Raw genomic sequence first — 461,373 nt, 5'->3', positions numbered from 1 at the left:
CCCCTGAAGTAGCCTTTACGACCGATCCTACGGATATAAACTATATATTGACAGAGACGCTAACAGGTCTTTCTGATACCGCAGCGATCAATGTAGAATACACAGAGATCCCACCAGTAGCGGTGAATGACAATGATCTGGGCAATGTACCGGGCACGGCGGTGACATTGAATGTATTGACCAACGATGATCTTTCAGACGGCAGCAATGCGACACCACTAACGGTAACTGTAGATTTGAACCCTGCGACACCCGGCATCCAGGATACCTTAACGGTAGCCGGACAGGGCGAGTGGGTATACAATCCAGGGACAGGAGAGGTGACCTTCACCCCGGAAGTAGCGTTTACGACCGATCCTACGGACATAAACTATATATTGACAGAGACGCTAACAGGTCTTTCTGATACCGCAGCGATCAATGTAGAATACACAGAGATCCCACCTGTAGCGGTGAATGACAATGATCTGGGTAATGTACCAGGCACAGCGGTGACATTGAATGTATTGACCAACGATGATCTTTCAGACGGCAGCAATGCAACACCACTAACGGTAACCGTAGATTTGAACCCTGCGACACCTGGCATCCAGGATACCTTAACGGTAGCCGGACAGGGCGAGTGGGTATACAATCCTGCGACAGGAGAGGTGACGTTCACCCCTGAAGTAGCCTTTACGACCGATCCTACGGACATAAACTATATATTGACAGAGACGCTTACAGGTCTTTCTGATACCGCAGCGATCAATGTAGAATACACAGAGATTCCACCAGTAGCGGTTAATGACAATGAGTTGGGCAATGTACCGGGCACAGCGGTGACATTGAATGTATTGACCAACGATGATCTTTCAGATGGCAGCAATGCGACACCACTAACGGTAACTGTAGATTTGAACCCGGCGACACCTGGCATCCAGGATACCTTAACGGTAGCCGGACAGGGCGAGTGGGTATATAATCCATCGACAGGAGAGGTGACGTTCACCCCTGAAGTAGCCTTTACGACCGATCCTACGGATATAAACTATATATTGACAGAGACAATCACCGGATTATCGGATACAGCAGCGATCAATGTAGAATACACAGAGATTCCACCTGTAGCGGTGAATGACAATGATCTGGGTAATGTACCTGGCACAGCAGTGACATTGAATGTATTGACCAACGATGATCTTTCAGATGGCAGCAATGCAACACCAGCAACGGTAACTGTAGATTTGAACCCTGCGACACCTGGCATCCAGGATACCTTAACGGTAGCCGGACAGGGCGAGTGGGTATATAATCCGGCGACAGGCGAGGTGACTTTCACCCCTGAAGTAGCCTTTACGACCGATCCTACGGATATAAACTATATATTGACAGAGACGCTTACAGGTCTTTCTGATACAGCAGCGATCAATGTAGAATACACAGAGATTCCACCTGTAGCGGTGAATGACAATGATCAGGGCAATGTACCGGGCACAGCGGTGACATTGAATGTATTGACCAACGATGATCTTTCAGATGGCAGCAATGCAACACCACTAACGGTGACCGTAGATTTGAACCCTGCGACACCTGGCATTCAGGATACCTTAACGGTAGCCGGACAGGGCGAGTGGGTATATAATCCGGCGACAGGCGAGGTGACATTCACCCCTGAAGTAGCCTTTACGACCGATCCTACGGACATAAACTATATATTGACAGAGACGCTAACAGGTCTTTCTGATACCGCAGCGATCAATGTAGAATACACAGAGATTCCACCTGTAGCGGTGAATGACAATGATCTGGGCAATGTACCTGGTACAGCGGTGACATTGAATGTATTGACCAACGATGATCTTTCAGACGGCAGCAATGCGACACCACTAACGGTGACTGTAGATTTGAACCCGGCGACACCTGGCATCCAGGATACCTTAACGGTAGCCGGACAGGGTGAGTGGGTATACAATCTTGCAACAGGAGAGGTGACATTCACTCCGGAAGTAGCCTTTACGACCGATCCTACAGACATAAACTATATATTGACAGAGACGCTAACAGGTCTTTCTGATACCGCAGCGATCAATGTAGAATACACAGAGATTCCACCAGTAGCGGTGAATGACAATGAGTTGGGCAATGTACCTGGCACAGCGGTGACATTGAATGTATTGACCAACGATGATCTTTCAGATGGCAGCAATGCGACACCACTAACGGTGACCGTAGATTTGAACCCTGCGACACCTGGCATCCAGGATACCTTGACGGTAGCCGGACAGGGCGAGTGGGTATACAATCCGGCGACAGGAGAGGTGACTTTCACCCCGGAAGTAGCCTTTACGACCGATCCTACGGATATAAACTATATATTGACAGAGACAATCACCGGATTATCGGATACCGCAGCGATCAATGTAGAATACACAGAGATCCCACCTGTAGCGGTGAATGACAATGAGTTGGGCAATGTACCGGGCACAGCAGTGACATTGAATGTATTGACCAACGATGATCTTTCAGATGGCAGCAATGCGACACCACTAACGGTGACCGTAGATTTGAACCCTGCGACACCTGGCATCCAGGATACCTTAACGGTAGCCGGACAGGGCGAGTGGGTATACAATCCTGCGACAGGAGAGGTGACATTCACCCCGGAAGTAGCCTTTACGACCGATCCTACGGACATAAACTATATATTGACAGAGACAATCACCGGATTATCGGATACCGCAGCGATCAATGTAGAATACACAGAGATTCCACCTGTAGCGGTGAATGACAATGAGTTGGGCAATGTACCTGGCACAGTGGTGACATTGAATGTATTGACCAACGATGATCTTTCAGATGGCAGCAATGCAACACCACTAACGGTAACTGTAGATTTGAACCCTGCGACACCTGGCATCCAGGATACCTTGACGGTAGCCGGACAGGGCGAGTGGGTATACAATCCTGCGACAGGAGAGGTGACGTTCACCCCTGAAGTAGCCTTTACGACCGATCCTACGGATATAAACTATATATTGACAGAGACAATCACCGGATTATCTGATACCGCAGCGATCAATGTAGAATACACAGAGATCCCACCTGTAGCGGTGAATGACAATGAGTTGGGCAATGTACCGGGCACAGCAGTGACATTGAATGTATTGACCAACGATGATCTTTCAGACGGCAGCAATGCGACACCACTAACGGTGACCGTAGATTTGAACCCGGCGACACCTGGCATTCAAGATACCTTGACGGTAGCCGGACAGGGTGAGTGGGTATACAATCCTGCGACAGGAGAGGTGACATTCACCCCTGAAGTAGCCTTTACGACCGATCCTACGGATATAAACTATATATTGACAGAGACGCTTACAGGTCTTTCTGATACCGCAGCGATCAATGTAGAATACACAGAGATCCCACCTGTAGCGGTGAATGACAATGAGTTGGGCAATGTACCGGGCACAGTGGTGACATTGAATGTATTGACCAACGATGATCTTTCAGACGGCAGCAATGCGACACCACTAACGGTAACCGTAGATTTGAACCCTGCGACACCTGGCATTCAGGATACCTTGACGGTAGCCGGACAGGGCGAGTGGGTATACAATCCGGCGACAGGAGAGGTGACATTCACCCCGGAAGTAACCTTTACGACCGATCCTACGGACATAAACTATATATTGACAGAGACGCTTACAGGTCTTTCGGATACCGCAGCGATCAATGTAGAATACACAGAGATCCCACCAGTAGCGGTGAATGACAATGATCTGGGTAATGTACCTGGCACAGCGGTGACATTGAATGTATTGACCAACGATGATCTTTCAGATGGCAGCAATGCGACACCACTAACGGTAACTGTAGATTTGAACCCTGCGACACCTGGCATCCAGGATACCTTAACGGTAGCCGGACAGGGCGAGTGGGTATATAATCCATCGACAGGAGAGGTGACGTTCACCCCTGAAGTAGCCTTTACGACCGATCCTACGGATATAAACTATATATTGACAGAGACAATCACCGGATTATCGGATACAGCAGCGATCAATGTAGAATACACAGAGATTCCACCTGTAGCGGTGAATGACAATGATCTGGGTAATGTACCTGGCACAGCGGTGACATTGAATGTATTGACCAACGATGATCTTTCAGATGGCAGCAATGCGACACCACTAACGGTGACCGTAGATTTGAACCCTGCGACACCTGGCATCCAGGATACCTTAACGGTAGCCGGACAGGGCGAGTGGGTATACAATCCGGCGACAGGAGAGGTGACATTCACCCCGGAAGTAGCCTTTACGACCGATCCTACGGACATAAACTATATATTGACAGAGACAATCACCGGATTATCGGATACCGCAGCGATCAATGTAGAATACACAGAGATTCCACCTGTAGCGGTGAATGACAATGAGTTGGGCAATGTACCTGGCACAGTGGTGACATTGAATGTATTGACCAACGATGATCTTTCAGATGGCAGCAATGCGACACCTGCAAGAGTCAAAATTGATTTGAATCCGGGTTTGGGAGGTGTACAAGATACATTGTCAGTTTCGGGAGAAGGTGTTTGGACTCTAAATCCGGTAAATGGAGATGTAACATTTGTTCCGGAACCAGGATTTACAACTGACCCTTCTGCTATAACCTATAGTTTGACTGAAAATTATACAGGGTTGAGCAGTTTGGCAATGATTACTGTAGGATATACAGAGATATCTCCATTTGCTGTTAACGACAATGATTTAGATAATTCTCCTGCATCAATAGTTGTGTTGAATATATTAAATAATGATGATTTGTCTGATGGTTCACCCGCAACCACTTCGACTACTTTGATTGATTTGACTCCAGCTACTCCAATTATAGATAATTCATTGATTGTGGTAGGAGAGGGTACATATAATTATAATGCAGCTAACGGAAACTTGACATTTACTCCTGAGGTAGGTTTTGATAGTAATCCAACACCTATTCAGTATGTTTTAGTTGAGACTTTGACTACATTAAAAGATACTGCTTTAGTTAACATTACTTACATTCCAATAATACCATTAAACGATAGCAGTATTGCTAATTTACCTGGAATGCCTGTTGTATTAAATATTATTTCTAATGATACAATTTCTGATGGAAATCCGGCTACTCCGGCAGAAGTGATTGTTGACCTGGATCCAATAACTCCGGGAATTGATACAACCTTAACAATTCCAGGAGAAGGAGTATGGGTTTATGACCCTGTAACAGGTGACCTAACTTTTACACCTGAGCCTGGTTTTGTAACTGACCCTAGTCCTATTACTTATGAAATTTCTGAAATTTCAAAAGGAACAATCAGGAGTGCGGTAGTAACTATTGATTATGCACCGGCAGTTTATCCTGTTGCATTACCAGATAGCAGTATAAATAATATGCCTTACATTACTGCAAGTGTTAATGTTTTAGGTAACGACACATTAAGCACAGGTTTAGGAGCAACACCACTTACTTCAATTGTGGATTTAACCCCTGCCACTTTAATTGTAGATGATACTTTAGTTGTGGCAGGTGAGGGTACTTTCTCTTACAATGGTGCAACAGGTGTAGTAAGTTTTGAGCCTCAATCAGGATTTACTGGAAGCCCTACACCAATTCAATATGTTTTAATTGAAAATGTTGGAGGTTTAAAAGATACATCCTTAATTACAATTACATATTTATTACCGGTTGATGCAATTAATGACGCAAGTTCAGGTACACTACCAGGTATAAATGCTATAGTTAATATTGTTTCAAATGATACACTTTCCGACGGAAGTCCAGCAACTCCTTTGGAGGTAATTATAGACTTAGATATGATTAACCCTGGTATTCAGTCTATGATTACTGTATCAGGCGAAGGAGTTTGGTCTTATGATTCAACCTCGGGATTGCTTACATTTAATCCTGAAACAGGATTTACAAAAGATCCTACGCCGATTTATTATCAGTTAACGGACAAAACTGCAGGACTTTCTGATACTGCATATGTAACTATGGTTTATAATGAACTAAAGCCTATTGCTTATGATGATAATAGTCTTGATAATTCTCCGGCAACAGTAGTCACTTTGAATGTTTTATTAACAGATAGTTTATCTGATGGTTCAGTTGCTAATGTTACGAAAGTAAGCGTAGATTTGAATCCTGCCACCCCAATTATTGAAAATACTATCAATATTATTGGAGAAGGTTCTTATACTTACAATAGTTTAACAGGAAATGTCACTTTTACTCCGGAATCAGGATTTACTGACAACCCAACTCCTATTCAATATGTTTTGGTTGAAGATTTAACTGGACTAAAAGATACAGCAACAATTACAATAACTTATATTCCTTTAGTTCCTGAAAATGATCAAAGTGTTGGAAACACACCTGGTGTTCCAGTAGTTGTTAATATTATCGAAAATGATACACTTTCTGATGGTAATCCTGCCACTCCAATTGAAGTTTCAATAGACCTTAATCCGGCAACTCCGGGTATAGATACTACTTTGACTGTTCCGGGGGAGGGAGTATGGGAATATGATCCAATTACTGGTGAATTAACTTTCACTCCTGAGCCTGGATTTATAACAGACCCTACTCCGATTACTTACGAAATCACCGAGATTTCTAAAGGGCAATCAAGAACAGCTACAGTAGTTATTGCTTATGGTCCGGCATCGCCTCCAATAGCAATTAATGACAGCGATTTAAATAACATGCCTTTTGTTATTGGAAGCGTGAATGTTTTGGCCAACGATACATTAAGTTCAGGTCTGAATGCCACTCCGGCAACTGCAAATGTAGATTTGAACCTAGCTACCCCTATTATTGAGAATTCTTTGGTCATTCCAAGTGAAGGTACTTTTATTTATGACACCTTAACTGGAATTGTTTCCTTTACTCCTCAATCTGGGTTTACTGGCAATCCTACTCCAATTCAATATGTTTTGAATGAAATTGCGACAGGATTAAAAGATACAGCCACAATCACATACACGTATTTGTTGCCTGTGGTAGCTGCAAATGATACAAGTTTAGGGAATGTTCCTGGCGTAAATGCTGTGCTGGATATTGTTTCTAATGATTTATTATCAGATGGAAATGCTGCCACTGCTCCAGAGGTGGTTGTAGATATGGATCCGGCTTCACCTGGTGACCAGTCATTTATTACAGTAGGAAGTCAAGGTATTTGGACTTACAATTCTGCGACCGGTCAGGTGACTTTTGACCCAACTCCAGGATTTACAACTGATCCAACTAATATCAGTTACATAATTCGTGAAGTGTCAACAGGTTTGGTAGATACTGCTCTTATTCATGTAACTTATACTGAGCTACCTCCAATAGCAAATTCAGATAGTTCTTTAAATAATCAGCCACAAACTGTAGTTAGCCTAAATATTCTAACTGACGACAGACTTTCTGATGGTTCTCTTGCGACTACGGGTACTACCACAGTGGATCTCGAGCCTTTTGCACCAGGAATTACTTCAAATCTGATTGTAGTTGGTGAAGGTATGTGGAGCTATTCTGATGTGACAGGAGTATTAAGTTTTACTCCAATTCCAGGGTTCTTCAACCATCCTACTCCATTGGTATATGGACTGACTGAAGATATTACCGGACTAAGTGATACTGCCGTTGTAGTTATTACTAACTTAATACAACCGGAAATAGAATTAATAAAAAATGGTACTCTTATAGGGGACGGATATCTTGGAGATTCAATCTTGTATTCATTTACAGTGGTAAACACAGGAAATGTACCTGTATTTAATATCTCAATTAATGATTCCAGAATTAGTGCTTCTCCAATATCGTTAAGCCCGGTTTCATTGTCTCCGGGAGGTATGGGCGTGGCTCAGTTTACCTATCCTATAACAATGACAGATATTTTGGCAGGTGTGATAAGTAACTCGGCAGTTGCAGCAGGAACCAGCATAAATGCAATTGTGGTTAGTGATACCTCTGATAATGGTGACCCAATGTTACCGGGAGATTCGAATCCAACGGTGACTGCCCTTCCAACACCAGTTGTAGATGTCAATTTGACATCGAGTGTTCTTGGAACTTGTACGCAAGCCATTGGCGATACCATCACTTTCAGATTTAAAGTAGCAAGAACCGACACCATAGCAGTATTAAATAATGTTGTGATTGGGGACAGTTTGAGTACAAACTTTGATTTAATTTCAGCAGTAACTTCGGAAGGTACTTATGATACACTCACCGGACAATGGTCGGGAATTAGCTTAGCGGCGGGTGACAGTGCAATACTTACGCTTCAGGTCAGACTATTAACCAATATTGGTGGACTGGCTTGTATGGATGCATGGGTGGTATCATCTACTTTTGGTGATACTGATTCAAATCCGGGTGATAAAGTAATTAACGAAGACGACATTACCAGGGCTTGTGTAACAGTACCATTGGTTATTTGTCCGGAAAAAAGTGAGACAATAGAACTTACAGCCGGAAGTGGGTATTCGACCTATCAATGGTACCGCAATGGAACATTGATAAGTGGTGCTACTTCTCCAACATATATCGCATCGCAAGGTGGTATCTATACTATCATAGTTGATGGAAGTGGCTGTGCAAGCAGTACTTGTTGCCCGATAATAGTTCAGGAAGTATGTGCATGTCCACCACAGATATGTGTTCCAATTACGGTTAGAAAAATTAGGTAATAACATTTTAGGAAAATATACTACTGAGGTCTGTCGGAATTCCGGCAGACCTCTTTTATATTTTGAAGTTTTGGTTTTAATATTTTTAGAAAAAATGGAATTACTTTCCTGGTTCAATTTTAAAAATGATTTCCTGTTGTTATATCATAAATTAAAATCCTTTTATGCCGACAATTCCTATTTCGTTGGAAAACAAAAAAAGCCCGGTTTCCCGAGCTTAATCTATCTTATACGTTATATTTTTTTTTCAGTCTAAAGCTGCAACGCCCGGTAATACTTTACCTTCCATGTACTCAAGAAGGGCTCCTCCACCGGTTGAAACATAAGAAACTCTGTCTCCATATCCCGCATTGTTAATAGCAGATGCCGAGTCACCACCTCCAATAAGAGAGAAAGCATTATTTTCTTCAGTAGCTGCAACTACAGCTTCGGCTATAGCGTTGGTTCCGATTGCAAAATTCGGGAATTCAAATACTCCCATCGGACCGTTCCAAAGAATAGTCTTGGATTTTTTAATGGTTTCTACAAACAATTTAACTGATTCCGGTCCAATATCAAGTCCTTCCCAGTCAGCTGGTATGGCACCTGTAGCCACAATCTGGCGATTGGCGTCATTGCTGAAGGCGTCAGCACAAACATTGTCAACAGGCATAATAATATTTACCCCTTTTGCTTTAGCTTTTTCCAGAATACTTAGGGCCAATTCTTGTTTATCAGCTTCTAAAAGCGATTTTCCGATTTCGCCACCCAAGGCTTTGGTGAATGTATAAGTCATACCACCACCGATTATCAAATTATCAACTTTATCGAGTAGTCTTTCAATAATCAGGATTTTGTCTGAAATTTTTGCTCCGCCCATAATTGCTGTGAAAGGTCTTTCAGCACTTTCTAGGATATGTTGAGCATTATCGATTTCGGCCTGCATTACTTTTCCACAAATTTTATCAGTGAAAAACTGACCGATTACTGCAGTAGAAGCATGTGCCCGGTGAGCTGTACCGAAGGCATCATTTACCCAAACATCACCTAATTTGGAAAGTTTTTCGGCAAATGCCACATCACCTTTCTCTTCTTCTTTATAAAAACGAAGGTTTTCCAAAACCAAAACTTCACCTGGCTGAAGTCCAGCAGCAAGATCAGTGGCTTGTTGTCCGATACAATCATCAGCAAATTTTACAGGTAATCCTAAAATCAGCGACAATGGTGCTACAAGGTGTTTTAAGGAATATTTTTCGGTTGGACCATCTTTGGGTCTTCCCAGATGCGACATCAAAATACATGAACCCCCATCATTCAAAATCTTTTTTATGGTAGGAATTGTGGCTTTAATTCGAGTATCGTCGGTTATTTCATGACGCTCATTTAGAGGTACATTGAAGTCCACTCTTATCAGAGCTTTTTTGTTTGAAAAATCAAAAGAATCTACAGTTTTCATTGATTTACTTGAAATTTTGTAACCAGTTTTAAATATTCACAAAGGTAAAATATCTCTTAAACACTTAAATTTTTATAAGAAAAGAAAATCGAAAATATGGGTAAATAAGTGTTAAATATCCAATATTTTACAAAATAAATCATATTATCATAAAAATCAGTTTAAAGTGAAATAATATTCAAACTATTTTGAATTAATTGTTTGAAATTCAATCTCAAAGCAGTAATTTTGCAGTCCGATTTTCGGAAAAGTATTATTTTTAAACAATTATTTTTTATTCAAATGTTTCAAAACCAGTACGAAACAGTGTTCATTTTAACTCCCGTTTTATCTGAAGCCCAGATAAAGGACACTGTTGACAAATTTAAATCAGTATTGACTGATCACGGTGCTGAGATCCTTAATGAAGAGGCTTGGGGTCTTCGTAAGCTTGCTTACACCATTCAGCACAAAACTACGGGCTTTTACCAATTGTTTGAATTTAAAAGTTCTCCTACTCTGATTTCAGTATTAGAGACCGAGTTCAGACGTGACGAACGCATTTTGCGTTTTCTTACCACTAAATTAGACAAACATGCTGCGGCATATTCGGCTAAACGTAAAAGTGGTGCTTCGAAATCAAAAGAAACAGCTCCAGCGGCTGAGTAAAAACATTTTAAAAGATTAAGATTATGTCATTAGTTAACGAACCGGTAGAAAGAAAAGAACAAAATCGCAAGAAGTATTGCAGATTTAAAAAGCTGGGTATTAAGTATGTAGATTACAAAGACCCTAACTTTTTATTGAAATTTTTAAATGAGCAAGGAAAAATCCTTCCTAGAAGATTGACTGGCAACAGCCTTAAATTTCAGAGAAGGGTATCAACTGCCATTAAACGTGCCCGTCATTTGGCTTTGTTGCCTTATGTGGCCGATGGTTTGAAATAATAACCCTCCTTTTTTTATTTTTTAATCGTAGAATTGAATCAAAATGGAAATAATATTAAAAACTGACATCGCCGGCCTGGGGTACAAAAATGATATCCTTGATGTGAAGCCCGGGTATGGTCGCAATTATTTGATTCCACAGGGTTTTGCTGTATTGGCAACCGGATCAAATAAGAAAATTTTGGCTGAGAACTTAAAACAAGCCGCTCACAAAGCCGAAAAACTTAAGTCTGATGCACTTTCAATTGCTGAGCAAATCGGTGAAGGACAGGTGGTTATCAGCATGAAAGTGGGTGAGAGTGGCCGTATTTTTGGTCGTATCACCAGTATTCAGATTTCTGATGCTCTTGCACTTAAAGGAATTGCAATTGACAGAAAGAAAATCACAGTTGAAGACATCAAGTTTGTGGGTGAATACAAAGCCACAATTGACCTTCATAAAGAAGTTAAGCACCAGCTTAATGTAAGTGTGGTTGCTGAGAGCGAAGAGTAATCTTTTCTCTATCATAAAAAAAGGGGGATGCTTGATGAAAGCAACCCCTTTTTTTATGAATCTTAAACTAAAAAAATTATTTCAAAGAAGCAATCCACTTTGCCATCTCTAGTGCCTCACTTTTTGGAACTGAAGGTAGGGCAGTCATTGCAGGATAACCAGGCCAGTTAGAAGGTTTTGGTTTGTAAATCAAAGCTACTATTTGCTCCGGAGTATATTTTTTCTTCTTCATTACTTCTTTATACGCTGGTCCAACTATTTTGGTGTCAGGGTTATGACAAGCCAGGCAAGTGTTTTTGGTAAGAAGTTTCTGGATATTAGGTGGGATTTTGGTTTGGGCTTGTGCAGCCAAAAATGCAAACAGAACGAATGCAATCGATAAAGCTGATTTTTTCATTATTTTTAAAAATTCTTAAATTAAACATTTTAGTTAACTACCGTAAAGGTAAAATATTTTTCTATATACTGATTAAAAAAAATGTTATTTAAGTGTTAATCGGTTACAGATTATTTATTCAAATCTGACTCTCAATACGCTTGCTTTGACACCAATCTCATTGAAAAACCTCAACCAAAACAGTTGTTGATTGCTTAATGCATCATTGGGTGATTTTATTTCTATTAGTTCCAGGCCGTTTTGATTCCAAACCAACAAATCGGGCAGCCCACGAGAGTTTTCAACAATATTTTCTGCAATTTTTGTTAGAATGACCTTTAAATTTTGCCATTCTATATGTGTAACCATCACCCTTACCAGCTCCCAGATTTCCGGCAACCAGATTACGAAAGCATTTGCAATACCTTCATTTTGCCGGTAATTTTCCCACAAATAATTCAAAAAATCATCTTTAGTTTCAAAAGATTCAAGGTGGTTCCTTATATTTTCTCCTCTTTTTTGATAAAAATCAGGCAGATGCAAGTCCGAAGGTCTCCTTTGAAATGGATGATGAAAAGCCACGAGCGAAGGATCAAAAATTATCTCCCAGAACGCCAGCCCAAAAAGACTTCGCCAGGTATGATTTTCTGAAAAAGCCGCCTCAAAGCCCGCATCACGAAAATGCTCAATGGCCCCGAGTTCGACCTGGTGAATGTACATATTATCCACGGTAATTTCGGAGGCGTTTTTGATAAATTCAGTCGTTTGCTTTTTATTTTTTTTTCCTTCAAGATTTTTTACAAAATACTCCGCAAAAAACTGCTCGTCAGCATTTTGAGGATTAATTGTCATTTGGTGACAAAGGGCTTTGGCTTCCTCAACATAACCGATTTTTGCCAGGCAACGGACAGCCCGCTCTCGTGAAGGAACAGCACTAACATTTTTATATACTTCCAATGCCGCATCAAAGTGTTTTTGTTGCTCAAAGTGCTTCCCGATTTTGAGTTGAAGTCGCTCCCAGGTGGTCATTGCCACTGTGCTAAGTTCCTGAAGACTCTGCTGGGTATTCTGGTACCAGTCCAAAATCTCCACAGGACTTTGGGTGGATTTTAATTCTTCAAATACCAGGAAGAATTCCGAGATCATCCATTTGTCTTCGGCTTCTTTCCGGGTTTCAAATCTGGCCACCAAATGGTCGTCGGAGTGTTGATAGTACTGAATTAGACCCAAATCACGCAACACAAATTCGGTCATATCCATGTATTTATTTCCGAAAAACAGAAACCGCAAAAATGAAACCTCGAGTTCGAAGTTCATTTTCACCAGCTCCGATGTCTTAGCCAAAACTTTAAAAATTTCTTCAGGACTGTAGCTGATTTTTAGCTGCTCGGCAAGTTGTTCTTTTTTTAGATTTTTGAAAGATTTTAAATCAAAAAAGCTTAACAAGTCTGCTTTTGTCAATACATAAATTATATCGCTGAGATAATTTTTATGATCCTCAAAATTAAGTTCTGAAACAAATCCCTTTTCAATTAAAATCTTTAACTGAAAATCCAGATTCTCAATCTCTTCATATTTCAGTGATTTTTTTTTGAAAAACAAACCCTTTCTATTGGTAAATCGTATAAACAGGCATTGGGAGTCGTTGGGTAAGGAATAGTATTTTCTCAGAAATCGCCATTCGGGCTCAATTAACAAGCTTTTGTATTTGTCTTTTACAAAAGATAGTAAATATTCGAAATTGGTATGGTAATATTTTGGTGGTAACGGGTTTTCCATCAGATACTTACAGAAAGACCATCGTATGCCAGTGAGATGTGTGCCGGTAGTTCTTTTTCCACCTCAGAATGGCGGCCAAGTTTATGACTGATATGCGTAAAATAGGTGTGACCCGCACCGATTTTTTCTGATAAATCTATAGCTTGTTGAAAAGTGAAATGCGAAATGTGGTCCTGCCTTTGAAGTGCATTTATGACCAGGATTTTTGAGCCTTTAATTTTTTCAATTTCTTCTTCAGCAATATAATTTGCATCAGTTATATAAGTGAAATCATTGAACCTGAAGCCATAAACCTGCAATTTATGATGTAAAACATTTATAGGTAGGAACTCTAATCCTTTAACTATAAAAGGTTTGTCAGATATTTCATGGCATTCAATTATCGGAACTCCCGGATAAGGGTTTTCCTGAAATGCATAATGATATTCCTGTTTGAGTTGCTCTATCACCCTGGGATGAGCATAAATAGGGCAGTTTTTTATGCCTTGCAGGTAGTTAAATGGCCTCACATCGTCGAGGCCCGCGGTGTGGTCTTTATGTTCATGCGTAAAAATTACAGCATCAAGGTGTGTTAGGTCAGCGGCAAGTGCCTGTTGCCGGAAGTCAGGTCCTGTGTCAATCACAATATTGGAACCTTTAAATTGTATAAGAAGTGACACCCTCAGCCTCTTATCTCTAAAGTCGAGTGATCTGCATACATCACATTTACAGGTGAGTACAGGCACTCCGGTAGAGGTGCCGGTACCCAAAAATGTAATTTTCATTGCAGAAATTTTATTTTTCTGTCAACCCTTTTACGATTAACACCAATTTGTCAAAATTCAGTGGCTTCATAAGTACATCATTGAAACCAGCCTCTTTAAACTCTTCTTCAGAGTAGTTACGGGCATTTCCTGTGATAGCGACAACAGGCACTTTTGATTTTTCGGGTACGCTCATGGCTCTGATCGCCTTTACACATTCCATACCGTCCATGATTGGCATGTTAATGTCAAGAAGCACGATGTCGAAATTTTCTTTTTCAAGTAATTGCACAACCTGCTCGCCATTTTTTACTGCGGTAATCTCAAAATTCTGAAATTCGAGGATTTTTTTAACCAAATTTTGAATTACCGAACTGTCCTCTGCAATAAGTACTCTATTAGGTGATGGCATGATTTATTATCTTTTGATTGTTTTTTTGTAAATATAATTGTTAATCAAATAACTCCTGAAATATAAAGGGTCATTTGAAAAAAAAACATTAATTTTTGACAAAAAAGTCCAAATATTCACCTCTATTTTTAATTTTGAGAAAAAAAATGCTTTTGAAGGAAATCAATCTAATTCCTGGTAAAAAAATATACTTCGCTTCTGATTTCCACTTGGGTGCTCCTGACTATTCACAAAGTCTGATTCGGGAGAAAAAAATCTGTAAATGGCTCGATTTCATCAAAACCGATGTGCAAGTGTTGTTTTTGGTCGGTGATATGTTTGATTTTTGGTTTGAGTATAAAAGGGTAGCTCCTAAAGGCCACATCAGATTTTTGGGTAAGCTGGCTGAATTGTCAGATGCCGGCGTACAAATCGAAGTATTTAGTGGCAATCATGACATGTGGATGCGGGACTATTTTAACAGGGAATTTGGCTGTGAAGTTTCCCGTAATTCTTTAGAGTACAAAATTAACGACAAACGTTTCCTGATAGGCCATGGTGATGGTCTTGGACCCGGAGATACTGCATATAAGTTCTTAAAAAGGATTTTTGAGAATAGAATTTTAAGGTGGGCATTTGCCAATTTATTGCATCCTGATTGGTCATTGTTTCTGGGAAATCTATGGGCACAAAATTCCTGGAAAAAGCACGACAAAGTGAACGATGTGTATGTGTATGAATCGCCTGAGAAAGAGCTGCTTTATTTATATTCCAAAAAAGAAGAAGAACTTCAACACCGCGATTTTTATATTTTTGGACACCGACACTATAAACTAGATCTACAACTCAGTCCCAAGTCAAGGTATATTAATCTGGGCGACTGGATCAGGTTTGACTCTTATGCTGTTTTTGATGGAGAAAATCTGGAATTAAAAGTTTTTTAGATTCAATCTTCGGTTTCTTCAATTGATTTTCTGGCGTTGAAATAACCCTTGATTACTGTAAAAGTGGTTATTGCTAAAAAGAAAATAATAATGTAGTGCACGTATTCGATAAGCCAGGGAAATTTTAACCCCAAAAAATAACCACTTCCAACCAAAGATAGAACCCAAATAAACCCTCCAATTAAATTGTAAAGGGTAAATCTCAGGAAATTCATTTTGACCAAGCCAGCCAATATTGGAGCAAAAGTACGCACTATGGGTAAAAACCTTGCAATGATCAGTGTCCGGCTACCATACTTTTCAAAATATTTACGTGTACGTTCAATATATTTTTGTTTAAAAAAAAGAGAGTCTTTGCGGTTTTGGATTTGGTCTCCAAAAAACCTCCCTGAAATATAGCCGGTAAAGGTACCCGCCACGGCAGCAAGAAAAATTCCGAAAAATAAAGTAAAGAAGGTAACTTCAAGCAAATGCGTAGATGCAAACACGCCTGAAAGAAATAATAGATAGTCGCCCGGAAGGAAAAATCCAAAGAAAAGACCATTTTCGATATAGACAATCAGAATAATAGCAAGTAAGCCTCCAGTCTGGATTATCTCCTCGGAGTTCATGATATAATTGAAAAAGTCTATGATCTGATCCACAAAGAACTGTTTAGGAATTTTTGTAAATATAAAGAGGCAATTTTAATGAAAAGTTAAATTTTAAAAAAAATCATTAAAATAAAAACACCCCTTGGTCTGAGTTGTTTGATAGTGAGACTTTTACGTGGTCAGAAATAGTGGTTGACAATGCATATCCCACATAATCGGCTGATATTGGAAATTGGGGGTGGTTCCGGTCAACCAATACAGCCACCTGGATTTTTTTTGTAGGAATACTCAAAAATGGTCTCAGACAAAACGCCAAAGTGCGGCCTGTGTTGAGCACATCGTCGGTAATTATTATGGTTTTGTTTTCAAAAGTATCTACATCTGACTCAATTTTAATGTCAGGTTGGACAGCCTGAGATTTATCTAAAGCGAGTTTGGCCAAGGTTATTTTCTGATTTGAAATTTCGGATAAATATTGACCTATTATCACAGCGAAATTATATCCCTGACCTGCTATTCCGGCCAAAATGATTTCCTTTTCTTCAAAATTCTGCTCATAAATCTCAAAAGCTATCCTTTTTATTTTCTGAAGGGTTTTTTCTATATCCCACAATCTCGAATCCATATTCAATTTTCTTTTAAACTGTGTCTTTCTGGCATAGTTTCTGTTTTACCATCTATAACCATAAGGATAGCAAATATAAAACAAAACAAGCACATTTTAACCATGAAGTATATTGTAGGATTAATAGCCATTGTGACTTTGATAGGCACAAGTAGTTACAGAGAAAGAAAACTCAATGTTAACGATATCTCGAGTATTGTGGGTCAGTCATTTCGAACCGGCAGCTCAGAACAATTGGTGGGCTGCCTCGACAAAGAGATCGAGCTCATTATTGACGGCGACAGAGTTGAATACCAAAATATTCCGGCCCAAAAGGCTCAGTTGATTCTGAATTCATTTTTTAAGAAAAACCCGCCGGTTTCATTTTCTTATGTTTATCAAGGCAATAACTCAGCAGAATTGAAATATTGTATAGGCAATTATCACAGTAAAAAAAGTGATTATCTGGTGTATATGCTCATTAAAAAAACAAAGGGGGACAAATACTTAGTTAATACACTTCAATTGAAAAAAAGCTGAAATTAAAAAAATAATATATTTTAGAGAGGTTCGGAAAGTATCCGGGCCTTTTTTTTTATTTTTGTGTGAAAATAAAAAACAGATTTAGATGATTGTCAAAACTAAAAAATTCGCTCTAGATAAAAAACTTTATATCAAAAAGGCATTTTTTCTTCATATGAAAAAAGCCTGGATATGGCTTTTGATACCACTGGCTGTTGCTTTGATCGGGATGGGAGTACATTTTACGGGAGTTTATAAAAACTGGTGGATCATGATTACGGCCATTATCGGAGGTGCACTTTATGTAGCATTCTGGTATTTTCAGTTTTATGCAGCAACTACATTAGATCAAAACAAACAGATGTTTGAACGGTTTTCTTACGAAATAGACTCCAGACAGATTTTGGTAAAAATGAATCAAAAAGAAGGAGGGATTGTAAAATGGGATACCATTCAGTCGGCCGAAAAAGATGATTCGGGCTATTATTTACACATTGGCCGTGGACAGTTTTTGCACTTTGGTTTCAATGTTTTCAATGCTGATCACGATCAGAAGCTTTTTGAATCTATACTTAAAAGGAAAAATTTATTGCCGGCTTAAAACCGGCAATATTTTTTAGAGGTCAATGAGATAGTCAATCATGGCCATGTCAATGGCGTGTTCCACGCTTACCCCTTCCATAAGATAGTAAAGACATGACTTCAGAAAATGAAGTTCTTCTTCGTTTGTAAACACGTCTTTACTCATTTCCATTACTTTGGATATGTCTTGGGCCGGAATAAAAACTTTTGGGAGGTGCTGCATTTTTATATAATAGAATCTGTTATTTAACGGATAAACCGCAAAATAAATGCCAACATTAATTTTTACTTTTTTTGAAAAATAATCAGGAAATTTCGAATATTATTTTAAGCAATTTATATTCTGAAAATATTATATTTCTGAGATTTTTATTCATTAAACCTCGAAATAGAGCATTTTTTTTCAAAATATTAAATTTTACTTAAAACAAGTTTCAAAAAATTGGCACGAAAAAAATCAAGGGAAAACTATCTGAAATACTAGCATAAAGTTTAACCTAAATTACTTATCGAATTCAATTTGAGTCAAATGTATAAAAAAATTCAATTGTATGATTTAAGACGCAATATTTTCTGAAAAGTAACGGTTCAATGTTGAAGAAGATTTGGATTTATTTCGAAAAAACAGGTATTGCCACCGGCACCCGCTGCAATACAACTGTTAGAATGGCATTTAACCACATGAAATATTCCATCTGAAATTTTTGTAGATTTTTTGGAATAAATATCTTTTAGAACTATTCCTTTTGTGCCTGATATAACCACCAATTTGTTGTTGACAAATACAACGCTTTCACTTACTCCCTGGTCAACTTCCTGATTTTTGATATCCCATGAGTTGCCGCCGTCGGTTGAAATTGCAAGCTGAAGTGTTTTTTCGCTTTCATTTAGATAGTCACCCCCTACAGCAATTCCATTTTTGGAATCCTTAAAAAATATACCGAATATTCCTTTTGACTCAGTTTTTACAAACGGCGTCGTTAAGATTTTCCATGATTTGCCTTTATTTTTTGAGAAAAATATCCGGTTTTGCGTCGTAAACCATACATTTTTTTTATTGAGAGCTATACAGGAATTGCTCGCTGCGAATGAGGCTTCTCCTTCAAATAATGTAAGGTCAGTTTCTACATTTTGCCATGTTTCACCTCCGTCAGTGGTCTTTCTGAGGTATGGTTTACCACTAATTTGATCACCCAAAAGCCAGCCATCTTTATCATGCAAAAATTTGATTGTATCAAAAAATGCCCCTTTGGTTGAATCTTGAAATACTTTTTTCCAATTTTTGCCCGCATCTGTTGATTTTAGCAAAAATGCTTTTCCATTTTCACCTTCTCCTGCACTCATGGCAATAAGAGTGGTTTTTGATAAAATGCTTATTCCTCTGAAATCATAATCTTTAAATTCAGAGGGACAATAATTGACCCAGGATTTTCCCTCTAACTTATAGATAGCCCCTTTACTTCCTGAAATACAGAAAGTTCCGTCAGGACTTACATCCATAGCACGAATGGAATGTGCATCAGGAAGTTTTATATTTTCCACCTGAGCCACGGCATTTTTTAGAAAAAAGAATAAAGAAAGGAAAAGAATTTTGTACATCTTAAATGTGATTGTTTGACAATAATAATAAGTTTACTAGAAAATGAGTGCTATTTTTGTAAAATGAAACGCCGTTTTCTCCAAATATTATTTTTATTGATATGGAATTGCCTTCCCGGATTTTCACAAAATAATAGTGAGGTCAAAATTGAATTTAAAAATAAAAACCTCGAATTACCGGCTGAGTTTGAGCTCGTAGTCGAAATTTCAAACGATAAACAGTATGATGTGGGTGATTTTCCCGACCTAAAAGGACTGAAAAAAGGTAATCGCTCCATTAAACATTCCCAGGTTAGAAAGAATAATAAAAATGTTAGCTTACATCAAGTGAGCCAGATTTATATCGCTGAAAGCCCCGGGAAAATAATAGTGCCGGCTTTTAATATTGAAATAAATGGTAAATCTCAAAAATTTGAGGGGACAGTCCTGGAGGCAATTTCAATCAAAGACCAGGCAACCGAGAAAGACATTGAGATAGAAGAAGTGGACTTTGTTCTTGAGTGTTCTGAAAGTGATGTATATGTTGGGCAGGGGTTTAAGGTAAGTCTGGGTTTATATTTATCTGATAATACAACTACAGAATGGCAATTTCCGCCAGACATTGGAAGTCAGGTTGAAGCCTTGTACAAAAGAATTAAGCCTGAGGGTTGTCTGGAAAGTAGGGTAGTGATTTCAAATATCATAGGTAAGAAAGTGCAGGTTCGGGAAAAAATGTACACTTATTATGGATTGATGGATGTGGTTTTTTATCCTTTAAATCCTAAGGACATTAGAATAGGCGGGCAAGTTCTGAATATGCAAAAAAAGACGGCTGGAAAATGGTCAAATATGGTTTTGAAGTCGAATGAAAAGAAGATTTCGGTTAAAACATTACCAGAGCATCCATTAAAAGAAAAAGTACCTGTGGGAATTTTGAGGCTTTCAGAACAAGTAAAAGGAGGAAAAGATCAAAATACAGGTAAAAGCTTTGAATATCAGCTTAGAATTGACGGAGAGGCAAATTTTAAAACAGTAAGCCCGGGTGACATCAGCAATGATCAGAATTTTGACTTTTACCTCAATCAATCAAAAATTAATCAATCTGCCGGAAGCTTAACCGGAAACCGGATATTTTCATATAAAATTTTACCCAAAACATCAGGTGATTATGATTTGGGAAATGTGTTCAGATTGATTTATTTTGACGTTTTTAAAGAAAAGTATGATACTTTGGTTTCAAATAAAAGTATCTCTGTTTCAGGAAGTACAATTTCTACCAGTTCAGAAATAAAAAATGATATTTATTGGGGAATAGAAAAATTAAGTACTGATAGTCAATCGTTTAATTTAAAGAAAATAGCCAAATACCTGGCCAATTTTTTAGTGGCGGCTATGGTATTGGTGTTTTTATATATTTTGAAAAAGAAAAATTAGAAAATGAGCAGTACATACGGAAAGATATTTAAGATTTCGACATTTGGAGAATCACACGGAAAGGCCATTGGTGTAGTTGTAGATGGTTGCCCTGCCGGGGTAGAATTTGACGCCGGATTTATTCAAAGTGAATTGGATAGGAGAAAACCAGGTCAGTCGAGAATCACCACCCAACGCCAGGAAGCAGATGGATTTGAAGTCCTTTCCGGTGTTTTTGAAGGTAAAACTACAGGTACACCTATAGCACTCGTGATTTTTAATGAAGATCAAAGGAGCAAAGATTACGGTCATATTGCCGATAAATTCAGGCCTTCTCATGCCGATTTTACCTATAGTACCAAATACGGAGTAAGAGATTACCGTGGTGGCGGACGAAGCTCAGCACGCGAAACCGCCGCCAGAGTGGCTGCTGGTGCTTTGGCAAAGTTGGTGCTTATTCATTTTGGTATTGAGATTTATTCTTATGTGTCGCAAGTTGGAGCATTGAAGCTTGAAAAAGGCTATCAGGAGCTCGATATGAGCCTCATTGAATCAAACCCAGTAAGATGTCCTGATGCTGAAATGGCACAAACGATGTTTGACTATATCGACCAGATAAGAAAAAATGGAGACTCTATTGGAGGAGTGATTACGGGAGTCATTAAAAACGTTCCCGCAGGCTGGGGTGAGCCGGTATTTGATAAACTCCACGCCGAGTTGGGTAAAGCCATGCTGAGTATCAATGCCGTGAAAGGTTTTGAATATGGGAGTGGTTTTGAAGGGGTAAACCTTTTGGGATCTCAGCACAACGATGAGTTTTTTACTGATGAGAATGGAATAGTAAGAACCAAAACCAATCACTCAGGAGGAATTCAGGGCGGAATCTCAAATGGGGAGGATATTTATTTCAAAGTGGCTTTTAAGCCTGTAGCGACCATCATGGTGGACCAAAACAGCGTAAACGAAGCAGGCGAAACAGTCACCGTATCTGGCAAAGGCCGTCATGATCCATGTGTTTTACCTAGAGCAGTACCTATTGTTGATGCTATGTCGGCATTGGTTTTGGTTGATTTTATGTTGAGAGCCAAGGGGAGTAGGATTTGAGCAAGGCGGCTATAATATTCGATTGAGAAGAGTTTTGCTTACACCCATTCACTCAACTCCAGCCAACGCAATTCTTTTTCTTCCAGGGCATTGACAGTATCTTCCAGTTTTTTTGATATTTCTGCTATTTCGTCAAATGTCAAAGTACCCGATGAAAGTTTTTCGGTAAAATCGGCTTTAATCGATTCAAGTTTTGGTATCTCTTTTTCTAGTGTATCAAATTCTGTTTTTTCCTTAAAAGAAAGTTTTCTTTTGGGAGTAATATCGGCTTCGACAGTTGGGGAGGGGGCAATTTGTGCCTGATTTTTATCTTTTTTGGCTTGCTTAGCAGTTTCTTCGAGCCAAATACGGTAATCGGTGTAATTACCCGGAAAATCTTTGATGACGCCATCTCCCTCAAAAGCAAAAGTATGGTCCACTATTCTATCCAGAAAATACCGGTCGTGACTCACCACCAACAAACACCCTCCGTAACCCATCAAAAACTCCTCCAGAACATTGAGCGTCGCGATATCAAGATCATTGGTAGGTTCATCAAGAATCAGGAAATTGGGATTTTCGATCAGCACTTTCAATAACTGCAACCTTCTTTTTTCACCGCCCGAAAGCTTGGCGATACTGGCATATTGCACAGCAGGAGGGAACAAAAAGAGAGTCAGAAATGCGGAGGCACTTATTTCACGGCCATCACCCATTTTGATAAATTCTGCTATTTCACGTACACTTTCTATTACTTTTTGCTCTGGTTCAAATTCAAGACCATCTTGTTTATAGTACCCGATTTTTATGGTTTCGCCCTTTACCACTTTACCCATGTCGGGTTTTATTTCGGAGTTAATCATGCCCAAAAGTGTGGATTTACCCATTCCGTTTTTACCAACAATACCTATTCTATCGCCTTTTTTGAAAGTATAATTAAATTCCTTAACAATGACTTTGTCGTTATACGATTTACTAACATGTTGAATTTCAATAATTTTATTGCCAATTCTTTCCGATTTTACACTTAGCTCCAGTTTGTCGTCGTTGCGTTTTCCTGAAGTTTTTTCTTTCAAGTCATAAAAAGCGTTTTCTCTGTAGGTTGCTTTATGGGTTCTGGCTTTGGGTTGGCGTCTCATCCATTCCAGTTCTTTTTTCAGCAGGCTTTTGTCTTTGTCGAGCGTGGCAGCTTCTATTTCAGCTCTTTCGGCTTTTTTCTCCAGAAAATAAGCATAATTACCCACATATCGGTACATTTTCGAATCGACCAGCTCCATGATGCGGTTACAGACTTTATCAAGAAAATACCTGTCGTGGGTAACCAAAAATAATGTAGTGTTACTCGAGGACAAGTGATTTTCTAGCCATTCGATAGTGTCGAGATCAAGGTGGTTGGTTGGCTCATCCATGATCAGGAAATCAGGCTCTTCAATCAGGACTTTTGCAAGTGAAACACGCTTTTGTTGTCCGCCTGAAAGCTCGCCCATGAGTTTATCAAAATCATGAACTCCCAGTTTGCCCAGAATCTGCTTCACTTTTGATTCATAATCCCAGCCGTCGAGCTCAGTGATACGCTCTGTATATAGAGAAATACCCTCAATGTCGTTGTGAACTATAGCATTTTCATAGTTTTTTATTGCTTCGGTGGTTTCGTTTTTTGATGAAAACAATGTTTCGAGAACAGTACTTGTTGGCAAAAAATGAGGATTTTGGTTCAAATACCCCACTTTTAGTTCTTTTCTGATACTCATTACTCCTTCATCAGGGGCAATCAGACCGGCGATAACATCGAGTAAAGAGGATTTTCCGCAACCGTTTGTGCCTATTAATGCCACTTTTTCGCCTTGAAGGATTCCAAATGTTAGATTTTTAAACAACCATCTTTCCCCAAGATTTCGTCCTAAATTTTCTGCTGATAAATAATTCATGGGGCAAATTTACGTCATAAATTTTTGGCAGGGATTTATATTTATTAAAAACATGGATTACAGAATAATTTGCTTTGTCAGGCGGTGAACCAGCATACTGTTGACAGGCAGGTACATCAGGTTTAATAAAGTAATCTTTTTTGCTTTACTGATTCCATTTTATTTTCAAAAAAAGCAAAATTGTACTTCTTTGAGAATATTTTAGTTTTTACCTTAATTATTGTTTGATTTTAGATAAAGAATTGGATTTAAGCATCTAAATAGTACTTTTTGTACTGTAAAAAAACGTTTTTTAATTAAATTCGCAACTTTTAAAAAAATACTTCTTATGATAAACAAAAATACACTTTTCCCATATAAAATAAATCCCGAATACAATAAGTCGGTGGCCTATTTTTCGATGGAATTTGCCATTGACCAATCACTAAAAACTTATTCCGGCGGACTTGGTTTTCTGGCCGGCTCGCACATGCGGAGTGTTTTTGATCTCAAGCAAAACCTGATAGGAATCGGGATGTTGTGGAAGTTTGGCTACTATGAGCAAAGGCGAAAAGCCGATAACAGCCTGCAGGTTTTTTTCAGAGAGCATATATATAGTTTTTTACAGGATACCAAAATCAGATTTCAGTTAGTAATTAAAAATCAGCCGGTATGGGTGGCGGTTTATCACCTTCCTGCCAATACTTTTGGCTCGGCTCCTATGTTTTTTCTGACTACCGATACCGATGGTAATAGTGAGTGGGCACGTTCTATTTCTTATCATTTATATGACAAGGAAATGGAGCTTAAAGTAGCCCAGGGTATGGTTTTGGGTTTGGGTGGTGCGAAATTCCTGGAGCTTTCCGGATTGCAGCCTGACATTTACCATTTCAATGAAGCCCATGCGGTTTCGGCTATTTTTCATCTTTGGGCCAAGGAAAAAAGCCTGGCGAAAATCAAAGACCGACTGATATTTACAACCCATACTCCCGAAGAAGCCGGAAATGAGAAGCATGATTTTCATTTTTTGCAATACATGGGATTTTTCGGTGAGGCTAATCCACACGAAGTCGCAGAGGCGATGGGTGTCAGAAACAATATTTTTAATCATTCTTTGGCAGCATTGAAAACTTGCCGGAAAGCCAATGGTGTGTCCAAGCTACACAGTGAAGTTTCGCGACAAATGTGGGGTCATGAAGTGGGAATTTGTGAAATAGACCATGTGACTAATGCTCAAAATCGTAAATATTGGGTAGATGAATCATTGGAAAAAGCAAGGCTTAAAGCAGATACAAAGAAAATAGCCGAAAGAAAAACTGAACTTAAAAAACGACTTTTTGCCGAAGTGGCTGACCAGGTAGGGAAAATATTTGACCCTGAGGTTTTGACCATCGTGTGGGCAAGAAGGTTTGCTGGTTATAAACGCCCCGACCTGATTACCAGAGATTTAGAACGCTTTGATCGCCTGATGAAAAACAATAAAATTCAGATTATTTGGGCGGGAAAACCTTATCCATTTGATTTTTCGGCCATTGATATTTTTAATAGACTATTCTATACCAGCCATCTCTATCCCAATATGGCAGTTTTGACTGGCTATGAACTTAAGCTTTCAAAATTGCTCAAAGACGGTTCCGATGTGTGGCTTAATAACCCTGTGGTTACGCGTGAGGCCTCGGGTACATCAGGAATGACTGCCGCCATGAATGCCTCGATTAACCTTACCACTTTTGACGGCTGGGTGTGTGAGTTTTCCAACGATACCAATTCTTTTCTAGCTCCGGTGGCACCTGCACATGACGACCAACTGAGAGATAAAACCGACATGGAAAACATGTTGGATCTGATTGAAAACAAAATACTTCCGATGTATTACAATTCTCCTGCTGACTGGAACCAGATGGTCCTCAAAAGCATGAACGACGTCAATGAGTTTTTTGACTCAGACCGTATGGCAGATGAATATTACAATAAAATGTATAATTAATTTATAATTAGAATCTTATAAATAGCCGGGCTCGTGAGGGTTCGGCTTTTTTTGTGGAATTGCAAATATATCAATTGATTTTGTAAATATTTTGAGGTTATATGAAACATGTTTATATTTGAAAACCAGAAAACAAACACAAAAGTTAAGAAATGACTAAATTTCCGCCTATTTTCCTTAAATTTCATAAGTTATTTATCATAATAACATTTCTTATTTTTTCTTGTAAAGAAGAAATCCCTGCTCCAATTGCTGATTTTTCTTATTCAATTGAAAAAAAGGAGATCATCTTTAAAAACCTTTCAATTAATGCGAGTTACTTATGAAACAAAGAATTTCTTCTTACTTAAAAATTTGGGGTTTATTAAATTTTTTATTATCGGTTTTTTTTACTTTGGTTTTTTTTACAGAAGCAGAAAAAACTGAAAATGATGTTATCTACAATTTTAAATTTTTGATTATTTCAATTGCCCTATTATTTATTAGTTATTTACAATTCTCTTCTTCAGAAATTGAATATGACTCTGTTAATTTATATAAAACTTCCTTCAATAAGCACGATGTAATTCCAATAAAAAATATTAGAGTGGTTAAATTAACTATGACTTCAATAAATAATATGAATCTTTGGAAAGTAAAATACTTAAATAATTTCGGTGAAGAAGTAAATTTTAGGTTTTTGCCAAGGTTATTTTATAAAAATTTTGATGATTTTAAATCGGCCGTTTTAAAAGTTAATCCGAATTGTCAATTCATAAATTGGTCTCACAGTTGGGATTTTGATCAATAAATAGTTTTCTTTTTAAATATAATATTATCGAATTTAATTCCCCTTCATCTATTTTTTCAATCTCCCTAAAAAAACTTATCTTTGCTAATTAACAAAAAATGCCCTTGATGAGGTATCTGTTTATTGTTTTTGTGGCCATTGGGGCTTTTGCATGTGGAGGCAGCACGGTTTTTTATCCCAAACCTAAAGGTTATCCCCGCTTACAGCTACCTTCACACGAATACAAGGTTTTAGAGGGTAAATACCCTTATCATTTTGAAGTCTCTAAACATGCCATTGTGAAGCCGGATGTCACTACCGGTGCTGAGCCATTCTGGATTATTGTGGATTATCCGGAGCTCAATGCAAAGATTCAGTTTACCTACAAGCCTCTCAATGGAGACCTTAATAAGCTTGACAAACATGTAGCTGATGCATACAAACTGGCTTCAAAGCATCAGGTAAGAGCCACCTCCCAAACCGAAAAAATAGTAAAACTTCCCAATGGAAAAAATGCAGTTGTGATTGAGATTGAAGGCGAAGTGCCAAGTCATATGCAATTTTATGCAACCGACACCAGTAAGCATTATTTAAGGGGGGCAGTATATCTCAATATGGCCACTTTTAACGACTCTCTCGCTCCTGTGGTTGAATATTTGAAAAAAGACAGTTATCACATTTTGGAAACCTTAAAATGGAATAAATAATATGAGTACCTGGGTAACCATTTTGAAAGACAAAGAAAGGCTAAGTGCTGAGCTTATAAAAAATGAGCTTCAAAGTCAGGGTATCGAAGCAGTGATATTAGACAAAGTTGATCATAATTATCCCTTTTTAGGATTGGTCGAAATAAAAGTTCCTGAAAATCAAGCCGAATTGGCTCAAGTGATTGTAAATGAATTTAGAATAGATGATTAAAAATTTAAAAAGTAAATCAAATCTTACTCAACGGGTAGTTGCCGCACTCATTGGGGCACCATTGGTAATTGGATCCATCTTGTATAGTCCCAATTCATTTTGGTTTATATTTCTGGCAATCTCGGTTTTGACGCAATATGAGTTTTATAAACTTTTAGGCATGAATGGCAGCCTTCCACTTAAGCTTTATGGCACTTTTTGCGGAGCGAGTATTATTACAATTACCTATCTGGTCGAAACCTACACCATAGGCTTTGAAAGTTACTATTTGATAGTGCCTTTATTAACTTTAACATTTTTTATAAAATTATATCGCAAGAAAGATCCGAGACCATTTGAAAACCTTGGTTACACTTTTCTGGGTACCATATATGTAGCCTTACCTTTTGCTTTATTGATGGAACTGACCTTCTGGGAGGGTATTTTCAGGCCAATGCTTCCTGTTGGTATCCTGATTATTCTTTGGGTCAATGACTCGGGAGCTTATTTTTCAGGAATGTTGTTTGGAAAAAGAAAGTTATTTGAGCGGATTTCGCCCAAGAAAACATGGGAAGGATTTATCGGTGGGGCAATATTCGGTATTTTGGCGGCGTTTATCTTTTCGAGGTATGTTGATGTACTAGACACCAAAGAATGGTTGATGGTGGCGGTGATAATTGTCATAACTGGTACACTTGGCGATTTGGTAGAGTCTCTTTTTAAAAGAAGCATCGACATCAAAGATTCAGGCAGTTTGATACCGGGTCATGGTGGTTTTCTTGACCGTTTCGACGGACTTTTGCTTTCTATGCCATTTATTATAAGTTTTTTAAAACTCTATGAACTACTAAATTGAGAAATATTATCTTAAAAATATCATTATTGACTCTGGTTGCCGGTTTGGTTTTTTATAATCAAGCCCAGGCCCAAGGTGAAAAGAAAAACGTAACTTTTTCGGGTTTTGTGATTGATGGTAGCAATGATGAGCCGCTTGCAGGGGCATATGTAATCAACGACAAAGCAGGCAGGGGAGTGTTCACCAACAGCAAGGGGTATTTTATAATCGATGTTTTTCCGGGAGATTCAATTTTGTTTTCTTATTTAGGATTTAAAAAGCAATTTCATATCATTCCAAAACATGTTGGCCTCAATTATTCTGCGGTGGTTGAGTTAAGAATTGATGCAAAATTGCTGAAAGAGGTGAGAGTATATCCGTTCCGTACAGAGGAAGAATTTAAGACTGCTTTCCTTGAAATGGAGTTGCCGGATGCAAAAGAACGGGAAGCTATCGAGAAAAACTATTCTTCTCAACAAATCAATATGCTTGCTCTTACGCAGTCAATGGGGAGTGTTGGCAATTACAGATATGCCATGGATCAGCAATTGATGCATCTTCAAAATCAGAAACAGTACACGGTGAATCCATTTACAAATCCTACTTCGTGGCTGAACTTTATAAAAACAGTAAAATCGGGCTTATTGACAGATAAAACCTGGAAAAAAGGCGGTTTTGTCACAAATGAAAAAGGTTCAAGGGAGCAAATACTAAATAGTAAAGATTAATCAGGATGGATCTTTAAACCATTCAGAATACATCACATAATTATTGGCTGTACGCATAAATACCTCACCGAGGTCTTTGGATACTTCTTTGATATATTTTGCAGGATTTCCGGCCCAAATTGTTCCTGGGGGTACAATTGTATTTTGTGTTATAATGGCTCCGGCACCTATAATTGAGTTTTTACCTATTACAGCTCCATCCATTACTATTGCCCCCATTCCAATGAGTACTTCGTCTTCAATGGTGCAACCATGTACTATGGCGTTATGTGCGATACTTACATTGTTGCCGATTGTGGTAACAGTTTTTTGGTAAGTACAGTGTATAATGGCTCCATCCTGGATATTTACCCTGTTGCCCATTATTATTGAATTTACATCGCCTCTGACTACGGCGTTGAACCAAACCGTACAATCATTTCCCATTTTTATGTCACCCACCAATGTGGCGTTAGGTGCAAACCAGCAGTTTTCTCCGTATTGCGGGCTTTTTTCTTTAACAGGTAAAATCAGTGCCATTTCTGAAAATAGTTTATTTGTCTTTTTTTGCTAATAATACAGCTCCTACCATAGCAATCAGGAAGAGGATTGAAACCAACTCGAACGGAAGCATGTATTTTTTATAAAGCACATCACCCAAATTTTCTATTAAACCTATTTTCGGATTGAAATTATTGATATCTACTCTTACATGTTCTGCTTTTTTTATAGCTAAAACTAAAATAACACCCAAAATACCAACTGCTGTCAATGCTGAAATGAAAATAGTATTATCGCCAAAGCCATGGTGCTCACCTTTTAAATGCAGAAACATGATTGCGAAAATAAACAATACCATAATGGCTCCAGCGTAAACAATAATATTTACTGCTGCCAGAAACTGGGCATTTAGCATGATATAAATTCCGGAAATGCTAAAGAAGGTCAATACCAAATACAAAACACTATGAATCGTATTTTTTGACATAACAGCACCTAATGCACCAAATAATGTAGTGATTGACAAAAAATAAAATGCCCACTGGACAAGACTCAGATGTTTTAAGATTTCAATATATTGCATTTTTAATCCTTTTGTTTTTTCCAGAGAGTGGACATTTCTTCTTTTGTCCAGGCATCTCTTTCGTATCGGTCATTTAAATCTTCTACCAATATGTCCTTACCGTAAATCACCTCATCGCGGCTCGTAAATACGGGCACAAACTTATCATGTCGCAAATATATAGCTTGTTTTGGACAGGCCTCCTCACAAAGTCCACAAAAAATACAACGTAGCATATTCACCTCATAGCTGGCGGCATATTTTTCCTCTCTGTACAGTTTTTCTTCACCTTTGACCCTTTCAGCAGCAACCATTGAGATGGCTTCAGCAGGGCAAGCCACGGCACATAGACCACAAGCGGTACATCTTTCTCGTCCTAGTTCATCTCTTTTCAAAATATGATGTCCCCTAAAGACCGGCCCCAGGTATCTTTTTTGTTCAGGGTATCTAATGGTAGCTTTTTTTGAAAAAAAATGCTTTATAGTGATGCCCATTCCTTTGACCACGCCTGGCCAATAGGTCCTTTCAAGCAGACTTAAATCTGATTTGTCGGTCTTTTTTGATCTGTTGGTCAGTTGCATTTTATTGCAAATTTTGTTTTAAATTCTTTTTAAAAAATAATGGCCTGAAAATTACATAACCCAAAGCTAATATGGCAAGACCCACCCAACTGGCAAGGAAAGGCATAGGAGTTAGTTCTGCTGCAGCTTCAATGATAAGATTGGCTACTGAAAGTGGAAGCATCCATTTCCAGGCAAGATTCATTAGTTGATCATATTTGAAACGAGGCAGTGTCCATCTGATCCAAATGAAGACGAAAATAAAGAAAAACGTTTTCAGGAAAAATATTATTATTCCTATTGCTGTTGCCAAATTGTGCCCCAGTACACTTCCGGTATTTTTCACCAAAAATTCATGGATGAAATCCATTCCCGGGTAGTTAAAACCTCCAAAATACAAGCTTGCGATTACTGCAGAGGAGATAAACATGTTGATATATTCTGAAAACAAATATAATCCCAGCTTCATGGAGCCATACTCGGTATGGTATCCTGCCACAAGTTCATTTTCAGATTCCGGCAAATCAAAAGGTGTTCGGTTACATTCGGCCAAAGCACATGTTAAAAATAACATAAATCCCAAAGGCTGGTGAAATACATTCCAGTTGATACCATGTTGACGTGTAACAATATCTCTTATCGAAAGAGACTCAGAAACCAGAATTACTGCCAAAAGGCTTATGCCCATGGCCAATTCGTATGAAATGTTTTGTGAAGCTGCCCTGATTGCTCCAAAAAGTGAATATTTGTTATTAGAGGCCCAACCTCCAATTAAAATACCATATACACCTAAAGATACCACCCCAAAAACCCATAAAATGCCAATGTTGACATCCATTCCCTGCACTTCAATTAACTGACCCTTTATGCTGAAAGTATCCCCAAAAGGGATTACAACGCTGGTCATTAAGGCAGTAAACATTGAAATAGACGGACCTAATATAAAGAGCCATTTGTCGGCCATGGTAGGAACGAAATCCTCCTTAAAAAAAAGCTTACCACCGTCAGCCAATGGTTGTAATAGTCCAAATGGTCCGGCTCTGTCTGGCCCAACTCTATCCTGAATAAATGCTGCTATTACTCTTTCAAAATAAGTTTCATAGGCTGCAATTCCCAGACTCAAAGCGAATATGGTTATGATCAGTATGCTTTTTACTAAAAGTACAATATCCATTTAGAAATTGTTTATTTGCTTAATAATGCTTTGTTTTTGTTCATAAGATTTTTGTAATCTCCACTTTTCTTGATTTCTTCCAATGATTTATTGTAATCACGGTTATCATCAATTTCTTTAAAGTTATGAGCTGCAAAATCCATTGCAAATTCAGGTTTTTTAATTGTGTTGGCTGCATATTTATTGGCCGATATTACCGAATGTCTTGGGATTTTTGTAGGCCCTTCAATAACCCAGTCACTGGTTTTCTTCTTTTCATACCTGCAGTCATTACAAATAAAATCTTCTACTTCACCCCATTGATTTTTTCTGGCTGTTACTCTTATTACCTCATCACCTTTATACCATAGGTTTACCTTTCCTGAGCATTTGTCACAATTACAATGGGCATCGGCGGGTTTTGAAAACCAAACTCTACTCTTAAATCTGTAAGTTTTATCAGTAAGAGCCCCTACGGGACACACATCTATAACATTTCCTGAAAAGTCATTTTCGATAGCTTTTGAGATATATGTGCTGATTTCGGCATGATCACCACGATACATTACCCCATGAACACGACTATCAGTAATCTGTTCGGCGGTGTAAACGCATCTATAGCATAGAATACAACGATTTTTATTTAATTGAATTTTATCGCCAATATCTTCAGGTTCAAAAGTCCTTCTTTCGTCATCATAGCGGGTAGTCCCCAAACCATGTTCAAATGCAAAATCCTGCAAGTGACATTCGCCGGCCTGATCACAAACGGGGCAATCCAGTGGGTGATTGATTAAAAGAAATTCCACAATTCCTTTTCTTGCATTGACTACATCAGGGTTGCTGAAGTTTTCAACTACCATTCCATCCTGAGCCTGAGTGATACACGAAGCAACAAGTTTAGGCATGGGCCTTGGATCTTTTTCAGATCCTTGAGCAACCTTAACCAGGCATGCACGACATTTTCCTCCGGAACCTTTCAGTGGTTTATAATAACACATGGCAGGAGGGGCCACTTCAGGACCAATCATTCTGGCTGCTTCCATTATAGTAGTACCTACTGGCACTTCTACCGTTTTTCCGTCAACTGTTACTTTTATTAATTGAGTAGCTTCCATCAATATTCTATAAAAAAATTAAACCAGAATGCTTTTATTCATAAAAACCGCACCTTTTTGAGTAGCTTCGTGAGGATGGGTAATATGCCATTCAAATTCATCTCTGAAATGTCTTATTGCACTTCCTACCGGCCACGCAGCTGCATCACCCAATGGACATATAGTGTTCCCCTCAATTCGTTTGGCCACATCTACCAACAAGTCAATATCTGACATTTTTCCATGGCCATGCTCTATTTTATGCAATACTTTTTCCATCCAACCGGTACCTTCGCGGCATGGAGAACATTGCCCGCAAGACTCATGATGGTAAAAACGTGAAAAATTCCAGGTATTTCTTACGATACAGGTAGTTTCATCCATTGCAATAAAACCTCCTGATCCCAGCATTGTACCTGTCGCAAATCCACCATCGGAGAGGGATTCGTAGGACATTAACCTCGGTTCACCATTTGCAGTTTTCATTATGAGGTTGGCAGGTAAAATAGGTACAGAAGATCCTCCGGCAACTACTGCTTTCAGTTGATGTCCTTCCCTTATTCCGCCTAAATATTGATCAGAATAGATAAATTCTTCGACTGGCAATCCCAACTCAATTTCATACACTCCGGGCTTTTTTACATGACCTGAAGCGGAAATAAGTTTAGTTCCCGTACTTCTACCTATACCCAGTTTTGCATATTCATCTCCTCCGTGATTAATAATCCAGGATGTAGTAGCAATTGATTCTACATTATTTACAACTGTAGGGGATTGATAAAGGCCTTTTATTGCTGGAAATGGAGGCTTGTTTCTTGGATTTCCACGTTTTCCCTCCAGTGATTCGAGCAGAGCGGTTTCCTCTCCACAAATATAAGCACCCCCACCAGGTTGTACTACCAACTCCAGATCATAACCTGAACCCAATATGTTTTTTCCAAGAAAACCTGCATTTTTAGCTTCTTCTATGGCTTTCTCTAAAATCCTTATCACATACATGAGTTCACCCCTGACATATATAAATGATTTGTTGGCTCCCAGAGCAAAACTCGATACAATCATACCCTCAATTAATAAGTGAGGAATGTTTTTCATCAAATAATGATCTTTAAATGTTCCTGGTTCAGATTCATCACCATTACAAACTAGATATCTGGGAATACCTTCAGGTTTAGCAAGAAAACTCCATTTCATTCCCATAGGAAAACCTGCACCCCCACGACCTCTGATTCCCGATTTCTTTACTTCTTCAACAATTTCATCGGGGGACATTTTCTTTATTGCCTTCTCCACAGCGGCATAGCCACCGTTTTTACGGTAAACTTCGAAAGTTTCAATTCCCGGAATGTTGATTTTGTCGGTTAATATTTTAATATCTGAAGCCATTATTTACTTAAATCTTCGATTATTTCGTCAATTTTTTGGTTATCAAGATGCATATAATACTTTTCTCGTATCTGGAAACAGGGTCCCCATCCGCAAGCAGCAAGACACTCAACTTCTTTCAAAGTGAATAGACCATCGCTGGTCGTTTCGTTACTTTTTATTCCTAATTTTTGTTTCAGATGGTCATACACATCTTCACCTCCCATGGTGCTGCAAGGGCCTGTTCTGCAATATTCAATTACATGTTTTCCGACAGGCTCCAGGTGAAACATGGTATAAAAAGTGGCAACCTCATATACTTCTACAGGTTGTAAATCCAATAATCCGGCTACATAATCCATTGTAGCTGAACTAACCCACCCATACTGTTCCTGAGCCAGGTGCAATACTGGCAGTAAAGCAGATTTTTTTCTATCTGCTGGGTATCTGCCAATTATCTCCTCAACTTTTTTTAATCTGTCTTCTGTAAATTCTATTTTTTCGGACATGTTTTTTCTTGAAAAATATTAAGCGTCCAACTCGCCTGCAATTACATTTAAACTACTCATTATTGGTACAATATCTGAAACGGTCAAACCTTCAATCATTTCAGGAAATGCCTGATAATAAATAAATCCCGGTCTTCTGAAGTGTAAACGATAAGGTGTGCGGCCTCCATCGCTAATCAGATAGAATCCCAACTCTCCGTTTCCACCCTCTACTGCATGATAAACCTCTCCTGCCGGAGCATCAATTTCGCCCATTACGATTTTAAAATGATAAATCAGGGCTTCCATTTTGCTGTAAACATCCTTTTTGGGAGGTAGATAATAATGGTTTTCATTGGCATAATAAGCACCTTCCGGTAGATTGTCTATCGCCTGTTTTATTATTTTCAGACTTTCCCAGATTTCAGAGTTTCTCACCATAAATCTGTCAAAAGTATCGCCATTATGACCCACAGGAATTTCAAATTCAAAATCCTGATAAGAAGAATAGGGCTCCATTATTCTAATATCATAGTCAATGCCAGCCGCTCTGAGGTTGGGGCCAGTAAAGCCGTATTCCATTGCTCTTTCAGCTTTTATTGGCCCTACGTCGATGGTACGATCTCTAAATATCCTGTTTCTTACAAAAAGCTCTTCAAACTCCTTCATAACTTTAGGCATGGAGTTGTTGACGAAATCTTTAATCTTTTTGATAGCGGTAGGTGATAGGTCTCTTTCCATACCTCCGATCCGACCCATATTGGTGGTCAGTCTGGCACCACAAACTTCTTCGTATATTTCGTAAACTTTTTCCCTTTCCTGCATTACATACAAAAAACCTGAGTAAGCACCAGTATCTACTCCCAAAATAGAGTTACAAATGAGGTGGTCAGAAATTCTCGCCAATTCCATCATAATCACTCTGATATATTCAGCTCTTTTGGGTACTGTAATTCCCAGCAGCTTTTCTACAGTCATGTGCCATCCAAAGTTGTTAATGGGAGATGAGCAGTAGTTCATTCGGTCAGTCAGGGTAGTTATCTGGTAAAAAGGTCTCCTTTCCGCAATTTTCTCAAATGCCCTGTGTATGTATCCTACGGTTTGTTCTGATGAGACAATTTTTTCACCGTCCATGGTCAGAATATTTTGGAAAATACCATGGGTGGCTGGATGAGTAGGGCCAAAATTCATGGTGTGCAGCTCTCTTTCGTCCTCCATAGGGACATTCAGGGCTAATGCATCACTTACATTTTTGGGAGCCAAAATTTGTTTTTCCATCATCAATTCTAATTATCTACCAAAAAGGGCATCAATTTTATCATTTCGTGTTGCATCTTCCAACGGATATTCCTTCCTCATAGGATGGTAATCCATTTCTTCTATATTAAGAATTCTTTTTAGATTTGGATGACCCAAAAAATTTATTCCATAAAAATCAAAAGCTTCTCTTTCCATCCAATTGGCACCTACAAAAATCCCTGTGAGCGTAGGCACTTCAATGTTGTTTTCAGGCATAAAAACTTTTATTCTGATTCTAACATTGTTTTCCCAACTGTGAAGATGATAAACGGCACAAAATTCCAAATCTTTGTTGTCAGGGAAATGTATGCCTGTGATATCAGTCAGGAAGTTGAATTTAAACGTTTTGTGATCTTTTAAATAGCAAATTAACTCCAAAAGATAATCTGGCGAGGTTGAAAATGAAAGCAGGCCATAGGGTTCTTCAAATGCAAAGACTCTTTCTCCAAAGTGACCCACAAGGTCTTCAACAAGTTCCTGATTCTGTATCATTTTTATCGAATTATAGGATATTATATGATTCGAGAAGTGCTCGGTATTCCGGTGTGTTTCTTCTTCTTAGAGGCTCATTTTTAGCTATTTCCTGTATCTGCATCAAACCATCTATGATTTGTTCTGGTCGGGGAGGACACCCCGGAACATATACATCAACCGGTATAACACGGTCAATGCCTTGCAATACAGAATAGGTATCAAATATACCTCCTGATGAGGCACATGCACCAACAGCCATCACCCACCGTGGTTCCGACATTTGCAGGTAAACTTGTTTTACAACGGGGGCCATTTTTTTGGCAATTGTACCCATAACCATCAAAATGTCGGCCTGACGCGGGGAGAAGCTCGGTCTTTCAGAACCAAATCTCGAAATGTCATAGTGCGACCCCATAGTAGCCATAAATTCAATGCCACAACAGGAAGTTGCAAATGGCAGCGGCCAGAGAGAGTTTCCTCTGGCAAGTCCAATTATTTTGTCTAGTGACGTTGCGAAAAAACCTGAACCTTCAAAGCCCTCAGGAGCATCCACAATATTTATTTTGCTCATACCTTTCAATAATAAAGGATTTCTTAATCTTCGTCCCAGTTTAGGACGCCTTTTTTTATAATATAATAAAAACCAGCCATCAAAAACCCTACAAAAAGGAGCATTTCTGAAAAACCAAACCAACCAAGTTTTTTAAAATTCACCGCCCAGGGGTACATGAAAATTACTTCAACATCAAAAAGTACGAATAAAATAGCTACCAAAAAATAGCGGACGTTCAAAGGGAATCTTGCATCACCCTTACTTTCTATTCCACATTCAAATGGATCTTCTTTTCTTTTGCTTTTTAATCGGGGTCCTAAAACACTTGTGGCAAATATTGTTACTCCAACAAAGGACAGAGCCACAATAAATTGTATTATTAAAGGAATGTAATCTTGAGGTAAGCCTTCCATATTGTTAAATTTTATGCAAAATTACGATGTATATACATAGAATCAAATAAATCGAAATGATTATTCAAACCATTGTTTTTTCATTTTTATAATACAATTAAAAAAGAGTTTTGTTTAAAAAAATGTCAGTTTTCATTCAAAGAATTCCAAATTAAATCTTTAAGCTCCAAAATGCCTTCCCCGGTTTTAGAAGAGAAAAATACATATGGGAGTCCGGAAGGTAATTTTTTCTCTATTTTTTTTCTGATAGTTACATTAATCAGGTCTAATTTTGAGAAAGCCAATATCCTGCCTTTATCCAGGAGTTCGGGATTAAACTTTTCCAATTCATCGACAAGAGTTTTGTATTCTTTCAATGGATTTGGTGCCGAACTGTCGATTAAAAACAGAAGGTTTGAGTTTCTTTCAATATGGCGTAAAAATCTTAAACCAAGTCCTTTACCTTCTGAAGCTCCTTCAATGATGCCCGGAATATCAGCCATAACAAATGATTTAAAATCCCGATATTGAACAACTCCCAAATTAGGGACTAAAGTTGTAAAAGGATAATCTCCAATTTCAGGACGGGCAGCTGATATGGTTGATAAAAGCGTTGATTTCCCGGCATTTGGGAATCCAACCAGACCAATGTCAGCCAGAAGCTTAAGTTCCAAAATTACCCATATTTCCTGACCAGCAATGCCCGGTTGGCTGTATTCGGGTGCCTGATTGGTGGAGGTCTTAAAATGGTAATTGCCCAAGCCACCCATTCCACCCGGAAGAATTATAACTTCCTGACCATCATCGATAATTTCGGCCATTTTTTCACCGGTTTCTGGATTTTTCGCAATAGTACCCAATGGTACATCTATATATACATCTTTGCCTTGTTTTCCACTACTTTTACTTTTTCCACCCGTTTCACCATGATCAGCTTTGATATGTTTTTGGTATTTCAGATGGATTAATGTCCACAGTTGTTTGTTACCTCTCAGGATGATATGCCCGCCTCTACCACCGTCACCACCATCTGGTCCACCTTTATCAACGAATTTCTCTCTCCTAAAATGAGTAAACCCTTTCCCTCCATTACCAGACTTTAGGTTGATTTTTACGTAATCAATAAAATTCGAAGTCATTTAATATGTATTTTTTCTGCAAAATTAGCTTAATTAGTTTATAAGAAGATATTAAAAAAGAAAAACTCCGGTTGAGACCGAAGTTTTGGTGTATTTTTTTAAGAAAATACTCTTTACATGCTACTTTTTATTGCTTTTGATATATTTTCAAAGATTTCATCAATTTTACCTATTCCATTGACTTTTGTTACTTTACCCTGATTCTCATAAAAAGGCAGCACGTGAATAGTTTTTGTAAAATATTCGTCAATTCTTTTTACCAGTTTATCGGCATCATCGTCAGCCCGTCCACTGATTTTTTGTCTTTCTGCAATTCTTTCTTTAATAACTTCCTGATTTACATCAAGTTGAAGGACCAAATTTATGCTTTCACCTTTTCCTGCGAGAAAAATATCCAAAGCTTCCGCCTGATTAACAGTTCTTGGAAAACCGTCAAAAATAAAACCTTTAACATCGGGATTTCTGGTGACTTCTTCTTCAAGCATCTCTATTGTAATAGAATCAGGAACAAGCATGCCATCAGCCAGAATTTGTTTTACTTTTTTTCCAATTTCGGTATCATTTGAAATATGCATTCTAAACATATCACCGGTGGAAATATGAGCCAGATTAAATTCTTTAATTATTTTTTCTGATTGTGTACCTTTGCCGGCACCCGGAGGACCAAATATTACTAAATTGTACATATCTAAGTTTTTTCTTTCGAAGGTTAAAAGAATGAAATTTTCTATAAATATAATTATTCTTATAAAAAGATTATAATATTTTTCAAGAATATAGGTAAAATTCTGTTTGGATTGCCATAAAAAAAATAAGAGAGTCAATGTACTTGACTCTCTTAATATAACTTATTCAAGATTTATTGTCCGCCACCCGGGGAGCTGACTCCAGTAGTTGCCGGTGTTGCTTTGATAATTTCAATTTGTTTTTTAACCTCTTCGTTTTCTGGCTCAAGTTTCAAAAATATTTCAAGATATTCTATTGCTTTTGTTAGGTTTTTAGAAACCTGAAACTCTTTTCCTGCCAAATATTTCAGGGCGTCTTTTACATCTTTGGCATTTTTAGGATCAGTTTTTCCTTCACCTAGTACCTCAAGATATTTTTCATATAAGGGTGCCGAGCCAAAGTTGGCTTTATAGGTGGAATCTCCCTGGTATGATTTTAATCTTGCACTCAATGCATATCCTGCAGGCCAAGTATTGTTATATTTTTCCAGAGCCTTGGTTACATATTCATCGGCTTTAGCCCAGTTTCTTGCTCCGGCAAAATAAGTACCCAATCTGGCTAATTCTGAGGCTAAAGGCTTTTTCTTTCCTACTACTTCTCTCTCTCCATATTTGGCAGCATTCACATAGTCTTTTGCTTTGACATACTTACTTGTGAGATCACCCCAATAATTAAAAGTAGTGTCGCCCAAAGAAATTGCTTTTTCAATGTTAATTATTCCCAAAGAATCATTTAAGTTTCTAACTTCACCCTCACCTGGAAGATTGAAGTAAGAACGCCCGGTAAATCCATAGTCCATTGCAGGGTTTTCATCTTCCGGGAGGTTTTTGATAAACATGCCCAAAAATTCAATCGCTTTTGCCGGCTCGTTTTCCTCAAAGCTCATTATTCCTTTCATACGATATACATATGGATCAGTACTACAATCTTTTATCTCTTCTATGGTATTTTTAACGTTTTTATAATCTTTAGATACAAACGCAAGTTTTGCATATCTAAGTTTTGCTTTACAATCTCCGTCAGAATTATCCAGATATTTTTTAGCAGATGCTGCCGCATCATTCCATTTTCCTCTACTTTGAAAAAGCGAGCTTTCATATTTATATATCGGAGCATGTGTTGGGTCTGCAGCTATACCTTTGGCAATAGCTATTTCAGCTTCATTATAATTTTTCCCCTGAAGCCATACTTTTGCCATTCCGGCATATACTTTACCAAGCTTTTTACCGGTTTTTTCAGCATATTGAAGAGCATTCATTGCATCGCCACCTTCATTTTTAAGCATGAAAGCATCTGATTTTACTATATAATATTCAGGATTGTCTTTGGCTTTTGATTTTTCAATTGCCATGTCTATATTAATGATAGCTTCACCTGGGTCAGATGCATGGCTAAACATTGTATAAGCCTCACCTATTCTGTAAAGTACATCGGTATTTTTGAGTTTTGTGTCTTTTTTTACTTGCTCAAAAATAGCTTTTGCACCATTAATATCTTTCGACGCAAGTTTTATCATACCCAAGCCAACCTGATTTATTGGGCTGCCTTTTTTGTCAGCAGCAAGTCCTGCTTCAAAAGCAGCCTGAGCCATTTTAATAGTCTCGGCATTTAGTCCAGGACTCTTCAAAATGGTATATCCTTTGAAAAATAAATTTTCAGGAGTAGGATTGGCAACAGCAAGATCGGTGATAGCTTTTGTCGCCGCAGTAAATCTTTCAGCGTCAAGCTGCTTCTCAACTTGCTCAATGGTTTGGGCATTTAAATTTAGCGAAGCTAAAATAATTGCAGCCAAAGCGTAAGTTCTTACAATAGTTTTAATCATTTTTTCAACAGTAATAAGATTGTCTGATTCCGATTTTAAAGTTTCGGAGGTGCAATTTAATGCATCTTGGTCAATTGTAAAAGCCATCTTTTAATAAATTTAAATTTTGGTAATTAGACGAAACACCTGTTTTTAATTTTACTAATGATTTGTTAAGGATATTTTTTATTTTTTAAATAGGTTTTTTCTCTAAAAAAAACTCTTTAGGAATTAGATAATAAGGGATCAAACCTATTTTTTCGATGACCAATTGGCCTGTTTTTGCACAACTAAACCTGATAAAACCATTTTCTACTCCCCAGCTTTTTGACATAGTATGCATGTAAACATATCGCTCAAAAGGGTAAATTCTTTTGTTGATATTTTTCCAGGTTGCTTTAGCGAATTTTTTCCCGGTAGAATCCCCAACGGCTAATATTTTTATATTTTCCAACAATTTTTGGCTATCATAATTGTCTTCGTCACTTACCCAATTGTATCCAAGAAAACCGATTGCGTTTTGATGTTTTTTAACTTCATTGAGCACTTGAAGGTTTCCGTCTGCAGAATAAACATTTTTAAGATTTACATTTTTTATTTTTAATTTTTCGACAATTGTGTTGTAATTGGAAGAAGCGGCTTTATCAAAAATAAGCTCAGTTTTTGAATCGGGACTAGTAAGCATATACCTGAGTTTTTCCTGAGAAATTGAAGAGTCTGGAAAAGATTTACTTGTAACAAGCATCACAGCGTCTAGTCCGCAAAGAGCCGGAATATATTTAACTTCTCTTGATTTCATTACCCGAAGCTCTTCCGAATTAAATCCCCGGGTTGTGATAGCCAGTGTAACACTATCATCAAAAAGCATTTTTATCCCTTTGGTTTCGGGTACTATTATTGGAATAAAATTGGTTTTAGGGTAATGAACCTTGTATGATTGAATCAAGGCTTCACTTACCGGCCACAATGATTCGTCTATTGCCAGTTTTACAGTTCCTTCGTTAATGATTGGTTTTTTATTGTCACAACTTAACAATACCGCCAGTAGAAAAAATACAAGTGATAAAGACTTTAGATTTTTCATTGTTTTGGTGCTAAAAGTATTACGTGAGCAAAAATAAAATAAGAAATGCAATAATCAACTAAATATTTAGTGAATAATTTTTTCAAGAATTTGATGTGGATTATTATGTAAAAAAAAAGAGGAGCTTTAATGCTCCTCTTTAGATGATTGATATGCTCTGAACAACCTGAATGCACCATAGGCCGTGAATAAAATTCCTAACATCACAGCCGTGAGATCATCAAGGTAGGTTAGAAACCATTTTTTTATGAATACAAAAACTCCTAAAGCTATGTAACCCAAACTGATTACATAAAGCATCAGTATTTTACCTTTTGCAATCCATGAATCCAGATCGTTCACATTAATCGAGTTTGTAAACTACAGGCATGTTATAGAACACCCTTACGTTTTTACCATTCTGACGTCCCGGATTCCATTTAGGCATTGATTTGATAACCCTGATTGCTTCTTCGTCGCAACCAAAACCTATTCCTTTCAATACTTCTACTGCTCCGATAGAACCGTCTTTTTCTACTACAAATTTCACGAAAACCCTACCCGAAACGTTGGCTCTTTGAGCTGCAGCAGGGTATTTAATGTTTTCACCCAAAAACTTGTACATAGCTGATTGACCACCCGGAAAATCAGGCTGTTGCTCAACCGCTGTAAAGATTTCCTCTTCTACTGGTTTTTCAACCTTTACGATTTCAACAACTTCCTGTTGGTCATCGGCGATATCAATACCACCTACATCTTCTACCCCTTCTTTAGTTACATTTGACACTTTTTTGTTGTCAATTTCACTTTGGGCAGGTGGAGGAGTTTCAATAATCACCTCTTCGTCTTTTTTAGGCTCTGGAGGTAAAAATTTGATAGTTGCCACTTCTTCCTGTTCAACTTTTTTGGGTGGAGGCGGAGGTGGAAGTTCTTCTAATTTCTTCTCTTCCTCTTTTTTCTCCTCTTTAAGCTTACTCATGTCAATTTCCACTTCTCTGAGGTTATCCTTCTGAAGTTTTGGGACGATGACATTGGTATAAGTATAAGCTCCTCCAAAGACCAAAATAAAAAAACCGGTACCAAATAAAAATGCACGGGTCAGATAATTTTTGTAGTTTTTCCTTAGAAAATACGCTCCGTATTCTTTGTTACGGTGCTCAAATACTATGTCATCTAAGGTTTCTTTATTGTTTGCCATAATTGTTTTGCGTTTAAAAACCTTAGTTATTCGCTTTCGGTGTTTTCATTTTCTCCTTATATGCATCAACTTCGTTTTGTTGTAAGTCAACTAATGCAAAAAGTTTATTACCGGTTATTTCCATCTCATCGAGTATGTCCACTGTGTTTTTGAAATTGGCCTCATCGGTGGGTTTGATAATTACCGTAAATTTAGAACTGTCCAAAGCCGCAATTTTTTTCTTTTGAATTTCGGATCTGATACCTTTTGCCGAATAATCAGTTTCATTTAAATCTGCTGCTTTAACATCCGCCACTGCTTGCTGATACCAGAAAAGTCTGTTGTCTTTACCCATAATAATTGTAATGGTATTTGACAATTTAATTTCAGCTTTTTCCTGATCTTCAGCTTTTTTCTCTTCATCTTTCTCGGGAAGATTAAGTTTCATCATATTGGGCTTACTAAAAGTAGTCGTAAATATGAAGAAAGTAATCAATAGAAAACCTAAGTCCACCATGGGTGTCATATCAGGTCTTCCAGGGGCTTTTTTAGATCTTACTTTACCACCTTTTTTCCCGCTACTGTCTTTTTCAATTATTTCTGCCATTTGATAATTAACGTTTTAGCAAGGATATTATTCTCCTTTGGTGATTAATTTGAACTTAAAAATCTTCTCTTTCCCAAGCTCATTAAAAAGTAGTTTCACTGCCGGATACTGAGTCTGAATGTCACCCCTGATGGCAAGTGTGCCTTTAGGGTTTATTTGACCATAAGTTTGTACCCACTGTACGAGTTCATTGTTGGTAGAATCCAACGGAATACCCGGGAGTTTGGCTCTTTTTTTGTCAGCCGGAGGCAAATTGATAAAACTTTTCAATTGATCCCTGCTCATACCAACCTCAGCCAATTTGGTAAATTCGGCCTGTTCTGAGGCAGAGAGTCCCAAATTATAATTGGTATTAAGAGCATTGATAAAACTCCTGCGTTCATTAGGGTCGGCCATACCAAAGTAATAGTGACCTTCAGGGGTTATTGAAATAGTTCCAACGTTTGAGTCTTCAACTTTAAATTTTGAAATTGACGATGGCGTATTGATTGCAACTGTTTCCTGACTTCTAAATTGAGTTGTCATGATAAAGAAAGTCAATAACAGGAATGCCACATCCGACATCGCAGTCATGTCCATAGCCGGTCCATGACGTTTAGGTTTTACTGCTGCCATTTATATAAATATTTTGAATTACTGATAAAATCGATTTTTGGAAATTAGTTATGAGCTGAGAAATTTTGTTGAAGGCTCATGCCAATTTCATCAATTTTGTAAGTCAAAGTATCAATTGACGCAGTAAGATAGTTGTAAACAATGATTGAGATTGCAGAAGTACCAATACCCAACGCAGTGTTGATAAGGGCTTCAGCGATACCTTTTGCAAGAGCAGAAGCATCCGGAGCACCACCACCAGCACCCAAAGCAAAGAATGAACGAATCATACCTAATACCGTTCCTAAAAGGGCAACTAGTGTTGAAACCGCAGCCAAAGTAGAAAGGATGGTAAGGTTTTTCTCCAGCATAGGAAGTTCCAAAGTAGTAGCTTCTTCGATTTCTTTCTGAAGAGCTGCTAGTTTTTGTTCTTTGTTCAGACCTGTATCTCCCTGAAGCTGAGAATATTTCTCAACAGCAACTTTGGTTACATTACCTACAGTTCCTTTTTGTTTTTCACACTCTTTAAGTGCATCAGCAAGATTGTTTTGGTCCAAAAGAGTCCTAACTCTGCTTACGAAAGCATCAAGATTACCTTTTCCGCCAGCTTTGCTAAGAGTGATTAGTCTTTCAAGTGTGAAAACCAATACAACAAGCATAAATGTCATAAGGATAGGAACGATTACACCACCTGAATAAATGATACCCATGGCGTTTTTAGGATCGTGCTTTGTTGCACCGTCTTCGAAGTTGTCTGGTGAACCAAGAATAAAAATGTAAATTAAAAGTGCGATTGCAAAAAGGATAGGAATAACTAACGCTGGGTTAATTCCCGCACTTTTTTTTGCTGGCTTAGCAGCTGGGGCTTTTGTCTTTTTTTCCATTTGATTAGAAAATTTTTAGGGTTTTGAAAAAAGATAAATAAATTGATTAAAACTTTTTTTAAATAGTTTTTATTTTGTTTGAAATGTTAAGCGGCTTATTTTTTGCTTAAAATTCACGGCAATTCTAACTAAAAACATCCAAACTTAAAATAAAATTAATAATAAATTTTTCTAATTCTAAGTTATGATTTTCAACTGATTTTGGATTTTTAAGTGTTGAATTGATACTTATTCACTATTGTTTATTAATTATTAATAACTTACAGAATTGGAAAAAGGTATTAAAATATGATTTTTCTTATTGTATCAAATTGATTATAATTTTCGTTTTTCAGGGTTTATTACTGTCAACTACGATTTTATTCTCTCTGTTTGACAATTCCCACGCGGTGTTAAAAACCAGTTTAACAATATTAGAATACTTGTCAAATAGTATTTTTTCCACATCATCACCTGGTTTGTGATAATCTTCATGAACTCCTGTAAAATAGAAAATAACCGGGATTTTGTTTTTAGCAAAATTATAATGATCTGACCGGTAATAGAACCTGTTTGGGTCACTCGGGTTATTGAATTCATAATCAAGTTCAAAATTTATTGAATTTTTATTGGCATCTTCTGATATCTGATGGAGCTCAGATGATAATTTATCGCTTCCAATAAGATATACGTAGTTTTGATTGGTTTCGTGTTTCTTGTCTATTCGGCCAATCATATCAATGTTAAGGTTAACAATTGTTTTTTCCAAAGGAATGACCGGTGAAATGTCTGTATAATATTTTGAGCCAAGCAATCCTTTTTCTTCTCCGGTAACTGTCATAAACAAAATACTTCTTCTCGGACCATTTCCATTGGCCTTAGCTATAGAAAAAGCCTCAGCAAGCTCCAGAATTGCACAAGTACCCGAGCCGTCATCATCGGCCCCATTGTAAATCTGACCTTTTTCATCAATACCTACATGGTCATAATGGGCAGTAAGAACTACCACTTCGTCTTTTTTATCAGTGCCTTCCATAAAGCCCATGATATTGGCAGTTTCGACCAGGTCTTGCCCTCTTTCTGATTTTACTCTGATACTGGTTTTGGTTTTTGGAAATTTGATTTTTTTTCCAGCTATAAATTTCACAAAGTTTTTCTCCGTTACACCTAACATATCAGCTGCCATACTTTTTGAAATTACAAAAGTTGGACTGGAAGTTACTTTTTCTGTATTGGTTTTATCAAGAGCCATGCGGTTAAATCTGGACAGAATGGCTTTTCTTTCTGCATTAAGGGTTTTAAATTGTTCTGATTCCGCATTTGAAATTTCAAAAATATAGCCAGCTCCGAGTTCTGCAGCTAATTTCTGTTTCTTCTTTGAACCTGCACTTCCTTCCCATTCCTCCGCTTTTTCCATGTTATTTGGTGCACCTTCCAAAAATATAACAGCTTTGCCATCTATTTTTTTATCCAAATAATCATTTTGGTTTTCCGATTTAATGCCATATCCCACAAAAATGGTTTCTATTTCCTTTTCTTCGGGAATATTTACAATTCCTACCGGAAAATAATCCTTAAAAAATACCTTTTTTGTATTGTTGATTTTTACATAAGCATCTTTCCATCCGCTTTTATATAAATTAAAATTTTGATAGTAAGAATAATCCCCATTGTCAGATTTTACAATTGGACTCAAGCCCAGATTTTTAAAGTGCGAACTAATATATTCTCCGGTTTTTTTTTGGCCTTCTGATCCGGTGTCCCTTCCTTGCATGTCATCTGAAGCAATTATGGTCAGGTGTTTTTTTAGGTCAGAAGCCGTAATAGAATTTTCATAAACAGTTTTGGTTTGAGCAAATGAAATGCTCCCGGAAAGGAATAATATTATTCCGAATATTTGCTTTTTAGTCATCTTTGAAAAATAATTTAATAGCAAATAAACGATTTGAAATTGGTAAGACAAGGCAGTTATTTGTAAATTTGTAATTTAATACAAAATTAACTTCATGAATATTAGTCTTACTACTACAGAAAAATTTGAAACCAGACACCAGGGCAAATCAGAAAAAGAGATTGCGAACATGTGCAAGGAAATTGGAGTTGGGTCGGTGGATGAATTGATTGATCAAACAATTCCAGAAAACATCAGATACAAAATGCCAATGAATGTAGTAGGGGCTTTGTCAGAGAGTGAGTTTTTAAACAAAATAAAAGTTTTAGGTAGCAAGAATAAAGTTTTCAAAAGTTTTATAGGCTCTGGGTATTCTGATACTGTGGTACCCAATGTGGTTTTGAGGAATATTCTTGAAAATCCCGCCTGGTACACAGCTTATACACCCTATCAGGCAGAAATCGCCCAGGGGCGTCTTGAGATGTTGCTCAATTTCCAAACTATTGTCACTGATTTGACGGGAATGGAGATTTCTAACGCTTCACTACTTGATGAAGCTACCGCAGCAGCAGAAGCCATGTCGATGTTTTTTGCAATAAGAAAAGGGGCGAAAAAGGCATCAAATGGTTTTTTTGTTTCTGAGAATTGTCATCCGCAGGTTATTGATGTTGTGCAGGGAAGGGCATTACCATTGGGCATAAAAGTGATGGTTGGTAACCTTAGCAATTTTGATTTTCAAACCAATGATATTTTTGGTGCGATTTTACAAAATCCTGATACCACCGGTGAAATTAGAGATTATACTGAAGAAATAAAGAATTTGCATAATGCAGACATAAAGGTTTGTATAGGGGTGGATTTGCTTTCGCTTACGCTATTTAAAACTCCTGCCGAAATGGGGGCAGATGTCGTCATAGGTTCATCGCAACGATTTGGTGTCCCAATGGGTTATGGTGGGCCTCATGCCGCTTTTTTTGCTACAAAAGATGAGTTTAAAAGACAAATTCCCGGACGTATAATCGGGAAATCTGTTGATGCTGAAGGAAATCCGGCACTTAGGATGGCTCTTCAAACACGCGAACAACACATTCGACGTGAAAAAGCCACTTCTAATATATGTACAGCTCAGGTTTTGCTTTCTGTGATGTCAGCAGCTTATGGAATTTATCACGGCCCGGAAGGTTTGAAAAACATTGCTTTGAAAATTCACGGTTTGACAAAATCATTTGCAAACGCTGTTCAGGGTTTAGATTTTAGAGTTTTGACCAAAAATTATTTTGACACCATCACTATTGATATTGACAACAATACTGAAATCAGAAAGATTGCTGAATCTAAAGGTGTAAATCTCAGATACCATGGCACCGAAGAAATTAGTATTTCATTTGACGAAACCAAAAACCTTACGGATATCGCATTGTTGCTTGAAATATTCAGTGAAGCAAGAGGTGAAAAATTGGTGCTGAATCTGAAAAATGATGTTACCGCAAATATTCCGGATGAACTCCTTAGGTCTTCAAAATATATGCTTCATCCGGTTTTTAACAGTTATCATACTGAACATGAAATGCTCAGGTATCTGAAAAGTCTGGAAAGTAAAGATTTGTCTTTGGTTCATTCGATGATTTCTCTGGGAAGCTGTACAATGAAACTCAACGCTACCGCTGAAATGATCCCGGTAACCTGGGCTGAATTTGGAAGCATACACCCATTTGCACCAAAAAATCAGACCAAAGGGTATCAGGAAATGTTTGAGGAGCTGTCAGGATGGCTTTCAGAAATAACAGGATTTGATGCAGTTTCTCTTCAGCCCAATTCCGGTGCTCAGGGCGAACTGGCCGGTTTAATGGTTATCAGGGCATATCACGAAGCTCATAAAAATTCAGGAAGAAATATAGCCTTAATTCCATCATCGGCACATGGTACCAATCCCGCGTCGGCGGTTATGGCAGGAATGAAAGTAGTGGTGGTAAGTTGTGATGAAAAAGGTAATATTGACGTACAAGACCTTAAAAACAAAGCAGCTGAGCATGCCGAAGATTTATCTTGTTTGATGGTCACCTATCCTTCTACACACGGAGTATTTGAAGAAACCATTGTTGAGATTTGTGAAATAATACATCAATATGGTGGTAAGGTTTACATGGATGGTGCCAATATGAATGCCCAGGTTGGTCTTACATCTCCAGGAAAAATTGGAGCTGATGTTTGCCACCTTAATTTGCACAAAACCTTTGCCATACCTCATGGAGGAGGCGGACCCGGAATGGGACCCATTTGTGTTAAATCTGATTTAGCACCTTATCTTCCGGGCAATGCTGTGATAGAAACCGGGGGTGAAAAATCTATTCATGGAATTTCGGCGGCTCCATGGGGAAGTGCAAGTGTGTTACCTATTTCTTATGCTTATATCAATATGATGGGTGGCATAGGACTTACCAACGCAACCAAACTTGCGATTTTCAATGCCAACTATATGAAGTCCAGGCTTGAAAAGCATTTCCCAATATTATATACGGGAGCCAATGGACGCTGTGCACACGAGATGATTGTGGATTGCAGAGAATTTAAGTCAACTGCAGGAGTAGAGGTTGAAGACATCGCAAAGCGTTTGATGGACTATGGGTATCATGCACCTACTGTGTCATTTCCCGTAGCCGGAACGCTAATGATTGAACCGACTGAATCCGAATCTCAAACAGAATTGGATAAATTCTGTGATGCATTGATTGCTATTAGGGCAGAAATAGCTGAAATAGAGGCTGGAAAGTTTGACAAAGAAAACAACGTGTTGGTTAATGCACCTCACACTATGAGAGTGGTGATGTCTGACAACTGGACCCGTCCATATAGTCGCGAAAAAGCAGCTTTCCCTGCAGATCATTTAAGATTTAACAAGTTTTGGCCGGCTGTAAGCAGGATTGATTCTGCTTATGGTGACCGTAATCTGGTTTGTGCTTGTGATCCGGTAGAATCTTATGCCTGAGATTTTGAATAAAAAAAATACGGTTGAAAAAATGAATAAATTAGGGCGTGAAAAATGCCCTTTTTTCTTTTTGATTAGTTTTGATCAGAATGAGAATATTATTTTACCCATTTCAGAGATAGATTCAGATTTTTTGAAATATAAATTAGAAACAGAAAATGGTGTTCTGAGTAATTTTTCACCAAAAAAATCAGAAAATAACTTCGGGATTTTTCCACAATTCTCAGAATTTGAAAAGTACCAATCAGCATTTAACTATGTTCAGGATCAGATACATTTTGGAAATAGTTTTCTGGTTAATCTTACCCTTTCAAATCCGGTAAAAATCTCCGATGAGCTGGATGATTTGGTATATAATATCAACTCAAAATATATTTTATGGTTAAAAAATCAATTTTTGTGTTTTTCGCCTGAATCATTTGTAGAGGTTGACAAAAATGGCAAGATTTCTTCTTTCCCGATGAAAGGTACCATAAATGCGGATATAGAAAATGCCCGAAACATTATTTTGAACGACCAGAAAGAATTTTTTGAACATACAACCATTGTTGATTTAATTAGAAATGACCTCAGTCAGATCGCTTCCAAAGTTTGGGTTGAGCGTTTCAGATTTATTGATGAAATAAAAAAAGAAAACGGACAGAAACTTTTTCAGGTCAGTAGTGAGGTTTGTGGTTTTTTGCCCGAGGATTGGAAGGAAAGTATAGGGGATTGGTTTATGAAATTGCTGCCGGCTGGCTCTATCACCGGGGCACCCAAAGACAAAACTTGTCAAATTATTAAAACCGCTGAAAGTTCTTTGCATCAGAATGGCAGCAGGGGGTATTATACTGGTGTATTTGGTATATTTGATGGAGAAAGGCTCACATCAGCAGTTGCCATAAGATTTATTGAAAAAAAAGATAACACCCTGATTTATAAAAGCGGGGGAGGGATTACCGCCCGAAGTGAGGCTGAGAAAGAATTTGAGGAAGCAAAACAAAAAATTTATGTTCCGGTTTTTTGAAAGTATCATGTTAAAAGATGGCCAGATGCCTCTCATAAACTTTCACTCAGAAAGATTGAATGCTACTATGGAAGTCCATTTTGAGGAATTTGCAAAAATTGATTTGAGTAAAATAATAACAATTCCATGTGATTGCAAATCAGGTATTTACAAGGTGAAGGTAACTTATGGAAGATTCATTGAGTCTATCGAGTTTCAGGAATATGAATTGAAACCTCACAGGAAAGTTAAAATTATAGAAGACAATAATATCGATTACCGGTATAAAAGTGTAGAAAGAACATCATTGAATAGTTTTTTAATTGAAAACCCCGATTTTGATGATGTGATTTTTATAAAAAATGGCCTTTTGACCGATGCTTCTTATTCCAATATTGCCCTTTTTGACGGTAAAAACTGGTTTACGCCTGAAAGCTGCCTTTTGGAAGGTGTAAAAAGAAGAAGTCTTTTGGAATCAGGTAAAATCAAAAAAAAGGAAATTAGGGTTAATGATTTGCACGATTTTTCGAAAATTGCATTTATCAATGCCATGAGAGATTTTGAAATGACCTATAATTTTCAAATAGAAAACGAAAATATGTTTTTAAATCTGACACAGGAAAAATAATATTTCATTCGTAATATTGCCCGATATTTTTTCACTATTCACGCCTAAGATTATGAAAATCAATTTTGTATTCGTAAGTATTATCTTGGTAACAGTTATTTTTAGTTGTAAAAAAAACACTAAACCATTGATCAGCATGCCTGTTGAAAAATATTCTCTGGTTACTGTGAGTCCGGAAGATTCAGTAAAATTTGAGAAATCACTAAAAAAAGCCAAAAACAGTATTGAATTTGATTTTCATACAGGTGATTTTAAAGGAATTGTGGATGAAAATGCTTATTCTGGAAAATTTGAAATAAAAAAAATGAGTTCAGGCTATACAAAAGGCTTCAATTACAGTGTGGAACTGGCCTATTTGTCAAGTGGAGAGGTGACCAGCAAAAAGCAACAGGATTTTTTTGATCAATTGGTAAAAACAGAGCGTATTTTCGTCAGCCCCGATAAACTTATCAACCCCAGGTTAATAAAGCTTGATCTCAAGAGTGAAAAAAATACGCTCAGCTTATATATGTTAAAGTAATCTTTTACAGATTTTTTACCACATCATCTTTGGAAACCAAACCAATATTTGACCAGGTAACATTTTGATTTTTATATACTTGCAAGTAAGGTATAGCCTCAATTTTAAGTTCCTGTGCCAATGCCGGGTTGGCATCCACATCGACTCTTACGACTTGAACCTGTCCTGCTTTTTCTTTGGCTATTTCAGCAAGAAAAGGCTCCATTTTTTTGCAAGGTCCACACCATTCGGCATAAAAATCAACCAAAATGGTTTTGTTATTTGCTGAAAGTCCTTTCAATTGGGCCAAAGTCATTGTAGGATTTGATGACGGAGAAGAACTGCTTTCGAGAGCCAATCCGGCAGACTGCCAGCTCAAAGTACCTCTTTGTAAATTATAAACCTCCTTAAACCCAATTTGCATTAGATAACCCATCGCCGAAGAACTTCTTGAACCACTCAGACAATACAAAAACACAGGTTTTGATTTATCCAGACCCGCAACTCCGCTTCGGAAATCACTACGGTTGATAGGAAGATTCACTGCACCTTTGATATGACCAGAGGCAAATTCACCGGGGGTTCTGACGTCGATCAATTGTGGGGAAGTTGTTGCTGCCAATTTATCAGAAAATTGTTTGGCATCCATGTTTTTTTGGCTGTTTCCTGAGCAACTAAACAGGAAGATTCCCATTCCAATCAATAAAAACTTGATTCTATTCATATTTATTAAATGATTTTTTTTACAAAAGTCTATTCTTTACCTTAAAGTAAATGTCACTTTTGTCACATTTTTGAATTTTTAATTCAAAATTAATTAATGCCGGAAATATACTTTTGGAGATTTCCCTGTGCAGTTTTTCTTACTTTTTGTTTAAAGAAATCGGTCCAACCCAATAATCTTCCTTTCATTCCGAATGCCTGCATAGCCCATTTATAGAAATTAAAACTATCGGTATGATTGATTATTTTTCCATTTTCCAGGAAAAATTCGGAACTGATTTTATTCAGAACTTTATTTCCGGTAAGTCTAAATGTATAACGAGCCTCCCATGTAGCAAATACCCTGTGTTCCTTTTCACCAATAATTTTGAATTCAACTTCCAAATCACCAGAATTTTTTAGTAACATTTCCCACATTTTGCCAACCTCAAAACCGTTAAGATGCTCAAAAGCAGGATCATAAAAATGAGCATAATGGGCATAGCAATGCTGCATTGTTTTGTAATCTTTTCTTTGAAATGCCTCAAAAAAAAGTTCGACTTGTTCCCTATTCTTAATCATAGTTTTCCGGATTAATGCATGAATTTAATTAAAAAATTACATTTTGTATTTGTTAATGAAATATTAAAATTTTAAATCGTTAATTTTTTAGAAATATATTAGTAAAAATTTCAAAACAATACTTAATTATTAAGTTGATTATCAGTGAAATGTATTGGTTTTCTTAATGAATAATCCTGTTTTTTTTAATATATGTACATCTTAAAATAGACTTAAAATAAATCAATTTTTGAGCTTGATATTAGTAACTATTGCTTTAAATCGATAAATATGTTCAGACAATTTACCTTTTTACTTTTCTTTATTCCTTTGATTTCATTTGGTCAGTTAAAAGACAGATCATTGTATTTTCAGGAGATCAACAAAGCAGAACTAAGTTTGGTCGAAGAAAATTATGAAAAGGCATTTTCTCACTATTCAAAAGCATTTAGCTTTCATAAAAACCCTTTTTTAAGGGATTTATACAATGCCACTGTTTGCAAGTTTTTCCTTAAAGACTTTGATGGTGCTAAAGTCCTGCTTTTTAAATTGGCTAGGCGAGGAGTAAAAAAAGAGGCCCTGGAAGAAAGGAATATTTTTGAAATATCGGGTTTTGGCAATGAGTGGAAAGAGTTTTCTCCATTTTATGATCAGTTCTTTGAAGAAAAAGAGGAAAGTGAATATGAGGGATATTTGGGTAGAAATCTTCAAAATTTAATTAATAATTTTTACAAATTAAGCTATGACGATTTTAAGTTTTTAAACTCAATCAATGAAAGTGAGTCAGACAAAGCTATCAGAATCAGAGATTCGTACGCATATGAATTTTCAGGCAAAAAAGATACGATTAGGATTTTTTCACGAAAAGAGGTGGAAGAAGAAAGGATTATTTTGAAGAAATTACTTTTAGATAATTTAGATGAAATAAAAAGCATTTTAAAATTGATTTTTGAACAAAATAATTATTTGGCGGAAGATGAATTAGACTTAGTTAGTAATATAAGTAACATCGCAAGTTTTAAATTGCTGCAAAGGTTCGATTCTGGTAATTCCTATTTGCTGTCAGAAACTAAGCCCGTCGTTGAGGAAATTGAAAAGTTATTTTCTGATGAAATATTAGCTTCTTTTAATCAAGGAAAAATAGGGCAGTTTGTTGCTTTGAGAGATATGGGTGACTTAAAGGCTATCTCTAAGATTTCAGTAAGGTTTTATGAAATAAAAATTGAAAATACGGAAAATTGTGATGATGGCTTTGATGATCTCTCCAATATCAACTTTTATAAAGAAAATACTATCTCGGAAGAGTATAAATCTAATTATAAACGTTTGAGAGAAAAATTATTACTCGAATCTATTGAAGATAGAATTAAAAAAGAAGTATTTATGGTTACCAAAAATCAATACTTTTTAATCCCATATTTTTCTCAAAAGGAACTCTCAACTGTCCCCAATTGTGATATAGCCCGGCAAATGATAGTTGGAGCTACTGTTATCAGGTAATCATTTTTTTTCAAAAGAAAAACAATCGAAAAATTAGACCCGCACATTTTTTTTGGTAAATTTGCAACATCAATTCATTCTTCAAATGCAGAAGGATTGATTTATAAAGACGGGCGAAGAGAATAGGCTCTGCGAAACCCGGGCAACCTGCCGGAAACTTCCGAAAAGGTGCCAATACCTACCTGAAGGGCTAAAATGGCCATCAGGACTTATAAACCAATCAGGAAATTTCAAACAATCTATTGGTTTTTTACTTCACCGAAAATCGGTGATGTGCTGATTTTTAATGATTTGCCCCGTTATTTTTTTTCGGGTTTGATTTTTAATTTTTATGGTAAATAACCATCTGGTAAAATTTGAGGAACCGTTTCATCTCGAAAATGGGGAGTGGTTGCCCGAAGTCGAAATAGCTTATACCACTTATGGACAACTCAATGCTGATAAATCTAATGTGGTCTGGGTTTGTCATGCATTTACAGGTAATGCCAATCCATCAGATTGGTGGAGTGGGCTCATAGGCGAAAAGAGACTTTTTAATCCCAAAGAATACTTTGTGATTTGTGCCAATGTGCTGGGTTCACATTATGGAAGTACCAATGCACTGAGTGTGAACCCATTGACAGGGAAAAACTATTACCATGATTTCCCCTTTCTTACCATCAGAGATGTGGTTTCTGCCCATATTCTTTTGAGGAAACATCTGCAAATCGAAAATGTGGCCTATCTTTTAGGAGGTTCTTTAGGCGGGCAACAAGCTTTGGAATGGGCAATTATGGAGCCCGAAGTTATTAAAAAACAGGTTTTGTTTTCGACCAACGCCATGCACTCGCCTTGGGGAATCGCATTCAATGAAAGTCAACGTATGGCAATAGCGAACGACCCAACCTGGCAAAACAATACGCCTGACTCAGGAATGGAAGGGATGAAAGTGGCCCGGGCTATAGCATTGTTGTCATACCGCAACTACGATACTTACAATAGGACCCAATCCCGTGATGGTGGACAGATTGACTTTTTCAGAGCTAATACCTATCAGAATTATCAGGGCGAAAAACTTTTGAGGAGGTTTAATGCCTATTCTTACTGGATACTTTCCAAAATGTTTGACTCACATGATGTTGGGAGAAACAGAGGAGGTCTGGCTACAGCCATGGCCGAAGTAAAAGCAAAAACGCTGGTTATAGGAATTACTTCTGATATTTTATTTCCACCCGTAGAGCAGAGAAAGATTGCTGAACTGATACCCGGCTCAAGTTATCGCGAAATTGACTCCACCTACGGTCATGATGGCTTTTTGATCGAATTTGAAGCCATGACTCAGGCTATCAAAGATTGGGATAAATAAAAAAGGGGAGTTATTTCCCCCTTTTTGGTTTTTATAAAAATTTGTATTTTTCTCTTTGAATTAACACCTCGGCTTTTTTTCGGGCATTACTTTTTTTCCAGTTAAACCACCTGTCTCCCAAGATTCTATTCATTAATTCGTCGATATGCGTCATGATGGCTACCTGCCAGAATCCAAGTAATCGGTCAGAAATATGAGGACTCAGCGACCTCACGGCAAACCCAAGACCGGCGGTAGAATATTCGATATGATGCCACCACCCGGCAGGCATAAAAATAGTATCTCCAGGCCCAATGGTGCAATCAATCCCCTGAACATATTTCAGACCGGGATATTTTTCAAAGTCTGGATTATTGACATCGATAGAAGTATGGGTTGAAAAAGGATATTGGTAAAGTAAAGCGGAATATTTTGGGTCAAATAGCACCACTCTTTTGTAACCGGCTAGTTCGGTCAGAAATACGCAACTATTGTCCATATCCCGATGAATACGGGTAATGGCACCCTGGCCACCAAAAAACGCTAAAGGAAGAAAGGTGAGCACTTTGTCGGCAATGTCAGGAAACTTAAAATGGTTGTGAAGTTCTTTTTTGTGTTTAAAAACATTGAATAAAAACAACCTTTTCGTGGTAGGCTTTTCCTGAATCAATTTGAGGTAGTCCCCAAATTTCATTGTTTTTGGAGCGTTTTTGTAACTGCGGTCGTCTTTTCGGCTTTCTGACTCGTCGTCGAACACTCCCACATCAATGTGGCCCAACGCTTTTTCGAAATAATCGAAAGTCCAGTTGTAAACTTTTGCGTTTTTTCCGTAGAGATGCCTTATTATGACAGGCCTTTGAGGCTTCATGTATTTTAACTGAAACTCCTCTCGTGTGATGTTCTCTACTACATCAATATGACCACTAAGGTCAATTGGATTTTTAGTGTCAGTAATCATTTTTAATGGGCTTTTTCTGCACTAAAAACGCAACTGAGAGCTTTTTGGTTTATTTTTTTTATAAAAATTAGATTAAAAAATAAAAAAAGACAGACCCTCAAATGATGATCTGCCTTTAAAAAATTAAGCGTAAGCGTTTATTATTTTCTTAAGCCAAAGCCTGAGCAGCATAAAAGTTTACCTCTAACCACGAGCCACCGTTGTAGCATTCTACACCCTGAGCTTTCAAAAATGCTGTTGCCTGGCCACTACGGTTGCCCGAAGCACAACACAATACCAAAGGCATTTTTAAGGCTTTAATTTCTTCCATTCTTGATGGGATTTCGTTTAGCGGAATGTTTTTTGAACCGGCCACATTGCCACCCATAAATTCTCCGATGGTTCTAACGTCAACAATAGTACCTTCGTTGTTTTTGATTACATCTTCCAGTGTCATATTTTTTCTTTATTTTAAATTCTTTGTAATTGATTTCTTTTGCAAAGTTGCAAACGCAGAAAAAATCAGGAAGTGATTAAAGTTACATTTCTGATTTATCTCAGTTTTTTCTTTCGATTTCTTTCAGGTTTTCCATTTTTTTGTTTCTCAAAAATCCGTTAATATCTTCAAAGTGCTCTTTTACCCGCTTGTGACCAAACTCAAATACTTTTTCTGCCAGACCGTCAAGAAAATCTCTGTCGTGAGAAATCAGGATGATTGTACCCTCAAAAGCTTTCAAAGCATCTTTTAATATGTCTTTTGTGCGTAAATCCAGGTGGTTGGTGGGCTCATCCAAAATCAGGAGATTAACAGGTTGTAGCAGAAGTTTGATCATCGCCAATCTCGTTTTTTCTCCTCCAGAGAGCATTTTTACTTTTTTGTTGATATCATCACCTCTGAACAGGAATGCTCCCAAAAGGTCTTTGATTTTAGTTCTGATTTCGCCTTCTGCTATCTGGTCCACGGTATCAAAAATCGAAAGGTCTTCATCCAAAAGCGATGCCTGGTTTTGTGCAAAATATCCAATCTGACAGTTGTGACCCACCTGCAGTTCACCTTCAAAGTCGATTTCACTCATGATGGCCTTCACCATGGTTGATTTCCCTTCACCATTTTTACCTACAAAGGCGATTTTTTGACCTCTTTCTATGCTAAATGAGGCATCTTTAAATACCAGGAGATCACCGTAACTTTTACTCACATGGTCAGCCATGACCGGATAATTGCCCGAACGGGGAGCCGGAGGAAACTTAATATTGATCGCTGAAGTATCGACTTCGTCAACTTCCACTATATCAAGTTTTTCTAGCATTTTAACCCGTGACTGCACCTGCAAGGTTTTGGAATAAGTACCTTTGAAGCGGTCGATAAACTCCTGCGTCTCGGCAATCATTTTTTGCTGATCGTTAAACTGCTTCTGCTGTTGTTCAAGCCTCTCTTTTCTAAGTTGGAGGTAGTGTGTATAGTTTACTTTGTAATCATAAATTCTGCCCATGGTCACTTCAATGGTGCGGTTGGTAATATTATCTACAAAAGCCCGGTCATGTGAAATTACTATGACGGCTTTCGCACTATTAACAAGAAATTCCTCTAGCCACTGCACTGATTCTATATCCAGGTGGTTGGTGGGCTCATCGAGCAATATCAAATCAGGATCTTTCAAAAGGATTTTAGCCAGTTCTATCCTCATCCGCCAGCCACCGCTAAATTCGGAAGTTGGCCTGTCAAAATCTTCTCTTTCAAAGCCCAGTCCCTTCAGGATTTTTTCGACCTCAGCGTCATAATTTATTTCTTCGATAGAGTAAAATTTTTCACTCAAATCAGAAACTTTCTCAATGATGGCCATGTATTCGTCTGATTCATAATCAGTTCTGGTCTCTAGCTGATGATTGAGTTCATCAATTTCTGCCTGCATTTTATGGATGGCATCAAAGGCTTTTGCAGTTTCCTGGAAGACGGTGGTATCATCTTCAGTTAGCAGATGCTGGGGTAAATATGCGATCACGGCCTCTTTTGGGGCGGAAATCTTTCCACGGGTGGGTTTGTTTACTCCGGCGATGATTTTCAGAAGGGTAGATTTTCCGGCACCGTTTTTTCCCATGAGGGCAATGCGGTCTTTGTCATTGATATTAAATGTGATGTCACTGAAAAGCGTACTACCGCTAAAATCTACCCCTACGTTATCTACCGAAATCATTTTTGGATGCTATTTTTTTGCAAATAAAGCCGCAAAGATAGTGTAGGAATGGACAAAGAGATATTTTGTGAAAAATAAAGTGAAGGATGATGTTAATTTTCGTCATTATTTGGTAAATAAAATTCTAATTCTCTGTATTTTTGGTAAAATTTGAAATTCCAATGACAAAAATTTCATTTAATGTGCCTGATGGCAAAGTCAATCAATTTATTGAATTTATGCAGAAGTTTCCTTCCGATGAGATTTCTTTAGTTGACGATTTTGTACTTACTGATGATGTTCTAAGACTTCTGGAAGAAAGCAGTAAGGTTCCTTTTGAAGAATGTATTGATAGAAATCAATTAAATGCAAGGCTAAATGGCATTTAAAATATTAATTACTCCACAGGCTGAAAAAGACATACTCGAGAGTTCTCATACTACTTAATTAATGTTTCTGGTACAGTTGCTGAATCTTTTGGATTAGAAATAAATCAAGCTTTTGATGTTTTGGAGAGGAATCCATATTTTCAAATTAGATCAAATAAATTCAGGGGGCTACCACTTAAAAAATTTCCCTTTATTATTTTTTTTGAAATTGAAGAAATTTTGATGAAAGTTAAAATTTTAAGAGTTTTAAATACTAACAAAAACCCTGTAAATTGGCCTTAGTTCATTCTTCCTCATTTTCCTCATCTTCGATATGAAGAATGTGTAGCAAACGATGGATGATAGGTGCAAAAAATACTGCAGTAATACTCAAAAATGCGACTCCACTATAAAGTGCATAAAATGAAGAAAACCACTTGGCAGCATCGGTGGTCATCTCAGAGACCGGGCCCATGCCTGTCAAAATCATAGAAGCCATATAGAAGCTGTCGAGCCACGAAATGTCGTCAAAATACCAATAACCCACAGTACCCATACCCACAGAAAAAGAAATTAAAGCCAAAGCAAATAAAGTATATTTCCCCATCCTTTTGGCGAAATGAGAATAGGAAGCAAGTTTCTGTTTTTTGGTTTCGAATTTCATGGGTTTGTTAATAATGATATCTGCATTGTAAGATTATTACGGCATCATCTTCGACTTTATATACCAGGCGGTGCTCCAAATTAATCCTTCTAGACCACCAACCACTTAGGTTATGTTTCAAGGGTTCAGGTTTTCCACTCCCTTCATAAGGTGTTCTTTCGATTTCTTTTATGAGAGAATTGACTTTTTTTAGCATGGATTTATCAGCAGATTGCCAGTACAAATAGTCCCCCCAGGCGTCATCTAAAAAGAGTTTTTTCATTCTTCAATCAATTCTCTCTCAGTTATTTTACCTTTTTTGTATTCTTCTATTCCTTTCAAAAGCCTGGCTGCATTGGTGGGATTTTTTAGGAGGTAAAATGTCTCTTCCATACTGTCATAATCGGTCTTTGACATTACCACCACATCCTTACCTTTGGCTCTCGTTACAATCAAAGGAATACTATTCAGATTAACTTTGTCAAGGAAGTTTTTCAGGTCTTGCCTAAAAGAAGAGTAGTTGATTGTCAGCATTTCAAGTATTTTTTTACAAAAATACGAAATATTCTTATTGTACAATTATTTGTACAATATTTTATTTCTTTCCATATTTCCTGAAAGCCTGAATGAGTTGGTAAACACAGATAGTTACAAAAATTCTTGCTGAATAATCAATTATTCGAGACCAATTTCCATATTCAACACATTTACCATCAATTTTTTCAATAAATTCAGCTTTTCTCAATGGGTTTAGAAATTCAGGTGAATATGAAAATAACTCCCAGAATAAATTTAAATTCTTTCCGGGAAGATATCCCAGCGAAAAACTAAAGATGGTAAAGAAAAAACCATTTACAACTAATGTAACCAAAAGTGCTAGAGCCCAATTGGTTCCGTAATTATTTGTAATTTTATTTACAGAAAGATTTAATTTCTCCCAAAACCGGTTTCCCCAATTAATACTTTTTCTGTATTCCTCCAGTTCTTTTGCTTGATATTCTAGGGCTTTGACTGAATCGCCAGTTTGGTCATAGAGTTTTTTTAAGTGGCTGTAGATTGATTTTCTTTTTTGGTGGTCTATTAAGTCGGTAATTTCAAGGCTTAGTTGAAGTTCACTTTCAAAATATTTTGACGAATTAATAATATCCCCTTTTTTCTCAAAGATTTTTTTAAAAATTTGTAAACCTTCAATTTTTAATATTTTTTCAATTTTTATATCTTCATTTATTTTTTCTGGAAGAGGTGGCTTTGAACCAGAGAAGAATAAGTTTTCCACTTTTGAATGAGTAATGACAAAACTTGTATTTTCTAAATTGCAATTTCTAAATTCTAAATTGTTCAATGTGGCGTTTCCAATATTTATAAGTGTAATTTTGTTTATACCCGATAAAATGGTCTTTCCCAGATTTTCAAAAGACCTAAAAACTAGTTGATTTAATGATGGGATATTAATTTCTAGGTTTGCGTTAAAATCTTGTCTACCAGTAACTTCAATATTTCTGAAATAATTTTCAGAATTCTTACTATATATTTTAATATTCTTGGAATTGTTTAAATTGAGAAAATTTATATATTTATCAGTATAAATCCCACTTATAGAAGTGATTGATTCATTCTCACACTGGCCAAGATCTAGTTGTTCAAAATAGCTATTTGAAATAATCAAGCCTTCTTTTATTTTGTAATTCTTTATTTCATTCGAAGTATCCGAAAAATTGCAATCATTTATTTTGAATTTTTTTGATTCAATATTTGATATTGAAGTTTCTGATTTAAAATCTGATAGTTCAAAAATCAAATCAAAAGAAAGTGTAAAGTCCTCAAATATTATACTTTTTGAAAATGAGCAATTACTGAAAATTAAATTCTTAGATTTGATGAAATTAATCTTTACTTCGTCATTGAAAGTGCATTCCACAAAATGAAAAGAATAATTTGAAATGTCGGTATAAGTATTATTGTTTTCTATGTTTTCAAAGAAAGTAACATTATTTACCGTTATTATTCCTGACAAGTTCGGGAAAAATCTATTGTCTTGGAGGTTCAAGATATTAGAAAACCCTTTTGCAGATATTTCAACTCTCTCACCCATTCCCATTCAGCTTTACATTCAAAATCTGCCCGATTTCAAGAGCCTTATTTTTGACAAAGTCGGCGTTTTTGCCGGCGAAAAGTTGGTCGGTACAAGTAATCCAGTAGGCCAGCCAACGCTCAAATAGCTCAGTGGTCATCGGGTGGGTGGCATGCCGCTCCATGTGTACCCACATCATACCTCCTGTGTAGCTGCCGGTCTGGAACAGCCAGTTGTCCCAAAAATTATATACTCTTTCAATATGCTGTGCCCAATGGTCAGCTGAAGGTGCAAAAACCGGCCCCAATTGCTCGTCTTTCATCACATTTTCGTAAAACACATCTACCAGTTTAACTACATCTTCCCGATTTTGGATATCTTTCAATTCTGACATTATTTTTCTTTAATTTTTTCGCCCGAAAAATAGAATATGATTCCCGAAAATAATGGGACTTATCTCATATTTCTCAATAAATAATAATTTTTGGGGTATATTGCATCAACATTTCGGTTGGTCACACCGTTATTATGGTTAATTAACCCGATTTTTTTGATGAGAAACGCTGTAATACTCCTTTTTTCGTTATTGCTGGTGGCATCTTGTAAGACACAACAAAAAACACCGGTAAACAAAGAATCTGTTTCACAGGAAAAGACCATTGCCCGTGAGTCAAAAGTGGTGGTGACATCTATCAACGGCAAATACCTTTTTGAAGATTCGACCAATATCAACGTGTACCTGGAAGTAGATTTTCTTAATTTGGCTTCTGAAACCAGTATTGAAAAACTTTCAGAGATTTTCAGAGTTCAATGGGCAATCGTGCCTGAGTCAGGAATAAAAGAGAAACTTAAAGCTGGTAGGGTAGAGCTTAAAGAAGGCCCGGTAAGAAAATCGGGAAAGAACTACCAGATGACATTTCAAATTCCTAAACTCAAAAACATAGAAAATGGAAGTCTTGTGGTCGATTTTGTAGATATTCAGGCTGCAACTAAATACACCTATGATTTACCGATAAATTTTTATGCCAAAAAAGTGGATACCAGATACCAGTTTTTTGATTCAACCAGCCGTGATTTTCCAAGATTTAATAGTTTCGTTTATCAAAATGAAAAAGTGATTTTGAAGTCTTTGCAGCCTAATTCTGAAGAATTATTTTTGATCAGATTTAAAAATCTTTCGGGAGCGGCACTTTCGCCAATGTCTTCCACCAAAAAAGATATAATGACTGAATATCAGGCAGTTGATACAGTAAAAGTTTTGAATGGCCAAGAGATAACTTTATCAGAAACCGGTACCTATTTGCTTACTCAAAACCCACAGGATGTGGCTGATGGCTATGGGTTTATTGTAGTAGATAAGCGATATCCACGTCAAACTATGGCTGGTGATATGCGGGAACCACTCGTTTACATGAGTACCCAAAAGGAAATTGACATACTTCGAAATACCGAAGACCCAAAGGATGCAATTGATTTGTATTTTCTGAACATATGTAAGGGAAATCAATCGACAGCCAGACAAATGATAAAAAATTATTACCGCCGCGTATCAGACGCCAACAGGCTTTTTAGCAATTATAAAGAAGGCTGGAAAACCGACAAAGGCATGGTTTATATTATCATGGGGCCACCTTCGAGAGTCCAAAGAAACCGCCAGCGGGAGGTTTGGCTTTATTCTCAATCACAAAATAATTCAGAAATAATTTATACTTTTTACCGTAAGACTAACACATTTACTGACCTAAATTATGAATTGGTCAGGTATCCGGAATATAGTTCTTATTGGTACCCTTATGTAGAAGCATGGAGAACAGGAAACGTAGTGGAATGAACAGAGGAGGCGACTCAACCAAGAAATTTTACAAACCCGTAAACCGACCCAACAAAGAGGACTTTGTTTTTGGTATTCAGTCGGTATTGGAGACTCTTCGCAGCGGTAAAGAAATTGACAAAGTAATACTTCAAAAAGATATTAAGGCCTTCGAGGAAATCGAAACCTTGGCCAAAGAAATGGGTGTTCCGGTGCAAAAAGCCCCTCTGGAGCGGCTCAACAGAGTCACAATGAAAAACCATCAGGGAGTGGTTGCATTTGTTTCGGCTGTAAATTTTGCCAGTTTGGGCAATGTTATCACTGATGCATTTGAATCAGGCGAAGTGCCTTTGGTATTGATTCTTGACCGTATTACCGATGTAAGGAATTTTGGGGCGATTTGCCGTACAGCAGAGTGCTGTGGTGCCAACGCAATCGTTGTGCCTGCTCGTGGAGGTGCCCAAATCACAGGGGATGCTATGAAAACCAGCTCTGGTGCTTTGAATTTTGTGCCGATTTGTCGTGAACATGACCTTAGCCAAACTGTTGAATATCTTCGCAATTCTGGTTTTAGAATAGTTAGTTGTACCGAAAAGACCGAGAATAGCCTTTATTCACCTGATTATACTTTACCTACTGCTATCATTATGGGTTCAGAGGAAGATGGGATTTCCGATACCTTGTTACAGCTTTCTGACGATGCCGTAAGAATACCATTAAAAGGCAAAGTGGAATCTCTGAATGTTTCGGTGGCAACCGGAATAATACTTTATGAAGTTTTGCGTCAAAGAGAATTTCAAAAATCGAGCATATGATTTTTCTTGCTGATATCCAGTAGTTTATCTAGTTGATTGTGGTTTCGGTAAGTGAGTAGATCGGCACATTGTGATACCGAATGGACATTACTTCCCACGAAATCTATGAGATCATTGTCTATCAGGAATGTAAGGTTTTCTTTTTTTGACTTAGGAGCATTAGGAAAAGTTGAAATGAGGTCTGTCTGGAATTTAAGACCCATTTTTTTCAATGAAAATAGCTTGGAAGAATCTTCAAAAATGCTGTTGTACTTTTCGGTATGAGCCAGTACAGGTGAATACCCAAATACAATAAGCCGTTCGACAGTATATTTTAAAAAATCATATCCTGAAAGTAATGGAGCCTCAATCAGCAGGTGATTTTGTTGGTCATCCAGCGTAAGCAATTTGCCGTTACGCTTTAAAATTGCGAAGAAATTATCATCAACATAATACTCGGCAGCAGCTTTTAGTTTAAGATCAACTTCCTCTTCGACTAATTTTAAATGTAATTCTTCCGTTTTCTGGAGTATTATTTCATTGGAATTTTCATAAAATCCGTTCATCACATGAGGTGTGATTATGATTTTATTTACTCCTAAATGCTTGATGACTTTGCAAATATCAACCGAATTTTCGATATCAGAAGGGCCATGGTCGAGATTGTGAAGAATATGCGAATGCATATCTATCTCAAAATGGTGGTTATCTTTTAAAGATAATGAATCAAATATTTCGGTAAAATTATTCTGCATTTTCCTGGCTCTACATTTACTACCGTTTTTAGGGTAGATTTCATCAGAATAGAATCATTAATTATGCCAAAAGCCGGGAAATGCAGAAAAAATATTTAAGAGGGAGTGAAATTTTATAATTATCTGTTTATCAAATATTTACATTATAGAATGGCTTCAGAAAATAAAGGTAAAATCAAATCTTTCTCTGAAACATTCGGGTTAATAATTCCCCAGTCAATATTGAGAGTAGGGTCATTGTAAATTATGCCACCTTCTGAAGCTTTATCATAAAGATTGGTGCACTTGTAGGTAAAAATGGCGTCTTCCAGGGTTACAAAACCATGGGCAAAACCTGGAGGTAAGTACAATAATTTTTGGTTTTCAGCAGTAAGTAAAAAGGCCTCATATTGGCCAAAAGTTGGCGATCCCGGCCTGATATCTACCGCAATGTCAAGAACTGAGCCCATAACTACACGCACAAGCTTGCCCTGAGCAAACGGAGCTCTCTGATAATGTAATCCGCGAAGGACTCCTTTGGTAGAAAATGACTGATTGTCCTGAACAAACCGCTCAGTTATTCCGTTTTTTAGAAATAATTCTTCACGGTAAGATTCAAAAAAGTACCCGCGGCTGTCTTCAAACACCCTGGGAGTAACTTCAATCAAGCCTTTTATTTTATCTGATTCCCTAAATTCCATATTATAACGTTACCAAAACCGCACAAAAGTAGTAAATAAATGATTAGAAAATTTAAAATATTTCTTTGTCAGATTATTTATTTTTAAAATATTATCAGACGGATAGTAAATACTTTTTTAATCTTCAATTTGACAAAAATAAATTTAGAAGGTTTATTTTTGCGTAAAAATAAGTCAAATGACCAAACAGGAATTATTCGATCAAATCAAACAGAAAAAATCATATTTATGTGTGGGACTGGATTCAGATTTGAAAAAGATCCCCTCGCATTTGCTTGATTCTGAAGACCCTGTTTTTGAGTTTAACAAAGCCATAATAGACGCAACTTTGCCATTTACTGTAGCATATAAGCCTAATATCGCATTTTATGAGGCTCTGGGATCCAAAGGGTGGGATACATTGAAAAAAACTTTGGAATATATTCCTGATAACTGCTTTACTATAGCCGATGCCAAAAGAGGAGATATAGGAAATACTTCGGGACTTTACGCCAGGGCCTTTTTTGACAAGAAATCATCAGGTCTGTCTTTTGACTCTGTTACCGTGGCTCCTTACATGGGTGCTGACTCAGTCTTGCCTTTTCTCGAATTTCAAAATAAATGGGTGATTTTGTTGGCTTTGACGAGTAATACAGGCAGTGAAGATTTTCAAAAAATGAAAATGGAATCCGGGGGATTTTTATATGAAAAAGTGCTGGAACAGTCCAAAAAATGGGGAGGGCCAGAACAACTTATGTATGTGGTGGGAGCTACCCAAACCCAATCTTTAACTGAAATCAGAAAAATTGTCCCTGAAAATTTCCTGCTTATTCCCGGAGTGGGTGCTCAAGGTGGAAGCCTTGCTGAGGTTTCGGAATATGGAATGAACAGTGAATGCGGATTGTTGGTAAATTCTTCCAGGGCTATTATTTATGCCTCCAATGGACGTGATTTTGCAGAAAAAGCTGCCGAAGAAGCTGAAAAAGTGCAAAAAGAAATGTCGGTTTATTTGGATAAATATCTTTGATATAAAATTTAGAAATTACTTTTTTTTGAAAATATCCTCACAAAAATTTTGCATATTTGTTTAGAAAAAAACGAATCTCACTTTCGGATTAAAACTAAATAAAATCATGCAGGAAGAATTTCTACACTATATCTGGCGGTTTCAACAGTTTCACAAAAACAACTTGAAAACTACTGATGGGCAATCAATTTCAATCCTAAAAAGCGGAGTTTTAAATTCTCATTCCGGGCCTGATTTTGAAAATTGCAGATTGATAATCAATGAAATAGAATGGGCAGGAAGCGTGGAAGTTCACGTGAAATCATCAGAATGGGATCAGCATAACCATCAATTCGACGAATCTTATGACAAGGTAATCCTGCATGTGGTTTGGGAAAATGATAAAGACGTTTTCCGAAAAGATAAGACAATATTGCCGGTTTTGGAATTGAAAAATTTGGTTTTTGTAAATGCCCTGAAAAATTATCAAAATCTCCAAAATAGCGGGCAAGAGTTTCCTTGTGAACCATTTTTTAAAGATATCACTGCGATTGCCAGGTTGGATATGCTCGAAAAAGCTTTGGCATCACGACTGGAAATGAAAGCTGCGATTTTAAAAGATTGGTTAGTAGGACTAAATAATGATTTTGAAGAATTGGCTTACAGGGTTTTTGCTCAGAATATGGGTTTTAAATTAAATTCGGAGGCATTTCTTAGACTTTCGGAAAATATTCCGTTTAAAATTCTCAAGAAACATCAGCAAAACATTTTTCAACTCGAAGCTTTGCTTTTCGGAATGGCTGGTTTTCTGGCAAATCCACAAGATGATTATGCTCAAAAACTCAATATTGAATTTGAATTTCTCGCTAAAAAATATTCAATTTTCGAAAACAGATTGAAAAGATCTGAATGGCGGTTTTTACGTACCAGGCCTGGGAATTTTCCCACTATCAGACTGGCACAATTTGCAGCTATTTTAAACAAAAATCATAATCTGTATTCCTTTTTTGTCGAAACTGAAACCAAAAAAGAATTGGAAAACGGCTTAAAAGCTGAAGTATCAGAATACTGGAAAGAGCATTATGATTTTGGAAAAATTTCGAAAAAATCTCCTAAAATAATTGGCGAAAGTTCTGTCAATAATATTATTATCAATACTATAAGTCAGATTTTGGCTCTTACAGCTTATCAAAAAAGCAATTTTGGCTATTTTGACAGAGCTATAGGCTTTCTGACAGATACCCCGGCAGAGAACAATTTAATAATTAGAAAATTTGAAAGTCTGGGGCTAGAAATCAACAATGCATTTGATACTCAGGGCATAATTCAACAATATAAGTATAAGTGTAACCCTCGAAAATGCCTGAATTGCAGTATTGGGATTGAGATTTTGAAAAGAGAAAATTAGTCCGGAATTTTATCTAAAACCTCGTCCAGGTTTTTTACAGGGGAAAAGTCCATTTTTTGTGCGACTTCCAATAATAATTGATAGGATTGCTTCAGATTATTTTCAATTTTACAATCCAATATGGCCTCTCTTATCTCATTTTTTAATAAGCCCACTTCCTTGCAAGGTGGGAGATCAAAAATTTTCATTATGAGTTCACCAGTCAATACGGGCTGGAAATTCCTGAGTTTATCTTTTTCCTGTATTTCAACCAGCATTTCTTCCACCCGGTCGTAATTTTTCAGGTATTTTCTCACCCGGGTAGGGTCTTTCGACGTAATATCCGCTCTGCAAAGTCTCAATAAGTCATCCAGATCCTCTCCGGCTTCCACTAAAAGTCTCCTTACTGCTGAGTCGGTCACTCCATCTTTGGCCAATGCGATAGGTCTGAGATGTAATCGTACGAGGTTGGTTACTTTTCTCATTTTTTCGTCGAGAGGTAGTTTCATTTTTCTGAAAATACCCTTTACCCACCGGGCCCCCAATTCTTCATGTCCATGAAAACTCCAGCCTACTTTTAGGCTGAATTTCTTGGTCGCGGGCTTTGCAATGTCATGAAGAATCGCCGCCCAACGTACCCATAAATCATTGGTGGTGAGTGAAATATTATCCAAAACCTGCAAAGTGTGATAGAAATTATCCTTATGCCCTTTTCCATCCTGAGTTTCTACACCCAGCAATTTTACAAAATCAGGGAAAATTATCTCCAGCAAGCCGCATTGATGCAATAGTTTAAAACCATAAGAGGGTTTTTGAGAAAGTATGATTTTATTAAGTTCGTCAGTTATTCTTTCCTGAGAAACAATTTCTATTCTCGCTGCCATTGATTTTATGGCTGAAAATGTTTCCCCATCAATGTCAAAGTTGAGTTGTGAAGCAAATCGCACCGCCCGCATCATACGAAGTGGATCATCAGAAAAAGTTTTTTCTGGTTCAAGTGGAGTCTTTATGGTTCTGGATTCCAAATCCGCCACTCCTCCAAATGGATCAATCAGTTCTCCAAATTTCTTAGCTGAAAGGGAGATACCCATGGCGTTGATGGTAAAGTCTCTTCTTTGCTGGTCTTCTTCCAGGGTGCCGTTTTCTGTAGTAGGTTTTCTTGAATCGCTGCGATAAGATTCTTTTCGGGCACCTACAAACTCAATATCGTAATCATTATACACAAATTGAGCAGTTCCAAAATTTTTGAAAATATTTACATGGTTTTGTAAGCCTGCCAATTCTGAAGCTTTTTGGGCCAGTTCAATGCCACTACCAACTGTCACGAAATCAATATCTTTATTGGGTCGCATTAGGAACAAATCTCTCACATAGCCTCCCACCACATAGGTTTCAAGGTTCAGTAGTTTAGAGGCCTCTGCCACAATCCCGAAAATCGGATTTTTATCAAGTACTTCTTTGAAATTTTCCATAAAGACCTGCAAATTTACGGTTTCGTTATTCTTTCTTTTTACATTTCTGAAAATTTCTGTCTAAAATGATTTAAATCGCTCAAATTTTTCCAAAAAATTGAATTATTTGGGCTTTAAGCTTAGATTTACAATTCAAAACCTGACAGATGTCGCTCGAAAATAAAAATATATTAATTGGTGTTACCGGCAGCATTGCCGCTTATAAGTCGGCATGGCTGGTTAGGCTTTTGGTTAAAGAAAAAGCCAACGTAAAGGTGGTTATGACCCCGGCGGCACATCAGTTTATTTCAGCGTTGACATTGGCTACATTGTCTAAAAATGAAGCACTGACTGATTTCGAAAAAGGTAATACAGGCATTTGGAATAGTCACGTTGAACTGGGTTTGTGGGCTGATTTGGTGGTGATTGCACCCGCATCGGCCAATACAATCGCTAAAATGGCTACTGGTATTTGCGATAATTTATTGATGGCTACCTATCTGTCAGCCCGATGCAAGGTAATGGTAGCTCCGGCTATGGATCTTGACATGTGGGAGCACCCTGCTACCCAAAAAAACATTGAAATAATAAAACAAAACGGCAATCAAATCATTGAACCCGGAACCGGAGAGCTGGCAAGTGGACTCGATGGCAAAGGGCGTATGGCCGAGCCTGATGTTATATTTGACCAGATAAATCGTTTCTTTTATAAAAAATCCAGATTTAGTGGTAAAAGAGTTTTAATTTCTGCCGGTCCCACACAGGAAGATCTGGATCCTGTTAGATATATCAGTAATCATTCTTCGGGTAAAATGGGTTATGAAATTGCCCGAAAGTTTGCTCAGCAAGATGCAAAGGTTATTCTTGTAAGTGGACCAACCGCCTTGCCCAAGCCGTCTGGTTTAGAAACCATTTTTGTAAGAACCGCATCAGAAATGTTGTCGGCTATGCAAGAAAACCATTCTGAGGCTGATATCGTTGTGTTTTCTGCCGCTGTTGCCGATTACCGTCCCAAAGAAGTCGCTACTTTTAAAATCAAAAAGAAGGACTCTGAACTGAATATAGAATTAGAAAAAACAGAAGACATTGCAGCTGTCCTGGGTCAAAAAAAATCAACAGGTCAGGTTCATGTTGGTTTTGCTTTAGAGACTAATGATGAAGAGTTTAATGCCAAAAGTAAGCTTGATAGAAAGAATTTTGACCTGATTGTTCTAAATTCTTTGCAAGATAAAGGGGCAGGGTTTCGTTATGATACCAACAAAGTTACGGTTTTTGATAAAAAAGGGAAAAAGTCAGAATTTGGACTTAAATCAAAAACAGAGGTTGCGAATGATTTATTAGATATCATCCAGGATTATATCGTAAAGGATTAGAATATTAAGATTTTCAAAAGCATGGTAAAAAAAATATTTTTGAGTTTGGTTTTGTGTTTTTTTGGAAATCTGGGGTTTTCTCAGGAGCTCAATTGGACTGTTACGCTCAATTCTGCTCAGCTTAGTATTAGTACAGCCGGAGACAAGCAGATTTTCATTGAGATGGAAACGGCCATCAAATCATTCTTAAATACCCAAAGATGGACCACCGATATTTTTTCAGAAAAAGAAAAAATCAAGTGCAATCTCAACATCAATTTACTCAAATCATCGGGACAATATGGGTATTCAGGGAATGCTCAGTTTCAGGTGATAAGGCCTGTTTTTGGTACAACTTATGAAACAGTAATTTTTCAGTTTATTGATCGAAATATCGATTTTTCTTTTGCTCCTGAGGACCGGACTATGCTTTTTAATGAGCAGACCTACAACAATAAACTTACTTCATTACTGGCATATTATTCTTTGATAGCTTTGGCAGTAGATTATGATTCCTTTTCAAAATTAGGAGGCGGACCTTTTCTTGAAAGAGCATATAATCTTGCCATTTTGGCAGGAAATACCGTTGGAGGTGCCTGGATTATGGGTTCCAAAGAAACCCGAAACCGAAACTGGATAGTAGAAAACCTTCGGGATCAACAATTTAATGCTTTTAGAGAAGGTTTTTATGAATATCACAGATTGGCGTTGGATGACTTTTCTGGCAATCCGGTAAAAGCAAGAAAAATTATTACCGACTTTATGCAAACTGTAAAATCTACAGCTACAATGAAACCCAATTCGCTGATAATTAATACATTTTTTGATTCCAAAAACGAAGAATTAATAAAAATATTTTCGGAAAGTCCCAAAGCCGAAAAACAAGAAATGTTTACTCTTATCAGCAATCTTGACCCTAACAGAACCGAATTATACCGAAAAATATTAAAATGAAAAAAATTGCACTTATTACAGGTGCTTCCTCTGGAATTGGATATGCTACAGCACTGAAATTGTCAAAATCAGGGTTTGATTTGATTTTATGTGGTCGCCGGAAAGAAAAATTAATTCAGCTGCAAAAAGATTTAAATGAAAATAGTCAATCAACCATTTTGACCTTTGAGGTGAGTGATTATAAGGCAGTTGAAAATGCTTTTAATTCCTTAACTGCGGAATGGAAAAATATTGATTTATTGGTCAATAATGCCGGTAATGCTCATGGCCTCGGGCCCATTCATGAAGGTAGTCTTGAAGATTGGAACAACATGATGGGCAGTAATGTGACCGGGCTTTTAAATGTCTCAAAAGTGGTATTGCCCGGTATGGTGGAAAGAAAAAAAGGTCACGTCGTAAATATCAGCTCTATTGCCGGAAAAATGACTTATGAAAATGGTGCAGTTTATTGTGCCACTAAAAAAAGCGTGGAGTCATTAAGTGAAGGCATGAGACTTGACCTGACAAAATATGGCATAAAAGTAACCAATATCGCACCTGGTGCTGTTGAAACCGAATTTTCAGTTGTACGTTTTAAAGGTGATGAGGAAAGAGCTGCAAAGGTTTACGAGGGATTTGATCCACTTTTGGCCGAAAATATTGCGGACGCTATCCATTACTGCGTGATGGCACCCTCAAATGTCACAATTGCCGATATGACCATTTTAGCCGCAGCTCAGGCTTCGGCAACTACAATTTACCGAAATGTCAATCAGTGAAGGTTTAAAAAAGATTATCGACCCCTCAAGAGTCAGAGATTCGTATATTGAAAGAGTATCTTTTGCATCTGATGCAGGATTTTATTATCTGGTTCCGGAAGCAATCGTTCATCCTGTTTCTGAAAAAGAGATTCAGGATTTATTTCGGTTCTCTCAAAATAATAAAAAACCCATAGTTTTCAGAGCAGGCGGAACAAGTCTTTCGGGTCAGTCAATAACAGATGGCATTTTAGTCGAAATTGGAAGGTTCTGGAAAAAGATTTCGGTTGAAAACGAATCGAAATCAGTACGGGTTCAGCCGGGTATCACTGGTTTGATGACCAATATCCATCTCAAAAAATTTAGTAAAAAAATTGGCCCCGATCCTTCGAGTATCAATGCAGCCATGATGGGTGGAATTCTGTCAAATAATGCCAGTGGCATGTGTTGTGGAGTAGGGCAGAACAGCTATCATACTGTTGAGCACATTCGGTTTATTTTACCTGATGGAAATATTTATTCAACAGAAATTCCGAATGACTATACCCGGTTTGAACAGGAAAATAAGGAACTATTCGGAACTATCATAGATATCCAGAATCGGATTGCCCAAAATTTAGATTTGAAAAATAAAATCAGGGCAAAGTATAAAACTAAAAATACAGTTGGGTACTCACTTAATAGTTTTATAGATTTTAAACATCCATTAGATGTATTTGCACATTTGTTGATTGGTGGTGAGGGTACGCTGGGATTTATTTCCGAGGCCGTAATGCAGACCGTTCCCGATTATCCGCATAAATCGACCGGATTATTATATTTTCCGGATATTTTCACAGCTTGTCAAGCTATAATTCCCTTACGTGATTGTGGAGCATTAATGGTCGAGCTTATGGACAGGGCTTCTTTGAGAGCAGTTCAGGATCTCGATGGTATGCCAGAGATAGTAAAAACGCTTCCCGAAACTGCGGCAGCTTTGTTGGTTGAATTTCAGGAAAATACTTCTGACCAACTCAACAAAATGGTTTCAGAGTTCCAAAAAATAATTCCTGATTTAGGTTTACTTGAGACCCCGGACTTTACACTCGATCCGGTCAAACAGGCTTTTTATTGGAAAGTCAGAAAAGGACTTTTTCCGGCTGTAGGTGCAGTGAGAGCAAGTGGAACCTCCGTGATTCTTGAGGACATTGCTTTTCCTTTGCCATCACTTGGTAATGCTATCATTGATATTCAGGCATTGTTTAAGAAATATAATTATCACGATGCCATCATTTTTGGTCATGCCAAAGACGGAAACATCCACTTTGTGGTTACCCAAACTTTAAACACCACATCTGAAATCAACCGTTATGACTCATTCCTGAGAGAAGTGGTTGATTTGGTTGTGAAAAAATACAATGGGACACTAAAAGCTGAGCATGGAACGGGTCGGAACATGGCACCTTTTGTAGAGACAGAGTGGGGAATCGAAGCCTATCAGATCATGAAAAGGCTTAAAAATGTCGTAGATCCTCAAAATTTGTTAAATCCCGGAGTGATAATCAACGAAGATTCAGAAGCACATATTAGGGATCTAAAGCAAATGCCAACAATAGAATCTGAAGTTGATCGATGTATTGAATGTGGTTTTTGTGAACCTTCCTGTCCTTCAAAAGACCTGACGGCTTCTCCCCGTCGAAGAATTGTGATTCGAAGGGTTTTGGAAAATCTGAAATCAGAAAAAAAGCATAAAGAGTTTCAATTGCTTTCGAGCCAGTTTGAATACGCAGGCCTGGATACCTGTGCTGTTGATGGACTTTGTGCAGTAAATTGTCCTGTTGAAATTAATACCGGTGATCTTGTCAAAAAGTTAAGGATAGAATCTCATTCAAAAATTGAGAATTTTATTGCTGAAGCTGCTGCAAAAAACTTTGGTTTTGTAATTAAATCTGCTCGTTTTGCAGTAAGTTTAGTACATTTCCTGAATAAGATTTTTGGTGAAAATTTTATAAAAAACATTACTCAGTCAATTCATAAACTATCAAAAAGCACACCGGTCTGGTCTAATAGAGTGGGCAGTCCACCAAAGATTTTCCTTCGAAATGTTGAGGCATCAAACGCTCTCCAAAAAATCGTTTATTTCCCTTCCTGTATTTCCAGAATGATGGGAACCTATAAAAATCAACCCAAGAATATTTTAGAGACTTTTTATAGTATTTGCGAAAAAGCCAATATTTCCATTAAGGTTTTAAATGAAATCGAAAATTCTTGTTGCAGCCAGATTTTTTCTTCCAAGGGATTTAAAAATGCCTATGATTTTACAGCTAACAGCACTTTTGAAAAAATGTGGAAATCATCAGAAGGTGGGAAATATCCAATTGTTATTGACGTAACTTCTTGCCAATATACCCTTAAAAATATTTTGCCGGTTCTCAGTCCTGAAAACAAGAAGAATTTTCACAAACTCAAAATTCTCGATTCTGTTGAGTTTATTCATCAATTTGTTTTGCCGGTTTTATCTCCGGTTAAACGAAAAGGAGAGGTTGTTTTACATCCTGTTTGTTCTTTACAAAAATTAAAGTCAGAATCTAAATTTGTTGATATCGCCAATCATTTTGCAGAAAAAGTAATCGTTCCAGTAAATGCCGGGTGCTGTGGTATGGCTGGTGACCGAGGCTTTTTGGTTCCCGAGCTAACCCGTTCAGCCACCAAAGCTGAATCCGAAGAAGTTAAGACCTTTGCCGCTGAAGCTCATTACAGCTCAACGCTTACTTGTGAAATCAACATGTCAGAAGCCACAGGGAAGGACTATGAATCAATTTTATATCTGATTGACGAGACAACGTGATCCGAAGATTATTTTTAAAATGATTTTTTGTGTTAAAAAGAAATAGACAAACAATCGTTCGTCTATTTACAAGCTATCCCATAATTAACAATAAAATATCTTTTCAGGTTTTAACCTGTATTTTATTCAGTTTTTACTTTTTATATGCCAATCTTATGCCATTCAACTTATTTCCAATTTTTACTTACCCAACGGATACATTAGTAAAGAATTTTGAAAATTAAAAGCACATTTCATTACAAATACTTCGAAAATGTTTGATTTATTAACATGATTTAAATAGATAAGCACAAAATCACCGCAAAAAATTTATCTTAATTGGTTATCTTTGCAACCTGATCAGAAAATGCTTTTTCGGGTCAATCAGTTTAATTTTTTTCAAAAAAACACATCAAATATTTATCATTTTGGAGGCTTTTAGGCTTGGAAATGATTGAATTTGAAGAAAAGTATAATATGAAAGTTTCGTATAACCACCTTAAAACACTTATTGATTTTAACCAAAACCCCGAAGATTTGGGTGTAATTCTTACTTCCACGGGCCTTGAGGTGGAAGGAATAGAAAAGGTGAATGCTGTAAAAGGTGGATTGGATGGTTTGGTAATAGGTACCGTTGTGGAATGTGCAAAACATCCAGATGCAGACAAATTAAGTGTTACTAAGGTTGATGCCGGTACAGGAGAATTACTAGATATAGTTTGCGGGGCACCCAACGTTGCCGCGGGCCAAAAAGTTGTGGTAGCTACTATGGGTGCAACACTTTATCCTGCCGATGGAGAACCATTCTCTATAAAAAAATCAAAAATCAGAGGTGCGGTATCAGAAGGGATGCTTTGTGCCGAAGACGAAATCGGTCTGGGTCATTCTCATGCGGGCATTATGGTTTTAGATACCGATCTGCCAAATGGTACCCCTGCGGCTAAGTATTTCAACTTGGAACCTGACTATGAAATCGAGATTGGTCTGACTCCCAACAGGGCAGATGCCGCATCTCATCTGGGCGTGGCACGTGATATAAAAGCAGCAATAGGCGGAGAACTTAAATTACCTTCTATAATCGATATTAATCCCGGTAATGATGCAAGTAAGATAAATCTTAAAGTTGAAGATATTGCAGCATGTCCAAGATTTTGTGCTCTTGAAATCAATAAAATAAAGGTTACTGATTCTCCCCAATGGCTAAAGTCATTTCTCAACACGATTGGGCTTAATAGCATCAATAATATCGTCGATATCAGCAATTACATTTGCCATTATTTGGGTCAACCGATGCATATTTACGATGCTGACTTAATAAAAGGAGGGGAGATTAATGTAAAACGTGCCGGCGAAAATTCGAAAATTATTACCCTCGATGGTGTTGAGAGAAAACTAAATGCCGCCGACCTGATAATCTCTGACGGAGAAGGTCCGGTTGGAATTGCAGGTGTATTTGGTGGAAATCGCACAGGAGTAAGTGAGAAAACTACCAATCTTTTTCTTGAAGTAGCTTATTTTAACCCCGATGTTGTTAGAAAATCGGCTACTGCTCATGGGCTAAAAACCGATGCTTCGTTCCGGTATGAGCGTGGAACTGACCCCAACATGCCGGCTTATGCCATAAAATTGGCAGCTAAATTGATTTTGGAAATTGCCGGTGGGGAATTAAGTCAAAATCTTATCGATTTTTATCCAGAACCCATTCAGAATTTTGAAATATTATTAAAGAAGAAAAATATCGACAGACTCATTGGGAAAAGCCTTGAAAATGAATTGATTGATGGTATTTTGAAAAGTCTGGACATTGAGATTATAAATCAGGAAGGTGAAAATCTGACAGTTTCGGTTCCTCCTTACAGGGTAGATGTAACCCGTGAAGCCGATGTAGTTGAAGAAATCCTTAGGATATATGGTTTCGATAATATCGAACTTTCTGACCATTTGAGTTCTGATTTTATCTCTGATTTTCCCGAAAAAGATACCGAAAGTCTTAGAGTTAATCTATCAATGGCTTTGGCTGCAACCGGTTTCAACGAGATTCAATCATTGTCCATCGTAAGACCCGCCGAAAATGTCGGTACCCATTCAGAAGAAGAAATCGTGAAATTGCTCAATCCACTTAGTGAAGAGCTATCTCAAATGCGTAGTACTTTGATTTTCTCCGGTCTCAACGCCCTGGTTTACAATATTAACCGTCGTAATCGTGATTTGAAATTTTTCGAATTTGGTCGTACCTATCGGAAAATTGCTCAGGAAGGTGTAAGTAAAATAAAAGAAAATAGTGTTTTGGGAATTTGGCTTACAGGAAACGTACAGTCTGAAACATGGAGTCAAAAAAGCCAGCCAGTAGCTTTTAAAGATATTTATCAGACTATTCATCAGGTTTTTGATGCCATAAAAGTCACCAAGACCGAGGTATCGGAGACTTCTGATCCCCGTTTTGAATATGGTTTAGAGATTTCAACCCGATCCAAATTGCTTTGTACTGTAGGTAAAGTAGCAGGTTCTGTCAAAAAAACTGCCGATATCAAACAAAATGTTTATTATGCTGAGTTTGATTGGGATCTTTTGCAAAAAGTTTATAGCGCCGAATATCAGTTTGTAGAAATTCCAAAATATCCTGAAGTGCGTCGTGACCTTTCATTGGTAATTGGTGAAGGTATTTCTTTTGATCAAATCAAAAAAACCGCATTTAATACGGAAAGGAAAATATTGAAACAAGTAAATGTTTTTGATGTGTACAAAGGCGACAAACTCGAAACCGGTCAAAAGTCTTATTCGGTAAGTTTTATTCTTCAAGACCTTGAAAAGACTTTAAATGACCAGCAGATTGATAAAAGTATGCAAAGATTGATGCAGGCTTTTGAGAAAGAGGTAGGTGCAATAATAAGAAAATAATATGGCTGAAAACTCCGACTTTGAGAAAGAAAATGCCTTTTTGCTTTCAGGGTTTGAAACTATCCTGGGCAAAATTGACAGCCTGAATTCTCAGATTAAGAGTCAAAAAAGCCTGATTGTCGGATTGCAATACGAAAAAGAACAGCTTATTATCGAAGCAAAAAATCTTAAAAAAAGCAATCAGTTTCTAAAAGAAGAAATCAAAGAATTAAAGGAAAAAATCGAAAATCAAAACAGAATAATTCCTCAAAACTTTCTAATTAGAAATAAAATTGTTAAGATTGTATCCGATATTGAAGATAAAGAAATAACCCATCAAAATCTTAAAGAAATTATAGGGTTGTTGATAGAAGAAATAGACGATTGTATTAGTCAATTAGAAGAATAATATTTGCTTTCTTTAAATAAAAATGGAATCTGAAAAAACACGTGTGTTAATTAAACTCAATGGAGAGCAGATTTCGTTTTTGGTGCCGAGGCATGAAGAGCCTTATTTTAGAGATGCAAATGAGATATTGAATAGCCGCTTGGCCGCACTTGCCCGCGAACACTCAGCTTTTGCCAATCCCGCCAAAATACTTTCAGTATTGGCAGTGGAGGCATTGGTTGATGCTTTGAAAATAAACGAAAATTATCAAAGTCTCAAAAATGAGGTGCAAGGTAGGTTGGAAAATATCCAAAACAGATTTGAAAATTGACCCATGCTCTTTTTTCTCCTTTATCTTGATATTATATCTGAATGTTTTCAGGTATTGATTCAAGTATCTAAATATTAGTAAAATGTCAGTTTACCTATTTTTAATTATTGGACTCGCTTTAGGAGCGGGCATAGGTTTTTTTGTGGGCAAAAGCATCATGAAAAAAGCCCTTGCCGATCACGAAGAAGAAGGGAATAAAAAAGCACAGGAGATTTTAAGAATCGCTCAAAGTAACGCCGAAAACATTAAGAAAGATAAAATGTTGGAAGCTAAAGAACACTTTTTGAAACTCAAATCTGAATTTGATGACGAATCAAATCAAAAAAAGAATACCATTATTCAGAACGAGCAAAAAGTAAGGCAAATGCAACAGCAGGTTACTCAGCAATTGGAACAAACCAAACGCCTGGAAACCGAACTTACCGCAAAAAACACCAAGCTATCAGAACAGATTGAGCTAGCCAATAAGAAAAGAGAAGAGGCCGAAAAAATGCACCAGCAGCAGGTTTCTCAATTGGAAAAAATTGCTAATCTTACCGCCGAACAAGCTAAACAGCAATTGGTTGATGCCCTTAAGCAGGAAGCAGAAGCTAAGGCATCAAGCTTTATCAAACAGTCAATAGAAGAAGCAAAACTTTCGGCTACTAAAGAGGCTAAGAAAGTAGTTATTGAGACCATTCAAAGGACGGCTGCCGAGCAAGCAATCGAAAACTGCGTTTCGGTGTTTAATATTGAAAGTGACGAAATCAAAGGTAAAATCATCGGACGGGAAGGTAGAAATATCAGGGCATTGGAGGCCGCCACCGGTGTGGAAGTTATCGTTGACGACACTCCTGAAGCCATCGTAATTTCAAGTTTTGACCCGGTAAGAAGAGAAGTTGCACGCCTTTCAATGCATCGATTGGTACAAGATGGACGTATTCACCCTGCTCGTATTGAAGAAATTGTCAACAAAACCCGTAAAGATATAGACAATGAAATCATTGAAATCGGCGAACGAACAGTGATTGATTTGGGAATTCACGGCTTGCATCCGGAATTAATTCGAATGGTGGGTCGTATGAGGTTCAGGTCATCTTATGGCCAAAACCTTTTGCAGCACTCAAGAGAAGTTGCAAAACTTTGTGCCACTATGGCAGCTGAAATGGGCTTAAATGTGAAACTTGCAAAAAGGGCAGGTTTACTACACGATATAGGTAAAGTTAATCAGGAAGAGTCAGACTTACCCCATGCGATACTGGGTATGGAAATGGCCAAAAAATACAAGGAAAATCCTGAAGTTTGTAACGCCATCGGAGCTCACCATGACGAAATCGAAATGACCAGCCTCATATCTCCAATCATACAGGTATGTGATGCCATTTCGGGCTCAAGGCCTGGGGCTCGTCGTGAAATGATGGAATCTTACGCTCGTCGCCTTCGTGACCTGGAAGACCTTGCACTATCATTTAAGGGTGTTGAGAAATGTTACGCTATTCAGGCCGGTAGAGAATTAAGAGTAATCGTTGATGCCGAAAATATCAGTGACGATGATGCCGGCATGATGTCTTTTAATATTTCGCAACGGATAGAAAAAGAAATGCAGTATCCGGGTCAAATCAAGGTATGTGTTATCAGAGAAATGAGAGCTGTTAACTACGCCAAATAAAATTAAATATTAAGATTTTAAAAGAGACTGTTTCTTTCGGGAAATGGTCTTTTTTGTTTTTAAAAATATGTAATTCCATAAATTTTTTCTGATGAAATTTTGTTTAAAATAATACTATTTTTTGATATAGTTATTTTGAGAAATATCAAAAACCAAATAGAATATATTCGTTATGGATTCATTTTGATTTTTTCAATAATTAAAAAAATATTAAAATAAAAGAAATAGTACTAATTCAAGAAATGAAAAATATTAAGTAAAATACTAATTCTGTTGTAATTAAATCATTACCAAAACATATTTGCTTATTTTGTTGTAATTTAAATTTTTTTAATTAATTTGTAATTTGTACTATTTTAAGTAACTTAGCACGTTATTCAAATTCTAATAAAGCTTAATAGTAAGAAAATATAATTTTATGGAAACGTCGGTAAAGATGATAATTGAAGGGAAAGAATACGAATTCCCTGTTATCGAAGGCACAGAAAAAGAAAAAGCTATTGACATATCTAACCTTAGGGCTAAGACAGGTTATATTACAATAGATGAAGGTTTTAAAAACACTGGCTCCACCACCAGTGATATTACATTTTTAGATGGTGAAGAAGGTATTTTGCATTACAGAGGTTATGATATTGAAGATTTGGCTGAAAAAGCAGAATTTTTAGAAGTAGCCTATCTTTTAATTTATGGAGAATTGCCAACTGTTGACCAGTATGCACATTTTACTCAGGAAATAAAGTATCGTTCGCTTGTAAATGAAGACATGAGAAAGATTTTTGATGGTTTCCCTGTAAATGCTCACCCAATGGGTGTAATGTCATCATTGGTGGTTGCTATGGCAGGTTTTTATCCTGAGCTTTCAAAAGATCTTTCACCTGAGGCTCTTGATTTACATATCAGGAGATTGTTGGGTAAATTCCCGACTCTAGCTACCTGGACTTATAAAAAGTCACAGGGTCATCCACCTAATTACCCAAAAAACAAACTTGACTATTGTGAGAATTTCCTCAATATGATGTTTGCATTGCCAGTTGAGGATTACACAGTTGATCCGGTAGTGGCCAGTGCATTGAATAAATTATTGATTTTACATGCTGATCACGAACAAAACTGTTCTACTTCAACCGTAAGATTAGTAGGTTCCTCAAAAGCCAACTTGTATTCAAGTATTTCTGCCGGTATTTCTGCTTTGTGGGGACCATTGCATGGCGGTGCCAATCAGGAAGTTTTAGAGATGCTGGAAGAGATTATGAATGACGGAGGCGATGTACAGAAATACATTGAGAAAGCAAAAGATAAGAATTCGGGTTTCCGTTTGTTTGGATTTGGACACAGAGTATATAAAAACTTTGACCCAAGAGCAAAAATCATCAAAAAAGCCGCAGACGAGGTTTTGGAGAAATTGGGAATCAATGACCCGATTCTTGAAATAGCCAAAGGACTAGAAGAAGCCACTTTGAAAGACGATTATTTTGTTTCAAGAAAATTGTACCCTAATGTTGACTTCTATTCGGGTATCATTTACAGAGCTTTGGGCATTCCTACCAATATGTTTACAGTGATGTTTGCAATTGGTCGTTTACCGGGTTGGATAGCTCAATGGATGGAATTGAAAGAACAAAAACAAGCCATCGGTCGTCCGCGTCAGATTTATACCGGACCGGTAGGTAAAAAATTCGTTGAAATTTCAAAAAGATAATCCGAAGTAATTTCATATTTAGCCTTCTGCTTTCAGCAGAGGGCTTTTTTTGTGTATTTTTCTTCCAAAAATACCGGCAATTTTCGTCTGCTGATTTCTGCGATGTAATTGTTGGTCATTAGAATTTTTCGTTCATCGTGTTGTGAATACGAAACCACATGAGCCATATTTATCAAAAATGACTTATGAGGCCTGAAAAAACCTGACCCTGAAAATTTCTTCTCAAGTTCTTTTAAAGTCTTTGAAATCGTGATTTTTCTTCCGTCAGTCAGGAAAAGATGTGAATAGTTGACCTCAGCTTTTAATAAAATAATAGAAGAATATCGGATGCTCTTATTTCCAACCAAATGTAAAAGTGTTTCCATAGGACAAGGGATTTGTACTATAAATAGGACTCTGTTCTGAATAAAAAGGTTGTAAGCTTGAGAAAATTATTTTACAAGGTTGACTCTTAAACCTAAGTTTAATGCAGGTGCAAGGAAAAGTGGCTTGGGGGCTAATTCCATGAATCCACCTGCATCAAGAAACACAGTAAGGTCGTTTTCAGGAATATCCATTTCGATTCCGCCATTGATAGCAGGTCCTATTGAAAATTGATTTATATCGTTGTTTCGGATATTATTTTCAATAAACATTTCATTTCTTAGATTAAAAAAGGCACCATAACCATAATAAACGCCAAATTTTCCTTCTTTTCCAAGGCTTTTATAATAGTGATACAAGCCTTGAAAACTTATGCCTGCCTGATCAAATCTTGGATCTTTTTTGTAGTTACGATTGCTACCAATCAAAAAACCATAAGTTCCAACATTAAAATCAAAGGCTCTTTCTCCATAGTGAAGATATTTCCTGATGTTTAAACCAAGAGGTTCACCTACTTTTAATCCTAATGCCCAGTTTTTTTCTATTTGAGCAAAGGTATTAACACTCAGAAAACTCAATAAAATAAGGGTTAAAGCTATGTTCTTTTTCATGTAAATTATATTTAAAATATTGTTTTTCAGTGCATTATTTTGTAATTAATAAAGGAATTACTAATCTAGCTCTGCTTTTTCTAAAATATAGTTAAGTTCGTTAATATCTTCAGTATTTAGGACGAAAATACCACTGATGGTCACTCTGTCGTCGGTATTAAATCTCTTTGAGTTGCTTTTAAACTTTACCGAAACTACTGATTCTGGTCCTGCCTGACCACAAAAAAAGCAACTGGCAAACGGGTTGGCCGAAAGCACATAATAATTGGCATCAACGTCAACAGGTATCATATAACCCGTTAAAGATACGGTTTTACCTTTTAGAGCTGCTACTTTAGGGCCAAATGATGGCTCCAGAATAAACATATTTTCTTTGGCATTCCATTTCTTTTTAAATGTAACGTCTCTGAGGCTTTCCCATGTGATTTTTATGGGATTAGTAGCCAAAGCAAATAAAGGAATAAGAAAGATTATTAATATTTTTTTCATTAAATTCTATTTTTTTAATACATCCAATCAAAATCAGTCTTTTGCCAGGGTTTTGGTAATGTTAATTTTGTATATCCCAATTGCCGGTATTATTGATGCAAAAATACCAACTAATAACGCAGCCACCAATAGATATATTTCTTCTTTTTGTATCAGATTTTGCTCAAAAGAATAATGATAAGCTTTGTTGAGCATTCCGGAAGCAAATAATAGACCACCTTTACTCATAAAAATACCCAAAAACCAGCCGGTTAAACTTAGGAATATACCCTCCAATAGTAACATCAGAAAAAGTGTCGCACGTTTACCACCCATAGAGAGCATCAATGCGAGTTCGTATTTTCGTTCTTTCAGTGCATTATATAAAGTTATGAAAACACTGATTCCGCTAATAATTATTATGGCCAGGGCCAGATATTTAAGAGCATCAATGCCAATTCCCATCAACTTAAACAGACGGTTGATTTCTATAGCAGGTAAAGCGGCCTGCATTACCGTATTTTGATTGATTTGTCTCGGAACAGTAATCAAGCCCAGGGGATTTCGAAATTTCACCAAAGCACAGGTTATTTCTTTTTCATGTGCACTTTCAGATTCATGTTCCTCTTCATGCTCATGAAGAGCCCAAATACTTGAAAGATTACATAAAATAAGGTTGTCGATTACTGAATTGTTATACTTTAAAATTCCTTTAACTGTATATTTTTTCTCATGGTGTTCTTCGGCTTCCTTATCATAGCCATGGGTACTTTCAAACTGGTCTCCGATTTTCAGATTTTGTTCTTTAGCAACATTATAACCTATCACCACTTCCAGGTCATTTTCAAATGTAATGCCTTGTTGAATTTCAGCATTAAAATGTTTCAGATACCGCTGAGTAGTTCCAATTATTCTTGTTCCCTGGTAGTTGTCACCCATTGATAGCGGAATCACTTCCATAACAAAGGAATTTTTTCGTAGATTTTCGACCTCACTCATGGGAATATTTCCCGTTGGGGCATCGATATGGTAAACCCCGGAAAGTATCAATTGCAACGGACTTCCTTTGGCTCCTACGACCATGTCAATGCCTGCTACATTTTTCGAGAACTTTTCCTCCAATTGTTTTCCTAATGTCAGAACCAACGAAATGATTCCAATTCCCAGCATCATTAATAATACCGAAAGTATTGAGGTGAGTTTTTTAGAAACTATATTTTTCCAAACTATTTTTAAAAGCATTTCAAAGGGAAATTTGATTTTTAAACCGGTCTTTTAATCTTTGATCGTGTGTGACAATAATAAGGGCAGCATTGATTTCAGAGGCCTCTTTTTCCAATAAATCAGCAACTTTTTTGCAATTTTCATCATCAAGTGCTGATGTGGGTTCGTCGGCAAGTATCACAGATGGGTTGTTCATAAGAGCCCGGGCTATACAAACCCTTTGTTGTTCTCCACCACTTAATTGTTGTACTTTTTTATGAAGTAAATCGCCAAAACCTAAATCTGAGGCAAGTGCTTTGGCTTTATCTTTATTTAGTTTAGTATGAGCCAAATAATTAGCCAAAATCATATTGTCGATGACATTCAACGAATTAACAAAATAGGGTTTCTGATATATAATTCCTATTTTTTGTGATCGTAAACTGGCTTTTTTTTCAAAATTGATTTGACTGGTAGGTTCATTATCAATATAAATCTCCCCGCTGGCCGGGCTTTGAAGCAATCCAATTAAATTTAGAAAAGTAGTTTTTCCTGAACCTGATTTTCCCAGTACCAGAAGTGTTTCTTTGGCTTTAAGGTTAATGTCAGGAAATTCAAATTTTTGCTGGTTTGAGTAGCTGAACCTTAGGGATTGGGTTTTGAGCATGAAAATGAAATTATTTATTCAAAAATAGTGATTTTGAAAGGAAGGATAATTATTAAACTTAGAAAATTAATGATAAAATCATAACATAAGTAAAGTAAGGCGGGGAGGATTTATTATTCTCAAAAAATACCTATTACTGGGATTGTTTGTTTTTCTGGTAACCCAATAATCTGTAATTTCTGCTTCCGGGAATGCTTTCATATACAAATACCTCATAAGTATTGTGTGCGTCAGAAAACGTTCCTTCCATAATTTTTTCATCAATTATTCCAGTTTTCAGGTTTTTTAACCCAAAACAATAATCATAAACTCCTTGTTTTAGCATTAATTCAATTTCAAAGAGCTGCGAATTGGGGTTTAATGACAAATTTTGAGGAATCCAGTCGGTCAGTTTTCCTATAATTACAGGTTGAGTATTTTCGATGTCATAAGTCTCTTCCAGGCTGAAATGGACTTTTACAAAGTCGGCCTTAAGATTATCTGACCCATTGCCTATCGAATTAATAATAAAGCCACCATTGTTGTCATAAGAATCTAAATAGCCTTTATTGGATCTTTTTTTCTGAATTATTGTAAAGAATTCATCGGGAGTATCTAGTTCTATTGAAGCAATATTCTGTCCCCGACGCATATTGCTACTGATATCGAGGTATCGGAATTCATTTCCGGCTTCAAAAAGGTTTTCGTTGTCAAAAAATCGGAATGACAGGGAATTTTTCCCCGAATTTTTCATGGCCGAATTGGGTAATTCCATGGTTTTTTCAATTCTTTGATTTTGTCTGACAAAAACCTTTAAATCACGTTGTGGGAAAAATATTCCGGCATTTCCTGTTTCGATATTCACATCTATTTGGTGGTGAGTTTTCCAAAACTCAGAATCGCGGGGAATTATCACATTTGTAGAAACAGAAATTTTGGAATCAACAACCCAAAATGGTAATTCAAGAATAGGGTCAGAGTTATTATTTGCAAATAATTGTAAAAGAAAATTTCCGGAAATTTTTGGCGTGGGGATTTTTACACCGTAATGATAAAAAGGAATTTTAGTATTTTCAGAAACGGAATAATCATTTACGAAATATTCATTAAAATCATTTAGGTATTCAATTTCACTCAGGTCAGAGGGAATACCGGTAAGGGTTAAATGTTTGACTTTTGCTTTATATTGAGAATAAGTAGCGTTTAAATCATCGAATTCCAGTATTAATGATTGATTTCCATTTAAATAAATTACTGGCGGGTTATTTATTCTTTGGGAAAAATCATCACCTTGACCGTAGGAATAAAACAAAATGGTTTTCAAACCGAAATTTTGACCAATACATAATACGGGTAGAAAAAATAATATAAATATTAATATTTGTCTTATTTTCAATGTATTATCCAAGATTTTCCAGCTCCAAAACCTTTTGCTCCCACATTTGGTTTTTCTGATTTAATTGTTCTTTTATTGAAACGTAATTTTTGTTTGTTTTGTCTAAAAGATCCTGATTAGAATATACTTTTTCTTCTGTCAGTTCATTCTCGATAGTCTTTAATTGCGTTTCCAGATCTCCGATTTCTTCCTCTATTTTTCCAATTTCTGTTTCAAGTTTTTTGACTTGATTATTGTTATTAGGTTTTGGGCTTGCCGGCTTTGTATTTGATTCAACAATTGTAGTTTTTTTATCTTTTTTTGCAGGTTCATCCAATGTTCTGCCTGTTTCTTCTAGCCAAATCTCAAATTCATCGTATCCTCCGGGAAATTGCTTAATCTCCTGGTCTTCGATATACCAAACTTTATTTGAAACCTGACTGATAAAATGCCGGTCATGAGATACAATCACATATGTACCTTCATATTGATTTAGGGCCTGAATCAGAATATTCACCGATTGCATGTCCAGGTGGTTGGTGGGTTCATCAAGTAGCAAGAAGTTTGCCTCTGAAATCAGGATTTTCGCCAGGGCAACCCTTGATTTTTCACCTCCTGAAAGTACTTTTATTTTTTTGAATACATCTTCACCCGAGAAAAGAAAACAACCTAAAACCGATCGTAATTCTGTTTCTGATTTAGAGCCATCGGCATATTTTAATTCTTCCAAAAGGGTTTCTTCAAGATGCAGACTTTCGAGCTGATGCTGAGCGTAAAATGAAAAATTGACATTGTGTCCCATTTTTCTTTCGCCATCATGTTTTTCGGTACCCGCAATAATTCGCAGAAGTGTAGATTTCCCTTTTCCATTTGCACCGATCAAAACAATTTTGTCACCCCGTTCAATATGAGTCGAAGTGTTTGTTAATATCGGATTGTTGGGATATTCCTTCGAAATATGGTCCAATGTCATGACATGGCGACCCGGCTGGGTGCCAAATTTGAATTTAAAGTGTACTTTGGCCGATTCATCAATCACATCATCTATAAGCTCCAGTCTGTTTAAGGCCTTTACTCTGGATTGAACCTGTCTGGCTTTTGTGGCTTTGGCTTTAAAACGTTCAATAAATCGTTCTGTTTGACGTATTTGTGCTTGCTGATTTTCAAAAGCTCCTTTTTGGATTTCGTTTCTAAGTGATTTTTCTTCCACATAAAACGAATAATTACCCGGGTAATAGTTGAGTTTATTGTTTGCCACTTCTACTGTGGTATTGCTAACATTGTCAAGAAATTGCCTGTCATGTGATACCACCACTACAGCGTTTTCATAATTAGCGATATACTTTTCAACCCATTGAATTGAAGGCAAGTCGAGGTGGTTGGTAGGCTCATCGAGAAGCAAAATAGATGGTTTTGCCAATAAAAGTTTTGCCAACATCACCCGCATCCTCCATCCACCTGAAAACTGTCGAAGGGGTTTGTTGAGTTCCCATGTTTTGAAACCCAGTCCTTCGAGAATTTCTTCAGCTTTTGATTCAATGGTGTAACCATCCAGGATATCAAACTCATGTTGTAATTCTCCAAGTTTTTCTACAAGATTATCAGAATAATTATGTTCCATTTGGTGCAGCACATCCTCGATTTGATGATGCAGTTCTAGTTGGCGTTCGAAACCTTGCATCGCCACATTGAGTATGCTATCGTCAGTTTGATAGGATAAGAGGTCCTGATTTAAAAAACCTATTGTGCAATCCCCTGATTTTGAAACGTTTCCGGCATCGGGTTGATATTCACCAACAATTATTTTAAGAAGGGTAGATTTGCCTTTTCCATTGAGGCCTATCAAGCCAATTTTATCTTTTGGTTTGATTTGCAGATTAGCGTCTTCAAAAATTGCCCGGCCACCGAAATAGAAAGAGAGATTGTTAATTGTTAGCATCTTTATTAAAAATTATGCAAAATTACGCAAAAGTGTATAAAAAAAAGACTGCTTTTTTGAGAAAGCAGTCTTTTTAATAAATTCAGCAAATATTAATATCCGTCGTTCTGAACCAGAGATTTGTTGGTATCCATTTCTCTTTGAGGGATTGGGATAACAAGTTTTGGGCTATTAAATGCCAAAGATCCAATTGATTTTTTTAATCTTTTGGCATCAAATACTTGCTGACCTTCAAAAGCTAATTCCAACTTTCTTTCTTTGATTATATCATCAAGAGTTACAGCTGACAAAGTCGAAGCACCGGCTCTTGATCTGATTTTGTTGATGTCAACAAGCGGAGCAGCACCTATGGCAGTATTTAATCTTTGGTTACATTCTGCTCTGATTAGATACATTTCGGCCAATCTTATTACTAAAACATCACCAAATCTATCTAAGAATTTTCCGGTAAAAGTATTATTTGATGCTTTTACGAAGAATGAGCCACGAGAATCATCAGCTTCATAAACAGCAAGGTGTTTGTTTTGAACCCTAACATCCCCTCTTCCCTGATAGGTTGAAGGAGCATAAAAAGTATTCATCGAGTTTGAGCCATCCTGATCTGTTACAATTATTTTAAATATTGCTTCATCGTCGTTGGTATCGTCAGAAAAAGCTTCTTCAAATGTACTTGTTAATTGATATTCACCTGAATTTATCACTTTGTTAGCTGCATCACGAGCTTCAGCATATTTTCCTTGTTGCAAATAAACTCTGGCCATCAATGCCTGCACAGCACCTTTCGTGGCAAAACCAGGACTAAAACCTGCCTCCAATAGACTTTCAGCCGATTTTAGATCCTCAAGTACCAAATTGTAAACAGCTTCTACGGTTGCCCTTGGCCTATTGTCGATATCGGTTACGCCTCTGGTTGGAGTAGTAACAAGTGGAACCCCTAAGTTTGATGCCGCAGAGCCATCGGTATAATCTTTAGCCCAAAGTCTAACTAAATCAAAATATGAAATAGCCCGAATGAATTTGGATTCACCTTCCACTGCACTTTTACGACTGGCTTCAACTTTGTCCAGATTGGCAAGAATATTATTAACTCTGTTAATTGTACTGTAGGACTGAAGCCATGTGGCTTGAGTTTGAGTATTGGAAGTGGTAAAAGTCTTTCTCCATATTTCATCCATGGTCGAAAAAGTACCAGCAAATCTTACTTCCTGATCATCCCCAATTAAATCACCCGAATATTGGATGGCACCACCATAAGAATTGGAGCTACTTAATCCATCATAAGCACCAATTAAGGTAACCTCTATATCTTGTGAGGTAGAAAGAGCAGTTGATTCGTCAATAGACTGAGTAGGCTTGACCTGGTCAAGTTTATTGTCACAAGCTGAAAGAGCCAGGAGTGCAACTGCAAATTGTAATATTTTTGATTTTAAAATTTTCATTGTTTTACTTCTAATTGGTTAGAAACTAAGATTAATACCACCAGTAATAGATTTTGCTTGAGGTGATGTATAAAAATCGTAGCCTATAGCTATGTTAGATACTACATCATCAGCATTTACTTCCGGATCCCATCCCGAATACTTAGTAAAGGTCAAAAGGTTTTGCCCGGTTACAAAAATTCTGGCTTTGCTTATTTTCAATTTGTTAATTATTGAAACAGGCAAGTTGTATCCGAGTGTTACATTTCTGAGTCTTAAATAAGAACCGTCTTCAATAAATCTACTAGAAGGTTGGGCACCATTGTTATAAAACAACCTTGCTTGAGGTACATTGGTGTTTGTATTTTGAGGAGTCCATGCGGCCAATTGGTTTACTGTCTGATTATCTTCAAACCTTCCATTTGCAGAAGAGTACCTTCCTACACCATAGAAATTAAGTTTGTTTCCAAATATTCCATTTAAAAAAATACTTAGATCAACACCTTTGTAACTGAAAGTATTTGTAATACCACCAATAAATTTCGGAAGTGGACTTCCAATCACAACCCTTTGTGCCTCGCTGTAAACATTGGTGGTGGATCTGTCGAATGTACCATCTGTATTTTTAGAATTCTTATACCATAAAGCATCGCCATTTGCAGGGTCAACTCCGGCATATTCCACAGTAAAAAATGTTCCTAATGCTTCACCTACAACAGCACGGCTCATATTGTTTAGACCTGCTTCGGACACCTGATCCTGAAGATCAGTAATTTTGTTTTTGTTGGTCGAGAAATTCAAACTTGTTTTCCATTTAAATTGACCAACCAAATTGTCAGTATTTAATACAAATTCAAATCCTTTGTTTGTAAGTGCCCCTAAATTTTTAACCATGGTGCTAAACCCTGTAGTACCAGGAACATTGACATTTAACAAAAGACCTGTGGTATTCTTGGAGTAATAATCAATCTCTCCATTGACTCTGTTTTTTAGGATACCAAAATCTAATCCCAAATCAATTTGTTGGGTTGATTCCCATCCTAAATCGGGATTACCCAACTGCGATGGTCTTTGGCCAGGAAGTGTACCATAGCTGGCGTCACCGGTAAATAAACCCATTTGAGGGAAGTTACCAATTTCCGCATTACCAGTTACCCCCAGCTTGCCCTTAGTTTAAGGAAACTAATGGTAGGAATACTCTGAACAAAGCTTTCTTCTGATAAAATCCATCCACCTGAAACTGCCGGGAAGAATCCATATCGGTTATTTTCACCAAATCTTGTAGAAGCATCATATCTTCCACTTAAGCCTAGTAAATATTTCTCATTGAATTTATAATTCACTCTGGCAAAATAAGATAAGAATCTATAATCGGATTGTGAAGAACTGGCATCAGTTTTTCTTGATGCACTAGCAATCATTTTATAAGCATCTGAAGGGAAATCACGTCCTTCGGCATAATTAGCTTTGGTTTGTGAGCTTTGATATGCCATACCTGCTGTGGCATCTAAACTATGAACCCCAAAGGCTTTTGTATAAAGAAAATAATTGTTGGTATTATAGTTTTCCACTCTTACAAATCTGTTGTATCCATAACCGAGTGGTGCTCCAAAATTCCTTTGGGTTTTGCTGTTATAATATTGCTCTTCTTGCTGATTCAATAAGTCAACACCAAATTCTGAGCGGAATTTGAGGTTTTTCAAAATTGCATATTCGCCATATACACTACTTATATTTCGGTTTACAGTAGTATTAAAAAAAGCATTTCCTATGTTAATTAAACCATTGTAATACATCGGAATGGAAATATCCCCGGGAGGCATACCTGTGGGAAGGCCAGTAGAGGGGTCAGTGGCAGGAGTCATAGGAGGAAGAGCAACCAACTGCATCGGGTTGTCAAATTGTCGGTCACCAGATACCCTTTCATTCAATGAACGAGTTAAACCCATGTTAATTCCAAAATTAAATTTGTCACTAACTTTGTGGTTTAAATTAATTCTGCCTGATATTCTGTTAAAAGCATTTCCCAATAAAATACCAGTTTGGTCAAGCATGCTACCTGAAACATAAAACGTGGTTTTATCACTTCCTCCGTTAATACTAAGGTCATATTGCTGTGTTGGAGCATCCTGAAATGCAAGGCTCCCCCAGTCTGTATCTGCCTGATTGGCTGTTCCTAATGTTCCTAAACTTTGGGTTTCATAGAAACTTTCCATATAAGCTGTATAAGAATCCGGATCGCTAGTGGAGTAGCCTTCTATTTCATCAGAATTTCCTGCAGCCATTCTATAAAAATCTATATATTGTTTAGTATTAAGGAATTTCAAAATATTAGTTGGCTTGCTTTTACCAAACTGATATCCAAAACTTACATTTGTTTTTCCACTTTTACCTCTTTTTGTAGTAATCAAAACAACCCCATTGGCAGCCCTTGCACCATAAATTGCACCAGCTGAGGCATCTTTCAAAATTTCAATTGATTCTATATCCTGCGGATTAATATCAACCAGAGGGTTGGTGTCACCACCATCAGAGCTTAAATCATCCTGAGTCATAGGAATTCCATCTATGACATATAAAGGTTGATTTGAAGCAGAAACTGAGGATTGACCACGAACCCTTATTTGCATTGCCTGGCCTAATTTTCCGGAACCCTGATTGATCTGGACTCCCGCTGCTTTTCCTTGCATACTGGTTTCGAATGAAGTGGTAGGTACTTCTGCCAGGTCAGAGGATTTGATTTTGGCAATATTACCCGTTAAATCTCTTTTTATCTGAGAGCCGTATCCTGTAACGACTACTTCAGAAAGACCTCGCACCGAATTTTCCATGACTACATTTATAATCACGCGGTTACCAACGTTTTCTTCAATAGATTCCATTCCGACAAAACTGTACACCAAGATTTGATTTGAAGCCGCTGTGATTGAATAGTCACCCGAGGCGGATGTTTGGGTACCAATGCCTGTACCTTTGATTGTCACTGTAACTCCGGGCATTCCCGAGCCGTCGTCTGCTGAAGTAACTTTACCTGTTATTTTGCTTTGAGCGATGGAAACCATCGTCGTACAAAACACAAGTAAAGCAAGAAGTAAATTCTTTCTCATGTATTACTTAGTTTAGGTTATTAAAATGTTATGCAAACATAAGATTTTTTCGTAAAAAACAAAACCAAACCAGAATTTAGCGTAATAATATTTGGTATTTTATATTTTTTGCAAGAATTATTTAAATAATTGATAATTCCAGTAAGCAATATAAATAAACGGTTAATTCAATCTGAATTCTTTGTTTTACAATTTCTTCTTAATCTGCATTATTCAAATACGTAGTTTCCAGCTGTTTGGTTGAAGATTTATTTGTGAATCTAAAATGTGGTATAAAAAAAAAGAGACCCATTTGAGTCTCTTTTAATTTTGAAAATTATTGTAATATTTTAGAATTTAACCACTTTTTTGGAAATTGTGCCACCATCAGTACTTATTACCACATTATAAAGCCCCGGAAGTAGTTTACTGAAACTAAATTCATGAACAGTTGAAGTGTTCCCTTTGAATGTTTGAGTTTGAACAATTCTGTTCATTTTATCATAAACTTTTACTGAGATGTTTTCACCAATAAGGTTTTTTGAATATTCAATTTTGATATCATTTACTGTTGGGTTAGGAAAAACAGTAATGCCTATGGTATTATTATTAATTAATCCCGAGGTAGGAATTTTTGCTTCAGTGGTTTTTGAATATGGAGATTCACCTACTGAATTTACTGCCTTAATTCTGTAAAGGTAATTTTTGCCGGATAATACGTTTTCATCTGAATATGAAGTGATATTTCGTGCAAGAGTTGCTACTATTGTAAATGAGGTACCATTATCTCCGGATTTTTCCAAAATTTGATTTTCTTCTCTTATTGAGTCATCTATCCAAGTAAGTCCGACTTTTGAGCCGGTAACTTTAGCAACTAAACCAACTGGTGCATTTGGTGTTTTGGTGTATTGAAAAATTCTGGGACCATTGACCTCTGAAGGTAGTCCATCTCCATAAATAAAGTTTCCGGCAGTTACCCTATAGCTGTACATAACACCTTCCTCAATATTCATGTCAACGAAATAATTGTAACTCGACTTGATTTTGGCTATTTCAATAAAAGGCCCGGTACCTGTGCTCCTTTCTATTTTAACATAATCATGGTCAAAATAATTGTACTTCCAGTTCAAACCATTGTTGGGGGTTCCAAGTGCATTTACAGTTGATACAATTGCCAGATTAACAGGAGGGAATGGAGGGCCAAAAGTGGTATCTACGGTTGTGACCATATTGGAGAAAAGGCCTTTGTCACTCAAAATAATTACACCAACATTGTATGCTGTACGCGGATTTAAACCAGAAATCTTTATAGAACTAGTAAGAGGTGGAAATCTACCCGCCTCAGAATATGTTGGATCACCGGCTTTTTTATACATTACAATGACTTCACTTACTTTATCGGTTCGACACTCAATATCTTCCTGCTGGTTTGTCCAACGGAAAGTTAAAAATGTATTGCTTTTAGCTTTAGAATCAGAAATCAGTCCCAAAACAGGCTTAGGATTTACATAAGTTTTTGGGGTAACAGAAATGGATAGTGATGGTGTAGTATTTGTAGAATTATAAGTTACTATTCTATAAAATACAGTTACTCCCGGATTTACATCAGAATCATAATATTCAGAGATATTAGGCGGAAACCTGTTTATTTCTTTGAAATTCAAATTATCATTTGATTTATGGAGAATTATCAATTCAACATCTTCCGGCCTGTTTTTAATAGACCAATTGATATGAACAATATCAGGACAATTTTTATCATATGATAAAGTTGCAGCTGGTGGGTTGTCAACCAAAGTTTTGCTGTAAACTAGTTCCGACCAGGGGCCAAACTGAGAATTATAGACAGCTCTTGCTCTAAATGAGTATAATGTTTTTGGCTTAAGCCCAATTACGGATTTTATTTCATTAGTTCCTGGAGGGTAAGATTCTGTTTTAACATTGCTTGTACCAGTTTCAGTCACTTCAACTTGAAGTCCAGTCTCAAATGGATTGGTGTCTTCAAGTACGAAGAGAATAGAAGTAGGTGAGTTCTGGGCAGATTCAGGTTTTACTTTTGGGGCAATTAATCCAACTACATTGATATTGAGTGTATCAGTTGAAGGAGAATAAAGCGTATCTCCAGGGGTGGAGCCCAATTTGTAACTTTTAAGGAATACTTTATAAGTTTCATTATAAAATAAATTTTCTAATGTATCAGATATGACCTTTCCTATTTTGGCAGTTTTTATAGGATTGGCACCATATTGATAATAAATCTTATATCCATTAAAAGTTCCACCTGGGGCCAGCCAGTTCAATTTTATTTTATTCTGAAGCGATATTTGGCTTCCTGTTAAACTAGCTGGAGGAGCAGGTAATAAAGGGCCTGCTTGCGAGAATACATCAAGAAAGCTGAAAATAGTAACTAAAAATATTATTAGGTTTCTCATAAAAATTAAATTAAGAGTCTATTGATAATGTAAAATTAATTGTTTTGTTAAGTAATTAAAAGTATTTTTTACAATGTTTTGAAATAAAAAAGAGAAGAGCCATATCTTATGACTCTTCTCTTAAGTAAAAAATAAATACAACTAAATATTGCCTAATTAATATTTTACAATTTTCTTAGAAATATTCAAATTGTCAGATTCAATTATTACACTGTACATACCAGCGTTTAATTTTGACAAAGAAATATTTGTAATTTTAGAGTTAGTTGATTTTGAAATCAGAACATGATTATTGAAATCAACCACTTTAATATTTACTTTTTCATTAATTAATTCACCAGGAAGTTCAATAGAAACCAAGTTTGAGGTTGGATTAGGAAAAATATTGATAGTAGGGTCTTTTACCAATCCAGAACCTGAATTAACTAATACGTTTGCAAAATTTGAAAAATCAGAACTTCCTAAAGGATTAACAGCTTTTACCTGATAATAATAGGACTTCCCTGACGAAACTGATACATCAGAATAATTAAGAATATTTCGGCCAACAGTTCCTGTTTTTGAATAAGTAGTACCATCATCAGATCTGTAAATTTCGAAATTTTCTTCTTTATCAGAAGCATCAGTCCATGATAGGTTTACTTTTCCCCCACCAGATTTGGCAATCAAGCCTACCGGACGGGCAGGAATCTCGGAATAATTAAAGATAATTCCATAAGAAATAGGACAATAAATTGACTCACCAAATATATTTCCGGCCTTAGCCCGATAATAGTATTTTTGGCCTTCGTTAATTGGGAAATGAGGAATCGCCAAATAACTGCCTTTTATTTTTCCTAAAAAACTAAAATTCACACTATCTGTACTTGTTTCAATCACATAGTAATCTGAGCCTGAGGATCCAGGTTTCCAACTAATTCCATTAATAGAATTTGATAATGCGTCTTTATATGATACAATTATTAAATCTTTAGGAGGAAGCGGAGGTCCAAGGGTTGTATCAATTCCACCAGGTGAATTTGATTTCAATTCGCGATCACTTATATAAAAAACAATATACTCAACGGGTTCTCTTTCATTTAAACCATCAATTTGAACAGAAGTATAATATGGAGGAACTTCTTTATAAATAAAACCTTCCTGATCTTTTCTTTTAAATCTAATAATTGTTGTTCTCCTGACATCAGATCGACAATAATTATCATCTACAGGATTTTCCCATGTGATGGTTAAATGATGATTTGATTTATTTGTTTGATCAGATCTTACATTTATAGGGTCTTTCGGATTACTAAATGGCGAAACATTTACTGTGACGAAATCTGAATGTGCAGTTTTCCCAATTATGTTTTGACTTATTACTCTGTATCGGATACTTCTTCCACTAATCATTTCTAAATCATAAAAATCTCTGGTATATGGAGGAAGGTTTTTGATAGATTCCCAATTTACTCCATCATATGATCTATGAACAAAAAATTCTGAAACCTCGTCTGCTCTTTCTGTAACTTCCCAGGTCAATCCAACAATTGTTGGACAATTAATCGAATTTGTTAAATTAACTTTTGGTGGGTTTCCAAGCTGTGTTTTTATGTAAACATCTGAAGACCATGGGCTTTCGCATCTGCCAGGTAGAAGTGATGGTATACCAGAACATGGCCCTAAAACTCTCGCTTTGATTAAGTAAGTAGTGTTTGGATTTAAGTTTGGTAAAGTTTGTACCGTATTTGAAAAGGCACCTGCAATTTTTACAGTATATTTGACATATGGAGTATTACCTCCTCCTTCAATTGCCACTTCCAAAGTATCTTCCCCTGTATTAGTGTCCAAAATTTGAACAGAAATAGAATTTGGGGAGTTGTTAGTGCCGAGATTAACCACATTTGGGGCTACAAAGCTTTGAGCAATTGCTCCAAAGCTGAATAACGCGACTAAAGAAACTAGAAAAAAATGTTTCATGATTTAATCAATTAGATTAGTTAAGATTTAATAAATGTAAATATAATATCTCGAATGGCAATTCCTCAAAATTCACAGGATATTATTGGAGAAAATTATTTTACGGTTTTTTGATTGAAGTTTAAAATAGGTTTTTAAATAGTTTTTTTACCTGAAAAGCCTCCTTTACATCGTGTACACGTAAAATCTTTGTTTTTTTTATTAATGCTAACATATGTAAGGCCGAGGTAGAATTTAATGTTTCTTCCGCAGTAATGTTTAGTAACTTGTATATCATTGATTTTCTTGATATTCCGATTAATACCGGATAGTTCTCATTTTGGAAAATCTCTAAATGTTGCAACAATTGGAAATTTTGCTGCTGGTTTTTTGCAAACCCAAAGCCAGGGTCAATAATTATGTCTTTTACCCCTGATTTTCTTAATTGATTCGCCTTGGAAAACAGTTCACTTAAAATTTCACTGTATAATTCGCCATAAGTTGTCATTGAGGCCATGTTTTGTGGATTTCCTCTTGAGTGCATTAAGATATAAGGTAAATTTTTAGAAATAATAAAATCAAACATTTTTTCATCTAAGGCACCTCCCGAAACATCATTTACAATACTTGCTCCGGCATCAATTGCTTCTCTGGCAACCTCAGACCTGAAAGTATCAATAGAAATCGGAATTTCCGGGAAATTAGAATGAATGATATCGATGGCTTTAGTTACTCTTTTTATCTCTTCATTAATATTTACCTCCTCAGCACCTGGTCGGGTAGAATAGCCTCCAATATCTAAAATACCAGCACCATTAGCAATCATTTGACCAGCTTTTTCTAAAAAGTCTTCCTGAAAAGGATTATATCTACTATCTTTGTAAAATGAATCTGGGGTTACATTTATGATCCCCATTATCAGCGGGTCTTCGAGATTGAGAAGTTTTCCGATTATATTTATCGTATTTTTCATAGTTTGCAAAAAAACTAAAAATATCGTATAATATCCGATGTCTAACACAGAAATTGAATATTCTGAAATAATTAACCAGTGCTTTGAGCTTTTCTCTAAAAAAAATAGAGATTATGGTACCTCATGGAAAATCCTGAGATTACCTTCTATCACCGATCAGATTTTTATTAAAGCCCAAAGAATCAGAACCTTACAAGAAAATGGATTTTCGAGAGTAGATGAAGGACAGATTCCGGAGTTTATAGGAATCATCAATTATTGTGTAATGGCCCTGATTTTACTTTCAGAAAAAAATGACTCCGATATATCTGGTAAATTAGAAAAAGATTATATTGCACAAATTGATGAAGTTAAAGAATTACTCTTTGATAAAAATCATGATTATGGCGAAGCTTGGCGAGCTATGAGGGTAAGCTCTATGACGGATATTATTTTGATGAAGCTTTTACGAATTAAGCAAATCGAAGATAATAATGGTGTGACTGTTGTTTCAGAGGGTATTAAGGCTGGTTATCAGGATATTATAAATTATTCGGTTTTCTGTCTGATAAAATTAAAAGAATCACAAATACAACAAGTGCATCAACAATAATATGAAAATCATAGCAAATTTTTCTAGAATTCTTGTGGGTTTAGAGTTCATTTTCTCTGGTTTTGTGAAAGTGGTTGACCCTTATGGCACAGGTTTAAAACTAGAAGAGTACTTTGAAGTTTTTGCGGGTGATATCCCTGCAATGGCTTCTTTTTTTGAATTTTTTGCAAGTCATTCTCTTGTTTTATCGCTTCTTTTCTGTGCTTTGGAATTGATACTTGGGGTAGCATTAGTATTTAGCTTTAGGATGAAAATGACCGCCTGGATGGTTTTAGGTTTGATGGGTTTCTTTACATTTTTGACTTTCTATTCGGCATATTTCAATAAAGTGACAGATTGCGGGTGTTTTGGTGATTTCCTTAAATTTAAACCTTGGCATTCATTTCTTAAAGATGTAATCAGTATGGTATTTATAATGATAATATTTTTATATCGTAATAAATACAAAAAATCTGAACTTGGAACCCCAATGGTACTCATTAGTACAATATTGACTTTTGGGATTGGAATATATGGAATAAGATATCTTCCTTTGGTTGATTTCTTACCTTATGCATCAGGAAAAAGTATTCCAAAACAAATGGAACAACCCAAAATTAAACCAGAATTGAGCTATGTTTTTCTTGATAAATCTACCGGAAAAGAAATTGACTCAAAAGAGTATTTACCTGATACCATAAAATATAAATATGTAAGTTCTGAAGTTTTGAATGAAAGTGAAATCAAACCGAAAATTACAGATTATGCTTTAGCTGATACCGCAGGAAATGATTTTACTCAGCAATCATTTGAAGGAAATAAACTTTTAATTACTATCAAATATACAGAGGGGCTGGAAGGAATTGATTTTGGAAAAATTAAAAGTCTGGTAAATAAAGTTTCTAAAAGGAAAGTCGAACCGATGATTTTACATTCTTTGGCCCGACAGGATATTGAAAATATAATTTCCAAAAATAACCTCAATTATGGCTATTATACTTGCGATGAAAAAGTTTTGAAAACCATGGCAAGAAATAATCCATGTATTATTTTACTCAAAAACGGCACTGTTGTTGACAAATGGAGTTATAATAATCTTCCGGATGCCGATAAAATTACTGAATTGTTAAACCAAAAATGATATAAGTTTTAAGATTAAGGATGACTACAAATATTTTTATGCTTGGGATGCCCTCTTCGGGGAAAAGTACTTTAGGACGTCAATTAGCCAAAGAATTAAATTACGACTTTATAGATTTAGATAAAAAAATTGAAGTTTCGGAAGGAAAAAAGATTACTGAAATTTTTAACCTCAACGGTGAAGAATATTTCAGGAAAATCGAAACAGATCAATTGAAAAAAATCGAGCCTGATTCTAAACTGGTTATTGCTACCGGAGGAGGAACGCCATGTTTTCATGATAATATGGAAATTATAAAATCAAACGGAATAAGTGTTTTTCTTGATGTGAAACCTTTCAAACTTGAGGAAAGGATGCGAAATTCAAAGAAAAACAACAGGCCACTTTTTAGTCTGGAAAGCGATTCTTTGGCCGACACACTTTTGAAAACCTATGAGGATAGAATAGATTTTTACAAAAAAGCCGATATTGTGATAGAAGGAGATACCGATGCCAATACTATTCTATGGATTTTGGATGCTCATTTTTCAAAAGTAGCAAAATAAAATTTAGTATTTTAACCAACAAAAAAGCAGACCTACATAAAAGTCTGCTTTTTTAGTTTATCCAGAAACGACCTTTTCAGAAAAATGTCCCTATACTTATCGCCAGCATTCCTTTGTTTTGATCAATTGCCACAGAGGAATAGTTTTCAGGATTTTCTAATGTGTAGGGTGTAAATGCAGACATTGTTTTAACTTTGCTATAAGCTACATCTGCAAATAATCTGGAGTTTCTAACGCCAAGGCCAACAGTGCCAATTAATAAATTTTTAGAATTATATTGGGCAGCATCACGATGGGGATCAGCCAAATAATTTAAACCTGCTCTTACCCGCCCAATTCCAAATCGTATTTCACCTCCGGCTTTTACATTCAAAACATTTTTAAATTCGTCCTGAATCCCTCTTTTTTGGTCAGAAGACCATTTTGTTTCATTTTTAGCATTTATGTTCATCATGCTGTAGCCTACATATTCGGCTTCAATACTGAGTACACCCATCTTTTTAGGTAAAATTACTGAAGTACCTAAGTTAGCTTTTAATGGTGAGGTTATTCTGTATTTAAAGTCTGCCGGTACAGTCGAAAGTGAATTGTAACTTTCCTGGAAAGCATCGGGATATTGGTTAAATGTTACCCAACTATTATAGGTCTCATTAACTTTCAATGCAGTAGGGCTAACAACACTTGCCCCAATTTTGATTGCATCGTTTAATTTAAAAATACCACCAAGACTAATATTTAATCCATTTCCGGAAACAAATAATTCATCGCCCACAGTATAATCTTTAAAAAAATTACCTTCTGGGAAACTTTCATTAAGATCAGAAATTAGACTATAATTTAAATTTTGAATTCCAAGGCTTGCTCCCAGGTAAGTTCTGTCATCATAATTGATGGCATACGATAAATTTACCTGACCTAAATTTCCAGTTTCAGTGACATTGCCATTTTGTACAACCGGAACTGAAAGCTCATTTGCAATAAAACCATCATCAATAGGATCAATCAGATATGCCCAGTAGGCCATTGAAATATCAGTTTTCCCCATTAAAGTTGTTTCATCAAAATCATTTCTTAAATCTTCAACTGTTGCCCCACTCAAATAGGCTTTTTCAGCAAAATAATCTGATATAGAGCTTTTCTGGTTAGAGCCCTTATAACTATAATCATTATTGAAGTTTGCTAAAGTTTGATAATTAAGACTCCATGCAGAGCGTTTTTTTCGGCTTCCTACACCCTTATTACTGAATACAACCCCGATTTGACCCAACGCCAGATTTGATGAGTTTCTTGTATTCTGGTTTCCTATATAACCTGCCGAAGTTTGATTCGAAATAAATACGGGAGTGATGCTAAATTCATTTTTGTTAAAAAATGCCAAACCAGCCGGGTTAATACTTGCATTGCTTATATCACCTCCAAGTGAAGTAAATGCACCTCCCATGCCCTGAACTCTGGCTGAGCCCATATTACCATAACTATAATATTTTAGGGCGTCTTGTCCGTAAAAATGGGTTTGACTCCAAGTCAAAGTTTGGGTTGCCAAAACGAAAATTGCGATAAAAAAAGCTTTTTTCATTGTCTTAAAATTGATTTTTGGATAAAAAAATCCCCGCCAACAACAATTGGGTTAATCAGCGGGGAGAAACATTAATTTAAATACTATACGAAAATTTTATCTTGGTCCTCTTGAACTTCCACCACCGGAAGACGATCCACCGCTACTTCTGCCACTACTACCAGAGGATGAACTACTACTACCTGATGAACCAGATGAATAACTTCCTCTTGATGAAGAACTACTACTTCCTGAAGAATACCCCGAACTTCTTGATGAACTGCCAGAAGAATAATCAGAACTACGGGTCGAAGAACCTGAAGAATAGCTACCTGATCTTGAACTTCCATAATTTCCAGAAGAAGAACGGTCAAATGTTCCCGATGAACTGCTTCTTTCACTACCCGAATAGCTTCTTCCCGAATTACTCCCTGAGTATGAATAACCATTGGATCTGCTGGATTTTTCAGAACTATATGAATCGTAGGTACTAGTTCTTCTGGCACTTGGATCATATGCTTGAGTAGTTCTGCTTTTTGTGCCTTGTGTAACACTACCTCCGGAATTGGCCGTTGTACCACCTCTGCGGTCAGAAAGAACTCTCGTTCCGTTTGAATTTGTATTTCCGGAATTACGTGCAATTACAGGATTGGAAGTTCTGCCACTTGAAACATTATCTGATGGCCTTCTGGTATTTGTAAATTTATCATTGTATGTCCCTGTATTTCTTCCGCTACTTCTGGTGCCAAAGGTACGGGTACCTTTTTGATACGCATTATTGGCAATAACTGACTGATAATTATAGTAAGGACTGTATCCGTTTCCATAGTAACCCCAGCTGTCATATGGGCTGTAACCCCAACTGTTATATGGGCTATACCATGAATTGTAATACATTGAGCGATATCCCCACGGACTAAATGCTGAATATCCCCATGGATCATAGAATCCTCCATAATAACTACTTGCCCATGGGCTGTAATAGCTTCCCCAACGATTCCAGGAATTATAAGGACTGTACGAGAAGAACATGCTACTACCATATCCATAAAATGAATTGAAGCCATAGGGTGAATAGCTAAATCTATTGAAAGGAGAATTGAATCCTAGAGGTTGATTGTTCCAGGCGTAATCAGTCCATCCCTGACTGTAACCATCTGAATAGCCATCAGAGTAACCAGGTTTGGATGAAGGATTTCTTTTATAATCTCTTGAAGTTATATAATCGTCGCTAAAATAATCCTCAGTGCCTTCTGCGTTGCTTTCAGGCATTGGGTCATACTCATCATCATAAGGGACTGTCTGCGAAGGATTAACAGGCAACTGTTTTTGTTTTTGAAGAACAGCCATAGGCGATACTGCTGCATCGGCCGAAGTGGCATACATATCATCTGTTTCGTTTTGTGTCGGGATTGATTTGTTGGTACAAGATGCCAACAAGATGCCAGCTCCCAATGCTAATACCGAATTTTTCAGAGTCATCATTTCTTTATTAATTTAATGTACCAAACTTTTACTATTTAGACGACAAAACTCCCATAAAGGTTGCTTTGTTTTGGTGAATAATTTGTTAATGTTATCTAAATTATTCATTACAAAAATAATATTAAAACCTATCTTTGCAATCACAATTATATACGTTAACAAAATATTTAACAAAAAGCTATCGAAGAATATTTCAAAAATAGCTTAGATAAGTGAAATAAATTCAAAATAATGTCAAAAGGTCTTCCAAAACGCAGTGAAAATTATTCCGAATGGTATAATGAGTTAGTAAAAAAAGCAGATTTGGCCGAGAATTCAGCCGTAAGAGGGTGTATGGTAATTAAACCCTATGGTTATTCCATTTGGGAAAAAATGCAAAGGGCATTAGACGATATGTTTAAAGAAACCGGACATAGCAACGCTTATTTTCCGCTTTTTATTCCAAAATCATTTTTGTCAAAAGAAGCTAACCATGTCGAAGGTTTTGCTAAAGAATGTGCTGTGGTTACTCACTATCGCTTAAAAAATGACCCAAATGGCAAAGGAGTTATTGTTGACCCCGAAGCCAAGCTTGAAGAAGAACTGATTGTAAGGCCGACTTCCGAAACTGTAATCTGGAGTACTTATAAAAGCTGGATTCAATCTTACCGCGACTTACCACTTTTGATAAACCAGTGGGCCAATGTGGTAAGATGGGAAATGAGAACCAGGATTTTTCTTCGGACTGCAGAATTTTTGTGGCAAGAAGGGCATACAGCTCATGCCACAAGAAAGGAAGCGGAGGAAGAGACCTCTCAAATGCTAAATATTTATGCAAAATTTGCGGAGGAATGGATGGCAGTACCTGTAATTAAAGGTAGCAAGACAGCCAGTGAGCGTTTTGCAGGTGCAGAAGACACCCTTTGTATTGAAGCCATGATGCAGGATGGTAAAGCCTTACAAGCCGGTACTTCTCATTTTTTAGGTCAAAATTTTGCAAAAGCCTTTGATGTTAAATTTCAGGATAAATCAGGAAATCTGGAGTATGTTTGGGGTACTTCATGGGGAGTAAGTACACGGTTAATGGGTGCTTTGATTATGGCACATTCTGATGACCTTGGGCTGGTATTGCCTCCAAAATTAGCTCCAATTCAGGTTGTAATCGTGCCTATTTATAAAGGAGAAGAGCAGCTTGAGCAGATTGCAGAGAAAGTAAAACCTATTTTGAAAAATCTTAAAGCCAAAGGCATAAGTGTAAAATTTGACGATGACGATCAGGCAAGGCCGGGTTGGAAGTTTGCCGAATACGAACTCAAAGGCGTGCCTGTGCGGATGGCGATAGGCATGAGAGATCTTGAAAATAATGTTGTGGAGATTGCCCGTAGAGATACATTGACCAAAGAGTCGGTTTCACTTGATGGCGTGGAAGAATACATTTCGGAGCTTTTAGAGAAAATCCAATGTAACATTTATGACAAAGCATTCGATTTTAGAAAAAACAACACCCATGAAGTGAATTCCTGGGAAGAGTTTCTTGTTAAAATCGAGGAAGGTGGATTCTTGATGGCTCATTGGGATGAGACTTCTGAAACCGAAGAGAAAATTAAAGAACTGACTAAAGCTACTATCAGATGTATTCCATTTGACAGTAAAGATGAAGAGGGTAAATGTGTTTATTCAGGAAAACCTTCCAATAAAAGGGTAATTTTTGCGAGATCATATTAAAAATTAAATACATATAATAAAATGGTAAAAACCGGAGATACAGTGAGCCTTCACTACAAAGGCACTTTAAATGACGGTACCATATTTGATTCTTCAGAAGGACGCGAGCCACTTGAGTTTGAAGTAGGAAGTGGCATGGTGATTTCCGGATTTGATAATGGCGTACTTGGCATGGCAATAGGAGAGAAGAAGTCTATTCACCTTTCGGTGGAAGAATCTTATGGTCCTGTAAATGAGCAGGCCATCTTTAAATTTGACAGAGCCGATATTCCTGCAGAGATTCCTTTGGCTGTTGGTGAAACTCTCAATATGCATGATGGTCAGCGACCAATACCTGTGATTATCAGAGAGGTACAAGACACTCATGTAATGCTTGATGCCAACCATCCTTTAGCCGGTCAGGAGCTTAATTTTGATTTAGAATTAGTTTCTATTTCTCCCGCAGGAGAAATCATCGTAGATTACGAAGATGTAAAATAAATGGGATCTGATATTCTATTGAAGAGGCTTCCGTTTTGGGAGCCTTTTTTTTGAATATTTTCAAAAAAGTAAAAGTTGGTGTTATTTTATCCTTTTTTGATTTAAATTTGAAAAAACATTATTGGATTTATGAATTATAATTTTAAAATCCTTTTACAAAAAGCCGAAGAAGGAGGATTTACGGTTATTGTACCTTCATTGCCGGGATGCATTACTCAGGGTGAAGATCTTGATGATGCAATTATTATGGCTAAAGAGGCAATTGAAGTCTATATTGAAGAATTAAAAGACAGAGGTGAAATGATTCCTGATGATACCAACACATTTGAATATTCTTTGAATCTTGCAGTAGCATGAACCTTTCTCCAAAATACTTGATAGAAATCCTGAAGTTAAATGGATTCGTATTTAAAAGGGCAAAAGGGTCACATCAGGTATATCACAATTCAGTTAACAATAAAACTGCAATAGTTCCAGTTCATGGCAACAAAGACTTAAAAAAGGGAACATTTCTAGCAATTCTTAAACAAGCTGGTATTTCTATTTAGGAAATATTTAGAAGTTTAAACTTAAAACACCGCCTTAGCCACAGCCATGGTAGTAGTTGATTTACTCATGGTATAAAAATGCAAAGCAGGGACCCCAAATTGAATCAATTCTTTGCACTGATTGATTGTCCATTCTATTCCAATCTGCCTAGCTGTTTTATCGTCTTTTGCTTCTGAAACCTCTTTACGGAGTATTTCAGGCATTTCCAGAAAGAATATTTTTGGTAAAATATCCAGTTGTTTTTTTGTAGATAATATTTTCAAACCGGGAATAATTGGGACTTTTATTCCATTCTCCCTGCATTTTTTTACAAAATCAAAATATTTCTGATTATCAAAAAACATCTGAGTAACCAGATATTCCGCTCCGGCATCCACCTTATTTTTTAGATTCTGGAAATCTTTTTCAGCATTTTCGGCTTCAAAATGTTTTTCCGGATATGCAGCAGCTCCAATACAGAAATCGCTTTTTGATAAATATTCTGATTCTTCGTGCAGATATTTTCCAGAGTTCATGTCTTTTATTTGGCCGATCAGTTCATTGGCGTAAGCATGACCATCTTTGAAAGGTTTAAAAGAGTCAAATGGCTTGGCGTGGTCGCCCCTAAGTGCCATTACATTCTGAATACCCAAATAGTTTAGGTCAATCAGAAGATCTTCTGTGTCTTCCTTAGTGGTACCCCCACATAATACATGAGGTACCGCATCAACGTCAAATTTATGCATGATGGCCGAACATAGCCCTACCGTGCCGGGTCTTTTCCGTGTTTTGATTTCCTGAAGGAATCCATCTGCGTTGGGTACAGAAATATATTCCTCCCGATGATAAGTTACATCAATGAAAGGCGGCTTGAGCTCCATCATAGGCTCAATATCTGACAATAATTCATCGATTTTTCCACCTTTGGCAGGTGGTATTATCTCGATTGAAAAAATGGGCTTTTCATTTGCTTTTGCCAGATGTTCCAACACTTTTGCCATAAATTTCCGGGTTTTTTGCCTGCAATTTAATTCATTTAGATGTAACCCTCGAAAAATCAAATTTTAAATTGACTTCGAAAAGTAAAATTTGGATAATTTATCTAAATTTACTGAAAATTTTAACCTTAAATAGATGAAAAAACTACAATACGTAATTTATGCAATGCTTATTTTGAGCAATGTGATGGGACAAAATGTAAATCTTAACGATTATGTGGGGAAGTACAATTTTGAAGGGGCACCTTTTGGCTATGTGATAGTTTCAGTTGAAAATGGCACTTTGATGGCTGAAGCTGAAAATGTAGGTAAAGGAGAAATTTCAGCATCCACTACTGCTGACCAATTTACAGAACCCAATAATAATGCAGTTTTGGTTTTTGAAAGAGATCAAAATAAAAAAGTTATTAAGTTAAAAGTAACGGCGATGGGGCAGGAGTTTGTTGGGAAAATAGAAGGGAATCCTTTGGATGAATACACCGGAGTTTACAAATTTCCATCTGACAGCCCGGTTTATGATCTGAAAATTTCTATTAAAGACGGCCAATTGTACGGAGATACCGAACAAGGGAGTGCTTTTCTGAAAACAACTGACAAAAAAGATGAGTACACAGTAATAGGGTATGATGGCAAAGCAACTTTTTCAAGAGATGCCGCCGGAAAAATCGTTAAAGTATTGTTACAGATTCAGGACATGGAATTAAACGGTGAGAAAAAGTAAGGTTTCTTTTTCTCAAAAAGAGGGTTTCCAGCTATTTGGAGACCCTCTTTTTTATTTAAAACTCCCACCTGTAATTAAGCATCGGAATCATCCCCAATTGGTATTTTGTGACGGTTTCTTTGAGGTAAGAATCGTAATATTTGTAAGCTACATTTTTCTGATTCACAAAATTCTGAATATCCATAGATATCATTCTGGATCTGTTTTTCTTTGATTTTTTGAAATAAACTCTCAAATCAGGACGAAAATAATCGGAGTTTCTAACTTCAAGAGGTTTTGAAAAATCATAAACTGTAAAACCCAGTGATTTGGATTGCTCGACATCAATATTATAATCTCTGAAACCACCCAACCAGGCAATACGAGTATTTAAGCCTATAATTTTCCCATTTTTCTTTTCCCATTCTTTACCAAAAGTAAGATTGAAAATATGTCTGCCCGAAAATCTAGTTTCATAGTATTTTCCATCATAAGCCTTAAATTCAGACTTATAAAAAGTAGTATTTATCAAAGCAAAAAGGCCTTTGGTAAGGTGGCGACGATAATTTAGTTCTATTCCCTGGTTTATTCCCTGAGTTGATTTGCTGTCAGGAGTGGGGTTGAGGGTATATCCCCAAAAATCACTACCATTGAGTACGGAAACGAACAGTCTTGTAAATTGAGGTGTATTAAAGATGTTTTGATAAAATACTTCCCCAAAAAATTCGTCATTGAGTCCGGAACTAATACTGTACCCCACCGCAAAATGATGAGCTCGCTGAGGTTTAAAAGGCAGCGTAAAGGCCAGGCGTGAGTTGGGCTGAAAACTATGCAATCCATAGGAGCCTTTCAGGGTAATTTTTGGAGTGACTTCATAAGCCATTCCCAATCTTGGCTCAACATAGGCATACTGTCCTCCATTATATACAGGAAAAGTAATGCCAAGATTATAAGAAAATTTTCTTTTTTCGGAATTTATGATTTTGAAAAAAGGTGAAACCAAAAATTCATCAAAAGCAACGAATACATTGTCAGAATTTGACTGGTTAAATTCGTTGAAAAAATGGTTCAGATTTATACCTGTTTTCAAGGTGAAGGTCTTGTTTAATTTTCCTGTAAGGGCACTGCTAAATCCGACAACATTTCGGGCGTGGTAGCGATAGCTGAGATTGCTAGAGGGGTCAGTAGTGTATTGACTCCTGAGGTTTTCCAGACCGGAATTGGCCAGGACAGTCTGCAAAAACCAGGTTTTTCCAAATGAAATCTTATGTTTCATGCCAACTACACCCATCCGGCTAAAGAAATCTATATTATTGAAGTCTTTTTCTGATTCCCACTGAGTTTTGTCGGTGGGAGGTGCAAAAATATTAGAAGAATTTCCGCCCATCAGAAAAAAAGAAAATGCTCCCGCTTTTTTGGTTGGGAAACAAAAATTCGCGGCTATATCCTGGAATTTCATTTTTTCTCCTCCAAAATCCATACCCATGGCCACCAATAATCCGGTGAAAGAATAACGGTAGTTAAATAAATAACTGCTTCCTTTTGATTTGTTAATTGGGCCTTCAGAGCTAAGATCAATGCCCACCAGGCCGATCTGGGCAGTATGTTGATACTTTGTGGCATTTCCTTCCTTGAAATACATATCCATCACTCCGCCGAGGCTATTGGAATAATCAGCAGGGAATGACCCACTCAGAAAATTCATGTTTCCCAGCATCTGCGAAGATAAAATATTGGTGCCGCCTCCCGACTGTGTGGGTTGATCAGAATAAGTACCCGCATTACTGAAATGGTTTGGGTTTACGATTTCGACACCTTCAAGTCTCCATTGAAGGGCATCCGGAGTATTACCTCTTACCGACATGCCGTTGGCCTGGTCGTTGTTGTTGGCCACGCCCGCCAATGAAAAAGCAAGTCTTGCCGGGTCAAAAAATGTTGCAGGAAAACGCATCACTTGTTCCATGGAAAGAGGAGTGATACCCGTAAGGGCTTGTGAGACATTTGTTGATGTGGATTTTACAGTAAGCGGACTCAGGCTTGTGGAGGCCGGCATCAGGCTGATATTGAGCACCAATTCTTTGGATGACTCCAATAATAGTTCTTTGACCAAAACTTTTTCATAACCTACAGACGAAATTTCTAATTCCAGCCTTCCCAAAGGCACATTATTGAAAACTACCTTACCTGCATCATCCGCAGTTTGATTCAAATTATGTTTCGAAATCTTCACGGTTGCACCTGCCAAAGGAGCATTACTGATCTGGTCTTTCAGGCTTATCCTAATGTTTTGGCCATTTTGGGAAAAAGAATTAACTTGTATATTCAAAAATAAAAATATCAGAATGATGGTCTTGTACATTAAAAGGCGTTTTTTTGCAAATATAAGATTATTGTACCTTTACTAAGGAAGAAATCATTCGCACCCGATTAATTTTAAAAATAAATATTGTGAGTTTATTCAAAATTTATAGTTCTTCGGCTGGTTCGGGCAAAACTTACACTTTGACCAAAGAATTCCTCAAACTTGTACTTTCACAGGATCAGAAAGATTATTTCAAGAAAATTTTGGCCATCACTTTTACCAATGATGCCGCCGGCGAAATGAAACACCGGATTGTAAGTGCCTTAAAAGAGATTGCAATTGGTGAAAATGAACAATTGTCAACACAACTTGTGCTGGAGATCGATGGTATTGATAAAATTACTTTGCAAAAAAGGGCTGAAAACACATTTCAATCAGTTTTGCAGAATTACGGAGAGCTTTCAGTAAAAACCATTGATAGCTTTGTAAATCAGATTGTTAAAGTTTTTGCTCTGGATTTGAGTGTGCCGTACAATTACGAGATTACGTTTGACGCCAAACTGCTTCTGTCACAGGCGGTTGACAGCTTGCTTGATAAAGTGGGTGTTGAAAATGAATCAGACCTGACCGACGTATTGCTGGATTTTGCTCTCGATAAAGTGGAGGAAGGAAAAAGTTGGAATGGTCTCGCAAGTGAAATTAAGAAATTTGGAGAAATACTCCTGAATGAACAAGGCAAGTTATTGATTTCAAAAAATGAATCATTGAGCCTGAAAGATTGCAAGGAGATTTTGAAAAAAATAAAAAAATACAAATCTGATACACATAAAAAAATAAAAGAATTGGCACAGAAGGCTTTTGATTTGATTGAAAGTAAAGGCCTGACGATGGAAGATTTTACCAGAAAAAAAACAGGCATCTATGGTTTTTTTGATAGGCTAAAAACTGATCAAACTGCACTTTTTGCCGAAAATTGGCCCAATTCCTATCATTGGGATGCCCTGAAAAATGATAATTGGTATGGGAAAAGTAAATCGTCGGCAAGTTTTCTAATCGATGAAATAAAGGATGATTTAAGAGAAATTGGGCTTCAGATTGCAGAATATAGAAACGACAAGTATTTTATTTTAAGTCATATTCAAAGAAATATTCTGAAAATACCACTTCTTACACGAATCAATACGGAATTGGATGAAATAAAGGCTCAAAAAAATGAAGTGTTTCTTTCAGAATTTAATCAAAAAATACTGGATGTTGTAGTTAAGGAACCGATACCGTTTGTTTATGAGCGATTAGGAGAAAAATTTGAGCATATTTTGATCGACGAATTTCAGGATACCTCAAACATGCAGTTTTACAATCTGCTTCCTTTGATCGATAATTCGATTTCAAAAAATCAAAAAAATCTGATAGTTGGCGACCCCAAACAGTCGATTTACCGATGGAGAGGTGGAAATATCAATCTGATGCTGGATTTGATATTTAAAAATCCGGAAAATCTCAAACAAAACATAGAAACATCTGAGGTTCAATTTTTCCAGATCGACAATGTGGTGCGGGAGGCAGAACTTGAAAACCTTGCAACAAATTACAGAAGCCGTAAAGAAATAATTGAATTCAATAATCAGTTTTTTCAATTTTTGGTAGAAAGCTCAAAAACGGATTTCCCGGCCATAAAAAATGTTTTTGATGGTCACGAACAGGGACTTTCTCCAAATACCAAGTCCGGTGGTCATGTAGAAATCCGGCGATACAATGAGGAAGAGGAAAGTTTGGATAAACATGTATTGAAAATTGTAGAGGAGGTCCTTTTAGCTGGCTTTTCATTGGATGATATTTGCGTTTTATGTCGGAAAAAATCTGAGAGTCAGGAGGTTGCCGATGCTCTCAAAAAAGCAGGCTATGAGGTTAATTCGAGTGATTCACTAAAATTAAACTCCAATCTGGCGATAAGTTTTCTACTCTCATTTTTAAAAGTAATCAATCACCCAGAAGACTTGTTCCTTAAGTTTGAAACGCTACAATTTTGGGCACTTTTAAATGATAAATCAGATATTGTCAATCAATTTTCTGACTATTCTGATTTTGATTTTCAGGCATTTATCAGATTTTTCGGAAATCAGGGTGTCGTTTTAGATGAAAATCTACTTATTAATCAGGATTATTATAGAGTTTCGGAATATCTGATTGAATCTTTCGGTTTACTGGAAAATAGTTTGAATCAGGATTATATTTTTAATTTTCTTGATGTACTCCTGAATTTTCTAAGGAAGCAGAGTCGTATTTTAAGTGATTTTCTTAATTATTTCGAAGAAAAAAAAGATGCTCTTTCTTTAAATAAAGCAGGAAATAAAGCTATCACAGTCACTACTATTCATAAATCAAAAGGACTTCAGTATCAGGTGGTGATAGCACCCAAAGTTAGCTGGGATACCAAGCCAATGAGTTCAGACCAAATATGGCTTGATGTAGAATCGCTTGGCTATGAGGAACTTGAGGTTAATGGCTCCAGGCTTTTTTCAGCACCTTTTACTTCAGGAATCAGAAAGGAAACTGAATTGGGCAGAGAAGAATTCAGTATTCATGAAGAAATGACTTTCGTCGAAAATGCCAATTTATTGTATGTAGCACTTACACGGGCTGTACAAAGACTTTATATTTCTTATCCTTTAAAATCGAAAAAAGGTATCGAGGTATTTGTTGATGATTTTTGCAATAATTATTTTGGAGAATTTGATGAAACCAATAAAATCGTAATTTCCGAAGGCGATTTTAACATTGCGAAACCTTTAGATATTTCAAATGAAAATATTTATCATGCCAAATTTAAAGCCATAGATTTCTATTCTGAAAGCCTAAAATTAAAAACGCAATCTGCTTTCAGGAATTTGGATAATGCACATAAAATTGAAACGGGCAATCTGATTCATGCCGCTTTTGAGTTAATAAAAACCCCTGAAGATGTAGATTTGGCAGTAAAAAAACTTAATGCCACGGGCGTTTTATCTTCAGAGAAATTGCCTGAAGTGAAAGAGAAAATTACAAAAATAGTCAACGAGCCATTGCTAAGTTTTTTATTTGATCAAAATTATACCATCATCAACGAAATCGAGATTGTCTACCAGAGTGAGATTTCCCGACCAGATAAAGTGGTAATAACCCCGGATGCGGTGTATGTGGTTGATTATAAAACAGGTGAAAAAAGCCCAAAACATAAAGAACAGATAGTAGGCTATAAATTCCTTCTGAAGAAAATGGGTTACAACAATGTGATTCCTATGTTGGTATATCTGGAGCCATTTGAGGTGGAAATTGTGGAAGAATAATCGAAAAATAGGTTTATTCTACAAAATAATTCATTTCCCAAATCACCTGATTATTTGTACTTTTGCATTTTATTCCAAAAAATCAAACTAAATAAGTGTCGTTTCTTAAAGAGTTACAAAAGCGTCGCACTTTCGCGATAATTTCTCACCCAGATGCCGGAAAAACCACTTTAACTGAAAAGCTTTTGCTTTTTGGGGGTGCAATTCAGACCGCAGGGGCAGTGAAATCAAATAAAATTAAAAAGACTGCTACTTCCGATTTTATGGAAATAGAAAAGCAGCGTGGGATATCTGTGGCTACGTCTGTGATGACTTTTGAGTATGGAGGCAGGAAAATAAATATTCTGGATACCCCCGGTCACAAAGATTTTGCCGAAGATACTTATAGAACCCTCACTGCAGTTGATAGTGTGATTTTAGTAATTGACTGCGTAAAAGGAGTTGAAGAACAAACCGAAAGGCTCATGGAAGTGTGTCGGATGCGTGATACTCCTGTGATTGTTTTTGTAAATAAAATGGACCGGGAAGGAAAAGACCCGTTTGACTTACTCGATGAATTAGAGCAAAAACTTAATATCAAAGTAAGACCTATCACCTGGCCGGTAAATATGGGTTCGGGTTTTAAAGGGGTGTATCATCTGCTTGAAAATCAGATGAATTATTTTAAAATTAACAAAACCAAACTCGAAGATGAAGTAAAAGCTATTGCATTGGATTCTTCAGAGCTTGACAAAAGTGTTGGCGATAAGGATGCCGCACAGTTGCGGGAAGATGTTGAAATGATTGATGCCATCTATGATAAATTTGATACCAAAGATTACCTGGAAGGCAAAATCGCCCCGGTGTTTTTTGGTAGTGCAGTAAACAGTTTTGGTATTAAAGAACTTCTTGATACATTTTGTGAAATTAGCCCCGAGCCTATTTCACGAGAAACCAATATCAGAAGAGTGGAACCAACTGAAAATAAATTTTCGGGATTTGTTTTTAAAATACATGCCAATATTGACCCTCGTCACCGCGACCGTATAGCTTTTTTGAGGATTTGCTCGGGTACTTTTGAGCGTGGGAAATTTTATAAACATGTAAGATTGGGTAAGGATGTGCGTTTTTCGAATCCTTATATGTTTATGGCCGATTCTAAAAATGTGGTAGATGAAGGTTACCCAGGAGATGTCGTGGGATTGTACGATACCGGAAATTTCAAAATTGGTGATACGCTAACAGAAGGTGAAGCACTGCAATTTACCGGTATTCCCAGCTTTTCTCCTGAGCTGTTTAGAGAGGTGGTCAATACAGATCCAATGAAAACCAAACAATTGGAAAAAGGTGTATCACAATTGGCCGAAGAAGGGGTGGCTCAGTTGTTTACCATGCAACCCGGTAACCGTAAAATAATTGGTACAGTTGGGGAATTGCAATTTGAGGTAATACAGCACCGGCTTCTGCATGAATATGGTGCCTCTTGTCGTTTTGAAGGAAAACCATACTCAAAAGCAACCTGGATTACTTCTGAAAATCCTGAAAAATTAAATGAATTTATGCGATTGAAATCAAATTTTATTGCCTTGGATAAAGACAATAATCCGGTATTTCTTGCCGAAACCGACTGGATATTAAGGATGAATAAGGAAAATAATCCTGAAATTGAGTTTCATACTACATCGGAATTTAAGGTAAAATCGAATTAATTTAAAGTCTTAAGTGTTAATTCTTTGTTCGTTGGAATCGTTTTTTTTAGTTTTTTAAATATTTATAAATGGTAATTTTTGTTTTTTTTATTTCTCATTGGTACTTATCGCTTTTTGCCCAGACTTTCTTTTTGCATAGATATGCAGCTCACAAAATGTTTACAATGGGGCCAAAGACCGAAAAAGTGTTTTATTGGCTTACCTGGATCTTTCAGGGATCCTCATTTTTGAGCCCCTACGCTTATGGAGTTATGCATCGCTTACACCATGCATTTGCTGATACCGAAAATGACCCGCATTCGCCTAGTTTTTCTAAAAACTTATTCGATATGATGTGGAAAACCAAAGACTACTATCATAATATTGTGGCCAGAGTTGATAATATTGAAGCCAAGTTTAAGAAAAATGTGCCTCACTGGGAGTTCATGGAAAAGTTTGGTGATACATGGGTATCGAGAATAGGCTGGGGTTTAGTTTATACCTTTTTTTATTTTTATTTTGCAGAGAGCTATTGGGTTTTCCTTTTATTGCCCGTTCATTTTCTAATGGGACCGGTTCATGGGGTGATTATCAACTGGTTTGCTCACAAATATGGCTATCGTAATTTTGACGTTGACGACACTGCCCGTAATTTATTGCCTGTAGATGTTTTGATGTTGGGTGAAAGTTATCACAACAACCACCATAAATTTGGTGGCAGGGCAAATTTTGGCATAAAATGGCATGAATTTGATCCAACCTATCCAATTATTAAGATTTTGGATTGGATAAAAGTGATTAAGCTTAAACCCAATAATGACCTAAATTACATGTGATTTGATTTTAATTTTAAGATAATAAAGCGGCTAAATGGTCGCTTTTTTTTCGGCCATTTTTTTCGGCCCTTATTTGTGTCTGTCCTTGTTTGTGATCGCCCTTGTTTGTGTCCTCACAAACAAGCTATTACTGCCATTTTTGTGACCGTCCTTGTTTGTGTCCTCACAAACAAGCTATGTCGGCCCTTTTTGACCGCCTTTTTTTTGACCGCCCTTGTTTGTGTCCGCCCTTGTTTGTGTCCTCACAAACATGCTAATCCCGCCATGTTTATTTCCGCAACAACAAAAAAAACCTTTTTTTATTTGATTGAAAAACAAAAATTTAGGAACTTGTTTTTTTAAATAGCTACCACATGGATTTAAACAAACTATATTTTTACACCGCCTCCATATTAGATCATAGAAAATTATTATTGGGTGATGATTACAAAGAAATCATAATTGAAAGCCTCAGGCATTTGGTTCAAAAAAAGAAAATCAAGGTTTATGCATTTGTAATTATGCCTAATCACATTCATTTTATTTGGGAACTTCTTGAATCAAATGGTAAGGAAATGCCACATGCCAGTTTTATGAAATATACTGCTCATCAATTCCAGAAAAAGCTTAGGACTGAGAATCCAGATTATTTGGAGGTGTTTCGGGTAAATAAGATTACCCGCGACTATCAATTTTGGCAAAGAAATGCACTACCAATAATCCTTTTTTCGAAAAATGTAATGATGCAAAAGTTAAACTATATCCATAATAACCCATTGCAAAAACATTGGAATTTAGCAGAAAATCCTGAAGATTATTATTATTCCACTGCAGCATATTATAAAAATGGCTTGGAAAACTTTGATTTTATAAGTCATATTGGAAATTGGTTTTAAAACAAAGTTTGTGAGGAAACAAACAATGGATTTATTGTTTGTGAGGACACAAACAAGGGCTGTATTATTTGTGAGGACACAAACAATGGCCTTCTGTATTTTTTTGTGAGGACACAAAAAATGGCCTTCTGTAATGTTTGTGAGGATACAAACAATGGTACACACTACATTTATAAATTTAAATCTATTCGTCAGCTTCATTTTTATCATTATTGAAGAAACATTTTAAGTTTTTTCAGTAATTTTGACAAACCATTTTTCCTGATAAAATAATTTTGAAATCATTTATATCAAAATATTGGAATCACGCCTACCGATTGCTTCTGCTTTCATTGATAGTACTTTACCCCAATCTCGTAAGTGACGGTCACAGTTGGAAGTTTATTTCCAAATACCAGATTGATTTACCCATGCAATACTTAATTCATGGATTTGACATTTCAAGACATAATGGGGATGTGGATTGGGGAAAAATAAATTCCAAAAGAGAAGACGAAACCCGACTACACTTTGTGGTAATTAAAGCCACGGAAGGTGCTGAAATGGTAGATGTCAACTTCAAAACAAACTGGGAAAACGCCCGAAAGCATGGTTTCGTAAGAGGAGCCTATCATTATTTTGTCCCTGGAGTCGATGCCCGATTGCAAGCACTAAACTACATTTTGAACGTAAAACATCAAAAAGGAGACATTTATCCGGTTTTAGATTTTGAAAAAAATGCCAATGGCTCACATGCAAAAAAACAATTGGCTTCTGGTTTGAAAACCTGGCTGGATATTGTTGAAAAACATTTGGGCGTTAAACCCATCATTTATACCAATACCCCTGTTTATAAAGAGTATATAAAATCTGAATTGGCCGAATATCCGCTTTGGATTTCAGATTATGTATCTAAAGATATAGGTTTTGTTGATTCTCCTAACCTAATTTTGTGGCAACATTCGGAAACCGGCAGATTGCCAGGTATAAATGAAAATGTGGATTTCAACGTTTTTCTGGGGACACCACATAAATTTGAAAAATATAGAATTAATATTTAATAATCACCAAAGAAATAACAATGCTCTCTTCTGTAAAATTTGATCAGACGGCTGCTTTTAAAAAGTTAAAAAGCCATAAGAAAACTATTGCAAAAACATCAATTAAAGAACTTTTTGCTCAGGACGCAAACCGGTTCAAAAAATTCTCGGTACGTCATCAGGATATTCTTTTGGATTACTCAAAAAACCTCATTTCAGGTCGGACAATGAGTTATTTAACTGAATTGGCAGTTGAAGCAAAACTTTCGGAAGCAATAGAAAAAATGTTTTCAGGTGAAAAAATCAATGCTACAGAAAATCGTTCTGTTTTGCATGTGGCTTTGCGAAATCGCTCAAATTCTCCGATTTTGATGGATGGAAAAGACGTTATGCCGGATATTTACCGGGTTTTGGGCCAGATGAAAGACTTTTCCGAAAGGGTAAGGTCAGGAGAATGGAAAGGATATACCAACAAAAAGATTACTGATATTGTAAATATTGGGATTGGTGGCTCAGATTTAGGCCCTGTTATGGTTACAGAAGCACTTAAACCGTATGCATTGAAAGGCTTGAATGTTCATTTCGTTTCTAATGTTGACGGAACTCATATTGCCGAAACATTGAAAAAAGTCAATCCGGAAACCACTTTGTTTCTGATCGCTTCAAAAACTTTCACTACACAGGAGACTATGGCCAATGCCCATACCGCACGGAATTGGTTCTTGGATTCGGCCAAAGACGATTCATTTGTAAAAAAACATTTTGCGGCTCTATCAACTAATTCAAAAGGTGTTGCTGAATTTGGAATTGATACTGCCAATATGTTTGAGTTTTGGGATTGGGTTGGAGGCAGGTATTCGCTTTGGAGTGCTATCGGGCTTTCCATCGCCTGTTACATAGGTTTCCAAAATTTCGAAGCTTTACTTTCAGGTGCTCATCAGATGGACGAGCATTTCAAAAATACTCCTTTTAAAAGAAATATACCTGTGATTTTGGGTTTACTGGGTATCTGGTACAATAACTTTTTTGACGCACAGTCACACGCTATTCTTCCTTATGACCAATATCTGCACCGGTTTGCAGCATATTTTCAACAAGGTGATATGGAATCAAACGGAAAATACATCGATCGCTCAGGCGATGAAGTCAATTACCAAACCGGACCAATCATTTGGGGAGAACCAGGCACCAATGGGCAACATGCATTTTATCAGCTCATTCATCAGGGTACTAAAATCATACCTTCTGATTTTATAGCTCCTGCTGTAAGCCAAAATCCTATCGGCGAGCATCATAAAATGTTATTGTCCAACTTCTTTGCTCAAACAGAAGCTTTGATGAACGGTAAAGACAGGTCAGAAGTAGAGGCGGAATTAGTAAAAGCCGGAAAATCGAAAGCTGAAATCGAAGCATTGGCTCCATTTAAAGTGTTCAAAGGTAACCGACCTACGAACTCAATTTTGATTAAAAAACTTACTCCAAAAGTGCTTGGTGGTCTAATTGCTATGTATGAGCACAAAATTTTTGTGCAAGGAATCATTTGGAATGTATTTTCATTTGACCAGTGGGGTGTAGAATTAGGTAAGCAATTGGCCAATAAAATATATCCTGAGTTACAGTCCGACAGTGAAGTATCAAGCCATGATGCCTCAACCAACGGTCTGATAAACACTTATAAGAAATGGAGAAAATAGGGGTAATCCTATTTTTTTTGTATTTAATTTTCAAAAATTATTGAAAAGACAAAATATTTTAAATATTTTGATTATTTATTTGGAAGTATAAATTCAATAAATTAAATTTGAAAAATCATTTGAAATTCATTATAATTGCTAATTAAACGGCAACAATGTGGATCAAAATAAATTAGACTTACGTGCTTTTTTTAAATTTTTAATAGGTGTAAAAGGAGCAGGCTTTTTATTGCTTTTTTTAGGATGTTTTCAAATTGCTGCTCAACAATATTCTATTGATAGGAATTTGAAAATTCCTTATGAGTTGAAGTTTGCAAACATTTCTTTTCAATTTAATGAGTCCACAAGGCTCATTTTAATTGAAGAGGCGAAGTCTTTGTATACTAACAAAGATTTCAAAAATGGTTTGTTAAACAAGTTTTCAACAATTTTACCAATTGTGGAAAGTATTGTTAAATCAGCTAATGTACCAACAGATTTTGAATTCCTGGCAATTTATAACCGTTTTCAAAAAAGCCAATTGTCAACTCAGGTGCTGGAACAGGGAGTGTATTGGTGTCTGGATAAAGAAAAAGCTTTAGACGTTGATTTAATTGTCGATGAGAATATAGATGAAAGGAAACATCTGATTATGGCCACCAAAGGTGCCATGGTTTTTATTAAACGAAATCAGGTGATGTATAATAATTGGGCAACTACTTTATATTCTTGTTTGGCAAGCAAAGAAGTATTGAAAGTGTTGGAGTTAAACAAAAAGTGGAAGGGTGATTTTTTGATGATTGATACCCCCGCATATAGTTCTTTGATACAGTTTTTAGCCTTTAAATATGTAATGGAAATTGAAATTGGGTATTACCGCAATTCAAACCCATTAATTGTTTATGAGTATAAAGATGGGAAAGGAAAAACACTCAATCTCATCGCCGCAGATTTAAAAATGCAACCTACTGAATTATATAATTCAAATCTTTGGCTTAAATCGGCAAGAGTACCCTCCGAAGGAGATGCAAATGTACTTGCGATAGTACCAGCCTCTAGATACAATGAGATCAGGAGACTTGACGAAATGAGTAAAAATGTTGGTAAGCAAAATCTTGATTTAGGATTTCCTTTATTAATACTTAATCCAAAAATTGGATTTCAAAAAGGTGGAATATTTTATACCATTAATAACCTGAAAGGCATTCAGGCTGATATGTGCGATGATTTCGTTAATCTTGCGTATAAAGCAGATTTGTCAGTCGAAAAATTTCTGGAATTCAATGACATGACAGAAAAAGATGCAGTTCAAATTGGTCAGGTTTATTATATTGAATCTAAAAAAACGAAAGCAGATATTCCTCATCATATAGTTAGAGCAGAAGAGGGTCTCTGGGATATTTCTCAAAAATACGGGGTAAAGCTTTCAAGTCTTTTGAAATTTAACCGAATGGACAATGTTGCTCGATTGCAGCGGGGAAGGGTGATTTGGATGCAAGAAAAAAGACCTAAAAATAAACCTGAAGAGTATATAGAATACCCGATTGAAAACAAACCGGAAAAATCCGAAAGATTGAAATTTGATGATAAATATATATCCCAATTATTGGATGGTGAGCATGAAATAACCGATAAAGATGTCCAGGAAAATGAGGAATCAGGTTTTGTTAGTGATGTTTTACGAAAAAATGAGTATAAAGAGCCATCACAAAAAACAGTCGTAAAAAAAGTAGAAACTGAAAGAGTAGCAAAAAGTGAATCTTTCTCAGAGGATTTAAAAGAATCAATACCCGAGAGGCGAACTACGGAAAGACAATTTTTGGTACATGAAGTAAAAAAAGGCGAGACATTGTATAGGATTTCGGTAAATTATAAAGTCAGCGTTGATCAATTGTATATCTCAACAATCTGAAAAATAACAATATCGAAATTGGAGACAGAATAATAGTTAGAAGATATTAATCAATAAAGACAATAAGTAGTATAGATTCACTCGATAGCCGGATTAGCCTCGATCATTGATGGAGGCTAATTTTTTTTACCAAACATATGTAGCTACCGTAAATGCATCTAATTTCTGGAAAATTCTATTGCCTTTACTTGAAATTGAAAGATCAATTTCCTTGTCTGACTCATTTAATACGATTAAAACGGTTTTTCCATCCGAAGTCTTAAATGCAACATTTGGCAAGCTCATGGTCGTATTGGATGCAATCCTGATAGAACCAGGCCTTACAAACTTAGAAGCATGAGCGATTATGTAATATGCAGTGTTTTTTGAAAAATTATTCCCATCAATTGTAATTGCACCTAGGCAAGCTGTACATCCTCCCGGTGTATGAGGTTTTTGATAGGGATCTGCAGCCAAATTCCACTCCAGCACCGTTTTGCACCAATTTTTTGACGCACCAATAACCAGATTTTTAATATGCCATGTTAAATCTCCCTGAAAGTTGGTTGGATGACCAATCCATTGTTCTGTAAAATATAAACCTTTATCCGGAAATGCTTCATGAACTTCGGTGAGGGTTTCAACATTGCCACCATACATGTGAAAGGCCGAACCGTCAATATATTTTCTTGCTGCTGGATCAGATAAAACCCTGATAGGATAGTCGGGCCTGTCGGCATTGTGATCGTAAATGATAATTTTGGTTTTCAGTCCTGATTTTACCAAAGCCGGACCCAAATTATTTTTTACAAATTCGGCCTGTTCACTTCCTAACATCAATAAACTTGGATTATTTCCAGGGTGAAGAGGCTCATTTTGAACAGTGATGGCATCAATAGTGATACCTTTTTTCTTCATTGAGCCGAGATATCTTACCAAATAATCGGCATAATCCTGATAATTTTCTTTTTTCAGACTTCCTCCAATACTGTTGTTATTGGTTTTCATCCATATTGGCGGTGACCAGGGACTACCCAGAATTTTAAGTTTTGGATTTATTTTCAGTATTTCTTTTAAAACAGGAATCAGATTTTTCTCATCTTCGGCCAATGAAAAATGACCTTTTTTTTCAGAATAACTAAAGACAGCAGAATCCAGATCAGATGCACCAATACTAATTCGCAGATAACTGATTCCAATTGCATTATCTTGTGTACCAAATAATTCTTTTAGAACTTCTGATTTGTTGGTCATCCGATTGAGCAAGATGGCACTTCCACCGGTTAAAGAGAAGCCAAAACCGTCCATAGTCTGGAATCGGCGGGAATCATCAACTAAAATGGTTGGAATATCACTGTCTTTCTTTTCGAAAAAATACTCTTCTTTTTGCTTTTCAAATTTCTTACTTTGGTCACCTTTTGTCAGCCAAACCTGGACTTTTTGTGCTTCCAGTTGGTTAGAAAAGAAAAGAATTACACCCGCAAGCAGAGCGATTTTTGAAGTTTTCATTTTTATTTAAGGTAGAAATATTATTCTGAATAACCTGAAATCTGATCAGGATATTAAAAGAATTTATAAATGACCGAATATTTGGATTATAGCTGCAACCAGCATTATAATACACAAAATAGTTTTAGCAAAAATGCCAGCCATAAGCCCCAAAAAGCTACCAAAAGCAGCTTTAATTGCCTGATTGTGATTTTGATTGGTCAGGTATTCTCCGGCAAAGGCTCCAACAAAAGCACCAATGAAAAGCCCAAAAGGTCCCAGAAACATTCCAACAAACAAGCCTATTCCTGCTCCTATACTTCCCCATTTACCACCACCAAATTTTTTGCTTCCCCAAATCGGAACATAATAATCAAGCAAGGTTATAACTAAAGTTGCCAGTCCCATTGCCCAAAGTGCACTTTCTGAAAAATTGCCAAAGCGGGAATAGTGCAATACTACAATTCCTGCAAAACTCAGCGGAGGACCAGGCAATGGCAAAATTGCCCCCGCAAGCCCTATCAGCAAAAAGGCAATTCCAACTATAAGCAAAATTACGTCCATCAGACTTCAATTAATTTTTTACTTTTTATCCTTTTGCCATTTAAGAATTCGGCTATCCGGTCTGAGGCCAGCTCTAAAGTATCTGTTTCAGGCAAAAAAACGGCTCTGAAATGTTGGTGGCCGGGATAGTTAAATCCTGTACCTGCAACAATAAATACTTTTTGCTCTGCCAACAAATCCAGGGCAAACTGCTCATCTCCACCGATGTCAAACTTTTTCATGTCGATTTTAGGGAAAACATATAGTGCCCCTTTCGGTTTAACACAGCTTACTCCCGGAATATCAGTGAGCTTATAATGTATCAAATCTCTTTGTTTTTTCAATCTTCCACCTTCGGCTACCAGGTCGTTTATCGACTGATATCCTCCCAAAGCGGTTTGGATGGCATATTGGGTAGGCACATTGGCACAAAGACGCATGCTGGCTAGCAAAGTTAAGCCTTCGAGGAATGATTTTGCTTTTGATTTTGCTCCACTTGGAATCACCCAGCCTCCCCGGAAACCGGCGGCACGATAGTTTTTGGACAATCCACCAAAAGTCATAAAGAAGACATCATCAGAAAGCGTAGCTGCCGGAATATGTTTGTGCCCGTCGTAGAGTATTTTATCATAAATTTCGTCAGAAAACAGAATCAAATTGTGTTTTTCGGCCAGTTTTACGATTTTTTGCAAAACATCTTTTTCATAAACTGCTCCAGTTGGATTGTTGGGGTTGATGATAACAATGCCTTTGGTTTTGGAGGTAATTTTTTTCTCCATATCCTCCACATCAGGATTCCAGTCGGAAGCTTCGTCACAGATGTAATGGACAGGTTTGCCTCCTGAAAGTGCCACTGCGGTAGTCCACAAAGGGTAATCTGGTGCCGGAATGAGCACTTCATCACCATCATTTAGCAAGGCTTGCATACACATGACTATCAACTCACTGACCCCATTCCCAATAAAAATATCCTCGATTTTTACGTCTTTGATACCTATTTGCTGGGTATAATGCTGGATGGCTTTGCGTGCTGAAAAAATACCCAAATGGTGCGAATAACCCTGAGCATTTCTAAGGTTTAAAATCATATCATGAACAATCTCATCGGGCACATCAAAACCAAATGGAGCAGGATTGCCGATGTTTAGATTGATGATTTTTTGCCCCAAAGCCTCCAATTGCTGAGCTTTTTCAAAAACAGGTCCCCTGATAGCATAGCTCAGGTTATTGAGACGGTCGCTTTTTTTAAATTCTTTCGACATAATTTAAATATTTTTTAGGAAACTTTTGATATTGGTTTCCATACGCTTCAGGATATCTTTTGATTGCTTCTTTTTAAACTTCTCTCCTGTTACTTTTTCAAATAACTCGATATACCTGTTGGATATCTCTTCTACTTTTTCGTCGGTCATTTCGGGTACCACCTGACCTTCTTTGCCCTGAAAATTATTGGCTATAAGCCATTCACGCACAAATTCTTTAGACAATTGTTTCTGCGGTAATCCTTTATCCTGGTTATCCTGATATTGATCGGCATAAAAATATCGGGAAGAATCAGGCGTATGAATTTCATCAATCAGATAGATAATTCCATCTTTTTCGCCGAATTCATATTTGGTATCTACCAAAATCAAACCATTTTTAAGAGCCATTTCTGTTCCTCTATTGAACAATTCAAGTGCAATTCGTTCAAGCTCTTCGTATTGTTTTTCTTCTACCAATTCTTTGGCGAGGATGTCTTCTCTTGAAATATCTTCGTCATGTCCTACGTGAGCTTTGGTAGTAGGAGTAATTATTGGAGTAGGAAGTTTATCGTTTTCTTTGAGACCGTCGGGCAGACTGACACCACAAACCGACCTTTTTCCGGCTTTATATTCCCGCCAGGCATGACCTGCCAAATAACCTCTCACTACCATCTCGACAGGAAAAGTTGTGCACTGATGACCAAAAGAAACATTGGGGTCAGGCGTGGCAATAAGCCAGTTGGGTACAATATCGCGAGTAGCCTCAAGATTTTTTGCTGCTATCTGATTAAGCACCTGGCCTTTAAAAGGTATGGCTCTGGGTAATACAACATCAAACGCGGAAATCCTGTCAGAGGCAACCATAAGCAGGTGATTACCAATCGAATATACGTCACGTACTTTGCCTTTATAAAATCCCGTTTGATTTTTAAAGTTAAAATTTGTCTCTTTAATACTGTTCATTTTTCCCTAAATGTGATTGATAATAATTTCCGGAGCGGATTCATTTATGCAAATTTCGGGTTTATTACCAATCTTTTTCTATATTTTTCTTACTATTTTTAGTATTAGTCGATATTTTAAGTTCTGAATTTTTTAGGTCATCCAACAGCTGAAGAGCTTTTTCTTTTGAAATATTTTTGGATTTGTATTCAGAAAACTCCTGTTCTTTTTCTTCTGAAGCGATAACTTCCTGATTTTGTGTTTCTTGTGTAGGTGAATTCTGGTTATTGGTTTTTGGTTTAAATAATTTGGAAATCAATTCATAATTATATCTCGCCGCGTTGAGTTCCGGATTTATTTTAAGACTTTGTTTGAAATAATCCAATGCTTTAGTTGAATCTTTGGCCATCAGGGAAATAATACCCAATTGATTTAATGCTTGCGATGATGGCAATACATCAGGCAGATTTTTTGCGGTTTCATATTTGATTCGGGCATTTAGAGTATCGCCTGTATAAAAGTATGCATGTGCAGCATCAAAATTTAATTCGGGGTCAATAATCCGGCTGATTTCATTTATTTTTTCAAAAATCTTAATGCTTTTTTGGTATTTTTTTTCGGAAAAAGCCTTATTGAATTCAATTTTTAAATCATTTTTCTGGTCAATATTATAAAAATATTGAGGATTAAGCAGGAAAAATATGATATGATATATAAATTGATACATTCAGATTTTCAGTACATTAACAGTTAAAAGGAAGTCAATAATAATTAATAAAAGTGCCACTAATAAAAAATATGAATACTTGTTGTAAGTCACAGTTTGTTGATTGATGTCCATTTCACTGCTTTTGATAGACAAGATATTTTCGATCATTCCGTTTAGTTCATTTTTTTGATTATTGGCAACAAAATATTTTCCTGCGGTCTTTTTGGAGATTTCAGCGATTTGCTGAATATCAAGTACTGAGACTACTTCATTGCCCGCTTTATCTTTTTTAAAACCATTAATTACCGGGATTTTACTCCCGATTTGGGTACCTATTGCAAAAATAGTAATATTGATTTTGTTGGCTTTTAATTGATTAATGAATTGAGCATCAGTAGGTTCAAAAAACTCACCATCTGTCACAATCAGACAGTTTTTTATATGGTTTTTGGGAGACCGACTAGCCGAAAATTTATTCAAAACCAGTTCAAAAACCGGATTTAAATCAGAACTGCCGGATGACAAAAGTGTAGTTTTTAGATTAGAAATATTTGATTTCAAACTTTCATGATCATATGTTAGCGGTACAACCAACTGAGCTTCAGAATTGAAAATTATCAGGCCAATTTTATCAGATTGAAAGCGATCAATTAGACCCAGAATTTCATTTTTGGCTTTTTCCAATCTTGATGGAGCTACATCGGTGGCGTTCATTGACTGAGAAAGATCAAATGCCAGATAGATATCTTTTGCGGTAGAACGTGCTTCTATTTCTGTAATTCCAAAACTTGGACCCAATAGTGCCAGGCTCAATGCTCCAAAATACAAACCTCTGATTATAAATTTTAGAAAAGAGGAATTGGCTGAAGCTTTGAGTTTTTTTGATATGATGAAAATCCGGACAAAATAAATGAGATATATTGCCAAGAAAGACAATAAATAAAAGATTTCTGTGTTCGAAAATTCTCTACTCCAATTCATTAATTTTTTTCAAGCGATATTAAATTGGCCATCAGTCGATAGGCTCCGGGAACCCCTGCCGGCAATTGTCTGAAAAAAGAAAGTCCCGTAAAGATATAATTTCCTTTTCCATATTTTGCAATCAATAAACTACCTTCTTGCTCGGTTTCGCCCTGGTCTTTTATAGAAAATATGCTTTTATATTGATCTGACCACTTGTCGGCAAAATAAAGGCCTCGCTCCTGAACCCAGCCCTCAAAGTCTTTTGTGGTGATTTTATTTGGTGTATTAAGAATTTTATTTGTTGGGTCCAAGATTTTCATTTCAGCATCTTCGTCGGTTACTCTTCCGCGACCAATATTTATGGGGTATGGACCTAATTCTTTGGTTTTTACAGTTCCGTAAAATGCCTGGGTCTGATATTGAACAATCATATTTCCGCCATTTTTCACATATTCAAAAAGGGTGTTTTGCATTCCGGGAAGCCAGTTTTCCGTGTTATAAGCTCTCACCCCAATGATAATTGCATCAAAATCTGCCAAATTGCCTCCTATGGTATTTTGATCTAGCATACTTACTTCATAACCGATTTGTCGGAGTGCATCAGGTACTTCATCGCCAGCTCCGGCCACATAACCGATCTTGTTTCCGGTTTTTGAAATATTAATTTTTTGTGCGATTGATTTTGCTTCCGGAAAAATATTAAGTTCGGGTATGTGGTCATATTTGATGGTTTTTATGGAATTTGAAATTACACCATTTTCGGTTTTTGCTGATACACTTATGGTTGTTTGAGATGCATTTTTTGGAGGGGTAACAAAAAAATCTAGTTGTTTTTCCTGGTTTTTTTCCGGGAAATTTACCTCAATTTCTTTAGGATTTACTACCCAGCCTTTTCCGGCTTCCAAACTTACTTTTGCTTTGGCATTAATTTTATTTGAAAATGCTTTCACAGAAACCTTTTTTGGTTTCTCATCAGAAAAAATATATACTTTCTGGTCCAGATTAAGGTTGATTTCGGGTCTTATTTCCAGATATTTATAAATCTCACCCAGGGAAGGTTCGGTGTATTTATATTTAAGAGGATGTGAAAATTCCAGATTTTTACCATTTATGCTAAATTCAAAACTGGCAAAAAGTGGGGCAGGTGCCATGGGCAATCCTCTGAATTCCGGATTTTTCAACTGATAAATTCCTTTTTTTGAGGGTGTTTGTAACCAATACGGCTGAGTATTCTCTGCATTTGCTGGAATCTTAACTATCAATTGAGCTTCTGAATTCTTATTAAAACTAAGTTTCTGATTAATTACGGAGTCAGCAGCAGCAATACCTTTGATACTAATTTTCTGTAGAATAACTTCCTGGCTGCTACGGTTTGTGGCTGTGGTCAAAATTTTCAGAGATTCTCCAGGAGCAACGGTATTGGTTGTAGGATTGGCTTCAAAATATAAACCTGCAGTACCCATGATGAGTTTCATACACTCTTCCAGCTTATTTTGTTTATATGGATTTTCAGGGAGTGATTCTATTTTTCTGTAAACATCAATAAGCTTTTCAGTGCTTTTTCCGGGGTTTTGAATATCAAATAAGGCAATAATTTCATTTAACAATTTTCCGATACTTTCGCCATTTTCTACTCTGTTCCAGCTTAAATCTATGTTTTCAAAAAGATCTTCCTTGGCAGGTTCACCTTTCACATTAACCATAAAATCAAATCTTTCACCTCTGGATGGTGCCGAGCCAAACCCCTGACTACGGTGCTTGCTGCGGGCTTTTGCCGCCAATTCAGGATAAGAAACGCCCAACAGTGGGTTGTAGTCGCCCAAAGATACTTTGAAAAATGAGGGTTCATTAGGAGCGGCGTTGGTAAAGCCCCGGTTAAAAGAATTCCAAACCAATCTTTTTACCTGCCAAATTCCAAAAGTTTTAACCTGGTCTGGAAATATTTTTGGATCTGCCGCGGCGTCAAATGCCTCTGCTGCCAAAACTGCCGATGCGGAATGATGTCCATGGCCAGCCCTTTCATCTGGCGGGAATCGGTTAATCAAAACATCGGGTTTAAATTTCCTGATTTGATAAACCATATCTTCCAGAATCTGTTCTTTTCCCCAAATCGAAAGTGCTTCTTCAGTTTTTTTTGAAAAACCAAAATCAATTGCCCTTGAAAAATACTGTTCACCACCATCAATTTTCCGGGCTTCAAGCAGCTCGTGTGTTCTGAGTAGTCCAACGTATTCACCCTGCTCTGCACCAATCAAATTTTGTCCACCGTCACCACGTGTAAGTGCCATATATGCTGTCCTTACTTTTTTTTCATTGGCCAGCCAGGATATTAATAGTGCATTTTCGTCATCGGGATGGGCTGCAATGTACATGGCGTTGCCCACGGTGTTTAATTTTTTTATTCCCTGGAGAATTTCACTTGAGCTTAATGTCTGATTCTGAGCGAAAAGACACACCGGTAAATAAAATAGTGTAAGGGTAAGCAATATTTTTTTCATAGATTTGCGATTGCCAAATGTTAGGAATGAAAGGTATTTTAAGGTTTCTTTTTCTTTTTTTTATTTCTATAAGCACCTTCGGACAGCAGTATTTCGAAGGTGAAATATTTGTTAAACTCAAAACTCAATACGGTACCAAAATAAAGAACGTAACAAAATCTGCTGAATTAAAACAACAACTGCCTTTTTTGGAATCCCGTATTCTATCTAATGGAAAAATTATTGAAAAAATTTCAAAAGCCTTTCCGGAAGTCAAAAATAATGAATTAAAAAACATTCTCAGGCTAAAACTCACACAAAACGACGATTTGGACAAAATCATAGAGCAGATGAAGGCTGATGGATATTATCAGTATGTGGAGAAAGTGCCTTTTCGCAAAATAATTGCTGTACCTAATGATACCGATTACGCCAATCAGTGGTCAATTCAGAAAATAAAAGCTGCAGAAGCATGGGATGTAAACCCTGGTGGTGTAGATGTTATTGTTGCTGTGGTTGATAATGCAGTTCAAACCAATCATGTTGATCTTTCAGCCAATATGTTACCCGGGAAAGATATGTCTTCAGAGACAGACTTTGACCCAAATCCTCCAAATGCCACTTTTAGTCATGGAACACATGTGGCGGGAATTGTGTCGGCAGTAACCAATAATAATTTAGGAATTGCTGGGTCGGCCAATAACCGGGTAAAAATATTGCCAGTTAAGGCAACACCTGACGGAGGTAATCCCAATGGCATCTATTACGGCTTTGAAGGAATCCAATGGTCTGTGGATCATGGGGCAAAGATTATCAGTTTATCCTGGGGCGGGCCGGGGTATTCGAGTACCGAACAAGAGGTAATTGATTATGCTTATCAAAATGGAGTAATGATAGTGGCGGCTGCAGGAAATGAAAATTCTGCCGAATTGCAATATCCCGCTTCTTACAATCATGTGATTTCGGTGGCAAGCCTCGATGCAACTGACGTCAGAAGCTCATTTTCAAGCTATGGACAGACAGTTGATATTTCCGCTCCGGGCAGGTCAATATTGAGCACTTTGCCTTTTGATACATATGGTTCATATAGTGGCACTTCTATGGCTACTCCTCTGGTTTCATCTTGTTTAGGATTTTTATGGTCTTGTTTTCCGGCCTTAACTTTAGAAGAACTAGAAAATCTGATTAAAACCACTTCAGATAAAATCGACCATCTTAATCCTTCTTTTACTGGTCAATTAGGTGCCGGTAGAATCAACTTATTGAGTGCGGTGGCCTGTAAAACTGAGAATCTGGTTGATTTTTCAGTTGGAATTACCCCTTCACGATATTTTTGTGTTGGCGATACGGTAAATCTTTCAGTGCCTAATGTTCCCGGAGGAAGCTATGAATGGTTTAATGCCACAGGAAATTTAATTGGGAGTTCCAATTCCCTAGTTTCCAGTTCAGAAGGTGTTTTTACTGCGAAAGTTTCCAAAGGTTTCTGTATAAAAAGTATAGACTCAAAACCTTTGGTTTACAATAAGATAATTAGTAATTCTCCCGGAAAATTATATCTTGAGTCACAATTTTGTTCAGGAAAAGATACTCTGAATATCGATCCCCCAAATTGTAATTTTCCGGATTTCTTTCAGGGAAATTACGCCGGACCGGTGGTTGGGTATGATGGTTTCGAGAAAAGTGGAAATGACCCGGAAATTGCTCTGGAAGGTGTTGCAGGATTGATTGATTCGGTAGAAGTCAGCATTACCTGGCACAAAAAAGATGGAGGAGGAAACCTATCATGTGGAAATGCAGATGGAGGAGGAATTCCATTTAACGAAGAAATTGGTTTTGAATTAGTTTCACCATCAGGCCAGAAATATACTTTGATTTCAGCCGGAACTTACGCCCGCGGAACGGTTTCGGCAGGCCAGGTTACCACTACCTTTAAAAACAATAAACCAGTGGTAGTCTCAAATAGTAATCCGGTTACCGGAGTTTTTGGGCCAGTGAGTTCTTTTTCAACTTTGGCTGGCGAAATACCCAACGGCACATGGAAATTATTACCGGTTGACAATTCACTTCTTGATCCATTATGTGTTTCAGGTTTTAGTATAAAATTATATACCAATGCGGCCCAGTCGGCTTCACAATTGACCTGGTGGGACAATCAAACTAATGGAAATATTATCGGAAATAACGGACAACTGATTTTAGAGAATTTGAACACAGGTGTTCATGATTTTTACTCGCAAAATCAATGTACAGGTTTGTGCCCTTCTGTAAGGGTAAAAAACGAAATTTGGGTAAAAAGCAAACCGGAAGTTTTAGCGTTTAAGTTTACAGACGTAATTCTTACTGAGCCGCAGGTAATGGAAATAGTTTCAGCAAGCCAAATTCATTTTTCGAATAATTCTCAAAACATTTATTTTGTAAACGGAATAAATGCCTACAATAATCCATTTTCCTATCAAATTTCAAACAAAACACCTCTTCAAAGCCCGGTAACTATTTGTGGGCCATCAAATTTTGTGGTGATTGCAGCCGGATGTGAGGGACAAATCCATTGGAGCGATGGTACCACCAATGCAGGGGTTTTAATTCAAAATTTAAATGCCGATTATCAACTATCAGCCAATTGTGTTGAGAATTTTAGCTGTCCACCACAAGGCCCTCAATTTTTTAGTTTTATAAATCAAAATTCCGAAGCTAATTATTCCGGAAATCTTCTCATAAATACCACTCAGGATTTTCATGGAAACAAAATTTCTTCAGATCATGTAATCCATCCTTCATCCAGAATTAATTACTCTGCAGACCAAAACATTATACTTGAGCCAGGATTTTCGGTAGAAAAAGGAAATGTTTTCAAGGCCAGCATAGAAGGCTGCAGCAATTGAGTTTTAATTTTCTATTACCATAAGATCCAAATATATTTTATAAAAGACATATAAAATACTGGTAATCAGATTTTTTGAAAAATATGAATATTTACAAAAAAATACAAACCTGCCGGCTTAGTTATATATTCTAAGTTATTACTTCAGGCTTTTTATAATAAATTTTGAAAAATATGGATCGCAGGTATTTTTTCAAAAAGAAAATTTTAATCTGATTTTCATAGAATATCAGAATTTTTCTACACTATTTTCCAGACTAATACTATTTTTTTTATATATAATTGAATTTTACCTTTTTATTGTCTCGCTGAAAACGTAAATTTGCGGGATTTTTAATTTTAGTACAAAAACTTAAAACCATTTTTTATGAATTCAATTGTTTATTTAGTACCAATTTTGGTCTGATAGGCTTGATTTACACTTTCATCAAATTCAACTGGGTGTCGCGTCAGGACCCGGGTGATGCCACCATGCAGAAGCTCGCCGGTTATATTGCCGATGGAGCAATAGCATTTTTAAAAGCTGAATGGTTGATACTTTCCTATGTTGCCATTCCCACTGCCATTGTATTGGCTTGGTTAGGTATGCAGAAAGGTACTCCCGAAAATCCGATTCACTCGTCATGGGTTATTGCTGTAGCATTTTTGATAGGTGCGATTTTTTCAGCGGTGGCAGGATACATTGGTATGAGGGTAGCCACCAAAGCAAATGTAAGGACTGCTCAGGCTGCAAAAACATCGCTTGCAAAAGCATTGAATGTTTCATTTACCGGAGGTTCAGTTATGGGAATGGGAGTTGCCGGTCTTGCAATTTTAGGTTTAGGTGGTTTGTTTATCATATTTTATAATGTTTTTGCACAAGGCGAAGGACTGACTTCAGTAGGGATGAAAACTGCCATTGAAGTTTTGGCCGGTTTTTCATTAGGAGCTGAATCTATTGCCCTTTTCGCCCGTGTAGGTGGAGGTATTTATACCAAAGCTGCCGACGTAGGTGCCGACCTTGTGGGTAAAGTTGAAGCCGGTATTCCGGAAGACGATGTTCGTAATCCTGCGACCATTGCCGACAATGTGGGTGATAACGTAGGTGACGTAGCTGGTATGGGTGCCGACCTTTTTGGTTCTTATGTTGCTACCATATTGGCTACTATGGTTTTAGGACAAGAAATCAATGTGGGTGACAACTACGGTGGTTATTCTCCTGTTTTGCTTCCGATGTTGATTGCGGGTGTGGGACTTTTAGCATCAATTATCAGTACCTTCTTTGTAAGAGTAAGGAAAGAAACCGACTCAGTTCAAACTGCCCTGAATATCGGAAACTGGATGTCAATCATTATCACATTGATAGTTTGTTATTTCCTTGTGCCTTATATTTTGCCTGCCTCTTTAAATCTTAGAGGATTTGAGTTTACTGCAATGGATGTGTTTTATGCCATTGTCACCGGTCTGGTTGTAGGTACTTTGATATCTTTCATCACTGAGCATTATACTTCAATGACCAGAAGACCAGTAAAATCTATCGTTCAAAAATCTGGAACAGGTCATGCTACCAACATCATTGGTGGTTTGGCTGTAGGTATGGAATCTACCGTATTACCAATATTAGTTTTGGCAGCCGGTATAATTATTTCTTACGGTTTTGCGGGATTATATGGTGTATCAGTAGCAGCTGCCGGTATGATGGCCACTACAGCTATGCAGTTGGCTATTGATGCTTTTGGACCTATCGCAGATAATGCAGGTGGTATTGCCGAAATGTCTCACTTGCATGCAGATGTTCGTGAAAGAACAGACAACCTTGACGCAGTAGGTAACACTACCGCTGCCACAGGTAAAGGTTTTGCGATTGCCTCTGCTGCCTTGACTTCACTGGCTTTGTTTGCTGCTTTTGTGGGTATTGCTGGTATCAGTCAAATCGATATTTATAAAGCACCAGTTTTGGCAGGTTTATTTGTGGGAGGAATGATTCCTTTCATTTTCTCAGCATTGGCAATTTCAGCCGTTGGTAAAGCTGCCATGGAAATGGTGACGGAAGTTCGTCGCCAGTTCAGAGAGATTCCGGGTATAATGGAATACAAAGCTGAACCAGAATACGAAAAATGTGTTGAGATTTCGACAAAAGCATCTTTGAAGCAAATGATTTTACCAGGTGGTATCGCAATCGCTGTTCCGGTAATAATTGGTTTTGGATTTAAAGGTGTATTTCCTGATTCCAGCTCAGCTGAGATTTTGGGGGGTGTGTTGGCAGGTGTTACGGTATCTGGTGTTTTGATGGGAATCTTCCAATCTAACTCTGGTGGTGCCTGGGATAACGCTAAAAAATCTTTCGAAAAAGGTGTAATGATTGATGGAGAGCATCATAAAAAAGGCTCTGATCCTCACAAATCAGCTGTAACCGGTGATACTGTGGGTGACCCTTTCAAAGATACTTCAGGTCCTGCCATGAACATTTTGATCAAGTTGATGTCGATCGTATCCTTGGTTATTGCTCCATACATAGCAGTGGTAAAAGCTCCGGTAGTAATCGAAACTTCTGATGAGCCTGTAGAAATTGTAGCCCCAATCTCAAAAGCACTTTCGACTGGGGTAAATCTTTCTTTCGAAAAAGGCGGTATTGAAGATAAACTAATCAAATTTATTGAAGATGAAAAGCAAGTTGCCGGTAAAGACAACTGGTTTGATTTCAAAAACTTAAACTTTGTTTCTGAAAGTTCGGATTTGGATTCTACTTCTATCAAGGAGGTAAAAAATATTGCTGAAATCATGAAAGCATTTCCGGCAGTGGCTTTAAAAATTGGCGGATATACCGATAATACAGGTAACTATGCCAATAACCTTGATTTATCATCCAAAAGAGCCGTTTCTGTTATGGAGCAATTGGTAGCTTTAGGAATTTCGGCTGACAGATTGGAGTCTGAAGGTTATGGTGATAAACATCCGGTAGCTTCTAACGAAAAAGAAGAAGGAAGAAGCCAGAATCGCAGGATAGCGGTCTCGGTTAGAAAAAAATAAGACTATCGTTTTTATAAAAAAAAGTCGTCAGGGGTTTTAACTTTGGCGACTTTTTTATTTTTACAAAAATATGAATTTTGAAATATACCAATGGGCAATTTTGGGTCTTGGAGCTGCCATCATCGGAATGTCAAAAGCCGGGATTAAGGGGATAGATATGCTCAATGTAACCATCATGGCGTTGGTTTTTGGTGGAAAAACATCCACAGGGGTCGTTTTGCCATTGCTTTGTGTCGCCGATGTTTTCGCAGTTTGGTATTACAAACGGCACATTAAAATGGAATATTTCTGGAAGCTTTTGCCCAGTGTCATTACAGGTATTTTACTTGGAGTTTGGCTTGGGCAAATCATTGATGACCAACTTTTTAAGAAAATCATGACCGTGATTGTGTTGTTGACTATCATAATATTACTTTGGATGGAGATGAACAAAAAGGCCCAATTTCCTCATAACCGCATTTTTTCCAATTCCATGGGTTTGATTTCGGGTTTTACCACCATGATTGGCAACCTTGCCGGGGCATTCTCCAATATTTATTTTCTGGCAACCGGACTTCCCAAAAATGAGTTCATTGGGACAGCAGCCTGGTTGTTTTTAGTGATAAATTTATTCAAATTACCCTTTCAGATTTTTGTCTGGAAAAATATTAATTTTCAAACCTTCACAGTTGATTTGTATCTGATTCCATTTCTAATTGCCGGTTTTTTTATAGGGAAAAAAATCGTGGGCATCATCAATGAAAGTTTATTTCGGAAACTCGTGATGGGGCTCACTTTAGGAGGTTCAGTATTGCTTTTGGTTTCCTGAATATCCTCCTTTTTCCTTTCTTATTTCGCCAAATAAGCAAAATCCTTATTTTTTGTCTTTCAAAATGCCTAATTTTATAGGTAATTATGTCTGGTTAAGGCTTTCTAAAAAAAAATATCAAGGGTTTGTGTATAAATGCTAAATTTTATAACTGTCAAAAGAATGAAATAAATCAAATGTGACCTTATAACAGCCTGCACTGTCTGAACACAATCAAAATTCTCAAAAGGAGAAAAGTGAAATTTGTAAATAAATGATTTTGAGAATTTTGAGTGTGTGAGTTTGCAGGCGGTCGGCCGCTGCCGGGCAGTTTTTTTTGCTTCGTTTTTTTTTGAAAAAAAATGAAGGCCCAGGCGGCAGCCGACACAAAGAATGGAATACAGCTTTTTTTCTATTTTACTCTAAATGCCATTTAAAAGTAGATTAAACATCTAATTTTTAGTATAAATATCGTTAACCGTTTTAAAGTAAAATTTTGTTAAATTAAAAAGTTAATTTTAAAACATTTATAAATCAAAAATTTACCTGTTTTTCAGTAGGCCTTAATTATGAAAGTAGGAGAATATAATACCTTAAAAATCCTTCGCGGAACGGGCGTAGGTATGTATCTGGGCGACGATGAAGGCAACGACGTACTGTTGCCACACAAATACATCCCTGAGAACGCTGTGATTGGTGAAGATATCGATGTCTTTATCTACCGCGATTCTGAAGACCGCCTGATAGCGACCAATCTTAAGCCGCTGCTACTTCTCAATGAATTTGCTGTGCTCGAAGTGGTGGCCGTGACTGGTATCGGTGCCTTTTTGGATTGGGGACTGGAAAAAGACCTTTTTGTGCCCTTTAAAGAGCAAAATCATAAATTACAAACCGGACAATGGGTGCCTGTTTACCTTTATCTCGATACCCAAACCGACCGTCTGGTGGCTTCGGCAAAAGTCAATAAATTTTTTAAAAATGATCAGATAGAAAACCTGGAAATAGGGCAGGAGGTTGATTTGATGGTATTTGAAAAAACCGATTTGGGACACAATGTGGTGATAAACAATCTCTACAAAGGTCTGGTGTTTGAAAACGAAACTTTCCGGAGAATCGCCTGGGGAGATAATTTGAAAGGATTTATTAAAAATATCAGAGAAGATGGCAAAATTGACGTGTCACTTCAACCCATTGGCTTCAGGAAATACATTGAACCCGCAGCCCAACAAATTCTGGATAAGCTAAAGCAAAACAATGGAATTTTGCACCTATCCGATAAGTCTGATCCAATAGAAGTAATGGAGATATTGGAAATGAGTAAAAAGAGCTTCAAAAAGGCAATTGGTGGCCTCTACAAAGATAAAAAAATCGACATTTTGACCGATTCAATTGTGATTTTGGAGGAGAAATAAAGAATAGAAAGTCTTTTTATTTATGAAAATCAAAGAATTAACTCAATTTCTTGAAACCCTGGCTCCAACGGTTTTTCAGGAAGACTACGACAACTCAGGTTTGATAATCGGGGATCCGGAAACCGAAATTTCTGCTGTTTTGGTTACGTTGGATGTAACGGATGCGGTGCTGGATGAAGCCATTCAGAAAAATGCCAATCTGATTGTTGCCCATCATCCATTGATATTCCGAGGATTGAAGAAATTAAATGGCAAAAACTATGTGGAACGCCTGGTGATAAAGGCTATCAAAAATGATATCGCCATCTATGCCATCCATACCAATCTCGACAATGTGGCCGGAGGCGTCAATACCAAAATTGCGGAGCGACTTGGACTCAAAAATGTGTCGGTACTAAGAAAAAAAGAAAATACCCTTTACAAACTGGAGGTGTTTGTTCCCAGAGAAAACACCGGAGCACTTCAAAACGCTCTTTATGCCGCCGGTGCAGGCAATATAGGGAATTATTCTGATTGCAGCTTTAAAGTGGAAGGTATCGGTAGTTTCAGGCCTCAGAAGGCCGCCAATCCTGTGATCGGGAGCCGGGGGATTTATGAAGAGGTAGAAGAACACAAAGTGGAGGTGATTTTTCCTGAAAATCTAAAATCAAAAGTACTGGACGCCATGCGAAAAGCTCATCCATATGAAGAGATTGCTTATTATTTGATATTGCTTGAAAATCAAAATCAGACCGTTGGCTCTGGGAGTATTGGTGTTTTGGAAGAAGCAATGGAACTGGGCGACTTTTTAAGATATCTGAAACAGAAAATGAATGTTTCGGTAATAAGATATGCCGGTCCTGAAAATAAAATTATCAAAAAAGTGGCTGTTTGTGGCGGAGTAGGAAGTTTTCTTTTTCCTGATGCAAAGGGTGCAGGTGCCGATGTTTTTGTGACTGCCGATTACAAATATCATGAGTTTTTTGATGCCGATAATCAGATTGTAATTGCAGATATCGGACATTTTGAAAGTGAACAATTTACAAAAGATTTATTAGTAGAAATTATTTCAAAAAAATTTAGTAATTTTGCGTCCTATTTATCAGAAATAGATACAAATCCAATTAAATATCATTTTTAAAAAAGACAGCAAACAGGTCTTTATTTATATTAGAATATATGGAAATTACGATTGCAGACAAACTTATAACCCTGTTGGAGTTACAAGATATTGATTCAAAACTAGATCAACTTCGTAAACTTAGAGGTGACTTGCCCGAAGAGGTAAAAGATCTTGAAGATGAAGTAATAGGTTTTGAGACCCGTGTTCAGAAGTTTCAGTCTGAAATAGGCACCTTCAAAGAAGAGATCGACAAACACGTGGCTAACAAAAAAGATGCGGATAAGTTGATTTTGAAATATAAAGATCAGCAAATGAACGTTAGAAATAACCGTGAATTTGATGCCATTTCAAAAGAACTTGAGCTTCAGGAACTTGAAATTCAGCTTTCTGACAAAAGAATCAAAGAAGCTGATTATCGTATCGCGATGAAACAAGCCGACATAGATGATACAGAAGCTGCCAAAGCCAAGCGTATGGATGTGTTGGAACAAAAGCGTCAGGAATTAGATAAGCTTGTCACTGAAAGCCAGGAAGAAGAAGAAAAACTTTTGAAGCAATCAGAAAAACAAGCCAAGAAGGTTGACGAAAGATTACTAAAAGCATATCAACGAATCAGAGGCGGTGCTAAAAACGGACTTGCGGTAGTTGCTGTTGACAGAGGTGCTTGTGGTGGCTGTTTTAATGTGGTTCCTCCTCAGCGTCAGGCTGATATTATGGACAAACAAAAAATCATCATTTGTGAGCATTGTGGTCGTATATTGGCCGATGCCGATATGATTAAAGTACACAGAAAGAAAAAATAAGCTTAAAATAGTTTTTGGAAAAAGAGTGAATTCAGTGATGTTTTCACTCTTTTTTTTATTTTTCCCAATCATAATGTTTTTTTTACTTTTTGTAAGGAAAAAATGGCAAATCATACAATTACTATCCAATATTGACAATAATTCCATAGCTTTATAAAGATATTATTCTCCATTATGATAAATGTAGTAATCCTTGATGACGAATCTAAGGCTATCCAAAGCCTTGAGTGGGAAATAAAAAGTTTTTGTCCTTCAGTTAATGTATTGGCGACATTTGAAAGTCCATACGATGCCAGAGATTTTATTTTATCCAATGAAATTGACTGCATTTTTTTAGATATTGACATGCCTCAGATGGATGGCTTCAGGTTTCTGGAATTTTTTCCCAAACGCGATTTTGAAGTCATCATTACAACTGCCTATGATCAGTACGGAATTCAGGCACTCAAAACACGGGCAATTGATTATTTGCTTAAACCTATTGATTCTGACGACCTTATCAAAGCCGTAGATAAAATTGAAAGCCAAAAATCAAATACTCATATCAAGGATATTCTGGAAGAAATGCTCATCAATATGGCCAATTCACAGATTCCAACTTTAAAAAAAATCAATATCTCATGTGACGGCAAGATATATTTTTTAGAATCTCACGAAATCCTGTATTGTGAAAGTGACGGAAATTATTGCAATGTATTTCTCGAAAACGGCCAAAAACTTTTTTTGACACAAATTTTAAAAAATATAGAAGAGAAGCTTCCCAAAAGTATTTTCTACCGGGTGCATAATTCATTTGTGGTTAATCTCAATAAAGTAAGAGAATACCAGAAAAATGAAGGATATCTGGTGCTGACCAATGGCAAACATGTACCCGTTTCGAGAAACAAGAAAAACCTTTTTATTGAAAAATGATAAGAAAAATTCTTATAATATTAAGTCTGTTTGCCTGGTTTTCAGGTAATTCGCAGAGTGTTTCCTTTGAAAAAGCATTGGGAAATCTGAAAAAGGAAAAGGAATTTGATTACCTTAACATTGACACTTACTTAAAAGAATTTAAAGGGGATAGCTTAATAATAAACAAATTAGCCGGGCAAAGTGATTTTCCAGAAGGGAAAATCTATGCCTTAATTGTTAAAGGGATCAACACCCGCAATAAATCTGAATATAAGGCTTCTTTAGGTTTACTTCAGAATGCTATAAATGAAGCACAAAACGTTGGCAATACTGACCTATATATATATGCTCTCAACATGCTCGGAGTAACCTATCGTCGCATGGATGAAGTGCGTCTTGCTCTTGACAATCATAAGCTGGCATTGAGTCATGCCGAAAAAATCAACCCAAAGACAGAAAGTATCCTCAGAAGTATTGCCATTTCACAAAATAGCATCGGTAATATTTACCTTTCTTTAAAACAATATGACCTGGCCTATAAACAATTTGAAAAGTCGCTGAGCATTGAAAAGAAACTTAATAATAAACTAGGCCTTGCAATAAATTATCAAAATCTGGGTATTATCGCGGAGGCTCAAAATGACCTGCCCGAGGCTTTGAAAAACTACAAAGCATCATTAAATTATAATCTGGAAATAAACTCAGCTTTAGGTAAAATAATCTGCAATAATTCTATTGGTCAGGTGCTCATTAAGCAAAATAAGGCTGTAGAAGGTCTTAAATTTATACAACCCACCATTAAGCTTTCAGAAGAACTTGGTGATAAATATTATATGACTCTTGCCCGAATCAACTCAGGCTGGGCACAGACCAAACTTAAGAATTATTCTGATGCCGAAACCAACCTGAGGATGGGTCTGGATATTGCTATTCAAAATGACTTTAAATCATCAGCTTCGGAGGCTTATGAGCATTTGGCCAATCTCTATGAAGCCAAAGGCGACTATAAAAATGCCTTGCTCAATATGAAACTGAAGCAAAAATATGGCGAAAAAGTACTGAATGAAGAGAATCTGCGATATACTCAGGAACTTATCTTAAAGTATGACAGTGAGAAAAAGGAGAACCAGATCAGGCTTTTGGAAAAAGAAAATGAATTGGTAAAATATAAGCTCAGAGATAATCAAAGAATTATGGTTTTTGCGGCAATTTTGTTTGCGATGCTTGGGGTTTTATTTTTGATTTGGTACCGTCAATATCAACTCAAAAATGAGAAAAAAGTATTGATGCTCGAGCAACAAATGTTACGTTCTCAGATGAACCCCCATTTTCTATTTAATTCTTTAAACTCTATCAAGCTTTTTATAATTAACAACGAAAAAGAGACAGCGGTTTATTACCTCAATAAATTTTCAAAATTAATCAGGACCATTTTGAGCAATTCTCAGGAAAAGGAAATTAGTCTGAAAGAAGAGCTCGAAACGATGGCCTTATACCTCAATATTGAAAATATCAGGTTTACTGAAAAAATTAATTATGAGGTGAAAATTGAAGATGGACTAAATCCTGAAGAGATTAAAATTCCTTCTTTGATACTTCAGCCATTTATTGAGAACGCTATTTGGCACGGCTTGTCAAATAAGAAAGGAGATAAAAACTTAAAAATCAATATTCAGAAAATTGAGGACTTTGGGGTTAGATTTGAAATCATTGATAACGGTATCGGGCGGGAATTGGCCCAGAAAATCAAAGATTCAAAAGTTTCCAAGCAGACTTCCATTGGATTAAAATTGACCAAGGAACGCCTTCAGAATTTCGCCAAAACCTCAGTAAAACTACCGAGATTACTTTTGTGGACCTTTATGATAGTCTAAAAAATCCAACAGGCACCAAGGCTATTATCACTATTCCAATCAAATAGGTTTTTAATAGAACAAAAAAAACACCCGACGTTTGCCGGGTGTCTAAAATATCTGTAAAATATTACTTCAAAGAGTTGATAAGTTTCTCATTTAGAGTAACATAATCGTCTGATTTGGCTTTCTTTGCTACTTCAATTCCTTTTTTCGCTGTTGCGATAGCACCAGCATTGTCACCTAGTTTAGCCTGAATTTTAGCTTTCAAATGGATAATCCAATATGCATCTGGCTGTGCGTCAACCGCTCTGTTGGCCCAAGCCAAAGCTTGATTCATATCTTTGCTATTGTCAAAATAGTATGATGCAGCTTGAAAATAAGGCTTCGAGTCCACATTCATAGCTTTGTCTATATCAGCCATGATTTTTGTGTCGATGTCGGCCACTACCGAAAACTCAACCTCTGTTTTTTCCCAAACCAGGCTTACATTCACTGAATTGGCTGTTTGAGCACCAAAAAGTATCATAAAATTTTCAACTGCAAATGGCATAGCAACAGCTGAGGCTTTAAACCTTGTAACCTCGTTTTCTGCTTTGTAATTGAAAACGCTTGTCTCAGGTTTCGCAAGAATAATTTCCCACTCTTTTTCGCCAGGAATACTTAGAATAGAATATTTTCCGGCTTTTACAGCTTTACCACCCACTGTTACATCCTCGCCAAAGGTGATAGTAGTCTGGGAATTGGCACCGGTTCTCCACATTTTTCCGAAAGGCACCAGGTCACCAAATATTTTTCTTCCTTTAGCAGCTGGTCTTGAGTAATTTATCTCAATACTTGACAGAGCAAAATCCTGTTTGATTGTCTGGGTTGGACTTGGAGCAGGAGTTTTGATTCCCTGAGAAAATGCAAATCCCGAAATAGCCATAGCGGCTAACAATAAAATTTTCTTCATTTTTTTAAAGGTTTGTTTTTATGTTGAACGATTAATTCCATCAAAAAGTTTGTAATGGTGGTTTTAAAATTAAAGACTCATACTCATTCCACCATCCACCGGCAAATTGATTCCGTTGACAGAAGCGGCGGCCGGACTACATAAAAAGGCTACTGCAGCTGCTACTTCTTCAGGTAAGGCAATTTTTCCTGTCGGAATTGATTTTATTATTTCTTTAATTAATTCTTGTTTTGAAATGCCTGTCGATATTACTTTTTGATTAAATACTTCTTCCAGGCGGTCTGTCAGGGTATATCCCGGCAAGACATTATTTACGGTTATTCCCCGGTTTGCGATTTCTTTTGAAAGCGTTTTGGCCCAGGCAGCTACTGCATATCTAATGCAATTTGACACGCCAAGGCCCACAATGGGTTGCTTTACAGATACTGAAATTATATTTACAATTCTTCCAAATCCTTCAGATTGCATAAATGGAACAAACCTTTGAGCAAGGATCTGAGCAGTTTCGAGGTGTTGCCGGAAAACCGCTTCAAATTTTTCGGTAGGCTCTTCAATGATATTCCCACCTGCAGGCCCGCCGCTATTATTGATTATAATATGATATTGTTTTTCAATAATATCAACTTTTTTCTCAAAATCAGGCAAATTTTCATAATCCAAAACCTGAAAATCATGGCTTTGGCTGCCATCATTTGGAAGTAATGCAAGTTTTGACACCAAGCTGTTTTCGGTTCTTGATACCAATGTTACGTTTGCTCCCAAAATGGCCAGCTCCATTGCGGTTGCCCAGCCTATTCCTTTTGAGCTGCCACTTACTAATGCGTTTTTTCCTTTAAGATTCAGATTCATAATCTTCTTTATAATGGCCGATATGTATTTCGCTGCGTTTTATTCTTTTTTTATGAATGAAATAATTGCTAATTCCATAAATAAATATAAAAATTGAAATGCCAAACATCAGTATCTGTACTTTTTCATGATGTTTGATTTTCAAGAGGTTTTCAAGGCTTAATCCAGCCAAAGAAAAATAGAGTGATGTTCTCAGGAAGGCCAGCAGGGTAGATTGATTGGCAAGGGTGGTTCTTTGCAGAGCCAGATTTTCTCTGAGAATCAGGTCTTTGTTCATTTTTATCCAATTTATTGAAGTACAAAGCTAAAAAAAATCCTGCTCCGTATGAAGCAGGATTTTTTAGAATATGATTAAAGAAAAATCTTAGTTGAAAGACATTCTTAGACCAAATTGCAAATAATAAGTAGAACCGATTGTTTCTGTTGTTCTGTAAGTCTTTTCAGAAATAATTGCTCCACTGTTAAAGTTCATTCTGAAGGTAGGCTTAACAGCACCACCAGGAACCAAACTTGATGTATTGGTAGGAATCAAAAGGTTTCCTGTTGAGAAACTTCTGTTACCCCATGAAGAATTCAAAAGGTTACCTACATTAAAGATATCAACATAAAACTGAAGATTATTTTTTGTTTTTGCAATATCTCTGATCAAATCCTGATTAAACCTTAGGTCAAACTGATTTCTCCATGGAAGTTTAGCACCATTTCTTTCAGCATATTTACCTTTATTTTTGCTCAAATACGGATCGTTTTCAATCAAATTAAAGAAAATAGTTGATTGCTCAGCAGCAGTGTAGGCTTTTCCACCGTAGCTGGTATTTCCTGCAGCAATATCAAGGAAGGTAATCTCTGAAGCATCTTTAGGGATGTAAATCAGGTCATTAACCTGACCGTCACGGTTAAAGTCAGATGAGTAGGTATAAGAATATCTTCCCTGATGTGCACCATCATAGAACAATGTGATTCCGGTTTTTAATTTTCCGATAAGGTTTCTATTGTATGAAACTGAACCTACTAATCTATGAGGAAGAACGTTTGATGTATAACCCAAAACTGGATTGTTTGAATTACCCACAATCTCAGGAATCGACCAAAGGTTAAGTATCTGGTCACCGCTACCGTCACCAAAGTTTTGAGCACCGGATGCTACATAAGACAAGGTAGCAAAGAAACCTTTGTCAAATTGTTTTGACAATTGCATCATTGCCGAATAGTAGTTGCCACCCTGAGCATTTTTCATCACAATAGTGTTAAATGCACCTGTATTTGTGGCAGAAGCCTGACCCGCATTGTTTAGTTTGTTAATGAACTTGTCAACGTTAGGGTTTGCATATATCTCTCTGTTATCAGGATAACCAGAAACATTCAAAGCTTTAGGTTGAGTCAGGTTTACGTTTTGAGCAATTACAGCATTGATGTCTTTGTTTAAGATACCTTCAAATGTAGCTGTAATTCCCAAAGGAAGTTTGAAATCAACTGCTAAACTACTTTTCCAGGTAGATGGGAATTTCAAATCTTTATCCATTGCTGAGATTGAGCTTGGGATGAAAGTTCCTGCTGCTGGAAGGGTAGATGGATAGTTGGCTTTGACATCCGGGCTGAAAACAGGAGTATTTGCCTGGCCATTCAAAGCCTGAGTTATTTGCAACATTCCGGCATCACCAGATTGAGCCACTATCCATACAAATGGAATTCTACCGGTAAATACACCAGTACCACCACGTAATTGAATACTTCTGTCACCTTTCACATCATAATTGAAGCCTAATCTAGGAGAAACCATCAATTTGGTAGATGGAAGCTCACCGGTATCAATTTTTCTACCATCAGCAAAAGTCAAACCTGCAACCAATGGGTGAGTTTTGATTTCATCAACACCAGGGAAAGAAGGAAGTTCAATTCTGATACCACCAGTCAATTTGAGACGGTTCGTTACATTAAATACATCCTGCAAATACAATGATGTTTGATTGAACTGGAATCCAGGGAAAGCCTGTGAACCATCTGCTGTCAAAGGAAATGTAAGGGCATAATCTTTAGGTTTTGCACCTGAAACGAAATCATTCCATGAGTTAAAGATATAGTATCCTGTTCCAAATCTTTGGAAACCATTTTTAGTTGTACTTGTTTCAAATTGACCCCCTGCTGTTAAATTATGTTTACCCAAAGAATAATTAGCATCGTAATTAAGTGTATAAGTAGTAACATCTCTAAGGTTTCCATAAGTAAATGGCTCATAACCAAAAGTTGTAATAACCGATGCCCCTTCAAGGATATCAACCAGTGGAAATACTCCACCACCCGAAGTACGTGGCTCATACTGATGAACCCATGCACCTCTCAAAGAGTGGTTAAATTTACCAAAGTTACCATTGTATTCCACAGTTCCTGAGTAAAGGTTTGCCTCCTGGAAATAATTGGAATTCATGAAGTGAAGTGCATTGTTGCTCAGACGGTTATTTGCAGATGAGAAAGAAACGTTTGAACCTGAAGTAGAAGATGAAATGGTTCTTGGTTCAGCATTTTGTACCTGATTATATCTAAAATTGATTTTGTGATTGTTGTTAATGTTCCAGTCAATTCTAGCAAATAATTTGTCATTGTAGCTCTTGTTAGAATAACCCTGGTAAGGGCCTGTTTCATAACCATATTTGTCCAAAAGGTATTTGCTTACACCGTCAAGAAATTCTTCTGTTGGTCTTGCCACATAAGTAGGAGTGTTGGCTCCGCCAAAAGGCATTGAAGCATTAGAAGCTACTTTAGTTGGGCCAGGTTCATTGGTTTTGTTTTGTTCCAAATTAACAAAGAAGAACAATTTATCTTTGATAATTGGTCCACCTACACTTACACCATATTGTTTGATGAACAAATCGTTACGAACAACTTCTTTGTCACCAACTTTTTTGCCCTGAAGTTTTTCATCACGGTAAGTTGCAAATGCAGAACCGAAGAATTCGTTTCTACCTGAACGGGTTACTGCATTAACAGCAGCACCGGTAAAGCCTGATTGACGAACATCAAATGGAGTAATGTTTACAGATATCTGCTCTATGGCATCCAATGAAATTGGTGAGCCGTTGGCAGGGATATTCTGACCAATACCAAACTGATTGTTGAAGTTGGCTCCATCAATAGTAAAGTTATTTGATCTGTAGTTACCACCACCTATTGACTGGCCTGTTGCCTGTGGTGTCAATCTGGTTAAATCATTAACACTTCTTGAGATTGAAGGCAAATTGGCTATTTGATTACGGTCAATGTTGGTCAAAGAACCTGTTCTTTCGCTGCTCAAAACTCTGTTTCTATCCGAAGTTACAACCACTTCGTCCAGTGTAGTATTGGCATCAACCATTTTGAAGTTGACAATCTCGGTTTCAGCAAGTCTTAAATTAGAAACTTCGATTTTCTGATCTTTAAATCCTACAAAAGAAACAGAAACTGCATAAGGACCACCTACTCTTACTATTGGGAAATTATAACGTCCTTTGGTATCAGTAATACCAGCGTATTTTGTCCCAGTTGGAACATGAACAGCCAAAACGGTGGCTCCGGGTAAAGCTTCACCTTTGGTGTCAGAAACAACACCACTTAAGGCAGATGTTGTAACCTGAGCCTGTAGGCCAAAACTCATAACAAGGCCAATGAATAATATACTCAAAAGCCTCAAAAAAGTAGTTTTTTGATTCATAAAATAAAAATTTGGGGTTAATTTGTTAATTACTTTTGTAATTTGACTTTGAAATTAAACAATACAAAATTAAATTAAAAATTATATTAAAAAAAGTCGAAATTTCACATCCTGCTTCTAACTTGAAAAATTACAGTTTTTTATCAATATAGGTATATTAAGAAATTGTTAAGCACCATTTTTTAGCTTTATGAACATTTTATCATATTTTATTCTTTTCTAAAAAAAATTATAATTTAGAATTGTCAAAATGACGGTTTTTCGTTCTGAAATACTGTTATTGCATGCCTGAAAACATTATTAAAGCTTTTTGTTTTTCATTCAAAAACGTTTAGTCATTTTTGCATTAAAATTCTCTTCAATATTTCATGGGTAATATTCTTTTTTGGTTTCGAAACGATCTGAGGGTAAAAGATAATCAGGCACTTTTGCAGGCTTCTCAAGAAGGGAAAGTTGTGCCCGTGTATGTGATTGATCAGAGAATGTTTATGCCTAATGGTTTGGGATTCAATCGGACCGGTGTTTTCAGAGCAAAATTCCTCCTTGAATCATTGACCGAGCTCAAATCTAATCTTCAAAAGTTGGGTTCAGACCTTGTTGTGAAATTTGGAATTCCTGAAAATGAGCTTTATGATCTTTCAGTAAAATATGATGTAGAAAAGGTAATTGCTTCCAAAGAAGTAACTCAGGAAGAAACCAACGTGGAGTCGGCACTTTATCAAAAACTAAAAACCAAGAACATTGAAATAGATTTTTTTTGGTCCAATACCCTTATTCATGTGAGGGATTTGCCATTTCAAATACATTTTGTACCCGATGTTTTTACTGATTTCAGGAAAAAAGTAGAAAATGCCTGGAAAGTAAGAGACGAATTGCCGGTACCTGAAGCTATAATTTCACCCGAAAATCTGGAAAAAACAAAAATTCCCGATTTAAAAGACCTTGGATATGAGGAATTTAAACCAAGTGAAAAAGATCTGAACCACTTTTTGGGCGGTGAAAAACAGGCAATGGTAAATCTGAATGAGTTTATCTGGGAAAAAGACCTATTGAAAACTTATAAAGAAACCCGCAACCAGATGCTCGGCAAGGATTTTTCATCCAAATTGTCCCCTTATCTTAGTTTTGGATGTATTTCACCACGCACTGTTTATTTCCAGGTGAAAAAATATGAGGCAGAACGTATTCAAAACGAATCGACCTACTGGCTGATTTTTGAATTACTTTGGAAGGATTATTTCTATTTCATAGCCTTAAAATTTGGTATCAGGATGTTTAAACGCTGTGGTATAAAGCATGATCTCAACAAGACCTGGCGAAGAAATAAAGAGCATTTTCAGTTGTGGATAGAAGGCCGCACGGGGGTTCCTATCATTGACGCCATCATGGTCGAGCTCAAAACCACAGGATACATTTCTAACCGTGGGAGGCAACTGGTGGCGAGTTTTTTCACCAAGGACCTCAATCTGGAATGGTGGTGGGGAGCCATGTATTTTGAGAGCCAATTGATTGATTATGAAGTGTGCAGCAACTGGGGCAACTGGAATTATATAGCCGGTATTGGAACAGATCCCAGGCACGACCGATATTTTAATCCTATCGGACAGGCAAAAAAATATGATCCCGAAGCAAAATTTATAAAGTACTGGTTACCACAGCTTTCGGATATTTCGTCTTCGGATATTATTGACATCACTCCACTTGAAAAACTTATAGGAGAGGGCACAGATTATCCTAATAAGTCAATTCCTAAAAACAAAAGATGGTAAAATTTACCATTCAACAGATTTGGGATACTTTCATAAATAATATATTTTATTACATTCAATAGTTTTTATAATTTTAGGAAAATTTTTAATAAAACCTCTGAAAAATGAAAAAAGGAACTTTAATAATCGTAGCAGTTTTGGCCATCTTTGGAATGTATGGATGCAACTCATACAATGGCCTGGTAGGTAAAGAAAACACAGTACAGGAAAAATGGGCACTGGTACAAACCCAATATCAACGTCGTTCTGACCTGATTGCCAATTTGGTAAAAACTGTTCAAGGTGCTGCTGATTTTGAAAAAAGTACACTTACTGCAGTAATTGATGCAAGGGCAGCCGCAACTCAGGTAAAATTTGAGGCTAAAGATTTGACACCGGAAAATATGGCCAAGTTTCAGGCTGCACAAGATCAATTGAGCGGTTCGTTGAGCAGACTATTAGTATCAGTGGAACAATATCCTAATCTGAAAGCCAACCAGAACTTTCTGGAACTGCAGGCTCAGATTGAGGGTACTGAAAACCGTATCGCAGTTGCCAGAACTGACTTCAACAAATCAGTTGGAGATTACAACCTTTCTGTGAGAACTTTCCCTAACAATATCATGGCTAATATCTTTGGTTTTGCTACTAAAGCTTTCTTTGAAGCTTCAGAAAAAGCTCAGACAGCTCCTGATGTGAATTTTGATTTCAAAAAATAATCATTCCGAGCCCGTGAAAGCGGGCTTATTTTTATGTTTATACTCAGCGAGACCCAGCAGGCCAACGTAATAGAGGCAATAAAAGAAGCCGAAACCAATACTTCGGGAGAAGTGAAAGTGCATATCGAAACCACTTGTGCTCATGCCAATCCAATGGATAGGGCCAAGGAAGTATTCGAATATCTGCTACTTCATAAAACAGCCAACAGAAATGGGGTACTGTTTTATTTGGCTTACGAAGACCATAAATTTGCAGTTTTGGGCGACAAGGGAATCAATCAAAAAGTTGGAGCCGATTTTTGGAATTCAACGGTTGAGCTTTTAAAAGAAAACTTTAAAAAGGGTGATTTTGAAAACGGACTCATTGCAGGAATCAAAGAAGCCGGCATAAAGCTCAAAGCGTTTTACCCTTACCAGAAAACCGATAAAAATGAAATATCTGATGACCTAAGCATCGGACATTGACCATGAAAAGAAAATTTCTTCTGTTTTTTACTCTAGTATTTATTAATTCAGGTACATGGGCTCAGGATATCCCTGCAAAGCCCAGTCCACCTAAATTAGTCAATGACTTTGTAGGTGGGCTGCTTAGCGATGCCCAAATACAGCAATTGGAGCGTAAACTGGTTGCTTACAATGACTCTTCCTCTACTCAGGTTGTAATTGTAATAGTGAAATCAACACAACCCATGGAGGCTGCTGACTATGCTATTGAATTAGGTCGGAAATGGGGTGTTGGTCAAAAAGACAAGAATAACGGTCTGGTGCTTTTATGGGCTCCCGGCGACCGTAAAATTACGATCCAGACCGGCTATGGAATGGAAGGGGCTATCCCTGATATTTACGCCAAAAGGATTATTTCGACCATAATAGCTCCCAATTTTAAGGAGTTGAAATATTTTGAAGGACTTGACCAGGCCACCGATGCGATCATAAAATATGCATCAGGTGAATATCAGGCCAAACCCGAGGAAGAAGGTGATGGTTTGATTTTCTTTATTATTTTGGTTGTTTTGATCATATTTATACTTTGGATTATAGGTCGTAACAGCAAAGGTGGAGGTGGAAATAAAAACAAAGGAAACAGTGCATGGCCATATACGGTTTTTACCGGCTGGGGTAGCCAGTCAGGAAACTGGGGTGGCGGTGGTTCATCCTGGGGAGGTGGCGGCTCATCCTGGGGTAGCGGAGGAGGCGGTGGCTTCGGAGGCTTCGGTGGCGGAAGCTTCGGCGGCGGCGGTGCCAGTGGAGATTATTGATACTGTTGTTTAAAAAATATTGAAATACCTGCTTGTAAGAGTGGGTATTTTTTTTTGTGAATATGTTTTTTTAATGACTTCTATTTTTTAAAAATTCAGATTTTTTAGGATAAAATGGAGCAGAATTTTTCAAGAATTTATTTTTTTTAAACATTATTTTAAGAGTTTAATTTTGTATCTCAAGGATTTATTAAATTTGAATAATTACATCAAATTTTTTTACAATGCGTACCTTTTTAATCCTGATTTTACTGATAATTAGTTCACAAATAGCGAATTCTCAAATGTTTTTAAGTGAAGGTGGCAAAATTGATGACTTTAAAAATGAAATAATTCCCGACACTTTTAATTTGAAAGTTTCCCTCCCTGTTCAAGCCATTGACTCCGGATATGGTTTATCAAAAGTTTGTATAAATATTAGCCATGAAAGAATTTCGGATTTAAAAATTGAACTTATCGCCCCTGACGCAACCCGAACCTGGCTAACTAACCGAAATGGAGGAGAAGAATCGGATTTATATTTTAATACCTGCTTCAGTACTTATGGTTTTTCGGGATACATCCATCAGGGAAAATACCCCTATACCGGAGAGTATATCCCCGATGGCCGATTGGAACTGGTTAACAATGGTCAAAATCCCAATGGGATATGGAAAATTATTGTTACGGATTTAAGGAGTAATATGACCGGGAGTCTGAATTTTTTCAGCCTATCATTTGAAAATAACCCAAACCCCGGGTATGGAAATCCCCCTTGTTCTGAAAATAATCCTGCTGCATGTGCCTGCCCTGACGGGAAAGCTCCATGTAATTTATTGCCGGATTTAGTAATACTTGAATCTTTTACCAATGCACAAATAGAAGAATTTCCCTGGAATCACCCTGATTTTCCGGGGCAAATAAGATTTGCGGCCACAATCGCAAATATTGGTACGGGCCCTATGGAAATCTTTGGATTAAATAAATGGTTTTGCGGTGATAAAGAAGTTGATTTTGAGTCAAAGTGTGAAAATGGAGAAGACCCAAGACAGAATCTTGTTCAAAGAGTATATCGTTTAGATTCCTCAAGTCAAATTATCAAAGAAGATATCCATGCCGGTACCAATTATTTTGATAGGAAACCGGGGCACAATCATTACCATGTGGACGATTGGGTTGAGTTCAGACTATTGAAAGAAAAACAATCGAAGAGAAAACTAGTATCAGAAGGTAGAAAAATCAGTTATTGTCTTTTTGATACAGGTATTTGTAACAATCCTTTTGATAGTTTATGTTTTACAAATGGAAAAAACTATTCAAAAGGGAATCTGATAAATTATGGTTTTGGGGAATTTACCGATTGTAAATTTGATCACCAGGGAATAAGTGTTGGAGGATATGATACCTATGGGTATATGTATGAGGGTCAATATCTTAAATTACCTAAACGATTAAAACCAGGGTTTTACATCCTTGAAATAGAGATTGACCCCGAGAAAAAATACCTGGAAGCAGATAGAACCAACAATACATTTAGGAAAAAAGTATTTATCTCTAAACAAAAAAAATGATTCAGATGAAATTTTAGAAAGAAAAATTTTCTGGCTCGATTTTTGAAATAATTTGGGAAAGAAAATGTAACAACATGAATACAAGATTATTAAACAAAGCAAAATATCTGAAACCAAAGCTAAAAGTTATTGGTAAAATTAGTTCTTTAACTTTAAAAACCGGTTCTATTTCTGATTTTGGTGGAAATAAATACACTCCTTAATTTTTTATAAACATGAAAAAAACACTTTTGCTATTTTTGACTTTTATAGCTTTTAAAAGCTTTTCGCAATGTACAACCTGTACATATATATATTCAGGAACAGGCTCTACAAATTTCAATGTTAATTCCGGAGAAACCCTTTGTGTGAATTCTAATCTCACCAACCCCAATATCAATGGTGGTAATGGTACCATTTGTGTTGCTACCGGTGTAAGTTTTACCTGGGATAATATGAGTGCCAACCAAGGCTGGACCATAAATAATTATGGCACCACCAATACTTCAATGACCGGTGGACAAGGTACTTTTATTGTTAATAATAAAAATGGAGGTACTTTCAATTTTACTTCTACCAATCAGATTTCTTTTGCTCAAAATGGCGGACAAACAACTCAATTCAATAACGAAGCCGGAGGGACAATAAATGCTGTCAGTACTTCTTTGTTTATGATACAATCGGGTCCAACGATTAACAATAGTGGAAATATTTATTTCACTAAGTTTGAGAATGCCGAGACTACGCTTAATAATAACGCCTATGTTAATGTAACCACCGAGTATTACAATCATGGCGGACTGACCAACAATGGCTTGATTGAGGTAAATTCTTTGAGAGTAACGGATAAAAACCTACCAATGGTTAATGGGTCCTCTGGTGATATTATTGTTCAAAATGGTGCAAGTATAGGTGGCAATATGACTAATAACGGCACCATGGAAATTAAAGGGGGAGATTTGACAATTTCGAAAAATATTTCCGGTACTGATGGTTGGATCAGAGTTGAAAATGGCGTATCAAATATCCAGTGTGGAGGATCATTTTTTGGTACTAATCTTAAGTTTTGTGATGTAAATACTTCCGGAAATAACCCTGATGCACAATGTGCCAATGCAGGTACCTACAATGCAACAGTAAATTGTAGTTATTCAACAGCGGGTACACCATTTCCGGTTAAGATTAGTTCTTTTGAATCCAATACAAGAAAAAATGCTATTTATATAAATTGGAATGCTTCCGAAGCCAATAATTTTGACTTTTTCAGAATTCAAAAGTCGCAGGATGCCAAGTCATTTGAATCTATTGGTAAACTTGAATATAATAATGAATCTACGGTTTATTCTTTTGTGGATGAAAAACCGTTTGAAGGTTTAAATTATTACAGACTTCAACTCAATGACCTTGACGGAACTGTAAAATATTCTAAGATAATTTCTGAAAATTTCTCTTTTGATGGTGAATTTTTTGATATTGAGAATCCGGTGAAAGGAAACAGGATTCATATTTTTTCCAATATCAGGGATTCAAAAATTGATTTATTGGATTTGAATGGAAGATCAATTCCTTACTCAGTTACTAATTTAAGTGATGGTGAGGCCTATATTACTCCCGGAAAGAAAACTCCGGGCATGCTTATCGTTAAAGCAAAAGGGAAATATCAGGTTTTTACTAAAAAAATAATTCAAAATACGGATTAAGTTTTTTTTAGTTTACTATACTTCCAAAGATATTTTTGATTATTGAATACCTGCTGTCAAAAGCAGGTATTTTTTTTGAAAAGAATTGAAATAAATACCTTCCATTTGTTGAAAAATAAGGATCAAAATATTGGATATCATAGTATGGCGATGTACTATTTGGTATAATATTTACGAATTCCATAAATATAACCTATTGAGAATATTATAGTTATCGAGAACCAAATGACATTGGCAAAAGCTCCGGTAGCCTCTTTAAGTGGATCGTAAATTTGAGCAAGTGAAACAATACCCAATAATAAACCTATGATGGCTTCAAACACTTTTCTTCTTCTTTCACTAAGGATATTGATATTATCTTTTAATTCAACTTTCTTTTCTTTTATGCTTTCAATTAATTCGTTTATACCCCTGTGTTGGTGACCAAATTGGTATAAATCCTGCTCTGTGGGATACTGGAAAACATTGGATAAAAGTTTTGTATTCAGATTTTCATCAATCATCTTTTTGTCTTTTATGAGGGCTTTATAAGTTTTGTTTTTATTGTTTAAATTAATTATGTCATCAATATATGCTTCTGTGTTTTCAATTAAAAAACTGTTATGAGCAATTACTGAATTTGGAATAATTAAATAAGGGCTTATACCCATTTTATCCCATGATTCTCTGAATAAATTATCATTATGACAGAAACATGTAAGAGCGTTTCTGTTCATAATCAACATTTGAGTGTTTGTTGCACTTTCCAGTCTAGGATTTATTGTATCAAGGATTTCCTCATACTCCATCCTGTCGAAATCAAAAATTCCTATACAAAAACCGCAAAACACTTCGAATAGCTCCTTTATTTCAGGAATATCCCTCATAACTTCCTCCAATTCATGCTCGTTTGAGTTGTCTTTTTCATGAGAAAGCCGGGTAAGTCTATAAATTTGTTTCCAAATCAATCCTTTATTTCCGGAATTTAAACTATTCAAATCAAAGTATTTAGCGAGAACATCTTCTGGTTGTTTTATCAATAATTCTGTTCCATCAGCATGTATAATATTTTCATTGGAGCCTTCAACTTCATTTTCATCGATTCCTGTATCAATTTGTGCTGTTCCTGAGGCAATTGTATATGTTTTATTGGAAGTGTCAAGCTGGGTTTGCGAAATAAGCTCTCTTAATAAATCGTTTAATTCAAAATTCCTATCATTGTATTTGAAATTTAATCTGGAAATATACTTTTCTTGACCTCCTGTATAATATTTAATAAATTGAATTATTTCCAACTCGTTTAACCGGACTCCATCGGCATTTGTTAAGACAAGTTCCCAAATTACAATCCTGCTATTTTTAAAAGTCATTTTGTTAAGAAATGCCCTTATTTTTTTGCTGTAATTGTCAAAATTATTTTCTGAATTCTTGATAAAAAGCGTTTCCTTTCTACCTTCTGAGGTAAATTGAAACTCAGTATCGAACTCAACCTCTACTTCGATATTTTCCAGATAGCAAACACTATGATAGGGTGGATTCATGTGGAATCTTTGTGACAACAGATCCCGCTCATATGAGCTAAAGATGGGGCAATATTCCAATGAATATTGTGTAGGGAATTCCATTATTTCCTGATGTTCCACAAAGTGAAAAGCAAGACTTACTTTGCTAAACAGGAATTTAGGTTGCTTATAAAAGACCGGAACTTCTCTAAGATAAAACTTTTCATCTATTATTTTGGGTGAAGTATAATTTCCAAAAATTTGTTTTACTTCCTGGTCAATTTTTACCAAAATGTTATGGTCATCTGACTCAATACCTTTTGCATTTAATATATACTGTTGCTTTAATATACTCTTATAGCTCCAAAGATCAACTTTATCTTTCGTGTCAAATTTTAAAAGGGGGTCTATGTCTTCCAGAATATCTGAAATATCCATTGAAAGCCTCATTCTCAGGAGGTCATCATCTAGTCTACTTAATTTTTCGTCAAGCGGACGCTTGTTTGTGCCATATTCAAGTGAATTATAAAGATCGGTTAAAAACTTAAAAACCAGATTTTTATTTATCTCGAGTCGTAGGTTGGTAAGCTTTGGGAAAACCATCAAAAAAAGATTGTAAACCCGGCTTTTTCCTGCAAAACTTGGCTGAACGTAGGGAAGGTCTATCCATTTAGCTTCGACTTTTTCGAAAAATCTGATTCTCTGATACAAAATAGCTTCATTGTCAGGATTTTGTGGGGTTAATGAGGGATTCTCGGTTTCAAAAAATACCGCCTCTATTTTTTTTACCTGGTGAATTCCTTCAATTTCTGAAATACAAATCGGAATCCCTTTTTGAATTATAAATCTACCATACCCTTTCTTTCTTAAATTTTTATCAACAAATAAATAGGTTAGATGCGAACAATTGCTTTTGGTATAATATTCCAAAACCATTGCCCCTACCAATAATTCCTCATTTTCTATGGAATCATAAACCACAAATAAATATGAAAAAGGATCATACTCGTTTCTTTCGCCTTTAACTCTTGCCAGAATATTCTCAATATTCTCACTTTCATCTGAGTCAGGTGGAAAGTTGGCATTATAAAGGCTCAGAAACCTTGAAAAATTCTTTTCTTTAAAAAAGTCTTTGGCATTATGATATGAGATAAATCGATATGAATAGATTTCTGAAATTGACATAATAAACTAATAAAAACGCGAAAAACTAGATGTTTGGTTAAAAAAAGAAGAGGCAAAAGGACTAAAAATCAAACCAAAAATATTTTTTTCGTAAACAAATTGATTACTAAGGATTTTTTTAAAGGCTAAAAATATAAAATAAAATCAAATATTAAAACAGAATTGTGGCTATAAGTTTGTAGCCTGTCATTTTTAAATTCCCAAATATTTAAATAGTTAACTTGTGTCAGAAATTGTAGGATTAAATAATACTTCTATTTCGATATTTTGAAACTTCTTTCATTTGATAAAAGAAATAATTTCTGTGTTTATTTATTTTTTACAAATGGCCAATCCAAAAAACCTATATTTGCATAACGATATTTTCAAAGACAAAATATCGATTAAATTATTCAACCATAAGTTCTTATTCAGGAAATATTAATTTCCTGAGAGCTATTTATTTCTTTAAATGAAACGGGTATATATTAAAAAAGTTCTTAATTCCTGCAATTTTTGGATTGGCGATCATTTCCTGCTCAAAAGATATTCCGGAGATTGAAGAAAAGCCTTTCGTGAAGATTGACCCGGTACCAACAATCATACCCAAAGGCACCGAAAAGTACCTCAATACAGGCTCAGAATACATTTATAATCAGGATTCTGTCAAAACCTATCAGTTAATCTTCAATGACGAAGATTTGTCAAAACTCAACGCCGATCCGGCAAAGGAAGAATATGTGAAAGCGGCCCTGGTGTTTGAAGGCGATACCATCAGCCCGGTAGGAGTGAGGTACAAAGGCTCAATAGGTGCTTATGCCGGCTGCTTGTCAAATCCCGACTGGACCAAGCCTTCGGGTTTTAAAACCTGCGTAAAACTTAGTTTGCAGGTCAAAATCAATTGGGAAGGGAGAAAAGAAAGATTTTATGATTTAAACAAATTGCAGTTTCACAGCCAAAACTACGACAAATCACAACTCAGAGAGCGGTTGGGCTATTGGCTCTTTTCCGAAATGGGCGTTCCGGCTCCCAGGTCGGTGCATGCCAGACTGAAAGTTAATGGAGAGCTTTGGGGTCTTTTTGGACTTACCGAAGAAATAGACAACCGTTTTGCAGAGTATTTTTACAAAAATGGAAAAGGTGATATATACAAAGAAGTATGGCCGGTGAAACCAACAGGGGTGGTTCAGACCGATAAGGCTTTTATTGATGCCCTCAAAACCAATGAAGAAAAACCTGACCTAAGTTTAATTAGAGAATTTGGCAGTGCCTTTGCCAATTCTACTAAAGAAAACGCTAAAGATCTGGTCAAAAAGTACATGGATGTCAATCAGATTATGGCATATTGTGTGGTTGACAGAGCCATAAGGCATGACGACGGCCCTTTTCACTGGTATTGTTCTTCTCTGGCTTCGTGTTACAATCATAATTACTATTGGTTTGAAGATAAAAAGAACCAAAAAATGCATCTTATCCCATGGGATCTGGACGGGGCATTTGAACAGATAAGCAGCAATAATAATATTGTCACCCGAATAGCGGATAAATGGGGGAATATTTCGGGCAATTGTGAGGTGTTTTCAGCCGGAGACAATTTGTACCGGCAGCGGTCGGCAGCATGCGATAAGCTTACCGGGGCATGGGTGGAGTTTAGAACAGAATATGCAGATTTGAAAAAGCATTTACAGCAGAATATACTTTCTGACGAAAAAACCATGAAGCAAATCGACATTTGGGCAAAACAAATAGAGCCCTATATAAAAGAAGCCGATTACTACTACAATTTGGGCATTACCAATGAAGCCAACAAAAAAGCCACCACACCTACCAACTGGAACAATGCCGTTAACACCCTTAAAAATCAGGTAAAAACGGCAAGGACGCTGTGATTTCCTTGAAAAATAAAATAAAATTTAAATATTTTCCTTCACATTTTATTGAACATACGCTTAATATTTAATACTGGAACAATTGCTTGAAGAAATTAAAATGATCTAACAATTAGAGTAGCTAATGTTATTTGGGTACAATAAAAAAAGTTGGGGGGGATACCAATCTGACGTTGCCTACCGGCGGTCTTCATTTTTTTGCTCGCCCAAAAAACGAGCCGGGAGGCGACCCTCCAAAAAAGGGCGGTCTGTGCAAAATGTCACGAAAAATTTTATTCTGCCATGATAAATTAGAAATTTCCTTGTAGAAAATTTTTCTAAACACTGCACAGACGTTCAAAGTATTTTCATTTGATTTAATTAAAACCTATGAGTTTTTGAATTTATAATTACCCCCCCCCACTTATTGGATTGATCCGTTATTTGGGAACAATTTACCTCAAAATAAAAAAACAGAGAGAAAGAAGTCTTTAAAAGAATAAACTTTAATGTCCTTCATTAATTTTGAAAAAAAAATATGAAATTTCGATTCATACTCACACTACCATTAATATTAATAGTGCTGAGTGTAAAAAGCCAAAACGCTAAAGTAGTAAATACACCTTCAGGTTTAGTAATCTCCAATACTGGAGGCACAGATACTCCGCAATCTTCCTCAATAATGGAAATAAGAAGCACCAACAAAGGAGTTTTACTTCCATCGATGACTACGACCAATCGCAATGCCATCGCTACTCCTCAAAAAGGCCTTTTAATTTTCAATAATGTTGCCAATCAATTTAACTTCTTTGATGGCACTTCCTGGCAGCAGGCATTTTTCGGAAATCAATGGAGCATTAATGGCACCAGCTACTACTATAGCGGAGGTAATGTGGGTATTGGTGTAACTACTCCAACTCAAAAGTTACAGGTAAACGGAACAGTGGAGAGCAGTGGTGGTTACAATGTAAACGGTGTGCCTGTCGCAAACTATTATTATTCTTCTCCCTGGATGACCTCAACCTCAGCTTCAGTCGATACGGTAATTGACGGTACATGTTTAAGGAGTAGAAGGCTGAGCATACCGCAGTTAACTCTTGACCATATCAATACCGGAATGGTGACTGTTTATATGCGGGTAGGTGGCATTGGCCCTTATGTTTTGCCTTATGTATCAGATGCTGGGGGTTCTACCAATAGTGTAGGATTTTTTTTAAAAAAGGCTGGTGAGATTATAGTATTTAGACACACTTATAAAACTTGTAGGTTTAACAGTGGTGTGGCGGAGGAATACCCGGGACAACCGGTTTTGATAAATCTCCCGGCATCACTTGAGTATAGGGTGGTTATTATTAATAATTGAAGGGAGTTCTTCCGTGCTCCATTCAAAGAAATTTATAATTTAATCATTTCAATAATCCCTTCAACGCCTCCATACCCAACCATGGGAGGCGGTGATGGAGCATGCATGGCCTTGTCTTCTCTTAAGGGTTTTTAGGGTGATCACAAAAAGGGTAACATAAATTGATTATAAACTATTCTTCAATATTTTAAAAAAACTTATACTTGTTTCCACAATACTAAAATCCTAATGAGAAAGTAAATTGTTGTTAATAATAACCTTTAAACTCAAACAAAATTTGATCGATTTAGGAATCGATAATATTTTTAGATACTAAATTAAAAAAAATACAGGAAAATTTAAAAAAAAGAGGAGCTTTTTTGGCTCCTCTTAATTAGTGAAAATCTTAAAATGAAGAATCATCTCGATGCCAACCCATCAGGATTTCCGTCGGGATCACCAGTTACGGTTCCTCTGGTATTCAGGTTTCCTAATAACAAAATTCCTGCCACATGTGGCGTAGCCATGGAAGTGCCACTGATAGTATTGTAAGAATCACCCATCCAGGTGGATTTGATACTTACACCGGGTGCACAAATATCAACAGGCGGATTGCCATAATTAGAGAAAGAAGCAAATACATTGCTTACGTTATGAGCTGAAACTGTAATGATGTTTGGTCCATTTACCCTTGCCGGAGAATGATTGTTGGCATCGTCTGTTTCGTTACCTGCTGCTAATGCAAACTTTACACCTGATGAATTAGAAGCATTTAATACCGCCTGATCCAAGGCAGTAGAAACGCCACCACCTAAACTCATATTGGCTACATCACCCGGTTGACCATGAGCAGCAACCCAATCTACCCCGGCAATTACCCCTGAATTTGAGCCACTGCCTCTCGCACCCAATACTTTAACCGGTACAACAGTCGCACCTGCTGCTACACCAACTACTCCAATTGTATTGTTGAGGGCAGCTATTGTTCCTGACACATGGGTGCCATGACCATTGCCATCGTCCATACCGGCGTCTTTACCGGTAGTAAATGCTGAAAATCCTCTGCTGGCATCTACTTTGAGATCAGGATGTGACAGGTCTATACCCGAGTCAATTATCCAGGCAGTTTTGCCGGTACCATTACCTGCTCCGCCTACTGCAGTAATACCCCAGGGGATTTCCTGAGCTGGTTGGGTAGTGCCACCACCGGGCTTACCTTTTTGAGAAATATAAACTTCAGTGTCTTGCTCAATGTAATCTACTGCTCCTGAAGCCAAAAGTTTTTGAGCTTCAGCAGGAGATAAGAATGCTGAAAAACCAGTTAGAGCTGTGCTATAAACATGTTCAATGGCAGCGGGATTTGCACCGTTGGCAGTAAGTAGTGCGACTACTTTTTCTCTCACAGCCGCAGGCATGCCTTTGGTTTCGGGGGCAGACTTTAATACCACAATGTATTTGCCCGGAATGATTTTGTTGGCTCCGACTGCATTATCGACAGTCATCAGATTCGCCTGGTTGTTGATTACTTCGTTTTGGTTACATGAAATTGCAACCACGGCAAGAGCCGCAGCAAGGATAGTTTTTTTCATTTGAAGAGGTTTTGAGTTGATAAAAAAATTAAATCTCGATTTTAAAACTACTCATAAAAATCATATTATTCTAAAAACTAAACTGATTTTTAAGAAAAATAGTCAAAGAGAAATTTGTGCAAAAATCAATCCATAAAAGCTATGTGCCAAAGATTTATTTCTGATATAAAGATTTTTTCATTTCACCAATCCCTTCAACGCCTCCATATCCAACCAAGGTCTGCGGCGGTGAAGCATGCGATGGCAATTAGAACATACCAGAGCCATGTCTTCGGGTCTGGTTTGAGTTTCTTCAGTGAGCTCAGAGATAGGGTAGGTGTGGTGGGCTTCAATATAACCCAATCCCACTTCTCCGTATTTTTCGACAAACGAAAATCCGCAAACATCACAGCATAGCTTTAGGTCGGTTTTAAAGCGAGCTTCTTTTACAAATTTGACCAAAGCAGCATTTCGTTCTTTTTTGCGGTGAGTATGTATTTTTCTTTTCCTTCAATAAAACCATCAAAATCAGCTTCGCTTTGAATTTCATGGTCGGTCGGGATTAATTCTGATGTCTTCTGTCTGTATCAATTCTAGAATCCTTTTCTTACCTGAGAAGAACCTTCCTTTTTAACATCCAGTTTACCTAAGGCTCAAATAAATGTAAATCGGTATATAAATCTTATTTGTTTTGATTTATTTCAAATTCCTAAATTAAAACTTATCAGAAGAAGTAGTTTTTTGAAATGGCTATTTCTACACCGTTTACGACTACGCTTTTTGAGTTGTATTTTTCTATCTTGTCTTTGTTGACCACAAAAGCCCGGTGAACTTGAAGGAATTTTGATAGAGGCAAAACTTCTAAAATTTGTGCAATAGTTGACCTGCATTTGTAAACCTTTTTATTGGTATGGAATAGCAAATAATTGCCTTCGGATTCGATATAGTTGATATCCTCGATGGCTAATTCAACCTTATATTCACCATCTTTTACTAAAATAGTGTGTTTGGGTATGTTCTCTTTAGCCGATTTGATTATGGCCAATTCAACAGAAGCCACTAAATCGCTATTTTTAAAGGGTTTTGTGAGGTACGAATACGGCGAAGTAGCCACTGCTTCACTAATAACTTTGGGGTTTTCGTAGGCCGTAAGATAAATAAATGGTACTCTTTGTTTGTTTTGAATGAGGTTTCCAAGTCTGATACCATCCATTTCACCATCACCGAGATTGATATCAAGGATAGCGAGGTCAATCATTTCTTTATTGAGTATTGTCAGTGCCTCGTCAGCGTTTTTTGCCTCCAAAACCTGATAACTATTTTCAATCAGCACCTTTTTAGTTAATCTTCTATTGAGGTAATCATCTTCAACTATTAATATTACTTTTGATTTCATCTTTTTCTAAAAATAGATTTTAAGTTCAAACCCCCTTTTGGATTGAGTTTCTATAATCCCATTAAGCTGGTCAATCAAACCTTTCATTATTTCTACTCCGAGGCCTTTGGTTTTTACATTATTAAAATCAAAACCTTCTCCATTGTCAATATAATTTAAGAGGTTCTTTTCTGAATTTTCATCGGGAATAATTTCTATACTAATAATGCCATTGGGCTGGTTTTTAAAGGCGTGCTTCATGCTGTTGCTGACCAATTCTACAATTATCAAACCCAGGGGCAGAGCCTTTGAAAGATGCAATGTTTCGATTTCACAAGTGATAAACATACTCACATTCTTCGATTTATTATCATACGATTCCTTTACGAGTTCAGAGAGATCATTTACATATTGATTCAGATTTACGTCATTGACACTGTCATTGATGCTCAGTTTTTTGTGCAACATCGCTATCGAATGAATCCTGTTTTGATTGTTCCGAATCAAGTCATCAATATTGCTGTAATCGATTGATTCTTTTTGAATTTCCAAAATACTGATCACGTATTGCAGGTTATTTTTTACGCGGTGCTGTAATTCTGACAGCAAGACTTGTTTTTGCTCAATTGCCTTTTCAATTTCTTCTTTTTGGCGGCTTATTTCTACATTTTTGCTTTGTAAAACTGCATTTGCTTTATTTTTCTGACGGTTATTCTGTATTAAAATGATGGCTAAAATTCCCAAAAATATTAGAAAACCAATAAGTGAATTTTGCCTGATGGAGTTGTCATAATCTTTTCTGGCTTCTAATAAATCACGTTTCCGTTGTTCTTCGGCCTTAACAATATTTTGTGTTTGAATAATTCTTGAAGCTGTGTAAAGACTATCATTGGCAGCATTAAAAATCTTTAGGTAAGTTATTGATTTTGAAGGATTACTTTTCTCATAAATTTGAGCCAAAAGTTTAGCCGATGCTGCCGTCAGGACTAAATTTTTGAATTCCCGGCCACCACTCAGAGCTTTTTCGGCATAATAAACTGCCGAGTCCGGCTGATTAATGGCATGAAAAACGGAAGCCAGATCAACTGACTGCTCCGATTCTAAAAAAGGATTACCAAATTTATTAGAAAAATGAGTGGCGATTTTTAGGTATTTCAATGCCTCAGCATAGTTTTTTCGTTTATTTTCCACTCTTCCCATTATCGCATTGGCATACGATACTTCGATTGGGATATTTAATTTCCGGCACGCTTTATTAATTATTTTACCATAATACATGGCATTTTCAAAGTCATTGAGATTTTCATAAACCTCGCCAAGATTATGGTAGATCAACCATTTACCATGGTTAGGCAGATACTCAATTTCCGGATCATTTTTGGCTTTCAAAAGCCATTCGAGCCGCTGTTTACTATCGTTTTGTTTTTCATAAACTAGGGCTATCAAATTGTAAAATACGATTTCTAATTTAGGGTATTTTTCCTGACTGATTTTCAAGCCTTCATAGGCAGTCCGCATTCCTTCTTGCCAATCACCGGTAATGGTCGTTACAAAACTTAAAGCTTGTAAGGAAACCAACTCACCATAGGTGAAATTGAGTTTTCTGGCCAGTGAAATTGATTCATTAGCATAGATCACCGCCTGGCGAGGTGCTGTCATGGTGTGATACCTCGCCAATCGCCACAAATTGATAACCCGATTGGTGTCTTCGGCATAAACTGTCAATTTTAGTTTAAGTTCATCCACCTCATGTTTGGGTAAACTAAGCGGTTGACCAAATACTGTTAAAGAAACCGATAGGAAGAAAGATGTTTTAAACAGTATTTTGAACATAAATGCAAGGCATTACTTGAATTTTAAAAAACACCTTTTCCTTTCAAATGGAAGAGGAAAAGGTGTTAGGTTATAAGATGTAATTTATTGTATAACTACTAAAAACAACAATCAGTTTCATGGCTATTGTCCTCCGCCTTTCTCAATCTTTCAAGTTGTAATAGGCTTTCACGGCATTATAGTCTGAGAAATCTACTGGTGCTTTGCGTCCATTGCGGAGGTCATTGGCAGGGATAATAATTACACGGACTGGTGCGGTAAAGGCTCCAGATGTACCAAGTGATTCTCGGCGAATTGCTAAAAGATTACCAGTTGCCATTGCAGGATTAACATTCACCCAAGTATTATATTGACCAAAATCTGTTGGACCTGCTTTTACTAAACCAGGAACCAAAAACCAATTAAAATCTGCACCGTTTGGGTTAGCAATTCCTAAATATGTAACGATGGCACTCGAAGCCAATGTCTGACCTGTTACGTTTGTAAAAGCAAAGTTTTGTTGATTACCTACGGTATTAGCCCAAGTCCGGTTGGCAAAGGTAAATTGTGTAACAGTAAAATTTTGACCGGCTGCTCCAGTAGCACCAGTAGGTCCTTGTGGGCCTGCAGGACCAGCGGGTCCAACTGCACCATCCGCACCGGCCGGTCCTTCACAAGAAGTGAATGTTAAACTAATGCCTACAAAAATTGTGAGAAGAATTGCTGAAAAGAAACGTAATTTTTTCATGATTTTAATGCGTAACTCCGCCGAGTTTGTTTGAGTAAAAAAAAAGGGCTTAAAATGATAAAGGCTTTTGATTCCGATCATGGATCAAAACTATTTGGAAGGCCAAAACCCTCAAAATTTCTGGGATAGAATTGCTTTTTTGGGGATAGAATGAAGAATTTGCTTAAAAGACCCGCTTTTTTTTTGGAAATTTAATATATGATTTTACAACCAGACTAAATGTTGAATTTTGAATTAAAACGGCAATTGCTGATGCATTTTTTAATTAGATATCTCAATAGACCCTCTGGTGAATGATAGGAAGGCCGTCTGCTAACACTCAAATTGACTGATCCTCTCTAATTATAATTATAGCTTTTTGACAACTATTTTTTCTAAAGATTCCGAAATTTTAGGATATTTAAACTCCATTAAAAAAACACTATGAAAATCTACTACCACTACATCTTAAAATGCTCTGATGGAACATACTACACTGGGATGACAAATAATCTGGAAAGGAGGTTTTGGGAGCATGAGTCTGGCACCAATGAAGATTCTTACACTTTTTCCAGAAGACCTATTGAACTTCAATTTTTTGAAGAATTTACGGATGTAAACCAATGCATTGAATTCGAAAAAAAAATTAAAAAGTTGTCAAGTAAAAAGAAACAAGCCCTTTTTGAAAAAAACTGGGATAGACTTCATGACCTAGCAAAATGCCGAAATGAAACCAATTCGAAGAATTATAAAAGAGAAAAATGATTTTTGTGTGAGCTTTGAATTTAGAACAAAGTTAAAATTTAGCTTTTGAAAATATGTTCTCGACTGACGCTCGAACTGACAGTGGTTTGTCACATCGAGCGGTAGTCGAGATGAGAGTGCTCTAGTGTTTTTTTGAACGAGTTAAAATTAGCTTTTGAAATCGTGTTCTCGACTAACGCTCGAACTGACATACGGGTGTCACATCGTGCGGTAGTCGAGATGAGAGTGCTCTAGTATTTTTATTGAACGAGTTAAAATTAGCTTTTGAAGACGTGTTCTCGACTAACGCTCGAACAGACAGTGGTTTGTCACATCAAGCGACAGTCGAGATGCAGGAAAGAATAAAAACAATATGCAGAATTATCCTTCTTACTTCTTCCCATGCTTCCTGAAAGCCTGGATCAACTGATAAATAAAATAGGCGATGAATATGCGGCTGAGGCCTTCGATGGTACGGGAGACCGGATTAGGTTCAACCGATAGTTTTTCCGCCACAATATCTGTTTTGTGAGCAGGATTGATGAAATCAAAATATTGTGAAAGCACATTGAAAAACTCACACCAATATTCTAATTTTAATAGATTGGGTGTGTATGACCACAATGAAACAATATAGAGAAAAAAGAAACCGGCAGAAACGTAAAAAGTTGATTTTAAGCCTTGTTTCCAATCTACTCCATGATTTGTGCTAAATTTATTTAGGCATAAATTTATTTTTTCCCATCTGTTACTTTTCCATGGGAGAGACTCATCTAAGGCGTTCATTTCAAGAGAATAATACTCTAAAGCATCTTTTTGTGAGCCGCGGTTTTCGTAGATTTTTTTGATTTGGCTATAGGCACCCTGTTTATCCAAATTTTCCTTATTGATAAATTTTTCAGGAAACTTACCCCCAATTATAAATGCTTCGATAATCTTGGAGCTTTTAAAGTCAATTAATGCATTTTGGAAATCACAACCTATAAATGTAACTTTTCCGATATCAGAGTCAATAAAGTGTAATTGTTCTCGGCAAGTAAAAGACTTAAAGTTAATTTGGCCATAATTGATAAAATTGTAAAAAGTCAGGGAATTTACAGTTATTTTACTAATATCAACAATTGTATCTTTGGAGATAAAACCATAGTTGAATTGAATTTCACCTATATTACAAATTTCACTTAAACCTAAAAATCCATTTTTAATGTTATTTATATCAAGTATTTCTATTATTAAAGGTTCAAGGTCAGGCTCAAAAAGTAAATTGTTATTAATATTTCTGACATTTGAAGTATTAAATGCTATGGTTTTAAAACGACCACCCCTAATCTGACAATTGTTGATTTCGATATCTTTAGAAAATGAAAGAATTTGGGTGTTGCCTGATCCAAACTTAATATTTTCTATTTTTCCGCCATTTAGTGAAAATCGTCCTACTGTATTTGAAGTAAAAATAATATCATTTTTTATTTTGGAATTTCCTGTGAAATAAAAAATATTAAATGAATTTGATAAAAAATTAATTCCACCATTGAATTCGCCTCCAAACATTTTAAACGAATTACATGTACAATTTCGAAATTCTACTCTTCCTTCAAAAAGGAAATTTTGGTCAATAATAATGTCAAATGGGGTTTCAATCGAAACATTGAAGATAGTATTTTCATAAGAATTGCAATTTTTAAATCTGACAAAACCATTTGCTTTAAGTTTTTGAAGTGTAAAATTCCCAAAGGTAACACCTTGAAAAACAACACCATAATTAATTTCTATCTCTTCAAATACATGACAATCATGCAAGGTTGCACCATCAAATCTTATAATAGGACCATTCGCAGTTTCAACAATAGTATGTTCTCTTGGGTTTTTAAGAGCGTTTACAAATTCAGCAGCCGTCATATTCTCAAAAGTTTAGTGTACACTCCCCTCAACCAAAGCAATTTCTTCCTCGGTAAGCCCATAAAGCTCATACACCATGCGGTCGATTTCGGCTTCCAATGCTGTGGTGTCGGCGGTGGGGTCTTGTTTTTTGAGGTCGATAATTTTTAAAGTTTTTGATTTGATTTCTGAATTATTGTCTTGAAAATCAACTGGTATAGGAATCTGACCAAAATATTTCCAAATCAGTTGATAGCCATTTTGAATAGCCGTGCAATATTTTGATATTAAATACCATCCCATTTTTGAATTCAGCAGACCAACTAATGCTACATCATTTTTGGGAATCATCCACATGGAATCATTGCATAGTTTGCCTGTATTTTCATAAATGAAACACGGCTTGACTTGAAATTTCTGATAAAGTATTTTGGGCTTAACAAATTGATCATAGTAATCGCATGCCCTCAGTTCCCACCAAAAATCGCCTTTGTCGGTTCTGACTTCGGCTTTTTCTTTGAAAGGCTTCAAATGTTCTGCTATAGCGGGATAATTCCTTTTAAACCAATCCCATGCTTCATCAAACGGCATATTGCCATATCTCGGGAAATCTTCTTCTACTATATTTTTCTTTGATTGAGGAATGTTCCTTTTGATAGTAAAACCTTTTGGAATAAGGATTAAAAAGTGCGTGTTTTCTTCACTGGCAAAGGGCTTGATATTCCTGCCTAATAGAAATGGTTTTATCAGTTCTCTACTACTTTCATGTTTTTGAATCAAGCTGTCTCTGGTAGTTTGATCAATGATGAAAGCCTCTGATAAGCCAGTTAAAATTCCTCTGAAAGAGCTCCCATTTAAATAATTCTCTAAAGGTTTCGATTTTTCTTTTAACTTTTTCAATAGCATTTGTTCCTTACTATCAGTTAAAATCCAAGTCTCTGAATCCAAATTATTAAAATCATATTTGGTTGAATTTGACCTTACGTAATAAGAGAATCTTTCAGTTTTTAATTCTTTGACCTTTGTGAAGTTAAAATCATTTTTTGACTCTTCTTTTGAAGCGATCAGAATACAGGGATAAGTGGTGGCTTCATCGAATACTTGTAAATCACCAAAGTCAATAATTTCATTGAGATTTTGCTCTAAAAACAACTTTCTAAGATTTTTTCCATAGCCAGCCTGCATCCATTTATTTGGCATAATGAATGTAAAATTGGCTTCCGGTTTCATGAGTTTGAAGCTCAAATCTACGAAATATACATATAAATCACTTGTGCCTGAATAAGTTACATAATGGTTTGATAAATAATCCTTTATATCCTTAAATTCCTCCTGTCTGATATACGGCGGGTTCCCAATCACCACATCGAAGCCCACAAAGGCACCTTCGTCATTGAGCACTTCGGGAAACTCAAACCGCCACTCAAAGGCATTTTCAAAGATGCGGTTGCTTTTGATTTCTTCTACATCATTGCTCAGTTTGTTGATCTCGTCTTCCAGTGTTTTGCGGTCTTTGAGCTGAGCCTTGGTGAGTTTGGTATCAAAAAGCTGGTTAGAGGTATATTTATGATAAAGCTCGGTCGAAAGTCGGTCGAGCCGCTTGAGTTTCGGGTCGTTTTTGTTGATTTCGGTTCTGAAGTCTGACTTGATGGCATTGATCAGGCTTTCCATCTCCCGCTTTTCGGCCTTGTTTTTGGCGTTTCGGTAAGTGTCCACGGCCACTTTGTAAGCGTCTATCGTAAACTTGCTTTTCCGTAAAGCCACCGAGAGGTCAGCATCCAATTCAAACCTCGATATGAGCGAGTTGCCGCATTTGATGTTGATGTCGATATTGGGGAGGGTTTCGAGTTGAACCTCACCCCCCGGCCCCTTCTCCACAGGAGATGGGGAGTTGGTTTTGTAATAGGCGTTTTTGAGGAGCTCGATCCAGAGACGGAGCTGGCATATTTTTACGGAATTGGGGTTGATGTCCACCCCGAAAAGGCAGTTTTCTATCAGTGTTTGTTTTTCATGGAAGAGCGTTTCCTGCACCCGCTGGCTTTCGGGGTTGGCGGGGCGATATTCAAACAAACGCCCTTCTTCGTCCAATACCACCAGTTCGTCGTTGACCACCTGAATGTCATATTCTTTGAGCCTGCGGCCATTGCGATCCTGCAAAATGCGAAGTTCATGCTTAATGGCGATGAGCTCATTGAGAGCCGAAACCAGAAAATGCCCGCTGCCCACCGCAGGGTCCACGATATGCAGGCTGTTGATGAGGGCGTTGGCTTCGTTGCGGTCTTCTATCTTGTCATACAGTTCCCCGAGGTCGGCCACATTCCAGCCTTTGGCTTCGTTAAACTTCTGTACCACCGCACGACGGAGTGTCTCGCGGCACATATACATCGTGATAAAACCCGGCGTGAAAAACGAGCCGTCGCGATAGCCGTTGATTTTCTCAAATATCAGCCCCAACACCGAAGCATTGATGAGGTTTTTGTTGTCTTCCTCTATTTCTTCCTTGCCTTCAGAACTAAAATCGTAGGCATCGAGAAACTCAAAGAGGTAATCTATGGCATTGAGCTTACCGCCACGTTTCTTACCGGTGTTATCTTTCAGTACAGTACCGGAGTGGATGGGCAGCTGCATGTCGTCTTCAAGGTTGCTCACAAAAAGGCAAACTTGCTCCAGCTCGGTATCGGAAAACAGCGAACTGTTGAGATAAGGAATTTTCCCAAACTCGGCATTGATTTCCGGGCTACGTTCAGATGTTTTGCGGGCCAATACCTGAAAAAACAGTTTGTTGAGTTTGTCGTAGTCCTTGATACGGGCGGTATTGAGGAAAGCATAGCTGCGGTCACCACTATGATAGGCCAACAGCTGTGCTTCGAGTAGCTTCAAAAACAAGATGCGGTTGATCCAGGTGATACACAGCTCCAGAGCCACATTGAAATGTACCTCTTCTTCGGTATTGCCATAGGCACTGCGGTTGGGCAGCCGGGAGATTTTATTGAGCGTATCCAGCTGGGCAATAGTATTTTCCAACAGAGAAGCAGCATCCCGCTTTCCTTCTGGCTTGCGTTGAATCAGCTTTTTGCCTTTGTCGCTCACCTGTTCCAGGCCTATGATGTGCAGCAACTCATTGTAAAAATTCTTGTTGAGTGAGTTGCTGTCGTTGGCAAAAGGTAGCTTGAGCAGGTGCTCAGCCGAAAGCAGCTTAAATAATACGATTAGCTGTCGGTCGTCGGCTTTGTCGGTATTTCGCAGTGCCTTTTCATATTCATGGATATTGAAATAGGTGTATTCCAGGCTATCCTGTACTTTTTCAAGTATCGGCCGGGCGATTTCCTTATAAAAATGGTCGGTATTGGAATTGCTCAGGCGACCTTCTTCAAAGTCTTTAAACTGTTTTACTAGGTCTTTGTTTTGAGCAAATTCCCGCTCAAATTCCTGAGCATCAAATATAATCCACTCGTGTATGTCGGTGGCGATGAGGTATTTTACCGAATTGTTTTTGCCGGTGATTCTTTCTCTTAAAAAATACAATACCAGTTCCTGAACGGCTTTGCTGTTGAGCTGTCCTTCACGGGGCATCTCAGTTTTATTGCCGGGCTTTTTGGTTTCGATAATCACGCCCACGGGGGTATCAGGCGAATGTTCGGTATGAATTACGAGGTCATTGCGGTCTTTGGTATTGATAAAGAACCTGCCTTCAAATCCGGTGCGTTTCAGAAATTCGGAAAGGAGATTCTTGTGAAATTCTTCAGATTTATTGTTGTCGGTCAGATCGAGTAATTCTATGAGTTTGGCTTTAAATAATTCTATGGCAGCCCTGCCGGGTTTTATTTTGAGAAAAGCCGGATTGAGTGATTTACGTGGTTTAATAGAGGCCATAAGGTGAAAGGTGATTTCTTTTTTCAAAAATAGTAAATAATGAGTTAATGTGCTAATGAGTTAATGTGCTAATGAGTTAATGTGCTAATGAGTTAATGTGCTAATGAGTTAATGTGATAATGAGTTAATGTGCTTTTAGAGGGAGGAGGCAACAGGGAGTAGGCAGTAGGTTTTTAATTTAGTAAGGTGGAAAGTTGGTAAGTTCCGGGTTGCGAAGGGCGAGTACTGAGTATGAAATGTTCAAGGTGTTAATTCTTCATGCCCTTAATTCCTTAATGGTTAAGAAAAGAATCCTGATTTCTTCGTGGATTTTGTGGCTACTTTGCGGCTTTTGCGTTACTTAGGCAATAGGGGGAAGGCAGTAGGTTTTTTTTGGTAAGTTGGTAAATTCCGGGTAGCGGGTTGCGAGTACTGAATTTGAAATGTGTTAAGATTAAAATCTTTATGCCCTTAATTCCTTAATGGTAAAAAAACGGAACTCAGATTTCTTTGTGGATTTTGTGGCTCCTTTGCGGCTTTTGCGTTACTTTTTTAACCGTTGCTTATATAGAAATCCTTAATGCCCTTAATCCCTTAATGTTTAAAATATGCGACAAGAATTAATTAGCCGGGTTTTGAGTTTTTAAATACAGTTTAAAATATGTTTAAAAGGCAATATATTCTAAATGAGGAGAGAATTATGTACATATCAACCGAAGATAAATTAATTGATTGAAAAACATTTTACTTGATACACAACATCCGTGATAAAGCAACAAAAAGTTTTTACTTGATAATCAACATGTGTTATAAAGCAACAAAAAGTTTTTACTTGATAAACAACAAGTGATATAAAGCAACAAAAAGTTTTTACTTGATACACAACATGCGTTATAAAGCAATAAAAAGTTTTTACTTGATACACAACATGCGTTATAAAGCAACAAAAAGTTTTTACTTGATAAACAACAAGTGATATAAAGAAACAAAAACATTTTACTTGATAAACAACAAGTGAAATAAAGAAACAAAAACATTTTACTTGATAAACATCGAGCATTACAATGCATCAAAAAGTTTTTACTTGATTCAAAATCCTTGAAACATTGAAGAATTAAAAATTTAAAGGAAGTAAATCATCCAGTTAACCATTCGAGAAATAAATAATAGAATTCACAGAATACATTCCGGGAATCAATGGAAAGTTTTAGGAAAAGTATTAGCATTCAAGATTAGAAGATAGATTTCTGATGTAGAAGCTTCTATTCAACGAGATGAAAATTGGGGTTTTTAGAAAAATTGAGCCCGGATAAAATAAATCTAACATTTTTAGATTTTTAAAATGTTTGGCTAATTTTTCTAGCAATCAGGTGTAATTATCTAATTAAGAGCAATTTAAGTCAAAAAAAATACAAACTTTTCAGGGAAAGCATTTTTTGTCTTGTATATTTTATTAGCAATTCAATAAAATTTTTAATCAAATCTAAAGGATATGGTTATATTTAAATTTTTAAATAACTGATAGTCAATTGTTTAATTTTTTGTATGATTTTTAAAAATGACCGTTTAGTAATATTTTTATTAGAAGAATTTTTTACATAGTGCTTATTATTAATGATTTAGAAATTTAGTTACTCAAAATATTCATTTTATTTTAAAGGTAAATAATCAACCTCTTGTTTTGTATTATCTAAAAGATATAACTTTGTAATGTATAGGATAAAACAACATTGTCTTCTATTTAATTTTTTTAATGAATTTGATTTTTTAAATCAGATTCTTCGAAGTTCGAACTCGAAAAATTGAGCAGTGTTCAGATGAAGTAAGAAAACCAAAAGTAAATTTCGGCTCTTTCTGATTTTGAATAAGGTATTTGTTATCAGACTTTTATGCTTGATAGCCTGAGATAGTTGTGCTCGTACATTAACAGATTTGGGGAGCGAACAATCGCTTATTTAAAGGAATTCAGACTTAGATAAAAATCAAAAGGCCCCCGTCGTGAGAAGGCAGCCCCTTGACATAGTTCATAATTAGCGTTTAAAATTATGTCAACATTTGAGATTTATCAAGGAAAGATTCCAATTTTTTTACTAATTAATTTTTTAAAAGAATGAGAAATCAAACTTTGAATTCAGCTTTAGATAGAATCGCGGGAGTGCGATCTATCTCTGCCGAGCTTGATCTCGGCAATGGTCTCAGTGTTGAAACTTATCAGTCAGCAATTTCTGAGGTGGAAGTTTTGCTCAACTCTTACAACACCCAATTGGCGTCGTTGGGAGAGCTAAGGAACAGGATTAAAGAAAAGGAGATGGTTCTGAAGGACTACAACGAGCGTATTCTGATCGGAGTTGGAGCCAAATTTGGCAAAGATTCCAATCAATACCAGATGGCCGGAGGCACCAAGAAGTCGATGAGGAAGAGACCCCGACGAAAGCCCAATCCTGACAAAGTAGCCGAGTAAAAACCAAAGGGGCCATTCTATGATATGGCCCTTTTTTTATATAAACATCAGAATGTCAACACTGTTTTGTTTTTCCTGATAAGGGCATAGAGGTCGGCAAGGGAAGAAAACTTACAAACCTGCGGCTCATTGTTTTTTCTTTGTACCAGACAAGTACCACATCCTAGTATTACTCCACCGCTTTTCAGGAATTTATCAGATTGTTCTTTCAAGTTGGCATTTTCTTTTACCAGATTGTCGAGTTCCACGCCTTTTCCCAATAAAAACACCGATACGGTATCTCCGGCATTTTTTGAAAAATTGGCTAATCTCAGGGCATTCCAGATAGTCTCTACGTCATTGGAATATATCACCATCCCGATACTGGTGGTAGGAAAAGTAGCAGCCTTGGAAGTGCTTTGAGCCGAAAGTTTATTGATAAACAGACTCAAAAAGAAAGTGATAAGAATTAAAGTTTTTTTCATTTTTAGAATAATATTTTAGAAAGGAGTTTTTCAAAATTAGAGTTTTTAATTTATGGGATAGCGTTTGGCATTCTGAATTTAATCACGACTGCCGATAAGATGGTAAGTAATCCAATAAATGCAATCGCAATGGGAAGCCCCCAAATATCGGAAAGAACTCCCGAAACAATAGCTCCGATGGAATAACCCAGGTCTCTCCAGAGTCGGAAAGTGCCAATACTCTCCGCCCGTTGTAAAGGTGGAGTGGTAGCCGCAATAGTTGATAAAAATGTAGGATAAACCAGAGCGGTGCCTATTCCCAGAATTACAGAAAGTGAAATCAGATACATGAATTTTTGAAGAAACAGGAATCCTAAAATGGCAATTCCCTGAAGCATCATACCCCAAAACAGCATGGATTTTTTAGAATAATGATCTGACATTTTGCCTGTAAATAATTGACCAATTCCCCACACTACCGGATAAGTGGCGGTAATGAGCCCAATGTCGGCGATATTTAGCCGATACTGGAAAAGTAGTATAGGCAGTAATCCCCAAATCATACCATCGTTGAGGTTATTGACCAGGCCCGCTTGTGTAACGGTACTCAGGGTTTTGTTTTTTAAAGTAGTCTCCCAAAAAATATTTCCCAGGGCTTTACCGGGCGAGGTTTTGTTTTCCTGATGGGTAAAAACACGGGTGTCGTTGACAAAGAAAACACTCAAAAGCAGGCCAAAAACAGAGAGCAGAATTCCCAGATAAAAAGGGTAGGGGATGATTCCAAACCGGTTGGCAATGTACCCGGTGAGCCAGGCAAAAATTCCGACAGACAGATATCCTGCGAATTCATTTAGGCCCATTGCCAGTCCACGGTCTTTTTCACCTGCCAAGTCAATTTTCATAACTACGGTGCTGCTCCAGGTGAAGCCCTGACTTATTCCGAGTAATCCATTGGACAAGACCACGACATACCAACTTTCGGCATAAATCAGCATAAAGGGGATGGGCAGAGCGATAATCCAGCCTAAAATCAGAAGGTTTTTTCGCCCAAAACTGTTGGCCAGTTTTCCTGCGAAATAATTGGTAATGGCTTTGCTGAGTCCAAATGCGGTTATAAAAGAAAGAATAGCAACGTAAGAAGAAATCCCAAAATTTTCGAAAGCAAATTCCGGGAAAATGGTGCGTTCCAGGCCTACCATTCCCCCAACAAATGCATTGACAATCACTAAGAGCGTAAACTGCTTCCAGTTTTCTTTGAGACCCAAGCGTATGTTTTTTTGCTGCATAGATCAAAAAGTCAATACCTTGTCGCTGTCAACTACCCAGTCGGTAAGCTCAGCCAAAGTGCTTATTTCGGCACCTTCAACTAAAGGAAGGTTGCGTATGCCCCGGGCATCGGTACATGAGCCACAAAGTTTTACTTTTGCTCCTTTATTGAGTGAAAGTTTCAGCATCCTTTCTATGTTGTAAAATCCATTAGGTGTATTCTGATTGGGGAGGGCAGCACTTACGGCATCGGCCATCAGGAATATTCTCACCTCCGTGTCAGGATGTTCTTTGCCCAATTGATTGGCAATTCTGAGGGCATTATAGGCTTTTTCGGAGCCATAAGGGGCATCATTGATGATAAATAGTATTTTCATTTTGTTTGTAAGTTTTTTATTTAAAACCTGCAACAAAATAGGATAATGAAAAAATGGAATCCTTTTACATTTGTTAAATAATCATTTGAAAAATTGCTTTTTAATAAATTGAACTTTGTACTTTGGCTTACATTAAGCTAGTAACTGGTAATTAATAATTGACTAACCCAAATTACCAATATCGCCCAAAAAATTAAATTTGTTCCGGAATGGAAAACATCAAAATAATACCTGTAAAATTATCTGATTTGGCACAATTGCAAAAAATAGGAAGACTCACCTTTTTTGAAACCTTTGCAGCCGGCAATACCGAGGAAAATATGAAAAACTATCTGGAGGAGGGTTTTTCAGAAGACAAACTTAGCAGCGAACTTGCTGACCCGGACTCTCAATTTTACTTTGCCATTCTTGGTGATGATATCATTGGGTATTTGAAGGTGAATTTTGGAAGTTCACAAACGGAACTGAAAGATATTTCTGCTTTAGAAATAGAGAGGATATACGTATTAAAAGATTTCCATGGTAAAAAAGTTGGGCAGCTGCTATATGATAAGGCTATTGCGTTGGCCAAAGAAATGAATAAAAAATATGTTTGGTTAGGTGTTTGGGAAGAAAACCCTCGAGCCATCGGTTTTTATAAGAAAAATGGTTTCATAGAATTTGACAAGCATATTTTCAAACTAGGAGATGATGAGCAAACGGATATTATGATGAGGCTGGAAATTTAAAATCAAACTTGAAAATTTCATTTTTCATTTTAATGAAATAAACATCAACTAAAGGGCTTCAAGAGAATTTGAAAATTATCTGAATAGGTTTGAATATTGTCTTAAATGTATTTGGAGCAACAAAGGTAGTCTTAGATATTAATTGCAGGGGATTAACTTTGGAGCTTTTTCTCAAAATCATTTGACCGTAGCCCTGATTCTGCTCAGGCCTTATCGGATGTTTCCCCGCTGGAAGCAATACAGGCTTTTGGAAGTCAGTTGGGATGATTGGGATTTTATAAAAAAGTGAATTAAATTAAATGTCAAAGGCAACGATTTATTTTATGTTTTCAGAAAATTTTGTTCTAAAAGGTTATTATTATTAGATTATAAATATCATAAGACGGCTCTAAATATTTATTTTAGGTCCCAAATAAATTCTTAGCATTTTATTAAATATAGCCCAGCTTCCATTTTTGATATCGTTGGGTTGTAATTTTACCGATTAATACCCAAATATTTTGCGATGGACGATACTAATCATAAGAACATACAATCCCTTTTCAAAGAGTTTGAAGACCAAATTCCTTTGACTAGTGAGGAATCTAATCTTATTAAAAGTAAAATAACTGCTCATGCGATCAAAAAAAAGACTCTGATTTTAAAAGATGGGAAAATCTGCAAACATTATACTTACATCAATAAAGGTTGTTTTAAGATGTTTGGCATAGATGATAAAGGTTTTAGTCACAACATTCAGTTTGCTGCTGAAGGCAATTGGATTGCAGATGTTGGAAGTTTCTATACCCAATTGCCCAGCAACCTTAACATTGAAGCCATTGAAGATGCCGAAATTTTCCAAATCCCACAAGCGGATTTATACGAACTTTTTGTACAGATACCCAAGCTTAACCGCATGTTCAAAGTCACAATCGAAAACAATTTTGTTGAACTCCAAAACCGGGTTATTCAAAATTTTAGTTCTACTGCTGTGCAACGATATAATAGTTTCCTGAAACATTACCCTTTTCTTTCCAACCGCCTGCCCAATAAAGAAATTGCCTCATATTTGGGAATTACACCTGAGTTTTTGAGTAAAATCAGGAAAGAAATGAGTTCTCCTAATCGCATTTCTTAATCTAGTTTAAGTATTTTAACCTCCCCTCACTTATAGTTTTGTGGAAATTATTTCAATAAAATTAATTCTTACAAAACATGAAAAAGATTCTGATTGCCTTTTCGGTATTATTAGGGGCCACTTTGAGCTCTTTTGCCCAAAGTTCGAAAGAAGATATGCTCAAAGAATGGGAACGTGCCAAAACTTACACCAAAGAGTATTTAGAGGCGATGCCCGCTGAAAAATATGACCTTAAACCCACTCCTGAAATCCGTTCTTTTGCTCAGGTTATGCTCCATTTAACAGATGCAAACTATGGTTTTGCCTCAGCTGCCACCGGCGAAAAAAGCCCGGTAGGAATGGGAGAGTTGGAAAAAACGACCAACACTTCTAAAGAAAATGTAACCAGGCTGGTCTTGGAAGGTTATGAATTTGTAATAAATAGCATCAAAAAAACCGAGCTATCAAAAATGAGCGAGAATGTAAAACTTTTCGGAAACTTCGATATGACAAGGGCTATGGCACTTGCTAAAGCATTTGAGCATCAAACTCATCACCGGGGACAAGCAACCGTATATATCAGATTAGCAGGTGTAAAACCCCCACAAGAAAAATTATTTTAATATCATTTCCAATTTACCTTGTTGGCCACTCCCGCATGAATTAAAAAGTACTTTTAATAGTATTTTACTCAGGCGGTAGTGGCTTATTAAAATTTTAAAAATGAAAAAATATTTAGTATTTGTATTCTTTTGTCTTTTTGTCGGTAAAAGCATAGCTCAGACGATAAAACTCGGCAAACAAACATTTGAACTCCATAATGTAAGTGGTGAAATCATCAAATTTCAGGGTGATAAAGTACTTAAAATTGAACGTGATCTCAAATCACTTCCTTTTGATGAAAAAAAGTTGGAAACTACTGTTGATGACCAGCATTACGCCCGACTTTTAGGCATTGATGATTTTGAAAACGGCACAATAGAAGTGAAAATGTACAGTCAAATTCAAAACCCTTCACCGTATCCACCAGCAGCAGGATTTATTGGCTTGTATTATAGAATCAAAGAAGATGATTCGGCTTGGGAATCCATTTATTTACGTCCAAAAGTAGGAAGAATTAATAACCAAATGGCTAGAAACCATGCGGTTCAGTACTTTTCTTATCCTGATTACAAGTTCCAAACCTTGAGAGATAAATTCCCGGCGGGTTCCTATGAAGGTTCCGCTCCGGTTATGCTAAATGAATGGATTACAATGCGACTGGAAATAAATGGTGAAACCGCCGAAATGTTTATTAACGATTTAAAATACTCTTCATTTATTGTAAACAAAATGCTGGGAAAGAACAAAAAAGGATATGTTGGTTTATATGTTGATATCGCAACCATTGGTTACTTCAAAGATTTGAAGGTTATAAAAAGAGATTTGAGAGCTATTAATATTGGTGAAAAGGTGAATGATATTTAGTTTTTAGGCGTTTTATCCCGGATTCAAAATCCATAAATCTCGGTTTGGTTTTGAGTTTGGTAAAGCTTATGATATAATCTTTGGATAAAGTATTTTTTGCGTTTTTGATAATTCCTTTAACCTTACGGAATAAAATGATTATTCCAATTTTTTCCTTAATTTAATCCCCGAAACTCCAGGGGACTCATACCCACTTTTTGTTTAAATTATCTGGTAAAATGCTGAGGATATTTATAGCCAAGATCATAGGCTATTTCGTTAACTGTTTTTTTATCTTCAAAAACCCGTTATTTGGCATTACTAATGGTTTTGAAATGGATATAATCTTTGGCTGATTGCCCGGTTTCTTTTTTGATTAAATCGCCAAAATATTTTGGTGAAATGTTTAATCGTTCATCACAAAAGCCAACAGTTGTTAATCCCTCCATTTCAATCTTTTTAGAATCAATATAATCTTCTAATAGATATTCAAATTGCTCAAAATTGCAATTAAAGAAAAAATTTGGGATTTAATTATCAGTTACAATGGCGATTTGCTCCATTATCAGATATATATTTGGTTTATAATGATAACAATGTTATTCTGTAGAGTTGCCCAAACTACCGTTCAATAAATCTTAAATTTACCTAATGGTTTAACTTGTGATCAATCACCATAGTTTGATTTTCGTAAGTTTTGATTTGAAATTTGTTTAAAATACTTATTCCAAAGCAGTAGTTTTGTAGTAGAAAATTTATATATCTTTTATTATTATGTACCACCTAAACAGCGGGAATCTATACCTGAAAACAGCCCTTCTAGTTCTTTTTTGTAGTACTGCTATTTTTGCCGAAAAAGCAGATACACTTAAAAAATCAGAACCTCTTCACGCTTCAGCTAATATTCAAATAACCAATAATGGCGTATCGCTTTTTCCCAACTTAATGCTTGGTAAACCTGCTGCAATTATTAATCTGGCTGTTGGGAAAAAACACATTTTCTTTGAGCCCGAACTCCGGTGGAGGCTCAATGGCGACCCGTGGTCGTATATTTTTTGGCTGAGATACCGCTCAAAGCGTACCGAACATTTTAGTTGGCACATAGGTGGGCATCCATCGTATGTTGTACGAGCAAACCAAGTGATTATCAACGCCAAAACCGAAAATCGATGGGTAGCTCAACGCTACCTGGCAGGCGAATTTGTACCGGTTTGGCATGCATCGCCCAAGTTTTCGTTAGGCTTGCATTTGCTCGTTTCAAAGGGTTTGGATTCCTATGCTATTCAGAAAAGTACATATCTGTCGCTTCAACCCCGATTTCCAAATATTGGGCTTTCAAAAAACTATTATTTGGGCTTTTTTCCACAGTTTTTTCACCTAACTTTAGATGATAAAAAAGGTACTTATTATAGCCAAATGCTGAGTTTTAATCGAAAAAAGTTACCCGTCTATTTATCTTCAATATTCACCTATAAATTAAAATCAACTATTGCAGGAGATAAAATAGTTTGGAATTTGGGACTGAATGCAAAATTGTAAGGTTATGAATAATGGATTTGAATCGCTGGAAGAATTTTACAATCGAAAATTCGATTGGATTCCAGAAAACCTAAGCCGTGATATCGGGCATATCAATGTTTTTAGATTGCCACATCCGGTTACCAAACCTGTTCCCTATCGCCGACGCGATTTCTTTAAAGTTACACTTTGCAGGGGCAGTAGCCGTATTCATTATGCTGATAAAGTTTTTTCTTTTGAAAAGCAAGCACTTGTGTTTTCAAATCCTTTTATACCCTACAAATGGGAGCATATTGAATCCGAAGTTTCGGGCTTTTATGTGATATTTAATGCCGATTTTTTTAAACAGTTTGGAAATCTTACGCAATATGAAGTTTTTCAACCTGCAGGTACTCACGTTTTTGAATTAGACGATTCCCAATTTGAATATTTAAGCGGAGTTTTTGAAAAAATCGAAACCGAACTGAGCTCAGAGTATATTCATAAATATGATGCGATCCGAAATCAGATTTATGAATTGATCCATAGTGCTATGAAGACCCGCCCATCTAACCGTATTGAAAGGCTGCCGATTAACGCTTCACAGCGTATTCATTGGCTTTTTTTGGAACTTTTGGAGCGTCAATTCCCTATTGACGATAACCATTCGGAAATCATGCTCCGAACAGCCTCTGATTTTGCGGCTCAACTCAATGTACACGTCAATCATCTGAACAGAGCTGTAAAAGAAACCAGTGGGAATACCACTTCTCAATTCATTGCCGAACGTCTTTTGCAAGAAGCAAAAATTATGCTCAAACATAGCAAATGGAATATCTCCGAAATTGCCTTTTCGCTGGGTTTTAGGGAAGTAACGCATTTTAATAATTTCTTTAAGAAACATACGCACACTACCCCTACAAAATACAGGAATACCCCATAAATTATCAATTCACCCCCCGAAACTCTAATGGACTCATACCTACTTTTTGTTTAAATAACCGTGTAAAATGCTGCGGATATTTGAATCCAAGTTCGTAGGCGATTTCGTTAACCGTTTTTTCATCTTCAAAAATCCGTTCTTTGGCTATGCTGATTGTTTTGAAAAGGATATAATCTTTGGCTGATTGCCCGGTTTCTTTTTTGATTAAATCACCAAAATAATTAGCCGATAAATGAAGTTCGTCAGCAAAATATGCCACCGAGGGCAAACCAATAATTTGGGGTTTTTCTGAATGAAAATAAGCGTTGAGCAGTTCTTCAAATTTCTCAATTATTCCTTTATGGGCAACATCACGAGTAATAAACTGTCGGTCATAAAACCGCTGGCAATAATCCAAAAAAAGCTCTATATTGCTTGCAATAAGCTTTTTACTGTGTTTGTCAATCGGTTGTTTTAATTCAAATTCAATTTTTTTAAATATATCTAAAATCATTTCCCGTTCATCATCAGAAAGATGCAGTGCTTCGTTGGTCTGATAGCTAAAAAACTTATATTGATGTATAGCTTTTCCTAAATGAGTACCTATTAAAAAATCGGGATGAAACAAAAGCCCGAAGCCCATGGGCTGATAAACCACTTTGGGGTTATCCATACTCACAAACTGTCCCGGTGCATAAAACACCAGCGTTCCTGCCTGATAATCGTAATGGTGGCGTCCGTACCTCATGTCACCACAAACTACATCTTTCAAAATCACACTATATAATCCATAATTAAATCTTATAGTATCTACCTCTCCCCAATCTCTTGGATTTGCCTTTGAATAATCTAAAACCGTCACTAGTGGATGCAGTGTTTTGTGATTATTGGCAGCGTTAAACTCGCTTACTGTATCTATATTAATTATTTTTTCCATTTTCAATTCTTTTGAAATCCATTCAAAATTAAGTTATTAAAAATACTATTCTATAATTCCCAATGGTATTCAGTAAAAATGGTAGAAAAAGCAGGAATTTTTATACCATTCCTCAGCGATATAGCCTTGACCTTTGTATCGTTAAAAAATCAAACGATTCAATCATGAAGAAAATACTGGTATTTCTTGGGTTTCTTATTATCGGAACTTTAAATGCTCAACAAACTAACCCTGGGCCAATAATAAAAACTGCCAGCGGCCAAGTGCAAGGGGTAGTAGAAGGTTCATCGGCAGTGTTTAAAGGCATACCATTTGCAGCACCACCAGTGGGTGAATTTCGTTGGAGACCGCCACAGCCGGTAAAAAAATGGACAGGTGTGCGTGACGCAAGCAAATATGCTGTAAACCCTGCTCAAGCGGGTTGGGGAGCAAAGCCAGGCACAATAGCGGAAGGTTCAGGGGAGGACTGTCTATATCTAAATGTATGGAAACCAGCCAATGTAAGTGCCAAAGCCAAGCTTCCTGTAATGGTGTGGATATATGGTGGTGGCTTTACAGGTGGTAGTGCCTCAAGCTCACAAAACTATGGTACCGAAATGAATAAGAACGGTGTGATTTTAGTCAATATTAACTATCGAGTGGGTCGCCTGGGTTATTTTGCTCATCCTGGCCTAAGCAGCGAACTACCGAATGAATTTAAAGGCAACTACGGTTTTATGGACCAAATAGAGGCTCTAAAATGGATACAAAAAAACATAGCGGCATTTGGTGGAGACCCTAAAAACGTAACCATATTTGGTTTTTCGGCTGGTGGTGTTTCTGTACATTCTTTATTGACCATCCCTGCAGCCAAAGGGCTTTTTCATAAAGCCATTGGTCATTCAAGTGGTGGTCGTGATGGCGTACTTACCGGGAGGCCTATCAACAAAGAAAATGCAGATGTTCTTTACGCTGTTTCTGCCGAAACCATCGGTATGAATTTTGCCAAAAAACTAGGAATCACGGGTTCTGATGCTGCTTCATTGGCAGCTTTACGTGCTTTACCGGTAGAAAAAATAATTGACGGTGGTCAAGAGACTGATGGTCCCAATGGTCCACGCACACACGCAGGACCCATCTTTGACGGTAAATTGGTGACTGAAACGGCAGAAACTGCATATATGTTTGGTCGACAGCCTAAAATACCTTTGATGATTGGCAATTGTAGTGCTGAAATCGGCGGTGCATTTGTAAGCAATGCCAAAACCAAAGAAGATCTGTTTGCTAGTTTTGGAGATTTAGAAGCTGATGCCAAAGCTGCTTTTGACCCAGATGGTACCAAGAAGTTTGAAGAGGTTATTGCGAAGTTTAATACGGATTGGGTTTGGGGTGAGCCTGCACGCATGACCGCCCGCACTTTTCTTGCTAAAGGTGCTCCTGCTTATGTGTTTCAGTTTGGTTATGTACCTACAGTAGCTCAACAACGATCGCCTTATGGTGCTGGTCATGGTTCTGACATTTCTTTTGTATTTAATACTTTAGGGGCTCGTTGGGGTGGGCCAAACGGTGCCGCACCTACCATTACACCAGCAGAAAGTGAGCTTGCACGGATCATGTGTGGTTACTGGACCAACTTTGCCAAAACTGGAAATCCCAACGGTGCCAACCTGCCTAATTGGCCAATGTTTAACAATCAAAATCAAGACATTCTGGATGTAGAATTAGATGGTAAAGTGGTAGCAAAGCCTGACCCTCGCAAAGCAAGATTAGATGTGGTCGAAAAAGCAATGAAAAATAGAGGTAAAATTCAATCAAGAGGAATATAATAGAAATATTTTCAAAAATAAATCTGTGTAAATAGGTGTTACTATCGACTTAGGTATCTATGTAACAGTTATACGAGAAATATTAGTAATGCAAAAAATAAAATTAAATAACGGAGTGGAAATGCCCATTTTAGGGTTTGGAGTTTTCCAGGTGCTTGATATGGCAGAATGTGAAAGAAGCGTATTAGATGCAATAAGTGTAGGATATCGATTGATAGACACTGCAGCATCTTATGGTAACGAAGAGGCTGTAGGCAATGCTATTAAAAACAGTGGAATAAACAGGGCAGATTTGTTCATCACCACGAAAGTATGGATTCAAAGGAATGGATATGAGGGAACCAAAAAAGCTTTTGAATCTTCGATGAATAAGCTAAAGTTGGATTACCTGGATTTGTACCTCATGCACCAGCCATTCGGAGATGTGTATGGCTCATGGCGGGCCATGGAAGATTTATATAAAGAAGGAAAAATAAAAGCGATAGGAGTAAGCAACTTCCAACCTGACAGACTCATTGACATAATCGTTCATAATGAAATCGTTCCGGCAGTCAATCAAATAGAAACACATCCTTTTAACCAACAAATAGAAACCCAGGTATTTTTAGAGCAAAATAAAGTGCAGATTGAGTCCTGGGGACCGTTTGCGGAAGGTAAAAATGATTTATTCTCAAATGAATTGTTAGGCAATATTGGCAAAAAATACAATAAGACTATTGCCCAGGTTGTACTGCGTTGGCTCACCCAAAGAGGTATTGTGGCCATTCCAAAGTCAGTAAGAAAAGAGCGAATGGAAGAAAATTTCAACATCTTTGATTTTGAATTGAATACAGAAGACATGGAAAAAATAAAAACTTTAGATACAAAAACCAGTGCCTTTTTTGATCATCGTGATCCCATAATGGTGAAGTGGTTGGGCGAAAGAGTAATTCAGAATTAATATTTAAACAAAATTTAAAAATGAAATCAGTATTATTAACATTAATTATCACATTATCAGTTTTTCAAATTTCATTGGCTCAAATCTCCAAAGCCGAGCAGGAAGTAATGCAAATCTCCAAAGACAAATGGCAATGGATGGCCGATAAGGATGTTGAGAAATTGGACAAACTATTTGACGAAAAATCAAAGTTTTTACACATGAGTGGCACATGGAAAAAAGCCGAAGAATTAGAAATTATTAAAACTGGGAGTATTTGGTACAAAAAAGCAACTATCCATGATTCTGCAATAGAAGTTTCAGGAAAAACGGCTATAGTTTGGAACAGAATTACGCTAGAATCAGTGGTTAGAGGAAGTGATGCCAAAGTAGAATTTACCGTTACAGAAGTATATCAAAAACAAAAGAAAACCTGGAAAATGCTCGCTTTATCTTTCAGTAGTGTAAGAGATACCCATCAAATCAAAAAATAAGTTAAAAACAATGACAAAAATAGTTTTAGGAATAATCACATTTATTTTGATTTCAGTAAATTCAATAGCTCAAAATACTGTAGAAGAGCAGATCAAGCAACTATCCAAAGATAAATGGCAATGGATGGCTGATAAAGATGTAAATAAGTTGGGTAGATTATTTGATGCTCAGGCCATGTTTGTTCACATGGGTGGTTCCTGGGGCAAAGATCGTGAATTGGAAATCATAAAATCTGGTTTCATTCATTACAAAAAAGCCGATATACATGAAGTTATGAAACCAATAATAATCGAGAATACGGTAATACTTTTAAACAGAATCACGCTTTTGGCCGTAGTTGGCAACAATGAGGTTTCCAATCCTTTTATGGTTACAGAAGTGTATGTTAAAGTTGGCGATGACTGGAAAATGGGTTCTCTTTCTTTTTCTAAACTGATGGGTCCAAATTAATTATTAAGGCCTTCCCGATTTAAGTAGTATTTCATCATTTAATTCTAAAAAAATGTTTAGAAAAGAAATAAAAAATAGACTCCAAAATTCCACTTTACTTCTGGTAATTTCCATAAGCCTGCTATCCTCTTGCGTCTCAAATAAAAAAAACTTGTTGTTAATCAAAGACCAGGGTAGTTTTACTGTAGGTGGTTCCGTAATAACAAATCCCGGCACTTTTGACCCTATAAAACATGGAGCTTTTAATCCTTCAAATCAACCATCAGAGGGTCAAACCTTACATGGCGATCATCTTTATGCTTTCTATCAAGTTCCAGCCAAGAGTCGCAAATACCCTATGGTTATGTGGCACGGTTACGGTCAAACTTCAAAAACTTACGAAACCACAGCTGATGGCAGAGAAGGCTTTCAAAATATTTTCTTACGTAGAGGATTCCCAGTTTACTTAATTGACCAACCAAGAAGAGGCAAAGCATCCCGTGGAACGCAACAATCAACTTACACCGCTTCGCCAGATGACCAATTATGGTTTGGAATATTTAGAATGGGAATCGGAACAGAATTTTATCCCGGAGTACAGTTTTCAAAAGACCCCAAAGCATTAAATCAATTTTACAGGCATATTGTACCAAATATTGGGACGATTGATATTAATGTTAATACCGATGTAGTGGCGGCTTTGTTTAATAAAATTGGCCCCGGCATTTTGATCACACACTCTCACAGTGGCGGTCAAGGTTGGCTTGCGGCTTTAAAAAATGAAAATATTAAAGCTATTGCAGCCTATGAACCTGGAAGTGGCTTTATTTTTCCTGAAGGCCAGGTTCCTGAGCCAATCACTTATTTAGGGGGGACTTTGAAGGGAAACCCGGTGTCATTGGATGAATTTAAAAAAATAACTAAAATCCCGATTGTAATCTATTATGGTGATTACATTCCTACAGAGCCTTCAAAATATCCCGGTGAAGAACAATGGAGGGCTGCGGTATTAATGGCAAAAAAATGGACTGAATTAGTCAATAAGAATGGGGGTGATGTAACACTTGTTCAGTTACCTGAAAAAGGACTCAAAGGCAATACTCATTTCCCTATGTCTGATTTAAATAATGTTGAAGTTGCTGATTTATTATCAAAGTGGTTGAAGGACAAAGGTTTAGATAAATAAGATAATTTTTAAATAATCATTTTATGAAAATTCAATTCAGTATTTTTCTACTAATTATAGTTATAATGTATAATTCTGATTCATTGGCACAAGCTAATTCCGGCAATCCTTTTGGATTGGTTTATCACGGGGCCATAATAGCTAATGTACCGGGGAAAGTTCAAATCCAACCTGTTAACTACAAACTTAATGGAATTGATATTTCCGCAAATGTTTACACTCCTGCGGGATATAATCCTTCCAAAACCTATCCAACAGTCGTAGTGGCACATCCCAATGGTGGAGTAAAAGAACAAGTAGCAGGCCTTTATGCCCAGAATCTGGCAGAATTGGGCTATATCGCCATAGCAGCAGATGCCTCTTTTCAGGGTGCGAGTGGCGGTTTACCTCGGAATGTTGACAAACCCGCCAATAGGATTGAAGATATCAGAGGAATGGTCGATTATATTTCATCTTTTCAGGGTGTTGACTCAAAGAAAATTGGCTTACTTGGTGTTTGCGGGGGTGGAGGATATGCTTTAAAAGCTGCTCAAACCGACAAACGTTTTAAAGCTATAGCCACTATAAGTATGTTCAACTCAGGCCTGGTAAGAAAAAACGGATTTATGAATTCCGGTCTGTCAAGCATTCAGGACAGGCTCAAACAAGCTTCCGAGGCAAGAGCTTTGGAGATAGCCGGAGGAGAGGTAAAATACATTGCAAATGTAAAAACAACAGATGAGGTCGCTGCTAAAATGCCATTTGATCTTTACCGTGAAGGTCATGAATATTACAATAAAACTCATGCCCATCCCAATTCTACATTCAGATATACCACAAGTAGCCTGCTTGATTTGATGGCTTTCAATGCTGCCTCAAACATGGATTTGATTAATCAACCCTTATTAATGATGGCCGGTAGCAAAGCTGATTCTTTTTATATGACCGACCAGGCTTTTCATTTAGCCACCGGTACCCAAACCAAAGAATTATTTTTGATACCAAATGCAACACATATTCAGACATATTATGTGCCCGAATATGTTGAAATGGCAACTTCCAAGCTCAAAGATTTTTTTGGAAAACACCTTTGAATCATATATGGCTATCATTAATACAAATGTAAAATTTATGAAAAATGAATCAATATTATTGAAATATGGGTTTAACATTCTTATACTTTTTTGGGTATTATTATTTAACAATAGCCTGTTATTTGCTCAAATTGCCGAGTCTTCTGATTTTTTGAATGAACAACAAAAGAGCATTATTTTGATTTCCTCATATAATGCAAATGGTGATTTAAGAAAATTAAATGGAGCTTTAAATAAAGGTTTAAATGAAGGTCTGTCTATCAACAAAATAAAAGAATGTCTTGTGCATAGTTATGCATATTGCGGTTTTCCAAGAAGTATCAGAGGACTTCAAACGTTTATGCAGGTTCTGGAGGTTAGAAAAAAAAATGGAATCAAAGATTGGGTTGGTGCTGAAGCAAGTCATATCTACGATGATAGAAGCAAATTTGAAAGGGGAAAAACAGTACTTGAAAAACTTACAGGAAATCCACAGGATGGACCCAAAGCAGGATATGCCACATTTTCACCAGAAATCGAAATCTTCCTAAAAGAGCACCTTTTCGCCGATTTATTTGAACGTGATATTCTGTCTTATGCTGAAAGAGAATTGGTTACTATTTCAGTAATAAGTGCAATAGGCAAAGCAGAACCAATGCTCAAAAGCCATTTTTCAATTTGTCAAAATCTGGGATATTCTCAAAACCAATTAAGTCATTTTGTTCTGATAATTAGAAAACCACTTGGTATAAAAAAATCCAAAGCGGCAAAAAAGGTTTTAGAGGACATTATAAATTAAAAATTTATGAAAATTAAAATTATAATTATTTTACTTTCAATAGTTTATTTCTCTACTGGCTGTAATAAAAAACTTGCTTCTAAAAAACAAACAGAATCTATTTTTCCTATTGGCAATAAAGTCTCCAATCAAAATTTCATTGGGGATGTTTATGTAAAAATGTTTGCTCAAAATGACAGCATATATAACGTAACAATGGGAAATGTAACCTTTGAACCCGGAGCCAGAACCAACTGGCATTATCATCCGGGCGGTCAAATTCTTATAATAACCGATGGGGTTGGTTATTATCAGGAAAAAGAGTCACCCATTAAAATAATAAAAAAAGGTGATGTAGTCCAATGTCCTCCGAATATTCAGCATTGGCATGGAGCATCTCCTACTCAAAGTGTCACACACATTGCAATTAGCACAAACACTAATTTTGGGGGAGCAGTTTGGTTAAGACCGGTAAGTGATAAAGAATATACTTTAAAATGATTTGAAAATCTGAAAAATTATGGCGAAAAATTTTTAATTTTCAGCAAATATGCAAATGTTTTCAATTCTTCTAAATATTCGTTTCAAGCATGAAAAATTGGGATAAAATCTGGAATCTATGGCAGGAGCAAAACGTCCCCGACGTGAAAACAAGGAAGTTTGACTTTGCCAAACACAACTATTATTACCCTTGGTTTGAAACAAAAGAAAATTCTCAGCCATTTATTGATTCTAACCCCTGGAGAAATACAGCCTATCACCTCTCAAAATCATTAGTAGATAAAAGTCCGGAACTTATTGCAGCATACAAGATTTATGCTTTCGTTAGAAATTACAGCTTATATGATTTCTTAGTCGAAGAATTAAATTTTGCAATGAGAAAGCATAACAATACCCTCCACAGTTGGTGGAGTGGAAACGCAAAAAATATTTTACCAGACATAAGTAACCCTGTTAGAATAAACTATCAAAACCAGGTGCAATCAAAAGACAAGTGGAAGGAAATCACTATTGAGGCGGCGGGATATTGGAAACAACTGGCAAAGGAATGGGAAATAATAATTATACCTGATTTCATGGACAGAGATTCTGAAGAATATGGAAACTATCAAAGCATTGCGAGAAAGCAATCCGAAGAAAGAGAATACCAGGAATATTTGAGATTAAAAAAGAAGTTTGAGAAATAAAATCTGTCTAAGACTGTTATTTCAAAAAAAAATTAAATTAAAACTTACTCTTCATCATTTATTGAAAAAAAAAGGATTAGAATACAATACTCCAACCCTTTTTAATAAAGCTTTAACTTATTTCCAATTTAGCTCAATACTTGAACTTCCATAGGTTGGATAAACTAATGTAGTTATAGCTTCCTTACCGCTATTGGCAAAAACTTCGATAATAGATTTGTCAACCAAAATATCCAACTTTATTTTTCCATTTTCCGGTAGGAATTCTATTTGATTTAATTTAGGAAATTTTTCACTGAAACCCACATTGCCTGAAGTCCTCCTGTCAATGCTTAAAATATTTTTTTGGCTATCAAAATTGAGAACGGTCTTTTCGTCTCCATTTTTTAAAAGTAATAGTTCAAAACCTTTGGAATTGGTAATATCAAAATCAAGTATCAATCTGTATAAATTTTGATTTGACTTCATAAGCTTAGATTCCAATTGATCTCCTGGCTTTAAACTTGATATTACAGTTGGAATAGATGAATCTACTATAGGTGTCTGAATGATTCTATAAACACCAATATCATCTTTAAAAAGAGACACTTCTCTTGGTAGCGTAAACTGCCCCCGAAATCCTTCCGTCGGCAAAACTCTCGCATATTCCCAATCACTTGCCCAGCTCAAATAAACAGGCTTTTCATGCGATTTTGGTAAATTAAAAAATGGAATTGTTGCATAATTGTCATAACCTGAGTCAAAAAACAATGTCTCTTGTTTTTGAGGAACAAACTTCATTCCATCAAAATCTCCAACAAAATACTGTACTCCCAAAAGGTTATTATTTTTGCTTCCACTTGAAAGCATTAAAACCCATTTAAATTTGGATTCGTCGATCACCGGAACTTTAATCAACGACGGACATTCCCAAATTCTGCTAACATCACCCTGGTTTCCAAATTCGCTAAGTAGTTTCCAACTTTTAAGATCCTTAGATTCATAAAACTGAACAGTATATTCTAATGCTTTTACTACGGTCATTATCCATACATTCCTCTCAGGATACCAAATGACATTGGGATCTCTGAAATCCTTTAAGCCGATGTCCAAAACTGGATTTTTTTCATACAACTTCCATGTTCTACCTTTGTCATTACTGTAAGCAAGACTTTGATGTTGAGCCATTCCCATACCTTTATTGTCAACATGAGAAGTGAAAATTGCCACCATTCCTTTTTTATAACCTTCGTCAAAGAACCCTGAAGTATTCAAGCTATCTATCACAGCACAGCCTGAAAAAATCATAGTTGTGGTTCCATCAGCATTTTTTTTCTCGGGTATAGCAACGGGCAGTTCCTCCCATTTTTTTAAATCTTTACTTATTGCATGTCCCCAACTCATGTGCCCCCATAGATCTCCAAATGGGTTATATTGATAGAATAAATGATATTCTCCATCAAGATATACAAGCCCATTAGGATCGTTCGCCCAATTTTTCTCAGGCGAAAAATGTAAATTAGGACGATAATCTGATGATGCGTTTTTGGTAATATTACCACTTGTTTTGCAGCCAAGTACTATCAAAGCCAAAGCCACTCCTATGATATATTTTTTCATATTTTTAATTTGATTTAAAAAAATGGTAGTAGTAAATCAACTACTACCATTATACTTCCTTAAATCCTATGATGATTTAAATTTTAATAGCCAGGGTTCTGCTTATACAGACCATTGGTAAAGGTGATCTCAGCCTGAGGAATAGGCAGGTATTCATCTCTTCCAGCTGTAAATTTCGCAGTAGCTAAAAATGTCCTTCTGGTTTTTTCCTTTTCAACATACTTGTTAAGAGTTTGTTCCGCGATTCCCCATCTAACCAGGTCGAAAAACCTTGATCCTTCTGTTGCAAATTCTAAGCGTCTCTCCCACTGAAGTGCTTTGAATGCAAAATCCTTGGTCCAATTGTCACCCGAGTAGGGTTTGGTATTATAATTTGAAGCAAACGATCCATCAAGTTTTTTCAATCTACCAGTACTTTTGGCAGCTCTGTTTCTAATCTGGTTTATCAAAGGCAGAGCTTTGTCTTGGTCTCCCAATTGTATAAAAGCTTCGGCTTGCATTAGAAGTACATCATCATATCTGATAACATCATAGTTTTTTGCAGTTCCCATAAAAGGTCCCAACTTGAAATATGAACTACTTGACGCGAGTTGTTGAAATCTCATAGTATGGAAATTTCCATATACACCAGGGTCACGAACCCAACTATTACTAAACAACTTCGTGTTATCATATTTATAAACGTGTCCATCAATACCAACTGTATGATCCAGTCTTGGGTCAACAGTCTGCTTATTTAAGTCAGCATTAGATTCATTGAAAGTATCAAAATTTGGCAATCCGTTGGCGTCTGTAGTATAGGCATTCACAAGATTTTGACTACCTGCATGGAACCCGCAGCATCCATATTGCGGAGCTCCATGAGGATAATTCAGGCCATCTTCATAGCTCATTCTTCCGGCTGTAGTACCATCATTTACAGTAAATTGAATAGCAAATATTGACTCTGGGCCATTTTCTGTTTCAGGAACAAAATTATCAGCAATATCATCACTCAATCTATATTTTCCAGATGAGATTATTGACTGTGTAAGTGTAACCACTTCCTGCAATCTTGTTTTGTTGATATTCACAACTTTATGACTGGCATCTTGTTCATAAGCCTGATAAAGTCTAAGTTTTGCCAAATAGGCCTGAGCAGCATACTTATTTGCTCTTCCTATTTCTGACTGATTTGCCGGAAGGTTTTCAACAGCAAATTGAAAATCAGCAGCTATTTTATTCCATGATTCTTCGTTTGAGAGAGTATTTGAAACTTTAAGTATATCCTCATCTGAAACCGTTTCATCAAAAATAGGAATATTCTTATACAAAGTTTTCATCGTAAAATAGCTGTGAGCTCGTAAAAATCTAAGCTCAGCCAATCTTACTTTTTTATTCGGAAAACTAGCTTCATCAAGGTTGTTTACAGCCCTTAGAGCTACATTTGCTCTTGAAATAGACTTAAAAAGGTTTTGCCATGTACGAGTTACAAACGCCCCCATAGTGGGAGTTACAAGGTTATAATGCTCCAAAGCATCAATTTCTCCGACATCTCCGGTACCGCCACCACCTTTATAAGTATCATCAGACCTTACTGAGCCATAAGCCCACATACTGTAAATTGGTCCAATCATGTCGCCATTGCCAATCGCAGCATAGGCGGAAGTTACCAGTCCTTCTACCGCAGTTGGGGCTGTCAGGTCAGACGATGATAGAACACCTTTCGGCGTATAATCCAACATGCTTTCACATGAGCTAAAAGCTATCAGGCTGGAAGTCAGAAAAGTTATTAATATTTTATTTTTCATTTCTTTATTTAAATTAAAATTCAACATCTTTTTAAGAATTAAAAGAAAGCATTAATGCCCACAGTAAATGTTTTAGGAATTGGAACAGGATCAAGGTCTATTCTCTCAGGATCTGGGCTTAAATAACTTTTACTTTTAAACCAAAACAGGTTTTCAGCCATTCCGTAAACTCTAAGCGTAGAGAAAACTTTATTTGGAGTAATATTGTAACCCATTTGAATATTTCTCATTTTGAAATAGGAAGTATTAACAATAAAGTAATCAGAAGTACGTCCTTCACCATTGTTATCTTTTAGAGTCAAAGCAGGTACATTAGTATTAGTATTTTGTGGTGTCCATGCATCAAATACTCCAGGCCCTACATTCTCTCTGCTTCGCATAAGATTGTTAAATACAGTATAAACATCAAATCCCTCTCTCCCGGCAACTCAGGAACCAAATACAGAGAAGTCCAATTTCTTATAAACTAAATCTAATCTTAGGCCATATTCCAATGCAGGTAGCGTAGTTCCAATCCATGTTCTGTCCAAATCATCTATTCTTCCATCATTATTAATGTCAACATATTTAATTCTTCCAGGACCGGCTCCCACTTGTGCAGGTGCTGCATCAACTTCGGATTGCGATTGGAATAAACCATCTGTTTTATATCCAAAAATGTCAAATTGAGAATGCCCAATAATAGTATTAACAAGGTTACCGGCGTAGGCTGGGCGGACATTTTCAGGTAGTTCTGTAATTTTATCCCTGAAATGCGTGAAGTTTGCAGTAATATTATACCTAAAATTATTATTGGTAATTCCTTTATATCCTAATACAACCTCCCAACCTTTATTTGATTTTGAAGCTCCATTTACAGCTTTGGTTTGCCCTTCGCCCAAAGTAGCTGCAACAGGTGGTGTAATCAAAATTCCTGATGTTTTTCTTGTGAAATAGTCAAATGACCCAAATAGTTTATCTTTTAAAACTGCAAAATCTACTCCCACATTTAATTCATCGGTAGTTTCCCATTTTAAAGCCGAATTTGCCGCTTGAGTTTGAACAAAACCTGAAGGTAAAGTACCGCCATTAGCTCCCGAGAGCGAATAAGCTGTGCCAATGTTCATATATTGTTCCCAAAAACCACCAACCAATTGTGCCTGGGTTGTTCCGTATCTGGTGTCAAAAAGCCCAAATCGTGCAAGGTCTCCAATCTGTTGGTTCCCAACGCGACCAACACCAACTCTGGCTTTAAGTTCACTAAAAACCTTATTTCCATCCATGAAATTTTCTTTGTCAATTCTCCAACCGGCTGAGGCAGCTGGGAAAATACCAAAGCGATTTTCGGCTCCAAAACGTGATGAACCATCTCTTCTAACTGTTAATGCCAAAAGATACCTATCAGCATGATTATAATCAATTCTACCAAATTGAGAAAGAAGACTATGACCAGTGGAACTTCCGGTTAGTGTCGTATTTCCAGTTCCTGCGTTAAGGGTAAAATAATCTTCAGTTTGCAAAGCATATCCTTCTTTTTTGCTGAACTGATAATCCAGATTAGTTTTGATATATTCAGTTCCTACCAGGAATTTGAAATCATTGTTATCATTCAGTTTATAATTATATCGTGCCGTATTTGACCATGTCGTGCTCAAATAGTGATTTTGGTCGTATGCCAGGCTGTTTGTAGTTCTGTTAAATGCCCCTTCAGAGAATGTTGGAGTTATTACTTTATTTAGAAAGGTTGCATTGTCTGCACCTAAATTTGATTTGATAAACAAATTTTTTATTGGCTGAATTTCAAGGAAAATATTTCCAAATGTACTCAGCCTGTTAGCATTGTTCCATTTGGCTATATCCTGCATGTGAAGTGGGTTGTTTCTATCGGAATACCCACCACCTGAGGCACCGGCATAAGTTGATCCATCTTTTTGATAAACCGGTATTGTTGGTGCCAGGGTTACCGCAAGAAATGAAGTGGCTGCACCTCCCAAATCTCTGGCTGTAAGCGTCTCATTTGAGTTTGCAATTCTTAAATTTATTCCAAAGCGGGCTTTATCATTGAAAGCTCTTGTCAGTGCATTAATACTTCCACTTAATCTTTCATAACCAGTAAATTTCAACATACCGGTATTTTTTAAGTGACCTAAATTGATTTCCAGAGATGAAAACTTATTACCGTAGGAAGCTGTCAAATCGTTTTTGGTAACAATACCTGTTTTATACATAACTGACTGCCAATCGGTATCTCCAACCGGAGTATTTTGGTCTCCACCCACAAATGGTTTTACGGTTACTCCATTAAGAACTGGGTTTGAATAGCTATTATTCCAATCAAAATTGTAGATTTCTCCGTAACCCGCTGCAGGATCCTGGCCGTCGTTTATAGAAGCTTGCCAAAGTGCCTTACCTCTATCAACCGCATTTAGCATTGTAAAACGCATTGATTTCTCTGATTGAGTCGAAATGCTACTATTAAATTGAAATTCAACTTTTCCATTTGTATCACCACCGTTCTTAGTAGTTACGATAATTACCCCGTTGGAGGCTCTTGCACCATATATTGATTCTGCGGAGGCATCTTTCAGTACTTGCACTGATTCAATATTTGCAGGATTCATATTTTGGAAAACCTCTGGTCTGGTGGTTGGAATACCATCAATGATATATAATGGATCATTATTTCCTAAAGTATTTGCCCCTCTAATCAATATTCTTCCATTAGAGCCGTTGGGTGAGCCATCTTTCTCAATATATAAGCCGGATACTCTACCCTGGAGTGATTGCATGGGGTTTCCCGAACTATTATTTTTTACAGGTTTTAAATCGACAACTGCCACCGAACCAGTTAAGTCTGTTTTTTTCTGAGTGGTATATCCTACTACCACAACTTCACTCAATTCAGCTCCCGGAGCCAATTCAATCAAAAGATTATTTTGACTTCCATCGACAACTACTTCTTTAGGCTGATAGCCAACAAACGAAACATTCAATATTGTGCCTTCTTTAGGTATCTCCAAACTGAATTTCCCGTTTACATCAGTAGATGTACCCTTAGTTGTACCTTTAATAATTACACTGGCTCCAATTAGATTGTCATTTATATCGCTTCCTTTAACAGTCCCCGTAAGGGTTCTTTGGGCAAATGCCAGCTGCAGGGAAAGCAACATTGCAATAAAAGATAATAAAGTTTTTTTCATCATTCTGTTAAGTTTTAGTTATACATTTTTAAATAATTAATTATAATTCGCTCATTTTGAGTCTTTTATTTATAAAATACTGAACATCCTGTTCATTAACTTTTGGTGTTGCTCCGTCTTGCTGAGCAACCATTGCTCCAGTGGCACAAGCTTTGGTCAAAGCATCCTGAATTGGTTCGTTTCGAAGAAAATTGGAAATGAATGATGCTAAAAAGGAGTCACCGCTACCAATTGTATCTTTTACCTCAACAGGGAATCCTTCACTGAAGAAAAACTGGTTATTATGGTACAAAACTGCACCTCGCTCACCAAGTGTAACACAAATTGTCTTTACACCAAAGAGCTCAGAGATACCTTCAATTTTATCTTGTTGTGTGCCAGTTTTGTCAAACCATCCTGTAACAATTTCTAATTCATCCTCATTAAGTTTGAGCAAATCAGTATTTTCCAGCAAGAACCTGATATTACTCTTTTCAAAAAATGGCTTTCTGAGATTGATATCAAAAACACGATATTTTGAAACGTTTAACAATTCTTTTAATGAATTAAAAGTAATGGCCGATCGGGCTGCCAGACTTCCAAAAATCAAACAATCTGCTTTGCTGGCTATTTCCAGGGCATCTTCAGTCAATTCTATATAATCCCAGGCAACCGGCTCAACAATCTTATAAGTAACACTATTTTTATTATCAAGATTAACCTTTACAATGCCGGTCAAATGTGTTTCACTTTTTTGAATAAAATGAGTGGGCAGGCCGCAACTTTCAACAAATTCCAACAGTTCAATTCCCATATCATCATTTCCTACCTTGCTAATCAAATTCACATTATTGCCAAAATTCTTTAAATGAATCGCAACATTCATTGGAGCACCTCCAGGCATTTTTCCAGCAGGTAACATATCCCACAACATCTCTCCAAAACAGACTATTTCTTTATTTTCCATATCCTTAGTGAGCAATGATTATTTGTTCCATATTTTCAAGCGTTTTTCCTTTAGTTTCGGGCATTATTTTCAAAGCAAAAACTAATTGAAGCACCATCATAAAAGCAAAAAAGCTGAATACTATACCTCCACCGAAGGTTTCGGCTATATATGGAAAAGTAAAAGTGATGATTGATGCCATAAGCCAATGGGTAAAACTTCCTAATGCCTGCCCGTTTGCCCTCACTTCATTAGGAAATATTTCTGAAATAAATACCCAGATAACTGCACCTTGTGAAAAAGCAAAAAATGTTATGTAAGCGAACAGGTAGAAAGGAACATTCATGCCCATATTTTTTGTATAAAAGGCTTGTGCTACCAGAATTAGCGTAAGTATTAGACCGCACGATCCAACAATCATTAATATTTTACGGCCAAATTTATCAATTAGAGAAATCCCTAATAATGTAGAAACTAAGTTGATCAGGCCAATTCCTGCTGAAGATAGTAACGCTGAATCTTTCCCTATTCCAGCCATTTCAAAGATCCTTGGGGCAAAATAAATAATAGCATTTATTCCGGAAACTTGATTAAACACCGCAAATAAAACAGCCAGCATAATTGGTTTACTATATGCTTTTTGAAACAAGTTGACATGTACTTTTGACTTTGTATTTTTTATAGATTCAATTATTTTTTCAGCAGATTCACCATCAATTGTATTTAAAATAGTTCTGGCAGTGGAGATATCTCCTCTTTTCAAAATCAACCATCTGGGACTCTCGGGAATAAAAAATACTGTTATAATAAAAATCAATGAAGGGAAAGCCTGAACACCCAACATCCATCTCCAGGCATTTTCACCAATTCCGGAAAGTAGAAAATTTGATAAATAGGCCATGAGGATACCAAAAACAATATTGAATTGGAACATAGCGACCAATCTGCCTCGTTTTTGTGCTGGTGCAATTTCGGATATATATAAGGGAGCTACAACAGAAGATACTCCTACTCCAAGGCCACCAAAAAATCTGAAAATTAAAAAAATTGGCCAGTCAACAGCATAGGCTGTGCCTATTGAAGAAATTAAATAAAGTAAGGCAATAATTAAAAGTGAGATTTTTCGTCCAAATTTATCAGCTGGAAATCCGCCTATTATAGACCCAATTACGGTTCCGATCAAAGCGATAGAAACAGTAATTCCATGCTCAAAAGCATTTAGGTTCCATAGCTTTTGAAGTGTTTGCTCAACTCCAGATATTACTGCCGTATCGAAACCAAATAGAAAACCTCCCAGGGCTGCTGATAAAGACCAGAAAAAAATCTTTAAATTTTGATTCATTGTAAACTTTGTAAAGTTTTTGATGAGCCAAAATTATTTTAATAATATCGGGGAAAACATCAGTATTGAATCAAATACTATCAATTTTGATTCAATTGTATAAGTTGCTATAGATTAATATTTTAAGTAATAAAACAACCTTAACAATTTGAAATAATTATAATTTTGTAACAAATTATTTCACTATTGTTACCCATTGGAATTTTTCCATTCCGTAGGAGTTTGGTTAGTTTTTTGTTTAAAGAATGTTGTGAAATAGCTGGGTGAATTAAAGCCTAATTCATAAGCAATTTCAGCAATGTTAAGTTCTTGTTCCTTTAATAAAATTTTTGCTTTTTGAAGCTTATATTCCCCAATATAATCTGCAACATTTTTATTTGTTAATGCTGAAATTTTTCTAAATAACTGAACTCTGGACATACCCAGCTCCTGACTTAATTTTTCAACCGAAAGTGTGCTATCTTTAATGTTCTTATCAATTAAAGCTTCAACTCATATAAAAACCTTCGTTCGCCTTTTTGTAAATGATTCGGAGTTAATACTTCATTAGAAAACCGTTTCCTCATTCTATCCCGATTTTCAATTAAACTTTTTATTTTTTCTTCTAATAGCTGCTGGTTAAATGGTTTCATTATATATGCGTCTGCTCCGGCTTTTGTCCCTTCAATTTGGCTTTCAATTTGACTTTTTGCTGTCAATAAAATAACGGGGATATGTGAGGTTCTGAAATCAGCTTTTACTTTTTGAGTTAAAGTGAAACCATCCATACCAGGCAACATTACATCACAAATAATAACATCAGGAATGTAAGATAATATTTCTTCCCATCCTTTTTCTGCATTATCATTTGCAACCACTGTATATGTCGTTTCAAGTTTTTTTGTTAAAAAATTGTTTAAATCATGATTATCTTCAATAAGAATTAGTGTGTTTTCAAAAGATTGATTTGGCTTATTTGGTTGGATTATAGTTTCAGTTTCTTCAAATTCTTTATTTATTTTTTGTTCAATAAATGTATTTTTTCCAAACAAATTCTGATCGCTTTCAATAACGGGAAGTATTATCTTAAATGTAGTTCCTTTCCCTTTTTCAGAAGTAAGATTGATTTCTCCTCCATGCAGCGAAATAAACTCGTGTGATAGTGCTAAGCCTAATCCTGTTCCTAATGAAATATTTTTGTTTCCTCTGTAAAATAAGTCAAAGGCGTGTTCTTTATCTTCTTCATTCATCCCAATGCCATTATCAGCAATGTTTATCTCAATTTTATCAATATTTTTCAAAATTGAAATATGAATAAGACCGCCTTCCAGTGTATATTTAAAAGCATTAGAAACAATATTGAACAATACTTTATCCAATTTTTGAGGGTCAAAGAATGCCGTTAATTCTTTAAAAGGAGTTGAAAATTGCAAATCAATTTGTTTTTGTTTGGCTTTTACTTTAAAATCGTCAACGATTTCTCTAATAAAACCGACCAAATCCTGGTTACTCAATTCAATTTCCATTTTCCCCGCATCCAACTTCCTCATTTCAAGTAATTGGTCCACTAATCCTAACAGGCGATTTGCATTTTTATAAATTAATTTTAATGTTGAAGTAATTTCCCTTTTATCAGAACTATTTCTTTGAATTAAATCTTCTGTTGGTGTTAAAATTAAGCTAAGTGGGGTTTTAAATTCATGGGAAATATAAGAGTAAAACCGCATTTTATCTTCAGTAGCTTTACTAGCAAGTTTTGAAACTTTTTCTATTTCATTTTTTTGTTCAAGTATGGCTTTGTTCCTTTCTTCCAATGTTTTATTAGAGCGTTGTTTCTCTTGCAAAAGGAAAAATAAAAAGACTCCCAATATTATCACAATAGTTAGCAAAGCACTTATAAAATAAAGTCTGTTTCGCTGAGAAGAATATGTCCTATTTAGATCATTAATTTTTACAATTTCTCGCTCTATTTCAACCTGTTGCTCTTTTATTTTTTGAATTTGAGAGAGCATTATATCTACGTTTTCTGAATTAATTACATTTGTTAAAAGCTTATTGTCTTTATTGTAGGGTTGTTTATTTAGTATTTTTACTGCAGTTTGAATAGCTTCAGCCCCGCCGGTTGGATAAAGTAAAGTAGCATTCAATGTTCCGTTTTTAACATCTCGCATCCCTTTATTTACGGGTATTGCATCTATACCTACAAAAAATAAATCCTTAGTTTTTCCAGCTTTTTTGGCAACTTTATAAGCTGAGAATGCAAGAAAATCTGTGTGTGCAAAAACAATATTCGTTTCCGGGTATTTTTTTAGTATTTTGGGTAATTCTGTGTCAAGAATTTCTATCCCATTTCTTACTTCAATTGAATTGACTATTTTTAGATTGTTTGAGGCCGAAATTGCATCTATGAATCCCTTGTTTCTTTCAATGGCAGGAGAAGATGTCATCTCAAGTTGAACCTCTAAAATATTTCCATTTCCTCCAAATTTACTTGCAATATATCTTCCTGCAGTTTCTCCAATTTCATAATTATCAGCACCAATAAATGCTGTATAATTGTTGGAGTCAGTTTTTCTATCTACAAGTATTACAGGAATCCCAGACTTGTAAATTTCTTCAATCGCTGAGGTAAGTGGTTTAGCTTCATTCGGTGTTATTATTAGTAAGTCGAATTTCTTGTCAACTAATTCCTTTAATTGTTCTACCTGTTTATCAGTAAAGCTATAGGCTTCTATTATCTCCATCTCTATTTCAGGATGAAAGGCAAGTTCTCTCTTCATTTCGCTATTCATTACATCCCTCCATTCGTCATGACAACATTGAAGGAACAAAATTCGAAATTTAGGTTCCTGTTCATGATTACACGCCACAAATTGAAATGCAATAAAAAGAATAAGAAATAAGAGGAAATTTTTCTGTCTCATAAAGCAAATCTAATATTATCGTTTTTAATTGACTTTAAAACTTAGAACAATTAATTTCAATAATGTTACATTACCTAGATTCTTATTTATTATACACTTTTCTTAACACGAAATGAACCTAAATAATCATTTGACTGTAGCCCTGATTCTGCTCAGGCTTACCTGTGTGATTCCCAGATAGGAAGCGATATGTTTTAGAGGAATTCTTTGTAGTGTTTCAGGTTTTTTTGAAAGCTCAGCATAACGTTCGGTGGCATTATGAAACTGCAGGCTTTCGAGTCTTTGGAGTGTTTTAATATGCTCATTTTCAAATATTAACCTAAAAAGCCGTTCAATGTCGGGATATTTGTCATAAAGTTTGAACAATTGCGTAGCATTGATGGCCATGACTTCAGAATCCTCCAGCATTTGAATCCCTTTTGAAGATGGATTTCCACGAAAAAGGCTCTCTACCCTCACTACAATTTCATTTTCAAAAGCAAAATGTTCGGTGATGTCATTGCCATCTTTGTAATAATATATGCGGGCAAGGCCTTTTTTAATAAAATAAATAGTACGGCAGGTGTGCCCTATATCCTGCAAAATTTCATTTTTCTTTAAAGACTGAAGAATTGTAATAGATTCCAATTCTTCAGCGGCATTATCCGAAAGCTTTAAAAAGGTATCAAAATGAGCGAAAAGGGCTTTCATATCCAGCATGACAATTGGATATAAAATTAATGCGATTTTTCTTTAAAAACACAAAACTATGGAGAATGTAAATGAACGCAATTATTCTTTGAGTTTATAATTCCTCCTCAATGATGCCTCAAAACCGAAACTTTGGAGATTCCTTTCATTCTAAGCTCAATATGTTTAATGTGAGCTTTTTGTTTGTATTCTTCAATGATTTCCAGTATGTCATAATCAATATACACCGAATCCTCTCCATTGATTTCTACGATGGCATATTCGGGAATTTGATCCAGCAGCTCCATTATCTTTTTCTTGTTTAAAAAACTCACATTGTTGGCCAGGTCAATTACATAGTGGGGATTATGACCCGTCTGATTGACATGATATGTATAACCTGCCCTGTAAGTATGTTTGATGATAAAAAAGATAGAATACACAAAGCCAATCACCACACCAATGAGCAAATCAGTAAACAAAATAGAGCCAACTGTAAACACAAAAGGAAGGAGTTGCTCACGTCCCTGTTTCGCCAAAGCCATAATCATTTTTGGGTTGGCGAGTTTATAACCCGTTCTGATCAGGATTACCCCAAGAATCGCATAAGGGATTTTATTTATTATTGGCAAAGCCAGGGTTATGGCAAGAAGAATCCATACCCCATGCATGATAGCAGAGGTTTTGGTCCGGGCACCGGCTTGTATATTGGCACTGCTTCTTACAATCACGGAGGTAACCGGTAGTCCACCCAAAATGCCACTGAAGAAATTTCCGATACCTTGTGCAAACAGTTCCTTGTTTTGGGGAGAAATCTTGTGATGCGGGTCCATTTTGTCCACCGCCTCAAGACTTAAGAGGGTTTCTAAAGAAGCAACAAAACCTATCACAACGGCACTTCTCCAGATATTGCTGTTTAAAATATTGGCATTAAATAAATTTAGCTTGAAATCTTTGAATGTATCAGTGGGAATATTTACAAAATGTGAAGCGTCGATACTGAGTCGGTCGGGAAAAAGCAAAAACAAGATCCAGGCAAATCCACTCGATAGGGTTACTACCAGAAATGTAGTAGGGAAAATCTTGGTCAGAGCTTCAAAATATTTCTCTAAAACCCAAAACAGGGCATAAGTAAAAATTGAAATTATAATAATTCCGGGCGAAATACTTAATGCAAATGACTGCAAAGTGCCAAAAATGTGGTTGAGCGTCAATAGGTTAAAAAGGGTGTCGTTCCAAAAATCAGGTTTGTTGTAACCGAGAACGGTGGGTATCTGCTTTGAAATCAGCAGGATACCGATTGCCGACAGCATCCCTTTGATTACCGCCGAGGGTACCAGGTGAGTGAAGCCGCCAATCTTAAATAGCCCCAATAATATTTGGAATACCCCTGCAATGCTTACAGCCCAAAAGAAAAACTCCAGACTTCCGAGATCGGCAATGGCCTGGGCACAGATAGCAGTAAGTCCGGCTGCAGCACCACTTACACTCATGTGTGAACCACTGAAAATTGACACCACGATACCCCCGATTACAGCAGCAATTAATCCTGAGATCAAGGGTACATCAGAAGCAAGTGCTACACCTAAACTAAGAGGTAATGCAACAAAAAAAACGGTAATACTTGACTTGAAATCGTGTTTTATAAAGGATAAAAAGTAGTATTTTGATTTACGGCTCATTACAATATATGATTTATTTCAAAAGATCAACAATCTCAATGCGTTAAACAATCTGTTTATATGGATTTTTCTGAAGTATTTTGCTTTATTTAGAAAAGTTAGTTTTCCAATTTTTAAGAAAATAAAACCCCCTAGATGATAATAATTTGGACTGCGAAAATTTAAAGGAAATTTTAGGTTTCGAAAAGCTGGAAGGCAATTGTTTTTTTGGTGAAAAGTAAAATCACCAGAAAAATTATTGTAGAAGGAATACTGAAAAAAACACATCTTAATTACCGGCAATTCACAAAATATGGCTTCCGGATATGAAATTTAATAATATATAAGCATCAATCCGATTAGGTGGTATTCTTTTGATAGAAAGTTTTCAAATTCGATATTTAAGTACAAATTCTTCTGAAAATGTTAACATTTTTTATGTCGGTTTATCGCAGTTTTAGAATTCCGGAGACTTTTTTCAAATCATTGGAACTCCCGGGTAAAAAGTATTACATTTATTATTTTACAATTCCTTTACACATTTTTACATAATTAATAATTCCCTAAAATTTTATCAACATACTTTTACCCTATTATTTCACGAAACCATTTTTTGCAATGAATATTTTGAAAGTATCTTTTTTAGTCATTTTTCAAATTTTAGTTTTTCTGTTTCCGGTTTCCGAGAATCCTTTCTTAAAACCCATGCCTCAGTTTCTCAAAAGTAGCGATTTTGGTGGAAGTAATGTGATTTTTCAGTCACTTGACTATGGCAAAACCTGGCAGGATATCAGCAATGGCTTGCCCGCACACATGGAGGACCCTGAATTTTTAACAAACAGTAATAAGCTTTACATACACTCAAAAGATGAAATGTATACTAGAAATTCAAATTCATTGTCTCCTGCCTGGGAAAAAGACCCTGCACTCAAAATACATGGTGAAATTTCAATGTGTAAGTCGGGAATGTATGCAGTTGCCTACAATGGAAAGATTTCGAAGAAAAATCCAGGAACAAATACATGGTCACCTGTTTTCAAAAACCTTCCTATTGATGAAAATCCCGGAAATTTAACCGAATTAAAAAGTGGCGTCTTTATGATTGCCGGGGATAATGGACTCTTCAGGTCTTCAGATGGTGGAAAGACCTGGAAAAAAGTGCATAAAGGTTCTATGGGGAATATTCAGGAGACCAATGGGGTGCTATTGGCTACCAGTCAGGAAGGAATCATCCGTTCAACAGATAATGGGGTAAGTTGGAAAAAAGCTGTAAGTGAGGGTGGGGTAGGTATTTATCTTGCCCGTATAAAAGATGGATTTGTGGGTATTACATATAACACCACTTCAAAGACCCGAAGGGTGAGAACTTCAAAAGATGACGGAAAAACCTGGCAGGCCATTGATGCCGGACTTCCTCCGCATGCTAACATTGCGAATGTGATACAGGCAGGCAATTATTTTTATTGCGGTCACCCCAAAGGCATCTACAGATCTTCTGATAAAGGAAAACACTGGGAACTACTCCATCCGACAGTGGATGATAAAGTATTCAATCTCACCGTTTCAGGAAAAGTGATTTATGCAATTGCTAAGAATGAGGGGTGTTGAATTGCCCATCATAATTATTTTTTAAATACTGTTTAATATTGTATTGCGAAGGTTAATATTTTAATGGCTGCAAAAAGGATTTTACCAAAAACTCACTGATTTTTTGAACCAAAAAGATCAACGTTGGTATAAACCGAAAACCTGACCGTAGGATTTGATTCTCTGATAGTATTGCTGAAATTCCAGATATGCTGGTGTATATAGGCCAGTTGAAACTGTATATGAGGATTTATGGTGAGACCCATCCCTCCAATTATTCTGTTTTGGTTCAAAAAAGTGGCTCCTGCATATTTTCCAATGTTATAGAAAGCCTCATCACCTGCTATTGCACTTAACTGGTATTTTTTAGATATCTTGATGATGGGGTAAATGGCCAAAATCATATGACGTAGCCTGTTTCGATAGGTATAATCAACAATAGTGAGCTCATTGCTATTGTTTTCATTTCCGGCAATACCCACCCAACGGTTCTCATCCCGGAGCCGGTTGGTAATTTTTAATTTTGATATTTGGCTGATTATAGTGGCTTGTAACCAAGCGTGGTTTTCCGGAATGGGGATTTTATTAATGGCCGGTTTTCCATATACATAGGTTTTGTAATGTGAGTACCCAACACTGCCAGTTAGATTTTTTGAAAATTTATAGTCAACCGATGGCCTTATGAAATATTGTTGTTTTTCAGAGAAACCGTTGGCATAACGGCTGGTAGCTTCAAAACTCACCGAACTGCGACCTTTGAGGTTAAATTTTCCGAAATAATGCAACCAAATGTCATTATTATGAGAGATAGTTTGGGCATTGAGCTGGTTTGAAATGACAGATAAAATCGTTAATATTTTTATGTAATTCTTCATTGAGATTTCAATTAAAATATTGCAAAATGAATCCAGGGAATGATGTAATTAACATTCCGGAAATTATTTTTCAAGAAAACAGATTGATTTTGAGCTAAAATGGTTTATTGTTAAGCCCAAAAAAAGAAGAGATCATGGGATTATTTGCAAAAAATATTTCCGGAAATTTCATAAAAAAATCAGGGAGTTTCCAAAAACCCTAAAGGAAACCCCTGATTAAAAAAGACTAGGATACTTTTTTACGTGCCGATGCAGCATGCCCCGACAAAGGCTTATGCTTGTCAAGACCTTTGATTACCACTTTTCCTCCTTCATTTTCATAAGAATTTTTGAAATTATGAAGGTTGTCCATCACTGAGTGATCAACCAAAAGGGTATCTTCAAGGTCTATTTCTACATAAAACTGGGGTGGCAAAGCTTCCAATTTTCTTTTTATACCCATAAAATTGGTAAATACAGCCGCTTTGCTGATTTTAACCAGGTATTTGTTTTCGGTAAACGAAACCTCAGTTGGCGTTTTGAATATAACCGAAAGCGGTTTTCCGTTCAGGAGATTGATGATAATCTCAGCCAACATACCAGCGGCAATTCCCACTAAAAGGTCAATCCATAAAGTAAAAATGATAGTCACAACAAAAATGAAAAGTTGCTCTTTACCAATATGCAATGCATGCATAAACTCTTTAGGATGTGCCAGTCTGATTCCCACCGTAATCAACATTGCGGCCAGGGCAGTATTGGGAATGAGCTCAATCAAATGTGAAGCAAACAATACAAAAACCAAAATAAAGAATCCATGGAAGAAGTTTGCCCAGCGTGTGCGTGCCTTATTGGCAACATTGGCCGAGCTACGTGCTACCTCTGAAATCATAGGTAAACCACCCAAAACACCGGCTATGATGTTTCCTATTCCCACTGCTATGAGGTCTTTGTTGGTATTTGATTTTCTTTTATAATGGTCAATCATGTCGATGGCCTTTACGGTCAAAAGTGACTCAAGACTTCCTACCAAGGCAAACATGATTACGTATTTTGTGAATACCCCTATTTCATGCACACCATCAAAACTCACATTGATTTTAATACTGTCAACCAAATTGCCTAAATGTACCAATGCATAAATAGGCTCAGTGGTTTGGAAATCTAGCATTAGCTCGGCAGGAATTGCAAATAACAGAACCACTAAAGGTGCCGGAATTTTTTTCAATGGAGACTCTGAAAGCATAGGCCAGATCAGCATCACCGCCAGACTTACGATTCCGATCAAAGTAGCCTTTGGGTCAAGGTGCATAAAATAATATGGAATATTTCCGATTAACTCAAAAGTGCTTTTTCCTTTGGTCAGGGCCGGGTCAATATCCAGTAAAATCGGTATTTGTTTTGAAATAATAATAATTCCAATTGCTGCCAGCATTCCATGAACTGCAGAAAGCGGAAAAATGTCGGTAAGTTTTCCTAATTTAAATAGCCCAAACAGAACCTGAACCACACCGGCCACAACAATTGCACCCAGTGCAAGATGCCAGCCTGTTTCGCCACCACCGAATTCAGCTACACATTCAGCAGCGATTACTATCAAACCCGCCGCGGCACCTTTAATTGTAAGCGGTGATCCTGCAAGAAAACTCACAACCACTCCGCCAATAATGGCTGTTAGAAGACCCATGATTGGAGGGAATTCTGAAGCCTTGGCTATGCCCAAACTAAGTGGAAGAGCCAATAAGAAAACGATGAATCCGGAAATGGAATCTGAAGAGAAACTCTCTTTGAAACCGGCCCAACCGTCTTTTGGTAAATTCTTTAAATAATTACTCATGTTATTGTTTTTTAATGCTTTATTTATTCTGAAAAAAATATTTTAAGAAGATTTTATTGGGTTTGATTGCATAGGGTTTTGCTGTGGTCCCAAAAACAATCTGGCATATATTCTGATTAATGCTATACCACTGATGATAAAACTCAGAGCGGTAAACATGCCCAGAAAAAACTGGTTTTGCTTAATATGGCTGAAAAGCAAATCCTCACCAATAAAAGAAGGTGTAATCGGAAAACCGGTTAATCCCAACATAGCAATCAGAAAGACAAAACCCAGAATCGGATATTTACTGATATGTCCGTAATATTCATTCAGGTCAAAATAATCTGGCTCCAGCTTTTTTAATCTTGCCAAACTCAGATATCCGATTATTCCGGATACTGATACTCCGCTTAGGAATATCAATGTCTCACGGAATTCAAAATGCTCATTAAATGACACCGCCAATACCAAACTGAAATGATTGAACAGAATCAAAATCCAGGCAAGTCGGGGATGGAGTCGCTCCGAAAATGATTTTAAAACCATAATTAATCCCGAAAGTGCATATGTAAAAGGTATATATTCATACATGTCTTTTGGGATGTATTCCTGATTGAAAAACAGAAACAAGCCTAAAAGGTAAAAAGGGAAAAAATAATAAAATACATTCTTCGGGGATAAGAAATTGAGAGACTTTCCAATGTTTTTTAAAGGATTGAATATTTTTTTATTCAAAATAGAATCCAGATTCCATTCTCTGATCGAAAGAATATATAAAGTATTTATTAGCTTGTTAGTTTTCTGATTTTCAACCGGATGAAAATTATAATGCTGGTCACGAATCAAATAACTCACCGTAGAAGGAGAGATTAATAATTGGTAAGTTCTCAAGAAAGCATTTCCTGCAAAATGAATCAAAGCAAGAATATGAAAACCAAGAGCTACCTCAATAAAAATTAACCCAATCTGCGTTATTGAGCTGTAAGCAATCTGGGGTTTTATGGAATATTGCACCCTCGTAATAAAAAAGGAAATAATAGCCGTAACCAATCCGGTGAGAGCAATCAATATTTTTACTGCCATTTGTTGTTCCCAAAACGGATAGGTGCGAAGCAGTAAAAAAACTCCAAAATGCACAGATAATGACCCATAGAAAATTGCACTTGAGGGTGTTGGCCCTTCCATAGCTCTGGGTAGCCATGATGAAAATGGAATTTGGGCCGACTTCGCTGCTGCAGCTACAAGTAACGCAATGCCTATGAATATGCCCGTTTCACTATGGCTCATAAGATGTTCATGAACCAAATGATAATTGCTGAGTTTTACGAAATTGATATTTTCGTGCCATAAATGATGGCTTGCCCACATCGCTGCCAATATTCCAACGTCTCCAATCCGGTAAATGGTGAAAACTTTCACAGCATTTCTCACAGGCAGATACCTTTCTCTGTAAAATGCAATCAGTAAGAATGACGATATTCCCAGCATTTCCCAACCCATAAACAGCGTTTCGAAATTACCTGAAATTACGGTCCAGTTGTAACCCAGGAAAAAGAATAACACTGTATTAAAAAACCTTTTGTATCCATTTTCAAGATGCATATAATACTGGCTGTACCGGGTTATCAGGAAAGTGATAAAACTACCCACCAACAGATAGGTCATGGTGATTTTATCAAAATAAAAATCAATTAAAAATTGGTATTCATTTGAGCTGTAAAGTACTATTTCCTGAATATTGGTTTTTGGGGTACCTTTAAGTATCCAAATTATCATATAGTAAATCACAAGGATTAATTGTGAAGCAGTGGTGATAATTGCCAGCCAGGAGATCGCAGATTCTCGTTTTTTCGAAAAAAACAAACTCGCGATAAAACCGATAAACGGTATTAGCACAAAACCTAAAATTATATTATTTGTCTCCATGTTTAATCTCTGATAATTTCTAAGATGGGTAAATTGCCATGTTCATTCTCGAAAATTTCTTCCAGATTATTGGCCACTTCAATTTTGTCGGTAATAATTTCATAAGGTTTAAAATTACCCTGATCAAAAACAAAAGCCTCCTTAGTTTCGGGATGAATCACTACCAGATTTATCCAGTTATTGATAAACCATTCATAGGTAGCCGGATTGATTTGCATTATCCGTAAAACTTCTTTCGGATAATGTTCAATAGTAATCAACAGCCTTAACGGATCATGAATATTGATCATTTGCACAGGTAATCCGGGTCGCAGGTCTCCATCCATGCCGTTGGAGAGGCCTATTAGCCCTACCACATTGTGAGGGAGTTTTGAACCTGCTCCCAGGCGGTAGTTGTCCACCCTTGAGAAATAGTATTCGAGATTAATACCTCCGCACACCGGAGCGATGGCGTTCAAAATCCCTGATAAAATGGAACCGTCATGATCAATTGCATAATCGTATGAATTGAGAAATGCCCGCCGATCAAAAAACAAATGTTTGTTGTTTTCTCTTTTACCGACTACGCAGAGTGTATTGGTGGCGTGATTCCATTCTGGGCGTGGCTCAAACAAGGATATCGAACGTTTTTTTACCTCAGCGTGTACTTTTTCTGCCGATCTTTTGGTGTTGGTCATCAAAAATCTTCTGGACCTCTCTTTGGCATTGGCACTTAATGCCTGCTGAATTACAGATTTATAATTTTTATGACTTTCTTTCAAATTATTCGGAAGAAGATCTTCATCGAAATAGTCGGCTTCATCACGAGTTGTGTCGTGAAGTGCAGCCACAAACCAGGTTGAATCAGGAATATTTATACCTCTTTCACGTAGTCCGGCTCTGACTTGAGGGTCATTGGCAAGAATACTGGCAACCCGTGCATTGACTGATCCTGCTCTGCCTGAACAGGCCCCGCAATCATAACCGGCATAATACGTGTTGTTTACACTGCTGGCACCATGGCCCATGATATAAACCAGGGGTGCGAAATTTTCAACCAAACCTATACTTTTTAGTAAACCTTCGGTTTTTTCGATCATTTCTTCCAGCGTAAAACCTACCTGCAAGCCCTGACTTTTCTTGCCTTTGTAGGCTATGGTTAGCTTTCCATATTTGTCCATATGCTTAAAAGAAGAAACCATCGCGGGCGATTCTGAAGGGAAAAGTATGCTTTTTCCCATTTTCAGTGCCGACCACAAACCCAAAGTTGGAGCGATAATCAATCCACCAAAAAAGCCATAAGTGTGTCGGTTGAAATGGTTGTCCCTTTTGTGCCTTTTTTCCGCATCTTCTTCTTTAATCAGGATGTCGGGTGTCATTGGTGCCGGACATACCTTGGTCGTAAATTTGCTCTGCTCAGGCTGAAAGAAAAATGCCACGTTGAAAAAGCCAGCCACTCCAAAAGTCTCTGCATCAGGGACTATCTGTTCAATGTGTCGCCTGATAGAGCACTCGCGGTCATCAATGCAAAACAACGCCTGGAAACTTTTTTTCTCAGAGCTTTTGGTTTCTTGTTTTTTCTGTAATCCTTTGATAACCTGATCATAATAAGACCATTCATAAGCCTCCTGCCAAATTTTGTAAACTTCAAAAAGTTCTGATTTTGGAATTTCTTTGAATAAATCGCTTTCAAAGTTTTCTGGCAGACTCTCACTTATTGGTTTCCATACTTCTCCATAAAGCTGATCGAGTTGGTCCAATTCTATCAATAGCTCATAAATAATAAATTCTTTGATAGAAATTCTGCGTTTGTCCAATAGCGACTGAGGCCTTTTTTCAATAGCACACACCATTCCTGACCACCCTGGATGACCAAACTGCTGTTCAAACAAATAACTCTCATAGAAATTTTCGTCGCCAACGACAATTTTTAGCAATACATCCAGTGGATTTTTTTCATTTAATAAAATATTTTGGGCTCTTTGAGTTTTGAAAATACTGGTATGACTGTTTTTTTCAATATTCCTTAAAGCTTCCAAAAATAGTTTGTCATGGAAGGGAAATTTGGCAATACTTATCCCCTGGTCAAGAAATGCACCAACTGATCTGAAGAGTTTGGGGTGCACATATTTGTCGAGATTGATTTTATATTTTGATTTCCAAATTTTTCTAAATCGACCAATTCTTTGACTATGGGTTTCATCGTAGTCAACTTCCAGTAATTTTTCCTTCCAGAGCGAAAGATTTCCTTTTCCCTTATTTTCAATTATTCTATTTTCGAGAATCGCTTCATTTATTTTTCCTTTTTGGAATAATTCTTTGTATTCTGCTAAAGTTAAATATACCTGATAACCAAATATTTGGGCTGCTTTTTGCATCCCATTATGAAAATTCAGATGCTGAAAAGCGTGCAAAGTATTATGATGAACAAAATCCTTTAAAGGAGCTTGTGCCGGTAGGTAATGGTGAAGTTCATGCAAAACATGATCTAAGTCAAATCCGAAATTTGATTTTTCTTTTTTCATTAAGAAAAGAGGTAAAAATTAAAATGAAATTTTAATCAGGGCATAAAGCCCGGTTTGAAATTAGGATAGATATGAATCTTAAATCCTGAGGTTTCGGACTAGAATATATAGTCTGCTTTTATTATAGAATGACCCAACAGTTTGATTTGTAGGGTTTTGTATTATGAAAGATGTGTAATTAAAGGTTATGTCAGTAAATTGTGCAGGAATTATGAAAAGATCCTGTTGATCTTCATGGTTATCTTCTTCCTCTTTTTCTTCTAATTTTTCATTCAGAAATCGGAAAATAAATTTTTCGTCAGGACCAGAATGAGCTTTTAAATAAGCATTTGAATGAAGAGAGCCGGAAATTTCTTTTTTTGATGGCACATGCAAACCCATCCCTATCATGAACAGGATGGTGTACATCAAAAACATTTGCCGTCTAAACATTTCCAATCATTTTAAAAATTCCGATGGCAATTAAATATTTTAATTTCTTTTTAATCCAATTTTAATCTTTATTTTTTTTCAGATAATTTATTAATTGAAAAAAAATATAAAAAAATGAATATTATTTCTGATTGGTTTAGCTTTTAGAAACAATTTTTAAACCCAAATCATTGCCAATTCGAGATTTAATGAAGGAAATCGCTTCATCAACCTGATTTGTAATCAGATACATTTTTTTATCATGTTCTGAAATAGTCCTTTCTTCCAGCATTTTATCTATATGCTCAATGATATGACAATGGTATCCGTCATTAAATATAACTACAGGAAATTTGGAAATCTTGCCGGTCTGTATCAAGGTCAGGGCTTCAAAAAACTCATCTAAGGTCCCAAAACCACCCGGGCAAATCACAAATGCATAAGAGTATTTGATAAGCAGGGTTTTTCTTACAAAAAAGTATTTGAAGTCCACCCATTTATCAAGATAAGGGTTGGGTTTTTGCTCGTGTGGAAGCACAATATTGCAGCCTATCGATTTACCGCCTACGTCTTTGGCACCACGGTTGGCTGCCTCCATGATTCCGGGACCACCACCGGTCAGAATTGTGAAGCCCATTTTTGCCAGTTCTGCACCAATATGCCGGGCTTCGTGATAATACCGGTTATTGTCATCAAATCTTGCTGAACCAAATATTGTTACGCAAGGGCCCACAAAATGTAATATTCTGAAGCCTTTGATAAATTCCCACATTACATCCAATACAAATCTGAATTCTTTCCAGCGGCTCTGTGGCCCTTCCAAAAATCTTACTTCTGAGTGTATCCTATGGGTGCTGTTACGTGTCATTTTTTTAAGAATTTTTCAAAAAAAAAGTTTGTTTGAGTCAAAACTACAAACAAACTTTCTTAAATATTCTGCTTTTTTTTAAATTTTAAAACCTTCTTTCAAACCTACAGTTTTGTTGAAAATTAGTTTTTCCGGAGTTGAATCAATATCTGCGGCGTAATAACCATTTCTGATAAACTGGTATTTTGTACCCGCTTCAAAAGATTTTAAAGATGGCTCTACAAATGCCCTGGTGATTACCAGTGAGTCCTCATTGATAAAGGCCTTAAAATCACCTTCTTCAGAGCTTGGATCTTCCACTTTGAAGAGTCGGTCATAAATTCTTACTTCTGCTTCCAGCGATTCGGTTGCCGGTAGCCAGTGAATCACCCCTTTTACTTTTATACCACTTTCGTCCTGACCGCTTTTTGAAGTCGGGATATAAGAACATTTTATTTCAGTCACCTCACCGTTTTCATCGTGAACAACCTCTTCACATTGAATGATAAACGCCCCTTTTAATCTCACCATTTTTCCCGGCGAAAGTCTGAAGTATTTATTGGGAGGATTTTCCATGAAATCGTCTTTTTCAATCAACAATTCTTTGGTAAAATTCACCGTCCTTGATCCACTCTCAGGAATTTCCGGATTGTTTTCAAGGTTACATTCAATACTATCAATATCCGAAGGGAAATTCGTAATTGTAACTTTCAATGGATTGAAAACCGCCATCACACGGGCTGCGGTTTTGTTGAGATTTTCTCTTACAAAAAACTCAAGCAAACTTACATCTATCAGATTGTCACGTTTTTGAATGCCAATACGATCACAAAAATCCACAATCGCTTTGGCAGGAAATCCTCTTCTACGCATACCCGAAATAGTAGGCATGCGTGGGTCATCCCATCCCGATACATTCTTCTCGTTGACAAGTTGCAAAAGTTTCCTTTTGCTCATCACGGTATAGGAGAGATTGAGCCGGGCAAATTCGTATTGTTTTGAAGGGAAAATTTCGAGTTTTTCCAAAAACCAATCATACAATTCGCGGTGTGAAACAAACTCCAGCGTACATATTGAGTGAGTGATACCCTCAATCGAGTCTGACTGACCATGAGCAAAGTCGTACATAGGATAAATACACCACTTATCACCTGTCCGATGATGATGGGCGTATTTGATACGGTAAATGATAGGGTCACGCATGAGCATATTGCTGGAGGCCATATCTATTTTCGCCCGTAATACTTTACTTCCTTCAGGGAATTCACCATTGGCCATGGCCTCAAATAGTTGAAGGTTCTCTTCAATGCTTCGGTTCCGGTATGGGCTGTTGGATCCGGGCTGTGAGGGCGTACCCTTTAAAGTTGCCATTTCTTCCGAAGTGGAATCATCGACATAGGCCAACCCTTTGGTTATTAGTTTTTTGGCATATTTAAAAAGCTGATCAAAATAGTCAGAAGCGTAGTATTCATTAACCCAGTTAAATCCCAGCCATTTAACATCATTCTTGATGGAGTCAACATATTCTGTGTCTTCGGTTACAGGATTGGTATCATCAAACCGAAGGTTGGTACCGCCACCGTAATCCTGAGTCAATCCAAAATTGAGGCAAATTGATTTTGCATGGCCTATGTGCAGATAGCCGTTGGGTTCAGGAGGAAACCGGGTCAATAATCTCCCACTGTGCTTACCTGATTTGAGGTCAGCTACCACTATCTCTTCAATAAAATTCAAACTCTTCTCCTTAATCTCTTCTGACATAAGTTTTGTTTGTTGTACAAAAAGCTAATTTAATATTAGAAAGTATATGATAATTTTAAACTATATCGATTTTGGGAATTTTACTTTGTTTAATACAAGAAATTATTTTGATTGTTAAATATTTATGTATTTGAAAAGGCAATAATTAACAATTTCTTAAAACAAGATTAAAACTTAGAAGGCTATTTTCCTTTAAATGCGGGCTCACGTTTCTGTAAAAATGCCATTACACCTTCAGCAAAATCTTCTGAATGTCCGCAAGCGGTTTGACCTTCGGCTTCCAGATTTAATATTTCTTCCAGGCTGGAGTTAAAACTTTGATTGAGCACTTTTTTCATTTTTCCTATTGCTCCGGTGGCCGATTTGGCATAAAATTCTGCGATTTTCTCAATTTCTGCATCCAGATTCTCGGTTTCAACAATTTTGTTAACCAATCCTAGTTGAAGAGCTTCGGGCATAAATATTTTGCGACCGGTACTACAGATTTCGAAAGCCTTTTGAAAACCTACTATTCTTGGTAGAAAATACATAGAACCCGCATCTGGCATGAGGCCAATTCCAACAAATAATTCAGTAAGGTAAGTAGAAGAATCAGCAATCAGTAAGTCGCAAGCCAAAGCCAATGAAAGTCCTGCTCCTGCAGCCACACCATTAATTTTACAGATAATTGGCTTTTCCAGTGATCGCATCTTCAAAATCAATGGATTGTATCTTGCTCTCAGAATATTCCCCAGATTGGTGTCGCCCAGACCTTCTTTGAGGTCAGCCCCGGAGCAAAAAGCCTTCAAATTCCCGCCAGAGAGAATTATTACCCTTATTTCCGGGTCGTTTTCACAAACAGAAAATGCCTCTCTGAGCTCAAATATGAGATTTTGACTTAAAGCATTAAATACTTCGGGCCTGTTGAGTGTGATGTAGGCTTTCGAATCTTTTTTTTCGAAGATTAAATCTTTATACATCTGGTAATTAGTTTTGGTGTAGTAAAATTCGCCAAAAAAAATCAATATCCCACTAAATTCCGAATGGGAATTTAAGGAATTCAAAATAAAATTATCAGATGGGTATAAGGTAGGAAGAAATTATTAAAATGTGGAATTGAAAAAGCACAATAAAACACCTTGACCGCAAAATTTCGGCCTATAAAACTTTTACATAATGGTTTAAGAATGTATCAGCAATCATTTGTAAATGTGGCGATTTGGATAAGTAGTTGGTTTTTCTTTTTTGTTTCCTAAAGAATATACCACCACGCCAACTGCCAGAGCTGCCAACCCGAATAAAATCCCTTTTTTCATAACCTTAAAATTTTAAATATTTAAACAATTAATTTTTTCTAAAAAATAGCTTTTTCATTTGCTTTTTAAAGATAACGCACAATTTTCAACAATTGTTACAACAAGAGCTTAAAATTTCCTTAAAAATTATTTTACGGTAATTTGCCCCTTTTGTTGGCGTTCATTTTATTAGAATCAAAAATTAATCCAAAGTTTAATGAGAATAGTAAAATTTTTATTAAAAGGTTGGTATTTTTTTTAAGGAAAATTTAAGGTAGCTTTGTCCATCAAAAATTTGAGCATTTTGGATGTACTAAAAGGAGTAGTTTTCAGGTCAACGGGTAGCTGGTATGAGGTAAAAACCGAAGCCGGTGAAATGTATTCCTGCAGGCTGAAAGGTAAGTTCAAAATCAAAGGCTTGAAAGTCACCAATCCGATTGCGGTGGGCGATGAAGTGGTTTTTGAAGTTGAAAATGAAGATATCGGGATAATTTTTGATATCAAACCCCGCAACAACTATATCATTAGAAAGTCTGTTCACAAAACCGCCCATGGTCATTTGCTGGCCACCAATATAGACCAACTCGTGGTCATCATCACATTGGCACACCCGCGTACTTCAATGGGTTTTGTGGACAGAATGCTCGTAACTGCCGAAACCTTCCGGATACCTGTTTTGCTGGTTTTTAATAAGAAAGACCTTTTGGATAGCGAAGCCGTCGAAATACAGGACGAGTTGATGGAAATGTACGAAAACCTGGGATATACGTGTATCAGTACTTCAACGGTTACTCGTGTAGGTTTAGATATTTTTAAAGAAAAACTAAGTAACAAAACCAGCTTATTGTCAGGTCACTCAGGTGTTGGTAAATCTTCACTGATTAATTTCATAGATCCCGAACTCGATCTGGCTACGTCTGAAATCTCGACTTTTGCCAATAAGGGTGTACATACCACTACTTTCGCCGAAATGTTTGAATTGCCGGGAAATATCAGGATTATCGATTCGCCTGGAATTAAGGAATTGGGGCTGATGGATATTGATGAAAACGAACTGGGGCATTATTTCCCCGAATTCAGGGCTCTGCTGGGAGAATGTAAATTTAATAACTGCCACCATATCAACGAACCCAAATGTGCCATCAAAGATGCAGTAGAGTCCGGAGATATTGCCGAAAGCCGGTACAGAAGCTACTTAAGTATGTATGAAAATTATGATAACAGACGGTAGGGGAGTTTGTTTTTTCAAAAGTTAATTTCAAAGTATTTAAAATTGCATATAATTTGAAAAGTGCCTTAATAATTCAGATATAATAAATTTTGAATTTTCGGTTTTCCACTTATTTGATATACAGGAGTTTATAAAATTGCAGATTGGTAACAATTTATTAACAAAATTTTAGCTTCAAATCAGGTCTTATGTCTGTTTTTAATTCTATATTTGCAGCGTAATAATACAATGAAACAGATATTGCTCCCCATTTCCCCTTTTCGACGACTTAGGTCCGTGAGGACCCAAGCATAAGGATATTTACTTTTATTAGTGGATTTCCTTCCACCTTTTCTTAAAAAAATCTTATAACAAAAACAGCGGATACACCGTCTCCATTTAGGGTCTGAGCCCCTTGCAAATGACGATGAACATTACAGAAAAAAGTATTATTGGAAAATATGTGGTTCAGGTAGCCACAGAGGAGCATTTTGATTATGCCCAGGTGATTGTAGAGGAGATGGCCCTTTCGGCCAAAGCTCGTGGCACCGGTATTGCCAAACGTTCGCCTGAATACATCAAGCTTAAAATGGAAGAAGGAAAGGCGGTAATAGCCACGACTTCCGATGGCGAATGGGTGGGCTTTTGTTATGTCGAAACCTGGGAGCATGGCAAGTTTGTGGCCAACTCAGGATTGATAGTACATCCCAATCATCGTAAAAGCGGCATTGCAACTTCCATAAAATCAATGGCTTTCAATTTATCAAGAGCCAAATATCCCGATGCAAAAATCATTGGATTGACCACCAGTCTGGCCGTGATGAAAATCAATTCAGAATTGGGCTATCTGCCGGTGCCGTTTTCGGAACTACCCAAAGAGGATGATTTCTGGAAAGGTTGCTCCAGCTGTGTCAATTATGATATACTGAACCGCACCAATAGGGCACATTGCTTGTGCACAGGCATGAAGTTTGACCCCGAGGAGGAAAAAAACAAAGTAAAAGAAGGCAAAAAGCCGGAGTTTTGGGATTTTCTGACAGAATCAAGCCTCTATGAAAAATGGATGAGCATGAAGCAGCGGATACTTTTAAGAAGAGAGGAACGTAAAAAAAAAGTTCAGCCCAGCCCAAAGACTCAGAGAGAACTCAGCGAGGTATAGAGAATATTAAAGGTAGAATGGAATGAGTTCGTGTTTGACACGAACTCATTTTTTTATTTAGACATTGACGCTATTGTTATTTCCAAACTAATAAAATATTGAAAGCTTTAATTTAAATGAATTTAGGCTTTTTGATTATTTTTTTATTCAAAAGTTTTTTGTTTTAATTTAATCAAATCTCGAATTATTTAATTTTATAAAATATTGAATTTTAGTGAAATATGAAAAATTATGCACCGTAAAATAACTTTAATTCTTTTTTTACTCTAATATTAGGAAAGTTCGTTTTTTTTTTTTTCAACTTTACATCATCAATTGATAAATAACACTTTAAAGGACACAGTATTTACTAAATTTCTTAACTTTGTAAATATACCGGTACGTAAATCACAGCAACGCCCACGGTAACCGATAGGTACCTCACCTACCAGCCACTCCCTGAGCTGCACTATAATATGCGTCACCATTTTTAAAACGATTTTAATTATTAATTTTAAAATGGAAAAAAACATTATGCTTACGACTATGCTATTGGCCGGCACTATGTTGCTTGGCTGTAATCCGAAAGAGGTTTTGGAACCTGCCTTAGATTACCCCGCTTTTGTAGTTATTGATGGAGATACAATAAAAACAAGGAATGATAATGCACTTAAGGATAAAGTAAGTAAAAATGACCGTAGCGGACTTCTTGAAACCACTGTGGTTGGTGATACTATCTTGGTATTCAAATTGCCCAAAAAGCTTAAACCATCAAAAGTATCAGACCTTACAAAATATAAAAATTCTAAAATTCCTGAACTCAAAGGTAAGCAATTTAAACTAGTGGCTGCAGGAGGCAATCTTACACAAGGCATGCGTGATGGTGGTATTTTTAATGAAGGTATGTTAACTTCTTACCCAACCTTGATTGCTAATCAATTGGGAATCGACTTTCAAAATACCCTCTTTGATCCATCAGAATATAATGGAATAGGTCGCAAAGTATCAAGTAGTTTTAATCCTACAGCAGGACCAGTTCCCAAGCAAAAAGAGGTAATCAATAATTTAGCAATTGAAGATGGAAGAGTGAAAAAATATAAATATATCACTAAGCCCGATAATTATTTGATAAATGCAATAAATGGCTTACAAAAGTATGAAATAAATATGGATAGGTTGAGCTCATATTATCAATTACATACTCAGTTTACAAATAACTTTGGGTATGGATTGTTAACAAATTCCAAAAAATTTGATTTCTTACTTTTTGAAAATGGCTTGCAAGATATTCTAGTAAATGGCTTAAAATCAAATATTCCCAAATATGATTTAACTGAATTACAAAAAGTAAAAGCAGGTGTAAAAGTAGAATATAATTTTGATAGACTTACTGTATCAGGATCTGAAGTTTATACAACAATATTTAAGTTATTAGTCAGTCAACAATTAAATCGTGGTATTATTTTGAATTGTCCAGACTTAGAAGATCTGCCATATTTTCGAAAAACTTATGTTGCTGAAATTAAAAAACTTGCTGATACTTACGGACTTAATCTTTATGATTTATTGAGAGATGAAAATTTAGTTTTAGGATCACCAAGCATTGATTCGTTGTTGTCACCCAGAGTAAATTTATCAATCAAACCTTGGGTTTCTACAAGGGTAAACTATAATAGTGAAGCAGGCGATAACTATATAATTAGTGGCGATACTAGAAAAAGAATAAATGAAAGCATTGCTATAAAAAATTCTAACTCAAGAATATTAAGCGAATATGCTGATATGCCTATATGTGATATTAATAAATTATATAAAAATATTTTGAATGGATCGGTGGTGACCTCAGATGGAATCAAAGTAGATGCTACCTGGCCTGGAGGGAATTTTTTCTCAACCGATGGGGTATACCCCTCTGCATTTGGACAGGCGGTGATAGCCAATGAGGTTATAAAAATCATGAATAGCTTTTATATGATGGATATTGAGCTTATACCTACTGCTGAATACCTTAGAAGATAATATAAAACCTTAAAAATCAATATAATGAAAAGAGTTATAAGTTCTTTGCTGATATTTCTGTGTCTATATAGTCCGATTTTTGCACAATTTGCTATATCAAATAGGTATTCATCAGAAAAAATTACCTTTCCAGTTAATGGTTCTGTTTTCAGATGGATAACTCCAATAACGATAGCCATCAGTTTCGTTTTGCTGGTCAAACCTCCTCAACATATTCCTTAAATTTTTCAGTTTTTAAACGTAGTTCTACTGGGGGGTACGTACTTGTACCGCAGTATAATAATATATCATTAACTTATCAACCTTGTCCTGGGAATGTTTGTGCAGACAATATTAAAATATTTAATTATGTAGGCTCCACAAATCTTGGAAAAGGCTTTTACAGGATAGTAGTTTATAGACAGTATTCCAATCTTTTATTTAATACAATTGCTCGTAAGGTAACAAAGTGTGTTGTAGATTTTGGAGTTGGAGATGTTTATTTCATTGCTGGTCAATCAAATGCATCAGGTTGGTATTGGCGAGATGATAAAGATCAAAATGGGAATTATTTTTTAGATAATACCATTTCAACGACTGGTGAAATTACCAAATCTTCTCCAATGGCAAGGACTTTAAACTTTAAGGGCGACAATGGTGGAATGAATGGTGGTGGTCAATCAATTTCAAAAGGAATTCCGTATGAATCAAATACTGAGAATTCTTTAATTTTTCAAGAGTTAATTATTCCAGCAACCCCTACTTCGGCATCTGATCAGGATAATAATAGAATTAATATTTACCCAAACGGGTATAATAGCTGGGTTTATGGTCCTTTAGGATATAAAATTGCCACAAATAATATTGATGGAGGAGGGAAATATGAGGGTACACCCTCACTGTGGTTCAACACAGCTGTTGGAGGAACTACGATTAATCAAGGAACGGGTTTTAATAGCTGGTTGGATAATCCTACCAATCCTTCATCACTTATTGGAAAATTAGACTATACCTTATTAAATTTTGCTGGTCCCTTTGGTGCAAAAGCCGTTTTATGGCATCAAGGAGAATATGATCATTTATCTTACCTCAGCGGATCGAAATCATCTAACTATAAAAATGAATACAATACAGGGTTATCTCAAATTATTGAATGGACTCGGCAGGCAGTTGATAATAGTATGAAAGAGAGCTCAAAACTTAATTGGTTTATTTCTGATGTGTCCTACTTACCATACTCAAGTACTCCAAGTAATTCATTAGGGTCTGTTTCAAGTATTATTAATCCAATACCTACAGCATATATTGGATTGACAAGTGGTAGTCAATCAAATTGGACATCTCCTAGCAATTTAGTATCTGTAGGTCAAACAATAACTCGAAATAGACCAATCTCGCCACCAAATATTGCAACAAATTCTGTTTATTTTGTGCCTCCAAATACTCCTCACTTAAATATAAGGAGGGGGCCTGCAACTGATGACTTAATTGGAATTAACAACCGAACGTCAAGGTTTTTAATACATTTAAGTGGCATAAATTCTTTAAATACCTTTGCAAATCGTTGGTATGATAAATTATATTCATCTAATGTATCTGTTTCAAATTCTAGCATTGCAGCGTCGCCACTAATTCCTTTGATGAGTGTAACTAAATCGGATAATAATTACACTTTAACCATTGCTAGTCAATCAAATAGTAATCCAAATAATCTGGTTGATTACCCCGCTGTAAAATATATATGGGTAAAAAATTCTCAAGCACCAATGCTAGATGTTGGAATGGCCAGTTGTTTAAGTACAACGGGGATAACAAATAATTGTAACTCAGCTACATTTAATAATGCGATTCCAGGTGATTATTTAGTTGGTTATGTATTTAAAGACGGCAGATTACACCCTGTTCAACCTTATTTAGTACCTGGTAGTTCGGCTCAATCAAAAAATATACGAATTGGTAACAATAATTTAATTATTCCCTCAACTGGCGGAGAGGCAAAAACGGAAGTAGTTGCTGTTTTGTGTGATTGGGAGATAGTGAATGCTCCTATAAATTCTACATTGACTTATGTTGAACCTACGGGCGAATTAGTTTTTTCAGCAAATGCTAATACTACAGGTTCTACAAAGTCTGAAGAAATAACAATCAAAGAATTAGGTGGGACTTATACAGAAAGTATTGTAGTCACTCAACCAGCTGTTTCAGGAACATCCACCCCTCTCACCTCCATCACCCCCAATGCCAATTCATCTGGTTATCAACTCAATAATTCAACAGATGGTAACACCATGATGGTCAGTGGGGTGCAATACACCCAGGGTATTGGCACCCATGCTCCTAGCAGTATGTTTTTTAACCTCAATGGGCAGTACAACACCCTATCGGGCAAAGTGGGTCGTGACGATGAGAGTGATAATACTTACAACAGCGGCAATGTGGAGTTTACAATAAAAGGTGATGGTGTTACGCTCTGGACATCTACTGTACATGGTAATACCACCAATGCTCAAAGTTTTAATATTGATGAGGCTGGTAAAACCACGATTGAATTAAATGTGGGAACAAGCACCGATGGTAATTATTTTGATCATGCCGACTGGATAGACATGTATTTGAATGGAGAAAGTTGTTCTAATCCTATGCCAACAAATGTAGTAGCAAACCCTCCAAACTTAGGCTCATCAGGTGGTTCAGCTCAGCTTTCGGCAACTTGTGCCAGTGGAACTCCAACCTGGAACACAGGCCAAACAGGTAGCCCAATAACAGTGAATTTAACAGTTACTACATCTTATTCTGTAACTTGTACAAGTGGTAGTTGTAATCCTTCTAATTCGGTGGGTGTTACTATAACAGTTCCCACAGGGCCATGTACTTCTGTTCAAAACAATGTACAACTTTCAACCTGGACAGTGACTGGTCATCCTCTGGTAGCAAGATCTTTCCATAATGCATATTGGCTAACACAAAGAATTGGAACTAATCCCGAGAGCTTTTTAGTTCGTGGTTCTGAAATGCTTAACAGGAGTGATGTTAACCCACCATACAGTATCACTAATCCAGAATTGAAAAATTGTTTTGCTTTCGTACACAGTGCTTATGGTGGGTTAGTCGGCCCTAATGCCACCGAGTTTCCAACCCCTGATGGTTTTGCAATGGGATATGAATGCCCTACTCCACCATGTAATGCCTCAAACGGAACACGATATTTTTACTCTATTTCGGCACCTCCCAGTTGTAGTAATTCAAATCTTATAAATTCATGGACCTATGCAAGTTCAGCAGGTTCTACGACCGGTCTCCCAAGAATTGGGAAATCAATAGATAATGGGGATATGACCATGGGTTCAACCAATTATACAGCAAGTTATCCAGGTACTGGTATAGGTACACATGCCTTTTCAGAGATCATTTATGACTTGGGGGCATCCCATACTTTCCAGTATTTTAAATCTACCGTAGGAAAAGACAATGAGTCGGTATGTGGCGAAAACCGTTTGGTTTTCAAGGTGGTAAACAATGCCACAGGAGCTATTTTGGCACAGTCTCCGGTTGTGGGTAATCCAGCTTATGGCCTTCCTCAAACCTACGATATGAGTGTAAACATTGCGGGTGTCAGATATTTGAAACTTGTGGTGGAAGATGGCGGTGACAATATATATTGTGACCATGCCAACTGGGCAAGAGCAAGAGTAACTTGCGATGCAAATGCCAGGAAATCAGCAGAAGGAGATTCGATACAGTTTGAAACTGCTTTGAAAATTAGCCCTAATCCGTCGGAAGGTGAGTTAACAATTGAATTTGGTCTTGAAAACGATGGTCCGGTGAGCATTCAAATGCTAAATTCTGCGGGATTCGCCTTTAAAACTGAGTCGGTTTCTGGTGTTAAAGGCAGAAATGCATTAAAATTTGATACAGGTAAGAACATTGTTCCCGGTCAATATATTATTTCTGTGGTCTCCCCAGGTCAAAAATTGACTGGTCATGTAAGCATAGTCAAGTAGGAGTTTTTTTTCATCAGACAAAGCCGGAGAAATTCTCCGGCTTTTTTAGTGAATTGATGTATATCTCATTTGATGTTACTCAAAATTAAACTGGTTTTTTTAAGTATTAGATATTAAGTAAAAATTTCCGAATTTTGCAGGTCATTTTTTTAGTATGCTTAAAGATTACGTCAAACTACATGTTTTTGTATTGCTATTTGGTTTTACCGGAATTCTGGGAAAGCTCATTTCTGTTGATTCATTGACTTTGGTGCTGTACCGCACACTGTTTGCTGCATTAGGTTTGTATGTTATTTTGTATTTCAGAAAAGTAAAAATTCAGTTATCCTTTCGTGATTTTGCAGTATTGTTTGGCACCGGATTGGTGCTGGGGCTGCATTGGTTGTGTTTTTTTGGCTCAGGAAAACTCTCTACGGTTTCGGTAAGTCTGGTCACGTTTTCTACCACTTCGTTTTTTACGGGTATTTTGGAGCCGGTTTTATTCAGAAAGAAAATAGTATTGTATGAGATTGTTTTGGGAATCATCGTGGTGATAGGGGTGTCTATTATGTTTAGTTTCGAAATCAGATATCTGAGCGGCATATTGGTGGGATTGTTGGGGGCGTTTCTGGCGGCAGTTTTTTCGATTGTCAATTCCCGGCTCACGCATAGGTTTGACAGTCAGGTCATAAGTTTGGTGGAGCTTTCAGCGGCTATGTTTTTTATGGCGGTTATATTTTTGTTTGCCGGAGATTTTAATTCCCTAAAATTAAGCCAGAATGATTTGTTTTGGCTGTTGATATTGAGCTGGGTTTGTACGGTTATCCCACATTCCCAAATGATAAGTTTGATGCGGAGGATTTCGGTTTTTACAGCCAACTTATCTCTAAATCTGGAGCCGGTTTATGGGGTTATTCTGGCTTATTTTATTTTTGGAGAAAGTGAAAAGATGTCTTTTGAATTTTATTTGGGAGGTATTTTGGTCTTGCTGACGGTTATGTTACATCCAATTTTGAAAAGGAGATTTACCTGATCAAAAGGTCTTCAAATTCTTCTTTGGTGCCATTAAATACATTAAAATCTACCTTTCCTTTGATTCCATTTACAGTGGCTTCTTCGCTTATTTGCCAAAAATGCCAATCCCTGTCCAGATTGGGTTTTCCCATTTTGGTATAATGTGCCACCCAGATCGGATAATTGTCAAAATATCCCTGAAGTTTCTTTTTATAAAAATCTGCATTGGTGTAGATAATCGGTTTTACACTATAATGGTTTTCTATCAATCTGAGCCAGGTTTTTAAACCTTCTCTAATTTTTTGGTCAGACTGACCATATTCAGTTTCGATATCAACTACAGGTGGCAGGTCTCCGTTTTTGAGCTTGGCTATTCTGATAAAAAGATCGGCCTGAGCTTTTGCACTTTTGGTGGCAACAAAAAAATGATAGGCACCAACGGCTATTCCGGCATTTTTGGCTCTCAGTTTATTCTGGAAATAATGATAATCAATGGTTTTAACACCCTGGGTTGCTTTGATGAATGCAAACTCAATTTTAACATTTTCGATTTCCATATTTTTCACCGACTTCCAGTTGATAATCTGTTGGTAGCGAGATACATCGATGCCATGAATGCCGTATTCCGATGGGATATATATTCCAAATGCTTTGTATTTGATGTATCCGGCTTTGATTTCCTGATAGTAGAAGTACCCAAAAAAGGCTATAATTGGGATGATAAAAATCAAAAATGGTTTCCAATTAAATTTCCGTTTCCCAAAGAAGCTTTTTTTCTTCCTGGTCTTTGGACGGGAGGATCGCTGTGTTTTCCGGGTTGAGTTCATTTTTGAAAAATAAAAAAGCCTCTCCATGTATGAAAAGGCTTAATTATAAGATACCTGAGAGTATTATTTTTTTCCGTAACGTCTGTTGAATTTATCAACACGACCTGTTGTATCCAACAATACGTTTTTACCTGTATAGAATGGGTGAGATTTTGAACTTACCTCGACTTTACATACCGGATATTCTTTTCCATCTTCCCACACGATGTTTTCTTTAGTCTCAACGCATGAGCGAGAAAGGAATTTTTCGTCTGAAGTCAAATCCCAGAAAACTACTTCTCTATAATTTGGATGAATGTCTTTTTTCATTTCTTTATTTTATTAAAACCTTTATTCCTCGATTGGGCTGCAAAATTAAGAATAATATTCTTATTTACAAAAGAGTACTTCTAAAAACTCAAAATATTTCTTATTTAGAACTATTTACTTTAGTTGGAGAAAAATTTTGAGTCTAAATTAAAATTTTTTTATATCCAGATTTAAAATTTATCAATTTCATTTAAAAGTGCCTCAATTTGCTCGGGGGTATTGGAAATGAAATTGGAAACTCTGATTTGGCTGTCTTTCCCCGGTCCATATCCGGCACCTACTATCATATTTTTGGTTTTCAAATAATTAATGATATCAGATGATGGTCTTTCAGTATTGATTACAGCAACAGTTTTGGAACGGTGATCCGGATTTTTAACAAAAATATCATAGCCTTCTTTTTTCTCAAAAAACTTATAAAGCATTTTGGCTTTTTCGTCTGTCTGTTTTCTGATAGCCTCCAGGCCGGTTTTATTCATGTCTTCTGCTACTTTTCCTAATAAAAATATGCCCATAACATTAGGAGTGGCAGGATTTTGATAGTTTTTGGCATTTTTCCACAGGGTAGGCAGGTCATGGTGAGCTCCCAGGCAATTCCCTTTTGATTTCAGTTGCTTAGCTTTTTTCAGACATTTTTCATTGGCAATCCATACCCCCAAACCTGCGGGCAATCCAAAACTTTTTTGCACCGAAAAAAAAGCTGTATCAATCAATGAAAAATCCAGCTCAGGTATAGGAGCAGAAGATACCATATCCACTGCAATAAGCTTGTTTCTGTGGCTGCGTTTGAGTTTATGAATATCAGCTTCGCGGGTCTGAACACCCGTTGAAGTTTCGTTTTGAGTTACACAAATCAACTCGGCGTATTCGGGAACTACAATTTCAGAATAAGAAAATCCCTCACCCATAGGTTTATTCAAAGCGTCTGCCTGACGACCCAAAGCCTGTGAATACTGGAAATATTTTTCAGAAAATGAGCCATTTACCAGATGGAAAGATTCAAATTCTACCAAACTCTGGATACTTTTTTCCCATATTTCTGATGCTGAACCGGTAAACATGATGGCGTTTTCCTCTGGAATATTGAGTAAAGCCCTCAGTTGTTCATCGGTATGTTGGTATATTTTTTTGAATTGACCGCTTCGGTGCGAAATCGAACCCAGTTGTTCATCGACGAATTCCTGAAGATATTCCTCAAACTTAGGATAAAGTTCAGCCGGTCCGGCAGTAAAATAGATTAGCTTTCTGCTCATGATGTGTTAAAATGTGTTACAAATTTACAAATTATTATTGAATGAAGTTTTTTGAATCGTGTCAAATTGCGATTCTAAGGATTATGTTCGTAATTTTGTAAAAAAAATAGCTGCATTATATGTTGGTAAATGTTTTTAAGTCAAAGATTCACCGGGTAAAAGTTACTCAGGCCGAGCTCAATTATGTCGGAAGCATAACTATTGATGAGGCCCTGCTTGAAGCTGCCGGTATTATGGAAAACGAAAAAGTGCAGATTGTCAACAATAACAATGGCGAAAGACTTGAAACTTATGCCATTAAAGGCAAGCGTAATTCCGGTATTATCTGCCTTAATGGTGCAGCTGCCCGAAAAGCACAACCGGGTGATATTATAATTATCATATCTTATGCATGGATGACCCCCGAAGAAGCCCAGCAACACAAACCAACGGTGGTCTTTCCTGACGAAAACAATAGAGTGGTACAATAAAAAAATCAATTTTGAAGAAAGCACTAAAGTACTTATTCCCGCTTGTGATAGGCCTGGCCTTACTTCGCTGGGTTTTTAAAGATGTGGATCTGGTAGCCACTATTTCGGATTTCAAATCGGCAAATTATTTTCTGGTGTTTTTGGCTTTGATGGTCGCTTTGCTGGCTCATGTAAGCAGAGCCTATCGCTGGAATCTTATGCTTGAACCGATGGGCTACAAACCAAGCTTGCTAAATACTTCTGTGGCCGTTATGATAGGTTACCTAACCAACCTGATTTTTCCCCGTGCAGGTGAATTGGCACGCTCAGCGAGTCTGCAAAAAAGTGAGAATGTACCCTTTGACAAGTCTTTTGGGGCGGTTATTGCCGAGAGAGTGATTGATGTTTTGGTTTTGGGAGTTTTGGTTTTGGTAAATATTCTATTGGAATTTTCCAGATTAAAATCTCTAGTAATCGAGATGTTTGGAGGTAAACTCAATAGTATTCAAAATCTAGTTTATTTGGGTATTGGGTTTCTTGTGTTTGTGGGAATAGCATATTTTGTTTTCCTGAAATATAAAGATAAAATACTGAATATTAATCTGGTAAAGAAAATTTTTGAAGTAGGAAAGGGTCTCTGGAGTGGTTTTGTGAGTGTGCTTAAAATTAAAAAATCTGGATTGTTTTTTCTACATACCCTATTTATCTGGTCAATGTATTATTTTGGCACTTATTTGCTTTGTCAGGCGATTTCGATAGGGCAGGAGCTTTCATTTTTGGCAGTTCTCACCATATTGGTGATGGGCTCCATTGGCATGGCTATCCCTACACAGGGAGGATTGGGTAGTTATCATTTCTTTGTGGGTAAAATCGTGGTGTTATATGGCTTGAGTCAGCAAGATGGAGTGAGCCTTGCCACATTTCTGCATACATTACAAGGGGTTCTTTTTGTGCTTTTATTCGGTTTGGCGGCTTTTATTATTAGTTTTTTTACAGAAAAAAAGACTAATATTTCCTGAATTTTTATTCAATCAGAATTTTCTTGCTGAATACATTTTGTTTCGAATCAATGATTTTCAGATAATACTCTCCTTTATATTTTTCGGGAAAATGAATTTCATTTTTTTCGTTAAATATAGGTTTATCTAAAATTTTTCCTTCCTGATTATACAAAAAGACTTCTACAATCTGATTTTTCAAACCTGAAAGCTTAATTGTTCCGGTTCCGGGATTAGGAAATGCCATAATTTCAAGTTCACGTTCAATACCCAATGGCAGGGCAATTTTCAGATTCATGCATACCATATTATTGGCTTCGTTGGTTTCGAGTGTTTTCTTGTTTTTATCAACAATCGCAAGTATTTGATATTGACCGATTTGCATATCCATGGGTATAGTAAAGCTTTGATTGACAGCAAATTTTGATTCAGTATATTCAACATTTTGCATCGATGCAATCAATAAATCAGAATCATCATATTTACAGTCTTTCGAGAGATAAATATCCAGCGTAGTTTTACCTGTACCAGATTTTCCCTGATGATTGACCTGCGTTTTTATCTCAATCTTTGATTCGGGCGAAATGATATCCCCGGCGACAATCTGACTATTGCTCAAATACAAATCTTCAGGTCCGTTTTGACCAAATATATTTAGAGTTTTACAAAGATTATTATCAGAAAAATTAGTTTCAGAGGAGTCAGGAATGAGCTCAACGCAAAAATTCATTATTCCCGAAGTATCAATTTTTATATTTTTATAGGTGAAAATAAATGATTGTCCGTAAGCGAGTTTGGGTTCTTTTTTAGTATAAATCAATTTGTTGTTGATTCTTAAACCGGATTTTACGGAGTCTGCATCTAGTTTTCCGTTGTTTTTAATTTTCACTATCAAATCAAAAGCCTGGCCTGCAGAAAGGTTTTCCGGGTCAGTAGCAATGTTTTCTATCACCAAGTCCGCTTGTTTTGCCACCTGACAGCTTTGAATTTTGTTCGAAATGGAGAGCCTGATTTCTGGCAGCAATTTATACATTTGTTCGCCTGGGCAGAGTGTCGGAATACCCGAATCCCGGTGACCAGAGAGGTGATTGAGGGTTTGTCCCGAGGAGCTGTGAAATGATTTCCCCAGGATATCGATGTTTTTTTGACAGGCTTTCCAGGCCACTAGTTTTTCCAGACTTTCGATTACGGTTATAGGAGGTTTAATATTTTCAAAATTCCCCAATAATGACATGCCGGAAGTTTCGCGGTTAAAGCCCGAAAAATGTGCTCCCTGCGTATCATCAGCCCGGCCATCATAGATTTTGCCGGTTTGGTCTATCAGAAAATTGTATCCAATGTCAGCCCAGCCATTGGAATTAACATGATAACTCCAGATTTGTCGTACTCTGGCTGCCCAGTCGGTGTCGTCATTGGGAGTGTCGGTATGGTGCACAATCAAAAACTTTACTTCTGTGGCTGATGGGCTCGGATTGGGTGGACAGTTGCCGGCAGGGCACCATTCCTCTCTTGAAATTATTGAAGGTTTTTTACAGTTACAGTCTTCATTTTCAATGTTTTCTGTAGTTGCCTGAGCTTTTTTTTTAACTTTTTTTAATAAGTATTTTGTATCAAGTGGAGCAAATACTACCCATTCTTTCCTTAAAATGTTCAGGGTTTTATTTTGGGTAAATACCCGGATACTAACTTTCTTATTTTGGTTTTTAAGGTCAATTTGTGATATGAAAATATTGTTATTTTCAACCCTGTGGTCTGGCTCAAGTTTGGTCCAGGAATCGTCATTTTTCCGGATTAGAACACTGTCAATTTCATGTCTGATGTTAGGGGCTTCGAGTACTATTGAAAGTGATATGAAAGGATTATGTCGTATTTTTTTTATAGAAATATTTTCAGAAACTAATTGATTTTCACTGCTTTTGATTAAAATAATTTCAGCACGTCGCGTGATTTGAGCCGATGCAAAATTATATGTCAACAAAAGTATGGTAAAAATTATTTTTTTCATTTGATGAAGTTCAGGTCTTTTAAACTTTCAAAAACCTTTTTGCTTTATTCAAAAGTAGAAAAAACAATTTGCAGGAAATAATATTTTAGTAAAAATCCTTGACCATTAAGCAAAAAAAGAGGGCCGAAGCCCTCTGTATTAATCTTTGGAAATTTTACTCCCGCCCGATAGTTCTTCAGTGATTTTTGGGTTGCCTTTATACAAGACCTTGCTTGCACCGCTTGCCTCTACATCTAAAGTTTCGGTGGCATAAATCTCAGCTTTGCTGGCACCAGAAAGCTCTAAATACACATTTTTGCTGAAAGCAGAGAATCCGTCGAGTGTCGAAGCTCCCGATAGCTGAGCGTCAATGGTTTCAACGTCTTTTTTTAGTTTCAATTCCGAAGCTCCTGAGATACCCGCATTTAGGGTTTTGATTTTGGAATCAATTTTTAATTTGGAAGCTCCACTTATTTCGACATCCAGTTGAGTCAGATTATCGAAACCAAATATTTCGGTATTGCTGGCTGAGGCACAATTGATGGCTTTCAGGTTCGGTGTTTCAATTTCGACCTCCATTTTATAGCGTCTGATTCTTTTCAGATTGAAGCGTTTGTCATATTCAACCGAAAGTTTATTGTTTTTTACTGTGATTTCCAGGTCATCAATGTCGTCCTGAGCACCTTTAACGGATACTTTATAGACAGGAGCATATTTGACGGTCACAAAAAAAGCATTATTGATTTCTATTTTGTCAAAATCTTTTTCATCAAAAGTTTTGGTTTCAAAACCCCCTTTTGGTTCTCCATCCAGAAAAAGGATTTCTTCACAGCTAGTAAGCGTAAAAATTGCGAAAAACAAAGCCAGATATTTCATTTTTTTGTTCATTTGAATATAAAAATTTAGTTTGGATAGAGGTTTTTCGATATAATTCTCTGAGTTTTTTACTAAAGATGAACTTTGAATGTAAAAAGTTGCTTTTAAAATTAATATGTTAAAAACAGATCCCTATTCCTCGCTCCGATATCCTGAATTCAGGTATTTTATTGTTGCCCAGTTTTTGTTTACTGTGGCCATTTTGATTCAGGAAGTGGTACTTTCGTATTATTTATATGAGCTTACCGGCGATCCATTTGCTCTGGGTTTGATTGGTCTTGCCGAAGCCGTTCCGTTTATTTCTTTGGCCTTATTTGGCGGGTATATTGCCGACCGTTACGACCGCAGAAAGGTATATATGCTTAGCTTTCTGATAGTTGCATTGATTACATTAGGTTTGATTTTATTTTTATCCCAGAATAGTCTTATTTCCATTGCCGATAGCTCCAAACCCTGGGTAATTTATATAAGTGTGTTTATTTTTGGTATTGCAAGAGGATTTTACGGACCTTCCTGGTCTTCACTAAAGCCATTTTTGGTAAAACCCGAGCATTATTCTAATTCTGCCTCGTGGTCGGCACAATTTTGGCAAATCGGCCGGATACTTGGCCCCGTGGCAGGTGGTTTTCTTTTTGCATATATTGGGTTTATCTATAGCTTATGGGTAGTTGTAGTGATATTGAGCCTTACAATTTTTTGTGCATTTCAGATTTCCTCGAAAAACATTGAGAATCAAACCAAAGCTGACTTTTTTGAAAGCCTGAAAGAGGGTTATTATTTTGTAAAAGGCCAGAAAATCCTCTGGTATAGCATCGTACTGGATATGTTTTCAGTGCTTTTTGGTGGTGTGATAGCCATGCTTCCGGTTTTTGCGAAAGACATTTTGCATGTGGGGGCCGAAGGCCTGGGTGTCATGCGGGCCTCACCGGCGATTGGGGCTGTTTTGGTGATGTTGGGTACCGCTTTCTTTCCTCCAACTAACCGTGCCTGGCGTAATATGCTCATTGCCGTTGCAGGTTTTGGAGTCGCCACGCTAATTTTTGCAATTTCGCAGAATTTTGTTTTATCCTGCTTTGCATTGTTTCTGACCGGAGCATTTGACAGTGTAAGTGTGGTGATCAGGTCCACTATACTTCAGATGCTGCCTCCCGACCATCTGAGAGGCAGGGTGAGTGCTGTAAACGGAGTATTTGTAAGTGCATCCAATGAACTCGGGGCCTTTGAGTCAGGTCTGGCTGCAAAGATCATGGGGGTAGTACCTTCCATAGTTTTCGGTGGGGTTATGACACTCGGCATTGTGGGCTATATTTTCACCCAATCAAAAGAGCTTTTTTTAGTAAAATTGATGAAAAAGGGTTGATTACACTTACCCCATCTGTTTCGCTAAAAACGCTATACCTTCCTTAAATGACATCGGATTGTAGCCCAGTTCTTTGATGGGTTTGTCAAGTATAAATCCTGTTTTAGCGGGTCTTTTGGCGGGCTGAGAGAACTTTAAGCCATCTACTTCGTTGATGAGCGATTTATCCAAACCAAAATATTCGGCAGTCATGATGGCCATTTGATATGGATTTAGAAGGTCCTTTCCGGAAATATTAAAAATGCCCTCAGCTTTCTGTTTTGCAATCAGAATACAACCATCGGCCAAATCTTCTGCAAGCGTTGGGGTACGCCACTGATCGTTTACTACATTGATAGATTTACCACTTTCAAGACTGTTTTTTACCCAAAGGATGATATTAGAGCGGCTCATGTCATGGGCAATGCCATAAACCAATATGGTGCGGGCTATGGCCCATTTTATTCCGCTGTTGATTATAATTTTCTCGGCGGCGTATTTGCTCCAGCCATAAAAACTCACTGGATTGGCTTCAGCGGTTTCGGTATAAGGTCCTGCTTTTCCGTCAAAAATAAAGTCGGTAGAAAGGTGCACAAAAAATGTATCATTTGCCCGGCAAGCATCCACCAGATATTCAACTGCGGTTACATTGAGTGTCCAGCAGGCATCTTTTTCTGATTCACACTGGTCCACATTGGTCATGGCTGCCGTATGGATTACCACCTCCGGTTTTTCTTTTTCAAAAACCGAATTCACTTGTTCCTTATCACTGATATCGAGGCTAATATATCTGTAACCTTCCTCTTTCGGGAGTCTGTTTTCTCCTCTGGCTGTTGCAATTATCTCAAAATCAGGATTGTTTTTTAGTTTTTCAACCAGTTTTTGTCCGAGGAGACCATTGGAGCCGGTGATAAGAATTTTTTGCATCTCTTATTCTATTATATCAGGAAAAGTATTTCAAAATTTTACCGAATATAAAAATTATTTCTTTTTCGGATATTTATAACCGTACAATTTAGTGATTTTTTTCTTTCTCAGTTTTTTTACGGTCATCGACATTTTGATGTCTTCTACCGGGCGATCAGCTTCATCTTTTTGTACAGTGGCGATATCATCAATGAGTTTCAGGTTGTCAACAACTTCCCCAAAAACCGTGTATTTGTTATCAAGGAATGGTGTGCCGCCTGTTGTCATGTAGGTGGCTCTTTGATCGGCTGTATAAGTCAGACTGTTGTTTTTCTCGTTTTTGGTAAGCTCTTCATCTGCAAATTTCCTTCCCTGCACAATATAAAACTGACATGCACTTGATTTTTTCTCCGGATTATTGTCTCTGGCCGCTGCCAAAGCTCCTCTTTTATGGATTTTTTCCGGTGAATATTCAAACGGAATTTTCTCCATATTCCCACCTCCATTACCAAGACGGGCACCTGGTTTTGCATTTTTTGAATTGGGATCACCACCTTGAATCATGAATTTTTCAATAACTCTATGAAACATAAGGCTATCATAAAATTTTTCATTGACGAGTTTTAGAAAATTAGCTTTATGAAGCGGGGTTTCATCATATAAAACAATATGAGCAGTGCCTTTGGTGGTCGTTAAAGTTACCAAAAAATCCTTTCTTTGAGCTTTTGATGCAATTGATAAGGTGATAATTGCCAATAATGTTACAAGTTTCTTCATTTTGTTATTTTTTGAAAAATATTGATTGTCAATGTTTTATTTAAATTAGTTTGCCAGGTTTGCTTTGATTGATTTCAAAATCTCATCACCACCTTTCGACAATATTTCCTCTGCCATTTTTATGCCTAATTCTTCGGAAGATTCATTTTTTTGAATGATTTTTTGTTTGATCAGTTCTTTACCATCTAAGGATACGATTCCGGCGGTAAATTCTATGTTTCCATCAATCATTTTTGCATTGCCAAAAACCGGAATAGAACAACCTCCCTGAAGCTTTTTTAGAAAAGCCCTTTCTGTCAAAAGGCATTTTTCGGTGGTGGGCTCATTACAAACCTTCCTAAGCATTTCCTTTTTTTCTGAAGAAAGATTTTTGGAAATCTCAATGGCCACAGTACCCTGACCCACAGGTGGTACAAATCTTTTGGGGTCAAATTCATGCACAATCATGTCGTTGTAATGCATGCGGTTTACACCGGCATAAGCAAGCAAAAGTGCATCACAATGTCCGTCGTGAAGTTTTTTAATCCTGGTTTGCAGATTACCACGCATATCTACAATTTTGATTTTCGGAAAATAAGCTCTCAACATGGCCACCCGACGAGTAGAAGAGGTTCCTATCGTGATTTCTGAATCTTCCGAAAAATCGATGCTTTTATGACTGATTAGTACATCATTGATTTTTTCACGCTCGGTAAAAGCTATAATTTCCAGTCTTTCATCTATTTCTGACTGCAAATCTTTGGCACTGTGCACTGCGATATCTATCTGACCACTATGAAGTTGTTCCTCGAGTTCTTCCGTAAAAACTCCCTTGGAACCGATTTTTGACAAGGCTCTGTCCAGAATTTTATCGCCTTTTGTTTCGATGATTACGATTTCAGTTTCTACACCGGCATTTTCAAGCTTATTTTTTACATAATCGGCTTGCCATAATGCCAATAGACTTCCTCTGGTTCCTAGTTTTATTTTCATTTTAAAAAAAATACCAGCTTAATTTAATAGAAAAAAGTAAATGCCGGAAAATCCGACTGAAATTCCCCACAAGTAACCCCAAAATACTTGTTTCAAAGTATGTGCCCCAAGCCAAAGCCTTGAAGAGGCAACCAGTCCTGTGAGTGTAATTGCACCCAACATTGGAATGAAAAGGGCAATTTCATTAAATCTAAGATATAATCCTGCCAAAATGCCAATTACTCCGGCCATTCCTGCTGTGTGTGCACTGATTTTTGAGAAAAAACTAAAAAATCCGAGTCCGAGAATGATTATTGAAACTATCGCCAAAACCACTGAAGCGGGTGCCAGTAATCCACCTTTTGAATATAAGAAATAGGTAAGAGATACAAAAAACGCTGAAACCATAAAATAGGCTTTTGGTCTTTCGGTACCATTACTGATTTCCAAATCAGATATGAGTTTGGTTTTTTTGAGCCAAAAAGTAAATACAATCGGGAAGAGAACAGTATATAAAAAAACAACACCCAAAAATGCTGCGAAGCTTTTGGGTGTAAAAAAAGAAAAAAATAATGGCAACGGTGCAACTAAATAAAGTAGCAGGAATAACAAAAAAGGTAAAAATACCGGGTGAAAGAAATAGGTGATAATCTTTGATATTTTTAAAAGCACTTTTCCGAAATTCAATTAGGCCTCAAATATACGAAAAAAACGATATTTTACATCTCTTTTCGAAGCCTCGCCACCGGAATAGCCAGTTGTTCGCGATATTTTGCAACTGTCCTTCGGGCTATGTTATAACCACGTTTTTTGAGTAATTTCTCCAGTTTGTCATCAGAAAGCGGTGAGTGTTTTGGTTCGTTTTCGATGAGTTCTTTCAGGATGTTTTTCACTTCCCTGCTTGATGCATCTTCACCGGATTCGGTGGCGATACCTTCAGAGAAGAAATATTTCAGCGGATAAATACCGTAATCGGTCTGAACAGACTTGCTGTTGGCCACCCTCGAAACGGTCGAGATGTCCATTTCGATTTTTTCGGCTATATCCTTAAGGATCATTGGTTTAAGCTTGTTTTCGTCGCCTTCTTCAAAAAACTCTTTCTGGAAAAGCACAATGGCTTCCATAGTTTTCAATAGTGTCTGTTGCCTTTGTTTGATGGCTTCAATAAACCATTTGGCGGCGTCAAGCTTTTGTTTTACAAAACTTACTGTTTCTTTGATGTGACGGTTTTGTTTGTCACTTTTATCATAAGTTTCGAGCATTTCGGAAAACGAACGGCTCACTCTCAGTTGTGGTGCATTTTTAGAATTCAGGATAATCTCAAGTTTTCCGTTTAAGGAAGTCACAATGAAATCGGCCATGAGATATGCCACGTTGTTTTCACTCGAAGCCACACTTCCCAGTTTAGGATTGAGTCGGGTGATAAGAGCAAGAGATTTTTTGAGCGTATCTTCGGTGATATTGAGCCTTCTCTGAATTTTTTCAAAATGTTTTTTTGTAAATTCCTCAAAATGCTCTTCCAATATTGTGAGTGCAATATTGTTTTCTAATGAATTTCTGTTTTTTTCCAATTGCAATACAAGGCATTCCTGTAAGTCACGGGCACCGATACCGGCAGGTTCAAATTTTTGAATTTTCTTTAAGACTTTTTCCACTTCGTCTTCTGATGAGTAGATGTTTTGACCAAACGCCAGATCATTACACACCGACCTGATTGGTCTTCTCAAATACCCGTCATCTTCTATCGAACCTATCAATTGTTGTCCTATCAGGTTTTCTCTTTCGCTTAATCTCAAAAAGCCAAGTTGCTGAAGCAGAGATTCGGTAAGGCTGTCGGTTGAAACTACCGGCATAGACTCTTTTTCTTCGTCACCCCATCCATCGCTGGCCATTTTGTAGCCCGAGTATTCATCCTGATTGATATAATCTTTTACATTGAAATCATTTAACCCATATTGATCAAGACTTTCAAACTCGCTATAATGTTCGTCATCATAATCGCTGTCGGAAGAAGATGAAGAATCACCATAGATATCATCCATATCATCGGCTGATTTTTCTTTTTGTTCCATACCCTCCTCCAAAGCAGGATTTATCTCCAACTCTTCTTCGATTCGTTGGTTTAACTCAGCAGTTGGTATTTGCAGGAGTTTGATAAATTGTATCTGTTGCGGCGATAATCGCTGCTGGAGTGATTGACTTAGAGCTAATTTTTGCATATGGGTAAAAGTTTCTTTTTATAGAATATATTAGGAATTTATTATACGTTTCACATGAATCATGCCAAAAATAATATTTCCTTTTTCTTTTACAATGAATATGCACAAAAAGTTTTTAAATTAAATCTTAAATAGTAGATTAATGTGTTGATTGTTAGTAAAATAGGTGCTTATTATATTTATTTATTGGTATTTGAATTATTTTTAAAAAAAAATAAAAAAATACAAATAATTGTAAAAAACACAATTTAAAAATCGAAGGATTTTTGGATGGTTTTTAGCTTGATTTCAGTTTCATTCCATTCTTTTTCTGGCACTGAATCTTCGGTAATTCCGCCCCCGGCAAAAGCAAAAATTTCGTCGTTTTCGATCTTCATTGAGCGTAGATTTACAAAAACATGGCTCTCGTTTTGAATGTTTACAGGCCCCAGATATCCACTGTAAAACTCCCTGTCATAGTTTTCGATTTCTTTGATGATTTGTAGCGAAGGTTCTTTAGCGATACCACAAACCGCCGAAGTTGGGTGTAATAAATCAAGCATTACTGAGCTCAGATTGCTGAAATTAATTTCTTTCGAGTCAATGGAATAAGTAGAGCATAAGTGTAAAAGATTTCCGGCTTTTACGGTTTTCGGACCATACTCCTGGTACTCCCTCACTCTGATTTTTTTAAGGCAATTTATAATATACCGGCTCACCAATGCCTGCTCTTCTATTTCTTTGTGTGACCACAATGCATCGATGGTCTTTATCTCCTCACCGACATTGTTAAGGGCCGATTGTGTGCCGGCAAGAGCCACAGTTTTGAAAATGCCTTTTTCATTTTGCGTAACCAATATTTCAGGACTAGCACCTATCCAAATCTGGTTTTTCCAGGGTACATTACATACTGATACAAAAGCAGATGGATAGCTATTTGATAACGTTGTAAACGCTTTGAAATAGTTTTTTTCTTGGAGTGTTCCGAGATGTTTTTTTCTCGAAATAACCACTTTTTGTGATTCCCCGCCCGTGATTCTCTGGATTACCGCTTCTATTTTTTTGGAATACTCACGTGATTCATTTGAGTCTTCATTGGCAGGTACAAAACTAAACCCTGCCTCTTTTGGATCATAATTTTTATTTATAGTTTTTAGAAAATCAGGTATGAGGTCTTTCGGAATTTCATTATTCTCAAATGTTAAAATATGGTCAGCCTCATAAAAGTAGGGTATTTCGTTGTCGAAAGGTGCAATTACAAAACCGGGTTTACATTCCTCAAAATCAATTTTTTTTCGATTTTCAAGTTTATTTTCAGAAATGATCAATTGAAAAACACTTTGCCCGGGAAGTCTGTAAAGGGCAAAGGGCAGATTTAGTTGAAGACAACTATTGATTAGGTCGCCCGCATAGATTGTATTTTTAGTTGTGACCGACTCTATCATTTGGTTTCTTCGGCTACCAACTCGGTGTTGTTGTATTTTGAAGGGCATTTTAGCAAAATCTGATCTGCCTCAAACTGATTTTTTTGAAGATCCATATGGCCCACTACCACTACTTTTTCTGACTTATCCATGTCTTGTGGTTTTGGTTGTTTGAAGACAACTTTGGATTGAATATTGAGAGAGTCGGTCATCAAAAACTCAAAATGATTGGGGTCAACTGAGGGTTCGTAAATCATTCCCGCAGGTTTTCCGTCGGCTCCTTTTACCAATTCTCCCACAACATGTATAGCATTTTTATTTCCATTAGATGCCAATTCTTTTGCCTCTCCAAAGCTAACATAAGTACTGGCATCGCCGATGGTCGAGATGATCATTGCAACCGCAATCGCAATAACTACCAATCCCAAAATATATGATTTTTTCATTTGTTGAAATGTTTTTATTCTTTGTAATATTCTAAAAAACAAACATTTGTCTTTTATTTATCCTTTATCTCCTCTTCAAGTTTTTTTATTTTTCTATCTAAAGAAAAAAGATAGCCAATAATTCCTAAAGCGATAATCGAAAATACGCCGGCTACTACATAGATTTTTCCATTTGCTCTTAAAGAATCCGCCATTTCTATCCGTTGCAATGCGGCAAATATAAGTATCGAAATTAACTTCATTTTTTATTATAAATTACTGAATTATAGGTATATAAGTTAAATACTATTGATTTTGTTGTTCAAAATTCTGATTCTGATTCTCAAAGTACTGATCCAGACTCCAATTAATATCCAGGCCATCACGGCAGGATAAAACACCATTCTCATGGAGTTGTCCATGTCGTATTTTCCAAAGGCCGGGTTGCCACCATTTCCGGGATGTAGTGAATCGGTGAGCCTGGGTAAAATCCAAACCAGAGGCATGAATGAAGCAAAGGCAAAAATGTTGTAAACAGCTGATAATCTGGCTTTTTTTTGTTCGTCTTCAAAAGAACCTCTTAAAACAAAATATGCCGAGTAAATGAGTAAACCTACCTCAACCGCAATGATTTTCGGGTCTTTGGGAAGCGGAGAACCCCAGGTGTAATTGCCCCAGAGTGAGCCGGTTAAAAAACCAAGGATTCCGAATACAATGGCTACATTGGCAAATTCTACCGCATTGATATCATCTTCAATATTACCTTTTTGAAGATATTTAATTGAAAATACCAAAGATGAAATCATCAGGGCCATCATCCCAAACCACATTGGTACGTGGAAATATACGTTCCTAATGGTTTCATTGAGGATGGGCTGACGAGGCACTTCACCCGAAAATCCAAACCAAACGGTATATAAAAGTAGCCCTGAAGCCAAAAATTTCCACCAAATTTTATTCATTTGAATAAATACTAATTGTTATTTTCTTTAAAAAACAAACAGGAAAAATTTCCTGCAATTTAACTTTTCCATAAATATGGAAATAACATATAACTTAACGCAATTACAATCAAATCAATTCCGGCAATCACCAGAATTTCGTCTTTACTACTTGCTGCATTTATACCATCCATGGCATTTTTGGAAAGTTTAATGAGCATGGTAAGCATCGGCAAAATTATCGGAAAACTAAGGACTGCCATCAAACCAGCCGTATTGTCGCTCTTGGAGGCAATTCCCGAAATCAAAGTCAAAGAAGAACTAAAACCCAAAGCACCAAGCCCCAATGCCAGCAGATACATTGGCATGTCTTGAACCTGATTACCCATAAAAGCCAGATAAATTGCAAAGCCAACGATGCCCAAAAACAACATAAGGATGAAATTATAGGCGATTTTGGCCATGATTATTGCACTTGGGCGGGCAATCTGATAATAATACAATTGGCGGCCGGCTTTTTCCTGGATAAAACTCTTGGTAATAGAATTAACTGCGGAGAACAACAGAATAATCCAGAAAAGTGTATTCCATGTGATAGGTTCGATAGAATTGGTTTTGAGTTTGAAACTCATATAAGCCATAAAAACCGTTGATACTACGTACAAAATCATGCCATTGAATGCATATTTTTGTCGCCATTCAAGAATTAAATCTTTTATTATCAGGTTTTTAATTTCTCTAATCAATGTCCGGGATACTCTTTTTTTTTAAGAATTAATTACAAAAATAGCATCATTGCTTTACTAAATATAATGAGCTGACTCATTTATTTTTGATGAGATCAAGAACAAAATCCAGTTGAGTATCTTTTCTTATTTTAAAATCCTCAAAACTTTGCTCCACATAATAATCAGGCTCTACAAAAAATGTTTTGTTGGTCTGATTTACCTGTGAATGGACAATTTTATATGCCGGTATTCGCACCCTGATGCCCGATTTGGGAAGTTTTACAACTTTCCATTGACCTGCAAAGCTTCCCCAGTTGGCTCCTCCCGGCCGGGTTCCAACAAATGTTGCCAATTGCATGTCTTTCCACAAGCCAATAGTAAAGGTCGTGGCTGAATATGATCCGCCGTCCATCAATACATATAATTTCCCATCGAAATGGTTCTTTTTGGCAGGTTGAATTAAGTTTTTAGGTTTTTTGAGCCTAATTAATTTATCCTCACCGAATGGTTTAAAATAAAGGCGGGCAATTGGTCTTGATAGGGAATAAACCGGGAATATTTTCTTAAAAGCAGCCTTTTTGACAATTACAGAGTCTGTCATATAGAATGGTTCTTTTGCAAACTGACGGGTAAGTCTTTTTACGTTGGCAATAAGTCCGCCGCCATTGGCTCTTAAATCAATCACCAGATTTTCAATTCCGGCTTTGTTGGCAATTTTTATTTTTTCGGTAAGATCTTTTTTAAATTTTCTCTGAAAAACATCCAGCTTGCCGTTTTTGTGCATAAAACTTATAATATCCAAAACTGCCACATGATTTGTGGAGTCAATGATTTTGAAACCAAAATTGGCCCTTGTTGCATTTTTATATCGTTTTTTAAGTATTTTATTAGTGTTTTTTGAAGTTTCCAAAGCCAATTTTTTACTTTGAATTATTGAGTCAGGTGCAACCCGGTAACGAATGTTAACACTGTCTTTTTTACCCAGAAAATAATTTAAATATCTGGGAAATGCTCTTTCAGCATAGTATTTTTTGCTTTGAGTATTGCCGTTGTCAGTACCATAATATTCCCTGAATTTTTCGTAAAGTTCCGCAACAGGAAAATCCTCAATATCAAGCAATTCGGTAGTTCTGATTATTGTGCTGTCTTCTGAAAGATTATAATGGATATAGAAATGGTCACCATATTTTCTTAATACCAACGGTAAGGCTTTTTTGAAGTTTTTTTGTGCTTTTTTTGGGAAATAAACTCCTGTATGTAAGTCTTTTAGTCCGGCAACCAACTTAGCTGTTGCATAATATGCCACCTGCAGATTTAGTGATTCGGGCAATTCACTTTTAATATTTGAAAATCGTTTTTCATAATCTTCTTTTGATTCATAATAGTACATACCGAGATGGTATTTTTCCAGAGATTTTTTAGCAAATTCTAAATCAGAAATCAGATCAGTTTTGGAAATTTTTTTCTGACCGAAACTAAAATGAACGTTTGTAAAAAATAAAAAAAAGATAAAAGTCTGTCTCAAAGCACTTAGAATTAGCTTTTTTGGCATTGTTTTCAGGGTAATTTTTAAATAATAGAATAAAAAGAATTTTTAAAGGGCTTGTTAAAACTAAGCCTAAAAAAACAGATAAATTTTGTTTGAATGCATATTCTGATTGATTTTTTTTCGAAAAATGCATCAATTTGTCCTCAAAATTAAGCATTTTTACTATCTTTGCAGCCGAAAAAAAACAGTTCTTTGAATCTTTATGCTGAACAGACGTCTTGTTAGAATTAGGGTAATGCAGGCACTGTATGCCTTTGAAAAAGCCAAAGCCGCCAATTTTTTATTAGCCAACGACTTTATAGCTGAATCTTTTGCTCCAGATCTTAATTCTATGGAGAAGCAAGACAGAAACAAGCTACAGGGACTTCAAAAACTCACGCAGTCCATATTTCAGGACGAAATCAAATCTAAAATATTTACCGAAGACTCAGGTTTACCTTCGACAGTGAAGCTGGCATTAGCCAATGCCCGGGAAATGTATAGACTCAAAAACAAAAAAGATATTGAGTTCTTTAGCTTACAGATTGTCCTGGATGCCGAAAAAGTGTACGATTTATATATTTATTTATTGGCGTTACTTCTCGAAATAGCTCCCAGGTTTGAAGGAGGTTCGGCAATGTCAAAAAATAAAGTGCTAGCTGCTCTAAAAGCTTCGAAAGAACTTGAGCATCAGATGCTTAAACGCAGTATTAATTGGGAAAACGAAAGAGCTTTTGTTTCCAGGATTTATAATGAAACATTAAAAAACAATCCGCATATTCTGGAATACTCCGGAAAAGTAAATCACTCTTCTGAAGAAGATACAGCAGTACTTAAATATATCATCAAAAATATATTCCTGAAAAAAGAAGAATGTGCTGAGTTTTTTGAAAAAATGCACATTTACTGGGTGGAGGATACCGAAATCCTCAGAACCATGTTGTTTCATTCTATTCAGGGATTTCCAGATACAGGTAATGTTGAAATTGAAAAGTTGGATGAGCTATGGGATGATACCAAAGACTTTTTGAAAACTCTTTTCAAAACCACTGTAGATCAGGACGACGAATTGCAGGCTCATTTGGTGCCATTTCTTAAGAATTGGGAAATTGACCGCATCATCGAGACCGACAGGATATTGCTTAAAATGGCTGTGAGTGAGCTCATTAACTTCCCTAGTGTGCCAGTTAAAGTAACTATCAATGAGATTATTGACATATCAAAAAGCTATAGTTCTGCCAAGAGCGGTAATTTTGTAAATGGAATATTAGACTCAGTGGTAAAAGATCTTCAAGCCAAAAAAATCCTGAAAAAATCGGGAAGAGGAATGATCGATAACAAATAGTGTCGAAAATTTGTCTGAAGCTTAAATTTAGAATAATTTTAGAAAAATTTTTAAACGATAATGAGTAGTTCATCAAAATCATTTATTGCTTTTTTAGCAGGACTTGCTGCTGGTACAGCCATCGGTATATTGTATGCCCCTGATAAGGGAGAAGTTACCCGTGATAAATTGGGTACAATCCTTTCCAAATATAAAGACCAGCTACAGGGATTTATTGCCGATTTGATTGAAAGAGGTGAGGAAATGTCACTCGAAATGGCAGGCGGAGACAGTGAGGCTAAAGCAGAAGGCAGAAAAGTTGTAAATGAGGCTCGCCAAAAAGCCGAAAGACTGCTTGAAGATGTAGAAAATTTGATGAGCCAGATTAAATCCAAATCTTAAATATTTCCGATTGAAATAATTTTATAATATGTCAAATTATAGAAAAATCCGATTATTGGTCATTTTGGTCCTAAGTGGTGTAACCGTATTTCTATGTCAATGTGGAGGTAAAGATAAGAAAGTGGCTGACGGAACGGTTCAGGGTGACTCCGCAAAAATTGTGTTCGAAAATCCCAATCACGATTTTGGTGAAATTGAAGAAGGCGAAAAAGTAAGCACTACCTATAAATTTAAAAATGTTGGTACCATGCCTCTTCAGATTTTCAATGTACAGGTTTCATGTGGTTGTACAGTGGCTTCAAAACCGGAAGATCCGGTTGGTGTTGGGGAAACAGGCGAAATAAAAGTGGAGTTCAACAGTAAAGGTAAAGTAGGAGTAAATAAGAAATTCGTAACTGTGACTTCCAATGCCTCAAACGCCCAGGAAGTAGTAAGTTTTGATGTAATAGTAAAAGAAATAAACGAAAAATAAAAAAATGGCAATTTTACAATTGGGAGGAAGCAATACAAGTTTCCTGATTATGATGGTGGGTATGTTTGTGATTATGTATTTTTTCATGATCAGACCACAACAAAAAAAACAAAAGGATCAACAGAAAATGGTTGACTCATTAAAGGCTGGTGATGAAGTAGTTACTGCCGGTGGTTTACATGGGAAAGTTGTTTCTGTTGACGATACTACGGTTACTCTTTCAGCCGGTGGTGGTGCAAAACTTACTTACGAAAAATCAGCTGTAGCCAGAAAAATCTAATAAAATCTATTAATAATTGTCAATAACCGCCAGAAATACCAAATCTATTCCTTTGAAAGATGCTTTTGAATCTTTCCTGGATGTGTATAACCTTAAGTCTAAGTTCAATGAAACTTATCTGGTGGCTTACTGGGAAAAAATAATGGGTGCAACTATAGCCAAACGAACTGAGAAAATTTATATCAAAAACCATACATTGTTTTTGAGACTTTCTTCTGCATCATTGGCTCAGGAGCTGGTTTTGGCTAAATCAAAAATGATCACACTTCTCAACAAAGAAATTGGTCAGGATTTGATTTCAGACGTAGTATTTATTTAGAAAAATTTATGCTTAAAGCCCCTCCTTTTCTTCAGGTAGGCGACAAAATTGCCATTACTGCTCCAGCAAGTAAACTTGAAAGGCATACTATTCAGATTGCTTTGGAAATTCTTCAAAACTGGGGTTTGAATGTAGAAGTAGGTGCTACAGTGGGTTCAGGCTATTTTACTTTTTCCGATACTACGGAAAATCGTGCAGCAGAATACCAAAAATACCTCGATAGTCCGGAAATTAAACTCATTCTTTCTGCCCGCGGGGGCTATGGATGCTCCAAATTCATTGATAGTTTAGATTTTTCAAAATTTTTGCAAAATCCGAAGTGGATTGTCGGGTTTTCTGACATCACCGCCTTGTTGATGAAAGTTCAAAGTTTTGATTATCAGGCTATACATGGAGCTATGGCCAAAACAATGGTTTATGACCATCTGTCAAATGAAAGTTTGAAAAATGTGCTTTTTGGTGGAAAGATAAATTATGATTTTGAGAAAAGGGAGTTTAATCGCTCTGGAAAAGCCAATGGGGAAGCTATAGGAGGTAATCTGGCTCTATTGGCACACAATGTGGGTTCAGCTTCTGATTTTTCTTTTGGTGGTAAAATTCTATTTTTGGAGGATATAGGAGAGCAATATTATAATCTTGACCGAATGCTGTTACAACTAGGCAGGGCAGGGAAACTTGAGAATCTTTCCGGAATGGTTTTAGGTGATTTCTCTGATTCAAAAGATAATTCTGATGATCCTTTTGGAAAAACAATAGAAGAAATTGTGATGGAGCATGTATCAAAATATAAATATCCTGTTGCTTTTGGATTTCCTTTCGGACATGAAAATCGAAATCTTGCCATCAGAATGGGTGAAATGTTGCAACTGGATGTTAATGAGACAAATGTTAATATAAAATCATTTTAATTCATGGGGAAATTTGATTTTAAAGCTTACCATATTCGGGCAATGAATGCCTCTTCAGAGGATGAAAAGGTTGCCATCAACAAAGAGTTGAAAGATTTTTATGCATCACTCCCTGCTGATGAACAAAAAATATTTAATGAAGAACTTCAAAGTTTCCTGATAAAAGAAATGGCGGCAATTAAATCGGTTTACGATGCCTCTAAAAATTAAATTATATTCGTTTTAATCAGGTTTAAGCCTGATTTTTTTATTTTTGCAAATTACTTACTAAAGAAAATTAAAAATGAGTCAGATTTCTGCTCCAGGTACGACATTACAAGATATTATAGCTCACGCCAAAGAATATGGTTTTGTATTTCCATCTTCTGAAATTTACGATGGTCTTCAGGCCGTTTATGATTATGGTCAAAATGGGGTAGAGCTAAAAAATAACCTAAAACAAGCATGGTGGAAAGCCATGACACAGCTTCACGACAATATTGTGGGTATAGATGCAGCCATATTTATGCATCCACTCACCTGGAAAGCTTCGGGCCATGTGGATGGTTTCAACGACCCGATGATTGATAATAAAGATTCAAAAAAGCGATATCGTGCCGACCAATTGCTCGAAGGTAAAGCGGAAGAATATACCAATGCCGGTCAACCTGAAAAGGCTCAGGCACTTTTGGCAAAAATGGGGGCGTTGCTCAGTGCCGAAAAACTTGACGAGGTAAGACAGTTGATTATTGATGAAAATATAGTTTGTCCTATTTCAAAAACTTCCAACTGGACGGAGGTTCGCCAGTTTAATCTCATGTTTTCTACTCAGGTGGGTTCTGTGGCGGAAGATTCCAGCATTATTTATTTAAGACCGGAAACTGCTCAAGGGATATTTGTAAACTTTTTGAATGTTCAAAAGTCTGGCCGTATGAAGGTGCCTTTTGGTATTGCTCAGATTGGTAAAGCATTTAGAAATGAGATAGTTGCCCGTCAGTTTATTTTTAGAATGAGAGAATTCGAACAAATGGAAATGCAGTTTTTTGTACGTCCTGGTTCAGAGATGGCATGGTATGAAAACTGGAAGGCAACACGTCTGAAATTTCATCAGGCCATAGGTTTGCCGGCAGCCAAGTTACAATATCATGATCACGACAAATTGGCTCATTATGCCAATGCTGCTGTAGATATTGAATTTGAGTTTCCGTTTGGTTTCCGTGAGATTGAGGGTATTCATTCCCGTACCGATTTTGACTTGAAAAACCATCAGGAACTTTCGAAAAAGAAAATGCAATACTTCGACCCTGATTTAGGCGAGGATGGAAAAGCTATTGGAAACTACATTCCTTTTGTAGTGGAGACTTCTGTAGGTGCCGACAGGTTGTTTTTGGCTACATTGTGTAATGCTTTTACTGTTGAAACCGGTGAAAAAGAAAGGACTTACCTCAAATTACACCCGGCTTTAGCTCCAATAAAAGCCGCTGTTTTGCCTCTGGTTAAAAAAGACGGTCTGGCCGAAAAAGCTCAGGAAATTGCTCAAGGGCTTAAATCGAGTTTTAGAACTGTATATGACGATGGTGGTGCGATTGGTAAGCGTTATACCAGGCAGGATTTGATTGGTACGCCATTCTGTATTGCTGTGGATTACGAAACCATGGAAAATGGAACTGTAACCATCCGTCATCGTGATAGTATGGAACAGGAAAGAGTGGCAATTTCTGATCTGAAAGAGAAAATTGGTTATGCAGTAAGTATGGAGAGGATTCTGGAAGAGATTTGATTTTAAGAATATTTATCATAAAGGCTGGGAGTGATTCCGGCCTTTTTTGTTTTTATTAACACTTTTTTGATGTCTAAAATACAATTAGTAATAATATAATTATTAAAATTAATGAAACTATTTTAAAATATATAATTATTTGAAAGATAGTGTTTTAAGAAGAAAATGTAAAAGTATTATGCTAGTGTAATTACCTCGAATTTCTTATTTAGTTTAAAAAAAAACAAAAAAATATTTTGGTATTAACCATTTGGTTAATTACGTTTGTATTAAAATTAACCATTTGGTTAAACTCAATAGTTGATAAATGACAACAGAAGAAAAAATATTTCTTGCCGCTGAGAATGAATTCATGGAAAAGGGCTTCGATGGTACCCGCATGCAGGTAATTGCTGACCGTGCAGGTATCAACAAAGCCATGTTGCATTATTATTTTAGGTCAAAAGATGCTTTGTTTGAAAAGATTTTTCAGGAAAAAATTAAGTTGATATTTCCTAAAATAGGGGAAGATGTAAAAAAGAAAGAAAGCTTCATCGAAAAAGTAGAAGTATTTATTGAAACCTATTATCAACTGTTGAGCCAGTACCCGTTTTTACCTCTTTTTGTGATCACCACCATGAATAAAAAAGGCAACGAACATTTTGCTAAAAACCTTCCGGTGGATTTCTTCCGTGATTTTTTTGTGGGTAGCATGTTTCAGGAAATCGCTGATGGAAAAATCAAGCCTGTTCATCCACTCCAATTTGCCTTTAGTGTTTTGGGAATGACCGTCTTTCCTTATTTGGCCCGCCCGGCAATTATGCATGTTCTTCAAGGTCAAGCCGGAATTTATGACGATCTAATGGAAGGCAGGGTAGAAGAACTAAAAAAATATGTAAGGTATATTCTTACTCCCTGATCTTTAATTAATTGAAATTTAGTTTTTTAAGTAAATAAATATGAAAAAAGTTCCAATATTATTACTGCTAGTTTTTGAAGTTTTTTATGGGTATTCACAAGAAAAATACACTTTGAAACAATGTATCGACCTTGCGAATATAAATAGCCCATTGGCCACCCAGATTCCGTTAATTGAGCAAAATGCCACTTTGCAGAAAAAAATCCTGAATGCGGGTTATTTACCCCAGTCAAGTCTTGGGGGCACAGCCACCTGGCAGTCTGAAGTAACCAGTCTTCCTATTAGCATTCCCGGTATGAGCGTACCCACTCCTCCTCAAGATCAATACAAAGCTACCATTGATGTAGTTCAGAATATCTGGGATGGAGGACTCACCTCAGGTCAAAAAAATATGGCCCAAAGTCTGGCAAAAGTAGAAAGTCAGAAAGTTGCAGTCGATTTGTATCAAATTAAGGATCAGGTAAGTGCTTTGTTTTTTGGTATTCTATTATCAGAAAAACTTTTGGAAAATACACAACTCGTAATGGATGAGTTGGTTGGGAAAATCGAAAAAGTCAAAGCTTCTGTGCAGAATGGAGTCGCAATGAAATCTTCACTTTTGCAGCTTGAAGCCAAGTTTCTGGATCTAAAGCAGCAAAATACTGAAGCACAGTTAAGGAAACAGTCTGCAGTAGAAGCACTTTCTATCTTGACCGGAAAATCTATTTCGGTCAATGATCAGTTTTTTTCGGAAGAAAATATTTCGCTTAGCAGTAATGAAATCCGTCGTCCTGAGTTGGTCTGGTTTGATAATCAGTCAGAATTGCAAAATATCAATAGTAATCTGGTCCGTTCCAAAAACCTTCCTAAAATATCTTTGTTTGGTACGGGAGGCTATGGTAAGCCAGGCTTAAATTTTCTAGCATCTGACTTTAAGACATATTTTATTGGAGGTGTGCAGCTGAAGGTGCCATTGAGTTATTTGTATGCGGGTTCACAAAAAAATGAAATTGAACAATTCAGTGTCAACCGAAAAAAAATTGAAAGCCAAAAGCAGGCTTTTCTCCTTGCTTCGAATGTTAAGTTAGCCAACCAAAAAGCAGAATTGGAGCGATTGAGCAGTATTTTGGAAACAGACAAAAAGCTTGTTGAAATAAGGTCAGAAATCAAGAAAACTGCTGATGCTCAGTTAACAAATGGTGTGATTAGTGCCTCTGATTATATCACTGAAGTTAATAATGAAATTTTAGCCCGACAGACTTTGGCGATTCATCAGGTACAATACCTTCAGGCCAAAGTAAACTTGAAGGTTATTACCGGAGAAGATTTTTAAAAATAATAATATTAGAATTAAAACATATTTTTTGTAAATGAAAAAGATAAGAATAAAAATAGTATCGGTTATTGCCCTGGCCTGGATTATAACTTCCTGCAAATCTGGCAATAGTGATTTTGATGCCAGTGGAGTTTTTGAAGCTACTGAAACTGTGATTTCGGCAGAATCTCAGGGGAAAATCATTTCTTTTGACCTTCAGGAAGGACAGGAGCTCAAACCCGGCCAGAAACTTGGGGAGATAGACTGCCAAAACCTTAATCTTCAAAAAACGCAATTAGAAGCAACAATAGAAGCACTCAAATTGAAACAAAATGATGCAGCACCACAGGTGGAAATCCTGAAGCAGCAGTTGACCACTCAGGCGGCTCAAATTAACACCCAAAGAGAGCAGTTGAGAGTTTTGGATAAAGAAAAAGCAAGATTACAAAATCTGGTAGCGGCAGAAGCCATACCCAGTAAACAACTCGATGACATAAGTGGTCAGGTGGATATTTTGAAAAAACAGATCAGCACTTCAGAGTCTCAATTGGGAGTCTTAAAACAACAAATCAAGTCTGCTGAGCAGCAGGTAGGTATTCAAAACAGAGGGATTTTAAGTGAGAAAAAACCCCTGGAGGCAAAAGTAGCCCAAATGAACGACTTAATCGGTCACTGTTTGATAGTCAATCCATTAGAAGGAACTGTTTTGGTGAAATATGCCGAAACCAACGAGGTGACCGGCCCCGGCAAGCCCCTATATAAAATTGCCGCCCTTCAAAATATGACTCTTAGAGCCTATGTGACCGGCGATCAGTTGGCTAAAATCAAAATTGGCAGCAAAGTGAAGGTTTTTGTCGATAAAGATAAAGATGAATATAAAGAGTTGCCCGGTGAAATTGAGTGGATTTCATCAAAAGCCGAATTTACTCCCAAAACCATCCAGACCAAAGACGAAAGAGGGAATTTGGTTTATGCTATCAAAGTGAAAGTGAAAAACGATGGTTTTCTGAAAATAGGAATGTACGGCGAACTGAAGTTATGACGAAAGATATGTCGGCCATAAAAATAGAAAATATTACCAAAACTTACGAAAAAGGCAAAGTGCTGGCCTTGGATGGTATCTCTTTGGATATTAAAAAAGGGGAACTATTTGGTTTAATTGGGCCTGATGGAGCCGGCAAATCCAGCCTTTTCAGGATTCTTACCACTTTATTGCTGGCCGATAGCGGGAAAGCAACAGTTGAAGGCTTTGATGTTGTCAACGATCTGTGGGATATCAGGAAAATATCGGGATATATGCCTGGCAAATTTTCATTATATCAGGACTTAAGTATTGAGGAAAATCTTAATTTTTTCGCCACGGTTTTTAATACAACAGTAGCAGAAAACTATCATATTATCAAAGAGATATATGTTCAGATTGAGCCTTTTAAAGACCGTAGGGCAGGTAAGCTTTCCGGTGGTATGAAGCAAAAGCTGGCTCTCTGTTGTGCATTGATTCACGAGCCAAAAGTATTGTTTTTGGATGAACCTACCACCGGTGTTGACCCGGTTTCAAGAAAAGAATTTTGGGAAATGCTGGGCCGCCTAAAAGAAAGAGGAATCACAATTTTAGTTTCAACACCGTATATGGACGAAGCCAGCCGATGCGACCGCATTGCCTTGATTCAAAAAGGAAAAATAATGGATGTGGATACCCTGGATCATATTTTAGAGAAAAATAATCAGGAGATTTTGGGGGTAAAAGCCGCAAATCGCTATGATTTGGTAAAAGCTATAAATCAGTTTGATAACTTAAAAAGTTGTTTTGCATTTGGTGGCGAACAGCATGTGGTTTTAAATGATGGGTTTAAGAGTAAAGAAGAATTTCAAAGATTTTTGATAGAAAAAGGAATTGAAAATCTGGAAATAAGAGAAGTGAAACCTGATATCGAGGATGTTTTTATAAAACTAATGCAGGAAAATACAAATGACTGATATAGTAATACATACCCAAGGGCTAACCCGGAAATTTGGAGATTTTATTGCAGTAAATGCCATTAGTTTCGAGGTGAAAAGAGGCGAAATATTTGGTTTCTTAGGTGCAAACGGAGCCGGAAAAACTACCGCCATGAAAATACTTTGTGGTCTTCTTTCACCTAGTTCCGGTGAAGCGACCGTTGCCGGCTTCGATGTTTATTCTGAAAACGAATCCATAAAAAAACACATAGGTTACATGAGTCAAAAATTTTCTCTTTATGAAAACCTGAAAGTAAGAGAAAATATTAAATTCTATGGTGGTATTTATGGTTTGAGAGGAGCAGATTTAAACCAAAAGACCGAGCAATTGATTAACAGGCTTGGACTTGAAAACGAGGCTGATAAACTGGTTGGTTCTTTACCATTGGGTTGGAAACAAAAGATTGCCTTTTCTGTAGCGATTTTACATAAACCCAAAATCGTGTTTTTGGATGAGCCCACAGGAGGTGTGGATCCCGTTACCCGGCGACAATTTTGGGACTTAATTTACGAAGCAGCCAATGAAGGGATCACCGTATTTGTCACAACTCATTATATGGACGAAGCCGAATATTGTGACAGGGTTTCAATCATGGTTGATGGCAGTATTGCCGCTCTCGATACACCTGAAAAACTCAAAGAGCAATTTAATACCGACAGCATGGAAGGAGTCTTTTTACAGCTGGCCAGAAATGCCAAAAGGTCAGAGTAGGGTTTTTATAGTATTTATTATCAGTATTTTGAATAAAAAATAATATAAGTGAAAATATTTTTAACATTAATAAAAAAGGAGTTTTGGCATGTTTTACGTGACAAAAGAAGCCTGGTCATTTTGCTGGGTTTACCCATCGTAATGATGCTCCTTTTTGGCTTTGCCTTAACCAACGAAGTCAAGAATTCCGAAGTCGTAATTCTGGATTTTTCCAAAGATAATGCCAGCCAAACTTTGATTGACCGTATAGATCACAGCGAATATTTTAGTATTGTGGGAAATCTATCTTCAGAAAAAGAAATTGTTTCAAGTTTCAGGAAAGGTAAATCGAGACTTGCAATTATTTTTCCTCAGGATTTTCAAAATAGCATTGCACATGAAAAGAAAGCCCAGATCAGACTCGTTGCTGATGCATCTGACCCCAATACGGCTAATATTGTAATCAATTATGCATCGGCCATAATCCGCGATTATCAAAATGAGCTGAACGAAGATTTGAAACTTCCTTATACCATCAATCTCGAAACCAAGATGCTATATAATCCTCAACTAAAAAGTGCTTTTAATTTTGTTCCTGGTGTTATGACTTTGATTATGATGCTTTTAGGTGCTATGATGACATCGGTTTCTATTGTTAGAGAAAAAGAAACCGGCACAATGGAAGTGCTCTTGGTTTCACCCATGAAGCCGATTTTAGTGGTCTTGAGCAAAGCCGTTCCTTATTTGCTTTTGTGTTTCACCGACATCATACTTATACTTTTGATGGCTGTATTTGTATTGGGAATGACGATTCAGGGAAGTCTGGTATTATTACTGGCCGAAAGTGTTTTGTTTATCATTACAACGCTCTCTCTGGGATTGTTAATCAGCACAATTGCCTCAACCCAACAGATCGCCATGTTTGTGTCACTGGTTGCACTTATGTTGCCTTCACTTATTTTTAGCGGTTTTATGTTTCCGATTGAAAACATGCCGATTCCTCTTCAGGTGATCAGCAATCTGATTCCTACCAAATGGTACTACAGTATAGTCAGAAGTGTAATGGTTAAAGGGCTGGGATTTGAATATGTGCTTAAACCCACTTTGATATTGGTTTTGATGACCCTGACTTATCTTTTTATTGCGATTAAAAAATTCAAAATTCGGTTAGCCTGAACACTATGAGCAGTTTATATTTTTTATTACAAAAAGAATTCAAACAGATTTTCAGAGATTCCAATATCCTGAAAATGATCATGATAATGCCAATTGTACAGCTTATTATTTTGCCTTTGGCATCTGACTTTGAAGTTAAAAATATCAGGCTTTCGGTGGTCGACCAGGACAAATCTTCCTATTCAAAAAGGCTTATTCAAAAATTAAATGCATCAGAATACATCAATGTGGTTGAATTTAAGGATAATTATTCCAAAGCACTTCAAAGCACCGGTGCCGGAACAAGTGATTTGATTTTGACTATCCCGGTTAATTTTGAAAAAAAACTTATCAAAGAAAATGAGTCAACGATTCATTTGGCGGCAGACGCAGTAAATGGGATCAAAGGTGGCCTCGGTAGTGCATATGCAGCCATGATAGTCGGGGATTTTAATAGAGAAATCAGAGAGGAATGGATGGTAATGCCACGGCACAGTGAATTCCCGGTAATTGAAATTACCTCTGCCAACTGGTATAACCCCGGCAATAATTATAAATTATTCATGGTGCCGGGAATTCTGGTTATTCTGGTGACTATGATTGGGTCATTTATGGCGGCTCTCAATATTGTGGCTGAAAAAGAAGTAGGAACCATTGAACAAATTAACGTAACACCGGTAAAAAAATATGAATTTATTATTGGGAAACTGCTCCCATTCTGGGTTTTGGGAATGGTCTCCATCACCATCGGGATGACAGTAGCCTTTGTGATATTTGGATTGATTCCAGAAGGTTCATTTTTAACGATTTATGCGTTTTCGGGGGTGTATTTGTTTTCGGTTTTAGGCATAGGGCTATTAATCAGTACATTTGCCGACAATCAACAGCAAGCTATACTTTTTGCCTATTTTTTTATGATGGTTTTTGTAATGCTGAGCGGCCTTTTTACACCTATTGAGAGTATGCCTGATTGGTCTAAAATGCTTACCAAAATCAATCCTCCAGCTTATTTAATTACGGTTTTTAGGGCAGTTTATATCAAAGGAAGTACTTTTTCTGATTTGCTTCCAACATTTTATGCACTTTTGGGCTTAGGTGCATTGTTTAATATGTTGGCGATCTTTAATTATAAAAAAAGAGTAGCATAGGTTTTAATAAGAAAAGACCTTTCGTAGATTCCGAAAGGTCTTTTTTTTAATTTAGAAATTTATCAACAACGGCTATATCCGCAACTTTTACAGTGCAAACAGCCTTCTTCATAAACCAACCCTTCCGGGTCTCCGCAATGTGAGCATTTTTTATCTGCTACTGTTCCATCCGGAATATAGCGTTTCAATGACCTTGCAACACCGTTTTTCCAGGTATTGATATTGTCGTCATACATATTCAGACCGTTAATAAGGTCAACCAGATATTTTATCGGCATACCATGACGCAAAATTCCTGAAATCAATTTGGCATAGTTCCAATATTCTTTGTCAAATGAGCGGCTGAGACCCTCAATGGTAACTCTATAGCCTTCTTTATCAATGTATTGAAAATCATATCTTGAAGTTTCTTCGTCGTCGTCTTTACGTTTTAAAACCCATCCATTATTTACATAAGCCGGAAGGTTAAACGCATCTTCCATTTTTCCGGTAAATATTTCGTAAGGAATACCATCAATCATACCTATGACTGCCAGCCATTTCTCATATTCATTCTGGAATCTGATTACATCTGCTTCGATTCTGGAAGGTCGTTTGGGTGGATGCAAACTCATAGTGTTTTCAATTGCCTCCTCTTTGGTTTCATCCTTAGGTTTCTCATCATTACTGATCAAAACACCTGATCTGGAGCCATCGCGGTAAACAGTAATACCCTTTAATCCTTTTTCCCACGATTCCATGTAAATTTCACCTACTTTATCTACACTTACGTCATTGGGAAGGTTTATGGTGGAACTGATACTATGCGTGGTATATTTTTGAACCAAAGATTGCATTTCTACGCGTTTCATCCAGTCGATTTCAGGTGATGTTGAACCTGCATAAGGGCTTTTTGAAGCGTCTTTTTGTCCGGTAACCTCCATCCATTCGGCTATTTTGTGATGCCAAACGTCAAATTCTTCAAACGAATCCCCCATTTCATCAACAAATGCCACTTTTACATTGGGGTCATTAGGGTTTACTTTTCTGCGGCGTTTATAACCCATCAAAAATACCGGCTCTATACCGGAGGAGGTCTGAGCAAGCATACTCAAAGTACCCGTTGGTGCCACAGTGCTTAAAGAAATATTCCTGCGACCGTATTTCATCATTCTGTTGTACAGTTCAGGGAATTCTTTTTGGATCATCTGAACAAACTCTGATTTGTTTTCATAAACCGGATCCCATGCCGAAAACTGTCCTCTTTCTATTGCCATGTCAATAGAACTGTCAAACTCAGCCCTAAGCTTGGTTTGCATCATTTTCTCAGTAAAATCAAGGGCATCTTGTGAGCTATATCCAAAACCTAGTGAAGCGATGGCATCGGCAAGGGCGGTAAAGCCAAGTCCTGTGCGTCTTCCTTTTTTACCGGTAGTTTTTAGCAGTTCCCAAATCTCTTTTTCGTTGCGTTTTATCGCATCAGGTTCGTTGTCAGAGTCAATTTTACCAATAATCCTGTCAACAGCTTCCAGTTCGAGCTCAACAAGGTCGTCATTAAGTCGCTGTGCCTCATAAACTACTTCGTAAAATTTATCATAATCAAATTCCGCATTTTTATGAAAAGGATTTTTAATAAATCCAAAAAGATTAACCGCAATCAATCTGCAACTATCTCCACCTTGCATCGCAATTTCTGAACAAGGATTGGTTGAATCATTTTTGAAACCGGGATATATAGACGAAGTTGAATATTTGTGTTGGCGATCCCAGAAAATCAGGCCGGGTTCAGCGGTATTATGGGCACATTGAATTATGGTATTCCACAATTCTCTGGCTTTAATAGTTTTGGTATATTTAGGTTGAGGGCTATCGATTGGCCAACGATGCGTAAAAATGGTATCATTTTTTACTGCAGTCATAAATTCATCTGACAATCTCACCGAGATATTGGCTCCGGTTACTTTATTGAGGTCCTGCTTGATAAGAATAAAATCCTCAATATCGGGATGTGCTATATCCATCGTCAACATCAAAGCACCTCTTCGACCATTTTGTGCTACTTCACGGGTGGTGTTTGAAAACCTGTCCATAAACGAAACCGCACCTGTGGTAGTACCGGCAGAGTTGGTTACGAAAGAATGTTTAGGTCTGAGATTGGAAATGTCAACACCCACACCACATCTGCGTTTAAAAAGTTGAGCCAGATGTTCGTCGGTATGGATAATACCACCATAGGAGTCATATACAGGTGGTATAACCACGCAATTTGACAAAGAGGCGATGACCGAAGTATTTCCCAGCGACGACATTACGCTACCCTGAGGTATCACATATTTGAATTTGTCAAAAAGATCAAATATTCTGCCTTCGTTAAGTTCAGATCTTTTTAAACCGTATTCAGAAAGACCTTCATTTTTTTTGCTTTCCAGATTTTTTTCTATTCTGGCAAACTCACCTGCCATTCTGCGGTGCATATCTACCGGTGATTTTTCGATATAATTTCCCAATGCATCACGCATAGCATATTTTTTCATCCAGGTAGTAGCGGCGAGCTCATCTTGATTGAAATAGGAAAGGCACTCTTGTAGCACTTCAGATTCGGAAAAAAACGGTGTTTTTTCAGTAGTTTTATTTTTCATTTTTAATAATTAGCTTAGAACAAATTCAAAATTTTAATGGGAATAATTTTAATCTTTTCAATGCAAAAGATTTTTAAAGTAACAATTTTTTTTTAAATAAATAAATGACAAATGTTAATTTATCTTTAAAAAAAAAGAAAAAAATAAAATTTCAATTTTGTAAATATCTAAAATACAGTTATTTATATTAAAATTTCAAAAATAAAAATTTTAAAATTTCAAAAAATGTTTTTTTATTTTTTCAAAAAATGTGAAATAGGGATATTTTTTTTCTGAAGAAATATGTGGACTTAATATTTTGAATTTGTTTTTTACTACCATTCAATAAAGGTAATGTATTTTAATTATTTCTACCTTGATATTTATCATATAATAATAGTTTTTAATATGATTAAGTAGAGGTTTCCGATTTCTCGCCTGAAATTTTCAATAAGAATAATTAAAACTAGTGCAATCTTTTATTTAACAATCCATTAACATCTCTTTATACAACGTTTAAATTTTAAAAACATCTATTTATTATAATTTTTAAAAATTAAATATTTATTAATAATGATGAATATAAAGAAATTATTCAGGACTTCAGTTTTTGGACTTTTGATTATTGTATTGGCAATGGCAAATTCCGGCTGTTATTATAGATACGGATATTATGGTCCCAGGTATGGTTACACAAACCGTGTATATGTGGCACCACCACCTAGAGTGTATTATAACAGAGCACCACACCATTATAACCACCACAGATCTCGCAATGAATATTACAGGTCTAACCCCCATCGCAACAGAAATGAAGGAAGTAACTATCGGGGCAACTATAATAGAAGGAGTCATAGTCAAAATTCAGGAAGTAGAAGAAGATAGTTTTTAAATCCCTCATTATATAAATGGGGGTTTTTTGATTAGACATATTTATGAATTGTTAGCTATTTAGAATATCTGTCCTCACTAAAATTAGTTTTAGATATTTAAATAATTGAAAATTAGTTTGTTAAAGGCTTTTTAGCGAATCTGATTGGCCTAAATGAAATGCTTTTTTTAAGAATAATCAGAATATGTAGGTCTGAAGAATAAAAAGTATAAAGTCTTTTGATTTTGTTTTTTATTTGAAGAAAATGTAAAAATTTCATGACCAATTGTGATAGTTAAAATAATATAAGGCAGGATTCAATAATATTCCTTGATTTTTTTTGACAGTTGTCAATTCCTGTAAGCCTGTTCTTTTGCCTTTAGCTCTAGATTCAAACCACACCAATTGTAATATTAAGGAATTGGTTTTTTTCAAAATCGTACCTTTTTTGTGCTTTTTTAAACCGGGTTTTAACATTAAATTCACATTGTTTTCTGTTCCAAATATTAGTTTTTATTTAATTCCAGATTAATCCTTTTAGGTTTTCTGATTCTTTGCCAATAAATTGCACATCCTGAATAATTCAAAAGGGGTGTGCATTTTTTATGAAGAAAATTATTTTGTTTATTCTGCTTTTTTCAACTGAGATTTTCGGTCAAAAAACTCCTCATTTTGAATTCATTGGGGTGGATTCAGTTTTTCTTTTGCCGGGAAATATTAAAACAGGAATACCTGATGAAGTTCAGTTTGGTGGCATTTCAGGCCTTGAATATTTTGCCAATGGTTTCTATTTGATATCTGACAGATCCTTTAAAACCGACCCTTCTGAAAATTCCTATCTTTTTAAGATGGATACAATGGGTATTATTTCCGGAGCATTCAAATTCTTTAACGTTAAAAATGCTGAATCGATAAGATTTGATACTTTATCCCGAAAGATTTTTTATGCTTTTGAAAGGGATGACTCTACTGGTGTAGGTTATTTGAATGAAAACAATCAACCCAATCAACTGCTGTCTTTTTCGATGAATAACTCCGAGTTTACTGCTGATAACCGTGGAATTGAAAGCCTTTGTTTTGATGGAAAATATAACTTGTGGTTTGCTTTTGAATCTTCCTTAAATGGTATGGTACCATTTTTTAAATTGCCTTTCGATTATTCCAAAAACAACTATAATTCTGATCAGAAATCGAATTTTCTTTATCCCTTTGATCCAAAATCATGTTTGAACCCCGATAATACTGCAAATGCTAATCTTGGAAATGGAATTTCGGAGATACTTCCTTTAGACAATGACCGGCTTCTGGTATTGGAACGATGTTTTGATGGAAAGCAAAATACAATCAAACTTTTTTCGGCCACTTTGCCAGATCCAGGGAATGTTTTTATTAAGAATGAGCTTTTTGATTTTTCTGTTAATAATCAATTTTTGTACGGACAAAAAAGTCTTAAACCTGATAATATGGAAGGTATGACCTGGGGTGAAAACGAGGCTGATGAAAAGATTTTGTATCTAGTAAGCGATGATAATTTTAATACAGGCAGGCAAAGAACTTTAATTCTGAAATTGAAATTTTTAATATAAAAAAACAGAGTTCAGTTCTGAACCCTGTTTTTAATAATGAATATAGATTTCTTATTTAAAGCCAAATTTTATCAATCCTTCCCGACTCAATCTGGTGGCCTCCATAGGGTCCATGCCATCAAAAACCATGTCTTGTTCTACAATATAATATTTCATGCCTGAAAGTTTAGCATTTTTAAGAATCCTGCCAAAATCAATTGTCCCTTTTCCCACAGGTGCAAAACGTCCTTCAGTATCCATGTCTTTTACATGCCAAATCTTAAATCTGCCGGGATTCTTTTCGAAATAGCTTACAGGGTCAACTCCAGCTTTGGCAACCCAGTATAAATCCATTTGAAAATTCACAAATTTCGGGTCCAATTTTTCAAGCATATAATCGATTGGGACTATACCGTTGGAGTTTTTCTCAAATTCAAAAGAATGATTATGATACAAAAACTTTAGTCCGGCTGCATCCACTTTTCTGGCGATGGTGTCCAATACTCCTACCAGTTTATCCAGGTCCTGAGTCATGGTAAGAGACCGTGTTTTTGGGTCAAACTTAAACATCCCCATCGGAGGTACCGGTGCCACAAAATACTTAAATCCGGCCGTTTTTACATCGGCGATGAGTTCGTCCGCATTGCTGGTGGTCATCATTCCCATGTGTACACTGATGGGTTTTAGACCCAGGCTTTTGGCGTAAGCTTTAAACTCCAAAGGCGTCATTCCATAAAACTTCCCTTTGTTGTAGTCCACCGCTTCAATGTATTTGTAACCCATATCGGCAACCGCTTTCAAAGTGGCTTTAGGGTCTTTGCCCATCTCATTTCTAACAGTGTATAGGGTCATGCCGCCCCATTTTTTTTGAGCAAAAACCGTAAGATTAAGGAAAAAATAGAGTGCGAGCAGACCAATTTTGTAGAAATTATTTCTTTTCATTCTGATATTTAAGGTTTGATTATTTATTCTCTCCGAAAATTACAGAAAAAATATATCAATAATTGTATTATTTGACGTATCCGTGTTTTTATTCGATGATAATGGGGATTTTTACTCTCTTTAACTTATTGATTCAATCCAAAATCACAAATTCCTTTTTATTAATATGACTAAAGTATTTTTTTGAAGAAAATATTAATCTGAGATTTGAATAGTAAAAACTTTGCTAAAAATGATAAGCTCTTCAAAGAAATTTCAATTCAAAAAAAACATTCCATTTTTTATTTTTTTTATTATTAATTTGCTTACAATCAATGTTTTTGCCCAAAAAATAATTTTGGATAAAAACGATTGGAAATTTAAAAAATTAGGAGAGTCTGTCTGGCTTCCCGCAACAGTTCCCGGAACCGTTCATACCGATTTACTGGCCAACAAGAAAATAGAAGAACCATTTTTCAGAACCAACGAAAAAGACCTGCAATGGATCGATAAAGAAGATTGGGAATACCAAACGACATTTTCTGTGACCGAAGATTTTCTGAAAAAACAAAATATTGAAATTGAATTTGAAGGGCTTGATACCTATGCAGATGTTTTTATTAATGGTCAAAAAGTACTCACAGCCGACAACATGTTTCTTGCCTGGAAATCAGACGTAAAGCGATACCTTAAATCAGGAGAAAATACACTGAGAGTTTATTTTAAGTCGCCGATAAAGGCCGTGTTGCCTGAGTACAAATCTTTGGGTTATGTGGTACCTGTGAGCTCCAATGACCAGGCCGATGTCAAAGTTTCGACCTATTCACGCAAAGCCGGTTTCCATTATGGTTGGGATTGGGGTCCCAGATTTGTGACTTCTGGAATTTGGAAATCTGTACATTTAAATGCCTGGAATGATGTAAAAATTGATGATGTATTTTTGAAACAACTGTCGTTGAAAAATCAACAGGCCGAAAATGAAATGCAGCTTACCCTGAATGCCGCAGGTAAAATGAATTCCACAGTTGAAGTTTGGGCGGAAAACAAGCCAATTTTAAAAAAAGAGGTGCTGTTGACCAAAGGTCAAAACCAGATAAATCTCCGTTTTGATATGAAAAATGTAGAGCTTTGGTGGCCCAACGAAATGGGAAAACAGAAACTTTACAATTTTAAAGTGTTGCTGAAAAATGGGAATGAAATTGTTGATAATAAGACAATTAAAAAAGGCTTTCGTACAATTGAAGTAGTACAGGAAAATGGCAGCCAGGGGCAATCCTTCTATTTTAAAGTAAATGGTAAGCCTGTATTTATGAAAGGTGCCAACTACATTCCTCAGGATAATTTTCTTCCAAGAGTCACACACGAACGATATGCTCATGTGATAAATACCGTGGCAGAAAGCCACATGAATATGCTGAGAGTTTGGGGCGGGGGTATATATGAAAATGATGTTTTTTACGATCTGTGTGATGAAAAAGGCATTTTGGTTTGGCAGGATTTTATGTTTGCCTGTGCTATGCATCCTCCATTGGTAGAATTGAAAAAATCGATAGCTACGGAAGCTGAATATCAGGTAAAAAGGCTCAGAAATCACCCTTCAATGGCACTTTGGTGTGGTAACAATGAAATCATTGGCTTTATGACAGGAGGTTTTTGGGGTGAAAAAGCACCTGTTTTTCCTACCAAAAAAGATTCTCTGGAGTTTTATTATATGTATCAGGATATTTATCATCAGATATTGCCTTCAGCGGTATTTGCCAATGATCCCGAAAAATTTTATTGGTCCAGCAGTCCCAACGGCAAAAATTATGACATGACCAACAGTGTGGACAAAGCTCGCGGCGACCAGCACTATTGGGGTGTTTGGTGGGGAAAAGTACCCTTTGAAGGATACAATGACAATGTTTTCCCTTTTATGAGTGAATATGGTTTTCAGTCATTTCCCGAATTAGAAACTGTAAAAACGTATGCTTTGCCGGAAGATTACAATATTGAATCTGAAGTGATGAAAGCCCACCAGCGGTCTTCAATTGGCAATGGAACGATAACTTATTACATGAAAGACAGGTTTATAATCCCTGAAAAATTTGAAGATTTTCTCTATGTAGGTCAAGTCCTGCAGGCAGAGGGAATCAGAATGGCGATTGAGGCCCATCGTCGTGCCATGCCTTATTGTATGGGGACATTATTCTGGCAAATTGATGACTGCTGGCCGGTGGCAAGCTGGAGCAGTATGGATTATTATGGAAGATGGAAAGCCATGCAATATATGGCGAAAAAAGCCTTTGAACCCCAAATGGTATCGGTTTTCAAAGAAGGAAATGATTTGAAAATATATGCAATTTCAGACGACTATAAGGTAATTAATGCCATTTTGAATGTCAAATTTCGGGATTTTGATGGGAAAAATCTGGAACAAATCACCCAAAATATTAAAATTCCTTCCAATAGTAGTGCTGTGATTAAGACCTTTGACTGGGAGGCTTTGGTTTCAAAATTTGCTCCTGAAAAAACCTTGATGGAAGTTAGCTTAACTTTAGGCGGCAAAACTTTGGCAGTAAATACATTTTACTTTACAAATCCCAAAAATCAGAAATTGCCTTCACCAAAAATTTCGATAAAGAAACTCGATTCCAGCACTTTAGAAATCAGCACCGATAAGCTTGCCCGGTACGTGTGGCTTTCAATTCCAGGTGGTATAAATGTCTTTAGCGACAACTATTTCGATTTATTACCCGGAGAAAAAAAGGTAGTAAAAGTAAAAAATGGAATTTCATTTTCGGAAAAAGACGTGAAGGTTATGAATTTGAAGGATACATATTGAATTTTTTAAATATTTAAATATCAGATACTTATAACAAAATTCTTGAAAAATGTAATTGTTAATTAGTTTTTTTAAACTAAAAAAAATGTTTTTTAAACCCCCAAATATGAATATGTAACTATTTTTGTAAACCAACATATAATTTTTATAAAATGAAAAAAATCACAATACTTGTTTTAGGTTCTCTTATTTCCACTTCATTATTCTCACAGAAAGTCGATCTGGATAAGTCAAAATTCGAAGTTAGATTTCAGGTACTACCAGTTGAAAATGTTCCGCTTGACAAAAGAACATTTCAGGTTACCAGCACACTGGGTCCATCTGTAAAATCCTATGTAGATGAAAATGTTTTAAATCAAAAAATTAACATCAATGGTTGGAAAAAGACTGCAGATAACCCGACCGTTACAATCAATCTCGACTTAATTGATTTTTCGCTTATCAGTTCAAAATTGCAGGAAGAAGTAAATGAAAATAAAGACAAATCGGGAAAAGTAATTAGCCGTACTGCCCAGTATTTTATTAATGCCGAGTATCGTCAGGATGGAAGAATCAAAATATCAGGGCCTTTTAGTCCAAAAGAACTGACCCAAAAAGAAATTGACGCTCAGAAACAAAAAGAAGAAAAAGTAGCAACAAACAGATTTCTGGCAAAAACTAATCTTAATGCTCAGGCAAAAAGTGATGCCGATTTTAAAGTGGAGAATCTTCCTTCCAGCAGAAGGTACTCCACCGATAAATATGAGACGTCTTCGAAAGCCGTTGATTTTTTCAAAGCCAGCCAAAGTAGCATTTCTGACAAACTTTTGAGGGCTTTTGTGGATGAAAGTGCCAGAAGATCAACAGACCTTGGTAACTATTATTTCGGTTTCAGACCAGTGGCTGAGACAGAATATCTTTGGATTGTTGACACGAAGAGTCATCCCGAATATCAGGCTCAACAAGATGCTGCCCAAGCTGTGAAAATGCTTTTTGCTGAAATGAAGGCCGATGAACCCATCGATGCTTTGAGAGAAAATTTAGAACCTATAATCGAATATTTTGAATCAATAAAATCAAAATACAAAACCGATGAAAAGGCAGATAAAAAGCTGAGGTATGGTGCTTTCTATAATTTGTCAAAATTGTATTATTATCTGGATAAACCCGATCTCGCAATAATTCAGGCTGAAGGATTGATAGAAAATGATTACGATAAAAAAGACGGAGAGAAATTAGCGGAAAATGCTCAGATTCTGGTTGATATTTTCAAAAAAACTAAATTGAATTCTACCCATAATTCTCCTTTAAAATGAAATTAAAAATTATTTTTTTATTGATATTGACCACTTTTGTGGCAAATGCACAGAAAAGAAAAAACAAGTATTTCTATTCTGCAGGTACTGTAAAGCCTTTTTCTGAAAAATATATTGATTATGTAAGTTATAATTCAACATTTACATATACACCTAAGCTCAAAAAGTTTTTTGAAGACAACAAACAACCCTTTGATCCCAACAAGTTTGCTGACCAATCCGTAACAATTGGAGGTGGCATGAAACTAAAAAAGGATGGGGAGTTTAAAATAACTTTTGATGTTGAAGAATTCCAGTTTAACGGTTATTCGGAGGTTGACGACGATAAATCAATGCTAGTTGGATTAAAAGCAAATGTGAAAGTGCTGGATGCCGACAATCAATTGATTTACTCAAGATATATGGAGCCGGTTACCAAAGCTTATGTGATAAATAAAAAACTTAAACTGGGACAAAATGCAAACACTCTTCTCAAGTATATTTATGACAAACTCATAATGGAGTTTAATTATTATTATACTTACGGCCCACAGTTAAATACTATTGTTATCAATCTTAGTGATACTGAGAAAATTCCCGATTTGGCCGAATTTAGTAAATCAGTTGAAGTTTTTGATGCCTTGCAAGATATCAAAAAAAGTGAACAGAATTCGGTTCTTGATGGTGTTATTGACTACTGGAAGCCATTTCTAAAATACAATAAGATTAAAGAAAAGGACCGGCTGATGGATATTAAACTTGCTGCAAGTTTCAATATGGCGGTTGCCTATATATTGCAAAACAAACTTACAGATGCTGAGAAACTTTTGCCTGTCATTAAAGCCAATGACAGGACTATTCTCGGTATGACCATGCGGGATTTAGAAATCAAAAGTGAAATAGCTGCAATTAAAGCCTATCAAACCCTTTCAAAGGATTTTAAGAATATTGAACCGATTCAAAAACAACCCGATCAGGTTGAGTATAATTTTGAAGGCATTGAATTCAAAAATGCTACAGTAAAATATGATACCGATAAAGAATTAACAGGAAATGTGAAGTTTACTTTTGATAATCCTACATTTGAATACCTTCCGGGGTACAATTCTGACCCTGAAACGGTTGACCTTTCCAATAACGGTTATATTGCCGCGGCACAAATTGCCGGTGGATTGTTGAAGTTAAAACGCGACAATAAAATAGAAAATTCTAAAGTGGAGGTCGAGATTACAGGTAAAAAGAAACCTAAGAAAATCGATTTGAGTGATATCATGTCATTGAAAGCTGAAAACGGCGATCAATATCAGATTCAGGTTATGGGATTTGCGGATGGTAAAAGGTATGCTTTGGTAAAAGAAGTTACTGTATGCACAAAGATTACCTTATTTCAGGAGATTTTCCCGGGAAATGAACTTCTTTTCAAGCGTAACGGAAAAGAATTTGCTTTTCAGTTGGAAGCATTTCAAACTGATAAAAAAGAATTTAAAAAATTCTTCTCAGATTGCCCTCGGATTCATCCAAAAATTGATGCAGGGGATTATTCAAGTGCTACGCCTCAGGCTTATTCCAAATTTATGGAAGAGTATATGACCAACTGTTGCCCGCCGCCCAAGAAAAAGTAGTTTAATTTTGTTTGATTTAGTTTTGAAAAAAGCCGGATTATCAACATAATCCGGCTTTTTTCATTCAATTATATTATTTTTTAAATTATCCAATTCCTGATATTTGTCATTGTTAGTTTCGTCAAATTATCTGATATTTAGTTGTTTACAGAGTGTTTTGGATTAAAAAACTGAATATATGAAAACTAGACTTGTCTTTTTGATTACAACTGCTTTGATTGCTACCTCTTGCGGGCTTATTGATTCTGACATTAAAGCTGATGAAAATATTGGTGGAACTACCGTAGCAAGCGGAAAAGTAGGAAATGTGTACGATTTGGGTGGATCTATCGGACTTTCGGCTTTTAAGGCTGAAGTCAAAACATTAGACGACGGTGTGAGTTCGATTTCCGGTAGTATGTCAGTAACTGACCCTAAGTTGTTAGAGTTTGCTAAATCAAGCCCGGATTTTAAAATTAATGGCTCCAATATTTCTGTTTCTAAAAAATTCAGAATAACTGACAAAGGAATTCAGAATGTGTTGGATGACGGCAATTTTACTTTAATTGAATATGACGGAGCTGTTGGTGACAAATACACCCACAAAATTGATGGAAAAAAAGTGACAAGAGAAATCACTTATAAGTCAACGGATAATGACTATGCCTGGGGATTTTTAGACATAAAAGTAATGAAAGTGACTGAAACCGGCAGGTCAATACCAGGGGTTAAAAAACTGGAATACATTTTCAATCATAAATTCGGGATTGTGGGTGCCAAAGCATATTTTGATGACGGAACCGAAAAAATTATTTCAATCTTCAGCCAGAACTAATTCTGTTTGTGGGTTATTGTTTTAATATTAAAAAAATAAATAAGCCAGGATATACCCATTGACCATAACCAAATCCATTCGAAAATGATTTTAAAGGGCCAATGACGCAAGTTTTGTGGGAGTAAATTATGGAAAAAATAGTCTGATGCGACTAAAATCATACTAAACAACATGATAGTTGATATAAAAATAAATGTCCCGGGTAATATCGTTTTTTTTGCTTTTTTGAAAGGTATTCTCAAAAAATGAAAATTGATATATGTGATTAATATAAAAAATAAAGAAGCGAATAAATTGTGGATGATATTTGAATAAATAGAAAACCCGGAAAACGCATTAATCACAGTAGAATTTTTATCAATTGTTGGAAAAAATATTGCAATCAGTTCAAATATTCCAGCCAAACGTGCCACATTTTTTCCTGGGTTTTCAAAACTTTTGATTTGAGAGATTAAAACCGAAGTGATAGCAATAAATCCCAAATACACGTATCTGAATTGAGAATGGTAATAATCACTGATTGATAAAAATCTTTTTCCGGAATTGAAAATAATCCGCTCGCCGAAAACCAAAACCACAGGAAAAATAATGGCCATGGATCCAACAATGAGAAATATTTTGTGCTCTTTTTTCAAACCCATAAAAAACTTTTACAAGTTAAAGAAAAAATTATTCAATCATTTTGGATAAATTCATTTATATATTTTTTAGCATATCCAGACCTTATTTTTTTCTATAAAAATCTATTTTTTTTAATAAAAAATTACGAAATTTAATCCTTTCATTTTAGGTCATTATTCAACTGTTTTTAAACAATTCCAAACACCATGACACGTCGAAAATATATCGAAATTTTGCTTCAGGCTGGTTTTGTGACAGCCTTACCTGGCGATGGTTTTTCTAAAGTTTTTTTTAATGGTAATTCTGAATATTTTTTCGAAAAATCACAATTCAAAGCCCTGGGAATTCTTTGTCAAACTATTATACCGAAATCAGAAACGCTGGGGGCAATTGAAGCCGGGGTACCGCATTTTGTGGATATGTTTCTAAAAAATGTGGCATCTGAAACCCAACAAAAGGCATTTCAGGAAATGTTTGTCAAATATTTAGCTCATTTGCAATCATTAAAAATTAGCTTAAGAGATACTTCAAAAGGTTTGACCAGGCAAATGGCTCAGGATGAAAAAGGTGATCACCGTAGTTTTATTAAAGGATTGAAAGTGATGGTTTTAAAAGGATATTTTATGAATGAAAAAGCAATCAGGCAGAATTTTCAATATGTGGCAGTACCCGGTAAATATCGGGCAGATATATCGAAATCAGAATTGGGCAAAATCTGGATAAACTGAAATAATCATGAGCAAAGGAAAAGATCAACATACATACGATGCCATAGTAGTTGGCTCAGGTATATCAGGTGGATGGGCAGCTAAAGAATTTTGTGAAAAAGGTTTAAAAACCTTGCTACTCGAACGAGGCAACGAAATGGTGCATCCCAATTATCCCAATGCACTTTCAGCTCCCTGGGAATTGGATTATAACAACGAGCTTACTGCCAAAGAGTTGGAAGATTATCCAATTCAACAAAAGGCCTGGGAGTTTGGACGGGACAATCATAAGCTCTATGTAAAGGATACCAATTGGCCTTATATTCAGAAAAATCCATTTTACTGGTTCAGGGGCAACCAGGTAGGAGGGAAGTCCCTGCTCTGGAACCGAAATTGCTACAGATATAGTGAATTAGATTTTGAAGCCAATCTCAAAGACGGACATGGCAACGACTGGCCAATCAGATATGCCGATATTAAACCCTGGTATGATTATGTCGAGAAATTTGTAGGCTTAAGTGGTGAAAATTGTGAATTACCAAGTCTTCCTGACCAGATATTAATGCCTCCTTTTGAGATGAATTTCGTGGAGAAAGAGGTAAAAAAAAGGATAGAATCTCAGTATAAAGACATTAAGTACATTCAGGCACGTGCAGCGGTTCTCACGCGGGCACACAATGGCCGTGGCCCTTGCCAGGCAAGAAATCAATGCAGGAGAGGTTGTCCTTATGGCGGATATTATAGTTCCAATTCCGGTGCTATTCCCGCTGCATTGGCTACTGGTAATCTGACCATCAGACCACATTCGGCAGTGGAGAGCGTAATTTTTGATCCTGAAAAAAGAAATGCAAAAGGTGTAAGGATTGTGGATACCCAGACCAAAGAATCAACGGAGTTTTATGGCAAATTTATTTCAATCAATGCCTCTGCTGTTGCCTCTACAGCCATTTTGCTAAATTCAAACAGCACTGATTTTCCAGATGGTTTAGGAAATACAAATGGTGTTTTGGGTCATTATCTCAATGACCATTCCGATAGCACCGGGGCATTTGGAATCGCCGAGTTTGCTTCTGACCATTTTTCTTTCGGGCAAAAACCCAATCCGATGTATATTCCCAGATTCAGAAATGTAGGAGACGATAAACAAGATTTTTTGAGAGGATATGCATATGAATGTTTTTCAGAAAGAAAATCATGGAAAAAAGGATTTGAAATAGACGGTGTTGGCCACGACTTCAAAAAAAGCTTGTCTGAGGCCGGTCCGTGGGAAGTAGGATTTTGGGCAATTTGTGAATCTTTACCCAATAAAGATAACAAAATGACTTTAAGCAAGACCGAAAAAGATCCTCTTGGAATTCCTAAAATTGAGATAGATGTAAAATTTGATGAAAATACCCGAAAAATGAGGATTGATGCTGCCGAGAAAGCCAAAGAATTGCTGGAGTCAGCCGGGATGAAATATGTTGGCACTTACAATGAAAATCCAATTCCAGGTAAAACCATCCATGAATATGGCTCAGCCCGGATGGGAAATGAGCCAAAAGAATCAATTCTTAACAAGTGGAACCAGGTTCATGATTGCCGGAATGTGATTGTGACGGATGGAGCTTGTTTGCCATCTTCGCCTTGTCAGAACCCATCACTAACTTATATGGCATTGACAGCAAGAGCGGTTAATCATTTGGTGGATACAAGTAAGTAAAGCTTTCTAAGAATTTATCTTTATTTTTTTTTTGAAACAATAGAAAATAAATTGTTTTGAAAATGTATGGTTTCTGTTAAACCAATTTCCAACAAATTTCTGACAGAAAACCGCGGTTATTAAAAAGTTTTTTTTAAATAAATCCCATTCCTGACTTGCATCAGTGTATGTTTTATTTTTTGTTTCTACTTTTCAGGTTTAATAAACCATCGAGTTTTACAAATATGGAACATTCCCAATTCAAATCAGGAAAAGAACTTTCTTCTTCCTCTATTCTTATCTGGCGTATCGTACAAGCAGCCGTTTTTTTAGTTGGCCTCGTAATATTTTTAGCTTTGATTTTTTATCCGAATATTGGTTTGACTTTGCTTTGGGACATCCTTATTCCCATAGCTCCATTGTTGCTGGTTGTGTCGGTAGGAGTATGGCGAAATGTATGTCCTTTAGCCACAACTAACCTTTTTCCAAGGCATTTTAACCTTTCGAAAAAGAAAAAAATGTCGGTGGAATTACAATCTATTCTGTTTTTGATTTCAGTTTTATCTTTATATTTAATAGTCCCACTCAGACATGCTTTCTTAAATAACAATGGTTTAGCTACCGCAATTATGTTTATGATCGCAGTTGTTATCGGTGTTTCAATGGGTTTTGTTTATGATTGGAAAAGCGGTTGGTGTTCATCCCTTTGTCCCATTCATCCGGTTGAAAAGCTTTATGGAGGAAACACACTTATTTCACTTCCCAACGCTCATTGTGATTCATGCGTGAAATGTTCAGTTCCTTGTCCTGATTCAACTCCTAATGTACATCCAAAAATAGTACAGAAAAATATCTATCAGAAGATATCAGGCATGTTGTTGATAGGAGGTTTTCCGGGCTTTGTTTGGGGTTGGTTTCAAGTGCCTGATGCTACCGGTTTTAGCTCTTTTTCAGAATTAATTCAAAATTATTACCTTCCATTTGCTGGTTTAATTACCACTTTAGTGATTTATTTGGTGGTTTCCGGATTTGTCAGCAAAGCCAATGAGCGTATATTGACTAATATATTTGCTGCTTCAGCTGTATCTTGCTATTATTGGTATAGGATTCCCAATTTATTTGGATTTGGCCAGTTTGAAAAGGATGGACTTCTGATTGACCTTAAAAATATAATTCCTGACTGGAGTATAACGGTTGTCATTGTAGCACTTTCGTTGTTCTTTTTCTATTGGCTGGTAATTCGTACCACTAACAAAAAAAGTTGGGTAGTCAGGCCTTCTTATTCCTGAAATCGACTGAATTATTTACAAATCAGGAACCTTAATAAAGGCTCTCGGAGAAGAATTGTGTTCATAGAAACATTAAGATAAAACTCCTCAGGAAAATCTGATAAATTTCTATAGAATTTTAGAAATCTAAATGTTTCTCTGGTTTCCTTAATGGTCAAATGCTTTTTATTCCATGTTTTTTATTGTAGTGCCAATAAAAACATAATTTTGTATGTCATTCTGAAAAAGTGTAAATGATTGATTTTTATTTATTTATGAAATATTTAAAAAAACTTATCAAAAGGCTACAGAATAAAATTCTTTATTTTTGCATATGCCTGAATTCTGTATAAAGTATTGATAAATAATAAATTAAGTAGCAATATTTAGTTTGGAAATTTTCCAAACCACAAGTAAATATAATAGAAATTCAATCCAAACGGGTCATGTCCTGATTTTTCAAATCTCCCTTGGTATAAATATTGAGATAGTTTAGTTTCAGAAATGTTCTAAATTAAAATCATTGCCATGGGTTTTAAAATTTATAATAATCAGCATTTTAGGTATTTAGTAAAGGCTTGCCTTATTATTGGTGTATTCATTTTGCTGATGGACCTTTTTTCATTGATTTATTATAGCAATGAAGCAAATTGGCTAAATGCCCTTAAAACGATCCCGATTGACTTTGGGGTTGCGGCAATATGGGTACTTTTGGGCTCTCCTATTTTTCTATTGGTTTCATTAATTTCAAGTAATTCTGCCAGAGTTTTTATCGTTTTTTTTGGCTTGGTTTTGATATTGATGGATATTATTCTCAACAGATATTTTTCTGTATCGAAAGTTCAATTGGGGAGTGATTTATTTGGCTATTCTATTGATGAAATTCAAATGATTGTTCAGAATTCCACTGATATAGACTGGTATTCTTTTTTGCCTCCATTTTTTGCGATTTTTGCCTATATTTTTTCGTTTTTTATCATAAATATTAAAAGTAAACAAGCACCTGGATTAGGTTTATTTTTCTTATTTTCAATATTGTTTTTAATTCTAAATGCTTTATTTTCAAAACCAACTCATACTAACTTAACTTATTTTTTAAAAGACAGTTATGGTTATTTTTTATCGGGTAAAAAAGCAGAATCTAAAAAATGGGAATCCCCAAATCCTTATCCTTTAATCAGAACTAATCCAAATATTGAAGATGTTTTAGGGAAAAATATGAATCTTGGTTCCGAAAAACCATATATTGTACTTATTCTGGTCGAAGGTTTAGGCAGAGATTTCTCGGGCATTGATGCCGAATATCCGGGATTCACACCATTTTTAGACTCCCTATCTAATAATAGCCTTACCTGGACCAATTTTATGAGTAATGCCGGCAGGTCATTTGGGGCTTTACCTTCAATTTTAGGATCCTTACCTTTTGGAAAAAAAGGTTTTCTTGAATTAGAAAAATTACCTGACCACATTTCCTTGATTTCGGAACTTAAAAAAGCAGGTTATCAAACTTCATATTTTGAAGGCGGAAATGCTGATTTTGACCGAAAGCTAAAATACCTCAATCATGAAGGAATGGAGAAAATTATTGACGAAAATAGTTTTGGTTCTGGTTATAAGAAAGTGGCTGCACAAAATGGTTTCTCATGGGGTTATCCCGATTCTGAGATTTTTAGGAAAACATTGACAGAACTAAAACCTGCTCCCAAACCTCGTTTTGACATGATTCTGACCATAAGTAATCATGAGCCTTTTATTTTTGACAGAAAAGAGCATTATTTAAAAATGGCTAACGAAATTCTGTCAAAAGGGAAATTTGAGGAAAAGAAATTAGAGGAAATCAATAAAAATAAAGAAGTGTTTGCAGCACTTTTATATACCGATGATTGCATTAGAAATTTCATTAATCAATACAAATCAAGCCCCAATTTTGCCAATACTATCTTTCTTATTACGGGCGACCACAGGCTGATTCCGGTCAATCAGAAAAATGAAATTTGTAGATTTCATGTTCCCCTGATTGTTTATAGCCCAATGATTTCCAGGCCTCAGGTTTTTAAAGGAATTAGCTCACATTTTGATATAATGCCTTCGATTTTGGCTTTGATTTCAAATAAATATGGTTTCAAAATGCCTGAAAAGGTGCATTGGCTTGGTACAGGCTTAAGTTCTGCTTCTACTTTTCATAATGACAAAGACATACCTTTTACGAGATACAAAGGCACCATAAAAGATTATATCACTGGCGATTATTTTATTTCAGACAATGTGGTTTTTAAGCTAGGTGATAATTTGACAACAGAAGAAACTGCCAGAACAAAGGAAACCCGCATGGCAATTTCGAAATTTGAGTATTTCCAGCAAGTCAATAGTTATGTAACGCAAAATAACAAAATTATTCCCCCGGAAATGGTGCAAAACAAACCAAAAGAAAGGAACTTGACAAAAGCGGAAATAGATGTTGTAAATAAATATATTGGAAAAAATATTGATACAGATCGGTTTATTATAGCCCGTGATTTGGCATTCAAAAAGAATTACAAAGAGGCACTAATAGTATGTGATTACATAATAACTGACAGTCCGAATAATTTTGATTGCCGCACGCTCAAAGGTAGAATAATGGCCTGGATGGGTGATTATGAAAAAGCTGAAGTCGAGTTGAAGGCAATTATAGAAAGGAGTCCGACGTATTCCGATGCATATAGTGCCCTTATGGATATTTACTGGTGGTCTAATCGTCCTGATAAAGCCAGAAGTCTGATGATAAAGGCAAAAAATAATAATGCCGGGAAAACAGAATTTTTGAATGATCTGAAAATTGCCATGAATAGGTTTAATAATTGATATGAAAGTATTTTTGAAAATATTGTTTTTGCTGACTATTTCCATTTATGGGGTTTTTGCACAGGAAAATAATTTTGACCCTGATTCGGTATTCGCTCAAGCCCGAAAATTGGCTTTTGATGGGAAGAGAAATGAGTCCATAGCCTCATTGAAAAATGTTATTGAAAAATATCCCAATTATCTGGATGTCAGGCTTTTCCTTTCTTCAGTTTATGGTTGGGAAGGGAAATATAAATTGGCAAAAAATGAACTTGAATATTTGTTATCAAAAGAACCGAAAAATAAGGAATTCTGGATTTCATATATCAAAAATGAAATCTATGCCGACCAGCCATCCTTTGCAATAAATCTGGCTAATGAGGCTTTGAATTTATTTCCTGATTCACCAGAATTAATAATTTTGAAGGCTACTGCACAGAAAAATAACAGTGAGTTTCAAAAAGCACACCTTACATTATTGGCTTTTTTATCGGAATATCCTGAAAATAAGGAAGTACGTCAGTTTGATGATAAAATCAAGGCGGATTTAGCAACCAATTCTGTGGGGATTATATATTCTACAGATGCCTATAGCCAGATTTACGACCCTATGCATTATTATTCCTTACAATACGGAAAAATTACCCCAAAAGGAAGCCTAATTGCCAGATATAATCTAAATCAAAAATTTGGAAAATATGGGTCTCAGTTTGAGTTTGATGCTTACCCGAGTATTACTGAAGGCCTTTATGCTTATTTAAATTTAGGCTATTCGGGTTCTTCAATATTTCCATCATGGCGATTAGGTGCTCAGCTTTACAAATCTCTTCCACAGGCATATGAAGTTTCCCTGGGTATCAGATCTTTGAAATTTGGAGAAGAATTCACTAATATTTTTACGGGTTCTGTTGGCAAATATTTCGGCAGTTCGTTTCTGTTTGCCGTGCCTTATCTGATCAAAAGTGACCAGGGATGGAGTAAGTCATCTACCTTTACATATAGAAAATACAGGGCCAATGCCGATCAATTTTTTGCAGTTTCAGCCGGAATTGGATTCTCACCAGAAATCAACAGATTTGGCTTTGACAGTGCTTTTGAGCCGGTGATTAATCTAAAATCTCAAAAATTTGACATCAGTAATAATTTCAAATTTCTCAATAACCGCAATTTTATCGGTGCAGGATTCTCTGTTGTACATCAGGAAAGTGTTTTTGATCCCGGAAAATACTTCTGGATATATTCTTTTAGATTGAGCTCTCAGGTTAGATTTTGAAAATGTAAGACCACATTTTCATCCTTCATTTTTAATTTCCCGGTTTAAAATAATTAAAGATTTGAGAAAAAATTTGGTAGAAAGTTTAAAAGTATTTTACTTTGTAATAAAAAGTACTTTTAAATAAGTGGAAAATGATAACAATTTCGAAAAGCCTGAAATTTATCCTTGCCGGAATCGCTTTTATTCTGGTCATACCCTTGGTGGCTATGCAGTTTAACACAGAAGTCAACTGGACGATCTCTGATTTTTTAGTTGCTGGTAGTCTTTTAATGTTTTTCGGCTTCTTGCTTGAAACTGCAATCCGGAAAATTCATAATCTAAGTTCCCGTGTAGTAATTATTATTGCTCTTTTGATAATTCTGTTTTTGATTTGGGCTGAATTGGCAGTTGGGATTTTTGGTACACCTTTCGCCGGAAATTAATGCAAATAAAAAAGAGGCTCATCATACCGATGAACCTCTTTTTGTACCCGGAACAGGACTCGAACCTGCACACCAATGGCACTACCACCTGAAGATAGCGTGTCTACCAGTTCCACCATCCGGGCATCCTGATGCAAATTTAATGGATTTTGAATCAGGATAGAAAATATTCCAATATGATTTCTCTCACAAAAATCATTTACCTATATAATATAACCTTCCCTGGTCTGTTACTGCGTATATGGCTCCGTCTTTTCCCTGGTGAACATCTCTAAACCTTTGGTATTCCTGGTCTAAAAGTCGCTCTTCGCCAATTACTTTGTTATCTTTGATTATCAGTCTCGCAATATGCATTCCGCTAAGGCAGCCCACAAAAAGATTGTTGTTCCATTCGCTTATTTGTCCTTTGTTGTAAAATGTCATTCCGCTGGGCGATACTACCGGGTCCCAATAATAAACCGGCTGCTCCAGACCACTTTTTTGTTGTATTGCCTCACCAACTTTGCTTCCACTATATTCTATACCATAGGTAATGGTTGGCCATCCATAATTTTTTCCGGCTTCTACCCGATTTATTTCATCACCGCCCCGAGGGCCAAACTCATTGGACCAAAGCTCGCCGGTTACAGGGTTTATTGAAAGCCCCTGAACATTCCTGTGTCCATAAGAAAATATCTCTTTTTTGTAGTCATTGTGATTTACAAAAGGGTTTCCCTGGGCAGGTTGACCCTCAGTTGTAATTTTTATGATTTTCCCCAAAGCTGTAGTATTATCCTGGGCCATTGGTCTGGTTTTCGTATCTGATCTTTCGCCTGTTCCAAGGACAAGATTTCCTTTCGGATCAAAAATCAAGCGACCTCCAAAGTGAAGATTCCCTCTATATGTAGGATTAGACCTAAAAATTACAGTTGAATTTTCAATTTTAGTTTCATCAGCCGAAAGAGTTCCTTTGGCTACAGCGGTATGATTTCCATTTCCGGTATTCTCTGAAAATGCCCAGTAAATTTTTCGATTTTTAGCAAAATCAGGATCAACAGCAATACCCAATAACCCTCCCTGGCCATTTTCGTCAACCTTTGGGAGTCCAGTGATTTTATTGCTTAGAACCCCTGAGGTGGTCGAAATCCTAAGAAATCCTGCTTTTTCGGTAATTATCAAACGGCCGTCAGGTAAGGAAGCTATGCCCCAGGGTGAGTTTAGCTTTTCACTTAACACTTTGAAAGTATATGCCGACTTTGTTTTAGTTCCATTAATTCTAGTTTGACCCGGAAATGCCGGTTTGTAGTTAGAGTTAGGTGATTTGGTTTCAACTGGGGCAATTGTAGTATCAGGCAAAGATTCGTTTTTGGCAGATTCTATTTGCTTATTACCACAAGCGTTTATTGAAATCAGCGAACTGATAATTGCGATTGAAGCTAATTTTATCATTTTAAAAGGTTTATTAATTTAAATCAAAAATAAGTAATTTTCGTTCCTTTTTCGCCTATTACTATAAGTGGTATGCATAGGTTGATTTTATTTATTTAGGCAAAAATTGAGTTTTTTTCTTTATTCTTTTTATTTGAATATTTATTAAGAATTATATTTAGATTAACGACATCCCTCAATAACCGCCTCAAAGGTTTTACCATTATTTGCTTTGAAACTAAAGCCTGGATTTAAAACAATTATTTCACCTGCCTCAAGTTTAATTTCGCTAAGTTGATGTGAAGCACCCGTAATTATTTTTTTTGCAATGATTGTTTTTCTTAAATTTTTCAAGAGGCCTTCATATTGAAAATTTAAACAATTATAGTTGATCTTATCAAATGAAAAGGCTTTCTTAATTTCAGAATATTCACTGCAACCGTTGGAATTGCATGATTTGATTCTATAATACTTTTTCTTTCCTGGAGTCAAACCATTATCAATTGCTGATGTGTTATTTCCCTTGTAAATTGTATTAAAATTTATTGAATCAATTGATGATTCTAAAATAAAATAATCTTCGTTTAAAGAAATATCCCGCCAAGAAATATTTATCTGTGATGTATTTACGCCTGAAGTTGTAAGGTTTTCTGGCTTTTTTGGGATTCTATCAATTATGGGAGGGGTATTTTGAACGGGCAAACAATAAAACGAAAAAGCTTTTAAATTTTTCTGATTAAAAAAATGCGGGCCATTATAACTGATGCTATAAATATCTGAAAAACAAGCAGGTAGATAAGTTATATATTTGAAATTTTGAGGAGCATTTAATTTTAGAACAATTTTATTGTCAATTCCTGATCCTGCAATAACAGGGGTGTTTAGTTGATTAAATTTTAAATGTGAATCGTCCATGGTCATGTAAATATAGTTTTGCATATATCTGTAATGATTGCCATAGAAATATGTGACCGGGTAGTTTAATTTCTGACGTTCCTGAAAAACCAGCGTAACTGAGTCTTTTCCCGGACTGTAATACGCATATTGTACATTTGGATGGTCGATGCCTTCGGTATAGGTTTTGCCATAAAAATCTCTCAAGACCAAATCGGATAATTCTTTGGCTTTTGAGACATAACCTTCTGTATGATAGTGAATTCCGTCGTAAAAGTCGGTGCCAACCGTACTGATAATCTCAACCAAGCCAGGATATTTATTTTTAGTTTGTCTTTGAAATTCCCTGAGGTAGCTGGCCCTTTCATTGTAATTGTAAATCCCGGAAACCATCAAGATGTTTATTTGGAATTCATAAAATTTTCTCAAACCGGGAAGGTCTTCCTTGATGTTTTTTATGAAAGTATCAAAATATCCGGGATAGTCATCACAATCTATATACCAATTACCAGCTTCAGCTTCTCCTTGTAAAAACGCCATATACTTAATCTTGTCCAATACCTGACTTTCTTTTAACCGTGTAAGCATTTTACCATAATTAAATTTCTTATCAAAATGATTGTCAGGGTTTCTTTGTAATATCCATCTTAAATTAGCTCCTCCAGCGGATTGATTTATAACCATAAATGGTATTTGAACAGAGTCAATTAAGTTTTTCATCAGATAATTTCCAATTGTTCCTACTTTGGCAAATGGTTTTTTTGAGGGGTACCATTTTGCAACCGTAGTATCTTCTAAATCAATAAAATCAAAATTTCTCATAAATCTATCTGACTCTTTTGAATTAAATTCATCAGTGCCTATCATTGCTGCCATGTTTGATTGCCCCAACAAAAGAATAGCATCACCACAAAGGACTTTTTCCGACTTTTTTATTAATGTAGCTGTTTGGTTTTTTTTTGTGTAAAGTTCAAACGTATATTCAGATAGCTCCGAATTGATGGGAATATTGAAATTGAAATCTGTTGGGGAACTGATAGCTTCTAATTGCAAAGAGTCATTTTTGAAAAGTTTTATCGATACAAAATCAAATGAAGAATTGGTTATTTTACCAGAGACTTTTACTTCGCAAATGTTTTTTTCATTTCTGACATATAATTGTAAATTTTCAGGGAATTGGTTGATCGTAACCTGGCCATTAACAAATAAGGTAGAAAAAGAAAAAATAATAAATAAATGTATAAATCTTAATGTTTTCATTTGGGATATTAATTGAAAAATCAATATTTGAAGTAATATTTGCTTTTTTGGCGATCGAAGGCCAATATCAAAAAAATAACAGAAGTTTCAAAAAAAAAGCCTGAATTATATCCAGGCTTTAACATAAATAGTATAGTAATTTAAATGTCAAACGCTTGTCGGGCAATCTCAACTTCCTCATTAGTAGGAACCACCAAAATCTTTACTTGTGAATCTGAAGTTTGCAATTCCCTTATTCCAGGCTTACGTAAATCGTTCTCTTCTTTATTGATTTTTATGCCCAGAAAATCCATGTCTTCGCACACCATACCTCTGATAATCTCACTATTTTCACCTATTCCGGCAGTAAAAACTACGGCATCGAGGCCATTCATAGCTGCAGCATAAGCACCAATATATTTTTTGATGCGGTATGCGTTCATTTCCAATGCCAGTTTACATTGCTGGTCGCCTTCCATATATCTGGCTTCGATTTCCCGTAGATCACTGTAACCAGTCAAGCCCAGCATTCCGCTTTCTTTATTTAGGATATCATTTACTTCTTTAGCTGTATGTCCTTTATTTTCAATTAAATATAAAACCACCGCAGGGTCCAGGTCACCACTGCGGGTTCCCATTATCAAACCGGTTACCGGTCCAAAACCCAGTGAATGATCTATACTTTTACCGGCGTTTACGGCGGTTGCACTACAGCCATTTCCCAAATGCAGAATTACTATTTTCGCATCGGGTTTTCCTAAATATTCCGCGGCTTTTTGACTTACATATTTATGACTTGTTCCATGAAAACCATATAATCTCACATTATCTTTTTCATATAGATTATTAGGAATGGCATACCGGTGAGCTTTTTCGGGAATGGATTGATGAAAAGCAGTATCAAACACTGCCACTTGTTTGGAATTTGGGAAAATACTCTCTGCAACTTCTATCCCAGTATAATTAGGTGGATTGTGCAGTGGAGCCAAACTAAACAGTTCTTTTATTTTTGATTTTATTTCGTCAGTAATTATGGTGGTATCGGTAAAGAGGCTACCTCCATGCACTACTCTGTGCCCGATTGCATCAATCTCGTCGGGAGATTGCAATACGCCATTTTCTTTGTCGAGAAGTTGATCTGCAACCAGCCTTAAGGCAGCAAAATGATTTTTTATTGACAGGGATTTTTCAGTTTTGCCATTTAGGTTTTTGTATCTAAAAACCGCATCTTCCATGCCTATTCTTTCAACTATTCCACTTGCAATTACCTCCTCAGAAGGCATTTCAAAGAGTGAGAATTTAAGAGAGCTACTGCCGGTATTGATTACCAGTATTTTTTTCATGTTAAAAATGTTTCTAAAAAATATTTAATGCGACCAATCTGTTTTTTTAAATGCCCTGAGCTTGTATTGCGGTGATTATCACTGTATTGTAAACGTCATCAACAGTGCAACCTCTGCTTAAATCATTGACGGGTTTGTTTAGTCCCTGAAGCATAGGCCCAATGGCAATCGCTCCGGTTTCTCTTTGAACTGCCTTGTAAGTATTGTTTCCTGTGTTTAGGTCTGGAAAAATCAAAACACTCGCCTGACCTGCAACTTCCGAATTTGGAAGTTTGCTTTTACCTACCTGCATATCAACGGCCGCATCATACTGAATTGGACCTTCAACTTTCAAATCCGGTCTTTTTTGTTTCACAATTTCAGTTGCCTCACGCACCCGGTCAACATCTTCTCCCTGGCCTGAAGACCCTGAAGAATACGAAAGCATCGCGATTTTGGGTTCAATGCCAAATGCCAAACTACTTTGTGCTGACGATATCGCAATCTCGGCTAGTTCTTCAGCCGTTGGGTTAGGATTGATGGCACAATCACCAAAAATAGATACACGGTCTTCCAAACACATAAAGAATATCGAAGAAACGATATTTACACCGGGTTTTGTTTTGATAAATTGCAAAGCAGGCCTTATAGTATGCTGTGTGGTATGTACAGCACCTGACACCATACCGTCGGCATGACCTTTATATATCATCATCGTTCCAAAATAAGAAACATCAAGCATAAGGTCATGTGCAATATCCATATTCACATTTTTATGTTTCCGCAACTCATAAATGGTATTGACATAATCCTCAAAATGCACATACTCAATTGGGTTGATTATGGTTAGCTTTTCGAAATTGATTATTATTCCTGATTCTGCGGCTTTGGTTTTGATTTTTGCCTCTTCACCAACTAAAATAATATCCACGAGGTCATTATCAATCAGTCTTGCTGCTGCTTGTAATATCCTTTCATCATAACCTTCGGGCAATACAATTCTCTTTTTACTTTTGCTGGCTCTTCTGACAAGGTCATACTGGAACATTCTCGGAGTCAGTATCTTGTTTTCAAACTTCATCAGTTTATCAAGGAGCTGACTGATAGGTACATACTTCTCAAAAACCTCAATCGATGTTCTGATTTTCCTCGAGCTGTTAACGTAAATGTTTGACTTTATAGCACCTACTTTATTGGCAATCTGGAAAGTGCCCTCTTCAACGGAGGCAATCGGAATAGTGTTGGGAAGACCTTCGATGAGCTTGATAATTGGTTCTTCCGGCAATAATCCCCCGGTTAATAGGATCCCTGAAATTCTGGGATAATTTTTCGAAATATTGGCTTGTAAAACTCCCAGTATAATATCAGCACGGTCACCCGGTGTGATTACCAAATTGTCTTCTCTGATTTGGGGAAGGTAATTCCTCAACTGCATGGCTCCCACACCAATTGATCCCACCTGGTTTTCGAGATAATCGTGACCAAAAAGCACTCTTCCTTCAAGAAGATCTACGATTTCTTTCATCGAAGGATTTATTAAAGAGCCAATTCTTGGAACTGCATAGACTTCAACAGAATCTGGAAGAAATTCTCTCATTGCACTATTTGCGATTTCCAGATTTTGTTCGTTTATCTTATTATTGATAATAGCCAAAACCTCCACATCTTTGTTTTTGTAGCTGTTATAAGCCATCTGCATTTCAGTGCTAAGCTCTTCTTTTGACTTGCCTACACCATTTCCAATCAGAATTACCGGTAGTCCAAGATTTCTTGCTATCAAAACATTAAAGTCAAGTTCCAATAAACTTCCTTCACCCACGAAATCAGTTCCCTCCACCAATACAAAATCATTTTGCTCTTCGATTTTTTTGTATTTGGAAATGATATTATCTATTACTTCTCCGGTTTTTCCCTGATTTATCAATGAAAGTAATTTTGCCCGACTGTAACCTACAGTATCTTCATATTTAACTTTCAGACCAAAAAAATTAATCATTATGCGGCTGTGATTGTCAGCATGTTCGTCTTCTACAATCGGTCTGAAAAAACCAACTCTGGGCATTTGTCCCAACAATTTTTGCATCATTCCAAGCGAAATCATCGATTTTCCGGAATGATCCTCAACTGCGGTTATATATATTCCTTTGGTCATTTATCTTATTTTTTTCACAAAAATAGCCCCTTTTTCGATTATTTATAATAATTCTAATCACATAAAAACCCTTTCAATATCATAAAACCCTTTCGCTTTTCCCTTGAAATACATTTAAGTCTTTAGATAATACAATTTTCATATTTTTATTCAAAAAGTATTAATAAGCTCAATTATCAGTAAACAGAAATCTGAAAACTTTTTAATTTTTTTCCTCAAACTGATTCATTTTTTCCTATTGATAATCGTATTAATTCTATATTGCATAAAAAAGCGAATTTATTCAGAGACAAACTTTCTCATATAAACATGAAATTTAAATTTTTAATTACGACAGCCATCTATTTATGTTCAGGCCTATTTTATTTTGGTTCTATGGCTCAAAAGACCTATACCATTGATGATACGCTGCGGGGTAGTATTACTCCTGAGCGTGCCTGGTGGGACTTAAAATATTATGCTCTAAAGGTTGAAGTGATGCCCAAAGAGAAATTCCTGAAAGGGGTAAATACTGTCAAATATAAAAAAATTAAGGAAGGAGATATTTTGCAGATCGATTTGCAGATTCCGATGGAAATGACTGGTGTTGAGCAAGATGGCAAAAGATTGCAATTTGTAAAAAAAGGCAATAATGCATATTTTATTAAAACCGAAACTGCTGCAAAAATCGGAGATGAAAAAGAACTTAAGGTTTATTTTGCCGGTAAGCCCCAAATAGCCAAAAGAGCCCCATGGGATGGTGGACTGTCCTGGCACACCGACGCAAATGGTAAAACTTTTGCCGCCACATCATGTCAGGGTTTAGGTGCCAGCGTGTGGTGGCCATGCAAAGACCACATGTACGATGAGCCCGATAGTATGCGTATTTCGGTAACTGTACCCGACAGTCTTTGGGATATTTCTAATGGAAGAATTGAAAAAATGTGTCTGAGCAGTGATGGCAAACGCACAGTAGATTGGGTGGTAAGGAATCCCATAAACAATTATGGAGTAAACCTCAATATTGGAGACTATGTGCATTTTAATGAAGATTTTCAGGGTGAAAAAGGACTTTTGACATGCGATTATTATGTGCTTAAAGACAATTTTGAAAAGGCCCAAGCACAGTTTAAAGATGTATCGCGTATGTTGAAAGCTTTTGAGCATTGGTTTGGACCCTATCCTTTTTATGAAGACGGATTTAAGCTGGTAGAAGTACCTTATCTGGGTATGGAACACCAAAGCTCAGTGACCTATGGAAATAAATTTAAAAACGGTTATCTGGGCAAAGATCTTTCCGGCTCAGGGTGGGGGTTAAAATGGGATTTTATAATTATCCACGAGAGTGGTCATGAGTGGTTTGCCAACAACATCACTTACAAAGATATCGCCGATATGTGGATTCACGAGAGCTTTACCAATTATAGCGAAACACTTTTTACTGAATATCATTATGGGAAACAAGCAGGCGAAGATTATGTAATAGGTACAAGGAAGTCCATTCTGAATAATCGCCCCATAATTGGAGTTTATAATTTAAATCAAAGTGGCTCAGGTGACATGTACTCCAAAGGTGGAAATATGCTGCACACTATCAGGCACGCCATTAATGACGATGAGAAATTCAGGCAGATTTTGAGGGGATTAAATAAAGATTTTTATCATCAAACTGTAGAATCGGCACAAATCGAAAATTATATTTCTGATAAGTCGGGCATAAATTTTTCAAAAGTATTTGATCAATATTTAAGAAATACAAAAATTCCGGAATTGGAACTAAAAAAGACGAAAAAAGGCTATTCTTATCGGTGGAATAATGTGGTTGAGGGATTTGATATGCCATTGAAAGTAAAAATTGATGGCGTAGAGAAGATGATTTACCCGAAAGATTCCAAAGTTCATTCTATCGCTGGAAAGCAACTGGAAGTAGATCGGAATTTTTACATTATAGTAAAATGATTTAGGAAAATAATGCCGGAGAATACAAAAATAGAATTCATAAATATATTTTCAGAAAATTTTGAAAAAAATATAATTTCAAAACTAATTATTAGTAATGTAAATAAAATAAGTTCTGAAAATAATGAATATAAGTCGGTTCTGATAAAAATATTTCAGAGTAAAAAGGAAAAACTTTTGAGTTTTGTTTACAAGTATCCACAAAAGGACATAACCAAAAACTATTCTTACTCAGAAGCTAAAAGTTTGATTGAAAATTGGTTAGGGAAGAGTTTTCTCCAGGCCGATTTATTATGTGCAACAGAATCATATCACTTGCAGTATAAACCTGACGGAAAATCAAAGCTCATAAAAAAAGAGAATTTGCCGGTCAGAGTTGTGGAAACTAATCATAACAGACCCAAAAATAGGATTTTGCCGGAAAGTAATATCGAATTTTTGAAGCTATTAGGTGTGTTTTCTGAAGATGGATTCTTAAAAAAAGACAAAACCGATAAGTTTGTCCAGATCAACAAATATCTGGAGTTTTATAAGCAAGCGGTTCAGGAAAGTGGCTTATCAGGTGATGTAAAGGTAGCTGATATGGGTTCCGGAAAAGGATATTTAACCTTTGCGATGTATCATTTTCTCAGTGAAAAAACTGAGATTTCGCCTTTCATTCATGGAATAGAATACCGTCAGGAAATGGTGGATTTATGCAATCATCTGGCAACAAAAGCAAGATTTGAAAATTTGAAATTTGTTCAGGGTTCAATTGAAAGTTTTGACGCATCAAATATCAATATTTTGGTGGCATTACATGCCTGTGATACCGCCACTGATGACGCCATTTATAAAGGAATTAAGGCAGGGTCTTCGGTAATAATGGTGGCACCCTGTTGTCACAAACAAATCAGAAAGCAGTTTAAACCTGAATTTCCCGTCAGTCTTTTTTCAAAATATGGGATCATTGAGGAACGTACCGCAGAGTCAATCACAGATATTATCCGATGTCTGGTTTTGGAAGCATTTGGTTACCAGGTAAAAGCCTTTGAATTTATATCGTCAGAACATACTCCTAAAAACCTTATGATAACTGCAGTATTTAAAGGTGAAAAACCAGAAATAAAGGAAAAGAAACTTCTTGAAATCGCTGAATTAAAAAAACTGTTCGGAATAAAAGAACATTATTTGGAAAAGGTTTTCTAAAAAAAAAGAGCTCGACAAAGTCGAGCTTTTTCCAATGTTCCCATTATTAAAAAATAAGTAATCGAAACTCCAGATGCATTTTAAATTGAAGACACTGCCTTTCAATAAAATGCTTTCATGGCTATCAGTTTACACCTCAAAATCCGTTTGGAATCGAAAACATGCGAAACTAAAAAATCTAACGGAAATCCAATCTTTGGTGAAGTTCGGATTTATAAATTCGAACTATTTTGCGAGTGTAAAATCTTGTAAACTATTGATTACTAATACTATGTTGTTTTCTGAATTCGGCAGGTGTTTTGTCGCATCTTTTTCGGAATTCGCTAAAAAAAGTTGACTTTGATTTAAATCCACAGTTTTGACCAATTCCTTCCAGCGTTAAGTGTGAGTTTTCCGGGGTCAATAATTGACGCTTTGCCTCCTCAATTCTGTATTGATTCGTAAATTCAGAGAAATTTTTTCCAAATTGACGATTCAAAATCTCTGATAGTTGATAGGCGGGGATATTCACCAGGTGGGCCAGTTTTTTAATTGAAAACTCAGTGTCGAGAAATGGCATTTGATTGCTCATGATGTCAGTCAGAATCTTTTCTATCTTCTCATCTTTTACGGTTGCTGGAACTAGTTTTTCATCTTCACCTTTTTCTTCATTTTGAAATAAAGCGGGAGTCTTAATCAAATGCCAGGCTACATAACTTAGTAGCGGGATATGGATCACAAACAAATATTTGAAATACAAAGGCCCTATATAATTTAGTACAACTGGTATAAGAAAATGTACACCTGCCAGCATAACTAAAATATTAATAACCCAGTTAAGCCTGATTCTTTCCGTTTTGGAGTTTTGTTTGGACAGCTTGGTTTGATATTTGAATATAAAAATCAACAAATAAATGATATAGCTTACGTTCTGCAGGAAAATGAGAATATTTATAAATCTGTTTTTCTTAAATAGCCATACTTTGTCAGTGACAATATGAGGTAAGTCTGCTTGTGGGAGACTGAAGTATTGGATAACCAGAAAAATCGTTATTAATATAAAAGGTAGAAAATGAAGATAATACCGGGTATTTTTCCTGATGGTATCCTCAAGAAATGCTTTTATAAAAAAAAACAGAAACGGACCCCACAAAAATCTCAACGGAATAGCCGCAAAAATCAGAAATGGGAAAGCTTTTACTGTAGGTGTCAGGTTAAACCAAAGTATGGCGTTGGCAAGCCCCTGAATTAACAGAAAACTCCCCATATACCAATGTGAAATTCTTCCGGCAAACAAGAAATAAATTCCAAGTACCCAGAAAAAACTTATACTAAAAAGTCCTAAAAGCGAAGAGACTTCCACAGATTGTTTAATGGCTATTTTTCAAAGATACTTTTCAAATCTCAAATTTCAAAAAACATTAAAAAAAACGGCCTTTAAATTATTGAAATTTAAAGGCCTGCTGTTTGGTATTGAAAATGAAGTATTGTGCAAATATAGTAAAAATTATATAAATGTCAAAAATTTAACATGTTTTAAAAAGTATAAAAACCTGATATAAAAAATAAAAAAGACAATAAATAGGTTTGAAAAAAATGATATAAGTAAATAAAAAAATAAAAATATAAGAAAGTAGGTTTAAAAGTATTTAAAAATTGTATCAAATAAAATACGTAGAAATATGGAAAATATGTATGAAAATTTTAAAAATTGTAAAAAAGCAATAGAATATTATATTTTTTTACAGAAAACATAAAAAATATATGTTTTTTGATTGATATATTAGGAAGTGATTTTTTGAAAATATAATATTGGTCATAAATATTAAAATAATACAATATTTATTCTTCGTTATTCATTCCCGACCGCAATAAATGAATAGCTTTTTTCCACACTTATTATTCATTTCGCAATTGCGGAAAAATTAGAATTGTAGTACGGCAATAAGCCACTTTGAAGAGTGTGTGAGGATACTCACAAAAGACTTTCCACCAGGGCATGGTTTATTTTGCCTCTGAGCGGTCGGGGAAACAGAATGATTATGTTTTGGTGGATTTTTTTTCAAACAAAAACCAAAGAATTATGAAAAAACTACTACTATTTAGTTTTGTCTTGATGTCTTCCGTTGTTGGGGTTATTGCCCAGGGAAGAACACTTACCGGAGTGGTAAGTTCGGCTTCAGAGGGCGTTTTGCCTGGAGTTTCGGTTCTAATTAAAGGAACAGCAAATGGTGCAGTGACAGACGCACAGGGAAAATTTACCGTAAGGCTGAGCAGCGAAAGCAAGTCATTGGTTTTTAGTGCAATTGGTTTCCATACCAAAGAAGTAATCATTACAAATACAAATGATTATGCTGTGGAACTCGAAACTGACTCAAAACTACTTCAGGAAGTGGTGGTTACGGCATTGGGTATATCCCGTGAAAAAAAGTCTCTGGGTTTTTCCCAACAGGAAATCAAAGGCGAAAGTATGACTGAATCAAGATCATCAAACGTTGCCAATGGGCTTTCAGGCAAAATCGCCGGGGTGAGAATAAGCTCCAATGGTGGCCCGGGAAGTGGCTCTACGATTCAGATCCGGGGGGCAAGTTCTGTATCAGGAAATAACCAACCCCTGATTGTAGTGGATGGAGTGCCAATGCAACAACAGTTTGACAAACAGTTTGGAGGTGGTATTTCAGAGATCAACCCTGACAATATTAAGGAAATTTCAGTTTTAAAAGGTCCAAATGCAGCTGCTCTATATGGTTCAAGAGCAGCAAACGGGGTGATTTTGGTTACTACAAAAAACGGAGCAGGTACAAAGGGTTTAGGTATAGAATATAATACAAATTTTACAGCGGAAAGACCTTTGGTAAAGCCTGATTTCCAGAATACTTATGGTGGTGGTAATGGTTACCGTACATGGTATTCTGACGGTTGGAGTGGAGTGATTCAACCCGATGCCTATTCTCAATACGCTGCAGCTTATGGTTCTGTTTCGCCCGGAAAAACGACCGGAACTGACGGAACAGATGAAAGCTGGGGAGCACCCCTCGATGGAAGATTGGTCCGTCAATGGTTTACTGGGAAAGAGGTTGCCCCTTTACTCCCCCAACCCAATAACTGGGATGAATTTTGGGATACCGGCACCTCAATGACGCATTCATTGGCACTATCAGGAGGAAATGATAAAGGGAATTTCAGATTGAGTTATGCCAACCTAAATCAAAAAGGTATTGCCGCTTTTAATGGTTACACACGTCATAATTTCAAACTTAATAGCGGTTATAAATTAAATAAATATCTTACGGTCAATACTTCAGGTGAGTATGTGAAAAATGGTGGAAACCGTACTTTCACGGGTGGCGACCAGTTTATTTGGTCTCACAGGCACATTTCCTGGGATCAACTGGCCAATTATAAGGAGTATGCCGGAGTTCATATTCAAAGGGCAGTGGTTGGAAAATTACCTGACACAGACCCTGCTAACTGGCAACATACTTTTTTCACAAATCCTTTTTACTTAAATGAGTATTTGCCATATACCAATGACAAAGACCGGATTTTGGGTAACATCTCACTTTCAGCAACTTTTTCAAAGCACTTAAAGGGAATTTTTAGAACCGGAACCGATATGTGGACCGACACAAGAATCAATATTGTCAACTTTGAAAGAGTTAGGAACGGTAACAAAACGCCTGGCAGGTACTCAGAAGAAGTAATCAGAAGTCAGGAGACCAACCATGATTTTCTTTTTACATATGATCGAATGTTTGGAAAAGATATTTCATTGGTTGCTTCAGCTGGAGGTGCCCAAAGAATTAATTATTACAAAAGAAACTTTACCAACGTAGGCGAGCTAGTGGTTGACGGAGTTTATAACCTTGGAAATTCGAACCCAAGCCAAAACACCGTTGCTAGTGCGATTACACAGTCACAGGTTCAAAGCTTGTATGGTTCTGCACAAATGGGCTACAAAAATGCTCTCTTTTTAGATGTTACTGCAAGAAATGATTGGTCTAGTACACTTCCAAGTATCGACAGGAGTTATTTCTATCCTTCAGTTTCTGCAAGTGCAGTTTTTACTGAACTTTTTAGCATACCACAAAGTCTTCTGACATTCGGTAAAGTGAGAGCATCGTGGGCACAAGTTGGAAATGACGCCGACCCTTATCAATTGGCTCAGACTTTCAGAGCCTCAGGTTCATGGAATAGTAGCATACCTCAATTTTATGAAAACCTTACCATTTCAAATTCTACATTAAAACCCGAAATCACAACGGGGCTAGAATTTGGTCTTGATTTGAAGTTTTTGAAAAATAAAATTGGACTCGATATCACCTATTACGATCAGGCCACAAAAAACCAGATTTTGGGTGTTGAGATATCTAAAGCAAGTGGATATGACAAGAGAATTCTTAATGCCGGAAAAATCGTAAATAAAGGTATAGAGATTTCATTAAGTGGTACACCTGTTGAAATATCCGGGTTTAAATGGGAGGTAGGTTTGAATTATTCTAAAAACCAGAATAAAGTTATTGAATTGGCCGAAGGACTCGATACCTATACTTTGCAGGAGAGAAGGGGACTTATTTCGATAGCAAAAGTTGGGCAACCTTACGGGGTTCTTTATGGTATTGGTTTTATGCATGCACCTGATGGTCAGCTTATTTTCAAAGACGGTTTGCCGGTTGTCGATAATACTCCAAAAGCCTTGGGCAATATTCAACCCGATTGGATGGGTGGGTTTAGTAATACATTCACTTATAAAAAGTTGTCGCTCAGTGTGTTACTGGATGCGAAATTTGGTGGCGATTTATTTGATGAAGGAACAGGTACTGCTCGCTGGACAGGACAATATGCCGAAACTGCAATTGGAAGGGAAGAAGGGGTAATCGGAAAAGGGGTGATGAATATTGGTACTGCTGATGCTCCTAACTATGTACCCAATGATGTCATGATTGCAGCAAATCAGTTTTATGCTTACAATAACCCTCGCAGGTATCATGAAGCCGCCATATTTGATGGCTCTTATGTAAAGCTCAGAGAAGTGAGTTTTGGATATAAACTTCCCGCTGGCATAATCTCAAAAATTGGTCTTCAAAGTGCCAAAGTTTCATTAGTTGGTAGAAATCTGGCAATTCTGTTCAAAAATACCCCTCATATTGACCCTGAAGTGGACCGATTTGGAGGGAATTCACAAGGATTTGCCTATGGTGAGCTTCCGAGTTCCAGAAGTCTGGGCTTTAATCTGAATCTTGGATTTTAAGGTTTAATTATCATAATTAAAAATTGAATTTACTATGAAAAATAAAATACAAATATTCATCCTGACATTGGTTTTGGGCATGACTGCCTGCACCGAGAGTTTTGATGAACTAAATACTGACCCCAATAACCCCACCAATATATCTCCGCAGTATCTTTTGCCTTATGCAATCGAAAAAACTGTTGACAGATATTGGGGTGGAAATGTAAGATTTGAGCGTCTGAATATCGATGGTATGATGTTGTGGATGCAATATCTATCACGTAATATTTACTCCAGCGAAGGGGATAATTATGGTATTACACCTACCTTTTATAACAATACCTGGAAGTCGTTTTATACCGATGGCCTTGTAAATTTCCAAAGGATTATTACTCAATCCAAAGCTGATGGAAATATACCTAATACAAATTATGAAGGTATTGCCATTGTGATGCGGTCATGGACCTTTATGCTTCTTACTGATCTCTATGGTCCAATTCCTTATAGTAATGCAATTAAAGGAACCGCCGAGGAGCCAGTTTACACGCCGGATTATGATTCAATGGAGGCAGTTTATGCCGGATTATTGAAAGATCTGAAGGAAGCTAATGAAAAACTTAAAGTAAACGGACCAGCTGTATCCGGCGATATTTTATATTCAGGTGATATCCTGAAATGGAAAAAATTTGCCAATTCATTAAGAGTTAGAATTGCTAATCGTCAGGCTGGGAAAAAACCTGCCGAATCAAAAGCCATTTTAGCCGAAATATTAGGCTCTCCGGCTCAATATCCCATTTTTACTTCCAATGATGATAACGCAGTTTTAAAAAACACCGACTCCAGACCATCAAATAATGAATGGAATGAGGTAATGATAGTTGGCGGTCGTACCGATTGGAATCTTAGCAAAACTTTAGTTGATAAGCTTTCTGTCCTTTCAGATTCCAGACTTTCGGTATTTGGAACACCTGTTAAAGGTGTGTTTGAGGGCATTCCAAATGGCTTACCTGATGCCATAGCCACTACCTATTTAAGTTCTGCGGCAACACTTGGAACCTATTTCACTAAAGCATCAGCTCCCAGTGTGTTAATGACATATTCTGAATTGATGCTTGATTTGGCCGAAGCCACAATCGATGGTGACATCAGTGGAGACGCTACTTCTTACTTCAAAAAAGGCGTTGAAGCTTCTTTTTCCCAGTTTGGTGCTCCTTTTTCTGCCGATTATTATTCAAAAGTGGGTGACATAAACAAAGAGAAAATATTGGAGCAAAAATGGATAGCCTTGTTTGGTCAGGGTGTAGAAGCCTGGACCGAATATCGTCGTACCGGTTATCCTGTTTTACCTGCAAAAGATCCGAGAGCAGTTTTTGAAAACGGGGGAATATTACCAACTCGTCTTCCTTATCCTACTACAGAATATTCGCTAAATAAAGCCAAGCTTGACGAGGGTATAAAACTCATAGGGACTGACAATATGCAGGCCAAATTATGGTGGACAGAAAAATAGATTTTTTTAAGCTAAATTTTTTGAAAATGAAAAATATGAAAATTAAAATATTAGTAATAAGCCTTTTATCTGTTGTACTTCTTTCGTGTGAGGTAGAGGATCCGTTTGTCGCCAGGGTAGTTTCACCGGTTTTGGTATCTGTAATTGGAAGTGACGGGGTTCCTTCAAATGGCCTCACTACCGAACCTACCGTAAGTGTTCCGGCTTCTGTGGATGCTGCTTTGAAAGTTAAAGTTTTGGAATTAGATAAAACCGGAATTCTGGATGATAAAGTTGGAATAGATTCGATACCTGTAAAAGGTCTGAAAATAGCATTTAAGCTGAGATCCGGAACTTTGATCAAAGAGGTACAAACCGACGATTCTGGGGTGGCAAGTTTGTCAGCAACCTGGTCGAGTTTAGGCATCTCATCACCCAAAGCCGGCAGCTCAGTAAAATTAATGGCTTCGGGCACTTATAAAGATGTTGCTTTTTCAAAATTCTTTATCGTAACAGGTAAATAACTATTAAAAAACTTTTCCCAATCATCAAATATTTAAATTTTAAACTAAAATAAAATGGAACAAAAAATTAACAGAAGAAACTGGCTTAGAAAAGGATTGTTGACATTGGGTACTGTAGGAGCCGCTCCCCATTTATTTGAAGGGGCTTTTGCAAATACACCTTTGGCTCTTGATAAAAACAATAATATTATTCTGGGACCTGACACCAAAGAGTTTTTTACAAATAATTCAGGCCTTCCTAAAGGAATTTTTGCCAAACTTAATGCCAACGAAAACCCTTACGGCCCTCCGATGAGTGCTCAGAATGCCATAAAGGAAGCTGTGGTAGGAGGAAACAGATATGCCTGGAAAGAAATGGCTGATCTGATCGGCAAAATTTCTAAAAAAGAAGGGGTTACTCCAGACCATATTATGATGGGACCCGGCTCTTCAGATTTACTTGAAAAAGTGGCTATTGTGTTGTTTATGAAAGGCGGAAATATTGTTTCGGCTGATCCTACCTATATGTCGTTGATAAAAGTTGCCGAATCAGTTGGAGCAAAATGGAAGGCTGTGCCGTGTAAAAACGACTGGTCGCATGACCTGAAAGCCATGGAAGCTGCCATCGACTCAGAAACCAAACTGGTTTATATCTGTAACCCAAATAACCCAACAGGGGCACTTACCGACGCACAGGAATTGGAAGATTTCTGTTCGAGGGTTTCTGAAAAAGTGCCAATTTTTATTGATGAAGCCTATCTTGAGCTGGCAGGTGGAAAAACCAAATCTATGGTATCACTTCTTGGAAAAAAGAAAAATGTTATCATCGCCCGTACATTCTCCAAAGTAATGGGAATGGCAGGTATTAGAGTAGGTTATGTTGCAGCATTACCATCATTTTTGGAAGATATCAATAAAATCACCCGCGGTGGCATGGGGATTTCTTACACTTCGATCTTAGGTGCAACTGCTGCAATCGACGATAAAGAGTTTCAGGATATGAGTATCAAACTCAATGCCGAGGCCAAAGATTATGTGTACACTGAGCTCAAGAAAATGGGTTATTCGTACATTCCATCTTATACCAATTTCATTTTATTTCCGATAAATATGGATGGAAAAGAGATGCTCAAAAAAATGACGGAAAAAGGGGTAGGTGTAAGGGCATTTCAGATTCAAGGCAAAAACTATTGCCGTGTGAGCATCGGAACAATGGACGAGATGAAGCTTTTTGTTAAATCTTTCGGCGAGATTTCTTAAAGATTTTTTTTGAATGCTCTTAAAACAGGCCGACTGAAAAGCCGGTCTGTTGATATTATTTTTTTCATCATTAAAGCAATTTTTTTATGAGCGAGGCTTTACAAAAATCACTTGTACTCATATTGTTGATAGCCCTCGGGTATTTTTTGAGATCAAAGTTTAAGTCAAAAGAGATGGTTGGAGGAATAAAAGAGTTGGTTTTGACCATTGCTCTTCCGGCCACCATATTTACAGCTTTAATGAAAGTCCCTTTGGACAAATCATTGATGATTGTACCTCTGATTACGATACTTTTTAATATTTTCATCTTTTATGTGATTCCTCCGGTATTAGGTTTTTTTACGATTGAGAAGGATAGCTCTACAGGTCGCACCATTCTTATGTTAATGCCTTCTTTGGCACCAGGATTGTCCGCTTTTCCATTTATTGCAGAGTTTTTAGGTCAAAAAAGTCTTGCAATGGCCGCTATGGCCGATGTGGGAAACAAAGTTTTTGTGCTAATTTTTCTATATATTTTTGCTCTTAATTTATTTCTCAAACAAAATAAAGGTCAGAAATCAAATATGTGGAGTAAAATCAGGAGTCTTTTGGTAAGCCTGATCAGGGAACCCATTAATTCTATAATTTTCGTAGCTATTTTCTTGCTTTCAATAGGAATTGGATATGACTCGCTTCCCCGTCTGGTTACCGACATTTTCGATAAAACCAGTGCCATGATGACTCCATTGATCCTGATTTTCATTGGATTAGCGGTAGAGTTAAAACAAAGCAAAAAACGAGTGATTGTGAGCCTGTTGTTTTTTAGAGCCGGAGTAAGTGTACTTTTTAGTGCACTGGTTATAGTTTTATTCAAAATTTCAGACCCAACACTTACTTTGTTGGCTTTGGTAATACCTTTAAGTTCAGCGAGTTTCTGGCCTTTTGCTCATATTTCAGCATTTAATATCAAAGAAGATCATCTTGGAATTGCAAAGGAAAAACGAACATTTAATGTAGAGTTTGCCGTATTAATTCTGGCGTTTTCTTTGCCTTTTAGCTCAGGATTGATTTTAAGTATTTTATCAATGGGGAAAGTTTTTGCCCACATCGGGGCAATTTTAGGATTGGGAACAGTTTTGATTTTGGTCAGTATTATCCCGGTAATGATCACCAAGTTATCTGTGAGACTGTCCAATTCTATGTTAAAAAACTAGTATTTAACCCTTTACTATTCTGTTATATTTTTACCGGAAGTCATATTTTTGGCTTTCGGTTTTTTTATAGGCTGTCTCCGTCTTTCTCTTTAGCCTTAATAATTTCAACACTTCGTGTCCTTTCCTCTTCTATTTTCTTTTCTTTTTCAAAATTTATTCCGTAAGAAGTCGGCTGTTTAACTTTGTCATATTTACTTTTTTCGAGGGCATTTTCACATTGTTTTATCAAAGAAAATACCATTTCATCTTTCAGCCCCTCGTCAAGTGCTGCCTGATATAGCCCGATTGCCCTTTTAAGATAATCGGCACGTGCTTCTGAAGTCCTTTGACTGGCAGCCATCCTTTGAAGGTCCGAAGCATGCTCAAGTGATAATCTTGGTAACATGCCTCTGTTTGGGTCATAAGGATTTATCACAATTAGCTCAGTCATGTGTTGCTTGGCAATGTCATATTTACGAAATGCCTTATAATCCAGTGTTTTTTTCCATAAATACATGGCCCTTGAGCTATTGCTAATCTGAGATTCAATATTTGCATCACCTTGATATTCAGGTATTTTTAAAATATTTCTATACTGAAAAAATGCATCCCAATATCTCCCGGCTTTGAAATATTCATCCGCCTCTTCTTTAAGGTAATTGCTTGATTGTGCCAGACTTATGCTTGCTGAAATACTCAAAATGAATAAGATTCTGTAAGCAATTTTCATATAAACCATTGATTTTTAATTAATAATAAAGCTCTTGGGTAATTTTATTCCAATAATATTGCCAGTTTGAAATAGTAAACGTTTATTTTTGAATAAAATTTTTATATCATCTCAAATTCTGTAACTAAGACCAATTCGGATTCTTTCAGACAATTTATTTCTGACCTTCAATTATCGGCAAATCTTGTTTTTGAAGAAAAAGAGCCTTTTTTCTGGAAAGTACCGGAGATGGACTTGTCGATAAGGTTTTTATTTAAAAATAGTACCTTATTTTTTGATCCAAAAACCATTAGAATTTGGAAAGACCAATGGGATTTAGCACCAGAAATTATAAAATCAAGGCTGAAATCCCGTTTTGGACTCAATTTTACGCTTCCGGCCCGGGTTTGTAAGGTCAAAAGAATAACCAAATTGGTGTCAGATGATTTTTTAAATCTCAATCATCTCCAAAAATCAACGGGAGCAAAGCTAAAATATGGCTTATTTTTACCTAATAAATATTTCAGATTACTAAAAAATGACTTCCAATTTATTGATAATGAAGAAGAAATCCTGGTTGCTGTCATGACTTTTTCAGCTGCGAAAAAGTATTATTTCGGGACAGAAATCGTTAATTCTTTTGAATTGGTGCGATTTGGAACGCTGCCTTACTTTAACATTGTCGGTGGATTTTCAAAATTGATGCGTTTTTTTGTAAATGAAAAGAAGCCTGGAAATATCATGACTTATGTGGATGCTGACTGGTCTGATGGGCAAAATTTTTTAAAAATGGGTTTTAAGTTTATCGAAAGTACCGGGCCGGTATTTTATAAAATGGGAAATAATAATGAGCGAATACCCGTTGCGAAAGCAGATGACTTTGATGTGTATAATTCGGGGAGCTTGAAATTTATTAAAAATGGATTCTAACCATAAAACTATCCCCATTATACTTGGTCCTACTGCATCGGGTAAGACCCGACTGGCTGTGGCTCTGGCCGCAAAAATTGATGGCCAGGTGATAAGTGTTGACAGCAGGCAGGTTTATCGGGGAATGGATATCGGTACTGGTAAAGATCTGAAAGAATACGTTTTTGATGGTAAAAATATCCCTTATCATTTGATTGATATATTGGATGCCGGTGAAAAATACAATCTGGCGAGGTTTCAGGAGGATTACCCGATAGCTATCGAAAAGATTTTTAGAGAGAACAGCCGGCCGGTAATTTGTGGTGGTACCGGCTTGTATCTGAGCAGTATTTTATCGGAAAAAGAATATACCCGGGTGCCTGAAAACATAGAATTGAGAAATAGACTGGGAAAAATGACCATTCAACAGCTCAGATTTATGTATCTTATTTATAATCTGGATTTAAATATTGATCAATCTACCGCCAAAAGACTTATCAGAGGTATTGAAATTGCTGAATATATTTCTAAAAATCCTGATTTTGAATTTAAAAAAAATGAAGCAAAATACCATTTTGTAGTTTTTGGACTGAATCCACCAGTTTCAGTTCGCCGGGACAATATTTCTAAAAGACTGAAAGACAGGTTAGAAAATGAAGGTTTAATAGCTGAAGTTGAAAACTTGCTGCAAAACGGAATTTCTCATGAAACTTTGCAATATTATGGGCTGGAATACAAATACATATCTTATTATTTGCAAAATAAACTATCATTCCATGAAATGCTGGTCAAACTTGAAACCGAAATTCATCGTTTCGCAAAAAGACAAATGACATATTTCAGAAGCATGGAAAAAAACGGGATACATTTCAACTGGCTACCTGCAGAACTTTCAACAGGTGAAATGTTACAAATAATTCTTGGCAAAATATGAAGAAACTGGTGGTCTTCTTTATTTTTCTTTCTTTTCTTGAGGTGCGTGCTCAGGTAGTAAAGGTATTGGTTTTAAGTAGCCTAAATAATTCTGAAATAAAGTTAAATTTAAAAAAATATGCCTTTGAAAATAATGTCCACTTAGACTTTCAGGAAAAAATCACTACCGAAAATATCAATGAAATTTCGGCAGTTTTACTCTTAGATTTTGATGAAAATTTACTGGATATTAAGCAAAATAACCTTTTGGTGAACTTCCTGAAAAACGGTGGAGGATTGATGGCTTGCGGTTTTACGGTTAAAGAAAAATATCGCTGGAATTGGATTGGCAATGCATTGGGTTTCAAAAAAAATGTTCCAAATGAAATCTTTTCCGGAGAAATAATTACCCTGAAATCAGTAGGTGGAACTGACCAATTGCCCATTTGGACCTTGGATAATTCGAAAATGAGCGGTTTTAAACCTGCAAAAAATTTGAATCCGGTATTGATGGATTTTTCAGGGAACAATCTGGCCTGGACAGGACAATCAGAAAATGGTGGCAAAATATTTTATACGGTTTTTACTCCTGATACCATAAATCTGCAAAATCAGAATTTCAGAAAGCATTTTTTTGGTGGATTATTGAGTGTTTTTAATTCTAAAAATCAACTGGAAAAAATTGAATCAACGCTCCCTCTGGAAAGTCAATTTAAAATGGATACGCTGATAAAAGTCCCCAAAGAAGTGCATAAAATCCTGCTATTACCTGATGAAAAACTACTATTAATTGCAAAAAATGATAGTGTTTTAGTTTTCGATCAGAAAAACTCAACGATACAAAACATGGGAATTACTCCCGGAATCGGTGAAGCTTTAGGGCTCAGTTTAGATCCTGAATTTTTGGCAAATCAAAGCCTTTATGCATATTTTAGAGACACTTCCACTACTTTTTTAGCAAAAAAACTTAAGCTTAACAGTCAACTGTATTGGGATGATTTTCAGGCAGCGTCTTCTTTGCCGGTTTTTAATTCTTTTTTTGCCAGGCCAGATAGTTCACATGCTAAAAATTTCTTTTTTCCGGATTATTATTTTGAAAAGAGGATTTACCTGAATTCAGAAAATGGTATTTCAGTCGATACCTATATCGGAAATTCGGATTTGGTATCAACAGAGCCTTTTGTTTTTAATTCCCTCGACGGAAAAATTTCCTCTTTTGTGGTTTCACCTTCTGGTATTATGTATTTTCTTGTAAATGAGTATATTATGGAAGTCGAGTTCAATAAAGAAGGGAGATTTATGCAAGCACCCATGTTTGATTTCGTTTCTATTTCCCAAAAATCAGGAATGAGTAAAGTGGACTTAAAAGTCAAAAATCCGGATTCAGGCTATAAGTATTTTTGGGAAATAAATGGGAAAAAATTTGAAGGTGAAAATGTGAATTTCTTGCAAAAAAAGAAATCGAAAATTGTTGTGATGCTTAGTTCTATTTCCGCCTCCGGTAAAAAATTGACAAAGACCGAAACTCTGGACATAAACTAAAAAAAGGTGACAAATCACCGACTTGCCACCCTTTTTTGTACTAATTCGTTACTCAATGAAATTCCCCTAAATATCTTTCCGCATCAAGTGCCGCCATACATCCTGAACCGGCAGCTGTAATGGCCTGACGGTAGATTTTGTCCTGAGCATCACCACTAGCAAATACCCCCGGAATATTGGTTCTTGAACTTCCTTTTTCTACAATCAGATACCCGGCATCGTCCATATCAAGATATCCTTTGAAAATATCGGTATTAGGTTGGTGACCTATGGCTACAAAGAAACCGTCAAGTGGAATTTCTTTGATTTCACCGCTCACTTTGTTTCTTACCCTTACGCCTGTTACTCCGTTTTCGCCCTGAATTTCTTCTGTTTCGGTATTAAATAATATCTCGATATTTGGAGTGTTTTTTACTCTTTCCTGCATGATGGTCGAGGCTCTGAATTCATCCCTACGCACCAACATGGTTACTTTTTTACAAAGTTTCGATAAATAATGTGCTTCCTCACAAGCTGTGTCTCCTGCACCTACTATGGCCACATCTTTGCCTCTATAGAAGAAACCATCACATACTGCACAGGCCGAAACGCCCATGCCGTTAAGTCTTTGTTCTGACTCCAGCCCCAACCATTTGGCAGAAGCCCCGGTGGCAATAATCACCGCTTTGGCCGTGATTTCATGCATTTCGTCTATGATAACTTTATGTGCCAGTGGTGTAGAGAAATCAACCGAAGTGGCCATTCCATAGCGATTATCAAGTCCAAATCTTTCAGCCTGTTTTTGTAGGTCTTCCATCATTTGCGGCCCCTGGATTCCATCAGGGTAGCCCGGAAAATTTTCGACGTCGTTGGTGATTGTCAACTGACCGCCCGGTTGCATTCCCTGGTACATTACGGGTTTTAAACCAGCCCTTCCGGCATAAATAGCAGCTGTGTAACCTGCAGGGCCTGAGCCCAATATTAAAATTTCTACGTTTTCTTGCGTCATTATACTTATTTGTTCTTTCTAATTAAATCAAAATTCCGGCTGCAAAGTTCAGAATTTAAAGGCTGAATTCCATGACAAATGTTACAATTCAACTTTTAGTTTCTTTTTTATGTAAAATGGGTTTTATAAAAATTTAAGTTCTATTCTTCGATTCAACTGACGGTTCTCATCTGAATCATTTTTGGCTTTAGGATGGGTTTCTCCAAAGCCTTTTGCGTTGATTCTATCTTTTCCTATGCCTGCATTTACCAAAAAATCAACTACAGAATGAGCTCTTTTTTTTGATAATTCAAGATTAAAAGCATCGTTACCAATATCGTCAGTATGACCAGATATTTCCACTTTTAGATTCAGGTTTTTACTTAAAATATCCTTCAATTTATTCAATTCTATGTCTGATTCTTTTCTTAAAACAGAGCTTCCACTATCAAAAAATATGTTTTGAAGAACCTCTACAGCATCTTTTTCAATTTTTTGTAAATATATATCCAACTGATTGGAAGAGGTTTTTCTTGAAAAATCAAATTTCACACTTTTGAAAAAATAATTCGGGGTTTCTACATACATCACATATTCACCATCGCCCGGCAAAATCACCATATAATCACCAGTGATAGGGTCAGAAAGGAATTTTGAGATCCTCTGACCGGTAATGGTATTTACCAATTCTATACTGGAATAAAGAGGCTTTTGGGTTTTTTGGTCCAGAATATACCCTTTCAGATAAAACGTTCGGTCTATTTTGTCGGAAAGCTCAACCGGAATCGTAAATTTATAAAGCTTCACAGTGTTTTCCTTATCCACAGAATAATAAGCAGACTGCCCGTCGGCGGTAATAAACAAAGAGAGTTCGTCATCGGGAGTATTGATCGGATAGCCTAAATTTACCGATTCCATACTTTTCAGGTTTTTGATGGTAGTCAGGTAAATATCAAATTTGCCAAGTCCGGGTTTACCGTTGCTCGAATAAAAGAGTGAAAAACCATTGGCATGAATAAATGGGGAGACTTCGTCAAGGTTGGTGTTAATACCCGGCCCCAGGTTTATGGCCTTCATCCATTGTCCGTTTTCATCCAATTGGCTCATCCAGATGTCCTTTTTTCCTTGTCCGAATGGTCTTTCAGATGAAAAAAACAGTTTGGAGCCGTCAGAGGAGAGGCTAGGCTGAGAATCCCAAAATTTTGAATTGACATTTTCGCCCAGGTTTTTGGGTGTGGACCATTGATCTCCTTCTCTTTTGGTGATAAATAAATCGCAGCTTCCAAAACCTTCCCGGCCTTCACAAGAAGTAAAAACCATGATTTTTCCATCGGCAGAAATGCTACAGGTACCTTCATTATAAGGTGTATTTATTTCCTGTGCTATACTTTTTGGCCTTGACCACTGATCATTATTTTTTATAGAAAGGTAAATGTTTTCATCGGCAGCTTCATCTCTGGCCGTGAATATAATCGTTTGGTTGTCAGCGGTTAGCACCGGAAAATATTGTTTATCCTTAAAATTAATAACAGATTCCAGAGGCTCAGGCTTAATATTGAGCGGATGGGCTATGGCTTCCAGCCCAAACTCTACCGATTTGAGTTGCTTTAGCAATTGCTGGTAAATAATCGAATTCTTGTTGGTGTTTTGAAGTGAGACAGTGAGATATTTTTTTGCATCATCAAAATTATGACTTTCCAATGCCCTCGATCCAAGATAGGTGTATGCTTGCACATAGTTTACTTTTACAGAGTCTTTGGCTATAGTGTTTTTATAGAAAAAAGTCGCTTTGGATTGATTTTTATACGACTCATAGATTTGTCCCATTCTGAAATGTGCCTCCTGAAGGCTGGAATCTTTCTCAAAATATTTATTGAAATTATTGATGGCTGATTCATAATTCCGTTCCATGAAATCCTTTTTGCCTTTTTCGAAATATTGCAGAGCTTTTTTGTCCTGAGCATTTATTTGAATAGATAAAAAGAAAATAAGAAACAGAAAACTATTGAAAAACTTCATTTCAAAGTGGTATTTGTTGATACTTGATAAAACAAAAACTAATCCAGTTTATTTTTAGATGATATCAAACTTAAAACGATGGAAAATTGTCTTTATTTTTGGGTTTTCATTAGCAAAAATAATCAGATGATTGAATTTTACTCATTTTTTAAAGCATTTCATATAATCGGATTTGTAAGTTGGTTTGCCGGATTGTTTTATTTGGTAAGGATGTTTGTATATCATGCTGAAGCCGAAGACAAACCGGAGAGCATCAGAGAAGACTGGAAAAAACAATTTACACTCATGCAATGGCGGGTTTACAACATCATCACTACGCCGGCTATGTGGATCACATGGATTTTTGGTACTTTGATGCTAATTACTATACCTTCATTTTTCGAACAAGCCTGGATTTGGCTTAAATTGGGTCTTTTGATTTTGCTCACCGTATATCATTATTATTGTAAAACGGTAATTAAAAAACTGGAAAATGGTGATACAAGTAAGTCTTCGTTTTATTTTAGGTTGCTAAACGAGGTACCTACTTTGTTTTTGGTAGCAATAGTGATTTTGGCAGTTGTTAAGGATTTACTCAATTTTCTGGGCTTATTTTTAGGTTTAATAGCCTTTGGGGTAATACTTTTTTATGCTGCCAAAATGTATAAGAATAGCAGAGAGAGAAAATAAGGGAATTTTAAGATATTTTTTTAGATTTGTCTATCAATTTAAATAATAATGACAAAAATTGTAATTCGAAAAGGCTTGGATAAAGAAAAGTTATCTGCTTTGAAGTTAATTCTGGATTCATGGAATGTGGAGGCGGAATTTGATGAAGAATTACAAATTTCAAATGAAAATTCAAAATTTAGAGGCTCTTTGAAAATGACTGAGGAGCAAAAAAAAGATTTTGAAGTGTATTTAAATCAAACCAGAAGCGAATGGCAAAGAAATTTTTGATAGACACAAATGTTTTGATAAAATATTTAAATGGTTCACTGGATCAAAATCTTGCTTCTTTAATTGACAATATTAATATTGAGATTTCTATTATAACCAAAATTGAGATTTTGTCTTGGAGTGGTTTTTCGGAATTTCAAAAAAATCAGATTCTCATTTTTTTGTCGAAGTGTAGAATGTTTTCAGTTGAAGATGAAATAATTGAAACCGTAGTTGGTTTCCGAAATAAGTATAAACTCAAAATCCCCGATGCTATAATTGCTGCAACTGCATTTTATAACAATATGCAATTGGTTACTTTAGATAAAGATTTTGCCAATATCAAAGGGCTTCGCATAATTTCTTCAATTGAAATTTAATAAAATACCCTTAATTAAATCAAGAATGAGACCACTTTTTATATGGTTGCTATTATTTACGATAACTCTTTCCCCGGCCAAAGCACAGCTTTCGACTTCCAATCTACCTATTTTTATTATTGATACAGAAGGAAAAACTATTGTGGATGAACCCAAAACCAATGTAAAATTAAAAGTGATTTACAATGGGGAAGGGAAAGTTAACAGCCTGACAGATAAGGTTTTTCATTATGATTCTTATGCAGGGTTTGAATTACGCGGGTCCAGCTCTCAATCTTTCCCGAAAAAACCCTATGGCTTTGAACTCAGGAATCAAAAAGGTGAAAACAATCCAATTGCTCTTTGTGGCCTGCCCAAGGAATCAGACTGGATACTTTTTGCCTCTTACAATGAAAAAAGTCTGATGCACAACGTCCTGAGTATGAGTATTGCACGGCAACTGGGTATGTATGCTAGCCGAACCAGGTATGTTGAAGTGGTCGTAAATGGTTCATATCAGGGTGTTTATGTTCTGATGGAGAAAATCAAAGTGGATAATGATCGGGTAGATATTGCGGATTTGAATGAAACAGAAAACACCGGTGATGACCTGACGGGGGTTATATTATTAAAATTGACAAATCAACCGGTAACAATCTGGGGAGCTTCGTGTCAAATTATCCAAACAGAAATGGCTCTCGGTCAGAATATTTTTATCATTTACCAAAAACCATTACAAGCACTCAGAAAAATTACATAAAAGATGTAGTCCGGAAATTTGAGGATGCAGTTTATGGTTCAAATTACAAAGATCCGCAAACGGGCTATCAAAAATATATTGATGTGAGTTCTTTTGTTAAGATGTTTATAGTCAATGAAGTATCAAGGAATATCGACGGTTATCGTATTAGTTCCTATTTTTATAAAGACAAGGATTCCAAAAATCCCAAACTTATAGCTGGCCCACCTTGGGACTATGACATCAGCTATGGCAATGCCGATTATTGTCAGGGAAATCGATTCGATTTGTGGGCCTACGGGTTTAATAGTATTTGTTCGGGAGATTATTGGCAAGTACCAGGTTTTTGGGACCGTATGATAAGTGACCCCTATTTTGTGGGCGAGTTAAGGGCTCAATATTTTGATGCAAGAAAACCAGGGGGGGGTTTGAATGATGACCACCTGATGGCCGAGATTGATGCTTATTCAAAGGAGTTAAACGAAGGTCAGACACGGAACTTCCAGAAATGGAAAATTTTGGGTCAATATGTGTGGCCTAATCCTCAGCCAATACCTTTTAGCTGGTTGGGTGAAGTAAACGAGCTAAAGACCTGGCTTAAAGACCGGCTTTGGTGGCTCGACCAAAATATGCCCCAAGAGTACATTACTTTAGAAAATGAGCCCGAAAACGAGAATATTTCTTTTAAAGTTTTTCCAAATCCTTTTCTCGACAAGTTATTTTTAATGATTAATGTTGCTGAAAAACAAGAAGTTAAGCTTAGGTTGTTTACCATTAACGGCAAATTGATTCAGGAAAAACCGGCTTTACTAAATCAAGGACAAAATGAAATTGGATTTGAAGGAATAACCGAAACCGGGAATGTTTTTTTAATAGAAATGACTTCTAAATATGGCATAAAAAAATTACAGAAAGCGGTGAGAGTGAACAGGTAATCATTTTGTCTTTATTCCTAAAATATCTGAACTTAATTTTTTTTTTAAAAATTACTAATCGTAAATCGTAAATCGAAAATCGAAAATCGTCAATAATTTCAATCTATCTCCTTCACCATCAACTTATGCTCAATACCGTCTTCGATGTAATCCTGGTTTATGGATTTAAAACCAAATGATTCATAAAACTTCTCCAGATAGGCCTGAGCTCCAATTTTTACAGGTTTATTTCCAAATAATTCATTGACTTTTTTCACAGAAAAATCAAATACTTTTCTGCCAAAACCCTCTTTTCTTTCAGTTGGAATGGATACCACTCTCCCAATCGATAAAAAACCTTCATAATAATCATTTTCATCAAAAAGCCGGGTGTAGGCCACAATTTGCCCGTCAGATTTTTTGGCCATACAATGCCAGGCTTTCTGATCTTTGTAATCCAAATCAGAAAAAACACAGTTTTGCTCCACAATAAAAACTTCCTGCCGTAGCCACATGATTCTGTACAGCTCATCGGTACTTAATTCACCGAAAGGTTTACATTCCAGATTTAGCATAGTATTTTTGCCTAAATTTTGATTTTATGCTGGTCGATTTTCATACTCATCAAACGACACCCGATGCTAAAATAAGAAAACTTAGCAATATTACCCTCAGTCGAAAAATAATTGAGGATATCGATCATTTTGAGTTTAATCCGGACTTAAACTATTCGGCAGGGATTCATCCCTGGGATATTGAACCTGAATTTCTCAAAGAAGCATATGAATGGCTGGAGATTTTCCTAAAAAATCCCCAGGTTAAAGTACTGGGAGAGTGTGGCTTAGATAAACTCAAAGGTCCTGATTTTAAAACTCAGGAAGAAGTTTTTATTAAGCAAATAAGGTTGGCCGAGCATTTTAAAAAGCCTTTGGTGATCCATTGTGTCAGAAGTTTCAATGAGCTTTTTGCCATAAAAAAACTTATAAGACCTAAAGTACCAATGGTAATTCATGGCTTCAATAAAAAAATCGAAATCGCTCAATTGTTGATTGAAAAAGGTTTTTATCTTTCTTTTGGTAATGACCTCATTATTAATGATAAGCTAAAGGAGGTTTTTCTGAACGTACCATTAGAAAAGGTTTTTTTTGAAACTGATGATAATTTGGATTTGGATGTTGAAAATGTATATAAAATAGCGGCTGATATAAAAAAAATACCTGTAAAAGAACTAATAGAAATTATTTACCAGAATTACCTCGAATTATTTATATGAAAGACCTCGCCTGGCTCTCGCGAAGTGAGCTGTTGATTGGAACTCAAAACATCGAAAAACTTCAAAATTCTCACGTGCTTATTGTTGGCTTGGGTGGCGTAGGCTCTTTTGCTGCTGAATTTATCTGCAGGGCAGGCGTAGGCGAAATGACGATTGTGGATGGTGATGTGGTTGATCCCACCAACCGAAACCGTCAGCTTCCCGCATTATTTACCACCCATGGTGTGCCCAAAGCCCAATGGATGGGGGAGAGGCTATTGGCGATCAATCCGGAATTGAAATTGCATGTGATTCAGGATTTTCTTACACCTGAAAAATGTGAAGATTTGCTTCAAAATCATTTTGATTATGTGATGGATTGCATTGACAGCATCACGCCAAAGCTCACCTTACTGAGTATGGCTGCCAAAACCAACCAACGGATAGTAAGTAGCATGGGAGCCGGTGGAAAAACCGACCCAACCAAAATACGGGTAGCTGACCTTTATGACACAATGGTTTGTAAATTAGCTTTTTATATAAGAAAAAGACTAAAAAAACTTTCCGTAGGAGCAGGCATTAAGGCCGTATTTTCAACAGAAGAAATGGACAAAAACTCTCTTATTTTGACCGATGGCAGCAATTTCAAACATTCAGCATACGGTACCATTTCTTACCTTCCTGCAGCCTTTGGCGGAGTGGCAGCTTCGGTGGTAATACGCGATTTGATTGGAATCAAAATTTCGACCGAAAAGAGACCCAAAAACCTTAGAAAAAGCAGGATTTCCAAACCCGGTCAATAATCTTAGGGACTTAACCTTTCTCTTTTCCAAACGCTCCCTTCTAAAGTGTAGAGCAGGCGGTCATGCAATCTGTTGGGTCTTCCTTGCCAAAATTCTATCGTTTCTGGTCTTAAAAGGTATCCGCCCCAATGCTCAGGCTTAGGTACAATTACTTCATTTTTGAATTTTTCATGATAAAAAGCCAGCTTTTCGTCCAATACCTCCCGTCCGGCAATCACCTCACTTTGGTTGCTGACCCAGGCTCCAATCTGGCTTTCTCTTGGTCGCGACCAGAAATATTCTGAGGACTCTTCCTGAGATATTTTTTCAAGTTTTCCTTCGATCCTTACCTGTCTTTCAAGTTTATCCCAGAAAAAAGTCATGTTTCCTTCGGCATTTTCTTCCAATTCCTGCCCTTTGTGACTGCTGTAATTGGTAAAAAAAACAAAACCTCTCTCATCAAATCCTTTCAATAATATCACCCTCGATTTTGGTTTTCCACCGCTTACAGTAGAGACAATCATTGCATTAGGCTCTAAAATACCTGATTTTAGTGCATTATCAAACCATTCCGAGAACTGCTTCATTGGGTCGGTGCTGGCAAGGGCTTCTGTAAGTTCAAGTTTGGTGTAATTTTGACGAAGTTTCGAAATATCTGTATCTCCCATAATTATCAACCTTTATTATTATTATTACGTATTATTATTAAATTTGCATCACAAAAAGCATCAAAAATTTTTAATGATCGAACCTAGTTTAGAACCAGCCAGCAACATTGATGAAAAAGTAGTCATCAATGCCGAAAACCAAACTTCGGAGACTCCGGAAACAATAGTTTCTGTTGAGGAAGAAATTACCCAGGAATCAGCCCCGGAAATAACAGCTTCTGTGCCACAAAGTTCAGAAAATATTTCAGAGGAAAAAATGACTGATATCACTGCAACATCAGAACCTACTGAAACTTCGGAGGAGCCGGCAGCAGAAATCAAAACTGATTTGCCTGAAATGGGAGATGAAATACAGGAAGACCTGGAAGAAATTGAGGAGATTTCGACTGTCACACATTTTGATGACGATTTCAGTAATTATTCCAAGAAAGACTTCGTTGATCTGGCCGACAAGATGCTTCATGCCATGCAGTCCCGCAATCTAAGCGTGGCTGATGTTAAGAATATTGACAACGTACTTAAAATAGTTCGGGTTTCATTTGACGACCTGCATGCTCAGGAAAAAGCCGAGGCCCGAAAATTATATATTGCCGAAAACGGAAATCAGGAAGGATTTGATTTCAGGAATGACAATTATTCTATTCGTTTTGAAGGAATTTTGATACAAATCAGAGACCAGCGTCAGGCATTTTTTCAAAAACTTGAAAGAGAAAGAGAAGATTATTTTGAGGTTAAGACAAGGTTGCTACAGCAATTAAGAGAAATCGTCGATACCGAAGAGAAAGGAGAATCAAAAAACAATTGGGAAGCCTTCAAAAAGCTACAAACCGAATGGAAAAATGCAGGGAATGTAAATTCACCGCACAATGGTACACTTTGGTCGGCTTATAATGCCCTTGTGGACAGGTATTTTGACATTAGGAGTATCCAAAACGAGCTCAAAGATCTTGATCGCAAAAAAAATATAATAAATAAGGAAGGGGTAGTAATCAAAATCGAGGCCATTGCCGGGGAATTGAAAGACTCACCACTTACCAATGTAGTTTTGAAGAAAGCCAATGACCTTTTGGCTGAATACAAGCATATTGGTCCGGGAATAAGAGAAGAACAGGATGCACTTTGGGCTAGGCTTAAAGCCGCTTTTGATGTGATCTATGAGAAGAAAAGGGAGTTGGGTAAAGAAAATCAGACCCTTTTGGAAGATACTTATAAAGCTAAAAATCAAATACTTGAAAATTTGAAGGGCTATTTAACCTTCCAAAGTGACAGCATTAACGAATGGAACGCCAAGTCAAAAGAGGTAATTGAAATTCAGGAACAATGGAATTCCATAAAAGGAGCAATGCCACGTGAAAAAGGCAAAGATGTCAGCAAAGATTTCTGGCATTCTTTAAAGCAGTTTTTCAAAAATAAAAGTGAGTTTTTTGCAAAATTGGAAGCAAAGCGTGAGGCCAATTATAAAGCCAAAGAAGAACTATGTATAGCTGCGGACGAAATTTTGGCAACAGGTGATCATTCGGCTCCTAATACGAATAAAATTATTGAGTTACAGAAAAAATGGAAAACCATAGGCCATGTACCTGAAAAATACAAGGATACGCTTTACAATAAATTTAAAGCAACTTGTGATCAGTATTTTGATCTGAAAAGAAACGAAACCAAGGCACAAGATTCTGAATATGATTCCAATCTGGCTGCCAAAGTGGCAATTTGTGTAGAAGTGGAAAAAGCAGCAGCTGACGGTAACTCAGAGCTTTCAAAACTTTCTGATTATAAAAAGAAATTTGCGGCCATTGGATTTGTGCCCCGCAAAAATATGCAGGAGATTCAGTCAAGATTTATAAAAGCCATAAATGAATATGTAAAATCGGCTTCCGGAATTGATAAGTCTGAAAAAGACAAACTCATGCTACAAAATGAGGCTGAGGTGGTATTAAAATCAGGAGGAAATTCGAAGAATCTTGACAAACAGGAAAATGAAATAAGGAGGAAAATGAAAACTCTGGAGGAGGAAATCACCCTTACCAAAAACAATATTGAGTTTTTTGGGCACTCTAAAAATGCAGAGAAACTCAAAGAAGAGTATATGAAAAAGGTAAGGAAAGGCGAGCAGGAGTTAAAAGACTTGCAAGACAAGCTGAGATTAATAAATGCTGCCAATTGATATTCCTTAATTTTCAATAGGTTAAGAAAAAGTTTTAATTTTTTGAAAAAATGATTTGCGTGGTGCGAAATTTGGTCTTAATTTTGCATCACAATTAAGGAACGCCTCCTTAGCTCAGCTGGTAGAGCAACTGATTTGTAATCAGTAGGTCATTGGTTCGATCCCGATAGGAGGCTCTTGAAAATCAAGGGGTTATGTTGAAAAACATGACCCCTTATTTTTTTGATACATACAAGATACATACTATTGTCGTTTTACTTTTTATTGTTGACTAATTACAAGAAAGATTTTTTTTAGACTTTAATCAAATTCTTGTATAAATGGTTTGATAAAAATTTGGTTTTTTAAGAAAATATCCTATATTTTGAAATCAAATTTAGGGTTTGGTTTATTTAACAAAAATCAAATTACTTTGAAGAACCTAATTTTAATATTCACTCTAATAGTACCATATTTAACTTATTCTCAAGATAAATGTGGATTTGATTCTATTCATCAAAATTTACTCAAAACAAACTTTGAATATTCTCAAGAATTTGTTTCCCGTAATACTGAACTAAACGAATTAAAGATAAATGACTATAAAAGTTATAAATCTAAGATCAATGAAACAAATATTTTTATAATTCCAATTGTAATTCATATTATGAACAATGGAGAGGAAATTGGTATTGGTACAAATATCGATGATATCACTATTTTCAATTCAATAGATTATTTAAATAGAGTTTATAATGGGACTTATCCAGGAATTGTAGGAGTTGGTGATATTCAAATCCAATTTGAACTCGCAAAAAGAACTCCATCTAATGATTGCACAAATGGAATAGAAAGAATAAATGCATCTTCAATTCCAAATTACAGTCAATTTGGTGTAAAATCAAATGCTAGTATATCAGGAAATGGTTGTTCTGATATTGATTTAAAGAACTTTGCAAGGTGGAATCCAAATGATTATTTAAATATTTGGGTAGTCAATAGAATTGACAATGGTTCAATTGTCGGTTATTCCCATTTACCAAGTCAATCCGTATCTATTAATCAGGATGGAATAGTAATAGTGTCGAGTCACCTTTTTTCAAGTGTATTAACACATGAAATGGGACATGCCCTTGATTTATTACATATTTTTGATAGTTTGTTTGAATGTATATTCCCAATAATAGAATGCAGCAATTCCGGTGACTATATATGTGACACTGATCCGGTTACTGAACACAGTGAATGTAAATCTTCGGATGAAATTAATTCTTGTACGAATAATCCATTCCAAGAAAATACTGAACTGAATATAATGGGATATACGCTTTGCCGACGGTTATTTACTAACGGTCAAAAAATTAGAATGCAAGAATCAATGAATCTCTCTAGAAGGGCTAGTTTAATTCGGTCCAATAATTTAGCTTTGAAATCACCTTTTGCAGATTTAAATATTATTGGTCAATCAGTAAACTCTTTAAATATTCCCGCTGGCGATAGACCAATTGTTTCCTTTATAGAAAAAAATAATGGAAATATACCTGCCGGTCAAAATTATGTAAGTTTCCATTTATCATCAGACAATATTTTAACTCCTGGCCAAAGTGGTGATAAATGGATTGGAGACTTTTTGGTTTCAAGTGTTGGGGCACAATCTAATTCATCGCAATTTAGCACTCAAATAACTATACCTACAATTACAACTCCGGGACTATATTACCTCTTTTTTTCTGCTGATGGAAATCAGAATATAAATGAATGTAATGAAAGTAATAATTATAGTACGGTTATTATAAATGTATTAAACACATCTTGTACTATTCCTTCAATTCCAACAATTGGTTCAGCTACTAGTATTAGTAATACCTTTTTTACCGCAAATTGGCATTCAAGTAATAATGCAGATACTTACTTATTAAACGTTTCAACATCTTCAAATTTTAACCCAGGTACTTTTGTTCCAGGATTTGAAAATATTGAAGTTAATGGAATTTCTAAAATTGTCCCTGGTGTATTTTGTAACACAGTTTATTATTATCGAGTTCGAGCAAAAAGAAATTGTGGTTCTACGAGTAATTACTCCCAATATTCAATAGTAACAACATCAACTTGTGGTGGTGGTAGTTCACCAATAAATGACAATTGCAATGATGCGGTATCTTTGACACCTAACAACATTTGCAATAATATCTCAGGAAATTTAAATGAAGCAACTTCAAGCGGAATTGCGAAACCAAATTGTGATAATTTTATAAATCCAGCAATGAAAGATATTTGGTATAAGTTCTCATCAAATACCACAGGTGCATTTTCAATAAATGTAACTGCTCTTACTGGTTTTGATGCAGTTACAACACTTTATGATGGATGCAATGGAAATGAACTTAACTGTTCTGATATTTTGGGAAGCCCTAATTCTATTATTAGTGCCAATTTAACTTTGGGGCATAATTATTATATCAGAATATATGATTATGGCATAACTGACCCTTCAAATCCTAACTTCAATATTTGTGTAACTAGTCCGGCTTCTTGCAATTATCCCTCTCCCCCAAATGTTAATTCTCCTACCTACATTGGTCAAAATTCATTTCAAGCAAATTGGAACTTTGTAAGTGAAGCTTCAAAATACTATATGGATGTTTCTACCAATCCAGAATTTACAACTTTTTTTGGTACTTATAATAATATGTTAGTAGGAACCGGCTCTGGTTACAATATTTCCAATTTGAATTGTAATACAATTTATTATTATAGAATCCGATCAGAAAATAGCTGTGGGCAAAGCTTAAATTCGACAATAAACAGTATAACAACAAATTCCTGTAATTGTAGTCAGATTCCCGAAAGTTATGTTGGAATGATTACCCATTATAGGATAAACGCAGGAAATACTATTCAATGGAATGCCACTGGAAGTAATAATCCTGATTATTTTGAATGGACATTCCCAGGGGGTAATCCTTCAGTTTCAAATGAAACTTCTCCCATTATCCAATACAACACGCCAGGAATTTATGGAGTTACTCTAAGGGCACATAATAATTGTGGATGGAGTAATATAAATATTCAAAATAGTATGGCATATGTATTAGAACCTTGTTCTGGTCCTCCAGTACCACCATTAGCTAAAACGGGTACTACTTATCCAGGGTCATTTATCGCTAACTGGGAACATTCTCAAGGGGCAATTTTTTATAAAATAGATTGGGCATATAATTCAAATTTTACAAGTTATTTTATTAGTGATTTATTTACTGGAGAAGGAAATCACAATCAATGGACAACTGGCGAATGTGGAAAATATTCGTTGTATTACCGAGTTAGGGCAGTCAACAACTGCGGAACGAGTTTAAATTCAAATTCAATTTTCCTTAATTACAACTTTATACCCCTTCCACCAAACACAATTAATGGAATAAAATCGATCTTAACTGGTAATTCTACATCTTTAGTGGCAAATGGATGTTCAGGACAAGTAAAATGGTATGATTCAATAAGTGAAGGTAACCTATTGTTTTCAGGTAATCCATTTCAAACTCCTAATTTAAACACTAATACTAATTATTTTGCATCATGCTTGAATAATTGTGAAAGCGAAACAAGACTTGGTGTAACCATTGAAGTTTGTTCAAATTTAATAGAAAGCATAAAATCTGGAAATTGGAATGATCCAACTGTTTGGTCTTGCGGAATTATTCCAAATATGAATAGTAAAGTAATAATTAATACTGGCCATACAGTATCAATTTCTATTGGTGATCAGGGTAACTGCTTGAATTTAGAAACCAAAAATGGTTCAATATTAAATGTCCCAAAAGGAGCAAAATTAATAGTTATTTCTCAGTAGAAGATACTTTCTAGAAATTATGTATGCAATACTTTATCTATACTTATAATATACTTCTTTAATACCTTTCCTATAAAGCAGTTAGGATTAGGAAATTTAGGATTCTTAGGAAATCTAGGACGCTAAAATGCATAGTGATGCAGGAAAGTGCAATCGAATCAGAGAATGGATATTGACTCTAAATAGGGGTATATATTCGTGCCAAACTAAATTATTTAATATTATGGCACGCCAAAAAGGCTTGATTAAATTAGATGGTACTATCGGAGGTATTACCTTCTACAAATCGAAAGATGGCTACCTTGCCCGTGAAAAAGGCGGAGTTAGCGGCGATAGAATCGCGAACGATCCAAATTTTCAAAGGACCCGTGAAAACGGTGAAGAATTTGGCAGAGCCGGGAAAGCCGGTAGATTGTTAAGGACTGCATTACGCAATGTTTTGAAAAGTTCTGCAGATGGAAGAATGGTTGGCAGGTTAACTGCTGAGATGGTAAAGGTTATCCAGGCGGATGTGACCAACACAAGAGGCCAGAGAAACGTGATTGATGGTGAAGCGGAGCTTTTAATTGGTTTTGATTTTAACATCAAAGGGAAGCTTAGAAATACGCTTTATGCTCCTTACACTCAAAACCTCAGCAGGGCAACCGGTTTGCTGGAAGTTACAATTCCTGCTTTTGTTCCTGCAAATATGATTGCTGCTCCTAATGGTGCAACTCATTTCAAAATTGAATCAGCCGGGGCTGAGGTAGATTTCGAAAATGAGGTTTTTGTAACCGAAACCAGCGAAACCTCAATCATCGCTTTGGATGGCACTGCTACAGCTCCAATTACCCTAAGTAATTCCGTTTCACCTAACAGTGTACATCCATTGTTCTTGGTACTTGGAATCGAGTTTTTCCAGGAAGTGAATGGAGAAATGTATTCATTGAAAAATGGCATGTTTAACTCCCTTACTTTGATTGGTGTAAACGGTAGCCAGGTGGTTTTGTCAGGTGGATAAGATCAGCCATCTTGAAAATTCTAAGCCCTGCCTTTGGTGGGGTTTTTTTTATGCCCAATCCTAAAATCCTAGATTTCCTAAGTTTCCTAAACATTAGGATTTTCAAAGCACTGCCCCCCTAAAAGGGCAATGCTGAAAGGAAACGCTGACCTGTGGAATGAACCCAAAGGTAAGAACCACCCGGTAAACTGTAAACCCTGATGCCCCGCCTGGGAGACTGGATAAAGAAAACCCTGGATACAAACCGCTGGTAGGCGTAGGGTGAAAGCTGTAAAAACTCTGAAGCTGAAGATGATGAAAACTGTGACATAAGTAAAAAATTTATATGCCTCTCAGAGTTTGGCGGATAAAAAAATACAAAAGGAAACGGAATAAATGATGGCCTTGTGCGGCTGGGTGTGTTTATGCCGTAGTCTTTTTTATTTTTTTGTGCTGGTTTGTGCGTTTGGCCGCCAAACTAACTTAGCATATGAATTTTTTACGCACAGGGTTTTTCATTTTCAGATTTTTGGGGAAAAGGTTGAAGTCGGGATTTGGAGGCCTCTGGCGGTTGATATGAGCAAATGATTGGCTTTTTGAAGCAAACCCAACCTTTTAATATTTTTTTCGAAAACAGAAAAGAAAAAAAAGACAAGCTCCTCAAAAAGTGGCAAAATGGGGCTGTCAAGGTTTTTGAGAAAAAAATACTACCACGCATTGGCGTGGTGGAGATTTTTTTATCAAAACCCGTAGGGCTTGACCTTTACAGGCTCATTTTGGCACTTTACCTTTGCTATTTCTTTTTTTGAGAATAATTATTCCTCAAATGACAACAGAAACTATTTTTAAAATAACCATAAAGGAAACAAAAACTAACAGATAGAATTGCAAAGAAAAAATTTATGGTATCATCTTGAGATTACTAAATAATTGAATCCATAAGGAAGGAAAAATACGAAGCATTTAAACTAATATGGGGGATATATGTTTGAAATTTTCTAAGAAACTATCTTGAAAAAGTAAGAAAATGCATTAAAAACCAATTGAAATTTAGTATTTATCGGAAATTGGCATAAATAAAACGCTTACCCGATTGTACAACTAGTGTGCTATTTTCCAGTATTGGCGAGGGTTGTTTGTTCAATTATGTTGAGATAAATTTTACCGTAATAAAACTGCTTTCCGACTTTTCTGGTTTCTAAAATTAAAATAAACTTATCGGTTTTATTAATCGTGTATGATTTTACAAGTTTTCCGCTACTCAATGGATAATACTTTACTAACTCATCAATAGTAAAGAACTCTGGCAGCTTACTAATATCTGGCGAAGGTGTAGCGGGATTGTTATCATCAAACAAAAGTATACTAAAAGTAGAGGTTAAAGCATATTCGCTTTTATCGATTCTTTCTGCACCTAAAGCTATATTTGCACCTGTACCATATTGATCTTTATCATCTTCGTATGCATTTCTGAGAGATGTTTCGATAGGAGCTTTGTAAATGATAGGAGTTATTTTGATATCTCCTGTTTTTGCATTAACGACCTCTACTTCTATCTTCATCATTCCAGGCATGTCATAACGAGGGTTAGCCGTTTTAATATCTACATTGAAGCTCTTTGGTGTACCATCTTTATTGGGAGCTAGTATTTTGAGCTCATCAGCTGTAAGAGCGTTAGGATTCTCCTCTTTCACAGGATCAATCGGAATAGGTTTATCACAACTTTGCATACTTGTGGACATAAATGCAATAAATAGTAAAAATGCTATTTCTCTGAGCCCAAAAAGTGCTGAAGTCTTTTTAATAAGGATTTCGTGATTGATTTCTTGTGTTGTCATTTTGATAGTTGTTTTTTTAAATTGAATAGCTTAGTTAGAATTCGGTTTTATTTGGTGATCCAATATTAATAATATCTTGTGTTAGTTAAAATAATGAAATAGAATATGTAGTAACAAGCCTACAAGGTAATTTGATTTTTATGTGTATTGCCAATAAAAAAACTAATTCTATTCGGCTCTAATTGAAAATATTTACTAAAGACTTAGTTTTGTACTCCTTTCAATGCCTCTTCTGAAGGGTTAATAGAATAGATAACAGTATCCAACTTACCCTCTCCCATAAAATCAACATCCATAGTCATACTATATGATTCAGACTTTGATAAGTCAAAAGTTTTTACAAGTGTAGTACCATTTGTATAATATTTTCTAAATTCATCAAGTGTAAATCTTTCCGGTAATTGTGCTATATGAGGAGCTCTTGTTGATGGGTTATTATCATCAACACTAGAAATTTCAACTCCACTAGTAAGACTCCTTTTTATATCGCCATTAATAGCATCACTAATTAAAGTTAAATAATAAAAAGGTTTACCAGGATTGATTTCTGATGCCTTAGTAAATATTGCTTCTAGTGAGCTTTTATTGATAATGGGAGTAATACTATAAGCTCCAGTTTTAGCATCGATGAGTCTAATCTCTATATCAATAAACCCTTTGAATGCTTCGGTGAAGTTGGTATTATTTGGCACAGGACTTACTGGTACTACTACCACAGGCTTACCATCGAGGATACTGGGCTTGACCCAGCCTTTGGCAACTAATTTAGGGTGAGATGGATCAAATGCTGATTCAAATAGTTTCTGTTCTTCTGTTAACGGTGTTTCTACTGGTTCGGCTGGCGAACCTTTATCACAATTTTGAAGGTTAAAACCACCCAAAGTTATCAACAAAGAAAATAATATAGACCTGAGCCATTTTGGAGTTTTCTTAATAAGTTGGATCGATATCTTATGGTTTACTTCTTTCGCCATGATGTTTTGTTGTAATAGTTGGTAAATGTGTTTATTATCAAAATGTTATGCAATTTTAATCATTTTTTTGGTTATTGCAAATGGAGATTTGAAATACTACTATAGGTATTTGATATTGACAATACAAAGAACTGACATTTCTGTAAATTACACATTCCACTAGGTACAAATATTTATTAAAGACTTATTTCTGTACTACTTTCAATGCCTCTTCTGAAGGATTAATAGAATAAATAACGGTATCGAATTTCTGTCCAATTGTTGCAATATCCATAATCATCCTCAACGACTCACTCTTATTAATTTCAAAAGAAGCTACCAAAGTAGTGCCATTAGTATAATATTTTCTAAATTCTTCCATAGTAAATCTTTCGGGCAACTGTGCAAGATAAGGTGCTCTTGTTGCAGAATTATTATCGTCTTTATTAATAATCGAAACACCAGTTGTAAGACTCTTCTTAATATCACCATTTATCGCATCACATACCAATGACATACCATAAGAATCTTTCTCAGGTACAAGTTCTTTTCCTTTTTCGATTATTTTCTCAACACTACTTTTATTGATAATCGGAGTAAAACTATATGAGCCGGCTTTGGCATCTATGAGTCTAATCTCTATATCCATAAACCCTTTGAATGGTTCGGTGAAGTTGGTATTATTTGGCACAGGACTTACAGGCACAGTCACCACAGGCTTACCATCGAGGATACTGGGCTTGACCCAGCCTTTGGCAACTAATTTAGGGTGAGTTGGATCAAATGCTGATTCAAATAGTTTCTGTTCTTCTGTTAACGATGTTTCTACTGGTTCGGCTGGCGAATCTTTATCACAATTTTGAAGGTTAAAACCACCCAAAGTTATCAACAAAGAAAATAATATATACCTGAGCCATTTTGGAGTTTTCTTAATTAGTTGGATCGATATCTTATGGTTTACTTCTTTCGCCATGATGTTTTGTTGTAATAGTTGGTAAATGTGTTTATTATCAAAATGTTATGCAATTTTAAGGATTTTTTGTTGTCCATGCAAATGGAGATTTGAAATACTACTATAGGTATTTGATATTGACAATATAAAGAACTGACATTTCTGTAAATTACACATTCCTCTAGTTCAAATATTTATTAAAGACTTAGTTCTGTACTACTTTCAATGCCTCTTCTGAAGGGTTAATAGAATAGACAACTGTATCTAACTTACCCTCTCCCATAAAATCCACATCCATTATCATTTTAAAAGATTCACTTCTAGTTAAATCGAAACTTTTAGATTTATCGATTGAAAATGAATTATATTTAGCAAACTCATCCAAAGTAAATCTAATAGGAAGTTGGAGTAAATAAGGAGTTGGAGTTGCAGGATTATTATCATCTCTATCTGCAACAGATACACCTGACATTAGGTTTCTCTTTATATCACCATTTATCGCTTCATTTACTAGTGTAAGGTAATAAAAAGGTTTTCCAGGATTGATTTCTGATGCCTTAGTAAATATTTTTTCTAGCGAGCTTTTATTGATAATTGGTGTAATACTATACTGTCCTGTTTTAGCATTGATAAGTCTAATCTCTATATCCATAAACCCTTTAAATGCTTCGGTGAAGTTGGTATTATTTGGCACAGGACTTACTGGTACTACTACCACAGGCTTACCATCGAGGATACTGGGCTTGACCCAGCCTTTATCTATCAGTTTTTGATTTGTAGGATCAAATGCTGAAGCGAAAAGCTTCTCCTCAGCAGTAAGAGGGATTTCCTCTGGATTAGGGTCTTTATCCTTATCACCACAACTAGCCATAGTGGCAACTAGCCCCGTACCTCCCAAAGTAATCGTGGTGGTGGTAGCACTTGGTGCGAGAGCCGTCATGAGAGCGAGTGTACCCATGCGTACTTTGTTACCCCAACTACTCGTATCAGTACTCTGCCCTTCTGCTGACATTGTTACTGTGTCTGAGGTGATGACCTCACCCCCCCGCCCCTCTCCCGAAGAGAGGGGAGCTATTGCGTTTGTGTTGTTTTCTTTTGTCATGATGTTGGTTGTATTAGTGATAAATGTGTTTATTATCAAAATGTTACACAATTTTAATCATTTTTTTGGCTTTTGCAAATGGAGATTTGAAATACTACTATAGGTATTTGATATTGACAATATAAAGAACTGACATTTCTGTAAATTACACATTCCACTTGGTCCAAATAATTATTAAAGACTTAGTTTTGTACTACTTTCAATGCCTCTTCTGAAGGGTTAATAGAATAAATAACAGTATCGAATTTCTGTCCAATTGTTGCTAGATCCATAATCATTCTGTATGATTCAGATTTAGACAAATCGAATGTGCCAGTTTTTATAGAAGTAAAAGGATTATATTTAGCAACTTGATCAATTGTAAATTTTTCTGGTAATTGAGATATCCAAGGTGTTGGAGTACTTGGGCTGTTATCATCTCTATCTGAAATTGAAATACCTGGAGTCAGATCTCTTTTAAGATTACCATTAATTGCTTGATTAACTATTGATATTCCATATTCACCTTTTCCAGGAACTAACTCATATCCCTTCTGAAATATTTTCTCAACACTATTCTTAAAGATTAGCGGAGTAATACTATATGAGCCAGATTTCGCATCGATGAGTCTAATCTCGATATCCATAAACCCTTTGAATGGTTCGGTGAAGTTGGTATTATTTGGCACAGGACTTACTGGTACTACTACTACAGGTTTACCATCGAGGATACTGGGCTTGACCCAGCCTTTGGCCACGAGCTTAGGATTTGTGGGGTCAAATGCTGAGGCGAATAATACTTGTTCAGGTGTAATTTTGGTGTCAACTGGTGGGTCAGGAGTATTCCCTTTATCGTCACAACTACTTAATATTATGGCGAACAAAAAAATTGGGATTACTAGTTTAAATAAACTGGTGAGATTCATATTTTACTATTTTACTGCAAAATACAAAAAAAACTAATATACAATTATGGCATTACAATTTTAGAAACTATTTATTTCTGCAAAAACTCTATCAAAGAAGTTAAGACATTTTTATTGATAATTTTCCCAAATGAGCCAATTGACTTAATTTGAGTCTAATCAAAATTAAGACTTTAAGAACCCAAAATATTTCTAATATCATAAGCTCTTTTTAATTGCTTTAACTTACTTTTTTAGCAATTATCAAGTTGCTTAAATTATTGGCAAGGGATGCTAAATAAACAAGACTAATTTCGGGCTATGAAAATGAAGGATTTATCATTGATATGGATGGAAGGGAATAACTATGCCATATTGAGCTTACCATTTATTACTTATTCCATTCAGCCGAATTGGAATAACAAGATCAACCAGAATAATTCTGAAAAGCCATTTATTGCGAGTTTTAAAAGCTCAATATCAATGTTTCAATCTTTTGATTGTGAGTATAAAACTACAAATGAAGCTAAAAATGGTTGTGAAATTCATCTTAAAAAACTTCTGGAATTTTTGTTTCAGAGGCTTGATACAATTGTGGATTTTGGTGTGAAAGAATAAATGGATAAAGTATTAATTAAGCTAAAAAGTGCTATTGAGGAAAAACTCATACATAGAAAAATAACGGTTGAAGTTTTTTCAAAAAATAATAAACGAAATCCGTCTTTAAGTGAGATCAAGTTAATCGGGCATACTAAAGAAGGTTATAAGGCAGATTGCAGAATCGTTTTTTATTCTGACACTATGGTAGCAAAGTTTGCTGAAGGCAACACTGATGTGTGTGAATGGATTATGGAACAATTTCTTCAAAAGCCACATTATGATGTTTATAATTTTCTTCTTTCGACCAGTGGCAGATATCCATAAATTTAAAATCGAAACAGGTACAATGCAATGGGGGCAAGAGAGACCCAGACAATAAGTAAAGCATACCTATAAAAAAGGTGCGGCTGGAAAAAGCATGTGTGGCTCATGGATTTATTCCGGGATGTGCGGAAGGGAAAGGAATGGAATAAAAAACAAATGTGGTAAGGTAAACTAAGTAAGCTTTTATAAGAATTAACAGAGCTTTGAGGGTTGGAATTTGTTTTTTGTGGAATGGATGTGCGGAAAGGTGCGGAAGCCAAATCCATGAGCCACTGATGCGGTGCGGTGGCTTAGGATAGTGAAATGAATGGAACGGAATGGCTGACGTGGGTTTAATTCCTGTTGATGGTAAATATTATGACGTGCAATGAATGAAATTTCCTAAGACACATGGATTGGAATGAATTTTTTGCTTTACTAATAGGCTGCACCGCTAACAGGGTGGTGGGGAATTGTGGCCTACTCTTTACGAAGCAGGGTTTTGTGCGTTGGCCGTGCGGCTACTTAACATAATAGAATTATATAAACAGGGGCTTGACCCTGAAGCGATAGCGGAACCTACGGCTGGTTATATAATGCTCTATTATGTTAAGTAGCTTTGGGTTGTTTTTTCTGGCATATCTTCTCTGCAGAATTATACTCTTTAAGCAAAATGTCTTTTTGCTGTGCGGCTGGAATAGCTCTTTGTTTTACTGAGGAACGAAGAAAACAATTTGCTATGTGGGCGGATGGGGGCAAAAAGTATGCCTCGGCGGCCCCGACAGAAAAAACAACGAAGGGCTGGCGTGCGGGTGAGGAAAACCCTGCAGTCATCATCAGAGAGAGATTTATTTTAGGAATAACCTCAAAATCATATTACCATTTAAAAAGTAATGGTTCAAATTATATTATTTAAACTTTTAATATTGCTTGTAGTGTAAGTAGAAATAGAAATCAATGAATGGTTTTAGAATATTTTATGATGAACCTATATGATATTTTAAAAATACATATTTTTCGACAAAATATTTACGATTTGAAATTTTTAAAAAAGAAGGGAAAAGACTAGATTTTAAAAAAAAATAGAAAAACCACTGCATATAAGAAATAACAAAAAGTGATTATTATATTGGGATTTATTTCAAAAAAAATTGAGAAAAATAAGCCTACACCCATATTTAAACCAATGGAGTTGAATATTTAGTTGAAATTATATTTGTTTTATCTTCACCAAATTTTCGGGCTGTTGTTTCTTTTTGAAGAGCATCATGAGATCTTTCTTAGTTGTAAAATCTCATGTATTATTCAATTCCAAAATAGAGTTCGTGTCCTCCATTTGCTGGATTAATATAAACATACTCATATTTAATAGTTCGCCAAAATCTTTCAATAAAAATATTGTCAATGGCTCTTCCTTTCCCATCCATACTTTGTTTTATGCCAAACTCTTTAAGTAAAGAGACAAAATCGTCTGAGGTAAATTGAGCTCCTTGATCTGTATTAAAAATTTCTGGTTTACCCCATTTAGATAAGGCTTCTCTACTGATTGTAACACACCAATCAGCACTCATATTATTTGATAGCCCCCAGTTCACTATAAACCTACTATATAGGTCTATTATGGCATATAAATACATATAACCACGTGGCATTGGTATATAAGTAATATCAGAAGCCCATACTTGATTAACTTTTTCAATTTTTAGTTTCTTCAATAGGTAGGGGAATTTATAAATAGCTTCAGGATTCGTCTTCGACGTATGCAGACCGGGCAATACGGACCTTAAATCCATTTTTATATAGCCTTTCTACCCTTTTTTTATTAAGAATCCATGTCGGACATGCCCTTTTTACAAATTCGTACATCCTGGGAAAGCCATAAAATGGAGTTTTTTGGTATTGCTCGTCCATTAACTTTATAATATGTAAGTTTACCAAACTCTCAGTTTGTGGCTTGTAATAATACTTTGTTCGAGATATACAAAGTAGCTCACATTGCCTTCGAATACTGAGATTTTCTTGTAAGGAAAACATTTTATGCTTTTCGTCTCTAGGTATCATGACAACTTTTTTTTTAAGAAATCGACTTCCATTTGAAGCTGACCTATTTTAATATAAAGTTCTTTTTTCTCATGGTCTTCCTGAGGCACCTTCTCCAGTTTTGATTCCAATACTTTGAGGGCTTTACTCAAAAAATCTTGCTTCCAAAGTGAAATTTGATTTGAATGAAGTTTATACTTTTGACTCAATTCAGACAAGGTCTGTTTCTCGCTAAGAGCATCTAAAATCACTTTTAATTTGAAATCAGGTGTAAATTTTCGCTTGACATTTCTCATACAGCAATTTAAGTTTTTTCAACTTAATCACTGGTATTAAATATCGGGGTAACTATAGTTAAAACTCAAATCCAAATTACCTCTCTAATATACCTTAATTAAAAATTAATTCATTTTACTCCATATAAGTTGCGAATGGCCCTATTTTTACAAAAATAAAGAAAATATGGAAAAATGGACAATCTATGCTATCGTTTCTATGATTTTTGCTGGTCTAACTTCAGTAATTGCAAAATTCGGAATGAAAGACTTGAGCAGTGATACAGCTCTTACTATTAGAACTTCCGTCGTTTTCGCACTAGTTTTTACGAATGCTTTTATATTTAAAAATGCCTACAGTGAAATTCAACAAGCACCAGCTAAAAACTGGATATTTTTAAGTATTTCAGGGTTGACAACAGCAGTTTCTTGGATTTTTTATTACAGGGCAATGAAATTAGGACCTGTTTCATACATCGCCAGTATCGACAAGGCCAGTATAGTGGTTACTTTAATATTATCATTTTTGATTTTGAAAGAACCCATCACGCCTAAAATATTGATTGGTGGTGGTTTAATTTTAATAGGAATGTTATTCTTAATTTGGAAATAAATAATCTTTAAATTGGTAAAAAATAAGCTATTAGATCAATTGAAATTGATTTAAATTTTATGTTTTCAGAATCGTAATTTTGAACCATTAGCCATCAAAAAAGGTCAAATAGTGCAATTTCAATTGTTTAACTTTTGCTTACCAAAAGGAAGTTTTATTAATTCTTTAAACCTTAATGTTTGGGGGTTTTCTTTAAATATTTCTACATCTAAACCAAAAATCACTTTTTCTTTTGGCAAAAACTGAAATGTTCCAAAAGCACGATCCCAAATGCTAAATAAATCACCAAAGTTACTGTCTGTATAAGGTTGCTTTTCATGATGATGTACATGATGCATGTTTGGCGTTAATATCAAATATGATAGATATTTATCGATGTTATCAGGCAGCCTCCAATTGCTATGAATAATAATTTTACTTAAAATTTGAACAAATTGATGTAAACTTATAAGCCAAACCATCGGTCCCAATAACCAAGTAATTAACATATAATGACTCAAACGAATTGTAGTTTCGACTGGATGTTCTCTTAAAGAGGTACTAACATTTAATACCTTATCTGAATGGTGAACTGCATGAAACCGCCACACGACACTGTATTTATGCATTAAAAAATGATATAACCAATAAAAAAAATCCAGAACAATAAAACTTATCATTAATTGCTGCGTGGTGGAATGCATATTAAAATAAGATAATAGGCCGAAATGATTAAGGTTTTCCCATATTAAAACTTTTACAAATACTAATCCTAAAATATTTTGAAAAACAAACCCTGGTAGGATGAACATTAAATTGGTTCTGATGTTCTTAAACTTGACTTTTTTGTCGCTTACGCCAAAAAGATACTCCAAATTTAAACATATTAAAAAAACAATCATAAAGATTAAGCCATGAGTAATCTTGTGATTTTCGTTAAAAAAGGTAGTGATATTCATATTTTTGTAATTATTCAGGAAATGTAAATTCGATTGGATCGGATATGTTTAAATGACCAAATACACCTATACATCCTTTAATTTGGCTTTTTAAGAAAACTGGCTCAACGAAAGGATTACTGGTGGCCAATTTTTGCCGATCTAGAGCATCAAAGAAAATAGCAGAATTACTATCCATTGTTTGAAGATATACTTTGCCCACCTGCCCTTTCTTGTGTGTATAGGCTGGTTCTATAACAAAGCTCATTGGCAAACCATTTTTATTTTCATCATTATAAACTGTTCTTCCAATCTCATTTACTGTAAAGGGCATCGCCCCGTTGCATTCAGATCTATAAATTTTATTGCTTGCAGTCCTCACTGTACTATCAACTTGCCTAATCATTTGAAACCGATAGTTATTGCTTTCATTTGGAATGTCTTCAAAATTCAATATTATGCCTTCGTGTTCGCCATAAACGTCGTTAAATTTTGAAGTATAATCAATACTTTTGAGAATTGGTTTTGATTGCTTAATGGTAGTTTCGGCTGAATAAGTGTTTCCATTATAAATTACTTCCAACTTATAGGTTTTATTAACTTCTGATGGAATTTTACCCAAATAATAATATGTTTCTTGACACAAAAAAGGATTTTTTTCTGATGTGGGTTGCAAAATATCAACAGCATCGCCATTTTGAATTTTAACCACTGCATTGTTTATAAATAAATCGGAACTACTAATTTTTGAACTAAAAAAGGCGACAGATTTATTTAAATATAATTTTGGTACTTGCCCCGGCACAAGCAGACATTCAATAGATAATTGATCCTTATAAGGCTTGGCCTTTAAGACCACAACTTGTTCGCAAGAAAAAATAGTCGGTATAAGAAATATGGCACTGAAAATATAAATAAGTTTTCTCATTTTCTTAGAATTTAAAATTATAACTGACACTTGGAATGGCAGGCAGTAGTGAAACTTGCTTTGCTACTGGCACCTTGGTTATGTCATCTGTACTTAAATAAACAAAATAGGGATTTCTTCGGCTGTATAAATTATATACACTAAACACCCACTCCGAATCATACATTTTATGGAAAATCTTTCTTGGTTTTTTATATATAGCACTAATATCTAGGCGATGAAAATTATTTAATCTATAATTATTTCTACCTCCATAATCAGCATAGGTGCCATTGTATAATGTACCACCATTGCCAACATCCACCCTACCTATCGGCAATGTGAAGGGACGACCAGTATTGAAAACAAAGGCAGCTGAGAGTATCCACTTTTTTGATAGATCGTAATTACCGACCAATGAAAGGTTGTGTCGGCGATCGTAAGCAAATGGAAACTCTTTTCCCATATTTAAGTCTTTAAATATTTGATTAGACCACGATAGCGTGTAGGCAAGCCAACCGTTTAACTTTCCTGCAGTTTTTTCGACAAAGAGTTCAGCCCCATAACTATTGCCTTTGCCAAAAACTAAATTATCTTCAATTACAGTGACTTGAGTAAGCAATGCACCTTCTTTGAATAGAGCTTGATTTTTCATGTCTTTGTAATACACTTCCAAGCTAGTCTTAAATGTGTTGTCTTTGAAATTTCGAAACACTCCTAAGGAAACTTGCTTTGAATTTTGTGGTGATGTGACTTTACTTGCTGGAATCCAGATGTCTGTAGGTAGCGAGGCCGTTGAATTTGGAATCAAATGCAAAAATTGATTCATAACTGTATATGACAATTTTAGGGAGGTTTCGGGGTTTAGGTTTAGTTTGGTGGACAATCGAGGTTCTAAATACTTGTAAGAAACGGTTTGGGTGTAAAAATAAGGGGCTCGTACTCCTATATTTAAACTAAAACTATTAGATATTTTTATTTCATCATTGAAGTATAAGGCCATTTCATTGGTATGTGCTTTAATTGCTAAACTGTCCACATTAAATTTTGGAATTTTACCACTCTTGGGGATTTTTAAGCCTGATGAAAATGGTGCAAAGGTATGATTACTATAATTTAGCCCAAATTTTATATTATGCCTTTGACTGGGATAATATTCAAAATCAGCCTTTGCATTTATATCTTTAATAGATGAATACAATTGAGCAACATATCCACTTTGGATAGTTGAAAGTGCCAAATGATAGGAGTTTAAAATAAAGGAACTATTAACAAAAAGTTTTTGATTGAATAAATGATTCCATCTCACTGTTGCAGTGCTATTTCCAAAGCCTATACCATAATTTAAACTGCTGGCTCCTGTATAATTCGCATTGTCGTTGCCATAAAAAGTACTTAGAAAAAGTTTGTCTTTTGGCGTAATTTGATAATTAATTTTAGCGTTTAGGTCGTAAAAAGTGTAGCCAATACCTTTTATAAATGGTTTTGCAAGCAAATCGACATAGGTACGCCTACCCGAAAAAATAAAGGAACCTTTTTCTTTTTTAAGTGGACCTTCTACCGTTAGATTAGAAGATATCAAACCTATTCCGCCTTGAACACCTAACTTTTTGTTATTACCCTCCTTCATAGTAATGTCCAATGCTGATGATAACCGACCACCATATTGAGCAGGAAAACCGCCCTTTATTAATGAGACCCTATTGAGAGCATTTGAGTTAAATGTGCTAAATAGGCCAAAAAGGTGATTGGGGTTATAAACAGTAGCCTCGTCTAACTGAACCAGATTTTGGTCTGAATTGCCGCCTCTAACATAAAATCCAGTAGTTCCTTCATTACCCGCTTGCACGCCTGGCAATAGTTGTATTATCTTCATAATGTCACGTTCGCCCAAAATTACAGGCAAAGAATTTGCAAGTTTCATTGGTACATCTATAATTCCCATTTGGGTTTTTTGAACATTATCGTCGTTTTTGGTTGTAGTTACGACTATTTCATCAAGGTCTGATGAATTTTCCATTAGATTAATATTTAATGCATGGTTCTTATTGCCAGGTATTTTTTTTATCTGAGGCTTATATCCTAAAGATGAAAATACAATCCCGAGGGTATCGGTTGACTTAAAAGAAATGGAATAAAACCCATACGTATTGGCGGTTGTTCCACTTTTTGTATTAGAGATGAAAATGCTTGCACCTATGACGGCTTCACCTGACTTGGCATCTTTGATATAACCACTTATGGTATAGCTCTGTGCTTCAGCTTTTAAGATAAATAGAATAATGCCCAAGGAAAGAAAATATTTAAAGGCCATTTTATTTGAATTGAAGGTTAATTTAGAATTGCCAAATCGTTTTTAATGGTGTACTTTTTATCCAATAAAATATTTTTGAAATTTTGGATTGTTTTAACAGGACCTTCGTCTAGGCTAAGATTTACCAGCCATGCTGGAATATTACCCCCAGGGTTTGACCTAAAAACATATTCGCCTTGAACCAAACTGCCATTAGGTTTAAAAACCCATTTTGAGGTAAACTCATCAATCCTAACATAATTTTTAAGTTTTGGAACTGCATTGGCCTCGGCATAAGAAATGGAAACCACTTCTTTATTGAGCTGATTCTGTATTACTTTAGTATGAATAGCGATATCTCTATCACTTAATGGCCATGGAAAATCAAGCTTGTTGTAGTATATCATTTCATTTTGATTGAAGCGTTTGATTGCTTTTGAAGAAACGGCTTTATAAACCCAATTTGGGTATGCATCAACATCTCGTAGGGCTTCTACTATTGTGCTTAAATTTGAATCAAAGTAGGTAATAATTTTTACCTCATTAATATTCTTGTTCGGGATTTCGCGATAGTATACCTTTATACCATCAGATTCCTTGATAAATCGCCAATTAGGCACTTGTGAATAACTTCTGAATGATGAACTAAGCAATATTAGGACTGCTATAAAATTTATTTTTGACATGTATTCTTGATTTTAATACTCACTGATTTCATTTATTGGATTACTTCCTTGAAAATTATTAAACAACTATTCCAGATTTTGATAATTATATTTCTTGTGTGAGAGTACTAAAAAACCGGCTGATTCAAGCCACTGTTTTTCTTCACAATTCATTTTCTTAATTTTTATGTATTTGAAATTTAAATTCATGCTTAATTTCGTTCAATGCAAAGAAAAATATAATATCAATTATGTACTCGAACCTCGATGTTTTCAAAATTTTGGATGAAAAAGGGTCACATTTCTCTACTAAAAATGTCAATAGTTCAGCTATTTCTTTTTCGCTCATTTTTAAATCCTCTCTTAGGTTGGTTGTATAACTTAAATGCATAGATTCAATTCCAAGGTGCCTCTCAAGATATTTTGAAATAAAAATTGGATCGAAAGTCATTTGTTAAAATCTTAAATCTTGAATTTACAAATTCTTTAAGTTTTCATGAATATTCCCAATACCCTAAACCCCTTATATATGTTGCCCTTATTGAAAAATATTTTAATTTTTGCCAAAGCTAAATACCAATTCTGTAAACATTCTGATTAATAGAGATCACCCAAACTAAAACTAAAACCCTTGGCACCTTTGCTACCAATGCCATAAGATGCCACCAAATAGACTTTTGATTTTTTATTTACTTTGATTCTTAGGCTTGCACCAGCCCCTGTGTTAATTTTTTCAAATTTGTTTGAGGTGAGTTCTGAAAATGAGCTTGAATTCAAAAAGAATGCCCCTCCAAAAAATTCATTTTTTGTTATATTAAATCGATATTCGGCCTCCATATAGATTAAATTTTTACCCCTAAAACGTCCTTCAATGAAAGGCCTAGAAATACTGTTATACTGGTCATTCATTGCGGCAGGCAGATCAAAATAGGGAATTTTTTGACCAATTGTAAACCAATTAAATGATCTTATAGCCAAGACATTTGAAGGAAAGGTTTGGTTAGAATAGTATTTTCTGAAATCGCCTAAAACCGATTCATACCTACTTGTACCATTAAATAATTTGAGATTTTGAATAAGGGAAACTGATGCAAAAGTCTCTTTACCAACAGGAAAGTTTTCGTTTTGGCGATTATCATATAATAGATTTAAAACTAATCCAGAAGAAACAGTACTTTGACTTACCTGCAGACCATCACTGTTTAAGGCATTTACTTTTCCTATACTGGAAATACGATTATGTATGTCTAAATTGTAACCTACACCTATTAAAAAATCGGGCAATACGGCTTTGGAAATTGTTTGATGGATACGGTAATAATCAAAATTATAATGATTAAAATTGGTGCTTGCTGTTTTGCTTCCTATTCCAAAATCAATACCTATGTATCTGTAGAATCTCCAATCGGTATTTATATTTATTTGGTTGTGATTGAGCCATATACTTGAAGTAACCCGAGGTACAAAATATTTTTTGAAGGTTATTTCGGGTACAAAGACAATTACTGAAACTTTTGCATCCTCTGAAGCCTTAAATGAAAAATTACCCTCTAAAACAAGAGCCAAACCTTTTAATTGACTATAACCAAAGCCAGGCACCATGGTGAGTGATTGCTTAAATACTTCTGCTGATGATGTATCTGAGGTTTGTTTTTTTAAAATCTTGTGCATTAAATCATAAGCATCAAGCAAACTATGTGCGGATGAATCTTGTGTTTGACCATAACATGATGTAATAGAAACGAAAATGAAAATCAGGGACTTGTACATATTTTGAATACTTCCAATTTTTAAATTCATTTTATCCTAATGCTTTTTTATAATGGTGGAAACTAAAATGAACATAATAATCTAAATTGGTTTGATTATGTAAGGCAATCGTTATTTTCTAATTTTTAATTAATTTGATTCCCTAATTTGCTTTCAGGGTTCACTACCATACACCGATAAAAGGTGTTTCGTGGCCTATAATAAAATATTGTTTTTTTATTCGAAAGGTATTGTCTGATTCTGTAGCAATCCTGAATTTTGAAAAATCCAAAATCAATACAGAATCTTTTTGCTACTTTGTATCATGAAAATACTCTTAATAGAAGACGAAAAGGCTTTAGCTATCAATATTCAGAAGTTTTTGATAGGCGAAGGTTATATATGTGAATGGGTTTCGAATTTGCCTGAAGCAGAGGATAAAATCGGTGTTTATGAATATGACTGTGTATTGGTAGATATAATGTTGCCCAATGGCTCAGGATTTTCAATCGTTGAACTACTCAAAAAAAACAATCACCCACTGGCATTATTATCATCTCAGCAAAAAATGCTCTTGATGATAAAATCAAAGGTCTAGACCTTGGTGCGGATGACTACTTGACCAAGCCATTTCATTTGACAGAACTCAATTCAAGAGTAAAGTCTGTTTTAAGACGAAGACAATTTGGAGGTAACAATGAAATTATTTTCGGAAAAATTAAAATACTTCCAGAGGCAAAAGAGGTGTGGGTTGATTCAAAGAGTATAATATTTACAAGGAAAGAATACGATTTGTTGATGTATTTTATAGCAAATAACAATCGGGTTTTACCCAAATCGACCATTTCAGAACATCTCTATGGCGACGAAATTGACCAATCTGACACTTTTGATTTTCTGTATTCACATATCAAAAACTTAAGAAAAAAACTAATTGAAGCATCCTGCCCCGACTACGTTCAGACGCTGTATGGTGTTGGGTATAAATTTAGTCTTACATGACACTTATAAACAAAGCCACTCGTTTATTTCTGATTGCCTGTCTAATCGCCTCTATTGCTGGTGGGGTCTTGTGTTATGTTATTTTGAAACAAATCTTGGAAGAAGAAGATACCGAGCGGTTATATATTCAAAAAACAAAATTTGAAGATTTTGTAAATATTAATGGAAAATTGCCTGAAAATGATTTACCTTTTTTAGATAGATTTTGGGTTTATCCAATAAAAACTCTTGTACCTGTCGAATTAAAAGATACCGTATTGCAAACCAATTCTCCTCAAAGAAAACTTGAACTTCGACAAATTGCATTTTGTGTAAAAACTTCTGAGGGTTATTATCAAATCAAAATCCGAAAAGCTCTTTATGAGTCAGAAGACCTTATCGAAGCCTTGCTTGCTGCCTTTGCAGGATTGATAATTTTATTGGTCGGAATGTTATTTTTTGCTAATTATCGCCTTTCTCGTAGTATTTGGAAGCCTTTTTATCAAACTTTGGATTTATTGCAGACTTTCAAAATCACTCAAAAAGAATCCATCGTTTTTGAAAAGAGCAATATTTCGGAATTTCAAACATTACAAAAAAACCTGCTTTCATTGACCGAACAAGTTAGGAGAGAATACCAAAGTCTTAAATCTTTTACCGAAAACGCCTCACATGAATTCCAAACACCTTTGGCGGTTATTGGCTCGAATTTAGAACTTTTATTACAAGATAATAACCTCACCGAAATCCAAATGCAGCAAATTGGGTCTCTGATTGAATCTTTGGGCAAACTTTCAAAGCTTAATCAAACCTTATTACTTTTGACCAAAATTGAAAACAGACAGTTTGACCTTGCTAAAAACATTAATTTATCAGAAGCGATTTTTGAAAAACTAAACCTTTTGGATGTTTGGATTCAGCACAAGAATTTGAATTTAGAAAATCATGTTTTGCCAAATATTTCAATCAAAATCAATGAATATTTATTGGATGTTTTATTGAATAATCTTATGAGTAATGCTATTAAATATAACCTGATTGGAGGCAAACTTTATGTTGAACTAAATGAGCGTAATCTTATTATAAAAAATACAGGTAACCCACTTACAATGCCAACGGAGCAACTTTTTGAACGTTTTCAAAAAGATAGTTCACAATCTGATTCGCTGGGTTTGGGCTTGGCATTGGTCAAGCAGATTTGTGATACCTACGGATTTAGGATTAGCTATATTTATGAAAACAGGTGGCATACCTTAACGATTGATTTTTAACTATTTCAGATTTTAGTCACTAATATACATTACCATTATACCAAATGCATTGGTGGTTTCAACTAGTTTATTGATGTTGTTCAGCATTTTTTTTGAGTTTGTATTATTAGGTATTGTGACTTACCTCTACGTGTCAGTTTTTTTGTAATCTTTTACTTTCATCTCAAGAATACTAATTGATAATAGCAACCACAAAATCCAAGTGAATATCCTGCAAAACATCACTTAAAAAATGAACAACCAGATACAACCTACTGAAGCCAATTAGAAATATAAATGCTATGGAAGCAATTGCCCAGAGCAATTGATACTTTTTAGTGTGCAAGATAATGATGTAAAACAGCAATCCATAAAATGCAACAGCATACATTGCATGACCACTTGGGAATGAGTATGAAGATTCGTTGTAAAAACTAAAATCAACTGGTCGAACACGGTGAAAATAAATTTTACTAAGCAATGAAGTCAAGCCTGTTCCAGCTAATGCAATCATTAAAGAGATTACATAGATAAATCTTTTTTGAAAAATAAATAAAGAAATTACAACTAAAGCAAAAGGTATTATAAACTGATACGAACCAAATTTAGAAAAATAGAAAAATGAATTCGCTAACATTGTATTTCTGTTATTGAAGAGATACTTTGCAAAAGAATTGTCAATTGCAAGCATCCATTCAGCGTTTTCTATGCTTTCTGCTATTTCATTAAAAAGTAAAAGATTAGCCACGAATACAATAGTCAGAAAGGTAAAGGGAAGACCATTAAACTTTTTTGTAAAAAGCCTATTTGAAATAAATTGATAGAAGCGAGGATACTCTGCCGCCAATAATTTTGCAATAGTAGTCTTTTGCCATTCATCAATGATTGCGGTTAATCTATTCATTGACTAAATTTGTTTTGTGTCATTTTTATTCAGTAGATACGATAAAATTTATAAGCATAAACCGTTATGAATGGCATAGTTTAGTTTTCTATTCTTAGATTTTTTATCAAAACTTATAACTATATCCAAGTCTAATTACTTGCGTTTCATAGTAGTCGTTGCTTGTATAGTTAAAACCTTGTCCAATAATTTCTTTTTTAATAATCATCGTATTTAACAAGTCGGTAGCATTAAAAAATAGTTCTCCTTTCCCTTTCTGTAATGCCTTTTTTAACCCAAGGTCTAATGAAAAGCGTGATTTTATTTTGCCTTGTGGAATAATGTCGGGGGCTAAATAAATAGCGGTTAATTGTGCATCAATGCTTTTAGCAAAATGAAAGGTATTATTCAATTTTACATTTCCAGAAAATATTTCTTGTTTATTAGCCGAAAAAGTATGAGTTACTGGATATTTATTTTCAACCGTAAAAGCATCAATTTGATTTCGATAAGCGTTTAAATTCACATTAAATGAATATAATTTAGACATTGTTTGCGATAAAACCATCTCCACACCTGTGTTATAACTTTTTTTAACATTTTGAAAAGTAGCATAAATCAATTGGCTTCCTGCGACTGTGCTTGAAATTCTCGTAATAGTTCCGTCCGCAAATCGGTGATAAAGAGCATTGTATAAACTACCCTTTTTCCAATATGTCTTGTAGCCTAATTCTATTGAATTGGTAAATTGCGGTCGCAAAGCAGGGTTTCCTACTTTAATAATTTCTGCATCGTCATATTTCGGAAAAATACGAATATCCACCTCGTTTGGTCTATCCACCCTTCGGTTGTAGAAAATAGACAATTTATTATTATCATTTATTTTATACGCCAAGCGTAAATTTGGGAATGGTTGTGTGTAATTATACCCGTCGCTTTTATAAACGATATGATTTGGATTTACATCGTATTGGATTTTTACATACTCAACTCTTAAACCTAATTCAGCCTCCCATTTTTTATTCTCAAAAATGTAGTTTCCATATACGGCAGGAATCAGCTCTTTGTACGTTGCCCAGCCACCAGCATTGACATCTAATACAGAATTTATGCCAGGAATAAATTGCATATTTGTTGGAATATTTCTATTACGAAGTTTTAGTCCTGTTTCAATTCGCCCATATTTTAATGGTTTTATGTAATCAAAATTAAAATCATAAACCTGTTCATCTGATAATAGCTTAAAGGCATCTGTCCCTGTAGAAGTTGGGAGATAGTTGTCGTAAAAATATTTTTCATCCTCTCTATGAAAAGTATAATTAAAACCGATATTTAGTAAATGCCCAGCTTCCTTAAATTTATGCTGATAGTTCGCCGTTGCCATTATGGTTGTTTTCAATTCATCTTCCAAAAACTGCCAAAGTCTTTTTCGTACTGAAAAATCAGCATTAAAAAAGGGTTGGTCGCCACGGTCAATAATTTTTTCGCTACCAAAAAGTCCTGAAATCGTGAATGAGTTTTGGTCATTTATTGCGTAGTCAATACCCGATTTTAAAGTAGTAAAATGGGTGTTTCTATTTCGTTTTAATTGAGAATTAATTATATCTCCGTTATCATAATTTCTGGTTACAAATTCATTTTTATTAAGCGTTTCGGTATATAAGTAATCTCCCTGAAAAAAAATATTGGTTTTGTTTTTTTTATAATTGAGAGATACACTTGGGTTCAACTTGGGCGTAAATGTATATTGAGGCCTAATACTTGGTAAATTTTCTTTTCGTACCCAAAGCGACCCTAAGCCAGTTGTAAAGCCAACTTTTCCATTAAACCCTTCTTTTTTATTTTGTTTGTAAATAATGTTGATGATACCTGCATTGCCATTTGCATCATATTTGGCAGAAGGATTATTAATAATTTCAATTTTTTCAATCGCAGAAGCAGGAATATTATCTAACCCAGTCTGGCTTCCAAAACCTGTTAATGCCGTTTGTTTCCCATCAATTAGCACAGTTACTTTGTCGTTTCCACGCAATTGTACTTTTCCATCATGAACGGTAACGCTTGGTAAATTTTGCATTGCCTGTAAAACCGAACCACCACTTTGGCTAATATTATCTTTTAAGGAAAATGTTTTTTTATCCATTTTCTCACTTATTTCTTCAGTTTTACCAATTACAACTACTTCATTTAATTGCTTTGTATTTTCATCCAATTCTACGGTTTTTACATCTAAAAATTCAGTAAGATTACCAACAAATAAAGGTTGTTTCTTAGTTGTATAACCCAAATAAGTAAATTCTAAATAGTAACTTCCTGATTTTATTTTTGACAAGGAAAATCGTCCATCTTCGTTAGTAGCAGTTCCACTTACAAAAATGCTATCTTTCTCAGTTTTCAAAATTACATTTACAAAAGGCAAAGCAATTTTAGCATTTTATCTTTTACAATTCCAGAAACTGTAACTAAAGTCTGTGCATTCGCCATCGAAAAGATTAGCAACTGCAAAATTATTGTGAATAATATTTTTGTTTTCAGTAATGATTTCATCAGTTTTTCTTTATTAATTTTATAAAGGTTTTTCGTTTCTTAATTACTAAAATCAACATCTGGTTTCTCTAATTTTCGTTCTTTTTTTCTGAAATTAGCATCAGGTTTTCCAAGTGGCAATTGTATCGTAAGTTTATAAAAACGAATATCCCGACGACTCATTGTTGCTTGATAAGTGTTGTTTGTTTCGTAAGTTGAAACAAATTTTCTTGAATTGAAAATATCATTGATATTAAATGCAATACTCGCACGGTTTTGCATAAATGATTTTTTGATGGCAAAATCGGCAGCTTTTACAGGCAATCTATATCCTTGCAACGAAGGCGAACGCCCATCTCGATTTACGCTTATTTGTGCCGAAATATTGGCAGGAAAACGGTAGCTCACACTCGCTTTTCCACGAACCGTAATGGCTTGGTTTGTGCTGGCGTTTGTCTGCAATGATAAACTAAAAACATTCACATTTGCCATTACCGATAATGCTCCTGAGGTATATTTAAAAGTATTTTCCATACCCGTTTGAATATCAGCTTTTACATTGATAAAAGTAGTAACCAAAATTGTGGGGTCGGTAGCCGATGGCTGAATAAACGGCTTGATGGTGTGGTCTTCGTAGATATAATAAAGCGATGCGTACCAACTCAAATTCTTAATTGTTCGGTTATAATTCAGCTCGGCAGTATTCACAAATTCGGGCTGTACATTTGGGTTGCCAATGGTGATGTTTTGACGGTCGTTCGCTTGAATTCCGACAAATAAATGCCTAAAGTTTGGTCGTCCAACTTTTCTACTCAAACTTAATCCTAATTCTGAATCCTCATTGAATTTTTTAGATAATGAAAATGAAGGGAAAAGTGCTTGAAACAAAATTTTACCGTTCTTTGAAGGATATGTATAACCAAAAGTTGCATTGTCAAACTTTGAAAGTCCATGCAAAAAAGACTGTTCAACTCTTAAACCAGCCTCCAAACTAATATTATTGCGTAGTTTTTTGCCATAAAGAAAATAGGCAGCATTGATGGTTTCCAATACATTGGCATTTTGAGAATAATTAACCAAAAGATTATAGGCTTGAGTATCGTTGTTGAGCTGATTGAAAAAATACTGTTGGTCACGGTCAAAAGTATAGCTTCTGAGACCTATTTCAAATTTAGTAGAATCATTAATGGGATGCACATAATCTAATTGAGCCAAATACTGACTGCCAATTTGCCGACCAGTAATTTTATCTTTTTCAGGAAAACCAGCTTGATTGCTACCATTGGCATTTTGGGCAGTGGTGAGCCAATCGGCAGCGTTTGAAACATTGTTTCGAGTATATGAAGTAACCAAACTTAATTCACGACCATTCTTGGCAAAAGTACGTTTCCAGTCAAACTCAGCTCCGACATTTGTATAAGCATTTTGTGGTTGCGTTATTCGTCCGCCATAACTCGTAATCAGATTTTCAGCATTGCGATATTCGTATTTTTGATTAGTAGAAGTGTTAAACTTTCCGCCAACGATATTTCCTGCAACCGAAAAAGTATTGTATTTGTTGGGCATATAATCAACCGCCAAACGACCATTATTGAAAATATTATCAAGGCTGATATTGGTGTTTTGATTAAAATAACTGGTAGGCGTTCCGTTCACATAGTTTGTCCTATTCACATATCCCGTCAAAGGGTTTTTTGTTGAATTTAGATTATAAAGAGTAGTTACATTCCATTTACCTTCATGATAGTCCAAATTAAGCGATCCATCAATTCTTGAGTTATTTCCTATTCCCAGGCTTGTATTTCCGTTGAAGCCAGCATTCCTGTTTTTCTTTAATACCAAATTTACTATCCCTCCAGATGTAGACGCATCATATCTTGCCGATGGGTTTGAAATAACTTCAACAGATTCAATTTGGTTAGCAGGTATTTGAGCCAATGTAAGTTGTGTTGGTTTGCCATTAATATAAATTGTGGTTGCCATATTTCTCAATGTGGGATTGCCACTCTCATCAATATTAATGGTAGGTACGTTTCTCAACAAGGCTTCGGCTGTTCCGCCGATTGATGTTAAATTTTTGCTTACATTAAAAACTCGTTTATCCATACCCATTGAAATGGCATCTTTTTCACCCTTAATTTGCACTTCTTTGAGTAGCAAAGCATCTGGAATTAATTTTATCACGCCTACTTCATAATTTTTGTTCATCATGACTACTGGTACACTGATGTTTTTATAACCCACATAAGTAACTTTTATATTGAATTTTCCAGAAAAATAATTAGTGAAAACAAATTCACCATTTTCTGATGCATTTACACCACTAATGAGAGAATCGATGCCGTTCTGAACTTTGAAAATATTAACTGATGCAAATGATAGTGGCTGACCATTTCCTCCATCTATCACTTTACCCTTTATTTGACTTTTCAAACTTTGAGCAATTGCAACATTTGTTGCTAAAAATGAGATTATTAAAAAATACTTACGCATAAAAGTAAAAATGAAAGCCAATTATTTTAAAATTATTTTCTTCAAAACTAGGCTAGCATTCTGTACCAATTCTGGATTTATATATCATTAAAAAAAATAACTGCGACTATACATTTCTACAAGTTCTCTACATAATTGAGCCGTAATGTTGTAACGTTAAACTTAAATAACAAACAACATGAAACGAAAAATCATCTTAGTCGCATTGATGGCAACTATTGCAAGCACAGTAATTATTGGCCAAAAAATTTCATCTGAAAAAATCCCTTTAGAAGTTAAACAATCATTTGAAAAATCTTATCCAAATGCAAAAAACACTAAATGGGATAAAGAAGGAGACAATGCTTATGAAGCCTCATTTAAGCTAAACGCCGATGAATTATCTGTGGTCATCGACAAAAAAGGGCAAATAAGTGAAATTGAAAAGGAAATACCCTTTTCAATGTTACCCCTAGCTGTTCAAACTGCCCTTAAGGGAAAAAAAGTAAAAGAAGCTGCCATCATTACAAAAGGTGGAAAAACAATGTATGAGGCAGAGGTAAATGGAAAAGATTTGATTTTTGATGGAAATGGTAAAAAAATGCATAATTAATTAAGCAAATTAAACAGCGTAGTTAGGTCTAAAAAAAGGGTATTAATTAAAAAAAAATGTTACAACTTCCAAAAATTAACATAAAGTACTGGATGCTAATGATTATAGCAACAACAATTGGAGAAATCGTTGGAAACCTAATATCTAGAAATTTTGAACTAGGATATAGCAAAGGTTCTATAATTTTGAGTATAATATATATCCTTTCGATTGCCCTTGTAGTTAAATTAAAAAAGAATGGGCATTTGCAATATTGGTTTTTGATTGTTGCCGGAAATATCGCAGGAACTAACTACGCTGATTTTATAACCATAGAACCCTTAAAGTTAGGTACCATTTATGGCTCACTTTTAATTTTGGCACTCCTTGTTTTTATACTACTGATTTGGAAATTTATTGCTCCCAAATCAAATCTAGAAGGTAAATTAAGTGATTCAATATTTTATTTGTACTGGTTGGCCATACTTATGTCAAGTACTTTTGGAACTACAGCTGGAGACTTTCTTTCAAACGACACGCCATTAGGTGCAGGCGGTGGAAGTTTATTGCTTTTGGGTATTTTGGCAGTGGTTTTTCTATTGGATAAATTAAATAAAATTTCATTTGAAATAAGTTATTGGATCATTCTAATATTAATTCACCCAATAGGAGCTACCATAGGAAATTATATTTCTAAACCAGCAGGCTTAGATTTAGGTAATATTTGGACCAGCATCTTCTTAATAAGCCTTTTCTTATTTCTTTTCTTTAAAAAAGCTCATCACTAACACTCCTAAGGTTTAGCAGCATTTAGCCTTATTAATGAATTTTTTTTTTACAGGCAACGATTTCTCCTTTTTTGGGGTAAACGTAAACAACCATATATATGCAAGTAAATTTGATTACAGAAAAATCATTTTCAGAAGCCTCTTTGGAGCATATTTTAAATGCCTGCATTTTAAAAAATGAGTATGCCCAAAACGAGCTTTATAAACTATACTTTGGATATGCAAAAAGTGTCGCTATGAGATATTCTTCAAATGTTGATGATGCTAAGGATATACTTATGAAAGGTTTTTTGAAAGTATTTAATAATTTAGAATCATTTGACCAAGAGTTTTCATTTAAAGCTTGGCTACGGACCATTATTATTAATACCGCTTTAAGCCATTACCGAGATAACAAAAAGTTTAATCTTGACATAAGTTTAGAAAATTACAACCACATAATTATTGATGAAAACATAATCGATAAAATATCTTCAGAAGAAATAATGGTGCTCGTTCAAAAATTGCCACCTGCATACCGAACAGTATTTGGAATGTATGCAGTTGATGGATACAGTCATAAAGAGATTTCTGAAACACTAAACATTAATGAAGGCACCTCACGATCGAATTTTTCAAAAGCAAGACAAAAGCTTCAATACATGATTCAGGCAAGTCATCCCGAGTTATTTCAAAGCTATTCTAGACACAATACAAAAATTTTAGAGTAATAATTATGGATAATTTCAACAATGCTATTCGCAAAAAAATAGAAGATTTTAATCCAGAGTATAATGATTCTGAATGGGAAGATATGAAAAAATTTATGGTGACGGCTGCATATCAAACTGAGAGACCGTTCTTTTATACCAGATATAAACCAATGCTTATGGGACTAGCTGCTGTATTAATATTTGCATCTTTATTACATAATCTAAAAATGTACAATGAAAACAAACGCTTAGTAAAAACAATATCGATGCAAAACAAAATAAATAGAAAAATAGCATCAATGCCACTTGAAATTCATCCAAGAGATACAATTTACATTACAAAATTTATTGTTAAATATTTTAATAGACCTAGTGTCGAAGCTGCAAAATATTATAGTAACAAAGACTACCATTTAACCTCTAACAATATAAATAAATTTGACTCGTACAAAAATTCCTACGAAAAAACTGACTTATTAGAACCTAGGGTACTATCTGAGCCAGAAATAAGGAATAATATTAACCATCAGCGAACTAAGGAAGGACTAACAGGGAGCAATTTCCAAGCTGTGAGAGAAATGGACAATGTGTATAAAAATTCGGACTCAAGCAACAAAAGCCAATCAGAAACCCAAAATAATGACTTCGATTTAAGTGTATATTCACCATCTATGATTTCTAGAATTTCAAATTTATTATTCGAAACCAATATATCATTACCAAGAATTCTATTCTCACCTAAAGAAAATGATAAAAAACCAAGTGACGCCCATTTTCCAAATATATCCTTAAAAAATGCAAAGCATAGATATGGTATAAATGTGTTATCTGCTCATGAACAATCAGCTTATGGACCAGTATATGAGCTACTTATCAATCCAAGGTGGGCGGTAAATTGTGGATTAAATTTTAATCAATCCATTGGAAAGGAATATTATACTGCGGATCAATATTTAAACGAAAAAAATGAAGACTTTAGAAAAAACTATGCCCCTTATGTAAAAGAAAACTTCGACATTCTTAATATAAAATTTATAAATAACAGTGTCCAAGTACCACTCGGCTTATCCTATAGGTTTTTGCTTAAAAATGATTTTACAGCCTTTACAGGTTTAGGATCAGACCTTAATATTTTGAGTTGGCAAAATTTAACATTTGATTATAAAGAAGATAATAACCAATATATGGAAGGAAAATACCAAGGACCTAATAGAATACCAATACTTGAAAATGCGAATTTCGTAATTGGATTAGAGAAAAAATACAAAAACTATGTATTTCAAATTCAACCATATTTAAGAACAAATACCCATTTAGATAGAAATTGGATAGCAGGTGTAAAGTTTAGATTGATGTACCAGCCAAATTTTTTATCAAAACGCTAAGAATAGTCAAATGAATGGAATTAAATAAAGATACTTTAGATAAAGAATGGAATTTCTTTTGGCTCAATCACAGTGTTTAATAAATTAAATATTACAGTTAAATTAAATACTACAATAAAGACAGCTCAAGTGTTTGAAAAAAAAAGATGAGTATTTGATTTTCTATGGCCTAAAATGACACTTCTACTTCTCTTTATTATTCAATTAATTAAAAATTTAGATTATAATTTTAAAGTTTCTTCCTATGAAAATGTCAGACGTTTTTTTTTGGATATTAATAATTTGTGCGAATACTTTAGGTGAAACTGCGGGAGATTTAATTTCTCAAACATTTAATATTGGATATGGTTACAGCACCTTATTACTTATGTCAATGTTTACCATAGTTTTAGTTGTTTACCTATTTACAGATTATTTAAAATCACTCCTTTATTGGGTTATTGTAGCACTGGCTTCCACCGCAGGCACTACCATTTCTGATTATTTTACACGTACCTATTTTAGAGATGAATTACATTTTACAGAGCATCAAGGATATTGGTATGGTTCATTAATTTTAGCTGCTTTGCTTGCACTCACTTTTTCTTTTGGAAATTTATTTCTCAAAAATTAAAACAATAAAAATAAGACTGGAGAGATATTATTTTGGGTTGCCATCTTATGTTCAAGTTCGCTTGGCACAGCCGTTGGTGATGTCTTAGCTCACAACACCCCTCTTGGGTTTGAAGGAGCTTCTTTTACTTTGGCAATTTGCTTAGTTTTAATCGTATTTTTGGCATTTACTACCCATATTCCCTCCAAAATACTCTTTTGGGGAGGAATAATATTTACCCATCCAATAGGTGCTACAATTGGTGATTTTCTTACTAAACCTGAAGGCTTGAACCTTGGCAACACTCGATCTTCCATCATCTTAATTGTAGTTTTAGGCCTTGTGGTAACGTTAAAAATTAAATTTCACAAACCAATAAAACAATGAAAATTCATTTAATTTCAGAAACAGAGTTCGGTGTAAAAGGTATGGGTATTCACACTGCCTTTAAAGATTTGGTTGATTTAATAGTTGAGAAAAACCAGCACGAAGTGATAATTAATAACAATGGCCATGGCGATGTATTTCATGCACATACTTATGGTCTGTACTATTTCTTTAAAGGACTCAGATATGGTGGTCGAAAAATCCATACTGTACATACGATACCTGAGACTTTAAATGGTTCTGTCCCCTACTTTAAGTTCATTGAGCCTTTCGCAAAAATGTATTTTAAGTGGGTATTTGATTTTGCTGATATTTGTGTCGCAATCTCCCCCGAGGTAGAGGCTAGCTTGATTAAATTAGGAATAAAGAAAAGCAAAATCGTAAGCATAAATAATCCAATTTTGCTTGACAAATGGGCATTTAGTTCCTCCAATAGAAAACTAGGTAGAGCAATTTTGAATATTGGTGCCAACGAAAAAGTAGTATTAGGTGTGGGACAAATGCAAAAACGAAAAGGGATTGAAGACTTTATAGATATTGCCAAACTAATGCCTGAAGTGAAATTTGTTTGGATTGGGGGAAGGCCTTTTGGTGCCTTTACAGAAGGAATAAACAGAATTAATCAAAGAATTTTATCTGCTCCTTCAAATGTGATTTTTCCAGGTTTAATGGATTTAGATATTATGCCACAAATTTATGCTTCGGCTGATGCTTTTGCTTTCCCGTCCTATCAAGAAAATTGTCCATTGGCACCAATAGAGGCTGCTGCATCAGGACTTCCTGTAATTTTTAGAAATTTACCTGAATACAAAAAATTATACCAAAACGATTATTTGAATGCCTCAGACACCATAGGCTTTAAAACCATTTTAGAAAAACTTTTGGGAAGTAAAACCGAAATGGAGACAGGTAAATCAATTTCCAAATCTTTAATTTCACAGTTTGACAAAGATCAAATATATATAAAATTAACTAAAATCTATTACTTATTGGCTCAAAAAAAAGCCAAAAATCGTTGGAGTCGGAAAAACAGATTAAAAAACTTTAAATCTGCTTTACATTTTGAATAAAAAAATTTCAATTATCATAAGCTTTTTTTTTACCATTGCATTAATTTGGTATTTTATTCATATTACTGATTTAGAGCAAGTTAAAAAATATCTAGCTAGTGCAAGGGTATCTTATATTTTTATAAGTGGTCTTTTGTTATTTTTATCACATTTATTAAGAGCGGCCAGGTGGCAAATATTAGTATCCCCAATCAAATCGAATACTAATATATTTTCATTTTTAATTTCATTCTTGATAGGAACACTTACTAATTTCGTTTTTCCGCATATCGGTGATATTGCTCGATGTCATATTCTTGAAAAATTAGAAGATGTGCCACTTCAAAACACAGTTGGAACAGTAATCACCGAGAGAGCTGTAGATTCTCTTTTATTAGTATTTTTTGCCATTGCAATTTTTACTTTTGACCCACAAAAATTCACTGAAATTCTTAAACTATTGCACTTTAATGTAAAAAGTGATTATTCTTTCATTGTCTGGATCATTATTTTTATCGTTCCACTCATTTTCTTTTTTCTGTTTAAAATTAACCCTAGGCTTATGTCTTATGTAAGTTCTCTTTTTAAGCAAGTTAAATCTGGTGTTTTATCTATCTTTAAAGTTAGAAATTGGAAATTTTTATTTTTATTAAATTTCTTGATTTGGATACTCTATTTATCAGCTACCTATTTGATTCTAAATGCATTTATCACAACAAATCAAATTACTGTTATAGTTTCTTTGGCTGTTCTAATAATGGCTTCAATAGGTTGGGCTGGACCTACTCAAGCTGGCATAGGAACATTTCATTTTTTAGTAAGTCAAACCTTAATATTATATGGATTTTCAGCCAATATTAGTTTGGCTTTGGCAGTTTCTTTGCATTTGGTTTTTACTATATTTGATATGATATGGGGTATTATAGCAATTGTAATTTTAAACAGTAAACTCTTCAACCTTCCTTATAAAAAACTTTTTGTCTGAATCAACTGCTAAATATTTTTTTTCAACTCATTAATTTGAATAAAATACTTGTTTCCTTTATATATTTTCATTTTAACATAACTCATGAAGATCCAACGATCTTTTCTATTCTGCTAAGGTTCCACCTTGGAGAGAATGTCAAGCGAGTTCTACTCGAAAAAACAACGAAATTGCACAACGCTAAATTTTAATTAATCCCCTATCCAACATATCCCTCTTCCGACTATTGGTTGTTACAGCAAGGCTAAAAATTTGCAGACCTATTTCACAACCCTAGCAGCTTAACTATCTTAAAAAGCTCTTTGCAAACGTATCCCCACAAGCAACCCCATCTTTTAAAAGCTAAAATGTAGCTTGAACTTTGCCAAAAAAGACAAGAACATGGAAAATTGGCAAGAGATACTTCAGGAAATAGAACAGAGCGGCCTTAGTATAGCCCAATATTGTAAGGACAATGATATTAAACCTCACACGGTACGCTACTGGAAGCAGAAATTAGTCAAGCAAAAGACCTCGGGATTTGTGAAGATTTCCCCAGGTGTGCCAAGCCAGGCAATGGAGATAATCTATCCTAGCGGTGTTCGTCTGAAACTATCCTCTCGGATTCCAATCAAAGATTTGAAAGCCCTTTTAAATGTTTAGCCTGGGAAGTCAGCATGAGTATTTTTTATATCGAGGAAGCTGCGACATGCGTAAGGGTTTCGATGGGTTGAGTGGCTTGGTTAGGAATGAGCTGGGTCGTAGCCCAACTGAAGGCAGTGTGTTTGTGTTTGTCAACAAGCAACGCAATCAGATGAAGCTGCTGCATTGGGAGCGAGGCGGTCTGGTGCTGTATCAAAAACGGCTAGAGGCAGGGCGATTTTGTTTGCCCGAAAAAACTGAAAAGGATTGCCATTTAAGCTGGCCGGAGCTGGTGTTAATCGTGGAAGGAATCAGCTATATAGGTCTAAAAAAAAAAGGAGGAGATATGATCCCAAAAAAGCATAAAAACTTTGCATTTTTTGTTTGAAAACATAGCAACTTTTCGTATTTTTATATCAACAAAAACGACCTCAATTTGCTTTCTGAAAGAGAAATGGCCTCTATTTTGGAGGAAAATATACGACTCAAAAATCTTGTACAAAAGCAAGAAGGCAACCTTACGAAAAAGGATGTTGAGATTCTTCAGAAAGATGAGAGAATAGCATGGTTGGAGCGAATGATATTCGGCCAAAAGAGAGAGCGTTTTACTGCTACACCTGATGGGCAACTGAGTCTCCCATTCGAGGTAGACCAAAAAGAAGTAGAGCAAGCCGTAGAAGTCATTAAACTCGAAAAAGAAGAGAAAGCCAAAAAGGAAAAGAAGCAACATCCAGGCCGTCAGCCTCTGCCTACGCAATTAGAAGTAAGAGAGATCATCATTGAGCCTGAGGGCGATTTGACAGATATGGTACATGTAGGTGATGAAATCACAGAGGAACTCGAATTGGAACCTGCCAAGTATTATATCCACCGTAACGTTCGTCGTAAATACGCTCCCAAATCTGACGAAGGTTCATTCATGATTGCACCACTGCCCGATAGGGTCTTGGATAAAGCTATTGCAGGAGCAGGTACCATCACCCAAGCCATTATCGACAAATACGTGGATCACCTGCCGCTTTATCGGCAACTCCAACGCTTTGCCCGAGAGGGTATCGATATCAAAGAGCCCACGATTCACCACTGGGTACTTCGGGGCATCGAAAAGCTAGAAATACTCTACGATTACCTCTGGCAGCAGCAAGGCCGATGTGGTTATTTGCAGGTCGACGAGACGACTATTAAAGTACTAGAGTCTGAAAGGAAAAACGCAGCACATTTGGGTTACTACTGGGTTTATAATGACCCCGTGGGCAATATTCCTATATTCAAATATGAAAAAGGCAGAGCGGGAGCATTCCCTGCTCAGCAACTCAAAGCCTTCAAAGGATTCCTTCAGACGGACGGCTACGGAGGCTAAAATCAACTGGCACAAAAAGAAGAAATCACCCAACTTTGTTGCTGGGCACAGGCTCGAAGAGAGTTTGAAAAAGCATTACCAAACGACAAAGCCCGAGCTGAAATGGCTCTAATATGGATTCAGCAAATCTATAAAATAGAAAGATATGGTCAGAACCTAGATGCGGCACAAAGAAAAGAGCTAAGGTTAGAGAAGGCCTTACCCATAATTAATGCCTTTTTTAAGTAGGCAGCCGGGCAAAAAGCTAAGGTTCTGCCCAAAAGCCAAATAGGAAAGGCAATCAATTATAGCATCGAACGCTACGATGCTCTGATGGCCTATCTAAACAACTGAAATCTGCACATAGATAACAATGCTGTCGAAAACAGCATAAGACCCATAGCAATTGGACGCAAGAATTACTTATTCGCCGGAAATCAAGAGTCGGCCCAAAGAGCCGCAATGATTTACACATTTATCGCAATCTGTAAAAAGCACAATGTCAATCCTTTTGCCTGGCTAAAAGCAACAATACTAAAAATCGACCAAACCAGTATTCAAAATCTAGACTCTCTATTGCCTCAGAATTTTAACTAGCAAGATGAGGTTGCTTGAGGGGATACATAGCTGCTTAACTTCTTCAACATACTCATCAACTTTTATTATAAAAAATAATACCATAATAGGCTTACTCCTTTTGCTGAACCAATAGGTGTTTTTGCTAGCAATACTTACGCTTATATATGATTGAGTATATCTGACTGTAAGGTTACTTGAGAGAGGTTTTAGCATTTCGTAAAATGCATGAGCACCATCATTTACCCAAGGTGCATCTTTTTGCCATATAGATTCAGTTGCGGCAGCTTCATAATCGTTTTCCTCTGGCTCAATATAAATGTCAACTATTTTGTGAAATTTAAAATGTGAGCACCATTTACTTCCAATAAGTCTGCTTGTATAGCAATCATTGGAATATTTAAACTTAGAATCTGCAGTATATTAAAATATCTCCGATCAAAACTTTCGGCAATTAATACACAAAAATGTTGACGCTGAGGATATTTTCGTTTTTCGTTATCCCAATATTCAATAGAGCGTATTATATGTGAAGGGTCGGTTTCGCCTAACATAATCTCCACTTCATACATAGCATTTTGCTCAGGTTCTTTCAATAATAAATCTAAGCGGCCTCCACTAGATTGTTTTTTTTCTTTATTGACGGCGATAAGATTGCCTAAACCTAAAATTTTGGGGTCTTTATAAATTAGATCTTGAAGCCAATATTCATCTTTACCTATTTTTCGAATGAATTTTTTAGATGCAATTGGAATTGTGTTGGTATCCATCTTTTTCGAGTGATATAATTTATACTTTAAAAGTAACTTAATTTTCTATATTTTCAATGGTTAAGAAATGCCCTAAACCTCAAACCCACCCCTTAAAATAAACTCCATCAGCAGGTTATCAATTTTGATATTTATTCTAAAAGGAGCAATGGTGGTGCCTTCTTGTTTTTCGAAATAGGCATTGGCTTTCGTTTTGTCTACTGTGCTTTTGAGGTCGTCGAAGCGGCCGTATTCGTTTATGTTGGCTTCGGTGACGTTGGTACCCATTAATACTCTTAGCTTGGCTTGGTCGAGGCCTAAGATTTCACTTATTTTTGATATTTCATCACTTTTGGCTTTGGACTGGTACTCTGTGATGTAATCTATCAAAGAGTTTTTTAGGGTCAAAATTTATAGTATTTAATTAACATTGCTATTTCAAATTATTTCGGTTCATTCCCTGCCATTGGCTGAAGTTCGGAAACGTCAATGATGGGTAAAATTGCATTATGAAGAAAAGTACCCTTAAAATAAGAAAAAGCAATACCCCTAATCGTAGATAGCGTAACGGAATTGATGCTCTGTAAAAAGACTCCGGAAAGCTTATTTTAACTGGAGCAGTTTTTACATAAGACAAAAAATCAGTGAGTTCATATATACAGGCAGCTTTTAGACTCGCAAATTGAATACTATCGGCTGCATCTGAAATCTTTAGACTACATGTAACAGAAATAGTTTTGGTTTCGATATCCAAGGAGTGATCTAAAGTGAAACCGAAACCATAGGTAAGATCTGCGTTAAGTTTATCTTTTTGTTCAGTAACACTGAATTCTAGGATTTCTATTCCTTTTATTTGATATTCTATTGGGTCAGACATATAGAAATACTCGTTAATCTGTTATGGGCTTTACTACAAGATATGATGACTGGGTAGAAAAGGAATTATTACTTTTTGTAACTCTATGGTCGCTAAATTGGTTGACTGAGGCAGACTCTACACGCAATAATACCATGCCTTTATAAACCATTTTGGTTTCAGGGATTTGCTTTTCCAGGTTGAAAAGATTAATTCCCAATGCCTCTTGAATGTCAAAAAGTGTATCTGACGTGAAATTATGTGTACCTGATAGCCATTTTGTAATGATAGATTGGTTTTTAATTCCAACGGCATTCATTAAATCTTTTTTCTTCCAGCCCTTGGCCTGCATGCCATCCTCTATGGCAGCCGCCAATAACATCCTGTGGTCGGTGCGACGCTGCTCTGCTGGATCGATATCATTGAGAATATCATCCAAAACATTATTTTTAAAATTGCTCATTTTCTTAGGTTTAGTCTTCTTCATTATATTCTAATGAACCTTCAAAATTCAGGCCATCGGTTGAAAATTTTATATCGTTATCACGAAGTAATGTGGTGATGTCTTTAGATATTTTTCTTATTAAATAGTTTTCCTCTTTTAATTTGTCGTCTTCTTGAAAGGCTTTAATTGATTTAGGTTTATGACCACCACTACCAAGAACCACAATTTGAGAGCCGTATCTGATACAATATAATCTTAAATTGCTATGAGGGTTATCGTATAAAGCACAAACTCCATCGCCTAAAGTACCTTCATCTTTTTTGAAATAATTTTCTCTTGCTCCAACCTTGAATCCGATGGTTCTTAAACGTTGAACAATATCACTTATTTCACTTTTAAATATAGTTTTATTCTCTGACAAAAACTTTTCAAAAAGAGTTTCTTTTTCATCATCAATAATAACCGAATAGACTCAGGCCTTATTTCCGCTTAATTGTGTTATTTTTTCTAACCTCCACTTCATTTTGTCAATCGGGATGCAAATGTAAACTATTTTACTTATAAGTGAAATTTAAATCTTCATAATTTTGAAATCAGTTCTTTTGCTTTAATTCTATTGTAGGCTCCATCAGGAGAAATGGTATCATAAATCATAAAATAGTAATACTTGGAGCCGCCTATATCTGCCCATTTATGACCTAAGCGACGCTTAGCCGCACTGTCAGGATTATCTCTATCATCGCCCTTGGTTTCTATCAGAATAATATTTCCTGAGTTGGTGACAACTATGAAATCAGGATAGTGGTTTGACTTGTACCCATTTATGGCAAACCCCTTGCCCCTACCCAAGTTACGATGCCAAAATGCTATATTGGGCAAGCTAGCAATATCGGTTATAACTGTAATCTCGAAATTGTTCATCATGGCCTCTTTCTCGTATAATGAATTGGCAATAGATGACCCTAAAGCACCAGGCACTAGATGTTCAGGGAATTTCCAATTTGGTGCTGGATATATCTGATTAATCTTTAATAACTCATTGAACCTCAACTCAGCAAATGCATCGGCATGGGAGCGTATTTTGGCTTTTATTCTTTCGGTATATGAAAGTTTCCTCACCAAGATGTCGTGCAATTGCTCGGCATTTAAACTTTCAAGAATACGATTGATGTATTTTCGTATTTCCTGATCGGGAATTGGATACATATTGCCAATAGTTTGCAAAAGCTGAGAAGATATACTTTTGATTTGACTCTCTTGTGGCGAAGCTAAGATAAGCTCAATCATGGGGTCTTTAAAATTAACATCCTCTATTTTACGAAACTTTGGAGCAAACTGATTCTGATTGACCTCCTCAATATCAACCTTGAATAAATCTGAGCTAATCTGCTCGAAATCAATCTTGATGTCTTCATTGGAAAGCTTAAAGTTACTCAATAGAGACTCCTGATTAAGACTTACTTCTTCAATTCCGAATAGTGTATTCAAATCGGCTTTTATAAAGAACTGATGCAAACGAATTGACTTGGCCAGCTCTTTTTTAGAATCTAGCATGTGGTAGTACTTAACTTTATCTCCCATTTCAGAAAATAGATTAATTTCGGTGTCATTGTTGGCAGATTTTTGAATTTCGGCCTCCATAATTTGGTTTTGAGATTCGGCAAGGCTCAAAATCTCAGTTACAGTGGAACTCTCTGGCTGGTTTGTAGGCTCTTCCGAGAATGCTATCCTTTCGTAATCAATGTCGTCTTCTGTTGTTTCCTCATTCACCTGCTCTGGAAAAAGGAAACTTTCCAAAGGCTTAATTTCAGCTTGTTTTTTTGTTTCCTCGGGCATTCGGTCTGCTTGGCGATAGTCTCGCTCACTAAAACCTGAGTTTTGTAGGCCGTTTACGATTTTCTCAAGGGTTTCATTGAACTTGGCTGATGCTGTTAATACATAAGACACATTGAGCAAGGGGCTACCGTGCTTCATAACGTAGGGCTGCCTAAGTACCCTGCCCAAAATTTGCTCGACGTCAACCGCTGAAGATTTATCAGCCAAAGAGGCCAAAATATAAGCAAAGGGACAATCCCAACCCTCTTTTAGTGCATTGATAGTGATAATATACCGAACAGGACAATCTTTCGAGAGCAAGTCAATACCCTTGAGTTCGTCTTTTTCAGCCGTTTTAATTTTGATTTGCTCTGGTGGAATACCTACCTTTAGCAACTGCTGCTTTAGTTTTTCAAAGGTTGTATTGTCTTCACTAGTTTTGGGCTGTGCTTGAAATAATACTATGGGTCTGATGTATTTACCACCTGCTTTTTCCTGCTCTATAGCTAGGTTTTCGAGTTTTTTCTGAAGGTGTAAGGAACTGCTTATTACCTCGGTTTTGTCGTGATGGTTATAAACTATTACAGGAAGCTTAACCATGTGCTCTTTTTTTAGCTCAATGGCTGGCACTAAACTTACTATATTGCTATTGTTTTTTGGTGTGGCTGTTAGGTCGAGTATAAAAGACGGATTGAGATTTTTGAGCATATCCACGCTTAGGTCGCTTTCAGCGTTATGGCTTTCGTCAACAACCAACACCGGATGAAGGCTTCGAATTACATTTATAAGTGCGGTTTCGTCTACGTCGTCAAGCAAATGGGTTTTATCTGAATATTGTGGCACAAATGCTGCCAACTGCCCGTTTTCCTGATACACCTTGCGGTCTTCTTTGTTTTTGGCTCTTAGACTTCCAAAAGACATTACAAAATGGAAAGCTGGTCTTTTACAACCGTTGGGTTGAAATTGAGCCTTGCAGCAAATCTTTTTTTCATAAACCTCCACACGGTGATTAAAGAGACTGTTCAGCTTCTGGCGATATGGATGTTCTGGGTTTCGGAGGTTGGCCACTGTTTGGTCGAGCAGGTTACTCCAAGGCACCAGCCAAATGACTGCCTTGGGGAGGTCGCTGCCATAGGCCGAAAAAATGGTATGTAAGGCATTGCAGGCTATGAATGTTTTGCCACCTGCAGTAGGAACTTTTATACAAACATGTGCAGCCCGAGCTATATTGTTTTTATAAGGCTGCATACCCTCCTTGGTAATGGGATTGTAAGAGCCTATGCGGTCTTCCCAAAACTGATTAAAGGCCTTGTCGATACGGGCAGTCTCCTGCACGTATTCCAAGAAACTTTGGAGGTCAGCAATGACTTTTTGTTGATAGCTTTTTAGTTCCATATCAGAAGCGGCTTATATCTCTTGGGATTTTTTTGAAAATAATATTATGCTTGGCCATAAACTCCTTAGATAGCAAGCAATTATCAGCATAAATGACATACTGCTCTGCTTTGGTTTTAATACTTGCCAAAAAAGGCAGGTCTAAGGTTGTGAGTTCGTTTTTTTGATAGACAAAATAGTAGGCAGTATTTTGACTCTGACCGAGAAAGCCTTGGGCATCTGCCAAATTTTCAATTTCGAGAAAGGCACTTCGGGTTTCGCTATACCAAATATACTCTCTGATTTTAGACTCGGGTATATCTTCGTTTAAGAATTCCTGTCCATTGCCCACAAAAAGCAGCTGGCCAAGTTTATAATAATCGAAGCTGCCGCCTGTACCGATGGTAGCATTATTGCCTTCACCATAGCCACTGGTTACTCTTTTAACCCGCTCTGCTGTGATAGTGTCAGCATAGTCTTCCATTTCCACCAAAATAAACTTACGGTTGCCGCCGTCTTCTTTGTTGAGATTGAGCACGGCATGTGCTGTAGTTCCTGACCCTGCAAAGGAGTCCAAGATGATATCATCATCTTTGGTAATAAAACTAAGAACCTCCTCTAAAAGACCAACAGTTTTTGGGTTTTTAAAGGGCAATTTATCTTGATTTAAAATAGATTTAAGCGTATAAGACCCAATCCTACCATCAATTTCAATAACACTTGGAAGCTTAGCTCTATAATCCTTAACGTATAGTTTTAACTCTACAATCTTATTATGATCGGTACCAAAAATAATTCTTTCATCATCTAAAAGTTTTTTCATTGAATCCGGAGGAAAGCGGTATCCCATTAAAGGCTCTTTACAAGGCTTCTTTGTCTCAGGATGTATGATATCATATCTATACCCTTCTTTCCCAGGGTTATGTACACTTTGGCTACCGGTATAAATTCCACCTTTGTCAATATACTTATATCTATCAAAAGGCCACATGAAAGGTTTATTTGCCTTGAACCATTTACTATATTCTTTTTGAAGTGTATCTAAATCTTGATGGTTAAATAACATTTCAGATTCCAAATTCAATAATTTATCCTTAATATCAAGATTTGGAGATTTCCATTCTGAAGGCTGAGCATCTTTGTTTTTAGCATAAACAATTAAATATTCGTGCTCATCTGCAATTTGAGTCGGATTATTATCAGTAACATTTTTCCAAATAATATTTCCAAGAAAATTTCCCCTACCAAAGATTTCATCTAAAATAATTTTAAAGTAATACAGTTCATTATTATCAATTGAAGCCACAAAGACTCCATCTTCCTTCAAAAAAGAATGCAATAATCGAATTCTAGGATATATCATACACAGCCATTTATCATGACGTGTCAAATCTTCTCCCTCTTTTCCTACAATTTTATCAAGCCATTCTAGTATTTTAGGATGATTTACTCTATCAGAATAAGCCCATTCATCTTTTCCTGTATTATACGGAGGGTCTATATAGATACATTTTATTTTATCTTCGTATTTTGGAAGTAGAGCTTTGAGAGCTTCGAGGTTGTCGCCATTGATAATTAGGTTTCCAGAGGCCGTTGATTCACTTTGTGTTTGTTGGCCATCAGAAAAGCCATATTGATGTTCCAAAACCCTGTATGGCACGTCTCGGTGGTGGTTGACTACTTTATCTTTTCCTATCCAGTTAAGGGTGGGCATTAGTTATTCAGAAATTTTTGTTCAAAATTAATACTTTGCGATAGATGCATGTCAAAGGTAAGTATTAAAGTAGTAAAAGTAAAATTGCTTTGTTAAGCAATCGATATAGCCCAGTAATTGGATAGAGATAGGCCATTAAAATGATTTGTCATCGAAAGCTTGAAAATATGACTACTTTCTTATCTAATTCCCAAATTTTGGCAGCGAGTTGTTGTTTGTTCATGTGACAGGGTTATGGCTTGGCTCTAATGCAAGAGCGAAAATTCTGATTTTTTGTAAAGTTAGTAATTTGAAAAGGGATTGAAATGCAAAGAATGTATTAAACTGATGAAATATTTTATAAAATAATGAACAACAACTAAAATGCTAATTATTTCAGATGTTAAAGCTCATCATCTATTTCTTTTTCAAATTCTTCTTTATAAATGTCCATCATATTTAGCGTTTTAACATCTTTAAAAAAGTCTTTATTAATATTGAATGAAGACCAACCTTTTCTAATTCTGTCGTAAGCAATATAACTTGAAAATGAATAAATAATGTATTCAGGAAATTTAACTTTTAAGGTTAAGTCTATAAATGATGAATATATTATTATTATGAAAAACAAAATATAAATCATGAGAGCAAAGATTTGGGTGTTAAGAAGATTTTGCGAAAATTTTATCCTTTCCTCAATTCTTCTTTTTTCTATTCGATATTCTAATGTAAATACCCTTTTTTTATAAGGTGAGAATTGATTTAGTGAATAACTATTAAATAGAGAGTTTATTTTTTCACTCAAAAAATGAACAAGTATAGAGCCAAATGTTAAAATAAAATAGTATTGAATTTTAGGATCGTCTATATTACCAAAGATTTTTAAATTAGAATTTAAGATTTGCCAAACTATTAAATAAGGAATACTAAATGAAAGTAAAATATAAAAAACAGCTTTAATTATTTCGATAATTATAAATAGTGTTGCCAAAACTTTTTTCATAAAATTTCAAAAATTACTCAGAAATTATTCAATTCTCAATTATTTTTTTGGTATTTAGATTGTAAATTAATTCCAGATAATTTATAAATCTACTAAAATGGTAAACTATTAGACTCTTTTAAAAACCATTCATTGTTAATTCTTATTCTCACATCATCAAAATTCCAATCTGGAGGTAATGGTTTAAACGTTTTGTCATTGTCATATTGGATTCTTTCAAAATATTTGAGTTGAAAGTCTCTAAGTTTTATGATATCTATGTCACCTACAATAATTGTATCATTTTTACCTCCTTTCAATTTTAAAATATCTTTTGTTGCGGACTCGGAAGGTTTTGTCACTCTAGAATCACCAAACTGACTTGTATTAACTTGAGCAATATAACAATGCATATCTCGCGATAAAGCTTCAACAATATTTGAGAAATAGGGAGTGTCTTTGTTCCATTCTGAAGCAATTAATAAATCTACCTTCGATTTGAATAAACTTCTATGATGGGTATCTGCAAATTCAAAGCAATAATAAGATGTAAAATATAGATTTTTCCAGTTAATCAAATCATAGGAAGGCCTAGGTTTTGGCACCTTATACCCAAAGCCCCTAATAATCAACTCTTCAATATGAGCATAGTGATTTTTAAGGCGATATAACACTATAGAATCTTTGACACCATCTACCTCTATTGGGAGTACTGTAACGATAAAATTAAAACATATATCTTGAATATTCCAATGTTCCAATCCAGTAATTATTGAGAATTGATTTTTCTCAGAATATTTTGCTAAAAGTGACACATTATCATGAGGCAAATAAAATTCTGGAAATATCAGCATATCGACCTTCTCATGGTTAGCTTGATTTAGCATTTTTGCTAGAGATTGGTATCTATCGGAAGTGAGATTTGAATTTCCTTTGATACTTGCTTCAATATTCTCGTCTTTTACTTTTGTATTTGCAACTGCTATCGAGATATTTTTTTTAAATTTATCTTTCTCACAAATATGAATCTCTGTTTTAATTGGAGATGCATTAATAAGTAGATTAGCGTCAATATTATCCCTATCTGAAACTAATTTAAATAGTTTTTCAGAAATTGAAGAATTAAATGGGATATGGTTTTCATTTAGGGATGTGTAATACTCTTTAGCATTTAGTAAAAGGTTTGAACTATATAATTCGAAGTTATCACTAGTAACATGCCTTCCTTGATTATCTAATGTCCAATCATTTATACTTAAATGGACTAAATGATTGGCAGTTGAAATGCAACATTCCCAAAATTTTACCCTCCTAGGGGAAAGATGCATCTTCTCAGGAATCAATGAATAGTTTAGAGTATCATTTAAATTTTTAGGGAAATGTCGATTAATTAAATTATATTCATTCCATGATTCAGTTAAAATCGAGTAATTTAATAGAGGATGAGCCACATATTGATGCCTTAAAAGATTTGACCATCGAAACTTAAATGAATTATATTTAATTTTAGTAGGATTATCTAAACTGACAGTAGAATCTTCCTTTTCTAAATAGTTGTTGAATAGATCTAACTCATTCTTTAAGGAATTATTAATAATAAAATTTGGATTCAGTGAAATTGCTAATTGATAAGAAATTTTAAAATATTCAAAAAGTGAAGTTGCAACTTCTGTAATTTCAATAGCTGAATTTCCTATCATACCACCTGAATTTTTCAGGATAAAAATTTGCTCACATGTATGTTTAAAAAAACTAATAAATCCATAATGGTCATTGTGTACTAAGAAATAAGTAAGTATTTTTTCCCAAAGGTGGAAATATTCTAAATTATTAATTCCTTTAAATAAAGTTAAGATTTTTTCCCTTTCAATAGGATCAATTAAAGAATCTTTTTTTAAAGCTGAGAAAATTCTTTGAGCAAGGAAAATACTCAATCCATATCTATTTTCTTGATAATCTTTTAAGGTTCTAATCTTCCCTTCGGTTCCATCAAAAATCAAATGATAGGCTTGGTCATCAAACGTAAAATTTTGGTCATTATCTTCTGGAATATCTCTAAATTCACTTGCTCTTTCATTAAGTTCTTTTTTTAATTTTTCAATAACCGCTATTGATTCATTTTTATCAAAATAATAAACTAACGTTTTTTCGGGCTGAATAAATAAAGTTTCAAAACAGGTTATTTTAAAAATTGACTTCGGAATTGTAGATGTACAACATTCAATATCTGAATCTTTTTTTTCTTTTTCAAATTCTTTGGGCAAATCAACCAATTTTATGATAGGATATAAGTGTTTTAAAATGAATCGAGAAGATTTTGAAACACGATAATCATTTAGGAATTGTTCCTCTGAAATGGCGAAAGAAATTGATTCCTTATTCTTTTTTTCAATTTTCAAGTATTTAGAAAAACTAAAATCTACTTCTGAGCAAATGTTATCTGGATCTATACATGGATCTTTTAAAACTATAATTATATCGTCAACATACCTTCCAAAATAAGAATTGGGAATGGTTCTCTTTAAACGTTTATCGAAATCATGTAAATAGAAATTTGCCAAAACATAGGAAGAAGCAAAACCGATAGGAAGGACATTTTGCCCGTTTCTTATATTATCAATTGATTTATCAGGATACTCTAATTCCTTAATCTTTTGAGTGTACATTTCATGTATTTTCTTGAAAATATCATGAAGATTATCAATTCCTTGGGAACTTGATTGTTTATCAAAAATTACTTTTTCAATTTCATCAAAGTTAAATCTAGCAGAATAAAAATAGTCTTTTATATCTAAATTAATAAAAGCTATATCTGAGCCATTTTCTAATAATTCTTTCGCAGTTTTAACAGCAGTATCTCTCCATTTTTGATATTGAACAAAATAAGGTTTAAACAATGCACTTCCTCCAACAATTCTTTTTTCCTTGTCTTTGTTTAAAATTAAGCGGTTTCCAACACAGGAATCATCCAACTTCCTATCTAGTTTGTACCCAAATTCCATTAACCATAAAATGCCTATTAAATGTAATTCAATGGGAAAATCTGCAAAAACAGTAACTTTATTTAAATGATACGATTTTGAAATTCTCTTATTGGTCAAAAAATTATCCGAAGCAGACCCCTTGTCGAATTTTTTAGGGAGGTAGAAAACTTTTATTCTATCAAGATATTTTTCATGAATAAAATTTTGATCATGATGATTTAGAATTTCAAAAGCTAGTTCGTTTAATTTTTCATTAAGTTTTTCATTAATAGTGAAAGATGATAAATTTTGAATGCTCGATTTGTCAAAACTATCACCTTCAATTCCACACTCAAAGAGTGCTAACTTATTTCTGAGGAATAAATCGGAAGAATCGTGGTATACAAATGCTTTTAACTTGTAGTAGGCTTCCTTAATCTTTTCTATTGTAATCATTTTATTTTGGATTTTCGATTATGAAAAGTTTTGAAGAACTTTTGCAAACAATATTAATGAAAAATAAAAGAAGAAGCTAAAAATTGAAATGACTAACCAAATCTAAACCCCTAAATAATAATATCTATATTGCCATTTTAAAAAATATTTTATGAAACATGTTATAAATTTTAAGGGTCAGTTGAAAAATTGAATAAAAGCTTTATTATATTTAAATCAAAGTTGTGTGGATTTAGTAGCGGGAAAGGTCTGGTCGTATTGAGCCAGACCTTTTTTTATTTTAGAGAAACCAAAGATTTCCCCTGCCAAACTCTGGTATTTCATTGCCCTCAAAATGAGAGAATATTTCTGCAACCATTTCAGGATATTTTATTGTTACTGGGAGATTCTGTTGGCTTACTGACTTCCAGTACATGCGGCTGAACTGGTAGACTTGGTCTAAAAGTTCTTGAACAATTGTGGGTTCTTTTAAATAGTCGGCTTTACTGCAATACATCCCAATTTTTACTGGAAAAGGGAACCCTTCATGTGGCTTGTGGTTGTTATTATAACGTGTATTATTGAACAACAGAAATTTATTAAAGCCAAGATTAATAAATGTGCCGCTCTCCGGCATAAGCCCTTCCCAATTCTTATCAAAAGCCACAATGTCTTGTGACTCTGTCTTATTTATAGAAATGATGTAAACTGGAATATTAAGATCCAATAGGCGAAGGCCATCCTCAATTGGTCTTAATTCCTCTTGGCTCATGTTTTTGTAGAAATGTATAATCAGGCGATTGATGGAGGTATTTAAGGCTGCAAAGCTTCTTACGGCCATAATTATTGACCCCGCCAATTCATCAGTTTGACTTTTAAGAAAGCATTCCATGTGGTTGAACGACCCAGTATTGGTAAAACTAAAAGCACTTCCGATATAATGGGTATCCGTAACTGAGTTTCTAAATGCCCCCACTCCTACTATCAATTCGTTTTTGATAGTGGAGGATAACCGCCAAGGTATTCCATGTAGTTTAGCTAAAACCGCTATTGAAATATTTGGCAAACTAAAATTAAAACCACTTGAAAATACCCTGCTATGGTCAAGAGCTTGAGATGTTATTTTACGTTTAAGAAGTGCTTCTTTTACCTTAAAGTAAATCTCCTTCAACTGATGGTCATTGGTGTTTTTCGAAATAGGACTTATGTAAAAGGCTATAAAACGTATGCCTGGAGGGAAGTTTTGCTGCACATTCAAGGCAGCTTCAATCTCGGGCAAAGGGTTGGAGCGATCAGAAAAGACGATATTCAAGTTATAGGCAGGATAGTAGCCTAAACGACAAAAACCTTGAAAACCGTTAAAGCCAGTCTCTTTACCCTCCATGAAGCTGTCAAATTTTTGAAAAATGGCAGTATCTTCTCTATGATAAATGTAGAAAAAGCATATCTGTTTATCTCTGGGAATCTCTAAAGGGCCGTAGGCTTTCATGCCCAAATATGGAATAATCCCCTGTTTGTTATCACCAAAAACCAATTGATTGCTACTGCTTGTGACTTTACCAATTCTAGTTTGTTTGACAGGCAAGAAAGTCCTATGTGTTAGCGGTATGACTTTCTCAAAATCTTCGGTAAAAAGATAGCGTTTGCAAAAGCCAACGATGTTCTTTTGAAATTTTGCATATTTATTTCCTCTGTCTGGGGCAAGATTCGGATAATTCAAAGCATTGGCTATTTTCCTTGATAAAACAACATATACTTTCTCTGTATTCCTCAAGGCTCCCTCAGGAAGATTTATGTATTTGTAAAGCTGTTTTTGGTACAAAAACCAACTGAAACATTCGGGATTTATTTTTGGGATTAAATCACGATAGGGTTCTTTTAAGATTTTAGAAACACCCTCATAACTAATTAATAATTCTGGCGAATTTGTAAGTTTGGATAATTGAACTTTGATGGAGAATTTAGAAAAAAGCCAATGTTTAGGGTCTTTTTCTTTTGAATTATAAAGCCAAACTTCAATATCATTTACAAATGTGGGTTTCACTAATATTTCATTAGATCTGAAATATTTGTAAATCTGATAGTTGTAGAAGCGTCTTACAATGGAGGCATTAAAACAGGCATGTTCAAGAATTTTCTTGGACTCAGGGCCAGAAGTATCTGATTTTTTTTCAAAAACAGGGGCAATACTTTTAGTAACAGAAATGGAGTTTGGAAAAGGATTCTCAAAGTCCATGTAAAAATGCTCCTGTTCCTCAAAATAGATCGAGACTTCTGCTGGAACTAATTTGTTAAAAATACGATGTGTACCAGGGTACTCTTGATTTGAAAAATGAATAGTGAGGTCACCGGGTAAGTGTTTAAACGTAAGCACGTTAAATTCTAAAGTTGTCATCTCAATATTTTGTTTTATAAGTAATATAGAAAAGCACATAATGCTTTAATATATAAGGCAAAGTGTGCATTACAAAAATAATAAAAAGCGAAACATGAGAAAAGAAAAGAATACAGGAAACGGCTGATTTCTAAGAAATTGTGCAAAAACGGCGAAAATGTGTAAAATTCATGAAAATTTGTAGGTAGTTTAAACTTATTAAAAACTGTTTAAAATCAGGTTCAAATGGAGTTACTGTTATTTTGCACTGATTGATGTCATTAACAGGAGATTTAGGAAATGTAGGATAGCTTTTAAATTCTGGAGAACAAAACAGGCACATTCCTACAAATCCTATACTTCCTAAGTATTTTTGAGGTACATATCTTTGACATCATGGTGCAATAGACCATCCTTTTTGAAACTGGTAATATATGATTGGGCTGTTTTGTCTAAAATCCCTAGCTTGTAAGCAGTTTCCATATAGGTCTTTCTATTAAATTGTACAGGTAGTGCATCAAAGAACCTTTCTTTCTTGTTGGGTTTTCGGGCTGGCTTATCATTTTCGGGTAATTGACTAAAAATATGCGAAGCGTGAACCACAAGTGTCTCAGCTATAGCTATGGCAGATTTGTAATCCTGGTCATCACAAATTAGTTTGGTGTTAAACTCGCCTAAGTCCATCATACGCAATACCGAAAAAATCATGGCCAATCTGAAGGTAATTAAACCCAGACGCCTAATGGTACCAATGTATTCTTCACCTTTGAGGCTAAAATACTGATTAAAGAATTTCTGAAAGAAACTATTAAAATGGTCTTGCTGCTCTCTTGTAAAAGTGAATTGGATATGGGGCGAAGCATTGAGTGTATTGTAAAATTGTAAATACTCTTTTCCCATTTCATAGAAAATATCATCTAAACCCGTTTCAGTATTACCCGAAAAGACATCTGCCCAGGCGGGGTTGGTGTTCATGTGGTAAAACATAAACCGACTAAACAAGCCGTCTTCTGCACTTGGAATCAGATTAAGAACTTGTTTGGGAGTACCAGATAAAACCGTTGATATGCATGGAGTTTCGAGGTCTACCAGTTCGCGATCTGTTTTTCTATAGTACGAAATGGTTTCATGGTGAAATGCTTTGCGAAAGCCATCCGAGTAATTGCCAAAATCACTTTTAAAAGTATTGGCTAGTGTGTCACCCTCAGTTTCAAATAGTAATCCCCGGCCATCATTGTCATTTAAAAGCTGAAATGTACCCGAAGCACTGCTGTTGGCCGGAATGAATAGCAGCTGCATAGGTGGCTCTTCCGGCTTTTCAGTATCAGGGTTATTTTTCTTTTGAGAATTGTAGTAAGCCAAATCAGTAAGATATTGTTGTTTAGCTTTTTTATTGGCTTCTTTAAGGACATCATGAATTGGTTTCACCAATTTTCGGCAATGATTTAAGCGTCCCTTACCAGCAGAAGCCTGGGCGGAAATGAACAGAAAAAGATTGGCGAAAACCTTCTTGTTATGGTAAATACCGAAAACTGTAGGCATGGTGGCACTCAACGTAACCACAGAACCTAGCAAAAGTAAATCTCTCTCCTCGTTGGTTTCTGCGACATTAGTAATTCTTTGTAAGAAAGTTGGCAGGGTATTGAAAATAGCATCTGGCAAAGTCGGAAGTTTTTTATTCTCAAATGATTCTTCAATTTCAGGAATTTCTTCTGTTTGGTTTTTCGAAACTGTGATTCCAGCATTTTTTGCCAAATAGAAGAGGGTACTTAGGTTAATCCCTGAACCGTTGGCTTTTAGACAAGCGTCAAATTGTTTGTCTGAATCGGCTGTCGAATAATCAGCATAAAATGTACCGATTCTGTGGAAGAAATCACGACCATTCTCACCAAATTCATCAGCAATAGCAAAACCTATATTTCGCCAGTCTTGGTAATTGGCTGTTAAATCAATGCGGCTTTCCTCAATTTTTTGAATCAATAAGTCTGTTTCGGCATACTTATCGGATTTTACAAATGATTTGGTTTCTACAGAATTATCTGGTTTTACGGCCTCTTTCTTTTGAAGCCAATCTTCTACTTTAAATATATTTTTGCTCATGGCATTAGATGTTTTGAATTAATGAAAATTTGGGGGTCGTTTGGCAAAAAACATGCTCTTGAAACATCAATACCTGCCGAGTCAACCTTTAGCTGGTAGGTTTGCTCAAGGTAATTTTTGATAGCCATAAACCAATCTTGATGTGTATTTTGGGTAATATCAATTGAGATTATCCATTTCAAGCCATCACCAGAGGGAGACTTAAAAAGCATCTGGGTCTCAAAGAAGTTATCATTTAATAATTGAGCCTTTAGTGATTCTAAGTCTAGAATATGGTCAAAATCAATAGCCAAATAACCAGAATGTTTTAGAAGTGCGTCGTCTTTACGACTTGAAAAAGTACCCGAAAAGGTCACATAGTTGAAGTTTGCCGCCTTGTACTTCCTAGCTAATTTTTTATCAGAAATTTGCCTTAAATGTTCAGTTTGGATCACTGAATTGGCCAAAATAAGCTCATAGACGCCTTTTAAGGTGAGTTCTTTTGAAGGAATAGTATTTGTTACCGGTGCATGAAATAAGCTAAAACGGGGTATAGAAACAGGAAATAATTGAATCTTTGGTTTCGCCTCCGGTTTAAGAAATAAAGGAAATTTGTTTCTTATTTTGCCTATTCTAAGATTCAGAGATTGTACAATTATTTCTAATAAATCATTTCCGGATTTTTTAAAATGCATTTCCGCAAACTGAAAGGGATTTCCTTGGAAATCAGTTTTTACAAGATCTTTGTAAAAAAACTGATTGGATATTTCCTCAAAAACTAATGTTAAAGAATCGCCAGTGAAAGGGTTTTTGGAAGGCCGGGTTTCACGGCCTTTCAAATTAATTACGGTTTCGTCTGGATAAAACTCCCTCAATATATGGGCATATATATCCAAACCATAGTTGGTATTCATTAGAATTTCCTGCTCAGTATGTGCCATTGTTTTTTAAATTAAAAGGTGTAGATCTATAGTTTTTTACCAGCAGATTTTCAATATCTGATTTTTTATAGTAGAACTTTCCCTGAATCCTGGAATAGGGTAGGAGGCCAGTGTCCCGCAGAGATTGAAGGGTTCTTTTACTTATATGTAAGGAGAGCATTACGTCCTGGCCATCAATCCAAACTTTATCAAAGCTATCCGGCTCTTCTGGTGCTTTTGCCAAATAGGTTTTTATAATTTCAATTTCTCTGAGGAGGGTTTCAAACATTATTGTGATTTCAGTCATGATAAAACACCTCCTTTTTTGAATGAAAAGTTTCTTGCTTTACTTTCAATTTCCTCTTTGGTTGAAAACCTGTTACTCAAAAGCCAATCGTTTAATTCTTCTCTTTTGAAATAGAGTTTCTTACCATTCGGTTTATAAAATGGAATAATGTTGGCACTTGTAAGTTTATACAAATGCGATGCTGATACCTCCAGATATTTGGTGGCTTCGGTGAAGTTTAAAACCTCCTTATTGTTAATACTTTGTTCTAAAATGAGTTGCTCGATCTGATCGAGACGTAATAATAAAGCGTCCATAATTTTTCTTGAGAGAAAATTTCTAAATGGACATCCGGCCGAATGTCATCCTTCGTTTGAAAGACGATTCAAAATTGGGGGAAACAAAAAGGTATTAAGAGGCGAAAAAGATAATACCAAATTAAAAATTTAATAATGAGATACTTACAAAAATGAGTGGTATTATCTTGGAGTGCAAAATGGTATTAAAAGAACATAATACCATATTACCTAAGTGACGGCAAACTGTCTAGCCATGGAAGTTTACGCAGAGCCAGGTCTTTTTGGTCATCTGTTAATTTTCTAAATTGCTGTTTTATTTCTGTATTATATCTATTTTCTAGATATTCACGAATGTCATTGTCTTTAACATTACCCTTAAAACCTGCGTACCCTCTTCTAAAATAGTTTTTTTCTATTAGAATTTTCATAGTGGCGGCTAAAAGGATACTATTTGATGCAGCCTTATTTTTAATGAAATTATAATCAACATCAATTATTCTATACTCATAAAGGTTAGTTTCAATTAATGCAAATTGTTCTTCATTTTTGACAATTCCGAAGTCTACCTTAGATAGTCTGATATTTGCTAAATCTCCTTTGATTGGATTGAACAAAGAAGGCTCTCGTTTAATAGGTAACCCGAGAGGTTTTAATGCTAAGGCGTCGACTTCATGTTCCTGCTCTACTTGGATTCTAATTATTTTGGAAAAAAAGGAAGTATCAGGAATAGGTTCAAACAAAAGCGTTGTGTAAAAATCGTCTTCTATCAGCTCCTCACTCGGAGAAATCTGGAAAAGTGACTGTAGTTCTAGGTAAATCTGTAAGGTCGTAAATTTTAAGTACTGAATTATGAAAGTGTTGGACTTGTGATGTGAATCAATATCGAAAGTGTTTTTCCTTGGATTTAAGTAACCAATATCAAAGCTCTTTTCCTTTACTACCTTGCCAATATCTTTTATGAAAGTTTGAAGCTGCTTTGTTAAAAGGGAATTAAAAAGAAATTTAGAGACTTGTGGATTGTGTTCACCTATAATCTCTGGAATCAATTTGTCAAGAACTTGGAGTTTTTGATTTTGAATCAATCTTACATAGAACTGGGTTTTGTCGTTAATGTGACGTAAGAATTTTAATTCAAAATTTAGGTTTTGAATTGGTATGTATTCTTTCAAATCTAAAAGCAATGACCGGTATTTAGTTTCAATAGAATTTTCTGGTAGCCAAGGACGCTGGCTACCAAAAAGGAATTCTTTCAGATTTTCAAATGGATGCATGTATTAATCAAAATTTAAAAGCTGTTTTTGATACGATTCTTTAATATCATCCTCAAAACTCCCTAAATAATTTTCTGTTGTACGTAAATCCTTATGGCCAAGGCTTTCCGAGATAAATTCTATTGGTGCTCCTGACCGTTTCAATACTGTTGCAAAACTATGTCTGGCAGAATAACTGGTAAGTGTCAAGTCTAATTCCAGAGCAGTTCCTATCCGTTTCATGTATTTATTAGTTGTTTTGATAAATTGACGAACCTTTTTTAGAATATCTTCTGAGTTATCTCTTTGGCTAACTATTCCAAAAATATAATCGTCAGGATTCTTGGATTCTAGACCCCATTTTAAAATAATCTCTTTTATTTCTGGCAAAAGCATTACAACCACTGGCTTAGTATCTTGCTTTGTTGTTCTGGCCGTTTTAGCTCTAACAAAAACTATTCTTTTCGAATCGATATCTTTCCATTTCAGTAAAGCAATATCTTTCATATTAGCACCATTGCAAAGATAACTTAGCATCCATATATCTTTTGCTTTTTGCTCAGCATCTGTTTTGGTTTTATAGTTTACAATGGCTTTAATCTCTTGAATGGTCAAAGCTTTTTTACGTTTCGTCCTGCCGGAATTGTATACTTTCTTTTTCCAAAAGGATAAAACTCCCTACTCATTACACCATCCTCCACAGCAATATTAACAATTGTTCTTAAGCTCCTCAAATAAATTCCTGTGCTTGTTAGACTTTTGCCATTACCCACCATCCAGTTTTCATAACTCTGAAGCCATTCAGGTGTGAGGTCAGCAAAATTAAAATTCTTTCTACCCTTACTTTTCAAATAACTTTTGAAACTATTATATGCACATTTATAACTATTTTCTGTGCCGCTTCGAGATTCATTCTTTAGTTGCTCCATATAATTTTCGAGGTAATAGAACACATCTTTTGAGCGATCAGTCTTTTGATTAAATGCTTTATCAAAAGCTTGAAAACTGAAAGAATCAAGACTTTTAATAATTTCAATAGCTTTTTGCTCAATTTTATTAAAGAAACTTTGCAGTTCTTTATGCTCTCCCCTAGCCTTGAAAGATTGACTCTTATCCCAGTCCTCTTCCGTCAAAGAGACATTAACAGGATAATACTTTTGTTCCCTATTAAAGGTAATTCGAAGTTTCACAGAAAAAGTACCATCCTTTTTCTGAATTCTTTTGTCTTGAATTACTGAAGTAGTTACACCTAACATATTGTTTTACAGTTACTTGAATTATGTATATATTGATTATTTATACATACAATATACATACAAATGCCCATATAAAAAACAAATATAGGAATAAAAGTGAAAATAAATTTGTAAAAATGGCACAAAAAGTGCCATAAAATGCCAAAAATGAACCAAAAGCATACATAAGAAATAAAAAGAAGAACGATTTTTAGATGGGTATCTGATTTGTAATCAGTAGGTCATTGGTTCGATCCCGATAGGAGGCTCAAAAAATGAGAGAGTTACAGAAATGTAGCTCTTTTTTTTATGCTTTTTTTTCAATTCAAATATTTCGAATTAAGCAAAATAATTTAACCTTAAATATGGTTATTAAGAAAATACATCGCTCTTTTCTAAGAGTTAGATTATAATTCCAATATTATAAATCTTTATTTTCATTTTTATCTTTTTCAAAATTTGTGTAGTTTTTTTTCAAATCATTTTCTTAAGTATTTCTCTTTCCAAAAACTTTATTGGTAATTTTTTTAAGTTTGAATTTCCTGATTTATTATTGAAAGAAAAGTCATTTTGAGACCACAGTTTTTTCCATTTCATTCATTTGTTCTCTATATGTTAAACAATTTATTATCAATTGTTTATTAAATCTTCTGAAATTTTACTTTTTAAAGCATTAAAACTTTTTATCGACATTGTTGGGGAAGTAATCGAATAAATCCCTCTTTTTATCAAAATCCGGTATTTTTTTTATACTTTTCTTGTAAATAATGTAAATTTTTATATTTACATTTGTGTATAATTGACACATTTATTCAGTCACTAATTTTCCCTATTTTTAAGGAAAATCAATTATAAATAAAAATGAAAACCTGGATTTGTAAAAAACCGGGAGAGTTTGTTTTGGAAGAAGTTCCGAAACCAGTTCTGCAACCCGGCGGGGCTATAGTTAAGATCAAAAGAATAGGAATATGCGGCACCGACCTGCATGCCTATGAGGGTACCCAGCCCTATTTTTCATATCCAAGGATTTTAGGTCACGAACTATCAGGTATCCTGACCGAAGTCGATGGTTATTCAGCATTTAGTATTGGCCAAAAGGTTTCAATTATCCCTTATTTTCATTGTGGTGAATGTGTAGCTTGCCGCACAGGTAAGACCAATTGCTGTGCTAAAATGCAGGTATTTGGTGTGCATATCGATGGAGGAATGGCAGAGTACATCTCAATACCAAAGTCAGCACTAATTGCAGGAGAAAATCTTGATTTTGATGCCCAGGCACTGGTAGAACCACTTGCAATAGGTGCCCATGGCATCAGAAGGGTAGGAGTTGAGGCCGGAGAATTTGTATTGGTGATCGGTGCCGGCCCAATTGGTCTTGGAACAATGGAATTTGCCAGAATTGCCGGAGCCAACGTAATTGCCCTTGACGTAAATGACACCCGCCTGGACTTCTGTAAAAACAGCCTGAAAGTGCCTTTTGTAATCAATGCACTCTCCGAAAATGTGAGTGAAAAACTTTCTGAAATTACCAATGGAGATATGCCTACTGTGGTTATTGACGCTACAGGCAATCTAAAAGCCATCAATAATGCCTTCCTATATCTTGCTCATGGTGGGAGATATGTGCTGATCGGCCTTCAAAAAGGTGAAATATCGTTTAGTCAACCGGAATTTCATAAACGCGAAGGCACCCTCATGAGTAGCCGTAATGCCACCCGTGAGGATTTTGATCATGTTTTGGATTGTCTGGCAAAAAATAAAATTGACCCCAATGCATTTATCAACTTCAGAATGGATTTTAGTGAGGTAAAACAGAAATTTGATTTTTGCCTAAATCCTGAAAATGGAGTTATTAAAGCCATGATAGAATTTCGGGATTAAAAAATTGATAAGACCTTAAAAAATGAAATTAAAAAATAAAAACTTTTTCTTACTCCTGATTCTGGGATTCTGGTTTAATATTCAATTTTCTAATGCACAAAACCTTAAACTTTGGTATAAACAACCTGCCGGAAAAGTATGGGAAAATGCCTTGCCTATTGGTAATGGTTTCCAGGGAGCAATGATTTACGGCAATGTGGAAAAAGAAATAATTCAACTCAACGAACATACCGTTTGGAGTGGCAGCCCAAACAGGAACGATAACCCCAAGTCGCTTGAAAACCTTTCCAAGATCAGAAACCTGATTTTTGAGGGTAATCACAAAGAAGCAGAGAAATTAGCCAATGATTATATTATTACGAAAAAATCACACGGGCAAAAATTCGAACCGGTAGGAAGCCTCAATCTCACTTTCCCTGGTCATGAAAACTATAAAGATTATTACCGCGAACTGGATATCGAAAAAGCCATTTCGAAAACTACCTATACCATTGATGGAGTAAAATATACCCGTGAAGCATTTGCCTCTTTGGCCGACAGGGTCATTGTTGTGAAAATTTCTTCTGACAAACCCGGAAAACTCTCTTTTACAGCAAACTACAGCACTCCTCAAAAAAAATTTAAGGTTTTTACTTCTAACTCCAATGAACTTAACATCACCGGAACCACCAGCGACCATGAAACCGTAAAAGGCATGGTAGAATATAAAGGAATTTCAAAAATCAAATCGGAGGGCGGAAGTATCTCGGCAACAGATTCCTCCTTAGTAATAAAAGATGCCAGTTCGGCTACAATTATTATTGCAATAGTAACCAATTTCAACAATTATCAGGATTTAAGCGGCGATGAAGAAAAGCGTGCCGGGAACACTATGAATAAAGCTTTCCCGAAACCTTATACCACGCTTAGGAATTCTCACATTTCGGCTTATAAGAAATATTTTGATAGGGTAAAAATAGATTTGGGTGATAGCCCCGCTTCTAAACTTCCTACTGACGAGCGATTGAAAAATTTCAGAAATACCAATGACCCTCAAATGGTGGCATTGTATTACCAATATGGAAGATATCTCTTGATTTCATCTTCTCAGCCCGGTGGTCAACCCGCCAATCTTCAAGGAATATGGAATCACCGGATTAATCCACCCTGGGATAGTAAATATACCATCAATATCAACGCCGAAATGAACTACTGGCCGGCAGAAAAAACCAATCTTTCGGAATTGCATGAGCCTTTTCTGAAAATGGTTAAGGAACTTTCGGAAACCGGAAAAGAAACTGCAAAAAGCATGTATGGTGCCAGAGGCTGGATGGCTCACCATAATACGGATATCTGGCGGGCAACCGGGGCAATCGATGGGGCCTTTTGGGGAATGTGGACTGCAGGTGGTGGCTGGGTGAGTCAACATATTTGGGAACATTATCTTTATACAGGAGATAAGAAATTTTTGTCAGATTCTTATCCTATTCTAAAAGGTGCGGCTCTTTTTTATGCCGATTTCCTGATTCCTCATCCCAATAAAAACAACTGGTTAGTGGTAAATCCCGGAAACTCTCCCGAAAATGCTCCCGCAGCACATGATGGTTCATCGCTGGATGCCGGAGTCACGATGGACAATCAGATAGTGTTTGATGTTTTCAGCAAGGCTATCAATGCCGCTATGATTTTGAAGAAGGATCCGGAATGGGTTGATTCTTTGAAAAAATTGAGAGACAAATTACCACCAATGCACATTGGGCGGCACAATCAGTTGAAGGAATGGCTCGATGATATTGATGATCCTAAGGACGACCACCGACATATTTCGCATTTGTATGGACTTTATCCTTCCAACCAAATTTCAGCTTACCGTTCTCCTGAACTGTTTGAGGCCTCGAAAAACTCTCTAATCTACCGTGGCGATATTTCCACAGGCTGGAGCATGGGCTGGAAAGTTAACTGGTGGGCCAGGCTTCAGGACGGAAATCATGCTTATAAACTGATTCAAAATCAATTAACTCCAATTGGTAATGAACGAGGTGCCGGTGGCACTTACAATAATCTTTTTGATGCTCATCCGCCGTTTCAGATTGACGGAAATTTTGGCTGTACCTCGGGCATAACCGAAATGCTCATTCAAAGTGCCGACGGTGCCGTGCATTTGCTCCCTGCTCTGCCTGACGTTTGGCCTTCGGGTAAAATTTCCGGATTAAAAACTTTTGGGGGTTTTGAAATTGTAGAAATGCAATGGAAAGACAAGAAACTGGAAAAATTGGTTGTGAAGTCAAATCTTGGAGGAAATCTAAGGCTACGAACTCCCAACGAAATAGTACAAACAAACGGCACCCAATTAAAAATGGCAACCGGAAAAAACAACAATCCATTTTTTGAGCTTGATGAAACCGCCCAACCTGTTATTTCAGAAAAGTCAACTATAAAAGAACCTTTATTGAAAGAGACAAAAATCTATGACATTTCAACCCAAAAAGGACAAATAATTTCATTTAAAATCAATGATTTAAATAAATAATAAAATGTTAAAAAACATATCAAAATTTTTCAACCTTATTTTAATTGTGTTACTGGCAAAAATAGCAACAGCACAAGTAACTTTGACCAACCCCATTTTGACAGGTTTTTATCCTGATCCAAGTATCGTAAAAGTTGGGGCTGATTATTATTCAGTTCATTCTACATTCTCTTATTTCCCCGGCTTACCTATCATGCATAGCCGTGACCTTAAAAACTGGAAACAAGTAGGTAATGTAATTGATCGCCCTTCTCAGATGGAATTCATGGGTGAAAGGATGACCCGTGGACTTTTTGCTCCGGCAATCGCCTATTATAAAGGCACTTACTACGTGACTTGTACAGATATTGACCATGAAGGCAACTTTGTAGTTACTTCGAAAAATCCGGGAGGTCCTTACATTAATCCTGTTAAAATTCCTGAAGTAAAGGGTATTGACCCCTCAATATATTTTGATGAAGCAACCGACAAAGCTTATATAGTTTACAACAGCGATGCCCCTGATAGAAAGCCTTTGTATTCGGGTCACAGGACCATCAGAATTTATGAATTTGATTACAAAAACCTGAAAGTGGTGGGTGAAGAACACCAGTTGGTTAATGGTGGAGTCGATTTATCCAAAAAACCGGTTTGGATTGAAGGTCCGCATATCATGAAACGTAACGATTGGTACATACTTTATGCTGCAGAAGGTGGCACCTCTGTCAATCACTCACAGGTGGCATTGCGTAGCAAAGATATCTGGGGTCCCTATGTTCCTTTTGAGGGAAACCCTGTTTTGACTCAGCGAGGCTTACCCGAGGATCGCCAAAACCCAATCACCTCAGCCGGCCATGCCCAATTCATCGAAGGCCCCGATGGCAACTGGTATTCAATTTTCCTTGCTGTACGCCCTTATGAAGGTGATTTTTACAATACTGGCCGTGAAATGTTTATTGCCCCACTTACCTGGGTTAACGATTGGCCTATGATTGAACATGGCGAAAAAGAGATTGCTTATAAATACAAAACCAATATCAAAGAGGTTAAACAAAAAGGGTCAATACCTCAAAGCGGCAATTTTTCTTACACAATGACTTTCGATAAAGGCCTCAATCTTTCGATGTTGTTTTTGAGAACTGTTGATAGCAGCTCGTTTAAAACCTCGGCCAGTGGACTCACGCTCAATCTTAAGCCTGAAACCATTTCAGAATTGACAAATCCGTCATTTATCGGTAAGCGTCAGCAGCACCTCAACAGTACTGCTGAGACACTGGTGAGTTTTGCTCCCAAAAACGCCAACGAAAAAGCCGGTCTGGTTATTTTTCAGGATGAGCGTCATTATTATTTCATAGCTAAAGCCAAAAATGGTGATGGAAAAGATATGGTACAGCTGATTAAAAGCAAGGACAAAACTACGGAATTGGTAACTGAGGTGGCTTTGACCATTCCCTCTTCCAAAGTAAACTTTAAAATTAAATCTGAAGGGGCATTGTACAGTTTTTGGTATTCGACTGATGGTAAAAAATGGAATCTTTTGAAAGATAAGGTTGATGGTAAATTCCTGAGCACCAAGGTGGCCAATAGCTTTATTGGTTGTACTTATGGCATGTATGCCACTTCAACAGGTGAAAAATCAGACAATACAGCAACATTTAAGTTTTTGAAATACAGCGGTAATGACCCTGTTTTGAAATGAGAAAAAGTATTATAACCGGATTAACCGCTCTTTTTGTAACATTGCTTTGCATGCCTGTCGCAGGACAAATGCATGCATTTGAATTAAATCAGGTCAAACTGAAACCCTCTCCGTTTCAAAATGCCCGGGATATAGATTTAAAATATATCCTGGCATTAAACCCTGACCGACTGCTGGCACCCTATCGTATTGATGCCGGTTTACCCGAAAAGTCCCCCCGATATGGGAACTGGGAGAGCATCGGTCTTGATGGACATATTGCAGGACATTATCTTTCTGCTCTGGCAATGATGTATGCCTCTACCGGGAATAAAGAACTCAAAAAAAGGCTGGAATATATGGTTGCTGAGCTCGCAGCCTGCCAACAAAAAAATGGTAACGGCTATGTGGGCGGAATACCCCAGGGAAAAGTTTTCTGGGACAGGATTCATAAAGGTGATATAGATGGAAGCGGTTTTGGCCTCAATAATACATGGGTGCCTTTTTATAATATTCATAAACTCTTCGCAGGCCTAAGAGATGCCTGGACAGAAACAGGAAATCAACAGGCCAAAACTGTTTTAATAAAACTATCAGACTGGCTTATTGAGCTCATTCAGCCTTTGAATGACCAACAGATTCAGCAAATACTTCGTACCGAACATGGCGGAATCAATGAAACCCTTGCCGATGTTTATGAGATTACAAAAGATCGAAAATACCTTGAGGCTGCCAAAAGGTTCAGCCATTTGGCCATACTTGAGCCTTTGATCAAAAAAGAAGATAAACTCACAAGCTTACATGCCAATACTCAGATTCCTAAAGTAATAGGTTTTGAAAAAATTGCTCAGCTGACCGAAAACACAGATTGGTCAGAGGCAGCAAAGTATTTCTGGAAAAATGTAAGTCAGGAACGCAGTGTGGCATTTGGTGGAAATAGTGTTAGGGAGCATTTTAACCCTAAAAATGATTTTAGCTCTATGCTCAAATCAAATCAGGGACCAGAAACCTGTAATTCTTTTAATATGCTACGGTTGAGCAGGGCTTTGTTTTTGGATTATTCTGACCCTTCATATCTTGATTTTTATGAAAGAACCATGTACAACCATATTCTTTCCAGTCAAAATCCTGAGAAAGGAGGTTTTGTATATTTTACACCTATCAGGCCCAACCATTACCGGGTTTACTCTCAACCGGAAACCAGTATGTGGTGTTGTGTAGGCTCAGGACTCGAGAATCACAGTAAATACGGGGAACTTATCTACAGCCATGAAAATGACAATTTATTTGTCAATTTTTTCATTGCTTCTGAATTAAACTGGAAAGAAAAAGGCTTATTAATAGCACAAAACACCAATTTTCCGTATGAAAATTCCTCTAATCTCAATATTAAACTTAAGAAAGCTAAAACCTTTGGATTGGGAATTAGAAAACCTTCATGGGCTGAAAGTTTTGAAATTTTTGTGAATGATAAATTGCAAAAAGATTTTTCCAATCATGAAAACTATCTGATCATAAAAAGAAACTGGAAAAATGGTGACCGGGTAAATATCAGATTCAATACTTCTATCAGAACCGAAACCTTGCCTGATGGTTCAAATTGGGTAGCCTTTATGAATGGGCCAATAGTTTTGGCAGCAAAAACCTCTGCTAAAGACCTCGATGGCCTGTTTGCTGGCGACAGCCGCATGGGCCATGAAGCAAAAGGAAGGCTGATACCAATCAACGATGCTTTCGCTTTGGTTGGTGACAAAAATAAAATTTTGGAAAGGCCTCAAGTGATTTCCAAGCTCAATTATAAGCTTGATTCCCTGCGATTGCAGCCATTTTTTGAAATCCATGACAGCAGGTATCAAATGTATTTTCAGGTTTTTAGCGATTCAGAATTCAATAATCTGAAAGAAACCAGAAGAAAAGAGGAAGCCGAATATTTGGCACTGGAAGCTATAACTATCGACAAAGTCAATTGTGGAGAACAACAACCCGAAGTAGATCATGATTTTAAAGGAGAAAAAAGCTTTTCCGGAAACGAAGAAGGTCTTTTTTGGAGAAGTACCCGGGGCTATTTTTCTTATAATTTGAAAAACAAGAATCGAAAAGGCAATAAGCTTATTTTGGAGGCCATAGAACCACTGGATTCAAAGAATTTTGATATTTATATAAATGAAACTCTTGTTGAGGAATTCACCATCGAAGGTAAAAAAATGATAATCCTGAAAGAATTTTTAGATGATTTTCAAATAAAAATAATGGCAAAAAAAGATAAACCAAGCCCAAGATTCTCAATGATTCGATTGATAAGTGAATGATTTACAGAATTTTAAACCATAAAGGAGTCTTTAAGTTTAAAAGGTTATTTAATAAAATTAAAATGAAAAAGTATATTTTTACTTTCATTATACAGCTGTTATTGCTGGGAAATGTAGTCAAAGCCCAAAGTTTTCAAAAAACTGAGACCGGGATAATTACTACTATATATGGTATTAAAACCGAGATTCAGTTTTTCTCAGAAAATACGGTAAGAATTATTAAATCCCCCGAAGGGATTCCTTTACAGAAAAACAGCCTCTCAGTAATTGCAAAACCTATTCCTGTTAAATTCTTAGCTACTCAAAAAGCGGAAGAAATTACGATTGGCACTGCAAAAATTAAGATAAAGCTTAATTCATTGTCAGGAAAAATTAGTTTCCTGAATGAAAAAGGTCTTCAGTTGCTCAATGAAAAAGAAAAGAGTTCAGTATTTACTCCTTTCGTTGACAATGGGCAAAACACCTGGAATATAGAACAGGCATTTGCACTTGAGAAAGAAGAGGCCATTTATGGACTAGGACAACAGCAACAAGGAAAAATGGTACAAAGAAACCTGACCCTAAATATGGTTCAGGGGAATACCGACGATTACATTCCATTTTTCCAATCAGCCAAAGGTTATGGGATTTTTTGGGACAATTATTCTCCTACAACTTTTACAGATAATTCCGAAAAAACAACTTTCAAATCAGAAGTAGGCGATGTAATTGACTATTACTTTATGTATGGCGAAAATGCCGACGGTGTCATTGCTTGCATGAGAAACCTTACCGGCCAGGCTCCCATGTTTCCCTTGTGGACGTTTGGTTACTTTCAGTCTAAAGAAAGATACAAAAGCCAGGGAGAATTGGTTGGTGTGGTAAAAAAATACAGGGAATTGGGTGTTCCGCTCGATGGTATCATTCAGGACTGGCAATATTGGGGGAATAACTACCTCTGGAATGCGATGGATTTCCTTAATCCGGAATTTGAAAATCCACAAAAAATGGTCAACGACGTTCACGCCCTTAATGCTCACATGACCATATCTATCTGGAACTCTTTTGGCCCCAAAACCCTACAATATGCCGAATTGGATAAAATCGGTGCCTTGATGAATTTTGTAACCTGGCCACAGTCAGGTTCTGAAAAATGGCCACCCAATCCTAATTACCCATCAGGAGTAAAAGTTTATGATCCGTTTAATCCTGAGGCAAGAAATATTTATTGGAAATACTTAAACAAAGGTATCTTTTCACTCGGAATGGATGGTTGGTGGATGGATTCTTCCGAACCCGACCATTTGGATTTCAAACCCTCTGATATGAATAACAAGACTTTTCTAGGTTCATTCCGAAAAGTAAGAAACGCCTTTCCACTCATGACGGTCGGAGGAGTGTATGATCACCAGCGTGAGGTGAGTGACGCCAAAAGGGTTTTTATTCTCACCAGATCTGCATTTGCAGGCCAGCAAAGGTACGGTGCCAATACCTGGTCAGGCGATGTAAACTCTTCGTGGACAGCACTAAGAAATCAGATTTCAGCGGGCTTAAATTTTTCTCTTACCGGCATACCCTATTGGAATAGTGACATAGGTGGTTTCTTTTTATGGAATTTCAGAAAAAAGCTTAATGACCCGGAATACCGCGAACTTTATTTGAGATGGTTACAGTTTGGTACATTTTGCCCAATGATGAGATCTCATGGTGCCGATGCCCCCAGAGAGATATTTCAATTTGGAAAAAAAGGAGACAAACCCTACGATGTGATTGAAAAATACATCAATCTGCGATATAAGTTATTGCCTTATATATATTCTACATCATGGCAGGTCACAGCAGGTCAATCCAGTATGATGCGGGCTCTGGTAATGGATTTTGCATCAGATAAAAATGCACTAGATATCAATGACCAATATCTGTTTGGAAAATCAATTATGGTTTGTCCGGTAACCAAAGCCATGTATGTCAGCCAAAAAATAGAAAATGGAGATTCGGTAATGGTTGAAGATTTTGGAAAAGTTAAGACCAAAGAAAGTTATCTCCCAGCCGGTAGTGATTGGTATGATTTCTGGACATCGGAAAAAATTTCAGGAGGTAAAAATATTGTTAAGGAAACGCCAATTGAAACCATTCCACTTTATGTAAAAGCCGGTGCAATTATTCCTTTTGGCCCTGAAGTACAATATGCTACAGAAAAAAAATGGGATCATCTTCAAATCAATGTTTATGCTGGGGCAAATGGCACTTTTGTACTCTATGAAGATGAAAACGACAATTACAATTACGAAAAAGGTGTTTACTCAACTATTCAGCTTAATTGGGATGATAAAAAGCAAATACTAACCATAAACGACAGGAATGGTAGTTTCCCCGGAATGCTTGAAAAGAGGACTTTTGATATCACTTTAATAACTGAAAAAACGGAGGCCGGTCAAAAAATGGTTTCGAAAAGTGAAAAATCAGTTTCCTACGAAAGGAAGAAAGTAATCATAAATTTTCCTGATCAAAAAAAATGAAATCTAAATTAAAAATATTAGTCTTTTTTCTGGTTTTCAGCTTTTCTGCTTATTCCCAAAAAGTAAGTTTTGAATCGCCAAATCAAAAAATAAAGGTCGAATTATTTTCCGGAGATAATAGTCAAACGGGCGAATGGTTTCTAAAAGTTTTTTACAATTCTGACAGTGGGAAATGTGAAATTCTGCCCAAAATCACACTGGGTTTATCCAGAAGTGATCAGGATTTTTATAAAGAGCTAACTTTTGTAAAATCAGTTAAGCCGATTACTATCAACGAACAATATACGATGCCTTATGGGAAAAAATCAAACCGAAGCAATGAAGCCAATGAAGTAGTTGTTTCGTTTGAAAATCCATCAAAGTCAAAACTCAATGTTATTTTAAGAGCATATAACGACGGACTCACTTTCAGGTATGAATTCCCTGAAAAACAAGGCAGTTTTATTGTCAAAGATGAGTTTACTTCATATCAGGTACCCAAAGAAACCATGCGTTGGATGGAAAAATGGAACCCTGCCAACGAAGGATTGTACGCCGCCACCAATAATGACAAAATCGTACAGCAAGAATATTGTTATCCTGCTCTATTTAATTCAACTGACAAATACTGTTGGTTTTTATTGCATGAAGCAGATTTAAATGCAACCTATTGCGGAACAAAACTCAGCAATGCAGCCGATATTGATTTTTACAAACTCACCTTCCCCAACCCTAAAGATGGAAGAGGAATGGGTGAATCAAATCCAAAAATCGATTTACCCTGGAAATCACCCTGGAGAGTAATTCATATCGGTACATTAGCCACTATTGTTGAAAGTACTTTGACTGAAGACGTTTCTTCGCCCGGCACCATTATGAATTCAGAATGGATAAAACCCGGTAAAGTCTCCTGGAATTACTGGTCAAGCAACCATGGCACCAAAGACTACAAAATAGTTTGTGATTTTGCTGATCTTGCCGCAGAAATGAACTGGCCTTACACGCTTTTGGATTGGGAATGGGACAGCATGTCTAACGGGGGAAACCTGGAAGATGCATTGAAATATATTCATTCCAAAGGCGTAAAACCATTGATGTGGTATAACTCCGGAGGTAATCACACGTGGGTACCTTCTACCCCAAAAGACCGAATGCTCACGCATGAAAACCGTGTTGGAGAATTTACCAAACTCAAAAAACTGGGTGTAGCAGGTGTCAAGGTTGACTTTTTTGAAAGTGAAAAACAAGATATGATCAAATATTATCTTGATATTCTGGAAGATGCCGCCCAATTTGAAATGCTGGTGTATTTTCATGGTTCTTTAGTGCCCCGGGGCTGGTCACGCACATACCCCAACATGCTCACCTACGAAGCCGTGAGAGGTGCCGAATGGTACAACAACGGTCCGGAATTTACGCTCACCGCTCCCGAGCATAATACCATTCTGCCATTTACAAGAAACGTAGTGGGTGCGATGGATTATACCCCGGTTACATTTACCAATTCGCAGTACCCTCATATCACATCCTATGGTCATGAGCTGGCACTTTCTGTAATTTTTGAATCACCTCTGCAACATTTGGCCGACAGACCCGAAGGCTATCGGGAATTACCTGAAGCTGCAAAAACATTTCTAAAAGAAGTGCCTACTTCGTGGGACAGCACTCTTTTGATTGATGGCTATCCGGGACAGGATGTAATTATGGCTCGCAAAAAAGGCGAACAATGGAATATAGGAGGAATCAATGCATCTGAAAGAAAAGAAAAAACCAAGACCATAAAACTTGATTTTCTGAAAGAAGGAACAAAATATAAGGCAACGATTATAGCTGATGGAATACATGACAAAGATTTTAATACCAGCTATTTAAGTGTCGAAAAAACAGGCTCGATTGACATAAAAATGCTTCGCAGAGGTGGATTTGTGATATTGTTAAGCCCAATTCTTTAAAATAAAATGATGTATTCAAAAATTAAATATTTGATTTTGCTCCTCCTGATACCAATTTTGGCTTACAATCAGGAATATAAAAGTTACTCCAAACAGAGCGATGGCCTGAAAGTTATTTTTAAGGAAGGGACGCTAAGTATTAGTCTCTATACACAGAATTCAGTAAGGGTGAAATTTGAAAAAGAAGGTATATCAGAAAAACATGATTTTGTGATTATTGATAAACCGAAAATTCCAAAATTCTCTGTAAATGAAAATCAGAAAAATTTAAGTCTATTAACGGAGACCATTAATGTTACTTTAGAAAAAAAATCAGGCCAGCTAAAATTTTCAAAAAAGAACGGGGAAGTGTTCTTAAGTGAAAAAATTGGTGGAAGGCTTATAAAAGAAGCCAGTCTTAATGGAGAGAAGTGCCTGGAGGTTACACAAACTTTTGACTCACCTCATGACGAAAGACTTTTTGGTTTAGGACAATTTCAGGATGGTTTTTTCAATCTAAAAAACATTTCGAGAAAACTAATACAGGTAAATTCTCAAATCGCTATCCCTTTTTTAATGTCAAGTAAAGGTTACGGTTTGCTCTGGAATCAATACGGAATTACCTATTTCAATCCTGCAAATACTTCAATTCCATTATCCAAAAAAGACTCAACTGATAAAGAAAAAAAGGAAGCTGATGTAACCACAACCTCCGGAACCCAAAGAATGAGGCAACAGCAAGCTGAATATCTGGGAAAATTTTCTATTGAAAAAGATGGATACTATTCATTTTTCCTTGATTTGGGAAATATGGAAAGCCGCCATTTCCTAATGATTGATGACATTGTGCAAATCGACCAATCAAACCTATGGTTACCGCCGGCGGTTGGAAAATTGATTTATCTTAAAGCCGGGCAACACTCAGTAAAAATAAATTGCAAATCGAGCAATGTCCCTTCGTTGGCTTATCAAAAGGTCTCCGACGAAACCGTCTTCAGGTCGCCCAACTCAAAATCACTGGATTATTTTGTTTTCTCGGGTGAAAATTCGGACGAGATTATTTCGGAATATAGGAACCTGACCGGTACGGTTCCAATGTTACCCAAATGGGCTTTTGGATTTTGGCAATGCCGGGAAAGATATACTTCCGGTAAACATTTGGTTGAAACGGTAAAGGAATTCAGAAACCGTAATCTCCCCGTGGACGTGATTGTGCAGGACTGGCAATATTGGGGTAAATATGGATGGGGTGTACCAAAATTTGATGAAACGCACTATCCCGAACCTGAAAATTTTATAAAAGAATTACACGACCTGAATTCTCATTTTTCATTATCAGTTTGGGAAAATATCGATAAAAAATCGGAAATAGCTCAGGAATATATTTCCAAAAACCTTTATATCCCTGAAAGTCCCTGGATTGATATGTTCAATCCTGAAAGTCAAGTCACTCATTGGAATGTGCTGGATAAAAACCTTTTCCAGAAAGGTGTTGATTCCTGGTGGATGGATGCCACCGAGCCGGAAAATGATGCTTTGGCAGGAAAAAATACTTTTTGGGGTAAAGGAGAATTTTACCGTTTGACTTATCCTTTTTTTGTGAGTAAAGCAGTTTATGAGGGTCAAAGAAAGACTAACTCTGAAAAAAGAGTGACTATTCTTACACGTTCGGCTTTTCCGGGGCAACAGCGATTCGCTACTATCAACTGGTCAGGCGATATTGGCTGGAGTTGGGATACATACAAAAGACAGATTGTCGCAGGGCTTAATTATAATCTTACCGGAATGCCCTTCTGGACCACTGATATTGGTGGATTTTTCCGTCCGGATCGTGGTCAATATACTGATGAAAAATACCATGAGATCCTTACCCGTTGGTTTCAATGGGGTGCTTTCAATCCTATCTTTCGCAGCCACGGTTATCAAACCGAAACTGAACCCTGGAAATATGGTGAAAAGGTGGAATCCAATATGAGAAAAATGTTGAATCTCCGCTACAGACTAATTCCATATATTTATTCTGAAGCATGGAAAATAACCCATGACAATTCTACCATGATGAGGCCATTGTTGATGGATTTTAAAAATGACCCTCAGGCCATCGATCAGGCATTTCAATATATGTTTGGTAAGTCCATCCTCGTAGCACCAATCACTGAGCAGGGAGTAAAAGACTGGAATGTTTACCTTCCAAAAGGTCAAAACTGGTTTGATTTCTGGACAAATCAATCATATTCTGGCGGAAACACTATAAGTACTCCTGCACCTTTGGATTTGATTCCATTATTTATCAAAGAAGGCTCCATCATCCCTATGGGTAATTTGATTCAACATACTCAGGCAGTACAAGATACACTTGAAATAAGGATTTATACCGGGAAAAATGCATCCTTCAAACTATACAATGATGAAGGGGATAATTATAATTACGAAAAAGGTAACTATAGTGAAATCCCTCTTATTTGGGATGAAAAATCAAAATATCTCATAATAGGAAATAAAACCGGTGCATTTCAGGGGGATTCAGAAAGTATCCAAATGAATGTAATTTTTATAAACAAAAATTCAGCAAAAAGCTTAAAATCAGTCTCCTATAAAGGTAAAGAGCTCAAACTTAAAATGTAAATATTACAGAAAATCTATTTTTGAAAAAATAAAAACATGAATTCAGAAATACCAAAATTAATATTCGGGACCAGCGGTTTAGGCAATCTCTTCACCGCTTTGGATGATTCGGTTAAAAACGAAATCATAAAACAGAGCGTGGAGGTATCTGATGGAAATGTAATGTTTGACTCCGCCGGAAAATATGGTGCAGGTCTGGCTTTGGAATCACTGGGAAAAGGATTGAAAAAAATGGGTATTGGGCCAAATAATGTGCTCATTAGCAATAAATTGGCATGGAAAAGAGTGCCACTTTTAACCCGTGAACCCACCTTTGAGCCCGGTGTATGGAAAGATTTACAAAATGATGCAGTTCAGAATATCAGTTACGATGGAATAATCGAATGTTTTGAACAGGGGAATGAGCTTTTGGGTGATTTTAGCTCAAAATACGCTTCAGTTCACGACCCCGATGAGTTTTTGGATGCCGCCAAAAATGAAGACGAATATCATGAAAACTATCAAAAAATTCTGGAAGCTTACCAGGCCCTTAATGACCTGAAAACCGCCGGAAAAATCAAAAAAATAGGTATTGGTGCTAAAAACTGGAAGGTAATACAGAAGATTTCGGCGGATGTAAAACTTGACTGGGTGATGATTGCCAACAGTCTGACCATCTATCATCATCCCGTAGAATTGCTGGATTTTGTAACTGATCTTTCAAAAAAAGGCATTCACGTGATCAATTCGGCAGTTTTTCACTCAGGTTTTTTAGTTGGGGGAAGTTTTATGGACTACAAGCTTGCAGAAAAAAGCAACCCGAAATATGAAGAATTGTTTAAATGGCGAGAAACGTTTTTTGACTGCTGCAAGGAGTTTTCGATAGCACCGGCTCATGCATGTGTGCAATATGCCTTGAATGTACCGGGGGTAAAAAGCATTGCCCTCAATACCACAAAACCCGGGAATGTAGCAGTTAATTATAAAATGACGATGGAGGAAATTCCGGCAGAATTCTGGAGTGCAGTTCAAAAAGCCGGCTTGACACATTTTGATTTATCACAAAAAAGCTCTTTAGGATAAAACAAGATTAAATATGATTTAAAAACCTTATTTTCAATAGTTTAAAACCTTTACAAATGAAAAAAATCTTGCTTCTGATATTTTATTTTAGTTGCCAGTTCAATATTACTGCACAAAATAAAAATGCAGTGGCCTCCAAAAGCATTAGCCCCAATCTTTTCGGACTATTCTTCGAAGATATCAACTATTCGGCAGATGGTGGCTTATATGCGGAATTGGTTCAAAATCGTTCATTCGAATACAGTCCCACCGATAACCGGTCATGGCATCCATTTACTGCCTGGGAATATTACACGCCAGCTTTCAGCTATGGAAGTTTAAGTGTAGAAACCTCACAGCCAATTCATCCCAATAACCCCCACTATGCGGTTTTAACTATTGAGCATATTGGTGTACCTTCGACTCTTGAAAAATTCTCTAAAATTCCTGAAAATCAGGGAATTCCGGGAGTTGGATTGAAAAACTCCGGTTTCGATAATATTGTAATAAAGGCGGGTGAAAGCTATAATTTCTCCATGTTTTCGAGACTAATTACTGAAAACCCTATTGCAATTTCGATTTTTTTACAAAATAAAAAAGGGGAAATATTAGCCGAAAATCACCTGAAAGTAGAAAGCAAAGACTGGAAAAAATATACGGCTACGCTTACAGCTTCAGCGTCAAATGACAGTGCTTCGCTGGTGGTTTTGGCCACATCAACAGGTAAAATTGCATTGGACATGATTTCTCTTTTTCCTGAAAAAACCTTCAAAAATCGTCCCAATGGATTGCGGCCTGACCTTGCACAAGCTTTGGCCGATATGAAACCTGCATTTATTCGTTTTCCGGGTGGCTGTCTGGCTCATGGCGATGGACTCGGAAATATGTATCGCTGGAAAAATACAGTTGGACCTGTTGAAACCCGTATTGCACAAAAAAATATTTGGGGATATCATCAAACAGCCGGATTAGGATATTTTGAATACTTTCAGTTTTGTGAAGATATTGGAGCCAAACCTTTGCCGGTATTGCCTGCAGCCGTAAGTTGTCAAAACTCCGGAGGTACCTGGCGAATAGGAGGTACCGGACAATGTGCTGTTCCGATGGCCGAAATGGGCGAATACATTCAGGAAGTTTTGGATTTAATAGAGTGGGCAAATGGCCCTGTCTCTTCCAAATGGGGAGCACTCAGAGCAGCAGCTGGCCATCCTGAGTCTTTTCACCTCGAAATGGTGGGAATTGGAAACGAAGACAAAACATCTCCGGAGTTTGAAGTTAGATATAAAATGATTGCAGAGGCAGTAAAAAAGCGTCACCCTGAAATTACAATCATTGGTACAGTTGGACCCGATTCACATGGAGAAGACTTTGAAGAAGGATGGAAAATAGCAAATAGAAACAATGTAAGTATAGTAGATGAGCACTATTATAAAGAGCCGGAGTGGTTTATGGCTAACTTACACCGATATGACTCCTATGATCGCACCAAATCAAAGGTTTATCTGGGTGAATATGCCTCATGGGGCAATAAAGTAAAAAATGCAATTGCTGAAGCAGCTTTTATGATTGGACTTGAACGCAACGGTGATGTGGTAAGCTTGGCCTCATACGCTCCACTTTTTGCAAAGAAAAACCATACCCAATGGCGTACCGACATGATTTTCTTTGATAATTCCGGATATTTTCTTACTCCCAATTATCATGTGCAAAAATTGTTTTCCACCAACATGGGTGATACTTATTATGAAAATATTGTTTCGTTTGATACTAAAGACAGCACCCTTACAGCTTCCTGTGTAAAAAACAATAAATCAGGTGAATTAATACTGAAATTGGTGAATTATAGTCAATCTGATAAAAGCATGAATGTTAATCTTTCAAAATTTAAAAACCTTATTTTGGAAGCAGACCAAACAATATTAAAAGGAGCCGATGGCGATGAAAATTCATTTGAAAATCCTGAAAAAATAAAACCATCAAATACAATCATCAAAACCACAAAAGTTTTTGCTTATCAAGCACCTGCAATGTCATTAAGTATTTTAAAATTTAAATTCAAAAATTAATTATTCAATCATATGAAAAATAAACTTTCACTCGCAATTCTCTTTTTCGGACTACTTGTATTTCCAAAATTACAGGCCCAGAATCCGATATTCAAAAACATCTTTACTGCTGACCCGGCACCACTGGTTCACAAAGGCAGGCTCTATGTTTACACCGGACATGATACGGCTTCAGTAACTGCTCCAAACTATAAAATGCCCGACTGGCATATTTATTCTACTACTGATATGAAAAAATGGAAACACCACGGAATGAAACTTTCAACCCTGACTTTCTCCTGGGCAACCGGCGACGCTTATGCGGCACAGTGTGTTGAACGCGATGGTAAATTCTATTGGTTTGTTTCTACTTTTCATCAAAAAACCGATGTAAGTCAAGGTGGTGCAGCGATTGGTGTTGCGGTAGCCGACAGCCCGATTGGACCTTTTAAAGATGCCATTGGCAAAGCTTTGATTACCAACGAAATGACCAAAGACAAACCTCACGCCTGGGACGACATTGACCCAACTGTTCTGATCGACGACGATGGTCAGGCATACTTGTATTGGGGAAATGGCAGTATGAAATGGGCTAAGCTAAAACCTAATATGATTGAGCTTGACGGTCCTATTACAGTTGACACTCCAAAACACTACATTGAGGGTCCATGGGTATATAAAAGAAACGGATGGTACTATCTGGTATATGCAAGTGCAGGTACTAAACCCGAAATGATAGAATATTGTATGTCAAAAAGTCCAACCGGACCATGGGAATACAAAGGGATAATTCAGGAAAACGTACCTAACAGTTTTACCACTCATCCCGGAATCATTGATTATAAAGGAAAATCTTACTTCTTTTATCACAACGGTACATTACCAACAGGAGGTAGTTACCGCAGATCAATATGTGTTGACTACATGTACTACAACGAAGATGGTACAATTCAGAAAATCATCCAGACTAAAGAAGGGGTAAATAAAATAAAATAATGAATTTTTTGAAAGTTATAAATTCTCGGATTGTAATGGCAAGTTTTATAAAATCAGGTAAGCAAATTTCTATATTGCTGATAATCATTAATTTACTGAACAATGCAGTAAGTTTTGGGCAAAACAAAGCCATCAATCCGATAATTTATGCCGATGTGCCTGATGCCTCGATTGTAAGGGTTAATGATACCTACTACATGAGCAGTACCACAATGCATTTAAGCCCAGGATTACCCATAATGAGCTCAAAAGACCTGGTAAACTGGAAACTGGAAAGTTATTGCTATGATACCCTGGTCAACAATGACGCCATGAACCTCAACAACGGGCAAAGTACCTACGGCCGAGGCTCCTGGGCAAGCTGTATGCGTTACCACAACGGAATGTTTGTAGTAAGTACTTTTGCCGCAACATCTGGCAAAACACACATTTTTACCTCAAAAAGCATTAAAGGGCCTTGGAAAGAACAATCGTTTGCACCTGCTTACCATGACCATACCCTGTTTTTTGATGAAGATGGTAAAACCTATCTTATTTACGGTGTTGGAAAGTTGAATTTACTGGAACTTAAACCTGACCTTTCAGGTATTATGCCCAATGTTGAAGAAAAGGTTCTGATTGAAAATGCAAGTGCTCCTGCCGGTACCAATATTATGCTAAAAGCCGAAGGCTCACAATTATTCAAAATCAATGGCAAATACTATCTTTTCAATATTACCTGGCCACGGGGAGGTATGAGAACAGTGGTAATTCACCGGGCCGATAAAATCACAGGACCATGGGAAGGCAGAATGGGCCTACAAGACCTGGGTGTTGCTCAGGGTGGCCTGATAGATACTCCTGATGGTCACTGGTTTGCTTACCTTTTCCGCGATTTTGGTGGAGTGGGCCGCATACCTTACTGGGTACCGGTAGAATGGAAAGATGGCTGGCCGGTAATTGGGGAAAATGGGAAAGTTCCAATGACACTAAACCTTCCTTCAAATAAAAGTCTGATACCCAATCTGGTACATTCTGATGAGTTTAACCGTAAAAAAGGCGAGCCCAAACTACCTCTGGTTTGGCAATGGAATCACAATCCTGATAACAAACTTTGGTCAGTTACGGAAAGGAATGGATTTCTGAGATTAAAAACAGGAAGAATTGATACCGCTTTTGTTTTTGCTAAAAATACGCTAACTCAAAGAACCATAGGGCCACAAAGTAGCGGCTCTACAATGCTCGACATCAGTAAAATGAAAGAAGGAGACTATGCAGGTTTATGTTTATTACAGAAAAACTTCGGTTTGATTGGTGTAAAAATCGAAAATGGAAAGGCTAACATCCTGATGACCAGTGCCAATACCGGAAAACCTGTAGAGTTGGAAAGAGTTCCTTTGAAAAATAAAACTGTGTTTTTTAAAGCAGAATGCAATTTCAATGACAGAATTGATACCGCTAATTTTTTCTATAGTCTTGACGGAAAAGTTTGGACAAAAATAGGAGAGCCTTTAAAAATGCCTTACACCATCCCGCATTTTATGGGATACCGATTCGGATTGTTCAACTATGCTACCAAACAAACCGGCGGGATGGCTGATTTTGATTGGTTCAGAATTTCAGATAAAATCTCAAAATAATTTTCCTAAAAAACAGAAATATGACCCCTAAAATATTCAAAACCATATTCTTACTTCTGATAGTTTCAGGATTATCTTTTCAGAGCTTTTCACAAAAAAACACAGCCAGTTTGTTTAGCCCAAATAAGCAACTGGAAGTGATTTGTGACTTGAAATCAAATAGTTACTCTGTGAAATTTAAAGGAGAAACTGTCTTGAAAAATTCCCAACTGGGAATAACCAGGGAAGACGGAGATTTCTCAAAAAACCTCAGGACTGTAAAAATATCAACACCTGCTTTGGTAATTGATAATTACAATATGGTCAATGCCAAAAAAAGCAAAATTTCTTATAAGGCAAATGAAAGTATCTGGGAAACAATAAATGCGGATGGCCAAAAAATGAACATTGTGTTCAGGATTTCAAACGATGGCGTGGCTTTTAGGTATGTTTTTCCTGAAAAATCAACTGACATAAAGAAAATCTCTGCTGAAAACACCAGTTTCCACTTCCCTCTTGAAGCCAGAGCATGGCTACAACCTAAAGCGGAAGCCCAGTCGGGATGGGAGCATAGTAATCCATCGTATGAGGCTCATTATGAGCTGGATATTCCGGTTGGAAAAGCTTCACCGGGTCCAAATGGCTGGATTTATCCGGCACTTTTTAAAACCACAAATGCCTGGGTGGCTATCACTGAAGCTGACCTTGGTGAAAACTATTGCGGTACAGCTTTGCAGCAAAATTCGCCCAGTGGCGAGTACACCATCAATTTCCCTCAGCCGGCCGAGGTATTTACCGATGGCGTTCCAACGCTGAATCCGGAATCTACCCTTCCCTGGAAAAGTCCATGGAGAATTCTGGCAATAGGCGAATTAAAAACCGTGATGGAATCAACATTGGGCACTGATTTGGCTCAACCTGCAATAAAAATGGATCCTGCTATTATCAATCCAGGAAAATCTTCCTGGAGCTGGATTTTGAAAAAGGATGATTCTACAGTTTTCAATGTTCAGAAAAAATATGTCGATTTCGCCTCAGATATGAAATGGCAATATTGTTTGCTCGACGCTACCTGGGACAAACTCATGGGTTATGATTCGGTAAAAATTCTTGCTGATTATGCTAAAACCAAAAACGTTGGTTTAATACTTTGGTACAATTCTGCAGGAAGTTGGAATACAGTAATTTATACCCCTAAAGACAAACTACTTACACATGAAAGCAGAGTGGCTGAGTTTGCAAAACTAAAAGCAATGGGGATAAAAGGGCTTAAAATCGATTTCTTTGGAGGAGATGGCCAATCTTTCATGAAATATTATCGTGATATCCTGAAAGATGCAGCAGATTATGGTCTTCTCATCAATTTCCATGGTGCCACCCTTCCGCGTGGTTTACAGCGTACATTCCCCAATTTCATGACTGCAGAGGCCATTTTTGGCTATGAAATGATTACATTTTCGCAACATTCTGCCGATAAAGAGGCCGAGCATTCCACTATGGCTGCGATGGTCAGAAACTTATATGATCCAATGGACTTTACGCCAATGAATCTTTATAAAATTCCCAGAATTAAGCGAAAAACTACTGCGGCATTTGAGTTGGCCACTTCGGTTTGTTTCTTATCAGGAATTCAGCATTACGCCGAAAGTCCCGAAGGAATGAAGCATGTGCCCGAAGAAGTGAAAAATTTCCTCAGAAAGCTTCCTAATCACTGGGACGATGTGAAATTTATCGATGGTTACCCCGGAAAACTTTATGTTGTAGCCCGCAAATCAGGAAACAGATGGTATTTGGCCGGAATCAATGGGGAAAATACCGAAAAAGAACTGAGCCTGAATCTGGGATTTTTGAAAGGGAAAACCGGAAAACTCATTGCCAACGGAAAACCTGTAGAAGATGAACCTTCATTCAGTTTTTCAAATATTTCCATTCCGGCAAGTGGAAATATAAAAATAAAATTAGCCGGAAATGATGGATTTATTATTGAATTCTAAAATCATATTCAACCATGAAGAAAATATCAATATTTAGCTTTTTAATGACGGTTATTGCTGTCAGTTTATCTGCCCAAAACCCCATCGTCAGGGATCAGTTCTCAGCTGACCCCACTGCCAGAGTTTTTGGAGACAAAATTTATGTGTACCCATCTCACGATATACTTGCCACCGAAAAACGAGGAAGAATGGGTTGGTTTTGTATGGAAGATTATCATGTTTTTTCATCAGAAAACCTCACAGATTGGCAAGATCATGGGGTTATTGTGACCCAAAACAAAGTGCCCTGGGTTCGTCCCGACAGCTATAGCATGTGGGCTCCCGACTGTATCAAGCGTAACGGAAAATATTATTTTTATTTCCCTTCAGCTCCCCGTGATACTGTAAAATATGGCAGAGGTTTTGGTATTGGCGTAGCCATCGCTGATTCTCCCACAGGCCCATTTGTTCCTGAAGAAAATCCGATTGCTAAAGTCAGAGGCATTGACCCCAGTGTAATGATTGCCAAAGATGGGCAGGCCTATATTTATTGGTCGGCAGGAAATATTTATGGTGCCAAACTCAAAGAAAATATGACAGAGTTGGATTCAGATGTTAAGATTTTGGGTGATTTACCTAAAAAAGGACTTAAAGAAGGCCCATTTGTTTTTGAAAGAAACGGCATGTATTATCTTACTTTCCCACATGTCGAAAACACCATTGAGCGACTTGAATATGCCATGAGTGACAGTCCCCTTGGACCGTTCAAAATGGCCGGGGTAATAATGAATGAATCGGCCACCGGATGCTGGACCAACCACCAATCAATCGTACAATTCAAAGGACAATGGTTGCTTTTTTACCATCACAATGATTTATCTCCTGCATTTGATAAAGCCCGTTCAATAAGGGCCGATTCATTGTTTTTTAATCCTGACGGAACAATCCAAAAAGTAATTCCAACCTTAAGAGGAATAGGTTTAACCGATGCGAATTCAGAAATCCAAATCGATAGATTCAGCCAGATTAGTACCGAAAATGCTTCAATTGCCTTTCTTGATACTACAAATAAATTTTTGGGCTGGAAAACCGTTTTTTCCGGTAAAAATTCCTGGATTCGTTACAATTCTGTTTCATTTACAAAAAAATCAAAATATTTGACTATTAGATACTTATCGGAAAATAATGCTCAGATTTCAGTTGAAATTGTAAATGGCAAGAATAAGACTGTAATCAGTAAACCCATTCCTGCTTCGGGTGATTGGAGTTTGGTGAAAATTGAGGCTAAAGGAAAGATAAATGGCAAAAATGATATAATAGTGAGGTCAAATTCGGATTCGAAATTTGAGGTGGATTGGATAAAATTTGAATAATCTTAGATTTACCGATTAAGTAAAAAAAAACAAAAAATGACCGGAAGATTTTTAAAACTGATTGCAATTAAGGCATTTACAATGAGTACAATCTATGCTCAGGTTGTGAATATTAATGTAAATGCTGAAAAGCCAATTGGGGAAATGAAACCCTTCTGGGCATTTTTTGGGTATGATGAACCCAATTATACTACCCGCGAAAACGGCAAAAAATTGCTGAAAGAATTACAGCAACTCAGTCCTGTGCCGGTTTATGTAAGGGCTCATAATTTACTGACCAGCAAAGGAAACAGCCCGGGTCCTGACCTGAAATGGGGATTTACCGATGCCTATAAAGAAGATGCCTATGGTCGGCCGGTTTATAACTGGAAAACGGTAGATTCAATCGTGGACACTTATGTAAATCTGGGAATGAAACCTCTTATGGAAATCGGGTTTATGCCCAAAGACCTTTCTTCAAAACCAGAACCCTACGAGCACTATTGGAATAAAGGTGGAGAACTCTGGACAGGCTGGACAGCACCGCCAAAAGATTACGATAAGTGGAGGGAACTGGTGTATCAATGGGTGAAGCATTCAATAGAAAGGTATGGGGAAAAAGAAGTGCAAAGCTGGCTTTGGGAAGTATGGAATGAGCCCGACATCCCGTATTGGTCGGGTACTTTTGAAGAATATTGCAAATTATATGATTTTGCAGCAGACGGTCTAAAAAAAGCTTGTCCTGAATGTACCATTGGCGGTCCTCACACGACCAGCCCAAGAAACGAAAAAGGTTATCAATTTCTTACCGGTTTTATTGAGCATTGTCTTAAAGGCAAAAATTATGCGACAGGCAAGACTGGAACTCCTCTTCAATACATTGGGTTTCATGCAAAAGGTGCCCCCGAACTGATAAATGGGAAAGTTACCATGAACATGGGGGCTCAGCTCAAAGATATCAAGAGAGGATTTGAAGCGATAAATGCCTACCCTGAACTCAAAAATATTCCGGTTATTATTGGAGAATGTGACCCTGAAGGCTGTGCAGCATGCTCTGAAAAACGCGAACCCAAATATGCCTATCGAAACGGCACTATGTATTCCAGCTATACGGCTGCTTCTTTTGCGAGAATTTATGAATTGATGGACCAGCAAAATGTAAACCTCAAAGGTGCAGTAAGCTGGTCGTTTGAATTCGAGGATCAGGAATGGTTTGCAGGATACAGGGATCTGGCCACCAATGGTGTGGACAAACCCGTATTAAATGTGTTCAGGATGCTGGGATTGATGCAAGGGAAACGGATTTTGGTCAATACTGAAAATGGTATTAATGTAATGAATATCATTGAAAATGGGGTTAGAAATAAAAACGATGTAAATGCATTGGCTTCGAAGGAAGGTAATTCAGTCTGGATAATGGTCTGGAATTATCATGATCTCAATGAGTTGGGAACCAGCCAATCTGTAAATCTCAAAATCGATGGATTGAAAAATGGAAAAACACTTGTCCACCATTATAGAATAGACGGGAATCACAGCAATTCCTTCGAAAAATGGAAAGCAATAGGACGCCCGCAAAATGTGACTCAGGAACAATTTAAAGAACTGGAAAAATCAGGGCAATTAGAGTTATTAAGTTCTCCCGAATGGAAAAGGATTAAAAATAATACGACAAATATAAATTTTGAATTGCCCCGGCAGGGTGTTTCATTAATTCAGTTAACCTGGTAATTTTTTAAAATTATGAAAAGAAATTTATTGGTATTCGGACTGTTCTTTTTAACATTCCAAACATTTGCTCAAAACAAGAATTTCCATATTTACCTGTGTATTGGGCAGTCCAATATGGAAGGAGCCGGTCGCATCCAGGCTCAGGATACAGTCGATATTGATAGTCGTTTCAAAATATTGGAGGCTTTAGATTGCCCTGAGTTAGGAAGAGAAAAAGGCAAATGGTACACTGCCAAGCCACCTCTTTGCAGATGTAAAACCGGACTTTCGCCTGCCGATTATTTTGGAAGAACCATGCTGAAATCAATGAAAAAGAAACAATCATTGGGGCTGGTACATGTGGCTGTGGCAGGTAGTAAAATTGAGATCTTTGATAAAGAAAAATACAAAACCTATCTGGATACCTCGGCAACTGAACGGCCCTGGATGATTAAAATGGCGGATTCCTATGGCGGAAATCCTTATGAGAGATTGGTAGAAATGGCTAAAATTGCACAGAAAGAAGGCGTTATAAAGGGCATATTGCTGCATCAGGGAGAATCAAATACGGGAGATAAAACCTGGCCGGAAAAAGTTAAAAAAGTATATGATGACTTATTGAGTGATTTAAATCTTGCTCCTAACTCAATTCCATTAATTGCCGGAGAAGTGGTTAATGCAGATCAGGGAGGAAGATGTGCCGTTCATAATGAAATCATTGCTACACTTCCGCAATCGATTCCGAAGGCAATAGTGGTTTCTTCAAAGGGAATTCCTGCTGTTCCTGATAAACTTCATTTTTCTACTGAAGGAGTTAGAGAATTTGGGAAAAGATATGCTGAGGCATTGTTACAATATTCAAAAAAATAAAAAAATGCTGTGCCAATGTCAGTACCATCGTTTGTGCCATTGTTTTTGTCAGTAGTTGTTTGTGTCAGCCGTTGTTTGTGTCAGCCGTTGTTTTTGTCAGCCGTTGTTTGTATCAACCGTAATTTGTGTCAGCCGTTGTTTGTGTCAGCCTTTATTTGTGTCAGCCGTTGTTTGTGTCCTCACAAACAACAATACACAAGTCATTGAAAATTAATATTTTTATCAACCTTTAGTATGGAAAAAAAACTTATCATATTCATCGCCCTTCTCTGCGGATTTTCTGCTTTTTCACAGGAAAAAATAATTCTTTATCCTAAAAGCGTGCCTGATGCCAAACCCACTGAAAAAGCCGAGACATTTGAACGTGGCATGTACCGCAATGTAACCATACCTACCCTGGAATACATCAAGCCTGAGAAACCAAACGGAACTGCCGTTATTGTAATTGCCGGTGGGGGTTATGGGGTAATTGTTTACAACGGTGAAGGCTTGGGAACTGCGAAAAGTCTGGCTGAAAAAGGAATTTCCGCATTTGTGCTGAAATATCGCTTGCCAGATGATCAAATCATGCTGGATAAAAAAATCGGGCCGCTACAGGATGTACAGCAATCTATCAAATATTTGCGTGAAAATGCCGAAAAATACGAAATTGATAAGAACAAAATCGGTGTAATAGGCTTTAGTGCGGGAGGGCATTTGGCAAGTACAGCAGCAACACATTTCGAAAAATCATATATAGAAAACCCTCAAAATACCAACCTGAGACCCGATTTTCAAATTTTGGTTTATCCTGTAATCACCATGCAAGACGCACTCACTCACGGTGGTTCTCGTGATGCTTTAATTGGTAAAACTCCGTCACAAGGAGACAAAGACCTCTTTTCCAATGAATTGCAGGTAAAAGCCAATACACCAATTGCCTGGCTAACCCATGCTGCAGATGATAAAGTCGTCGATGTGGATAATAGCATTTCTTATTTCGAAACCCTCAGAAAAAACAAAGTGGAAGTCGAAATGCACATTTTCCCTAAAGGAGATCATGGTTTTATTTTTCGCCATAAAGGCTGGATGGATCCACTTTTTGACTGGATGAAAAGAAATAACTTATTGTAAATTAAATAATTATGAAAAAATATATAGATATTAAATTTTTGGCATTATTAATTTTGCCTTTTCTTAGCTTTGGCCAAATCACCGGTCCTGTTAAAGTCAAAGAAGGTATGGTGCAGGGTATGATTGAGAACGGTTTGTCTGTTTTCAAAGGTATCCCGTTTGCTGCCCCACCGGTTGGTGAACTCCGTTGGAAAGCCCCCATGCCGGCATTAAGTTGGAATGGAGTCAAAGAGACCACAAAATTTGCCCCTGCTCCATTTCAGGGCGGAAATCCACCATCAGGCAAAAGCGAAGACTGCTTGTATCTGAACATTTGGTCTCCTGCCCAAAAAGCCAATGAAAATCTCCCTGTATTGGTGTGGATTTACGGTGGAGGTTTTAGTTTTGGCTCTAATTCCGACCCTACATCAAATGGGGAGCATCTGGCCAAAAAAGGAGTTGTGCTGGTAAGTATTGCCTATAGGGTAGGTCAAATGGGATTTTTGGCCCATCCCGAACTCAGTGCAGAAACATCGCAAAAAACCTCAGGTAATTACGGACTTTTGGATATGATTGCCGGTTTGAAATGGATTAAAGAAAACATCAAACAGTTTGGCGGGAATCCTGATAAAGTAACCATTTTCGGAGAATCTGCAGGTGGAATTGCCGTAAGTATGCTTTGTGCCTCACCTTTAGCAAAAGGTCTGTTCCATGGAGCTATTTCCCAAAGTGGCGGTTCATTTGGACCCAATAGAACTACTACTTATCCAGGTGAAAATATGAAGTTATTATCTTTGGCAGAAAGCCAAGGCGTAGAATTCATGCAAAAAACAGGTGCAAAAACGCTCGCTGAAATGAGAGCGATTCCAGCAGAAAAACTCCCCGGTGGCTTTGGAATGCCTGGAGGCTGGCCGATTGTCGACGGTTATGTGGTTCCTGACGACCAACACATTTTATATGAAAAAGGCAAATACAATCATACGCCTGTTTTAATAGGTTATAATTCTGACGAAGGGGCGAGTTTTCAACCTCCAAAAACCCCAAAAGATTATATTGAAAGCACACAAAAACGTTATGGTAAATTTGCAGAAAGTCTGATAATGGCCTATCCTGTTGGTGAAAATACTGTTCCAAAAACCGCACGTGATCTAGCTCGTGACGCTGCTTTTGGTTGGCAAACCTGGGCCTGGGCCAATCTCCAAACTAAAACATCCAAAGAAAAGGTGTTTTATTATTATCTCGATCAACATCTTGATTATCCGGCTGGTACTCCAAAACACGGTTATGGCTCACCTCATGGGCAAGACGTGGCATTTGTATTTGGTACACTTAATCCTGCTGACCCCAACCGTACCCCAACTGACGAAGCCGTTTCGGAAACGATGATGACCTACTGGACCAATTTTGCGAAATATGGTCATCCAAATAGCGATTCGGTGCCTAAATGGGAAGCCTTTTCACCTAAAAATCCCAAAGTGATGTATTTCAACCAAAAAGCATTTATGGGACCTGTTCCCAGTGAAGATGCTTTAAAAGCTTTGGATAAATACTTTGAATGGAGAAGGACATCAGAAGGTAAAGAATGGGCTAAATAATTAGTATTCAACCAAAAAAACATATTCAAATGAAGATCAAAAATAATTTCTTGACAATTTTCAGTTTGGCAACTGTAAGCAGTTTTGCCCAACCAGTCCCTCGTCCTGCGGTTATTTCGCCGGAAGTTCATCCTGACAATTCAGTCACTTTCAGGTATTATGCTCCTGCTGCAAAAGAAGTAAAACTCAGCGGGCAGTTTGAAAAAGGAGCCCTTACATTACAAAAAGATGACCAGGGAATATGGAGTGTAAAAACCAACCCCATCAAACCCGATATGTACCCATATTCATTTTCGGTGGATGGTGTAACAGTAGCCGACCCCAACAACTCAGTCTTGTTTCCCAATGAGGGTTTTCAAAGCAGTCTGGTTGAAATTACCGGCAATACTTCATTAGTACATACCATGCAAAACGTACCGCATGGAACGGTATCTTATCGTTACTATCAATCAGCTGAACTGGGAATCAGACCGGTAGTAATTTATACCCCACCAGGTTATGAAACTAATCCTAATGTCAAATATCCTGTGCTTTATTTATTACATGGCACTACCGACACAGAAGAAACCTGGACCAAAGTGGGCCGGGCCAATATCATTTTGGATAATCTTATAGCTCAGGGAAAGGCGAAACCCATGATTATTGTAATGCCATATGGCAGAGCATATCCAATTATATCAAAATCGTCGGGTAGTTTACGCAATTGGGACAACCTACAAGTGTTTGAAAAAGATTTTTACGAAAACCTCATGCCTTGGGTAGAAAAAAACTATCGTACCATCAACAACAAAGACAGCAGGGCCATGGCGGGCTTCTCAGGCGGTGGCGGTACTACCATGTATTTGGGTTTTAACCACAGCGAAAAATTTGCCTATATATGCGGTTTTGCTCCAGGTTTGCTCAATTCAGAATTTGAACGCAATCATGCTCTTGCTTTCAAAAACCCTACCCAAACGGCCAAAAACCTCAAATTACTTTGGATTGGCGTAGGTACAGAAGATCCTCTTTACAAAGTAGATAACGAATTTATGGGACTTCTTGACCAAAAGGGAATTAAATATGAAAAGTACTTTACTGACGGTGGCCATACCTGGATGAACGTAAAGAATTATTTCAGTGTAATCGCTCCAAAACTTTTTAAATAAACATTTATTCAATCAAAAAAAGAAACAAAAATGAAACAAAAAATCAATCTTAAACTGCTCGGAGTGATATTCTCCGTTTTAATGACTTTTTATGGGCAAGCCCAGCCACCCAGAGGACCTTATGTGGTTTCTCCGAAAGTAAATCCTGACAAATCGGTTACTTTTTCGTATCTGGCACCCAATGCCACTAACGTTTTACTGGATGGAGGTCAATTTGGTGCAGCCAACGTTCCCATGACCAAAAATGCGGAGGGCGTTTGGTCGGTTACATTTGGACCGATAAAACCGGATATTTATCCCTATGGATTTAAAGTAGATGGCATTACCGTTAATGACCCTTCAAACACTTATTTATTTCCAAATGAGCGATTTAAAGGTAGCCTTGTTGAAATTCCCGGCGATACACCAGCAGTTTATGCCCTCAAAAATGTACCCCATGGTACTATTTCGTATGAATTGTATCCAGGTGTAGAAAGTAGCACCGGAACTTTTGTAATTTATACTCCTCCGGGATATTCAAAAAATACAAAAGCCAAATATCCGGTTTATTACCTTATCAGCGGCACAACTGATACCGAAGAGACTTTCTGGAAAGTGGGAAAAGTAAACCTGATGCTGGATAATATGATTGCTGAAGGAAAAGCAAAACCAATGATCGTAGTGATGCCTTATGGAAATCCAATGGCACGTATTGCAGAGCAAACCGGAAAAGAAAAACCATCAGATGTGATGAGCCGCGATGGAGACGATGCCCTGAAACGTATGAAACTCTTTGAAAATGATCTTGTAAAACATGTAATTCCTTTTGTAGAAAAAAACTACAGAACCATTCCTAATCGTGATAACAGAGCCATAGGTGGTTTTTCAAGAGGTGGCGGACAGACCCTTAGAACTGCTTTCAACAACGTTGACAAGTTTGCTTATGTTTGCAGTTATGCTTCTTATGTTTCTCCTGCCGAAATGGATAAAAATTTCACTAATATCACTGCTGATCCTGCCAAAACCAACAAAGATTTCAAACTCCTGTGGTCAGGCATTGGTACTGAAGATTTTCTATATAAAGGCACTACCGAATGGGAAAATTACCTGAAGGAGAAAAAAATTAATGTAAAAACTTTTGCTATCCCTGGCGGACATACCTGGATGAATGTGAAGCAATATCTGAACGAAACTTTACCTGTATTGTTTAAATGACCATGAAAAAATTAAAAATACGGATACTGTTTTTATTCATATCTATATTTCTTTCGAAGGAAATCATTGCCCAAAGGCCACCGGCCATCAGTTCACCTGACGTTCATCCTGACAAAAGTGTAACTTTTAGGTTTTTCTCCAAAACAGCCAAAGAAGTCAAACTTTCAGGTGAATTTTTAAAGGAACCGGTTGATTTAAAAAAAGATACCACAGGTATTTGGAGCATAACTGTTCCGGCAATTAAGCCGGACATTTATCCCTATAATTTTGTGGTTGACGGTGTGGGGGTACAAGACCCAAATAATACTTATGTTTTTGCCAATGAGCGGTTTAAGCGTAGCATTGTAGATGTTCCCGGGGACCAACCTTTGGTTCATTCTCTTCAAAATGTGCCACATGGAAAAGTTTCATATCAATACTATGAATCAAAAACTTTGGGTGTAACAAGACAGCTTCTGGTATATACGCCGCCAAATTTTGACGCCAGCGGAAAAACCAAATATCCTGTTTTGTATTTGATTCATGGTGGGTCAGATACTGAAGAAACCTGGACAAAGGTGGGAAAATCCAATCTCATTGCTGATAACCTTATCGCTGCGGGGAAAGCAAAAAAGATGATTATCGTGATGCCCTACGGAAATGTGCGTCCGGCTCCGATGCCTGATTTTACAAAAGATGTAATCAATGATATCATTCCTTTCATTGAGGAAAATTACCCTGTGGATAAAAATAGCTCGGGCAGAGCCGTTGCCGGTTTTTCGGTAGGAGGAGGTCAGACGCTGAACATTGGTTTTACCAACACTGATAAATTTGCTTACATCTGTTCGTATGCTCCGTTTACTGCAACCGAAGAGTTTAGGAAAAACTTCGACAATTGGTCTCCTGATGCATCAAAGATCAATCAACAGCTTAAACTTTTCACTATAAGCGTGGGTACAGATGATTTCCTGTACGAAAGTGTGAAGAAGAACATCGCGATGTTTGAAGAAAAAGGAATCAAAATCAAGCCTTTGATAGTTGATGGTGGCCATACCTGGATGAACTGTAAACTGTTTCTGGCTAATTCATTAGAACAAATATTCAAGTAATAATTATTTATTCTCAACCATTCTACAAATGAAAAAAAACGTTTTAAAAATCGCATTAAGCACCTTATTTACAGCAAGTATGGTGTGGGCACAGGCTCAGATTGCTGAAGACTTCAAACCTTCTGTTATGAACCAGCCCGGTCAGGAATATCCCATGGTAAACTCGCAGGGATATGCCCGTTTTAAAATTCTGGCACCAGCTGCCGACAGTGTAAAAGTTAGCCTGGGTCTTGGAGGTCGGGGTGGTACCAGACTCAAAAAAAATGCTGACGGCTACTGGGAAGGCACTACCGAAGGACCAATGGATGAAGGTTTCCACTATTACAATGTAAATATTGATGGCGGAAAATTTAATGATCCGGGTGCCAAAAACTATTATGGTTCTATCAGGTGGGAAAGTGGAATAGAGATTCCCGCCAAAGACCAGGATTTTTATGCCCTGAAAAACGTTCCTCATGGCCATGTACAGCAAGTGCTGTTTCCTTCACCAAGTACAGGTACTTCCCGCAGAGCATTTGTTTATACGCCTCCGGGATATGAAAAAGGCAAACAAAAATACCCGGTGCTATATCTTCAACATGGCTGGGGAGAGGACGAAACCGCATGGATGAACCAGGGACATGCCAATCTCATCATGGATAACCTTATTGCCGAGGGCAAAATCAAACCTTTCATCATCGTTAACACTTATGGTATGACAAACGAAGTGAAGTTTGGCAAAATCCGTGAATTTGACATCAAACCATTCCAAACCGTCTTGGTTGATGAACTCGTTCCTTATGTTGACAGCCATTTCAGAACCATAGCCACAAGAGAAAAAAGAGCCATGGCCGGCCTTTCGATGGGAGGAATGGAAACTAAAACCATCACTTTGAACAAACCTGAGGTTTTCGGGTCATTTGGACTTTTGAGTGGCGGTACTTATGCATCTGCTGACTTCAAAGATAAAATAAAACCCATTTTTATCCATTTGAGTTGTGGAAGTAAAGAGCGTCCTGATGGAATCAGAAAAGCTGCTGAAGAACTAAAAGCGGCAGGATTTAATGCTGAAGGATATATTTCAGAAGGCACAGCTCATGAATTTTTGTCATGGAGAAGAGCTCTTCATCAAATGGCTCAAAACCTTTTTAAATAACATCTTAATTGATATTCATGAATTATCCTTTCGATAAAACATTCAATAAACCTCAAAAGTCATCCTGGCTTTTGGGTTTATTGTTTATTATGGCATTTTCGTTAAATGCTCAAAAACCGGAATACAGAAATGTATTTAAGGAACATGGTTATAAACAAAAAGACATAGATAAAAAGCTGCAAAAGGCGTATTCTGATCTTTTTGAAGGGCCTGATAAAATATATTTTGAAGTGGGTGATTCTATGGCCTATGTTTCAGATATAAAAAACAACGATGCACGTACAGAAGGCCTTTCCTACGGAATGATGGTGGCAGTACAGTTAGACAAGAAAGAAGTTTTTGATCGTATCTGGCGTTGGTCAAAAAAATATACGCAACACCAAAGCGGGCCTCGCGAAGGATATTTTGCCTGGAGTATCAATCCAAAAACGATGAAGCAAAACTCTCCGGGTTCAGCTTCTGATGGCGAGCTGTATTATGTGACAAGCTTACTTTTTGCTGCCAACCGATGGGGAAATGACTCAGGTATAGATTATCACAAGGAAGCCCGCCGTATTCTGGACGCCATGTGGAAAAAAGACGGCAAGAACAACGTCTATAATATTTTCAACACAGAGCACAAGCAAATCACCTTCGTGCCAGATAGGTTTGGATACTCTTGGACCGACCCTTCCTATCATGTACCGGCATTTATGGAAGTATGGGCCAAATATGCAAAAGACGGCCATGAAGATTTCTATAAAGCAGTGGCCGATACCTCCAGAGCATTTTTCAAGCGTGCCTGTCACCCTGTCACCGGTTTAAATTCCGACTATACTGAGTTTAATGGCCAGCCTCATCCTACCCGATGGATGCCAGCAGGGTTCAGATATGACTCGTGGCGAGTACCCATGAACATCGCAATGGATTATGCATGGTTTGGAAAAGACAAAAAATGGCAGGAAGATTATGCCGGTCGATTCCAGAATTTCCTGAAATCAAAAGGCCTTGATACCTACGACGACCAGTTTAATATTGACGGCACCAAACCCGAATTTATCCTGAAAGCTGGTTCTGAGGCAAAACTCAGACATTCTATAGGCCTGGTTTCTACTGCGGCTACCACGACCTTGATAAAGAAAGACAAAGATTTTGTGAAGGAAATCTGGAATGCTCAGCTAAAACCTTATGCGGACGGATACTTCGATCCTTATTACGACGGTTTGATGTATCTCTTTAGCTTGATGCACCTGAGCGGAAATTACCGGATCATAGAACCTGTCAAATAACCCATCATTTATTTAATTATTATATCATGAAAAGAAAGATTTATTTAATCCTGAGCATTATGCTATGCCAGTTGGCGGCATTTGCACAAAATATGGAGATGCCAAAAGGATTTGAAGAACTAAGAAGTGGCATCCTAACAGGCAAACTCGACAGTATCAAATATGCATCCAAAACAGTAGGCTCTACCCGTAAAGCCTTGGTTTATACGCCTCCTGGTTTTGACAAAAAGAAAAAATACCCGGTTTTATACCTCCTTCACGGTATTGGTGGTGATGAAAAAGAATGGCTCAATGGTGCCAAACCTCAGCAAATTCTTGACAACCTCTACGCCGATGGTAAATTGCAACCGATGATTGTAGTGATGCCTAATGGCAGAGCTATGAAAGATGACCGGGCCGTAGGTAATATTTTTGAAAAAGATAAAGTGGAAGCTTTTGCCACTTTTGAAAAAGATCTGTTAAATGACCTTATTCCATTTATTGAAAAAAAATACCCTGTTATTGCCGACCGTGAAAGTCGGGCCATAGCTGGCCTTTCCATGGGCGGAGGTCAATCCCTCAATTTTGGATTGGGAAATCTTGATAAATTTGCCTGGGTTGGAGGTTTTTCTTCAGCTCCAAATACAAAAGCACCCAAAGATTTGGTTCCGGATCCTGAAAAAGCCAGAAAAATATTGAAGGTTCTTTGGATATCCTGCGGTGATGCCGATGGATTAATCACTTTCAGCAAACGCACACATGATTATTTGTACGAAAACAATGTGCCGCATATCTATTATCTCGAGGCTGGTGTTCATGATTTTAAAGTTTGGAAAAACGGACTCTACATGTTTTCACAATTATTGTTTAAGCCTGTAGATCAGTCATCTTTTACAAAATATTCGGTGCTGGGTACAGGTGCTGCCACCAATATCAGAAACGGAAAATTCCCTCAGATTTTGCCGGACAATCGTGTGATTTTCAAAGTCAAAGCACCTGAAGCTCAAAAGGTTCAGATTGATTTGGGCAAAAAATACGATATGGTAAAAGACAGTGAAGGCTTCTGGAACGTCACTACTGATTCGGTAAGCCGTGGTTTTCACTATTATTCTTTATTGATTGATGGCGTTGCCGTGGCTGACCCCGCCAGTGAATCTTTCTATGGTATGGGGCGTATGGCTTCCGGAATCGAAATTCCTTATAATGAAGGTGGTTTTTATGCGATGAAAGATGTGCCCCACGGTGACATTAGAATCAAAAAATATTACTCAAAAGTGACCAATAGCTGGCGTGAAATGTATGTTTATACGCCTCCGGGATATGAAAATGCCAGTGAGAAATTTCCGGTAATGTATCTGTTACATGGAGGTGGCGAAGACCAGAGAGGTTGGGCAATACAAGGTAAAACCGATTTGATTTTGGATAATTTGATTGCCGAAAACAAAGCCAAACCTATGGTTATCGTGATGATGGATGGAAATTTCTCTGGTCCCGGTGGCATTGCAGGATTTGGAATGCAGCAGTTAAATATATTTGAAAATGAACTAAAAAATGCAGTTATTCCTTTTGTGGAAGCCAATTTTAAAGTATCAGCCGATGCCAAAAACCGTGCTCTGGCCGGACTTTCAATGGGTGGTCTGCAAACTCTCCATGCCGGAGTGAGAAATTCAGATGTATTCAATTATTTGGGAGTATTTAGCTCTGGTTGGTGGGCGAACAATACACAACTATCTGATCCTCAGTATCAATATATGCAAGCCAATAAAGACAAAATCAATTCCAATATCAAGGAATTCTGGATTTCACAAGGTGGTGTGGAAGATATAGCTCATGCCAACTGCCAGATAATGATGAAAAAATTTGATGAAATGGGTGTAAAATACCGTTACAGCGAATATGCCGGTGGACACACCTGGCCGGTTTGGAGACATGATTTGTATTTATTTTCTCAGTTATTATTCAAATAAAAAATCTGGGGTGGAATCTTAAGTCTGCCCCAATTTTTCCTGTTAAAAAATTGTATGGAAGCTTTTAACCGGAAAATACAATTCCAACAATAAATCTCAGATAGAAATGATTGACGTTAATAAAAATGCTCCGTTTTATGCTACGGAATCAATAACAATTGATGCCGAAACCCAATTGGTTTGGGAAAAACTAGCCGACATCGATAGCTGGCCAAAATGGTTGACTATGGTCAAAAAAGCCAAAATCAACGGTCCTTTAAAAGCCGACACTACTTTTAACTGGGTTGCAGGTGGTATGCCCATAAAATCGACTTTACATACCGTAATTCCATATTTCCAAATCGGGTGGACCGGAAAAGCATTTGGGCTATATGCTGTACACAATTGGGTTTTTGTAGATTTAAAAGGGAAAACTAAGGTCACGGTAACTGAAAGTATGGAAGGCCTGTTGCTAAAATTATTCAAAAAATATCTTAACAAATCCCTTCAAAGTGACATGAGAAAGTCATTGGAATTACTAAAAAATGCTTGTGAGTAAGATTGTTTAAGTTGACTTTCTTGTCTGATTCTATCCTGTTCCCAGATTTCGGTAATTGACTGATTTATGGGATTTTTTAAACTGTTTTACAGTTTTTTTAAAGTTTTTTCAACCATTCTTAAACATAATTTTTTATGAATTCTTTTTTTAAACATTTGTCACTGGCAACTGGTGTGTTATTTTTTACAGGCTTGGTATTTCAGGGATGCAAATCTGCATCAACTCTCCCAACCAATAATTCTGTAAATACTGATACTACCCGGAGCCTTTCACCGTATTTTGTAAAAGCTACCAGTAAGTTAAAGTATCCTGACAATGAGGGATTTATTCAACGTTGGATGTTGCTGGAACCCATAAGTAAACCCAATCGTGGCAATACAGTTTTTACCGATAGTTATTTGCGGGAAAACTTTGCAAAAGAGTATTTTCCAAATCAATTTACAATTATGCCAAAAGATGGCGAAAAAGTAAAAGCAGGCGACCAGGAGCTTGCCTGGCATGCTTTGGAAAGCACCAATTATAATGTGAAACTTTTTCGGTTTGCTTATGGGCTTTATAAACCCGTTTATGGGGTGCTGTTTTGGGGGGTTACTGTAATTGATAGCCCTCGTGAAATGAAAAATGTACGCTTGGCTGTTGGCTCAAACTCAGCTTCAATGTGGTGGCTAAATGGCAAGGAAGCAACCCTTCTTTCCGGTGATAGACGTATGGTGATGGATGATGTAGTTTCTAATCGTTTGACACTTAACAAAGGTCGGAATGTTTTAAGGGGAGCAATCATAAATGGTCCGGGTATGAGTGATTTCTGCGTTAGATTCTTAGATGAAAACGGTCAACCAATCAAAGACATTTCTATTTCCTGCGAGTGAGAATTGAATATTCGCTCTTAAAATCTTAATTTTTAAATAAGTTTATTATGAAATTTAATATAAAAAATATTGCCAAACTGACCCTACTAATAGGGTGTTTATCTTTTGAAATTAATGCCCAAATTGGCAAACCATTTATTCACGATCCTTCTACTATAATGGAGTCAGATGGAAAATATTACACATTTGGTACCCGGGGTGGCGGTTTGGTATCAGAAGATGGATGGACATGGAACCCGGGAGGAGAAAGACCCGGTGGAGGAGCTGCACCTGATGCAGTAAAAATAGGCGATCGCTATCTTATTGCATATGGAGCAACTGGCGGAGGTCTCGGTGGTGGACACAATGGTAGAATATTGACCATGTGGAATAAAACCCTTGATCCAAAATCCCCCGATTTCAAATATACTGAAGCCATAGTGGTGGCATCTTCTGACGGAAAAGAAGATTGCGATGCCATTGACCCGGGTTTATTATTGGACCCTACTGATGGTAGGCTTTGGTTAAGTTATGGTACATATTTTGGATTTATCAGACTTGTGGAATTAGACCCCAAAACGGGTAAAAGAGTCGAGGGAAACAAAGCAATAGATGTTGCTATTGACTGCGAAGCTTCTGCATTAATGTACCGTGATGGCTGGTATTATTTGCTTGGAACCCATGGTACTTGTTGTGATGGAGCCAATTCCACATATAATATTGTGGTGGGTCGATCAAAAAAGGTAACCGGTCCTTATATTGACAATATGGGAAGAGATATGCTCAAAGGCGGAGGAAAAATGGTACTTGGCTCAGGTGGTGGAAGAGTGAATGGTGCGGGACACTTCGGTCACTGGAAAATTGATGAAGGTGTTGAGAAAATGTCCCTTCATTATGAAGCTGACTTAGATCAAAGTGGACGAAGTGTATTGGCTATTCGCCCTTTACTTTGGAAAAATGGCTGGCCTATGGGCGGTGAACTTTTTAAAGAAGGTACCTTCCAAATAGAATCTGAACGTCGTGGATATGGTCTTGAACTGATAGTGGATTTTGTTCGTATGCCTGGTGGTTTCCGTGGCCCTCGTGACCCCAACGAACCGATTAAACCTGTACCTTCTCAAGAGCTAAAAGATGTAATTGACACCTGGCCAAAAGGTGAAATAGGAGTGAGGGCTGGTGATTATATAGCAAGACCACACCAAAAATGGACGATTACTGCAGTGCCTGATGGCGGTGGCAACCCTGGAGGTCAGTATTATAAAATTGTGATTGCTGGTACCGATCGTGCTCTGGCTGCCACTGCAGCTGCCGAATTAATTACAGTTCCGACATTTACCGGAGCAGCAGAACAATTATGGAGGATTGACCAACTTATAGATGGTACTTATAGAATTATGCCGAAAGTTGTACCTAATTCAAACGAAAAATTGGCCCTGATTTCTTCGGGAGACAGTACTCCAACACTTGGTAAATTTGATTTCAATAGTGACAATTCTAAATGGAATTTTAGAGCCCATTAAAATTGAATTATTGCCTAAAAAAAAGACGCATGTTTAAAAAACAGCGTCTTTTTTTTACATTTTAAAAATTGTTTTTCATTTCAATATCCTACTTGGTTTTACTTTTTATTTTATTCGGTTTTAAAATATATGATTCAGCTTTACCTGAATTACAGAAAGTCAGGAGTGTTCCCGAGGTTTTAAAAAATAATGATTTACGGGTGTCGCCTTGAAAGTTGAGACCGGAGTTTTCAAAATCAATAGCCTTAAAATCTCCTTTTCCATTACCCAGCAACAAAACTCCTCTGGAAGCATCTTGTCTTCCCTGATGTGCTTCATTGGGATAAAATCTCCCGCTTAAAAGCAGGTCAACTTTTCCATCATGATTGAAATCTTCAGAAATAATAGAAAAAACAGGCGATTGCTGTGCTTGCCAGGGTAGAGCTTTAATTTCAAATTCTCCTTTCTTATTATTTAATGCGAAGCTGCTTAGAAGCATTTTGGCCTGTTTTTTTATTGCCCCTTCCTTTTCCTCTTCGGTAAAAAGGTCATCAAACCTTGCCATTGAGTAATCTTTGAAAGTGATAAATTTCTTTCTGAAGCTATTGATTTGCAAGTTAAGGTTCTCTCTTGGATGGACAGGTACCAATTTGCCTTTTAAATAATGCCCCATAACCGGGTCCATCTTTTTGTCATTATCAAAATCCTTGGCTATCATCACCATCGGTTGGTCAGTTGAGGCCCTGTAAAATGAATTGAGGCCTTCATTGCCTAGTATCAGGTCAGAAAAGCCATCATTATTAATATCAACAGCTTCCAAACTATTCCACCAGCCTTCAGTGTTTTCATTAGTCTTTGCTTTAAAAATTCCTTTATTGTTTTTTAGAATTGTAAGCGGCATCCACTCTCCAACGGTCGCCAGATCTATCCAACCATCATGGTCGAAATCTCCAATTGCGGCATCGCATACCATTCCGAAATTTTTCAGAAAGGGTGCCACACGAGCAGTCACATCAGTAAATTTACCATTTTCATTTTTTAGAATGTAGCTGTCGGCTTCTTTTGGGTATTGGTAAGGAGTTATTCGGCCTCCTAAAAACAAATCCAGATCACCATCTCGGTCATAATCCAAAGGCTCAATAACCTGGCAACTGACATTCATCTTGGGCAAATTTCCATTTTTAGTAAATTTTCCTTTGCCATCATTTATCCAAAGTTGAGGTTGAAATGCTATTGGGTTTTCAAGAGGCGATTCACAGCTCCCTCCAGTAATTATCAAATCCTGATCTCCATCAGAATCGGCATCAAAAAGCCTTAATGCACCTACTTCCATTTCCTTTGAAGTTGCAATGTCCTGTACTTTACTGAAAGTGCCTATTTTATTTTGTGCAAAAATCAAAGTTTCAGTGCCTCTAAATGCCCCTCCAATAACAATATCCTCAAGTCCGTCACTGTTTATATCACCTTTTGCAACCACCGGCCCAAAACGTGAGAGCATTTTATGCAAAGCTGCATTTTCATTAAAATCCAAAAAATCTGATTCTCGGTGTTCAAAATTAATGATATTTTCAACAGACGTAAAATAAGGTGAGATTGAATTTTTTATTCCATTTTCTAATCCAGCATCCACATATTTTAGAGTCAACTTTTTTAAAGTGCTGTCCAGATTTTTAAATGTCTGACTTTTTCCATCAGGCCAGGTGACCAACAATGAATCCACCTGATGGTTTTGACCTAATCCTATAATAAGTTCTTTATACATACTCGATAAATATCCTCTGACCGGAAAATTTTCAAAATGAAGTTTTTCTTCACCAACAAATGCAGTAACTTTTGCACCTATTCCGCCAGGGTTTATTTGGCTTCCTTCAAAATCAATTGACAGGCTATGATTTTTTGATTTTATATCTGTTTTATTTTTAAAAACAGAAGCCTCATTGTCAATATTATTCACAATCAAATCCAGATCACCGTCATTGTCGAGGTCAGCGTAAGCTGTTCCATTGGAAAATGATAATTCATCTAATCCCCATGCTTCCGAAACATTCTCGAAATTCATTTTTCCTTTATTTCTATAAGCATAATCTTTGAGTGGAATCTCCGGAACTTTCTCCACCAAATTCTTTCGGTTTTGGGTTCTTGCCCTGTCTGAACCAAACATATCGTTGTTTCGGTAGTAACTGATGAAATCCAGATCCGTTACATTTTTACGGTAACCATTTGAAATAAAAATGTCTTTGAGCATATCGTTATCAAGATCACAAATCAAGGCACTCCAGCTCCAGTCGGTTTTTGCAATCCCAGCCAAAAGACCATTCTCGCTAAATTGTGGAATACCATTTTGATTTCCAAGATTAACCTGAAGCATATTTCTCATGTATTGCAATTGGAAATTAAATGGCGGATTAATGCTAATTTCTTTCCGGTCATAATCCTGCCTGCCCAGCATTTGTTTTTGGCGTTCATTTTCTTCCGGCATCATATCTAGCTGAAAGATATCCACCTTGCCATCCTGATTGATATCAGCAGCGTCCATTCCCATTCCAGACATTGCCGTATGTGGCATTGACTCCTTAACCACATTCCGGAAAGTTCCATCTCCATTATTGAGGTAAAGTACATCTGAACTGAGGAAGTCATTGGAACAATAAATATCGGGCATATTATCATTATTATAATCACTTACTACTACACCAAGTCCCAGCCCTTCATATACTATTCCAGCTTTAACCGATACATCTTTAAATACAGGGTGACCATTCTCAGTTTTATTATTTTGAAAAAGCTTACTTGCTGAGGGGTGTGTTCCATCGTTGATAGCAACACGGTTATAACTGGGGTTTTGGGTATCAGGTGAAGTATTAAGAAGAAATACATCGAGGTCACCATCGAGATCATAATCAAAAAAGACAGATTGAGTGGTATAGCCTGAATAGTCCAATCCATATTCTTTGGCTTGTTCTTTAAAAGTTGGAATAGCTGTTTTTTGATTAATAAAAAGCAGGTTTTGTGTTTTGGTCATAGATTTATGCACTGCTACTGCAATATAAATATCATCCCAACCATCATTATTAATATCTACAATTGAAACACCATTGCACCATCTGTCGGTTTTGATTCCTGCTCTTTCTGTAATTTTTTCAAACTTCATTTTTCCTTTATTCAGAAATAATTCTGAGCTAACCTGATTGCCGGAAAAGAACACATCTTTTAAGCCATCCTTATTGAAATCACCTATTCCTACTCCACCTCCATTGTAAAAATTAGTGAATGTAAAAGCGTTCAAATCATCTGTTGGTTTCATCAAATTTTTGAAATCAATCCCAGTTTCAGAGGAAGATAATTTCTCAAACATAGAATCAGATTTTGATTTACATCCAACAAAAATGAAAACAAAAGCGAAAAGAGCAATTATAGATTTCATAAGCTTGACCTTTGATAATATTACAATTTTAATTTTTTAATTAAATTTTTCATGTTGCACTAAAATCTGTAGCAAAATAATACCATTTTGTGAAAAAAAATCAACATTTCTTTTTTGGAATTATTTTTTCGTGTAAATTTGACACATATTAAAAAAAATTAAAAATAAAACCTTAAAAATTATTCAATCACTAGAAAATGCCTAAATAAACTCCAGCGGATCTCTTACTCATAATTATATTTTTTTCATTTATTCAAACATTTTAAACATGATGTTGTACAATTACAAAACAACCTTAGAAAATGCCGTATTGAGAAAGTCAATAAGGCTACTGCCTGTTTTAGTTCTCTTTCTGTTTTCTTTTACTTCCATAATGGCTCAGGTCAAAGGTGTGGTAAAGAATGAAAATGGAGAAGGATTTCAAGGTGTCAATGTCCTGGTAAAAGGTACCACTACAGGTGCTGTAACCGACAATGAAGGCCGCTACGAAGTAAAAGCTACCAGTGAATCGGTTTTGGTATTTAGCTTTTTGGGATATAAATCTCAGGAAGTTAAAGTAGGAGCCCAAAAAGAAATCAACGTATCATTGGTTGTAGATGAAAGTCTGATGGACGAGATTATTGTAGTAGGTTATGGTACTCAGAAAAAATCAACACTTACTGGTGCTGTATCTTCTATTACCAACAAAGATTTGACTACTCAACCTGTAATCAGTGCTCCACAAGCTATGCAAGGTCGTATAGCAGGGGTATCTATTGTTAACAACAGTAGCCCTGGTGCTGAACCAACTGTTCGTATCAGAGGGGTAGGATCAATCAGCTTAAACCCAAATCCATTATATGTGATTGATGGTGTTCCTGCTGGTGGTCTTAACACTATTGCTCCAAGTGATATCGAGTCAATCGAGGTTTTGAAAGATGCCAGTGCATCGGCCATTTATGGATCAAGAGCTGCCAATGGTGTAGTTTTGATTACTACCAAAAAAGGGAAATCTGGTAAATTGAGCATAAGCTTAGATTCTTACATTGGTACTCAACAAGCATGGAAAACTCTTGATCTGCTTAATAGTGCGGAATATATCAAATACGGTACTGCTTTGCTTTCGGCTTCAGGACAACCAATTCCTGCTCGTTTTTCAAATATGAACACGCCAATCTATCCGGGAGCAACAACTACTTTTGCTCAGACAGAAACTGACTGGCAAGATGTAATGTTTAAAAAAGGCCCTATTAACAGTACTCAACTTTCATTGGGCGGTGGAACTGACAAATCAAAATTCTATATGTCATTTGGTAATTTCAAACAAGAAGGTATTTTACCATTTACAGAATATGGACGTCAAAACCTTAGACTTAACTCAGATCATCAATTAGCTAAGTTTTTATCAGTAGGTCAGACCTTGATGATTTCATCTGATAATCGTATAGCTGAGAGAGATGCTGGTGGTAGAAGTATGATTATGAATATCATGCGTATGACCCCTTACTGGCCAGTAAGTGATCCAACTAAATTGGGTGGTTACAGTACAACTGCTCAGGGACTTGATGCTACTGACCCTGAAAACCCAATGCGTATTGCTGTTCAAGAACAAAAAGATCAGAAAGACAGATCTTATAAAATGTTGGGAACTCTGTATGCTGAAATTAAATTTACCAATTGGCTGAAATACAAGTTTACGGCTGGTGGTGACTATGCCAATTCAATTTTTACAGGTTTCGTTCCTATATATAATGATGGAAACCGTAGTCGTCAAACGGCTGAATTGAGCCAAAATAGGGGACAGTTCTTCTCAAAAGTGTTTACAAATCAATTGAACTTTGACAAGACAATCGGTAAAAACATTATCAATGTAACTGCTGTTGCTGAAAGACAAGACGCTAAATTTACTTCAATTAATCTCACAGGTCAAAGACCGGATAATAATATTCAACAGATTCAGGGAGCTTCCAATGTAAGTGGTAATACTGCTACCAATGAAAACTCTTTGATTTCATATGTGGGAAGATTGAATTATGAATATGATAGCAAATACCTTTTAAGTGCATCTGTTCGTCGTGATGGTTCTTCTAAATTTGCTCCTGGTAACAAATGGGGTACTTTCCCTTCATTATCATTGGGTTGGAGGTTAAGTGAAGAGGCCTTTATGAAAGATGTACCTGCAATTTCAGAAATGAAATTAAGAGGTAGTATTGGTGTAACTGGTTATAACTCAATAGGTGATTATGACTGGCAGCCATTGGTTTCTGCCAATAATACTATTTATCCTGTTGGTAATGATGGTACAAACCTGGGTTCATACTTTAATAGCTTGGGTAATGGTGGCTTGAGTTGGGAAGAAACAACAATGAAAAACATAGGTTTGGATGTTTCATTGTTTAACAACAAAATTAGCTTGTCAACAGAAGCTTATATACGTAAAACTGACGGTCTTCTTCTAAGAGTTCCTCTACCTGAATCTATGGGTTATTCAAATAGTCCATTAGCTAACGTGGGTAGTATGCAAAACAAAGGTTTTGAACTTTCTCTAGGATATCACATCGATAAAAAAGATTTGAAATCAACATTGACAGGAACTTTTGACCTGATAAGAAACAAAGTTTTAAGCCTTGCTACACCTAATGCAACCTTAAATGCCGGTAACAATGCTGACTTTGGTGGTTTTGATATTACTCGTACTGAAGCTGGTCAACCACTTCAATCATTTTATGGATGGCAGGTAGAAGGCATCTTCCAAAATGAAGCTGAGATTTCGGCTGCCAATGGAAAAGATGGAAATTCAACTACTCCATATCAAAATGAAAGCACTAAAGCAGGTGATATTAAATTTAAAGATTTGAACGGTGATGGTAAAATTGATGCAAGTGACAGAACTTATCTAGGAAGCTATTTGCCTAAATTCTCTTATGGTTTGAATTATTCTGGTACATACAAAAACTTTGACTTCGGTGTATTCTTCCAGGGAGTTTATGGAAATAAAATATACAATGGAACAAAAGTATTGGGACAAGGTATGCTTAGATTATTCAATGCTTCAACCGATGTTTTAGATGCCTGGACCCCTACTAACACAGACACAGATGTACCAAGAGCAGTAAGTGGTGATCCAAATCAGAATTCAAGAACTTCTGATCGTTTTATCGAAAGTGGTTCATATTTAAGACTTAAAAACTTAACAGTTGGCTATACGCTTTCACCTTCGAAAATTTCAAGTCTTACCAATAATGTTCTGACAAAAGCCAGAATTTACTTCACAAGTCAAAACCTATTAACATTTACTAAATATACAGGTTTTGATCCGGAAATCGCATCCAGAAACGGTAACTTACTTACTAATGGAGTTGATTATGGAATGTATCCTCAGGCTCGTACACTTACTGTGGGTGTTAACTTAGGATTTAATTAAAATTTAAAATTTTGTTAAACACAAATTCTAAAAAAATATTTGAAATGAAAAAAGTATTAATATTAACAGGTGCTATTATCCTGGCAGTAGTGATTAGCTGCGAAAAATCAAGTTTGGATAAAGTGAACCCCAACGGTGTGACCTTTGATACTTACTATTCTAACGATAATGAACTAATTGCTGGTGTTAACTCTGCCTATGCTACAGTTCAAGGTTTCGGTTTGGGTGCAAGGGAGTGGTTTTTTACTCATGACCTTAGGAGTGATGAAATGTCAACAGGTGGTGGACAGTTAGAAGCTCCTCGTAACCAATTGTTGATAGGAGTTAATGATGCATCAAACCCTGTTGCTAACTCAGTTTATACAGGATGGTACAGAACGATTCACCGTGCCAACGTTGTTATTGAGAGTGGATTAAAAACTAATGCAGGTTTTTCTGAAGCAATTAAAAACAGAGTAACCGGAGAAGCAAAATTCTTAAGGGCGTGGGGATATTTTGAGTTAGCCACGCTTTGGGGTGGTGTACCTCTTTATATTGAATTTGCCAAATCTGTTGAAGATGCTCAGCCCAAATCAACTCAGGAAACAGTTTACAAACAAGTAATAACTGACCTTAAAGCTGCTGAGGGTTTATTGCCAGAAAGCTATGACGCTAAAAACTTGGGAAGAGCTACTAAAGCTGCTGCTCAGACCCTTCTTGCTCGTACTTATCTTCAAATGGGTGACTATGCAAGTGCTAAAGCTGAATTGGAGAAAGTTGTAAATTCAGGTAGATTTAAATTAGTTGATAACTACCTTGATTTAACCAACGCAGAAGGAGAATTTAATTCAGAGTCAATTTTTGAAATTGTTTTCTCTCAATCAAATGGTGCTTTCAACTGGAGTGGACCAGACGGAGATGGTAACAGTGTACAGGAAGAAACCATCAGAACTCAGGAGTATTCACCTATTGGCTGGAGAAACCTGATTCCTTCTAACAAAATGATTGACAACTACGAAAGAACTGTAAAAGGAGATGCCAAAAATGATCCGAGATATGATATGTCTTTCTGGAAAGCTGGTGATAAATTCAATAATGGTAATGACGTGATTTCGGATGCTGCTGTTCAGGGTAATTCTTCACAATTGGATGGAAAAACTTTCAAAATCAGCTGGAGAAAATACTCTTTACTTTATAAAAGTAACTCAGGTTTTGCAACCAGTGGTATCAACATGAGAGTTATGCGTTATGCTGATGTACTTTTGATGTTGGCCGAATGTGAAAACGAATTAGGTAATTCTGCAAAAGCAATTTCTTTGATGAATCAGGTTAGAGCTAGAGCTTCTGTTGCAATGCCAGCTTATCCTACAGCAAACTATCCTTGCGATAGCAAAGCAAAAGTTTTTGAGGCTATCCAACACGAAAGATTTGTTGAATTATCTGCTGAACAAGTTCGTAACCTTGACATTTTGAGATGGAGAAAAAATAAGAAATTGACAACTGAGCCAATTACTTATTTCAAAGCCAGCAAACATGAATTGTTACCACTTCCACAAACTGAAATCGATAATAATCCGAAAATTGAACCAAAAGATCAGAACCCGGGATATTAAATAATACAATAAATTAATAATAAAAAAAAGACTGTCTCTGACAGTCTTTTTTTTTTGAAGTTTTTACTAAACGTTCTTTTTAGACTTTTTAAAAATTGAGGAATTATTACAAAATCATACGGCGGGAAAATTTGAAAGTTTAACAAAATAAATATTTGCACATTTGTACATTATTCAACCATTCTTTATAAAAAAATGACCAGACTTTTTACCATAGTCTCATTGCTCCTTTTTGCTTTGATTTCCAATGCTCAACAAATTTCGAAAGATTATCTCGTTCAACTTACCCGTGAATGGAAAGGAGAGCGATTTCCTGACGGAAGGCCTAAAGTGCCGGATACCATCCTCGACAGAATGAAAAAAGTCACACACGAAGAAGCATGGGCAGTTTTACGAAATAAAAATTATCGTCATCAATATGAAGGCAACTGGCAAACTATCAATCCTGACAGCGTTTTGGTCGGTAGAGCTGTCACCGCCATTTTTATGCCGGGCCGCCCAGATATTCAAACAGCCATTGATGATAAAGGTATTAAGCAGGATGGCAGATTAAAAGCCCAAAATACCTGGGTTATTGAAACCTTAGTCAAACGAGACGTATATGTAGTGGATCAATTTAATGCCTATGAAGATGGCCCAACCATTGGAGACAACCTTGGAAATGCTATTTTTAACCGTACCGGCAACGGGATTGTATATGAAGGTGCCATCAGAGATTTAAATGGACTAAGAGAAATTGGGGGTTTTACCTCTTATTTTAGAAGCTATCATCCTAGTCACCATCTAAATACAGCTTCTCAACCGGGAGGGCTAAATACTACCCTGGTAGGCATTAATCATCCTACAAAAATCGGAAATGCTACTTGTATGCCTGGAGATGTGGTGCTTGGACGTGAGGGTGGCGTAATTTTTATCCCACCTCATCTTGCTGAAGAGGTTGTTAAATCCTCAGAAGTGGTAAGACTCAGAGATAAATTTAGCCATCAGAGACTTAAAGAAGGAAAATATACCACAGGTCAAATAGATACCCGTTGGTCAGCCGAAATCGAGAAGGATTTTTCTCAATGGCTTAAAGAACATATCAATGAGCTGCCGGTGGCACCGGAACAAATTCAGGAAATTCTTAAAGAAAGAACCTGGTAATAGGTTTTTGCATTATTAATTCTTTCAAATTTTATTTAATTAATTCAACCCCGGGAATCTCCCGATTAAAAATATTTAACCGTGAACAGAAGAAACTTTTTTAATAAGGCAGCAATTGGTGCGGCCATGGCAGCATCACCTTTAGCAACATTTGGAAGAGAATATGAAACGGCAATCGATCGTGCCCCCAAAAGCTCTGCCCCTTCCGATCTCAAAATAACTGAAATTAAAGCAGGCTACATAAGAGATGGTCACAGCTTATTTGTAAAAATATATACCAATCAGGGGATAATTGGTCACGGAGAAGGCGTTGATGCTACTCCCGGCACTTATCACTTAGTAAAAATGATGGGTCGGAGGATTCAGGGACAAAATCCCCTCAACGTAAATCGTCTTTTTGAAAATATCCGTCGATCAGGTTTTTTTGAAGGTGCTCAGGCGGGTATGTTTATTTCAGTTTTAACTGCGGTTGAAACCGCCCTATGGGATATTGCCGGAAAAGCCTTCGGAGTACCTGTTTATCAACTGCTTGGCGGAAAATTCAGAGATTCTGTTCGGGTTTATATGGATACCGCCTTATATCAGAATAGGCTTCCTGTTCCGGGTGATTTTGCCAAAGCTGCTCGTGAAGCAGTAGATATGGGTTTTTCTGCAGTGAAATTTGACCTTGACCAAGCCAACGACCCCAACAAATATGATCGTTACAATTGGACAGCAAGCCCTGCCGAATTGCAAAGAATGTATGACCAAATGGCTGCAGCAAGAAAAGAAGTTGGGCCAAATATTGACATCTGTGCTGATATGCATGGCCGATATGATGCTATCACCGGCGAAAAAGTAGCAAAAATGCTGGAGCCCCTAAACCTGATGTGGCTCGAAGAACCCATACCTGCAGAAAATGCTGACGCCTACAGAAAAATTACCGAATCAACCTCAACACCAATATGTGCAGGAGAAAATCACTATCTGGCCCATGGTTTCCGGCCATTGCTTGAATCCGGTGCAGTTGATATTATCATGCCTGATTTGCAAAAATGTGGAGGTCTAGGCGAAGGTCAAAGAATTGCTAATCTGGCCAACCTTTATTATGTGCCTTTTGCTCCTCATATGGTTGCTTCGTATTTGGGGGCAATGGCCTGTGCACATGTATGTGCGTCGGTTCCAAATTTTATGATTATGGAATGGCAGATTTACTTTCATAAAGACCCGATGTTTAAAGAGATAGTAAAGTTTGAGGGTGAAATGGTAGAAAAAAATGGATTTATCAAAGTTAGAGATACTCCGGGGATAGGTGTGGAAATTAATGAAGAAGGGATGAAAAAATATGCCACTCCTGGTGTCCCATTTTTTGAATAATGAAAAATGAAATTAGAGAGCCCGATCTTTGGCCGGGTTCTCTTTGTTGTGAAAATCCTAAAATAATCTAACGAAAAATCTAAAAAAAATGAAAATATTCAATACCAGTATTGGGCCGGTAATTGCTTCAGATGAAAATACTTACATTGTTTCTGAGTACTCTTTTGATCAACTGATTAACCAACCCGATCTTTTTAATTTTTTAAAAAAATATATAAATAATACTCAAAAAGCCAATCTTATTATTGAGGAAATACTACTCGCACCAATTGTCTCTCAAGAAATTTGGGCATCGGGAGTTACTTATTTAAGAAGTAAAAATGCCAGAATGGAAGAATCAAAAGATGCTGGTGGTGGTGATTTTTATGACCGGGTTTATGAAGCAGCCCGTCCAGAGCTTTTTTTTAAAGCAACTGCCGCCCGTACCGTTGGCCACAATGAAAAAATAAGAATCCGAAAAGATTCTAAATGGAATGTACCCGAGCCTGAACTTACACTATTTGTTAATTCGACCGGAAAAATCGCCGGTTACACTGTTGGAAATGATGTGAGTTCAAGAGATATAGAAGGCGAAAATCCACTTTATCTGCCCCAGGCTAAGTCTTATGATAAAAGTGCGGCCATAGGACCGGGAATTTTGGTACTTGAAAATCCCATTTCTAAAGAAACAGAAATAATTCTTGAGATTATGAGAGAAAATCAGGTAGTTTTTTCTCAAAAAACACAGTTAAACCATATGAAAAGAGAGCTTCCTGAATTGGTGGAATATCTGACCAAAGAATGTACTTTTCCCCAGGGTTGCTTTTTAATGACAGGTACAGGAATTGTTCCGCCTGATAGTTTTTCTTTAATCAGTGGCGATGTTGTAAATATTTCGATTGACTCAATTGGCACACTTTCTAACCCCGTAGAATAAATGGAGATTCTTGGTAGAAACTTAATTGGATTTGAAGTTTCTGAGCAAAATGACAAGCTTTTTTTTGCTGTAAATCCGTTTTCTGGACAAAATATTGAACCTGCTTTTTCGGCGGCTTCGGTTCAGGATTTAGAAAATGCTATTTCCAAAGCTCAAAATGCTTATTTGATTTACAGAAAAAAAACGGGTGAAGAAAAAGCCGTTTTTCTTGAAACAATCGCTCTGGAAATTGAAAACCTTGGAGATATTTTGATACAAAGGTATCATCTCGAAAGTGGTTTGGCTGAAGCCAGGGCAATGAATGAAAGAGGCCGAACCGTCGGTCAACTGAGACTATTTGCTGCTCTTTTGAGAGAAGGTTCCTGGGTTAATGCAATCATCGATCCGGCTCAACCTGAAAGACAGCCATTACCAAGGCCTGACCTCAGGTCAATGGAGAGGTCTCTGGGTCCGGTTGCCATATTTGGTGCAAGCAATTTTCCGCTTGCATTTTCGGTGGCAGGAGGTGATACTGTTTCTGCCCTGGCAGCGGGTTGTTCGGTAGTTTTTAAAGGCCATCCTTCCCATCCCGGAACATCTGAATTGGTTGGGCGTGCAATAATTACTGCAGCAAAAAGTTGTGGTATGCCCGACGGTGTATTTTCATTGATTTTTGATGAAGGCATTGAAATTGGGCAAGCTCTTGTAAAACATCCCGCAATAAAAGCAGTTGGCTTTACAGGCTCATTTAATGGTGGGAAATCAATCTTTGATGCTGCCAATTCCAGGTCAGAACCAATTCCTGTTTATGCCGAAATGGGTAGTGTAAATCCGGTCTTCGTTTTACCAGAGATTTTAAAAGAAAAAGGAGAAAGCATTGCAGCTCAATATGCGGCATCAGTAACCTTGGGTGTTGGACAGTTTTGTACCAATCCGGGCTTAATGTTTGTGCCAAAAAATCAGGAATTTGTTGATTTACTGAAAACTCATGCAGTCAAATCACAAGGAGGAAATCTGCTAAATAAAAATATTCAAAATTCTTACAAAAATGGCATTGAAAATCAGAAAAAGTATTCAGATATTCTTGCCATCGGAAATGAATCTACCGGCGAAACAGTCGCCCAACCTTATTTCCTGACAACAGATTTTCGTAATTTTTGCTCAAATGATGCACTGTCTAAAGAAGTATTTGGTCCTTCTAGTATTTTGGTTCAGGCCTCAGACATGAATGAGCTTCTCGAAGGGGCGGAAAAACTGGAAGGTCACCTTACAGCAACTGTATGGGGTACTCCCACAGAATTATTGCAGTATTCTGCACTTTTGGAAATATTGGAACAAAAAGTAGGTCGGATAGTAATCAATGGATTTCCAACAGGTGTGGAAGTATGCCATGCAATGGTTCATGGAGGGCCTTATCCTGCTACAACCGACAGCCGTACGACTTCTGTGGGTACTCAGGCTATAACCAGATTTACACGCCCGGTTTGTTTTCAGGACATGCCAGATATGCTTCTTCCTGATGAATTAAAAGAAGGGAATCCTCTAAAAATCAGTAGAAAAGTAAACGGTAAATGGGTTTGTTGTACATAAAAAAACATACCCCAAAGTGGAGTATGTTTTGAAGTATAACTAATTTAAAAATATTTCTATGATTCTACTTTGGGTTCGTTTTTGCTCCAGTAATTGGCTATCATAGAACCCGTTACATTCATCAGCGGTCCAAATATTGCCGGTGCCAAACCTACAGTAGCTATTTTACCCATTTCATTGGCCAATGCCGAAGCCAAACCTCCATTTTGCATACCTACTTCAATTGCTATTGCTCTGGCATCTATTTCTGCCAATCGGAATAGTTTGGCCGAAAAATATCCCAAAAGATAACCGAAAGTGTTGTGGATAAACACCACTAAAATTAAAACCAAACCAACAGTTCTCAAGGATGCCGCTCCACTCGCAGTTACTACCAAAATAATGTAAGCTATTCCCAACATTGAAAAAACAGGTAATACTTTAATGATTCTCTTAACGAATTCCGGAAACAGTTTATTTAGCAATAAACCCAGAATGATTGGAATCAAAACTAACTGAGACATATCCCAGAACATATTGAGGAAATTAATTTCTATCAATTCTCCACCCAAAATCTTCATTAAAAGTGGAGTCATAACCGGAGCCATTAAAGTTGCCATTGAGGTTATGGTTATAGAAAGGGCTACATTAGCTTTTGCCATGAGTGCCATTACATTGGAAGCCAACCCACTCGGGCTACAACCAATCAATACTACACCTGCTGCTACTTCAGGAGGGAAATCAAAAGATCTTGAGAGTAAAAAACCAAGAATAGGCATAATTGTAAACTGTGCCAAAAGCCCAATAAATACCTTTTTGGGAGATTTAAATATTTCGACAAAATCCTGAACAGTCATGGTGGCACCCATTCCCAGCATTATTATTTGCAAAACTGGCTTAATAAAGGTATTAAGCTTAATTCCTAAAAAACTACTGAAAGTATCAGGGAAATTATAACCGAGAATTACCAGAAAAATTATACTGATGGTATACCAATAATCTTTAATCTTCATTTATATCAAATTTTTAAGCCAAAATTATGACCATGTGCGATCCCAGCTGTCCACTTTATCCCACTCAGTGGTTGGTGCAAAATAGAGTGTTCCATCAGCAAGATGCGATTTTACTACTTTTTCGTTCAATTCTACACCTAAACCCGGTTTTTCAGGCACTTTCACGAAACCATCTTTATAAATTGGCTTATCGATGCCATCAACCATATCTTCCCACCAGGGAACATCAAAAGAGTGGTGCTCCAAAGCAATAAAGTTCTCAGTGGCTGCAGCACAATGAATATTAGCCATAAAACTAACCGGAGTGCCGGCAAAATGCATTGCCATCGGAATACCATGTTCTTCGGCATAATCACCGATTTTTTTGGTTTCCAACAGCCCTCCTGAACTAGCAAGGTCCGGCTGAATCATATCTACTGCACGAGCATCAATCAATTTAATAAATTCTTCTTTTAAATAAATATCTTCACCGGTCAAAGTAGGGGTATCAAGAGCATCTGAAATTTGTTTCCATTGGTCAGTATAAAACCAAGGAATCATGTCTTCAAGCCAGGCTAATTGGTATTTTTCAAGTGCTTTGCCTATTCTTATAGCAGTATTTACCCCGAAATGTCCGAAATGATCTGCAGCGAGAGGAATATCATATCCAACTGCTTTTCTTACTTCGTTAACGAAATTTGACATGATATCAATACCTTCATCTGTTACTTGTATACCTGTAAACGGATGCTTGGTTTGTGCATAACTTCTGGCATTACCTTTCAAGGGTTTTCTATCTCCCCATTGTTTGTCATATTCCATATTTAGACCTCCAATCACGGTATGGGGATGATTTTTAAGCATATCTACACCAAAATCCATTTTCAGGAAAGTAAGACCCAAATCCTGACGTTCTTTCATTTTTTTTGCAAATTCTATCGGATCATCAAGCGTTGGCGTATCTCCGTAAATCCTGATATAATCGCGATATTTCCCTCCAAGCATCTGATATGCAGGTACGCCATAAGCTTTACCGGCAAGATCCATGAGTGCCATTTCTACTCCACAAACTCCACCAGCAGCACGGCCATGGTTGCCAAATTGTTTGATTTCTTTAAAAAGCATTTCCGGGGTACAAGGGTTTTTACCTAATAACCTGCTTTTCAGAAACAACCCATATTTTGCAGAGGCTCCGTCCCTGATTTCACCATAACCTGAAATACCCTGATTGGTATCGATTCTGATGATTGGACATGTCATGGGAGCTTTGGTTACCACTGCAATCCTGAGGTCGGTAATCTTGAGCTCAGAAGGGGAGCTCGCTCTTTTTACTTTTTGGCTTAAAAACTCGATTTCTTTATCGGGTTTTCCGTCAAAAAGCATTCCCAGTGACAAACCGCCCAAAGCTGAGTTTCTCATAAAATCTCTCCTGCTGGTGCCACCGGTAATGTCTGTATTTATTTTTTCTGATGGAATACCTGCTGTATCAGGACCCTGAGGTATTTCGCCATTAAATTTTAAGCGATCAAATAGATTTTTGCTCATGGTTTTTAATTTTTTGATTGAATAAGTTTTTTAAAAAGGCATTACAAAAAAACAATATTTACCAATTTCTGTCTTTTGTAAATTCCTCAAATTCAGAATTTGACATTTGCAGTTTGGAAGGGTTATCTTTCACCCATTTTAGAAAATCATTTTTTATTTCTTCACTCCACTTTTGGTCAATTTGACCTGGGGTATATTTTCCCTGCTTGAGTCTTAAATGACCGAACTCATCTCTTAGGGCAATAAATTCAGCATTTTTAATAAGGTCTTCGGCCAAATACGCAGGTATGAATACAACACCTTCTTTTTTACCCAAAACCAAATCGCCGGGCATCACTGTAGCCCTTCCAATTCTGATAGGGCAATTGATACAAGTAAGCATCATTTCTTTGATGTAGGAAGGATCAATACCTCTGACAAAACCGGTAAAACCTTCAATTGCTTCCAGTCCGTCGAGGTCTCTTACTCCTGCGTCAAACACAACACCGGTCTTTGATTTTGCATAAATTGAATTTCCAAGATTGTCACCTATGAGTGTCCCGTCGATAATTTTTCCATAGCCATCAGCTACGTAAACATCTCCTTCTTTAAGTACATCAATGGGCCATGAATTAGGAGAACCTGATCTGTTTTCTTCTTTTCCTTTTTCTCTTATTCGGAGGTCAATATCCGGCCTTGAAGGCATATATTGAGCTGTTACCACTCTTCCCACCAAAGGGACATTGCCAATTATTTGCCAACCGGCCTCAAACTGGTTGTTAAAGCCTTTGTTTTTCAGATAGCCCCAGGCTTCTTCAATTGAGGTATTTTTCAAACGCTTCAATAATGCGTCCGAAATTAATGGCCTGCCATCGGGTGCACGAACACCGGTATATTCTTTGGAAAATTGTTTGATTTGGTCGGATGACCATTGTACTTGTTGGGCATTCACAATGGACACTGCAAACACTCCTGCGAAAAGGAATATTAATAATTTTTTCATTGATATTTAAGATTAAAAATTGAGAGGCCTCCTATTTCGTAAAAAGAGCTAAGAGGCCTCAAAAATTATTTATAAATATAAGAAAATTATTTATCCCACCACACTTTTGTATCCAGATTATCAGCACCCATACGGGCAATAGCGGCTTTTACATTTTCGCTGTTTACTGATATTTCAGAGTTTTGATAAGTAAGTCGGTTAATAAAATCTCCTTTAGTATCCTTTAATGGATAAGGGTTAGGAGTAAGTTTTGGAAATCCGGTGCGACGGAAATTGGCAAATGCCTCGGGGCCGTTAAGAAACGACGATATCCAATATTGAACTCCAATTTGCTCAAGAGCTTTTCCTGCTTGAAATGCATTCTCTGTCAGGTACTTATCAATATCAGCCTGGCTAATTGCCATTGCGGCATCATGTTCAGCCATTTGTTGCATATGTAGAGTAACTCCTTTTGCAAAATACTCTGAAACATTGCCAGTGATATAACCTCTTTGCACGGCTTCAGCCAACAATAACTGGGTTTGAGAAGCGGTTACCAGATGCTGGGGAGCAGTATTTTTTACAATACGGGTACGGTCGGCTTGCGTATAATCATAAAAACTGGCCAAACCGGCTGCTTTTGCCACAGCAGGAATCGTTCCGTTGTCATAACCCATAGGCATACCAAACTGCAACGCAGGGTCACGATTGGCTTTATCTGCTGATTGTTGAGGACCAGAGGAAGCTCCAACATACCTAACGGCGATAGATTTTAGTCTTGGGTCATTGGTGCTTTTCAATTGATTAACAAATGGAGCAGCAAGGTACCAGTTATTGGCTTCGGTTGAGTTAAGCATTCCTCCATTTGGATTTTGATAATTGGCATCATGTTTAATTACAAAACTTTCTGAATTCTGAGCCATGACCCCACCGCTAACTGCAGTTGCCACTACTGACTTTGCTTTATCCGGACTAACCTCACTCAATCTCATACCTGCTCTTAACAGCAAAGAATAACCCAATTTTTTCCATTTATTAATATCTCCGCCATACAAAATATCAGCAGTTTCTATTTTTCCGGAAGCACTCAAAGCTGCCGACGCCTCAGTCAATTCTTTGACTAAGTCAGTATAAATAGCTTCCTGGCTATCGTATTTGGGTTGAAAATTGGCACTAATATAGGCCAGGCCTGCTTCAGAATATGGAATATCACCAAATGAATCGGTCATTACCATGAAAGCATAAGCCTGGACAATACGAGTCATTTGGTATAGATTACCTCTATCACTCTTATCTTTTACTTGTGATATGATATCTTTAGTATTACGAATCACTGTTCTGTAATATCTGGTCCACATAGGATCAAGAAGTGCCCTGTTGTCCTGATTGAAATTGGCACCCGTAAGTACACCAGAGTTTGGCGAAACCATCTGCTGCACGATCGTCATTTCATAAATCGCCGTAGAAGTAGTCGGCGAAATATTGATTATGGCCTGATTAAGAATGAATGCCGGGTCAATGCTTGTAACGGCAATTTTTCGGATATTCATTTCGTCAAATCCTTTGTCGCAAGAAGTTGCAAACAATACCAAAACGCTGATTGATATATATTTAAAAACCTTTTTCATGTAAAATGCTTTTTAGATAAATTAAAATTTAACGTTAAGATTAAAGCCAATAGAGCGGGTAGTAGGTACACCAGTTGATTCAAGACCCACAATATTGTCGGAAGTAAACCCAAATGAATCTGGATCAATATTTGGTACCCATTTTTTCAGCATCAATACATTGTTGCTAACAATACTTAATCTCACATTATTGATTGGAACATTTTTAGGGATGTATTTACTCAAATCATACCCCAAGGTTATCTGACGGAGTTTCCAGAAACCTGAATTATAAATAACCGGTTCTACCAGAGCCTGTGATCTTACAACTTCCCAATAGGCTTGAACAGGGGCTTTTACGGCATTAACTTCACCTTTTTCATTGACACCAACGCCAACAACACCTCCGGTATCACGACCTTCGAGTGACATTTTGTGCAATCCATGACGAACAAGGTTGAAATTGGTACCGGAAAGCATTTTTCCTCCCAAACTGAAATCAATCAAAGCTGATAATGAAACTCCTTTGTAGTTAAAGCTATTTGTGATACCACCTACCCAGTTAGGCAGGGCACTTCCAAAACTAATTTGATCCGGAGTTCTTAAAGGCAGTCCGTTTGCTCCAAATACTTTATTTCCTTTGTCATCTCTTCTGAAGCCGAATCCGTACAACTGACCCAATTCCTGACCAACTACCTGACGCAATTCTCCGTTAAAAATATGTGTACCTGTAGTAATTCTTTCTCCCGGGGTATCAGTTTGAAGGCTTAATAATTTGGTTTTATTGTAAGAACCATTAAAATTAATATCCCATTTGAAGCCACCTGTTTTGACTGGAGTTAAACTTAATAACCATTCAAATCCTCGGGTCCGGCTTTGTCCGCTATTAATCAGGGTAGTCACAAAACCCGATGCATCTGAGATTTGTGCCGAAACTATCTGGTCAGTTGTAATTTTATTATAAACTGCCAAATCAATACCTACTTTATTGTCAAAAAGTTTCAATTCGATACCCGCTTCTTTTTCAGCAACGCTCATAGGTTTCAAATTTGGATTTGGAACTGTTGTTCCTTGTGAAGATCCCAAAGGTTGTCCAGCAAAAAGGTTGGAATTTATTCCATAAAATAATGAATTGGAATAGGGTGCCACGTCAAGGTCAGAGCCCACTTCGGCATAAGCCAGTCTTAATTTACCGAATGTCAACCAATCAGGACTATTTTTCAAGGCCTGAGAGAATACAAAACTTCCGGAAATGGAAGGGTACAAGATACTCCTGTTAGCGGTAGATAATGTTGAAAACCAGTCGTTTCTGGCAGTGGCATTCAAAAATAAGAAGTTTTTATATGATATTTCGGCAGAACCATAAACTGAGTTTACTGCTCTTTCCTGAAGATCATAAATAGGGTCTTTAACCCGACCATTCATGATGGTATATAAGTCACGAACCACAAAATCGACCACCTGCGTACTGTTTAAGTCAGATCTGCGATACATTTGGTTTCCACCCACAGAAAAATCTAAACCGATGTTTCCAAATTCCTTGTTTCCTGAAAGCAAGAAATCTTTATTTATCTCTCTGAATCTTCTTGCATCCTGAGTATATCTTCCGTTTACAAAACCGGCAGGTGCAGGCCCTAATGAAGCTTGCCCTGTAGGGAAATTGTTGTAATCTTCATCTCTCGACCAGAAATCCTGTCCAACTCTGCCCTGTAAAAAGAGCCAGTTGGTAAGTTGATATTTCAAAGCGATATTTCCAAACATTCGGTCTCTGGAAATATTGTGAAATTGCTCAGCCAATACAAAATAAGGATTGGTTCTGTTTCTGAATCTTGAATATACAAACTCGTTCCCGGCGGCATCATACTTCTTTTGATCGAGTAAATCCCATGGCATAGAGTTGGCCATAACTGCAACAGAAGTAGGTATTGAGTTATCCTGATTAGCAATATTGGGAGGGTTAGTATTTTTTTCGTTTGAATAATTGATGCTGGAATTAATGCTTAATTTTTTGCTCAAATTATAAGTTAAACCCAAATTGATGGTTTTTCTGTTAAAAGAGTTATTGGCAATAATTCCCTTTGAATCCATATTAGACATAGAGAGATTAAAACCACCTTTTGAGTCGCCACCCGAAAGCGAAATAGTATTTGTCCAGTTTTGACCTCTTCTGTAGAATAAATCATAACGGTTTTTGATGGGCTCATAAGGAACAGTAACTCCGTCAAACAAAACATGGGTCATACCCGGAGCAAATTTTTCCCCAAAAGACCATTGACCCGAAGTTGGATTTGCGGAGGTTGGCCTCACACCGTTTTCGCCCTGACCATACTCATATTGATAATCTGTAAAATCAAGAGCTTTTTCTGAAGTAAAATTGGTATTATAACTTACTCCAATACCTTTACCTTCTCCTCTTGATTTGGTAGTAATCATAATTACACCATCCTTGGCTCTTGAACCATACAAGGCTGCAGCAGTAGCACCTTTCAAAATTGTCATACTTTCGATATCATCGGGGTTGATAGAAGAAAGTCCATCACCACCGTCAGAAAATACACCACCGCCACCACGAACCCCGATAGAGGCATCTGAACCAGCATTGTTTTGGTTCGCCCCGAAATTGGTATTATCAACAGGAACACCATTAATTACTATCAAAGGGCTATTTTGACCAGTGATAGATGATTGACCACGTATCCGGATTTTAGAAGAACCTCCCGGCCCTGTACCCATACCCTGTACATTTACACCGGCAACTTTACCCTGTAAAGAGTTCATGAAGTTGGGCTGGCGGTTTTGGGAAAGGGCATCACTCGTTATGGTGGAGGTTGCATAACCGAGTTTTTTGGCATCTTTTTTAATACCGAGAGCAGTTACAACTACCTCAGTTAAGTTTTTTGCATCTTCATCTAATGTCACATTAATGACACTTGCCGAACTTACATTAATTTCTTTGCTTAAATAACCCACATAACTAAAAACCAATGTAGCACCCTGAGTGGCATTGATTTTAAAATTTCCATCCATATCAGAAGTAGTACCCTGATTGGTTCCTTTCAAAATAATTGAAACTCCCGGAAGCGGCTGACCGTCCTTTGCACCAGAAACTTTTCCCCCAACTGATTGAGCAAAGAGAAAATACGGTGATATAGAAAACAATAAGGCCTGGAGAAACAATTGTCGAATTCGTTTCATAAGTATTAAAGGTTTTGGTTGAACATTTTGCAAAGGTGAACAAACCATTTTTTTAATACTTTCATATTCTTTCAGTGAATTATTTTGTAATTTCTTTAGAATAAATTATATTGTTCAAAGATTTGGAATTACAGATTCTTCTTGTGTATTTTTGACACTAATTTATTTAACCCAGGTTTACTATGAAATTTCTTAATTACGAATTCCTTACCATAGGAGAAGAGAATGAATTTGAAAACATTTATTTGTTTAAAAAAGTAGCCATATCTCCAAAGAATAAAGATTTTTTACGAAGTAAAATTACCATCAAAAATTACTGTATAATGAGTATCCAATCGGGGCAATTTGAATGGAAACTCGATGGTGAAACTTTCAAAATCAGACCCAACGACCTGATTTTGGTGAGCCCTGGTATGGAAATGGAAAAAGATTTTGAGAATGTGGAATTTGGTGGATTTTATAAAATTTCGCTTGATGCAGGATATTATAAAATGAAGGAAAAGAATAAAGAAAATACTGCTATTGATAGCCGTGAAATCCAGACTATTTTTTCCAAATTTGACTTAAAGAAGTTTCTTATTTTCCGAAATCACAAAGAAGCTTTTGAAATTTTTGAAAAACTTGAGGAAGAGTTTTTAAACAAAGAGTTGGGATATTATGCCAGGATCAATGCATTGATTGATGAGCTCATTATTACCATCTACAGAAATACCTTAAAAGAAGAAATTACCATTGACGATAATAGTACTGAGTTCCAAAAACTGACTGTAATGCTTAAAAATAACCTTGCACATCATTGGACAGTAAAAGAAATGGCTGAATTGTCGGGAATGGGAGTCACAAACTTCACAGAGAAACTCAAAAACAATCTTGGTTTCAGTCCGTTTGACTATTTGATTTTTCTTAGAATCAATGAAGCGGCCAGACTTTTGAAAGAGTCGGATTTTAATCTTACCCAAATCGCATTTGACACCGGATTTTATTCGTCCCAGCATTTTTCAAATACTTTCAAGAAAATCATGGGATATCCTCCACGTGATTTCAGGAAAAATGCAGTGGCGTAATATGCTTAATATTGAACAGTATTTCCTGGATTTAAATACTTGGCTATTTTTATTGTGATCATTAAATTTTTTCAATTTTTCTTTGAAAAAATGTAAAGATAGTTGACTCTATTTATTTGAAAGATTCGCACTTTAGGTTGTAATCCGGAATGGATCATAACTTATAAAGTCTCAGATTGTCTTGAGAATTTGAGCTTTTTTATAGCCGGATTTTATTTTAATAGAAAATGATTATTGATTATCATTAACTCTTAATGGCTTTATTTCATTGTTTAACAAGTATTTTACTATCCTTTTTTTGATTGTCCTAAAATCATTATAAATTCGACCATAATCTTTCAAAAAAATGAATAAGTGGGCGATTGGATTTATATTATGTTTTGTTTTTTTAAGTATTCATTTTGTATATGCTCAAAAAAATGATTTAGGATCTGCTGCTCTCGTTATTGAAAGTAATTTTATTAAGATAAAACAAACTAGTGGTTTTTCTGATTTACAAACTGAAAAGAGAGTCACTGAGCATACCAATTTCCGTATGGCTTCAGTTTCCAAACAGTTTACTGCAGCTTGTATCATAATTCTGAAGAACAGTGGCAAATTAAATTATGATGATCACTTGTCTAAATTTTTCCCTGATTTTAAAACTGGAAACAAAATTACTATTAAACACCTTTTGACCCACAGTTCTGGCTTGATAGACTATGAAAACCTGATTCCCGAAAATCAAAAAGAGCAGATTTCCGACGCTGACGTGCTCAATTGGGTTGGGAAGGTGGATTCGCTTTTTTTTGAACCCGGTACCAATTTCAGATATAGCAACGGTGGTTTTTGTATTTTATCAAAAATTGTGGAGAAAGTTTCAGGGCAAACATTTTCAGAGTTCATGGCTGAAAATATCTTTAAGCCCCTTAAAATGAATAATTCTTATTTGTTTGAAAATGGAAGCTCGATGCCCAATCGGGCGATGGGGTATGCAAAAAATGAATCTGGTGAAATCATATTTTCTGACCAGAGCATTACAAGTGCCACCAAAGGTGATGGCTGCGTTTACACCAATCTCGCAGATTACCACAAATGGCTTTCTGCTTTAACCGAAAAACAATTGTTTGAAATTCAAAAAGAAAAGCAGGAAGTTAATTTCAGCATTCCTTCTCAAGCTGGCCTTTCTTATGGTTTGGGTTGGTTTAATATTTTGGGAAAAGAGCTTTATCATACGGGTTCCACTTGTGGTTTCAGCAATGTAGTCTGGTTGACTTTAGATGGTAAAAATGCTGTGGTGTATTTTTCCAATCTTGCAGATAATCACGCACAGGCTTATCCATATTTTACTACATTTAAGCCTTTATTTAACCTTGAAAAAGTGTTGCGGCTCACCAATTGAATTTTTGTGAGAAAAACCTTAACTTTCTGAATCGAACCTTAAATGAAAAATTCAATGGAATCATTTTTCCATCTTAACACCAATGGCAAAGACCAGAATACCTATGATGCCATCGTAATCGGTAGCGGTATAAGCGGTGGCTGGGCAGCAAAGGAACTTTGCGATGCCGGACTAAAAACCCTCGTCCTGGAGCGTGGACGCATGGTGGAACACATTCAGGATTATCCTACAGCCAATCTCAACGCCTGGGAAATGGAACACCGGGGCTGGATTCCCAAAAATCAAAAAGACGAGAATCCGATGATTTCAAAAGCCGCCGGATATGGAGAAGATACCCAACATTTTTTTATCAAAGATGCCGACCATCCCTATGTGCAGGAAAAACCTTTTAATTGGGTTCGGGGCTATCAGGTAGGAGGGAAGTCATTGACTTGGGGCAGGGCATTGCCTCGGTGGGGAGCGGGAGAGTTTTCTTCACCAGCCAGGCTGGGTTATGGTATGGAATGGCCCATCCGTTATGAAGATGTGGCTCCCTGGTACAGTCATGTTGAACGTTTCATTGGAGCTTGTGGGAACAAAGACGGCATCGAAAATATGCCTGATGGTGAATATCTTAAACCTTTTGAATTTAACTGTGCCGAAGCCGGCATGTCGGCCAAAATCGCCCAAAAGTATTCTGACCGTAGAATGATTCACGGGCGTTGGGCACATGTAACCGAGCAACCGGAAAGGTTTGCTGACCAGGGCCGAACATTCTGTCAGGCCAGAAACAAATGTATGCGTGGTTGCCCGTTTGGAGGATATTTCAGCAGCAATGCCTGTACTTTGCCCTGGGCCAATAAGACCCAAAACCTTACCATAAGACCTGATTCAGTCGTTCATAGCATTATTTATGATGAAAAAACACAAAAAGCCTCCGGAGTCAAAATCATTGATGCCAAAACCGGCAAAAGTCAGGAGTTTTATGCAAAAATAATTTTCCTGAATGCCTCAGCCTTAAATAGTAACCTCATTCTGATGAATTCCAAAAGCAGTCGTTTTCCCAATGGCCTGGGTAACGATAGCGGAACATTGGGCAAATATGTAGGTTTCCACAATTATCGCGGCACCATGAATGCCACGCTGGACGGCTACCAGGATAAATATTTCTACGGAGCCAACCCTTCGGAATGTATGATGCCCAATTTCAGAAATGTCAAAAAACAGGATACTGACTTTGTTGGAGGTTATATGTCTTTTATGGGGGCTTACCGTGGACGGGGAGATGAAAGTAAAAGTTTGGTTTCATTTGGCCCCAATTATAAAGAGGTCATGACTGAGCCGGGTCAGTGGGGTTGCTATATCTACATGCAGGGCGAAACCATCCTGAAGGCAAGCAACCGGGTGTATCTGAGTGATACAGAGACCGATCAATGGGGCATTCCGCTTTTGGTTACCAACGTGGCCTATGACGATAATGATGTAAAGATGATGAAAGACTTTCTGGTACAGGGAGCTGAGATGCTGGAATCAGCCGGTGCTAAAAATATTGTTGCTGAAGATCGCGGCTGGCCGCCGGGACTCGATATCCATGAAATGGGAGGATGCAGAATGGGTGCCGACCCGAAAACTTCGATGCTAAACGCCTGGAATCAGATTCATGCTTGTAAAAATGTGTTCGTAACCGACGGTGCCTGTATGACAAGCACCGGTATACAGAGCCCTTCGATATTTTATATGGCCCTTACTGCCCGAGCCGTGAATCATGCAGTTCAAAAATTAAAAAAAGGAGATTTGTAAAATATGAATATTAATCAAAAAACTTTCATCATTACTGGTGCAGCCTCGGGTTTGGGTCTGGCAGTAGCCAAAATGATAATAGAAAATGGAGGAAAGGCCGTGCTACTCGATATCAATGAAGATGCAGGAAAACTGGCGGAAAAGGAATTAAGTGGCAATGCATTTTTTGTAAAAACAGATGTTTCTGATGAAAATTCTGTTCAAAAAGCCATTGATGCCGCCAAAGAAAAGTTTGGGGGAATTTCAGGGGTTATTAACTGTGCGGGTATAGGTCCTGCTCAAAGAGTGGTAGGAAAAAATGGTCCGCATACGCTTGATTTTTTTCAGAAAGTATTAAATGTCAACCTTGTGGGCACTTTTAATATGATAAGGCTGGGGGCAAATCAAATGCAAAACAATGAGCCAGACTCAAATCTCGAAAGAGGAATAATCATAAACACCGCCAGTGTAGCGGCTTTTGACGGCCAGATTGGGCAAGCTGCTTATTCGGCTTCAAAAGGAGGGATTGTTTCCATGACCCTGCCTATTGCAAGAGAGCTCGCCCGCTCAGGCATAAGAGTGATGACCATCGCTCCCGGCATTTTCGAAACTCCGCTGATGTCTTCCTTCTCCAAGGAAATTCAGGATTCGTTGGGGCAGCAGGTACCTTTTCCATCCAGATTAGGAAAACCCGCCGAATTTGCAGCTTTAGTAAAGCATATTATCGAAAATACCTATCTCAACGGTGAAGTAATTAGACTCGACGGAGCCATCAGAATGCAACCAAAATAACCATAAAATAATGAAAATTAATTTGTTACAGAAACTATTTGTTTTATTGTTAATAACTTATAATTCAAATGTTTATGCTCAGAATGCCCCAGTTTTAGAATATTTATGCACAATAAATGTCAAATTAGGCGTACCAATGGTTCCAGGTGATGGACCTCATGGTTTCAGAAGAATCATACCCATTGTAGGAGGAACAGTCGCCGGGGAAAAACTGCAGGGAGAGGTTTTGCCAGGTGGAGCTGACTGGCAGGTCATAAGAAAAGACGGTGCCGCTGAAATATCGGCCGAATATCAGATAAAAACCACAGATGGTGTGATCATTTATTTGAAAAACACCGGTTTGAGGATTGCCAGCCCGGAAGTCGCAGCCCGATTGGGAAAAGGAGAAATGGTAGATCCTAAAGAATATTATTTTAGAATGGTTACCGTTTTCGAAACACCCACAGGAAAATATGACTGGTTAAACAAGTCAGTTTTCATTGCAAACGGCACTAAAAATCCTCAGGATGTGGAGATTAAGATTTTCAAAGTCTTGTAAAAAATTAGGATTTCGAAATTTGATTTTGTTTAAAAATTCGTTTTTTAATTCTAAAATCTAAAAAAATATCTGCAAATTTTATTGTATCATATTGATAAAATAATAATTTTGAGGAAATTAATACCTTAAATAAAATGAAAAGAACCTTCCTTCTAATATTATTGGTTTTGGTCAATACTATTGTTTTTTCCCAAAAAAAATGGATTGAAACCAATCACCAAACTTTCTCACAGATCAAAAATCCCGGAGGAAAAGCTTTAGGATACTCACCTTTCTCTGGAGTAAAAATACTCACTGTCAATGGTTTGGCTTTTAAAGATTTAAATAAAGATGGCAAACTTGATAAATACGAAGACTGGAGGCTAAGTTACGATGTTAGAGCAAAAGATTTGGCTTCGAAACTAAGCATCGAACAAATCGCCGGTTTGATGCTGTATTCTTCCCATCAATCTGTTCCTGCCCGTGCAGGTGGATATTTCGCAGGAACTTATGGCGGAAAACCTTTTGTTCCGGGTGAAACTGACCCAACTGAATTGACCGATCAACAGAAGAAATTTTTGGCAGAAGATGATCTACGACATGTTTTGATTACTACCGTTCAAACTCCTGAAATTGCTGCGACATGGAATAACAAAATGCAGGCTTATTGCGAAAGTGTAGGTCTGGGAATTCCAGCCAACAACAGCTCCGATCCCCGCCACGGAACAAAAGCCAAAGCTGAATATGATGCGGCTGCTGGTGGCGAAATCTCGATGTGGCCGAGTTCTCTGGGCATGGCAGCTACATTTGATCCTGCTATCACTGAGAATTTTGGTAAAATTGCTGCAGAAGAATACCGGGCATTGGGCATTACCACCGCTCTGTCACCACAAGTCGATATTGCTACCGAACCTCGCTGGGGACGTTTCAATGGTACATTTGGAGAAAGTCCTTTGCTTTCAGCCGCCATGGCTCAAGCTTATTGTGATGGTTTTCAATCGGGCAATTGGGGCTTAAAAAGCGTAAATGCTATGGTAAAACACTGGCCGGGCGGAGGTTCTGGAGAAGGTGGTCGTGATGCCCATTACGCCAATGGGAAGTATGCTGTATATCCTGGAAAAAATTTCGATGCACACATGATTCCTTTTATTCAGGGGGCGTTTAAACTTAAAGGACAGACCAAAATGGCCTCAGCCGTGATGCCTTATTACACTATTTCATGGAATCAGGACATAAAAAACCATGAAAATGTGGCTAATAATTACAATAAATACATTATCACGGATTTATTGAGGAAGAAATTTGGTTACGATGGGGTAGTTTGTACCGACTGGTTAGTGGTAGGAGCCCATAAGTCAATGGATTCTTTCCTGGATGGCAAATCATGGGGTGTAGAAAATCTTTCTCTTGTTGAGTTGCATTATAAAGCCTTAATGGCGGGAGTAGATCAGTATGGTGGAAATAATGATGCCAAGCCGGTATTGGAGGCTTACCAAAAAGGGGTTAAAGAAATGGGTGAAGCTGCAATTAGGGCAAGATTTGAGCAATCAGCTGTTAGGCTTTTAAAGAACATTTTCCGTGTGGGAGTATTTGAAAATCCTTACCTTGACCCCACTGAAACCAAATCAATAGTCGGTAAACCAGAATATATGAAGGCAGGCTATGAAGCACAGTTGAAGTCCATCGTAATGCTTAAAAATCAAGAGAATACACTGCCTTTAACTTCGAAAAAAACGGTTTATGTGCCCAAAAGATTTGTTTCAGCCAGTCGTAATTTCCTTGGAATGGAGACACCGGCAACGGAAGATTATCCTGTAAATATGGAGATTGTGAAAAAGTATTTTAATGTAACTGAAAACCCTGATGTGGCTGATTTTGCTATGGTATATATTGAAAACCCTAAAGCCTCAATTGGTTATGATAAAGATGATTTAAAAAATGGAGGAAACGGATACATTCCAATCAGTTTACAATATGGTGATTATACTGCAATCGATGCACGGGAAGTAAGTATTGCCGGTGGAGATCCTCTCGAAAACTTTACCAATAGATCTTACAAAGGTAAAACCGTAAAAACCCCAAACCTCACCGATGCCAATTTGGTTAATGATACCAAAGCAAAAATGAAAAATAAGCCTGTAGTTGTATTAATCAATGCATCCAATCCAATGATTTTTTCTGAAATTGAGAAATCAGCCAGTGCAATTTTACTTGGATTTGGAGTTCAGGATCAGGCTTTTATCGAAATTATTGCAGGAAAGTCGGAGCCTTCAGCCTTGCTTCCGATGCAGATGCCAGCCAACATGAATGCGGTTGAAAAACAATCCGAAGACCTTCCGTATGATATGGAATGCCATAAAGATTCCGATGGAAACCGATATGATTTTGGTTTCGGGATGAATTGGAAAGGTGTAATTAAAGATACGAGGGTAACGAAATTCAAAAAGTGAAATCTAAAAAGAGGCTGATTGAGCCTCTTTTTAGTTTTAAGTTGCTATGTTTCCTTCAATAGCCTTGATTTTACATATTTTAGGCCTTCTATCCATGTTTTTTTTAGTTTAGATTTTTTGGTCCAAGAAAAATATTTTCATTAAAAAAAATAGATGATTTGATTCAATTTTCTCTTTTTTAGGTTATTTACAAACCATGAAAAATTATAGAATAGATAATTTTCATAATTTAAATGGCAAAAGTAAACTTAGGACAAATATTTAATTTCAATCGAAACATTAGAATCAAATTTTTGAGAAGTTATTTAAAAAACAAAAAAAAATATATTTGATTTATAAGAAAAAGGGAAAATAAATCCAGGAAACATAACCCATAAGCCCTCTAGATAGCATTCCAAGGTATTTTATGCCCGAATTATTAAAAAAACTGTTTGGTAATATATTTTTAATATATTTGTTCTATAAATTTAGCTTTTCCTAAAAATGAAAAAAATAGATGCTCCTTTTTTAAAGAAATACCGTTTTTACATTATTTCAGCACTTGTCCTTATTGTATGGTTGACGTTTTTTGACAGATCCAATCTCCTGAAACAATTTGATATGGTGATGGAGTTAAGACAAATGCAAAACCAAAAAGAATTTTTCGAAAAAGAACTTGCCAATGTAAAAAGAGAAGAGGCAGAAGTGCTGGGCAGTACAGCATCTCTTGAAAAATTTGCCAGAGAAAAATATCTGATGAAAAAAGAAGGCGAGACGGTATTTGTGTTGGTTGACGAAAATAATCAGGTTTTTAAGGAGGAAAAATAAAATGAGAAAGGTTCTTTTCGTATGTTTGGGAAATATCTGCCGTAGTCCGGTTGCTGAGGCTACTTTCAATCAATTGGTCATAGAAAAAGGCCTCCAGGATGAGCTCTGGGCTGATTCTGCCGGAATTATGGGCTGGCATATCGGGAAAAAAGCCGATGCCAGATCTATAAAAAATGCCTTGAAACATGGGATAGAAATCACGCATCTGGGTCGAAAACTTGGAAAAGCAGACCTTGACGACTTTGATCATATTGTTGTGATGGATGAGGAGAATTTTGAGAATGTCCATAGTTATTATTATGAACAAAAGGGCGTTCCACCTGCAGCAGAAAAATTGTTTTTAATCAGAGATTTTGACCCGACAGTGCGTGGTGTACACAGTGTTATAGACCCTTATTACGAAGGAGAAAAAGTATTTGAAGAAGTTTTTCAGATATTATGGAGGAGTAATAATGCCTTAATAGACCATTTGGTTGATAAATATGGACTCAATTCAAGGCTCCCTATCGAATAATAGACTTTCAAAAAATGAAGCCCGTCAAGTTTTAAGAAGAATAATTAACTTCGAAATACCAGTTTCTGATTTGATAAATAATTTAGAGTCAGGAAACTATTGGTTACTTTTTAACACATTCTGGATTTTACGAGATTTAAGTCGCGAAGCAAAACAAATAATTTTCCCTTATCAGCAACAGATTTATGATTGTATGATCAAAAACAGTACTGATGAAGGAGTTGTGCGAAACGGAATAAGTATTTTTGAAGATCAGGAAATTTCCGAAAAACTTGAAGATGCCATTTTTGACTTTTGCTTTGAAAAACTTACCAATAACAGTTCAGCAATAGCAATTAAGGCATTTTCAATGACTGTTTGTTATAAGATTGCATTAAAATATCCTGATTTGTTTTCTGAACTTAAAATTGTAATAGAAGATAATATTGATACCCTTGGTCAGGTTTCGCCAGCTATAATTTCAAGGGGCAGGAAAATATTAAAACTTATTGACCGACATTCAAATAGATGGTATCCATAATCCGTACCAGATCTTCATAATCTTTTTCACTTAGGCTATTCCATGATTTTTTTCGGCTTTTGGCAATAATGGCAAATGCCTTTTTGTGTAACTCTTGTCCCTCTTCTGTAAGCTCTAAAAGGAATTTGCGACGGTCGTCGGTGGCCATTTTTCTTTCTATCAGATTTTTTTTTACCAAAATATCTAAAATTCTGGTGATCGTTGGTGCATCTTTGTATGTGATATTACCGAGTTCGTTTTGGCTAATGCCGGGATTGGGCTTAATATGATCCAAAACTACCCATTGATCGACTGTTAAATCAATGTTGGCATCTTGTAGATTTTTTTGCATAAAAGAGCGGATTCGTTTTACTGTGGAATCGACTTTAAAAAAATAGGCTTTTTTGTCGGAATGAGTCATTGGGTTTTCAAGGTAATATCCAAAGTTAAGGCTTATGTTATGAAATTCAAATATTGCTTTGACAAATATTGAAAATAAATAATCATACATCAAAAAATAATATTTACCCTAATATGAAATTTTTAAAAATTCTTTTTAATGTTTTTATTATAAGTATCTTACTTTTCTTTTTGTCTGTAAAAAGAATTGAAAGAAAGGAATTAGAAACCACTCCTCATTTTAAACTTTGGAAAAAACAGATTGAGCTATTTAAGCCGAATTTTGACTCTTCTGCATTTGAAGTTGGGTATGCAAAAACCAATATCACTCCGGCATTGCCCACACCATTGGCAGGCTATGGGAGCAGGCTTGGGAAAGCCTATAAGTCAGTTCATGATTCTGTGTTTGTGAGGGCTGTATCAATTAAAGCCAATAACAAGTTACGTTTTTTTGTTTCAGCTGATTTATTGATAATCGCACCAAATGTGACTGAAAAATTGGCAACCTTGTTGAAAAAAGATGGCATAAAAATGTCAGATGTTCATTTTGCTGCCACACATACGCACAATAGTGTGGGTTCATGGGGCAATTCAATCACCGGACGTGCTTTCGCCGGTGCTTATGATCCGGAAATGGTTGTCTTTTTAAGTCAAAAGATTTTTGAAACCATAAAAAAATCAGAAGAAAACTTTGAACCAGCACTACCATTCTACGGCGAAATCAGGGATACTGTTGATATAAGAAACCGCCTTTTAATCAACGATGGCTGGACAGATCCGGAATTAAGACAAATGGGATTTGAATTGAAATCAGGTAAAAAAGTAAAATTAATTACCTATGGAGCACATTCGACAGTCTTAAATAGTAAAACTTTGGAATTATCAAGGGATTATCCTGGAGTTTTGATTGATAGTGTTGAAAAAACACAGGACTTTGGCATGTTTATGGCGGGTGCTGTGGCCAGTCAGGGACCATATGAAATTGGAAATGATGATTTTGATGAGGTTCTGAATCAGGGCAATGGCGTATTTTCTTTTGCAAAAAAAATTCCGCAACTAAGAATCAATCCTAAGGTTCTGAGTGAATTGTTATTTTTACCATTGCCTGAGCCTTCTGCAAGGATTACTAAAAATTTGGGTCTTCGCCCTTGGCTTTTTAAAATACTGTATGGTGACTATCCGTCTAATGTCAAAATTACCATGATTGACAATACTTTGGTGATAGGTTTGCCCTGTGATTTTTCAGGAGAAATTATGGCAGAATTAGACCAATATGCCACGAAACAAGGAATTAACCTTGTTGTAACAAGCTTTAATGGCTCATATGCAGGCTATGTAACTCATGATCGGCTTTATGACCTGGATTTGTACGAAACCACAATCATGTCCTGGTTTGGTTACCAAAATGGAAAGTATTTTTCGACAGTTGTAAAAGATATCATCGATAAATTAAAAAAGAGACCCAATTGAGTCTCTTTTTTTTTATTCCAATGATTATGTATTACTTTTTATTTGCATCAACAACCGATATGGCGGTCATGTTTACGATTTCACGCACACTAGCACCTAATTGTAAAACTTGTACCGGTTTTTTTAGTCCCAGCATTATTGGTCCTATTTTTTCTAATCCGGCGATTTCTTTCAACAAGTTGTAAGCAATATTGGCTGACGAGAGATTTGGAAAGATCAAAGTATTGGCATGGCCATCAACCAGATCAGAGAACGGATGACTTTCTTTTAATAATTCCATATCAAAAGCAAGGTGAGCCTGCATTTCTCCATCAACAATCATCCCCGGATGTTTGCTTTTTAAGATACCAACCGCTTCCCGTAGTTTCATTGGAGCCGGTCCATTGGGTACTGAGCCAAAATTGGAATAAGTAACCAAAGCAATCCTGGGCTTAATGTTGAATTTCTGAACTTCTTTGCAACATAATTCCGTAATTTCAACAAGGTCATCCACCGTGGGATCAAAATTGATGGTGGCATCTGCCAGGAAAAGCGGACCAAATTTGCTCATTACAATAAACATACTTGATATTTTCTTCACATCATCTGCCGGGCCAATAATTTGAATGGCAGGCTTGATGGTTTCCGGATAGCTTCGGGTTTGTCCAGCTACCATGGTATCAGCCAGGCCTGTTTCTACCATCAAAGAGCCATAATAGCTCCTTCTTGTCACAAAGTTTATGGTATCTGGATAGGTGAGACCTTTCCTTTTTCTTTTATCAAAATAAATTTCCCCATATTCAACCAGTCTTTGTCTTTCAACATCATTAGCAGGTTCTTTAGGGTCAATGACTTCCACATCCCAATCAAATTCAATGTGATTTTCATTCAATAAATTCTGAATTTTTTGTTTGTTACCCAATAAAATTGGAAAAGCAATTTTTTCCTGAATGATTTGTTGAACTGCTTTCAGAACATTGAGATTTTCCGCATCAGCAAAGACCACTTTTTTAGGTGATTTTTTAGCTTTATTGATGATAGCTTTGGTCAGAGTGTTATCAAGGCCTAATCTTTTGGTAAGTTGATTTTCATATTTATCCCAGTCAGTAATAGGGAATTTCGCCACGCCGGTTTCCATAGCTGCTTTTGCAACAGCAGGAGCAACTGCAGTTAACAAACGGGGATCAACCGGCTTTGGAATGATGTAATTTTTGCCAAAAGATAGATTTACCTCGCTATAGGCCATATTAACCATATCAGGCACAGGTTTTCTTGCAAGCTCAGCAAGTGCTTTCACTGCCGCAAGTTTCATTTCTTCATTGATTTCACTTGCTCTTACATCAAGAGCACCTCTAAAAATATAGGGGAATCCCAATACATTATTAACCTGATTAGGGTAATCTGATCTACCAGTGGCAACTATTATGTCTTCACGGGCGTCGATGGCATCGGGATATGAAATTTCCGGAGTAGGATTTGCCAAAGCAAATACGATGCAGTTTGGTGCCATAGTTTTAACCATTTCTTTGGTCAATACATTACCTTTTGACAATCCAACAAATACATCGGCACCATTTATGGCATCAGCAAGGGTAGTTTCCAAAGGCATATTTCTATTGGCAAATTCTGGTTTTCTGCCATCCAGATTGGTTCTGTCAGGGTGAATTAACCCTTTCGAATCAAACATAAAAATATTCTCCTTCTTAGCTCCAAGTGCATTGTAAAGTCGGGTACAAGAAATTGCTGACGCACCAGCTCCATTGATTATGATTTTCGCATTTTCGATTTTCTTTTCCATCAATTCCAATGCATTGAGAAGCGATGCAGCTGAAATAATGGCCGTACCATGTTGATCGTCATGCATCACAGGAATATTGAGCTCTTTTTTAAGCCTTTCTTCGATCTCAAAACAATCAGGAGCTGAGATGTCCTCAAGATTGACACCACCAAAAGTGGGCTCAAGGATTTTTACTGTTCTTATAAATTCCTCTACATTTTTTGTGTCAAGTTCTATATCAAACACATCGATGTCGGCATATATTTTAAAAAGTAAGCCTTTTCCTTCCATTACAGGTTTGCCCGCCATTGCACCAATATCACCTAGTCCCAACACAGCTGTTCCATTGCTAATAACCGCCACCAGATTGCCTTTAGCAGTGTATTTATAAGCATCTTCAGGATTTGCCTGAATCGCCAGACAAGGTTCTGCCACTCCCGGAGAGTAGGCGAGTGAAAGGTCTCTTTGATTGGCGTATTCTTTTGATGGTATTACCTCTATTTTTCCAGGCCTACCTTTAGCATGGTAGTGGAGGGCATCCTCCTTTAGAGTTTTTTCGTTTTTCATTTTTATTTTTAATAGATTATTTCATTACTAAGAAAGCCAAAGGTGACCTTTATATGATAATTATTTCATTTGTTTGAATAGGTCGATATATGATATATTTCAAAAAAATAACTAATTTAAATAAGGTTTTTGTCGTATTCTTATATTTTTTTAAATTTTTCAAGTATATAAAATGTAATATTTTAAAGTTTGGTATTAGAAATTTAATTTTATTCAATTATTTTTCTTTTAACAAAAGAATCTTTCTGTCAAAAACACATCCTACCAATAGGCAATTTTGTCCATTATTATTAATAAATGGAGCCGCCACACTTGATCCAGAGATCTGACTTCCGGCATCCAGGTACAAAATACGCTGAGAATTTATATTATCGGTATTTACTTCAATAATTGCCGAAGGGCTTAGGTTATTTTCTGATTTCCTGTGGTTCATAAAAGCCAGAGTTTTTGGATGGCTGGCGATGATAAGTTTCCCTTCAGCGTTTTTTTCTATGTTATCAGGTGCATATTTCATAGGTGCTTCGGCTACCAATTCCAATGTTTGGTTTGATGCGGCGGGATTGAAAACAAATAATTTCTTTTCCAAAGTGCTGGTAACAAATATTTTAGTGCCATCATCTGAAATGTTAATTCCATTTGGGTAAACAATACTTGAAGAGGCTTTTTTTGCCCTGTTACCATCAAAGAAAACCACATTCCCTGTAGGTATTCTGAAAAAATCATAAAGAAATACTTTCCATCTTGAACGTGAATTATGATCATTGGTTATAAAAAATTGATTTTCTCCCACAGCCAGAATGTCGTTAGGAGATACAAACTCAGAACTGGAATAACGGTTTAAATATTTAAGGCTATCAGCCAAAATTTCAAATTTAAGGATATCGTGTTTCTCTTTTCCATGTGAAATCACGAAAAGGAATTTTCGTTTATCTTTTAGTTCCAGAAACGAAATTCCATGAGGCCTGAATTCTTTTAAGTTAAGTTTTGTGGTAAGGTCTTTAAAAACAATCGAATCCGTTTTTAAGTCAGCCATTAATACTTTACCAAAACTCTCCGGATTCCGCCTGTCATGAGAGCTAAAAAAAGCCAGTTTTGATTTCTGGTCAATAGTAATATCCTCTATACCCGGTTCTGAGATAATTACTGAAGAAGTAAAATCTCCTATTTGGGTGATTTTTTCGAAAATACCATTTACGCTTATAGTTTTATAAGTAAAATATATCAGCCAGCAAATTGCCAGGAAGGCAAAAAGAATTTTTTGTGACTTTTTCATCTGAATATTATATGACAGTTTAAGTTTTTTAAAATTAAAGCGTTGAAAATTAATTTTTTATATTAAAATTATCTTTAAAAATATCTTCAGTTTCGGAGATATGTGTAAAGGCGTAATTCATTTTCTTGATATCCAATTCATTTTCATTTCTCGAAATCCACAAAGTAGCTACTCCGTTTCCTATAAAATTGGTTATCGCACGGGCTTCCGACATAAATCGGTCAACACCAAGCAACAATGCCAAACCTTCGATAGGAATTACTTTTATAGCCGATAGGGTAGAAGCTAATACCACAAAACCGCTTCCTGTTACTCCTGCAGCACCTTTTGAAGTAACCATCAAAATCCCGATGATGGTCAACATTTGTTCAATGGTCAATGTAACTCCATAAACTTGTGCTAAAAAAATGGTAGCCATTGACAAATAAATCGTAGTGCCATCGAGGTTAAATGAATATCCGGCTGGTACAACCAGACCAACAACTGATTTTGAACAGCCCATTCTTTCCAGCTTTTCCATCAGTGATGGCAATGCAGCCTCAGAAGAAGATGTTCCTAATACAATCAGAAGTTCTTCTCTGATATATTTCAAAAAACTCCATATTCTAAGTTTGTAATATTTCAAAATTAAATTTAGAACTATAAAAATAAATAAACCCATTGTGATATATACCGAAAGCATTAGTTTGCCTAATGGAATCAGGGTATGAATTCCGTACTTTCCTATGGTAAATGCCATGCCTCCAAATGCACCCAAAGGTGCCAAAAACATGACAAAATGAAGGGCTTTGAATACGTATTTTGAAATAATGGATAAAATACCAATCGCCCTGGTTTTATGTGTTATTTTACTCAAAACAATACCTGAGACTATTGAGAATAATAAAACCTGAATGGTGAGATTGTCTTTCAGGAATTGCCACCAGCTAAATGTCTTTGATTTACTGGTATATTGGCTTACGTCTGCAACAGAAAGATTTTGGGCGATCACTCCCTCACCCGGCTTGATTACATAGGCAACGATAATTCCAATTACCAGGGCAAAAGTCGTGACCACTTCGAAATATATTAAGGCTTTTCCTCCTACTTTTCCTACTTTTTTCAAGTCGCCCATGCCGCTGATTCCCAACGTGATAGTTAGAAAAATTATAGGATAAATGAATAGTTTGACGATTTCAATAAAATAGGTTCCCAGCCATTTGAATTCAACGGCCTTTTCCGGGTAAATGTGGCCTAAAATTGCCCCAGTCGCAATTGAGGTAAGCACCCAAAATGTAAGGTTTGAAATTAGTTTTTTCATTTTTATTAAATTAAGAAGCTTTTATTTTAAAAACTTCCTGAAAGAATGGCATTAAGGTCAGGTATTAAGAACGCAAGTTAACAGAAGTATTGGGAAAATAGAAAATGGCACAAGAATTTCAGGATTCTTTATTTATTCGCAGATAATATTCCATAAAATGGAAGAGATTGAAAAAAAAGTATAATGTATAATACCGTTTGATAATTAAATAGATATGATTTTGTTGTTGGAACAGTTTTGGCGGTTAAGTTAATATGATTTAAATGTTTGAAATATTTTTTTATGGGTTAAGGTTTATTTTTAAACACCGGAGGCACCTGATTGCTGCGGTGTTTTTTTTATGCTTCGTTTCATGGCTCCTCTTAAACTAATATTAACTTCAAAGCCAAGTATCAAAATCAAAGATATTAGATACAACCATACCATAGCCGCTATCAAAGTGCCAATGGAACCATAGAGCCGGTTATAAGAATTGAAATTTTGTAAATAATAAGAGAACAAGTTAGTAGCCAGAATACAAAGTATCGAGGCAAAAACAGCCCCGAAATTGAAAAAATTCAATCGTTTTTTAATGGCAGGAGCGAAATAATAAATACTGGAAATACCCAGGAAAAATATTAAAAAGATAGAAATATAACCCAAAAGGTTTATACCGGTAACGTTGAAATTTTCTTCAACCAGGCCTTTTGAAATCATAAATTCAAGGCTTAGTTTTCCAACAATTAAAATGATAATCGCCAGTAAAAGTACAAAAACCAATAAGGCGGTAAGAATAAATGCAATCCAACGGGCTTTAAAATAAGAGCGTTTTTCTCTTTGTTTCAATGCCATATTAAACGCCCGCATCAATGACATCATGCCGTTGGTAGCTGCAAATAGGGCAAACAAGAAACCGAAAGACAATATATCTCCTCGGGGCCTGCTTACAATTTCGACGATTGTACCCGACACAGCATCATAAAGACCCATGGGCATCAGGTTTTTTAAAAAATCAAGTATCAACACATCGAGTTGCTGTATAGGAATGTATGGAATCAAAGTAAATAAAAACAAGGTGCCAGGGAAAATAGCCAGCATAAAACTAAATGAAACCGCTGCTGCCCGTTGATCAATGTCGAAGTTGATGATTTTTTTATATAAAATTGCCAGAAAAATATATAAGGAAATCGTTGTATTCAGAATGTAAATATTCTGTAATTTATCTTTGAGTTTGTCGATGGCGATATTTCTTTTGGGCAATCTGAGCATATTATTCAAAAAAAACTTTGAGTTTTTTAGTAATAACTTCAGGGCAAAGCGTAATTTTTTGGGTTTCGGAATTTAAAAATACCAAGGTAGTATGTCCTTTATGGATTAATTTGTTTTCCTCGTTAAAAATTTCACAATGAAAAACAATTCTAACCCTTGGCATTTCTTTCAAACTTACCTTTAATGTAAGCAGATCGTCATATTTTGCAGGTTCTATATACTTTGAAAAATTTTCATAAACTGGCATCCAAACGCCATTTTCCTCCAATTCTTTATATCTTACGCCCAATGATCGTAAAGCTTCAACTCTTCCAATTTCAAAAAGTCGGGCATAATTGCCATAATACATGAAGCCCATCTGGTCAACATCGGCGTATCTTACCCTGTATGTGGTGTCGGCACTATACATTATTTTATTCCTCTTTGATCAAGAGCGGTTTGGTATTTATCAGCGTTTTTAAGGTGATCAGTATAATTTTCGGCAAAATTATGATATCCCGAAAAATCTTCTTTAGCACAAAAATAAGTGTAATTGTGCTTTTGATAATCCAAAACCGCCTCTAATGCTACTCTTTCGGGTAATGCTATAGGGCCGGGAGGCAAACCGGTATTAATATAGGTATTGTAGGGCGATTGAATGCTGAGGTGCTTGGTCAGGATTCTTTTGATACTGAAATCGCCTACTGCAAACTTAACCGTAGGGTCAGCCTGTAGAGGCATATTTTGGGCGATACGGTTAACATAAACACCTGCGACAACTGGCATTTCGTCTTTTTTGTTGGTTTCACTTTGTACGATCGATGCCATCACTGCCACCTGAACCGGTGTCATGTTTATTTTGTCCGCTTTTGCCAATCTTTCTTCATTCCAAAACTTTTTATATTCATCGTGCATTCTATCGATAAACTTTTCAACCGAAGTATCCCAATAAATAAAGTAGGTGTCAGGCAAAAACATGGCCATTACATTTTCTGGTGAAAAGCCTAGTTTTTCACATGCTGCAGGGTCATTAAGTTTATTTAATAGCTCATTGGTGTCAAAATCAAGTTTTTTGCCCAGTTTTTTAATCAAATCTTCCTTGGTCCTGATGTTGTTGAAAGTAAGCTTTACAGGATCCTGGTCACCTTTTCTTAGTTTAGAAATGATGGTTTTATTGCCGGAATTAGGTGGAATTTCATATCGGCCGGTTTTGATATTCTCCCGGTATCCCATTCTTTTGGTGATAAAGCCAAAAGCTACCTCGTCAGTTATAATTTTATGTTTGTGTAATGTATCCAATACCGACTCGTAGCTTGAGTTTTTTGGAATATAGAGCACAAATTTCTCCTTACCGTCAACGTTAAGGTTAGGACTATAAGCTACTTGCCAGAAATAAAAGGCAAATGTTGCAGCCAGCGTTGAAACGATTACGACTGCATAGGCAAAGATTTTTTTGTTTTTAAACATTTAGTTTTTCAATAATTTGTTCAATTTTCAGGCTTGACTGTTCTCCTGAAAGCATATTTTTCAAGGTATATTCTCCTTTCTTAATTTCGTCTGAACCCACAATCAAAACGAAAGGAATTGCTTTTTTGTCGGCATATTCAAATTGTTTTTTCATTTTGGAGGTGTCAGGATATATTTCAGCGTTGACATTTTCGGCTCTCAATTTTGCCAAAATTTCCAGGCTTTTGGGTAAAGTGTCCTCTCCAAAATTGGTCACCATGACTTTGGTTGAAGAATGTGCCAGATGTTCCGGAAATATTTTCAATTCTTCCATTACATCATAAATACGGTCAACACCCAACGAAATACCCACACCCGATAGACCAGGCATTCCAAATGTTCCGGTTAGGTTATCGTAGCGGCCACCACCAGATATACTTCCAATTGCCACATTCAAAGCCTTAACTTCAAAAATAGCTCCCGTATAATAACTCAGACCGCGTGCCAATGAAGGGTCAAAGGCGATTTTTGCATTTTTTAAGCCTAATGCAAAAGTAAGTTGCCAGATTTGTTCCAGTTCCTGAACACCCGCCAGTCCGATTTCAGAATTAATAAGCCAATTCCTTAATTCCTCAAAATTTACGTCCCCCGCTTCTGTAATAGCAAATAAGGGCTGTAATTTCGAAATATTCTCAACACTAAAACCTCTTTCCTGTAGCTCATCTTCTACTTTTTCCTTCCCAATTTTGTCAATTTTGTCGATAGCAACACATAAATCGGTTTCTTTTCCTTTGGCACCAATCACCTCCGTAATCCCACTCAGGATTTTCCGGTTATTGATTTTTATTACAAATTCAGTTATTCCCAGATTTTCAAAAACTTCGTGAAGCATTGCTACAATTTCAGCCTCACATATAAGCGATTCGGTACCAACGACATCAGCATCACATTGATAAAATTCCCTGTACCGTCCTTTTTGTGGTCTGTCTGCCCGCCAAACAGGTTGGATCTGATATCGTTTAAAAGGCAAAGCAAGCTGGTGCCTGTTCATAACCACATATCTCGCAAAAGGCACAGTCAGGTCATATTTGAGGCCTTTTTCTGAAACTTTTTTCAACATTTCTTTTGAGCCTTTTTCTAAGTCTTCTCCTGTCAAATCTTTAGCAAAATCACCGGAATTAAGGATTTTAAAAAGCAACTGGTCGCCTTCTTCGCCATATTTCCCCATCAAAACTGAAAGGTTTTCAATGGCAGGAGTTTCCAGCGGGAGGAATCCGTATTTTTGATATACTTTTTTAATTTGTTCAAAAATAAAACTACGTTTGACCATTATTTCAGGGCCGAAATCGCGAGTTCCTCTAGCCAGACTGGGTTTTGACATATTTAAATGTTTTCTTCAAAAAAAATATCTGCAAAAATAAGACATGAGGTTTTATAAATATGCAAAAATGTGATGAATTAATAGAATGGAGTGTTGAAACCCATTAACAAATCAAAAATCTCCTATTTTTTTTAAAAACTTTTGGGGAAATGATCAATATTTACATATCTTTGCACCTCGAAATTTTGAGTTAAAGAATTTTAAACATATCTGGAAATGGGAGTTACTCAATTAAAAAGAAAAGGTCGTAAAAACAGAGCTGTGGCCAATAATAAAATTTCTGCTATCAAAAGGTTGACTTTGAGACCTGATATTAAGAAAGTTACTATTGAAGAACTAAAAGCTCAATAAGATATTTTAGATCCAAATCAAGACCCTCAACTTTGAGGGTTTTTTTGTATAGTTAGCTTTTCGTTAGCAGTTTTAAATTCAATTTTTCTCTTTTTCAGTGCTTTTTGTTTTTCTTTCCAGATTTTCTTTGACCTGATTTCGCTCTTATAAATTATTGATTTTCCAAAAATTGCCAGACCGAAAAAAAATATCATAGAACTGATCACTCCAAAAAACAACCAGGTGGTAGTATCATATCCACCACGAAGTCTGAAAAAAGATTCATTGAAAAATATTAATCCTAAAGCAAGAACTACATAACTACTAATTGAGGTCAATCTCCATTTGGTTTCAAGACTCATCTTTTTAACCATTTTTTGACCGGCAGTTTTTTTATCTTTTATTTGCATAATTGAAAGCACATTTAATCCTGATTACAAAATTACGATTTTTTTTGAAAAGAAATATGCTCAATTTGGGCTTTTTAAGGTCGTTTTCATGATTTTTGTTAATTCTTTACACGATTTTGGAATAAATACTTTATGAAAAAAATAAAATTTGGATTGTTTTAGAAAAAATCGAATTTTTAGCAAATACAATTATTTGAAAGTTTTGAAGATAAAAAAATATGGATTTGATTGATTTTGACAAGAAAATTGACCGCACAAATACCAATAGCTACAAATGGGACAAATATCCCGAAGGCGTGTTACCACTTTGGGTTGCCGATATGGATTTTGAAGTGGCGGCACCCATTAAAAAAGCACTGGCAGGCATTGTTGATTTTGGTGTTATTGGTTATGCCAGAATTCCTGAGCAACTAGAGGAGGTTTTTGTGAAAAGGATGGCGGAAAAGCACAATTGGATTATAGAAAAGGAGTGGTTGGTGTGGCTGCCGGGAATGATTCCGGGATTGTTAACTGCTGCAGGTTGTATATCGGACCATCAAGCTTCTATTATGACTTCAACTCCGGTTTACAGACCATTTCTAGATGCGGCATCGGGTAAAAACAGAACCCTCGTTGATGTGCCATTTACCAGAAAAAATGATAAATGGGTGATGGATTTTGACCTGATGGAAAAAAAATGTGGACCTGAGGTTAAAATGTATATGCTTTGTAACCCACACAATCCCAATGGCAGAGTTTTTTCGACAGAAGAACTTAATCAACTTTCTGATTTTTGCATAAAACATAATCTGATACTATGTTCTGATGAAATTCATTGCGATCTTTTGATGGATTCAAACCAAAAACATATTAGTGTTGCATCATTAAATAAAGATATTGAAAATCAAAGTATTACCCTGCTGTCGCCAAGTAAAACTTTCAATATTGCCGGTTTGGGTTGTACTGTTGCGGTGATTCCTAATGATGATTTAAGAAAGAAATTTTCGGCATTCAGATACGGCATTGCTCCAATGCCTACTGATTTTGCAAATCTAGCAGCACTTGCCGCATATTCTGAGGCTGAAGATTGGCATTCGCAATTGATCGACTATTTGCAGAAGAATCATGAATTTATTTTAGAAGAAATAAACAAAATAGATGGCTTAAGTATGGAACCTTTGGAAGGAACTTACCTGGCCTGGATTAATTACGAAAATGTTGGTACAGACAATTTTGTAGAACTACTCGAAAAAAATGGTGTGGGTGTACAAGATGCAACGGTTTTTGGAGGGAAAGGCTTTTTCAGGTTAAACTTTGCCACACAAAAAGTTAATTTAGTTGAGGCTATAAAGAGAATCCGAAAAACTGTAAATGAAGTAAAAAACGCTTAATCTACTTTTTTCTTTTCAACCGATTTAACAATGTATTGTGGTTTGCCACTATTGAGGAGGTAAGTATTGCCCAGATATTCACCAATCAAAGCCAATGCACACAAAATTACTCCACACATGAATATTACGATAGGGGAGCCCCATTCCGGAATAACAGAAAGTGCATATAAAAGCATGTAAAAAAGGGAAAAAAGAATTGAGAAAAAGCCGGCAAGAAATGTAAGTCTCAGTGGCAACAATGAATAGCCAAAAATAATAGTAAGAAAAAGAGAGATAAGTTTTCTCAAAGAATAATTTGATTCCCCGTCACGTCTGGAATGATGCTCAACCAATTGCCGGCCTACATTATCGGTAACCTGAAAAATCAGTCCATCAATATATGGATTGTGGAGTTTGAATTTTATGATTTCGTCAATTACCTCTTTTTTAATCAATTTAAAACTGCTCAGATATAAATCTTTGGGTTTTTTGAGCAAATATGTTGTGAGGTAATTGACCATTTTGCTACCAATATTTCTAAACCAATGATGTTTTTTTTCTTCATAATAACTATAAACTACATCGTAATCCCCTTCTTCGGCTTTGTCAATTAGTTTGAGGATTTGACAAGGGGGATTCTGAAAATCATCATCTATAATTATTCCATATTTGCCTTTTACATAGCTTAGTCCACATATTACTGCATTAAATTCACCGAAGTTTTTACGGAGATTGACAAAAGTTATGTTCTCTTTGGAATGAGCTATTTCTTTACATACTTCTGCAGAATTATCTTTTGAGCCATCGTTTACAAGTATGATTTCAAATTTTTTCTCATAAAATTCTTTTTCTATACTTTCTACTAGTTGACTGATACTTTTGGCACCATTAAAAACCGGAATTACAACTGAAAAATCAATCATAAGGTGAATTTGTTGATTCTATCCGAAATATATGAAATTTCTTCATTATCTAGGGCGGAATTTATTGGAATACTTACAACTTCCTGGTGTAGTTTTTCTGTAACCGGGAGTGATATATCTTTGTACATTTTTAAAGCTTCCTGATGATGAGGGGCTTTGGGATAATGAATATCATAGCCAATTCCAGAGTCTTTTAGATATTGAGTAAACTTTTCCCTATTTTGAACTTTTACAACAAAAAGGTGCCACGAATCCTCAAAAACAGTGTCATTTTCAGGCAGTATGATATAAGGGTTTTGGATATTTTTAAGATAAAAGTCAGCAATTTCTCTCCTTTTAATAATTTCATTATCAAGATGTTTGAGTTTTAAGCTCAAGAGTTTTGCCTGTAATTCACTCAATCGGCTGTTTCGCCCTATCACCTCAAAATTGTATCTGGTTTTTGAACCGTAATTCCTCAGTTTTATTATTTTTTCAAAAACATCTTCGATATCAGTTATGACTGCTCCGGCATCAGATAGAGCCCCCAGATTTTTTGTTGGATAAAAACTGTAAGCTGTGGCTATTGCTTCCTGAATATGTTTTTTGCCATGATATTCTGCACCATGACTTTGAGCAGCATCAATTATTAAATACAAATTATTTTCATTGCAAATCTTTATTAGAGCATCATAATCGCACATTTTACCATAAAGGTTTACCGCCATTATAGCCTTTGTATTTTTCGTGATATTTTTTATTACTTCTTCAGAATTGAGAAGGTAATCATGATAGTTAGGCTCTGTTAAAACAGGCTTTAAGCCAACATTTATGATAGAAATAATAGAAGCGTAATAGGTATTGGCAGGAACAATCACTTCTGAATTTTCAGGTAACTCCAGGGACTCCAGAATCATTTCGAGTGCATCCAGGCCATTTGCTACTCCTATAGCATGTTTCGCATTACAATAGTTGGCAAATTCAGATTCAAATGACTTAACCCCTTCGCCAAGTATATAATATCCTGAATCCAGAAACTCTTCAAAAATTTCTTTGAATTCGGAATGGTACGGTTCATTGAGTTTTTTTAAAGGAAAAAAAGGAATATTCATTAAAGTGAATTAAAAACGTCACTCAAAGTTATGATTTTTTCCTGTTTGTAGGCTTCATCAATATAATCTTTAGGGTCGTAATTTTTATTCGCCATAACTAAAAGAATACAATCATCTGAGAAGTCATACATTTGATGCCAGTCATTTGGTCTGAGAAGAAGGCATTTTTGTGGATCGTCTAAATTAAAGGTCTCATCGGAATGATAACTTTCCTGAACATAAACTTTACATGAGCCGTGGAGACAAACTAAACCCTGCCAGGTGGTATGATGCCTG

375 protein-coding genes, 2 tRNA genes, 9 pseudogenes and 1 riboswitch (2 of these 387 only partly in view) are annotated in these 461,373 nt (G+C 36.5%); of the genes and pseudogenes, 205 read left to right on the top strand and 181 right to left on the bottom strand.

Features of this window, described 5'->3' with window-relative positions:
• Nucleotides 1–8,711 carry the 3' portion of a hypothetical protein gene (locus IPP61_22065; GenBank protein MBL0327811.1) on the top strand. 3,469 nt of this gene lie to the left of the window's left edge, so 8,711 of the gene's 12,180 nt are visible here — the last part of the coding sequence; its start codon lies off the left edge, out of view; it ends in the stop codon at nucleotides 8,709–8,711.
• Nucleotides 8,712–8,958: 247 nt separating this feature from the next.
• Here the strand turns inward: IPP61_22065 and IPP61_22060 are convergent, their stop codons facing one another.
• Nucleotides 8,959–10,146, bottom strand: coding sequence for a phosphoglycerate kinase (locus IPP61_22060; protein ID MBL0327810.1), 1,188 nt, complete (start codon nucleotides 10,144–10,146; stop codon nucleotides 8,959–8,961).
• Nucleotides 10,147–10,428: 282 nt separating this feature from the next.
• Here IPP61_22060 and IPP61_22055 point away from each other — a divergent pair, with 282 nt between their 5' ends.
• Genes IPP61_22055 through IPP61_22045 form a run of 3 tightly spaced genes read left to right on the top strand, consistent with a single transcriptional unit; the run spans nucleotide 10,429 to nucleotide 11,565 of the window.
• Entirely contained in the window at nucleotides 10,429–10,794 is a 366-nt protein-coding gene (locus IPP61_22055) for a 30S ribosomal protein S6 (protein ID MBL0327809.1), read from the top strand.
• Nucleotides 10,795–10,817: 23 nt separating this feature from the next.
• Nucleotides 10,818–11,072 carry a 30S ribosomal protein S18 gene (locus IPP61_22050; GenBank protein ID MBL0327808.1) on the top strand — a complete coding sequence of 85 codons (255 nt, stop codon included), beginning with the start codon at nucleotides 10,818–10,820 and terminating at the stop codon, nucleotides 11,070–11,072.
• Between the two features lie 43 nt (nucleotides 11,073–11,115).
• Complete coding sequence (locus IPP61_22045) at nucleotides 11,116–11,565, top strand: 50S ribosomal protein L9 (protein MBL0327807.1); 450 nt, start codon at nucleotides 11,116–11,118, stop codon at nucleotides 11,563–11,565.
• A gap of 76 nt (nucleotides 11,566–11,641) precedes the next feature.
• On the opposite strand, the gene IPP61_22040 is transcribed toward IPP61_22045, so the two are convergent.
• The 4 genes from IPP61_22040 to IPP61_22025 form a co-directional block, all read right to left on the bottom strand.
• Nucleotides 11,642–11,962, bottom strand: coding sequence for a cytochrome C (locus IPP61_22040; GenBank protein MBL0327806.1), 321 nt, complete (start codon nucleotides 11,960–11,962; stop codon nucleotides 11,642–11,644).
• Nucleotides 11,963–12,076: 114 nt separating this feature from the next.
• On the bottom strand, nucleotides 12,077–13,720 hold the full coding sequence (locus IPP61_22035) for a VRR-NUC domain-containing protein (GenBank protein MBL0327805.1): 1,644 nt from the start codon (nucleotides 13,718–13,720) through the stop codon (nucleotides 12,077–12,079).
• Nucleotides 13,720–14,484: an MBL fold metallo-hydrolase gene (locus tag IPP61_22030; protein ID MBL0327804.1), complete on the bottom strand. Its 765-nt coding sequence runs from the start codon at nucleotides 14,482–14,484 to the stop codon at nucleotides 13,720–13,722. The genes IPP61_22035 and IPP61_22030 overlap by 1 nt, the downstream gene beginning before the upstream one ends.
• Nucleotides 14,485–14,494: 10 nt before the next feature.
• Nucleotides 14,495–14,875 carry a response regulator gene (locus IPP61_22025; GenBank protein MBL0327803.1) on the bottom strand — a complete coding sequence of 127 codons (381 nt, stop codon included), beginning with the start codon at nucleotides 14,873–14,875 and terminating at the stop codon, nucleotides 14,495–14,497.
• 146 nt (nucleotides 14,876–15,021) lie between these two features.
• Here IPP61_22025 and IPP61_22020 point away from each other — a divergent pair, with 146 nt between their 5' ends.
• Nucleotides 15,022–15,798 (top strand): UDP-2,3-diacylglucosamine diphosphatase, encoded by a 777-nt coding sequence (locus IPP61_22020; protein MBL0327802.1) that lies wholly within the window; start codon nucleotides 15,022–15,024, stop codon nucleotides 15,796–15,798.
• Between the two features lie 2 nt (nucleotides 15,799–15,800).
• On the opposite strand, the gene IPP61_22015 is transcribed toward IPP61_22020, so the two are convergent.
• On the bottom strand, nucleotides 15,801–16,442 hold the full coding sequence (locus IPP61_22015) for a DedA family protein (GenBank protein MBL0327801.1): 642 nt from the start codon (nucleotides 16,440–16,442) through the stop codon (nucleotides 15,801–15,803).
• Between the two features lie 73 nt (nucleotides 16,443–16,515).
• Nucleotides 16,516–17,016 carry a phosphoribosyltransferase gene (locus IPP61_22010; GenBank protein ID MBL0327800.1) on the bottom strand — a complete coding sequence of 167 codons (501 nt, stop codon included), beginning with the start codon at nucleotides 17,014–17,016 and terminating at the stop codon, nucleotides 16,516–16,518.
• A gap of 102 nt (nucleotides 17,017–17,118) precedes the next feature.
• Here IPP61_22010 and IPP61_22005 point away from each other — a divergent pair, with 102 nt between their 5' ends.
• Nucleotides 17,119–17,535, top strand: coding sequence for a DUF4783 domain-containing protein (locus IPP61_22005; GenBank protein ID MBL0327799.1), 417 nt, complete (start codon nucleotides 17,119–17,121; stop codon nucleotides 17,533–17,535).
• Between the two features lie 88 nt (nucleotides 17,536–17,623).
• On the top strand, nucleotides 17,624–18,118 hold the full coding sequence (locus IPP61_22000) for a YcxB family protein (protein ID MBL0327798.1): 495 nt from the start codon (nucleotides 17,624–17,626) through the stop codon (nucleotides 18,116–18,118).
• Between the two features lie 15 nt (nucleotides 18,119–18,133).
• Here IPP61_22000 and IPP61_21995 read toward each other — a convergent pair whose 3' ends face one another.
• Together IPP61_21995 and IPP61_21990 are read right to left on the bottom strand one after the other, a co-directional pair.
• A complete protein-coding gene (locus IPP61_21995; protein ID MBL0327797.1) occupies nucleotides 18,134–18,322 on the bottom strand; it encodes a hypothetical protein in 189 nt (62 codons plus the stop codon).
• Between the two features lie 365 nt (nucleotides 18,323–18,687).
• Entirely contained in the window at nucleotides 18,688–19,698 is a 1,011-nt protein-coding gene (locus tag IPP61_21990) for a hypothetical protein (protein ID MBL0327796.1), read from the bottom strand.
• 63 nt (nucleotides 19,699–19,761) lie between these two features.
• On the opposite strand from IPP61_21990, the gene IPP61_21985 reads away from it, so the two are divergent.
• Both IPP61_21985 and aroC read left to right on the top strand, forming a co-directional pair.
• Complete coding sequence (locus tag IPP61_21985; GenBank protein ID MBL0327795.1) at nucleotides 19,762–21,111, top strand: BatD family protein; 1,350 nt, start codon at nucleotides 19,762–19,764, stop codon at nucleotides 21,109–21,111.
• Nucleotides 21,112–21,114: 3 nt separating this feature from the next.
• Nucleotides 21,115–22,194 carry a chorismate synthase gene (gene aroC / locus IPP61_21980; GenBank protein MBL0327794.1) on the top strand — a complete coding sequence of 360 codons (1,080 nt, stop codon included), beginning with the start codon at nucleotides 21,115–21,117 and terminating at the stop codon, nucleotides 22,192–22,194.
• Nucleotides 22,195–22,232: 38 nt separating this feature from the next.
• Here aroC and IPP61_21975 read toward each other — a convergent pair whose 3' ends face one another.
• Complete coding sequence (locus IPP61_21975) at nucleotides 22,233–24,101, bottom strand: ABC-F family ATP-binding cassette domain-containing protein (GenBank protein ID MBL0327793.1); 1,869 nt, start codon at nucleotides 24,099–24,101, stop codon at nucleotides 22,233–22,235.
• 400 nt (nucleotides 24,102–24,501) lie between these two features.
• Between IPP61_21975 and glgP the strand changes: the two genes are divergently transcribed.
• From glgP to IPP61_21945, 6 genes are all read left to right on the top strand, one after another.
• A complete protein-coding gene (gene glgP, locus IPP61_21970) occupies nucleotides 24,502–26,067 on the top strand; it encodes an alpha-glucan family phosphorylase (GenBank protein MBL0327792.1) in 1,566 nt (521 codons plus the stop codon).
• A gap of 322 nt (nucleotides 26,068–26,389) precedes the next feature.
• The gene (locus tag IPP61_21965; GenBank protein MBL0327791.1) at nucleotides 26,390–26,857 is read left to right on the top strand and encodes a hypothetical protein; all 468 of its coding nucleotides are present in this window, start codon (nucleotides 26,390–26,392) and stop codon (nucleotides 26,855–26,857) included.
• A gap of 107 nt (nucleotides 26,858–26,964) precedes the next feature.
• Nucleotides 26,965–27,543, top strand: a complete 579-nt coding sequence (locus IPP61_21960) for a gliding motility lipoprotein GldD (protein MBL0327790.1) — start codon at nucleotides 26,965–26,967, stop codon at nucleotides 27,541–27,543.
• A gap of 1 nt (nucleotide 27,544) precedes the next feature.
• The gene (locus IPP61_21955; protein MBL0327789.1) at nucleotides 27,545–27,754 is read left to right on the top strand and encodes a DUF2007 domain-containing protein; all 210 of its coding nucleotides are present in this window, start codon (nucleotides 27,545–27,547) and stop codon (nucleotides 27,752–27,754) included.
• On the top strand, nucleotides 27,747–28,589 hold the full coding sequence (locus tag IPP61_21950; protein MBL0327788.1) for a phosphatidate cytidylyltransferase: 843 nt from the start codon (nucleotides 27,747–27,749) through the stop codon (nucleotides 28,587–28,589). Before IPP61_21955 ends, IPP61_21950 begins: the two co-directional genes overlap by 8 nt.
• On the top strand, nucleotides 28,586–29,296 hold the full coding sequence (locus IPP61_21945; GenBank protein ID MBL0327787.1) for a carboxypeptidase-like regulatory domain-containing protein: 711 nt from the start codon (nucleotides 28,586–28,588) through the stop codon (nucleotides 29,294–29,296). Before IPP61_21950 ends, IPP61_21945 begins: the two co-directional genes overlap by 4 nt.
• On the opposite strand, the gene IPP61_21940 is transcribed toward IPP61_21945, so the two are convergent.
• The 21 genes from IPP61_21940 to IPP61_21840 form a co-directional block, all read right to left on the bottom strand.
• Nucleotides 29,297–29,815, bottom strand: coding sequence for a gamma carbonic anhydrase family protein (locus tag IPP61_21940; GenBank protein MBL0327786.1), 519 nt, complete (start codon nucleotides 29,813–29,815; stop codon nucleotides 29,297–29,299).
• A gap of 13 nt (nucleotides 29,816–29,828) precedes the next feature.
• Entirely contained in the window at nucleotides 29,829–30,359 is a 531-nt protein-coding gene (locus tag IPP61_21935) for an NADH-quinone oxidoreductase subunit J (GenBank protein MBL0327785.1), read from the bottom strand.
• 2 nt (nucleotides 30,360–30,361) lie between these two features.
• Nucleotides 30,362–30,919: an NADH-quinone oxidoreductase subunit I gene (locus tag IPP61_21930; GenBank protein MBL0327784.1), complete on the bottom strand. Its 558-nt coding sequence runs from the start codon at nucleotides 30,917–30,919 to the stop codon at nucleotides 30,362–30,364.
• A gap of 1 nt (nucleotide 30,920) precedes the next feature.
• Nucleotides 30,921–32,072 carry an NADH-quinone oxidoreductase subunit NuoH gene (gene nuoH, locus IPP61_21925; protein ID MBL0327783.1) on the bottom strand — a complete coding sequence of 384 codons (1,152 nt, stop codon included), beginning with the start codon at nucleotides 32,070–32,072 and terminating at the stop codon, nucleotides 30,921–30,923.
• Nucleotides 32,073–32,083: 11 nt separating this feature from the next.
• The gene (locus tag IPP61_21920; GenBank protein MBL0327782.1) at nucleotides 32,084–33,169 is read right to left on the bottom strand and encodes a (2Fe-2S)-binding protein; all 1,086 of its coding nucleotides are present in this window, start codon (nucleotides 33,167–33,169) and stop codon (nucleotides 32,084–32,086) included.
• Nucleotides 33,170–33,187: 18 nt separating this feature from the next.
• Nucleotides 33,188–34,534 carry an NADH-quinone oxidoreductase subunit NuoF gene (gene nuoF / locus IPP61_21915; GenBank protein ID MBL0327781.1) on the bottom strand — a complete coding sequence of 449 codons (1,347 nt, stop codon included), beginning with the start codon at nucleotides 34,532–34,534 and terminating at the stop codon, nucleotides 33,188–33,190.
• On the bottom strand, nucleotides 34,534–35,022 hold the full coding sequence (locus tag IPP61_21910) for an NAD(P)H-dependent oxidoreductase subunit E (GenBank protein ID MBL0327780.1): 489 nt from the start codon (nucleotides 35,020–35,022) through the stop codon (nucleotides 34,534–34,536). The genes nuoF and IPP61_21910 overlap by 1 nt, the downstream gene beginning before the upstream one ends.
• 18 nt (nucleotides 35,023–35,040) lie before the next feature.
• Nucleotides 35,041–36,279: an NADH-quinone oxidoreductase subunit D gene (locus IPP61_21905; protein MBL0327779.1), complete on the bottom strand. Its 1,239-nt coding sequence runs from the start codon at nucleotides 36,277–36,279 to the stop codon at nucleotides 35,041–35,043.
• Between the two features lie 12 nt (nucleotides 36,280–36,291).
• Nucleotides 36,292–36,792: an NADH-quinone oxidoreductase subunit C gene (locus tag IPP61_21900; GenBank protein ID MBL0327778.1), complete on the bottom strand. Its 501-nt coding sequence runs from the start codon at nucleotides 36,790–36,792 to the stop codon at nucleotides 36,292–36,294.
• A gap of 10 nt (nucleotides 36,793–36,802) precedes the next feature.
• Nucleotides 36,803–37,345: an NADH-quinone oxidoreductase subunit B gene (locus tag IPP61_21895; GenBank protein MBL0327777.1), complete on the bottom strand. Its 543-nt coding sequence runs from the start codon at nucleotides 37,343–37,345 to the stop codon at nucleotides 36,803–36,805.
• Nucleotides 37,346–37,368: 23 nt separating this feature from the next.
• Nucleotides 37,369–37,740, bottom strand: coding sequence for an NADH-quinone oxidoreductase subunit A (locus tag IPP61_21890; GenBank protein ID MBL0327776.1), 372 nt, complete (start codon nucleotides 37,738–37,740; stop codon nucleotides 37,369–37,371).
• 125 nt (nucleotides 37,741–37,865) lie between these two features.
• Complete coding sequence (gene obgE, locus IPP61_21885) at nucleotides 37,866–38,858, bottom strand: GTPase ObgE (GenBank protein MBL0327775.1); 993 nt, start codon at nucleotides 38,856–38,858, stop codon at nucleotides 37,866–37,868.
• A 113-nt stretch (nucleotides 38,859–38,971) separates the two neighbouring features.
• Nucleotides 38,972–39,544, bottom strand: coding sequence for an adenylate kinase (locus IPP61_21880; GenBank protein MBL0327774.1), 573 nt, complete (start codon nucleotides 39,542–39,544; stop codon nucleotides 38,972–38,974).
• A gap of 173 nt (nucleotides 39,545–39,717) precedes the next feature.
• Nucleotides 39,718–41,493, bottom strand: a complete 1,776-nt coding sequence (locus IPP61_21875; GenBank protein MBL0327773.1) for a hypothetical protein — start codon at nucleotides 41,491–41,493, stop codon at nucleotides 39,718–39,720.
• 85 nt (nucleotides 41,494–41,578) lie between these two features.
• Nucleotides 41,579–42,469 (bottom strand): substrate-binding domain-containing protein, encoded by an 891-nt coding sequence (locus tag IPP61_21870; GenBank protein ID MBL0327772.1) that lies wholly within the window; start codon nucleotides 42,467–42,469, stop codon nucleotides 41,579–41,581.
• Nucleotides 42,470–42,595: 126 nt separating this feature from the next.
• Nucleotides 42,596–42,769 (bottom strand): C4-dicarboxylate ABC transporter, encoded by a 174-nt coding sequence (locus IPP61_21865; GenBank protein ID MBL0327771.1) that lies wholly within the window; start codon nucleotides 42,767–42,769, stop codon nucleotides 42,596–42,598.
• 43 nt (nucleotides 42,770–42,812) lie between these two features.
• The gene (locus IPP61_21860; GenBank protein ID MBL0327770.1) at nucleotides 42,813–43,646 is read right to left on the bottom strand and encodes a TonB family protein; all 834 of its coding nucleotides are present in this window, start codon (nucleotides 43,644–43,646) and stop codon (nucleotides 42,813–42,815) included.
• A 22-nt stretch (nucleotides 43,647–43,668) separates the two neighbouring features.
• Nucleotides 43,669–44,232, bottom strand: coding sequence for a biopolymer transporter ExbD (locus IPP61_21855; protein ID MBL0327769.1), 564 nt, complete (start codon nucleotides 44,230–44,232; stop codon nucleotides 43,669–43,671).
• A 27-nt stretch (nucleotides 44,233–44,259) separates the two neighbouring features.
• Nucleotides 44,260–44,847 carry a biopolymer transporter ExbD gene (locus tag IPP61_21850; protein MBL0327768.1) on the bottom strand — a complete coding sequence of 196 codons (588 nt, stop codon included), beginning with the start codon at nucleotides 44,845–44,847 and terminating at the stop codon, nucleotides 44,260–44,262.
• A gap of 44 nt (nucleotides 44,848–44,891) precedes the next feature.
• Nucleotides 44,892–45,710, bottom strand: coding sequence for a MotA/TolQ/ExbB proton channel family protein (locus IPP61_21845; protein ID MBL0327767.1), 819 nt, complete (start codon nucleotides 45,708–45,710; stop codon nucleotides 44,892–44,894).
• A gap of 331 nt (nucleotides 45,711–46,041) precedes the next feature.
• The gene (locus IPP61_21840) at nucleotides 46,042–47,601 is read right to left on the bottom strand and encodes a M28 family peptidase (GenBank protein MBL0327766.1); all 1,560 of its coding nucleotides are present in this window, start codon (nucleotides 47,599–47,601) and stop codon (nucleotides 46,042–46,044) included.
• Between the two features lie 94 nt (nucleotides 47,602–47,695).
• Here IPP61_21840 and gcvP point away from each other — a divergent pair, with 94 nt between their 5' ends.
• From gcvP to IPP61_21820, 4 genes are read left to right on the top strand one after another with little or no spacing between them, the layout of a single operon-like run.
• A complete protein-coding gene (gcvP, locus tag IPP61_21835; GenBank protein MBL0327765.1) occupies nucleotides 47,696–50,566 on the top strand; it encodes an aminomethyl-transferring glycine dehydrogenase in 2,871 nt (956 codons plus the stop codon).
• A gap of 1 nt (nucleotide 50,567) precedes the next feature.
• Nucleotides 50,568–51,572, top strand: a complete 1,005-nt coding sequence (locus IPP61_21830) for an aminodeoxychorismate synthase component I (GenBank protein ID MBL0327764.1) — start codon at nucleotides 50,568–50,570, stop codon at nucleotides 51,570–51,572.
• Between the two features lie 25 nt (nucleotides 51,573–51,597).
• Complete coding sequence (locus IPP61_21825) at nucleotides 51,598–52,179, top strand: aminotransferase class IV (protein ID MBL0327763.1); 582 nt, start codon at nucleotides 51,598–51,600, stop codon at nucleotides 52,177–52,179.
• 52 nt (nucleotides 52,180–52,231) lie between these two features.
• The gene (locus IPP61_21820) at nucleotides 52,232–52,699 is read left to right on the top strand and encodes a hypothetical protein (protein ID MBL0327762.1); all 468 of its coding nucleotides are present in this window, start codon (nucleotides 52,232–52,234) and stop codon (nucleotides 52,697–52,699) included.
• A 4-nt stretch (nucleotides 52,700–52,703) separates the two neighbouring features.
• Here IPP61_21820 and IPP61_21815 read toward each other — a convergent pair whose 3' ends face one another.
• The gene (locus IPP61_21815) at nucleotides 52,704–53,402 is read right to left on the bottom strand and encodes a redoxin family protein (GenBank protein MBL0327761.1); all 699 of its coding nucleotides are present in this window, start codon (nucleotides 53,400–53,402) and stop codon (nucleotides 52,704–52,706) included.
• 89 nt (nucleotides 53,403–53,491) lie between these two features.
• On the bottom strand, nucleotides 53,492–53,962 hold the full coding sequence (locus tag IPP61_21810; protein ID MBL0327760.1) for a nuclear transport factor 2 family protein: 471 nt from the start codon (nucleotides 53,960–53,962) through the stop codon (nucleotides 53,492–53,494).
• Nucleotides 53,963–54,232: 270 nt separating this feature from the next.
• Between IPP61_21810 and IPP61_21805 the strand changes: the two genes are divergently transcribed.
• Both IPP61_21805 and metX read left to right on the top strand, forming a co-directional pair.
• Nucleotides 54,233–55,441, top strand: coding sequence for a hypothetical protein (locus tag IPP61_21805; GenBank protein MBL0327759.1), 1,209 nt, complete (start codon nucleotides 54,233–54,235; stop codon nucleotides 55,439–55,441).
• 98 nt (nucleotides 55,442–55,539) lie between these two features.
• Nucleotides 55,540–55,659: riboswitch (SAM riboswitch) on the top strand.
• Nucleotides 55,660–55,772: 113 nt separating this feature from the next.
• Nucleotides 55,773–56,786: a homoserine O-acetyltransferase gene (metX, locus tag IPP61_21800; protein MBL0327758.1), complete on the top strand. Its 1,014-nt coding sequence runs from the start codon at nucleotides 55,773–55,775 to the stop codon at nucleotides 56,784–56,786.
• Between the two features lie 31 nt (nucleotides 56,787–56,817).
• Here the strand turns inward: metX and IPP61_21795 are convergent, their stop codons facing one another.
• The 3 genes from IPP61_21795 to IPP61_21785 form a co-directional block, all read right to left on the bottom strand.
• Nucleotides 56,818–57,723: a cupin-like domain-containing protein gene (locus tag IPP61_21795; GenBank protein MBL0327757.1), complete on the bottom strand. Its 906-nt coding sequence runs from the start codon at nucleotides 57,721–57,723 to the stop codon at nucleotides 56,818–56,820.
• A gap of 148 nt (nucleotides 57,724–57,871) precedes the next feature.
• The gene (locus tag IPP61_21790; GenBank protein ID MBL0327756.1) at nucleotides 57,872–58,159 is read right to left on the bottom strand and encodes a rhodanese-like domain-containing protein; all 288 of its coding nucleotides are present in this window, start codon (nucleotides 58,157–58,159) and stop codon (nucleotides 57,872–57,874) included.
• A 100-nt stretch (nucleotides 58,160–58,259) separates the two neighbouring features.
• Nucleotides 58,260–59,897, bottom strand: a complete 1,638-nt coding sequence (locus IPP61_21785; GenBank protein MBL0327755.1) for an ABC-F family ATP-binding cassette domain-containing protein — start codon at nucleotides 59,895–59,897, stop codon at nucleotides 58,260–58,262.
• Between the two features lie 161 nt (nucleotides 59,898–60,058).
• On the opposite strand from IPP61_21785, the gene IPP61_21780 reads away from it, so the two are divergent.
• On the top strand, nucleotides 60,059–60,265 hold the full coding sequence (locus tag IPP61_21780) for a hypothetical protein (GenBank protein MBL0327754.1): 207 nt from the start codon (nucleotides 60,059–60,061) through the stop codon (nucleotides 60,263–60,265).
• 283 nt (nucleotides 60,266–60,548) lie between these two features.
• On the opposite strand, the gene IPP61_21775 is transcribed toward IPP61_21780, so the two are convergent.
• The 5 genes from IPP61_21775 to IPP61_21755 all read right to left on the bottom strand — a co-directional run bounded on the left by IPP61_21775 (nucleotide 60,549) and on the right by IPP61_21755 (nucleotide 63,352).
• Complete coding sequence (locus tag IPP61_21775; GenBank protein MBL0327753.1) at nucleotides 60,549–60,908, bottom strand: hypothetical protein; 360 nt, start codon at nucleotides 60,906–60,908, stop codon at nucleotides 60,549–60,551.
• 7 nt (nucleotides 60,909–60,915) lie between these two features.
• On the bottom strand, nucleotides 60,916–61,170 hold the full coding sequence (locus IPP61_21770) for a Txe/YoeB family addiction module toxin (protein MBL0327752.1): 255 nt from the start codon (nucleotides 61,168–61,170) through the stop codon (nucleotides 60,916–60,918).
• Entirely contained in the window at nucleotides 61,167–61,421 is a 255-nt protein-coding gene (locus tag IPP61_21765) for a type II toxin-antitoxin system prevent-host-death family antitoxin (GenBank protein ID MBL0327751.1), read from the bottom strand. The genes IPP61_21770 and IPP61_21765 overlap by 4 nt, the downstream gene beginning before the upstream one ends.
• A gap of 61 nt (nucleotides 61,422–61,482) precedes the next feature.
• The gene (locus IPP61_21760; protein ID MBL0327750.1) at nucleotides 61,483–62,685 is read right to left on the bottom strand and encodes a hypothetical protein; all 1,203 of its coding nucleotides are present in this window, start codon (nucleotides 62,683–62,685) and stop codon (nucleotides 61,483–61,485) included.
• 286 nt (nucleotides 62,686–62,971) lie between these two features.
• Nucleotides 62,972–63,352: a group III truncated hemoglobin gene (locus IPP61_21755; protein ID MBL0327749.1), complete on the bottom strand. Its 381-nt coding sequence runs from the start codon at nucleotides 63,350–63,352 to the stop codon at nucleotides 62,972–62,974.
• A gap of 159 nt (nucleotides 63,353–63,511) precedes the next feature.
• On the opposite strand from IPP61_21755, the gene IPP61_21750 reads away from it, so the two are divergent.
• On the top strand, nucleotides 63,512–64,789 hold the full coding sequence (locus tag IPP61_21750; protein MBL0327748.1) for a GWxTD domain-containing protein: 1,278 nt from the start codon (nucleotides 63,512–63,514) through the stop codon (nucleotides 64,787–64,789).
• Complete coding sequence (rlmB, locus tag IPP61_21745) at nucleotides 64,762–65,583, top strand: 23S rRNA (guanosine(2251)-2'-O)-methyltransferase RlmB (protein MBL0327747.1); 822 nt, start codon at nucleotides 64,762–64,764, stop codon at nucleotides 65,581–65,583. The genes IPP61_21750 and rlmB overlap by 28 nt, the downstream gene beginning before the upstream one ends.
• Here rlmB and IPP61_21740 read toward each other — a convergent pair.
• Nucleotides 65,565–66,317: a hypothetical protein gene (locus IPP61_21740; protein MBL0327746.1), complete on the bottom strand. Its 753-nt coding sequence runs from the start codon at nucleotides 66,315–66,317 to the stop codon at nucleotides 65,565–65,567. The genes rlmB and IPP61_21740 overlap by 19 nt on opposite strands.
• A gap of 143 nt (nucleotides 66,318–66,460) precedes the next feature.
• Nucleotides 66,461–66,997 carry a dTDP-4-dehydrorhamnose 3,5-epimerase gene (rfbC, locus tag IPP61_21735; GenBank protein MBL0327745.1) on the bottom strand — a complete coding sequence of 179 codons (537 nt, stop codon included), beginning with the start codon at nucleotides 66,995–66,997 and terminating at the stop codon, nucleotides 66,461–66,463.
• Nucleotides 66,998–67,175: 178 nt separating this feature from the next.
• On the opposite strand from rfbC, the gene pyrF reads away from it, so the two are divergent.
• Nucleotides 67,176–68,003: an orotidine-5'-phosphate decarboxylase gene (pyrF, locus tag IPP61_21730; GenBank protein ID MBL0327744.1), complete on the top strand. Its 828-nt coding sequence runs from the start codon at nucleotides 67,176–67,178 to the stop codon at nucleotides 68,001–68,003.
• Nucleotides 68,004–68,109: 106 nt separating this feature from the next.
• Nucleotides 68,110–69,390: a DUF2851 family protein gene (locus IPP61_21725; GenBank protein ID MBL0327743.1), complete on the top strand. Its 1,281-nt coding sequence runs from the start codon at nucleotides 68,110–68,112 to the stop codon at nucleotides 69,388–69,390.
• Here IPP61_21725 and IPP61_21720 read toward each other — a convergent pair.
• Nucleotides 69,387–70,841 carry an HD domain-containing protein gene (locus tag IPP61_21720; protein ID MBL0327742.1) on the bottom strand — a complete coding sequence of 485 codons (1,455 nt, stop codon included), beginning with the start codon at nucleotides 70,839–70,841 and terminating at the stop codon, nucleotides 69,387–69,389. The genes IPP61_21725 and IPP61_21720 overlap by 4 nt on opposite strands.
• A gap of 146 nt (nucleotides 70,842–70,987) precedes the next feature.
• Between IPP61_21720 and coaBC the strand changes: the two genes are divergently transcribed.
• The 9 genes from coaBC (at nucleotide 70,988) to IPP61_21675 (ending at nucleotide 83,615) form a co-directional block, all read left to right on the top strand.
• Nucleotides 70,988–72,193: a bifunctional phosphopantothenoylcysteine decarboxylase/phosphopantothenate--cysteine ligase CoaBC gene (gene coaBC / locus IPP61_21715; protein ID MBL0327741.1), complete on the top strand. Its 1,206-nt coding sequence runs from the start codon at nucleotides 70,988–70,990 to the stop codon at nucleotides 72,191–72,193.
• A 21-nt stretch (nucleotides 72,194–72,214) separates the two neighbouring features.
• Nucleotides 72,215–73,126 carry a DUF4835 family protein gene (locus IPP61_21710; protein ID MBL0327740.1) on the top strand — a complete coding sequence of 304 codons (912 nt, stop codon included), beginning with the start codon at nucleotides 72,215–72,217 and terminating at the stop codon, nucleotides 73,124–73,126.
• On the top strand, nucleotides 73,123–73,884 hold the full coding sequence (locus IPP61_21705) for an SDR family NAD(P)-dependent oxidoreductase (protein MBL0327739.1): 762 nt from the start codon (nucleotides 73,123–73,125) through the stop codon (nucleotides 73,882–73,884). Before IPP61_21710 ends, IPP61_21705 begins: the two co-directional genes overlap by 4 nt.
• Nucleotides 73,871–76,690, top strand: a complete 2,820-nt coding sequence (locus tag IPP61_21700) for an FAD-binding oxidoreductase (GenBank protein ID MBL0327738.1) — start codon at nucleotides 73,871–73,873, stop codon at nucleotides 76,688–76,690. The genes IPP61_21705 and IPP61_21700 overlap by 14 nt, the downstream gene beginning before the upstream one ends.
• A gap of 456 nt (nucleotides 76,691–77,146) precedes the next feature.
• On the top strand, nucleotides 77,147–79,567 hold the full coding sequence (locus IPP61_21695) for a phenylalanine--tRNA ligase subunit beta (protein ID MBL0327737.1): 2,421 nt from the start codon (nucleotides 77,147–77,149) through the stop codon (nucleotides 79,565–79,567).
• Between the two features lies 1 nt (nucleotide 79,568).
• Nucleotides 79,569–79,955, top strand: coding sequence for a hypothetical protein (locus IPP61_21690; GenBank protein ID MBL0327736.1), 387 nt, complete (start codon nucleotides 79,569–79,571; stop codon nucleotides 79,953–79,955).
• A 22-nt stretch (nucleotides 79,956–79,977) separates the two neighbouring features.
• Nucleotides 79,978–80,265 (top strand): cell division protein ZapA, encoded by a 288-nt coding sequence (locus IPP61_21685; GenBank protein MBL0327735.1) that lies wholly within the window; start codon nucleotides 79,978–79,980, stop codon nucleotides 80,263–80,265.
• Nucleotides 80,266–80,347: 82 nt separating this feature from the next.
• Nucleotides 80,348–81,913 (top strand): ribonuclease Y, encoded by a 1,566-nt coding sequence (gene rny / locus IPP61_21680; GenBank protein ID MBL0327734.1) that lies wholly within the window; start codon nucleotides 80,348–80,350, stop codon nucleotides 81,911–81,913.
• 418 nt (nucleotides 81,914–82,331) lie between these two features.
• Nucleotides 82,332–83,615: a citrate synthase gene (locus IPP61_21675; protein MBL0327733.1), complete on the top strand. Its 1,284-nt coding sequence runs from the start codon at nucleotides 82,332–82,334 to the stop codon at nucleotides 83,613–83,615.
• Nucleotides 83,616–83,647: 32 nt separating this feature from the next.
• Here IPP61_21675 and IPP61_21670 read toward each other — a convergent pair whose 3' ends face one another.
• The 12 genes and pseudogenes from IPP61_21670 to folP form a co-directional block, all read right to left on the bottom strand.
• Nucleotides 83,648–83,980, bottom strand: coding sequence for a LytTR family transcriptional regulator (locus IPP61_21670; protein ID MBL0327732.1), 333 nt, complete (start codon nucleotides 83,978–83,980; stop codon nucleotides 83,648–83,650).
• 66 nt (nucleotides 83,981–84,046) lie between these two features.
• Nucleotides 84,047–84,589 (bottom strand): hypothetical protein, encoded by a 543-nt coding sequence (locus IPP61_21665; protein ID MBL0327731.1) that lies wholly within the window; start codon nucleotides 84,587–84,589, stop codon nucleotides 84,047–84,049.
• A 60-nt stretch (nucleotides 84,590–84,649) separates the two neighbouring features.
• Nucleotides 84,650–85,078: a DUF3299 domain-containing protein gene (locus tag IPP61_21660; GenBank protein ID MBL0327730.1), complete on the bottom strand. Its 429-nt coding sequence runs from the start codon at nucleotides 85,076–85,078 to the stop codon at nucleotides 84,650–84,652.
• 33 nt (nucleotides 85,079–85,111) lie between these two features.
• The gene (locus IPP61_21655; GenBank protein ID MBL0327729.1) at nucleotides 85,112–86,299 is read right to left on the bottom strand and encodes an ABC transporter permease; all 1,188 of its coding nucleotides are present in this window, start codon (nucleotides 86,297–86,299) and stop codon (nucleotides 85,112–85,114) included.
• Nucleotide 86,300: 1 nt separating this feature from the next.
• A complete protein-coding gene (locus tag IPP61_21650) occupies nucleotides 86,301–86,927 on the bottom strand; it encodes an ATP-binding cassette domain-containing protein (protein ID MBL0327728.1) in 627 nt (208 codons plus the stop codon).
• A gap of 133 nt (nucleotides 86,928–87,060) precedes the next feature.
• On the bottom strand, nucleotides 87,061–88,230 hold the full coding sequence (locus IPP61_21645; GenBank protein MBL0327727.1) for a DUF5103 domain-containing protein: 1,170 nt from the start codon (nucleotides 88,228–88,230) through the stop codon (nucleotides 87,061–87,063).
• 76 nt (nucleotides 88,231–88,306) lie between these two features.
• On the bottom strand, nucleotides 88,307–90,220 hold the full coding sequence (locus IPP61_21640) for an ABC-F family ATP-binding cassette domain-containing protein (GenBank protein ID MBL0327726.1): 1,914 nt from the start codon (nucleotides 90,218–90,220) through the stop codon (nucleotides 88,307–88,309).
• Between the two features lie 92 nt (nucleotides 90,221–90,312).
• On the bottom strand, nucleotides 90,313–91,659 hold the full coding sequence (locus tag IPP61_21635) for a RagB/SusD family nutrient uptake outer membrane protein (GenBank protein ID MBL0327725.1): 1,347 nt from the start codon (nucleotides 91,657–91,659) through the stop codon (nucleotides 90,313–90,315).
• Nucleotides 91,660–91,677: 18 nt separating this feature from the next.
• A pseudogene (locus tag IPP61_21630) lies at nucleotides 91,678–94,745 on the bottom strand (TonB-dependent receptor).
• 329 nt (nucleotides 94,746–95,074) lie between these two features.
• Nucleotides 95,075–97,156 (bottom strand): T9SS type A sorting domain-containing protein, encoded by a 2,082-nt coding sequence (locus tag IPP61_21625; protein MBL0327724.1) that lies wholly within the window; start codon nucleotides 97,154–97,156, stop codon nucleotides 95,075–95,077.
• 156 nt (nucleotides 97,157–97,312) lie between these two features.
• Nucleotides 97,313–99,115: a T9SS type A sorting domain-containing protein gene (locus IPP61_21620; GenBank protein ID MBL0327723.1), complete on the bottom strand. Its 1,803-nt coding sequence runs from the start codon at nucleotides 99,113–99,115 to the stop codon at nucleotides 97,313–97,315.
• 121 nt (nucleotides 99,116–99,236) lie between these two features.
• Complete coding sequence (gene folP, locus IPP61_21615; protein MBL0327722.1) at nucleotides 99,237–100,067, bottom strand: dihydropteroate synthase; 831 nt, start codon at nucleotides 100,065–100,067, stop codon at nucleotides 99,237–99,239.
• Between the two features lie 37 nt (nucleotides 100,068–100,104).
• Here folP and IPP61_21610 point away from each other — a divergent pair, with 37 nt between their 5' ends.
• The 3 genes from IPP61_21610 to IPP61_21600 are packed head-to-tail and all read left to right on the top strand — an operon-like array spanning nucleotide 100,105 to nucleotide 102,324.
• Entirely contained in the window at nucleotides 100,105–100,659 is a 555-nt protein-coding gene (locus tag IPP61_21610) for a DUF1599 domain-containing protein (GenBank protein MBL0327721.1), read from the top strand.
• Nucleotide 100,660: 1 nt separating this feature from the next.
• Nucleotides 100,661–101,779, top strand: a complete 1,119-nt coding sequence (locus IPP61_21605) for a DoxX family protein (GenBank protein ID MBL0327720.1) — start codon at nucleotides 100,661–100,663, stop codon at nucleotides 101,777–101,779.
• Between the two features lie 20 nt (nucleotides 101,780–101,799).
• Nucleotides 101,800–102,324 carry a shikimate kinase gene (locus tag IPP61_21600; protein ID MBL0327719.1) on the top strand — a complete coding sequence of 175 codons (525 nt, stop codon included), beginning with the start codon at nucleotides 101,800–101,802 and terminating at the stop codon, nucleotides 102,322–102,324.
• Between the two features lie 76 nt (nucleotides 102,325–102,400).
• Here the strand turns inward: IPP61_21600 and IPP61_21595 are convergent, their stop codons facing one another.
• Both IPP61_21595 and IPP61_21590 read right to left on the bottom strand, forming a co-directional pair.
• Nucleotides 102,401–103,900, bottom strand: a complete 1,500-nt coding sequence (locus IPP61_21595; GenBank protein MBL0327718.1) for a hypothetical protein — start codon at nucleotides 103,898–103,900, stop codon at nucleotides 102,401–102,403.
• Between the two features lie 96 nt (nucleotides 103,901–103,996).
• Nucleotides 103,997–105,364, bottom strand: coding sequence for a hypothetical protein (locus IPP61_21590; GenBank protein ID MBL0327717.1), 1,368 nt, complete (start codon nucleotides 105,362–105,364; stop codon nucleotides 103,997–103,999).
• Between the two features lie 231 nt (nucleotides 105,365–105,595).
• Here IPP61_21590 and IPP61_21585 point away from each other — a divergent pair, with 231 nt between their 5' ends.
• The 4 genes from IPP61_21585 to IPP61_21570 all read left to right on the top strand — a co-directional run bounded on the left by IPP61_21585 (nucleotide 105,596) and on the right by IPP61_21570 (nucleotide 108,096).
• The gene (locus tag IPP61_21585) at nucleotides 105,596–107,068 is read left to right on the top strand and encodes a proline--tRNA ligase (GenBank protein MBL0327716.1); all 1,473 of its coding nucleotides are present in this window, start codon (nucleotides 105,596–105,598) and stop codon (nucleotides 107,066–107,068) included.
• 21 nt (nucleotides 107,069–107,089) lie between these two features.
• Entirely contained in the window at nucleotides 107,090–107,548 is a 459-nt protein-coding gene (locus IPP61_21580) for a peptidylprolyl isomerase (GenBank protein MBL0327715.1), read from the top strand.
• A gap of 129 nt (nucleotides 107,549–107,677) precedes the next feature.
• Nucleotides 107,678–107,905, top strand: coding sequence for a type II toxin-antitoxin system HicB family antitoxin (locus IPP61_21575; GenBank protein ID MBL0327714.1), 228 nt, complete (start codon nucleotides 107,678–107,680; stop codon nucleotides 107,903–107,905).
• A complete protein-coding gene (locus IPP61_21570; GenBank protein ID MBL0327713.1) occupies nucleotides 107,902–108,096 on the top strand; it encodes a type II toxin-antitoxin system HicA family toxin in 195 nt (64 codons plus the stop codon). The genes IPP61_21575 and IPP61_21570 overlap by 4 nt, the downstream gene beginning before the upstream one ends.
• A gap of 21 nt (nucleotides 108,097–108,117) precedes the next feature.
• Here the strand turns inward: IPP61_21570 and metF are convergent, their stop codons facing one another.
• Nucleotides 108,118–109,077, bottom strand: coding sequence for a methylenetetrahydrofolate reductase [NAD(P)H] (gene metF, locus IPP61_21565; protein MBL0327712.1), 960 nt, complete (start codon nucleotides 109,075–109,077; stop codon nucleotides 108,118–108,120).
• Nucleotides 109,078–109,210: 133 nt separating this feature from the next.
• On the opposite strand from metF, the gene IPP61_21560 reads away from it, so the two are divergent.
• The gene (locus IPP61_21560) at nucleotides 109,211–109,795 is read left to right on the top strand and encodes a hypothetical protein (GenBank protein MBL0327711.1); all 585 of its coding nucleotides are present in this window, start codon (nucleotides 109,211–109,213) and stop codon (nucleotides 109,793–109,795) included.
• Between the two features lie 55 nt (nucleotides 109,796–109,850).
• Here IPP61_21560 and IPP61_21555 read toward each other — a convergent pair whose 3' ends face one another.
• A complete protein-coding gene (locus IPP61_21555) occupies nucleotides 109,851–112,133 on the bottom strand; it encodes a carboxypeptidase-like regulatory domain-containing protein (GenBank protein MBL0327710.1) in 2,283 nt (760 codons plus the stop codon).
• An 89-nt stretch (nucleotides 112,134–112,222) separates the two neighbouring features.
• Between IPP61_21555 and IPP61_21550 the strand changes: the two genes are divergently transcribed.
• The 7 genes from IPP61_21550 (at nucleotide 112,223) to IPP61_21520 (ending at nucleotide 123,384) form a co-directional block, all read left to right on the top strand.
• Nucleotides 112,223–115,402 carry a UvrD-helicase domain-containing protein gene (locus IPP61_21550; GenBank protein ID MBL0327709.1) on the top strand — a complete coding sequence of 1,060 codons (3,180 nt, stop codon included), beginning with the start codon at nucleotides 112,223–112,225 and terminating at the stop codon, nucleotides 115,400–115,402.
• Between the two features lie 95 nt (nucleotides 115,403–115,497).
• A complete protein-coding gene (locus IPP61_21545) occupies nucleotides 115,498–117,090 on the top strand; it encodes a peptide chain release factor 3 (GenBank protein MBL0327708.1) in 1,593 nt (530 codons plus the stop codon).
• A gap of 68 nt (nucleotides 117,091–117,158) precedes the next feature.
• The gene (locus IPP61_21540; protein ID MBL0327707.1) at nucleotides 117,159–117,905 is read left to right on the top strand and encodes an acyl-CoA desaturase; all 747 of its coding nucleotides are present in this window, start codon (nucleotides 117,159–117,161) and stop codon (nucleotides 117,903–117,905) included.
• A gap of 353 nt (nucleotides 117,906–118,258) precedes the next feature.
• Nucleotides 118,259–118,780 (top strand): transposase, encoded by a 522-nt coding sequence (locus IPP61_21535; protein MBL0327706.1) that lies wholly within the window; start codon nucleotides 118,259–118,261, stop codon nucleotides 118,778–118,780.
• A 275-nt stretch (nucleotides 118,781–119,055) separates the two neighbouring features.
• Nucleotides 119,056–119,820, top strand: a complete 765-nt coding sequence (locus tag IPP61_21530; protein ID MBL0327705.1) for a glycoside hydrolase — start codon at nucleotides 119,056–119,058, stop codon at nucleotides 119,818–119,820.
• A gap of 20 nt (nucleotides 119,821–119,840) precedes the next feature.
• Nucleotides 119,841–121,493 carry a glucose-6-phosphate isomerase gene (pgi, locus tag IPP61_21525; protein MBL0327704.1) on the top strand — a complete coding sequence of 551 codons (1,653 nt, stop codon included), beginning with the start codon at nucleotides 119,841–119,843 and terminating at the stop codon, nucleotides 121,491–121,493.
• Between the two features lie 157 nt (nucleotides 121,494–121,650).
• Nucleotides 121,651–123,384 (top strand): LysM peptidoglycan-binding domain-containing protein, encoded by a 1,734-nt coding sequence (locus tag IPP61_21520; GenBank protein ID MBL0327703.1) that lies wholly within the window; start codon nucleotides 121,651–121,653, stop codon nucleotides 123,382–123,384.
• A 126-nt stretch (nucleotides 123,385–123,510) separates the two neighbouring features.
• Here IPP61_21520 and IPP61_21515 read toward each other — a convergent pair whose 3' ends face one another.
• The 7 genes from IPP61_21515 to IPP61_21485 form a co-directional block, all read right to left on the bottom strand.
• Nucleotides 123,511–124,872 (bottom strand): glucosylceramidase, encoded by a 1,362-nt coding sequence (locus IPP61_21515; GenBank protein ID MBL0327702.1) that lies wholly within the window; start codon nucleotides 124,870–124,872, stop codon nucleotides 123,511–123,513.
• 63 nt (nucleotides 124,873–124,935) lie between these two features.
• Nucleotides 124,936–125,415 carry a DUF456 domain-containing protein gene (locus tag IPP61_21510; protein MBL0327701.1) on the bottom strand — a complete coding sequence of 160 codons (480 nt, stop codon included), beginning with the start codon at nucleotides 125,413–125,415 and terminating at the stop codon, nucleotides 124,936–124,938.
• Nucleotides 125,415–126,656, bottom strand: coding sequence for a pyridoxal phosphate-dependent aminotransferase (locus IPP61_21505; GenBank protein MBL0327700.1), 1,242 nt, complete (start codon nucleotides 126,654–126,656; stop codon nucleotides 125,415–125,417). Before IPP61_21505 ends, IPP61_21510 begins: the two co-directional genes overlap by 1 nt.
• A gap of 3 nt (nucleotides 126,657–126,659) precedes the next feature.
• Entirely contained in the window at nucleotides 126,660–127,601 is a 942-nt protein-coding gene (locus tag IPP61_21500; protein MBL0327699.1) for a phosphoribosylaminoimidazolesuccinocarboxamide synthase, read from the bottom strand.
• A 64-nt stretch (nucleotides 127,602–127,665) separates the two neighbouring features.
• Nucleotides 127,666–128,307, bottom strand: coding sequence for a tetratricopeptide repeat protein (locus tag IPP61_21495; GenBank protein ID MBL0327698.1), 642 nt, complete (start codon nucleotides 128,305–128,307; stop codon nucleotides 127,666–127,668).
• Nucleotides 128,308–129,216, bottom strand: coding sequence for a VWA domain-containing protein (locus IPP61_21490; GenBank protein MBL0327697.1), 909 nt, complete (start codon nucleotides 129,214–129,216; stop codon nucleotides 128,308–128,310).
• Between the two features lie 53 nt (nucleotides 129,217–129,269).
• A complete protein-coding gene (locus IPP61_21485) occupies nucleotides 129,270–131,750 on the bottom strand; it encodes a PIG-L family deacetylase (protein ID MBL0327696.1) in 2,481 nt (826 codons plus the stop codon).
• A gap of 26 nt (nucleotides 131,751–131,776) precedes the next feature.
• Here IPP61_21485 and IPP61_21480 point away from each other — a divergent pair, with 26 nt between their 5' ends.
• The 8 genes and pseudogenes from IPP61_21480 to IPP61_21445 all read left to right on the top strand — a co-directional run bounded on the left by IPP61_21480 (nucleotide 131,777) and on the right by IPP61_21445 (nucleotide 144,491).
• A complete protein-coding gene (locus IPP61_21480) occupies nucleotides 131,777–134,611 on the top strand; it encodes a S8 family serine peptidase (GenBank protein MBL0327695.1) in 2,835 nt (944 codons plus the stop codon).
• Nucleotides 134,612–135,006: 395 nt separating this feature from the next.
• Nucleotides 135,007–137,619 (top strand): annotated as a pseudogene (locus IPP61_21475) (sodium-translocating pyrophosphatase).
• Nucleotides 137,620–137,689: 70 nt separating this feature from the next.
• Nucleotides 137,690–138,427: a sulfite exporter TauE/SafE family protein gene (locus IPP61_21470; protein ID MBL0327694.1), complete on the top strand. Its 738-nt coding sequence runs from the start codon at nucleotides 137,690–137,692 to the stop codon at nucleotides 138,425–138,427.
• A gap of 548 nt (nucleotides 138,428–138,975) precedes the next feature.
• Nucleotides 138,976–139,818 (top strand): GntR family transcriptional regulator, encoded by an 843-nt coding sequence (locus IPP61_21465; GenBank protein ID MBL0327693.1) that lies wholly within the window; start codon nucleotides 138,976–138,978, stop codon nucleotides 139,816–139,818.
• A gap of 22 nt (nucleotides 139,819–139,840) precedes the next feature.
• A complete protein-coding gene (locus tag IPP61_21460; protein MBL0327692.1) occupies nucleotides 139,841–140,938 on the top strand; it encodes a Nif3-like dinuclear metal center hexameric protein in 1,098 nt (365 codons plus the stop codon).
• Nucleotides 140,939–140,976: 38 nt separating this feature from the next.
• The gene (locus IPP61_21455) at nucleotides 140,977–141,723 is read left to right on the top strand and encodes a hypothetical protein (GenBank protein MBL0327691.1); all 747 of its coding nucleotides are present in this window, start codon (nucleotides 140,977–140,979) and stop codon (nucleotides 141,721–141,723) included.
• Nucleotides 141,724–141,897: 174 nt separating this feature from the next.
• Nucleotides 141,898–142,635 (top strand): response regulator transcription factor, encoded by a 738-nt coding sequence (locus IPP61_21450; protein MBL0327690.1) that lies wholly within the window; start codon nucleotides 141,898–141,900, stop codon nucleotides 142,633–142,635.
• On the top strand, nucleotides 142,632–144,491 hold the full coding sequence (locus tag IPP61_21445; GenBank protein MBL0327689.1) for a tetratricopeptide repeat protein: 1,860 nt from the start codon (nucleotides 142,632–142,634) through the stop codon (nucleotides 144,489–144,491). The genes IPP61_21450 and IPP61_21445 overlap by 4 nt, the downstream gene beginning before the upstream one ends.
• Before the next feature lie 109 nt (nucleotides 144,492–144,600).
• On the opposite strand, the gene IPP61_21440 is transcribed toward IPP61_21445, so the two are convergent.
• The 4 genes from IPP61_21440 to IPP61_21425 all read right to left on the bottom strand — a co-directional run bounded on the left by IPP61_21440 (nucleotide 144,601) and on the right by IPP61_21425 (nucleotide 149,959).
• Nucleotides 144,601–145,425 carry a DUF2911 domain-containing protein gene (locus IPP61_21440; GenBank protein MBL0327688.1) on the bottom strand — a complete coding sequence of 275 codons (825 nt, stop codon included), beginning with the start codon at nucleotides 145,423–145,425 and terminating at the stop codon, nucleotides 144,601–144,603.
• A gap of 69 nt (nucleotides 145,426–145,494) precedes the next feature.
• Nucleotides 145,495–146,274: an SDR family oxidoreductase gene (locus IPP61_21435; protein ID MBL0327687.1), complete on the bottom strand. Its 780-nt coding sequence runs from the start codon at nucleotides 146,272–146,274 to the stop codon at nucleotides 145,495–145,497.
• Nucleotides 146,258–146,551 (bottom strand): DUF202 domain-containing protein, encoded by a 294-nt coding sequence (locus IPP61_21430; GenBank protein ID MBL0327686.1) that lies wholly within the window; start codon nucleotides 146,549–146,551, stop codon nucleotides 146,258–146,260. Before IPP61_21430 ends, IPP61_21435 begins: the two co-directional genes overlap by 17 nt.
• A gap of 87 nt (nucleotides 146,552–146,638) precedes the next feature.
• Nucleotides 146,639–149,959, bottom strand: coding sequence for a TonB-dependent receptor (locus IPP61_21425; protein MBL0327685.1), 3,321 nt, complete (start codon nucleotides 149,957–149,959; stop codon nucleotides 146,639–146,641).
• A gap of 368 nt (nucleotides 149,960–150,327) precedes the next feature.
• On the opposite strand from IPP61_21425, the gene IPP61_21420 reads away from it, so the two are divergent.
• From IPP61_21420 to IPP61_21395, 6 genes are all read left to right on the top strand, one after another.
• Nucleotides 150,328–151,728 carry a DASH family cryptochrome gene (locus IPP61_21420; protein ID MBL0327684.1) on the top strand — a complete coding sequence of 467 codons (1,401 nt, stop codon included), beginning with the start codon at nucleotides 150,328–150,330 and terminating at the stop codon, nucleotides 151,726–151,728.
• A gap of 104 nt (nucleotides 151,729–151,832) precedes the next feature.
• Nucleotides 151,833–152,426, top strand: a complete 594-nt coding sequence (locus tag IPP61_21415; protein ID MBL0327683.1) for a LemA family protein — start codon at nucleotides 151,833–151,835, stop codon at nucleotides 152,424–152,426.
• Between the two features lie 33 nt (nucleotides 152,427–152,459).
• Nucleotides 152,460–152,891 carry a TPM domain-containing protein gene (locus IPP61_21410; GenBank protein ID MBL0327682.1) on the top strand — a complete coding sequence of 144 codons (432 nt, stop codon included), beginning with the start codon at nucleotides 152,460–152,462 and terminating at the stop codon, nucleotides 152,889–152,891.
• Nucleotides 152,892–152,893: 2 nt separating this feature from the next.
• A complete protein-coding gene (locus IPP61_21405) occupies nucleotides 152,894–153,685 on the top strand; it encodes a TPM domain-containing protein (protein MBL0327681.1) in 792 nt (263 codons plus the stop codon).
• Between the two features lie 224 nt (nucleotides 153,686–153,909).
• Entirely contained in the window at nucleotides 153,910–155,235 is a 1,326-nt protein-coding gene (locus tag IPP61_21400) for a proprotein convertase P-domain-containing protein (GenBank protein ID MBL0327680.1), read from the top strand.
• 215 nt (nucleotides 155,236–155,450) lie between these two features.
• Complete coding sequence (locus IPP61_21395; GenBank protein ID MBL0327679.1) at nucleotides 155,451–156,914, top strand: hypothetical protein; 1,464 nt, start codon at nucleotides 155,451–155,453, stop codon at nucleotides 156,912–156,914.
• Between the two features lie 155 nt (nucleotides 156,915–157,069).
• Here the strand turns inward: IPP61_21395 and IPP61_21390 are convergent, their stop codons facing one another.
• The gene (locus IPP61_21390; protein ID MBL0327678.1) at nucleotides 157,070–159,580 is read right to left on the bottom strand and encodes a GNAT family N-acetyltransferase; all 2,511 of its coding nucleotides are present in this window, start codon (nucleotides 159,578–159,580) and stop codon (nucleotides 157,070–157,072) included.
• 500 nt (nucleotides 159,581–160,080) lie between these two features.
• Between IPP61_21390 and IPP61_21385 the strand changes: the two genes are divergently transcribed.
• Nucleotides 160,081–161,448, top strand: a complete 1,368-nt coding sequence (locus tag IPP61_21385; GenBank protein ID MBL0327677.1) for a CotH kinase family protein — start codon at nucleotides 160,081–160,083, stop codon at nucleotides 161,446–161,448.
• A 517-nt stretch (nucleotides 161,449–161,965) separates the two neighbouring features.
• Entirely contained in the window at nucleotides 161,966–162,790 is an 825-nt protein-coding gene (locus tag IPP61_21380; protein MBL0327676.1) for a hypothetical protein, read from the top strand.
• Nucleotides 162,791–163,188: 398 nt separating this feature from the next.
• Here the strand turns inward: IPP61_21380 and IPP61_21375 are convergent, their stop codons facing one another.
• The 5 genes from IPP61_21375 to IPP61_21355 form a co-directional block, all read right to left on the bottom strand.
• Entirely contained in the window at nucleotides 163,189–164,358 is a 1,170-nt protein-coding gene (locus IPP61_21375) for a S8 family peptidase (GenBank protein MBL0327675.1), read from the bottom strand.
• 177 nt (nucleotides 164,359–164,535) lie between these two features.
• A complete protein-coding gene (locus tag IPP61_21370; protein MBL0327674.1) occupies nucleotides 164,536–164,799 on the bottom strand; it encodes an HNH endonuclease in 264 nt (87 codons plus the stop codon).
• Nucleotides 164,800–165,061: 262 nt separating this feature from the next.
• Nucleotides 165,062–165,733, bottom strand: a complete 672-nt coding sequence (locus IPP61_21365) for a response regulator transcription factor (GenBank protein MBL0327673.1) — start codon at nucleotides 165,731–165,733, stop codon at nucleotides 165,062–165,064.
• A gap of 6 nt (nucleotides 165,734–165,739) precedes the next feature.
• Nucleotides 165,740–167,545: a sensor histidine kinase gene (locus tag IPP61_21360; GenBank protein MBL0327672.1), complete on the bottom strand. Its 1,806-nt coding sequence runs from the start codon at nucleotides 167,543–167,545 to the stop codon at nucleotides 165,740–165,742.
• Nucleotides 167,546–167,687: 142 nt separating this feature from the next.
• On the bottom strand, nucleotides 167,688–168,272 hold the full coding sequence (locus IPP61_21355) for a collagen-like protein (GenBank protein ID MBL0327671.1): 585 nt from the start codon (nucleotides 168,270–168,272) through the stop codon (nucleotides 167,688–167,690).
• Between the two features lie 423 nt (nucleotides 168,273–168,695).
• On the opposite strand from IPP61_21355, the gene IPP61_21350 reads away from it, so the two are divergent.
• Nucleotides 168,696–169,016, top strand: a complete 321-nt coding sequence (locus IPP61_21350) for a GIY-YIG nuclease family protein (GenBank protein MBL0327670.1) — start codon at nucleotides 168,696–168,698, stop codon at nucleotides 169,014–169,016.
• 369 nt (nucleotides 169,017–169,385) lie between these two features.
• Here the strand turns inward: IPP61_21350 and IPP61_21345 are convergent, their stop codons facing one another.
• Together IPP61_21345 and IPP61_21340 are read right to left on the bottom strand one after the other, a co-directional pair.
• Nucleotides 169,386–170,894, bottom strand: a complete 1,509-nt coding sequence (locus tag IPP61_21345) for a hypothetical protein (GenBank protein MBL0327669.1) — start codon at nucleotides 170,892–170,894, stop codon at nucleotides 169,386–169,388.
• Nucleotides 170,895–170,906: 12 nt separating this feature from the next.
• Nucleotides 170,907–174,746 (bottom strand): class I SAM-dependent DNA methyltransferase, encoded by a 3,840-nt coding sequence (locus IPP61_21340; GenBank protein MBL0327668.1) that lies wholly within the window; start codon nucleotides 174,744–174,746, stop codon nucleotides 170,907–170,909.
• A 2,089-nt stretch (nucleotides 174,747–176,835) separates the two neighbouring features.
• Here IPP61_21340 and IPP61_21335 point away from each other — a divergent pair.
• The gene (locus tag IPP61_21335; protein ID MBL0327667.1) at nucleotides 176,836–177,186 is read left to right on the top strand and encodes a hypothetical protein; all 351 of its coding nucleotides are present in this window, start codon (nucleotides 176,836–176,838) and stop codon (nucleotides 177,184–177,186) included.
• Nucleotides 177,187–177,233: 47 nt separating this feature from the next.
• On the opposite strand, the gene IPP61_21330 is transcribed toward IPP61_21335, so the two are convergent.
• From IPP61_21330 to IPP61_21320, 3 genes are read right to left on the bottom strand one after another with little or no spacing between them, the layout of a single operon-like run.
• The gene (locus tag IPP61_21330) at nucleotides 177,234–177,650 is read right to left on the bottom strand and encodes a DsrE family protein (protein ID MBL0327666.1); all 417 of its coding nucleotides are present in this window, start codon (nucleotides 177,648–177,650) and stop codon (nucleotides 177,234–177,236) included.
• A gap of 50 nt (nucleotides 177,651–177,700) precedes the next feature.
• The gene (locus IPP61_21325; GenBank protein MBL0327665.1) at nucleotides 177,701–178,915 is read right to left on the bottom strand and encodes an MFS transporter; all 1,215 of its coding nucleotides are present in this window, start codon (nucleotides 178,913–178,915) and stop codon (nucleotides 177,701–177,703) included.
• Between the two features lie 3 nt (nucleotides 178,916–178,918).
• Nucleotides 178,919–179,272 carry a DsrE family protein gene (locus IPP61_21320; GenBank protein ID MBL0327664.1) on the bottom strand — a complete coding sequence of 118 codons (354 nt, stop codon included), beginning with the start codon at nucleotides 179,270–179,272 and terminating at the stop codon, nucleotides 178,919–178,921.
• 209 nt (nucleotides 179,273–179,481) lie between these two features.
• Between IPP61_21320 and IPP61_21315 the strand changes: the two genes are divergently transcribed.
• From IPP61_21315 to IPP61_21300, 4 genes are all read left to right on the top strand, one after another.
• Nucleotides 179,482–180,000, top strand: a complete 519-nt coding sequence (locus IPP61_21315; GenBank protein MBL0327663.1) for a GNAT family N-acetyltransferase — start codon at nucleotides 179,482–179,484, stop codon at nucleotides 179,998–180,000.
• A 505-nt stretch (nucleotides 180,001–180,505) separates the two neighbouring features.
• Entirely contained in the window at nucleotides 180,506–181,117 is a 612-nt protein-coding gene (locus IPP61_21310; protein MBL0327662.1) for a Crp/Fnr family transcriptional regulator, read from the top strand.
• 77 nt (nucleotides 181,118–181,194) lie between these two features.
• Entirely contained in the window at nucleotides 181,195–181,719 is a 525-nt protein-coding gene (locus IPP61_21305) for a DinB family protein (GenBank protein MBL0327661.1), read from the top strand.
• A 100-nt stretch (nucleotides 181,720–181,819) separates the two neighbouring features.
• Complete coding sequence (locus tag IPP61_21300) at nucleotides 181,820–182,563, top strand: hypothetical protein (GenBank protein MBL0327660.1); 744 nt, start codon at nucleotides 181,820–181,822, stop codon at nucleotides 182,561–182,563.
• A 287-nt stretch (nucleotides 182,564–182,850) separates the two neighbouring features.
• Here the strand turns inward: IPP61_21300 and IPP61_21295 are convergent, their stop codons facing one another.
• Nucleotides 182,851–182,991 (bottom strand): hypothetical protein, encoded by a 141-nt coding sequence (locus IPP61_21295; GenBank protein ID MBL0327659.1) that lies wholly within the window; start codon nucleotides 182,989–182,991, stop codon nucleotides 182,851–182,853.
• A gap of 325 nt (nucleotides 182,992–183,316) precedes the next feature.
• Here IPP61_21295 and IPP61_21290 point away from each other — a divergent pair, with 325 nt between their 5' ends.
• Together IPP61_21290 and IPP61_21285 are read left to right on the top strand one after the other, a co-directional pair.
• Nucleotides 183,317–184,081 (top strand): hypothetical protein, encoded by a 765-nt coding sequence (locus IPP61_21290; protein MBL0327658.1) that lies wholly within the window; start codon nucleotides 183,317–183,319, stop codon nucleotides 184,079–184,081.
• Between the two features lie 4 nt (nucleotides 184,082–184,085).
• Nucleotides 184,086–184,982 (top strand): helix-turn-helix transcriptional regulator, encoded by an 897-nt coding sequence (locus IPP61_21285; GenBank protein ID MBL0327657.1) that lies wholly within the window; start codon nucleotides 184,086–184,088, stop codon nucleotides 184,980–184,982.
• A gap of 4 nt (nucleotides 184,983–184,986) precedes the next feature.
• On the opposite strand, the gene IPP61_21280 is transcribed toward IPP61_21285, so the two are convergent.
• Nucleotides 184,987–185,898, bottom strand: coding sequence for a helix-turn-helix transcriptional regulator (locus IPP61_21280; protein MBL0327656.1), 912 nt, complete (start codon nucleotides 185,896–185,898; stop codon nucleotides 184,987–184,989).
• 164 nt (nucleotides 185,899–186,062) lie between these two features.
• On the opposite strand from IPP61_21280, the gene IPP61_21275 reads away from it, so the two are divergent.
• The 9 genes from IPP61_21275 (at nucleotide 186,063) to IPP61_21235 (ending at nucleotide 193,749) form a co-directional block, all read left to right on the top strand.
• Entirely contained in the window at nucleotides 186,063–187,703 is a 1,641-nt protein-coding gene (locus tag IPP61_21275; GenBank protein ID MBL0327655.1) for a carboxylesterase family protein, read from the top strand.
• An 88-nt stretch (nucleotides 187,704–187,791) separates the two neighbouring features.
• Nucleotides 187,792–188,643 (top strand): aldo/keto reductase, encoded by an 852-nt coding sequence (locus tag IPP61_21270; protein MBL0327654.1) that lies wholly within the window; start codon nucleotides 187,792–187,794, stop codon nucleotides 188,641–188,643.
• 20 nt (nucleotides 188,644–188,663) lie between these two features.
• Nucleotides 188,664–189,116 carry a nuclear transport factor 2 family protein gene (locus IPP61_21265; protein MBL0327653.1) on the top strand — a complete coding sequence of 151 codons (453 nt, stop codon included), beginning with the start codon at nucleotides 188,664–188,666 and terminating at the stop codon, nucleotides 189,114–189,116.
• A 10-nt stretch (nucleotides 189,117–189,126) separates the two neighbouring features.
• Nucleotides 189,127–189,567: a nuclear transport factor 2 family protein gene (locus IPP61_21260; GenBank protein ID MBL0327652.1), complete on the top strand. Its 441-nt coding sequence runs from the start codon at nucleotides 189,127–189,129 to the stop codon at nucleotides 189,565–189,567.
• Between the two features lie 52 nt (nucleotides 189,568–189,619).
• Entirely contained in the window at nucleotides 189,620–190,732 is a 1,113-nt protein-coding gene (locus IPP61_21255; GenBank protein MBL0327651.1) for an alpha/beta fold hydrolase, read from the top strand.
• 23 nt (nucleotides 190,733–190,755) lie between these two features.
• Nucleotides 190,756–191,805 (top strand): alpha/beta hydrolase, encoded by a 1,050-nt coding sequence (locus IPP61_21250; GenBank protein ID MBL0327650.1) that lies wholly within the window; start codon nucleotides 190,756–190,758, stop codon nucleotides 191,803–191,805.
• 37 nt (nucleotides 191,806–191,842) lie between these two features.
• Entirely contained in the window at nucleotides 191,843–192,583 is a 741-nt protein-coding gene (locus tag IPP61_21245) for a carboxymuconolactone decarboxylase family protein (protein ID MBL0327649.1), read from the top strand.
• A gap of 6 nt (nucleotides 192,584–192,589) precedes the next feature.
• Entirely contained in the window at nucleotides 192,590–193,063 is a 474-nt protein-coding gene (locus tag IPP61_21240; GenBank protein ID MBL0327648.1) for a cupin domain-containing protein, read from the top strand.
• A gap of 89 nt (nucleotides 193,064–193,152) precedes the next feature.
• A complete protein-coding gene (locus tag IPP61_21235) occupies nucleotides 193,153–193,749 on the top strand; it encodes a hypothetical protein (protein ID MBL0327647.1) in 597 nt (198 codons plus the stop codon).
• Between the two features lie 117 nt (nucleotides 193,750–193,866).
• Here the strand turns inward: IPP61_21235 and IPP61_21230 are convergent, their stop codons facing one another.
• From IPP61_21230 to IPP61_21190, 9 genes and pseudogenes are all read right to left on the bottom strand, one after another.
• Nucleotides 193,867–195,348, bottom strand: coding sequence for a glycoside hydrolase family 32 protein (locus IPP61_21230; GenBank protein ID MBL0327646.1), 1,482 nt, complete (start codon nucleotides 195,346–195,348; stop codon nucleotides 193,867–193,869).
• An 83-nt stretch (nucleotides 195,349–195,431) separates the two neighbouring features.
• On the bottom strand, nucleotides 195,432–197,138 hold the full coding sequence (locus IPP61_21225; protein MBL0327645.1) for a RagB/SusD family nutrient uptake outer membrane protein: 1,707 nt from the start codon (nucleotides 197,136–197,138) through the stop codon (nucleotides 195,432–195,434).
• Nucleotides 197,139–197,176: 38 nt separating this feature from the next.
• Nucleotides 197,177–200,317 (bottom strand): annotated as a pseudogene (locus tag IPP61_21220) (SusC/RagA family TonB-linked outer membrane protein).
• Nucleotides 200,318–200,357: 40 nt separating this feature from the next.
• On the bottom strand, nucleotides 200,358–201,263 hold the full coding sequence (locus IPP61_21215) for a carbohydrate kinase (protein ID MBL0327644.1): 906 nt from the start codon (nucleotides 201,261–201,263) through the stop codon (nucleotides 200,358–200,360).
• A 4-nt stretch (nucleotides 201,264–201,267) separates the two neighbouring features.
• Nucleotides 201,268–202,584, bottom strand: coding sequence for a sugar porter family MFS transporter (locus tag IPP61_21210; protein ID MBL0327643.1), 1,317 nt, complete (start codon nucleotides 202,582–202,584; stop codon nucleotides 201,268–201,270).
• Between the two features lie 189 nt (nucleotides 202,585–202,773).
• Nucleotides 202,774–203,004, bottom strand: a complete 231-nt coding sequence (locus IPP61_21205) for a helix-turn-helix transcriptional regulator (GenBank protein MBL0327642.1) — start codon at nucleotides 203,002–203,004, stop codon at nucleotides 202,774–202,776.
• A gap of 59 nt (nucleotides 203,005–203,063) precedes the next feature.
• Nucleotides 203,064–205,343 carry a substrate-binding domain-containing protein gene (locus IPP61_21200; protein MBL0327641.1) on the bottom strand — a complete coding sequence of 760 codons (2,280 nt, stop codon included), beginning with the start codon at nucleotides 205,341–205,343 and terminating at the stop codon, nucleotides 203,064–203,066.
• 270 nt (nucleotides 205,344–205,613) lie between these two features.
• On the bottom strand, nucleotides 205,614–206,177 hold the full coding sequence (locus IPP61_21195) for a Crp/Fnr family transcriptional regulator (GenBank protein ID MBL0327640.1): 564 nt from the start codon (nucleotides 206,175–206,177) through the stop codon (nucleotides 205,614–205,616).
• 107 nt (nucleotides 206,178–206,284) lie between these two features.
• Nucleotides 206,285–207,838 carry a SulP family inorganic anion transporter gene (locus IPP61_21190; protein MBL0327639.1) on the bottom strand — a complete coding sequence of 518 codons (1,554 nt, stop codon included), beginning with the start codon at nucleotides 207,836–207,838 and terminating at the stop codon, nucleotides 206,285–206,287.
• 684 nt (nucleotides 207,839–208,522) lie between these two features.
• On the opposite strand from IPP61_21190, the gene IPP61_21185 reads away from it, so the two are divergent.
• Complete coding sequence (locus IPP61_21185) at nucleotides 208,523–209,425, top strand: exo-alpha-sialidase (protein MBL0327638.1); 903 nt, start codon at nucleotides 208,523–208,525, stop codon at nucleotides 209,423–209,425.
• Between the two features lie 92 nt (nucleotides 209,426–209,517).
• On the opposite strand, the gene IPP61_21180 is transcribed toward IPP61_21185, so the two are convergent.
• The 8 genes from IPP61_21180 to IPP61_21145 all read right to left on the bottom strand — a co-directional run bounded on the left by IPP61_21180 (nucleotide 209,518) and on the right by IPP61_21145 (nucleotide 220,485).
• On the bottom strand, nucleotides 209,518–210,279 hold the full coding sequence (locus IPP61_21180; protein MBL0327637.1) for a DUF2490 domain-containing protein: 762 nt from the start codon (nucleotides 210,277–210,279) through the stop codon (nucleotides 209,518–209,520).
• Nucleotides 210,280–210,505: 226 nt separating this feature from the next.
• Nucleotides 210,506–212,095 carry a SulP family inorganic anion transporter gene (locus IPP61_21175; GenBank protein ID MBL0327636.1) on the bottom strand — a complete coding sequence of 530 codons (1,590 nt, stop codon included), beginning with the start codon at nucleotides 212,093–212,095 and terminating at the stop codon, nucleotides 210,506–210,508.
• A 42-nt stretch (nucleotides 212,096–212,137) separates the two neighbouring features.
• Nucleotides 212,138–214,003 carry a hypothetical protein gene (locus IPP61_21170; protein ID MBL0327635.1) on the bottom strand — a complete coding sequence of 622 codons (1,866 nt, stop codon included), beginning with the start codon at nucleotides 214,001–214,003 and terminating at the stop codon, nucleotides 212,138–212,140.
• A 2-nt stretch (nucleotides 214,004–214,005) separates the two neighbouring features.
• Nucleotides 214,006–216,507 (bottom strand): DUF2309 domain-containing protein, encoded by a 2,502-nt coding sequence (locus IPP61_21165; GenBank protein MBL0327634.1) that lies wholly within the window; start codon nucleotides 216,505–216,507, stop codon nucleotides 214,006–214,008.
• A gap of 78 nt (nucleotides 216,508–216,585) precedes the next feature.
• Nucleotides 216,586–216,939 carry a hypothetical protein gene (locus IPP61_21160; GenBank protein MBL0327633.1) on the bottom strand — a complete coding sequence of 118 codons (354 nt, stop codon included), beginning with the start codon at nucleotides 216,937–216,939 and terminating at the stop codon, nucleotides 216,586–216,588.
• 136 nt (nucleotides 216,940–217,075) lie between these two features.
• Nucleotides 217,076–217,786, bottom strand: a complete 711-nt coding sequence (locus tag IPP61_21155) for a TIGR00730 family Rossman fold protein (protein ID MBL0327632.1) — start codon at nucleotides 217,784–217,786, stop codon at nucleotides 217,076–217,078.
• Nucleotides 217,787–217,864: 78 nt separating this feature from the next.
• Nucleotides 217,865–219,526 (bottom strand): glutamine--tRNA ligase/YqeY domain fusion protein, encoded by a 1,662-nt coding sequence (locus IPP61_21150; GenBank protein MBL0327631.1) that lies wholly within the window; start codon nucleotides 219,524–219,526, stop codon nucleotides 217,865–217,867.
• A gap of 182 nt (nucleotides 219,527–219,708) precedes the next feature.
• A complete protein-coding gene (locus IPP61_21145) occupies nucleotides 219,709–220,485 on the bottom strand; it encodes an enoyl-CoA hydratase/isomerase family protein (GenBank protein MBL0327630.1) in 777 nt (258 codons plus the stop codon).
• A 619-nt stretch (nucleotides 220,486–221,104) separates the two neighbouring features.
• On the opposite strand from IPP61_21145, the gene rsgA reads away from it, so the two are divergent.
• The 5 genes from rsgA (at nucleotide 221,105) to IPP61_21120 (ending at nucleotide 230,159) form a co-directional block, all read left to right on the top strand.
• Complete coding sequence (rsgA, locus tag IPP61_21140) at nucleotides 221,105–222,031, top strand: ribosome small subunit-dependent GTPase A (protein MBL0327629.1); 927 nt, start codon at nucleotides 221,105–221,107, stop codon at nucleotides 222,029–222,031.
• 400 nt (nucleotides 222,032–222,431) lie between these two features.
• The gene (locus tag IPP61_21135) at nucleotides 222,432–223,169 is read left to right on the top strand and encodes a GNAT family N-acetyltransferase (GenBank protein MBL0327628.1); all 738 of its coding nucleotides are present in this window, start codon (nucleotides 222,432–222,434) and stop codon (nucleotides 223,167–223,169) included.
• A gap of 498 nt (nucleotides 223,170–223,667) precedes the next feature.
• The gene (locus IPP61_21130; protein MBL0327627.1) at nucleotides 223,668–225,167 is read left to right on the top strand and encodes a hypothetical protein; all 1,500 of its coding nucleotides are present in this window, start codon (nucleotides 223,668–223,670) and stop codon (nucleotides 225,165–225,167) included.
• Between the two features lie 152 nt (nucleotides 225,168–225,319).
• On the top strand, nucleotides 225,320–229,147 hold the full coding sequence (locus IPP61_21125; protein ID MBL0327626.1) for an NPCBM/NEW2 domain-containing protein: 3,828 nt from the start codon (nucleotides 225,320–225,322) through the stop codon (nucleotides 229,145–229,147).
• Nucleotides 229,148–229,301: 154 nt separating this feature from the next.
• A complete protein-coding gene (locus IPP61_21120) occupies nucleotides 229,302–230,159 on the top strand; it encodes a DMT family transporter (GenBank protein MBL0327625.1) in 858 nt (285 codons plus the stop codon).
• Here the strand turns inward: IPP61_21120 and IPP61_21115 are convergent.
• The 3 genes from IPP61_21115 to IPP61_21105 all read right to left on the bottom strand — a co-directional run bounded on the left by IPP61_21115 (nucleotide 230,152) and on the right by IPP61_21105 (nucleotide 232,529).
• A complete protein-coding gene (locus IPP61_21115) occupies nucleotides 230,152–230,967 on the bottom strand; it encodes a glycoside hydrolase family 25 protein (GenBank protein ID MBL0327624.1) in 816 nt (271 codons plus the stop codon). The two genes, IPP61_21120 and IPP61_21115, sit on opposite strands and share 8 nt — an antisense overlap.
• 63 nt (nucleotides 230,968–231,030) lie before the next feature.
• Entirely contained in the window at nucleotides 231,031–231,276 is a 246-nt protein-coding gene (locus IPP61_21110) for a type B 50S ribosomal protein L31 (GenBank protein MBL0327623.1), read from the bottom strand.
• A gap of 170 nt (nucleotides 231,277–231,446) precedes the next feature.
• The gene (locus IPP61_21105; GenBank protein MBL0327622.1) at nucleotides 231,447–232,529 is read right to left on the bottom strand and encodes an alanine--glyoxylate aminotransferase family protein; all 1,083 of its coding nucleotides are present in this window, start codon (nucleotides 232,527–232,529) and stop codon (nucleotides 231,447–231,449) included.
• Nucleotides 232,530–232,648: 119 nt separating this feature from the next.
• On the opposite strand from IPP61_21105, the gene IPP61_21100 reads away from it, so the two are divergent.
• On the top strand, nucleotides 232,649–232,999 hold the full coding sequence (locus tag IPP61_21100) for an aspartate 1-decarboxylase (protein ID MBL0327621.1): 351 nt from the start codon (nucleotides 232,649–232,651) through the stop codon (nucleotides 232,997–232,999).
• An 11-nt stretch (nucleotides 233,000–233,010) separates the two neighbouring features.
• Nucleotides 233,011–233,997, top strand: a complete 987-nt coding sequence (locus IPP61_21095) for a flippase-like domain-containing protein (GenBank protein ID MBL0327620.1) — start codon at nucleotides 233,011–233,013, stop codon at nucleotides 233,995–233,997.
• 4 nt (nucleotides 233,998–234,001) lie between these two features.
• On the opposite strand, the gene IPP61_21090 is transcribed toward IPP61_21095, so the two are convergent.
• Together IPP61_21090 and IPP61_21085 are read right to left on the bottom strand one after the other, a co-directional pair.
• Nucleotides 234,002–235,981 carry an N-acetylmuramoyl-L-alanine amidase gene (locus IPP61_21090; GenBank protein MBL0327619.1) on the bottom strand — a complete coding sequence of 660 codons (1,980 nt, stop codon included), beginning with the start codon at nucleotides 235,979–235,981 and terminating at the stop codon, nucleotides 234,002–234,004.
• A 138-nt stretch (nucleotides 235,982–236,119) separates the two neighbouring features.
• The gene (locus IPP61_21085; GenBank protein ID MBL0327618.1) at nucleotides 236,120–236,848 is read right to left on the bottom strand and encodes a DUF2807 domain-containing protein; all 729 of its coding nucleotides are present in this window, start codon (nucleotides 236,846–236,848) and stop codon (nucleotides 236,120–236,122) included.
• 103 nt (nucleotides 236,849–236,951) lie between these two features.
• On the opposite strand from IPP61_21085, the gene IPP61_21080 reads away from it, so the two are divergent.
• On the top strand, nucleotides 236,952–238,196 hold the full coding sequence (locus tag IPP61_21080) for an MFS transporter (GenBank protein MBL0327617.1): 1,245 nt from the start codon (nucleotides 236,952–236,954) through the stop codon (nucleotides 238,194–238,196).
• A gap of 6 nt (nucleotides 238,197–238,202) precedes the next feature.
• Here IPP61_21080 and IPP61_21075 read toward each other — a convergent pair whose 3' ends face one another.
• Genes IPP61_21075 through IPP61_21060 form a run of 4 tightly spaced genes read right to left on the bottom strand, consistent with a single transcriptional unit; the run spans nucleotide 238,203 to nucleotide 241,259 of the window.
• Nucleotides 238,203–239,102: an SDR family oxidoreductase gene (locus IPP61_21075; protein MBL0327616.1), complete on the bottom strand. Its 900-nt coding sequence runs from the start codon at nucleotides 239,100–239,102 to the stop codon at nucleotides 238,203–238,205.
• 54 nt (nucleotides 239,103–239,156) lie between these two features.
• Nucleotides 239,157–239,858, bottom strand: coding sequence for a peptidylprolyl isomerase (locus IPP61_21070; protein MBL0327615.1), 702 nt, complete (start codon nucleotides 239,856–239,858; stop codon nucleotides 239,157–239,159).
• Nucleotides 239,859–239,903: 45 nt separating this feature from the next.
• Complete coding sequence (gene hemC, locus IPP61_21065) at nucleotides 239,904–240,830, bottom strand: hydroxymethylbilane synthase (protein ID MBL0327614.1); 927 nt, start codon at nucleotides 240,828–240,830, stop codon at nucleotides 239,904–239,906.
• 18 nt (nucleotides 240,831–240,848) lie between these two features.
• A complete protein-coding gene (locus IPP61_21060) occupies nucleotides 240,849–241,259 on the bottom strand; it encodes a phosphatase PAP2 family protein (protein ID MBL0327613.1) in 411 nt (136 codons plus the stop codon).
• Nucleotides 241,260–241,266: 7 nt separating this feature from the next.
• Between IPP61_21060 and IPP61_21055 the strand changes: the two genes are divergently transcribed.
• Entirely contained in the window at nucleotides 241,267–241,404 is a 138-nt protein-coding gene (locus IPP61_21055) for a hypothetical protein (protein ID MBL0327612.1), read from the top strand.
• Nucleotides 241,405–241,528: 124 nt separating this feature from the next.
• On the opposite strand, the gene rpoN is transcribed toward IPP61_21055, so the two are convergent.
• The 7 genes from rpoN to IPP61_21020 form a co-directional block, all read right to left on the bottom strand.
• Entirely contained in the window at nucleotides 241,529–243,028 is a 1,500-nt protein-coding gene (gene rpoN, locus IPP61_21050; protein ID MBL0327611.1) for an RNA polymerase factor sigma-54, read from the bottom strand.
• 248 nt (nucleotides 243,029–243,276) lie between these two features.
• Nucleotides 243,277–244,452 carry a chorismate-binding protein gene (locus tag IPP61_21045; GenBank protein MBL0327610.1) on the bottom strand — a complete coding sequence of 392 codons (1,176 nt, stop codon included), beginning with the start codon at nucleotides 244,450–244,452 and terminating at the stop codon, nucleotides 243,277–243,279.
• Entirely contained in the window at nucleotides 244,449–244,877 is a 429-nt protein-coding gene (locus tag IPP61_21040; GenBank protein ID MBL0327609.1) for a cytochrome c maturation protein CcmE, read from the bottom strand. The genes IPP61_21045 and IPP61_21040 overlap by 4 nt, the downstream gene beginning before the upstream one ends.
• Before the next feature lie 53 nt (nucleotides 244,878–244,930).
• Nucleotides 244,931–245,119, bottom strand: coding sequence for a CcmD family protein (locus IPP61_21035; protein MBL0327608.1), 189 nt, complete (start codon nucleotides 245,117–245,119; stop codon nucleotides 244,931–244,933).
• A 36-nt stretch (nucleotides 245,120–245,155) separates the two neighbouring features.
• Nucleotides 245,156–245,818 carry a cytochrome c biogenesis protein CcsA gene (gene ccsA, locus IPP61_21030; protein ID MBL0327607.1) on the bottom strand — a complete coding sequence of 221 codons (663 nt, stop codon included), beginning with the start codon at nucleotides 245,816–245,818 and terminating at the stop codon, nucleotides 245,156–245,158.
• A gap of 59 nt (nucleotides 245,819–245,877) precedes the next feature.
• Nucleotides 245,878–246,540: a heme exporter protein CcmB gene (locus IPP61_21025; GenBank protein ID MBL0327606.1), complete on the bottom strand. Its 663-nt coding sequence runs from the start codon at nucleotides 246,538–246,540 to the stop codon at nucleotides 245,878–245,880.
• 79 nt (nucleotides 246,541–246,619) lie between these two features.
• Entirely contained in the window at nucleotides 246,620–248,077 is a 1,458-nt protein-coding gene (locus tag IPP61_21020; GenBank protein ID MBL0327605.1) for a hypothetical protein, read from the bottom strand.
• A gap of 199 nt (nucleotides 248,078–248,276) precedes the next feature.
• Here IPP61_21020 and nusB point away from each other — a divergent pair, with 199 nt between their 5' ends.
• The 15 genes from nusB (at nucleotide 248,277) to IPP61_20945 (ending at nucleotide 260,701) form a co-directional block, all read left to right on the top strand.
• Nucleotides 248,277–249,398: a transcription antitermination factor NusB gene (gene nusB, locus IPP61_21015; protein MBL0327604.1), complete on the top strand. Its 1,122-nt coding sequence runs from the start codon at nucleotides 248,277–248,279 to the stop codon at nucleotides 249,396–249,398.
• Nucleotides 249,399–249,458: 60 nt separating this feature from the next.
• A complete protein-coding gene (locus IPP61_21010; GenBank protein MBL0327603.1) occupies nucleotides 249,459–249,779 on the top strand; it encodes a YtxH domain-containing protein in 321 nt (106 codons plus the stop codon).
• 28 nt (nucleotides 249,780–249,807) lie between these two features.
• Nucleotides 249,808–250,251: a DUF1573 domain-containing protein gene (locus IPP61_21005; GenBank protein MBL0327602.1), complete on the top strand. Its 444-nt coding sequence runs from the start codon at nucleotides 249,808–249,810 to the stop codon at nucleotides 250,249–250,251.
• 4 nt (nucleotides 250,252–250,255) lie between these two features.
• Nucleotides 250,256–250,531: a preprotein translocase subunit YajC gene (gene yajC / locus IPP61_21000; GenBank protein MBL0327601.1), complete on the top strand. Its 276-nt coding sequence runs from the start codon at nucleotides 250,256–250,258 to the stop codon at nucleotides 250,529–250,531.
• Nucleotides 250,532–250,547: 16 nt separating this feature from the next.
• Entirely contained in the window at nucleotides 250,548–250,850 is a 303-nt protein-coding gene (locus IPP61_20995; protein MBL0327600.1) for a DUF721 domain-containing protein, read from the top strand.
• 8 nt (nucleotides 250,851–250,858) lie between these two features.
• Nucleotides 250,859–251,758: an LD-carboxypeptidase gene (locus IPP61_20990; GenBank protein ID MBL0327599.1), complete on the top strand. Its 900-nt coding sequence runs from the start codon at nucleotides 250,859–250,861 to the stop codon at nucleotides 251,756–251,758.
• A 3-nt stretch (nucleotides 251,759–251,761) separates the two neighbouring features.
• A complete protein-coding gene (locus IPP61_20985; GenBank protein MBL0327598.1) occupies nucleotides 251,762–251,968 on the top strand; it encodes a hypothetical protein in 207 nt (68 codons plus the stop codon).
• Between the two features lie 73 nt (nucleotides 251,969–252,041).
• Complete coding sequence (locus tag IPP61_20980; GenBank protein ID MBL0327597.1) at nucleotides 252,042–253,517, top strand: glycine--tRNA ligase; 1,476 nt, start codon at nucleotides 252,042–252,044, stop codon at nucleotides 253,515–253,517.
• Between the two features lie 307 nt (nucleotides 253,518–253,824).
• Entirely contained in the window at nucleotides 253,825–254,415 is a 591-nt protein-coding gene (locus IPP61_20975) for a TetR/AcrR family transcriptional regulator (GenBank protein ID MBL0327596.1), read from the top strand.
• A gap of 40 nt (nucleotides 254,416–254,455) precedes the next feature.
• Nucleotides 254,456–255,727 (top strand): TolC family protein, encoded by a 1,272-nt coding sequence (locus tag IPP61_20970; protein ID MBL0327595.1) that lies wholly within the window; start codon nucleotides 254,456–254,458, stop codon nucleotides 255,725–255,727.
• Between the two features lie 37 nt (nucleotides 255,728–255,764).
• Nucleotides 255,765–256,751, top strand: coding sequence for an HlyD family efflux transporter periplasmic adaptor subunit (locus IPP61_20965; GenBank protein MBL0327594.1), 987 nt, complete (start codon nucleotides 255,765–255,767; stop codon nucleotides 256,749–256,751).
• A gap of 8 nt (nucleotides 256,752–256,759) precedes the next feature.
• The gene (locus IPP61_20960; protein MBL0327593.1) at nucleotides 256,760–257,686 is read left to right on the top strand and encodes an ABC transporter ATP-binding protein; all 927 of its coding nucleotides are present in this window, start codon (nucleotides 256,760–256,762) and stop codon (nucleotides 257,684–257,686) included.
• The gene (locus tag IPP61_20955) at nucleotides 257,679–258,419 is read left to right on the top strand and encodes an ABC transporter ATP-binding protein (protein MBL0327592.1); all 741 of its coding nucleotides are present in this window, start codon (nucleotides 257,679–257,681) and stop codon (nucleotides 258,417–258,419) included. The genes IPP61_20960 and IPP61_20955 overlap by 8 nt, the downstream gene beginning before the upstream one ends.
• A gap of 48 nt (nucleotides 258,420–258,467) precedes the next feature.
• Nucleotides 258,468–259,574 (top strand): ABC transporter permease, encoded by a 1,107-nt coding sequence (locus IPP61_20950; GenBank protein MBL0327591.1) that lies wholly within the window; start codon nucleotides 258,468–258,470, stop codon nucleotides 259,572–259,574.
• 5 nt (nucleotides 259,575–259,579) lie between these two features.
• Entirely contained in the window at nucleotides 259,580–260,701 is a 1,122-nt protein-coding gene (locus IPP61_20945) for an ABC transporter permease (GenBank protein ID MBL0327590.1), read from the top strand.
• A 62-nt stretch (nucleotides 260,702–260,763) separates the two neighbouring features.
• Here the strand turns inward: IPP61_20945 and IPP61_20940 are convergent, their stop codons facing one another.
• A complete protein-coding gene (locus tag IPP61_20940) occupies nucleotides 260,764–263,319 on the bottom strand; it encodes an adenosylcobalamin-dependent ribonucleoside-diphosphate reductase (protein ID MBL0327589.1) in 2,556 nt (851 codons plus the stop codon).
• A 552-nt stretch (nucleotides 263,320–263,871) separates the two neighbouring features.
• Between IPP61_20940 and IPP61_20935 the strand changes: the two genes are divergently transcribed.
• Both IPP61_20935 and IPP61_20930 read left to right on the top strand, forming a co-directional pair.
• Complete coding sequence (locus IPP61_20935) at nucleotides 263,872–264,183, top strand: hypothetical protein (GenBank protein ID MBL0327588.1); 312 nt, start codon at nucleotides 263,872–263,874, stop codon at nucleotides 264,181–264,183.
• A gap of 591 nt (nucleotides 264,184–264,774) precedes the next feature.
• Complete coding sequence (locus IPP61_20930; GenBank protein ID MBL0327587.1) at nucleotides 264,775–265,755, top strand: esterase-like activity of phytase family protein; 981 nt, start codon at nucleotides 264,775–264,777, stop codon at nucleotides 265,753–265,755.
• Nucleotides 265,756–265,806: 51 nt separating this feature from the next.
• Here IPP61_20930 and IPP61_20925 read toward each other — a convergent pair whose 3' ends face one another.
• Nucleotides 265,807–266,676: a sugar phosphate isomerase/epimerase gene (locus IPP61_20925; protein MBL0327586.1), complete on the bottom strand. Its 870-nt coding sequence runs from the start codon at nucleotides 266,674–266,676 to the stop codon at nucleotides 265,807–265,809.
• 337 nt (nucleotides 266,677–267,013) lie between these two features.
• On the opposite strand from IPP61_20925, the gene IPP61_20920 reads away from it, so the two are divergent.
• The 10 genes from IPP61_20920 (at nucleotide 267,014) to IPP61_20875 (ending at nucleotide 281,987) form a co-directional block, all read left to right on the top strand.
• Nucleotides 267,014–269,479 (top strand): glycoside hydrolase family 2 protein, encoded by a 2,466-nt coding sequence (locus IPP61_20920; protein ID MBL0327585.1) that lies wholly within the window; start codon nucleotides 267,014–267,016, stop codon nucleotides 269,477–269,479.
• A gap of 152 nt (nucleotides 269,480–269,631) precedes the next feature.
• Entirely contained in the window at nucleotides 269,632–270,774 is a 1,143-nt protein-coding gene (locus IPP61_20915) for a hypothetical protein (protein ID MBL0327584.1), read from the top strand.
• Nucleotides 270,771–272,375 (top strand): hypothetical protein, encoded by a 1,605-nt coding sequence (locus IPP61_20910; GenBank protein ID MBL0327583.1) that lies wholly within the window; start codon nucleotides 270,771–270,773, stop codon nucleotides 272,373–272,375. The genes IPP61_20915 and IPP61_20910 overlap by 4 nt, the downstream gene beginning before the upstream one ends.
• Before the next feature lie 178 nt (nucleotides 272,376–272,553).
• On the top strand, nucleotides 272,554–273,189 hold the full coding sequence (locus IPP61_20905) for a hypothetical protein (protein MBL0327582.1): 636 nt from the start codon (nucleotides 272,554–272,556) through the stop codon (nucleotides 273,187–273,189).
• An 827-nt stretch (nucleotides 273,190–274,016) separates the two neighbouring features.
• Nucleotides 274,017–274,538 carry a gluconate 2-dehydrogenase subunit 3 family protein gene (locus IPP61_20900; GenBank protein MBL0327581.1) on the top strand — a complete coding sequence of 174 codons (522 nt, stop codon included), beginning with the start codon at nucleotides 274,017–274,019 and terminating at the stop codon, nucleotides 274,536–274,538.
• A gap of 7 nt (nucleotides 274,539–274,545) precedes the next feature.
• Nucleotides 274,546–276,219, top strand: a complete 1,674-nt coding sequence (locus IPP61_20895; protein ID MBL0327580.1) for a GMC family oxidoreductase — start codon at nucleotides 274,546–274,548, stop codon at nucleotides 276,217–276,219.
• A gap of 224 nt (nucleotides 276,220–276,443) precedes the next feature.
• A complete protein-coding gene (locus IPP61_20890) occupies nucleotides 276,444–277,487 on the top strand; it encodes a ferredoxin (GenBank protein ID MBL0327579.1) in 1,044 nt (347 codons plus the stop codon).
• Nucleotides 277,488–277,994: 507 nt separating this feature from the next.
• Nucleotides 277,995–280,310 (top strand): sulfatase-like hydrolase/transferase, encoded by a 2,316-nt coding sequence (locus IPP61_20885; GenBank protein ID MBL0327578.1) that lies wholly within the window; start codon nucleotides 277,995–277,997, stop codon nucleotides 280,308–280,310.
• A 1-nt stretch (nucleotide 280,311) separates the two neighbouring features.
• Complete coding sequence (yaiO, locus tag IPP61_20880) at nucleotides 280,312–281,562, top strand: YaiO family outer membrane beta-barrel protein (GenBank protein ID MBL0327577.1); 1,251 nt, start codon at nucleotides 280,312–280,314, stop codon at nucleotides 281,560–281,562.
• 134 nt (nucleotides 281,563–281,696) lie between these two features.
• Nucleotides 281,697–281,987 (top strand): hypothetical protein, encoded by a 291-nt coding sequence (locus IPP61_20875; protein ID MBL0327576.1) that lies wholly within the window; start codon nucleotides 281,697–281,699, stop codon nucleotides 281,985–281,987.
• Between the two features lie 44 nt (nucleotides 281,988–282,031).
• Here the strand turns inward: IPP61_20875 and IPP61_20870 are convergent.
• From IPP61_20870 to pta, 5 genes are all read right to left on the bottom strand, one after another.
• Nucleotides 282,032–282,112 (bottom strand) — tRNA-Leu (locus tag IPP61_20870).
• A 70-nt stretch (nucleotides 282,113–282,182) separates the two neighbouring features.
• Nucleotides 282,183–283,415 carry a PQQ-dependent sugar dehydrogenase gene (locus tag IPP61_20865; protein MBL0327575.1) on the bottom strand — a complete coding sequence of 411 codons (1,233 nt, stop codon included), beginning with the start codon at nucleotides 283,413–283,415 and terminating at the stop codon, nucleotides 282,183–282,185.
• Nucleotides 283,416–283,577: 162 nt separating this feature from the next.
• Nucleotides 283,578–285,548: a hypothetical protein gene (locus tag IPP61_20860; protein ID MBL0327574.1), complete on the bottom strand. Its 1,971-nt coding sequence runs from the start codon at nucleotides 285,546–285,548 to the stop codon at nucleotides 283,578–283,580.
• 140 nt (nucleotides 285,549–285,688) lie between these two features.
• Nucleotides 285,689–286,870, bottom strand: coding sequence for an acetate kinase (locus IPP61_20855; protein ID MBL0327573.1), 1,182 nt, complete (start codon nucleotides 286,868–286,870; stop codon nucleotides 285,689–285,691).
• Nucleotides 286,871–286,916: 46 nt separating this feature from the next.
• Entirely contained in the window at nucleotides 286,917–289,001 is a 2,085-nt protein-coding gene (pta, locus tag IPP61_20850; protein ID MBL0327572.1) for a phosphate acetyltransferase, read from the bottom strand.
• A 309-nt stretch (nucleotides 289,002–289,310) separates the two neighbouring features.
• Here pta and IPP61_20845 point away from each other — a divergent pair, with 309 nt between their 5' ends.
• Both IPP61_20845 and IPP61_20840 read left to right on the top strand, forming a co-directional pair.
• Nucleotides 289,311–290,939 (top strand): M1 family metallopeptidase, encoded by a 1,629-nt coding sequence (locus tag IPP61_20845; GenBank protein ID MBL0327571.1) that lies wholly within the window; start codon nucleotides 289,311–289,313, stop codon nucleotides 290,937–290,939.
• 12 nt (nucleotides 290,940–290,951) lie between these two features.
• Complete coding sequence (locus tag IPP61_20840; protein MBL0327570.1) at nucleotides 290,952–292,127, top strand: SAM-dependent methyltransferase; 1,176 nt, start codon at nucleotides 290,952–290,954, stop codon at nucleotides 292,125–292,127.
• Nucleotides 292,128–292,380: 253 nt separating this feature from the next.
• On the opposite strand, the gene IPP61_20835 is transcribed toward IPP61_20840, so the two are convergent.
• A complete protein-coding gene (locus IPP61_20835) occupies nucleotides 292,381–293,469 on the bottom strand; it encodes a helix-turn-helix domain-containing protein (protein MBL0327569.1) in 1,089 nt (362 codons plus the stop codon).
• A 720-nt stretch (nucleotides 293,470–294,189) separates the two neighbouring features.
• On the opposite strand from IPP61_20835, the gene IPP61_20830 reads away from it, so the two are divergent.
• From IPP61_20830 to IPP61_20810, 5 genes are all read left to right on the top strand, one after another.
• The gene (locus IPP61_20830) at nucleotides 294,190–297,357 is read left to right on the top strand and encodes a SusC/RagA family TonB-linked outer membrane protein (protein MBL0327568.1); all 3,168 of its coding nucleotides are present in this window, start codon (nucleotides 294,190–294,192) and stop codon (nucleotides 297,355–297,357) included.
• A gap of 34 nt (nucleotides 297,358–297,391) precedes the next feature.
• On the top strand, nucleotides 297,392–298,849 hold the full coding sequence (locus IPP61_20825) for a SusD/RagB family nutrient-binding outer membrane lipoprotein (GenBank protein ID MBL0327567.1): 1,458 nt from the start codon (nucleotides 297,392–297,394) through the stop codon (nucleotides 298,847–298,849).
• 35 nt (nucleotides 298,850–298,884) lie between these two features.
• Nucleotides 298,885–299,352 (top strand): hypothetical protein, encoded by a 468-nt coding sequence (locus tag IPP61_20820; GenBank protein ID MBL0327566.1) that lies wholly within the window; start codon nucleotides 298,885–298,887, stop codon nucleotides 299,350–299,352.
• A gap of 54 nt (nucleotides 299,353–299,406) precedes the next feature.
• Nucleotides 299,407–300,591, top strand: coding sequence for a histidinol-phosphate aminotransferase family protein (locus IPP61_20815; protein MBL0327565.1), 1,185 nt, complete (start codon nucleotides 299,407–299,409; stop codon nucleotides 300,589–300,591).
• An 86-nt stretch (nucleotides 300,592–300,677) separates the two neighbouring features.
• Nucleotides 300,678–301,784 (top strand): hypothetical protein, encoded by a 1,107-nt coding sequence (locus IPP61_20810; protein ID MBL0327564.1) that lies wholly within the window; start codon nucleotides 300,678–300,680, stop codon nucleotides 301,782–301,784.
• 64 nt (nucleotides 301,785–301,848) lie between these two features.
• On the opposite strand, the gene IPP61_20805 is transcribed toward IPP61_20810, so the two are convergent.
• The gene (locus IPP61_20805) at nucleotides 301,849–302,493 is read right to left on the bottom strand and encodes a hypothetical protein (protein ID MBL0327563.1); all 645 of its coding nucleotides are present in this window, start codon (nucleotides 302,491–302,493) and stop codon (nucleotides 301,849–301,851) included.
• Between the two features lie 228 nt (nucleotides 302,494–302,721).
• Here IPP61_20805 and IPP61_20800 point away from each other — a divergent pair, with 228 nt between their 5' ends.
• From IPP61_20800 to IPP61_20790, 3 genes are read left to right on the top strand one after another with little or no spacing between them, the layout of a single operon-like run.
• The gene (locus tag IPP61_20800; GenBank protein ID MBL0327562.1) at nucleotides 302,722–303,402 is read left to right on the top strand and encodes a hypothetical protein; all 681 of its coding nucleotides are present in this window, start codon (nucleotides 302,722–302,724) and stop codon (nucleotides 303,400–303,402) included.
• Nucleotides 303,392–304,315 (top strand): tRNA (adenosine(37)-N6)-dimethylallyltransferase MiaA, encoded by a 924-nt coding sequence (miaA, locus tag IPP61_20795; GenBank protein MBL0327561.1) that lies wholly within the window; start codon nucleotides 303,392–303,394, stop codon nucleotides 304,313–304,315. Before IPP61_20800 ends, miaA begins: the two co-directional genes overlap by 11 nt.
• Nucleotides 304,312–305,835, top strand: a complete 1,524-nt coding sequence (locus IPP61_20790; protein MBL0327560.1) for a ThuA domain-containing protein — start codon at nucleotides 304,312–304,314, stop codon at nucleotides 305,833–305,835. The genes miaA and IPP61_20790 overlap by 4 nt, the downstream gene beginning before the upstream one ends.
• A gap of 52 nt (nucleotides 305,836–305,887) precedes the next feature.
• On the opposite strand, the gene trxB is transcribed toward IPP61_20790, so the two are convergent.
• Entirely contained in the window at nucleotides 305,888–306,823 is a 936-nt protein-coding gene (gene trxB, locus IPP61_20785) for a thioredoxin-disulfide reductase (GenBank protein MBL0327559.1), read from the bottom strand.
• 123 nt (nucleotides 306,824–306,946) lie between these two features.
• Nucleotides 306,947–308,821, bottom strand: coding sequence for a PD40 domain-containing protein (locus tag IPP61_20780; GenBank protein MBL0327558.1), 1,875 nt, complete (start codon nucleotides 308,819–308,821; stop codon nucleotides 306,947–306,949).
• A 126-nt stretch (nucleotides 308,822–308,947) separates the two neighbouring features.
• Between IPP61_20780 and hemJ the strand changes: the two genes are divergently transcribed.
• From hemJ to IPP61_20755, 5 genes are read left to right on the top strand one after another with little or no spacing between them, the layout of a single operon-like run.
• A complete protein-coding gene (gene hemJ / locus IPP61_20775; GenBank protein ID MBL0327557.1) occupies nucleotides 308,948–309,490 on the top strand; it encodes a protoporphyrinogen oxidase HemJ in 543 nt (180 codons plus the stop codon).
• A 48-nt stretch (nucleotides 309,491–309,538) separates the two neighbouring features.
• Nucleotides 309,539–309,760 (top strand): hypothetical protein, encoded by a 222-nt coding sequence (locus tag IPP61_20770; GenBank protein ID MBL0327556.1) that lies wholly within the window; start codon nucleotides 309,539–309,541, stop codon nucleotides 309,758–309,760.
• Entirely contained in the window at nucleotides 309,742–310,119 is a 378-nt protein-coding gene (locus tag IPP61_20765; protein ID MBL0327555.1) for a type II toxin-antitoxin system VapC family toxin, read from the top strand. The genes IPP61_20770 and IPP61_20765 overlap by 19 nt, the downstream gene beginning before the upstream one ends.
• 25 nt (nucleotides 310,120–310,144) lie before the next feature.
• Entirely contained in the window at nucleotides 310,145–310,858 is a 714-nt protein-coding gene (locus tag IPP61_20760; GenBank protein ID MBL0327554.1) for a CotH kinase family protein, read from the top strand.
• Complete coding sequence (locus IPP61_20755; protein ID MBL0327553.1) at nucleotides 310,768–311,772, top strand: CotH kinase family protein; 1,005 nt, start codon at nucleotides 310,768–310,770, stop codon at nucleotides 311,770–311,772. The genes IPP61_20760 and IPP61_20755 overlap by 91 nt, the downstream gene beginning before the upstream one ends.
• A gap of 98 nt (nucleotides 311,773–311,870) precedes the next feature.
• Here IPP61_20755 and IPP61_20750 read toward each other — a convergent pair whose 3' ends face one another.
• Nucleotides 311,871–312,326 (bottom strand): GNAT family N-acetyltransferase, encoded by a 456-nt coding sequence (locus IPP61_20750; GenBank protein ID MBL0327552.1) that lies wholly within the window; start codon nucleotides 312,324–312,326, stop codon nucleotides 311,871–311,873.
• Nucleotides 312,327–312,352: 26 nt separating this feature from the next.
• Between IPP61_20750 and IPP61_20745 the strand changes: the two genes are divergently transcribed.
• On the top strand, nucleotides 312,353–313,024 hold the full coding sequence (locus IPP61_20745) for a TatD family hydrolase (GenBank protein ID MBL0327551.1): 672 nt from the start codon (nucleotides 312,353–312,355) through the stop codon (nucleotides 313,022–313,024).
• Nucleotides 313,021–313,806 (top strand): tRNA threonylcarbamoyladenosine dehydratase, encoded by a 786-nt coding sequence (locus tag IPP61_20740; GenBank protein MBL0327550.1) that lies wholly within the window; start codon nucleotides 313,021–313,023, stop codon nucleotides 313,804–313,806. Before IPP61_20745 ends, IPP61_20740 begins: the two co-directional genes overlap by 4 nt.
• Before the next feature lie 2 nt (nucleotides 313,807–313,808).
• Here IPP61_20740 and pdxH read toward each other — a convergent pair whose 3' ends face one another.
• A complete protein-coding gene (pdxH, locus tag IPP61_20735) occupies nucleotides 313,809–314,453 on the bottom strand; it encodes a pyridoxamine 5'-phosphate oxidase (protein MBL0327549.1) in 645 nt (214 codons plus the stop codon).
• A gap of 337 nt (nucleotides 314,454–314,790) precedes the next feature.
• Here pdxH and IPP61_20730 point away from each other — a divergent pair, with 337 nt between their 5' ends.
• From IPP61_20730 to IPP61_20715, 4 genes are all read left to right on the top strand, one after another.
• Nucleotides 314,791–316,617 carry a DUF349 domain-containing protein gene (locus IPP61_20730; GenBank protein ID MBL0327548.1) on the top strand — a complete coding sequence of 609 codons (1,827 nt, stop codon included), beginning with the start codon at nucleotides 314,791–314,793 and terminating at the stop codon, nucleotides 316,615–316,617.
• 103 nt (nucleotides 316,618–316,720) lie between these two features.
• Nucleotides 316,721–316,793, top strand: a tRNA-Thr gene (locus IPP61_20725).
• Nucleotides 316,794–316,981: 188 nt separating this feature from the next.
• A complete protein-coding gene (locus tag IPP61_20720; protein ID MBL0327547.1) occupies nucleotides 316,982–320,446 on the top strand; it encodes a PKD domain-containing protein in 3,465 nt (1,154 codons plus the stop codon).
• A 223-nt stretch (nucleotides 320,447–320,669) separates the two neighbouring features.
• The gene (locus IPP61_20715; GenBank protein MBL0327546.1) at nucleotides 320,670–321,446 is read left to right on the top strand and encodes a hypothetical protein; all 777 of its coding nucleotides are present in this window, start codon (nucleotides 320,670–320,672) and stop codon (nucleotides 321,444–321,446) included.
• Between the two features lie 118 nt (nucleotides 321,447–321,564).
• Here IPP61_20715 and IPP61_20710 read toward each other — a convergent pair whose 3' ends face one another.
• The 5 genes from IPP61_20710 to IPP61_20690 all read right to left on the bottom strand — a co-directional run bounded on the left by IPP61_20710 (nucleotide 321,565) and on the right by IPP61_20690 (nucleotide 326,039).
• Nucleotides 321,565–321,756 (bottom strand): hypothetical protein, encoded by a 192-nt coding sequence (locus IPP61_20710; GenBank protein MBL0327545.1) that lies wholly within the window; start codon nucleotides 321,754–321,756, stop codon nucleotides 321,565–321,567.
• A gap of 778 nt (nucleotides 321,757–322,534) precedes the next feature.
• Nucleotides 322,535–323,263 (bottom strand): hypothetical protein, encoded by a 729-nt coding sequence (locus IPP61_20705; GenBank protein ID MBL0327544.1) that lies wholly within the window; start codon nucleotides 323,261–323,263, stop codon nucleotides 322,535–322,537.
• 203 nt (nucleotides 323,264–323,466) lie between these two features.
• Complete coding sequence (locus IPP61_20700) at nucleotides 323,467–324,237, bottom strand: hypothetical protein (GenBank protein ID MBL0327543.1); 771 nt, start codon at nucleotides 324,235–324,237, stop codon at nucleotides 323,467–323,469.
• Between the two features lie 184 nt (nucleotides 324,238–324,421).
• Nucleotides 324,422–325,189: a hypothetical protein gene (locus IPP61_20695; protein ID MBL0327542.1), complete on the bottom strand. Its 768-nt coding sequence runs from the start codon at nucleotides 325,187–325,189 to the stop codon at nucleotides 324,422–324,424.
• 184 nt (nucleotides 325,190–325,373) lie between these two features.
• Nucleotides 325,374–326,039, bottom strand: coding sequence for a hypothetical protein (locus IPP61_20690; GenBank protein ID MBL0327541.1), 666 nt, complete (start codon nucleotides 326,037–326,039; stop codon nucleotides 325,374–325,376).
• 1 nt (nucleotide 326,040) lies between these two features.
• Between IPP61_20690 and IPP61_20685 the strand changes: the two genes are divergently transcribed.
• The gene (locus IPP61_20685; GenBank protein ID MBL0327540.1) at nucleotides 326,041–326,373 is read left to right on the top strand and encodes a hypothetical protein; all 333 of its coding nucleotides are present in this window, start codon (nucleotides 326,041–326,043) and stop codon (nucleotides 326,371–326,373) included.
• A 79-nt stretch (nucleotides 326,374–326,452) separates the two neighbouring features.
• On the opposite strand, the gene IPP61_20680 is transcribed toward IPP61_20685, so the two are convergent.
• The gene (locus IPP61_20680; GenBank protein MBL0327539.1) at nucleotides 326,453–327,175 is read right to left on the bottom strand and encodes a hypothetical protein; all 723 of its coding nucleotides are present in this window, start codon (nucleotides 327,173–327,175) and stop codon (nucleotides 326,453–326,455) included.
• Nucleotides 327,176–327,481: 306 nt separating this feature from the next.
• Here IPP61_20680 and IPP61_20675 point away from each other — a divergent pair, with 306 nt between their 5' ends.
• The 3 genes from IPP61_20675 to IPP61_20665 all read left to right on the top strand — a co-directional run bounded on the left by IPP61_20675 (nucleotide 327,482) and on the right by IPP61_20665 (nucleotide 328,973).
• Nucleotides 327,482–327,772, top strand: a complete 291-nt coding sequence (locus IPP61_20675) for a hypothetical protein (GenBank protein ID MBL0327538.1) — start codon at nucleotides 327,482–327,484, stop codon at nucleotides 327,770–327,772.
• Nucleotides 327,773–328,078 (top strand): hypothetical protein, encoded by a 306-nt coding sequence (locus tag IPP61_20670; protein MBL0327537.1) that lies wholly within the window; start codon nucleotides 327,773–327,775, stop codon nucleotides 328,076–328,078.
• Nucleotides 328,079–328,730: 652 nt separating this feature from the next.
• On the top strand, nucleotides 328,731–328,973 hold the full coding sequence (locus IPP61_20665; protein ID MBL0327536.1) for a hypothetical protein: 243 nt from the start codon (nucleotides 328,731–328,733) through the stop codon (nucleotides 328,971–328,973).
• Nucleotides 328,974–329,358: 385 nt separating this feature from the next.
• Here IPP61_20665 and IPP61_20660 read toward each other — a convergent pair whose 3' ends face one another.
• The 3 genes from IPP61_20660 to IPP61_20650 are packed head-to-tail and all read right to left on the bottom strand — an operon-like array spanning nucleotide 329,359 to nucleotide 330,393.
• The gene (locus tag IPP61_20660; protein ID MBL0327535.1) at nucleotides 329,359–329,772 is read right to left on the bottom strand and encodes a transposase family protein; all 414 of its coding nucleotides are present in this window, start codon (nucleotides 329,770–329,772) and stop codon (nucleotides 329,359–329,361) included.
• A 25-nt stretch (nucleotides 329,773–329,797) separates the two neighbouring features.
• Entirely contained in the window at nucleotides 329,798–330,118 is a 321-nt protein-coding gene (locus tag IPP61_20655; GenBank protein ID MBL0327534.1) for a hypothetical protein, read from the bottom strand.
• Entirely contained in the window at nucleotides 330,115–330,393 is a 279-nt protein-coding gene (locus IPP61_20650; protein ID MBL0327533.1) for a transposase, read from the bottom strand. Before IPP61_20650 ends, IPP61_20655 begins: the two co-directional genes overlap by 4 nt.
• Nucleotides 330,394–330,559: 166 nt before the next feature.
• Here IPP61_20650 and IPP61_20645 point away from each other — a divergent pair, with 166 nt between their 5' ends.
• The gene (locus IPP61_20645; protein MBL0327532.1) at nucleotides 330,560–330,985 is read left to right on the top strand and encodes an EamA family transporter; all 426 of its coding nucleotides are present in this window, start codon (nucleotides 330,560–330,562) and stop codon (nucleotides 330,983–330,985) included.
• A 119-nt stretch (nucleotides 330,986–331,104) separates the two neighbouring features.
• Here the strand turns inward: IPP61_20645 and IPP61_20640 are convergent, their stop codons facing one another.
• The 5 genes from IPP61_20640 to IPP61_20620 all read right to left on the bottom strand — a co-directional run bounded on the left by IPP61_20640 (nucleotide 331,105) and on the right by IPP61_20620 (nucleotide 337,567).
• Nucleotides 331,105–331,923, bottom strand: a complete 819-nt coding sequence (locus IPP61_20640; protein MBL0327531.1) for a sterol desaturase family protein — start codon at nucleotides 331,921–331,923, stop codon at nucleotides 331,105–331,107.
• Between the two features lie 10 nt (nucleotides 331,924–331,933).
• Nucleotides 331,934–332,830 carry a DUF4249 domain-containing protein gene (locus IPP61_20635; protein MBL0327530.1) on the bottom strand — a complete coding sequence of 299 codons (897 nt, stop codon included), beginning with the start codon at nucleotides 332,828–332,830 and terminating at the stop codon, nucleotides 331,934–331,936.
• A 4-nt stretch (nucleotides 332,831–332,834) separates the two neighbouring features.
• Nucleotides 332,835–335,123, bottom strand: coding sequence for a TonB-dependent receptor (locus tag IPP61_20630; GenBank protein ID MBL0327529.1), 2,289 nt, complete (start codon nucleotides 335,121–335,123; stop codon nucleotides 332,835–332,837).
• 17 nt (nucleotides 335,124–335,140) lie between these two features.
• The gene (locus IPP61_20625) at nucleotides 335,141–335,788 is read right to left on the bottom strand and encodes a hypothetical protein (GenBank protein ID MBL0327528.1); all 648 of its coding nucleotides are present in this window, start codon (nucleotides 335,786–335,788) and stop codon (nucleotides 335,141–335,143) included.
• A 576-nt stretch (nucleotides 335,789–336,364) separates the two neighbouring features.
• The gene (locus IPP61_20620; GenBank protein MBL0327527.1) at nucleotides 336,365–337,567 is read right to left on the bottom strand and encodes a hypothetical protein; all 1,203 of its coding nucleotides are present in this window, start codon (nucleotides 337,565–337,567) and stop codon (nucleotides 336,365–336,367) included.
• A 274-nt stretch (nucleotides 337,568–337,841) separates the two neighbouring features.
• On the opposite strand from IPP61_20620, the pseudogene IPP61_20615 reads away from it, so the two are divergent.
• Nucleotides 337,842–338,518, top strand: a pseudogene (locus IPP61_20615) (response regulator transcription factor).
• The gene (locus IPP61_20610) at nucleotides 338,515–339,768 is read left to right on the top strand and encodes a HAMP domain-containing histidine kinase (GenBank protein MBL0327526.1); all 1,254 of its coding nucleotides are present in this window, start codon (nucleotides 338,515–338,517) and stop codon (nucleotides 339,766–339,768) included. The pseudogene IPP61_20615 and the gene IPP61_20610 overlap by 4 nt, the downstream one beginning before the upstream one ends.
• 172 nt (nucleotides 339,769–339,940) lie before the next feature.
• Here the strand turns inward: IPP61_20610 and IPP61_20605 are convergent, their stop codons facing one another.
• The 3 genes and pseudogenes from IPP61_20605 to IPP61_20595 all read right to left on the bottom strand — a co-directional run bounded on the left by IPP61_20605 (nucleotide 339,941) and on the right by IPP61_20595 (nucleotide 345,649).
• Nucleotides 339,941–340,651 (bottom strand): phosphatase PAP2 family protein, encoded by a 711-nt coding sequence (locus tag IPP61_20605; GenBank protein MBL0327525.1) that lies wholly within the window; start codon nucleotides 340,649–340,651, stop codon nucleotides 339,941–339,943.
• Between the two features lie 106 nt (nucleotides 340,652–340,757).
• A pseudogene (locus tag IPP61_20600) lies at nucleotides 340,758–343,177 on the bottom strand (TonB-dependent receptor).
• A 39-nt stretch (nucleotides 343,178–343,216) separates the two neighbouring features.
• Nucleotides 343,217–345,649 (bottom strand): TonB-dependent receptor, encoded by a 2,433-nt coding sequence (locus IPP61_20595; protein MBL0327524.1) that lies wholly within the window; start codon nucleotides 345,647–345,649, stop codon nucleotides 343,217–343,219.
• Nucleotides 345,650–345,827: 178 nt separating this feature from the next.
• On the opposite strand from IPP61_20595, the gene IPP61_20590 reads away from it, so the two are divergent.
• From IPP61_20590 to IPP61_20525, 14 genes and pseudogenes are all read left to right on the top strand, one after another.
• Nucleotides 345,828–346,241, top strand: coding sequence for a PepSY-like domain-containing protein (locus tag IPP61_20590; protein MBL0327523.1), 414 nt, complete (start codon nucleotides 345,828–345,830; stop codon nucleotides 346,239–346,241).
• Between the two features lie 56 nt (nucleotides 346,242–346,297).
• Entirely contained in the window at nucleotides 346,298–347,008 is a 711-nt protein-coding gene (locus IPP61_20585; protein ID MBL0327522.1) for a hypothetical protein, read from the top strand.
• Nucleotides 347,009–347,106: 98 nt separating this feature from the next.
• Nucleotides 347,107–347,718 (top strand): RNA polymerase sigma factor, encoded by a 612-nt coding sequence (locus tag IPP61_20580; protein ID MBL0327521.1) that lies wholly within the window; start codon nucleotides 347,107–347,109, stop codon nucleotides 347,716–347,718.
• A 5-nt stretch (nucleotides 347,719–347,723) separates the two neighbouring features.
• Nucleotides 347,724–349,085: a hypothetical protein gene (locus IPP61_20575; GenBank protein ID MBL0327520.1), complete on the top strand. Its 1,362-nt coding sequence runs from the start codon at nucleotides 347,724–347,726 to the stop codon at nucleotides 349,083–349,085.
• A gap of 250 nt (nucleotides 349,086–349,335) precedes the next feature.
• Nucleotides 349,336–349,698 (top strand): hypothetical protein, encoded by a 363-nt coding sequence (locus tag IPP61_20570; protein MBL0327519.1) that lies wholly within the window; start codon nucleotides 349,336–349,338, stop codon nucleotides 349,696–349,698.
• A 24-nt stretch (nucleotides 349,699–349,722) separates the two neighbouring features.
• Nucleotides 349,723–349,875, top strand: a pseudogene (locus IPP61_20565) (hypothetical protein).
• Nucleotides 349,858–350,064, top strand: coding sequence for a hypothetical protein (locus IPP61_20560; protein MBL0327518.1), 207 nt, complete (start codon nucleotides 349,858–349,860; stop codon nucleotides 350,062–350,064). The pseudogene IPP61_20565 and the gene IPP61_20560 overlap by 18 nt, the downstream one beginning before the upstream one ends.
• Complete coding sequence (locus tag IPP61_20555) at nucleotides 350,061–351,134, top strand: glycosyltransferase family 4 protein (protein MBL0327517.1); 1,074 nt, start codon at nucleotides 350,061–350,063, stop codon at nucleotides 351,132–351,134. Before IPP61_20560 ends, IPP61_20555 begins: the two co-directional genes overlap by 4 nt.
• A complete protein-coding gene (locus IPP61_20550; GenBank protein MBL0327516.1) occupies nucleotides 351,127–352,098 on the top strand; it encodes a flippase-like domain-containing protein in 972 nt (323 codons plus the stop codon). Before IPP61_20555 ends, IPP61_20550 begins: the two co-directional genes overlap by 8 nt.
• A 381-nt stretch (nucleotides 352,099–352,479) precedes the next feature.
• Complete coding sequence (locus IPP61_20545; protein ID MBL0327515.1) at nucleotides 352,480–352,740, top strand: transposase; 261 nt, start codon at nucleotides 352,480–352,482, stop codon at nucleotides 352,738–352,740.
• A 46-nt stretch (nucleotides 352,741–352,786) separates the two neighbouring features.
• The gene (tnpB, locus tag IPP61_20540) at nucleotides 352,787–353,107 is read left to right on the top strand and encodes an IS66 family insertion sequence element accessory protein TnpB (GenBank protein MBL0327514.1); all 321 of its coding nucleotides are present in this window, start codon (nucleotides 352,787–352,789) and stop codon (nucleotides 353,105–353,107) included.
• 48 nt (nucleotides 353,108–353,155) lie between these two features.
• Nucleotides 353,156–354,079: a transposase gene (locus tag IPP61_20535; protein MBL0327513.1), complete on the top strand. Its 924-nt coding sequence runs from the start codon at nucleotides 353,156–353,158 to the stop codon at nucleotides 354,077–354,079.
• A 6-nt stretch (nucleotides 354,080–354,085) separates the two neighbouring features.
• Nucleotides 354,086–354,307 carry a transposase gene (locus IPP61_20530; GenBank protein ID MBL0327512.1) on the top strand — a complete coding sequence of 74 codons (222 nt, stop codon included), beginning with the start codon at nucleotides 354,086–354,088 and terminating at the stop codon, nucleotides 354,305–354,307.
• Nucleotides 354,308–354,415: 108 nt separating this feature from the next.
• Nucleotides 354,416–354,655 carry a transposase gene (locus IPP61_20525; GenBank protein MBL0327511.1) on the top strand — a complete coding sequence of 80 codons (240 nt, stop codon included), beginning with the start codon at nucleotides 354,416–354,418 and terminating at the stop codon, nucleotides 354,653–354,655.
• Between the two features lie 305 nt (nucleotides 354,656–354,960).
• Here IPP61_20525 and IPP61_20520 read toward each other — a convergent pair whose 3' ends face one another.
• The 16 genes and pseudogenes from IPP61_20520 to IPP61_20445 all read right to left on the bottom strand — a co-directional run bounded on the left by IPP61_20520 (nucleotide 354,961) and on the right by IPP61_20445 (nucleotide 374,410).
• On the bottom strand, nucleotides 354,961–355,404 hold the full coding sequence (locus IPP61_20520; GenBank protein ID MBL0327510.1) for a hypothetical protein: 444 nt from the start codon (nucleotides 355,402–355,404) through the stop codon (nucleotides 354,961–354,963).
• 72 nt (nucleotides 355,405–355,476) lie between these two features.
• Nucleotides 355,477–355,794, bottom strand: a complete 318-nt coding sequence (locus IPP61_20515; protein ID MBL0327509.1) for a hypothetical protein — start codon at nucleotides 355,792–355,794, stop codon at nucleotides 355,477–355,479.
• Nucleotides 355,795–355,816: 22 nt separating this feature from the next.
• Nucleotides 355,817–356,260 carry a hypothetical protein gene (locus IPP61_20510; GenBank protein MBL0327508.1) on the bottom strand — a complete coding sequence of 148 codons (444 nt, stop codon included), beginning with the start codon at nucleotides 356,258–356,260 and terminating at the stop codon, nucleotides 355,817–355,819.
• 13 nt (nucleotides 356,261–356,273) lie between these two features.
• Nucleotides 356,274–356,702: a helix-turn-helix transcriptional regulator gene (locus IPP61_20505; protein ID MBL0327507.1), complete on the bottom strand. Its 429-nt coding sequence runs from the start codon at nucleotides 356,700–356,702 to the stop codon at nucleotides 356,274–356,276.
• A gap of 10 nt (nucleotides 356,703–356,712) precedes the next feature.
• A pseudogene (locus IPP61_20500) lies at nucleotides 356,713–357,207 on the bottom strand (hypothetical protein).
• Nucleotides 357,208–357,263: 56 nt separating this feature from the next.
• Nucleotides 357,264–359,894 (bottom strand): DEAD/DEAH box helicase family protein, encoded by a 2,631-nt coding sequence (locus IPP61_20495; protein MBL0327506.1) that lies wholly within the window; start codon nucleotides 359,892–359,894, stop codon nucleotides 357,264–357,266.
• A 1-nt stretch (nucleotide 359,895) separates the two neighbouring features.
• Complete coding sequence (locus IPP61_20490; protein MBL0327505.1) at nucleotides 359,896–361,587, bottom strand: site-specific DNA-methyltransferase; 1,692 nt, start codon at nucleotides 361,585–361,587, stop codon at nucleotides 359,896–359,898.
• Nucleotides 361,588–361,969: 382 nt separating this feature from the next.
• A complete protein-coding gene (locus tag IPP61_20485) occupies nucleotides 361,970–362,569 on the bottom strand; it encodes a hypothetical protein (protein MBL0327504.1) in 600 nt (199 codons plus the stop codon).
• Between the two features lie 92 nt (nucleotides 362,570–362,661).
• Nucleotides 362,662–365,967, bottom strand: coding sequence for a hypothetical protein (locus tag IPP61_20480; protein MBL0327503.1), 3,306 nt, complete (start codon nucleotides 365,965–365,967; stop codon nucleotides 362,662–362,664).
• A 280-nt stretch (nucleotides 365,968–366,247) separates the two neighbouring features.
• Nucleotides 366,248–368,341, bottom strand: a complete 2,094-nt coding sequence (locus tag IPP61_20475) for a hypothetical protein (protein MBL0327502.1) — start codon at nucleotides 368,339–368,341, stop codon at nucleotides 366,248–366,250.
• Between the two features lie 342 nt (nucleotides 368,342–368,683).
• On the bottom strand, nucleotides 368,684–370,420 hold the full coding sequence (locus IPP61_20470; protein MBL0327501.1) for a DUF3987 domain-containing protein: 1,737 nt from the start codon (nucleotides 370,418–370,420) through the stop codon (nucleotides 368,684–368,686).
• Nucleotides 370,417–371,340 (bottom strand): VirE protein, encoded by a 924-nt coding sequence (locus IPP61_20465; protein MBL0327500.1) that lies wholly within the window; start codon nucleotides 371,338–371,340, stop codon nucleotides 370,417–370,419. Before IPP61_20465 ends, IPP61_20470 begins: the two co-directional genes overlap by 4 nt.
• Nucleotides 371,327–371,626, bottom strand: a complete 300-nt coding sequence (locus IPP61_20460; protein ID MBL0327499.1) for a helix-turn-helix domain-containing protein — start codon at nucleotides 371,624–371,626, stop codon at nucleotides 371,327–371,329. Before IPP61_20460 ends, IPP61_20465 begins: the two co-directional genes overlap by 14 nt.
• A complete protein-coding gene (locus IPP61_20455) occupies nucleotides 371,623–371,922 on the bottom strand; it encodes a helix-turn-helix domain-containing protein (GenBank protein MBL0327498.1) in 300 nt (99 codons plus the stop codon). The genes IPP61_20460 and IPP61_20455 overlap by 4 nt, the downstream gene beginning before the upstream one ends.
• 206 nt (nucleotides 371,923–372,128) lie before the next feature.
• Nucleotides 372,129–373,175, bottom strand: coding sequence for a hypothetical protein (locus IPP61_20450; GenBank protein MBL0327497.1), 1,047 nt, complete (start codon nucleotides 373,173–373,175; stop codon nucleotides 372,129–372,131).
• Between the two features lie 3 nt (nucleotides 373,176–373,178).
• Nucleotides 373,179–374,410 (bottom strand): annotated as a pseudogene (locus tag IPP61_20445) (site-specific integrase).
• A gap of 840 nt (nucleotides 374,411–375,250) precedes the next feature.
• Between IPP61_20445 and IPP61_20440 the strand changes: the two are divergent.
• The 26 genes and pseudogenes from IPP61_20440 to IPP61_20315 all read left to right on the top strand — a co-directional run bounded on the left by IPP61_20440 (nucleotide 375,251) and on the right by IPP61_20315 (nucleotide 414,732).
• Nucleotides 375,251–376,270, top strand: a complete 1,020-nt coding sequence (locus tag IPP61_20440; GenBank protein ID MBL0327496.1) for a zinc-binding alcohol dehydrogenase family protein — start codon at nucleotides 375,251–375,253, stop codon at nucleotides 376,268–376,270.
• Nucleotides 376,271–376,292: 22 nt separating this feature from the next.
• Nucleotides 376,293–378,779, top strand: a complete 2,487-nt coding sequence (locus IPP61_20435) for a glycoside hydrolase family 95 protein (GenBank protein ID MBL0327495.1) — start codon at nucleotides 376,293–376,295, stop codon at nucleotides 378,777–378,779.
• Between the two features lie 4 nt (nucleotides 378,780–378,783).
• Nucleotides 378,784–380,457 (top strand): glycoside hydrolase family 43 protein, encoded by a 1,674-nt coding sequence (locus IPP61_20430; GenBank protein ID MBL0327494.1) that lies wholly within the window; start codon nucleotides 378,784–378,786, stop codon nucleotides 380,455–380,457.
• Nucleotides 380,454–382,745 (top strand): glycoside hydrolase family 127 protein, encoded by a 2,292-nt coding sequence (locus IPP61_20425; protein ID MBL0327493.1) that lies wholly within the window; start codon nucleotides 380,454–380,456, stop codon nucleotides 382,743–382,745. Before IPP61_20430 ends, IPP61_20425 begins: the two co-directional genes overlap by 4 nt.
• Nucleotides 382,746–382,807: 62 nt before the next feature.
• Nucleotides 382,808–385,243, top strand: coding sequence for a DUF5110 domain-containing protein (locus IPP61_20420; GenBank protein MBL0327492.1), 2,436 nt, complete (start codon nucleotides 382,808–382,810; stop codon nucleotides 385,241–385,243).
• Nucleotides 385,240–387,174, top strand: coding sequence for a glycoside hydrolase family 97 catalytic domain-containing protein (locus IPP61_20415; GenBank protein ID MBL0327491.1), 1,935 nt, complete (start codon nucleotides 385,240–385,242; stop codon nucleotides 387,172–387,174). The genes IPP61_20420 and IPP61_20415 overlap by 4 nt, the downstream gene beginning before the upstream one ends.
• Nucleotides 387,175–387,183: 9 nt before the next feature.
• On the top strand, nucleotides 387,184–389,778 hold the full coding sequence (locus IPP61_20410; protein MBL0327490.1) for a DUF5110 domain-containing protein: 2,595 nt from the start codon (nucleotides 387,184–387,186) through the stop codon (nucleotides 389,776–389,778).
• 36 nt (nucleotides 389,779–389,814) lie between these two features.
• Nucleotides 389,815–390,840: an aldo/keto reductase gene (locus tag IPP61_20405; protein ID MBL0327489.1), complete on the top strand. Its 1,026-nt coding sequence runs from the start codon at nucleotides 389,815–389,817 to the stop codon at nucleotides 390,838–390,840.
• A 56-nt stretch (nucleotides 390,841–390,896) separates the two neighbouring features.
• Nucleotides 390,897–392,885: an alpha-N-arabinofuranosidase gene (locus IPP61_20400; GenBank protein MBL0327488.1), complete on the top strand. Its 1,989-nt coding sequence runs from the start codon at nucleotides 390,897–390,899 to the stop codon at nucleotides 392,883–392,885.
• A gap of 12 nt (nucleotides 392,886–392,897) precedes the next feature.
• Nucleotides 392,898–393,860 carry a family 43 glycosylhydrolase gene (locus IPP61_20395; protein ID MBL0327487.1) on the top strand — a complete coding sequence of 321 codons (963 nt, stop codon included), beginning with the start codon at nucleotides 392,898–392,900 and terminating at the stop codon, nucleotides 393,858–393,860.
• A 35-nt stretch (nucleotides 393,861–393,895) separates the two neighbouring features.
• On the top strand, nucleotides 393,896–395,479 hold the full coding sequence (locus IPP61_20390; GenBank protein MBL0327486.1) for a glycoside hydrolase 43 family protein: 1,584 nt from the start codon (nucleotides 393,896–393,898) through the stop codon (nucleotides 395,477–395,479).
• A 20-nt stretch (nucleotides 395,480–395,499) separates the two neighbouring features.
• Nucleotides 395,500–397,452: a glycoside hydrolase family 97 catalytic domain-containing protein gene (locus tag IPP61_20385; protein ID MBL0327485.1), complete on the top strand. Its 1,953-nt coding sequence runs from the start codon at nucleotides 395,500–395,502 to the stop codon at nucleotides 397,450–397,452.
• Between the two features lie 14 nt (nucleotides 397,453–397,466).
• Nucleotides 397,467–398,804: a family 43 glycosylhydrolase gene (locus tag IPP61_20380; GenBank protein ID MBL0327484.1), complete on the top strand. Its 1,338-nt coding sequence runs from the start codon at nucleotides 397,467–397,469 to the stop codon at nucleotides 398,802–398,804.
• Between the two features lie 36 nt (nucleotides 398,805–398,840).
• Nucleotides 398,841–400,514, top strand: coding sequence for a beta-xylosidase (locus tag IPP61_20375; protein MBL0327483.1), 1,674 nt, complete (start codon nucleotides 398,841–398,843; stop codon nucleotides 400,512–400,514).
• Nucleotides 400,515–400,526: 12 nt separating this feature from the next.
• Complete coding sequence (locus IPP61_20370) at nucleotides 400,527–401,363, top strand: sialate O-acetylesterase (GenBank protein MBL0327482.1); 837 nt, start codon at nucleotides 400,527–400,529, stop codon at nucleotides 401,361–401,363.
• A gap of 234 nt (nucleotides 401,364–401,597) precedes the next feature.
• On the top strand, nucleotides 401,598–402,476 hold the full coding sequence (locus tag IPP61_20365) for an alpha/beta hydrolase (protein MBL0327481.1): 879 nt from the start codon (nucleotides 401,598–401,600) through the stop codon (nucleotides 402,474–402,476).
• Nucleotides 402,477–402,487: 11 nt separating this feature from the next.
• The gene (locus IPP61_20360; protein ID MBL0327480.1) at nucleotides 402,488–404,050 is read left to right on the top strand and encodes a carboxylesterase family protein; all 1,563 of its coding nucleotides are present in this window, start codon (nucleotides 402,488–402,490) and stop codon (nucleotides 404,048–404,050) included.
• A gap of 29 nt (nucleotides 404,051–404,079) precedes the next feature.
• Entirely contained in the window at nucleotides 404,080–405,195 is a 1,116-nt protein-coding gene (locus IPP61_20355; GenBank protein ID MBL0327479.1) for an esterase, read from the top strand.
• 30 nt (nucleotides 405,196–405,225) lie between these two features.
• Nucleotides 405,226–406,389, top strand: coding sequence for an esterase (locus IPP61_20350; protein ID MBL0327478.1), 1,164 nt, complete (start codon nucleotides 405,226–405,228; stop codon nucleotides 406,387–406,389).
• Nucleotides 406,390–406,391: 2 nt separating this feature from the next.
• Nucleotides 406,392–407,477, top strand: coding sequence for an esterase (locus IPP61_20345; protein MBL0327477.1), 1,086 nt, complete (start codon nucleotides 406,392–406,394; stop codon nucleotides 407,475–407,477).
• Between the two features lie 28 nt (nucleotides 407,478–407,505).
• A complete protein-coding gene (locus tag IPP61_20340) occupies nucleotides 407,506–408,612 on the top strand; it encodes an esterase (protein MBL0327476.1) in 1,107 nt (368 codons plus the stop codon).
• Nucleotides 408,613–408,629: 17 nt separating this feature from the next.
• Nucleotides 408,630–409,880 (top strand): glycoside hydrolase, encoded by a 1,251-nt coding sequence (locus IPP61_20335; protein ID MBL0327475.1) that lies wholly within the window; start codon nucleotides 408,630–408,632, stop codon nucleotides 409,878–409,880.
• A 26-nt stretch (nucleotides 409,881–409,906) separates the two neighbouring features.
• Complete coding sequence (locus tag IPP61_20330; protein ID MBL0327474.1) at nucleotides 409,907–411,826, top strand: esterase; 1,920 nt, start codon at nucleotides 409,907–409,909, stop codon at nucleotides 411,824–411,826.
• 106 nt (nucleotides 411,827–411,932) lie between these two features.
• The gene (locus IPP61_20325; GenBank protein ID MBL0327473.1) at nucleotides 411,933–412,364 is read left to right on the top strand and encodes an SRPBCC family protein; all 432 of its coding nucleotides are present in this window, start codon (nucleotides 411,933–411,935) and stop codon (nucleotides 412,362–412,364) included.
• A 308-nt stretch (nucleotides 412,365–412,672) separates the two neighbouring features.
• Nucleotides 412,673–413,233 (top strand): annotated as a pseudogene (locus IPP61_20320) (acetylxylan esterase).
• A gap of 47 nt (nucleotides 413,234–413,280) precedes the next feature.
• On the top strand, nucleotides 413,281–414,732 hold the full coding sequence (locus IPP61_20315) for a family 43 glycosylhydrolase (GenBank protein ID MBL0327472.1): 1,452 nt from the start codon (nucleotides 413,281–413,283) through the stop codon (nucleotides 414,730–414,732).
• A gap of 88 nt (nucleotides 414,733–414,820) precedes the next feature.
• On the opposite strand, the gene IPP61_20310 is transcribed toward IPP61_20315, so the two are convergent.
• A complete protein-coding gene (locus IPP61_20310; GenBank protein ID MBL0327471.1) occupies nucleotides 414,821–418,135 on the bottom strand; it encodes a VCBS repeat-containing protein in 3,315 nt (1,104 codons plus the stop codon).
• A gap of 271 nt (nucleotides 418,136–418,406) precedes the next feature.
• On the opposite strand from IPP61_20310, the gene IPP61_20305 reads away from it, so the two are divergent.
• The 6 genes from IPP61_20305 (at nucleotide 418,407) to IPP61_20280 (ending at nucleotide 428,114) form a co-directional block, all read left to right on the top strand.
• The gene (locus tag IPP61_20305; protein ID MBL0327470.1) at nucleotides 418,407–421,538 is read left to right on the top strand and encodes a TonB-dependent receptor; all 3,132 of its coding nucleotides are present in this window, start codon (nucleotides 418,407–418,409) and stop codon (nucleotides 421,536–421,538) included.
• A 44-nt stretch (nucleotides 421,539–421,582) separates the two neighbouring features.
• Complete coding sequence (locus IPP61_20300; protein MBL0327469.1) at nucleotides 421,583–423,130, top strand: RagB/SusD family nutrient uptake outer membrane protein; 1,548 nt, start codon at nucleotides 421,583–421,585, stop codon at nucleotides 423,128–423,130.
• Nucleotides 423,131–423,325: 195 nt separating this feature from the next.
• Nucleotides 423,326–424,273, top strand: coding sequence for an RraA family protein (locus tag IPP61_20295; GenBank protein ID MBL0327468.1), 948 nt, complete (start codon nucleotides 423,326–423,328; stop codon nucleotides 424,271–424,273).
• Between the two features lie 126 nt (nucleotides 424,274–424,399).
• On the top strand, nucleotides 424,400–425,629 hold the full coding sequence (locus IPP61_20290; protein ID MBL0327467.1) for a mandelate racemase/muconate lactonizing enzyme family protein: 1,230 nt from the start codon (nucleotides 424,400–424,402) through the stop codon (nucleotides 425,627–425,629).
• Between the two features lie 88 nt (nucleotides 425,630–425,717).
• On the top strand, nucleotides 425,718–426,545 hold the full coding sequence (locus IPP61_20285) for a fumarylacetoacetate hydrolase family protein (protein ID MBL0327466.1): 828 nt from the start codon (nucleotides 425,718–425,720) through the stop codon (nucleotides 426,543–426,545).
• Entirely contained in the window at nucleotides 426,546–428,114 is a 1,569-nt protein-coding gene (locus IPP61_20280) for an aldehyde dehydrogenase (NADP(+)) (GenBank protein ID MBL0327465.1), read from the top strand.
• 56 nt (nucleotides 428,115–428,170) lie between these two features.
• Here the strand turns inward: IPP61_20280 and IPP61_20275 are convergent, their stop codons facing one another.
• From IPP61_20275 to IPP61_20255, 5 genes are all read right to left on the bottom strand, one after another.
• Complete coding sequence (locus IPP61_20275) at nucleotides 428,171–429,106, bottom strand: bile acid:sodium symporter family protein (GenBank protein ID MBL0327464.1); 936 nt, start codon at nucleotides 429,104–429,106, stop codon at nucleotides 428,171–428,173.
• 24 nt (nucleotides 429,107–429,130) lie between these two features.
• Entirely contained in the window at nucleotides 429,131–430,630 is a 1,500-nt protein-coding gene (locus IPP61_20270; GenBank protein MBL0327463.1) for a mandelate racemase/muconate lactonizing enzyme family protein, read from the bottom strand.
• Nucleotides 430,631–430,688: 58 nt separating this feature from the next.
• Nucleotides 430,689–431,612 carry an RraA family protein gene (locus IPP61_20265; protein MBL0327462.1) on the bottom strand — a complete coding sequence of 308 codons (924 nt, stop codon included), beginning with the start codon at nucleotides 431,610–431,612 and terminating at the stop codon, nucleotides 430,689–430,691.
• 86 nt (nucleotides 431,613–431,698) lie between these two features.
• Complete coding sequence (locus tag IPP61_20260) at nucleotides 431,699–433,219, bottom strand: SusD/RagB family nutrient-binding outer membrane lipoprotein (protein ID MBL0327461.1); 1,521 nt, start codon at nucleotides 433,217–433,219, stop codon at nucleotides 431,699–431,701.
• A gap of 21 nt (nucleotides 433,220–433,240) precedes the next feature.
• Complete coding sequence (locus tag IPP61_20255) at nucleotides 433,241–436,393, bottom strand: SusC/RagA family TonB-linked outer membrane protein (protein ID MBL0327460.1); 3,153 nt, start codon at nucleotides 436,391–436,393, stop codon at nucleotides 433,241–433,243.
• 182 nt (nucleotides 436,394–436,575) lie between these two features.
• Here IPP61_20255 and IPP61_20250 point away from each other — a divergent pair, with 182 nt between their 5' ends.
• The 9 genes from IPP61_20250 to IPP61_20210 all read left to right on the top strand — a co-directional run bounded on the left by IPP61_20250 (nucleotide 436,576) and on the right by IPP61_20210 (nucleotide 446,196).
• Nucleotides 436,576–437,457, top strand: coding sequence for a helix-turn-helix transcriptional regulator (locus IPP61_20250; GenBank protein MBL0327459.1), 882 nt, complete (start codon nucleotides 436,576–436,578; stop codon nucleotides 437,455–437,457).
• A 346-nt stretch (nucleotides 437,458–437,803) separates the two neighbouring features.
• On the top strand, nucleotides 437,804–438,838 hold the full coding sequence (locus IPP61_20245) for a beta-lactamase family protein (GenBank protein ID MBL0327458.1): 1,035 nt from the start codon (nucleotides 437,804–437,806) through the stop codon (nucleotides 438,836–438,838).
• Nucleotides 438,839–438,892: 54 nt separating this feature from the next.
• The gene (locus IPP61_20240) at nucleotides 438,893–440,617 is read left to right on the top strand and encodes a GMC family oxidoreductase (protein ID MBL0327457.1); all 1,725 of its coding nucleotides are present in this window, start codon (nucleotides 438,893–438,895) and stop codon (nucleotides 440,615–440,617) included.
• Nucleotides 440,618–440,620: 3 nt separating this feature from the next.
• Complete coding sequence (locus tag IPP61_20235) at nucleotides 440,621–441,388, top strand: 3-hydroxyacyl-CoA dehydrogenase (GenBank protein MBL0327456.1); 768 nt, start codon at nucleotides 440,621–440,623, stop codon at nucleotides 441,386–441,388.
• A gap of 10 nt (nucleotides 441,389–441,398) precedes the next feature.
• Entirely contained in the window at nucleotides 441,399–441,926 is a 528-nt protein-coding gene (locus tag IPP61_20230; protein MBL0327455.1) for a DUF3237 domain-containing protein, read from the top strand.
• 134 nt (nucleotides 441,927–442,060) lie between these two features.
• Nucleotides 442,061–444,355 carry a glycoside hydrolase family 3 C-terminal domain-containing protein gene (locus IPP61_20225; protein MBL0327454.1) on the top strand — a complete coding sequence of 765 codons (2,295 nt, stop codon included), beginning with the start codon at nucleotides 442,061–442,063 and terminating at the stop codon, nucleotides 444,353–444,355.
• A 483-nt stretch (nucleotides 444,356–444,838) separates the two neighbouring features.
• Nucleotides 444,839–445,162 carry a septum formation initiator family protein gene (locus tag IPP61_20220; GenBank protein ID MBL0327453.1) on the top strand — a complete coding sequence of 108 codons (324 nt, stop codon included), beginning with the start codon at nucleotides 444,839–444,841 and terminating at the stop codon, nucleotides 445,160–445,162.
• A 1-nt stretch (nucleotide 445,163) separates the two neighbouring features.
• The gene (locus IPP61_20215; protein MBL0327452.1) at nucleotides 445,164–445,676 is read left to right on the top strand and encodes a low molecular weight phosphotyrosine protein phosphatase; all 513 of its coding nucleotides are present in this window, start codon (nucleotides 445,164–445,166) and stop codon (nucleotides 445,674–445,676) included.
• A complete protein-coding gene (locus tag IPP61_20210; protein MBL0327451.1) occupies nucleotides 445,645–446,196 on the top strand; it encodes a hypothetical protein in 552 nt (183 codons plus the stop codon). The genes IPP61_20215 and IPP61_20210 overlap by 32 nt, the downstream gene beginning before the upstream one ends.
• On the opposite strand, the gene IPP61_20205 is transcribed toward IPP61_20210, so the two are convergent.
• A complete protein-coding gene (locus IPP61_20205) occupies nucleotides 446,162–446,596 on the bottom strand; it encodes a MarR family transcriptional regulator (protein ID MBL0327450.1) in 435 nt (144 codons plus the stop codon). The two genes, IPP61_20210 and IPP61_20205, sit on opposite strands and share 35 nt — an antisense overlap.
• 113 nt (nucleotides 446,597–446,709) lie before the next feature.
• On the opposite strand from IPP61_20205, the gene IPP61_20200 reads away from it, so the two are divergent.
• Nucleotides 446,710–448,044 (top strand): neutral/alkaline non-lysosomal ceramidase N-terminal domain-containing protein, encoded by a 1,335-nt coding sequence (locus IPP61_20200; protein ID MBL0327449.1) that lies wholly within the window; start codon nucleotides 446,710–446,712, stop codon nucleotides 448,042–448,044.
• Between the two features lie 31 nt (nucleotides 448,045–448,075).
• Here IPP61_20200 and IPP61_20195 read toward each other — a convergent pair whose 3' ends face one another.
• The 8 genes from IPP61_20195 to IPP61_20160 all read right to left on the bottom strand — a co-directional run bounded on the left by IPP61_20195 (nucleotide 448,076) and on the right by IPP61_20160 (nucleotide 457,734).
• On the bottom strand, nucleotides 448,076–450,367 hold the full coding sequence (locus IPP61_20195) for an NADP-dependent malic enzyme (GenBank protein ID MBL0327448.1): 2,292 nt from the start codon (nucleotides 450,365–450,367) through the stop codon (nucleotides 448,076–448,078).
• A 217-nt stretch (nucleotides 450,368–450,584) separates the two neighbouring features.
• Nucleotides 450,585–451,640 (bottom strand): SMP-30/gluconolactonase/LRE family protein, encoded by a 1,056-nt coding sequence (locus tag IPP61_20190; GenBank protein MBL0327447.1) that lies wholly within the window; start codon nucleotides 451,638–451,640, stop codon nucleotides 450,585–450,587.
• 49 nt (nucleotides 451,641–451,689) lie between these two features.
• Nucleotides 451,690–452,940: a cation:dicarboxylase symporter family transporter gene (locus IPP61_20185; GenBank protein ID MBL0327446.1), complete on the bottom strand. Its 1,251-nt coding sequence runs from the start codon at nucleotides 452,938–452,940 to the stop codon at nucleotides 451,690–451,692.
• A 300-nt stretch (nucleotides 452,941–453,240) separates the two neighbouring features.
• On the bottom strand, nucleotides 453,241–454,188 hold the full coding sequence (locus IPP61_20180) for a YihY/virulence factor BrkB family protein (GenBank protein MBL0327445.1): 948 nt from the start codon (nucleotides 454,186–454,188) through the stop codon (nucleotides 453,241–453,243).
• Between the two features lies 1 nt (nucleotide 454,189).
• Nucleotides 454,190–454,597: an acyl-CoA thioesterase gene (locus IPP61_20175; protein ID MBL0327444.1), complete on the bottom strand. Its 408-nt coding sequence runs from the start codon at nucleotides 454,595–454,597 to the stop codon at nucleotides 454,190–454,192.
• A complete protein-coding gene (mltG, locus tag IPP61_20170; GenBank protein MBL0327443.1) occupies nucleotides 454,597–455,634 on the bottom strand; it encodes an endolytic transglycosylase MltG in 1,038 nt (345 codons plus the stop codon). The genes IPP61_20175 and mltG overlap by 1 nt, the downstream gene beginning before the upstream one ends.
• Nucleotides 455,627–456,994: a histidine--tRNA ligase gene (locus tag IPP61_20165; protein ID MBL0327442.1), complete on the bottom strand. Its 1,368-nt coding sequence runs from the start codon at nucleotides 456,992–456,994 to the stop codon at nucleotides 455,627–455,629. The genes mltG and IPP61_20165 overlap by 8 nt, the downstream gene beginning before the upstream one ends.
• 377 nt (nucleotides 456,995–457,371) lie before the next feature.
• On the bottom strand, nucleotides 457,372–457,734 hold the full coding sequence (locus IPP61_20160) for a hypothetical protein (GenBank protein ID MBL0327441.1): 363 nt from the start codon (nucleotides 457,732–457,734) through the stop codon (nucleotides 457,372–457,374).
• A 218-nt stretch (nucleotides 457,735–457,952) separates the two neighbouring features.
• On the opposite strand from IPP61_20160, the gene IPP61_20155 reads away from it, so the two are divergent.
• The gene (locus IPP61_20155; GenBank protein MBL0327440.1) at nucleotides 457,953–459,104 is read left to right on the top strand and encodes a putative C-S lyase; all 1,152 of its coding nucleotides are present in this window, start codon (nucleotides 457,953–457,955) and stop codon (nucleotides 459,102–459,104) included.
• Here IPP61_20155 and IPP61_20150 read toward each other — a convergent pair.
• The 3 genes in view from IPP61_20150 to IPP61_20140 are tightly spaced (each overlapping or abutting the next) and all read right to left on the bottom strand, a layout consistent with a single transcriptional unit that may run on beyond the window.
• The gene (locus IPP61_20150) at nucleotides 459,101–460,006 is read right to left on the bottom strand and encodes a glycosyltransferase family 2 protein (protein MBL0327439.1); all 906 of its coding nucleotides are present in this window, start codon (nucleotides 460,004–460,006) and stop codon (nucleotides 459,101–459,103) included. The genes IPP61_20155 and IPP61_20150 overlap by 4 nt on opposite strands.
• On the bottom strand, nucleotides 460,003–461,097 hold the full coding sequence (locus IPP61_20145; GenBank protein ID MBL0327438.1) for a DegT/DnrJ/EryC1/StrS family aminotransferase: 1,095 nt from the start codon (nucleotides 461,095–461,097) through the stop codon (nucleotides 460,003–460,005). Before IPP61_20145 ends, IPP61_20150 begins: the two co-directional genes overlap by 4 nt.
• Nucleotides 461,097–461,373, bottom strand: partial view of an FdtA/QdtA family cupin domain-containing protein gene (locus IPP61_20140; protein MBL0327437.1) — the 3' portion only. Its footprint extends 137 nt past the window's final position; 277 of the gene's 414 nt are visible here — the last part of the coding sequence; the start codon falls outside the window, past its right edge — the gene reads right to left on this strand; its stop codon occupies nucleotides 461,097–461,099. The genes IPP61_20145 and IPP61_20140 overlap by 1 nt, the downstream gene beginning before the upstream one ends.

It is taken from the genome of Cytophagaceae bacterium, from assembly GCA_016722655.1.
In the GTDB taxonomy this organism is placed as follows: domain Bacteria; phylum Bacteroidota; class Bacteroidia; order Cytophagales; family Spirosomataceae; genus Leadbetterella.
This window is presented reverse-complemented; position numbering and strand designations above follow the sequence as displayed.

Coding starts and splice junctions, on each gene's coding strand:
- IPP61_22060 (MBL0327810.1), bottom strand. CDS start 10,146: ATGAAAACTGTAGATTCTTTTGATTTTTCAAACAAAAAAGCTCTGATA.
- IPP61_22055 (MBL0327809.1), top strand. CDS start 10,429: ATGTTTCAAAACCAGTACGAAACAGTGTTCATTTTAACTCCCGTTTTA.
- IPP61_22050 (MBL0327808.1), top strand. CDS start 10,818: ATGTCATTAGTTAACGAACCGGTAGAAAGAAAAGAACAAAATCGCAAG.
- IPP61_22045 (MBL0327807.1), top strand. CDS start 11,116: ATGGAAATAATATTAAAAACTGACATCGCCGGCCTGGGGTACAAAAAT.
- IPP61_22040 (MBL0327806.1), bottom strand. CDS start 11,962: ATGAAAAAATCAGCTTTATCGATTGCATTCGTTCTGTTTGCATTTTTG.
- IPP61_22035 (MBL0327805.1), bottom strand. CDS start 13,720: ATGGAAAACCCGTTACCACCAAAATATTACCATACCAATTTCGAATAT.
- IPP61_22030 (MBL0327804.1), bottom strand. CDS start 14,484: ATGAAAATTACATTTTTGGGTACCGGCACCTCTACCGGAGTGCCTGTA.
- IPP61_22025 (MBL0327803.1), bottom strand. CDS start 14,875: ATGCCATCACCTAATAGAGTACTTATTGCAGAGGACAGTTCGGTAATT.
- IPP61_22020 (MBL0327802.1), top strand. CDS start 15,022: ATGCTTTTGAAGGAAATCAATCTAATTCCTGGTAAAAAAATATACTTC.
- IPP61_22010 (MBL0327800.1), bottom strand. CDS start 17,016: ATGGATTCGAGATTGTGGGATATAGAAAAAACCCTTCAGAAAATAAAA.
- IPP61_22005 (MBL0327799.1), top strand. CDS start 17,119: ATGAAGTATATTGTAGGATTAATAGCCATTGTGACTTTGATAGGCACA.
- IPP61_22000 (MBL0327798.1), top strand. CDS start 17,624: ATGATTGTCAAAACTAAAAAATTCGCTCTAGATAAAAAACTTTATATC.
- IPP61_21995 (MBL0327797.1), bottom strand. CDS start 18,322: ATGCAGCACCTCCCAAAAGTTTTTATTCCGGCCCAAGACATATCCAAA.
- IPP61_21990 (MBL0327796.1), bottom strand. CDS start 19,698: ATGTACAAAATTCTTTTCCTTTCTTTATTCTTTTTTCTAAAAAATGCC.
- IPP61_21985 (MBL0327795.1), top strand. CDS start 19,762: ATGAAACGCCGTTTTCTCCAAATATTATTTTTATTGATATGGAATTGC.
- aroC (MBL0327794.1), top strand. CDS start 21,115: ATGAGCAGTACATACGGAAAGATATTTAAGATTTCGACATTTGGAGAA.
- IPP61_21975 (MBL0327793.1), bottom strand. CDS start 24,101: ATGAATTATTTATCAGCAGAAAATTTAGGACGAAATCTTGGGGAAAGA.
- glgP (MBL0327792.1), top strand. CDS start 24,502: ATGGAATTTGCCATTGACCAATCACTAAAAACTTATTCCGGCGGACTT.
- IPP61_21965 (MBL0327791.1), top strand. CDS start 26,390: ATGAAACAAAGAATTTCTTCTTACTTAAAAATTTGGGGTTTATTAAAT.
- IPP61_21960 (MBL0327790.1), top strand. CDS start 26,965: ATGAGGTATCTGTTTATTGTTTTTGTGGCCATTGGGGCTTTTGCATGT.
- IPP61_21955 (MBL0327789.1), top strand. CDS start 27,545: ATGAGTACCTGGGTAACCATTTTGAAAGACAAAGAAAGGCTAAGTGCT.
- IPP61_21950 (MBL0327788.1), top strand. CDS start 27,747: ATGATTAAAAATTTAAAAAGTAAATCAAATCTTACTCAACGGGTAGTT.
- IPP61_21940 (MBL0327786.1), bottom strand. CDS start 29,815: ATGGCACTGATTTTACCTGTTAAAGAAAAAAGCCCGCAATACGGAGAA.
- IPP61_21935 (MBL0327785.1), bottom strand. CDS start 30,359: ATGCAATATATTGAAATCTTAAAACATCTGAGTCTTGTCCAGTGGGCA.
- IPP61_21930 (MBL0327784.1), bottom strand. CDS start 30,919: ATGCAACTGACCAACAGATCAAAAAAGACCGACAAATCAGATTTAAGT.
- nuoH (MBL0327783.1), bottom strand. CDS start 32,072: ATGGATATTGTACTTTTAGTAAAAAGCATACTGATCATAACCATATTC.
- IPP61_21920 (MBL0327782.1), bottom strand. CDS start 33,169: ATGGAAGCTACTCAATTAATAAAAGTAACAGTTGACGGAAAAACGGTA.
- nuoF (MBL0327781.1), bottom strand. CDS start 34,534: ATGGCTTCAGATATTAAAATATTAACCGACAAAATCAACATTCCGGGA.
- IPP61_21910 (MBL0327780.1), bottom strand. CDS start 35,022: ATGTCCGAAAAAATAGAATTTACAGAAGACAGATTAAAAAAAGTTGAG.
- IPP61_21905 (MBL0327779.1), bottom strand. CDS start 36,279: ATGGAAAAACAAATTTTGGCTCCCAAAAATGTAAGTGATGCATTAGCC.
- IPP61_21900 (MBL0327778.1), bottom strand. CDS start 36,792: ATGATACAGAATCAGGAACTTGTTGAAGACCTTGTGGGTCACTTTGGA.
- IPP61_21895 (MBL0327777.1), bottom strand. CDS start 37,345: ATGAGCAAAATAAATATTGTGGATGCTCCTGAGGGCTTTGAAGGTTCA.
- IPP61_21890 (MBL0327776.1), bottom strand. CDS start 37,740: ATGGAAGGCTTACCTCAAGATTACATTCCTTTAATAATACAATTTATT.
- obgE (MBL0327775.1), bottom strand. CDS start 38,858: ATGACTTCGAATTTTATTGATTACGTAAAAATCAACCTAAAGTCTGGT.
- IPP61_21880 (MBL0327774.1), bottom strand. CDS start 39,544: ATGTACAATTTAGTAATATTTGGTCCTCCGGGTGCCGGCAAAGGTACA.
- IPP61_21875 (MBL0327773.1), bottom strand. CDS start 41,493: ATGGCTTTTACAATTGACCAAGATGCATTAAATTGCACCTCCGAAACT.
- IPP61_21870 (MBL0327772.1), bottom strand. CDS start 42,469: ATGAAAAATCTAAAGTCTTTATCACTTGTATTTTTTCTACTGGCGGTA.
- IPP61_21865 (MBL0327771.1), bottom strand. CDS start 42,769: ATGCTTTATGTAATCAGTTTGGGTTACATAGCTTTAGGAGTTTTTGTA.
- IPP61_21860 (MBL0327770.1), bottom strand. CDS start 43,646: ATGGCAAACAATAAAGAAACCTTAGATGACATAGTATTTGAGCACCGT.
- IPP61_21855 (MBL0327769.1), bottom strand. CDS start 44,232: ATGGCAGAAATAATTGAAAAAGACAGTAGCGGGAAAAAAGGTGGTAAA.
- IPP61_21850 (MBL0327768.1), bottom strand. CDS start 44,847: ATGGCAGCAGTAAAACCTAAACGTCATGGACCGGCTATGGACATGACT.
- IPP61_21845 (MBL0327767.1), bottom strand. CDS start 45,710: ATGGAAAAAAAGACAAAAGCCCCAGCTGCTAAGCCAGCAAAAAAAAGT.
- IPP61_21840 (MBL0327766.1), bottom strand. CDS start 47,601: ATGACTAAAAAGCAAATATTCGGAATAATATTATTCCTTTCCGGGAGC.
- gcvP (MBL0327765.1), top strand. CDS start 47,696: ATGAATATTAGTCTTACTACTACAGAAAAATTTGAAACCAGACACCAG.
- IPP61_21825 (MBL0327763.1), top strand. CDS start 51,598: ATGCCTCTCATAAACTTTCACTCAGAAAGATTGAATGCTACTATGGAA.
- IPP61_21820 (MBL0327762.1), top strand. CDS start 52,232: ATGAAAATCAATTTTGTATTCGTAAGTATTATCTTGGTAACAGTTATT.
- IPP61_21815 (MBL0327761.1), bottom strand. CDS start 53,402: ATGAATAGAATCAAGTTTTTATTGATTGGAATGGGAATCTTCCTGTTT.
- IPP61_21810 (MBL0327760.1), bottom strand. CDS start 53,962: ATGATTAAGAATAGGGAACAAGTCGAACTTTTTTTTGAGGCATTTCAA.
- IPP61_21805 (MBL0327759.1), top strand. CDS start 54,233: ATGTTCAGACAATTTACCTTTTTACTTTTCTTTATTCCTTTGATTTCA.
- metX (MBL0327758.1), top strand. CDS start 55,773: ATGGTAAATAACCATCTGGTAAAATTTGAGGAACCGTTTCATCTCGAA.
- IPP61_21795 (MBL0327757.1), bottom strand. CDS start 57,723: ATGATTACTGACACTAAAAATCCAATTGACCTTAGTGGTCATATTGAT.
- IPP61_21790 (MBL0327756.1), bottom strand. CDS start 58,159: ATGACACTGGAAGATGTAATCAAAAACAACGAAGGTACTATTGTTGAC.
- IPP61_21785 (MBL0327755.1), bottom strand. CDS start 59,897: ATGATTTCGGTAGATAACGTAGGGGTAGATTTTAGCGGTAGTACGCTT.
- IPP61_21780 (MBL0327754.1), top strand. CDS start 60,059: ATGACAAAAATTTCATTTAATGTGCCTGATGGCAAAGTCAATCAATTT.
- IPP61_21775 (MBL0327753.1), bottom strand. CDS start 60,908: ATGAAATTCGAAACCAAAAAACAGAAACTTGCTTCCTATTCTCATTTC.
- IPP61_21770 (MBL0327752.1), bottom strand. CDS start 61,170: ATGAAAAAACTCTTTTTAGATGACGCCTGGGGGGACTATTTGTACTGG.
- IPP61_21765 (MBL0327751.1), bottom strand. CDS start 61,421: ATGCTGACAATCAACTACTCTTCTTTTAGGCAAGACCTGAAAAACTTC.
- IPP61_21755 (MBL0327749.1), bottom strand. CDS start 63,352: ATGTCAGAATTGAAAGATATCCAAAATCGGGAAGATGTAGTTAAACTG.
- IPP61_21750 (MBL0327748.1), top strand. CDS start 63,512: ATGAGAAACGCTGTAATACTCCTTTTTTCGTTATTGCTGGTGGCATCT.
- rlmB (MBL0327747.1), top strand. CDS start 64,762: ATGGAGAACAGGAAACGTAGTGGAATGAACAGAGGAGGCGACTCAACC.
- IPP61_21740 (MBL0327746.1), bottom strand. CDS start 66,317: ATGCAGAATAATTTTACCGAAATATTTGATTCATTATCTTTAAAAGAT.
- rfbC (MBL0327745.1), bottom strand. CDS start 66,997: ATGGAATTTAGGGAATCAGATAAAATAAAAGGCTTGATTGAAGTTACT.
- pyrF (MBL0327744.1), top strand. CDS start 67,176: ATGACCAAACAGGAATTATTCGATCAAATCAAACAGAAAAAATCATAT.
- IPP61_21725 (MBL0327743.1), top strand. CDS start 68,110: ATGCAGGAAGAATTTCTACACTATATCTGGCGGTTTCAACAGTTTCAC.
- IPP61_21720 (MBL0327742.1), bottom strand. CDS start 70,841: ATGGAAAATTTCAAAGAAGTACTTGATAAAAATCCGATTTTCGGGATT.
- coaBC (MBL0327741.1), top strand. CDS start 70,988: ATGTCGCTCGAAAATAAAAATATATTAATTGGTGTTACCGGCAGCATT.
- IPP61_21710 (MBL0327740.1), top strand. CDS start 72,215: ATGGTAAAAAAAATATTTTTGAGTTTGGTTTTGTGTTTTTTTGGAAAT.
- IPP61_21705 (MBL0327739.1), top strand. CDS start 73,123: ATGAAAAAAATTGCACTTATTACAGGTGCTTCCTCTGGAATTGGATAT.
- IPP61_21700 (MBL0327738.1), top strand. CDS start 73,871: ATGTCAATCAGTGAAGGTTTAAAAAAGATTATCGACCCCTCAAGAGTC.
- IPP61_21695 (MBL0327737.1), top strand. CDS start 77,147: ATGAAAGTTTCGTATAACCACCTTAAAACACTTATTGATTTTAACCAA.
- IPP61_21690 (MBL0327736.1), top strand. CDS start 79,569: ATGGCTGAAAACTCCGACTTTGAGAAAGAAAATGCCTTTTTGCTTTCA.
- IPP61_21685 (MBL0327735.1), top strand. CDS start 79,978: ATGGAATCTGAAAAAACACGTGTGTTAATTAAACTCAATGGAGAGCAG.
- rny (MBL0327734.1), top strand. CDS start 80,348: ATGTCAGTTTACCTATTTTTAATTATTGGACTCGCTTTAGGAGCGGGC.
- IPP61_21675 (MBL0327733.1), top strand. CDS start 82,332: ATGGAAACGTCGGTAAAGATGATAATTGAAGGGAAAGAATACGAATTC.
- IPP61_21670 (MBL0327732.1), bottom strand. CDS start 83,980: ATGGAAACACTTTTACATTTGGTTGGAAATAAGAGCATCCGATATTCT.
- IPP61_21665 (MBL0327731.1), bottom strand. CDS start 84,589: ATGAAAAAGAACATAGCTTTAACCCTTATTTTATTGAGTTTTCTGAGT.
- IPP61_21660 (MBL0327730.1), bottom strand. CDS start 85,078: ATGAAAAAAATATTAATAATCTTTCTTATTCCTTTATTTGCTTTGGCT.
- IPP61_21655 (MBL0327729.1), bottom strand. CDS start 86,299: ATGCTTTTAAAAATAGTTTGGAAAAATATAGTTTCTAAAAAACTCACC.
- IPP61_21650 (MBL0327728.1), bottom strand. CDS start 86,927: ATGCTCAAAACCCAATCCCTAAGGTTCAGCTACTCAAACCAGCAAAAA.
- IPP61_21640 (MBL0327726.1), bottom strand. CDS start 90,220: ATGCTAACAATTAACAATCTCTCTTTCTATTTCGGTGGCCGGGCAATT.
- IPP61_21635 (MBL0327725.1), bottom strand. CDS start 91,659: ATGAAAATTTTAAAATCAAAAATATTACAATTTGCAGTTGCACTCCTG.
- IPP61_21625 (MBL0327724.1), bottom strand. CDS start 97,156: ATGAGAAACCTAATAATATTTTTAGTTACTATTTTCAGCTTTCTTGAT.
- IPP61_21620 (MBL0327723.1), bottom strand. CDS start 99,115: ATGAAACATTTTTTTCTAGTTTCTTTAGTCGCGTTATTCAGCTTTGGA.
- folP (MBL0327722.1), bottom strand. CDS start 100,067: ATGAAAAATACGATAAATATAATCGGAAAACTTCTCAATCTCGAAGAC.
- IPP61_21610 (MBL0327721.1), top strand. CDS start 100,105: ATGTCTAACACAGAAATTGAATATTCTGAAATAATTAACCAGTGCTTT.
- IPP61_21605 (MBL0327720.1), top strand. CDS start 100,661: ATGAAAATCATAGCAAATTTTTCTAGAATTCTTGTGGGTTTAGAGTTC.
- IPP61_21600 (MBL0327719.1), top strand. CDS start 101,800: ATGACTACAAATATTTTTATGCTTGGGATGCCCTCTTCGGGGAAAAGT.
- IPP61_21595 (MBL0327718.1), bottom strand. CDS start 103,900: ATGAAAAAAGCTTTTTTTATCGCAATTTTCGTTTTGGCAACCCAAACT.
- IPP61_21590 (MBL0327717.1), bottom strand. CDS start 105,364: ATGATGACTCTGAAAAATTCGGTATTAGCATTGGGAGCTGGCATCTTG.
- IPP61_21585 (MBL0327716.1), top strand. CDS start 105,596: ATGTCAAAAGGTCTTCCAAAACGCAGTGAAAATTATTCCGAATGGTAT.
- IPP61_21580 (MBL0327715.1), top strand. CDS start 107,090: ATGGTAAAAACCGGAGATACAGTGAGCCTTCACTACAAAGGCACTTTA.
- IPP61_21575 (MBL0327714.1), top strand. CDS start 107,678: ATGAATTATAATTTTAAAATCCTTTTACAAAAAGCCGAAGAAGGAGGA.
- IPP61_21570 (MBL0327713.1), top strand. CDS start 107,902: ATGAACCTTTCTCCAAAATACTTGATAGAAATCCTGAAGTTAAATGGA.
- metF (MBL0327712.1), bottom strand. CDS start 109,077: ATGGCAAAAGTGTTGGAACATCTGGCAAAAGCAAATGAAAAGCCCATT.
- IPP61_21560 (MBL0327711.1), top strand. CDS start 109,211: ATGAAAAAACTACAATACGTAATTTATGCAATGCTTATTTTGAGCAAT.
- IPP61_21555 (MBL0327710.1), bottom strand. CDS start 112,133: ATGTACAAGACCATCATTCTGATATTTTTATTTTTGAATATACAAGTT.
- IPP61_21540 (MBL0327707.1), top strand. CDS start 117,159: ATGGTAATTTTTGTTTTTTTTATTTCTCATTGGTACTTATCGCTTTTT.
- IPP61_21535 (MBL0327706.1), top strand. CDS start 118,259: ATGGATTTAAACAAACTATATTTTTACACCGCCTCCATATTAGATCAT.
- pgi (MBL0327704.1), top strand. CDS start 119,841: ATGCTCTCTTCTGTAAAATTTGATCAGACGGCTGCTTTTAAAAAGTTA.
- IPP61_21515 (MBL0327702.1), bottom strand. CDS start 124,872: ATGAAAACTTCAAAAATCGCTCTGCTTGCGGGTGTAATTCTTTTCTTT.
- IPP61_21510 (MBL0327701.1), bottom strand. CDS start 125,415: ATGGACGTAATTTTGCTTATAGTTGGAATTGCCTTTTTGCTGATAGGG.
- IPP61_21505 (MBL0327700.1), bottom strand. CDS start 126,656: ATGTCGAAAGAATTTAAAAAAAGCGACCGTCTCAATAACCTGAGCTAT.
- IPP61_21500 (MBL0327699.1), bottom strand. CDS start 127,601: ATGAACAGTATTAAAGAGACAAATTTTAACTTTAAAAATCAAACGGGA.
- IPP61_21495 (MBL0327698.1), bottom strand. CDS start 128,307: ATGTATCAATTTATATATCATATCATATTTTTCCTGCTTAATCCTCAA.
- IPP61_21485 (MBL0327696.1), bottom strand. CDS start 131,750: ATGAAAAAAATATTGCTTACCCTTACACTATTTTATTTACCGGTGTGT.
- IPP61_21480 (MBL0327695.1), top strand. CDS start 131,777: ATGAAAGGTATTTTAAGGTTTCTTTTTCTTTTTTTTATTTCTATAAGC.
- IPP61_21470 (MBL0327694.1), top strand. CDS start 137,690: ATGAATTTTGAAATATACCAATGGGCAATTTTGGGTCTTGGAGCTGCC.
- IPP61_21465 (MBL0327693.1), top strand. CDS start 138,976: ATGAAAGTAGGAGAATATAATACCTTAAAAATCCTTCGCGGAACGGGC.
- IPP61_21460 (MBL0327692.1), top strand. CDS start 139,841: ATGAAAATCAAAGAATTAACTCAATTTCTTGAAACCCTGGCTCCAACG.
- IPP61_21455 (MBL0327691.1), top strand. CDS start 140,977: ATGGAAATTACGATTGCAGACAAACTTATAACCCTGTTGGAGTTACAA.
- IPP61_21450 (MBL0327690.1), top strand. CDS start 141,898: ATGATAAATGTAGTAATCCTTGATGACGAATCTAAGGCTATCCAAAGC.
- IPP61_21445 (MBL0327689.1), top strand. CDS start 142,632: ATGATAAGAAAAATTCTTATAATATTAAGTCTGTTTGCCTGGTTTTCA.
- IPP61_21440 (MBL0327688.1), bottom strand. CDS start 145,425: ATGAAGAAAATTTTATTGTTAGCCGCTATGGCTATTTCGGGATTTGCA.
- IPP61_21435 (MBL0327687.1), bottom strand. CDS start 146,274: ATGAATCTGAATCTTAAAGGAAAAAACGCATTAGTAAGTGGCAGCTCA.
- IPP61_21430 (MBL0327686.1), bottom strand. CDS start 146,551: ATGAACAAAGACCTGATTCTCAGAGAAAATCTGGCTCTGCAAAGAACC.
- IPP61_21425 (MBL0327685.1), bottom strand. CDS start 149,959: ATGAATCAAAAAACTACTTTTTTGAGGCTTTTGAGTATATTATTCATT.
- IPP61_21420 (MBL0327684.1), top strand. CDS start 150,328: ATGGGTAATATTCTTTTTTGGTTTCGAAACGATCTGAGGGTAAAAGAT.
- IPP61_21415 (MBL0327683.1), top strand. CDS start 151,833: ATGAAAAAAGGAACTTTAATAATCGTAGCAGTTTTGGCCATCTTTGGA.
- IPP61_21410 (MBL0327682.1), top strand. CDS start 152,460: ATGTTTATACTCAGCGAGACCCAGCAGGCCAACGTAATAGAGGCAATA.
- IPP61_21405 (MBL0327681.1), top strand. CDS start 152,894: ATGAAAAGAAAATTTCTTCTGTTTTTTACTCTAGTATTTATTAATTCA.
- IPP61_21400 (MBL0327680.1), top strand. CDS start 153,910: ATGCGTACCTTTTTAATCCTGATTTTACTGATAATTAGTTCACAAATA.
- IPP61_21395 (MBL0327679.1), top strand. CDS start 155,451: ATGAAAAAAACACTTTTGCTATTTTTGACTTTTATAGCTTTTAAAAGC.
- IPP61_21390 (MBL0327678.1), bottom strand. CDS start 159,580: ATGTCAATTTCAGAAATCTATTCATATCGATTTATCTCATATCATAAT.
- IPP61_21380 (MBL0327676.1), top strand. CDS start 161,966: ATGAAATTTCGATTCATACTCACACTACCATTAATATTAATAGTGCTG.
- IPP61_21375 (MBL0327675.1), bottom strand. CDS start 164,358: ATGAAAAAAACTATCCTTGCTGCGGCTCTTGCCGTGGTTGCAATTTCA.
- IPP61_21365 (MBL0327673.1), bottom strand. CDS start 165,733: ATGAAATCAAAAGTAATATTAATAGTTGAAGATGATTACCTCAATAGA.
- IPP61_21360 (MBL0327672.1), bottom strand. CDS start 167,545: ATGTTCAAAATACTGTTTAAAACATCTTTCTTCCTATCGGTTTCTTTA.
- IPP61_21355 (MBL0327671.1), bottom strand. CDS start 168,272: ATGAAAAAATTACGTTTCTTTTCAGCAATTCTTCTCACAATTTTTGTA.
- IPP61_21350 (MBL0327670.1), top strand. CDS start 168,696: ATGAAAATCTACTACCACTACATCTTAAAATGCTCTGATGGAACATAC.
- IPP61_21345 (MBL0327669.1), bottom strand. CDS start 170,894: ATGACGGCTGCTGAATTTGTAAACGCTCTTAAAAACCCAAGAGAACAT.
- IPP61_21340 (MBL0327668.1), bottom strand. CDS start 174,746: ATGGCCTCTATTAAACCACGTAAATCACTCAATCCGGCTTTTCTCAAA.
- IPP61_21335 (MBL0327667.1), top strand. CDS start 176,836: ATGAGAAATCAAACTTTGAATTCAGCTTTAGATAGAATCGCGGGAGTG.
- IPP61_21330 (MBL0327666.1), bottom strand. CDS start 177,650: ATGAAAAAAACTTTAATTCTTATCACTTTCTTTTTGAGTCTGTTTATC.
- IPP61_21325 (MBL0327665.1), bottom strand. CDS start 178,915: ATGCAGCAAAAAAACATACGCTTGGGTCTCAAAGAAAACTGGAAGCAG.
- IPP61_21320 (MBL0327664.1), bottom strand. CDS start 179,272: ATGAAAATACTATTTATCATCAATGATGCCCCTTATGGCTCCGAAAAA.
- IPP61_21315 (MBL0327663.1), top strand. CDS start 179,482: ATGGAAAACATCAAAATAATACCTGTAAAATTATCTGATTTGGCACAA.
- IPP61_21310 (MBL0327662.1), top strand. CDS start 180,506: ATGGACGATACTAATCATAAGAACATACAATCCCTTTTCAAAGAGTTT.
- IPP61_21305 (MBL0327661.1), top strand. CDS start 181,195: ATGAAAAAGATTCTGATTGCCTTTTCGGTATTATTAGGGGCCACTTTG.
- IPP61_21300 (MBL0327660.1), top strand. CDS start 181,820: ATGAAAAAATATTTAGTATTTGTATTCTTTTGTCTTTTTGTCGGTAAA.
- IPP61_21295 (MBL0327659.1), bottom strand. CDS start 182,991: ATGGAGGGATTAACAACTGTTGGCTTTTGTGATGAACGATTAAACATT.
- IPP61_21290 (MBL0327658.1), top strand. CDS start 183,317: ATGTACCACCTAAACAGCGGGAATCTATACCTGAAAACAGCCCTTCTA.
- IPP61_21285 (MBL0327657.1), top strand. CDS start 184,086: ATGAATAATGGATTTGAATCGCTGGAAGAATTTTACAATCGAAAATTC.
- IPP61_21280 (MBL0327656.1), bottom strand. CDS start 185,898: ATGGAAAAAATAATTAATATAGATACAGTAAGCGAGTTTAACGCTGCC.
- IPP61_21275 (MBL0327655.1), top strand. CDS start 186,063: ATGAAGAAAATACTGGTATTTCTTGGGTTTCTTATTATCGGAACTTTA.
- IPP61_21270 (MBL0327654.1), top strand. CDS start 187,792: ATGCAAAAAATAAAATTAAATAACGGAGTGGAAATGCCCATTTTAGGG.
- IPP61_21265 (MBL0327653.1), top strand. CDS start 188,664: ATGAAATCAGTATTATTAACATTAATTATCACATTATCAGTTTTTCAA.
- IPP61_21260 (MBL0327652.1), top strand. CDS start 189,127: ATGACAAAAATAGTTTTAGGAATAATCACATTTATTTTGATTTCAGTA.
- IPP61_21255 (MBL0327651.1), top strand. CDS start 189,620: ATGTTTAGAAAAGAAATAAAAAATAGACTCCAAAATTCCACTTTACTT.
- IPP61_21250 (MBL0327650.1), top strand. CDS start 190,756: ATGAAAATTCAATTCAGTATTTTTCTACTAATTATAGTTATAATGTAT.
- IPP61_21245 (MBL0327649.1), top strand. CDS start 191,843: ATGAAAAATGAATCAATATTATTGAAATATGGGTTTAACATTCTTATA.
- IPP61_21240 (MBL0327648.1), top strand. CDS start 192,590: ATGAAAATTAAAATTATAATTATTTTACTTTCAATAGTTTATTTCTCT.
- IPP61_21235 (MBL0327647.1), top strand. CDS start 193,153: ATGAAAAATTGGGATAAAATCTGGAATCTATGGCAGGAGCAAAACGTC.
- IPP61_21230 (MBL0327646.1), bottom strand. CDS start 195,348: ATGAAAAAATATATCATAGGAGTGGCTTTGGCTTTGATAGTACTTGGC.
- IPP61_21225 (MBL0327645.1), bottom strand. CDS start 197,138: ATGAAAAATAAAATATTAATAACTTTTCTGACTTCCAGCCTGATAGCT.
- IPP61_21215 (MBL0327644.1), bottom strand. CDS start 201,263: ATGGAAAATAAAGAAATAGTCTGTTTTGGAGAGATGTTGTGGGATATG.
- IPP61_21210 (MBL0327643.1), bottom strand. CDS start 202,584: ATGAATCAAAATTTAAAGATTTTTTTCTGGTCTTTATCAGCAGCCCTG.
- IPP61_21205 (MBL0327642.1), bottom strand. CDS start 203,004: ATGTCCAGAGTTCAGTTATTTAGAAAAATTTCAGCATTAACAAATAAA.
- IPP61_21200 (MBL0327641.1), bottom strand. CDS start 205,343: ATGAAGAGAGAACTTGCCTTTCATCCTGAAATAGAGATGGAGATAATA.
- IPP61_21195 (MBL0327640.1), bottom strand. CDS start 206,177: ATGAAAGCCCTTTTCGCTCATTTTGATACCTTTTTAAAGCTTTCGGAT.
- IPP61_21190 (MBL0327639.1), bottom strand. CDS start 207,838: ATGAGCCGTAAATCAAAATACTACTTTTTATCCTTTATAAAACACGAT.
- IPP61_21185 (MBL0327638.1), top strand. CDS start 208,523: ATGCCTCAGTTTCTCAAAAGTAGCGATTTTGGTGGAAGTAATGTGATT.
- IPP61_21180 (MBL0327637.1), bottom strand. CDS start 210,279: ATGAAGAATTACATAAAAATATTAACGATTTTATCTGTCATTTCAAAC.
- IPP61_21175 (MBL0327636.1), bottom strand. CDS start 212,095: ATGAGTAATTATTTAAAGAATTTACCAAAAGACGGTTGGGCCGGTTTC.
- IPP61_21170 (MBL0327635.1), bottom strand. CDS start 214,003: ATGGAGACAAATAATATAATTTTAGGTTTTGTGCTAATACCGTTTATC.
- IPP61_21165 (MBL0327634.1), bottom strand. CDS start 216,507: ATGAAAAAAGAAAAATCAAATTTCGGATTTGACTTAGATCATGTTTTG.
- IPP61_21160 (MBL0327633.1), bottom strand. CDS start 216,939: ATGTTTAGACGGCAAATGTTTTTGATGTACACCATCCTGTTCATGATA.
- IPP61_21155 (MBL0327632.1), bottom strand. CDS start 217,786: ATGACACGTAACAGCACCCATAGGATACACTCAGAAGTAAGATTTTTG.
- IPP61_21150 (MBL0327631.1), bottom strand. CDS start 219,526: ATGTCAGAAGAGATTAAGGAGAAGAGTTTGAATTTTATTGAAGAGATA.
- IPP61_21145 (MBL0327630.1), bottom strand. CDS start 220,485: ATGTATAAAGATTTAATCTTCGAAAAAAAAGATTCGAAAGCCTACATC.
- IPP61_21135 (MBL0327628.1), top strand. CDS start 222,432: ATGACGATGAACATTACAGAAAAAAGTATTATTGGAAAATATGTGGTT.
- IPP61_21130 (MBL0327627.1), top strand. CDS start 223,668: ATGGAAAAAAACATTATGCTTACGACTATGCTATTGGCCGGCACTATG.
- IPP61_21125 (MBL0327626.1), top strand. CDS start 225,320: ATGGATAACTCCAATAACGATAGCCATCAGTTTCGTTTTGCTGGTCAA.
- IPP61_21120 (MBL0327625.1), top strand. CDS start 229,302: ATGCTTAAAGATTACGTCAAACTACATGTTTTTGTATTGCTATTTGGT.
- IPP61_21115 (MBL0327624.1), bottom strand. CDS start 230,967: ATGAACTCAACCCGGAAAACACAGCGATCCTCCCGTCCAAAGACCAGG.
- IPP61_21110 (MBL0327623.1), bottom strand. CDS start 231,276: ATGAAAAAAGACATTCATCCAAATTATAGAGAAGTAGTTTTCTGGGAT.
- IPP61_21105 (MBL0327622.1), bottom strand. CDS start 232,529: ATGAGCAGAAAGCTAATCTATTTTACTGCCGGACCGGCTGAACTTTAT.
- IPP61_21100 (MBL0327621.1), top strand. CDS start 232,649: ATGTTGGTAAATGTTTTTAAGTCAAAGATTCACCGGGTAAAAGTTACT.
- IPP61_21090 (MBL0327619.1), bottom strand. CDS start 235,981: ATGAAAAAAATAATTTTTACCATACTTTTGTTGACATATAATTTTGCA.
- IPP61_21085 (MBL0327618.1), bottom strand. CDS start 236,848: ATGAACAAAAAAATGAAATATCTGGCTTTGTTTTTCGCAATTTTTACG.
- IPP61_21080 (MBL0327617.1), top strand. CDS start 236,952: ATGTTAAAAACAGATCCCTATTCCTCGCTCCGATATCCTGAATTCAGG.
- IPP61_21075 (MBL0327616.1), bottom strand. CDS start 239,102: ATGCAAAAAATTCTTATCACCGGCTCCAATGGTCTCCTCGGACAAAAA.
- IPP61_21070 (MBL0327615.1), bottom strand. CDS start 239,858: ATGAAGAAACTTGTAACATTATTGGCAATTATCACCTTATCAATTGCA.
- hemC (MBL0327614.1), bottom strand. CDS start 240,830: ATGAAAATAAAACTAGGAACCAGAGGAAGTCTATTGGCATTATGGCAA.
- IPP61_21055 (MBL0327612.1), top strand. CDS start 241,267: ATGAGTTTGGTTTTTTTGAGCCAAAAAGTAAATACAATCGGGAAGAGA.
- rpoN (MBL0327611.1), bottom strand. CDS start 243,028: ATGCAAAAATTAGCTCTAAGTCAATCACTCCAGCAGCGATTATCGCCG.
- IPP61_21045 (MBL0327610.1), bottom strand. CDS start 244,452: ATGATAGAGTCGGTCACAACTAAAAATACAATCTATGCGGGCGACCTA.
- IPP61_21040 (MBL0327609.1), bottom strand. CDS start 244,877: ATGAAAAAATCATATATTTTGGGATTGGTAGTTATTGCGATTGCGGTT.
- IPP61_21035 (MBL0327608.1), bottom strand. CDS start 245,119: ATGAAGTTAATTTCGATACTTATATTTGCCGCATTGCAACGGATAGAA.
- ccsA (MBL0327607.1), bottom strand. CDS start 245,818: ATGAATAAAATTTGGTGGAAATTTTTGGCTTCAGGGCTACTTTTATAT.
- IPP61_21020 (MBL0327605.1), bottom strand. CDS start 248,077: ATGCCAAAAAAGCTAATTCTAAGTGCTTTGAGACAGACTTTTATCTTT.
- nusB (MBL0327604.1), top strand. CDS start 248,277: ATGCTGAACAGACGTCTTGTTAGAATTAGGGTAATGCAGGCACTGTAT.
- IPP61_21010 (MBL0327603.1), top strand. CDS start 249,459: ATGAGTAGTTCATCAAAATCATTTATTGCTTTTTTAGCAGGACTTGCT.
- IPP61_21005 (MBL0327602.1), top strand. CDS start 249,808: ATGTCAAATTATAGAAAAATCCGATTATTGGTCATTTTGGTCCTAAGT.
- yajC (MBL0327601.1), top strand. CDS start 250,256: ATGGCAATTTTACAATTGGGAGGAAGCAATACAAGTTTCCTGATTATG.
- IPP61_20990 (MBL0327599.1), top strand. CDS start 250,859: ATGCTTAAAGCCCCTCCTTTTCTTCAGGTAGGCGACAAAATTGCCATT.
- IPP61_20985 (MBL0327598.1), top strand. CDS start 251,762: ATGGGGAAATTTGATTTTAAAGCTTACCATATTCGGGCAATGAATGCC.
- IPP61_20980 (MBL0327597.1), top strand. CDS start 252,042: ATGAGTCAGATTTCTGCTCCAGGTACGACATTACAAGATATTATAGCT.
- IPP61_20975 (MBL0327596.1), top strand. CDS start 253,825: ATGACAACAGAAGAAAAAATATTTCTTGCCGCTGAGAATGAATTCATG.
- IPP61_20970 (MBL0327595.1), top strand. CDS start 254,456: ATGAAAAAAGTTCCAATATTATTACTGCTAGTTTTTGAAGTTTTTTAT.
- IPP61_20965 (MBL0327594.1), top strand. CDS start 255,765: ATGAAAAAGATAAGAATAAAAATAGTATCGGTTATTGCCCTGGCCTGG.
- IPP61_20960 (MBL0327593.1), top strand. CDS start 256,760: ATGTCGGCCATAAAAATAGAAAATATTACCAAAACTTACGAAAAAGGC.
- IPP61_20955 (MBL0327592.1), top strand. CDS start 257,679: ATGACTGATATAGTAATACATACCCAAGGGCTAACCCGGAAATTTGGA.
- IPP61_20945 (MBL0327590.1), top strand. CDS start 259,580: ATGAGCAGTTTATATTTTTTATTACAAAAAGAATTCAAACAGATTTTC.
- IPP61_20940 (MBL0327589.1), bottom strand. CDS start 263,319: ATGAAAAATAAAACTACTGAAAAAACACCGTTTTTTTCCGAATCTGAA.
- IPP61_20935 (MBL0327588.1), top strand. CDS start 263,872: ATGATGAATATAAAGAAATTATTCAGGACTTCAGTTTTTGGACTTTTG.
- IPP61_20930 (MBL0327587.1), top strand. CDS start 264,775: ATGAAGAAAATTATTTTGTTTATTCTGCTTTTTTCAACTGAGATTTTC.
- IPP61_20925 (MBL0327586.1), bottom strand. CDS start 266,676: ATGAAAAGAAATAATTTCTACAAAATTGGTCTGCTCGCACTCTATTTT.
- IPP61_20915 (MBL0327584.1), top strand. CDS start 269,632: ATGAAAAAAATCACAATACTTGTTTTAGGTTCTCTTATTTCCACTTCA.
- IPP61_20910 (MBL0327583.1), top strand. CDS start 270,771: ATGAAATTAAAAATTATTTTTTTATTGATATTGACCACTTTTGTGGCA.
- IPP61_20905 (MBL0327582.1), top strand. CDS start 272,554: ATGAAAACTAGACTTGTCTTTTTGATTACAACTGCTTTGATTGCTACC.
- IPP61_20900 (MBL0327581.1), top strand. CDS start 274,017: ATGACACGTCGAAAATATATCGAAATTTTGCTTCAGGCTGGTTTTGTG.
- IPP61_20895 (MBL0327580.1), top strand. CDS start 274,546: ATGAGCAAAGGAAAAGATCAACATACATACGATGCCATAGTAGTTGGC.
- IPP61_20890 (MBL0327579.1), top strand. CDS start 276,444: ATGGAACATTCCCAATTCAAATCAGGAAAAGAACTTTCTTCTTCCTCT.
- IPP61_20885 (MBL0327578.1), top strand. CDS start 277,995: ATGGGTTTTAAAATTTATAATAATCAGCATTTTAGGTATTTAGTAAAG.
- yaiO (MBL0327577.1), top strand. CDS start 280,312: ATGAAAGTATTTTTGAAAATATTGTTTTTGCTGACTATTTCCATTTAT.
- IPP61_20875 (MBL0327576.1), top strand. CDS start 281,697: ATGATAACAATTTCGAAAAGCCTGAAATTTATCCTTGCCGGAATCGCT.
- IPP61_20865 (MBL0327575.1), bottom strand. CDS start 283,415: ATGATAAAATTAGCTTCAATCGCAATTATCAGTTCGCTGATTTCAATA.
- IPP61_20860 (MBL0327574.1), bottom strand. CDS start 285,548: ATGAAAACATTAAGATTTATACATTTATTTATTATTTTTTCTTTTTCT.
- IPP61_20855 (MBL0327573.1), bottom strand. CDS start 286,870: ATGAAAAAAATACTGGTAATCAATACCGGCAGTAGCTCTCTTAAATTC.
- pta (MBL0327572.1), bottom strand. CDS start 289,001: ATGACCAAAGGAATATATATAACCGCAGTTGAGGATCATTCCGGAAAA.
- IPP61_20845 (MBL0327571.1), top strand. CDS start 289,311: ATGAAATTTAAATTTTTAATTACGACAGCCATCTATTTATGTTCAGGC.
- IPP61_20840 (MBL0327570.1), top strand. CDS start 290,952: ATGCCGGAGAATACAAAAATAGAATTCATAAATATATTTTCAGAAAAT.
- IPP61_20830 (MBL0327568.1), top strand. CDS start 294,190: ATGAAAAAACTACTACTATTTAGTTTTGTCTTGATGTCTTCCGTTGTT.
- IPP61_20825 (MBL0327567.1), top strand. CDS start 297,392: ATGAAAAATAAAATACAAATATTCATCCTGACATTGGTTTTGGGCATG.
- IPP61_20820 (MBL0327566.1), top strand. CDS start 298,885: ATGAAAATTAAAATATTAGTAATAAGCCTTTTATCTGTTGTACTTCTT.
- IPP61_20815 (MBL0327565.1), top strand. CDS start 299,407: ATGGAACAAAAAATTAACAGAAGAAACTGGCTTAGAAAAGGATTGTTG.
- IPP61_20810 (MBL0327564.1), top strand. CDS start 300,678: ATGAGCGAGGCTTTACAAAAATCACTTGTACTCATATTGTTGATAGCC.
- IPP61_20805 (MBL0327563.1), bottom strand. CDS start 302,493: ATGAAAATTGCTTACAGAATCTTATTCATTTTGAGTATTTCAGCAAGC.
- IPP61_20800 (MBL0327562.1), top strand. CDS start 302,722: ATGGACTTGTCGATAAGGTTTTTATTTAAAAATAGTACCTTATTTTTT.
- miaA (MBL0327561.1), top strand. CDS start 303,392: ATGGATTCTAACCATAAAACTATCCCCATTATACTTGGTCCTACTGCA.
- IPP61_20790 (MBL0327560.1), top strand. CDS start 304,312: ATGAAGAAACTGGTGGTCTTCTTTATTTTTCTTTCTTTTCTTGAGGTG.
- trxB (MBL0327559.1), bottom strand. CDS start 306,823: ATGACGCAAGAAAACGTAGAAATTTTAATATTGGGCTCAGGCCCTGCA.
- IPP61_20780 (MBL0327558.1), bottom strand. CDS start 308,821: ATGAAGTTTTTCAATAGTTTTCTGTTTCTTATTTTCTTTTTATCTATT.
- hemJ (MBL0327557.1), top strand. CDS start 308,948: ATGATTGAATTTTACTCATTTTTTAAAGCATTTCATATAATCGGATTT.
- IPP61_20770 (MBL0327556.1), top strand. CDS start 309,539: ATGACAAAAATTGTAATTCGAAAAGGCTTGGATAAAGAAAAGTTATCT.
- IPP61_20765 (MBL0327555.1), top strand. CDS start 309,742: ATGGCAAAGAAATTTTTGATAGACACAAATGTTTTGATAAAATATTTA.
- IPP61_20760 (MBL0327554.1), top strand. CDS start 310,145: ATGAGACCACTTTTTATATGGTTGCTATTATTTACGATAACTCTTTCC.
- IPP61_20750 (MBL0327552.1), bottom strand. CDS start 312,326: ATGCTAAATCTGGAATGTAAACCTTTCGGTGAATTAAGTACCGATGAG.
- IPP61_20745 (MBL0327551.1), top strand. CDS start 312,353: ATGCTGGTCGATTTTCATACTCATCAAACGACACCCGATGCTAAAATA.
- IPP61_20740 (MBL0327550.1), top strand. CDS start 313,021: ATGAAAGACCTCGCCTGGCTCTCGCGAAGTGAGCTGTTGATTGGAACT.
- pdxH (MBL0327549.1), bottom strand. CDS start 314,453: ATGGGAGATACAGATATTTCGAAACTTCGTCAAAATTACACCAAACTT.
- IPP61_20730 (MBL0327548.1), top strand. CDS start 314,791: ATGGGAGATGAAATACAGGAAGACCTGGAAGAAATTGAGGAGATTTCG.
- IPP61_20715 (MBL0327546.1), top strand. CDS start 320,670: ATGGCACGCCAAAAAGGCTTGATTAAATTAGATGGTACTATCGGAGGT.
- IPP61_20710 (MBL0327545.1), bottom strand. CDS start 321,756: ATGTCACAGTTTTCATCATCTTCAGCTTCAGAGTTTTTACAGCTTTCA.
- IPP61_20705 (MBL0327544.1), bottom strand. CDS start 323,263: ATGACAACACAAGAAATCAATCACGAAATCCTTATTAAAAAGACTTCA.
- IPP61_20700 (MBL0327543.1), bottom strand. CDS start 324,237: ATGGCGAAAGAAGTAAACCATAAGATATCGATCCAACTTATTAAGAAA.
- IPP61_20695 (MBL0327542.1), bottom strand. CDS start 325,189: ATGGCGAAAGAAGTAAACCATAAGATATCGATCCAACTAATTAAGAAA.
- IPP61_20690 (MBL0327541.1), bottom strand. CDS start 326,039: ATGGCTAGTTGTGGTGATAAGGATAAAGACCCTAATCCAGAGGAAATC.
- IPP61_20680 (MBL0327539.1), bottom strand. CDS start 327,175: ATGAATCTCACCAGTTTATTTAAACTAGTAATCCCAATTTTTTTGTTC.
- IPP61_20675 (MBL0327538.1), top strand. CDS start 327,482: ATGAAGGATTTATCATTGATATGGATGGAAGGGAATAACTATGCCATA.
- IPP61_20670 (MBL0327537.1), top strand. CDS start 327,773: ATGGATAAAGTATTAATTAAGCTAAAAAGTGCTATTGAGGAAAAACTC.
- IPP61_20665 (MBL0327536.1), top strand. CDS start 328,731: ATGTCTTTTTGCTGTGCGGCTGGAATAGCTCTTTGTTTTACTGAGGAA.
- IPP61_20655 (MBL0327534.1), bottom strand. CDS start 330,118: ATGATACCTAGAGACGAAAAGCATAAAATGTTTTCCTTACAAGAAAAT.
- IPP61_20650 (MBL0327533.1), bottom strand. CDS start 330,393: ATGAGAAATGTCAAGCGAAAATTTACACCTGATTTCAAATTAAAAGTG.
- IPP61_20645 (MBL0327532.1), top strand. CDS start 330,560: ATGGAAAAATGGACAATCTATGCTATCGTTTCTATGATTTTTGCTGGT.
- IPP61_20640 (MBL0327531.1), bottom strand. CDS start 331,923: ATGAATATCACTACCTTTTTTAACGAAAATCACAAGATTACTCATGGC.
- IPP61_20635 (MBL0327530.1), bottom strand. CDS start 332,830: ATGAGAAAACTTATTTATATTTTCAGTGCCATATTTCTTATACCGACT.
- IPP61_20630 (MBL0327529.1), bottom strand. CDS start 335,123: ATGGCCTTTAAATATTTTCTTTCCTTGGGCATTATTCTATTTATCTTA.
- IPP61_20625 (MBL0327528.1), bottom strand. CDS start 335,788: ATGTCAAAAATAAATTTTATAGCAGTCCTAATATTGCTTAGTTCATCA.
- IPP61_20620 (MBL0327527.1), bottom strand. CDS start 337,567: ATGAATTTAAAAATTGGAAGTATTCAAAATATGTACAAGTCCCTGATT.
- IPP61_20610 (MBL0327526.1), top strand. CDS start 338,515: ATGACACTTATAAACAAAGCCACTCGTTTATTTCTGATTGCCTGTCTA.
- IPP61_20605 (MBL0327525.1), bottom strand. CDS start 340,651: ATGAATAGATTAACCGCAATCATTGATGAATGGCAAAAGACTACTATT.
- IPP61_20595 (MBL0327524.1), bottom strand. CDS start 345,649: ATGCGTAAGTATTTTTTAATAATCTCATTTTTAGCAACAAATGTTGCA.
- IPP61_20590 (MBL0327523.1), top strand. CDS start 345,828: ATGAAACGAAAAATCATCTTAGTCGCATTGATGGCAACTATTGCAAGC.
- IPP61_20585 (MBL0327522.1), top strand. CDS start 346,298: ATGTTACAACTTCCAAAAATTAACATAAAGTACTGGATGCTAATGATT.
- IPP61_20580 (MBL0327521.1), top strand. CDS start 347,107: ATGCAAGTAAATTTGATTACAGAAAAATCATTTTCAGAAGCCTCTTTG.
- IPP61_20575 (MBL0327520.1), top strand. CDS start 347,724: ATGGATAATTTCAACAATGCTATTCGCAAAAAAATAGAAGATTTTAAT.
- IPP61_20570 (MBL0327519.1), top strand. CDS start 349,336: ATGTCAGACGTTTTTTTTTGGATATTAATAATTTGTGCGAATACTTTA.
- IPP61_20555 (MBL0327517.1), top strand. CDS start 350,061: ATGAAAATTCATTTAATTTCAGAAACAGAGTTCGGTGTAAAAGGTATG.
- IPP61_20545 (MBL0327515.1), top strand. CDS start 352,480: ATGGAAAATTGGCAAGAGATACTTCAGGAAATAGAACAGAGCGGCCTT.
- tnpB (MBL0327514.1), top strand. CDS start 352,787: ATGCGTAAGGGTTTCGATGGGTTGAGTGGCTTGGTTAGGAATGAGCTG.
- IPP61_20520 (MBL0327510.1), bottom strand. CDS start 355,404: ATGGATACCAACACAATTCCAATTGCATCTAAAAAATTCATTCGAAAA.
- IPP61_20510 (MBL0327508.1), bottom strand. CDS start 356,260: ATGTCTGACCCAATAGAATATCAAATAAAAGGAATAGAAATCCTAGAA.
- IPP61_20505 (MBL0327507.1), bottom strand. CDS start 356,702: ATGAGCAATTTTAAAAATAATGTTTTGGATGATATTCTCAATGATATC.
- IPP61_20495 (MBL0327506.1), bottom strand. CDS start 359,894: ATGGAACTAAAAAGCTATCAACAAAAAGTCATTGCTGACCTCCAAAGT.
- IPP61_20490 (MBL0327505.1), bottom strand. CDS start 361,587: ATGCCCACCCTTAACTGGATAGGAAAAGATAAAGTAGTCAACCACCAC.
- IPP61_20485 (MBL0327504.1), bottom strand. CDS start 362,569: ATGAAAAAAGTTTTGGCAACACTATTTATAATTATCGAAATAATTAAA.
- IPP61_20480 (MBL0327503.1), bottom strand. CDS start 365,967: ATGATTACAATAGAAAAGATTAAGGAAGCCTACTACAAGTTAAAAGCA.
- IPP61_20475 (MBL0327502.1), bottom strand. CDS start 368,341: ATGACAACTTTAGAATTTAACGTGCTTACGTTTAAACACTTACCCGGT.
- IPP61_20470 (MBL0327501.1), bottom strand. CDS start 370,420: ATGAGCAAAAATATATTTAAAGTAGAAGATTGGCTTCAAAAGAAAGAG.
- IPP61_20465 (MBL0327500.1), bottom strand. CDS start 371,340: ATGGCACATACTGAGCAGGAAATTCTAATGAATACCAACTATGGTTTG.
- IPP61_20460 (MBL0327499.1), bottom strand. CDS start 371,626: ATGACTGAAATCACAATAATGTTTGAAACCCTCCTCAGAGAAATTGAA.
- IPP61_20455 (MBL0327498.1), bottom strand. CDS start 371,922: ATGGACGCTTTATTATTACGTCTCGATCAGATCGAGCAACTCATTTTA.
- IPP61_20450 (MBL0327497.1), bottom strand. CDS start 373,175: ATGCATCCATTTGAAAATCTGAAAGAATTCCTTTTTGGTAGCCAGCGT.
- IPP61_20440 (MBL0327496.1), top strand. CDS start 375,251: ATGAAAACCTGGATTTGTAAAAAACCGGGAGAGTTTGTTTTGGAAGAA.
- IPP61_20435 (MBL0327495.1), top strand. CDS start 376,293: ATGAAATTAAAAAATAAAAACTTTTTCTTACTCCTGATTCTGGGATTC.
- IPP61_20430 (MBL0327494.1), top strand. CDS start 378,784: ATGTTAAAAAACATATCAAAATTTTTCAACCTTATTTTAATTGTGTTA.
- IPP61_20425 (MBL0327493.1), top strand. CDS start 380,454: ATGAGAAAAAGTATTATAACCGGATTAACCGCTCTTTTTGTAACATTG.
- IPP61_20420 (MBL0327492.1), top strand. CDS start 382,808: ATGAAAAAGTATATTTTTACTTTCATTATACAGCTGTTATTGCTGGGA.
- IPP61_20415 (MBL0327491.1), top strand. CDS start 385,240: ATGAAATCTAAATTAAAAATATTAGTCTTTTTTCTGGTTTTCAGCTTT.
- IPP61_20410 (MBL0327490.1), top strand. CDS start 387,184: ATGTATTCAAAAATTAAATATTTGATTTTGCTCCTCCTGATACCAATT.
- IPP61_20405 (MBL0327489.1), top strand. CDS start 389,815: ATGAATTCAGAAATACCAAAATTAATATTCGGGACCAGCGGTTTAGGC.
- IPP61_20400 (MBL0327488.1), top strand. CDS start 390,897: ATGAAAAAAATCTTGCTTCTGATATTTTATTTTAGTTGCCAGTTCAAT.
- IPP61_20395 (MBL0327487.1), top strand. CDS start 392,898: ATGAAAAATAAACTTTCACTCGCAATTCTCTTTTTCGGACTACTTGTA.
- IPP61_20390 (MBL0327486.1), top strand. CDS start 393,896: ATGGCAAGTTTTATAAAATCAGGTAAGCAAATTTCTATATTGCTGATA.
- IPP61_20385 (MBL0327485.1), top strand. CDS start 395,500: ATGACCCCTAAAATATTCAAAACCATATTCTTACTTCTGATAGTTTCA.
- IPP61_20380 (MBL0327484.1), top strand. CDS start 397,467: ATGAAGAAAATATCAATATTTAGCTTTTTAATGACGGTTATTGCTGTC.
- IPP61_20375 (MBL0327483.1), top strand. CDS start 398,841: ATGACCGGAAGATTTTTAAAACTGATTGCAATTAAGGCATTTACAATG.
- IPP61_20370 (MBL0327482.1), top strand. CDS start 400,527: ATGAAAAGAAATTTATTGGTATTCGGACTGTTCTTTTTAACATTCCAA.
- IPP61_20365 (MBL0327481.1), top strand. CDS start 401,598: ATGGAAAAAAAACTTATCATATTCATCGCCCTTCTCTGCGGATTTTCT.
- IPP61_20360 (MBL0327480.1), top strand. CDS start 402,488: ATGAAAAAATATATAGATATTAAATTTTTGGCATTATTAATTTTGCCT.
- IPP61_20355 (MBL0327479.1), top strand. CDS start 404,080: ATGAAGATCAAAAATAATTTCTTGACAATTTTCAGTTTGGCAACTGTA.
- IPP61_20350 (MBL0327478.1), top strand. CDS start 405,226: ATGAAACAAAAAATCAATCTTAAACTGCTCGGAGTGATATTCTCCGTT.
- IPP61_20345 (MBL0327477.1), top strand. CDS start 406,392: ATGAAAAAATTAAAAATACGGATACTGTTTTTATTCATATCTATATTT.
- IPP61_20340 (MBL0327476.1), top strand. CDS start 407,506: ATGAAAAAAAACGTTTTAAAAATCGCATTAAGCACCTTATTTACAGCA.
- IPP61_20335 (MBL0327475.1), top strand. CDS start 408,630: ATGAATTATCCTTTCGATAAAACATTCAATAAACCTCAAAAGTCATCC.
- IPP61_20330 (MBL0327474.1), top strand. CDS start 409,907: ATGAAAAGAAAGATTTATTTAATCCTGAGCATTATGCTATGCCAGTTG.
- IPP61_20325 (MBL0327473.1), top strand. CDS start 411,933: ATGATTGACGTTAATAAAAATGCTCCGTTTTATGCTACGGAATCAATA.
- IPP61_20315 (MBL0327472.1), top strand. CDS start 413,281: ATGAAATTTAATATAAAAAATATTGCCAAACTGACCCTACTAATAGGG.
- IPP61_20310 (MBL0327471.1), bottom strand. CDS start 418,135: ATGAAATCTATAATTGCTCTTTTCGCTTTTGTTTTCATTTTTGTTGGA.
- IPP61_20305 (MBL0327470.1), top strand. CDS start 418,407: ATGTTGTACAATTACAAAACAACCTTAGAAAATGCCGTATTGAGAAAG.
- IPP61_20300 (MBL0327469.1), top strand. CDS start 421,583: ATGAAAAAAGTATTAATATTAACAGGTGCTATTATCCTGGCAGTAGTG.
- IPP61_20295 (MBL0327468.1), top strand. CDS start 423,326: ATGACCAGACTTTTTACCATAGTCTCATTGCTCCTTTTTGCTTTGATT.
- IPP61_20290 (MBL0327467.1), top strand. CDS start 424,400: ATGGCAGCATCACCTTTAGCAACATTTGGAAGAGAATATGAAACGGCA.
- IPP61_20285 (MBL0327466.1), top strand. CDS start 425,718: ATGAAAATATTCAATACCAGTATTGGGCCGGTAATTGCTTCAGATGAA.
- IPP61_20280 (MBL0327465.1), top strand. CDS start 426,546: ATGGAGATTCTTGGTAGAAACTTAATTGGATTTGAAGTTTCTGAGCAA.
- IPP61_20275 (MBL0327464.1), bottom strand. CDS start 429,106: ATGAAGATTAAAGATTATTGGTATACCATCAGTATAATTTTTCTGGTA.
- IPP61_20270 (MBL0327463.1), bottom strand. CDS start 430,630: ATGAGCAAAAATCTATTTGATCGCTTAAAATTTAATGGCGAAATACCT.
- IPP61_20265 (MBL0327462.1), bottom strand. CDS start 431,612: ATGAAAAAATTATTAATATTCCTTTTCGCAGGAGTGTTTGCAGTGTCC.
- IPP61_20260 (MBL0327461.1), bottom strand. CDS start 433,219: ATGAAAAAGGTTTTTAAATATATATCAATCAGCGTTTTGGTATTGTTT.
- IPP61_20255 (MBL0327460.1), bottom strand. CDS start 436,393: ATGAAACGAATTCGACAATTGTTTCTCCAGGCCTTATTGTTTTCTATA.
- IPP61_20250 (MBL0327459.1), top strand. CDS start 436,576: ATGAAATTTCTTAATTACGAATTCCTTACCATAGGAGAAGAGAATGAA.
- IPP61_20245 (MBL0327458.1), top strand. CDS start 437,804: ATGAATAAGTGGGCGATTGGATTTATATTATGTTTTGTTTTTTTAAGT.
- IPP61_20240 (MBL0327457.1), top strand. CDS start 438,893: ATGGAATCATTTTTCCATCTTAACACCAATGGCAAAGACCAGAATACC.
- IPP61_20235 (MBL0327456.1), top strand. CDS start 440,621: ATGAATATTAATCAAAAAACTTTCATCATTACTGGTGCAGCCTCGGGT.
- IPP61_20230 (MBL0327455.1), top strand. CDS start 441,399: ATGAAAATTAATTTGTTACAGAAACTATTTGTTTTATTGTTAATAACT.
- IPP61_20225 (MBL0327454.1), top strand. CDS start 442,061: ATGAAAAGAACCTTCCTTCTAATATTATTGGTTTTGGTCAATACTATT.
- IPP61_20220 (MBL0327453.1), top strand. CDS start 444,839: ATGAAAAAAATAGATGCTCCTTTTTTAAAGAAATACCGTTTTTACATT.
- IPP61_20215 (MBL0327452.1), top strand. CDS start 445,164: ATGAGAAAGGTTCTTTTCGTATGTTTGGGAAATATCTGCCGTAGTCCG.
- IPP61_20210 (MBL0327451.1), top strand. CDS start 445,645: ATGGACTCAATTCAAGGCTCCCTATCGAATAATAGACTTTCAAAAAAT.
- IPP61_20205 (MBL0327450.1), bottom strand. CDS start 446,596: ATGACTCATTCCGACAAAAAAGCCTATTTTTTTAAAGTCGATTCCACA.
- IPP61_20200 (MBL0327449.1), top strand. CDS start 446,710: ATGAAATTTTTAAAAATTCTTTTTAATGTTTTTATTATAAGTATCTTA.
- IPP61_20195 (MBL0327448.1), bottom strand. CDS start 450,367: ATGAAAAACGAAAAAACTCTAAAGGAGGATGCCCTCCACTACCATGCT.
- IPP61_20190 (MBL0327447.1), bottom strand. CDS start 451,640: ATGAAAAAGTCACAAAAAATTCTTTTTGCCTTCCTGGCAATTTGCTGG.
- IPP61_20185 (MBL0327446.1), bottom strand. CDS start 452,940: ATGAAAAAACTAATTTCAAACCTTACATTTTGGGTGCTTACCTCAATT.
- IPP61_20180 (MBL0327445.1), bottom strand. CDS start 454,188: ATGCTCAGATTGCCCAAAAGAAATATCGCCATCGACAAACTCAAAGAT.
- IPP61_20175 (MBL0327444.1), bottom strand. CDS start 454,597: ATGTATAGTGCCGACACCACATACAGGGTAAGATACGCCGATGTTGAC.
- mltG (MBL0327443.1), bottom strand. CDS start 455,634: ATGTTTAAAAACAAAAAAATCTTTGCCTATGCAGTCGTAATCGTTTCA.
- IPP61_20165 (MBL0327442.1), bottom strand. CDS start 456,994: ATGTCAAAACCCAGTCTGGCTAGAGGAACTCGCGATTTCGGCCCTGAA.
- IPP61_20160 (MBL0327441.1), bottom strand. CDS start 457,734: ATGCAAATAAAAGATAAAAAAACTGCCGGTCAAAAAATGGTTAAAAAG.
- IPP61_20155 (MBL0327440.1), top strand. CDS start 457,953: ATGGATTTGATTGATTTTGACAAGAAAATTGACCGCACAAATACCAAT.
- IPP61_20150 (MBL0327439.1), bottom strand. CDS start 460,006: ATGATTGATTTTTCAGTTGTAATTCCGGTTTTTAATGGTGCCAAAAGT.
- IPP61_20145 (MBL0327438.1), bottom strand. CDS start 461,097: ATGAATATTCCTTTTTTTCCTTTAAAAAAACTCAATGAACCGTACCAT.